Origin of the sequence: Microlunatus sagamiharensis (genome assembly GCF_900105785.1) — a bacterium.
In the GTDB taxonomy this organism is placed as follows: Bacteria; Actinomycetota; Actinomycetes; order Propionibacteriales; family Propionibacteriaceae; genus Microlunatus; species Microlunatus sagamiharensis.
Window position 1 is genome coordinate 1,201,202 of the sequence record NZ_LT629799.1, and the last position, 461,373, is coordinate 1,662,574.

The 461,373-nt window shown below is 73.4% G+C and carries 414 protein-coding genes, 6 tRNA genes, 4 pseudogenes and 2 riboswitches (2 of these 426 only partly in view); of the genes and pseudogenes, 187 read left to right on the forward strand and 237 right to left on the reverse strand.

Annotated elements, in window-relative coordinates; translation table 11 throughout:
• Positions 1–867, forward strand: partial view of an RNA polymerase sigma factor gene (locus tag BLU42_RS05435; protein WP_231918456.1) — the 3' portion only. The gene continues 543 nt to the left of window position 1, outside the view; the window shows 867 of its 1,410 coding nt (coding positions 544–1,410); its start codon lies off the left edge, out of view; its stop codon occupies positions 865–867.
• A 134-nt stretch (positions 868–1,001) separates the two neighbouring features.
• Here BLU42_RS05435 and BLU42_RS05440 read toward each other — a convergent pair whose 3' ends face one another.
• Positions 1,002–1,916 (reverse strand): EthD domain-containing protein, encoded by a 915-nt coding sequence (locus tag BLU42_RS05440; protein WP_091073578.1) that lies wholly within the window; start codon positions 1,914–1,916, stop codon positions 1,002–1,004.
• 164 nt (positions 1,917–2,080) lie between these two features.
• Complete coding sequence (locus BLU42_RS05445) at positions 2,081–2,374, reverse strand: hypothetical protein (RefSeq protein WP_197680628.1); 294 nt, start codon at positions 2,372–2,374, stop codon at positions 2,081–2,083.
• 143 nt (positions 2,375–2,517) lie between these two features.
• Between BLU42_RS05445 and BLU42_RS05450 the strand changes: the two genes are divergently transcribed.
• The 3 genes from BLU42_RS05450 (at position 2,518) to BLU42_RS05460 (ending at position 5,227) form a co-directional block, all read left to right on the forward strand.
• Entirely contained in the window at positions 2,518–3,096 is a 579-nt protein-coding gene (locus tag BLU42_RS05450) for a hypothetical protein (RefSeq protein ID WP_091073579.1), read from the forward strand.
• Positions 3,097–3,166: 70 nt separating this feature from the next.
• Positions 3,167–4,717 carry a glycosyltransferase family 39 protein gene (locus tag BLU42_RS05455; protein WP_157719797.1) on the forward strand — a complete coding sequence of 517 codons (1,551 nt, stop codon included), beginning with the start codon at positions 3,167–3,169 and terminating at the stop codon, positions 4,715–4,717.
• A 126-nt stretch (positions 4,718–4,843) separates the two neighbouring features.
• Complete coding sequence (locus tag BLU42_RS05460; protein WP_091073581.1) at positions 4,844–5,227, forward strand: DUF779 domain-containing protein; 384 nt, start codon at positions 4,844–4,846, stop codon at positions 5,225–5,227.
• 21 nt (positions 5,228–5,248) lie between these two features.
• Here BLU42_RS05460 and BLU42_RS05465 read toward each other — a convergent pair whose 3' ends face one another.
• A complete protein-coding gene (locus BLU42_RS05465; RefSeq protein WP_091073582.1) occupies positions 5,249–5,707 on the reverse strand; it encodes a VOC family protein in 459 nt (152 codons plus the stop codon).
• Between the two features lie 40 nt (positions 5,708–5,747).
• On the opposite strand from BLU42_RS05465, the gene BLU42_RS05470 reads away from it, so the two are divergent.
• The 4 genes and pseudogenes from BLU42_RS05470 (at position 5,748) to BLU42_RS05485 (ending at position 9,493) form a co-directional block, all read left to right on the forward strand.
• Positions 5,748–7,403, forward strand: a complete 1,656-nt coding sequence (locus BLU42_RS05470; protein WP_091073583.1) for a bifunctional 3'-5' exonuclease/DNA polymerase — start codon at positions 5,748–5,750, stop codon at positions 7,401–7,403.
• 31 nt (positions 7,404–7,434) lie between these two features.
• Entirely contained in the window at positions 7,435–7,842 is a 408-nt protein-coding gene (locus BLU42_RS05475; protein ID WP_231918457.1) for a DUF1304 domain-containing protein, read from the forward strand.
• 614 nt (positions 7,843–8,456) lie between these two features.
• Positions 8,457–8,801, forward strand: a pseudogene (locus tag BLU42_RS21685) (GAF domain-containing protein); the annotation flags it as partial.
• A gap of 98 nt (positions 8,802–8,899) precedes the next feature.
• A complete protein-coding gene (locus BLU42_RS05485) occupies positions 8,900–9,493 on the forward strand; it encodes a LuxR C-terminal-related transcriptional regulator (RefSeq protein ID WP_091073585.1) in 594 nt (197 codons plus the stop codon).
• A gap of 24 nt (positions 9,494–9,517) precedes the next feature.
• Here BLU42_RS05485 and BLU42_RS05490 read toward each other — a convergent pair whose 3' ends face one another.
• From BLU42_RS05490 to BLU42_RS05510, 5 genes are all read right to left on the reverse strand, one after another.
• Positions 9,518–10,384 (reverse strand): glycosyltransferase family 8 protein, encoded by an 867-nt coding sequence (locus BLU42_RS05490; protein WP_091073586.1) that lies wholly within the window; start codon positions 10,382–10,384, stop codon positions 9,518–9,520.
• A gap of 46 nt (positions 10,385–10,430) precedes the next feature.
• The gene (locus BLU42_RS05495; protein WP_091073587.1) at positions 10,431–11,819 is read right to left on the reverse strand and encodes a D-arabinono-1,4-lactone oxidase; all 1,389 of its coding nucleotides are present in this window, start codon (positions 11,817–11,819) and stop codon (positions 10,431–10,433) included.
• Positions 11,820–12,024: 205 nt separating this feature from the next.
• A complete protein-coding gene (locus BLU42_RS05500) occupies positions 12,025–12,786 on the reverse strand; it encodes a YqjF family protein (protein ID WP_091073588.1) in 762 nt (253 codons plus the stop codon).
• 2 nt (positions 12,787–12,788) lie between these two features.
• Positions 12,789–14,420, reverse strand: coding sequence for a cellulase family glycosylhydrolase (locus BLU42_RS05505; protein WP_197680629.1), 1,632 nt, complete (start codon positions 14,418–14,420; stop codon positions 12,789–12,791).
• A 148-nt stretch (positions 14,421–14,568) separates the two neighbouring features.
• A complete protein-coding gene (locus BLU42_RS05510; protein ID WP_091073590.1) occupies positions 14,569–14,766 on the reverse strand; it encodes a DUF7455 domain-containing protein in 198 nt (65 codons plus the stop codon).
• A 308-nt stretch (positions 14,767–15,074) separates the two neighbouring features.
• Between BLU42_RS05510 and BLU42_RS05515 the strand changes: the two genes are divergently transcribed.
• From BLU42_RS05515 to BLU42_RS05525, 3 genes are all read left to right on the forward strand, one after another.
• Entirely contained in the window at positions 15,075–17,201 is a 2,127-nt protein-coding gene (locus BLU42_RS05515) for a DNA gyrase/topoisomerase IV subunit B (RefSeq protein WP_172825755.1), read from the forward strand.
• Positions 17,202–17,231: 30 nt separating this feature from the next.
• Positions 17,232–17,918: a hypothetical protein gene (locus tag BLU42_RS05520; RefSeq protein ID WP_091073591.1), complete on the forward strand. Its 687-nt coding sequence runs from the start codon at positions 17,232–17,234 to the stop codon at positions 17,916–17,918.
• Positions 17,919–17,993: 75 nt separating this feature from the next.
• Entirely contained in the window at positions 17,994–18,572 is a 579-nt protein-coding gene (locus BLU42_RS05525; protein WP_197680630.1) for an NUDIX hydrolase, read from the forward strand.
• A gap of 178 nt (positions 18,573–18,750) precedes the next feature.
• Here BLU42_RS05525 and BLU42_RS05530 read toward each other — a convergent pair whose 3' ends face one another.
• On the reverse strand, positions 18,751–20,415 hold the full coding sequence (locus tag BLU42_RS05530; RefSeq protein ID WP_157719799.1) for a cell wall anchor protein: 1,665 nt from the start codon (positions 20,413–20,415) through the stop codon (positions 18,751–18,753).
• A 206-nt stretch (positions 20,416–20,621) separates the two neighbouring features.
• A complete protein-coding gene (locus BLU42_RS05535) occupies positions 20,622–21,167 on the reverse strand; it encodes a TetR/AcrR family transcriptional regulator (protein WP_231918458.1) in 546 nt (181 codons plus the stop codon).
• A gap of 239 nt (positions 21,168–21,406) precedes the next feature.
• Here BLU42_RS05535 and BLU42_RS05540 point away from each other — a divergent pair, with 239 nt between their 5' ends.
• Both BLU42_RS05540 and BLU42_RS05545 read left to right on the forward strand, forming a co-directional pair.
• Positions 21,407–21,973, forward strand: coding sequence for a hypothetical protein (locus BLU42_RS05540; protein WP_091073595.1), 567 nt, complete (start codon positions 21,407–21,409; stop codon positions 21,971–21,973).
• A gap of 62 nt (positions 21,974–22,035) precedes the next feature.
• The gene (locus BLU42_RS05545; RefSeq protein ID WP_091073596.1) at positions 22,036–23,856 is read left to right on the forward strand and encodes a thiamine pyrophosphate-requiring protein; all 1,821 of its coding nucleotides are present in this window, start codon (positions 22,036–22,038) and stop codon (positions 23,854–23,856) included.
• 315 nt (positions 23,857–24,171) lie between these two features.
• Here the strand turns inward: BLU42_RS05545 and BLU42_RS05550 are convergent, their stop codons facing one another.
• From BLU42_RS05550 to BLU42_RS05570, 5 genes are all read right to left on the reverse strand, one after another.
• Positions 24,172–25,107: a lipid kinase gene (locus tag BLU42_RS05550; protein ID WP_091073597.1), complete on the reverse strand. Its 936-nt coding sequence runs from the start codon at positions 25,105–25,107 to the stop codon at positions 24,172–24,174.
• Positions 25,108–25,152: 45 nt separating this feature from the next.
• Positions 25,153–25,755, reverse strand: coding sequence for a flavin reductase family protein (locus BLU42_RS05555; protein WP_091073598.1), 603 nt, complete (start codon positions 25,753–25,755; stop codon positions 25,153–25,155).
• 106 nt (positions 25,756–25,861) lie between these two features.
• A complete protein-coding gene (locus BLU42_RS05560; protein WP_231918459.1) occupies positions 25,862–26,362 on the reverse strand; it encodes a beta-class carbonic anhydrase in 501 nt (166 codons plus the stop codon).
• 274 nt (positions 26,363–26,636) lie between these two features.
• Positions 26,637–28,322 carry a phospholipase D family protein gene (locus BLU42_RS05565; RefSeq protein WP_091073599.1) on the reverse strand — a complete coding sequence of 562 codons (1,686 nt, stop codon included), beginning with the start codon at positions 28,320–28,322 and terminating at the stop codon, positions 26,637–26,639.
• A gap of 71 nt (positions 28,323–28,393) precedes the next feature.
• Positions 28,394–30,886: a DNA gyrase/topoisomerase IV subunit A gene (locus BLU42_RS05570; protein WP_091073600.1), complete on the reverse strand. Its 2,493-nt coding sequence runs from the start codon at positions 30,884–30,886 to the stop codon at positions 28,394–28,396.
• A gap of 112 nt (positions 30,887–30,998) precedes the next feature.
• Between BLU42_RS05570 and BLU42_RS05575 the strand changes: the two genes are divergently transcribed.
• Positions 30,999–31,424 carry a GNAT family N-acetyltransferase gene (locus BLU42_RS05575; RefSeq protein WP_197680631.1) on the forward strand — a complete coding sequence of 142 codons (426 nt, stop codon included), beginning with the start codon at positions 30,999–31,001 and terminating at the stop codon, positions 31,422–31,424.
• A gap of 24 nt (positions 31,425–31,448) precedes the next feature.
• Here BLU42_RS05575 and BLU42_RS05580 read toward each other — a convergent pair whose 3' ends face one another.
• Positions 31,449–32,561 carry a PucR family transcriptional regulator gene (locus tag BLU42_RS05580; RefSeq protein ID WP_091073602.1) on the reverse strand — a complete coding sequence of 371 codons (1,113 nt, stop codon included), beginning with the start codon at positions 32,559–32,561 and terminating at the stop codon, positions 31,449–31,451.
• Between the two features lie 381 nt (positions 32,562–32,942).
• Here BLU42_RS05580 and BLU42_RS05585 point away from each other — a divergent pair, with 381 nt between their 5' ends.
• Together BLU42_RS05585 and BLU42_RS05590 are read left to right on the forward strand one after the other, a co-directional pair.
• The gene (locus BLU42_RS05585; RefSeq protein ID WP_091073603.1) at positions 32,943–33,554 is read left to right on the forward strand and encodes a sigma-70 family RNA polymerase sigma factor; all 612 of its coding nucleotides are present in this window, start codon (positions 32,943–32,945) and stop codon (positions 33,552–33,554) included.
• Positions 33,555–33,715: 161 nt separating this feature from the next.
• The gene (locus BLU42_RS05590; RefSeq protein WP_091073604.1) at positions 33,716–34,399 is read left to right on the forward strand and encodes an HAD family hydrolase; all 684 of its coding nucleotides are present in this window, start codon (positions 33,716–33,718) and stop codon (positions 34,397–34,399) included.
• 72 nt (positions 34,400–34,471) lie between these two features.
• Here the strand turns inward: BLU42_RS05590 and BLU42_RS05595 are convergent, their stop codons facing one another.
• The gene (locus tag BLU42_RS05595) at positions 34,472–35,059 is read right to left on the reverse strand and encodes a TetR/AcrR family transcriptional regulator (protein WP_091073605.1); all 588 of its coding nucleotides are present in this window, start codon (positions 35,057–35,059) and stop codon (positions 34,472–34,474) included.
• Between the two features lie 52 nt (positions 35,060–35,111).
• On the opposite strand from BLU42_RS05595, the gene BLU42_RS05600 reads away from it, so the two are divergent.
• Together BLU42_RS05600 and BLU42_RS05605 are read left to right on the forward strand one after the other, a co-directional pair.
• Positions 35,112–35,849 (forward strand): SDR family oxidoreductase, encoded by a 738-nt coding sequence (locus BLU42_RS05600; protein WP_091073606.1) that lies wholly within the window; start codon positions 35,112–35,114, stop codon positions 35,847–35,849.
• 84 nt (positions 35,850–35,933) lie between these two features.
• Entirely contained in the window at positions 35,934–38,459 is a 2,526-nt protein-coding gene (locus tag BLU42_RS05605; RefSeq protein ID WP_091073607.1) for a glycoside hydrolase family 2 protein, read from the forward strand.
• Here BLU42_RS05605 and BLU42_RS20480 read toward each other — a convergent pair.
• Together BLU42_RS20480 and BLU42_RS20485 are read right to left on the reverse strand one after the other, a co-directional pair.
• Positions 38,434–39,279 carry a CHAD domain-containing protein gene (locus tag BLU42_RS20480; protein WP_157719801.1) on the reverse strand — a complete coding sequence of 282 codons (846 nt, stop codon included), beginning with the start codon at positions 39,277–39,279 and terminating at the stop codon, positions 38,434–38,436. The two genes, BLU42_RS05605 and BLU42_RS20480, sit on opposite strands and share 26 nt — an antisense overlap.
• A gap of 13 nt (positions 39,280–39,292) precedes the next feature.
• The gene (locus BLU42_RS20485; RefSeq protein WP_157719803.1) at positions 39,293–39,847 is read right to left on the reverse strand and encodes a hypothetical protein; all 555 of its coding nucleotides are present in this window, start codon (positions 39,845–39,847) and stop codon (positions 39,293–39,295) included.
• A gap of 57 nt (positions 39,848–39,904) precedes the next feature.
• On the opposite strand from BLU42_RS20485, the gene BLU42_RS05615 reads away from it, so the two are divergent.
• Positions 39,905–40,492 (forward strand): TlpA family protein disulfide reductase, encoded by a 588-nt coding sequence (locus BLU42_RS05615; protein WP_157719805.1) that lies wholly within the window; start codon positions 39,905–39,907, stop codon positions 40,490–40,492.
• Between the two features lie 122 nt (positions 40,493–40,614).
• Entirely contained in the window at positions 40,615–40,974 is a 360-nt protein-coding gene (locus BLU42_RS05620; RefSeq protein WP_091073610.1) for a DUF6578 domain-containing protein, read from the forward strand.
• A gap of 357 nt (positions 40,975–41,331) precedes the next feature.
• On the opposite strand, the gene BLU42_RS05625 is transcribed toward BLU42_RS05620, so the two are convergent.
• Positions 41,332–41,928 (reverse strand): TetR/AcrR family transcriptional regulator, encoded by a 597-nt coding sequence (locus tag BLU42_RS05625; protein WP_091073611.1) that lies wholly within the window; start codon positions 41,926–41,928, stop codon positions 41,332–41,334.
• Between the two features lie 77 nt (positions 41,929–42,005).
• Here BLU42_RS05625 and BLU42_RS05630 point away from each other — a divergent pair, with 77 nt between their 5' ends.
• From BLU42_RS05630 to BLU42_RS05665, 8 genes are all read left to right on the forward strand, one after another.
• Positions 42,006–42,917 carry an aldo/keto reductase gene (locus BLU42_RS05630; RefSeq protein ID WP_091073612.1) on the forward strand — a complete coding sequence of 304 codons (912 nt, stop codon included), beginning with the start codon at positions 42,006–42,008 and terminating at the stop codon, positions 42,915–42,917.
• Positions 42,918–43,027: 110 nt separating this feature from the next.
• Entirely contained in the window at positions 43,028–45,700 is a 2,673-nt protein-coding gene (locus tag BLU42_RS05635; RefSeq protein WP_231918460.1) for a GNAT family N-acetyltransferase, read from the forward strand.
• 86 nt (positions 45,701–45,786) lie between these two features.
• On the forward strand, positions 45,787–46,782 hold the full coding sequence (locus tag BLU42_RS05640; protein ID WP_091073614.1) for an intradiol ring-cleavage dioxygenase: 996 nt from the start codon (positions 45,787–45,789) through the stop codon (positions 46,780–46,782).
• A 185-nt stretch (positions 46,783–46,967) separates the two neighbouring features.
• Positions 46,968–47,726 (forward strand): GAF and ANTAR domain-containing protein, encoded by a 759-nt coding sequence (locus BLU42_RS05645; protein ID WP_091073615.1) that lies wholly within the window; start codon positions 46,968–46,970, stop codon positions 47,724–47,726.
• 186 nt (positions 47,727–47,912) lie between these two features.
• On the forward strand, positions 47,913–48,638 hold the full coding sequence (locus BLU42_RS05650) for a GAF domain-containing protein (RefSeq protein ID WP_091073616.1): 726 nt from the start codon (positions 47,913–47,915) through the stop codon (positions 48,636–48,638).
• Entirely contained in the window at positions 48,631–49,197 is a 567-nt protein-coding gene (locus BLU42_RS05655) for a hypothetical protein (RefSeq protein ID WP_157719807.1), read from the forward strand. Before BLU42_RS05650 ends, BLU42_RS05655 begins: the two co-directional genes overlap by 8 nt.
• A 143-nt stretch (positions 49,198–49,340) precedes the next feature.
• Positions 49,341–49,565: a hypothetical protein gene (locus BLU42_RS05660; RefSeq protein ID WP_091073618.1), complete on the forward strand. Its 225-nt coding sequence runs from the start codon at positions 49,341–49,343 to the stop codon at positions 49,563–49,565.
• Between the two features lie 177 nt (positions 49,566–49,742).
• A complete protein-coding gene (locus BLU42_RS05665) occupies positions 49,743–50,120 on the forward strand; it encodes a hypothetical protein (protein ID WP_157719809.1) in 378 nt (125 codons plus the stop codon).
• Positions 50,121–50,345: 225 nt separating this feature from the next.
• On the opposite strand, the gene BLU42_RS20490 is transcribed toward BLU42_RS05665, so the two are convergent.
• Together BLU42_RS20490 and BLU42_RS21690 are read right to left on the reverse strand one after the other, a co-directional pair.
• A complete protein-coding gene (locus tag BLU42_RS20490) occupies positions 50,346–50,504 on the reverse strand; it encodes a hypothetical protein (protein ID WP_157719810.1) in 159 nt (52 codons plus the stop codon).
• A gap of 340 nt (positions 50,505–50,844) precedes the next feature.
• A complete protein-coding gene (locus BLU42_RS21690) occupies positions 50,845–50,988 on the reverse strand; it encodes a DUF1707 domain-containing protein (protein ID WP_157719814.1) in 144 nt (47 codons plus the stop codon).
• Between the two features lie 123 nt (positions 50,989–51,111).
• On the opposite strand from BLU42_RS21690, the gene BLU42_RS05675 reads away from it, so the two are divergent.
• From BLU42_RS05675 to BLU42_RS05690, 4 genes are all read left to right on the forward strand, one after another.
• Complete coding sequence (locus tag BLU42_RS05675) at positions 51,112–52,698, forward strand: DUF5129 domain-containing protein (RefSeq protein WP_091073621.1); 1,587 nt, start codon at positions 51,112–51,114, stop codon at positions 52,696–52,698.
• 150 nt (positions 52,699–52,848) lie between these two features.
• On the forward strand, positions 52,849–54,696 hold the full coding sequence (locus tag BLU42_RS05680) for a SpoIVB peptidase S55 domain-containing protein (protein WP_091073622.1): 1,848 nt from the start codon (positions 52,849–52,851) through the stop codon (positions 54,694–54,696).
• Positions 54,697–55,000: 304 nt separating this feature from the next.
• On the forward strand, positions 55,001–56,329 hold the full coding sequence (locus BLU42_RS05685; RefSeq protein ID WP_157719816.1) for a reverse transcriptase family protein: 1,329 nt from the start codon (positions 55,001–55,003) through the stop codon (positions 56,327–56,329).
• Between the two features lie 104 nt (positions 56,330–56,433).
• The gene (locus BLU42_RS05690; protein WP_091073624.1) at positions 56,434–56,877 is read left to right on the forward strand and encodes a hypothetical protein; all 444 of its coding nucleotides are present in this window, start codon (positions 56,434–56,436) and stop codon (positions 56,875–56,877) included.
• A 38-nt stretch (positions 56,878–56,915) separates the two neighbouring features.
• Here the strand turns inward: BLU42_RS05690 and BLU42_RS05695 are convergent, their stop codons facing one another.
• Positions 56,916–58,421 carry an FG-GAP-like repeat-containing protein gene (locus tag BLU42_RS05695; protein WP_172825756.1) on the reverse strand — a complete coding sequence of 502 codons (1,506 nt, stop codon included), beginning with the start codon at positions 58,419–58,421 and terminating at the stop codon, positions 56,916–56,918.
• 180 nt (positions 58,422–58,601) lie between these two features.
• Between BLU42_RS05695 and BLU42_RS05700 the strand changes: the two genes are divergently transcribed.
• Entirely contained in the window at positions 58,602–58,793 is a 192-nt protein-coding gene (locus BLU42_RS05700) for a hypothetical protein (RefSeq protein WP_157719820.1), read from the forward strand.
• A 19-nt stretch (positions 58,794–58,812) separates the two neighbouring features.
• Here BLU42_RS05700 and BLU42_RS05705 read toward each other — a convergent pair whose 3' ends face one another.
• On the reverse strand, positions 58,813–60,315 hold the full coding sequence (locus BLU42_RS05705) for an MFS transporter (protein WP_091073627.1): 1,503 nt from the start codon (positions 60,313–60,315) through the stop codon (positions 58,813–58,815).
• Positions 60,316–60,395: 80 nt separating this feature from the next.
• Here BLU42_RS05705 and BLU42_RS05710 point away from each other — a divergent pair, with 80 nt between their 5' ends.
• On the forward strand, positions 60,396–61,139 hold the full coding sequence (locus BLU42_RS05710; protein ID WP_091073628.1) for a TetR/AcrR family transcriptional regulator: 744 nt from the start codon (positions 60,396–60,398) through the stop codon (positions 61,137–61,139).
• Between the two features lie 3 nt (positions 61,140–61,142).
• Here the strand turns inward: BLU42_RS05710 and BLU42_RS05715 are convergent, their stop codons facing one another.
• Positions 61,143–61,646: a GNAT family N-acetyltransferase gene (locus BLU42_RS05715; RefSeq protein WP_091073629.1), complete on the reverse strand. Its 504-nt coding sequence runs from the start codon at positions 61,644–61,646 to the stop codon at positions 61,143–61,145.
• A gap of 80 nt (positions 61,647–61,726) precedes the next feature.
• On the opposite strand from BLU42_RS05715, the gene BLU42_RS05720 reads away from it, so the two are divergent.
• On the forward strand, positions 61,727–62,020 hold the full coding sequence (locus BLU42_RS05720; protein WP_091073630.1) for an antibiotic biosynthesis monooxygenase: 294 nt from the start codon (positions 61,727–61,729) through the stop codon (positions 62,018–62,020).
• A 126-nt stretch (positions 62,021–62,146) separates the two neighbouring features.
• Here BLU42_RS05720 and BLU42_RS05725 read toward each other — a convergent pair whose 3' ends face one another.
• Positions 62,147–62,686 carry a DeoR/GlpR family DNA-binding transcription regulator gene (locus BLU42_RS05725; protein WP_157719822.1) on the reverse strand — a complete coding sequence of 180 codons (540 nt, stop codon included), beginning with the start codon at positions 62,684–62,686 and terminating at the stop codon, positions 62,147–62,149.
• An 88-nt stretch (positions 62,687–62,774) separates the two neighbouring features.
• On the opposite strand from BLU42_RS05725, the gene BLU42_RS05730 reads away from it, so the two are divergent.
• Complete coding sequence (locus BLU42_RS05730) at positions 62,775–63,659, forward strand: sugar phosphate isomerase/epimerase family protein (protein WP_091073632.1); 885 nt, start codon at positions 62,775–62,777, stop codon at positions 63,657–63,659.
• On the forward strand, positions 63,656–64,855 hold the full coding sequence (locus tag BLU42_RS05735) for an MFS transporter (protein ID WP_157719824.1): 1,200 nt from the start codon (positions 63,656–63,658) through the stop codon (positions 64,853–64,855). The genes BLU42_RS05730 and BLU42_RS05735 overlap by 4 nt, the downstream gene beginning before the upstream one ends.
• 160 nt (positions 64,856–65,015) lie before the next feature.
• On the opposite strand, the gene BLU42_RS05740 is transcribed toward BLU42_RS05735, so the two are convergent.
• From BLU42_RS05740 to BLU42_RS05755, 4 genes are all read right to left on the reverse strand, one after another.
• Positions 65,016–66,251 (reverse strand): type II toxin-antitoxin system HipA family toxin, encoded by a 1,236-nt coding sequence (locus BLU42_RS05740; protein WP_197680632.1) that lies wholly within the window; start codon positions 66,249–66,251, stop codon positions 65,016–65,018.
• Positions 66,248–66,550, reverse strand: coding sequence for a helix-turn-helix domain-containing protein (locus BLU42_RS05745; protein ID WP_091073633.1), 303 nt, complete (start codon positions 66,548–66,550; stop codon positions 66,248–66,250). The genes BLU42_RS05740 and BLU42_RS05745 overlap by 4 nt, the downstream gene beginning before the upstream one ends.
• Positions 66,551–66,638: 88 nt before the next feature.
• Entirely contained in the window at positions 66,639–67,646 is a 1,008-nt protein-coding gene (locus tag BLU42_RS05750) for a serine hydrolase domain-containing protein (RefSeq protein ID WP_091073634.1), read from the reverse strand.
• 20 nt (positions 67,647–67,666) lie between these two features.
• A complete protein-coding gene (locus BLU42_RS05755) occupies positions 67,667–68,812 on the reverse strand; it encodes an epoxide hydrolase family protein (protein ID WP_091073635.1) in 1,146 nt (381 codons plus the stop codon).
• A 115-nt stretch (positions 68,813–68,927) separates the two neighbouring features.
• Here BLU42_RS05755 and BLU42_RS05760 point away from each other — a divergent pair, with 115 nt between their 5' ends.
• The 8 genes from BLU42_RS05760 (at position 68,928) to BLU42_RS05795 (ending at position 75,875) form a co-directional block, all read left to right on the forward strand.
• Positions 68,928–69,500 (forward strand): TetR/AcrR family transcriptional regulator, encoded by a 573-nt coding sequence (locus BLU42_RS05760; protein WP_091073636.1) that lies wholly within the window; start codon positions 68,928–68,930, stop codon positions 69,498–69,500.
• 47 nt (positions 69,501–69,547) lie between these two features.
• Positions 69,548–70,498: an alpha/beta hydrolase gene (locus BLU42_RS05765; protein WP_091073637.1), complete on the forward strand. Its 951-nt coding sequence runs from the start codon at positions 69,548–69,550 to the stop codon at positions 70,496–70,498.
• Positions 70,489–71,055 (forward strand): GrpB family protein, encoded by a 567-nt coding sequence (locus tag BLU42_RS05770; RefSeq protein ID WP_231918461.1) that lies wholly within the window; start codon positions 70,489–70,491, stop codon positions 71,053–71,055. The genes BLU42_RS05765 and BLU42_RS05770 overlap by 10 nt, the downstream gene beginning before the upstream one ends.
• Before the next feature lie 341 nt (positions 71,056–71,396).
• Positions 71,397–71,975, forward strand: a complete 579-nt coding sequence (locus BLU42_RS05775) for a DUF5998 family protein (protein ID WP_091073639.1) — start codon at positions 71,397–71,399, stop codon at positions 71,973–71,975.
• Complete coding sequence (locus BLU42_RS05780; protein ID WP_231918462.1) at positions 71,972–73,150, forward strand: alkaline phosphatase family protein; 1,179 nt, start codon at positions 71,972–71,974, stop codon at positions 73,148–73,150. Before BLU42_RS05775 ends, BLU42_RS05780 begins: the two co-directional genes overlap by 4 nt.
• A gap of 54 nt (positions 73,151–73,204) precedes the next feature.
• Positions 73,205–74,299 (forward strand): isopenicillin N synthase family dioxygenase, encoded by a 1,095-nt coding sequence (locus tag BLU42_RS05785; RefSeq protein WP_091073640.1) that lies wholly within the window; start codon positions 73,205–73,207, stop codon positions 74,297–74,299.
• 20 nt (positions 74,300–74,319) lie between these two features.
• Positions 74,320–75,018: a thymidine kinase gene (locus BLU42_RS05790; RefSeq protein ID WP_091073641.1), complete on the forward strand. Its 699-nt coding sequence runs from the start codon at positions 74,320–74,322 to the stop codon at positions 75,016–75,018.
• A complete protein-coding gene (locus BLU42_RS05795) occupies positions 75,015–75,875 on the forward strand; it encodes a sulfurtransferase (RefSeq protein ID WP_091073642.1) in 861 nt (286 codons plus the stop codon). The genes BLU42_RS05790 and BLU42_RS05795 overlap by 4 nt, the downstream gene beginning before the upstream one ends.
• A 22-nt stretch (positions 75,876–75,897) precedes the next feature.
• Here the strand turns inward: BLU42_RS05795 and sepH are convergent, their stop codons facing one another.
• Entirely contained in the window at positions 75,898–77,682 is a 1,785-nt protein-coding gene (gene sepH, locus BLU42_RS05800) for a septation protein SepH (protein ID WP_172825757.1), read from the reverse strand.
• Positions 77,683–77,836: 154 nt separating this feature from the next.
• Here sepH and BLU42_RS05805 point away from each other — a divergent pair, with 154 nt between their 5' ends.
• The 3 genes from BLU42_RS05805 to BLU42_RS05815 all read left to right on the forward strand — a co-directional run bounded on the left by BLU42_RS05805 (position 77,837) and on the right by BLU42_RS05815 (position 83,279).
• Complete coding sequence (locus BLU42_RS05805; RefSeq protein WP_091073644.1) at positions 77,837–79,255, forward strand: sigma 54-interacting transcriptional regulator; 1,419 nt, start codon at positions 77,837–77,839, stop codon at positions 79,253–79,255.
• Between the two features lie 114 nt (positions 79,256–79,369).
• Positions 79,370–81,163, forward strand: coding sequence for a DNA helicase RecQ (gene recQ / locus BLU42_RS05810; protein ID WP_231918463.1), 1,794 nt, complete (start codon positions 79,370–79,372; stop codon positions 81,161–81,163).
• 118 nt (positions 81,164–81,281) lie between these two features.
• Positions 81,282–83,279, forward strand: a complete 1,998-nt coding sequence (locus BLU42_RS05815; protein ID WP_091073646.1) for a vWA domain-containing protein — start codon at positions 81,282–81,284, stop codon at positions 83,277–83,279.
• Positions 83,280–83,306: 27 nt separating this feature from the next.
• Here the strand turns inward: BLU42_RS05815 and BLU42_RS05820 are convergent, their stop codons facing one another.
• Positions 83,307–83,966 carry a hypothetical protein gene (locus tag BLU42_RS05820; RefSeq protein WP_091073647.1) on the reverse strand — a complete coding sequence of 220 codons (660 nt, stop codon included), beginning with the start codon at positions 83,964–83,966 and terminating at the stop codon, positions 83,307–83,309.
• Between the two features lie 80 nt (positions 83,967–84,046).
• Entirely contained in the window at positions 84,047–84,922 is an 876-nt protein-coding gene (gene rfbA, locus BLU42_RS05825; protein ID WP_091079537.1) for a glucose-1-phosphate thymidylyltransferase RfbA, read from the reverse strand.
• Positions 84,923–85,064: 142 nt separating this feature from the next.
• Between rfbA and rfbB the strand changes: the two genes are divergently transcribed.
• Together rfbB and BLU42_RS05835 are read left to right on the forward strand one after the other, a co-directional pair.
• Entirely contained in the window at positions 85,065–86,063 is a 999-nt protein-coding gene (gene rfbB, locus BLU42_RS05830) for a dTDP-glucose 4,6-dehydratase (protein ID WP_091073648.1), read from the forward strand.
• Positions 86,060–87,472, forward strand: a complete 1,413-nt coding sequence (locus tag BLU42_RS05835) for a sugar nucleotide-binding protein (RefSeq protein ID WP_091073649.1) — start codon at positions 86,060–86,062, stop codon at positions 87,470–87,472. The genes rfbB and BLU42_RS05835 overlap by 4 nt, the downstream gene beginning before the upstream one ends.
• On the opposite strand, the gene BLU42_RS05840 is transcribed toward BLU42_RS05835, so the two are convergent.
• Positions 87,457–88,737 (reverse strand): MFS transporter, encoded by a 1,281-nt coding sequence (locus BLU42_RS05840; RefSeq protein WP_091073650.1) that lies wholly within the window; start codon positions 88,735–88,737, stop codon positions 87,457–87,459. The two genes, BLU42_RS05835 and BLU42_RS05840, sit on opposite strands and share 16 nt — an antisense overlap.
• A gap of 99 nt (positions 88,738–88,836) precedes the next feature.
• On the opposite strand from BLU42_RS05840, the gene BLU42_RS05845 reads away from it, so the two are divergent.
• The 8 genes from BLU42_RS05845 (at position 88,837) to BLU42_RS05880 (ending at position 96,697) form a co-directional block, all read left to right on the forward strand.
• Complete coding sequence (locus tag BLU42_RS05845; RefSeq protein WP_091073651.1) at positions 88,837–89,964, forward strand: ferrochelatase; 1,128 nt, start codon at positions 88,837–88,839, stop codon at positions 89,962–89,964.
• 211 nt (positions 89,965–90,175) lie between these two features.
• Positions 90,176–90,478, forward strand: a complete 303-nt coding sequence (locus BLU42_RS05850) for a DUF4193 domain-containing protein (RefSeq protein WP_091073652.1) — start codon at positions 90,176–90,178, stop codon at positions 90,476–90,478.
• Positions 90,479–90,608: 130 nt separating this feature from the next.
• Positions 90,609–91,112 (forward strand): DUF3093 domain-containing protein, encoded by a 504-nt coding sequence (locus BLU42_RS05855; protein WP_157719828.1) that lies wholly within the window; start codon positions 90,609–90,611, stop codon positions 91,110–91,112.
• A gap of 31 nt (positions 91,113–91,143) precedes the next feature.
• Positions 91,144–91,662 (forward strand): dUTP diphosphatase, encoded by a 519-nt coding sequence (gene dut, locus BLU42_RS05860; protein WP_091079543.1) that lies wholly within the window; start codon positions 91,144–91,146, stop codon positions 91,660–91,662.
• Positions 91,659–92,501, forward strand: coding sequence for a DUF3710 domain-containing protein (locus tag BLU42_RS05865; RefSeq protein WP_091073654.1), 843 nt, complete (start codon positions 91,659–91,661; stop codon positions 92,499–92,501). The genes dut and BLU42_RS05865 overlap by 4 nt, the downstream gene beginning before the upstream one ends.
• Before the next feature lie 98 nt (positions 92,502–92,599).
• Positions 92,600–92,980 carry an OB-fold nucleic acid binding domain-containing protein gene (locus BLU42_RS05870; protein WP_091073655.1) on the forward strand — a complete coding sequence of 127 codons (381 nt, stop codon included), beginning with the start codon at positions 92,600–92,602 and terminating at the stop codon, positions 92,978–92,980.
• Positions 92,977–93,684 carry a DUF3159 domain-containing protein gene (locus BLU42_RS05875; RefSeq protein WP_231918464.1) on the forward strand — a complete coding sequence of 236 codons (708 nt, stop codon included), beginning with the start codon at positions 92,977–92,979 and terminating at the stop codon, positions 93,682–93,684. Before BLU42_RS05870 ends, BLU42_RS05875 begins: the two co-directional genes overlap by 4 nt.
• Positions 93,685–93,820: 136 nt before the next feature.
• Entirely contained in the window at positions 93,821–96,697 is a 2,877-nt protein-coding gene (locus BLU42_RS05880; protein WP_157719830.1) for a choice-of-anchor D domain-containing protein, read from the forward strand.
• Between the two features lie 97 nt (positions 96,698–96,794).
• On the opposite strand, the gene BLU42_RS05885 is transcribed toward BLU42_RS05880, so the two are convergent.
• Positions 96,795–97,511 (reverse strand): potassium channel family protein, encoded by a 717-nt coding sequence (locus tag BLU42_RS05885; RefSeq protein ID WP_091073657.1) that lies wholly within the window; start codon positions 97,509–97,511, stop codon positions 96,795–96,797.
• Positions 97,511–98,158: a potassium channel family protein gene (locus BLU42_RS05890; protein WP_172825853.1), complete on the reverse strand. Its 648-nt coding sequence runs from the start codon at positions 98,156–98,158 to the stop codon at positions 97,511–97,513. Before BLU42_RS05890 ends, BLU42_RS05885 begins: the two co-directional genes overlap by 1 nt.
• Positions 98,159–98,228: 70 nt before the next feature.
• On the opposite strand from BLU42_RS05890, the gene BLU42_RS05895 reads away from it, so the two are divergent.
• The 3 genes from BLU42_RS05895 to BLU42_RS05905 all read left to right on the forward strand — a co-directional run bounded on the left by BLU42_RS05895 (position 98,229) and on the right by BLU42_RS05905 (position 104,771).
• A complete protein-coding gene (locus tag BLU42_RS05895; protein WP_231918465.1) occupies positions 98,229–100,238 on the forward strand; it encodes an APC family permease in 2,010 nt (669 codons plus the stop codon).
• Positions 100,239–100,414: 176 nt separating this feature from the next.
• On the forward strand, positions 100,415–101,659 hold the full coding sequence (locus tag BLU42_RS05900) for a class I SAM-dependent RNA methyltransferase (protein ID WP_231918566.1): 1,245 nt from the start codon (positions 100,415–100,417) through the stop codon (positions 101,657–101,659).
• A gap of 265 nt (positions 101,660–101,924) precedes the next feature.
• Positions 101,925–104,771 carry an aconitate hydratase gene (locus tag BLU42_RS05905; RefSeq protein ID WP_091073660.1) on the forward strand — a complete coding sequence of 949 codons (2,847 nt, stop codon included), beginning with the start codon at positions 101,925–101,927 and terminating at the stop codon, positions 104,769–104,771.
• 75 nt (positions 104,772–104,846) lie between these two features.
• Here the strand turns inward: BLU42_RS05905 and BLU42_RS05910 are convergent, their stop codons facing one another.
• Positions 104,847–105,299: an HIT family protein gene (locus tag BLU42_RS05910; protein WP_231918466.1), complete on the reverse strand. Its 453-nt coding sequence runs from the start codon at positions 105,297–105,299 to the stop codon at positions 104,847–104,849.
• Complete coding sequence (locus BLU42_RS05915) at positions 105,296–106,339, reverse strand: Gfo/Idh/MocA family protein (protein ID WP_091079563.1); 1,044 nt, start codon at positions 106,337–106,339, stop codon at positions 105,296–105,298. Before BLU42_RS05915 ends, BLU42_RS05910 begins: the two co-directional genes overlap by 4 nt.
• Positions 106,340–106,458: 119 nt before the next feature.
• Between BLU42_RS05915 and BLU42_RS05920 the strand changes: the two genes are divergently transcribed.
• The 3 genes from BLU42_RS05920 (at position 106,459) to BLU42_RS05930 (ending at position 109,634) form a co-directional block, all read left to right on the forward strand.
• Positions 106,459–106,830, forward strand: coding sequence for a hypothetical protein (locus BLU42_RS05920; RefSeq protein ID WP_091073661.1), 372 nt, complete (start codon positions 106,459–106,461; stop codon positions 106,828–106,830).
• A gap of 135 nt (positions 106,831–106,965) precedes the next feature.
• A complete protein-coding gene (dxs, locus tag BLU42_RS05925) occupies positions 106,966–108,885 on the forward strand; it encodes a 1-deoxy-D-xylulose-5-phosphate synthase (protein WP_091073662.1) in 1,920 nt (639 codons plus the stop codon).
• Positions 108,886–108,956: 71 nt separating this feature from the next.
• A complete protein-coding gene (locus BLU42_RS05930) occupies positions 108,957–109,634 on the forward strand; it encodes an NADPH-dependent F420 reductase (RefSeq protein ID WP_091073663.1) in 678 nt (225 codons plus the stop codon).
• A 67-nt stretch (positions 109,635–109,701) separates the two neighbouring features.
• Here the strand turns inward: BLU42_RS05930 and BLU42_RS05935 are convergent, their stop codons facing one another.
• The 4 genes from BLU42_RS05935 to BLU42_RS05950 are packed head-to-tail and all read right to left on the reverse strand — an operon-like array spanning position 109,702 to position 115,009.
• The gene (locus BLU42_RS05935; RefSeq protein ID WP_331715263.1) at positions 109,702–111,840 is read right to left on the reverse strand and encodes a 3-hydroxyacyl-CoA dehydrogenase NAD-binding domain-containing protein; all 2,139 of its coding nucleotides are present in this window, start codon (positions 111,838–111,840) and stop codon (positions 109,702–109,704) included.
• Complete coding sequence (locus BLU42_RS05940; protein ID WP_091073664.1) at positions 111,837–113,066, reverse strand: thiolase family protein; 1,230 nt, start codon at positions 113,064–113,066, stop codon at positions 111,837–111,839. The genes BLU42_RS05935 and BLU42_RS05940 overlap by 4 nt, the downstream gene beginning before the upstream one ends.
• Before the next feature lie 9 nt (positions 113,067–113,075).
• Positions 113,076–114,401: an HRDC domain-containing protein gene (locus BLU42_RS05945; protein WP_091073665.1), complete on the reverse strand. Its 1,326-nt coding sequence runs from the start codon at positions 114,399–114,401 to the stop codon at positions 113,076–113,078.
• Complete coding sequence (locus BLU42_RS05950; protein WP_091079572.1) at positions 114,398–115,009, reverse strand: DUF3000 domain-containing protein; 612 nt, start codon at positions 115,007–115,009, stop codon at positions 114,398–114,400. Before BLU42_RS05950 ends, BLU42_RS05945 begins: the two co-directional genes overlap by 4 nt.
• A gap of 84 nt (positions 115,010–115,093) precedes the next feature.
• On the opposite strand from BLU42_RS05950, the gene hemE reads away from it, so the two are divergent.
• From hemE to hemQ, 3 genes are read left to right on the forward strand one after another with little or no spacing between them, the layout of a single operon-like run.
• On the forward strand, positions 115,094–116,146 hold the full coding sequence (gene hemE / locus BLU42_RS05955; protein ID WP_091073666.1) for a uroporphyrinogen decarboxylase: 1,053 nt from the start codon (positions 115,094–115,096) through the stop codon (positions 116,144–116,146).
• Between the two features lie 18 nt (positions 116,147–116,164).
• Entirely contained in the window at positions 116,165–117,598 is a 1,434-nt protein-coding gene (hemG, locus tag BLU42_RS05960) for a protoporphyrinogen oxidase (protein WP_197680634.1), read from the forward strand.
• Complete coding sequence (hemQ, locus tag BLU42_RS05965) at positions 117,595–118,293, forward strand: hydrogen peroxide-dependent heme synthase (protein WP_091073668.1); 699 nt, start codon at positions 117,595–117,597, stop codon at positions 118,291–118,293. The genes hemG and hemQ overlap by 4 nt, the downstream gene beginning before the upstream one ends.
• Before the next feature lie 62 nt (positions 118,294–118,355).
• Here hemQ and msrB read toward each other — a convergent pair whose 3' ends face one another.
• Positions 118,356–118,787 (reverse strand): peptide-methionine (R)-S-oxide reductase MsrB, encoded by a 432-nt coding sequence (msrB, locus tag BLU42_RS05970; protein ID WP_231918467.1) that lies wholly within the window; start codon positions 118,785–118,787, stop codon positions 118,356–118,358.
• 103 nt (positions 118,788–118,890) lie between these two features.
• Here msrB and BLU42_RS05975 point away from each other — a divergent pair, with 103 nt between their 5' ends.
• The 3 genes from BLU42_RS05975 (at position 118,891) to BLU42_RS05985 (ending at position 122,009) form a co-directional block, all read left to right on the forward strand.
• Positions 118,891–120,000 (forward strand): DNA polymerase domain-containing protein, encoded by a 1,110-nt coding sequence (locus tag BLU42_RS05975; protein ID WP_091079576.1) that lies wholly within the window; start codon positions 118,891–118,893, stop codon positions 119,998–120,000.
• Between the two features lie 36 nt (positions 120,001–120,036).
• Positions 120,037–120,324: a hypothetical protein gene (locus tag BLU42_RS05980; RefSeq protein ID WP_157719832.1), complete on the forward strand. Its 288-nt coding sequence runs from the start codon at positions 120,037–120,039 to the stop codon at positions 120,322–120,324.
• 107 nt (positions 120,325–120,431) lie between these two features.
• A complete protein-coding gene (locus BLU42_RS05985) occupies positions 120,432–122,009 on the forward strand; it encodes a Na+/H+ antiporter (protein ID WP_091073671.1) in 1,578 nt (525 codons plus the stop codon).
• Between the two features lie 8 nt (positions 122,010–122,017).
• Here the strand turns inward: BLU42_RS05985 and BLU42_RS05990 are convergent, their stop codons facing one another.
• Together BLU42_RS05990 and BLU42_RS05995 are read right to left on the reverse strand one after the other, a co-directional pair.
• Entirely contained in the window at positions 122,018–122,794 is a 777-nt protein-coding gene (locus tag BLU42_RS05990) for an amidohydrolase family protein (RefSeq protein WP_157719834.1), read from the reverse strand.
• On the reverse strand, positions 122,767–123,207 hold the full coding sequence (locus BLU42_RS05995) for a hypothetical protein (protein WP_091073673.1): 441 nt from the start codon (positions 123,205–123,207) through the stop codon (positions 122,767–122,769). The genes BLU42_RS05990 and BLU42_RS05995 overlap by 28 nt, the downstream gene beginning before the upstream one ends.
• 92 nt (positions 123,208–123,299) lie before the next feature.
• Between BLU42_RS05995 and BLU42_RS06000 the strand changes: the two genes are divergently transcribed.
• Positions 123,300–123,683, forward strand: a complete 384-nt coding sequence (locus tag BLU42_RS06000) for a Rieske (2Fe-2S) protein (RefSeq protein ID WP_091073674.1) — start codon at positions 123,300–123,302, stop codon at positions 123,681–123,683.
• Between the two features lie 101 nt (positions 123,684–123,784).
• Here the strand turns inward: BLU42_RS06000 and BLU42_RS06005 are convergent, their stop codons facing one another.
• From BLU42_RS06005 to BLU42_RS06035, 7 genes are all read right to left on the reverse strand, one after another.
• Positions 123,785–125,077, reverse strand: a complete 1,293-nt coding sequence (locus BLU42_RS06005) for a Gfo/Idh/MocA family protein (protein ID WP_091073675.1) — start codon at positions 125,075–125,077, stop codon at positions 123,785–123,787.
• Positions 125,078–125,102: 25 nt separating this feature from the next.
• Complete coding sequence (locus BLU42_RS06010) at positions 125,103–126,041, reverse strand: nucleoside hydrolase (protein WP_091073676.1); 939 nt, start codon at positions 126,039–126,041, stop codon at positions 125,103–125,105.
• A complete protein-coding gene (locus tag BLU42_RS06015; protein WP_091073677.1) occupies positions 126,038–127,243 on the reverse strand; it encodes a cupin domain-containing protein in 1,206 nt (401 codons plus the stop codon). The genes BLU42_RS06010 and BLU42_RS06015 overlap by 4 nt, the downstream gene beginning before the upstream one ends.
• A gap of 7 nt (positions 127,244–127,250) precedes the next feature.
• Positions 127,251–128,309 carry a carbohydrate ABC transporter permease gene (locus BLU42_RS06020; RefSeq protein ID WP_091073678.1) on the reverse strand — a complete coding sequence of 353 codons (1,059 nt, stop codon included), beginning with the start codon at positions 128,307–128,309 and terminating at the stop codon, positions 127,251–127,253.
• Positions 128,306–129,265: a carbohydrate ABC transporter permease gene (locus BLU42_RS06025; protein ID WP_091073679.1), complete on the reverse strand. Its 960-nt coding sequence runs from the start codon at positions 129,263–129,265 to the stop codon at positions 128,306–128,308. Before BLU42_RS06025 ends, BLU42_RS06020 begins: the two co-directional genes overlap by 4 nt.
• On the reverse strand, positions 129,262–130,581 hold the full coding sequence (locus BLU42_RS06030; RefSeq protein ID WP_091073680.1) for an ABC transporter substrate-binding protein: 1,320 nt from the start codon (positions 130,579–130,581) through the stop codon (positions 129,262–129,264). The genes BLU42_RS06025 and BLU42_RS06030 overlap by 4 nt, the downstream gene beginning before the upstream one ends.
• A gap of 142 nt (positions 130,582–130,723) precedes the next feature.
• Positions 130,724–131,449 carry a PIG-L deacetylase family protein gene (locus BLU42_RS06035; protein ID WP_091073681.1) on the reverse strand — a complete coding sequence of 242 codons (726 nt, stop codon included), beginning with the start codon at positions 131,447–131,449 and terminating at the stop codon, positions 130,724–130,726.
• Between the two features lie 113 nt (positions 131,450–131,562).
• Between BLU42_RS06035 and BLU42_RS06040 the strand changes: the two genes are divergently transcribed.
• From BLU42_RS06040 to BLU42_RS06080, 10 genes are all read left to right on the forward strand, one after another.
• Complete coding sequence (locus tag BLU42_RS06040) at positions 131,563–132,597, forward strand: LacI family DNA-binding transcriptional regulator (RefSeq protein WP_091073682.1); 1,035 nt, start codon at positions 131,563–131,565, stop codon at positions 132,595–132,597.
• Positions 132,598–133,180: 583 nt separating this feature from the next.
• Positions 133,181–133,474: a GIY-YIG nuclease family protein gene (locus BLU42_RS06045; protein WP_091073683.1), complete on the forward strand. Its 294-nt coding sequence runs from the start codon at positions 133,181–133,183 to the stop codon at positions 133,472–133,474.
• A gap of 322 nt (positions 133,475–133,796) precedes the next feature.
• Complete coding sequence (locus BLU42_RS06050; protein WP_157719835.1) at positions 133,797–135,095, forward strand: endo-1,4-beta-xylanase; 1,299 nt, start codon at positions 133,797–133,799, stop codon at positions 135,093–135,095.
• Positions 135,096–135,118: 23 nt separating this feature from the next.
• Positions 135,119–136,219 carry a Gfo/Idh/MocA family protein gene (locus BLU42_RS06055; RefSeq protein WP_197680635.1) on the forward strand — a complete coding sequence of 367 codons (1,101 nt, stop codon included), beginning with the start codon at positions 135,119–135,121 and terminating at the stop codon, positions 136,217–136,219.
• A 35-nt stretch (positions 136,220–136,254) separates the two neighbouring features.
• Positions 136,255–137,004 (forward strand): phytanoyl-CoA dioxygenase family protein, encoded by a 750-nt coding sequence (locus BLU42_RS06060; protein ID WP_091073686.1) that lies wholly within the window; start codon positions 136,255–136,257, stop codon positions 137,002–137,004.
• 354 nt (positions 137,005–137,358) lie between these two features.
• Positions 137,359–139,467: a hypothetical protein gene (locus BLU42_RS20505; protein WP_157719837.1), complete on the forward strand. Its 2,109-nt coding sequence runs from the start codon at positions 137,359–137,361 to the stop codon at positions 139,465–139,467.
• Positions 139,464–140,456: a zinc-binding dehydrogenase gene (locus BLU42_RS06065; RefSeq protein WP_157719839.1), complete on the forward strand. Its 993-nt coding sequence runs from the start codon at positions 139,464–139,466 to the stop codon at positions 140,454–140,456. Before BLU42_RS20505 ends, BLU42_RS06065 begins: the two co-directional genes overlap by 4 nt.
• A complete protein-coding gene (locus BLU42_RS06070) occupies positions 140,453–141,640 on the forward strand; it encodes a Gfo/Idh/MocA family protein (protein ID WP_091073688.1) in 1,188 nt (395 codons plus the stop codon). Before BLU42_RS06065 ends, BLU42_RS06070 begins: the two co-directional genes overlap by 4 nt.
• Complete coding sequence (locus BLU42_RS06075) at positions 141,640–142,440, forward strand: ThuA domain-containing protein (RefSeq protein WP_091073689.1); 801 nt, start codon at positions 141,640–141,642, stop codon at positions 142,438–142,440. The genes BLU42_RS06070 and BLU42_RS06075 overlap by 1 nt, the downstream gene beginning before the upstream one ends.
• Positions 142,437–143,168, forward strand: coding sequence for an SDR family oxidoreductase (locus BLU42_RS06080; RefSeq protein WP_157719841.1), 732 nt, complete (start codon positions 142,437–142,439; stop codon positions 143,166–143,168). The genes BLU42_RS06075 and BLU42_RS06080 overlap by 4 nt, the downstream gene beginning before the upstream one ends.
• Here the strand turns inward: BLU42_RS06080 and BLU42_RS06085 are convergent.
• Positions 143,165–143,572, reverse strand: a complete 408-nt coding sequence (locus tag BLU42_RS06085; RefSeq protein WP_091073691.1) for an SRPBCC family protein — start codon at positions 143,570–143,572, stop codon at positions 143,165–143,167. The two genes, BLU42_RS06080 and BLU42_RS06085, sit on opposite strands and share 4 nt — an antisense overlap.
• 19 nt (positions 143,573–143,591) lie before the next feature.
• On the opposite strand from BLU42_RS06085, the gene BLU42_RS06090 reads away from it, so the two are divergent.
• Complete coding sequence (locus BLU42_RS06090) at positions 143,592–144,344, forward strand: sulfite exporter TauE/SafE family protein (RefSeq protein ID WP_157719843.1); 753 nt, start codon at positions 143,592–143,594, stop codon at positions 144,342–144,344.
• Here the strand turns inward: BLU42_RS06090 and BLU42_RS06095 are convergent.
• The gene (locus BLU42_RS06095; protein ID WP_231918469.1) at positions 144,323–145,600 is read right to left on the reverse strand and encodes an MFS transporter; all 1,278 of its coding nucleotides are present in this window, start codon (positions 145,598–145,600) and stop codon (positions 144,323–144,325) included. The genes BLU42_RS06090 and BLU42_RS06095 overlap by 22 nt on opposite strands.
• A gap of 94 nt (positions 145,601–145,694) precedes the next feature.
• Between BLU42_RS06095 and BLU42_RS06100 the strand changes: the two genes are divergently transcribed.
• Positions 145,695–146,594: a LysR family transcriptional regulator gene (locus BLU42_RS06100; protein ID WP_091073694.1), complete on the forward strand. Its 900-nt coding sequence runs from the start codon at positions 145,695–145,697 to the stop codon at positions 146,592–146,594.
• Positions 146,595–146,664: 70 nt separating this feature from the next.
• Here BLU42_RS06100 and BLU42_RS06105 read toward each other — a convergent pair whose 3' ends face one another.
• Entirely contained in the window at positions 146,665–147,453 is a 789-nt protein-coding gene (locus BLU42_RS06105; protein ID WP_157719845.1) for a dihydrofolate reductase family protein, read from the reverse strand.
• A gap of 119 nt (positions 147,454–147,572) precedes the next feature.
• Here BLU42_RS06105 and BLU42_RS06110 point away from each other — a divergent pair, with 119 nt between their 5' ends.
• From BLU42_RS06110 to BLU42_RS06120, 3 genes are all read left to right on the forward strand, one after another.
• Positions 147,573–148,409: a polyphosphate kinase 2 family protein gene (locus tag BLU42_RS06110; protein WP_197680750.1), complete on the forward strand. Its 837-nt coding sequence runs from the start codon at positions 147,573–147,575 to the stop codon at positions 148,407–148,409.
• 109 nt (positions 148,410–148,518) lie between these two features.
• Complete coding sequence (locus BLU42_RS06115; protein WP_091073696.1) at positions 148,519–149,103, forward strand: hypothetical protein; 585 nt, start codon at positions 148,519–148,521, stop codon at positions 149,101–149,103.
• Position 149,104: 1 nt separating this feature from the next.
• The gene (locus BLU42_RS06120; RefSeq protein ID WP_091073697.1) at positions 149,105–149,329 is read left to right on the forward strand and encodes a hypothetical protein; all 225 of its coding nucleotides are present in this window, start codon (positions 149,105–149,107) and stop codon (positions 149,327–149,329) included.
• 62 nt (positions 149,330–149,391) lie between these two features.
• Here the strand turns inward: BLU42_RS06120 and BLU42_RS06125 are convergent, their stop codons facing one another.
• The 7 genes from BLU42_RS06125 to BLU42_RS06155 form a co-directional block, all read right to left on the reverse strand.
• On the reverse strand, positions 149,392–150,279 hold the full coding sequence (locus tag BLU42_RS06125; protein WP_091073698.1) for a sirohydrochlorin chelatase: 888 nt from the start codon (positions 150,277–150,279) through the stop codon (positions 149,392–149,394).
• Between the two features lie 4 nt (positions 150,280–150,283).
• On the reverse strand, positions 150,284–151,660 hold the full coding sequence (locus BLU42_RS06130) for a sulfate adenylyltransferase subunit 1 (protein ID WP_091073699.1): 1,377 nt from the start codon (positions 151,658–151,660) through the stop codon (positions 150,284–150,286).
• On the reverse strand, positions 151,660–152,580 hold the full coding sequence (gene cysD / locus BLU42_RS06135; RefSeq protein WP_091073700.1) for a sulfate adenylyltransferase subunit CysD: 921 nt from the start codon (positions 152,578–152,580) through the stop codon (positions 151,660–151,662). The genes BLU42_RS06130 and cysD overlap by 1 nt, the downstream gene beginning before the upstream one ends.
• Positions 152,577–153,116 (reverse strand): adenylyl-sulfate kinase, encoded by a 540-nt coding sequence (gene cysC / locus BLU42_RS06140; RefSeq protein ID WP_231918470.1) that lies wholly within the window; start codon positions 153,114–153,116, stop codon positions 152,577–152,579. Before cysC ends, cysD begins: the two co-directional genes overlap by 4 nt.
• Positions 153,117–153,229: 113 nt before the next feature.
• A complete protein-coding gene (locus BLU42_RS06145) occupies positions 153,230–153,919 on the reverse strand; it encodes a phosphoadenylyl-sulfate reductase (RefSeq protein ID WP_091073702.1) in 690 nt (229 codons plus the stop codon).
• Positions 153,920–154,127: 208 nt separating this feature from the next.
• Entirely contained in the window at positions 154,128–155,861 is a 1,734-nt protein-coding gene (locus tag BLU42_RS06150) for a nitrite/sulfite reductase (RefSeq protein ID WP_091073703.1), read from the reverse strand.
• A gap of 319 nt (positions 155,862–156,180) precedes the next feature.
• Positions 156,181–157,173: a YihY/virulence factor BrkB family protein gene (locus BLU42_RS06155; protein WP_091073704.1), complete on the reverse strand. Its 993-nt coding sequence runs from the start codon at positions 157,171–157,173 to the stop codon at positions 156,181–156,183.
• 376 nt (positions 157,174–157,549) lie between these two features.
• Here BLU42_RS06155 and BLU42_RS06160 point away from each other — a divergent pair, with 376 nt between their 5' ends.
• Positions 157,550–158,251, forward strand: coding sequence for a YdcF family protein (locus BLU42_RS06160; protein ID WP_197680637.1), 702 nt, complete (start codon positions 157,550–157,552; stop codon positions 158,249–158,251).
• Between the two features lie 85 nt (positions 158,252–158,336).
• A complete protein-coding gene (locus BLU42_RS06165; RefSeq protein WP_231918471.1) occupies positions 158,337–159,620 on the forward strand; it encodes an MFS transporter in 1,284 nt (427 codons plus the stop codon).
• 232 nt (positions 159,621–159,852) lie between these two features.
• On the opposite strand, the gene BLU42_RS06170 is transcribed toward BLU42_RS06165, so the two are convergent.
• Together BLU42_RS06170 and BLU42_RS06175 are read right to left on the reverse strand one after the other, a co-directional pair.
• Positions 159,853–160,986: a glycosyltransferase family 9 protein gene (locus BLU42_RS06170; protein ID WP_197680638.1), complete on the reverse strand. Its 1,134-nt coding sequence runs from the start codon at positions 160,984–160,986 to the stop codon at positions 159,853–159,855.
• Between the two features lie 50 nt (positions 160,987–161,036).
• On the reverse strand, positions 161,037–161,960 hold the full coding sequence (locus tag BLU42_RS06175) for a DMT family transporter (protein ID WP_091073705.1): 924 nt from the start codon (positions 161,958–161,960) through the stop codon (positions 161,037–161,039).
• 60 nt (positions 161,961–162,020) lie between these two features.
• Between BLU42_RS06175 and BLU42_RS06180 the strand changes: the two genes are divergently transcribed.
• Positions 162,021–162,620 carry an HhH-GPD-type base excision DNA repair protein gene (locus tag BLU42_RS06180; RefSeq protein WP_091073706.1) on the forward strand — a complete coding sequence of 200 codons (600 nt, stop codon included), beginning with the start codon at positions 162,021–162,023 and terminating at the stop codon, positions 162,618–162,620.
• Positions 162,621–162,623: 3 nt separating this feature from the next.
• Here the strand turns inward: BLU42_RS06180 and BLU42_RS06185 are convergent, their stop codons facing one another.
• The 8 genes from BLU42_RS06185 to BLU42_RS06220 form a co-directional block, all read right to left on the reverse strand.
• A complete protein-coding gene (locus BLU42_RS06185; RefSeq protein WP_157719847.1) occupies positions 162,624–163,868 on the reverse strand; it encodes an MFS transporter in 1,245 nt (414 codons plus the stop codon).
• A 126-nt stretch (positions 163,869–163,994) separates the two neighbouring features.
• Complete coding sequence (locus BLU42_RS06190; protein WP_091073708.1) at positions 163,995–164,609, reverse strand: hypothetical protein; 615 nt, start codon at positions 164,607–164,609, stop codon at positions 163,995–163,997.
• 114 nt (positions 164,610–164,723) lie between these two features.
• Positions 164,724–166,478 (reverse strand): CapA family protein, encoded by a 1,755-nt coding sequence (locus BLU42_RS06195; protein WP_091073709.1) that lies wholly within the window; start codon positions 166,476–166,478, stop codon positions 164,724–164,726.
• A gap of 64 nt (positions 166,479–166,542) precedes the next feature.
• On the reverse strand, positions 166,543–167,316 hold the full coding sequence (locus BLU42_RS06200; protein WP_091079591.1) for a PIG-L deacetylase family protein: 774 nt from the start codon (positions 167,314–167,316) through the stop codon (positions 166,543–166,545).
• Between the two features lie 31 nt (positions 167,317–167,347).
• Positions 167,348–168,067 carry an SDR family oxidoreductase gene (locus BLU42_RS06205; protein ID WP_091073710.1) on the reverse strand — a complete coding sequence of 240 codons (720 nt, stop codon included), beginning with the start codon at positions 168,065–168,067 and terminating at the stop codon, positions 167,348–167,350.
• Positions 168,064–168,852 carry an SDR family NAD(P)-dependent oxidoreductase gene (locus tag BLU42_RS06210; protein ID WP_091073711.1) on the reverse strand — a complete coding sequence of 263 codons (789 nt, stop codon included), beginning with the start codon at positions 168,850–168,852 and terminating at the stop codon, positions 168,064–168,066. Before BLU42_RS06210 ends, BLU42_RS06205 begins: the two co-directional genes overlap by 4 nt.
• Position 168,853: 1 nt before the next feature.
• Entirely contained in the window at positions 168,854–170,044 is a 1,191-nt protein-coding gene (locus BLU42_RS06215; RefSeq protein ID WP_091073712.1) for a lycopene cyclase family protein, read from the reverse strand.
• 32 nt (positions 170,045–170,076) lie between these two features.
• A complete protein-coding gene (locus BLU42_RS06220) occupies positions 170,077–170,670 on the reverse strand; it encodes a hypothetical protein (protein WP_091073713.1) in 594 nt (197 codons plus the stop codon).
• A gap of 198 nt (positions 170,671–170,868) precedes the next feature.
• On the opposite strand from BLU42_RS06220, the gene BLU42_RS06225 reads away from it, so the two are divergent.
• Positions 170,869–172,011, forward strand: coding sequence for a CDP-glycerol glycerophosphotransferase family protein (locus tag BLU42_RS06225; protein WP_091073714.1), 1,143 nt, complete (start codon positions 170,869–170,871; stop codon positions 172,009–172,011).
• A gap of 44 nt (positions 172,012–172,055) precedes the next feature.
• Positions 172,056–175,484 carry a DEAD/DEAH box helicase gene (locus BLU42_RS06230; RefSeq protein WP_091073715.1) on the forward strand — a complete coding sequence of 1,143 codons (3,429 nt, stop codon included), beginning with the start codon at positions 172,056–172,058 and terminating at the stop codon, positions 175,482–175,484.
• Positions 175,485–175,513: 29 nt separating this feature from the next.
• Here BLU42_RS06230 and BLU42_RS06235 read toward each other — a convergent pair whose 3' ends face one another.
• Entirely contained in the window at positions 175,514–176,374 is an 861-nt protein-coding gene (locus tag BLU42_RS06235; RefSeq protein WP_091073716.1) for an NAD-dependent epimerase/dehydratase family protein, read from the reverse strand.
• Positions 176,375–176,488: 114 nt separating this feature from the next.
• Between BLU42_RS06235 and BLU42_RS06240 the strand changes: the two genes are divergently transcribed.
• The gene (locus BLU42_RS06240) at positions 176,489–177,634 is read left to right on the forward strand and encodes an alpha/beta hydrolase (protein WP_091073717.1); all 1,146 of its coding nucleotides are present in this window, start codon (positions 176,489–176,491) and stop codon (positions 177,632–177,634) included.
• 82 nt (positions 177,635–177,716) lie between these two features.
• Here the strand turns inward: BLU42_RS06240 and BLU42_RS20510 are convergent.
• Positions 177,717–177,810: transfer RNA gene (locus tag BLU42_RS20510), tRNA-Ser, on the reverse strand.
• A gap of 838 nt (positions 177,811–178,648) precedes the next feature.
• Between BLU42_RS20510 and BLU42_RS06245 the strand changes: the two genes are divergently transcribed.
• A protein-coding gene (locus tag BLU42_RS06245; protein WP_172825759.1) for an IS3 family transposase occupies positions 178,649–179,820 on the forward strand; the annotation gives its coding sequence in 2 pieces (ribosomal slippage) (positions 178,649–178,927 and positions 178,930–179,820; 1,170 coding nt in all).
• Positions 179,821–180,126: 306 nt separating this feature from the next.
• Here the strand turns inward: BLU42_RS06245 and BLU42_RS06250 are convergent.
• The 4 genes from BLU42_RS06250 to BLU42_RS06265 form a co-directional block, all read right to left on the reverse strand.
• Positions 180,127–180,732 (reverse strand): hypothetical protein, encoded by a 606-nt coding sequence (locus tag BLU42_RS06250; protein WP_157719848.1) that lies wholly within the window; start codon positions 180,730–180,732, stop codon positions 180,127–180,129.
• A gap of 683 nt (positions 180,733–181,415) precedes the next feature.
• Entirely contained in the window at positions 181,416–183,212 is a 1,797-nt protein-coding gene (locus BLU42_RS06255) for a hypothetical protein (RefSeq protein WP_091073720.1), read from the reverse strand.
• Positions 183,213–183,214: 2 nt separating this feature from the next.
• Positions 183,215–186,985, reverse strand: coding sequence for a helicase-related protein (locus tag BLU42_RS06260; RefSeq protein ID WP_091073721.1), 3,771 nt, complete (start codon positions 186,983–186,985; stop codon positions 183,215–183,217).
• Complete coding sequence (locus BLU42_RS06265) at positions 186,982–189,423, reverse strand: DISARM anti-phage system protein DrmE domain-containing protein (RefSeq protein WP_157719850.1); 2,442 nt, start codon at positions 189,421–189,423, stop codon at positions 186,982–186,984. Before BLU42_RS06265 ends, BLU42_RS06260 begins: the two co-directional genes overlap by 4 nt.
• Positions 189,424–190,078: 655 nt before the next feature.
• Between BLU42_RS06265 and BLU42_RS06275 the strand changes: the two genes are divergently transcribed.
• Complete coding sequence (locus tag BLU42_RS06275; protein ID WP_172825760.1) at positions 190,079–192,223, forward strand: DNA methyltransferase; 2,145 nt, start codon at positions 190,079–190,081, stop codon at positions 192,221–192,223.
• Between the two features lie 443 nt (positions 192,224–192,666).
• Here the strand turns inward: BLU42_RS06275 and BLU42_RS06280 are convergent.
• The 3 genes from BLU42_RS06280 to BLU42_RS06290 all read right to left on the reverse strand — a co-directional run bounded on the left by BLU42_RS06280 (position 192,667) and on the right by BLU42_RS06290 (position 192,926).
• A tRNA-Val gene (locus tag BLU42_RS06280) sits at positions 192,667–192,738 on the reverse strand.
• Between the two features lies 1 nt (position 192,739).
• Positions 192,740–192,810 (reverse strand) — tRNA-Cys (locus tag BLU42_RS06285).
• Positions 192,811–192,853: 43 nt separating this feature from the next.
• Positions 192,854–192,926, reverse strand: a tRNA-Gly gene (locus BLU42_RS06290).
• Between the two features lie 163 nt (positions 192,927–193,089).
• Between BLU42_RS06290 and BLU42_RS06295 the strand changes: the two genes are divergently transcribed.
• Both BLU42_RS06295 and BLU42_RS06300 read left to right on the forward strand, forming a co-directional pair.
• Positions 193,090–193,956: an aminotransferase class IV gene (locus BLU42_RS06295; RefSeq protein ID WP_091073725.1), complete on the forward strand. Its 867-nt coding sequence runs from the start codon at positions 193,090–193,092 to the stop codon at positions 193,954–193,956.
• A 61-nt stretch (positions 193,957–194,017) separates the two neighbouring features.
• Positions 194,018–194,089: transfer RNA gene (locus BLU42_RS06300), tRNA-Val, on the forward strand.
• Positions 194,090–194,119: 30 nt separating this feature from the next.
• On the opposite strand, the gene BLU42_RS06305 is transcribed toward BLU42_RS06300, so the two are convergent.
• Complete coding sequence (locus BLU42_RS06305) at positions 194,120–194,515, reverse strand: MmcQ/YjbR family DNA-binding protein (protein ID WP_091073726.1); 396 nt, start codon at positions 194,513–194,515, stop codon at positions 194,120–194,122.
• 160 nt (positions 194,516–194,675) lie between these two features.
• Between BLU42_RS06305 and thrS the strand changes: the two genes are divergently transcribed.
• The 14 genes from thrS (at position 194,676) to gcvP (ending at position 208,471) form a co-directional block, all read left to right on the forward strand.
• On the forward strand, positions 194,676–196,640 hold the full coding sequence (gene thrS, locus BLU42_RS06310) for a threonine--tRNA ligase (protein ID WP_231918568.1): 1,965 nt from the start codon (positions 194,676–194,678) through the stop codon (positions 196,638–196,640).
• 97 nt (positions 196,641–196,737) lie between these two features.
• On the forward strand, positions 196,738–197,295 hold the full coding sequence (locus BLU42_RS06315) for an HIT family protein (protein ID WP_231918569.1): 558 nt from the start codon (positions 196,738–196,740) through the stop codon (positions 197,293–197,295).
• Positions 197,295–197,939 (forward strand): phosphatidylinositol phosphate synthase, encoded by a 645-nt coding sequence (gene pgsA, locus BLU42_RS06320; RefSeq protein ID WP_091073728.1) that lies wholly within the window; start codon positions 197,295–197,297, stop codon positions 197,937–197,939. The genes BLU42_RS06315 and pgsA overlap by 1 nt, the downstream gene beginning before the upstream one ends.
• Positions 197,923–198,846, forward strand: a complete 924-nt coding sequence (locus BLU42_RS06325) for a phosphatidylinositol mannoside acyltransferase (protein WP_091073729.1) — start codon at positions 197,923–197,925, stop codon at positions 198,844–198,846. The genes pgsA and BLU42_RS06325 overlap by 17 nt, the downstream gene beginning before the upstream one ends.
• Positions 198,843–199,973 carry a glycosyltransferase family 4 protein gene (locus BLU42_RS06330; RefSeq protein ID WP_231918472.1) on the forward strand — a complete coding sequence of 377 codons (1,131 nt, stop codon included), beginning with the start codon at positions 198,843–198,845 and terminating at the stop codon, positions 199,971–199,973. Before BLU42_RS06325 ends, BLU42_RS06330 begins: the two co-directional genes overlap by 4 nt.
• Positions 199,970–200,833 carry a DUF881 domain-containing protein gene (locus tag BLU42_RS06335; RefSeq protein ID WP_091073730.1) on the forward strand — a complete coding sequence of 288 codons (864 nt, stop codon included), beginning with the start codon at positions 199,970–199,972 and terminating at the stop codon, positions 200,831–200,833. The genes BLU42_RS06330 and BLU42_RS06335 overlap by 4 nt, the downstream gene beginning before the upstream one ends.
• Positions 200,830–201,162 carry a small basic family protein gene (locus tag BLU42_RS06340; RefSeq protein WP_091073731.1) on the forward strand — a complete coding sequence of 111 codons (333 nt, stop codon included), beginning with the start codon at positions 200,830–200,832 and terminating at the stop codon, positions 201,160–201,162. The genes BLU42_RS06335 and BLU42_RS06340 overlap by 4 nt, the downstream gene beginning before the upstream one ends.
• 8 nt (positions 201,163–201,170) lie before the next feature.
• A complete protein-coding gene (locus BLU42_RS06345) occupies positions 201,171–202,043 on the forward strand; it encodes a DUF881 domain-containing protein (protein WP_091079603.1) in 873 nt (290 codons plus the stop codon).
• Between the two features lie 56 nt (positions 202,044–202,099).
• Positions 202,100–202,486 (forward strand): glycine cleavage system protein GcvH, encoded by a 387-nt coding sequence (gene gcvH / locus BLU42_RS06350; protein ID WP_091073732.1) that lies wholly within the window; start codon positions 202,100–202,102, stop codon positions 202,484–202,486.
• A gap of 122 nt (positions 202,487–202,608) precedes the next feature.
• Positions 202,609–203,136 carry an FHA domain-containing protein gene (locus tag BLU42_RS06355; protein ID WP_091073733.1) on the forward strand — a complete coding sequence of 176 codons (528 nt, stop codon included), beginning with the start codon at positions 202,609–202,611 and terminating at the stop codon, positions 203,134–203,136.
• Between the two features lie 19 nt (positions 203,137–203,155).
• A complete protein-coding gene (gene ftsR, locus BLU42_RS06360; RefSeq protein ID WP_091073734.1) occupies positions 203,156–203,890 on the forward strand; it encodes a transcriptional regulator FtsR in 735 nt (244 codons plus the stop codon).
• 21 nt (positions 203,891–203,911) lie between these two features.
• Positions 203,912–204,400 (forward strand): bifunctional nuclease family protein, encoded by a 489-nt coding sequence (locus BLU42_RS06365; protein ID WP_091073735.1) that lies wholly within the window; start codon positions 203,912–203,914, stop codon positions 204,398–204,400.
• Positions 204,401–204,675: 275 nt separating this feature from the next.
• Positions 204,676–205,281 carry a MerR family transcriptional regulator gene (locus BLU42_RS06370; protein ID WP_197680639.1) on the forward strand — a complete coding sequence of 202 codons (606 nt, stop codon included), beginning with the start codon at positions 204,676–204,678 and terminating at the stop codon, positions 205,279–205,281.
• Positions 205,282–205,376: 95 nt separating this feature from the next.
• A riboswitch (glycine riboswitch) is annotated at positions 205,377–205,474 on the forward strand.
• A gap of 90 nt (positions 205,475–205,564) precedes the next feature.
• A complete protein-coding gene (gene gcvP, locus BLU42_RS06375) occupies positions 205,565–208,471 on the forward strand; it encodes an aminomethyl-transferring glycine dehydrogenase (RefSeq protein ID WP_091073737.1) in 2,907 nt (968 codons plus the stop codon).
• A gap of 256 nt (positions 208,472–208,727) precedes the next feature.
• On the opposite strand, the gene BLU42_RS06380 is transcribed toward gcvP, so the two are convergent.
• Positions 208,728–209,483 carry an alpha/beta hydrolase family protein gene (locus BLU42_RS06380; protein WP_091073738.1) on the reverse strand — a complete coding sequence of 252 codons (756 nt, stop codon included), beginning with the start codon at positions 209,481–209,483 and terminating at the stop codon, positions 208,728–208,730.
• Between the two features lie 101 nt (positions 209,484–209,584).
• On the opposite strand from BLU42_RS06380, the gene BLU42_RS06385 reads away from it, so the two are divergent.
• Positions 209,585–211,789, forward strand: coding sequence for a transglycosylase domain-containing protein (locus BLU42_RS06385; RefSeq protein ID WP_091073739.1), 2,205 nt, complete (start codon positions 209,585–209,587; stop codon positions 211,787–211,789).
• An 11-nt stretch (positions 211,790–211,800) separates the two neighbouring features.
• On the opposite strand, the gene BLU42_RS06390 is transcribed toward BLU42_RS06385, so the two are convergent.
• The 9 genes from BLU42_RS06390 to BLU42_RS06430 form a co-directional block, all read right to left on the reverse strand.
• Positions 211,801–212,907, reverse strand: a complete 1,107-nt coding sequence (locus BLU42_RS06390) for an MSMEG_0565 family glycosyltransferase (protein ID WP_091073740.1) — start codon at positions 212,905–212,907, stop codon at positions 211,801–211,803.
• Positions 212,904–213,776 (reverse strand): carbon-nitrogen hydrolase family protein, encoded by an 873-nt coding sequence (locus BLU42_RS06395; protein ID WP_091073741.1) that lies wholly within the window; start codon positions 213,774–213,776, stop codon positions 212,904–212,906. The genes BLU42_RS06390 and BLU42_RS06395 overlap by 4 nt, the downstream gene beginning before the upstream one ends.
• Positions 213,777–213,793: 17 nt before the next feature.
• Positions 213,794–215,110 (reverse strand): MSMEG_0569 family flavin-dependent oxidoreductase, encoded by a 1,317-nt coding sequence (locus BLU42_RS06400; protein ID WP_231918473.1) that lies wholly within the window; start codon positions 215,108–215,110, stop codon positions 213,794–213,796.
• Positions 215,107–215,400: an MSMEG_0570 family nitrogen starvation response protein gene (locus tag BLU42_RS06405; RefSeq protein WP_091073742.1), complete on the reverse strand. Its 294-nt coding sequence runs from the start codon at positions 215,398–215,400 to the stop codon at positions 215,107–215,109. Before BLU42_RS06405 ends, BLU42_RS06400 begins: the two co-directional genes overlap by 4 nt.
• A complete protein-coding gene (locus BLU42_RS06410; RefSeq protein WP_091073743.1) occupies positions 215,393–216,319 on the reverse strand; it encodes a carbon-nitrogen hydrolase family protein in 927 nt (308 codons plus the stop codon). The genes BLU42_RS06405 and BLU42_RS06410 overlap by 8 nt, the downstream gene beginning before the upstream one ends.
• A complete protein-coding gene (locus BLU42_RS06415) occupies positions 216,316–217,728 on the reverse strand; it encodes an MSMEG_0567/sll0787 family protein (protein WP_091073744.1) in 1,413 nt (470 codons plus the stop codon). Before BLU42_RS06415 ends, BLU42_RS06410 begins: the two co-directional genes overlap by 4 nt.
• Before the next feature lies 1 nt (position 217,729).
• Positions 217,730–218,785 (reverse strand): MSMEG_0568 family radical SAM protein, encoded by a 1,056-nt coding sequence (locus tag BLU42_RS06420; protein ID WP_091073745.1) that lies wholly within the window; start codon positions 218,783–218,785, stop codon positions 217,730–217,732.
• 24 nt (positions 218,786–218,809) lie between these two features.
• Positions 218,810–219,334: an MSMEG_0572/Sll0783 family nitrogen starvation response protein gene (locus BLU42_RS06425; protein WP_091073746.1), complete on the reverse strand. Its 525-nt coding sequence runs from the start codon at positions 219,332–219,334 to the stop codon at positions 218,810–218,812.
• Between the two features lie 279 nt (positions 219,335–219,613).
• Positions 219,614–219,898 carry a 4a-hydroxytetrahydrobiopterin dehydratase gene (locus BLU42_RS06430; RefSeq protein ID WP_091073747.1) on the reverse strand — a complete coding sequence of 95 codons (285 nt, stop codon included), beginning with the start codon at positions 219,896–219,898 and terminating at the stop codon, positions 219,614–219,616.
• Positions 219,899–219,934: 36 nt separating this feature from the next.
• Here BLU42_RS06430 and BLU42_RS06435 point away from each other — a divergent pair, with 36 nt between their 5' ends.
• A complete protein-coding gene (locus BLU42_RS06435; RefSeq protein WP_091073748.1) occupies positions 219,935–221,014 on the forward strand; it encodes an ArsB/NhaD family transporter in 1,080 nt (359 codons plus the stop codon).
• A gap of 9 nt (positions 221,015–221,023) precedes the next feature.
• Here the strand turns inward: BLU42_RS06435 and BLU42_RS06440 are convergent, their stop codons facing one another.
• Genes BLU42_RS06440 through BLU42_RS06450 form a run of 3 tightly spaced genes read right to left on the reverse strand, consistent with a single transcriptional unit; the run spans position 221,024 to position 223,067 of the window.
• On the reverse strand, positions 221,024–221,605 hold the full coding sequence (locus tag BLU42_RS06440; protein WP_231918474.1) for a GNAT family N-acetyltransferase: 582 nt from the start codon (positions 221,603–221,605) through the stop codon (positions 221,024–221,026).
• A 14-nt stretch (positions 221,606–221,619) separates the two neighbouring features.
• Positions 221,620–222,840, reverse strand: coding sequence for a pyrophosphate--fructose-6-phosphate 1-phosphotransferase (locus tag BLU42_RS06445; RefSeq protein WP_091073749.1), 1,221 nt, complete (start codon positions 222,838–222,840; stop codon positions 221,620–221,622).
• Between the two features lie 29 nt (positions 222,841–222,869).
• Entirely contained in the window at positions 222,870–223,067 is a 198-nt protein-coding gene (locus BLU42_RS06450; protein WP_091073750.1) for a hypervirulence associated TUDOR domain-containing protein, read from the reverse strand.
• Between BLU42_RS06450 and BLU42_RS06455 the strand changes: the two genes are divergently transcribed.
• From BLU42_RS06455 to BLU42_RS06465, 3 genes are all read left to right on the forward strand, one after another.
• Positions 223,038–224,525: an HNH endonuclease signature motif containing protein gene (locus BLU42_RS06455; protein ID WP_157719852.1), complete on the forward strand. Its 1,488-nt coding sequence runs from the start codon at positions 223,038–223,040 to the stop codon at positions 224,523–224,525. The genes BLU42_RS06450 and BLU42_RS06455 overlap by 30 nt on opposite strands.
• An 81-nt stretch (positions 224,526–224,606) precedes the next feature.
• The gene (locus tag BLU42_RS06460) at positions 224,607–225,641 is read left to right on the forward strand and encodes a DUF695 domain-containing protein (protein WP_091073752.1); all 1,035 of its coding nucleotides are present in this window, start codon (positions 224,607–224,609) and stop codon (positions 225,639–225,641) included.
• A gap of 53 nt (positions 225,642–225,694) precedes the next feature.
• A complete protein-coding gene (locus BLU42_RS06465; RefSeq protein WP_091073753.1) occupies positions 225,695–226,312 on the forward strand; it encodes a UdgX family uracil-DNA binding protein in 618 nt (205 codons plus the stop codon).
• Between the two features lie 19 nt (positions 226,313–226,331).
• Here the strand turns inward: BLU42_RS06465 and BLU42_RS06470 are convergent, their stop codons facing one another.
• The gene (locus BLU42_RS06470) at positions 226,332–226,637 is read right to left on the reverse strand and encodes a hypothetical protein (protein WP_197680640.1); all 306 of its coding nucleotides are present in this window, start codon (positions 226,635–226,637) and stop codon (positions 226,332–226,334) included.
• 220 nt (positions 226,638–226,857) lie between these two features.
• Between BLU42_RS06470 and BLU42_RS06475 the strand changes: the two genes are divergently transcribed.
• The gene (locus BLU42_RS06475) at positions 226,858–227,037 is read left to right on the forward strand and encodes a hypothetical protein (RefSeq protein WP_091073754.1); all 180 of its coding nucleotides are present in this window, start codon (positions 226,858–226,860) and stop codon (positions 227,035–227,037) included.
• A 16-nt stretch (positions 227,038–227,053) separates the two neighbouring features.
• Here BLU42_RS06475 and BLU42_RS06480 read toward each other — a convergent pair whose 3' ends face one another.
• The gene (locus BLU42_RS06480; protein ID WP_091079620.1) at positions 227,054–228,022 is read right to left on the reverse strand and encodes an NAD-dependent epimerase/dehydratase family protein; all 969 of its coding nucleotides are present in this window, start codon (positions 228,020–228,022) and stop codon (positions 227,054–227,056) included.
• Between the two features lie 368 nt (positions 228,023–228,390).
• On the opposite strand from BLU42_RS06480, the gene BLU42_RS06485 reads away from it, so the two are divergent.
• A complete protein-coding gene (locus BLU42_RS06485; RefSeq protein WP_091073755.1) occupies positions 228,391–229,260 on the forward strand; it encodes an aldo/keto reductase in 870 nt (289 codons plus the stop codon).
• Positions 229,261–229,263: 3 nt separating this feature from the next.
• Here the strand turns inward: BLU42_RS06485 and BLU42_RS06490 are convergent, their stop codons facing one another.
• The 5 genes from BLU42_RS06490 to nicT form a co-directional block, all read right to left on the reverse strand.
• Positions 229,264–230,370, reverse strand: coding sequence for a mandelate racemase/muconate lactonizing enzyme family protein (locus BLU42_RS06490; protein ID WP_091073756.1), 1,107 nt, complete (start codon positions 230,368–230,370; stop codon positions 229,264–229,266).
• Positions 230,371–230,388: 18 nt separating this feature from the next.
• The gene (locus BLU42_RS06495) at positions 230,389–231,141 is read right to left on the reverse strand and encodes a potassium channel family protein (protein WP_091073757.1); all 753 of its coding nucleotides are present in this window, start codon (positions 231,139–231,141) and stop codon (positions 230,389–230,391) included.
• A 66-nt stretch (positions 231,142–231,207) separates the two neighbouring features.
• Positions 231,208–233,616, reverse strand: a complete 2,409-nt coding sequence (locus tag BLU42_RS06500; protein WP_091073758.1) for an ATP-binding cassette domain-containing protein — start codon at positions 233,614–233,616, stop codon at positions 231,208–231,210.
• A 196-nt stretch (positions 233,617–233,812) separates the two neighbouring features.
• A complete protein-coding gene (locus BLU42_RS20515) occupies positions 233,813–233,977 on the reverse strand; it encodes a hypothetical protein (RefSeq protein ID WP_157719853.1) in 165 nt (54 codons plus the stop codon).
• Between the two features lie 130 nt (positions 233,978–234,107).
• Positions 234,108–235,271 carry a Nickel transporter NicT gene (nicT, locus tag BLU42_RS06510; RefSeq protein WP_091073760.1) on the reverse strand — a complete coding sequence of 388 codons (1,164 nt, stop codon included), beginning with the start codon at positions 235,269–235,271 and terminating at the stop codon, positions 234,108–234,110.
• A gap of 208 nt (positions 235,272–235,479) precedes the next feature.
• On the opposite strand from nicT, the gene BLU42_RS06515 reads away from it, so the two are divergent.
• The 7 genes from BLU42_RS06515 to BLU42_RS06545 all read left to right on the forward strand — a co-directional run bounded on the left by BLU42_RS06515 (position 235,480) and on the right by BLU42_RS06545 (position 242,089).
• Positions 235,480–235,998 carry a MarR family winged helix-turn-helix transcriptional regulator gene (locus BLU42_RS06515; RefSeq protein WP_157719854.1) on the forward strand — a complete coding sequence of 173 codons (519 nt, stop codon included), beginning with the start codon at positions 235,480–235,482 and terminating at the stop codon, positions 235,996–235,998.
• A gap of 53 nt (positions 235,999–236,051) precedes the next feature.
• Entirely contained in the window at positions 236,052–237,692 is a 1,641-nt protein-coding gene (locus BLU42_RS06520) for a glycoside hydrolase family 13 protein (RefSeq protein ID WP_091073762.1), read from the forward strand.
• Complete coding sequence (locus BLU42_RS06525) at positions 237,689–238,774, forward strand: threonine aldolase family protein (protein ID WP_197680641.1); 1,086 nt, start codon at positions 237,689–237,691, stop codon at positions 238,772–238,774. The genes BLU42_RS06520 and BLU42_RS06525 overlap by 4 nt, the downstream gene beginning before the upstream one ends.
• Positions 238,775–239,069: 295 nt before the next feature.
• On the forward strand, positions 239,070–240,257 hold the full coding sequence (locus BLU42_RS06530; RefSeq protein ID WP_197680642.1) for a type III polyketide synthase: 1,188 nt from the start codon (positions 239,070–239,072) through the stop codon (positions 240,255–240,257).
• A complete protein-coding gene (locus BLU42_RS06535; RefSeq protein ID WP_197680643.1) occupies positions 240,254–240,949 on the forward strand; it encodes a methyltransferase domain-containing protein in 696 nt (231 codons plus the stop codon). The genes BLU42_RS06530 and BLU42_RS06535 overlap by 4 nt, the downstream gene beginning before the upstream one ends.
• Positions 240,946–241,296: a hypothetical protein gene (locus BLU42_RS06540; RefSeq protein WP_091073764.1), complete on the forward strand. Its 351-nt coding sequence runs from the start codon at positions 240,946–240,948 to the stop codon at positions 241,294–241,296. Before BLU42_RS06535 ends, BLU42_RS06540 begins: the two co-directional genes overlap by 4 nt.
• The gene (locus BLU42_RS06545; RefSeq protein WP_091073765.1) at positions 241,283–242,089 is read left to right on the forward strand and encodes a nitroreductase family protein; all 807 of its coding nucleotides are present in this window, start codon (positions 241,283–241,285) and stop codon (positions 242,087–242,089) included. Before BLU42_RS06540 ends, BLU42_RS06545 begins: the two co-directional genes overlap by 14 nt.
• Positions 242,090–242,111: 22 nt before the next feature.
• Here BLU42_RS06545 and BLU42_RS06550 read toward each other — a convergent pair whose 3' ends face one another.
• Entirely contained in the window at positions 242,112–242,612 is a 501-nt protein-coding gene (locus tag BLU42_RS06550) for a DUF6328 family protein (RefSeq protein ID WP_091079629.1), read from the reverse strand.
• 206 nt (positions 242,613–242,818) lie between these two features.
• Between BLU42_RS06550 and BLU42_RS06555 the strand changes: the two genes are divergently transcribed.
• The 4 genes from BLU42_RS06555 (at position 242,819) to BLU42_RS06570 (ending at position 247,514) form a co-directional block, all read left to right on the forward strand.
• Positions 242,819–243,235 carry a hypothetical protein gene (locus BLU42_RS06555; RefSeq protein ID WP_172825761.1) on the forward strand — a complete coding sequence of 139 codons (417 nt, stop codon included), beginning with the start codon at positions 242,819–242,821 and terminating at the stop codon, positions 243,233–243,235.
• Positions 243,236–243,739: 504 nt separating this feature from the next.
• Positions 243,740–245,686 (forward strand): glycosyl hydrolase family 28-related protein, encoded by a 1,947-nt coding sequence (locus tag BLU42_RS06560; protein WP_231918475.1) that lies wholly within the window; start codon positions 243,740–243,742, stop codon positions 245,684–245,686.
• Positions 245,687–245,759: 73 nt separating this feature from the next.
• Positions 245,760–246,770 (forward strand): aldo/keto reductase family protein, encoded by a 1,011-nt coding sequence (locus BLU42_RS06565; protein WP_091073767.1) that lies wholly within the window; start codon positions 245,760–245,762, stop codon positions 246,768–246,770.
• 30 nt (positions 246,771–246,800) lie between these two features.
• Complete coding sequence (locus BLU42_RS06570) at positions 246,801–247,514, forward strand: DUF1028 domain-containing protein (RefSeq protein WP_091073768.1); 714 nt, start codon at positions 246,801–246,803, stop codon at positions 247,512–247,514.
• A gap of 51 nt (positions 247,515–247,565) precedes the next feature.
• Here the strand turns inward: BLU42_RS06570 and BLU42_RS06575 are convergent, their stop codons facing one another.
• From BLU42_RS06575 to BLU42_RS06620, 10 genes are all read right to left on the reverse strand, one after another.
• On the reverse strand, positions 247,566–248,261 hold the full coding sequence (locus BLU42_RS06575; protein WP_091073769.1) for a histidine phosphatase family protein: 696 nt from the start codon (positions 248,259–248,261) through the stop codon (positions 247,566–247,568).
• Positions 248,262–248,315: 54 nt separating this feature from the next.
• Positions 248,316–249,335: a sugar-binding transcriptional regulator gene (locus tag BLU42_RS06580; protein ID WP_091073770.1), complete on the reverse strand. Its 1,020-nt coding sequence runs from the start codon at positions 249,333–249,335 to the stop codon at positions 248,316–248,318.
• A gap of 91 nt (positions 249,336–249,426) precedes the next feature.
• Positions 249,427–250,005, reverse strand: a complete 579-nt coding sequence (locus BLU42_RS06585) for an SIS domain-containing protein (protein ID WP_157719855.1) — start codon at positions 250,003–250,005, stop codon at positions 249,427–249,429.
• Entirely contained in the window at positions 249,995–251,041 is a 1,047-nt protein-coding gene (locus BLU42_RS06590) for an NAD(P)-dependent alcohol dehydrogenase (protein ID WP_091073772.1), read from the reverse strand. The genes BLU42_RS06585 and BLU42_RS06590 overlap by 11 nt, the downstream gene beginning before the upstream one ends.
• On the reverse strand, positions 251,038–251,778 hold the full coding sequence (locus BLU42_RS06595) for a beta/alpha barrel domain-containing protein (RefSeq protein WP_091073773.1): 741 nt from the start codon (positions 251,776–251,778) through the stop codon (positions 251,038–251,040). The genes BLU42_RS06590 and BLU42_RS06595 overlap by 4 nt, the downstream gene beginning before the upstream one ends.
• The gene (xylB, locus tag BLU42_RS06600; protein WP_091073774.1) at positions 251,775–253,292 is read right to left on the reverse strand and encodes a xylulokinase; all 1,518 of its coding nucleotides are present in this window, start codon (positions 253,290–253,292) and stop codon (positions 251,775–251,777) included. The genes BLU42_RS06595 and xylB overlap by 4 nt, the downstream gene beginning before the upstream one ends.
• 85 nt (positions 253,293–253,377) lie before the next feature.
• Entirely contained in the window at positions 253,378–254,385 is a 1,008-nt protein-coding gene (locus tag BLU42_RS06605; protein WP_091073775.1) for a sugar ABC transporter substrate-binding protein, read from the reverse strand.
• Positions 254,386–254,470: 85 nt separating this feature from the next.
• Entirely contained in the window at positions 254,471–255,514 is a 1,044-nt protein-coding gene (locus BLU42_RS06610; RefSeq protein ID WP_091073776.1) for an ABC transporter permease, read from the reverse strand.
• On the reverse strand, positions 255,511–257,055 hold the full coding sequence (locus tag BLU42_RS06615) for a sugar ABC transporter ATP-binding protein (protein ID WP_197680644.1): 1,545 nt from the start codon (positions 257,053–257,055) through the stop codon (positions 255,511–255,513). The genes BLU42_RS06610 and BLU42_RS06615 overlap by 4 nt, the downstream gene beginning before the upstream one ends.
• A gap of 199 nt (positions 257,056–257,254) precedes the next feature.
• The gene (locus BLU42_RS06620) at positions 257,255–258,136 is read right to left on the reverse strand and encodes an SDR family oxidoreductase (RefSeq protein ID WP_091073777.1); all 882 of its coding nucleotides are present in this window, start codon (positions 258,134–258,136) and stop codon (positions 257,255–257,257) included.
• 79 nt (positions 258,137–258,215) lie between these two features.
• Here BLU42_RS06620 and BLU42_RS06625 point away from each other — a divergent pair, with 79 nt between their 5' ends.
• Positions 258,216–258,794, forward strand: a complete 579-nt coding sequence (locus BLU42_RS06625) for a TetR/AcrR family transcriptional regulator (RefSeq protein ID WP_091073778.1) — start codon at positions 258,216–258,218, stop codon at positions 258,792–258,794.
• An 8-nt stretch (positions 258,795–258,802) separates the two neighbouring features.
• Here BLU42_RS06625 and BLU42_RS06630 read toward each other — a convergent pair whose 3' ends face one another.
• From BLU42_RS06630 to BLU42_RS06640, 3 genes are read right to left on the reverse strand one after another with little or no spacing between them, the layout of a single operon-like run.
• The gene (locus BLU42_RS06630) at positions 258,803–260,803 is read right to left on the reverse strand and encodes a glycosyl hydrolase (protein ID WP_197680645.1); all 2,001 of its coding nucleotides are present in this window, start codon (positions 260,801–260,803) and stop codon (positions 258,803–258,805) included.
• Between the two features lie 29 nt (positions 260,804–260,832).
• Complete coding sequence (locus tag BLU42_RS06635; RefSeq protein ID WP_091073780.1) at positions 260,833–261,570, reverse strand: HlyD family efflux transporter periplasmic adaptor subunit; 738 nt, start codon at positions 261,568–261,570, stop codon at positions 260,833–260,835.
• The gene (locus tag BLU42_RS06640; RefSeq protein ID WP_197680646.1) at positions 261,567–263,351 is read right to left on the reverse strand and encodes a glycosyltransferase family 2 protein; all 1,785 of its coding nucleotides are present in this window, start codon (positions 263,349–263,351) and stop codon (positions 261,567–261,569) included. Before BLU42_RS06640 ends, BLU42_RS06635 begins: the two co-directional genes overlap by 4 nt.
• A gap of 479 nt (positions 263,352–263,830) precedes the next feature.
• Between BLU42_RS06640 and BLU42_RS06645 the strand changes: the two genes are divergently transcribed.
• Positions 263,831–265,192 (forward strand): hypothetical protein, encoded by a 1,362-nt coding sequence (locus tag BLU42_RS06645; RefSeq protein WP_091073781.1) that lies wholly within the window; start codon positions 263,831–263,833, stop codon positions 265,190–265,192.
• Between the two features lie 43 nt (positions 265,193–265,235).
• On the opposite strand, the gene BLU42_RS06650 is transcribed toward BLU42_RS06645, so the two are convergent.
• On the reverse strand, positions 265,236–266,375 hold the full coding sequence (locus BLU42_RS06650) for a TDT family transporter (protein WP_091073782.1): 1,140 nt from the start codon (positions 266,373–266,375) through the stop codon (positions 265,236–265,238).
• Positions 266,376–266,468: 93 nt separating this feature from the next.
• Between BLU42_RS06650 and BLU42_RS06655 the strand changes: the two genes are divergently transcribed.
• Both BLU42_RS06655 and BLU42_RS06660 read left to right on the forward strand, forming a co-directional pair.
• Complete coding sequence (locus tag BLU42_RS06655; RefSeq protein ID WP_091073783.1) at positions 266,469–267,395, forward strand: LysR family transcriptional regulator; 927 nt, start codon at positions 266,469–266,471, stop codon at positions 267,393–267,395.
• A 51-nt stretch (positions 267,396–267,446) separates the two neighbouring features.
• On the forward strand, positions 267,447–268,475 hold the full coding sequence (locus BLU42_RS06660) for an Atu2307/SP_0267 family LLM class monooxygenase (protein ID WP_091073784.1): 1,029 nt from the start codon (positions 267,447–267,449) through the stop codon (positions 268,473–268,475).
• A 138-nt stretch (positions 268,476–268,613) separates the two neighbouring features.
• On the opposite strand, the gene BLU42_RS06665 is transcribed toward BLU42_RS06660, so the two are convergent.
• The 14 genes from BLU42_RS06665 to BLU42_RS06725 form a co-directional block, all read right to left on the reverse strand.
• Positions 268,614–268,964: a hypothetical protein gene (locus BLU42_RS06665; protein WP_091073785.1), complete on the reverse strand. Its 351-nt coding sequence runs from the start codon at positions 268,962–268,964 to the stop codon at positions 268,614–268,616.
• Positions 268,965–269,072: 108 nt separating this feature from the next.
• Positions 269,073–270,797, reverse strand: coding sequence for a hypothetical protein (locus BLU42_RS20520; RefSeq protein ID WP_157719856.1), 1,725 nt, complete (start codon positions 270,795–270,797; stop codon positions 269,073–269,075).
• Positions 270,794–271,060: a hypothetical protein gene (locus BLU42_RS06675; protein ID WP_091073786.1), complete on the reverse strand. Its 267-nt coding sequence runs from the start codon at positions 271,058–271,060 to the stop codon at positions 270,794–270,796. Before BLU42_RS06675 ends, BLU42_RS20520 begins: the two co-directional genes overlap by 4 nt.
• Before the next feature lie 241 nt (positions 271,061–271,301).
• Positions 271,302–272,309 (reverse strand): glycoside hydrolase family 3 N-terminal domain-containing protein, encoded by a 1,008-nt coding sequence (locus BLU42_RS06680; protein ID WP_197680647.1) that lies wholly within the window; start codon positions 272,307–272,309, stop codon positions 271,302–271,304.
• Positions 272,310–272,565: 256 nt separating this feature from the next.
• On the reverse strand, positions 272,566–273,294 hold the full coding sequence (locus BLU42_RS06685; protein WP_091073788.1) for an SDR family NAD(P)-dependent oxidoreductase: 729 nt from the start codon (positions 273,292–273,294) through the stop codon (positions 272,566–272,568).
• Complete coding sequence (locus tag BLU42_RS06690; protein WP_157719857.1) at positions 273,291–273,461, reverse strand: hypothetical protein; 171 nt, start codon at positions 273,459–273,461, stop codon at positions 273,291–273,293. Before BLU42_RS06690 ends, BLU42_RS06685 begins: the two co-directional genes overlap by 4 nt.
• An 11-nt stretch (positions 273,462–273,472) precedes the next feature.
• Positions 273,473–274,144, reverse strand: a complete 672-nt coding sequence (locus tag BLU42_RS06695) for a DsbA family oxidoreductase (RefSeq protein ID WP_091073790.1) — start codon at positions 274,142–274,144, stop codon at positions 273,473–273,475.
• Between the two features lie 620 nt (positions 274,145–274,764).
• Positions 274,765–275,730: an HNH endonuclease gene (locus tag BLU42_RS06700; RefSeq protein ID WP_091073791.1), complete on the reverse strand. Its 966-nt coding sequence runs from the start codon at positions 275,728–275,730 to the stop codon at positions 274,765–274,767.
• A gap of 662 nt (positions 275,731–276,392) precedes the next feature.
• Entirely contained in the window at positions 276,393–277,115 is a 723-nt protein-coding gene (locus BLU42_RS06705; RefSeq protein WP_197680648.1) for a hypothetical protein, read from the reverse strand.
• Entirely contained in the window at positions 277,112–277,432 is a 321-nt protein-coding gene (locus tag BLU42_RS21695; RefSeq protein WP_197680754.1) for a hypothetical protein, read from the reverse strand. The genes BLU42_RS06705 and BLU42_RS21695 overlap by 4 nt, the downstream gene beginning before the upstream one ends.
• 139 nt (positions 277,433–277,571) lie before the next feature.
• Positions 277,572–277,958 carry a CrcB family protein gene (locus BLU42_RS06710; protein WP_091073792.1) on the reverse strand — a complete coding sequence of 129 codons (387 nt, stop codon included), beginning with the start codon at positions 277,956–277,958 and terminating at the stop codon, positions 277,572–277,574.
• Complete coding sequence (locus BLU42_RS06715; RefSeq protein ID WP_091073793.1) at positions 277,955–278,509, reverse strand: fluoride efflux transporter FluC; 555 nt, start codon at positions 278,507–278,509, stop codon at positions 277,955–277,957. Before BLU42_RS06715 ends, BLU42_RS06710 begins: the two co-directional genes overlap by 4 nt.
• Positions 278,506–279,027 carry a universal stress protein gene (locus tag BLU42_RS06720; RefSeq protein WP_091073794.1) on the reverse strand — a complete coding sequence of 174 codons (522 nt, stop codon included), beginning with the start codon at positions 279,025–279,027 and terminating at the stop codon, positions 278,506–278,508. Before BLU42_RS06720 ends, BLU42_RS06715 begins: the two co-directional genes overlap by 4 nt.
• 21 nt (positions 279,028–279,048) lie before the next feature.
• A riboswitch (Fluoride riboswitch) is annotated at positions 279,049–279,122 on the reverse strand.
• A gap of 50 nt (positions 279,123–279,172) precedes the next feature.
• Positions 279,173–280,327 carry a TDT family transporter gene (locus BLU42_RS06725; RefSeq protein ID WP_091073795.1) on the reverse strand — a complete coding sequence of 385 codons (1,155 nt, stop codon included), beginning with the start codon at positions 280,325–280,327 and terminating at the stop codon, positions 279,173–279,175.
• Between the two features lie 93 nt (positions 280,328–280,420).
• Between BLU42_RS06725 and BLU42_RS06730 the strand changes: the two genes are divergently transcribed.
• The 3 genes from BLU42_RS06730 to BLU42_RS06740 all read left to right on the forward strand — a co-directional run bounded on the left by BLU42_RS06730 (position 280,421) and on the right by BLU42_RS06740 (position 282,922).
• Entirely contained in the window at positions 280,421–281,353 is a 933-nt protein-coding gene (locus BLU42_RS06730) for a LysR family transcriptional regulator (RefSeq protein WP_231918477.1), read from the forward strand.
• 73 nt (positions 281,354–281,426) lie between these two features.
• Positions 281,427–281,765, forward strand: coding sequence for a YidH family protein (locus BLU42_RS06735; RefSeq protein WP_157719858.1), 339 nt, complete (start codon positions 281,427–281,429; stop codon positions 281,763–281,765).
• Positions 281,766–281,824: 59 nt separating this feature from the next.
• Positions 281,825–282,922 (forward strand): sulfite oxidase, encoded by a 1,098-nt coding sequence (locus BLU42_RS06740; RefSeq protein ID WP_197680649.1) that lies wholly within the window; start codon positions 281,825–281,827, stop codon positions 282,920–282,922.
• Between the two features lie 6 nt (positions 282,923–282,928).
• Here the strand turns inward: BLU42_RS06740 and BLU42_RS06745 are convergent, their stop codons facing one another.
• Genes BLU42_RS06745 through BLU42_RS06755 form a run of 3 tightly spaced genes read right to left on the reverse strand, consistent with a single transcriptional unit; the run spans position 282,929 to position 285,110 of the window.
• A complete protein-coding gene (locus BLU42_RS06745) occupies positions 282,929–283,558 on the reverse strand; it encodes a DUF305 domain-containing protein (protein ID WP_091073797.1) in 630 nt (209 codons plus the stop codon).
• Positions 283,555–284,799: a permease gene (locus tag BLU42_RS06750; protein WP_091073798.1), complete on the reverse strand. Its 1,245-nt coding sequence runs from the start codon at positions 284,797–284,799 to the stop codon at positions 283,555–283,557. The genes BLU42_RS06745 and BLU42_RS06750 overlap by 4 nt, the downstream gene beginning before the upstream one ends.
• A complete protein-coding gene (locus BLU42_RS06755) occupies positions 284,796–285,110 on the reverse strand; it encodes an ArsR/SmtB family transcription factor (protein ID WP_197680650.1) in 315 nt (104 codons plus the stop codon). The genes BLU42_RS06750 and BLU42_RS06755 overlap by 4 nt, the downstream gene beginning before the upstream one ends.
• A 395-nt stretch (positions 285,111–285,505) precedes the next feature.
• Here BLU42_RS06755 and BLU42_RS06760 point away from each other — a divergent pair, with 395 nt between their 5' ends.
• Positions 285,506–286,120, forward strand: coding sequence for a DUF2314 domain-containing protein (locus tag BLU42_RS06760; RefSeq protein WP_157719859.1), 615 nt, complete (start codon positions 285,506–285,508; stop codon positions 286,118–286,120).
• A gap of 714 nt (positions 286,121–286,834) precedes the next feature.
• On the opposite strand, the gene BLU42_RS06765 is transcribed toward BLU42_RS06760, so the two are convergent.
• Together BLU42_RS06765 and BLU42_RS21300 are read right to left on the reverse strand one after the other, a co-directional pair.
• Positions 286,835–287,419 carry a hypothetical protein gene (locus BLU42_RS06765; RefSeq protein WP_157719860.1) on the reverse strand — a complete coding sequence of 195 codons (585 nt, stop codon included), beginning with the start codon at positions 287,417–287,419 and terminating at the stop codon, positions 286,835–286,837.
• 62 nt (positions 287,420–287,481) lie between these two features.
• On the reverse strand, positions 287,482–291,201 hold the full coding sequence (locus BLU42_RS21300; protein ID WP_231918478.1) for an efflux RND transporter permease subunit: 3,720 nt from the start codon (positions 291,199–291,201) through the stop codon (positions 287,482–287,484).
• A gap of 182 nt (positions 291,202–291,383) precedes the next feature.
• On the opposite strand from BLU42_RS21300, the gene BLU42_RS06780 reads away from it, so the two are divergent.
• Positions 291,384–292,142 carry a polysaccharide deacetylase family protein gene (locus BLU42_RS06780; protein ID WP_091073801.1) on the forward strand — a complete coding sequence of 253 codons (759 nt, stop codon included), beginning with the start codon at positions 291,384–291,386 and terminating at the stop codon, positions 292,140–292,142.
• Between the two features lie 84 nt (positions 292,143–292,226).
• The gene (locus BLU42_RS06785; protein ID WP_091073802.1) at positions 292,227–292,622 is read left to right on the forward strand and encodes a universal stress protein; all 396 of its coding nucleotides are present in this window, start codon (positions 292,227–292,229) and stop codon (positions 292,620–292,622) included.
• Here the strand turns inward: BLU42_RS06785 and BLU42_RS06790 are convergent.
• A complete protein-coding gene (locus tag BLU42_RS06790) occupies positions 292,606–293,865 on the reverse strand; it encodes an MFS transporter (RefSeq protein WP_157719861.1) in 1,260 nt (419 codons plus the stop codon). The genes BLU42_RS06785 and BLU42_RS06790 overlap by 17 nt on opposite strands.
• 46 nt (positions 293,866–293,911) lie before the next feature.
• On the opposite strand from BLU42_RS06790, the gene BLU42_RS21305 reads away from it, so the two are divergent.
• Positions 293,912–294,475, forward strand: a complete 564-nt coding sequence (locus tag BLU42_RS21305) for a CGNR zinc finger domain-containing protein (protein WP_231918479.1) — start codon at positions 293,912–293,914, stop codon at positions 294,473–294,475.
• Here the strand turns inward: BLU42_RS21305 and BLU42_RS06800 are convergent.
• On the reverse strand, positions 294,472–297,408 hold the full coding sequence (locus BLU42_RS06800; RefSeq protein ID WP_091073805.1) for a helix-turn-helix transcriptional regulator: 2,937 nt from the start codon (positions 297,406–297,408) through the stop codon (positions 294,472–294,474). The genes BLU42_RS21305 and BLU42_RS06800 overlap by 4 nt on opposite strands.
• Before the next feature lie 194 nt (positions 297,409–297,602).
• Here BLU42_RS06800 and BLU42_RS20525 point away from each other — a divergent pair, with 194 nt between their 5' ends.
• Complete coding sequence (locus tag BLU42_RS20525; RefSeq protein ID WP_157719862.1) at positions 297,603–297,773, forward strand: hypothetical protein; 171 nt, start codon at positions 297,603–297,605, stop codon at positions 297,771–297,773.
• Positions 297,774–297,819: 46 nt separating this feature from the next.
• Here the strand turns inward: BLU42_RS20525 and BLU42_RS06805 are convergent, their stop codons facing one another.
• The gene (locus BLU42_RS06805) at positions 297,820–298,521 is read right to left on the reverse strand and encodes an alpha/beta fold hydrolase (protein WP_091073806.1); all 702 of its coding nucleotides are present in this window, start codon (positions 298,519–298,521) and stop codon (positions 297,820–297,822) included.
• 48 nt (positions 298,522–298,569) lie between these two features.
• The gene (lpdA, locus tag BLU42_RS06810) at positions 298,570–299,970 is read right to left on the reverse strand and encodes a dihydrolipoyl dehydrogenase (protein WP_091073807.1); all 1,401 of its coding nucleotides are present in this window, start codon (positions 299,968–299,970) and stop codon (positions 298,570–298,572) included.
• A gap of 137 nt (positions 299,971–300,107) precedes the next feature.
• On the opposite strand from lpdA, the gene BLU42_RS06815 reads away from it, so the two are divergent.
• Positions 300,108–301,634, forward strand: coding sequence for a helix-turn-helix domain-containing protein (locus BLU42_RS06815; RefSeq protein ID WP_091073808.1), 1,527 nt, complete (start codon positions 300,108–300,110; stop codon positions 301,632–301,634).
• Between the two features lie 212 nt (positions 301,635–301,846).
• Here the strand turns inward: BLU42_RS06815 and pdxY are convergent, their stop codons facing one another.
• Positions 301,847–302,689: a pyridoxal kinase PdxY gene (pdxY, locus tag BLU42_RS06820; RefSeq protein ID WP_091079651.1), complete on the reverse strand. Its 843-nt coding sequence runs from the start codon at positions 302,687–302,689 to the stop codon at positions 301,847–301,849.
• A gap of 131 nt (positions 302,690–302,820) precedes the next feature.
• The gene (locus BLU42_RS06825) at positions 302,821–303,129 is read right to left on the reverse strand and encodes a putative quinol monooxygenase (protein WP_091073809.1); all 309 of its coding nucleotides are present in this window, start codon (positions 303,127–303,129) and stop codon (positions 302,821–302,823) included.
• Positions 303,130–303,285: 156 nt separating this feature from the next.
• Between BLU42_RS06825 and BLU42_RS06830 the strand changes: the two genes are divergently transcribed.
• From BLU42_RS06830 to BLU42_RS06845, 4 genes are read left to right on the forward strand one after another with little or no spacing between them, the layout of a single operon-like run.
• A complete protein-coding gene (locus BLU42_RS06830; protein ID WP_091073810.1) occupies positions 303,286–303,771 on the forward strand; it encodes a PGPGW domain-containing protein in 486 nt (161 codons plus the stop codon).
• A 21-nt stretch (positions 303,772–303,792) separates the two neighbouring features.
• Positions 303,793–304,575, forward strand: a complete 783-nt coding sequence (locus BLU42_RS06835) for a glycerophosphodiester phosphodiesterase family protein (RefSeq protein WP_091073811.1) — start codon at positions 303,793–303,795, stop codon at positions 304,573–304,575.
• On the forward strand, positions 304,572–305,897 hold the full coding sequence (locus tag BLU42_RS06840; RefSeq protein ID WP_091079656.1) for an MFS transporter: 1,326 nt from the start codon (positions 304,572–304,574) through the stop codon (positions 305,895–305,897). Before BLU42_RS06835 ends, BLU42_RS06840 begins: the two co-directional genes overlap by 4 nt.
• A 51-nt stretch (positions 305,898–305,948) precedes the next feature.
• On the forward strand, positions 305,949–306,332 hold the full coding sequence (locus tag BLU42_RS06845) for an RNA polymerase-binding protein RbpA (RefSeq protein WP_091073812.1): 384 nt from the start codon (positions 305,949–305,951) through the stop codon (positions 306,330–306,332).
• A gap of 201 nt (positions 306,333–306,533) precedes the next feature.
• On the opposite strand, the gene BLU42_RS06850 is transcribed toward BLU42_RS06845, so the two are convergent.
• The 5 genes from BLU42_RS06850 to BLU42_RS06870 form a co-directional block, all read right to left on the reverse strand.
• Positions 306,534–307,070 (reverse strand): FxsA family protein, encoded by a 537-nt coding sequence (locus BLU42_RS06850; RefSeq protein ID WP_091073813.1) that lies wholly within the window; start codon positions 307,068–307,070, stop codon positions 306,534–306,536.
• A gap of 22 nt (positions 307,071–307,092) precedes the next feature.
• Positions 307,093–307,908 (reverse strand): polyprenol monophosphomannose synthase, encoded by an 816-nt coding sequence (locus BLU42_RS06855; RefSeq protein ID WP_091073814.1) that lies wholly within the window; start codon positions 307,906–307,908, stop codon positions 307,093–307,095.
• Positions 307,905–309,509: an apolipoprotein N-acyltransferase gene (lnt, locus tag BLU42_RS06860; protein ID WP_157719863.1), complete on the reverse strand. Its 1,605-nt coding sequence runs from the start codon at positions 309,507–309,509 to the stop codon at positions 307,905–307,907. The genes BLU42_RS06855 and lnt overlap by 4 nt, the downstream gene beginning before the upstream one ends.
• Positions 309,510–309,544: 35 nt before the next feature.
• Positions 309,545–311,119 (reverse strand): amidohydrolase, encoded by a 1,575-nt coding sequence (locus BLU42_RS06865; protein ID WP_157719864.1) that lies wholly within the window; start codon positions 311,117–311,119, stop codon positions 309,545–309,547.
• A gap of 299 nt (positions 311,120–311,418) precedes the next feature.
• Complete coding sequence (locus tag BLU42_RS06870) at positions 311,419–311,856, reverse strand: Lrp/AsnC family transcriptional regulator (protein ID WP_091073817.1); 438 nt, start codon at positions 311,854–311,856, stop codon at positions 311,419–311,421.
• 26 nt (positions 311,857–311,882) lie between these two features.
• On the opposite strand from BLU42_RS06870, the gene BLU42_RS06875 reads away from it, so the two are divergent.
• The 4 genes from BLU42_RS06875 to BLU42_RS06890 all read left to right on the forward strand — a co-directional run bounded on the left by BLU42_RS06875 (position 311,883) and on the right by BLU42_RS06890 (position 316,200).
• On the forward strand, positions 311,883–312,860 hold the full coding sequence (locus tag BLU42_RS06875) for a 5'-3' exonuclease (protein ID WP_231918480.1): 978 nt from the start codon (positions 311,883–311,885) through the stop codon (positions 312,858–312,860).
• Positions 312,861–312,910: 50 nt separating this feature from the next.
• Positions 312,911–314,320: a bifunctional cytidylyltransferase/SDR family oxidoreductase gene (locus BLU42_RS06880; RefSeq protein WP_091073819.1), complete on the forward strand. Its 1,410-nt coding sequence runs from the start codon at positions 312,911–312,913 to the stop codon at positions 314,318–314,320.
• 13 nt (positions 314,321–314,333) lie between these two features.
• Entirely contained in the window at positions 314,334–314,606 is a 273-nt protein-coding gene (locus BLU42_RS06885) for a hypothetical protein (protein ID WP_157719865.1), read from the forward strand.
• A 259-nt stretch (positions 314,607–314,865) separates the two neighbouring features.
• Positions 314,866–316,200: a dicarboxylate/amino acid:cation symporter gene (locus tag BLU42_RS06890; RefSeq protein ID WP_091073821.1), complete on the forward strand. Its 1,335-nt coding sequence runs from the start codon at positions 314,866–314,868 to the stop codon at positions 316,198–316,200.
• A 65-nt stretch (positions 316,201–316,265) separates the two neighbouring features.
• Here the strand turns inward: BLU42_RS06890 and BLU42_RS06895 are convergent, their stop codons facing one another.
• From BLU42_RS06895 to BLU42_RS06905, 3 genes are all read right to left on the reverse strand, one after another.
• Positions 316,266–318,299 carry a glycoside hydrolase family 15 protein gene (locus tag BLU42_RS06895; protein ID WP_091073822.1) on the reverse strand — a complete coding sequence of 678 codons (2,034 nt, stop codon included), beginning with the start codon at positions 318,297–318,299 and terminating at the stop codon, positions 316,266–316,268.
• A 56-nt stretch (positions 318,300–318,355) separates the two neighbouring features.
• On the reverse strand, positions 318,356–318,778 hold the full coding sequence (locus tag BLU42_RS06900; protein WP_157719866.1) for a hypothetical protein: 423 nt from the start codon (positions 318,776–318,778) through the stop codon (positions 318,356–318,358).
• A 205-nt stretch (positions 318,779–318,983) separates the two neighbouring features.
• Complete coding sequence (locus tag BLU42_RS06905) at positions 318,984–319,550, reverse strand: flavodoxin family protein (RefSeq protein WP_091073824.1); 567 nt, start codon at positions 319,548–319,550, stop codon at positions 318,984–318,986.
• Positions 319,551–319,691: 141 nt separating this feature from the next.
• On the opposite strand from BLU42_RS06905, the gene BLU42_RS06910 reads away from it, so the two are divergent.
• Together BLU42_RS06910 and BLU42_RS06915 are read left to right on the forward strand one after the other, a co-directional pair.
• Positions 319,692–320,111 (forward strand): DoxX family protein, encoded by a 420-nt coding sequence (locus BLU42_RS06910; RefSeq protein WP_091073825.1) that lies wholly within the window; start codon positions 319,692–319,694, stop codon positions 320,109–320,111.
• 56 nt (positions 320,112–320,167) lie between these two features.
• Positions 320,168–320,470 (forward strand): annotated as a pseudogene (locus BLU42_RS06915) (DUF5996 family protein); the annotation flags it as partial.
• Between the two features lie 21 nt (positions 320,471–320,491).
• On the opposite strand, the gene BLU42_RS06920 reads toward BLU42_RS06915, so the two are convergent.
• The 4 genes from BLU42_RS06920 to BLU42_RS06935 are packed head-to-tail and all read right to left on the reverse strand — an operon-like array spanning position 320,492 to position 324,845.
• Positions 320,492–321,595 carry a glycoside hydrolase family 43 protein gene (locus BLU42_RS06920; RefSeq protein ID WP_091073826.1) on the reverse strand — a complete coding sequence of 368 codons (1,104 nt, stop codon included), beginning with the start codon at positions 321,593–321,595 and terminating at the stop codon, positions 320,492–320,494.
• Positions 321,592–322,518, reverse strand: coding sequence for a carbohydrate ABC transporter permease (locus BLU42_RS06925; RefSeq protein ID WP_231918481.1), 927 nt, complete (start codon positions 322,516–322,518; stop codon positions 321,592–321,594). The genes BLU42_RS06920 and BLU42_RS06925 overlap by 4 nt, the downstream gene beginning before the upstream one ends.
• Positions 322,515–323,480, reverse strand: coding sequence for a carbohydrate ABC transporter permease (locus BLU42_RS06930; protein ID WP_091073827.1), 966 nt, complete (start codon positions 323,478–323,480; stop codon positions 322,515–322,517). Before BLU42_RS06930 ends, BLU42_RS06925 begins: the two co-directional genes overlap by 4 nt.
• Before the next feature lie 3 nt (positions 323,481–323,483).
• Complete coding sequence (locus BLU42_RS06935) at positions 323,484–324,845, reverse strand: ABC transporter substrate-binding protein (protein ID WP_091073828.1); 1,362 nt, start codon at positions 324,843–324,845, stop codon at positions 323,484–323,486.
• Positions 324,846–324,988: 143 nt separating this feature from the next.
• Between BLU42_RS06935 and BLU42_RS06940 the strand changes: the two genes are divergently transcribed.
• From BLU42_RS06940 to BLU42_RS06950, 3 genes are all read left to right on the forward strand, one after another.
• Complete coding sequence (locus BLU42_RS06940; RefSeq protein WP_091073829.1) at positions 324,989–326,023, forward strand: LacI family DNA-binding transcriptional regulator; 1,035 nt, start codon at positions 324,989–324,991, stop codon at positions 326,021–326,023.
• 123 nt (positions 326,024–326,146) lie between these two features.
• Positions 326,147–328,429, forward strand: a complete 2,283-nt coding sequence (locus tag BLU42_RS06945) for a family 43 glycosylhydrolase (protein ID WP_091073830.1) — start codon at positions 326,147–326,149, stop codon at positions 328,427–328,429.
• Positions 328,426–329,391 carry a glycoside hydrolase family 43 protein gene (locus BLU42_RS06950; protein ID WP_197680653.1) on the forward strand — a complete coding sequence of 322 codons (966 nt, stop codon included), beginning with the start codon at positions 328,426–328,428 and terminating at the stop codon, positions 329,389–329,391. The genes BLU42_RS06945 and BLU42_RS06950 overlap by 4 nt, the downstream gene beginning before the upstream one ends.
• A gap of 19 nt (positions 329,392–329,410) precedes the next feature.
• On the opposite strand, the gene BLU42_RS06955 is transcribed toward BLU42_RS06950, so the two are convergent.
• Positions 329,411–330,094 (reverse strand): SDR family NAD(P)-dependent oxidoreductase, encoded by a 684-nt coding sequence (locus BLU42_RS06955; protein WP_172825762.1) that lies wholly within the window; start codon positions 330,092–330,094, stop codon positions 329,411–329,413.
• 121 nt (positions 330,095–330,215) lie between these two features.
• Here BLU42_RS06955 and BLU42_RS06960 point away from each other — a divergent pair, with 121 nt between their 5' ends.
• Positions 330,216–331,061: a helix-turn-helix transcriptional regulator gene (locus BLU42_RS06960; RefSeq protein WP_091073831.1), complete on the forward strand. Its 846-nt coding sequence runs from the start codon at positions 330,216–330,218 to the stop codon at positions 331,059–331,061.
• 147 nt (positions 331,062–331,208) lie between these two features.
• Here BLU42_RS06960 and BLU42_RS06965 read toward each other — a convergent pair whose 3' ends face one another.
• The 3 genes from BLU42_RS06965 to BLU42_RS06975 all read right to left on the reverse strand — a co-directional run bounded on the left by BLU42_RS06965 (position 331,209) and on the right by BLU42_RS06975 (position 333,362).
• On the reverse strand, positions 331,209–331,787 hold the full coding sequence (locus BLU42_RS06965; RefSeq protein ID WP_091073832.1) for a DinB family protein: 579 nt from the start codon (positions 331,785–331,787) through the stop codon (positions 331,209–331,211).
• Positions 331,788–331,812: 25 nt separating this feature from the next.
• Positions 331,813–332,364: an isochorismatase family protein gene (locus tag BLU42_RS06970; RefSeq protein WP_091073833.1), complete on the reverse strand. Its 552-nt coding sequence runs from the start codon at positions 332,362–332,364 to the stop codon at positions 331,813–331,815.
• Positions 332,365–332,468: 104 nt separating this feature from the next.
• The gene (locus BLU42_RS06975) at positions 332,469–333,362 is read right to left on the reverse strand and encodes an SDR family oxidoreductase (RefSeq protein WP_091073834.1); all 894 of its coding nucleotides are present in this window, start codon (positions 333,360–333,362) and stop codon (positions 332,469–332,471) included.
• A gap of 213 nt (positions 333,363–333,575) precedes the next feature.
• Here BLU42_RS06975 and BLU42_RS06980 point away from each other — a divergent pair, with 213 nt between their 5' ends.
• Positions 333,576–334,619 carry a LacI family DNA-binding transcriptional regulator gene (locus BLU42_RS06980; protein ID WP_091073835.1) on the forward strand — a complete coding sequence of 348 codons (1,044 nt, stop codon included), beginning with the start codon at positions 333,576–333,578 and terminating at the stop codon, positions 334,617–334,619.
• Positions 334,620–334,680: 61 nt separating this feature from the next.
• The gene (locus tag BLU42_RS06985) at positions 334,681–338,115 is read left to right on the forward strand and encodes a sugar-binding protein (protein WP_091073836.1); all 3,435 of its coding nucleotides are present in this window, start codon (positions 334,681–334,683) and stop codon (positions 338,113–338,115) included.
• Positions 338,116–338,222: 107 nt separating this feature from the next.
• Here the strand turns inward: BLU42_RS06985 and BLU42_RS06990 are convergent, their stop codons facing one another.
• Positions 338,223–339,119, reverse strand: a complete 897-nt coding sequence (locus tag BLU42_RS06990; RefSeq protein ID WP_197680654.1) for a cutinase family protein — start codon at positions 339,117–339,119, stop codon at positions 338,223–338,225.
• Between the two features lie 224 nt (positions 339,120–339,343).
• On the opposite strand from BLU42_RS06990, the gene BLU42_RS06995 reads away from it, so the two are divergent.
• The 5 genes from BLU42_RS06995 to BLU42_RS07015 all read left to right on the forward strand — a co-directional run bounded on the left by BLU42_RS06995 (position 339,344) and on the right by BLU42_RS07015 (position 344,124).
• Positions 339,344–339,417 (forward strand) — tRNA-Pro (locus BLU42_RS06995).
• Between the two features lie 151 nt (positions 339,418–339,568).
• A complete protein-coding gene (locus BLU42_RS07000; RefSeq protein ID WP_157719867.1) occupies positions 339,569–341,068 on the forward strand; it encodes a DUF1800 domain-containing protein in 1,500 nt (499 codons plus the stop codon).
• Positions 341,065–342,360: a DUF1501 domain-containing protein gene (locus BLU42_RS07005; protein ID WP_091073839.1), complete on the forward strand. Its 1,296-nt coding sequence runs from the start codon at positions 341,065–341,067 to the stop codon at positions 342,358–342,360. Before BLU42_RS07000 ends, BLU42_RS07005 begins: the two co-directional genes overlap by 4 nt.
• 170 nt (positions 342,361–342,530) lie before the next feature.
• Positions 342,531–343,271: a hypothetical protein gene (locus BLU42_RS07010; protein WP_091073840.1), complete on the forward strand. Its 741-nt coding sequence runs from the start codon at positions 342,531–342,533 to the stop codon at positions 343,269–343,271.
• A gap of 73 nt (positions 343,272–343,344) precedes the next feature.
• On the forward strand, positions 343,345–344,124 hold the full coding sequence (locus BLU42_RS07015; RefSeq protein ID WP_231918482.1) for an aldo/keto reductase: 780 nt from the start codon (positions 343,345–343,347) through the stop codon (positions 344,122–344,124).
• 56 nt (positions 344,125–344,180) lie between these two features.
• Here BLU42_RS07015 and BLU42_RS07020 read toward each other — a convergent pair whose 3' ends face one another.
• Complete coding sequence (locus BLU42_RS07020; RefSeq protein ID WP_157719868.1) at positions 344,181–344,984, reverse strand: resuscitation-promoting factor; 804 nt, start codon at positions 344,982–344,984, stop codon at positions 344,181–344,183.
• A 209-nt stretch (positions 344,985–345,193) separates the two neighbouring features.
• On the opposite strand from BLU42_RS07020, the gene BLU42_RS07025 reads away from it, so the two are divergent.
• From BLU42_RS07025 to BLU42_RS07045, 5 genes are all read left to right on the forward strand, one after another.
• Positions 345,194–346,240, forward strand: coding sequence for a Gfo/Idh/MocA family oxidoreductase (locus tag BLU42_RS07025; RefSeq protein ID WP_091073842.1), 1,047 nt, complete (start codon positions 345,194–345,196; stop codon positions 346,238–346,240).
• A 51-nt stretch (positions 346,241–346,291) separates the two neighbouring features.
• The gene (locus BLU42_RS07030) at positions 346,292–346,624 is read left to right on the forward strand and encodes a hypothetical protein (RefSeq protein ID WP_157719869.1); all 333 of its coding nucleotides are present in this window, start codon (positions 346,292–346,294) and stop codon (positions 346,622–346,624) included.
• 226 nt (positions 346,625–346,850) lie between these two features.
• Positions 346,851–347,786 carry an ABC transporter permease gene (locus BLU42_RS07035; RefSeq protein ID WP_231918483.1) on the forward strand — a complete coding sequence of 312 codons (936 nt, stop codon included), beginning with the start codon at positions 346,851–346,853 and terminating at the stop codon, positions 347,784–347,786.
• A complete protein-coding gene (locus BLU42_RS07040) occupies positions 347,783–348,736 on the forward strand; it encodes a carbohydrate ABC transporter permease (RefSeq protein WP_157719870.1) in 954 nt (317 codons plus the stop codon). The genes BLU42_RS07035 and BLU42_RS07040 overlap by 4 nt, the downstream gene beginning before the upstream one ends.
• Positions 348,737–348,740: 4 nt before the next feature.
• Positions 348,741–350,381, forward strand: coding sequence for a twin-arginine translocation signal domain-containing protein (locus BLU42_RS07045; RefSeq protein ID WP_091073844.1), 1,641 nt, complete (start codon positions 348,741–348,743; stop codon positions 350,379–350,381).
• 31 nt (positions 350,382–350,412) lie between these two features.
• On the opposite strand, the gene BLU42_RS07050 is transcribed toward BLU42_RS07045, so the two are convergent.
• The 3 genes from BLU42_RS07050 to BLU42_RS07060 form a co-directional block, all read right to left on the reverse strand.
• Positions 350,413–352,068, reverse strand: a complete 1,656-nt coding sequence (locus tag BLU42_RS07050; RefSeq protein WP_091073845.1) for a serine/threonine-protein kinase — start codon at positions 352,066–352,068, stop codon at positions 350,413–350,415.
• A 77-nt stretch (positions 352,069–352,145) separates the two neighbouring features.
• Positions 352,146–352,997 (reverse strand): DUF4097 family beta strand repeat-containing protein, encoded by an 852-nt coding sequence (locus tag BLU42_RS07055; RefSeq protein ID WP_091073846.1) that lies wholly within the window; start codon positions 352,995–352,997, stop codon positions 352,146–352,148.
• Between the two features lie 109 nt (positions 352,998–353,106).
• Entirely contained in the window at positions 353,107–353,595 is a 489-nt protein-coding gene (locus BLU42_RS07060) for a YlcI/YnfO family protein (protein ID WP_091073847.1), read from the reverse strand.
• Between the two features lie 206 nt (positions 353,596–353,801).
• Here BLU42_RS07060 and BLU42_RS07065 point away from each other — a divergent pair, with 206 nt between their 5' ends.
• Complete coding sequence (locus BLU42_RS07065; RefSeq protein ID WP_157719871.1) at positions 353,802–361,970, forward strand: pectinesterase family protein; 8,169 nt, start codon at positions 353,802–353,804, stop codon at positions 361,968–361,970.
• 126 nt (positions 361,971–362,096) lie between these two features.
• Positions 362,097–363,353, forward strand: a complete 1,257-nt coding sequence (locus BLU42_RS07070; protein ID WP_157719872.1) for an FUSC family protein — start codon at positions 362,097–362,099, stop codon at positions 363,351–363,353.
• A gap of 49 nt (positions 363,354–363,402) precedes the next feature.
• On the opposite strand, the gene BLU42_RS07075 is transcribed toward BLU42_RS07070, so the two are convergent.
• The 8 genes from BLU42_RS07075 to dop form a co-directional block, all read right to left on the reverse strand.
• Positions 363,403–364,269, reverse strand: a complete 867-nt coding sequence (locus BLU42_RS07075; protein ID WP_091073850.1) for a phosphatase PAP2 family protein — start codon at positions 364,267–364,269, stop codon at positions 363,403–363,405.
• 87 nt (positions 364,270–364,356) lie between these two features.
• On the reverse strand, positions 364,357–365,715 hold the full coding sequence (der, locus tag BLU42_RS07080) for a ribosome biogenesis GTPase Der (RefSeq protein ID WP_091073851.1): 1,359 nt from the start codon (positions 365,713–365,715) through the stop codon (positions 364,357–364,359).
• 85 nt (positions 365,716–365,800) lie between these two features.
• A complete protein-coding gene (gene cmk, locus BLU42_RS07085) occupies positions 365,801–366,532 on the reverse strand; it encodes a (d)CMP kinase (RefSeq protein WP_091073852.1) in 732 nt (243 codons plus the stop codon).
• A 108-nt stretch (positions 366,533–366,640) separates the two neighbouring features.
• Positions 366,641–367,717 carry a prephenate dehydrogenase gene (locus BLU42_RS07090; protein WP_091073853.1) on the reverse strand — a complete coding sequence of 359 codons (1,077 nt, stop codon included), beginning with the start codon at positions 367,715–367,717 and terminating at the stop codon, positions 366,641–366,643.
• Positions 367,714–368,532, reverse strand: coding sequence for a proteasome subunit alpha (gene prcA, locus BLU42_RS07095; protein ID WP_091073854.1), 819 nt, complete (start codon positions 368,530–368,532; stop codon positions 367,714–367,716). Before prcA ends, BLU42_RS07090 begins: the two co-directional genes overlap by 4 nt.
• Positions 368,525–369,385, reverse strand: coding sequence for a proteasome subunit beta (prcB, locus tag BLU42_RS07100; protein WP_231918484.1), 861 nt, complete (start codon positions 369,383–369,385; stop codon positions 368,525–368,527). The genes prcA and prcB overlap by 8 nt, the downstream gene beginning before the upstream one ends.
• Entirely contained in the window at positions 369,382–369,582 is a 201-nt protein-coding gene (locus BLU42_RS07105) for a ubiquitin-like protein Pup (RefSeq protein ID WP_091073855.1), read from the reverse strand. The genes prcB and BLU42_RS07105 overlap by 4 nt, the downstream gene beginning before the upstream one ends.
• An 89-nt stretch (positions 369,583–369,671) precedes the next feature.
• Complete coding sequence (gene dop / locus BLU42_RS07110; RefSeq protein ID WP_231918485.1) at positions 369,672–371,219, reverse strand: depupylase/deamidase Dop; 1,548 nt, start codon at positions 371,217–371,219, stop codon at positions 369,672–369,674.
• A 23-nt stretch (positions 371,220–371,242) separates the two neighbouring features.
• Here dop and BLU42_RS07115 point away from each other — a divergent pair, with 23 nt between their 5' ends.
• The 5 genes from BLU42_RS07115 to BLU42_RS07135 all read left to right on the forward strand — a co-directional run bounded on the left by BLU42_RS07115 (position 371,243) and on the right by BLU42_RS07135 (position 374,555).
• Positions 371,243–371,668: a DUF3054 domain-containing protein gene (locus BLU42_RS07115; RefSeq protein WP_091073857.1), complete on the forward strand. Its 426-nt coding sequence runs from the start codon at positions 371,243–371,245 to the stop codon at positions 371,666–371,668.
• A gap of 169 nt (positions 371,669–371,837) precedes the next feature.
• The gene (locus BLU42_RS07120; RefSeq protein ID WP_269458017.1) at positions 371,838–373,250 is read left to right on the forward strand and encodes an FAD-binding oxidoreductase; all 1,413 of its coding nucleotides are present in this window, start codon (positions 371,838–371,840) and stop codon (positions 373,248–373,250) included.
• Complete coding sequence (locus tag BLU42_RS07125; protein ID WP_091073858.1) at positions 373,247–373,789, forward strand: methyltransferase domain-containing protein; 543 nt, start codon at positions 373,247–373,249, stop codon at positions 373,787–373,789. Before BLU42_RS07120 ends, BLU42_RS07125 begins: the two co-directional genes overlap by 4 nt.
• A gap of 11 nt (positions 373,790–373,800) precedes the next feature.
• Entirely contained in the window at positions 373,801–374,019 is a 219-nt protein-coding gene (locus BLU42_RS07130; RefSeq protein WP_091073859.1) for a hypothetical protein, read from the forward strand.
• A gap of 44 nt (positions 374,020–374,063) precedes the next feature.
• Positions 374,064–374,555, forward strand: a complete 492-nt coding sequence (locus BLU42_RS07135) for a DUF4395 domain-containing protein (protein WP_091073860.1) — start codon at positions 374,064–374,066, stop codon at positions 374,553–374,555.
• 118 nt (positions 374,556–374,673) lie between these two features.
• Here BLU42_RS07135 and arc read toward each other — a convergent pair whose 3' ends face one another.
• The 4 genes and pseudogenes from arc to BLU42_RS07155 form a co-directional block, all read right to left on the reverse strand.
• Positions 374,674–376,437: a proteasome ATPase gene (arc, locus tag BLU42_RS07140; protein WP_091073861.1), complete on the reverse strand. Its 1,764-nt coding sequence runs from the start codon at positions 376,435–376,437 to the stop codon at positions 374,674–374,676.
• A gap of 23 nt (positions 376,438–376,460) precedes the next feature.
• Positions 376,461–377,381: pseudogene (locus BLU42_RS21310) on the reverse strand (tRNA (adenine-N1)-methyltransferase); the annotation flags it as partial.
• An 86-nt stretch (positions 377,382–377,467) separates the two neighbouring features.
• A complete protein-coding gene (locus tag BLU42_RS21315; RefSeq protein ID WP_091073862.1) occupies positions 377,468–379,012 on the reverse strand; it encodes an ABC transporter substrate-binding protein in 1,545 nt (514 codons plus the stop codon).
• A complete protein-coding gene (locus BLU42_RS07155) occupies positions 378,999–379,712 on the reverse strand; it encodes an HAD family hydrolase (protein WP_091073863.1) in 714 nt (237 codons plus the stop codon). Before BLU42_RS07155 ends, BLU42_RS21315 begins: the two co-directional genes overlap by 14 nt.
• Positions 379,713–379,809: 97 nt before the next feature.
• Here BLU42_RS07155 and BLU42_RS07160 point away from each other — a divergent pair, with 97 nt between their 5' ends.
• A complete protein-coding gene (locus BLU42_RS07160) occupies positions 379,810–381,399 on the forward strand; it encodes a phytoene desaturase family protein (protein WP_091073864.1) in 1,590 nt (529 codons plus the stop codon).
• Between the two features lie 62 nt (positions 381,400–381,461).
• Here the strand turns inward: BLU42_RS07160 and BLU42_RS07165 are convergent, their stop codons facing one another.
• The 4 genes from BLU42_RS07165 to BLU42_RS07180 all read right to left on the reverse strand — a co-directional run bounded on the left by BLU42_RS07165 (position 381,462) and on the right by BLU42_RS07180 (position 386,532).
• Entirely contained in the window at positions 381,462–381,665 is a 204-nt protein-coding gene (locus tag BLU42_RS07165; protein ID WP_091073865.1) for a hypothetical protein, read from the reverse strand.
• A 258-nt stretch (positions 381,666–381,923) separates the two neighbouring features.
• Positions 381,924–382,907, reverse strand: a complete 984-nt coding sequence (locus BLU42_RS07170) for an NAD-dependent epimerase/dehydratase family protein (RefSeq protein WP_091073866.1) — start codon at positions 382,905–382,907, stop codon at positions 381,924–381,926.
• Positions 382,904–385,510: an alpha/beta fold hydrolase gene (locus BLU42_RS07175; RefSeq protein ID WP_231918486.1), complete on the reverse strand. Its 2,607-nt coding sequence runs from the start codon at positions 385,508–385,510 to the stop codon at positions 382,904–382,906. Before BLU42_RS07175 ends, BLU42_RS07170 begins: the two co-directional genes overlap by 4 nt.
• Positions 385,507–386,532, reverse strand: coding sequence for a 3-oxoacyl-ACP synthase III (locus BLU42_RS07180; protein ID WP_091073867.1), 1,026 nt, complete (start codon positions 386,530–386,532; stop codon positions 385,507–385,509). Before BLU42_RS07180 ends, BLU42_RS07175 begins: the two co-directional genes overlap by 4 nt.
• A 315-nt stretch (positions 386,533–386,847) precedes the next feature.
• Here BLU42_RS07180 and BLU42_RS07185 point away from each other — a divergent pair, with 315 nt between their 5' ends.
• Positions 386,848–387,150, forward strand: coding sequence for a WhiB family transcriptional regulator (locus tag BLU42_RS07185; RefSeq protein WP_091073868.1), 303 nt, complete (start codon positions 386,848–386,850; stop codon positions 387,148–387,150).
• Between the two features lie 282 nt (positions 387,151–387,432).
• Here BLU42_RS07185 and BLU42_RS07190 read toward each other — a convergent pair whose 3' ends face one another.
• The 3 genes from BLU42_RS07190 to BLU42_RS21320 are packed head-to-tail and all read right to left on the reverse strand — an operon-like array spanning position 387,433 to position 389,574.
• Positions 387,433–387,705 carry a DUF4235 domain-containing protein gene (locus tag BLU42_RS07190; protein ID WP_091073869.1) on the reverse strand — a complete coding sequence of 91 codons (273 nt, stop codon included), beginning with the start codon at positions 387,703–387,705 and terminating at the stop codon, positions 387,433–387,435.
• Between the two features lie 28 nt (positions 387,706–387,733).
• Positions 387,734–388,087: a DUF3618 domain-containing protein gene (locus BLU42_RS07195; RefSeq protein ID WP_197680655.1), complete on the reverse strand. Its 354-nt coding sequence runs from the start codon at positions 388,085–388,087 to the stop codon at positions 387,734–387,736.
• Positions 388,084–389,574 carry a YhjD/YihY/BrkB family envelope integrity protein gene (locus tag BLU42_RS21320; RefSeq protein WP_091073871.1) on the reverse strand — a complete coding sequence of 497 codons (1,491 nt, stop codon included), beginning with the start codon at positions 389,572–389,574 and terminating at the stop codon, positions 388,084–388,086. Before BLU42_RS21320 ends, BLU42_RS07195 begins: the two co-directional genes overlap by 4 nt.
• Positions 389,575–389,743: 169 nt before the next feature.
• Between BLU42_RS21320 and BLU42_RS07205 the strand changes: the two genes are divergently transcribed.
• Both BLU42_RS07205 and BLU42_RS07210 read left to right on the forward strand, forming a co-directional pair.
• The gene (locus tag BLU42_RS07205; protein ID WP_197680656.1) at positions 389,744–390,610 is read left to right on the forward strand and encodes a PAC2 family protein; all 867 of its coding nucleotides are present in this window, start codon (positions 389,744–389,746) and stop codon (positions 390,608–390,610) included.
• Positions 390,611–390,654: 44 nt separating this feature from the next.
• Positions 390,655–391,818 (forward strand): AI-2E family transporter, encoded by a 1,164-nt coding sequence (locus tag BLU42_RS07210; RefSeq protein WP_091073872.1) that lies wholly within the window; start codon positions 390,655–390,657, stop codon positions 391,816–391,818.
• On the opposite strand, the gene rpe is transcribed toward BLU42_RS07210, so the two are convergent.
• The 4 genes from rpe to BLU42_RS07230 are packed head-to-tail and all read right to left on the reverse strand — an operon-like array spanning position 391,815 to position 396,899.
• Positions 391,815–392,468, reverse strand: coding sequence for a ribulose-phosphate 3-epimerase (gene rpe, locus BLU42_RS07215; protein ID WP_091073873.1), 654 nt, complete (start codon positions 392,466–392,468; stop codon positions 391,815–391,817). The genes BLU42_RS07210 and rpe overlap by 4 nt on opposite strands.
• Positions 392,469–392,521: 53 nt before the next feature.
• Positions 392,522–393,874: an RsmB/NOP family class I SAM-dependent RNA methyltransferase gene (locus BLU42_RS07220; protein ID WP_172825764.1), complete on the reverse strand. Its 1,353-nt coding sequence runs from the start codon at positions 393,872–393,874 to the stop codon at positions 392,522–392,524.
• A 1-nt stretch (position 393,875) separates the two neighbouring features.
• The gene (gene fmt / locus BLU42_RS07225) at positions 393,876–394,808 is read right to left on the reverse strand and encodes a methionyl-tRNA formyltransferase (RefSeq protein WP_091073875.1); all 933 of its coding nucleotides are present in this window, start codon (positions 394,806–394,808) and stop codon (positions 393,876–393,878) included.
• A gap of 48 nt (positions 394,809–394,856) precedes the next feature.
• Complete coding sequence (locus BLU42_RS07230) at positions 394,857–396,899, reverse strand: primosomal protein N' (protein WP_091073876.1); 2,043 nt, start codon at positions 396,897–396,899, stop codon at positions 394,857–394,859.
• Positions 396,900–396,983: 84 nt separating this feature from the next.
• On the opposite strand from BLU42_RS07230, the gene BLU42_RS07235 reads away from it, so the two are divergent.
• Both BLU42_RS07235 and BLU42_RS07240 read left to right on the forward strand, forming a co-directional pair.
• A complete protein-coding gene (locus BLU42_RS07235; protein ID WP_231918487.1) occupies positions 396,984–398,309 on the forward strand; it encodes a threonine/serine exporter family protein in 1,326 nt (441 codons plus the stop codon).
• On the forward strand, positions 398,306–398,734 hold the full coding sequence (locus tag BLU42_RS07240) for a hypothetical protein (protein WP_091073877.1): 429 nt from the start codon (positions 398,306–398,308) through the stop codon (positions 398,732–398,734). Before BLU42_RS07235 ends, BLU42_RS07240 begins: the two co-directional genes overlap by 4 nt.
• Before the next feature lie 29 nt (positions 398,735–398,763).
• On the opposite strand, the gene BLU42_RS07245 is transcribed toward BLU42_RS07240, so the two are convergent.
• The 11 genes and pseudogenes from BLU42_RS07245 to carA form a co-directional block, all read right to left on the reverse strand.
• Positions 398,764–399,030 carry a hypothetical protein gene (locus BLU42_RS07245; protein WP_091073878.1) on the reverse strand — a complete coding sequence of 89 codons (267 nt, stop codon included), beginning with the start codon at positions 399,028–399,030 and terminating at the stop codon, positions 398,764–398,766.
• Positions 399,031–399,086: 56 nt separating this feature from the next.
• The gene (locus BLU42_RS07250) at positions 399,087–399,452 is read right to left on the reverse strand and encodes an HAD family hydrolase (RefSeq protein WP_157719873.1); all 366 of its coding nucleotides are present in this window, start codon (positions 399,450–399,452) and stop codon (positions 399,087–399,089) included.
• Positions 399,453–399,637: 185 nt separating this feature from the next.
• The gene (metK, locus tag BLU42_RS07255) at positions 399,638–400,831 is read right to left on the reverse strand and encodes a methionine adenosyltransferase (protein WP_091073880.1); all 1,194 of its coding nucleotides are present in this window, start codon (positions 400,829–400,831) and stop codon (positions 399,638–399,640) included.
• A pseudogene (gene coaBC, locus BLU42_RS21700) lies at positions 400,828–402,086 on the reverse strand (bifunctional phosphopantothenoylcysteine decarboxylase/phosphopantothenate--cysteine ligase CoaBC). The gene metK and the pseudogene coaBC overlap by 4 nt, the downstream one beginning before the upstream one ends.
• 4 nt (positions 402,087–402,090) lie before the next feature.
• Complete coding sequence (gene rpoZ / locus BLU42_RS07265) at positions 402,091–402,411, reverse strand: DNA-directed RNA polymerase subunit omega (RefSeq protein WP_269458018.1); 321 nt, start codon at positions 402,409–402,411, stop codon at positions 402,091–402,093.
• Between the two features lie 94 nt (positions 402,412–402,505).
• Positions 402,506–403,057 (reverse strand): guanylate kinase, encoded by a 552-nt coding sequence (gmk, locus tag BLU42_RS07270; RefSeq protein WP_091073882.1) that lies wholly within the window; start codon positions 403,055–403,057, stop codon positions 402,506–402,508.
• Between the two features lie 3 nt (positions 403,058–403,060).
• Positions 403,061–403,390: an integration host factor, actinobacterial type gene (gene mihF / locus BLU42_RS07275; RefSeq protein WP_091073883.1), complete on the reverse strand. Its 330-nt coding sequence runs from the start codon at positions 403,388–403,390 to the stop codon at positions 403,061–403,063.
• Positions 403,391–403,476: 86 nt separating this feature from the next.
• Positions 403,477–404,205, reverse strand: a complete 729-nt coding sequence (gene pyrF / locus BLU42_RS07280; protein ID WP_407940254.1) for an orotidine-5'-phosphate decarboxylase — start codon at positions 404,203–404,205, stop codon at positions 403,477–403,479.
• A 109-nt stretch (positions 404,206–404,314) separates the two neighbouring features.
• Positions 404,315–405,445 (reverse strand): quinone-dependent dihydroorotate dehydrogenase, encoded by a 1,131-nt coding sequence (locus tag BLU42_RS07285; protein ID WP_231918490.1) that lies wholly within the window; start codon positions 405,443–405,445, stop codon positions 404,315–404,317.
• 2 nt (positions 405,446–405,447) lie between these two features.
• Entirely contained in the window at positions 405,448–408,918 is a 3,471-nt protein-coding gene (carB, locus tag BLU42_RS07290) for a carbamoyl-phosphate synthase large subunit (RefSeq protein ID WP_091073884.1), read from the reverse strand.
• Complete coding sequence (gene carA, locus BLU42_RS07295) at positions 408,918–410,186, reverse strand: glutamine-hydrolyzing carbamoyl-phosphate synthase small subunit (RefSeq protein ID WP_091073885.1); 1,269 nt, start codon at positions 410,184–410,186, stop codon at positions 408,918–408,920. The genes carB and carA overlap by 1 nt, the downstream gene beginning before the upstream one ends.
• Positions 410,187–410,392: 206 nt before the next feature.
• Between carA and BLU42_RS07300 the strand changes: the two genes are divergently transcribed.
• Both BLU42_RS07300 and BLU42_RS07305 read left to right on the forward strand, forming a co-directional pair.
• On the forward strand, positions 410,393–410,911 hold the full coding sequence (locus tag BLU42_RS07300; RefSeq protein ID WP_091073886.1) for a MarR family winged helix-turn-helix transcriptional regulator: 519 nt from the start codon (positions 410,393–410,395) through the stop codon (positions 410,909–410,911).
• Positions 410,908–413,118 carry an MFS transporter gene (locus tag BLU42_RS07305; RefSeq protein WP_231918491.1) on the forward strand — a complete coding sequence of 737 codons (2,211 nt, stop codon included), beginning with the start codon at positions 410,908–410,910 and terminating at the stop codon, positions 413,116–413,118. Before BLU42_RS07300 ends, BLU42_RS07305 begins: the two co-directional genes overlap by 4 nt.
• A gap of 77 nt (positions 413,119–413,195) precedes the next feature.
• Here BLU42_RS07305 and BLU42_RS07310 read toward each other — a convergent pair whose 3' ends face one another.
• The 16 genes from BLU42_RS07310 to BLU42_RS07380 all read right to left on the reverse strand — a co-directional run bounded on the left by BLU42_RS07310 (position 413,196) and on the right by BLU42_RS07380 (position 430,115).
• Positions 413,196–414,200 (reverse strand): endonuclease/exonuclease/phosphatase family protein, encoded by a 1,005-nt coding sequence (locus tag BLU42_RS07310; RefSeq protein ID WP_091073887.1) that lies wholly within the window; start codon positions 414,198–414,200, stop codon positions 413,196–413,198.
• A 429-nt stretch (positions 414,201–414,629) separates the two neighbouring features.
• A complete protein-coding gene (locus tag BLU42_RS21580) occupies positions 414,630–415,613 on the reverse strand; it encodes an immune inhibitor A domain-containing protein (RefSeq protein WP_269458031.1) in 984 nt (327 codons plus the stop codon).
• Complete coding sequence (locus BLU42_RS21585; protein ID WP_269458019.1) at positions 415,610–417,127, reverse strand: immune inhibitor A domain-containing protein; 1,518 nt, start codon at positions 417,125–417,127, stop codon at positions 415,610–415,612. Before BLU42_RS21585 ends, BLU42_RS21580 begins: the two co-directional genes overlap by 4 nt.
• Before the next feature lie 155 nt (positions 417,128–417,282).
• Complete coding sequence (gene nusB / locus BLU42_RS07320) at positions 417,283–417,771, reverse strand: transcription antitermination factor NusB (protein WP_091073888.1); 489 nt, start codon at positions 417,769–417,771, stop codon at positions 417,283–417,285.
• A gap of 1 nt (position 417,772) precedes the next feature.
• Complete coding sequence (efp, locus tag BLU42_RS07325) at positions 417,773–418,333, reverse strand: elongation factor P (RefSeq protein ID WP_091073889.1); 561 nt, start codon at positions 418,331–418,333, stop codon at positions 417,773–417,775.
• Between the two features lie 44 nt (positions 418,334–418,377).
• Complete coding sequence (gene aroB / locus BLU42_RS07330; protein WP_231918492.1) at positions 418,378–419,508, reverse strand: 3-dehydroquinate synthase; 1,131 nt, start codon at positions 419,506–419,508, stop codon at positions 418,378–418,380.
• The gene (locus BLU42_RS07335; RefSeq protein WP_091073891.1) at positions 419,501–420,004 is read right to left on the reverse strand and encodes a shikimate kinase; all 504 of its coding nucleotides are present in this window, start codon (positions 420,002–420,004) and stop codon (positions 419,501–419,503) included. The genes aroB and BLU42_RS07335 overlap by 8 nt, the downstream gene beginning before the upstream one ends.
• Positions 420,001–421,203 carry a chorismate synthase gene (gene aroC / locus BLU42_RS07340; RefSeq protein ID WP_091073892.1) on the reverse strand — a complete coding sequence of 401 codons (1,203 nt, stop codon included), beginning with the start codon at positions 421,201–421,203 and terminating at the stop codon, positions 420,001–420,003. Before aroC ends, BLU42_RS07335 begins: the two co-directional genes overlap by 4 nt.
• A gap of 60 nt (positions 421,204–421,263) precedes the next feature.
• A complete protein-coding gene (locus tag BLU42_RS07345) occupies positions 421,264–422,700 on the reverse strand; it encodes an Nramp family divalent metal transporter (protein WP_091073893.1) in 1,437 nt (478 codons plus the stop codon).
• A gap of 45 nt (positions 422,701–422,745) precedes the next feature.
• Positions 422,746–423,579 (reverse strand): shikimate dehydrogenase, encoded by an 834-nt coding sequence (locus tag BLU42_RS07350; RefSeq protein WP_091073894.1) that lies wholly within the window; start codon positions 423,577–423,579, stop codon positions 422,746–422,748.
• Positions 423,569–424,681: an endolytic transglycosylase MltG gene (gene mltG, locus BLU42_RS07355; protein WP_157719874.1), complete on the reverse strand. Its 1,113-nt coding sequence runs from the start codon at positions 424,679–424,681 to the stop codon at positions 423,569–423,571. The genes BLU42_RS07350 and mltG overlap by 11 nt, the downstream gene beginning before the upstream one ends.
• Positions 424,682–424,755: 74 nt before the next feature.
• Complete coding sequence (ruvX, locus tag BLU42_RS07360; protein ID WP_091073896.1) at positions 424,756–425,217, reverse strand: Holliday junction resolvase RuvX; 462 nt, start codon at positions 425,215–425,217, stop codon at positions 424,756–424,758.
• Positions 425,218–425,377: 160 nt separating this feature from the next.
• Positions 425,378–428,050, reverse strand: a complete 2,673-nt coding sequence (gene alaS, locus BLU42_RS07365) for an alanine--tRNA ligase (RefSeq protein ID WP_091073897.1) — start codon at positions 428,048–428,050, stop codon at positions 425,378–425,380.
• A 43-nt stretch (positions 428,051–428,093) separates the two neighbouring features.
• The gene (locus BLU42_RS07370) at positions 428,094–428,627 is read right to left on the reverse strand and encodes a DUF948 domain-containing protein (protein WP_091073898.1); all 534 of its coding nucleotides are present in this window, start codon (positions 428,625–428,627) and stop codon (positions 428,094–428,096) included.
• 68 nt (positions 428,628–428,695) lie between these two features.
• Complete coding sequence (locus tag BLU42_RS07375; protein WP_091073899.1) at positions 428,696–429,610, reverse strand: CPBP family intramembrane glutamic endopeptidase; 915 nt, start codon at positions 429,608–429,610, stop codon at positions 428,696–428,698.
• 64 nt (positions 429,611–429,674) lie between these two features.
• Positions 429,675–430,115, reverse strand: coding sequence for a PPOX class F420-dependent oxidoreductase (locus BLU42_RS07380; RefSeq protein ID WP_091073900.1), 441 nt, complete (start codon positions 430,113–430,115; stop codon positions 429,675–429,677).
• A 41-nt stretch (positions 430,116–430,156) separates the two neighbouring features.
• On the opposite strand from BLU42_RS07380, the gene BLU42_RS07385 reads away from it, so the two are divergent.
• Positions 430,157–430,450 carry a DUF3253 domain-containing protein gene (locus tag BLU42_RS07385; RefSeq protein WP_197680657.1) on the forward strand — a complete coding sequence of 98 codons (294 nt, stop codon included), beginning with the start codon at positions 430,157–430,159 and terminating at the stop codon, positions 430,448–430,450.
• 12 nt (positions 430,451–430,462) lie between these two features.
• On the opposite strand, the gene BLU42_RS07390 is transcribed toward BLU42_RS07385, so the two are convergent.
• The 5 genes from BLU42_RS07390 to arfB all read right to left on the reverse strand — a co-directional run bounded on the left by BLU42_RS07390 (position 430,463) and on the right by arfB (position 435,532).
• A complete protein-coding gene (locus BLU42_RS07390) occupies positions 430,463–431,104 on the reverse strand; it encodes a dihydrofolate reductase family protein (RefSeq protein WP_091073902.1) in 642 nt (213 codons plus the stop codon).
• Positions 431,105–431,156: 52 nt separating this feature from the next.
• Positions 431,157–432,530: a replication-associated recombination protein A gene (locus tag BLU42_RS07395; protein ID WP_407940255.1), complete on the reverse strand. Its 1,374-nt coding sequence runs from the start codon at positions 432,528–432,530 to the stop codon at positions 431,157–431,159.
• 68 nt (positions 432,531–432,598) lie between these two features.
• Entirely contained in the window at positions 432,599–432,919 is a 321-nt protein-coding gene (locus BLU42_RS20535) for a hypothetical protein (RefSeq protein WP_157719875.1), read from the reverse strand.
• 226 nt (positions 432,920–433,145) lie between these two features.
• Entirely contained in the window at positions 433,146–434,963 is a 1,818-nt protein-coding gene (aspS, locus tag BLU42_RS07405) for an aspartate--tRNA ligase (RefSeq protein WP_091073904.1), read from the reverse strand.
• A gap of 113 nt (positions 434,964–435,076) precedes the next feature.
• Positions 435,077–435,532 carry an alternative ribosome rescue aminoacyl-tRNA hydrolase ArfB gene (gene arfB / locus BLU42_RS07410; protein ID WP_091073905.1) on the reverse strand — a complete coding sequence of 152 codons (456 nt, stop codon included), beginning with the start codon at positions 435,530–435,532 and terminating at the stop codon, positions 435,077–435,079.
• Positions 435,533–435,715: 183 nt separating this feature from the next.
• Between arfB and BLU42_RS07415 the strand changes: the two genes are divergently transcribed.
• Positions 435,716–437,236: an Ig-like domain-containing protein gene (locus BLU42_RS07415; RefSeq protein WP_157719876.1), complete on the forward strand. Its 1,521-nt coding sequence runs from the start codon at positions 435,716–435,718 to the stop codon at positions 437,234–437,236.
• A 69-nt stretch (positions 437,237–437,305) separates the two neighbouring features.
• On the opposite strand, the gene BLU42_RS07420 is transcribed toward BLU42_RS07415, so the two are convergent.
• Complete coding sequence (locus tag BLU42_RS07420) at positions 437,306–438,823, reverse strand: DUF2252 domain-containing protein (RefSeq protein ID WP_091079715.1); 1,518 nt, start codon at positions 438,821–438,823, stop codon at positions 437,306–437,308.
• A 77-nt stretch (positions 438,824–438,900) separates the two neighbouring features.
• Positions 438,901–439,968, reverse strand: coding sequence for a winged helix DNA-binding domain-containing protein (locus BLU42_RS07425; RefSeq protein WP_091073907.1), 1,068 nt, complete (start codon positions 439,966–439,968; stop codon positions 438,901–438,903).
• Positions 439,969–440,099: 131 nt separating this feature from the next.
• Here BLU42_RS07425 and BLU42_RS07430 point away from each other — a divergent pair, with 131 nt between their 5' ends.
• Positions 440,100–440,642: an AAA family ATPase gene (locus BLU42_RS07430; RefSeq protein WP_197680658.1), complete on the forward strand. Its 543-nt coding sequence runs from the start codon at positions 440,100–440,102 to the stop codon at positions 440,640–440,642.
• Here BLU42_RS07430 and hisS read toward each other — a convergent pair.
• Together hisS and BLU42_RS07440 are read right to left on the reverse strand one after the other, a co-directional pair.
• Positions 440,639–441,985, reverse strand: a complete 1,347-nt coding sequence (hisS, locus tag BLU42_RS07435; RefSeq protein WP_091073909.1) for a histidine--tRNA ligase — start codon at positions 441,983–441,985, stop codon at positions 440,639–440,641. The two genes, BLU42_RS07430 and hisS, sit on opposite strands and share 4 nt — an antisense overlap.
• Positions 441,982–442,686, reverse strand: coding sequence for an MBL fold metallo-hydrolase (locus BLU42_RS07440; RefSeq protein ID WP_091073910.1), 705 nt, complete (start codon positions 442,684–442,686; stop codon positions 441,982–441,984). Before BLU42_RS07440 ends, hisS begins: the two co-directional genes overlap by 4 nt.
• 42 nt (positions 442,687–442,728) lie before the next feature.
• Here BLU42_RS07440 and BLU42_RS07445 point away from each other — a divergent pair, with 42 nt between their 5' ends.
• Both BLU42_RS07445 and BLU42_RS07450 read left to right on the forward strand, forming a co-directional pair.
• Positions 442,729–443,973 (forward strand): DUF349 domain-containing protein, encoded by a 1,245-nt coding sequence (locus tag BLU42_RS07445; protein WP_407940256.1) that lies wholly within the window; start codon positions 442,729–442,731, stop codon positions 443,971–443,973.
• A 389-nt stretch (positions 443,974–444,362) separates the two neighbouring features.
• The gene (locus BLU42_RS07450; protein ID WP_407940257.1) at positions 444,363–445,472 is read left to right on the forward strand and encodes an IS30 family transposase; all 1,110 of its coding nucleotides are present in this window, start codon (positions 444,363–444,365) and stop codon (positions 445,470–445,472) included.
• Between the two features lie 37 nt (positions 445,473–445,509).
• On the opposite strand, the gene BLU42_RS07455 is transcribed toward BLU42_RS07450, so the two are convergent.
• The 15 genes from BLU42_RS07455 to BLU42_RS07525 all read right to left on the reverse strand — a co-directional run.
• Positions 445,510–445,881 carry a hypothetical protein gene (locus BLU42_RS07455; protein ID WP_091073912.1) on the reverse strand — a complete coding sequence of 124 codons (372 nt, stop codon included), beginning with the start codon at positions 445,879–445,881 and terminating at the stop codon, positions 445,510–445,512.
• A 3-nt stretch (positions 445,882–445,884) separates the two neighbouring features.
• A complete protein-coding gene (locus tag BLU42_RS07460) occupies positions 445,885–448,113 on the reverse strand; it encodes a RelA/SpoT family protein (protein ID WP_091079720.1) in 2,229 nt (742 codons plus the stop codon).
• A 161-nt stretch (positions 448,114–448,274) separates the two neighbouring features.
• Entirely contained in the window at positions 448,275–449,330 is a 1,056-nt protein-coding gene (locus BLU42_RS07465; RefSeq protein ID WP_091073913.1) for a potassium channel family protein, read from the reverse strand.
• A 1-nt stretch (position 449,331) separates the two neighbouring features.
• On the reverse strand, positions 449,332–449,904 hold the full coding sequence (locus BLU42_RS07470; RefSeq protein WP_231918493.1) for an adenine phosphoribosyltransferase: 573 nt from the start codon (positions 449,902–449,904) through the stop codon (positions 449,332–449,334).
• Between the two features lie 10 nt (positions 449,905–449,914).
• On the reverse strand, positions 449,915–451,150 hold the full coding sequence (secF, locus tag BLU42_RS07475) for a protein translocase subunit SecF (protein WP_407940258.1): 1,236 nt from the start codon (positions 451,148–451,150) through the stop codon (positions 449,915–449,917).
• The gene (secD, locus tag BLU42_RS07480) at positions 451,150–452,859 is read right to left on the reverse strand and encodes a protein translocase subunit SecD (protein WP_407940265.1); all 1,710 of its coding nucleotides are present in this window, start codon (positions 452,857–452,859) and stop codon (positions 451,150–451,152) included. The genes secF and secD overlap by 1 nt, the downstream gene beginning before the upstream one ends.
• 102 nt (positions 452,860–452,961) lie before the next feature.
• A complete protein-coding gene (yajC, locus tag BLU42_RS21035; RefSeq protein ID WP_091073914.1) occupies positions 452,962–453,384 on the reverse strand; it encodes a preprotein translocase subunit YajC in 423 nt (140 codons plus the stop codon).
• Between the two features lie 70 nt (positions 453,385–453,454).
• Positions 453,455–454,510, reverse strand: coding sequence for a Holliday junction branch migration DNA helicase RuvB (ruvB, locus tag BLU42_RS07490; RefSeq protein ID WP_091073915.1), 1,056 nt, complete (start codon positions 454,508–454,510; stop codon positions 453,455–453,457).
• Positions 454,507–455,115 carry a Holliday junction branch migration protein RuvA gene (gene ruvA / locus BLU42_RS07495; protein WP_091073916.1) on the reverse strand — a complete coding sequence of 203 codons (609 nt, stop codon included), beginning with the start codon at positions 455,113–455,115 and terminating at the stop codon, positions 454,507–454,509. Before ruvA ends, ruvB begins: the two co-directional genes overlap by 4 nt.
• The gene (locus tag BLU42_RS07500) at positions 455,112–455,672 is read right to left on the reverse strand and encodes a crossover junction endodeoxyribonuclease RuvC (protein WP_231918574.1); all 561 of its coding nucleotides are present in this window, start codon (positions 455,670–455,672) and stop codon (positions 455,112–455,114) included. The genes ruvA and BLU42_RS07500 overlap by 4 nt, the downstream gene beginning before the upstream one ends.
• Positions 455,673–455,876: 204 nt before the next feature.
• Positions 455,877–456,638, reverse strand: a complete 762-nt coding sequence (locus BLU42_RS07505) for a YebC/PmpR family DNA-binding transcriptional regulator (protein ID WP_091073918.1) — start codon at positions 456,636–456,638, stop codon at positions 455,877–455,879.
• 136 nt (positions 456,639–456,774) lie between these two features.
• Positions 456,775–457,638, reverse strand: coding sequence for a hypothetical protein (locus tag BLU42_RS07510; protein WP_091073919.1), 864 nt, complete (start codon positions 457,636–457,638; stop codon positions 456,775–456,777).
• A 265-nt stretch (positions 457,639–457,903) separates the two neighbouring features.
• Entirely contained in the window at positions 457,904–460,270 is a 2,367-nt protein-coding gene (locus tag BLU42_RS07515) for an HAD-IB family hydrolase (protein ID WP_091073920.1), read from the reverse strand.
• Positions 460,267–461,043 carry a bifunctional 1-(5-phosphoribosyl)-5-((5-phosphoribosylamino)methylideneamino)imidazole-4-carboxamide isomerase/phosphoribosylanthranilate isomerase PriA gene (gene priA, locus BLU42_RS07520; protein WP_091073921.1) on the reverse strand — a complete coding sequence of 259 codons (777 nt, stop codon included), beginning with the start codon at positions 461,041–461,043 and terminating at the stop codon, positions 460,267–460,269. The genes BLU42_RS07515 and priA overlap by 4 nt, the downstream gene beginning before the upstream one ends.
• A 38-nt stretch (positions 461,044–461,081) precedes the next feature.
• Positions 461,082–461,373, reverse strand: partial view of a glucosidase family protein gene (locus BLU42_RS07525; protein ID WP_231918495.1) — the 3' portion only. Its footprint extends 2,372 nt past the window's final position; only the last 292 of its 2,664 coding nucleotides appear in the window; its start codon lies beyond the right edge, outside the window — the gene reads right to left on this strand; its stop codon occupies positions 461,082–461,084.

Consider the following 461,373-nt stretch of genomic DNA (forward strand, 5'->3'; position numbering starts at 1 on the left):
GTCGCCCTCCTCAACGCCGAGCAGGAGGTCGAGCTCGCCAAGCGCATCGAGGCCGGCCTGTTCGCCGACGAGAAGATCGCCGACGCCTCGGTCAAGATCAAGGCGAAGGAGGCCGACGACTACGACTGGATCGCCGAGGACGGCCGCCGCGCCAAGAACCACCTGCTCGAGGCCAACCTGCGCCTCGTCGTGAGCCTGGCCAAGCGCTACACCGGTCGCGGCATGCTCTTCCTCGACCTGATCCAGGAGGGCAACCTCGGCCTGATCCGTGCGGTCGAGAAGTTCGACTACACCAAGGGCTACAAGTTCTCGACGTACGCGACGTGGTGGATCCGCCAGGCCATCACCCGCGCCATGGCCGACCAGGCGCGCACCATCCGCATCCCGGTGCACATGGTCGAGGTCATCAACAAGCTCGCCCGTGTCCAGCGCCAGATGCTGCAGGACCTGGGCCGCGAGCCCACCCCGGAGGAGCTCGCCAAAGAGCTCGACATGACCCCGGAGAAGGTCGTCGAGGTCCAGAAGTACGGTCGCGAGCCCATCTCGCTGCACACGCCCCTGGGCGAGGACGGCGACTCCGAGTTCGGTGACCTCATCGAGGACTCCGAGGCCGTCGTCCCGGCCGACGCGGTCAGCTTCACCCTCCTGCAGGAGCAGCTGCACGACGTCCTCGACACCCTGAGCGAGCGCGAGGCCGGTGTGGTCTCGATGCGCTTCGGCCTGACCGACGGCCAGCCGAAGACGCTCGACGAGATCGGCAAGGTCTACGGCGTGACCCGCGAGCGGATCCGCCAGATCGAGTCGAAGACGATGAGCAAGCTGCGCCACCCGTCGCGCTCGCAGGTCCTGCGCGACTACCTGGACTGAGCTCCGGGAGCGACGACCCACCAGACCCCGGTCCGGCTGCTGCGGCAGTCGGGCCGGGGTCTTCGTGTCCCGGCACGGGTGAACGCGTGGTCGTGGGCGTGGCCGAGGGCGACCTGAACCTCCACGCCGACGATTCAGCTCCCGTCGTGGGGCTGGAAGAGGCGGGAGACGTCGTCGCCCACCTGGTTCTGCGCGGCGAGACCGCTGATGAGCTCGGCCACGCGGCTCCCGCGCAGACCGGCCGTGGTGAGCCGTCCGTCGCGCACGAAGGTGTGCACGCCTTGGACGTGGAAGGCCGCGACATGGGTGGCGAGGCGGGCCTGGTCCTCGGCGAAGGCGCGGAAGGCGGGGGAGTCCTGCACCCGGCGTCGGGCCAGCGGGTCGGAGAAGGCGACCTCGAGCACCACCAGGCGCACCCGCTCGTCGGGGACGGTGTGGCGCACCCGGGGTGCCGGCGGGTTGGGCGAGCTGTTGTCGTGGGGCTCGGGACGGTGCAGGCGGACCTTGACCAGGTCGTCGGTGTCGTCGGCGAGGGCGGTGAAGAGGCTGGTGAGCCGCTCGACCAGCTCGTCCTCGCGTCCGGCGCGCGGCGCGAGGTGGACGTGCAGGCGGTCGTCGCGGTCCGGGCCGTTCGGCGTCGGGTCGAGCGAGCGGTCGAGGAGCGTGGTGGAGCCCTGCGGCAGCGGGTAGGCGGCCGTCTCCTCGAACACGTTCTGCTCGTCGGAGAACAGCAGCGACGAGGCGTCCTGGAAGGTCTGCTGCTCCTGCTCGCCGGCCCAGCCGATCTCGACCATCCCGTCGAGGTCGTAGTCGGCGAAGGGCTCGACCCCGTCCGGCGTCGGCCACAGGTGGCTGTCGTGGTGGCGCGAGAAGTGGTGCTGCACGTACCAGCCCAGACCGGGGATGCGCGAGCAGAGCGGGCCGTGGACGTCTCGCCAGTACGCCCGGAAGTCGTCCTCGGCGAGGGACCGGCGGCCCAGGACCGTCGTGTAGGAGTTCACGGCGATCGTGCGGTCGCGGTCGGCGCGGTCTGCGGCGGGAGCGGTCATCGACCCACCCTAGGCAAGCAGGAGCGGCGCGGACCGCGGCGGTACGACCGACCACCGTCCGCTTCGGGCCCGGCGTCGGTCGATGCGTACGACGTCGAACCACCCGCTGGTCCCTCGGCCCTGCGAGTAGTCGCGGGAGCGGCCGCCCGACGTCGGCGTGACGATCAGTCCCGGGTTCCTGCGGGAGGGCGCGGCCGCACGTCGCGTCGGCCGATCCTGATCCCGACGCAGACTCCGCCGAGCACGAGGCCGAGCACCAGGACGGCCAGGCCGACCGCCTCCGCACGGCCCACGACGAGCAGGCCTGTCACTCCCTCGAACGACTCGTCGGACAGCGGGCTGTACGCGAACCAGCCGAAGGACCGGGCGCGGAGGCCGACCACGGTCAGGCAGCCGCCCAGCACGAGCAGGACCGCGGCCGCGATGCTCCAGCGGCGGAGGGAGGGCGTCGAGCGCACCCACGCATCGTCTCGCGCGCCGACCCGGGGTCGGCGACCGCCGCGCACGAGATGCACGAGCCTCCCCTCGGAGGTCGCGTGCCGCCGAGGTCGACATCCCCGGGACCGCACCGCCGTCGGTCGGTCTGTGCCACGGTGTCCTCGTGGCGGAGCGTCCTGCGGAGGTCCCTGACGACGGACCCTCCATCCGCGTCGAGGTCACGCCGCGCGACTACCGCCGGCGGGGGCTCGTGGCTCTCGTAGGCGGGCTCCTCCTGACGGCCTCGTGGGTGTGGTTCGAGGTCCTGCACGCGCGCTCCGGCGGCAACCCGTTCTTCGGGCTGGCCGGGGTCGCGTACGGCGCCTGGTGCCTGGTGCAGGCGCGGCGGCAGGTGACCCGCGACGTGCTGCGGATCGACCGGTCGGGCATCCGCTCCGGCGACGGGCTGTACGACCAGACGTGGGGCGGGGTCGTCATGGTCTGGGTGGGTTCGCCGACCGGTCTCCGTACGCCCTTCGTCGCGCAGCCGGTGCTCAGCGTCTTCACCCGTGCGGGCGTCGAGTTCGCGGCGCGGGCGGGGACGTCGCCGAGCGCCCGCTACTCCGTCCCGGTGGCGACGACGCGGACGGTGGCCCTGCTCTGCGCCGAGCTGCGCACCATCACCGGCGCCACCGTGGTGAGCGGGCACGACCGGTCGCGGTCGTCGGCCGCCCGCGCCCTGCAGCAGCCGACGGAGGCCTGAGACCCGCCGACCGATGCCGGCCGGCCTGCGTGCTCAGGACGTGCTCAGCGCCCTCGCCGCACCCTGGCGCGTGAGCATCTTCGTCGCGCGGCACCCGGGGGCGCCCGCGGTCGTGTCCGCCCCTCGTCGGTCCGCGGCCGGGCCCCGGCTGGTCGACGCCCGCGCCGGCTGGTCCGTCCTCGCGCTCGGCCTCGGGACCGTCGCCTTCCTCGCCCGGCTCGTGCCGGTGCTGCGGGGCGGAGGGCTCTTCGGGCTCGGCAACTACGACGACGGGGTCTACTTCTCCGCTGCGGTGGCGCTGAGCCACGGGGTGGTCCCGTACCGCGACTTCCTGCTGCTGCACCCGCCCGGCATCGTCGTCCTGCTCTGGCCCTTCGCGGTGCTCGGCCACGTCACCGGCAGCGCGGTCGCCTTCGCGGTGGCGCGCGTCGCGTTCATGGCGCTGGGCGCGACGAACGCGGTCCTCGTCGCGCTCCTGCTCCGCCGGTCCGGCACGCCGGCGGCGGTGGTCGGCGGGCTGGCGTACGCGCTCGCGCTGCCGGCCGTCTACATCGGTTCGTCGACCCTGCTCGAGACGCCCGCCTCGACCTGCCTGCTGGGCGCGCTCCTGCTCCTCGACCGGGTCGCCGAGCGACGGGCGTGGGCACGCGTGTTCGGGGCCGGGCTGCTTCTCGCGCTCGCGGCGGACACCAAGATCTGGAACGTCGTCGTCGGTGCGGCGGTGCTGCTCTGGGTCGTCCTGCGCTCCGGCCCACGGCGTACGGCGGCGTTCGTGCTCGGCGGCGCGGTCGGCGGGGTGGCGGTGTGCCTGCCGTTCCTCCTGCTTGCCGGGCCGACGATGTGGCGGATGGTCGTGCTCGACCAGCTCGCGCGGGGCGGTTCCGACGCGCCGGTCGCCGTGCGGGTGTCCGACGTCCTCGGGCTGACCGCGTGGCAGCCCGACGTGGTGGGCTGGTCGGCACTGACCGTCGTCGCCGCGGCGGTCGCGCTCGGCTGCTGCGTCCTGGCCTGCCGCCGGCCGTCGGGGCGTACGGCGGTCGTGCTGCTGGCGACCACGACGGCGCTGCTGCTCCAGGTCCCGTCCTGGTACCCCCACTACCCGGGCCTGGCGGTCGGTCCGCTCGCCCTGGTCCTCGGCTCGGCCGCCGGCGTCGCCCTGCCCACGCTCGCCTCGTGGCGTCGCGCCGTGGCGGGCGTCGCCGTCCTCGCGGCGCTCGTGGCCTGGGCGGTGCCCGGCCTGCAGCGGCCGTTCGGCACGCGCTTCCCGGCGGCGCGCCTGGCCGCTGCCACGGACGTCTCCGGCTGCGTCACGTCCGACGACCCGACGACGCTGCTCGAGCTCGGGGCGCTGGACCGGGACCTCGCCCGCCGCTGCCCGGTGGTGCTCGACCTGAGCGGCTACTCCTACGACCTGCGCACGCCCGGTCGCCCCTACCCGGCCCGCAGGCGCAACACCGCCTGGCAGCAGCGGGCGATGACCTACCTCGGCAGCGGGACGGCCACGCTGGTCGTGCGCTTCGCCCACGCCGTGGGCTTCAGCGCGCGCTCCACCCGCACGGTGGACCGCTGGCCGGTTGTGGCGGCGTCGCACGGCTACGACGTGCGCCGACCCGAGGCATGAACGTCGACGCACTGCCCGGCGGTCCTGCACAGTCCGTGCTCAGCGCCCGGCGGGACCGTCGAGCCGCGCCCGTGCCGCGACCGTCCGACCGCGGCACCGACGGCGCCCGAGAAGGAGCACCGCTTCATGACCGTGACCGACCTGGCTCTCCCCGCCACCGCCCCGGACCCCGCGACCCGTCGGGTGGTCCCGACGACCCGGGCGTACAAGGAGCTCGTCGCGCTGCACGCGCATTGCGGCGCCGTCGTGCTCGTGGAGCCGGGGCACCTGCGCCCGGGGCAGCGCCGGCTCGACTGCGTCGCGGCCCGCGAGCTCGCGATCACGTCGGCCGACCGGCTGGTGGGGGCCGTGGACCTGGTCGCCGTGTACGCCGACGCCGACGCGGACGACCGCGAGCGTCGCCCGGTCTACCTGCTCGACCTCGCCGACGGCCCGGCGTCGGAGGCGACGCTCGCGCCCGATGGCGGGCACCACTTCGTGCTCCGGGACCTGGCCGCCCCGGTCCGCTGACGCACGACCACCCGGGGCGCTCTACCCGCTCACCCAGGGGTTGTCCTCGTCGGGAGCCAGGTCGGGGCCGTGCTCCTCGAGGCTGTAGAGGCGCAGCCGGTTGCCGTCCGGGTCCTCGAACGCGACGAGCCAGGACCGGATCGCGGTGACGACGCCGGAGTGCGGGACGCCCTGCGCGTCGAGGTAGGCCGTCCAGCGGTCCAGGGAGGCGCGGTCCGGCACCGCCACGGTGACCGGGTCGAAGCCGCGGTGCGCCCGGGCCCGGGCGGGGTCGAGACGGAGCTCGAGCAGGGGCCCGAGGCCGGGGACCTCGCACAGGTACGCGTAGAGGCCGCCGTCCCGGGTCCGCCGGTGGTCGGCCGCGGGGATGCGGACGGCGCCGAGGGCACGCTCGTAGAAGGCGAGCGCGACGTCGAGATCGGACACGGCCAGCTTGAGGTGGTGGATCCCGGTCAGGGCCGGGCGTACGGGGTCGTCCACGCCGCCAGGGTGCCACCGGCCGGCGGGCTACGGTCGACGGGTGGACGTCGCGCTCGCTCCCGCCGGGGAGGACGTCGAGGTCGCCGTTCTGGACGACGAGGGCCGCCCGGCCGGGCTGACGAGGGTGGGGCGCAGCGGGCTCGCCGAGCACGTCGCCCGGCTCGAGGAGCGGTCGCCGCGCTGGGTGTGGGCCGACACCGCGGCCGTCCACCCGCTGCTGCTCGCGCACGGCGTCCGGGTCGCCCGGTGCCACGACCTGCGGATGAGCCACGCCGTCCTGGCCCGCTCCGCGTACGTCCGGGGGCTCGCCTCGGCGGGTGACGCGCGCTGGGCCGCGCGCGAGGCCGTCCCCGAGGAGAGCGAGCCGACCCTGCTCGACGTGGGCGCGGCCGAGCCGGAGGTCGACCTCGTCGACGTCGTGGCCGAGCACCGGGCGCAGCAGGACGCGGTGGCGGGTTCGCTGCACCCGGCGCGGCTGCGGCTGCTTCTCGCGGCCGAGTCGGCCGGCGCGCTGGCCGGCGTCGAGCTGACCCACGTCGGGCTGCCCTTCGACGCCGCCGAGCACGAGCGGCTCCTCGCCCGGCTGCTCGGGGCGCGGCCGCTCCCCGGTCAGCGGCCGCCGGCCCTGGAGGCCCTGGCCGTGCAGGTGCGCGAGGTGCTCGAGGCGCCCGCGCTCAACCCCGACTCTGGCCCCGACCTGCTCCAGGCGCTCCGGCGCGCCGGTCTCGACGTCTCCAGCACGCGGCAGTGGGAGCTGGCCCGGGTCGAGCACCCCGTGGTGGGCCCGCTGCTGGAGTACAAGAAGCTCGCCCGCCTGCACGGCGCCAACGGCTGGTCGTGGCTCTCGGCCTGGGTCGCGGACGGCCGCTTCCGGCCGGGCTACATCCCGAGCGGGGTCGTCACCGGACGCTGGGCCGCCCGTGGCGGGGGAGCGCTGCAGCTGCCGAAGCAGGTGCGGGCGGCCGTGGTCGCCGAGGAGGGCTCGGTGCTGGTCGTCGCCGACGCGGCCCAGCTCGAGCCGCGGGTCCTCGCGGCGGTCGCCCGCGACGAGGCGATGGCGGCGGCCTCCCGGCGGGGCGACCTCTACCAGGCCCTGGTCGACGACCGCGTCGTCGACACCCGCGCCCACGCCAAGGTCGCCATGCTCGGCGCCCTCTACGGCGCGACCTCGGGCGAGTCGGGTCGGCTGCTGCCCCGGCTGCAGCGCAGCTATCCGGCCGCGACCGCGTACGTCGAGGCGGCCGCCCGCGCGGGCGAGGCGGGGGAGGTGGTGACGACCTGGCTCGGGCGCAGCTCGCCGACGCCCCCGGAGGCCTGGGCCGAGGCCCAGCAGTGGGCGGCGCAGCCGGAGGCGGACCCCGACGACCGGCGCACGGCCCGCACGCAGGCCCGCGAGTGGGGACGGTTCACCCGCAACTTCGTCGTGCAGGGGACGGCGGCGGAGTGGGCGCTGTGCTGGCTGGCCGACCTGCGCCGCTCGCTGGTCGTCCTCGGCGAGGTCGACGGCCGTGCGGCGCGGCTCGTCTACTTCCTACACGACGAGGTGATCGTCGAGGCGCCCGCCGCGCTGTCCGGGGCCGTGGAGGACGCGGTGCGCGCGTCCGCGGCGCGGGCGGGGCGACTGCTGTTCGGCTCGTTCCCGGTCGACTTCGCCCTCGACGTGCGCACCGTCGTGCGCTACTCCGACGCCGGGTGACCGGGTGGCGCCCGACCTCTAGGGTCGGGTCGTGCTCGCCCTGGTCGTCGCCCTCGTCGCCGCGGGTCTGGCCGCCCTGCTGCACGTCTGGATCTTCGTCATGGAGTCCGTGCTCTGGACGACGCCGCGGGTGCGGGCGACGTTCGGCATCACCGACGCGCAGGCCGAGCACACCCGGGGCATGGCCTTCAACCAGGGCTTCTACAACCTCTTCCTGGCCGTGGTGACCGCCGTCGGCATCGTCCTCGTGGTCGCCGCCGGCACCCGCGTCGACAGCTCGTCGGCCGGTGTCGCACTGGTCCTCGCCGGCGTCGGGTCGATGTTCGCGGCGGCGCTCGTGCTCCTGCTCGGCGACCGGGGCAAGTCCCGCGCCGCGCTCGTCCAGGGCGCCTTCCCGCTCGTCTCGCTGGTCGCCCTGATCGGCTTCTCGCTGACCTGACCCGCGGTTGCGGGACCGTTCCCGGGTCGGGACTTCCGACCCTTCCCAGCGCGGGTGCCGGACTGCACCCTCGGACCCAGCAGGCGGGAGCGGGAGCGGGCGTCGGCGCCCGGGGTCGCCGACCCCCCAGCACCCGGAGCGCCCGCCGCCGGCCACCTCCGCCCCGGCCTCGGCCGTACGTCGGAGCGGCCGCGCCCCCCGTCTGCCCTCCGAGTCCCCGCGGCGCCACCGTCCAGGTCGAGGTCCGAGGTCCACCCGGGGCGCCGGGCGGCGCGAGACCGCCGGTGGGGACTTAGGTCCCTGGCGCGGGCGCACGTGGCGCGGTTGTCTTGGGCCACAGCGACGGCGCCGCAGGCGAAGAGGGGGCTGGGGGGCACCCGGGGGGTTGCCAGCGCCGCGACGCCGCAGCCGGGTGGAGGGCGGCGGGAGCCGTCCTCCACCCACGTCCGGGGACCGGCGTCGGGGGCCGGCCCCCAGGCGGACGCCGTGGCCCCCCGTGCTAGACCACGGACGTGGAGGAGGAGGACGCGACGGACGCCGTGGCCACGCAGCGCCGGCTCGAGCTGCTGACGGAGGCCAACGGGGCGATCCTGGCCGAGCACTCCCTGGAGGACGTGCTGCACCGCATCGTCTCGGCGGCGCGCGAGCTCGCGTCGGCCCGCTACGCCGCGCTCGGCGTCCTCGCGCCGGACGGTTCGCTGGAGCAGTTCGTCCACGAGGGGCTGGACGGTGCCACCGTCTGCCCACCGGGCCGGCTGCCCCGCGGGGACGGCCTCCTCGGCGTGCTGGTGTCCGACCCCCGCCCGCTCCGGCTCGCGCGGATCTCCGACGACCCGCGCAGCGTCGGGCTCCCCCCGACCCACCCGCCGATGGAGTCCTTCCTGGGGGTGCCGGTCGAGGTCCGCGGCTCGGTCTACGGGAACCTCTATCTCACCGAGCGGGAGGGCGGCGGCGCCTTCCCCGCCGACGACGTCACCGCGGTCGTGGCCCTGGCCGCCACCGCGGGCGTGGCCATCGAGAACGCTCGGCTCTTCGCGGCCTCACGGCGCCGGGAGCAGTGGGCGGCCGCGACATCGAGGTGGTGGGGGAGGCGGGCACCGTCGCGCAGGCGCTGGCGCGCATCCCGGCCTGCCGGCCCGACGTCGCGGTGCTGGACGCGCGGCTGTCGGACGGCAGCGGCATCGACGTCTGCCGCGAGGTCCGCTCGCGCCACCCGCAGGTGCGCTGCCTGGTCCTCACCTCCTACGACGACGACGAGGCGCTGTTCGAGGCGGTCATGGCGGGCGCGTCGGCCTACCTGCTCAAGCAGGTGCGCAGCTCCTCGCTCACCGAGGCGATCCGGGCGGTCGCGGCGGGCCGCTCCCTGCTCGACCCGGCCGTGACCGGCAAGCTGCTCGAGCGCCTGCGCCGCGCACCGCGCACCGACGACCGGCTGGCGCTGCTCACCGAGCGTGAGCGCGAGATCCTCGGCCTGATCGCCGAGGGGCTCTCGAACCGCGAGATCGGCGAGCAGCTGTTCCTGGCGGAGAAGACGGTGAAGAACTACGTCTCCAGCCTCCTGGCCAAGCTCAACCTGCAGCGCCGTACGCAGGCCGCGGTGCTCGCGGCCCAGATCGGGCGCGACCAGCACCGGGACCCCGGGCGGGTCTGAGGCCCCGCCCGGGGCGGGCCCGGGTCAGACGCCGAGCGGCTCCAGGGCGAGGTCGGTCGCGACGTCCCACCAGCGCAGCTCCATCGAGTGGTAGCGCGAGGCCGGGTCGAGCGCGGTCTCCCAGGGCTTGTCGATGATGAAGTGCAGGTTCTTGACCTCGTCGTCGTGCCAGAGCCGCGGGTGCTGGAAGGGCAGCGTCTTGAGCGCGTTGTAGACGTACGGCAGCACCGTCCAGCGGCCGCGGAAGTGCTCGTTCAGGAAGTCCTGCTCGGCGAAGACGTAGCGCGAGAGGTCGTCGACGGCCGCCAGCTCGGCCATCAGCTCGTCGAACACGGCCCGGTCCGGCTCCAGCACGAGCGTGCCGCCGTTGACGTACGGGTCGGCCTCCTCGGTCGAGGGCTCCCCGGCCTCGACGTGGGTGTACGCGCAGTGCTCGGGGGTCCAGCTCGCGGGGTAGGTGGCGATCTTGTTGGGGTTGCAGCGGCAGGCGTGGCAGGCCGCGACCCGGGACGGACCGAGGTCGAGGTCGAAGAGCTCGTCCATGTTCCGCACGACGAGCATGTCGGCGTCGAGCACGACGAGGCGCTCGAACTCGGTGAGCGTCCAGACGGCGAGCTTGGTCCACACCTCGGCGAAGCGGGCGTTGGCGTAGCTCTCGCGCAGGCCGGCCGGCGGGCGGATCGGCGCCACCTCGCGCAGGAGGCAGCCGTCGGCCTCGAGCAGCGCACGGTCCTCGGCGGAGATCGTCGGCGTGACGACGACGACGAACGGGTACGGGCTGCCGACGCGGGCGAGCGAGGCCTTCAGCACGCGTACGCCGGTCAGGTAGGTCGGCTGCGTCAGCAGGGCGGCCCAGGCCCTGCCCTCGTGCGGGGTCGCGGACGCGGTCATGGTCGTTCTCCTGGGGTCGGGTTGCGCTCGGCGGACGGTCGGGTGGTCACCCGAGCAGCGCCGCGGTGAACGCGTTGTCGAAGCGGTGGGTCGGGTCGAGCGCCTCGCGCACGCCCTGGAAGGAGGCCCAGCGGGGGTAGAGGCGGGGCCAGTCGTAGAGCGACTCGTCGTAGTACTTGCCCCAGTGCGGCCGCCCGCCGAAGCCGGCCAGCAGCCGCTCCACCTCGCGCAGGAAGTCGACGCCCTCGGCGGCCAGCGAACCGTCCTCGGCGTAGTAGACGACGAACCCGAAGTAGCAGGTCGGCCCCCCGTACGACGGGCTGAGCCAGGAGTCCGACCCGCCCGTGCAGCGCAGGATGACGGGGTAGTGCATGTGCGGTCGTGAGGCCGCGTGCCAGGCCTCGATCGCGCGGACGACGTCGCCGGCCCGCTCCAGCGGGACGCCGATCTCGACGTTGATCTGCGGCGTCGCGATGCCGCGCGTGAAGACCTGGTAGACGTCGCCGGTCACGTCGGCGAAGTCCTTGAAGCGGTTGACCGTCTGGAACGGCTTGCCCTCGGCGTCGAGGATGCGGGTGTCGTCGCGCATGGTGACCAGGGCCGCCTCGACGGCCGCGTTGAGCGCGTCGCTGGTGGTGGTCTCCTCGAGCAGCACGTCGCCGCCCGCGTGGTAGCGCTCGGCCTGCTCGGCGCTCGCCTCGTCGGCGCGCCACAGGTGCACCTGCCGCGTGTCGGGGAACCACCAGGCCTTGGTCATGGCGTGGTCGGTGTTCCAGGAGACGAGGTCGTCGGCCAGCGAGTCCGCGCTCAGCGCGTCCTTGCGGCAGGTGTAGACCAGCGACGCCACGGTCCGCAGGGTCACCTCGGTGACGACGCCGAGGACGCCCAGCCCGATCTTGGCCGCCCCGAACCAGGCGTCGCCGCGCCGGAGCTCGCTGACGGAGCCGTCGGCCAGGACCATGCGGATCCGGGTCGCGGCGTCGGCGATGCAGCTCTGGCCCAGGCCCTGGCCGTGGGTGCCGGTCGACAGCGCACCGGCCAGCGTCTGGGAGGAGATCACGCCCGGGGAGGCGGCGAGCGTGCGGCCCTGCGCGGCGAGCGTCGCGTAGACCTCGCCGAGCGTGGTGGCCCCGGCGAAGGTCGCCGTCTCGTCGTCGCTCGCGAGCAGCCCCGTGAAGCGGCTGAGGTCGAGCAGGGTGCCGGCCGCGTCGCCCGCGGCGAGCATCCGCCCGGGGGACATGCGGCTCCCGATCATCCGGACTCCTCCGCTGGTGCCGGCGAGGAGCGCGCGCAGGTCGTCCTCGTCGTCGGGCGTGCACACCGCCGCGAGGGGCGCGAGGGTCGCGTTGCGGGCCCAGTTGCGGACCTGGTCGTCGTCGGTGAGGTCGGGTTCGCGGCGCGGGTAGCCGACGTCGGTCGGCAGCTCGATCGTCATGGGGCGTGCTCCTCGTTCTCCGTCGCAGCGCGAAAGCGGTCGGGGGACCCACGCCTGTCGGTAATCACTGTGCCCCGCGCCCGCGCGCGATTACACCCTTTCGGGGGGTCCTGACGGTGTGACCCTCCCGACGCACGCAGGTGCATCCGCAGCGTGCGGACCGGCCCCCGGGAGGGAGAGGGCCGGTCCGAGCTCGTCCGCGGCGTCAGGCCGGGACGTGCTGCGGGCCGCCGAAACGCGTACGCACGCCGGCGGAGAAGAGGGCCGAGTCCGGAGCCCGGTCGGTGACCCCGGGCAGCCCCGCCGCGGCCACGAGCGTGTCCTCGAGGTGCAGCAGCTCCAGGCGCCGCAGGGGCCAGCGACCGTGCTCGTTCGGCAGGTAGAAGGTCCGTCCGAGGTGGTGGGTGAAGAGGCCCCAGCGCGCGGTGAGGAAGTCGGCGAGCGGGTCGCCGGCGACCTCCTCGGGCAGCACCCGGACCTCGACCCGTCCGCCCAGGCCGCGGGGTCCCGGCCAGCGGCGGCGGCTCTCGTAGGTGTAGCGGTCGGCGTCACGGCGCGCCCGCATCCTGGCCCACGTGTACGGGATGTTGAGCGCCACCCGCGCGCCGAGCACGAAGGCCAGGCGCTGCGCCTCGAGCGAGGCGAAGACCACGCCGCGCCGTCCGGTGGCGTCGACGCCGTAGAGGCGCACGTTGGTCTCGGCGAACGAGCCGACGTACGGCAGCACCGGGCCACTGCCGAAGCGCGCGTCGGTCAGCCGGAACGGGATCAGGCCGACCCAGGAGGAGCCGTCGTGGGTGTCGGGCGCGACCCCCGGGGGCAGCAGCGGCGCGACGCGCTCAGGCTCGACGCGCCAGTGCAGGAAGGCCAGGTCGCGCCACACCTGGTCCAGCAGCGCGGGTCCGCGCAGCGGCGGCGCGTCCGCGGTGACCGGCTGGGCCGGCGAGGAGGGGAGGAGGTCGGGCACGGTCAGGAGATCTCGAGCCGCGGGTCGGTCGGGGCCGGCCCGCTGGTCACGACCTGGAGCCCGACCTGCACGGGCTGCCCGGGCTGGAGGTCGGCGCCGAAGCCGTCGCCGGTGCAGGTGACCGCGCCGTCGGCGACCGAGCAGGTCATGCCCCAGGCGTTCATGACCGATGTCGCCGAGGCATCGGCCCAGCGTACGGTCCAGCCGTGGCGGGGCAGGTCGCTCGTCACCGTGAGGTTGGCGACGTAGCCGGTCTCCCAGGCGCTCTGCGTGGTCCAGGTGGCGCGAGTCGTCGCGGCCGACCCGGTGGCGGTCGGGCTCGGCGTGCCGACGGGCGTGCCGCTCGCGTCCGGCGTCCCGGCCGGGTCGGGCGTGGCGGTGGTGCTCGGGCTGGTCGGGCTCGCGGTCGGGCTCGCGGTCGGGCTGGCCGTGGGGTTGGGGGAGGCCGTCGGCTCGGGCTTCTTCGGGCCGGGGAAGGGGATCGGCGCGACGGTCCGGGCGGTGCCGAGGATCGGGCGCAGGGCGGTCAGCTTGGCCTGCTGCGGCGTGGTCCAGTCGTCCTTCACCAGGCCGCCGGTGTCGCCGCTGTTGGGGTTGAAGGACCAGTACGCGAAGCTCATCTTGTTCTTGCGGACGTAGTCGACGAGCGCCGCCAGCCACTGCTGGTCCGACGTCGTCTCCAGCTTGGTGCCGAACTCACCGAGCAGCACCGGCGTCGTGCCGCTCTCCTGCAGGTAGCCCCAGCTCGCCCGCCAGACGGAGGGCAGGTTCCGCGGGTAGTCCCTGGCCTTGAACCACGCCTGGTCGAACACGGACGCCGGGTAGTCGTGGGTGGAGTAGACGAGCTGGTTCTTCACGGCCAGCGTGACGGGCTTCTTCTTCGCCTCGGCCAGGCCGCCGCCCCACCAGGTGGGCGGGCCGGCCTGCTGCTTCTCGACGCCCTCGACGACGACCAGCAGCTTCGGGTTGACTTTGAGCACCGCGTTGCCGGCCCGCGTCGCCGCCGCGGCCCAGTCGCGCTTCGGGTCGCCGCAGCCCCAGCAGGCGTCGCCGCGCGGCTCGTTGTGCAGGTCGACGCCGATGACGGTCGGGTTCGTCGCGTAGCGCCTGGCCAGCATGGTCCAGTCGCTGATCCAGCGGGCCTCCGACCAGGTCGAGGTGTACCAGAGCGGCGACTGCGCGGCGGAGTCCGGGCGGTGCCGGTCGAGGATGACCGATATCCCGTACAGCTTCGACCGTGCGACCACGGCGTCCATGACCTCGAGCGGCGTCAGCCCCTCGAGCGCCGGGTTCTTCGCGTAGTCGATGCCGGTCACGCTCGAGCCGGCCAGGCACTCGTTGGAGAAGGGGAGGCGGATGGTGTTGAAGCCCATCGACGCGATCCGGGCCAGGCCCTCGTCGAGGCTGATCTGCCACAGCCCGTGCGGCGCGCAGCTCGACGTCTCCATGCCGAACCAGCTCGTGGCCCGCAGGACCTGGTCCTGGCCGGTCGAGTCGAGGATCCGCGAACCCTTGGTGTGGAGCCAGCCCGTCGGGGTCGCCGCGGTCGCCGGCAGCACGGCGGTCGCCATCACCCCCACCAGGAGCAGGACCGCCCCGTACGCCCGCACGGAGCGCCACATCGTCTGAAGCACGAGAAGACGGTAGGAGCGCCCCGGCGGCCTCCGCAGATGGTTGAGCGAACAATGACCTGTCGTTCGGAAGAACCAGAGCGGGAACGACGCGGCCCCCCGTCCCGGGTGGGGACGGAGGGCCGGTGCGTCGTCGGAGCGGACCGAGGACTCAGCTGATCCGCTCGGACTCGTCGTGGATCTCGAGCGCGACCTGCTTCAGCTTGTCCGCGTGCTCCTTGCTGTGGTGCGCGCAGAAGAGGAGGTCGAAACCGCTGGAGAGGGTGACGCGGACGTACGCCTGGGCTCCGCAGCGATCACAACGATCGGCAGCGCTGAGCGCGGCGCCTTCGATGACGGAGGTGCTCATGGTCGGCCTCGCTTCCTTGGGTCATGCTCTCAGTGATGCTCACGGTGCCCGCCGACCTGGCTTGCTCGGGTGACTTCTTCCGCGTCCTACGTGGTAGTCAACATCCAACCAGGCCCAGATTCTTCCGGTTCGGCGTCTCTGGTCCGTGTCTTCTGTGTAACGGTTCGTGCTGGTCCTGCGTTACCCGTCCGGAGCGGCCCACGCACCGGACGAGACACCTTCTGCAGTCTCTTCGTCGCCGCGACACCGACCGGATCGCCCAAGGTACGTGCCAGGGTCAAGAGGGGGCGGCGGGTAGCCTCGCCCGCGTGACCGCGACCCCCGTGACGTCCGCCCGGTCGGGTCCCGCCAAGGCCCGGGCCGCCGCCCCCGAGCTGGAGGGCCGCGACTACGAGGCCCGCCACCTGCTCGTGCTCGAGGGGCTGGAGGCGGTGCGCAAGCGCCCGGCGATGTACATCGGCTCCACCGACACCCGCGGCCTCATGCACTGCCTGTGGGAGATCATCGACAACTCCGTCGACGAGGCGCTCGGCGGCTTCGGCCGCGCGATCGACGTCACCCTGCGCGCCGACGGCGCCGTCACCGTTTCCGACCAGGCCCGGGGCATCCCGGTCGACAAGGAGCCGCGTACGGGCCTGTCGGGCGTCGAGGTCGTCTTCACCAAGCTGCACGCCGGCGGCAAGTTCGGCGGCGGCTCGTACAACGCGACCGGCGGCCTGCACGGCGTGGGCTCCTCGGTGGTCAACGCCCTGTCGGCCCGCCTGGACGTCGAGGTCGACCGCGACGGCGGGACGTGGGCGATGTCCTTCCGGCGCGGCGTGCCGGGCACGTTCGACGGGCCGGGCCCGACGGCGCCGTTCACGCCGGGCGGTTCGCTGACGAAGGTCGGCCGCGTGGCCAAGGGCCGCTCGGGCACGCGGGTCACCTACTGGCCCGACCGCCAGATCTTCCTCGCCGACGCCGAGCTGTCCCTGGTCGACCTGCAGAACCGCGCGCGGCAGACGAGCTTCCTGGTGCCGGGCCTGGCGATCAAGGTCAGCGACGCCCGCAGCGGCGACCCGGCCACCACGACCGAGGAGGTCTTCCTCCACGAGGGCGGCATCGGGGAGTTCTGCGAGTTCCTCGCCCCGGACGCGGCGGTCACGGACGTGCTGCGCCTGCAGGGCACGGGCTCCTTCACCGAGACCGTGCCGATGCTCGACGACGCCGGCCACATGGAGCCGACCGACGTCGAGCGCGAGCTCGAGGTCGACGTCGCCGTGCGGTGGGGGACCGGCTACGACACGACCGTGCGCTCGTACGTCAACATCATCGCCACGCCCAAGGGCGGCACGCACGTGGCGGGCTTCGAGCGCGGGCTCGTCCGGTCGGTGACCGGTGCGCTGGCGCCGACCCGGCTGCTCAAGACCGGCGAGGAGGTCGTCAAGGACGACGTGCTCGAGGGCATGACCGCCGTGGTGACCGTCCGGCTGGCCGAGCCGCAGTTCGAGGGCCAGACCAAGGAGGTCCTCGGCACGCCCGCGGTCTCGAAGCTGGTGACGCGCGTGGTCGAGGCCGAGCTCGGCGCGTTCCTCGAGTCGAGGAGCGGCGTGGCCAAGGCCCAGGCCCGCTCGGTGCTGGAGAAGGTCGTCAACGCCTCGCGCGCCCGGGTCGCGGCGCGCCAGCAGCGCGAGAACCAGCGCCGCAAGACCGCGCTGGAGTCGTCGTCGCTGCCCTCCAAGCTCGTGGACTGCCGCAGCAACGACGAGCGCTCGGAGCTCTTCATCGTCGAGGGCGACTCGGCGCTCGGCACGGCCAAGGTCGCGCGCAGCTCGGAGTTCCAGGCGCTGCTGCCGATCCGCGGCAAGATCCTCAACACCCAGAAGGCATCGACGGGCGACATGCTCAAGAACGTCGAGTGCGCCTCGATCATCCAGGTGGTCGGAGCCGGCTCGGGCCGCACCTTCGACCTCGACCAGGCCCGCTACGGCCGGGTGATCTTCATGGCCGACGCCGACTCCGACGGGGCGCACATCCGCTGCCTGCTGGCCACCCTGTTCTTCCGCTACATGCGCCCGATGGTCGAGGCCGGCCGCGTCTTCACCGCCGTGCCGCCGCTGCACCGCTTCGAGCTGACCAACCCCAAGAAGGGGCAGGACCGCTTCATCTACACCTACTCCGACGCGGAGTACCAGCGCACGGCCGCCGAGCTGACCAAGCGCAACCAGCGCTTCAAGGAGCCGCAGCGCTACAAGGGCCTGGGCGAGATGGACGCCGACCAGCTGGCCGAGACGACGATGAGCCCGCGCCACCGCACCCTGCGCCGGATCACCGTCGACGACGGCCTGATCGCGGAGACGACCTTCGAGATGCTGATGGGCAACGACGTCGCGCCCCGCAAGACCTTCATCATCGACGGCGCGTACGCGCTGGACTCCGCGGCCATCGACGTCTGAGCCGTCAGCGGTCGGGTGCACAGTGGTCTGGTGACGGACGTGCGCGAGGAGCTGTCCGCCGAACCGCGGCAGCTGAGTCCCCGCACCCGCCTGCTCGTGGGCGGGGGTGCGGCGCTCCTCGCCTGCGCGTCCCTGCTGACGGGTTCGCACCCACCCGGCTGCACCACGTCGGCGCCGGGCCCGTCCACGGCCGCCCCCTGGGCCACGTCGGACGACCCGCTCGTCCGCTCGCTGCACTTCTCCGCCCTGGACCGCGCGCGGGCCCCTCACGACCTGGTCCCTGCCGGGGTGCTGGCGTCGGACGTCGCCCCCACCAGCCGCGACGTCGGAGCCGTCGACGGGGTCCAGGTCTACCTCGCGCGGGGCCACGGCTTCACGTGCCTGGCGGTCGACGGTCGCAAGGCGGGCTACGCCGTCGCCCAGCAGTGCCTGCTCGACGTCACGGTCGCCAACCGGGGCCTCTACCTCAGCGTCGGCTACGACACCCCGGCCGGGACGCCGGTCTCGCGCTGGCCGCCGGACCAGCACGACTCCCTCCTCGTGGTGGCGGTGCCCGACGACGCGACGGTGCTGACCGGGGCCTCGACCGAGCACATGGCCGACCTCCCCAACGCCGCCGTCCTGCGTCCCAGCGAGGGCGAGGTGCTCCTCCAGCGGGGCGACCGGCCGCCCGTCACCCTGCAGCGGGCGGTGGAGGACGTCCCGGCGGGCTGCTAGCGCGCGAGCCCTGCACGCGCCGCGGGTCCTGAGGTCGGGCGCGCCGGCCCCTCGGCGACCGGCAGGATCGGTCCCGTGGACGTGGTCACGGAGCTGGAGCAGGCGCCGGCCGACGCCGTACGGGACGCCTTCGTCGAGTTCGCCCGGTCCCGGGGCGACGCCGCGCTGCGGAGGTCGGGCGGGCCGGAGCACCTGACCGCCTCCTGCTTCGTCCTCACACGCGACCTGCGGCAGGTGCTGCTCACCCACCACCGCAAGGGCGGCTTCTGGGTGCAGCTCGGGGGCCACATCGAGTCCGCCGACACCTCGCTCGCCGACGCGGCCCGGCGGGAGGCGCGCGAGGAGTCGGGTGTCGCGGACCTGGAGCTCCTGAGCGGGCGCGTCCTCGACCTCGACCGGCACGAGCTGCACGGAGGGTTCAGCTGCGCGGCGCACTGGGATGTCGGGTTCGTCGCGCTCGCCTCGCCGTCGGCACCCGTCCACGTGAGCTCAGAGAGCCTCGACCTCGGCTGGTTCGGCGTCGAGGCGCTGCCCTCGGCCGTGCCGCCTGGCTTCGCCGAGCGGCTCGCGGTGATCCGCGGCCGGGCGGCTGGGCTGCTGGCCGGCAGCGCGCCGGTCCAGGCCTCGGAGGTGGACCGGGGCTCGGGCTCGTGACGGGATCTCGACACTCGATGAGCCGGAACCTGTCCGGCCACGCTCAGCACAGCAGCCGGAACCGATCGAGTGTCGAGATCCCGACAGGGTCGGGGTCGCTCTCGACGTCGAGGTGGTCCAGAGCGCCTGGTGCGTCGCGCTCGGCGCCGCACTTCGCGCCGAGGTGCGGGGGACAGCCTCAGACGCGGTCGATCCGGTGCAGGGTGAACGGCGGCAGCTCGCGCTCGCTGAGGGTGAAGTACGCCGAGCCGTCGGGGGCGTAGTCGATGGCCTCGCCCTGCCCCTCGCCGACGGGGGCGGTGAGCGCGACGGGCTTCGCGGCGAGCGCCGAGTCGATCGAGCCGCTGTCGGTCCCGCGGTACTCCCACACGGCGTACGGGGTCCGGAGCACGAAGCGGTCGCCCGCCGGGTGGATCGCGGCCGCGGTCACCTGGGCGTACCAGGTGGCCTTGTGCTGCTCGGAGGCCTTGCTGCTCGTCGCGGTGTAGGTGGGCACCTGCAGCGTCGTGACCTTCGTCAGGGTCGTCACCGTGGTGGCCGACGGCGCCGGGAGCCCGGCGGGGAAGGTGTAGACGCCGCTGCGGCCGCTGCGCTCCTTGGTCACCACGTAGACCTGACCGGTCGTCGGGTGCACCATCAGCGCCTCGGCGTTGTGGGCGCCGTCGGGGTAGGCGAACCGGAACCGCTCGCTCGTGAGGTGCGCGGTCGTGCCCCGGGTCACGGTGGGCTCGGCCACGCGGAAGATGTTGTAGTCGTTGGCCCGGAGCTGACCGCCGTCGCGCACCCCGCCGATGTCGCCGGCGTAGATGCAGCTCCCGGCCGGGCAGGGTCCGGTGGCGATGTCCTCCCAGTCCCACTGCCCGGTGTTGCTGAGCGTGAAGCGTTCGAGCACCGCGGCGTTCGTCGAGCTGATGGCCACCATCGTCTTGTCGCCGGACTCGCTGTGCGTGTAGAGCACGCCGGGGTCGGTCCTGCTGGCCGCGAGCCCGGACGGTTCGTGGAGCTGGCTGTCGGGCAGGGTGAAGCTCCCGACGCCGACCGTCGCCGACGAGTAGCGCTCGGCGGCTTCGGTCGTCGCGGCCGGGCGGAGCAGGAGGGCCTGGGTGATGTTGGTGTTCAGGGTGCGCGAGCTGCCCGTCCAGCTGCGCGTCGCGCCCGGGGCCAGGACGGCGACGGGCTGCGCGGCGGGCGCGCCGAGCTGGACCTGGGCGACGTCGAGCGAGAGCCCGGCCGTCTGGGAGACGAGGCAGGACGCGGACGTCTCCACGAAGGTGCTGGGGGCCGCGATCGCGACGTCGTCGCAGTCGGACCCGTTCGCCAGCTGCGTGCCGAACCACAGCGCGAGGTCGTTGCCGGTGGTGCTCTTGACCGACGGGGGAGCGAAGATCGCGCTGAGGCCGTTCACCCGGCCGCCGAAGTCGTCCACCGGGTCCGCGGTGTCGACACCGCTGAAGGCGGAGATGCTGCCGGCCATGCTGGTCGTCGCGTCCTGCGTGAACGAGTACGAGGCCGGTTCGGAGGCTCCGACCACGCGGTAGAGCACCCACGACTTGAGCATCGCCGCGCTGCGCGTGCTGCCGACACTCGTCCAGCCCGAGGCGGTCAGGTCGGCCCCGACGGCCGCGCGGTTGGCGATGCGAGCCACGAGGACGTCGCCCGGCACGGTTCCCGCGGGCCTCGCGATCGACAGGGAGGAGGCGGCGGATGCGGACCGAGTCGTGCTCGAGCGGTACGTGATCCCCGGACCGGCCGGACCCGCGGCGCCGGCGGTCGGCGCCGGGGCCCAGACGGCGGCGCCGAGGAGGACGGCGAGGGACACCAGCACCGGCGTACGACGGGACACAGGAACTCCTTGGGGGGTAGGAGAGCTTCCACGTCGTCGTCGACCGTGACAGCAGAGGCGATGACCGGGGCAGGTCGAGCCGCGCACGCAGCATAAGCACGACGTTGGTAGAAAGCACCACCCCTCGTCCGCCGTCGCGCCCGTCGGGGCCACCGGGCCGGCGAGTCGGCAACGCCCCCGGACGTGCGACGGCGCGCCGTGTCCCGTCAGTGGAGCATCGTCAGCACGCCCTCGACCCCGCGTCGGAAGGCCGCCCGGGCGTTCTCGACCCCGTCGAGGTGCGCGCCGGTCATCACGCCGTCGCGCATCATCACGAAGTGCTGCGCGGCGTCCTCCGGCCGGCCCCGTCGGGGCGAGTCCCCGAAGACGTCGGAGAACAGCCCGGTGAGCACGCCGCGGTACCAGTCCCGGTGCGCCAGGACCAGCCGGCGGACCGGGTCCTGCGGGTCGGGGTACTCCGCGGCGGCCTTCAGGAAGGCGCACCCCCGGAAGCCGGGCCGCGTGAGGTCGTCCTCCACGGCCGTGGCGATCCGGCGCACCCCGTCGGCCGGCGACCGGGCTCCCGCGACGGCCGCCTGCACGGTGTCGACCGTCTGGGCGTCCACCCCGCGCAGGTAGGCCAGCACGAGGTCCTCCTTGGAGGGGAAGTGCCGGTAGAACGTCGCCCGGGTCACCGGCGCCTCGACGATGATCCGCTCCACGCCGACGGCACGGATGCCCTCGCCGTAGAACAGCCGGGTGGCGGTGCTCACGAGGCGCTCCCGCGCCTCGGAGATGCGCTCGGGTCCGTCCTCGGCACTCCTGGGAGACACGGACGAGGACGAGGACGGGGCGGGACGGGCCGGGGCTGGCATGGGTCGACGGTACTGGACAGAACGATCGGTCTTGCGGCGAGCCGCGGAACGTGCCAGGCTCTGACCCGAAGAGACCGATCGTTCTCTCCTCCTGTTCCGAGACCCGGCGCAGGACGACCTCCGGACAAGGAACCACGTTGACCACTCTCGACACCCCCCGTACGGCGAGCCCGGTCGCGGCCTCGTTGCGCTCGCTCTACCTCGTCCGCTTCGGGTTCGCGGTCGTGTGGGCGCTGCTGCTGGCGCTGACGGCGTCGCGCATCAGCGCGCTGACCACCGTCCTCCTGCTGCTCTACCCGCTGGCCGACCTGGCCGCTGCCGTGGTCGACCACCGCGCGTCGCGGGCCACCCGGCCCGCCCGGGCGCTCGTCGTCACCATGGTGCTGGGCGTGCTCGCCGCCCTCGGCCTCGCGTTCGCCGTCGGCTCGGGCCTGCGGGCCGTGCTCGTCGTGTGGGGCGCCTGGGCGATCGCCGCGGGAGCCGTGCAGCTGGTCGTCGCCCTGGGTCGCCGGGCGCTGGGCGGGCAGTGGCCGATGGTCCTCAGCGGTGGGATCTCGGTCCTCGCCGGCGCCGCCTTCGTCGCGCAGTCCGGCGCCCCGGGTGCGTCGCTGACCGGCCTCGCCGGCTACGCCACCCTCGGCGGGATCTTCTTCCTCGTCTCTGCCCTGCGCCTGCACCGCTCCCTCCGGGGCCGTGCAGGCTGAGGTGCCCCGGCCCGACCCCTGGCCAGCCGCAGGTCCACGAAGCCCCGTGCCAGGCTGAACCGGTGAACGTCAGCGAGCACATCGTCGAGCGTCTGCACGCCTGGGGCGTGGGCCGGGTCTACGGCTACGCGGGGGACGGCATCGGGGGCGTGCTCGCCGCCCTGGCACCCCGCCACGCCGACACCGGTCCGGGCCACATCGACCTCGTGCAGGTGCGTCACGAGGAGACGGCGGCCTTCGCCGCGACGGCCGACGTCAAGTACGGCGGCAACCCGATCGGCTGCTGCGTGGTCACCAGCGGGCCCGGCGCGCTGCACGCGCTGAACGGCGTCTACGACGCGCTGCTCGACCGGGTCCCGGTCGTCGCGGTCCTCGGACAGACGGCGTCGAGCGCGATCGGCACCGGCTACTACCAGGAGGTCGACCTGGCCAGCGTCTACAAGGACGTGGGTCGCGCCTACCTGCAGACGATCACCGACGCCTCGCAGGTGCAGCACATGGTGGACCGCGCCTGCCGGACCGCGCTCGCCGAACGCCGCCCGGTGGTCCTCATCGTGCCCAGCGACGTCCAGGAGCGCGACGCCGTCGTCGACCCGCCGGACGCCCACGGCTACGTGCACACCAGCACGGTCCCGAGCAGCCCGCCGAACGGGGCGGCGGCCGCGGACGTGGCCCGCGCTGCGGAGGTGCTGAACGCCGGGCGCAAGGTCGCCCTGCTCGTCGGCGCGGGCGCACTCGGGCACTCGGGGCTCGTCGAGCAGGTCGCCGACCGCCTGGGTGCCGGGGCGGCCAAGGCGTTGCTGGGCAAGACCGTCCTCGACGACCGGCTGCCGTGGGTCACGGGGGCGATCGGGCTGCTCGGCACCACGACGAGCTGGCACCTGATGCGCCACTGCGACACCCTGCTGATCATCGGCTCGAAGATGCCGTACTCGGAGTACTACCCCGAGCCGGGGCAGGCCCGCGCCGTGCAGATCGACCTCGACGGCGCCGCCATGGGCCTGCGCTACCCGACCGAGGTGAACCTGACCGGCGACGCCGGCGCCACCCTCGAGGCGCTGCTGCCGCTGCTCGAGCAGCACGACGACGACTGGCGCGAGGAGATCGCGCAGCACAAGCGGCGTTGGGACGACTACTCGGCCGAGCGTGCGGCGGCGAAGGCCGACCCGGTCAACCCCGAGGCGGTCGTCCGCGGCATCTCGCGGCGGCTGGCGAGCGACGCGATGGTCGCCGTCGACTGCGGCACGGCGACGAGCTGGTACGCCCGCGACCTCGACCTCGGGCCGAGCCACCTGGGCAGCCTCGCCGGGCTGCTGCTGTCCATGGGCGGCGGCATGCCGTACGCGATCGCGGCCAAGATGGCCAACCCGGGGCGCCCGCTGCTCGCGATGATCGGCGACGGTGCGATGCAGATGAACGGCATCAACGAGCTGATCACGGTCAAGCGCTACTGGGAGCGCTGGGGCGACCCCGCGTTCGTCGTCCTCGTGCTCAACAACCGCGACCTGTCCTACGTCTCCTGGGAGACCCGCGGCACGCTCGGCGCCCCGCCGGACCCGGAGATCGCCTTCCTGCCCGACGTCCCCTACGCCGACTGGGCCAGGCTGCTGGGCCTCGACGGCGCGCGGATCGAGCGTCCCGACCAGGTCGACGAGGTGCTCGACGCCGCCTTCGCCGCCGACCGCCCGTTCGTCATCGACGCGGTGGTCGACGCCGACGTCCCGCTGATCCCGCCGCACCTGACCGCGAGCCAGGTGCTGCTGACGGCCAAGGCCGAGTTCAGCGGCGACCCGGCCTTCTTCGGCATCGTCGCCGAGGGCCTGCGTGAGACCGTGGTCAGCAAGGCGAAGGCCGTGCTGGGGAAGCACGGCTCGAAGGACTGAGCCCGCGAGGCTTCCGGACCCGGTCGGAGGGCTTCGCCGGCACGCTCCCCGAGCGTGTCTCAGCCACGACCCCTGAGCTTGTCGAAGGGCTTCGCCAGCACGCTCCCTCAGTCTGTTGAAGGGCCGAGTCAGCACGCTCCCTGAGCCTGTCGAGGGGCCGAGTCAGCACGCTTTCTGAGCCTGTCGAGGGGCCGAGTCAGCACGCTCCCTGAGCTTGTCGAAGGGCCCGGAACGGGTTGGCGTGCCAGCAGCAGCGGGACGCCAACCTCTTCGAGGCCCTTCGACAGGCTCAGGGGGCGTCGCCCGGCCGGCGTGTCAGCGCGCGTCTCGGTCGCGGCGGGCGGCGGTCGAGCCCTGGGGGACGATCACGTCGAGCGCGTTCGGCGAGACGGTGAAGGAGACCGGCGTCGTCGCGATCACCTCGCCGTCGACGTTGACCTGCACGGGGTGGTCGGTGGCCAGGTCGACCGCGCGGGTGCGCAGGTGCAGCACCTCGGGGTGCTCCACGAAGCCGCCGGAGCGGAAGAAGCGGGCGATGTTCACGTGCTGGCGCAGACGGCCGTGCGGGATCGCGTACACGTCGAGGGCGTGGTCGTCGATGCCGGCCTGCACCGACACGGCGTTGCCGCCGCCGTAGAAGCGGCCGTTGCCCACGGCGAGCTGGAGCAGGTGGTCGAGGCGCACGGGCGCGTGGTCGCCGGCGGGGAAGGTCAGCTCGACGTCGAAGGCGCGGTGGCGGCGGTAGGCCGGCACCGCTGCGACCGGGTACGCGAGCGGCCCGAGCCGGCGCTTGAGGACAGGGCTCAGGGCGTTGGCGACCTCGACCGACAGCCCGAGCGAGGCGACGTTCAGGAACGCCGTGCCGCCCATGCGGCCCACGTCGATGTCGACGACCTTGCCCGTCGCGACGGTCTCGCAGGCCGCGGCGAGGCCGAGCGGGAGCTCCAGGGTGCGGGCGAGGTCGTTGGCCGTGCCGAGCGGCAGCACGCCGAGCGTGACGTCGGTGCCGGCGAGCACGTCGACGACGCTGCTGAAGGTTCCGTCACCGCCGCCGACCACGATCAGCTTGCGGCCCCGCTCGACCGCCTGCTCGACGGTCTCGCGCAGCCGCGCCGGGTCGGTGACCGGGAACGCCTCGGCGACGTCGACGCCGCGACCGACGAGCAGCCGCTGGGCCTCCTCGAAGGCCTCGGCCCCCCGCCGGGAGCCGGTGTTCACGACGAGGGCGGCCTGCTCGGTCGTCGGCGTCATGCCCCGAAGAGTAGGGCGCGACCCTTTGTGGAGCCTGTCAGCGGCTCAGCCGGGCCGGGTGATGTCGAACCGCTCGCCGAGCTCGTAGTAGGCGCTCGGGCCGCCGCCGCGCACGACGGGCTCGGCGAGCTCGGTGCGGTAGACGCCGTCCTCGATCAGGGCGGGGTCGATGTGGACCCCGACCACCTCACCGGTGCACCACCAGTTGTCCGACGGGGTCCCGTCGGCGGCCAGCAGGCGGACCACCTGCGCCGTACGACACTCGAAGCTGACCGGCGCGTCCGCCACCCGGGGCGCGTCGACCTCGGCGCAGTCGAGCCCGGCCAGTCCGGCGCGGTCGAACTCGTCCACCTGCTCCGTCGTCGACGTCGCGTTCATCCGCTCGGCGAGCTCGCGGGTCACGAGGTTCCAGGTGAAGACGCCGGTCTCCTCGGCGTTGCGCACGCTGTCCTTGTAGCCGTTGCTGCTGAACCCGACGAGCGGTGGGGTGTACGCGAGCGCGGTGAAGAAGCTGTACGGCGCGAGGTTGCGGAAGCCGTCGGTCGCCCGCGTGCCGATCCAGCCGATCGGGCGGGGGGCCACGATCGCGTTGAACGGGTCGTGGGCCAGCCGGTGACCCTCGGACGGCCGGTAGAAGTGGTCGCTCACCCGGCGAGCCAACCACGTCGCGCAAGCGGCCCGCCCCTCGCCGACCGGTAGGTTGCCGCGCGGTCTCCGCCGGGAGACGCGCTGCGACCTACCGCTCGACGGGTCGTCAGAGGACCTGCTCGAGCGCCCCGCTGTCGACGTCGTAGAGGAAGCCGCCCACGAGCGCCCGCTCGCCGACGTGGGGGTGGGTGCGCAGCAGGTCGACGTCCTCGATCAGCCGCGCCCGCTGGTCGGTCGAGGCGCCGATCGTGAGGTCGGAGAGGTCCTCGCCCGTCTCGTCCGCCACGCGCGCGACGATGTCGGCGTCCTCGCCGCTGGCCATGGCGCAGCGGGTGTGCGGGACGACGAGGATGCGCTCGACCCCGAGCAGGTGCACACCGAGCACGCAGCCGATCAGCGCGTCGGGCGTCAGCCGCCCGCCCGGGGTCCGGATGATCTTCGCGTCGCCGGTGTTCAGCCCGATCATCTCCAGCGGCTCGATGCGCGAGTCCATGCAGGTGATCATGGCGACGCCCGCCCGGGCGATGCCGTCGAAGCCGGTGAGGCCGAAGTCCTTCTGGTACTCCGCGTTCGCCGCGAGGAGGTCCTGGAAGTCACGTGTGGTCACGGAACCGATGCTACGAGCGGAGCCCCGCCTGCTCCATCCATCGAGCCCCCGACGGACGCAGCGGCTCCGGCGGGCTCGTCACCTGGACGGCCGTCGCCCGGGTGATGCCCGAAGGGTGGGTCCAGGACGAGGGCGCTGAGCGTGGATGGGCCTGGCGGGAGCACGGGCGCCGCGGTCGGAGGATGAACGGTGGTGGCGAGGGCGCCCGTGCGGATGGTTGCTCAGCGCCCTCGTGCTGAGCTCGTTCGGCGCAGTCCTGAGCAGAGCCGCCTGACTAGAACTTCCTGGCCCGACGGAGCCGCGCCGGGCGCCCGTCGGGGTCGTGCACCAGGCGGGTCATGGGCTTCGCCCACAGCCGCGTGAACCGTCCCAGCTGCGGTGACCGGAGCCGGCGCAGCCGCCCCGCAGGACGCGGGCCGACCTGGCCGCCGTCGTACCAGGCGTCGAGCCGGGCGGCCGAGGCGGCGTATGCGTCGAACATGGCGTGCGGGTCCACGCAGTCGCCCATCGTGGACAGCAGGTCCGCGTCGTCGGCGTCGACGGGCCGGTTCGTGGCCAGCAGGTGCCCGGTGTCCCCGGGGAACCGGGCGGCGCCGACCTCGCGGTCGAGGTGCTCGGCGGCCAGCGTCAGCCGCAGCCGGCGCGCGTACGCGGACACGCCCGGCTCGTCCTCCGGCCCGGCCTCGTCGACGACGACCGCGGAGAGCTCGGAGTCGTGGGTCCAGCTGCGGCGGTTGAAGTTGTCGGAGCCGACCGTGGCCCAGACGTCGTCCATGACGCAGACCTTGGCGTGCACGTAGACGGGCCGGCCGGCGTGGTTCTCGAGGCTGTAGAAGGCGACCCGGTCGCCGCCGGCGCCTTCGAGCAGCTCGAGGGTCTCCTGGCGGGCGAAGTCCTGCGGGACGCGCGACAGCGTCGACGCCTGGTCGGGCACGGGCGGCAGCACCGCGAGCACCCGCAGGTCCGGGCTGGAGCGCAGCGCCTCGTCGATCGCGCGGGCGACGTCGGGGGACCACAGGTACTGGTCCTCGATCGACACCAGGCGCCGGGCCCGGCGCAAGGCCTTGCCGTAGCCACGGGCCACGCTGCGCTCGCCGCCGCGGGCGAACGGGTAGTCGCGGCCGTGGCGCAGGTTGGGGTAGGTCCGCAGCAGCTGGACGGTGTGCGTCCCGCCCTCGACCGGCGCGGGCGGCGGTGCCTGCGCGGGCAGCGGGTCGGGGGAGAGGTCGGCCCGCGTGAGCTTGTCGTGGAGCCAGAAGAGCGGGTTCTGGCTGAGCGGCGTCGGGTCGGTCCACCGCTCGCGGAACACCGTCTCGACGTCGTGCACGGCCGGGCCGGAGATGACGACCTGGACGTCGTGCCAGGCCGGCGTCGGCCCGTACGCCGGGGCCATCGGCTGGGGTTGCGGGTCGCCCTCGTGGCGGGCGTCGTCACGCCGGCTGTGGGAGAGGTCGATCCCGCCCACGTACGCGACGTCGTCGGCCGGCCGGCCCTGGTAGCGGATGACGACGAGCTTCTGGTGGTGCGAGCCGCCGGTGCGCACGCGCATGTCGAGCAGCGCCTCCGCGCCCTGCTCCTGGAGCCGGATGCCCAGGGTGCGGTTCTCGTGGGCGGAGAAGGACAGCGCGTCGAGGTGGCTGCGCCAGATCAGCCCGCGGACGTCGACACCGCGGCGGTCGGCCTCGCCGAGGACCCGCAGCACGTCGCTGCCCTCGGTGCCCAGCAGCTGCTCGTCGCCGTCGCCGCGCCAGTCGGTGAACAGCACCAGGTCGCCCGGGCGGGCCGCCTCGACGCGCTCGACGAGGTGCGCGAAGTACGCGCTGCCGTGGATGAGCGGCCGCACGACGTTTCCGTGCGACCAGGCCTCGTCACCGGGGTGCTGGTCGTCGAGGACCGTACGCGGGTTGGCGCGCTCCTCCTTGCCGATCAGCCACTCGGCGGGGTCGACGTCAGGGGGCACGAGGACCGAGCCTGCCCGATCGCTCCGCGCGGGACGGGCCCGGGGCCCGCCGCCCGCAGCGCTGCCGGCGCTCAGCCCGCCGACCGGCTCGCCACGGCGACGATCGGCTGGCCCGCGGGCGCCCCCGAACCGTCACGTCTGCCGTCGGCGGCGGGCAGCTCCACCGGCGCCCCGCTGGCCGCCGCGGCGACGGCGGGCGGCGGGCCGACCCAGGCGAGCAGGAGGGTGTCCTCGCCCTTGAGGAAGCGGTGGCAGCGGACCCCGCCGGTCGCCCGGCCCTTGGCCGGGTACTCCGTGAGCGGGGTGACCTTGACCGTCCCCGCGTCGGTGCCCGGCAGGGCCGACGAGCTGCCGGCGACGGTCACGACGACGCTGCCGGCCGCGCCGGCCTCGCTCGACGGGTCGGTGACGCCGAAGAAGACGGCGGAGACCTTGGGGGCCAGCCGGACGCCGGCCATGCCGCCGCCGCCGCGGCCCTGCGGGCGCACGGCGCTCGCCGGGAAGTGCAGCAGCTGGGCGTCGCCGGTGACGAAGACCAGGTCCGCCCCACCAGGTCCTGCGGCCGCCTGCTCCTCGGTGAGCTCCACCGCGCCGACGACCTCGTCGGAGTCGTCGAGGCGGATGACCTCCCACGCGTCGCGGTTCAGGACCTCGGGCGCGACGCGCTTGACCACGCCGGCCGCGGTCCCGAGCGCGAGGCCCGGTCCGTCGGTGCGCAGCGCGCTCAGCCCGAGCGCCCGCTCGCCGGGCTCGAGCGTGACGAGCTCGCTGACGTGCGTGCCGCCCTGCAGGTTCGGCGCGGAGGCCGTGGCCGGGACGGTGGGCAGGTCGAGGGCGTTGAGCCGGACGCAGCGCCCGCGGCTGGTCAGCAGGCCGACGTCGGCGCGGGCGGTGGTCAGCACCCGCGCGACGACGACGTCGTGGTTGCTGCGCGGGCCCTCGCTCGCCAGCGGCTCGGCGTGCGGCGTCCGCGCCAGCAGCCCGGCCGAGGACATCAGCACCCAGCAGGGGTCGTCGGCGACCTCGAGCGGGACGGCCGCCGCCGTCGCCGCGGTGCCGCCGGCCGCGAGCAGGATGGTGCGGCGCGGGGTGCCGTGGGTCTTGGCGACCTCGGCCAGCTCGTCGGAGACGAGGGCGCGCAGGCGCTCGGGGTTGTCGAGGATCTCGCTCAGCGCGGCGATCTCGGCGCGGAGGGCGTCGCGCTCGGACTCGAGCTCGATCACGCTCAGGCGGGTGAGGCGGCGCAGCGGCATGTCGAGGATGTAGGTGGCCTGCACGTCGGACAGGTCGAAGGCCTCGATCAGGCGGGTCTTCGCCTCGGCGGCGTCGTCGCTGGAGCGCACGATGGCGATGACGTCGTCGATGTCGACGATCGCGAGCAGCATCCCCTCGACCAGGTGCAGGCGGTCCTGCGCCTTGGCCCGGCGGAACTCGGTGCGCCGGGTCGTGACGTCGTAGCGGTGCTGGAGGTAGACGTCGAGCAGCTCGCGCAGCCCGAGCGTGCGCGGCTGGCCGTCGACGAGGGCGACGGCGTTGATGCCGAAGCTGTCCTCGAGCTTGGTGGCCTTGTAGAGCTGCTCGAGCAGCGCGTCGGCGTTGAAGCCGTTCTTGACCTCGATCACCAGCCGGGTGCCGTGGGCGCGGTCGGAGAGGTCCTTGACGTCGTGGATGCCCTGGAGCTTGCGCGACTGCACGCCGGTCTTGATCTGCTCGATCACGCGCTCGGGACCGACGAGGTAGGGCAGCTCGGTGATCACGATGCCCTTGCGCCGCGGGTGCACCTGCTCGACGCGCGCGGTGGCGCGGATGCGGAACGAACCGCGACCCGTCGCGTACGCGTCGCGCACCCCGTCGAGACCGATGATCTTGCCGCCGCTGGGAAGATCAGGACCCGGGATGAACCGCATCAGGTCGTCGAGGCCCGCCTTGGGGTGCTTGATCAGGTGCCGCAGCGCCTGCACCACCTCGACGAGGTTGTGCGGCGCGCAGTTCGTGGCCATGCCGACCGCGATGCCCGACGCGCCGTTGACGAGCAGGTTCGGGAAGGCGGCCGGCAGCACGACCGGCTCGACGTCCTTGCCGTCGTAGTTGGGGCGGAAGTCGACGGTGTCGGAGTCGAGGTCGGCCGTCATGGCCAGCGCCGCGGGCGCCATCCGGCACTCGGTGTAGCGCATCGCCGCCGGCCCGTCGTCGAGCGAGCCGAAGTTGCCGTGCCCGTCGACCAGGGTCAGCCGCATCGACCACGGCTGCGCGGTGCGCACCAGGGCGTCGTAGATCGCGCCGTCGCCGTGCGGGTGGTACTGACCCATCACCTGACCGACCACGCGCGCGCACTTGACGTGGCTGCGGTCGGGCCGGATGCCCATCTCCTCCATCCCGTAGAGGATCCGCCGCTGCACCGGCTTGAGCCCGTCCCTCGCGTCCGGCAGCGCCCGGCTGTAGATGACCGAGTAGGCGTACTCCAGGAAGCTCGTCTGCATCTCCGAGGAGACGTCGACGTCGAGGATGCGCTCGGTGAAGTCGTCGGCCGGAGGGCTGGACGGGGTGGTCGTGCGGCGGGCCATGCGGTCTCTGCGTCTCCCTGGGTCACGGGCGGGGTGCCCCGGCGATTCTGCCTGCCCGCGACGCCCGCGGACGCCACGGCGCGCGTACGGCGACGTCCCTAGGCTCGGGCGCGTGCCCTCCCCGGACCCGTCCTACCGCCTCGTCCCCGACGTCCCGCAGGTCGTCGACTACGTCCGCCTGCGCCGCGAGAGCGGCCTGACGCCCAAGACGCCCGAGCAGGCGGCGCTCGCCCTGCCCGGCGGGTGGGCTGCGGTGCACGTGGTCGAGGAGGGGACCGGGGAGACCGTCGGCATGGCCCGCGTCATCGGCGACGGCGGCTGGTACTTCCACGTCGTCGACATGGCCGTCCTACCTGCCCACCAGCGCCGCGGCCTCGGCGACCGGATGCTCACCCACCTGCTCGACCTCGTCCGATCATCGGTCCCGCCGGGCTCGTACATCACGCTCATGGCGGACGCCCCCGGACGGCGGCTCTACGAGCGGCACGGCTTCCGCGACCCCTCGCCCCGCACCGTCGGGATGTCGCTGCTGACCTGAACTCGCCCTGGCACCGGCGCCCGGTCAGGAGCGCGCGGCCGCCTCGCGGTAGGCGGCGAGCCACAGCGCGACCTGCAGGTCCGTACGGCTGCGCCCGTCGCGGAGGTCCACCCCCGTCATGTCGGCGATGCGGTCCAGGCGGTAGTAGAGCGTCGTGCGGTGCACGTGCAGCTGCTGCGCGGCCGCGGCCACGTCCCCGCCGAGGTCGAGCACCGTCCGGGCGCTGACCATGAGGTCGCGACGGGGGAGCGACGCGAGCACCTCGGCCGCCGGGTGCACCTCGCCGACGGCCAGCTCCTCGGGGGCGTCCACGACGAGGCGCCAGGCACCGAGCGCGTCCCAGGACACCGGGTCGACGTGGGCGCCGGCCTCCAACGCGGTCCGGGTCGCGTCCGCCCGGCGCAGCGCCTCGCCCAGGCGCTCCAGCGGCAGGGCAGCGCCGCTCAGCGCCGGTCGCGGTCGCCCGCGGACGCCGGCCCCGGGCTCGTCCCGGACGGTGTGGGCGCGCAGGTCGCTGCCCGGCAGGCGCCAGCCGCCGCGCCAGGTCGTCGTGTGGACCTGCACACCCACGTCGGCGGGGAGCCGTTCGAGGGCGACGAGCTCGCGCACGGCGGCCGCATCAGGCCCGTCGAGCAGGGTCCGGAGCAGGTCCTCGCGGCGGCGGGTGACGTCGCGGCGCGACCCCTCGGCCCGGGCGAGCACCTCCGCGGCCCGATCGGCGCACTCGACGACGAACGGCAGGTCGGCCGGCGACACGGTGTCGTCGGGGTCGAGCACCCAGAGCAGCCCGAGCAGCTCCTCGCCGGCGTGCACGGGCATGCACCAGCGCGCCCACATGTCGAGCTCGGGGATGCCGGGCGTGCGCACGGGGGCGAGGGCGTGGGCGAGGTCGAAGGTGCGGACGGCGTGCGCCACCTCGGCGTCGACGCGGCGGTTGAGGATGGTGCGGACCCGGGTGCCGTCGACCGCGCCGCGGGTGGACCACCAGACCGGACGCTGCCGCCGGTCCTCGACCAGCACCGACAGGTCGAGCCGCGCGGCGAGCGCGTCCACGGCCGCCTGGACGTCCTCGTGCCCGTCGAGCTCGGAGGCGTCGGGCTCCGGCCCGCCGTACGGGTCCTGCGACGCGGGCGTCACGACCGGGGAGCCTAGGGGACGAGGTGCCACGGCCCCTGCGAAGCGCCGGCGGGGACGGCTCCCGGACGTCCTCCCGCACGACCGTCTGGAGGTCTGGTCGAACGCCTCGTGGAGCATCTTTCCAGTGGGTTGCGCGACGATCGAGTAGTCCTGGATCAGGACGATTCCTGAGAGAATTTTCCTCAGCAAACTTTAGGTTGACCAGGGGGTTCACCGGCTTGCGCAGCATGACAACGGTGTCCATGATTAATGCAACGGACCGGTTCTCAGGAACTGCCCGACGGGAGGCATCATCGCCGATGACCCTCCCGGCCGCACCGGAGCGGGGCCCCCGGAGCAGCTCGACCACCCATCCACTCGGGGCAAGTGAATGGATCGCCGATGTCGTCCACCACCACCCAGGCTCTCGCCGACCGCGAGCTCGTCGCCGCCGCTCAGGGCGGTGACACCCTCGCCCTCCACGCCCTCGTCGTGGAGGTCCGCAAGGTCGCCTACCGCTACTCCCGCTCTCGCCTGGCGACCTACGCCGGCGGCCTCGAGGTCGCCGAGGACGTCACGCAGGAGATCTGCCTGGCCGTGGTCGACGTGCTGCCGCGCTACGAGGACAACGGCGCCCCCTTCGTGGCCCTCGTCTTCGCGATCGCGTCCAACAAGGTCGCCGACGCCCAGCGCCGCTACGCCCGCAGCCCGCTGCACCTGGTCGACGAGCTGCCGGAGCAGGTCGAGACCGCGCTCGACCCCGAGCAGCAGGTCCTCGCCCGCTCCGACGTCGACGCCGCCCTCGAGCTGCTCGAGCGGCTGCCGGCGCGCACCGCGCTGGTCATCCGCCTGCGGGCCGAGGGCCGCAGCGCCGACGAGGTCGGCGAGCTCGTCGGCATGTCGGCCAATGCGGTCCGGGTAACCCAGCACCGCGGCCTCTCCAAGTTGCGCCAGCTCGTCGCCGCGTCGGTCGACCACAGCGAGCGCTTCGCCGACCGTCGCGTCGCCGCCTGACCCGTCCCACCGCCTGACCCGTCCCGCCGGAGGCGGGCCGCACCCTCGACCCGGGGCGCGGCCCGCCTCTTCTCATGCCCGCGCTGCCCGGTCGACGCGCTGCCCGGTCGACGCGCTGCCCGGTCGACGGAGGTGCCGGGTGACGGTGCGACCCTCTTCTCGTGCCGAGCCTTGACGACGTCGCCGTCGGAGCCGTCGCCGACGCGTCCGTCGACGTCGTCTGCTGGGACTGGAACGGCACGCTGCTCGACGACACGGCTCTCGCCCTGGCGGCGATGAACACGGTCCTCGAGGAGCGCGGTCTGGCGCCCTTGCCCGACGTCGAGGCGTACCGGTCTGTCTTCGGTTTCCCGGTCCCGGCCTTCTACGCCCGGGTGGGGATCGCCGAGGACGATTTCCGGGCGGCGGCCGGGCGCTACCTGGAGCTCTTCGCGGCCCTGGTCGGGCGGGCCCCGCTCCACGCCGACGCCGTGGCGACGCTCCGGACGATCGGACGCCTCGGCGTGACCCAGGTCCTCATCTCCGCGACGGTCCCCGACGTCCTCGCCGGGCAGATGGACCCGCACGCGCTCACCAAGCACTTCGAGCAGGTCCTCGGGACCACCGACGCGTACGCGCCCTCGAAGACCGCGGCCGTCGCGCGCTGGCTGCGCTCGTCGGGCCACGAGCCCCGACGCGTCCTGATGGTGGGCGACACCAACCACGACGAGGAGATCGCCCGCGAGCTGGGCCTCGGCTTCGTCCGCTTCGACGGCGGGCACCAGCGACCGCCGGACGACGACCGGTACCCCGTCGTGCAGCACCTCCGCGAGGTCGTCGACCACGTGCGCCGGAACCCTGTCTGAGGTCGTGCAGCGCCACGACCTTCGCCGAGGGGTAGGTTGCCGCGCCCTCGACACAGCACCGGACGCGGCAAGCTACCGCTCGGCGACCGCTGAGGTCGGGCGGGGAGCCCGGAGCCCGTCGACCAGGACGGCCAGCAGCACCGGACCGCGGGCGTCGAGCTCGTCGTCGTCGAGCCGGCTGAGCCAGCTGATCAGGACGATCACGTCGCGGGCCTGGACGTCGTCGCGGATGCTGCCGTCGGACCGGCCCGCGCGGAGGATCAGCTCGACCGCGTCGCCGATCGGACCGAGGCTGTGGTCGGCGAGGTCGCGCCAGGTGGCCGCCTCGAGCGCGGCGAAGACGTCACGCTTCACCCGGGCGTACGCACCCACCCGCTCGAACCAGGCCGCCAGCGCCTCCACCGGGGTGCGCGTCGCGAGGAGGTCGGGAGCGGCGGCGACCAGCTCGGCGACGTCGCGCTCGTAGACCGCGGCCAGCAGCGCCTCGCGGGTGGGGAAGTGGCGGTAGAGCGTGCCCTGCCCCACGCCGCTCGCCCGCGCCACGGCGTTGAGCCGCAGGTCTCCGGGCTCGCGCAGCAGCTCGCGCGCCGTCGTCAGGATCCGATTGCGGTTGCGCTGCGCGTCTGGACGGAGGGACGGCTGCCCGCCAGAAACGGACATCTGTCCGGTACGCTCGTCGGAAACGGACACGTGTCCACACTAGAGGAGACCGATGAGCACCAGGGGCAAGGTCGTCGCCGTCACGGGCGCGAGCAGCGGGATCGGCGAGGCGACGGCTCGCGTGCTGGCCGAGCAGGGCGCGCTCGTCGTGCTGGGTGCCCGTCGGACCGAGCGGCTGGACCGTCTGGTCGCCGAGATCGAGGCCGACGGCGGGCAGGCCCGCGCGGTGCGCGTCGACGTGACCGAGCCTGCCGACCTCGAGCGGCTCGTCGACACGGCCGTGGAGGCATTCGGCCGGCTCGACGTGCTCGTGAACAACGCCGGGGTCGGTCTGATCGCGACCGTCGAGGACGGGACCCTCGCCGACTGGTCGGCCATGATCGACGTCAACGTCAAGGGCGTCCTGCACGGCATCGCCGCGGTCCTGCCGGTGTTCCGGCGCCAGGGTCGCGGGCACGTCGTGACCGTCGTCTCGACCTCGGGCCTCAAGATCGTCCCGACGCAGGCGGTCTACGCCGGCACCAAGAACGCCGTGCGCACGATCATGGAGGGGCTGCGGCAGGAGAGCACCGACGGCGTGGTGCGGACGACGTCGGTCTCGCCCGGCTACGTGCGGACCGAGCTCGTCGACTCCATCGACGACCCGGCGACGCGCCACGCCGCGCAGCAGGCCATGGCCGACCTCGGCATCGCCCCCGAGGCGGTCGCCCGGGCCATCGCGTTCGCGATCGACCAGCCCGACGACGTGGAGATCGGCGACCTCACGATCCGGCCGGTGCGGCAGGGCTGAGCGGGATGGGCACAGGTTCCCGCTCCGCGTCGGACAGGGTGCCGCCCGCAGGCTGAACCGGTTTCGCAGGCAGAATGTGGACCCGTGCGCAGACTCCTCGACCAGGGCTGGACCGTACGGGCGACGGACGGGCCGGTGCCGCCGGAGCTGGCAGGGGCGCTGTCCGACGGGATCCCCGCGACCGTGCCGGGCTGCGTGCACACCGACCTGCTCTTCGCGGGCCTGGTGCCCGACCCGTTCCTCGACCAGAACGAGGCGCTGCTCGCCTGGGTCGGCGAGACCGGCTGGCGCTACGCGATCGCGCTCTCCTGGACCGAGGACGACCAGGCGCGCGGGGACGCGGTGGTCGAGCTCGTGGCCGAGGGCCTCGACACGGTGGCGACGGTCGAGCTCGACGGCCGCGTGGTCGCGCGCACCGCGAACATGCACCGCACGCACCGCGTCGACCTCACCGACGTGATCACCGTCGGTGATCACGAGCTCGCGGTGTCGTTCGAGGCGCCGGTGCCGGCGGCGCAGCGGGCGAGCGAGGCGCTCGGGCCGCGCCCGTGCGCGTACGAGCAGCCCTTCAACGCGCTGCGCAAGATGGCGTGCAGCTACGGCTGGGACTGGGGACCCACGCTGGCGACGTCGGGGATCTGGAAGCCGCTCACGCTCCGTGGCTGGAGCACGGCCCGCCTCGGCGGCGTCCGCCCGCTCGTCGACGTGCAGTCCGAGGACGGCACCGAGCGCGGAGTCCTCGACGTGCACGTCGAGGTGGTGCGCGCCCCCGGTGACGTCAGCGCGCTGACCGTCAGCGCGCAGGTCGCCGGCCGGTCGGCCGAGGTCGAGGTGCCCGCCGGGTCGACGAGTGCGGTGGTGCACCTCGAGGTCGACGACGTCGCCGTGTGGTGGCCGGTCGGGTACGGCGACCAGCCGCTCCACCCCGTGGCCGTGTCGCTGGCGACGGGCGAGCGGGCCCTTGACTCCTGGGAGGGCGAGGTCGGCTTCCGCACGGTGGCGCTGGACACGACGCCGGACGCCGACGGCACGCCGTTCCGTCTCGTCGTCAACGGCACGCCCGTCTTCGCCCGCGGCCTCAACTGGATCCCCGACGACGTCTTCCCGAGCCGGATGACGCCTGAGCGCTACGCCGACCGGCTGGGCGAGGCCGTCGCGGTCGGGGCCAACCTCGTCCGGGTCTGGGGCGGCGGGCTCTACGAGAGCGACGACTTCTACGCCGCGTGCGACCGCCTGGGGCTGATGGTGTGGCAGGACTTCCTCTTCGCCTGCGCCGCGTACGCGGAGGAGGAGCCGCTCCGCTCGGAGGTCGAGGCCGAGGCGCGCGAGGCGGTCACCCGGCTCTCGGCGCACCCGAGCCTCGTGCTGTGGAACGGCAACAACGAGAACATCTGGGGCCACGAGGACTGGGGCTGGAAGGACGACCTCGACGGCCGCACGTGGGGCCTCGGCTACTACACCGACCTGCTGCCCGGGATCGTCGCCGAGCTCGACCCGACCCGGCCCTACTGCCCGGGCACCCCGTACGCGATGTCGCCCGACCTCCACCCGAACGACCCGCACCACGGCCCGAGCCACCTGTGGGACGTGTGGAACGTGCTCGACTACGCCCACTACCGCGACTCGGTCCCGCGGTTCGTGGCCGAGTTCGGCTGGCAGGGCCCGCCGGCCTGGTCGACGCTGACGCGCGCCGTCCACGACGACCCGCTGACGCCGACGTCGCCGGGCATGGCGGCGCACCAGAAGGCCGCCGACGGCGACCTCAAGCTCTCCCGCGGCCTCGCGCCGCACCTGCCGGTGCCCGAGGGGGTCGACGACTGGCACTGGGCGACGTCGCTCAACCAGGCGCGCGCGCTGACCTTCGGCATCGAGCACCTGCGCTCCTGGTCTCCGGTCTGCTCGGGCGCCGTCTGGTGGCAGCTGAACGACCTCTGGCCGGTCACCTCGTGGGCCGTCGTCGACGGCGAGGGCCGCCGCAAGCCCGTCTGGTACGCCCTGCGCCGCGCCTTCGCCGACCGCCTGGTCACCGTGCAGCCGCGCGCTGAGGGCCTGGCCGTCGTGGTCGTCAACGACGGGCCGAAGGACTGGGCCGACGTCGTCCGCGTACGGCGGCTGCGGCACGACGGCACGGTCGTGGGGGAGCAGGCGCTGCCCCTCGCGGTCGCGGCGCGGACGACGGCCACGCTGGCGCTGGACCCGGCGACCAGCGAGCCGGGGGACCCCGCGGGCGAGGTGCTGCTCGCCGAGGTGGGCGGGCTGCGCGCGTGGTGGTGGTTCGTCGAGGACCGCGACGGCGCGCTCGCGGCCGCCGACCTCGGCTCAGCGCTGGAGGCCGGCGTGGAGCCGGTCGAGGGCGGCTACGCCGTCCGGGTGACCGCGCGGACGCTGGTCAAGGACCTCGCCGTGCTGGCCGACCGGGTGGACCCCGAGGCGCAGGCCGACGACATGCTCGTCTCGCTCCTGCCCGGGGAGTCGGTCACGGTCCACGTGTCCGGCCCCGCGGGGCTGGCGGCCGAGGACCTGCTCGGTCCGCTCGTGCTGCGCAGCGCCAACCAGCTGCTCCACGCCGTCGCCGGCGGCGCGATCAGAGGTAGTGCCGCAGCTTCTTGACGATCACCCGGGCGATCTCCTGCTCGCGCGCGTGCAGGAGGCCCCAGGTGAAGCCGTTCTCACCCGTGGCGCCGGCGGCCACGCCGAGCTCGCGCAGCAGCCCCTCGGCGACGACGCTGTCCTGGTGCTCGCCGAGGAGCTCCTGGAACGCCTTGCGCTCCTTGACGATCGCGTCGGCCTTCTTGCCCAGCACCGGTGCGGCGAGCTCGACGGCGTAGCGGTGGCGCTTGCCGGCCTTGCGGGCCCGGTGCATCAGCTCGTCGGCGTCCGCGGCGCCGGCCCGGTAGGCCTTCGAGGCCTGCACGAGCCGGCGGTGCGTCTTCTTGTCCGCGCGCGTGACGTAGCGCGCGGCGCGCTTGGCCGGGCGGTCGGCCTCGGCGGTGAAGGGCGGGTCGGCGCGCCAGGCGTGCAGCAGCACCTCGAAGGTCCGGTAGCGCGGGGAGTCGAGCGCCTCGTGCACGGTGCGCAGGGCGACGCCCCGCCGGACGTCGACCAGCTCGGCGAGCTGGCGGCGCAGCGGTCCGAGCGCCAGCTCGTCGGGCACCGTGTCGAGCGCCGCGCCCAGCCGCGCCGACTGGACGTCGAGGTCGCGCACCTCCCCGAGCAGCCCGGCCCACCACCGCAGCTCGTCGTCGAGCCGCCCGGCCTTGGGCACCTCGAACAGCTCGGGGAAGACCCGCAACGTGCTGCGTACGCGCCGTACGGCGACCCGCGTCGGGTGGGTGACGTCCTCCCCGGCCCTGACGTGCGCGGGGGCGTCGACCAGGACGGTCAGCTGCTCGGTGAGGTAGGCGGCGACCAGGTCGCGGAGGGTCTTCATGGGGCTCGCCAGCCTAGGTCCGGCCCGCGTCCGTCCTGCTGGCGCCCGGCCCTCGCCGTCGACCCACGGCGGCGCCCGCCGTGCCGCCCGCGAGCAGCAGTCCCAGGGCGGCCGCCAGGGCGGCGACGCTCTGGCCGCGGCTCCAGCCGGCCGTGGCGTGGACGGTTCTCGAGACCACTGGAGGCGAGTCCCTCGCCTTGGAGATCGCGACGTGCTCGACCACCGGCGCCTGGAGACGATCGAACGCGACGAGGCCACCTGCGACCAGCGCGGCGGCGGCCAGCGCGACCACGAGGAGCGAGCGCCAGGAAGGGCTGGCTGCTCGAGCGCCGAGCCGCAGGCCCATGACGAGCGCCGTGAAGGTGAGGCCGAGCAGGACCAGGACGGCGCCGACCGTTCGCCTGGAGTTCCACGCGCCCAGCTCGTCGAGCCAGTCGCGGTCGATGGACAGCGCGTACGGGTCGACCCCGACGGCGTGGGCGCCGGGTGAACGCAGCACGAGGACGCCCAGGAGGACCGCCAGCACGGCGACGACCAGGAGGACGCCGACCAGGCGCGAGCGGTGCACGCGAGCAGCATGCCGGGTCAGGTCCCGAGGGCACCCGGTGGCGGTAGCGTCGGGGTCGTGGCTGGGAGGTGGAGGATCGCCTCGACGGCGGCGACCGTCGCGTTCCTGCTCGCGGTCCTCGTCGCCGTCCTGCTCGTGGCGAGGACCTCCGGGAAGAGCGACGACCCCGACAGCGGCCTCGGGGTCAGCCCGGGGCTGGCCCGCTTCGCCGAGGCCGACCGCGGGGACGCGCCGAGCATCGCGGGCCCCGTGGTCAGTGGGAGCGGCCGGGCCTCGATCAGCCATCCGGGCTCGGTGGTCGTGGTGAACGTGTGGCAGTCGACCTGCGGACCGTGCCGGGGCGAGGCCGACGAGCTCGAGGCCGCAGCGCGTGCGACCAGGGAGGAAGCGGTGTTCGTCGGCCTTGACGTCGTCGACCAGCGATCGGCCGCCCAGGCGTTTCTGCGGACGAGCCGGAGCTCCTACGCCCACATCTTCGATCCCGACGCCCAGCAGCTGTTGAAGTTCAACGGCGTGCTGCCGGTCCAGGCCATCCCGAGCACCGCGGTGATCGACAAGCAGGGGCGGGTCGCCGCCCGCATCATCGGCCCGGTGTCGGCCCGGACCCTGACCGAGCTGGTCGCCGAGGCCGCCGCCACGAGCTGAGACGGTCGGCGGGACCGGCGTAGGCCGGGCGCCGGACGTGCCTGCCCAGATCAGGCACCGCCGGCAGCAGCCGCGCGCCCAGCGCCGTCGTCCCGAGGAGGTCTTGCGCCTAGTCTCCGGACGTGCGCGTCGTGGTCGAGGTCGGCGGCTGGGAGCACGAGTGCTGCGGACCGTCGTTCGAGCGCGGCTCGTTCGTCGAGCTCACCTGCCTGGACCTCTCCGGGTCGGACCCGTCGTCGACCCGCTACGTCGAGTCCCATCACGAGCTCTCGAGCCGGCGCCGGACCGTCACCCACAGGGGGAGGGTCGCCGACGTCGCCGTCCAGCACGCCGACGGATCCGTGGAGCCGATCCACCGGCTCCCCAGCGGCAGGGCCCTCCGCGGCTTCGACGAGGACGACGACGGGCACCTCGAGGAGCCCTGGAACGGCCGGGCCGTGGCGAGGGACTCCGACCAGTTCCTGGTCACGGTGCTGACCTGAGGCCTCGACGAACCGTGACGCTGCGGCGTCAGTGCTGGCTCGGGCCGGCGAGAGTCTTCTCCATCGCCTGGCGAGGACGAGTGTCGAGGCCAAGAGCGGCTTCGCGCCGCCGGACCGCAGCCAGCTCGGGTCCGCGGGCCTCGTCGTGGACAGCACTCCCGGACCCGCGCCAGAGCACGGTCGACCTCCTCGGGCGGCGGCCGCCGGCCGAGGTACCCGAGGAAGCGGCCGTCGGCGTGGTCGACCCCCTGGTCGCTCTGGGCTCGTCCCCCGACGTCCCTACCGCCCGGCGCGGTATCGGGGCCCTTGCCGGCCGTTGCTGAGCGAGCGTCGGGGTCCGGGCGTCCCGGGTGGCGCTCAGCGCGAGCCGAGCCCCCCGATGACGAGGTCGAGCAGGCGGCCGAGCTGGTGCGGGTCGGTGGTGTCGCGCGTCGCCAGGAAGACGCCCACGAGGGTCGTCGTCACGTCGCCGGCGTCGAGGTCGTCGCGCAGCGAGCCGTCGGCGCGTCCGGCGTCGAGGAAGCGTCGGACGACCTCCGTCACCCGTCCGCGCGTGCCGGCGTCGGCGGCCGCCCCGGCCAGGGCGCCCGGCCGCAGCATCTCCGCCATGCCGCGCTTGGCGGCCACGAACTCGGCGTAGCGGTCCGCCCAGGCCCGGAACGCCGCTGCTGCTGTGCCACCGCCACCGACGAGCGCATCGGCGACCTCGACCACCGCGTCGAGCTCCTCGGCGTACACGGCCGCGACCAGGTCCTCGCGGCGGGGGAAGTGGCGGTAGAGGGTGCCGATGCCCACGCCCGCTCCACGGGCTATGCCCTCGAGGGACGCGTCCTCACCGACGTCGAGGAAGGCGGCGCGTGCTGCGTCGACCAGCGCGGTGCGGTTCCGCAGCGCATCGGCCCGGGGCGCGCGCGTCTCCGCGGCAGAGCGCCGGACGCCGGGTGTCGACGACAAAGCGGAGGAACCTCCGTATAGAGTCGAGGTGAAGCGGAGGACCCTCCGCTCATCGCATCGCTACGAACGGACACCCTATGGCGAACAGCACCTGCGACCTCGCCGATCGCACCGTCTCCCGCGTCGGCTACGGGGCCATGGCCCTCGAGCGCTACGCCGAGGACCGCGCAGCGGGGGAGCGGCTCGTGCGACGGGCGGTCGAGCTCGGGGTCGACCACGTCGACACGGCGGACTTCTACGGGGCGTCGGTCGCCAACGACATCCTCCGCAGGGCGCTGCGCAGCGAGGAAGACGTGCTCGTCGTGAGCAAGGTCGGCGCGGTCCGGACGAGCGAGGGGGACCTGCCGCTCCGGCTCGCGCAGAAGCCGCACGAGCTACGCGCCGCGGTCGAGGACAACCTCCGCTCACTCGGGCGGGAGCGCCTCGACGTGGTGAACCTGCGACGCGCCGACACAGGCCCAGGGGTCGTCGCGACGGGCGACCAGGTCGTCGACCTCGACGACCAGCTCGCCGAGATGACGGCCCTGCGCGACGAGGGGCTCGTCGGCGCGATCGGCGTCAGCGCGGTGACCGACGAGGTGCTGCAGCGGGCCCTGCCGGCGGGGATCGTCTGCGTCCAGAACGCGTACGGCCTCGTCGCCCGGCAGTTCGAGCCGATGCTCGACCGCTGCGTGGCGGCCGGCGTCGCCTGGGTCCCGTACTTCCCGCTCGGCTCCGGTTTCCCGGGCCTGCCCAAGGTCGCCGAGCAGCCCGAGGTCGTGCGGGCCGCGTCGCGCCTCGGCGTGACGCCGTCGCAGGTCGGGCTCGCGTGGCTGCTCGGGCACGCCCCCAACACCCTCCTCATCCCGGGGACGGCGAGCCTGGACCACCTGGAGGAGAACCTGGCGGTCGCGGGCCTCGAGCTCGACGCCGGCACGACGGCCGAGCTCGACGCGGTCTGGGACGCACGCTTCGTCGGCGTCGACCACCAGCCGCGCTGGGTCGACTGAGCCCCGCGGCGCCGACCGGTCGGGCGTGCAGCCGACCCGCGGGACCAGAGCGCGGTGGTTGATGCGCGGCTCGTCACGCCTGTGTCACCTCCGCTGGTTAGCCTGAAGGGGTGTCTGCAGGAACCGCTCCGTCCGAGGTGGTCGAAGACCCCCCGGGCTACCCCCGGGAGTGGGAGGCCGACGTCCTGCTGGCCGACGGCGGGACCGCCCGGCTGCGCCCGATCCGGCCCTCCGACGCCGACCTGCTGGTCGCCTTCTACGAGCGCGTGTCGCCGGAGTCGAAATACTTGCGCTTCTTCGCGCCCTACCCGCGGCTGAGCCAGCGCGACGTGCGCCGCTTCACCCAGGTCGACTACGTCGACCGGGTCGCGCTGATCCTCACCCTCGGCGACGAGATGATCGGCGTCGGGCGCTGGGACCGGCTCGAGAGCGGCGCCGCCGGCGGCCGGGCGGAGATCGCCTTCCTCGTCGAGGACGCCCACCAGGGCCGCGGCGTCGCGCAGCTGCTGCTCGAGCACCTGGCCGAGGCCGCCCGGGAGCGGGGGATCACCGGGTTCGTCGCGGAGGTGCTGCCGGAGAACCGCCGGATGGCCCAGGTCTTCGCCGACGCCGGCTACCGCGTCCGCAAGGGCGTCGAGGACGGCGTGCTCGTCGTCGAGTTCCCGATCATGCCGACCGACACCTCGGTCGGGGTCATGGAGCGTCGCGAGCACCGGGCCGAGGCCGCCTCCGTACGCCGCCTGCTGACGCCGCAGCGCGTCGTCGTCCACGGGCGCGGCGAGCACGTCTGCGGGGTCGTCGACTCGATGCTGCGCGGCGGCTTCCGTGGCGAGGTGCTCGCCGTGGCCTCGGACGGCACCACGGTCCCCGGGGTGACGAACGCGGCCTCGCTCAGCGACGTGCCCGGTCAGTTCGACCTGGTCGTCGCCTCGATCGACCCCCAGGACCTCGGCTCGGTCGTCATCGACTCCGCGCACAAGGGCGCGCACGGCCTGGTCGTGCTGACGGGCTCGGAGTTCAGCGCGCAGGAGAACCACGTCCTGGTCCAGCTCGCCCGCGCGTACGGCGTCCGGGCGCTCGGGCCCGATGCGCTCGGCGTCCTGAACACCCGCCTCGGCGCGGAGATGAACGCGACCCCGGCGCCGATGCCGCGCACCGGCGGGGTCGGGCTGTTCTGCCAGTCCGCGGCGACCGGGGTGAGCCTGCTGAACGTGGCCGTGCGCACCGACGTCGGGCTCAGCTCGTTCCTCAGCACCGGTGACTACGCCGACGTCACCGCCAACGACGTCATGCAGTACTGGGAGGACGACGACGCCACCCGCGCCTGCCTGCTCTCGCTCGACACGATCGGCAACCCGCGCAAGTTCTCGCGGATCACCCGCCGGCTCGCGCGTCGCAAGCCGGTCGTCGTCTTCGCGCCGGGCCGGACGAACCGCTCCGAGCACCTCGGCGTGCGCGGCGGGCTCGGCCACGCGCCCGACGAGGCCGTCGACGCGCTGTTCCGCCAGGCCGGGGTGATGGTCACGCACCGGCGCACCGCGATGTTCGACATCGCCAAGATCACCGCCCGTCAGCCGCTGCCCGCGGGCGAGCGCGTACGCCTGATCACCAACTCCACGACCCTCGCCGCCCAGCTCGTCTCCACGATCGAGTCGGTCGGGCTGCTCAGCGAGGTGCCGGCGCACGTGCTGCCGACGCGCGCCTCGCCCGCGGCGTTCAGCTCCGCCGCCGAGCAGGCGCTCGCCGACCCCGACTGCGACTCGGTGGTGTGCGCCGCGGTGAACGTCTACTCCGAGGGCGTCGACCACGTGATCCTGGCCCTCGAGGGCGTGGCGCAGCACGCGCACAAGCCCGTGGTCGGGGTGTTCCTCGACTTCCACGACCCGCTCACCTCGATGGGTCCCGACGTGCCGGGCAGCCTGCCGCGCTTCGACTCCGGCACCGACGCGATCCGCGCGCTCGCCGCGGTGACGGCCCACGCGCGCTGGCGTGAGCGCGACCCCGGCGCCGTGCCCGACCTCGACCTCGACGCCGACCGCGCCCGCCGCCTGATCAACCAGGTGCTGCGCACCTCGCCCGAGGGGCGTGAGCTGAGCTTTCCCGAGGCGACCGAGCTGCTCGCCGCCTACGGCATCCCCGTCCTGCCGCGCTATCCGGTGAACAGCCTGGACGAGGCGTGCGCCCGCGCCGAGTCGCTCGGCTGGGACGTGGTGCTCAAGGCGACCGCGCCGCAGGTGCGGGGTCGTCCGGACCTGGCCAGCGTGCACCGCAGCATCGACGACCCCGAGGAGATGGCCCAGGCCTGGGACCACCTCTACGAGCTCCTCGTCGCGCTCGGGCTGGGTGCCGACGACGCGCTCAGCGCCGCCGCGCCGGTGGTCCAGTCGATGGCGCAGCCCGGTGTCGCCCTGGTCGTGACCAGCCGGGAGGACGCGGCCTTCGGCCCGATCATCTCGCTCGGCCTCGAGGGCGTGGCCTCCGAGCTGCTCGGCGACACGGTCTACCGCGTGCCGCCGCTCACCGACGTCGACGCGGCCGGCATGGTCCGCGACCTGCGGACGGCGCCCGTGCTCTTCGGGCGCAACAAGTCGCCGGGCATCGACGTCGCGCTGGTGGAGGACCTGCTGCACCGCGTCTCGCAGCTGGCCGACGAGCACCCCCAGCTCGCCTCGGTGAGCCTGAACCCGGTGATCGCCTCGGGAGCCTCGCTGTCGGTGCTGGGCGCCCGCGTGCACATCGCGCCGACCGACGACCGCCGCGACCCGCTCGCGCGGACCCTGTAGGAGCTCGTACCCGGCGGCGGGTCGTCGCACAGCGGACGGACAGGTCGGGCCGGTCTCCTGGGGGTCCGCCAACCAGGAGGAACACCGTGATCAGCCGCACCCCGACCTACCAGGGTCGCCCGTACGACCGCCCCGACGAGGAGCTCGTCGACCAGGGACTGCCCTTCGACGTCACGACCCTGCTGAACCGCCGCCAGGTCTTCCGCGCGCTCGGCCTCGGGGCCGGCGTCGCCGGTCTCGCCGCGTGCGGGGTGGGCGCGTCGAGCTCCCCGAGCCCCTCGGCCTCGTCGTCCTCCGCCGCCTCGTCCAGCGCCTCCACGGGCAGCGCCGCGGACGCCCTGACCGAGATCCCCGACGAGACGGCCGGGCCCTACCCGGGCGACGGCTCCAACGGACCCGACGTCCTCGAGCAGAGCGGCATCGTGCGCAGCGACCTGCGCTCCAGCTTCGGCTCCGCCAGCGGGACGGCCGAGGGGGTGCCGATGACGCTGACGTTGGCGATCAGGGACCTCGCGCAGGGCGGCGTCCCCTTCGCCGGGGTCGCGGTCTACGTCTGGCACTGCACCCGCGAGGGCGGCTACTCGCTCTACTCCGACGGCGTGACCGAGGAGAACTTCCTGCGCGGCGTCCAGGTCGCCGGCGAGGACGGGACGGTCTCGTTCACCAGCATCGTCCCGGCCTGCTACTCCGGGCGCTGGCCGCACGTCCACTTCGAGGTGTACCCCGACCAGGCGAGCATCACGGACTCGACGAAGGCGATCGCCACCTCGCAGGTCGCGCTGCCCAAGGACCTGTGCGACGCCGTGTACGCGACCGAGGGCTACTCCGCCTCGGTCGCCAACCTGGCCCGGGTCAGCCTCGCCGACGACAACGTCTTCGGCGACGACTCGGGGGCGCACCAGCTCGCCACGGTCAGCGGGTCGGTGGCGAAGGGGTACGCGGTGTCGCTCACGGTCGGGGTCGACACCACGACGACCCCCTCGGGCGGCTCCGGTGGCGGCTCCACGGGCGGGGGACCAGGTAACGGCAAGCCGCCGAGCGGGTTCCCGACCGGCGGTCCGTCCATCCCGCCGGGGCGCTGAGCGCGGGCTCCGGCCAGGTCGAGCGTCCTGGGCGGCCGCGGGCCGCGGTCGTCCACCAACGACGCCGCCGGACCTGAGCCGGAGGTCGGGGGTGTATGAATGAGCCTCCCGCGGGTCCTGTGGGCGCGCCCACCAAGGCCGCGTCGTCCTCGGTGTGACGACGACGGTCCCGCGAGCAGCGAGACGTGGCGGGACGTGCGGTGGCCAGCTCGAGCGGGTTCGACGACGGCCAGGTCTTCCGCCGGTTGCAGGCGCTGCTGGTGAGCGTGGACGATCTGTCGGGGTTCCTCGTCTCCGTCGCGCGGGTGGCGGCGTCGGTCCTGGGGGACTCCACCGCGTGCGGGATCACGTTCCGCTACGACGGCAACATGCTGACCGTCGCCTCGAGCGACGAGCGGGCCGAGATGCTCGACGAGACGCAGTACCGCACCCAGGACGGGCCGTGCCTGGAGGCTGCCCGGACCGGGAGGATCGTCGAAGTCCCCGATGCGCGTCAGGAGGGCCGTTGGCCCGACTACGTCCAGATCGCGGTCGAGGCGGGGGTGCGGTGCTCCGTGAGCCTGCCGATGACCCTGGGGGCGGACACCTTCGGAGCGCTGAACGTCTACGGCTTCGACCGGTCCCACCAGTTCGATGACGCCGAGCGGCGCCGCCTCGAGATCCTCACCGCGCAGGCGGCGGGGACGCTGCGCGTCGGCGCGCTCCGCATCGACGACGGGACGTTGCTGCGTCAGATGGAGGAGGCCCTGGCGTCGCGCACCCTGATCGACCAGGCGCTCGGCATCATCATCGCCCAGCAGCGCTGCACGGCCACCGTGGCCTTCGACCTGCTGCGCGCGGAGTCGCAGCGCACCCACCGGCGGGTGAGGGACGTGGCGGCCGACCTGATCGGTCGCACCAGCGGCCAGCCGCCGGAGACGGGCCCCGCGTTCGACCGGACCTGAGGGTCGGCGAATCCCCTCACGCGTCCGGGTGCTCGTGTCGCACGCGTCCTCTTGAGGTGCGGGAGTATCTTCTCAGCGGCTTGGGAGTAGCCGGAGGTGCTGACGGCACCTTCGCCGCTGCATCCCCTGGAGCCCCTTGTGCCGCCACCTGCCGCTCGACCGGCCGGCTCGGACGACGCACGTCTCGTGCCGAGACCGCCGAGCCCGGGTCCGGACGCGGTCCTGGAGCGACAGGCTCCGACCGGCCCGAGCGCGGTCGCCGTCGCCGAGCTCCGCGGGCAGCTGCACGGGCTCGCGCGCCGCCTGCACGAGGACGTCCGCCTCGACAGGAGCGGTGGGGTCGGAGCGACCCTGCTGGTCGAGGGCCGACCGGTGTTCGGCGGCTCCAACGGCTTCACCGAGGCGGTCGACGAGGTCCAGTACCGCCTGGAGCAGGGCCCCTGCGTGGCCGCGGTCGCGTCCGGCCGGGTCGTACGGTCCCGGACGATCGGCAGCGGTGAGCGCCGATGGACCAGCTTCACCGCCGCGGCCGCGCCCCTCGGGCTGCGCAGCGTCGCGTCCCTGCCGGTGCGCGTCGCTGATCGGGTCGTCGGATCGCTGAACCTCTACGGCCGGCACGCGGCCAGCCTCGACGGCGCCTCCACGCCCGCGCTGCGACGAGCGAGCGCCGCGGCCGGACGAGGGATGACCGCCGCGTGGCTGCTCGCCGTCGCCGAGGCCAACGCCCGGATCCTCGCCGACGCGGTCCGCGACCGCGAGGACATCGACATCGCCGTCGGCCTGCTGATGGACCGTTACCTCATGACCTCGGGGTCCGCGAGGGTGCTGATCGCGCAGCTCGCCGCGCAGGACGACGTCAGCAAGGCCACGGCCGCACGTTCCCTGACCCACCCCGACGCCGACCGTGGCTGAACCAGGGCCTGGACCGGCTCCGGGGCTGGCCCGCGCCCTCGTCGCCGACCTGCACGACCTCGCCGTGGACCTCGCCGTCGGTGGCTACACCCGCACCGCCCTCGCCATGCTCGAACGGGACCTGCACCGCTGCGCCCCCTCTGCGCTCGGCGCCACGATCACCCTCGACCGCGGGCCGCACCACGCCGCCGTTCAGGCCCACGTCGTCCCGCGGGTCCTCCAGCCCGCCGAGGTCCGCTCCGCCCTCCGGATCCCCCTGCCGATGTCCGATGACGCCGTCGAGGCGTCGATCACCCTCTACGCCGCCGCCGAGTGCGCGTTCGCCGACCTCGCGCACGCCCTCGGCGTCACCCCCGACCTCGCGACCGCCCTGCCCGACCGGCCGATCGAACCCGGGATCCAGGGTCTGACCGACCTCACCACGGTCAACATCGCGCTCGGGCACCTCCTCAACCGCGGTCGGACGCTGTCCCAGGCCCGCGAGGAGCTCGCGCACCTCGCCCAGCACCGCCACACCGATCTCGCCCGTGCCGCACGGCTGCTCCTCGACTCCTCCTGACCTGACCGGCCAGCTGATCGGCCCCAGGCCGACGGGTCGAGACGCCTCGACGTGCGCGCACGCATCTCCAGGGCCGCTCTCCAGCAGCGGCCGGGCGTCACGGGTGCCCGCCCATCCCTCCGACTCGTGAAGGTGTCCTCCGCGTGGAACTACGAGCCCGCTTCATCTCCGCCCTGCGCACCGGGGGGACCGGCACGGTCGCCGACGCGACGCCGTCGCGCATGTCCGCCGCGGTCGCCGAGGTTCTCGGCGTTCCCGGCGCCGGCCTGGTGATGCAGGAGTTGGTGCGCTGGCCCGTGGGAGCCAGCGACGACGACGCCCGCACGGCCGAGCAGGTCCAGGCGACGGTGAACGAGGGGGGTGCCTGACCGCTGCCCGGGAGGGACAGGTGGTCACCGCGAACGAGGACGACATCGCCGCGGCCTGGCCGACGTACCACCACGAGCTCCGCGAGCACACCCCGTACCGCGCGACGTTGTCCTTCCCCGTCGGCCCGCACCGCGGACGGACGGACGATCGGCGTGCGGACCTGTACGGGGGTCCCCGTGGCGCCGGCCGCAGCCCGCGGAGGTCCGCGTTCGCGGCGCTGGACCTGTACAGCACCGAGCCAGTGGCACCTGGAGGACGAGCTCAGCACCATCGCCGACGAGGTCGTGGACCTGGTCGAGGCACTGCTGCTGTGCACCGGTCCCCGCGGCTCCTTCGACCGGGAGTCGTGGCCGCAGGAGTGGAGCCACGCCCATCGTCAGGTCTGGATCAGCGTCGGCATGCTCGGCGAGGCGGGCGGGCTCAGCGACGTGGACGCGATCGCGATCCTGCGCGGCTACGCCTTCTCCCGGGACCTGATGCTCGACGACGTCGCCGACCAGCTCGCGAGCGGTCGGCTGAGCGCCATGGCGCTCCTCGAGGTCGATCCGGCCTGAAGGAGGAGCGTGCGAGCGGTGTGAAGGCGGAAGGTGTCGGTCTGCGCTCAATCCAGGTCGGCCTGAAGGTCCAACGGCAGCGGCCCCGGGACCACGCTCGGAGGTCCCGGCGAGGTCATGGCCCTCGCCCGGGGGTCGACGCGGGGGTGGCGCGGCCCGCCGTCCTCGCCGCGGGTGACCGCCTTCCCGGCGCGTCGACGAAGAGCGACCGTCAGCGAGGGGCACTCACTCCCGCGAGACGATCCACTCCAGGTCGGCGACCTTCACCCACTCGGTGCTGCCGTCGTCCCACTCGACCTCGACGGCGTCGAACTTGTGCGCGTCGACGGCCGTCACGACCCCGAACTCCTCGCCCCGCCGTACGACTGCCCCGACCTGCGCCATGCGGGCGATCCTAGGGCGACGCGCCCCCGAGGGGCTGCACCTGCTGCTCAGCAGTCGGCGACCCGCTCGGCCTCCGCGAGGACGCGGGCAGCGTCGGCGGCCGCGGACCGGGCCTGCCGGACCGGCTCGTCGAGCCGCTGAGGGTCGAGCCCGCCGCCCGAGGTCGCCATGACCATCTCGGCGTCGTCCACGGCCTGCTGGGCCCGCTGTGAAGCGGTGCGCGCCTGCTCGCGCAGGGCGTCGAGGCGGCGGTCGACGGTCGCGTCCGACAGCGCGGCGACCTCCTCGGCGGCTCGTGCGGCGTCCCGCGCGTCCTGGACGACCTGCTCCTGCTCCGGCGTCAGGGCCGGGCAGTCGTCGGTCGCCGGTGCCGGGATGACCGGTCGAGCCGACCCGCGACGAAGTGCTGCTGCAGCTGCTCCACGCACGCCTCCCGGTCGAGGTCGGCGATGCGGAGCCCGGCGTCGGTCGTACGCGTCGTCACGGGGTGACCCTGCTAGAGCGGTCCGGTCCGCGGCAGCCGCCACTCCGCGTGCCGGGGAGAGCCTGGGACGACCTGCTCCATGCTTAGCCTGAGCAGCCCCGGGGGCACGACGAGGAGCCCCAGATGGTCATGCGTCACGGAGTTGTCCGCGCCGGCGGGGCCACCCGAGCTGTCCGGGTCGTCCGGGCCGCCGGCGCGGTCACGGCCGCCGTGCTGGTCCTCGTCGTGCCGGCCGGGAACGCGCTCGCCGCGGCGCCCACGACACGGGCCTCGCTGGTCCTCGACGACGGCCGCATCCTCGACGACCGGCAGGTCGTGAAGGACATCAACGCCCTGCGCAACAGGACGGGCGTCGAGGTCGCGGTCCTGACCACCGAAGGCGACGCCGACGTGCACAAGGACACCTACGACGACGACGTGCTCACCTACCTCCAGGAGCACGACGACCAGATCGTCCTCGACGGGGGCGGCGACGGGCTGCGCGACGGGCTGATCCTGCTCGCGGTCTCGCCCGGCGTCCGGCAGGTCGGGGTGTACGCAGGCGACGACGTCGACCTCGACGCCGACGGTGTCGAGGAGGTCGTGGACGCCGTCCGGGCCGACGCGCGGGCCGGGCGGTGGGAGGAGGTCGCGGTCGGCGGAGCGCGCAAGGCCCTGGCCGTGACGGCGGAGGCGTCGTCCTCGGGCAGCGACGAGCCCGGCACGAGCGACGACCAGGACCCCTACCCGACCTACCCCGAGGAGGACCCGACCTCGGCCGGCAGCGGCTCGTCCCTGCTTGCCGGACGGGTCCTCGGGGCGATCACGGGTCTGGCGGCGCTGCTCGGCATCCCGTTCGCTGTGGCCGCGCTGAGGCGACGGCGCCGGCGCCGGGCGGAGCTGTTGGCGTGGACGCCCGAGCCCGCCGTCGTCGCCGCCGCGTTGCGGCAGTGGCGTGACGCCATCGAGCAGGTGCAGATGACCGGCTACCCCGACCCGCCCCGGGACCGGTCGGGACGGGCGGCCTGGACCTACGACCCGGACGGCTCGATCACCGCGCTGGAGACGCTCGCCGCGTCCGGTCCCACGCTGGCCCAGCGCGTGGACCCGGTGGAGCACGCCCGGATCACGGCGCTCCTCGCACCACGCGCGACCCTGACGGCCTGGGTGGACGACGCGCGGTTCTGGGCGCGCGAGGACGGCTGGGAGCAGCGCTGGGCGGCCGAGCTCGACCGTCTGGTCGACGCCCCGCTCGCGGCTTTCCTCGGCAGCGTCGACGACCTCGAGAGCGACCGGCCGAGCCGGCGGCTCGCCCGGGTGCGGACGGAGGCGGAGGCGTTCCGGTCAGGCGCCGTCTCCCTCGACGCGTCCGTCCGCGCGTCGGTGGTCCGCCCGACCGCCGGGGTGCGCGAGGCCCAGGCCCTGAACACCGAGATCCGGCGGTTCGCCCAGGAGGCCGCTCTCACGGTCGTCCGGGGCATGTCGGACTGGTCGAAGCACCGCCTCGTGGCCGGGTCCGGAGGGCACGACCCGTCGATGGCGCCCTACCTGCTCAGCTCCCTCATCGCGTCGTCGTCGGACCGGCGAGGGGCGTCCGAGGGCATGGCCGGGGTGTTCGGGGCGGGAGGGTTCGGCACGGGCTTCGGGACGGGTGGGTCAGACGCGTCGACGACCTTCAACGACTCCTCGAGCAGCGGGGGCGGGATGACCGGCGGGTCGGGCGGCTACTGACCCCGTCGCGGCTGAGAGGTCGAACGAGCCGCGGACCGTGTCACTCGCGGGGGCGGCGATTGGGGCGACTTTCGTATCAGTATCCTCTCAGGCTCGTCACAGGTGTGATCGGATGGCTCCTGCCAGAGCAGGACGACCTCGGGGGGAACGATGAGCAGAGCAAGGGCGAAGATCGCCATCGGTTCGGTGGCCGTGCTGGTGGGCGCGCTGACCGGGGGAATGGCGCCGTCGGCGTCGGCGGCACCGGCGGTCGCGCCACCGGCTGACTGCCCCACGGTCGCGCCGACGGCGTCGGTGCGCGCGGGCACCACCGGGACGGGCTGGACCGTCGTCACCGGGAGCACCCCGCAGCCGTTCGGCGTCGACGTCCTGGGTGTGATCACCGACGGCATCGCCCCGGGTCGCGACCTGGTCATGATCAAGGTCTTCGACCTCCCCGGCCAGCACGTCGTCGACCAGGGCGGCGGCATCTGGGCGGGGATGTCCGGCTCGCCGGTCTACGTCGACGGTCAGCTCGTGGGGGCGGTCTCGTACGGCTTCACCCTGGCCCCGTCCCCGCTGGGCGGCATGACGCCGGCCGCGGACATGCTCTCCGACCTGAATGCGGGCGACGCGCCGGACGCGTTGCGGGCGAAGGTCCCGCTCACGTCGACCACGCGTGCCGCCCTCGCCTCGGAGGCCCGGGTGGCCGCCCCTCGCGGTTCGCTGAGCCCGGTCCCGACGCCGCTCGGCGTCAGCGGTCTGCGCTCCGACCGGCTCGAGCGGCTGCAGAGCGACGTCAAGGGTGCCGGGCTGCCGCTGTCGGTCCACGCCGCCGGCCGTGCGGCTGCGCCCGCCGCCGGCGTCGCGCCGACGTCCCGCCCCGTCGCCGGCGGCAACTTCGCCGGGGCCGTGGCCTACGGCGACGTCACGTTCGCGGGCACCGGCACCACGACGTACGTGTGCGGCGACCGCGCGCTGGCCTTCGGCCACCCGCTCACCGGCGCCGGGGCCACCACCTTCGGCGCGAACGACGCCGACTCGCTGGCGATCGTCAAGGACGACACGACCGGGTCGTTCAAGCAGGCCAACCTCGGTCCGCTGTTCGGCACCCTCGACCAGGACCGCACCGTGGGCATCCGCGCCGACCTCACCTCGACGCCGGCCACGACCCCCGTGACGACGACGGTGCGCAACCTCGACAACGGGCGTGCGCGCACCGGGGCCACCCAGGTGACCGACCAGTCCTACCTGGCCGAGGTCGCCGCGTACGGGTCTTTGGCCAACCTCGACCGCGTCTTCGACGAGTCCGGCGACGGGCGCGCGTCGACCCGCTGGACGATCAAGGGCACGCGGGCCGGCGGCAAGGCCTTCACGATCGAGCGCTCGAACCGCTGGGCGTCCCGCTACGACCTCACCGAGGACCCGGCCTTCGAGGTCGCGTACGCCGTGGACTCCCTGGTCAACAACGACTTCGAGCCCGTGACGATCTCCTCCGTCGACCTCGCCGCGGACGTGACCACCTCCTACGACCAGCTCCACGTCGTGAAGGTCGAGGTGGCGGTGAACGGCGGCTCCTACAAGACGCCGAAGACGCTCAAGGTCAAGGCGGGCGCCAAGCTCAAGGTCCGCGTGACCATGAAGCGCTACCGGAGCACGTCGACGGTCACGGCGGTCGCCGACCTGAAGGTCCCCAAGGGCGCATCGGGCCAGAGCGGTCTGCTGAGTGCCGTCGGCGGCCTCTCAACCGGGGGCGGCCCGGACGGCGAGGACGGTTCGGACGACTCCGCCTGCCTGCTCGAGGGCAGCGGCTGCGAGAACGGGCAGGAGGGCTCGCTCGACGACGTGATCTCCGAGATCAAGAAGGCCCCGCGCAACGACGACCTGCTCGCCCAGCTGTCGTTCGACGACTCCGACGAGCCCGACGAGGGCACCGGGGCCAGCGCGGCGGTGACCTCGAAGGTGCGTCAGAAGGTCACGGTCGTGGGTTCGCGGAGCATCGCCGTGACGGTTCGCTGAGCGAGACCTTGCACCGGCCCGCCGGTCCGACGACCCAGGTCGTCGGACCGGTGGGCGCGTCCGTCTCCAGCCGCACCGTGGGTGCGAGCGCCGCGTCCGTGGGTCACACTCGTGAGGTGGTCGGCGACGACGGCGAGATCACGAGCCCGCTCCGGCGGGATCGGTGCCCGAGGCTCCCTCGGGTAGTAGCAGGTCCACCTCGCAGCAGGTCCGCAGGTGCGAGACCGCGCTCCGCGCGGCTCGGCACCCGCTCGTGCAGGACTGGTCGTCCGGCGTCGCCGCCACACCCCGACGTGCAGGTCCGGTGACGCACGACCCCGACGAGGGTCTCGCCCGGGGTCTGGCCTGGGCGTTCCTGGCCGCCGAGACCTGGACCAGACCCGCGCTCGTCGGCTCGGCGGCCACCGCTCTCGGCCGACGGCCGCGCTGGCTCGGTCCAGTGGTCGACGTGGTCCTCCAGCACCATCGCTCCGCCCCCACGGACCGCCCGTACGCGCTCAGCCGCTTCCTGGTCCGTGAGACAACGCTCCTGGAGCACGCCGCGCGGGCCCGCCGGGGCAGGGCGCTCCGGATCGTCACCGTGCCGACGGTCACGGCGGCGACGGGTCGGCGCCGTTGGCCGGTCCCCGACGTGGCCGACCTGCCCTCGCTCGCCGGGCTGCTCGAGCTGCCCCTCGACCAGCTGGTGTGGCTCGCGGACGCGAGGTCGCAGCAGCGCCGAGCTCCAGACGGGCCGTTGCACGCCTACCGGCACCGCTGGGTCGAACGACCGGGTGCCGTGCCGCGGCTGCTCGAGGCCCCCACCCCGCTGCTGCGGGCGGTCCAGCGGCGCGTGCTGGAACGGATCCTGGTCTGGGTGCCGACCCACCCCGCCGCCCACGGCTTCGTCCGCGGACGGAGCGCGATCAGCCACGCCCGGTCGCACGAGGGCGCCGACGAGGTCGTCTGCCTCGACCTGCGAGCCTTCTTCGCCTCGGTCCGGGTCGCCCGCGTCGACGGGCTCTTCCGGGGGGTGGGCTACCCCGAGGCGGTCGCGTGGACGTTGGCCTGCCTGTGCACGCACCAGACCCCGGTCCGCGTCCTGCACGACATGCCCGCTGGCGGGGCCGACGACGCCCGCGCCTGGCTCCGCGCCGGTCTTCGTGAACGGCACCTCGCGCAGGGCGCGCCGACCTCTCCCGCCCTGGCGAACCTCGCCTGCTTCGCCCTCGACCGGCGCCTCGCCGGCCTCGCCGCGGCGACGGGACGGGCGTACACCCGGTACGCCGACGACCTCACCTTCTCCGGAGCGGCCGGAGGGGCTGGGCGTCTGGTTTCTGCTGTGAGGGCGATCGTCGGTGACGAGGGGTTCGCGCTGCATCCGGCGAAGACGAGGGTGCGCTCGCGCGACCAGCGCCAGGTGGTGACCGGGCTGGTCGTCAACGACCGGGTGGGCGTGCCTCGGGAGTACCACGAGCAGCTCCGCGCCGTCCTCCACGACGCCGGGCGCCACGGCCCCGCAGTCGCCAACCGCGTGGGGTACCCCGACTTCCGGTCCTACCTCAAGGGGCGCGTCGGTTGGGTCGAGTCGGTCAGCCCTCAGCGCGGACGCCGCCTACGGTCCCAGCTCGACGCGATCGTCTGGCCCGCCTGAACGAAGATCGACCTCGTGTGCCGGAGGATGGACGGGTGAGACTCGCTCAGGCCGGTCCAGGGACGCGTCGGTCTCGCCCGGGGCGAGCCGCGCGAGCCCTGGTCGTGGCCGTCGCGCTGCTCGTGGTCCTGGTCGCCGCCTACGGCCTCGGCTACCGCGTGAACGTGCAGACCGGCTCGGTCCCAGTCCCCACGGCCGCGACGTCGCCGGAGGACGTCGTGCTGACCTACGTCGACGCGTACGACCACCGCGACTTCGCCACGCTGGCGGCGATCTATCCCTCGGCGCAGGGTGCGTACTCGCGCTTCCGGGCGATGGGCACGATGAGGGGTCCTGAGGTCACCCAGGTCCAGACGCTCAACCCGAGTGACATGGCGGGCATGTTCCCCGAGCCCGGCCACCACTACCGACGCGTCGAGGTCAGCTTTCGCTGGACCGGTCTCACGGGCTCCGACCTGGCCCGCGAGGACGGCCCGAGCGGATCGATCTACTGGCTCGAACGCAGCTCGGACTCCGAGCCGTGGACGATCAGGGACGAGGGGTTCTGAGGCAGGCAGGCCGCGTCGACGGGGCGGGACCCTCACGCTCAACGGGCGAGCACGCCACCGAACCCTGCTCCCGTCGGCGTCGGGTACCCCGACAGGGTGATGTCGAAGGTCTTCGAGCCGCCGGTCGTGAAGCTCTTGCCGGAGCCCTTGAGGGTGGTCACCGCTCCCGTGCCGTTCTCCCCGGACGCCCCGACCGTGAGGTCGAGCCGGCCGTCGCGGTCGTGGTCGACGAGCGAGAGCGCACGGCCGAACCGGTCCCCGGCCTCGGCCGTGCCGGGGATGCCCTTGGTGTTCTGGTCGTACGCCTTGTTGCCGCTCGTGCGGTAGCCCTTCTTGCCGCCGTACACGACGGTGACCCGCCCGGCCTCCTCGCGGCTGCCGATCGCCTCGCCGGGGGAGCCGACGACGAGGTCGGCGTAGCCGTCGCGGTCGAGGTCGCCGAGGTCGACGGCGTAGCCGAACTCGTCGTAGGGCTCGTTGCTGCCCGGGACGCCCTTCGTCGACTGGGTGAGCTCGGAGACCTTGGAGCGCAGCGTCGACCCCGAGCCGGACAGCGACAGCGTGTAGACCGAACCCGGCTCCGCCTGCTCGCTCCCGTACGCGGGCTGGCCGATGACGATCTCGTTGCGCTTGTCGCCCTTGACGTTGCCGATCGCGATCGCGTCGGAGCCGGTGACGTAGCCGAACGCCAGCTGGCGGCAGGGACCGACGCCGGCGTCGGTGCTCGTGCAGACGCTGACCGAGCCGCCGTGGCCCTCGCCGTCGTCGTACGGCAGCCCGAACGCCCCGACGACCAGGTCCGGACGCTTGTCGCCGTCCACGTCGCCCACGGCGAGCGAGGAGCCGAAGACGAGGTCGTAGTCGTCGCCGCTTCGCACCCCCGTCAGCACCGTCGACCGGGAGGTGGCAAACCGCTCCTCGCCGCCCCGGAAGACGGTGACCGTGCCGTTGGGGTAGTACTCCGGACCCCTGACCGGGTCGGCCGAACCCGCGCCGACCGCCAGGTCGGCATAACCGTCGCCGTCGAAGTCGGCCGTGGCCACGGAGTCGCCGAAGTCGTCGTCCTGCACCTCACCGGCGCGCGTGAGGACGTACGACCGCGCTGCGGTCAGCCCGCTCGCCGAGCCGAAGAGCACGGTCACCGTGCCCCGCTCGACCTCGTCCGCCACGGTGTCGGGGCCGGGCGCGGCGATCGCGAGATCGGCGTAGCCGTCACGGTCGAAGTCAGCGCTCGCGAAGGCCGACCCGAACTGGGCGTACTGCTCCGGCTCGCCCGGCACGCCCTCTGTCGCCTGGGTCCAGACGCGCCCGGAGGTGGCGAGCCCCTTCTTCGACGCCTCGAGCACCGTCACGCCGCCGGCCGCCGTGCCGTCGACCTTGAGGAAAGGTGCCCCCACGACCTGCTCGGGGAAGCCGTCCCCGTCGAAGTCGAAGGCCCGGGCCGCGGTCGCGGCGGACGCCGGCAGCGGCGCAGCGACGAGGCCGAGGGGCAGGGCCAGCGACAACCCGAGGGCGGCGGCGAGGACGGGTCGGTGCTGGCGCACGAGGGCTCCTAGGACGAGGCGAACCCGCACACCATGCAACCCCGACGGCCGCGTGGCAACCGCGACGCACCCTTGTCACCCTCATGAGCGACACCCGTCGCTCCAGGCTCGGCGTCGACCCCGCACGAGCTCCGACCCGTCGCGGTCGGCGTACACCTGCACCGGGCGAGCCGCGGGGTGATGGAGAAGCTGGGCATGCGGCACGTCCGCACCGAGCACCGCACCTGGGACGACCCGTTGCCGGGGGCCGACCAGGGCGAGGTCGTCTACGAGATCGACGCGGAGGGCTGGCGGGCCGGCGCCCGTTCGCGCGGGTACGACGCAGACCACGACGATCCGGGAATAATTCGCCAGCGCCGCCTCGGGCTCTAGCCGGCCTGCGTACGACCGGTCAGACGCTCGCGTGCTCGGCGGGCTCGGCTGCGGACTGCTCGTCGCCGGCGTGCTCGTCGGTGCTGCGGGAGTCGGTCAGCGACAGCGAACCGATCGTCGCGATCACCCCGACGAGGACGGCGACGACGAGGTAGGTGACCCGCTCGCCGCCGTAGTAGGCGTGCACGAGCTCGGGGCTCCAGGCGCCGATCGGGAGCCGGGTCGTCACCAGGGCCGCGATGAGCGTGCCGACGACGGCGGTGCCGAGGCTGGTGCCGATCTCCTGCGAGGTGTCGTTGAGGGCGGCGCCGATGGAGGTCCGGTTCTCCGGCATCGCCTCGACGAGGGCGACGGCGCAGATGGTCATGATCGTCCGCAGCCCGGTGGTGAGCACGACCATGCAGACCGCGATCGCGAGGTAGCCGTGCGAGACTGCCCAGGACATCCCGAGCAGCGAGGTCACCAGGAGCCCGGTGCCGACGAGGCAGGCGAGCCGGTGGCCGAGGCGGGCGGCGAGCTGCTCGGCGACCGGGGTCGCGGCGATCATGGTGATGATCAGGGGCAGGTTCGCCAGGCCGGCGCGCATCGGGCTCCAGCCGTACGCGTACTGGAAGTGCAGGATCAGCCCGAACATGACGCTGGCCATCGTCACCGAGGCGCCGAGCTGGGTGATCGCCGCGCCCCGGGCGGGACCGGTGCGGAAGATCGCGAGGTCGATCATCGGCGACTCCGCACGGCGCTCGCGCAGGACGAAGCCGATCACGGCGACGACGGTGCCGACCGCGCACGCGAGGGTGACGGGGGACAGCCAGCCGTGCTCGACGCCGCTGGTGAGGGTGTAGCAGCCGAGCCCGATCGCGGCGATCGTCAGCGCGGTGCCCGGCAGGTCGAGGCGCTCCGACGTGAGGTCGGCGCGCCGGTCGGCGGGCACGCCGGCGCGGACGCCGATCCACGCGATCAGCGCGATGGGGGCGTTGACGACGAGGAGCCACTGCCAGCTGAGGTGGGTCAGGACCGAACCGCCCAGCACGGGTCCGAGCACGAACCCGGACATCCCGACGATCATCACCACGGTGATCGAGCGCATCCGCAGCTTCTCGTCGTCGAAGAGCCGGAAGATCAACGACATCGTGACGGGCGCCATCGCGGCCGCGGCGAACCCGAGCGCGGCGCGCAGGGCGATCAGCTGGCCGATGTCGGTCACCAGCACGACGGCCAGGCTGATCAGGCCGAAGGCGGCGAGCCCGGTCAGCAGCACGCGCCGGCGGCCGAACCGGTCGGCGGCCGACCCGGCGGTCAGCAGCAGCCCGCCGAAGGTGAGGGAGTAGGCGCCGGTCACCCACTGCAACCCCGTCGTCCCGCTCTCCAGCGACCGGCCGATCGTCGGGAGGGCGATCGAGAGCAGGGTGTTGTCGACCATCTCGACGAAGAAGGCCAGGCAGAGCGCGGCCAGCGGGACGGCCGCTGCGCGCAGCGAGGTGTACGTGGGGGCTTTCGTGGGGCTGTCGATCGTGGTGCTCATGGGCGACCTGTCTGTCGAACGCCGTACGACTATCGAACGGCGTTCTAGACGATAGAACGCTGTTCGGTAGAGTGCAACCCATGGCCGCAGATCGATCGACGCAGACCGGTCCGGGCGCCCCGGCGACCACCCGGGCCCGGGGCCGCCGACGGGCGTCGCACTCCTTGGACACCGTGCTCGGCGAGGCGATCGCGATCCTCGACGAGGCCGGCGAGCCGGCGCTCACCTTCCGCGCCCTCGCCGCGCGGCTCGGTGGGGGTGTGGCGAGCATCTACTGGTACGTCTCCAGCCGCGACGAGCTGCTCGAGCGCGTCACCGAGGAGGTGATGAGCCAGGTCCTGGCCGCGACCGAGCCGCTCACCCGCGGACCCGACCCGATCGACAACGTGCGCGCGCTCGCGCTCGCACTGTTCGACGAGTTCGTGCGTCGGCCGTGGTTCGGCCAGCTGATGCTGCGCAACAACGGGCTGCAGCCCAACCAGATGCTCATGTTCGACCGTCTCGGCCAGCAGCTGATGAGGCTCGACCTCACCCCCCGGCAGCGCTTCCACGCGGTGTCGTCGATCGTCAGCTACGTCGTCGGCGTCGCGGTCGACCTCGCCGAACCGCCCCCGCGCGAGTTCGTGGAGAGCGGGATGGAGCCGGGGGAGTTCCTGGCCATGTACGCCGACCGCTGGCGCGCGCTCGACGACCGGGAGTACCCCTTCGCCCAGCAGGTCGCCGACGAGTTCGCCACGCACGACGACCTCGAGGTGTTCCGCTCCGGCCTCGACCTGCTGCTGGCCGGCCTGCGGCTGCAGGCCGGGCCCGGCCCGGCGTCCTGACCCTCAACCATGGGTGGTGAAGGAGATCCAGGAGTCGGGCGGGAGGTCGGGACGGTCCGGGACGGCACGGAGCTCCTCGGTCCAGCGCTCTCCCGCGGCCGCCCGGGCGACACCCCGCCAGAAGTGCACGGCGGGCTCGTTCTCGGCCTGGAAGGCGACGGTCCACGCGCCGGGGTGGAGGGCGAGGACCTCGCTGACGGCCCTCGACCCGGCGCCGGTGCGACGCAGGCCGCGGACGACGAAGAAGGCGTTGAGGACGCGCACCGGCTGGTCCAGGGCGCGGACCAGGGCGAGCCCGACGGGCCGGTCCTGCAGCCAGAGGAGGTAGGCCGCCCACGTCGGGTCGTCCACGGCTGCCAGCACCCGCTCGCTGCGGAACGTGCCGTCGGGGCTCGGCAGCACCCCGCGGAGCCCGGAGAGGTCGTGACGGAACATCAGCCACAGCCGTTCGAGGACCGCGACCTCGTCGGGGCTCACCCGCCGCACCGTCAGCTCGTGCTCGCCCACGAGGCGCACCGTACGCCGCGGGTCCGAGGACGGTGCGGTGCGGCGCGCTCCTTACGCAGCGGGACCGTTACCGTCGGGACGTGGCCATCACCTCCCTGCTCGAGCTGCACCTCGCCCCCGACGCTCCCGACGACGTGGAGCGCCGGGTGACCGCGATCCTGTCCCAGACCCGGGCCCGCCCGGGCCTGGTCTCGGCCGACGTTCTGCGCGACCTCGAGGACCCGCTGCACCTGGTGGTCGTGGAGGTGTGGGAGTCGGTCGAGGCCGACGACGCCTACCGGGCCTGGCGGGCGACGCCCGAGGGCGCGAACGAGCTGGGTGCCCTGACCGGGGGCCGGATCGCCCTCGCGCGGTACGAGCCGACCACCATCTGACGCGCCGCCGCGCCGTCCTAGGGTCTCGCCGCCCCGAGGACGGTCAGACGGTCAGGACCTCCACGTCGTCGTCCCGGTAGCGGGACAGCACCTCCTCGGACGCGTCCCGGGTCGTGACGAGGTGGGTCAGCTCGTGCGGCTCCCCAACCGGAACGACGACGTCCGCGTCAGCTTGTCGGCGGAGACGACGAGGACGCGCCGGCGGGTCGCGGCGTCGATGGCGGCCCGCTTGACGCGCGCATCCTTGAGGGAGGTCGAGGTGAGCCCGGTGAGCGGTGAGGCCAAGCAGGCGCCGAGGACCGTCACGTCGACGTGCATCGACCGGATCGTCTCCAGCACCTGGGTGCCGGTGCAGGCGAGCGAGTCCGTCTCGACGGTCCCGCCCGGGACCACGACCTCGCAGCCGGGGACCGCCGCCAGCGCCGCCGCCGCGTGCAGGGAGAGGGCGAGCGTGGTCAGCGGCCGTCCGGCCAGCCGCAGCGCGACGGCGTAGCGGGTGGTCCCGTTGTCGACGATCACCGACTCGTCGTCGGCGACGAGCTGCGCGGCGGAGCAGGCCGGCCGCCTCCAGGTCGGGGAGGCGCGGCGGATCGTGATCGAGGAGACGCCGGTGACCTCCGACAGGCTCGCGACCGAGATCTCCTGGCCGCCGCGGGGCGCCCGCATGATCGTTCTGCTCCGGATCGATCGCGCCACGTGATCATCCGAACACCTACGGTGAGGGCCTCCGCACCCCTGAGGAAGGACATACGCCATGAGCAGCCCGACCACCGGTCCGAGCACCGGCCGTGAGGCCGGACCGGCGACCGGTCCGGCCACCGGTCCGGCGAAGGCCGTGCACTCCTGGTCGCTGTTCCGCACGATGGGCCGCCTCGTCGCACCCGGCTCGATGCCGTCCGGCGACCTGCCCGAGGGCGGCGGGGGAGCGCTGGACCTCCTCGGGCTGCCCGCCGAGCTGGCGCGCCACGGCTTCACCAGCACGCAGCTCTGCCACTTCTACCTGGGGTCGCGGGAGCCGGCGTACGTCGCCGAGGTCCGGGAGGCCTTCGCCGAGGCCGGGGTGGAGGTCGAGTGCCTGCTCGTCGACGACGGTGACGTCACCCACCCGACGCAGGGTGCCGCCGAGCAGGACTGGGTCTCGGGCTGGCTGGACGTCGCCGTCGCGATGGGGGTGCGCCGGGCCCGGGTCGTCGCGGGCAAGCAGGCCCCGACCGAGGAGACCCTCGGGCTCTCCGCCCGGCGGCTCTCGGAGCTGGCCGAGCGGCACCCCGGCGTCCGCGTCGTCACCGAGAACTGGCACGCCCTGCTGCCCGACGCCGCCTCGGTCGAGCGGCTGCTGGACGCCTGCGAGGGCCGCGTCGGCTTCCTGGTCGACCTGGGCAACTGGAAGGGCGCCGGCAAGTACGACCAGCTCGCCGCCGTCGCGGGACGGGCGGAGACCTGCCAGGCCAAGGTGGGCACCGACGAGCGGGGCGCGATCGACGAGGCGGACTTCCGACGCAGCCTCGGGGTGCTCCGCGACGCCGGCTACGACGGCCCGCTCGCGCTCGTCCACGACGGCCCCGACCCGGACGAGTGGGGCCGGCTCTACGAGGCGTACGCGCTGGTCACCTCGGTCTTCGGCGGAGGACGAGCGTGACCGCCTCCTCGCCCGCGCTCGCCCCGGCCGACCTCGCACCGCAGCTCGCGCGCACCCGGTCGGTCGTCGCGGTCGCCCTGCTCTTCGCGCTCAACGGTCTGGTCATCGGCGGCTACGGCGGTTCGCTGCCCTCCATCCGCGAACGGCTCGGGATCGCGGCCGGCGGCATCGCCGGGTTGCTCTTCACCGCCGGTCTGGCCGGCATCGTGGCGATGCAGGCCGCCGGCCGGCTCAGCGACGCGGTCGGCGCACGCCGGGTCGCCCTGGCCGGCCTGCCGCTCCTGGTCGCCGCGGCCGTCACCTTCGCTCTGTCGACGAGCTACCCGCCCGCCGTCGTGGCGGCGGTCCTCCTCGGCCTGGGCAACGGGACCATCGACGTGGCCATGAACGCCATCGGGGTCCAGGTCGAGGCCGCGTGCCGGCAGCCGGTGATGAGCCGCTTCCACGCGCTGTGGTCGCTGGGCGGGTTCGCGGGCGCCGGCACGGTCGTTCTGGCGGCGGTGCTGCTCGACCTGCGCGGCGCCGCGGTCGTGCTGCCCGTCCTGCTGTTCTTCGCCGTCGTCGCCGCCCTGGGGTTCGTCGTCGCGCTCCGGATCACCCCGGCGACCGCGGTCGTGCAGCACCACCACGACGGGACGAGGACGCGGATCCCGCGGGTCGCCTGGCTGCTCGCCGTCATGGCGGTCGCCTTCGGACTGGCGGAGGGCACCGGCGTCGACTGGTCGTCGCTGCACGTCACCGAGGTCGCCTCGGTCGACTCCACGACCGGGGCCCTCGGGCTCGTCGCGGTGCAGGGCTCGATGGTCGTCATCCGGCTGCTCGGCGACGGATTCGTCACCCGCTTCGGCCGGCGTGCCGTGGTGCGCTTCGGCGGGGCGTGCGCCGCGGTCGGGTACGCGGGCGTCACCCTCGTCGACGGGCTGCCGCTGCTCCTCGTGGGCTGGGCCCTCGTGGGTCTGGGCGTCGGGATGATCGCTCCGCAGGTGTACGCGGTCGCCGGCCACCTCGGCGGGGGACGCGTCCTCGCCGTCGTCGTCACCTTCGGCTACGCCGCGTTCCTCGCCGGGCCCGCGCTGATCGGGTTCCTCGTGAACCACCTGGGCATCCACCACACGATGGCGGTCCCGGCCCTGCTGGGCGCGGGCATCGTCGCGCTCGCCGTGACGATGCCGAAGAGCGACACCGACCTGCGCTGAGACGCCCCTACGGGTCGGAGGGGCGTGGTCTGCACGCTCCTGGGTAGACCTCCGGGCACGAGCGGATCGGCTGGCGCCGGTCGTCCCGCCCGAGGTCCGGACGGCTCAGCAGCGAGCTGTCCGGACCGTCCCACGGGGACGGCGGAGCGGAGGCGGGCGGTCACGACCCTGCGTGGAAGCGGTCCAGGGCCGGGGCGAAGCGGGCGAGCTCGCCCTCGCCCACGCCGTTGGCCCGAGCCGCCTGGCGCCAGCCGCGGGTGGCGCTCAGCACCTCGGCGAGGACCACTTCGGCCTCCGTGGCGCTGAGCCGGAACTGCCGGGCGTGGGCCACCAGCTCGCGGAGCGCGTCCTCGGCGTCGTCGGCGAACCCGACCGTCGTGACCCGGGCGGCTGTGGGGTCGGGGTCGGGGTTGAGGTCGAAGGCCGGCGACAGCGTCCAGCCCGAGCGCGTGCGCAGGAAGCCGTGGTTGCGCATGTGGTCGTCCACGTTGTTGACCACGATCATGAACGCGATGCGGCGCCACAGCCGTCCGAGGTCGGCGGCCACCGCGGCCCCGTGCTCGGCGAGCGCCTCGGCGAGCTCGAGGTAGTCCACGCTCTGGCCGTCGGAGGAGCCCAGCAGCGTCATCGCGCTGATGTAGCCGACGCGGACGTCCCCGCGGCGGTCGAAGCGGTCGAGCAGCAGCGCGCGACGCTGGCCCACGGCCACCAGCGTGGACGTCGGCACCTCGATCCCGGCACGCTGCGCCAGGTCGAGGGCCGTCTTCTCCCACGCCATCACGTCCCAGCGGTCGCTCGCGTGCGGGAACTTGGCGATCAGGAGCCGGTCGCCGTCGCGGACCGAGGCCTTGGGCCGGGCGCCGCCCAGGGAACCCGAACCGGCGGCCAGCAGCTCCTTGACCGCGGCCAGGTCGTCGGTGCTGTCGTCGGCCACCGCGTCGGCCGCCCGCAGCAGCCGCGGCAGGGCGACCAGGCGGGGCACGTCGGAGGAGACGTCGAGGAAGGGACCGCCCTCGTCGAGCGAGAAGCGCAGGGCGCCCTGCCGGGTCTGGTCGGCGACGCCGAGGAGGTAGTCGACCTCACGGACCGTCGGCGGGGCCTGCCCGGCCAGCCGGGCCTGCGTCCGCATCCGCTTGGCGATGAGGTTGCGGCCCCAGCGGTCCGGCGCACTGTCGGCGAAGGCCCCGGGCAGGCGGGTGACGTGGTGACGGCTGTCGAGGAGCGGCAGCTCGGGGCTCAGCGCGTACGCGGTGGCCGACCCGGTCCAGGCCGGGTCGTAGGCGAGCGTCGTCGAGACCACGCCGCGACGTTCGCTGACGTGCGCGGTCGCCGCCGGGGCCGCGACGCCGTCGACGTCGACCGCCACCCGCAGCCGCGAGGCCGGGACGCCCGTCACCGCCTGACCCGCTCGGGCAGCGTCTCCTCCGCCCGGGCCCGCCCGAGGTCGGTGTCGTACGGGTCGAGGACGGCCACGACCCGGTCGAGCTGGCCGAGCGCCCGCGCCACGGCCAGGAAGACGTCGAGCCCGACGCCGGGCCGGCCCTGCTCCAGACGGCGCAGCGTGGTGCGGGTCGTGTTGGCCCGGTCGGCGACCTGCTCGGCCGTCAGGTTCTGCAGCTTGCGCCACGTGAGGAGGTGGTGCCCGATCTCGACGGCGCTGCGGTCGAGGCGGACCGGTCGTGCGGGGCGAGCCACGGTGCCTCCTTGATGGTCAGTGCACTGATCACTATCGCCGACAACGAGCAGCGCAGCAACCGTAGAGCACGATAGAAGTCGTGAGGGATCACACCGCGGTGAGGCTCCTCAGCGCGGCGTCCACGGCGGGGGCCTCGTCGTTGGCGAGGACGACGACGTCGAGGTCCTCCTCGGGCAGGTGGGCCAGCAGCGACTGGTAGCCGGGGTTGTCGCCAGGGTTGATGCGCGCGCGGTGCCCCTTGACCGTCCCGAGGAACGTCCCGAACCCGTACGCCTGTGGGACGACAGGTCCTCCGGCGGGCGCTCCGGGCACGACCGCGTACGGCGTCCAGAGCCGCTCCGCGCCCCGCTCGCCGAGCAGGACCCCGGCCCGCAGCGCCTGGCTGAGCCGGACGAGGTCGCCCGCCGTCGTCCACAGGTCGCCGGTGCCCGGCAGGTGCGTGAACCCCTCCAGGAGCGGCAGCAGCTCCCCGTCACGGTGGCCGAGGGCGACCTCGGCGAGGTCCGTCGGGTGCCGTCCCGAGGTCGTCCCCCGCATGCCCGCCGGGCGCAGGACGAGCTCGTCGGCGACCTCCCCGTACGCTGCGCCGACGGCGGCCTCGACGACCAGGGCGGCGACCAGGAACCCGGGTCCGCTGTAGCGCCACGCGTCACCGGGGTCGGCGACGAGCGGCGCGTCGATGATCATCCGGACGAGGTCGTCGCGCGCCGGCGGGTCGACCAGCAGCGAGCCCGGCAGCCCCGGGACGTCGCCCCAGTGACCGAGCCCGGAGGTCTGCCCGAGCAGGTGCCGCGGGGTGATGCCCGCCCAGCCCTGCGGCGTGCCGGCCAGCCAGCGGGAGACCGGGACGTCGAGGTCCAGCAGCCGCTGCTCGACGAGGCGCAGGACGACGACGGACACGACGAGCTTGCTGATCGAGCCGGCCTGGCTGCGCAGCCCGGGGGTGCAGCGCGGACCGTCCTCGCCGGCCGCGGGACCCTGCGACACCTCCTCGAGGACCTCGTCGCCGCGGACGACGAGCGCCGTCCCCGACCACGCGCTCGGGCGCTCCTGCGCGTCGTGCGGGCGCTGCGGATCCTGTCGCTCTGAGGGCATCGCACGACGGTACGGGCACCTCAGCCCCGCAGGCCTCGCAACCCCGTCCGGAGCTCGTCGACCAGGATCGCCGGCTGCTCGAGGGCGGCGAAGTGGCCGCCGTGCTCCGCTTCGCGGAAGTGGACCAGGTCGCTGTACGCGGCCTCGACCCAGCTGCGCGGCATGCGGGGGAGGTCGCGCGGGAACACGGTGACGGCGACCGGCAGGGAGAGCCGCGGCCCGGCCATGGTGGCCGTGCTGTTCTCCCAGTAGACCCGGGCCGACGAGGCCGCGCTGCCGGTGAACCAGGACAGCGAGATCGTGTCGAGCATGGTGTCGAGGCCGAGGGCGTCCTCGGCCCGGCCGGCGTTGTCGGTCTTCGACTGGTACTTCTCGTAGATCCAGGCCGCCTGACCGACGGGGGAGTCGGCGAGCGCGAACCCGACGGTCTGCGGCCTGGTGCCCTGCAGGTGGTTCGAGCCGCCCAGCGGGCCCGCGTAGCGCGCCAACCCCTCGACCGCGCGGCGCTCCTCGGCGCTGAGGGTCGCGGGGATCTCGGCCGGCACCGCGTACGGGGTGCTCAGGTGGACCCCGAGGAGCCCGTCGGGGCGCTGGGCGCCGAGGGCGGTGGTCACCGCTGCGCCCCAGTCGCCGCCGTGCGCGACCCAGGACCCGTACCCCAGGCGGCGCATCAGCTCGGCCCACGCCCGTGCGGTGCGGGCGACGTCCCACCCCGTCGCGGTCGGCTTGCCCGAGCAGCCGAAGCCGGGCAGCGTCGGGATCACGACGTCGAAGGCGTCCCGGGCGTCCCCGCCGTGGGCGACGGGGTCGGTGAGCGGTCCCACCAGCGCGAGGAAGTCGGCGGACGAGCCCGGCCAGCCGTGGGTCATCAGCAGCGGCAGCGCGCCGGGGTGCGGCGACCGCACGTGGACGGCGTGGACGTCCAGCCCGTCGATGCTGGTGACGAGCTGGGGGAGCGCGTTCAGCGCGGACTCGAAGCGGCACCAGTCGTAGCCGTCCTGCCAGTACGCGGCGAGCGCGCGGAGGTCCTGCGTGCGCACGCCCTGCGACCAGTCGTCGACGGTCTCCGGGTCCGGCCAGCGGGTGCGGGCCAGGCGCTGGTGGAGGTCGTCGACCTCGGCGTCGGCGACGTGCAGACGGAAGGGGCGGAGGTCGGTCTCGGACATCGGGCTCCTGCTTTGAAGGAGGTGCGGGAATTGCACACCGATGTGCAATCTAGGCCCGTTGCACAGTGGTGTGCAATCCTGACGGCGTGCAGGACGAGGCCGGAGGAGGCCGGGAATGAGCGGCACGCGGGAGCGGATCCTCGACGTGGCCACCGAGGTGCTGGGGTCGGACCCCGACGCCGCCATGGGCGAGGTCGCCGCGGCTGCCGGGGTGGTCCGGCGCACCGTCTACGGTCACTTCCCCTCGCGCGCCGACCTGGTCCTGGCCCTGTCGCGTCGCGCGGCCGACGAGCTGGTGGCCGCGTTGGCCGAGGGGTCTGAGGACCAGCCGCCCGACGAGGTCTGGGCCGGGTTCGTCGGCCGGCTCTGGCCCCTGCTGCACCGCTACCGCGTGCTGGTCGTCCTGCGCCGCGGCGAGCTCGGCCCCGACATCCACGCGGTGCTGGCCCCGGTCGACGCCGCGCTGGCCGACCTCGTGCGGCGCGGGCAGCAGGACGGGGTCTTCGGGCTCCACCTGCCGGCCGAGGTGCTGAGCCAGGTGGCCTGGTCGACGGTGTTCACGATCGCCGACGGCCACCTGGCCCACGGCGGGCTCGCCGTCGACGCGGCGGTGACGACCAGCCTGCTCGTCCTTGGCGTCCCGGCGTCGCGCGCCTCGACGCTCGCCGCCCGTGGGGACGCCTCGTGAGCCCGCTCGCGTAGCGTGGAGCCCCAGGCGAGGACTCGAGGAGCGACGTGGCCAGGTTCCACCCCGATCTGGCGGTCGGCCGTTTCATCCCGCCGCTGAGCTTCACCCCCCGCTCGACCGCGCTGCTCAACCGCGTGGCGCCGCGGACGCCCCCGATCCCCGAGGACCTCGTCGTCGAGGACGCCCAGGTCCCCGGGCCTCCGGGCGCCCCGCCCGTGCCGGTCCGGCTCTACCGGCCCCGCGACCTCGTGGGCGACGCGCCCGCGCTGGTGTGGGTCCACGGCGGCGGCATGATCTCCGGCAACGCCCTGATCGACGAGCGGACCAGCTTCGCCTTCGCGCGCGACCTGGGCATCACCGTGGCGAGCGTCGACTACCGCCTCGCGCCGGGAACGCACGCGCCGGCCCAGGTCGAGGACTGCTACGCCGCGCTGCGCTGGCTCGTCGAGCACGCGGCGGACCGGGGCGTCGACCCCGAGCGGGTCGCGGTCGGCGGGGCGAGCGCGGGCGGCGGGCTCGCCGCCGGGCTCGCGCTGCTGGCCCACGACCGGGGCGAGGTGCGCCCCGCGTTCCAGCTGCTGGTCTACCCGATGATCGACGACCGCACCGCCGCGCGCCGGGACCGTCACCGCGAGGGCGTGCGGGTCTGGACCCCGCGCAGCAACCGCTACGGCTGGAGCGCCTACCTCGGCCGGGAGCCCGGTGGGCCCGGCGTCTCCTCGTACGCGGCCCCCGCCCGCCGGGACGACCTGTCAGGGCTGCCGGACGCGTGGATCGGCGTCGGCACGCTGGACCTCTTCCACGACGAGGACGTGCGCTACGCGCGGCGCCTCCGGGAGGCCGGGGTCGCCTGCGAGCTCGAGGTGGTGCCGGGGGCCTTCCACGGCTTCGACGCGATCTTCCCCGGCAAGCCGGTCTCGCGCGACTTCTGGCGGGCGCAGGCCGTCGCCCTGCAGCGCGCGCTGCGGCCCGAGGGGCCCGGGCTGACGTGGGCGTGAACCGCCCCGACCCGCGGCGTCTCGACGTCACCGACGTCGAGCTCGTCGGCGGGCCCGAGCCGCTCGTGGTCGGTCTCCACCCGTACGACGAGGGCTGGCCCGGTGCGTACGAGGAGCACCGGCGCCGGATCGTGGCCGCGCTCGGGGAGAGGGCCGTTGCGGTCGAGCACATCGGGTCGACGGCCGTGCCCGGGCTCGCGGCGAAGCCGATCATCGACGTCGCGCTGACCGTGGAGGACATCACGGCCGAGGAGGACTACCTCGACCTGCTCCTGGCCGCCGGCTACGTGCTGCGGACCCGTGAGCCGCGCCACCGGCTCGTCCGCACGCCCGGGCGTGACGTCCACGTGCACGTCTACGAGCAGGGTGCGGCGGAGGTCGAGGCTTACCTGCTGCTGCGCGACCACCTGCGCGCCGACGAGGCCGACCGGGCCCTGTACGAGCGCACGAAGCGCGAGCTGATGACCCGCTCCTGGTCCGACATGAACGCCTACGCCGACGCGAAGTCCGCGGTCATCGCGGCGATCAAGGAGCGTGCGCGCGCCGACGCGCGCTGAGCCCTCATCCGCTGGACGCCAACCTGTCCCACGCCCTTCGACAGGCTCAGGGATCGTGGCTGGATCAGCCTTCGAGGTTCCGGATTCCCCTCACCCTGGGGCGGGCCGCAACCACGCCCCCTGAGCTTGTCGAAGGGCCTCGAAGAGCTCGGCTCCTGCCGCTACCTCGACGCCGAGCCATTCCGGGCCCTTCGACAGACTCAGGAACCGCTGCGGGTACGCGGTCGAGATCACCTCCGGGCTCCTGATCCGGTCGACGAGCATCGAGCCCGTGCTCGCCAGGCGCGGGTCGCGAGTTCACCGTCCCAGGGGCGGCAGCGGTGCGTGGCAGGATGACCGGCATGAGGCTGGGCTCCACGCGGAAAGACCTGCGTGCCGACATCGACGCGACCGGCTACTTCCCCGAGCTGGTGGAGGAGGGCATCACCCTCGCCGTCGCCGAGGAGGAGCTCCTCGACTTCGTCGTGCACCACGAGCCGACCTTCGACCACGACGAGATCCACCGCCACGTCACGGTGCTGGCGCTGACGCCGACGCGCCTGGTCGTCGGGCACACCGACGACCAGCCGGCCGAGCCGCCCGCCACGGGCACGCACGCCGCGTCGTCCACCGAGTCGGTGCCGCTGTCCAAGATCAACTCCGTCGTGCTGACGCGCGTCGTCACGCAGCCCGAGCGCTACCGACCGGGCTCCGGCGGGGTCGGCGAGACGTGGCTGACGGTGGGCTGGGACGGCGTGCGCCGCGTGGACCTCGAGCCAGCCGGCTGCGACGACCCGCAGTGCGAGGCCGACCACGGCTACACCGGCACCATGGCCGGCGACGACCTGACCGTGCGGATGAGCGCGGCCGCCGACGGGGCGGACCGCGTCGCCCGGCTCGTGCGCTTCTCCACCACGCTGCAGCGCGCGGCGGCGGTGTGACGGTCGACGGAGCCGCGACCACCCCGGTCACCCGGCCGGACGCGGGTCCGGTGGGGCCGCTCGTCCCCGCGTACGGGCGCTCGACGCTCGCCGACCTGCTGCCGTCGGTGGGCCACCACCTGGGCGTCCCCGGCTGCGACGCCGACGTGCTCGGCCTCCCCGCGGCCCAGCGCTACGTCGTCTTCCTGGTCGACGGCCTCGGCCGCGCGCTGCTCGAGGGGGCGGCCGCGTACGCGCCGTGGCTCACGAGCCACCTCGGCGAGGGTTCGCTGACCTCCGGCGTGCCCGCCACGACGGTGACCAGCCTGACGAGCCTGGGCACCGGGCTGCCGCCCGGGCAGCACGGGCTGGTCGGCATCACCTCCCGCGTGCCCACCACCGGCGAGGTCCTCAACGCGCTGACCTGGGAGTCCGACCTCGTCCCCGAGGCCTACCAGCCGCAGCCGACCATGTTCGAGCGTGCTGCGGCCGCCGGCGTCCGGGTGAGCTCGGTCGCGCTGCAGCGCTTCGCGCGCACGGGGCTGACCCAGGCCGCGCTGCGCGGCCCGACCTTCGTCCCGTTCCCCAGCGAGAAGGACGTCCAGCTGCGCACTGACCTCGTCGCCGACGCGGCCGCGCGCGGGCAACGGACGCTGGTCTACGGCTACGAGCGCGAGCTCGACCACGCCGGGCACGCCAAGGGCTGCGGGTCGGCCGAGTGGCGCGAGCGGCTGACCCGGGTCGACAGCATGCTCGCGCGGCTGCGGGACGCCCTGCCCAGCGACGTGGTGCTGCTGGTCACCGGCGACCACGGCATGGTCGACGTCGCCCCCGACCGCCGCATGGTCATCGAGGACGAGCCCGAGCTGGCCGCGGGCGTCACCGTGGTGGCGGGTGAGGCGCGCTTCCGGCACCTGTACGTCGACCGCGACGACCCGCGGTCGGTCGCCCGGCGTTGGAGCGACCGGCTCGGCGGACGGGCCTGGGTCCGGACGCGCGACGAGGCCGTCGACGAGGGCTGGTTCGGTCCGGTCGCCGACGAGGTCCTCCAGCGCTACGGCGACGTGGTCGCGGCGCCGACGGGGGAGTGGGCGTTCATGACGCGCACCTTCCCGCAGGAGATGGAGCTCGTGGGCATGCACGCCTCCCTGACCGCGGCCGAGATGGTGGTCCCGCTCGTCGTGGCGACCGCCTGACCGACGGCCACTGCAGCACGGATGCGCCGGACGAGCCGGCGGGAAGGACGACCGATGACCCAGGCAGCCACCGAGCACGCGACGTTCGCGGTGCCCGCGATCGACCTGACGCCCTGGGTGGGCGAGGAGCAGGGCCCCGAGGCGGACGCCGCTCGCGCCCGCGTCGCCCGCGAGCTCGACGAGGCCTGCCGCACGGTCGGCTTCGTGCAGGTCCTCGGCCACGGGGTCCCGCGGTCGACGGTCGACGGGCTGGCCTCGGCGATGGACGACTTCTTCGGGCTCCCGCTGGAGGACAAGCTCGCGTACAAGGTCCCGGCCAACCGCGGCTACTCCGCCCCCAGGAGCGAGTCGCTGAGCCTGAGCCTCGGCGTCGAGTCGGCCACCCGCATGAACGACTTCTTCGAGGCCTTCAACGTCGGCGTCGAGGCGCGCTCCTTCACCGGGCTCGACCTCGACGAGGCCGACTACGGCCTCAACGTGTGGCCCGACGTGCCCGGCTACCGCGAGCGGGTCGAGACGTACTTCGCCGAGGCCGGGCGCGTCGCCCGCACGCTGCTGCGGGTCTTCGCGGCCGCGCTCGACCTGCCGCCGACCTTCTTCTCCGAGCTCACCGACCACTCCATCGACGTGCTCCGGATGAACAACTACGCCCTGCCGCCCGGCGAGATCACCCTCGACGGCGAGCTGACCGGGATGGGCGAGCACACCGACTTCGGGCTGGTCACCGTGCTGTGGGCCGACCAGGTGGCCGGGCTGCAGGTCCTCGGGCGGGACGGGGGCTGGCACGACGTGGACCCGGCCGACGACGCCCTGCTCGTCAACCTCGGCGACCTCACCGCCCGGCTGACCAACGACCGCTGGATGTCGACCCTGCACCGCGTGAAGCCGCCGGTGGTCGACGGCCGCATCGAGCGCCGCCGCTCCGCCGCGTACTTCCACGACGGCAACGTCGACGCCGTCGTGGCGACCCTGCCCACGCACCTCGACGCCAGCGCCTGGGGCAGCGAGGCCGGGGAGGCGTACGGGCCCGTCACGGTCCGCGACCACATCGCCGCCAAGCTCGCCGGGTCCCGTCAGGGCCGGATCAACGTCTCCGCGGTCCGCGAGGCCGCCCGCGTCCTGGCCTCCCAGGGCTCCGTCACGGGCTGAGCGCCGGAGCACCCCCGACGATGGCGTCCTTCCGCTACTTCACCGGTCCGATGGACTGCGGCAAGTCGACCCTGGCCCTGCAGATCGACCACACCCACACCGCGGGAGGCCGCCGGGGCCGGCTGTTCACCAGCCGCGACCGCGCCGGCGAGGCGATCATCTCCTCCCGGCTCGGGCTGCGCCGCCCGGCTGTCGAGGTGCACCCGGCCTTCGGCTTCTGGGGCTACGTCGTCGAGCAGCTCAGCGGCGGCGCGCGCATCGACTACGTCGTCTGCGACGAGACGCAGTTCTACACCGCGGCGCAGGTCGACGACCTCGCCCGGCTGGTCGACGAGCTCGACATCGACGTCTTCGCCGTCGGCATCCTCACCGACTTCCAGACCCACCTCTTCCCGGGCTCGCGCCGGCTCGTCGAGCTGTGCGACTCGATGGAGGTGCTGCAGGTCGAGGCGCTCTGCTGGTGCGGACGCCGGGCCACCCACAACGCGCGCACGGTGGACGGGCTGATGGTGCTCGAGGGCGACCAGGTCGTCATCGGCGACATCGAGCAGCTGGACGCCGAGCACCTCGGCGACGAGGCCGTGCCCGGGACGGGCGCGGTCGAGGTCGCGTACGAGGTGCTCTGCCGGCGCCACCACCGGGCCCGCCTGACCCGGTCGGCGGCCCAGGCGGGACTGGCCGAGACGCTGCCGTTCGGCACGACGGAGGGAGACGCATGAGCACGGACCAGGGCGACGCCCGCAGCCGGGTGCTGGTCGAGCCGGAGGAGCTCGCCGCGCGGCTGGACCGCGGGGAGCGGGTGGTCCTCCTCGACGTCCGCGGCAGCATGACCGGTCCGCCCGGGCGGCCCGAGCACGAGGCGGGCCACCTGCCGGGCGCGGTGTTCGTCGACCTGGAGACCGAGCTGTCCGGGCCGCACGGCCATGGCGGCGGCCGGCACCCGCTGCCCGACCCCGAGGCGTTCCAGGCGGTGATGCGGGCCGCGGGCGTCGACGACGACGTGCCCGTGGTCGCGTACGACGGCGCGACGTCGCTCTACGCCGCGCGGCTGTGGTGGCTGCTGACCGATGCCGGGCACCGCGACGTCCGCGTGCTCGACGGCGGCTACGCCGGCTGGGTCGCGGCGGGGCTGCCGGTCGAGACCGGGCCGGTCGCGCCGCAGGTGCCGGGCGGGTTCGTCGCCCACCCCGGACATCGCGACCGGGTCGACGCCGCGGCGATCCTCGCCGGCGTCGGCTCGCCCGTCGTCGACGTGCGCGCCGCGAACCGCTACCGCGGCGAGACCGAGCCGTTCGACCCCGTCGCCGGCCACATCCCCGGCGCGCTGAACCGGCCCACGGCGGACCTGCTCGACGAGCGGTCGCGGTTCCGTCCGGCGGCCGAGGTCGCCGCGGCCTTCGCCGGGGTCGAGGCACCCGTCCTCTACTGCGGCTCGGGCGTCACGGCCGCCCAGGCGCTGCTGGCGCTCGAGGCGGCCGGGCTCGAGGGCGGCCGGATCTACCCCGGCTCGTGGAGCGACTGGCTGAGCGACCCGGAGCGTCCGGTCGCGACCGGCGAGGAGCCCGCGACGGACTGAGTCCGACGCCGGGCCCGAGCGGTCAGCTCTGCTTGGGTCCGCCGAACATGATCTCGTCCCAGGAGGGGACCGAGGCGCGCTTGCGGCGCCCGGGCTTGCGCGACGCGCCGGGGCTCGGGATGAGGGGCTCGTCGACGTCGGGGACCGGCGGGGCCTCGGCGGCGTCGTGCGTCACCTCGGTGGACGCCTCGGTGGACGCTGCGGCGGGCCCGGCGGCCGTCGGCTCGTCCTCCATGCCCGGCAGGGCGACGTCCTCGGGTTCCGTCGGCCCGTCCTGCTCGCGTACCGCCGGGGCCGCGGGGGCCTCGTGCTCCTCGGGGGCGTCCTGCTCGGCGCCCGGCCCGGTCCCGTCGGCCTCGTCGGTCTCGTCTTCCTCGCCGACCTCGGCTCCGACCGTCACGTCCAGCTCGTGCGTGTCGTGCGTGTCGTGCGCGGGTCCGTCCAGCGGGTCGGGCCCGGGGTCGGCGGGGACCACGACGGCCGTCGGCGCCTCGAACTCATGCTCGTCGACGACGGGCACGGCCGCGGCGTCGGACAGCCCCGCGTACACGTTGACCGAGTCCTCGGCGTAGCCGTCGCCGCCGAGCATGTCGTAGAGGGTGTCGAGCGCGGAGCGCGCGTCCTCCACGGACTCGAGGTCGGCCGCGTCGTCCGGGGCGTCGGCGGGGGAGTCGGGGACGTCGACCTCGACGCTGACGCTGGTGAGGTGCCGGACGACGGCGACCGTGGGCTCGGCGGCCTCGTCACGCGTACGGGCGGTCGTGTCGGGCTCGTCGGCGCGGGCCTCGTCGCCGTCCTCGCCGGTCAGGTCGGACTCCGGGTCCGTCGTCGCGAGGACGACCAGCTCCTCGAGGCTCAGCTCGGCCGGGGGCACGACCTGGAGCGCCGCGGCCAGGTCCTCGTCCGACCCGCCCTCCGTGACGACCTCGAGGCGCTCGGTCACCTCGACGTCGGAGTCGAGGTGGAAGTCGTCGTCGAGGTCGGCGTCCGACGCGTCCGGGCCGTGGGCGGCACCCTCCCGCAGGTCCTCGTGACCCACCTCGTGGCCGGGCTCGCTCGTGGCCCGGATCAGCGCGAGCTCGTCGTCACGGTCGACGGCTGCGGCGACGGGGGAGGGACGCTCGCCGGACAGCCAACGGGCGTCGTCGTCCTCGGCGAGGGAGAAGCGGCCCTGCGGGTCGAAGCGGAACTCGGCGTGGCGCTCCTGGTCGAGCAGCGCGTAGTCGGCGCTGACCTGCCACTGGCCGTCCTCGCGCTTCCACGCGTCCCAGGCGACCTCGTCGGCGTCCACGCCCTGCCCGAGCAGGCGCTCGGCCACGACCGTGCGCAGCGGACGGTTCCCCGAACCCTCACCGCGCCGCCGAACGGAACCGCTCAGCGCCGTGAGCGCCATGTGCTCGCGCTCGGCCAGCACCGGCGCCGCGAACCGCTCGACGCGCTCGGGGTCCATCCCGGAGGCGGCGACGAGGTCCTCCAGCGACTCCCCAGCGCGGATGCGGGTCTGGATGTCGCGGGGGCTGAGCGTGGTGTCCATGGGGGTCTCCCGTCGTCGGGGCGGGCGTCGTGCCTGGGCTGGTGCGGGTGGAGGTCCGTCGGCCGCGGTCGCCGGTGCCTCGTCCGCAGCAGCGGCGGGGTCCGGGGTGGGGATGCCGTCCTCAGCCCCGAGGCGCTCACGGACCTGCTGCAGGACGGAGCGCGTCGTGGGGTCGTCGGGGTCGAGCGGGACGGTCAGCTCCTCGCCGTCCTCGGTCAGCAGCACCACCGACGTGCCGTCGGCCGTCGGTCCCACCAGTCGCGCGGTCCGCATCGGTCGCGGCGGCTCCCCTCTTCGTCGGCCACAACCTACCGTCTGGGCGCGTCCGCCGCGGTCAGGCGCCCGGCGGACAGCCGTCGCCGCCGCCCGGGTGGACCGGCGCGCGCGAGCCCGGGCGCAGTTGCCTGCCGGTCGTAGGTTGCTGGACATGACGTCGTCTTCCGCGGGCACGCACCCGGCGCCCGCCACACTCGGCCAGCTGCGCGCCTCGGGTCACGAGAGCCGCGGCGTCGCCGCCGAGCTCCGCGCCAACCTGCTGTCGCGTCTCCGCTCCGGCGAGGACGCCTTCCCCGGCATCGTCGGGCTCGAGGACACCGTGGTGCCCGAGCTCGAGTCCGCCCTGCTCGCCGGCCACGACCTCGTGCTCCTCGGCGAGCGCGGCCAGGGCAAGACCCGCATCATGCGCACCCTCGTCACGCTGCTCGACGAGTGGAGCCCGGAGGTCGCGGGCTGCGAGATCCACGACGACCCGTACGCGCCCGTGTGCGTCCGCTGCCGCACGCTGCTCGCCGAGCTCGGCGACGACCTGCCCGTCGCCTGGCGCCACCGCGACGACCGCTACACCGAGAAGCTGGCGACCCCCGACACCTCGGTCGGCGACCTCATCGGCGACGTCGACCCGGTCAAGGTGGCGCAGGGCCGCACGCTCGGCGACCCCGAGACCGTCCACTACGGGCTGGTGCCGCGCGCCAACCGCGGGCTCTTCGGGCTCAACGAGCTCCCCGACCTGGCCGAGCGGATCCAGGTGGCGCTGTTCAACGTGCTCGAGGAGCGCGACATCCAGGTGCGCGGCTACTCGCTGCGGCTGCCGCTCGACGTGGTGCTGGTCGCGACGGCCAACCCGGAGGACTACACCAACCGCGGGCGCATCATCACCCCGCTGAAGGACCGCTTCGGCGCCGAGATCCGGACGCACTACCTCTCCGAGGTCTCCGACGAGGTCTCGCTGCTGCGCCAGGAGGCCGAGGTCGTCGCCGAGGTCGGGGACCACCTGCTCGAGGTCCTCGCCCGCTTCGTGCACCTGCTGCGCGAGTCGAGCTCGGTCGACCAGCGCTCCGGCGTCTCGGCCCGCTTCGCCATCGCCGCGGCCGAGGGCGTCGCGGCGTCGGCGCTGCGGCGCGCGGCGCGGACGGGGGAGGCCGGCGACTCCGGGGCCGTGGCCCGCGTCTGCGACCTCGCGCCGGTGCTGCCGACGCTGCTCGGCAAGATCGAGTTCGAGATGGGCGAGGAGGGGCGCGAGCGCGCCGTGCTCGACCACCTGCTGCGCCTGGCCGTCGCCGCGACGTTCCGGGAGCGGCTCTCCGGGCTGGACCTCTCGGGCTTCACCTCGGTGTTCGCCGAGGGCGCGGTCGTCGAGACCGGCGAGCTGGTGCCGGCCGGTGACGTGCTCTCGCAGCTCGGCACGGTCCCCGGGCTGGCGAAGGTCCTCGACCGCCTCGGCTACGGCGACTCCGCCTCGCGCGGCCAGGTCGCCGCCGCGGTCGAGTTCGTCCTCGAGGGCCTCCACCTGACGCGCCGCATCGAGAAGGAGACCGTCGACGGTCGTACGGTGTACGGCGCCGCCTGAGGTCCGCTCGGGCGTCGCCCACCCACCCGGTGACGGGCTCGTAGAAGGGGTCGGACCCTGTCCACGCTGACGCTCGCCCGCGCCGCCGACGGCACCTCCGGTACGCCGCTGGACGTGCTGCGCACCGTCTTCGGCTACGACGCCTTCCGCGGCCAGCAGGCCGAGGTCATCGACACGGTCGTCGCTGGCGGCGACGCTCTCGTGCTGATGCCGACCGGCGGCGGCAAGTCGCTGTGCTACCAGGTCCCGGCCCTGGTCCGGCCGGGGACCGGCGTCGTCGTCTCCCCGCTCATCGCCCTGATGCAGGACCAGGTCGACGCGCTCGCCGCGCTCGGCGTGCGCGCCGCGTTCCTGAACTCCTCCCAGCAGATGGACCAGCGCCGCGAGGTCGAGGCCGCCTACCTCGCCGGCGAGCTCGACCTGCTCTACCTCGCCCCCGAGCGGCTGAACGTCCCCGAGACGGTCCGGCTGCTCCAGCGCGGACGCATCTCGCTCTTCGCCATCGACGAGGCGCACTGCGTGTCGTCGTGGGGCCACGACTTCCGGCCCGACTACCTCGCGCTGGCGATGCTCCACGACCTCTGGCCCGACGTGCCACGCATCGCCCTCACCGCGACGGCGACCGCCGCGACGGCGGCCGAGATCGTCTCCCGGCTGCGGCTCGACGAGGCGGCGCAGTTCGTCGCGAGCTTCGACCGGCCGAACATCGAGTACCGCATCGTGCCCAAGGACAACCCGCGCGCGCAGCTGCTCACGCTGCTGCGCACCGAGCACCCCGGGGACGCGGGCATCGTCTACTGCCTCTCGCGCAGGTCGGTCGAGCAGACCGCGGAGCTCCTCCAGAAGGAGGGGATCCCCGCGCTGCCGTACCACGCCGGTCTCGACGCAGGGCTGCGCCAGCAGAACCAGAGCCGCTTCCTGCGCGAGCCCGGTCTGGTGATGGTGGCGACCATCGCCTTCGGCATGGGCATCGACAAGCCCGACGTCCGCTTCGTCGCCCACCTCGACCTGCCCAAGTCGGTGGAGGGTTACTACCAGGAGACCGGACGTGCCGGGCGCGACGGGGCTCCCGCGACGGCCTGGCTCGCGTACGGGCTGGCCGACGTGGTCTCCCAGCGCAAGTTCATCGACTCCTCCGACGGCGACGCCGCGCACCGGCGACGGCTCTCCGCGCACCTCGACGCGATGCTCGCGCTGTGCGAGACCGTCGAGTGCCGCCGCGTGCAGCTGCTGGCCTACTTCGGGCAGCAGGCCGAGCCGTGCGGCAACTGCGACACCTGCACCAGGCCGCCGCAGACCTGGGACGGCACCGTCCCCGCGCAGAAGCTGCTGTCCGCCGTGTGGCGGCTCGCCGACCGGCGGCAGCGCTACGGCGCCGGCCACGTCGTCGACATCCTGCTCGGTCAGCAGACCGAGCGGGTCGTCCAGCTGGGCCACACCGACCTCACCGTCTTCGGGATCGGGACCGAGCTGGACGCCGGCGAGTGGCGCAGCGTGGTGCGCCAGCTGCTGGCCCAGCAGCTCCTCGGCGTCGCCGACGGCTACGGCACCCTGATGCTCACCCCGGGCTCGACCGCGGTGCTCAAGGGTGAGCGCCCCGTGATGCTGCGCCGCGAGGCGCCCAAGGCCGCGCGGTCGTCGGCGTCGAGGCGGCGGTCGTCCTCGTCCGCTGCGGCCGTCGCCCTCGACGGACCGGCCGAGGCGGTGTTCGAGCGGCTGCGGGCGTGGCGCGCGGCCACCGCCAAGGAGACCGGGGTGCCGCCGTACGTGGTCTTCCACGACTCCGTGCTCCGCCAGATCGCCTCGAGCGCCCCGACCTCGCTCGACGCGCTCGGCGCCGTGTCCGGCGTCGGTGCGAACAAGCTGGGGAAGTGGGGCGACGCGATCCTCGAGGTCGTCGCCGGCTGAGCCCCAGACCTCCGCCGAGCGGTAGGTTGCCGCGTCAACCCGGCCCGATTCGGCGCGGCAAGCTACCGCTCGGCGGCGAGCCCGGGGTTCGCTAGGAGGGCGGGGCTAGGTTCGGGTCGTGAGTGCTGAGAGGTACGAGCCGGGGGATCCGCACGGCAGGTTCCGGTACGGGCCCTGGCGGGGTGGGCCCGACCCGCTGGCCGCGCCGTACGACGTGCGCGCCGCGATCGACAAGATCGGCTCCGACGTGCTGTCGGCCGGCAACGTGCGCGACTCGCTGCGCGAGCTGCTGCGCGAGGGGCTGGACGGCCGCGGCGGCCTCGACCGGCTCGCGGAGAAGATCCGCAAGATGCGTAACGCCGCCCGGCGCCGCGGTGACCTGGGCGGGACGCTCGACCAGGTGCGCTCGGCGCTCGACCAGGCGCTCGCCGCCGAGCGCGAGGCGCTGGCCGGCCAGGACGGCGACGACGCCCGGTTCGCCGAGATGGAGCTCGACACGCTGCCCGACGACGTCGCTGGCGCGGTGCGCGGGCTCGACGGCTACGACTGGACCTCGCCCGAGGCGCGTCAGACGTACGAGCAGATCAAGCAGATGCTGCAGCGCGAGGTGCTCGACGCGCAGTTCGCGGGGATGAAGCAGGCCCTGGAGAACCCGGACCCCGAGGCGATGGCCCGGGTCAAGGACATGCTCGCCGACCTCAACCAGCTGCTCGCCAAGCACGCGCGCAGCGAGGACACGACCGACGCGTTCAGCGAGTTCATGGACAAGCACGGGGAGTTCTTCCCCGAGCAGCCGGAGACGATCGAGGAGCTCATCGACGCGCTCGCCCGGCGCCAGGCCGCGGCGCAGCGGATGATGAACTCGCTCAGCCCCGAGCAGCGCGAACAGCTCGGCCAGCTGATGTCCGACGCGCTCTCCGACGCCGACCTGGCCTCCGAGATGGCCCAGCTGAGCGACAACCTGCGCTCGCTGCGGCCCGGGCTCGACCGCGGCTCGGACGCCGGCATGCGCGGCGGACCCGGTCAGCCGAGCCTCGGCTACTCCGAGGCGGTCGAGGCCGTGGCCGAGCTGGCCGACCTCGAGGCCCTCGAGGCGCAGATCTCGCAGAGCGGGTGGGGCTCGACCCTCGACGACGTCGACGTGGACCTGCTCGAGCAGCGCCTCGGCAACGAGGCCGTCCGCGACTTCCAGGCGCTGCGCGACCTCGAGCGCGAACTGGAGGCGCAGGGCTACCTGTCCCGCGGCGACGACGGCATGCGGCTGACCCCCCGCGCCGTACGCCGCCTCGGCCAGTCCGCGCTCAAGCGCGTCTTCGACCAGCTGTCGGCGAGCGGCAACGGCGACCACGCCGACCACCGCACCGGTGCCGCCGACGAACCGACTGGCCTGACCCGGCCGTGGGTGTTCGGCGACGAGCTGCCCCTCGACGCCAGCCGTACGGTCGCCAACTCGCTCCGTCGCCGCGCGCTCCACCCGGTGGAGGACGGCGGCATGCTGCTCGACGTCGAGGACTTCGAGGTCACCGAGACCGAGCGGCGCACGACCGCGGCCGTCGCGCTCTGCGTCGACCTGTCCTTCTCGATGGTCCAGGACGGGCGCTGGGGCCCGATGAAGCAGACCGCCCTGGCGCTCAACCACCTCATCGAGACGCGCTTCCGCCAGGACGCGCTGCAGGTGATCGGGTTCAACCGGCTGGCGCGGCGGCTCACGCCGGTCCAGCTCGCCGAGGCCGAGCCCGAGTGGATCCAGGGGACCAACCTGCAGCACGCGCTGCTGCTGGCCACGCGCCACCTGCGCCGGCACCCCGACGCCGAGCCCGTCGTGCTCGTCGTCACCGACGGCGAGCCGACCGCGCACCTGACCGGCGACGGCGGTGCGGCGTTCCGCTGGCCGAGCACGCCCGAGACCATCCGCGCGACCGTGGCGCAGGTCGACGAGCTGGCCCGCTACGGCGCGACGCTCAACACCTTCATGCTCGGCGACGACCCCGGCCTGGCCCGCTTCGTCGACGCGATCGCCCGCCGCGCGGGCGGGCGCGTGTTCACCCCCGACATCGGGCGCCTGGGCGAGTTCGTGGTGAGCGACTACCTCCAGGCCCGCCGCGGGCGACGCTGACGCGTCGCCCCGCGGGGGCGTCGAGGCTCAGGCGGCCTGGATCAGGGCCTCGGTGATCTTGACCGCGCCGTCCTTGTGCTGCGTCACGTCCTTGGGCGCGGCGACGAGGACCTGGTAGAAGACCCCGTCCTTGGCGGCGAGGACGTCGATGACGTTGACGCCCGACTTCTTGCCCTTGATGTAGCGGGCCTCGTCGGCGCCCTGCACCGAGATCTTGTCGACCGAGCCGTCGAACTGCTTCTTGAGCTCGCCCTCGACCTGGCTCAGCGGGCCGGGGAGGGGACCCTCCTGGCCGCTGAAGATCGCCGCGTCGCCGTCGCTGGGGTCCGAGGGCGTCCACTGGCAGATGTTCGACGGGCCGAGGTCGGTCGAGGTGCCCTTCTTGAGCTTGACGCCGGTCAGCTTGGACACGTCGCCCGCGCTGAGGGTGTCGCACACCTTCTTGACGTCGGCGGTGCCGCTGCTCGCGCTCGCGCTCGGGCTGGGGCTCTCTGAGGCGCTCTCGGACGGGGCGGCCGACGACGCGGGGGCCGACGACGCGGGGGCCGCGGCGCTGGTGGCCGGCGCGGCCGCCTGCGAGGAGGTGGACGAGCTCTCCGAACCCCCGCAGGCGGTCAGCGTCAGGCCGAGGGCGGCGGCGGCCAGCCCGGCGAGCAGGGCGCGGGAGTGGAGGGGGCGCGAGGTCATGGGGGTCCTGTCTGTCGACTGCCGGTCTGGCGTGCTGCCTGCCGGGCCCCGCGCACGCTACCCGGGAGCGGGGGCAGACCTCAGGCCGTTCGCCCTCTTCTCAGGATCTCCAGCAGGTACGTGCCGTAGCCCGACTTCTGCAGGGCCGTCGCCCGCTCGGCCAGCTCGTCGTCGGTGAGGAAGCCGAGGCGCCAGGCCGCCTCCTCGGGCGAGCCGACCTTCAGCCCCTGCCTCGCCTCGAGGGTGCGGACGAAGTTGCCGGCGTCGTTCAGCGAGTCGAAGGTGCCGGTGTCGAGCCAGGCGGTGCCCCGCGGCAGCACGCCGACCTGGAGCTGGCCGCGCTCGAGGTAGACGCGGTTGACGTCGGTGATCTCGTACTCCCCGCGCGGCGACGGCTCGAGGCCGCGGGCGATCTCGACCACGTCGTTGTGGTAGAAGTAGAGGCCGGGCACCGCGTAGTTGGAGCGCGGCTCGGCCGGCTTCTCCTCCAGCGAGACCGCGCGGCCGTCGGCGTCGAACTCGACCACGCCGTACGCCCGCGGCTCGGCGACCCAGTAGGCGAAGACCGCGCCGCCCTCGACGTCGCTGAACGTGCGCAGCTGGGTGCCCAGGCCGGAGCCGTAGAAGATGTTGTCGCCGAGGACGAGGGCCACCTTCTCGTCGCCGATGAAGTCGGCGCCGATGACGAAGGCCTGCGCGAGGCCGTCGGGGGAGGGCTGGGTGGCGTAGGAGATCGAGATCCCGAACTGCGACCCGTCGCCGAGCAGCCGCTCGAAGCCGTCGCGGTCGTGCGGCGTCGTGATGACCAGCACCTCGGAGATCCCGGCGAAGATCAGCGTCGAGAGCGGGTAGTAGATCATCGGCTTGTCGTAGACCGGCACGAGCTGCTTGCTGATCCCGAGGGTGACCGGGTGCAGCCGGGTGCCGGAGCCCCCGGCGAGGATGATGCCGCGCATGGCGAGCATGCTCCCAGACGAGTGACCTCGGGCACGAACTCCACGCGAACTCCGCACGGACGTCACACCGGCAGCGGCCCGGCGGCGCCCGAAGTCTCGCAGCCGATCACGCCGACGCCCCGCGTTCCCTAGGATGCCTGCCGTGTCTGCACTGCTCGTGACCGGCGGCGCGGGGTTCATCGGTTCGAACTTCGTCCGCCACGTCCTCGACCGCACCGACCACTCGGTGACCGTCCTGGACCTGCTCACCTACGCCGGGAACCGGGCCTCGCTCGACGGTCTCCCGGCCGACCGCTTCCGGCTGGTGGTGGGTGACATCCGGGACGCGGAGACGGTCGACCCGCTCGTGGCCGAGGCCGACGCGGTGGTGCACTTCGCCGCGGAGTCGCACAACGACAACTCGCTGCGCGACCCCTCGCCCTTCTTGACGACCAACATCATCGGGACCTACACGCTGCTCGAGGCGGTGCGCCGCCACGAGACGCGCTACCACCACATCTCCACCGACGAGGTGTACGGCGACCTCGAGCTCGACGACCCGGCGCGCTTCACCGAGCAGACGCCGTACAACCCGTCGAGCCCCTACTCCTCGACCAAGGCCGGCTCCGACCTGCTGGTACGGGCCTGGGCGCGCTCGTTCGGGGTGCAGGCGACGATCAGCAACTGCTCCAACAACTACGGGCCCTACCAGCACGTCGAGAAGTTCATCCCGCGCCAGATCACCAACGTGCTCGACGGCGGGCGGCCCAAGCTCTACGGGGCCGGGCTGAACGTCCGCGACTGGATCCACGCCGACGACCACAGCGCGGCGGTGCTGCGGATCCTCGAGGCGGGCGTGCTCGGGGAGACCTACCTCATCGGCGCCGACGGCGAGCGCGACAACAAGCAGGTCGTCGAGACGATCCTCGAGCTGCTCGGGCAGCCGCGCGACGCGTACGACCACGTGAACGACCGCGCCGGCCACGACCTGCGCTACGCGATCGACTCGAGCAAGCTGCGCCGCGAGCTGGGCTGGACGCCGGCCTACGGCGACTTCGAGGCGGGCCTCGAGGCGACCATCGGCTGGTACCGCGACCACGAGGCGTGGTGGCGGCCGCAGAAGGCCGCGACCGAGGCGCAGTACAAGGCGCAGGGCCAGTGACCCCCGCGCAGACCCCGGGCGGCGGCGCGGACGAGCTGGTCCAGGCCACCGAGATCCCGGGCCTCCTCGTCGTGCGGCTCGGCGTCCACGGGGACTCCCGCGGCTGGTTCAAGGAGAACTGGCAGCGGGCCAAGATGGTGGCCGCCGGGCTGCCGGACTTCGAGCCGGTGCAGAACAACGTGTCCTTCAACACCGACGCCGGCGTCACCCGCGGCATCCACGCCGAGCCCTGGGACAAGTACGTCACCGTGGCCAGCGGGCGGGTGTTCGGCGCCTGGGTCGACCTGCGGCCGGGGGAGAGCTTCGGCCGCGCGGTCACCCTCGAGCTCGGGCCCGACCGCGGCGTCTTCGTGCCGCGCGGGGTCGGCAACGCCTTCCAGACGCTGGAGGACGGGACCGCCTACTCCTACCTGGTCAACGACCACTGGAGCGCGGCCGCACGCGAGTCGTACACGTTCCTGAACCTGGCCGACGAGTCGGTGGCGATCGAGTGGCCGATCCCGCTGGAGCGGGCCGAGCTCTCCGACGCCGACCGCGCGCACCCGCGCCTCGCCGAGGTCCGCCCGATGGCCCCGCGCCCGGTACTGGTGACCGGTGCCGGCGGCCAGCTTGGCCGTGCGCTAAGCCGGGCGCTGCCCGGCGCCGTGGCCGTCGGCCGCGACGAGCTCGACCTGGCCGACCAGGCCTCGGTCGCGGCCTTCGACTTCTCCCCCTACGGGACCGTGGTCAACGCGGCCGCCTACACCGCCGTCGACGCCGCGGAGACGCCGGAGGGCCGGCGCCAGGCCTGGGCGACGAACGTCGCCGGGGTCGCCGCCCTCGTCGACGCCGCCCGCCGGCACCGCGCCACGCTGGTGCACGTCAGCTCCGACTACGTCTTCGACGGCACGCGCGAGCTGCACCCCGAGGACGAGCCCTTCGCCCCGCTCGGGGTGTACGGCCAGACCAAGGCGGCCGGCGACGCGCTCGTCTCGACGCTGCCGCGCCACCTGGTGCTGCGCACGAGCTGGGTCGTGGGCGACGGCAAGAACTTCGTCGCCACCATGGCCTCCCTCGCCGACCGCGGCGTCTCGCCGTCGGTGGTCGACGACCAGCACGGGCGGCTGACCTTCACCGACGAGCTCGTGCGCGCCATCGTGCACCTGCTCGCCGTGGAGGCGCCGTCGGGCACCTACAACGTCACCAACGGCGGGCCCACGCAGACCTGGGCCGACATCGCCCGGGAGGTCTTCGCCCTGCGCGGGCGCGACGCCGCGGACGTCACCGGGGTGAGCACCCAGGAGTACGGGGCCGGCAAGGACCTCGCGCCGCGCCCGGTGCACAGCACGCTCGACCTCAGCCGGCTCGAGGCCACCGGCTTCGAGCCCGAGGACGCCGCCGCGGCGGTGCGCCGCTACCTCGCGGGCTGACCTAGGGCGTCGGGGGCGCCGCGCGACTCCGGCACGACGGGCACGACCGGGAGCACGGGCGTACCGCCGGCCGAGGTCGGGGTGCGGATCAGGAGCACCCCGACGACCAGCAGGAGGCCGAAGGCGGCGACGAGGACGAAGCCGCCCGTCGAGGCCATCTGGTCGACGCTCGCGCCGCCCAGCGCCGCCCCCGTGGCGACGCCGGCCGACATCCCGGTGCCCGACCAGCCCAGCGCCTCGGTCAGCCGTACGGCGGGCACGGACGTCTGCACGACGCTCACGGCTGCGATCAGGGTGGGCGCGATGGCGAAGCCGCTGACGGTCAGCAGCACGCCGAGCAGCCACGGCGGGCCGACGAACGGCATCGGGAGCAGCGACACGGCGAGCACGACCGCCCCGATGCGGTAGCGCGCCAGCGGCGCCCGCCGCCAGGCCACGAGCCCGGCGACCACGCCGGCCAGGAGCGAGCCGGCGGCCCAGCACATCAGCAGCACGCCCGACCAGCCCAGGACGTCGCGCTCGCGGGCGAACGCCACGACGACGACCTCCATGCTGCCGAAGACGCCGCCGCAGGCCCAGGAGGCGAGGACCACCATGGCGAGCAGCCGGAACGGCAGCCGGCTGGTGCGGTCGGCGCGGTGCAGCCGCGGCCTCCGCGGGGGCTCGGTGGAGCGCTGCACCGCGAGGAGCAGCGAGCCCAGCACCCCCAGGACCGCGCACACCACGAGCCCGGCGGCCGGGTCGACCGTCGTGGCCAGGAACGTCACCAGCACGGGGCCGACGACGAAGGTGAGCTCGTCGATGACCGCCTCGAGGGCGAAGGCGGTGTCGAGCAGCGGCGAGTCGCGCAGCCGGTGCGACCAGCGCGCCCGCACCGAGCTGCCGGTCGGGGTGAAGCACAGACCGGCCAGCAGCGCCCCGCCGACCGTGGCGGGGAGGGGCCAGCCGCCCTCCACCGAGGCGACGACCACGAGGACCCCGACCGCGTAGCCGAGCGCCGTGCCCACCAGGACCCGGGCCTGGCCGGCCCGGTCCATCACGCGGCCCCACAGCGGCGCGGCGACCGCCCCGGCGAGCGTCACCGCGGCCGCCACGACGCCCGCCCGGGCGAAGGAGCCGCTGGTCAGCGAGACGAGCAGCACGATGCCGATGCCGGTCATCGACTGCGGCAGCCGGGCGACGAACCCGGCCAGGCTGAAGCCGCGCGCGGGGGCGTCGCCGAGGACCGTCGCGTACGCCCCGAACCGCCGTGCCGCCCGCGCCATCCGCCCCGTCCCCGCCCTTCGTCCCCCCGCCGGCTCGTCACCCTAGGCGGGGCCACCGACAGCCACGGTCCGCGACCACCCCCGTGGCAGGATCGGCGCGTGCCCGACCGCGACGGTTCCGCCGACACCTTGCCCTATGACGCCCTGCTGCTCGTCTCCTTCGGCGGGCCCGAGAAGCCCGACGACGTGATGCCGTTCCTCGAGAACGTGACCCGGGGCCGCGGCATCCCGCGCGAGCGCCTCGCCGACGTCGCCCACCACTACGACGGCTTCGGCGGCCGCAGCCCGATCAACGACCAGTGCCGCGAGCTGCTCGCCGCCCTGCGCGTCGAGCTCGACGGGCGCGGCCTCGACGTCCCGCTCTACTGGGGCAACCGCAACTGGGACCCGTTCCTCGGCCCGGAGGTCGAGCGCATCGTCGCCGACGGGCACCGGCGCGTGGTCGCCGTGCTGACCAGCGCGTACCCGTCGTACTCCTCCTGCCGGCAGTACCGCGAGAACCTCTTCGACGCCTTCGACCCGCAGGCGGCCAGCGGGGTCACGGTCGACAAGATCCGCCACTACTCCGACCACCCGGGCTTCGTGGCCGCGTCGGTCGACGCGACCCAGGCGGCGCTCGACGAGCTCGGCGAGCCGGGGGAGCGGGCCCGGCTGGTCTTCGTCACCCACTCCATCCCGACCGCCATGGCCGCGGCCGCCGGTCCCCAGCCCAAGAGCCCCGAGGGCGGCTACGTCGACTGGCACCTCGCCGTCGCCGAGGCGGTCACCCGCGAGGTCGGCCGGCTCCGCGGTCGGACGTACGACTTCGACCTCGTCTACTGCTCGCGCTCCGGGCCGCCGAGCCAGCCCTGGCTCGAGCCCGACGTGAACGACCACCTGAGGGCGCTCGACGCCGCGGGCGTCCCCGGCGTCGTGCTCGTGCCCATCGGCTTCGTGTCGGACCACATGGAGGTCATCTACGACCTCGACACCGAGGCGGTCGAGACCGCGCGCGAGCTCGGGCTGCCGCTGGCCCGTGCGGCCACGGCCGGCACGCACCCGGCGTTCGTCTCGGCCCTCGTCGACCTCGTGCTGGAGCGGGCGGCCGCCGCACGCGGCGAAGAGCCCGCGCGCCCGGTCGTGGAGGGCACGCCGGTCGGCTGGTACGACTGCGAGCCGGACTGCTGCACCAACCTGCGCGACCCCGGCCGCCGTGCCCTCTGCCAGCGGGTCCCGCAGCCCGCCTGAGGCCTGGAGGAACCGGTCCGGGCCCACCCGCGGGCCTCGGGAATTTTCTGCCCGCTCATCCGTTGGACGGTCCGCGACAGCAAACGTGCGGGCGTCCTCGGGCGAGCACCACCCCCGACCACGCCCCATGTGGTACACATGCGCTGCCCAACCGCAGAACGCACTGCACGACCTGGGCACGCGAGCCTGTGAAAGGTGACGACGGAACACGATGGCGACCGACTACGACGCCCCCCGCAAGACCGAGGAAGAGCTCAACGAGGACAGCATCGAGGAGCTGAAGACCCGCCGGAACGACAAGAACTCCGGCAAGGTCGACGAGGACGAGACCGAGGCCGCCGAGGCCTTCGAGCTCCCCGGCGCCGACCTCTCGCACGAGGAGCTGACGGTGCGGGTCCTCCCGCGCCAGTCCGACGAGTTCACCTGCGCCGGCTGCTTCCTCGTGCGCCACCGCAGCCAGATCGCCGAGGAGCGCAAGAACGGCGACGCCTACTGCTTCGACTGCGCGGGTTGACCCCTCCCCGCGCGTGAGCTCCCGCCCCCGGGACGGGAGCGACCACGCGCTCGCGCGCAGTGATCCTTCTGACGCCGTCCTCCTCACGGAGGGCGGCGTTCGTCGTCCCGGGCGCCGGTACGGTGGCCGGGTGCGGTTTCGGGAGCGGGTCAGCGTGCCGCCGGGGTGGTTGGCGCTCGCCGTCCTGTTCGCGCTGACGCTGGCGGTGGCGTTCGGCTACTACCTCGGGATCGCCTGGGCGGTCGGCGTGGGGCTCTTCTCCTTCGTCGCGGTGGCCCTCGGCTTCCGCAGCGCGTCCTTCACGACCGAGGTCGACGACGACGAGATCCGGGTCGGCCGTGCGGTCGTCGGCCGGGAGTGGGTCGCCGCGGTCCGGCCGCTCGACACCGCGGGGACCCGGCTGCGGTCCGGCGTCGAGGCCGACGCCCGCGCCCACCTCGTGCTGCGGCCCTGGGTGTCGACCTGCGTGGAGCTGACGCTCGCCGACCCGGCCGACCCCGTGCCCTACTGGCTGGTCTCGACCCGGCGCCCCGGGGCGCTGGCGACCGCACTCGGCTGGGTCCCGGCGGAGCCGGACGCCGAGCCCGCCCAGCCTGCCCCGTCGGCCGGTGCCGAGGCGCCGCCCCGTGCCTGAGGTCCCGGAGCCCGACGAGCCCGTCGAGCAGGTGGATGTCGGCCTGCGGCTCCTCGAGGACCTGCCCGTGCCCGCGTACGCGCACCCGGGCGACGCGGGGGCCGACCTGCACAGCGCCGAGGACGTGGTGCTCGCGCCCGGCACCCGGCGGCTGGTGCGGACGGGGGTCGCCCTGGCCCTGCCCGAGGGCTACGCGGGCTTCGTCCACCCTCGCTCGGGCCTGGCGCACCGCCACGGCCTCACGGTCGTCAACGCCCCCGGCACGATCGACGCCGGCTACCGCGGCGAGGTCTGCGTCAACCTGCTCAACACCGACGCCGCGCTGCCCGTCCGCATCGCCCGCGGCGACCGCATCGCCCAGCTGGTGGTGCAGCGCGTGGCCCGCGCCCGCTTCGTCCTGGCCGACGACCTGCCCGCCTCGGTCCGCGGGACCGGGGGGCACGGGTCCACCGGGGGCATAGGGTCTGACGACGACGAGACGACCGGCACCGCGACGGGCGACAGCCACGACGCCCGTGCGGCCGGCGTACGACGAGGAGGACACGCGTGATCTTCGGGCGCAAGAAGAAGGCCCGCGCCGACGAGGACGAGGTCGTGGCGGAGGACTCGACGGCCCAGGCGGCCGACGGGTCCGCCGCGGACGAGGCCGATGTCTCCGACGAGACGGCTGCGGACCCGGCGACCGACGAGGACGGCGGCGACGACACGTCGGCCGACCCGGACGAGGACGCGACCCCGGGGCTCGACACCGAGGCGCTCGACGCCACCGAGTGGCGCACCGACGGCCCCTTCGAGGTCGGCGAGCTCGACGGCACCGACCCCGACGACGACGCCCCGCGCATCGACCTGGGCAGCCTCGTCATCGCACCGGTCCCCGGCTCGGAGCTGCGGCTGCAGGTCAACGAGGCGCAGGACATCGTGTCGGCGATGCTCGTGCTGCCCGTCCACGCGCCCGGCACCGACGGCGACACGCCCGAGGTGGTGGCCAGCTCCGCGCTCGAGCTCAGCGCGTACGCGGCGCCGCGCAGCGGTGGGCTGTGGGCCGAGCTGCGCGACGAGATCTCCGAGGCCGCCGTCGAGGTGGGCGGGTCGGCCGAGCTGGCCGCCGGGCCCTTCGGGGTCGAGCTGCGGCGCCTGCTGCCCGTGACCACTCCGACCGGCGAGCAGGGCTACCAGCCGTCGCGGATGTGGGTGGCCGAGGGGCAGCGCTGGCTGCTGCGCGGCATCGTCTACGGCCAGGCCGCCATCACCGACGACGACGAGGACCCGGCGGTCGCCGCCGTGCTCGCCGCCTTCCGCGACGTGGTCGTGCGGCGGGGCGACGAGGCCATGGCGCCGGGCGACCTGCTGCCCATGACCATCCCGGCCGACCTCCAGCCGGCCGACTGACCTCACGGTCCGGGCCCGGCGGTTGGCCCGCGGTGCGATGCTTGACGTCTCGCCGGGGCCGCCGGACCACCCTCACCGATCGACGCGGAGGACGCACGATGGGCAAGGAGAACATGCTGCAGCGGGCGCTGCGACGTCTGGCGACGTCCAACGCCGAGCTCGAGTCCGAGGACCTGCAGCGCAACGTCCGGCAGGAGGGCGCCGTCCCGATCAGCGCCTGCGAGGACCGTCAGCAGGTCAACCTGACCGGCACGGTCTCCTCGATCACGCTGAGCCCGCGCGCCGGGCACCCGGCGCTCGACGTCGAGCTGGAGGACGGCTCGGGCGTGGTCACGCTGGTGTGGCTGGGCCGGCGCCAGATCCCGGGCATCGACGCGGGCCGCACGCTGAAGGTGTGGGGGCGCATCAGCTGCCACGAGGGCCGCCGCCTGATGTACAACCCGCGGTACGAGCTGCTGCCGACGCCCGCCGCTTCGTGACGGCGGCCGACACCCCGGGCGCCGTCGGACCCGAGGCGCCTGCCGGCGCCCAGCCGCCGCGGCCGCAGTTCCGCTACGTCGAGGAGCTAGTCCGCTACGAGCTGGGACGCACGCTCGGCGGCCCCCGCGGCATGGTCGAGGCGGCGCTGCCCTTCGTGGGCTTCACCGTCGCCTGGGTGGCGTCGCGCCAGCTCTACCCCTCGATCGGGGTGGCGGTGGGCGTGGCGCTCGTGCTCGCCGTCGTCCGGCTGGTGCAGCGCTCGTCGCTGAAGTTCGTCGCGCAGGCCGTCGTGCCGACGGCTATCGCCGCGATCATCGCCACCCGCACCGGCCGGGCCGAGGACGTCTTCCTGCCCGGCATCCTCTACAACGGCGGTCTCGCGGTGGTCTCGCTCCTGACCGTCGCCGTCCGCCGCCCGCTGATCGGCTTCGTGATCGGCGCCGCGCTCGAGGACCCGACCGGCTGGATCCGCGACCGCGCGCTGGTCAGGATGGCCTCGCGCCTCACGCTCGTCCTCGCGGTGCCCTACGTGCTCCGCTTCGTGGTGCAGCTGCCGCTCTTCCTCGCCGGCGAGGTCGTCTGGCTCGGCGTGGCCAAGGTCGTCCTCGGCTGGCCCCTGCTGCTCGCCGCGCTGTTCGTCATCGGGCTGCTGCTGTCGCGCGGCCGGACGCCCATCGAGGAGCACGCTGCACCAGCGGACTGAGCCTCCCCGCCGGGCCACGTGGTGAACATCACGTCATGATCGAGCGACTGCGCCGCGATTCTGAGCACTCCTCAGGCACGCTGTAGGCCGCTGACAGCCGCCGGGGCTGCCAGTCGTGCCCGTGAAGGCTGGATCCTTGAACCTCGTCCCCCGTCGAACACGAGCCGTCGCAGCGTTCGTCCTCGCCGGGCTCGTCTCGGCCGGCCTGCTCGGCGCCGCACCGGCCTCGGCCGACGTCACGACCGTCTCCACCGACAACCTCCGCACAGGCTGGGACCAGGACGAGCCCAAGCTGGCCCCGTCCGACGTGTCCGCCCCCGACTTCGGCCAGCTCTTCGAGACCAAGCTCGACGGCCAGATCTACGCCCAGCCCGTCCTCGTGAAGGGCACGCTGCTCGCCGTCACCGAGAAGAACAAGGCGTACGGCCTCGACCCGGTCACCGGCAAGGTCCGGTGGAGCCGGGACGTGGGCAAGGAGTGGGCGGCCTCGAACATCGGGTGCGGCGACCTCGTGCCCACCATCGGCATCACGGCGACCCCCGCGGTCGACCAGGCGACCGGCACCGCCTACTTCACGGCCAAGGTCGACGACGGCAAGAACGCCGACAACCCGCACTGGTACATGCACGCCGTCGACATCACGACCGGGGCCGAGCGTCCCGGCTTCCCGACGACGATCAAGGGCGCGGCCGACAACGACGACGACCACGACTTCAACCCCAAGACCGCGATGCAGCGGCCGGGGCTGCTGCTCCTCGACGGCGTCGTCTACGCCGGCTTCGCCAGCCACTGCGACCACCAGCCGTACGTCGGCTACGTCGTCGGCGTGGACGCGACGACGGGCAAGCAGACCTCGATGTTCGCGACCGAGACGGGCAACAGCAAGGCCGGGGCCGGCATCTGGCAGTCCGGCGGCGGTCTGATGTCGGACGGCAAGGGCCAGATCATCTTCGCCACCGGCAACGGGGTCTCGCCGTCGCCGCACCCCGGCAAGAAGCCCCCGAGCCAGCTGGCCGAGTCCGTCGTCCGGGTGAGCGTGCAGGCCGACCGCACGCTCAAGGCGACCGACTTCTTCTCCCCGGTCAACAACAGCAACCTCGACACCGACGACACCGACCTCGGTTCCGGCGCCCCGATGGCCATCCCCGACGGCTACGGCACCGCCGACCACCCGCACCTGATGGTCATGGTCGGCAAGGACGGGCGGGTCTTCCTGCTCGACCGCGACGACTTCGGCGGCAGCGGTCAGAAGTCCGGCCGCAAGGACGACGTCCTGCAGACCGGCGGGCCGTACAAGGGCGTCTGGGGCCACCCCGCCTTCTGGGGCGGCGACGGCGGCTACGTCTACATGGTCACCAACCGCGGCCCGATGTCGGCCTTCAAGGTCGGTCGTTCCGGCTCCGGCCTCCCCGCGCTGAGCCGCACCGGCACGACGAGCGGGAACTTCGGCTACACCTCCGGGTCGCCGACCGTGACCTCGAACGGTAAGGCCTCCGGCTCGGCCCTCGTCTGGACCGTGTACGCCAGCGGCCCGAACGGCGCCGGCGGCCAGCTCCGTGCGTACGACGCCCTGCCCAGCAAGGGCCGGCTGAACCTGCGCTACTCCGCCCCGATCGGCACCGCCACCAAGTTCGCGAAGGTGGCGACCGACAACGGCCGCGTCTACGTCGCGAACCGGTCGGGCTCGGTGTACGGCTTCGGCCGGCCGTCGACGATCGCCCTGGGCGGCACGCCGACCGACTTCGGCCAGGTCGCGGTCAAGGCCACCGCGACCAAGCAGGTCACGGTGACCGCCAAGCGGGAGGTCCGGCTGACCAAGGTCCGCTCGGGCGCGCCCTTCAAGATCGGCAAGGTCAAGCTGCCGGTGACGCTCAAGGCCGGCGCGTCGGTGTCGGTGCCGGTGTCCTACACCCCGACCGCCCCCGGCTCGGACTCGGGCGCCATCTCCTTCGTCACCACGACGGGGACGTTCGCCTTCGACCTGCACGGCCAGGGCACCAAGGACGGGCTGGTCTCCGACCCCTCCACCCTCGACTTCGGGGAGGTGCCGACGGGCGGCAACGTGACGCTGGACGCCAGCATCACCAACAGCGGGTCGACGAGCACGACGATCCAGTCGGTCACCGCGCCAACGGCGCCCTTCTCCACCGACGCCGCTCCCGCGGCGGGCACCCAGCTCGAGGCGGGCAACTCGCTGTCGGTCCCGATCACCTTCGAGCCGACGGCCGCGGGCACCTTCAAGACCTCGCTCGTCGTGAAGTCCTCGACGGGCACGGTCACCGTCCCGGTCACGGGCTCCTCGATCAAGGGGGTCGCGCAGCTGCAGATCGACCCGGGCACCGTGCAGTTCGGGACGATCGAGGTGGGCAAGAAGGTGACCAAGACCTTCGACATCCGCAACACCGGCAACCTGCTGCTGACCCTCACCAAGGCGGCCCCGCCGACGGCGCCCTTCGAGGTGCCCGACCCGGTGTCGGAGGGTCAGCAGATCGAGCCCGGTGACGTGATCCACCAGTCGGTGACCTTCCAGCCGACGGCGCTGGGGAGCTTCGACGGGACCTACTCGATCACCGGCAACGACGGCCAGGGCGCGCACCTCGTCACGGTGCACGGCACCGCGGTGGCCAAGCTGCCGACGACGACCATCGTGGGTGTCGGCGGCAAGTGCGCCGACGTGCGCGGGGGCAAGGACGCCAAGGGCACGGCCGTGCAGCTGTACGGCTGCAACGGCTCCAAGGCCCAGACGTGGACCCGCGCGGGCAGCACCTTCGCCAGCCTCGGCAAGTGCCTCGACGTGAAGGGCGGCAGCGCCAAGAACAAGGCCAAGGTGCAGCTGTGGTCCTGCAACGGCACGGCCGCCCAGGAGTGGACCCCGGGCACGGACGGCTCGCTCGTGAACACGGCGTCAGGCAAGTGTCTGGACGTCCCGGGCGGCGCGGCCAAGAACAAGCTCCAGCTGCAGATCTACACCTGCAACGCCTCCGCGGCCCAGCGCTGGACCCTGACCGGCTGACGACGGTCCGGGGACCGGCGCAGGCGGGTCCCCGGGCTCCGGCTCCACAGTCGAGAGGTCTCCTCGCCGAGCGCGAGGAGACCTTTCGTGCCCGGGGCTACAGACCCGGCGTGACCATCCGCGGCGTGGCCATGGAGGCGTCCTTGACCTCGCCCTCGCGCGGCGAGAGCACGTTCGCCAGCTCCTGCTCGTCGACCTGCGCGGTCACGAACAGCAGCTCGTCGCCCGCCTCCAGCGAACCGTCCGGGTCGGGCGCCTGCGTACGACCGTCGCGGATGATCGCCACGAGGACGGCGTCGCCGGGCCAGTCCTGGTCGCCCACCCGGGCGCCGGCCACCGGGCTCGAGGTCGGCAGGGTCATCTCGACCAGGCTCGACTCGCCCTCGTGGAAGGTCATCAGGCGGACGAGGTCGCCGACGGTGACGGCCTCCTCGACCAGCGCCGACATCAGCCGCGGGGTCGAGACGGAGATGTCGACGCCCCACACCTCGTTGAACAGCCACTCGTTCTTGGGGTGGTTCACCCGGCCCACGGTGCGCGGGACGCCGAACTCGGTCTTGCACAGCAGCGAGATGACCAGGTTGGCCTTGTCATCACCGGTCGCGGCGATGGCCACGTCGCAGGTGTCGATCCCGGCCTCCTCGAGCGAGGAGAGCTCGCACGCGTCGGCCAGCAGCCACTCGGCCTGGGGGAGGGTGTCGGACTTGATCGCCCGCGGGTCGCGGTCGATGAGCAGGATCTCGTGACCCTTGCCGACGAGCTCGGCGGCGATGGAGCGGCCGACGTTCCCGGCCCCCGCGATGACGACGCGCATCAGTCTCCTTCGGGTGCGGCGGCGAGGACGTCCTCGACCCGGGCCAGCTCGGCGTCCTCGACGGCGGCGTACACGAGGTCGCCGTCCTGGAAGATCGTCGCGTCCTTGGGCACCAGCGCGGAGCCCATCCGGAAGAGGAACGGCACGCGGGCGCCCGTCGCGTCCTCGATGTCGCCCACAGTCCGGCCGACCCACGACCGGTCGACGTGCACCTCGATGATGCGGACGTTGCCCGACGGGTCGCGCCACACCGGCTCCGAGCCGGCGGGCAGCAGTCGGCGCAGCACCTGGTCGGAGGTCCAGCGGACGGTGGCGACGGTGGGGATGCCGAGGCGCTCGTAGACCTCGGCGCGACCCGGGTCGTAGATGCGGGCCACCACGTTGTCGACGGAGAACGTCTCGCGCACGACGCGGGCGGCGAGGATGTTGGAGTTGTCGCCGCTGGAGACGGCGGCGAACCCGTCGGCCTCCTCGATGCCCGCCTCGAGGAGCACCTCCCGGTCGAAGCCGACGCCCTTGACGGTCCGCCCGCCGAAGTCGGGCCCGAGGCGGCGGAAGGCGTCCACGTTCACGTCGACCACCGCGACCGTGTGCCCGCGCTTCTCGAGGGAGCGCGCGAGGGTGGAGCCGACCCGGCCGCAACCCATGATCACGATGTGCACCCGAGCGAGTGTAGGGCGTCCCACATGCGTGGTGACGTGGCTAGAGTCGCTGCTCGTGGTCCGACTCCGGGAGCTGAGCAAGCGGCTGCTCATCGGTCGCAAGCTCTCGTCCACCCAGCTGGGCGAGACGCTGCTCCCCAAGCGCATCGCGCTGCCCGTGTTCGCCTCGGACGCGCTGTCCTCCGTCGCGTACGCGCCCGACGAGATCCTCATCACGCTGTCGCTCGCCGGGCTCGCCGGCTACGCGTTCTCGTGGAAGATCGCGATCCTCGTCGCCGTCGTGATGCTCGTCGTCGTCGCGTCCTACCGCCAGAACGTGCGCGCCTACCCCTCGGGCGGCGGCGACTACGAGGTCGCGACCGTCAACCTCGGGCCCAACGCCGGTCTGACCGTGGCCAGCGCGCTGCTCGTCGACTACGTCCTGACCGTGGCCGTGTCGATCTCCTCGGGCATCCAGAACGCCAAGTCGGTGCCCTTCCTGCACTTCCTCGACGGCCACGAGGCGCTCGCGGCCGCCTTCGTCGTCATCCTGCTGGCCGCGCTCAACCTGCGCGGCGTCCGCGAGTCCGGCGGGCTGTTCGCGGTCCCGGTCTACTGCTTCATGGGCGGCGTGCTGCTCATGGTCGTCTGGGGGCTGTTCCGCATCCTCGTGCTCGGCGAGCCGCTGCGGGCCGAGAGCGCGCAGTACACGATCGAGCCCGAGCCGCGCTACGCCGAGTTCGCCGGCTTCTGGATGGTCGCGCTGCTGGCCCGCACGTTCTCCTCCGGCTGCGCGGCGCTGACCGGTGTCGAAGCGATCTCCAACGGCGTGCCGGCCTTCAAGAAGCCCAAGAGCAAGAACGCCGCGACGACCCTGCTGCTGCTCGGCACGGTCGCGGTGACGATGGTCATCGGCGTCATCGTGCTGGCCAACCTGACCGGCGTGCGGCTGATCGACACCGGCCGGTCGCACTACCTGCTCAACGGCCAGCGCGTCGACGTCATCGAGAAGACCGGCATCGCCCAGCTGGCCGACGTCGTCTTCAACGACTTCCGCCCCGGCTTCTACTTCGTCGTCGCGGCGACCTTCATCATCCTGTTCCTGGCCGCGAACACGGCCTTCAACGGCTTCCCGGTCCTCGGCTCGATCCTGGCCAAGGACGGCTACCTGCCCCGCCAGCTGCACACCCGCGGCGACCGGCTCGCGTACAGCAACGGCATCGTCGTGCTCGCGACCCTGGCGGTCGTGCTGGTGGTGGCCTACCGCGCCAACGTGACGTCGCTGATCCAGCTCTACGTCGTCGGCGTCTTCGTCTCGTTCACCGTGAGCCAGACCGGGATGCTGCGGCACTGGACCCGGCACCTCAAGACCGAGCGCGACCCGGCGACGCGCAAGCAGATGAAGCGCTCGCGCGTCATCAACGGCATCGGGCTGACGATGACCGGGACCGTGCTGATCATCGTGCTGCTCAGCAAGTTCGCCCAGGGCGCCTACATCGCCATCATCGCGATGGCCGTCATCTTCGTGCTGATGAAGGCGATCAGCCGCCACTACGCCCACGTCGCCGAGGAGACCGCGCTCGTGCCCGGCGAGGACCGGATGCTCCCCGCCCGCGTCCGCGGCGTCGTCCTGGTCAGCAAGCTGCACAAGCCGACGATGCGGGCGATCGCCTTCGCCAAGGCGTCGCGGCCGAGCTCGCTCGAGGCGGTGACCGTGTCCGTCGACGAGGAGGAGACCGAGCGCCTCGTCGAGCAGTGGGACGAGGCGGGCATCCCGGTGCCCCTGCGCGTGATCGCCTCGCCCTACCGCGAGGTCACCACGCCCGTCCTGCGCTACGTGAAGGGCCTGCGCACCGAGAACCCGCGCGACATCGTCACCGTCTACATCCCCGAGTACGTCGTCGGGCACTGGTGGGAGCAGATCCTGCACAACCAGAGCGCGCTGCGCCTCAAGACCCGCCTGCTGTTCACCCCCGGCGTCATGGTGACCTCCGTGCCCTTCCTGCTGCAGTCCTCCGACGTCGCCAAGCGCCGCCTGCACCGCGAGACCGAGGCCGAGCAGTCGCGCCGCAGCTACCTCCAGTGACCGAATCGACGACCCCTGAGCCTGCACCGGTCACGACCTCCGGGCAGGATCCGGTCACGACTGGTGAACCTGACCCGGCCACGACCTCGAGACCCGACCCGACCACGACCCCTGAGCCTGTCGAAGGGCGCCCTTCGACAAGCTCAGGGAACGTGGTCAAGAGCGTGCGCGGGGACCTGGTCGAGAGCGTGCCCGGGGACGTGGTCGGGCCCGTCGTCGTCGGAGCAGTCGCTCATGGCGGCCACTGCGTCGCCCGGCTCGACGTCGGCGACGGCGGGCCCGGCCGGGTGGTGTTCGTCCGGCATGCGCTGCCGGGGGAGCGGGTGCTGGTCACCCTGACCGACACGAGCCACGACCGCTTCTGGCGCGGGGACGCGACCGAGGTGCTCGAGGCCTCGCCCGACCGTGTCGTGCCGCCCTGCCCGGTCGCCGGGCCCGGGCGGTGCGGGGGCTGCGACTTCCAGCACGTGGCCCTGCCCGCGCAGCGCGGGCTCAAGACCGCCGTCGTCGCCGAGCAGCTGCAGCGGCTCGCGGGCCTCACCTGGGAGGGGGAGGTCGAGGCGGTCCCGGTGCCCGGGTCGGACGTGGACGACGGTCTCGGCTGGCGCACCAGGATGCGCTACCACGCCGACGCCGGCGGCCGGTCCGGCCTGCGGCGGCACCGCTCGCACGACCTGGTGGTCGTGCCCGACGGCGGCTGCCCGATCGCCTCGCCGCGCACGCCGGCCGTGGTCGACCGGTCCTGGCCGGCCGGGGCCGAGCTCGTCGCCGCGGGGACGCCGACCGGGTCCGCGCTGCTCGTCGCGGGCACCGGGCCGGAGACCACCGGCGACGCGACGCCCGAGGGCGGGTTGACCGAGGTCGTGCGCGGACGGGCGTACGCGGTCCCGCCCGACGGCTTCTGGCAGGTCCACCCCGCCGCGGCCGACGTGCTCGTCGGCGCCGTGCTCGACGGTCTGCAGCCGCGGGCGGGGGAGCGCGCGTTCGACCTCTACGGCGGCGTCGGGCTCTTCGCCGGCGCGCTGGCCGACGCCGGCTGCCAGGTCTGGGGGCTCGAGTCGGGCCGCGCCGCCGTCGCCGCCGCCCGACGGAACCTCGTCGACGCCGGCAAGCGGGCCCGCTTCACCGCCGACCGCGTGGAGCGCGGGCTCGCCCGGCTGCCCGGCGTGGTCGACCTCGTCGTCCTCGACCCGCCGCGCACCGGTGCCGGTGCCCAGGTGGTGCGCGACGTCCTGGCGCGGCGGCCGCGCGCGGTCGCGTACGTGGCCTGCGACCCGGCCGCCCTGGCCCGTGACCTGGCCACGGCGGCGAAGCACGGCTACGAGGCGACGAGCATCCGCGGCTTCGACCTGTTCCCGATGACCCAGCACGTGGAGTGCGTGGCGATTCTTTCTGCCTCCGCTTCGCTGCGGCGCGCCTGACGCTGCGCTGTCGGCCTCCGCTCCGCTCCGGCGCGTCCCGCGCTCTGGCCCGATGCCTTCCTCCTCGCGGGCGGACGGAAAGACGTGTCCGCCCACTCGTCGTCCAGGCACCGGCGCGCGGGACGGCGGTGGTCGGGGTCCTCGTGGTCAGGCGACCCTTACCCGCCGGTCCGAGGCCGGGTGGGGGAGGCTGGTCGCACGACCAGGACGCTGGTCCGTGCGTGATATCTTGACGTCAAGATACTTTGCGAGGCGAGGAGGCCGGATGAGTAACCCGACGAGTGTCGACAGCTTCGGGGCGAAGGGGTCCCTGCAGGTCGGCGAGCAGTCGTACGAGATCTTCCGGCTGGACGCCGTCGAGGGCTCCGAGACGCTGCCCTACAGCCTGAAGATCCTGCTGGAGAACCTGCTGCGGACCGAGGACGGCGCGAACATCACCGCCGACCACATCCGCACGCTGGGCGGCTGGGTGGCCGACGAGGACCCGTCCCACGAGATCCAGTTCACGCCGGCGCGCGTGATCATGCAGGACTTCACCGGCGTGCCGTGCGTGGTCGACCTGGCCACCATGCGCGAGGCGATGGCCGACCTGGGCGGCGACGCGAGCAAGATCAACCCGCTGGCGCCGGCCGAGCTGGTCATCGACCACTCGGTGATCGCCGACGTGTTCGGCACCGCCGACGCCTTCAGCCGCAACGTCGAGATCGAGTACGGCCGCAACCGCGAGCGCTACCAGTTCCTGCGCTGGGGCCAGACGGCGTTCGACGACTTCAAGGTCGTCCCGCCCGGCACCGGCATCGTGCACCAGGTCAACATCGAGCACCTGGCGCGCGTCGTCTTCACCCGGGACGGCCAGGCCTACCCCGACACCTGCGTCGGCACCGACTCGCACACGACGATGGTCAACGGCCTCGGCGTCGTCGGCTGGGGCGTGGGCGGCATCGAGGCGGAGGCCGCCATGCTCGGCCAGCCCGTGTCGATGCTCATCCCGCGCGTGGTCGGCTTCAAGCTGAGCGGCACCATGCCCGAGGGCGCGACGGCGACCGACCTCGTCCTGACGATCACCGAGATGCTGCGTCAGCACAAGGTCGTCGGCAAGTTCGTCGAGTTCTACGGGCCCGGCGTCTCGGCCGTGCCGCTCGCCAACCGCGCGACCATCGGCAACATGAGCCCGGAGTACGGCTCGACCATCGCCGTCTTCCCGATCGACTCCAAGACGACCGACTACCTGCGCCTGACCGGCCGCGACGAGCAGCAGATCGCGCTCGTCGAGGCGTACGCGAAGGAGCAGGGCCTCTGGCACGACGACGACCGCGAGCCGCGCTACTCGGAGTACCTCGAGCTCGACCTGTCGACCGTCGTCCCGAGCATCGCCGGCCCGAAGCGGCCCCAGGACCGCGTCGTGCTCACCGAGGCCAAGCAGGGCTTCCGCGAGGCGCTGAAGGCGTACGTCGACGACGAGCCCGTCCCGGCGCCGTCGGCCACGCCCGACCAGCACGCACCGAACGTCGACGCCTCGCCCGCGCTCAACGGCTACGACGAGTCGGTCTCGGAGACGTTCCCGGCGTCCGACCCGGTCAGCTCGAGCGAGAGCGGCGAGAGCGACCCGCACGAGTTCGGCAACGGCGTGCCCGCCGACATCGGCCGGCCCAGCCGCCGGACGAAGGTCACCCTCGACGGCCAGACCTTCGAGCTCGACCACGGCGCGGTGACCATCGCCTCGATCACCTCCTGCACCAACACCTCCAACCCGAGCGTGATGATCGGCGCGGCGCTGGTGGCCAAGAAGGCCGTCGAGCGCGGCCTCACCCGCAAGCCCTGGGTCAAGACGACGCTGGCGCCGGGCTCCAAGGTGGTCACCGACTACTACGAGCGCTCGGGCCTGACGCCCTACCTCGACAAGATCGGCTTCAACCTCGTCGGCTACGGCTGCACCACCTGCATCGGCAACTCCGGGCCGCTGATCCCCGAGGTGAGCCAGGCGGTCCAGGACAGCGACCTCGCCGTGGTGTCGGTGCTCTCGGGCAACCGGAACTTCGAGGGCCGGATCAACCCGGACGTCAAGATGAACTACCTCGCCTCGCCGCCGCTGGTCGTCGCATACGCCCTGGCCGGGACGATGGACATCGACCTGGTGAACGACCCGCTCGGGACCGACGAGCACGACCAGCCGGTCTACCTGCGCGACGTGTGGCCGACCGAGGCCGAGATCGACGAGATCGTCGGGGCCTCCATCGGCGCCGAGATGTTCGCCGACTCCTACTCCGACGTCTTCGCCGGCGACCAGCAGTGGCAGTCGCTGCCGACGCCGGAGGGCGACGTCTTCGAGTGGGACCCTCAGTCGACGTACGTGCGCAAGCCCCCGTACTTCGACGGCATGCCGGCCGAGCCGGTGCCGGTCACCGACATCGAGGGCGGCCGCGTGCTGCTCATGCTGGGCGACTCGGTGACCACCGACCACATCTCGCCGGCCGGCTCGATCAAGGCCGACGGTCCCGCGGGGAAGTACCTGAGCGAGCACGGGGTCGAGCGTCGCGACTTCAACTCCTACGGCTCGCGCCGCGGCAACCACGAGGTGATGATCCGGGGCACGTTCGCCAACATCCGCCTGCGCAACCGGCTCGCGCCGGGGACCGAGGGCGGCGTGACCCGCGACTTCACCGTCGAGGGCGCCCCGGTGACCACGGTCTACGAGGCCTCCGAGCACTACCTCGCGGCGGGCACCCCGCTCGTCGTGCTGGCCGGCAAGGAGTACGGCTCGGGCAGCTCGCGCGACTGGGCGGCCAAGGGCACCGCGCTGCTCGGGGTCAAGGCGGTCATCGCCGAGTCGTACGAGCGGATCCACCGCTCGAACCTGATCGGCATGGGCGTCCTCCCGCTGCAGTTCCCGGAGGGCCAGAACGCCGAGTCCCTCGGGCTGACGGGGGAGGAGACCTTCTCCTTCACCGGCGTCACGGCCCTCAACGACGGCACCACGCCCAAGACGGTGCACGTCACTGCCGGTGACGTCGAGTTCGACGCGGTCGTCCGCATCGACACCCCCGGGGAGGCGGACTACTACCGCAACGGCGGGATCATGCCGTACGTGCTGCGCTCGCTGCTCAAGCGCTGAGCCTCGACTCTCCGTCCGACGGCCGGTCACCCGCGAGGGTGGCCGGCCGTCGGCGTCTCCAGGGCCGGTCGGAGGTCACCCGGCCGCGAGCGCCTCGCGCAGCAGCGTCCCGTACGCGGCCCGCTCGCCCTCGGCGTAGCGCTTGCGGGGCCAGAAGAAGCCGCGCAGCCCGTCGCCCTTGGTTCGCGGCACCACGTGCACGTGGAGGTGGTGGACGGACTGGCTGACGACGTTGTTGACCGCGACGAAGGTGCCCTGGGCGCCGAGCGCGGCCTCCTGCGCGCGGGCCACCCGTTGCGCCGCCGTCAGCAGCGGGGCCATCCCGTCCACGGGCAGGTCGAGCAGCGTGTCCGCGTGCCGCACCGGGCACACGAGCGTGTGGCCGAGGAAGAGCGGATGGATGTCGAGGAAGGCGACCACGTCGTCGGTGCGCAGGACGACCTCGGCCTCGAGGGTGCCCCGCACCACCTGGCAGACGACGTCGTCGTGCTCGTCGGCGCCTGTCACCTCCAGCGGGGCCGGCGTCACGCGGAGGCCACGGTGCCGTGGCGCCGCGGCATCCCGGCCGCGTCGTAGACCGCGTCGACCAGGGCCATGCTGGCGACCGCGTCGTCGGCGCCGCTGCGCATCGGGGTGCCCTCGCGCACGAGGCGGACGAAGGCCTCGAGCATGTGGCTGTAGCTGCTGCGCACGCCCGTGCGCTCCACCACCGGGTCGGTCCCGACGCGGGTGACGACGACGCGGTCGTCCTGCTGCGGCTTGACGAAGTTCGGCGCGTACGCCTCGCCGCGGGTGCCGACGAGGCGCAGCGAGAAGTCGACGTCGTGGTGGGTCATGCTCGACTCGACCCGGGCGGGGACGCCGTCGGGCAGCTCGAGGTCGGCGCTCATCCAGGCGTCGACACCCGGGTGGTCGGGGTGCTCGCCGCCGACCGCCCGCAGCACCCGGGGCTCCCCGCCGCGCAGGTCGGCCAGGTCGCGCACGGCGCGCAGGGCGTAGCAGCCGACGTCCATGACCCCGCCGCCGGCGAGGTCGGCCGACCAGCGCGGGTCGTCCGGCGCGGGCGGCGGCATCAGCATCCGGGCCTCGACCAGCTGCAGGTCGCCGATCTCGCCGGACTGCGCCAGCTCCAGCATGCGGGCCGTCAGCGGGTGGTAGAGCTGGTGGAACGCCTCGACCACGGGCACACCGGCCCGTGCCGCCGCGTCGCGCACCTCGCGGGCCTGCGCCGCGTCGTCGGCGAAGGGCTTCTCGGTCAGCACCGGCTTGCCGGCGGCGACCGCGGCCAGGTTCCACGGCCCGTGCAGGGCGTTGGCCAGGGGGTTGTAGACGGCCTCGACCTCCGGGTCGTCGACGAGGGCCTGGTAGTCGGCGACCACGCGCTCGACGCCGTGGCGCCCGGCGAACGTACGGGCCCGCTCCTCCGACCGAGCGGCGACGGCGACGAGGCGGACGCCGAGCTCGTGCGCGGGGCGCACGACCGCCTCCTCGCTGATCCGGGCGGCCCCCAGCAGACCGAGCCGCAGCGGCTCCGACGAGGCCGAGGGGGACGATGTGGACGTGGTCACGAGGTGGCTCCTGAGGACGGGGGACCGGTACGCGAGGACCGTACCGGCCCGGTCCGACACCGAGACGGGCGCGTCGACCGGCCCTTGTGTATCGAACACGTGTTCGATAACGTCGAACCATGACGACGCTGGTGGTGCCTCCCGGGTGGCCCGAGACCGTGCGGCCTCCCGGAGCGCCGGACTGGGAGCGGACGGCGACCGCCTACCTGCTCGACTGCTGCCCGCCCGACTTCCGCGGCTACCGCGTGCTCCGGCACCACCCGCTCGTGCTGGCGCAGTTCGCCGAGCAGTTCGTCGAGGGGCAGTGCCGCGCGGTGCAGGAGGGCCTGGCCGCCGTGCGCACGACGCTCAAGGGGGAGGTGCGCCCCGACGTCGTCGAGACCGCGGCGGAGATCTGGCTCGAGCAGGGCGCCGCGCTCGTGCGCACCCGGCGCGCGGTCGGGTTGATCGCGCAGGCGCTGCGCGGCCGCACCTTCCTGGCCCGGCTGTGACGGCTCCCCGGGCGCGCCGCCTGCACGCCGGTGCCGCCCGGTGGCTGGCGCGGCTGGTCTGCCGGGTGGCCGGTATCACCGGCACCCCGGGCGTGGAGGGGCGGGGCCTGCCGGTCCGGCCCCTATCCTGGGAGCATGGTGACCGCCTCCGACGGCCTGCTGCGTCAGGTCCAGAGCCCGGCGGACCTCAAGGCCCTCGACGAGGCGCAGCTGCCGCAGCTGGCGGCCGAGATCCGTGCCTTCCTGATCGAGAACGTGAGCCGCACCGGCGGCCACCTGGGGCCCAACCTCGGGGTCGTGGAGCTCACGATCGCGCTGCACCGGGCCTTCGACTCGCCGAGCGACCCGATCGTCTTCGACACCGGTCACCAGAGCTACGTCCACAAGATCCTGACCGGGCGCCAGGACGCCTTCCCGTCCCTGCGGCAGAAGGGCGGCCTCTCGGGCTACCCGAGCCGGGCGGAGTCCGAGCACGACTGGGTGGAGAACAGCCACGCCTCGACGGCGCTGTCGTACGCCGACGGGCTGGCCAAGGCGATCCGCCTGCAGCACCGGTCCGGGACGGTCCTCGCGGTCGTCGGTGACGGTTCGCTGACCGGGGGCATGGCCTGGGAGGCGCTGAACAACATCGCCGAGTCGACCGACCTGCCGCTGGTCGTGCTCGTCAACGACAACGGACGCTCCTACACCCCGACCGTGGGGGGTCTGGCCAAGCACCTGACCAGCCTGCGCACCGACCGACGCTACGAGCAGGTGCTCGACATGGTCAAGCGCGGCGTCAGCAAGGCCCCCGTGATCGGCAGCACCGCGTACGACGTCCTGCACGGGGTCAAGAGCGGGCTCAAGGACGTGCTGGCGCCGCAGGGGCTCTTCGCCGACCTCGGGCTGAAGTACGTCGGCCCGGTCGACGGGCACGACGTCGTCGCCGTCGAGCAGGCGCTGACGCAGGCCAAGCAGTTCGGCGGACCGGTCCTGGTGCACTGCCTGACCCGCAAGGGCAACGGCTTCGAGGCCGCGGAGGCCCACGAGGAGGACCGCTTCCACGCGGTCGGCAAGATCGACGCGGTGACGGGCCGCCCGCTCGGCGCCCCGGGTCCGCAGACGTGGACCGACGTCTTCTCCGAGGAGCTGGTGCGCCTGGGCGCGCGCGACGAGCGGATCGTCGCCATCACGGCGGCGATGACCTACCCGACCGGGCTGCACCGCTTCGCGGCGGCCTTCCCCGACCGGTTCTTCGACGTCGGCATCGCCGAGCAGCACGCGGTCACCTCCGCCGCGGGCATGGCCATGCAGGGCCTGCACCCGGTCGTGGCGGTCTACGCGACCTTCCTCAACCGCGCCTTCGACCAGCTGCTGCTCGACGTCGCCATGCACCGCTGCGGCGTCACCTTCGTGCTCGACCGGGCCGGCGTCACCGGGCCGGACGGCGCGAGCCACCACGGCATGTGGGACATGTCGCTGGCCCAGCTCGTGCCCGGCCTGCGCCTGGCCGCGCCGCGCGACGCCCCCCGCCTGCGGGAGGCGCTCGACGTCGCCGTGCAGGTCGACGACGCCCCGACCGTCGTGCGCTACTCCAAGGAGGCCGTGCCCGACGACATCCCCGCCGTCGAGGTGGTCGACGGCCTCGACGTGCTGCTGCGCGCCGACACCGCCCCGCCGCGCGTGCTGGTCGTCGGCTTCGGCCAGCTCGTCGGCACCGCCCTCGAGGTCGGGCGCCGCCTGGTCGACCACGGGGTCGGCGTGACGGTCGTCGACCCGGTCTGGGCCCTGCCGGTGAACCCCGCCCTGCTGCGGCTCGCCGGAGAGCACGAGCTGGTCGTGACCGTCGAGGACAACGGCGTGGTCGGGGGCTGCGGCGCCCGCCTGGCGCAGGAGCTGCGCCGCGCCGGCGTGTCCACCCCGCTGCGCGAGTTCGGCGTCGAGCAGGAGTTCCTCGAGCACGGCGCCCGTGGCGAGCTGCTCGCCCAGCTCGGCCTCGCGCCGCAGGACATCGCCCGGACCGTCGTCGAGGCGATCGTGGCGCAGGAGTCCGACGTGGAGACCGCGCGCCACTGACGGTCGGCACCGACGTTCGGCGTGGTCCCGTCAGGAGGAATAGCCGACCTATCGGCCCGGTTGTCGAAGGCATGACCACGATCGGACTCATCGGCAGCGGAAACATCGGCAGCGCGGTCGCGCACCTGGCGGTCGACGCCGGCTACGACGTCGTCGTCTCGAACTCCCGGGGGCCCGAGACGCTCTCCGACCTCGCCTCCTCCCTCGGCGAGAAGGCGCGCGCCGGGACCACCCAGGACGCGGCGCAGGGCGACCTCGTCGTGCTGACGATCCCGCTGGGCAAGGTGGACTCACTGCCCGCCGACCTGCTCGACGGCAAGGTCGTCATCGACACCTGCAACTACTACCCGCAGCGTGACGGGCGCATCGACGCCCTCGAGGACGGCAGCGCCACCACGACCGGTCTGGTGCAGGCCCACTTCCCGGGTGCCCGGGTCGTCAAGGCGTTCAACAACATCTACTCCGCGCACCTCGACTCGATGCAGCGTCCGGCCGGCGACCCCGACCGCAACACGCTGATGATCGCCGGGGACGACGCCGACGCCAAGGCCCAGGTGACCGCGTTCATCGAGGCCATCGGCTACGACGTCTTCGACACCGGCAGCACGGTCGACAGCTGGCGCTTCCAGCGCGACCAGGCGGCGTACGCGAACGCCTACGCCGAGGGCGGGGACTTCGAGCGGCCGGTCACCCGGAACCGCGACCAGCTGCAGGCGCTGCTCGACCAGGCGGACCCCAGCATCCACTGAGGCCCTAGGGCCGGTGACGACGACGAGGCGGTGGCTGCGGCCACCGCCTCGTCGTGCTCCCAGGGTGCTACGCGGGGACGCTCGCGACGCCCGCCGGCAGGAACCGCCGGCCGAGCACCCGCTCGGAGTAGCCCTCGCGGTCGAGGTAGGGCGTGATCCCGCCCAGGTGGAAGGGCCAGCCGGCGCCCAGGACCAGGCACAGGTCGACGTCCATCGGCGCCGCCACGACCTTCTCCGCGAGCATTGAGCCGACCTCCTCGGTCACCGCCGTCAGCACCCGGTCGCGCACCTGCTCGGCCGTGCTGGGGGAGTCGCCGACCCTCATCAGCGCGCTGACCTCGTCGGAGACGTACGGCGTGCCGTCCGGCCGCCAGTCGTACAGCCCGGGGCGACGGGCCTCGACCAGCGCCCGCAGGTTCGGCGACACGACGAACCGCTCACCCAGGCCGTCGTGCAGCGTCTCGGCCACGTGCAGGGCGACGGCGGGGCCGACGAGCTGCAGCAGCGTGAAGGTCGACATCGGCAGCCCGAGCGGCTTCAGGGCGGCGTCGGCGACCTCGACCGGCGTGCCCTCGTCGACCGCCCCCATGACCTCGCCCATGAAGCGCAGCAGGACGCGGTTGACGACGAAGCCGTACGCGTCGGCGACCAGCACGGCGTTCTTCTTCAGCGCCTTGGCCGTGGCGAGCGCGGTGGCGACCGAGGCGTCGTCGGTGGCCGGGGCGCGCACGACCTCGACCAGCGGCAGCACCGCGACGGGGTTGAAGAAGTGGAACCCGACCACGCGCTCGGGGTGCTCCAGGCCCTCGGCCATCGCCGCCACCGACAGCGACGACGTGTTCGTGGCCAGCACCGCCTCCGGGCCGACGTGGCGCTCGAGCGCCCCGAACACCTGCCGCTTGACCTCGAGCTCCTCGAAGACGGCCTCGATGACGAAGTCGCAGTCGGCGTAGTCGGCGAGGTCGGTCGTGCCGCTGACCAGGGCGTGCAGCCGGTTGGCCTCGTCGGGGCCGATCCGGCGCTTGCCCGCGAGCCGGTCGATCTCGCCGTGGATCCCGGCCACGCCGCGCTCCACCCGCGCCTGGTCGACGTCGGAGATGACGACGGGCACGCGCAGCCGGCGCAGGAACAGCACCGCCAGCTGCGTGGCCATCAGCCCGGCGCCGACCACGCCCACCTTGCCGACCTTGCGGGCCAGCGCCGTGTCCGGTGCGCCGGCGGGCTTGCGGGCCCGCTTCTGGACGAGGTCGAAGGCGTAGAGGCCCGAGCGCAGCTCCGGCGACATGATCAGGTCGGCGAGGGTCTCGTCCTCGGCGGCGAAGACCTCGTAGCGGTCGGCAGTCTTCGCCATCGCCACGAGGTCGAGCGCGCGGTAGGGCGCGGGAGCCGCCCCGGACACCTTCGCGTCGGCCACCTCGCGGCCGTGGGCGACAGCCGCGTCCCAGGCCTCGCCGCGGTCCGGCTCGGGCCGCTCGACGACGACGGCGCCGGTGACCACGCGGGCGGCCCAGTCGAGCGAGCGCTCGAGGAAGTCCGCGCCCTCGAACATCGCGTCGGCGATGCCCAGCGCGGCGTACTGCGGGCCGGTGAGCATACGGTTCTGGCTGAGCGGGTTGTCGATGATCACGCCGACCGCGCGCTCGGCGCCGACGAGGTTCGGCAGCAGGTAGCAGCCGCCCCACGCCGGGACGATGCCCAGGAAGCACTCGGGCAGGGCCAGGCCGGCCGCGGCCGCCGAGACGGTGCGGTGGTGGGCGTGCAGCGCCAGCTCGAAGCCGCCGCCGAGCGCGAGCCCGTTGACGAAGACGAAGGTCGGGACGCCCGCGGTGTGCAGCCGGTCGAAGACCGCGTGACCGATCCGGGCGATGGCCAGGGCCTGCTCGCGGTCGGTCATCCGCGGGATGGCCGAGAGGTCGGCCCCCGCGGCGAGGATGAACGGCTTGCCGCTGACCGCGACGGCCGCGACGTCGTCGCGCCCGAGGGCGGCGTCGAGCGCGGCGTCCAGCTCCGCCAGCCCGCGCGCCCCGAAGGAGTTCGGGCGGGTGTGGTCCATCCCGTTGTCGAGGGTGATCAGCACCGCCGTGCCCGCCCCGTGGGGCAGCACGACGTCGCGGCTGAGCGCGTGGGTCACGACCTCGTCGGGCGCTCCGGCGGCCGTCGCCTCGATCAGCGCGGCGAGCTCGGCGCCCTGCAGCAGGGCGCTCACGCGGCAGCCCCGCTCGTCGCCGTGGCTGTCGTGCCCGTGCCGTCCCAGGCCGGGTTCTCCCACACCACGGTCCCGCCCATGCCCAGGCCGATGCACATCGTCGTGAGGCCGTAGCGGACCTCGGGGTGGTCGCGGAACGCGCGGGCCAGGTGGATCATCAGCCGCACGCCGGAGCTGGCCAGCGGGTGGCCGAGGGCGATGGCGCCGCCGTACGGGTTGACCCGCGGGTCCTCGGCGTCGACGCCGAAGTGGTCGAGGAAGGCGAGCACCTGGACCGCGAACGCCTCGTTGATCTCGATCGCGCCGATGTCCTCGATCGTCAGCCCGGCCTTGGCCAGCGCCTTCTCCGTGCTGGGCACCGGGCCGACGCCCATGACCTCGGGGTCGACGCCGGCGAAGGCGTACGTGACGAGGCGCATGGCGACGGGCAGCCCGAGCTCGGTCGCGGTGTCCTCGGCGGCGACGAGGCACGCGGTGGCCCCGTCGTTGAGGCCCGCGGCGTTGCCCGCGGTGACCCGCCCGTGCGGGCGGAACGGGGTGCGCAGGCCGGCGAGCACCTCGGCGGTCGTCCCGGGCCGCGGCGGCTCGTCGGCCGAGGCCAGGCCCCAGCCCTGCTCCTGGCTGCGCAGCGCCACGCCGACCAGCGACTCCTGGATGACGCCGTCGGCGTAGGCCTGCCCGACGCGCTGCTGGCTCATCGCCGCGTACGCGTCGGCGCGCTCGCGGGTGATGGCGGGGTAGCGGTCGTGGATGTTCTCGGCCGTCGCGCCCATGACCAGCGCGTCCGGCGCGACGAGCTTCTCTGCGACGAAGCGCGGGTTGACGTCGGCGTCGAAGCCCATGGGGTGGTGCGTCATGTGCTCGACCCCGCCGGCGATCGCGACGTCGTACGCACCGAAGGCGATGCCCGAGGCGACGGTGGTGACGGCGGTCATCGCGCCCGCGCACATCCGGTCGATCGCGAAGCCCGGCACCGAGCGCGGCAGCCCGGCGAGCAGCGCGGTCGTGCGCCCCAGGGTCAGGCCCTGGTCACCGGTCTGCGTCGTGGCGGCGATGGCGACGTCGTCGATCCGCTCCGGCGGCAGCTCGGGGTGCCGGCGCACCAGCTCCCGGATGCAGTTGACGACCAGGTCGTCGGCGCGGGTCTCGGCGTACATCGAGCCGGCCTTGCCGAATGGGGTGCGGACGCCGTCGACGAAGACGACATCTCGGGAGACGTGCGGCATGGCCGCATATTACTCGTGAGTAACTTGTGGCTCCGTCAGCGCGTCGAGCAGCAGGTCGACGGTCTGCGCGCGCTGCCACGGTCGGGCACCGGCGGCGGCGAGCGCGGCGTCGACCGACGCGTGGGTCAGCTCCTCCGGCGGCTTCCAGGCGAGACGGCGGACGTGGTCGGGCGTGAGGAGGTTCTCGACGGGGAGGTCGAGCTCCTCGGCCCGGGCGGCGAGCGCCTCGCGGGCCCGGGAGAGCCGGCTCGCGGCCTCCGGGTTCTTGGACGCCCAGACCCGCGTCTGCGGCGGGCCCTCGGCGGCGAGGTGCAGGGCGGGCAGCTCGGTGTCCGGCGTCTGCTCGACCGCGGCGATGGCGGCGAGCCAGTCGGACTCGTGGCGCTTGGCCTGGCGGCGGGCGAAGGCCGGCACCCGGCGCAGGGCGTCGCGCCCGGGCGCGGCGACGACGGCGACCTCGGCGATGGCGGCGTCGGGCAGGATCCGCCCGGGCGCCCGGTCCAGCTGCCGCGCGATCGCGTCGCGGGCGTTCCAGAGCCCGGCGACCAGGCCGAGCCCGCGCCGGGTCCGCACGCGGTGGATGCCGGAGGTGCGCCGCCACGGGTCCGTGCGCCGCTTGGGTGCCGCACCGGCCCCGGCGACCAGCGCCGCGAACTCCTCCTCGGCCCAGGCCCGCTTGCCCTGCTCGTCGAGCTGGGCGGCGAGCGCGTCGCGGAGCTCGACCAGCAGCTCGACGTCCAGCGCGGCGTAGGTCAGCCAGTCGGTGGGCAGCGGCCGCGTCGACCAGTCGGCGGCCGAGTGCTCCTTGAGCAGCCGAACCCCGAAGGTCTGCTCGACCATGGTGCCGAGCGCGACGCGGGGGTAGCCGAGCAGCCGGGCGGCGAGCTCGGTGTCGAAGATCCGCGTCGGCAGCAGGCCGACCTCGAAGAGGCAGGGCAGGTCCTGGCTGGCGGCGTGCACGACCCACTCGGCGTCGACGATGGCGCGACGCAGCTCGGACAGGTCGGCGGCGACGAAGGTGCCGTCGTCGTCGGTGTGGCCGAAGGCGATGGGGTCGATCAGGTGCGTCCCCGAACCCTTCCGGCGCAGCTGCAGCAGGTAGGCGCGTTGGCTGTAGCGGAAGCCGTGCGCGCGCTCCGCGTCGACGGCGACCGGCCCGGTCCCGGCGGCCAGCGCCTCGATCGTGCGCAGCAGCGCCTCGGGCGTCGTGACGACGTCGGGGACCCCGTCGGCGGGCTGGGTCAGCAGCGGGACCCCAGGGGCCTCCGCGGCCTCCTCCGAGGTCTCGGCGGGCGCGGGCGAGCGCGTGGGCTCGGGAGGTGGTGCGGCGGTCAACGTCTCCGGGTGCTTCGGCTCGGCGTGCCCCGCCGGGGTGGCATGGCCACCACACCTGCGGGCAGCGGGGGGAGGCCCGCCGTCGTACACAGTAGTTCCGCCCAGGCGGCCAGGTGCGCGTCGAGGCCGAGCCCGTCGTCGAGCACGGCGGTCCAGGACGCGCGGACCTCGACCTCGGCGCGCGGCTCGTTCTCCGCCATGCCCCCGAACGACTCGCTGGCCACCGAGGTGACCGTGCCGCTCGGCGCCGTGTACGCGGCCCCGTGGGCCTCGAGGGCGTCGAGCAGCCACGACCAGCCGACGCGCGCGAGCAGCGGGTCGGTGACCATCTCGGGGTCGACGTCGGCGCGGGCGAAGGTGACGCAGCGGAAGGTCCCCTGCCACGCGTCGTTGCCCGCGGGGTCGTGCAGCAGCACCAGGCGGCCGTTGCCCACCTCGTCGTCGCCCACGACCACGTCGGCGGTGACGGCGGCGGAGAAGGGCGCGATGCGCTGCGGGGCCGGGATGTCCTCCACGGCGAGCTCGGGTCTCCAGGTCGCCGTCGCCAGCGCGTCCAGGGCTCGCCGGAACTCCGCGGGGGCGGGGACGGCATCGGTGCGCGCGGCCACCGGCTGAGCGTACGGGCGCACGCGCGGTGAGCCCGGTCGGACGCGCCGGGACCCGGGCCCCGTGCGGCGTGGAAGGATCGTGGGGTGCTCGACGCCTCCTCGACCCTGCTCGTCCGGGCCTGCCGGAGGGAGCAGGGCGACGGCCTGCCCGTGTGGTTCATGCGCCAGGCGGGCCGGTCGCTGCCGGAGTACAAGCGGGTGCGCGAGGGCATCGCGATGCTCGACAGCTGCGCGCGTCCCGACCTCGTCACCGAGATCACCCTGCAGCCGGTGCGCCGCTACGGCGTCGACGCGGCGATCTTCTACTCCGACATCATGGTCCCGCTCAAGGCGGCCGGGGTCGACCTCGACATCGTGCCCGGCCGCGGTCCCGTCGTCGCCGAGCCGGTGCGCGACCGGGCCGGCCTCGACCGGCTCGTGCCCCCCGAGCCGGGAGACCTGTCCTTCGTCACCGAGGCCGTGCGGCTGCTGGTCGCCGAGCTGGGGGAGACGCCGCTCATCGGCTTCGCCGGCGCCCCCTTCACCCTGGCCAGCTACCTCGTCGAGGGCGGGCCGAGCAAGGACTACGCGCGGACCAAGGCGCTGATGGTCGGCGACCCCGGGCTGTGGCACGACCTCTGCACGCGCCTGGCGGGGCTCTCCGCGCACTTCCTGCGCACGCAGGTGGACGCGGGCGCCTCCGCGGTGCAGCTCTTCGACTCCTGGGCCGGCAGCCTGTCGGCCGCCGACTACGAGCGCCAGGCCCAGCCCCACTCGGCCGGCGTGCTGGCCGGCGTCGCCGACGTCCCGCGCATCCACTTCGGTGTCGGGACCGGCGAGCTGCTGACCCGGATGGGCGCGGCGGGGGCCGACGTCGTCGGCGTCGACTGGCGGATCCCGCTCGCCGAGGCGAGCGCGCGGATCGGGCCGGCGTACGCGGTGCAGGGCAACCTCGACCCCGCGCTGCTCGGGGCGCCGTGGCCGGTGCTCGCCGAGCGGGTGCGCGAGGTCGTCCGCTCCGGCGCGCAGGCCCCGGGCCACGTCTTCAACCTCGGCCACGGCGTCCCGCCGGACACCGACCCCGGCGTCCTCGGCCGGGTCGTCGACCTGGTGCACGCGGAGGGCCCGGCGCTGCGTGCGGAGGCCCGCGCGGCGTGAGGTCGAGATGAGGTGGGCGTGAGAGCCCTGGTCGTCGGCGGCGGCATCAGCGGCCTGGCGGCCGCGCTCAGGCTGCGCGACGAGGGCCTCGAGGTCACGGTGCTCGACGCCGGCACCCGGTGGGGCGGCAAGCTCGCCCCGGTCCGGCTCGGCGACCTCGTCCTCGACGGCGGCGTGGAGTCGATGCTCGCCCGCCGGCCCGAGGCGGTCGGCCTCGCCGACGAGGTGGGCCTCGGCGACCGCCGCACCACGCCCACCCAGGCCTCGCCCCGCGTCCTCGTCGGGGGCACGCCGCGCCGGCTGCCGCCGTCGTTGCAGGGTGTCCCCACCGATCCGGCGGCCCTGCGCCCGCTGCTCACCCCAACGGGGGCCGCGTACGCCGAGGGCGAGCCCGACCGCCCCGCGCCGCCGCTGCCCGGCGACGTGGCCATCGGCGCGTACGTCGAGGAGCGCTTCGGCGCGGAGGTGACCGACCGGCTCCTCGAGCCGCTGCTGGGCGGGGTGTACGCCGGCCGCTCCCGCTCGCTGTCCTTCGAGGCCGTCGCACCCGCGCTGTTCGAGGCCGCGCGGACGGGAGGTTCGCTGGCCGCGCACGCCCGCGCCTCGCTGCGCCCGGGCGCCGGTCCGGTGTTCGCGGGCCTCGTCGGAGGGGTGCACGGGCTCGCGGACGCGCTGATCGGCCGCCTGGAGGAGCGCGGCGTCGACCTACGGCTGCGGACCACGGTCACGGCACTGCGCCGCGAGCGCGCCGGCCTGATCGCGACCGTCGCCACGGCCGCCGGGGAGGACGGCTCGACGGAGCTCCGGGCCGACGTGGTGGTGCTCGCCGCGCCGGCGCCCGCGGCGGCCCGGCTGCTCGCCGGCGTGCTGCCGAGCGCCGGTCCGCTGGACGCGCTCGGCGACGTCCCGTACGCCTCCGTCGCGGTTCTCAGCCTCGCCGTCCGCGGCCTGGCGCCCACCGACTCCGGGCTGCTCGTCCCGCCCGGCGAGCTGCCGACCGTCAAGGCGCTGACCTACTCCTCGACCAAGTGGGGCTGGGTCGGCGAGGCCGCCCGGTCGGCGTACGGCGACGACGTCGCGGTGCTCCGGGTCAGCGTCGGTCGGGCGGGGGAGGCGGGTGTGCTGCAGGTCGACGACGCCACGCTCGTACGCCGCAGCCTGGCCGAGGTCTCGACGCTGCCCGGCTGGGAGGACGCCACGCTCCTCGACGCCACGGTCACCCGCTGGGGCGGCGGCCTGCCGCAGTACGGGCTCGACCACCTCGGTCTCGTGGGGCGCCTGCGCACGGAGCTCGAGGCGGTGCCCGGCGTCGCGGTGGCGGGGGCCTACCTCGACGGCGTCGGACTCCCGGCCTGCGTCGCGTCCGCCGACGCCGCCGTGGCGAAGGTCCTCGTGGACCTCGGTGGCAGGATCGATGTCCGCACGAGCCAGGAACCGGCAGGAGAACGATGAAGGCCCGCGAGATCAACAACACCATCCGCTACACGATGTGGTCGGTGTTCAAGGCGACGCGTCCGGTGGAGGACGCGGCCGAGCAGGTCGCCGACAGCGCGCTGCGCGCGATCGAGCGCGGGACCCGTGGCCCCGACCACCAGCACAACGAGGACTTCGAGATCCGCGGCTGGTACGACGTCTCCGGCCTGCGCGCCGACGCCGACCTGATGGTGTGGTGGCACGCGCCGAGCTCGGACACGCTGCAGGACGCCTACCACGCGCTGCGCCGCTCCGACCTGGGCCGCGGGCTGGAGCCGGTCTGGTCGCAGCTCGCGCTGCACCGCCCGGCCGAGTTCAACAAGGGCCACGTGCCCGCCTTCATGGCCGACGAGGACCCGAAGGCGTACCTGTGCGTCTACCCCTTCGTGCGCTCGCTCGAGTGGTACCTCCTGCCCGAGGAGGACCGGCGCCGGATGCTCACCGAGCACGGCATGCTCGCCCGGCCCTACCCCGACGTGCGGGCCAACACGGTCAGCTCGTTCGCGCTCGGCGACTACGAGTGGATGCTCGCCTTCGAGGCCGACGAGCTCTACCGCATCGTCGACCTGATGCGCGCGCTGCGCTCGGCGGAGGCCCGCCGGCACACCCGCGAGGAGGTCCCGTTCTACACCGGGCGCCGCCTCGAGCTCGCGGAGATCGTCGCGCGCTGGTGACGCAGGACGCCCCCTGATCCTTCGACAGGACCAGGGGGCGTTCGTCGTGCCGAGGTGCTGGGTCAGCCCTGCTTGGGCTGCAGCGTCAGGCTGATCGAGTTGATGCAGTAGCGCTGGCCCGTCGGGGTGCCGTAGCCGTCGGGGAAGACGTGCCCGAGGTGGGAGTCGCAGGTCGCGCAACGGACCTCGACCCGGCGCATGAAGTGGCTGTTGTCCTCGATGTAGCGGACGCGCTCCTCGGCCAGCGGCGCGAAGAAGGACGGCCAGCCGCAGTGGCTGTCGAACTTGGTCTCGCTGCGGAAGAGCTCGGTGCCGCAGGCGCGGCAGTGGTAGACGCCCTCGGTCTTGGTGTCGGTGTACTCACCGGTGAAGGCCCGCTCGGTCCCCGCCTCGCGGAGCACGTGGTACTCGGCCCGGCTGAGCTGGGCGCGCCACTCGTCCTCGGACTTGACGACCTTGCCGACGGTGGCTGCGGGATTCTCGAGATCGCTCACGACGTCTTCTCCTTGCTCGCGGGTGTTCATCCTGCTCCAACTCACGGTGGGCGGGCGGTGTTCCCCTCCGCGTGTGCGGGTCGACATCCCTATGCTGCGGGCCATGGCCACGCCCGCGATCGAGCTGGAGGTGGGGGAGCGCACCGTCCGCGTCACCAGCCCGGACAAGCTCTACTTCCCCGAGGTCGGGCTGACGAAGCTCGACGTGGTCCGCTACGTCCTCGCCGTCGGCGACGGGATCCTCGCCGCGCTGCGGGACCGGCCGGTGACGATGGAGCGCTGGCCCGGCGGCTACCGGCCCGACATCGAGCTGAGCACGCGCGGAGGCAAGCCGCCGGCCGGCGGCTACGACGCCTTCTACCAGAAGCGGGCCCCGAGCCGGGGCATGCCGGAGTGGGTGGAGACCTGCACGGTGACCTTCCCGTCCGGGCGCACCGCGGACGAGGTCTGCGCCACCGAGCTCGCCACGATCGCCTGGATGGCCAACCTCGGCACCCTGCGCTACCACCCCTGGCCGGTCACACGGGCGGCCCCGGACCTGGTCGACCAGCTGCGCATCGACCTCGACCCGCAGCCCGGGACCGGGTTCGCGGAGGCGGCGGCGGCCGCCGTCGTGCTGCGCGAGGTGCTGGCCGAGGCCGGGCTGCACGGGTTCGCCAAGACCAGCGGCGGGCGCGGCGTGCACGTCTTCGTGCCCGTCGAGCCGACGTACGGCTTCGTCGAGGCGCGGCACGCCGTCATCGCCCTCGGCCGCGAGCTGGCCCGCCGGATGCCCGAGCAGGTCACCGTGAGCTGGTGGAAGGAGGAGCGCGGCGAGCGGGTCTTCGTCGACTACAACCAGATGGCCCGCGACCGGACGATCGCGTCGGCGTACTCGATCCGCCCGACCGTCGACGCACGCGTGTCCGCGCCGCTGAGCTGGGAGGAGCTCGCCGACGCGTCCCCCGAGGACTTCACCGTGAGCTCGATGCCGGCGCGGTTCGCCGAGGTCGGCGACGCCTGGGCCCCGTTCTACGCCGAGCCGCCGGGCACCCTCGACGCCGCGCTGGAGATGTACGAGCGCGACGTCGCGACGATGGGCACTGGGCGCTACGGCGGGGCCGAGATGCCGTACCCGCCGGACTACCCGAAGATGCCCGGCGAGCCGGCGCGGGTGCAGCCCAGCCGCATGACCGCCGAGACCCGGGAGAGCGAGGGTTTGGACCAGGGGTGACCGCGGGCTCGTCCGCCCGAGCCCGACCATGGCTGCATGAGCACCGCTGTGACCTTCGCCTTCGTCGGGCCCGCCGCCTTCGTCCGCCTGCTGGCGCTGCGCCTGCGGGAGGAGGGGCTGGTGCCCGGCTACGAGCCGCCGGGTGAGCTCGCGGTCGACGCGGGGTCGCTCCAGGTCGTCCGCGTCGACTTCGAGGTCGCCACGGCCGGCGTCGGTACCGACCGGGTGGTGCAGGTCGTCCGTCAGCTCGCCGCGCGCTACCAGGGGCGGTTCGACGTCCAGGACCTGCGGGAGCACCGGGACGAGGACGTCGGCCAGGAGTAGGAGTGCCCGGGGCGGGGGCCTGACCTGGTCCGCGCGGGCGGCCGTCGACGCGGTCCCCCTCCTGCGCGAGACTGCGGCGCGACGAACTTCCGGGGAGGATGCCGCGCGTGCTGGGTCTCGAGATGGTCGTGGTGCTGGGGGTGGCGCTCCTGACGGGCGGCCTGCTGGCCGGACGGTTCCCGATCGCGCCCGCGCTGGTGCTCGTCCTCGCGGGCGTGCTGATCGGCTTCGTGCCCGGGCTGGGGGAGGTGCAGCTGCCGCCGGAGGTCGTGCTGCTGCTCTTCCTGCCCGCGCTCCTCTACTGGGAGAGCCTCACGACGTCGCTCCGCGAGATCCGCAGCAACCTGCGCGTGGTGGTGCTCGCGAGCACCGGGCTCGTGGTGGCCACGGCCGGCGCGGTCGCGACGGTGGCCCACCTGCTCGGCCTGCCCTGGGGCCCGGCCTGGGTGCTCGGCGGCGCCATCGCCCCCACGGACGCGACCGCGGTGGGCGTGCTCGCCCGCGCCCTGCCGCGACGGACGGTTACCGTCCTGCGCGCGGAGAGCCTGGTCAACGACGGCACGGCCCTGGTCATCTACGGGCTGGCCGTCGGCGTGACCGTGGGCACCGAGCACCTCACGGCGCTGCACGTCACGTGGCTGCTGGTCCTCTCCTACGTCGGTGGTGCGCTGGCCGGGGTGCTGGTCGGCCTGGTCTCCTGGCAGCTGCGGCGGCGCCTGGACGACCCGGTGCTGGAGAACATCGCGATCATGGTCACACCCTTCGCCGCCTTCCTGCTCGCCGAGTCGGTCCACGCGTCGGGCGTGCTGGCCGTCGTCGTCTGCGGGCTGCTGATGAGCCAGCTCGCCCCCCGGGTGACGGGCGCCGTCACCCGGCAGCAGACGACCGCCTTCTGGGCGCTCGCCACGACCGTCCTCAGCAGCGTCCTGTTCGTCCTGGTCGGGCAGGAGGCGCACGCGGCGGTGCGGACGCTGCCGCGCTCCGCAGCCGGCACGGCCGTCGTGTTCGTGCTCGCGGTGACCGCGGTGGTGATCGCGACGCGCTGGGCCTGGCTCTACACGACCCCCTACCTCATCCGCCTGGTCGACCGGCGCCCGTCGCAGCGGGCGCGCCGGGTCGGCGCCCGCCAGCGCACCGTCAACGCCGCGACGGGGTTCCGGGGAGCGGTGTCGCTGGCCGCCGCCCTGGCCGTCCCTCACCAGCTGGACGACGGCTCGCCGTTCCCCGGCCGCGACCTGATCGTCGTGGTGACGAGCGGCGTCATCGTGCTGACCCTGCTCCAGGCGCTCGCGCTGCCGGCCGTGGTGCGCTTCGCCCGGCTCGCGCCGGACAGCTCCGTGGCCGAGGAGCGTCACCTCGCCGAGGTGCGCACGACCGAGGCGGCGTACGAGGCCGTGACCGAGACCGCGGCCGAGCTGGGCACCGACCAGCCCGTGGTCGACCGGGTCCGTCACGAGATCGACAAGCAGCGCCGGCTCCTCGCCGCCGACGGCGCCGCGGAGGACCCGGTCGTCCGCCACGACGACCAGTACACGGCGCTCCGGCTCGCGCTGGTCGCGCGCAAGCGCAGCGCACTGCTGCAGCTGCGCGACGACCGCTCCATCGACGACATCGTGCTGCGCCAGGTCCTCGACCGGATCGACCTGGAGGAGGTCCGCCTCCTGCGCGCGGCGCCGGCCGAGTAGCGGTCGTCTCAGAGCCGGGGACCGTACGTCTCCACCGCGTTGGCCGCGCGGACGCGGTCGCGGACCGTCGCCGGCAGGGTCGTCAGCGCGTGCTTGGGGTCGTCGAAGTCCCAGTGCGGGTAGTCGGAGCTGAACATCAGCGTGCGCTCCGCGTGCACGACCTCGCAGAGCGTGTGCAGGTGCGCGCGGCGGGCCGGCTCCGGCATCGGCTGGGTCGTGAAGCGCACGTGGTCGACGATGTACTCGCTCGGCAGCCGGCGCAGCCAGGGCACCTCGTCGCGCAGGCCGCGGACGTTCTTGTCCAGGCGCCACATGACGTCGGGCAGCCAGCCGATGCCGCCCTCGGTGACGACGACCTTGAGCGCGGGGAAGCGCTCGAACACCCCGTGGCACACGAGGCTCACGACGTTGGCGGCGAACACCTGCGACAGACCGGTGTGCCACTCGACGTAGTAGGTGGGGCTGCCGCCCGCCCAGGCCGGCGAGGTGCGGAAGATGCCCTCGCCCGAATTGGGGTGGAGCGTCACCGGCAGCCCGGCCTCGGCGGCCGCGGCGTAGACGGGGTAGAAGTGCCGGTCGCCGAGCAGCACGTCGGTCATGGGCAGCAGCACGGCGACGAAGCGCTCGTCGGCCGCGCAGCGACGGATCTCGGCTGCGGCCCGCTCGGGGTCGCGGGCGCCGACGGTGATCGTCCCGCGGTAGCGGTCGTCGGCGGAGAGCCACGTCGTGGCGAGCCAGTCGTTGTACGCGGCGGCGATCAGCGCGGCGTTGTCCGGGTCGGGCATGGCCCCCAGGCCGAGCACCTCGCCGCCGATGAGGACGGCCCGGTCGACGCCGAGCCCGTCGAGCAGCTGGTGGGCCGTGTGGGACGGGTCGGCGCCGGGGCGGCGCCCTCGGGCGAGGCCGCGTCGGCGCGCAGCACGCCGGCCTGGTTGACGAACAGGGTGTTGCGCGGCACCGAGACGACCTCGTGGTGACCGCTCGCGGTGAGCGAGCGCCGCTCGTCGAGCCCGAGGCGGCGGGCGCCCGCGGCGCTCAGGTGCGGCCGGAGCGAGGCCATGCCCTCGGCCATGATCGGGTGCACGTCGCAGTCGACGAGTCGGTAGGTGGTGGATCCGTCGGCGGCCGGGTCGGCGGCCGGGTCGGTGGTGGGTTCGGTGGTGGGATCAGCGGTGGGGACGGGCAGCGTGGTGGACACGGGTCCTCCTCGTCGTTGCGGAGACGGTCGATGTCCGGCAGGCTATCGCGCAAATCGATTTGCGCAACGATGCTCAAGCGAGGGGTCGACGGATGGAACGGCACGTGGGGTCGCTCGAGGAGCTGCGGCGCGAGGGGTCGCGCGTCGTCGACGTCGACGGGCGCCCGGTCGTCGTCCTGAGCGTCGGCGACGAGCTCTTCGCGGTCAGCGGACGCTGCCCTCACATGGGGGCGCCGATGTGCGCAGGGTCGGTCGGCGGGACCCTCGTCGCGTCCGCCCCGGGTGAGCTCGTGTACGGCCGCCACGAGCGGGTCCTGCGTTGCCCGTGGCACGGCTGGGAGTTCGACCTGGAGACCGGCCGGTCGCTGCTCGAGCCGCGCCGGGTCGGCTTGCGGACGTTCGAGGTCACGTGCGTTGACGGGCAGGTGGTGCTACGCACGCCCGACCGGGGCGGTTCACGAGCCCAGGACGGGTGACCTCGGGCGTTCGGGCCGCCGCAGAGGCAGGGCGGGCGAGGTGCTTCCGGCACGAGCGGCGCCCACCGGAGGTCGAGGGGCGGGCCGGAGGAGGCGAGTTCTCACGACGGCACCTGCTCGACGGTGCCCCGGTGGCGCGCGCGCTCGGCGGCCCAGACCGTCGCGTGGGTGTGCAGGCTGGTCCGCGGCGAGGTGAGCACCAGGCCGGGGTCGTCGGCGGCGACGGCGGCGAGGAAGCTCCGGGTCAGCGCCGCGTCCGCACCGAGGTGGCCCTCGCCGGCCAACGGGTCGGTCGGGTCGACGACCTGCGTCGTCGTCGTGCGGCCGGTCAGGAACTCGAACACCGACACCGTGTAGCCGTCGCCCTCCAGCGTCCCGCGCGTGCCGAAGACGCGGGTGCGCCGGAACCCCATCGGGGTGAAGGCCGTCATCGTGAGCGAGGCGGTCACGCCCCCGGCGTACTCGATGTTCACCACCTGGTGGTCGACCACGTCGTTGTCGCAGGCGTACACGCAGCGCCCGTACGGGCCCTCCTCCAGCGCGCGGGTGACCGACTCCTCGGTCACGTCGAGGGCCAGGACCGACAGCGGCCAGCGCCGCGCCGCCTCCTCGTGCACGTGGTCGAGGTAGATCTTCCGAGCCGAGTAGGGGCAGCCCGGCTCGACCGCGCACGAGAGGCACCGTTCCCCGGCTCCCTCGGGCCGGTTCTCCGGACGGAAGTGCGTCAGGCTGCCGAACGACGACACCCGCGTCGCCGGAGCGCCGACCACGTCGCAGAGCCAGTCGACGTCGTGGCAGCACTTCGCCAGCAGCATCGGGCTCGAGGTGTCCTCCCGGCGCCAGCTCCCACGCACGTAGGAGTGCGCCTGGTGCCACCAGCCGACCGGCTCGAGGTGCTCGACGCTGACGACGTCGCCGATCGCCCCGCTGGCGAGGACGTCCTTCACCGTCTGCGTGTACGGCGAGTAGCGCAGCACGTGCGCGACGCAGACGATCACCCCGGCGCGCTCGGCGGCCGTGACGATCCGGGCCGCCTCCTCCTCGGTCGGGGCCATCGGCTTCTCGAGCAGCAGGGGGAGCCCGCGGTCGAGAAAGGCCAGCGCGGGCTCGGTGTGCTGGCGGTCCGGCGTGGCGACGACCACGGCGTCGACGTCGAGGTCGGGCAGGGCGAGCAGGTCGCGCCAGTCGGCCACGGCCCGGTGGTCCGGGACGCCGAGCTCGGCGGCCGCCGCCGCCCGGCGGTCCGCGCGGGGTTCGGCGACCGCGGTGACGACCGACCGGCCGGACAGCAGGCCCTCCCGGGCGTACGTCATGCCGCGCGACCCGGCGCCGACGACGGCCAGGCGGACCGGTGCGGACCCGTCGGGCGCGGTCCTGCGGAGCTGCTCCTGCATGTCGCGGTCCTCCTGGACGGTCGGGTCAGAGCCTGCGCAGGCAGGCGGCGAGATGGGCGGCGAAGGCCGGTGCGTCCACGCGCGTGGCGATCCGGGCGTTGACCTCCGGGTCGTCCGGACCCACCCCGAGGTCGGCGACGAGGACCCCGCGGGCCGGGCCCTCCAGCTGGACCTCGAGGTGCGCGCCCCTCAGCCCGAGCAGGTCGGGCTGCGTCACCGCGGCGACGGCGAGCGGGTCGTGGAGCGGGCAGGACGTCGTGCCCGGGTCCTCGGTGGCGGCCAGGTGGTCGATCCACGCGGTCGTCGCCCGGCCCGCGAAGGAGGTGAAGGCGTGCGGGTCCGCGGCCATCGCCTCGGCGTGGCTCCGCTCGACGCGGACCTGGCGGGTGACGTCGAGGCCGACCCAGGTCGCGACGACAGCGCTCTGCAGCACGACCCGGGCGGCCGCAGGGTCCACCCAGACGTTGAACTCGCCGGGCATCCGCCCGGAGCCGGTCGTCTGCGTGAAGACCCCGCCCATGACCACCAGCGCGCCGAGGCCGGCCGCGAAGCCGGGGTCGAGGAGCATGGCGAGGGCCACGTTGGTCAGCGGCCCGACGGCGACGACGGTGACCTCGCCGGGGTGCGCGCGCACCAGCTCGGCGAGCGCGACGGAGGCGTGCGGCGGGGTCGAGCGCAACTCGACACCGGGCGGCAGGGCGCCCTGCCGGCGGGCCGGCTCGAGCAGCGGACGGGTCGCACCCGCGCGGACCTCCACCTCGGGGCGTCCCATCCGGTCGAGCAGCTCGAGGGTGAGCGTCGTGGCCGTGGCGACGTCGGTGTTGCCGTTGACCGTCGTGACGAGACGCAGGTCGATCCCGGGATCGCCGAGGGCGAGCGCCAGCGCGAAGCCGTCGTCGATGTCGCTGCCCGGCGCTCCCATCGCGAGGTCGGTGTCGAGGGCGACCAGGCGCGGGTCCCTCACCCGGCCCAGCCCGGTGCGAGGAGGGCGGCCTCGGGGTGGAGGTTGGGACCCGAGAACACGTACGCCGTGAACGGCTCCGTCCCGGTGCTGCGGACCTCGGTGCCCCGGGTCGCGGCGGCGTGGACCACCAGGGCCTCGTCCTCGCCCGGACGGCCCCCCGCGAGCTCGACCCCGCCCCAGGTAGCGCTCCCGGTCCAGGCGAAGACGCTGTAGGCGCCGGGCTCGACCACGGTCGTGGCCGCGCCCGGCGCGAGCACCAGGCGCTGCCCGCTGAAGCGCGTGCTGCCGTGGAAGACCCAGTCGCGCCGGGCTTCGGGGGTGGAGGCCGGGTGCGGGAGCGGCCGGAGGTGGGCGCGGGCGAAGAGGTCGGGGTCGCCGTTGCGCGCCCAGTCGACGAAGGCCAGCGGCGCGCGCTCGGCCCACGCCTCGCGGTCGACGGGGGCGACGTCCTTGTAGAGCAGCTGGTCCTTGTCGATGATCTTGCCGGCGTTGAGGGCCTGGAACATCGACAGCACGTCGGAGTCCTCCTGGAGCTCGAGCGTGAGCGCGGTACCGGGCCCGTGCAGGACCCCGGAGGGCACCATGAAGCCCTCGCCGGGCACCTGCAGGTAGGCCTGGCTGGTGGTCAGCACCAGGTCGGAGTCCCAGGCGACGAGGTGGGGGAGCAGTGCCTCCTCCCGCGGACCGCGGGCGACGTGGGGCTGCACGCCCAGGAACGTCTCCGGGTGCGCGCCCTGGTCGGCGCCGGGCAGGAAGTGGTACGCCTCGTCCTTCTGGTGCCGGCCCACGCGGGCGGCGTACTCCTGAGCCGGGTGCACGTGGAAGGGCAGCCGGGCTGCGTAGTCGAAGATCTTGGCCAGCCGCCCGAGGCCGGCGGGGTGGGTGGCCGCGTACTCCTCGCCCAGCACGAGGGCCGGCTGCTCCCGGACGAGGTCGGCGAGCAGCAGGTGCCTGCCGTCCGGCGTCCGGAGCGCGGAGAGCCCCTCGTCGGGGTGCGGCACCGCGTTGTCCGCCGGCGTCGTGGACGCGAGCCAGCGCTCGCAGACCGCACCCCGAACCCCGAGGTCGTACGCGTCCTCGGCCAGACCGAGCCGGCGTCCCGGTGGGAGGAACGACCGGGCCACCCACGCCGGCTCGAGCGCGAGCACCCCGCCCGCGTCCTCGACCAGCCGCCGTACCCACTCCTCGCGCACCGGGCTCACCCGGCGATCATCCCTTGAGCCCGCTCACCGAGATCCCCTGGATGAAGCGGCGCTGGAAGATGATGAACACGATGATCATCGGCAGCGTGGCGATCACCGAGCCGGAGAAGAGCACGTCCCACTGGGTGCGCTTCTCGACCACGAACAGGGCGAGCCCCAGCGGGGCCGTGTACTTGTCCGGGCTGCTGACGATGATCAGCGGCCAGAAAAAGTCCTCCCAGGCGCCCTGGAAGGTGAAGATCCCCGTCGCCGCCAGCGCGGGCCCGCACAGCGGCAGCACCACGCGGAAGTAGATCGAGAACTCGTTCGCGCCGTCGATCCGTGCCGCGTCGAGCAGCTCGTCGGGGATCGAGACCATGTACTGCCGCAGCAGAAAGATCCCGAACGCGCTGACCACCCCGGGCATGATCAGGCCCCAGTAGGAGTCGAGCCAGCCCGAGCCGCCCTGCCCGAGGATGTTGTTGCCGCCGAACAGCGGGATGTGCTTGATCACCAGGTAGTTGGGGATCAGCGTGATCTGCCCGGGGATCATCATCGTGGCCAGGAAGAGCAGGAAGATCACGTTCTTGCCCGGGAACTCGCGCTTGGCGAAGACGTACGCCGCCAGCGAGTTGAAGAACAGCTGCAGCACCGTCACCGAGCAGGCGACGAACGCGCTGTTCAGGAACCAGCGCCACGCCTGCGGGCTCTCGTCGCCCTTGAGCGGCCCCACGCCGAGGAACTTCTGGTAGCCCGAGCTGCTCGGGTTCTCCGGGATCCAGTGCGGCGGCCAGGAGAAGATGTCGCCGATGTTCTGGAAGGACGCGCTGATCAGCCACGCGAACGGCGCGACGAAGAGGATCGCCGTCGGCACGAGGATGACGTAGGCGAGCCAGTACCAGCGCGAGCGCCGCTTCTTGCGGGGCGGGACGGTGACGTCGGCGTTGACGAAGACCGCCTCGGTGGCCTCCGGCGCGACCGCCTCGCGCTCGTCCGCGACCGTGCTGGGCGTGCCGGGGTCCGGGACGACCTCCCGCACGGCGCGCGGCGCGCGAGCCGTCCTCCTCCGCTCGGCGAAGCCGCTCACGCGTCCCCCTTCCGGTAGATCCGCAGCTGGATGACGGTGAAGATCAGCAGGATCGCCAGCAGCCCGAACGAGAGGGTGCTCGCGTAGCCGAACTCGTAGAACTTGAAGGCCGCCTGGTAGATGAAGAACACGACGGTCGTCGTCTTCTCAGCCGGGCCGCCACTGGTCATGACGAAGATTTGGGTGAAGACCTGGAACGCGCCGATGATGCCGATCACCGCGAGGAAGAGCGTCGTCGGACGCAGCATCGGCACCGTGATGTGGATCAGCCGGGAGAAGCCGCCGGCACCGTCGACCTTCGCCGCCTCGTACAGGTCCTCGGGGATCGCCTGCAGCGCGGCCAGGTAGATGACCATGGAGAAGCCGACGCCCGACCAGATGCTCATCAGGATCACCGCCGGCATCGCGAGCTGCTGGTCGGAGAGGAACAGCAGCGGCTTGTCGATGATCGTGCTCTTGAGCAGGTAGTAGTTGAACAGCCCGAAGTCACCGTTGTAGAGCCACTTCCACAAGATCGCCACGACCACGAACGGGGTCACGACCGGCAGGAAGTAGAGCGTGCGCAGGAAGCCGCGGCCGCGCAGCGGCAGGTTCAGCAGCAGCGCGACGAGCAGGCCGATGGCCATGGTGATCGGGACCGACACCGCCGTGAAGTAGAAGGTGTTGACGATCGCGCCGCGGAACGCCTCGTCGTGGATCATGTCGTCGTAGTTGCGCAGCCCGACGAAGGGCGTCTCCGGCTCGAGGGCGTTCCACTCGTGGAAGGTCAGGTAGAAGGCGAAGACCAGCGCGAACACGGTGAAGACCATGAAGAGCAGCAGCGGCACCGACAGGAAGGCGTACGCGCTCCAGCTGCGCCGGGCCCGCCACCAGACGGACTTCTTCGGACGCTCCGGAGGCGTGACCTCCCGCCCCTCCGCGCGGAGGCTCCGCGCGGAGGAGGGGTAGGTGGTCAACGCGACCCGAGCCGGTCGAACGTCGAGGCGGTGCTGTCGAGGGCCTCGGCCGGGGTGAGCTTGCCGAACATCGAGTTGCCGAGCTCGGTGTTGAGCTCCTCGGTGACGCGGGGCCAGTTCTTGTTGGCGATGTTGTAGTTGACGCCGCACTTCATCAGGTCGGCGAAGCCCTTCAGCACCGGCTTCTCCTGGACCAGCTCGGGGGAGTCGAGCAGGGACGTGCGCGGAGGGAGCAGCGTGCCCGTGGACTTGTACGTCCAGGTGGCCATGTTCTCGGGCTCGTTCAGGAACTCGATCCACTTCCAGGCGGCGTCCTGCTTCTTGCCCTGGGCGAACATCACCAGCGCGTCCCCGGCGATCGTGGTCTTGCAGCCGGCGGTGCCGCTGGGCAGCGGAGCCGTCGCCCACTTGTCCTCGATCTTGGGGAACTCGTCGTTCAGCGTCCCGGCGAACCAGGAGCCCGCCATGTACATGCCGATCTGGCCCTGGGCAAAGCCGATGCGCGCGTCGTAGGAGTTGGAGTTCAGGTAGTCGGGCGAGGAGTACTTCGCCAGGCCGACGTAGTAGTCGGCGGCCGCCTTGCCGGCGTCGTTGTTCATCAGGAACGTCTTCTCGTCGGCGCTGAGCAGCTCGCCGCCGTTCTGCCAGAGCCAGGGGTAGAAGTAGTACTCGGCCTCGGGCGCGAAGACCTGGAAGCCGTACTGCTTCTTGGCCGGGTCGGTCAGCTTCTGCGCGGCCGCGGTGAACTCGTCCCAGGTCTTCGGCGGCTCGGTGATGCCGGCGGCCTCGAAGAGGTCCTTGCGGTAGTAGAGGCCGGTGGACTCGCCGTCGAAGGGCAGGCCGTACATCTTGCCGTCGACGGTCGCCTGGGCCCGGAAGGCCGGGACGTAGTCGTCGGGCTTGCTCGTCTCGCTCCGGGCCATGTACGACTCGAGGTCCACCAGCGCCTTGCGCGGGGCGAAGGTCGCGATGTTGCTGGCGTCGAGGTACGCGGCGTCGGGCGGGTTGCCGCCCGCCACCTGGGTCGTGAGCTTCTTCTCCGATTCCTCGGCCGGCACGTCCTGGAACTCCACCGTGATGTTCGGGTGCTCGGTCTTGAACTTGGCGTAGAGCGCCTTCATGCCCTTGTCCTGGCCGACCCACGAGGAGAACGTGATGGTCACCGGCTCGGTCGGCTCGGCCACCGGACCCTGGGCGGTGCTGGGTGCCGCGCCCTCCGTGGAGGGGCTGCCACCCCCTCCGCAGGCGGCCGCGAGGGTGAGCGCGCTGCCCGCCGCGAGAAGGGAGATCGTCCGGCGCAACCTGGGGTTCTTCATCGAACCGCCTTTCCGAGGACGGGCAGGACCACGTCCGCCCAAATCGATTGGCTAAGGGATGGCTGGGAGACTGCTACACGCCACCCTGAGGTGTCAAGGTTCGGGTCGGTGTCGTGACCCGACGGTGACGCGCACCGAGCGGTCAGCCGCGGACGCGTACGCGCCGGAACCGCTCGGCGTGGCGGACCCCGATCCGGTCGCCGGCCTCGACCATCGGCGGTGCGATGTGGTGGGCGAACATCCAGCCCCGGTCCCCGTTCGCCTCGCCGTTCTGGCTCCGGTGGCACCAGACCGCGTCCATCTTGGTCTCGACGACCGCGCTGACGTCGACGTAGCGGTCGGCGTCGGCCAGCGCCGGCACCCAGACCTCGTCGGCCTCGTGCGGCTCCAGGCCCTCGTCGAGCAGCCCGGGGTGGATCCTGGGCATCAGGGCCTCCGGGTAGACCGCCTGCAACGTCGCTTCGCCGGTGGCGATGTGGTCGGCGTGGTTCCAGCCCATCGGTGCGTCCATCGCCCGGTAGGGCGTCAACGTCAGCACGAGGTCGGGCCGCGTGCGGCGGATCTCGCGTACGATCGCGCGCTTGAGGGCGACCGTGACGGTCAGCTCGTCGTTGTGGAAGCCGAGGAACGTGACGTCGCGGACGCCCAGGACCCTCGCCGCCTCGCGCTGCTCGTGGGCGCGGGTGGCGGCGAGCTCGGCGTCGCTCACGTCCAGGTCGACGCCGCCGCTCGAGCCGTCGGTCGTGACGACGTAGTCGACCACCGCACCCTGACCCACCAGCCGGGCGACGGTCCCCCCGAACATCCACTCCGCGTCGTCGCAGTGCGCGACCACGACCAGCACCGTCCGGACGTCCTCGAGCAGCATCGCTCGTCCTCCCTCGGATGACACGCCGCACCGGCAGCGCTCGCTGCGCCGTGCGGTAATCGATTGCGCGCTACGGTGTCACGCGCCCAGCAGCCGAGGACGAAGGGGGGGCCATGACCACCGAGGCCGATCCTGCCGCGTCCGCACCGGGCGAGGGCACGACCCGCGCGACCATCTCCGACGTCGCCCGCGTCTCCGGCGTCAGCACCACGACGGTGTCGCACGTCCTCACGGGCAAGCGCCCCGTCGCGGCGTCCACGCGCGAGCGGGTCGAGGCGGCGGTGCAGCAGCTGCGCTACCGGCCGAGCCGGCTGGCCCGGAGCCTCCGGGTCGGCAGCTCGCAGATGATCGGCGTCGTCGTCCCCGACATCACCAACCCCTACTACGGCCAGCTGACGCGTGGTCTGGTGGACTCGCTCGGCGCCGAGTACGGCACGTGGGTCTGCAACACCGACGGCTCGACCAAGCGCGAGCGGTCCTACGTCGCCGACATGGTCGCCCGCGGTGCCGACGCCCTGGTGATGACCTCCGTGGACGTCGAGGGCGACGCCGTCGCCGCGGCGGTGGCGGCCGGTGTGCCCGCGGTCAGCCTGGGGGAGAGCGTCGACCACCCGCTCGTCGACCGGGTGCTCGCCGCCGACGAGGAGGCCTCGCAGTCCGCGGTCGAGCACCTCGTGGCCCGCGGCGCGCGGCGGGTGGGCATCATCGAGGGCCCCCGCTCGTTCGGCCACTCGCGCGAGGAGGGCTACCTGGCCGCCCTCGCGGCGGCCGGCCTGAAGGCCCCGCAGCAGCTGCGCGTGCACGGGGACTGGACCCGCGTCGGTGGTCGCGAGGCGATGCTGCGGCTCATGAGGCTGCCGCAGCGCCCGGACGCCGTCTTCTGCGCCAACGACCTGACCGCCATCGGCGCCCTCGACGCGGTGCGCTCGCTCGGTCTTCGGGTGCCCGACGACGTGCGCATCGTCGGCTTCGACGACATCGAGGCCGCCTCCCTGGTCAGCCCGGCGCTCACCACGATCGCCAACCCCGCGTACGAGACCGGCTGGTCCGCCGCCAAGCTCGTCCTCGACCGCCTGCTGGGCCGCCACACCGGCTCCCGCCGCACCGTGACCCTGCCCTGCCGCTTGATCGTGCGCGAGACGAGCTGAGCCCGAGGCCCCGCCCTTGCGGCGTTCTCGCCTCCGATCCTCGGGCAGCGTCCGGCCGCGATCCTCGGGCAGCGTCCCGGCCACGATCCCTGAGCTTGTCGAAGGGCGGCCCGGGCAGGGTTCTCGCCTCCGATCCTCGGGCAGCGTCCCGGCCACGATCCCTGAGCTTGTCGAAGGGTGGCCCGGGCAGGGTTCTCGCCTCCGATCCTCGGGCAGCGTCCCGGCCACGGTCCCTGAGCTTGTCGAAGGGTGGCCCGGGCAGCGTTCTCGCTCACGATCCTCGGGCAGCGTCCCGGCCACGATCCCTGAGCTTGTCGAAGGGCAGCTCGGGCATGGCCGGAGCGCCCGCGGAGTGCGATGAGATCGCGGCCGCTGCAGAAGGCTCGTTCGCTGGCCCTTCGACGGGCTCAGGGGTCGTGGTCGCGTCGGTGCGATCGGTGACGCCGCGGTGGCCCTTCGACGAGCCCAGGGGTCGTGGCCGCGCGTGCCGGTCTTCCACAGCATGAATGCGTTCGTGACTGACCGTCCACCACGAGCTGCACGCAGTCGGCCCCAGACGGCTGGTCGCAGTGACACTCCGGCCATGGCCTGGACCTACATCCTCCGCTGCTCCGACGGGTCCTTCTACGTCGGCAGCACCCGCAACCTCGAGCAGCGCCTCGCCGAGCACGCGGCGGGTGTCGTGTCGGGCTACACCGAGACGCGTCGGCCGGTCGAGCTCGTCTGGGCGTACGAGACCGAGCGCGTCGACGAGGCATGCGCTTTGGAGTGGCAGATCAAGGGCTGGAGCCGTGCGAAGCGCATCGCGCTGATCGAGGGCCGGTTCGCCGACCTGCCGCCGCTGTCGCGGTCGCGGTCGAAGCCAGTGCGGGAGTAGCTAGCGGGCTGCCCTTCGACAGGCTCAGGGGTCGTTGTCGGGTCCGCCTCGAAGGTTCCGTGGGGGCGGCTGCCCTTCGACAGGCTCAGGGGTCCTTGTCGGGTCCGCCTCGAAGGTTCCGTTGGGCGCGGCTGCCCTTCGACAGGCTCAGGGAGCGTGGCTGCGGGCCCGTGGGCGGGCGTGCTGCCCCTTCGGCAGGCTCAGGGATCGTTCTGAGGTTCGTCGCAGAGCCCCTGCTCGCAGACGGCGTTCTTGCGAACTTCTCAGACACGGTTGGCGAACCTCTTCCCATCCCGGAGAGGGCCCGCTAGTGTTCCCGGCCATGACCACCAAATCGATTGGCATCGCTGATGCTGCCAACGTTCCCGACACGGTCGAGGCCACCGGCCCGCACGTGTCGCGCCGCCTCCTGCTCGGCGGTGCCGCCGCCGGTGGGCTGACCCTGGCCCTCGGCGCCGGGGCCCCTGCTGCCACCGCGGCGCCGGTCGTCCCGGCCCCGTCCTCGCTCGCGGCGACCGCACGCACCCGGGCGTACGCGGCGCGGACGCCGCTGTGGAAGATCGCCGCGGACGCGCGCCTCGCGTACGGCACCTCGCACACCAGCCGGCTCTTCGAGGACGAGGAGTACAGCGCCCTGGTCGACCGGCAGGCCGCGATCCTCTTCACCGAGGACGACCTCCTCTGGTACCAGCTCAAGCCGACCCCGGACGCGCCGCTCGACTTCAGCTTCGGCGACAAGCTGTTCGCCCGCGCCCGCCGTGACCACCAGCTCGTCTTCGCGGCGCACCTCGTGTGGGACGAGGGCTTCGGCGAGGGCTGGCAGAACGCCGACGGCGACTCGCTGCTCTACGAGCTGAGCCACGACGACGCCTCCGACCTGCTCTTCGGGGTGGAGAAGGCCCTCGTCAAGCGCTACCGCGGCCGCACCGCCGGGTGGATCGTGGCCAACGAGGTGACCGACCCCGAGGGGGAGGACGGTCTGCGCACCGACGTGCCCTGGTACCAGACGATCGGGAGCGGCTACGTCGCCAAGGCCTTCCGCCTCGCCAGGAAGTACGACCGGCACGCGGTCCGGGTGATCAACGAGTTCGGCTTCGAGTCGACCAACGAGTACGGCGACGACCCCGAGGCCCGCCAGCAGGCGATGCTCACCGTGCTGAAGCGGCTGCGTCGCGACGGCGTGCCGGTCGACGCGCTGGGCATCCAGGCCCACCTGAACGCGCAGTACTTCCTGTCGGACTTCGACCCGAAGTCGTACCGGCGGTTCCTGTCCAAGGTCGCCGACCTGGGTCTCGACATCCTGATCACCGAGATGGACGTCCTCGACGACGGTCTGCCGGCCGACGCGACCGCCCGCGACGCGGCCGTGGCCGAGTGCTACGCCCGCTACCTCGAGAACGTCCTGCCCAACCGCGACGTCAAGGCGCTGATGACCTTCGGGCTGTCGGACCGCTACAGCTGGCTGCAGGAGGACTACCCGCGCGAGGACGGTGCCGAGCGCCGTCCGCTGCCCTACGCCGACGAGGGCCTGAAGCCCAAGCTCGCGTACGAGGCGCTGCGGCACGCGCTCGCCGACGCCCCGCGGCGCCAGCCGCTGTGGCGCCTGCCGCGGCACCGCTGAACGCCGCCGGACTCCACCCCTTCGTGAACCGACCCACCCCCGACGAAAGGACCCGCGTGCTCAACGTCGGCGTCATCGGCCTGGGGGAGGTGGCCCAGGTGGTCCACCTCCCCGTCCTGCAGTCGCTGCCGGAGCTGTTCTCCGTGCAGGCCGGCTGCGACATCTCGCCCACCCTGGTCAAGGAGGTCGGGGCGCGCTTCGGCATCCCGCAGACCTACCTGTCCGCGACCGCGATGATCGAGGCCGGCGGTCTCGACGCGGTGCTCGTGCTGAACAGCGACGAGTACCACGCCGAGTGCGTCGTCACCGCGATGGAGCACGGCCTGCACGTCCTCGTCGAGAAGCCCATGTGCCTCTCGCCGCGGGAGGCCGAGCGGATCATCGAGACCCGCGACCGCACGGGGCTGACCGTGATGGTCGGCTACATGCGTCGCTTCGCCCCGGCGTTCGTCGAGGCGAAGGAGCTGCTGCCGACCCTCGGTGGGGTGAACTTCGCCCGGGTCCACGACGTCATCGGCCGCAACCAGCTGATCGTCGACCAGACGTCGTACGTCGTGCGGCCCGCGGACCTCACCGAGGCGCAGATGCACGAGCGCTGGGACCGCGGCTCGGCCCTCGTGCGGGACGCGATCGGTGACGTCGGGGGGGAGCTGGCCGGGGCGTACCGGCTGCTCTGCGGGCTGGGCAGCCACGACTTCTCGGCCATGCGCGAGCTGCTGGGTCGCCCGTCGGGCGTCGCGGCCGCCCGGATGTGGAAGCAGGGCGGCTACATCGCCGCGCTGCTCGACTACCCGGGCTTCGTCGTGTCGTACGAGACCGGCGTCGACGAGCAGCTCCGCTTCGACGCGCACCTCGAGGTCTACGGCGACCTGGCCTCGCTGCGGATCCAGTACGACACGCCCTACGTGCGCCACCTGCCCACGACGCTCACGATCGACGAGACGAGCGGGGACGCGCTCAAGAAGACGGTGATCCGTCCGCACCTGAAGGACCCGTACACCCACGAGCTGGAGTACTTCCACGCCTGCGTCGTCGAGGGCAGGGCGCCCAAGACCACGCCCGAGGACTTCGCCGAGGACCTCGACCTCTTCGCGGAGCTGGTCCGCGTCCTCGGCACCCGCTGACCTCGCGCCGACCCAGAAGAAAGGCCGCACCACCCATGCCGCAGACAGCCACCCTGACCGACGCCGACGTCGCCGACTTCCGCAGCAACGGGTACCTGCTGCCGCACCGGCAGCTCTTCTCGCCCGAGCGGCTCGACACGCTCGCGTCCATCTTCGACGAGCACCTGTCCGACAAGGGCGCCAAGCTGTCCGACGAGCTCGACACACCGCACTTCCGCGACCCGCGGCTGCTCGACTTCCTGCTGTCCGACGAGGTCCTCGACCTGGTCGAGCCGCTGGTGGGGCCGGACATCGCCCTGTGGACCAGCCACTTCATCTCCAAGGAGCCGTTCACCGGCCGGGCCACCCCCTGGCACGAGGACTCGGCCTTCTGGAACGGCCGCCTCTCCGCGTACGACGGGATCGTCACCGTCTGGCTCGCTCTCGGCCCGAGCAACCGGAGCAACGGCTGCATGCGCGTCGTGCCGGGCAGCCACCTCGAGGGCGGGTTCCACGACAACTACGTGCCGACCGACATGAGCACGCAGACCTTCCACGCCCAGATCCCCGACGTCGACGAGAGCCTGGCGGTCGACTTCGAGCTGGAGCGCGGCGAGTTCTCGATGCACGACGGGCGGATCGTGCACGGCGCCAAGCCGAACACCTCGCCCGTGCGCCGGACCGGCTACACGATGCGCTACTTCCCGGCCTCGGTGCGCGTGATGCCGGTCGAGCAGAACGCGGGCTGGAAGATCTGGCTCGCCCGCGGCAGGGACTCGGCCGGCAACACCTACGAGAACGCCTGACCCCGATCCTCGAGCTCGTCGAAGGGCCTCGGTGAGTGCCCGGTGCCCTTCGACAGGCTCAGGGAGCGCGGCCGGGCCTGGCGACCAGCTCGACCACGACCCCTGAGCTCGTCGAAGGGCCTGGCCGAGTGCACGGTGCCCTTCGACAGGCTCAGGGGGCGTGGCCGGCTTCGGACCAGGGCCTCGGTGAGTGCCGGGTGCCCTTCGACAGGCTCAGCGAGCGTGGCCGGGTCCCTGCACAGCGAGCGTGGTCGCTCCCTGCTCAGGGGGGCGTGGCGGGCTGCCTGCTCGAGGAGCGGGGACGGGTCCGGTGACCAAGCTCGACGAACGTACGCACGAGAGGACGCAGCACCCGTGGAGCGTGGGGTCTACTTCGACGCCTGGTACCCAGGGCAGCACTGCTACCACCCCAGCCTGCCGCCGCGGCGGCTGCGGATGGTCGACGACCTCGTCGACTACCGGGCCACGGTGCTCGTGTGGGCGGCGATGGGCGGCGGTTCGCTGGCGCTGCCCTACCTGGAGGAGGAGGCGTTCGGCGACCCCGGCGCGCGGGCGCGCTTCTACGGCACGATCAACGACGCCGAGTTCGTGGCGGCCTGCCAGGCGCGGGGGATCAAGGTCTTCGGGATCGTCTTCGAGGCCCAGGGCTGGGAGTTCCCCGTCGAGCTGGACGACGACGAGACCACGGTCCTCGCGCTCAACGAGCTCCGCGGCGTGGGGCACCGGGACTGGATGGGCCTGCGGGAGTTCTCCTCGAACCGCTACCCGAGGCTCTGGAAGCCGGTCGAGCACTACTTCCCCGAGGGCCTGGTCAACAGCCTGGGGGAGCCGGTCACGGATCTGGTCGAGGAGTGCGTCGCCCGCGACATCGACCAGCAGCCGTGCCACGCGCGCTGGGTCGAGTGCCCCGACCGCGAGCACCAGTGCTTCTACATGGACCGGAACAACCCGGTCTGGCGCGAGTACCTCAAGGCCGTGATCCGGATCCAGGTCGACGCCGGCGTCGACGGGGTCCAGCTCGACGAGGCCGAGCTCCCGCTGGGCGCGATGCAGTACGGCGCGTGCTTCTGCAAGGACTGCATGGCGCAGCTCAGGACCTACCTGCAGGGCCTCGAGGAGACGCCCGCGGAGCTCGCCGGGGTCGACCTCACGACGTTCCACTACGGCGACTGGCTGCGGGCGCAGGGCTTCGACTTCCGCGACCGGCAGCGCGAGTCGCCGCTCTTCGACCACTACTACGCCTTCCAGTGCGCCGCGATCGCCACGCACTTCGCCGAGCTCGCCCGCTACGCGAAGGCCTACGCGCGCAGCCAGGGCCGCGAGGTGCTGGTCAGCGGCAACTTCTTCAACCTCGACCCGCACTACCTGCCGCTGGCCGACGGGGTCGACCTGATCATCACCGAGATGCGCAACACCACCTACCGCCAGCCGGAGTGGTACCGCTACGTCGACGCCTTCCGCCGCTACGCCGGCGTCTCCGACGTCGTCGTCGTCGAGAACCCGTACGGCGGCGTCGTGCCCGAGCTGATCGAGGCGCTCGCCCAGGGACGCGGGCACGACCGGCTGCGGCTCAGCCTCTACGAGGCCGCGGCCTTCGGAGCGAACATGAGCGTCCCGTACGGGTCGTGGATGGGGGCGACCATCGAGGACTCGTTCTGGGCGCCGCACGACCTGCTCGTCGAGGTCCAGGACTTCGTCGCGGGGACCGAGACGCTGCGCTCGCCCGTCAGCGCCAACGAGGTCGGCGTGGTCTACAGCGTGGTCAGCATGCGCGACGTCGTGAACGAGGCCGACTCCGGCGACAACCTCGTCAACGCCCGCGACGACAGCGTCGAGGTGCCCTTCCGCCGGGTGACCGAGACGCTCAGCCACGCGTCCGTGCCCTTCGACGTGCTGCTCCTCACCGACGGCGGGCTGGCCGGTGACCGCACCAGCGCCGACGAGCTGGGGCGCTACGGCACCCTCGTCCTGCCCGGCTGCTGGTGGCTGACCGAGCACCAGGTGTCGGTCCTGCTGACCCACCTCGACGCCGGCGGGCGCGTCGTGGCCACCGGGGAGGTCGGCACGAACGCCGAGGGCCCGGACCGCGACCGCCTGCGTACGCACCCCGGGCTCGTCCACGCCGAGCCGGGTGCCCTGGTCGACGAGCTGGTCGAGGGGCCCCAGGTCAGGTGCAGCGCCCCGCTGGCCGTGAACCTGCACCAGCTCGAGGACGGTCGGGTCGCCGCGCACCTGGTGAGCTACGACCACGACGACGAGGCGGACCGGGTCCGCACGCTCACCGAGGTCCGTCTCGACGTGCGCCTGCCGCACACCTCCTCGCGCCGGGTCGAGTTCGTCGTCCCGGGGGCCACCCCGGTGCCCCTGACGGCGACGGAGGTCGAGGGTCGCCTGAGCGTGCTGCTGCCCGAGGTCGGCCCGTACGCGGTCGTCGTCCTCCCGGGCCCGGGGTCCGGGCGGTGAGGCTCGCCGAGCTCGTCGCCCCCCGCCGGTTCGCCGTGATCGAGGTCGAGGCACCCGTCCGGGCGCCCGGCGAGCTGCTGGTCGACGTCGAGGTCTGCGGGGTCTGCGCCTCCGAGCTGGACCAGTGGGAGGGCGGCAGCGGCGTCGAGCTGCCGCGGCGGATCGGGCACGAGGTCAGCGGTCGCGTCGCCGCCGCCGACCCGGGCTCGGCGTACGCGGTCGGCGACCCCGTCGCCGTCTGGACGCTGTCGGCCGGCTACGCGGAGCAGGTCAGCGCCCCCGAGACCTCCTGCCGCCCGCTCGGGTCCTTCCCGGTCGGCCTCGGCCTGCTCGAGCCCGTCGCCTGCGCGGCCAACGCCGTCGAGCTCGCCGACGTCCGGCTGGCCGACGACGTCGTGATCATCGGTGCGGGGTTCATGGGCAGCCTCGTGCAGCAGCTCGTCGCGCTGCGCGGCGCCCGCTCGGTCGTCGTCGTCGACCGCCGCCCGGACGTGCTCGCGCTGGCCGCACGGCTCGGGGCGACCCGCACCGTCGACGCCCGCCGCGAGGACGCGGCCGCCGTCGTCCGCGAGGTCACCGGCGGGCGCGGCGCGGACGTCACCTTCGAGGTCACCGGCGTGCAGGGCGGTCTCGACGCCGTCGGCGACCTGACCCGGATGAGCGGCAAGGTCGTGCTCGTCGGCTTCCACCTCGGCACCCCGCGGACGCTGCCGCTGGGTCACTGGAACTGGATGGCGTACGACCTGCGCAACGCGCACTTCCGCGAGCCTGCGACGATCATGCGCGGCATGGACGTCGCCGGTCGGCTGCTCGCGGCCGGGCGCCTCGACCTCGGGCCCCTGGTCACCCACCGGTTCGGGCTCGAGCAGGTCGACGACGCGTTCGCCACGGCCGTCGCGAAGCCGGAGGGCTTCGTGAAGGCGGTGGTGAGCATGACGGCGACGACCGCGCCACGACCCGTCACCGAACCGTCAGGAGCGACCCGATGAGCTCTCCCACCCCCTCCGGCCCGACGCTGCGCGTCGCGATGATCGGTCACGCCTTCATGGGCGCGGCCCACTCGCAGGCGTGGCGGAACGCCCACCGGTTCTTCGACCTGCCCCTGACGCCGGTCATGCAGGTGGTCGTCGGCCGGGACGCCGGCCGGGCGGCCCACGCCGCCGAGCGCTTCGGCTGGGCGGAGTCGGCGACCGACTGGCGTGCGGTCCTCGAGCGCGACGACGTCGACCTCGTCGACATCTGCACCCCGGGCAACACCCACCACGAGATCGCCCTCGCCGCACTGGCCGCGGGCAAGCACGTCCTCTGCGAGAAGCCGCTGGCCAACTCCGTGACGGAGGCCGAGGAGATGACCGAGGCGGCCGAGGCCGCGGGCGCGCGGGGGGTGTTCGCGATGTGCGGGTTCACCTACCGCCGCGTGCCCGCCCTGACGCTCGCCCGCCAGCTCGTGGGCGAGGGCCGGCTGGGCACGATCCGCCAGGTGCGCGCGCAGTACCTCCAGGACTGGCTCTCCGACCCCGACGCCCCGTTGACCTGGCGGATGGACAAGGCGCTGGCCGGCTCCGGGGCGCTCGGCGACATCGGCGCGCACCTGATCGACGCGACGCAGTGGATCACCGGCCAGTCGATCACCGGCGTCTCGGCGCTGCTCGAGACCTTCGTGACCAGCCGGCCGGTCGCCGGGGAGGCCTCCGGGCTCGGCGGCAGCGGCGACGCGTCGGCCGAGCGCGGCCCCGTCGACGTGGACGACGCCGCCTGGTTCACGGCCCGCTTCGACGGGGGCGCGGTCGGCCAGTTCGAGGCGACCCGCTTCGCGCTCGGCCGCAAGAACGCCATCCGCATCGAGGTCAACGGCACCGACGGCTCGCTCGCCTTCGACTTCGAGGACATGAACGTCCTGCACTTCTTCGACGGCACCAAGCCCGTGCGCGAGCAGGGCTTCACCCGCGTCTACGTCACCGAGCCCGACCACCCGTACGTGGGATCGTGGTGGCCCGCGGGCCACGGCCTCGGCTACGAGCACGGGTTCGTGCACCAGGTCGTCGACCTGACCCGCGACCTCGCCGCGCGCGAGCAGCCGCGTCCGTCCTTCGCCGACGCCCTCGCGGTGCAGCGGGTGCTCGACGCCGTCGAGCGCAGCGCGGCCGACCGTTCCACCTGGACAGGAGTCTGATGACCACCCCCGACCACGCCCCCGAGGCGTCCACCGACCCGACCCCCACCCCCGGCCCGGCCCGCCGCGCACTCGTCGTGCGCGGCGGGTGGGACGGCCACGTGCCGGTCGAGGCCACCGACCGCTTCATCCCGTTCCTGCGCGAGCAGGGCTTCGAGGTCCGCGTCGAGGACTCGCCGGAGGTCTACACCGACGCCGAGGCGCTGGCCGCGACCGACCTGGTCGTGCAGTGCTACACGATGGGCGAGGCCAGCAAGGAGGCCGTGGCCGGCCTCCGGGCGGCCATCGCGGCGGGGACCGGCTTCGCCGGCTGGCACGGCGGGATCGCCGACTCGTTCCGCAACGTCAGCGACTACCTGCACCTCGTCGGCGGGTCCTTCGCCTGCCACCCGGCACGCGACCCGGAGCACCCGACCGGCGACCAGAGCGACAACTACGTCGACTACCGGGTCGAGATCCTGCCCGAGCACGCCGAGCACCCGGTCGTGGCCGGCCTGGAGGACTTCGACCTCTACTCCGAGCAGTACTGGGTGAACTTCGACGACTACTGCGACGTGCTGGCCACGACCACGCAGAAGGCGCGACCCGGCGACCCGTGGAACCGGCCGGTCACCTCGCCGGCCATCTGGACCCGCGCGTGGGGCGAGGGTCGCGTGTTCGTCGCGACCCCGGGGCACAGCCTCGACGTCCTGGACCACCCGAGCGTCCGCACCGTCGTCGAGCGAGGCCTGCTGTGGGCGGCGCGCGGGTCCGGCCAGCCCTACGGCGTCACCGCGCCGGACGCGGGAGCGGCCGCGTGAGCCTCGACCGCGACCTCAGCGGCACCGTCGTCGCGATCACCGGGGCGACGGCCGGGATCGGCCGCGCCACCGCGCGGGCGCTGGTCGGCGAGGGGGCGCGTGTCGTGCTCCTCGGCCGCCGTCAGGAGCGCCTCGACGAGCTCGTGGCCGAGCTGGGGGAGGAGTCGGTGGCGACCATCGCCGGCGACGTCGCCGACCCGGCCGTGAACGCGGCGATGGTCGCTGCGGCGCAGGAGCGCTTCGGGCGGATCGACAGCCTGGTCGCGAACGCGGGCATCGGCGCGTACGGCGGCATCATGAGCATGACCGACGACGAGATCCGCACGATGGACGCGACGAACTTCCTCGGCACCGTCTTCAGCGTGCGGGCCGTGGTGCCGACGTTCCGGGAGCAGTCCGGCGGCGACGTGGTCGTCGTGAGCTCGGTGGCCGGGCTGCGCGGCGGACCCTGGGAGGCGGTCTACGCCGGCACGAAGTTCGCGCAGGTCGGGCTGGCGGGTTCGCTGGACCGCGAGCTGCGCGAGCACGGCATCCGGGTGACGACGATCTGCCCCGCCGCGGTGTCGACGGAGTTCGCCATCGGTGCCGGGCGCAACGAGGGCGACGAGTGGCTCGAGCACGTGCTCACGCCCGAGGACGTCGCCGACGCCATCGTCACCGTGCTGCGCCAGTCGCGCCGGCTGCGCACCAACCAGTGGGTGCTGCGAGCGATGGCCGAGGAGAGCTAGCCGCTCGTCCGGTCCCCGCGCTCGAGCAGGTCGCGCAGCGTCGCGAGGTCGGCCTCGACCGCCGCGACGTCGCGCGCCAGCTCGGCGTCGCTCATCGCGCCCTGCCGGACGGTGAACAGCAGCTCGCTGCCGTCCGGGTGCGCGAGCACCCGGAACGGGTTCAGCGTCACCGAGCCGTCCGGCAGCGTGACCTCGTGGTCGAGGACGCCGTACGGGTTGCGCGCCACTAAGCGCACCCGGACCTCTCCCATCGGCGAGGCGACCACGAGGGCGTCGCCGTCGCGGGCGACCTCGCTCCGCGCGAGCCCGGAGGCCCATCGCGGCAGGTGGTCCGGGTCGGCGGCGTACGCGTACACCTCGTCGGGACCGCGGCGGACGACCACGCTGCAGTGCACGCTCCTCATGCGGGGAGAGGATAGGACCGTGGACGGGGCGCTCGGCACGGCGTTCCTGGCCGGCGCCGGCCTCGTCGCCGGGGTCACGGGCACCGCGGGCGGGGTGACGTCGCTCGTCGCCTACCCGGCGCTGCTCGCCGTCGGGGTGCCGCCGCTCGCGGCGAACGTCACCAGCTCGGTCGCCCTGGTCGGCAGCGGCGCGAGCTCCGCGCTGCGGGCCGGCCCGGACGTCGCGGGCCACGGCCGTGCGCTGCGCCGCTGGTTGCCCTGGACCATCGGGCTCTCGCTGGCCGGCGCGGTCCTGCTGGTGTCGACCCCGACGGGCCTGTTCGACCGGCTGGTGCCGTTCCTCGTCCTCGCCGGCGCGGGCGTGGTCCTCCTCCAGCCGGTGATCGCCGCTCGGCGACGCGCCCGCGACCGACCGCTGCCGCCGGTGGCGGTGGGGGCGGCGGGCGCCGGCGTCGCGCTCTACAACGGCTACTTCGGGGCGGGAGCGGGGATCCTGCTCGTCGCGCTGATCTCGCTGACGGTCGAGCCGGTGCTGCACCGGGCGAACGGGCTCAAGAACGTCGTCCTCGTGGTCAGCGACCTGCTCCCGGCGGTGCTCTTCGCCGTGCTGGGGACGGTGGTGTGGCGGGCGGCCCTGCCGCTCGGGGTGGGCGCGGTCCTCGGCGGCCTGGTCGGGCCGTCGATCGCCCGGCGCCTGCCGGAGGGGCTGCTGCGGGTCCTGGTCGGCGGCTGCGGGGTCGTGCTCGCCGGCTACCTGCTGGTCCGCGGCTGAGCGTCGCCCTGCGCCGGGGCGGGAGCGTCCGTGAGCAGCGTCGGGGTCCCGCGCAGCACGAGGGCCAGCACGCCGAGCACGACGACGAGGCCGGCGGCGAGGACGACGACGCCCGGCCAGCCGGCGACGTTCCAGGTGTGCCCGCCGAGGGCGCCGAAGAGCGACGCGCCGACGTAGTAGGCGAACAGGTAGAGCGATGCGGCCTGCCCGGTGGCGAGGCCGCCCGCGTGCGCCCGGACCGGCACCCAGCCGCTGGCCACGCCGTGCACCGCGAAGAAACCGGCGACGACGAGCGCGAGGCCGACGACGAGCAGGGGGAGCGACGCGGGCAGCGTGAGCAGCACCCCGACCAGGGCGACGACGCAGCCGAGCGGCAGGACGGTCCGACGCCCGTAGCGGTCGGCGAGCCGGCCCGCCGTCGCCGACGTCACCGAGCCCACCGGGTAGACGCAGAAGACCAGGCTCGCCGCGGTCAGCCCGAGGTGGAAGGGCGCGCCGGCCAGCCGGAAGCCGACGGTGTTCAGCAGCACGGTGAGCACGCCCATCGCGCACGCGCCGATGCCGAAGAGCGCGAGCAGGGCCCGGTCGTGCAGCGCGCCGCGGGCGGTCCCGAGGGCGCTGCGCAGGCCGGTTGGGCGGGCCGTGAACCCGCGCGACGCGGGCAGCAGCACGCGGACGACGGCGGCGCAGCCGAGCCCGAGGAGCGCGGCGCTCGCCAGGGCCCAGCGCCAGCCGGCGAGCTCGGCGACCGCACCGGTGAGGAGCCGCCCGGCCATGCCACCGAGTGCGGTGCCGGCGACGTAGAGGCCCACCGCGCGCGCCTGGCTGCCCGGGTGCAGCTCCTCGCGCAGGTACGCCGTGGCCACGGCGGGGAGGCCGGCCAGCGCCACGCCCTCGAGCAGGCGGAGGCCGATCAGCGCGGGCCAGGTGGGTGCCAGCGCGCACGCCAGGCCGACGACGGAGGCGAGCGTGACGGAGGCGTGGATGAGCCTCGTACGCCCCACGCGGTCCGACAGCGGGCCGACGACGAGCAGGGCCCCGGCCAGGCCGAGCGTGGTCACCGACAGCGACCACGCGCTCGCACCGGCGCTCACGCCGAAGCGTGCGGCGAGGAGCGGCAGCAGCGCCTGCGTGCTGTAGAGCAGGGCGAACGTGGCGACCCCGGCTGCGAACAGCGCCACCACGACCCGGTGGTAGGCCCGGGTGCCGGGGCGGACGCCCGCCTCGAGGGCGGACGACGGGGTCAGCACAGCCACGACCGCCACTCTCGTCCGCTCCCGGTCATGCGTCCAATGTCGATACGCGCTCTCCTGCATGCGTGACGTGCATGAGGAGGCGTACGGTCGCCCGGTGGAGCTCCGCGACCTCGCCCGGCTCGTCGCCGTGGCCGACCATCAGCACGTCTCCGCGGCGGCCGACAGCCTGGGCGCCTCGCAGCCGACGCTGTCCCGCGCGCTGGCCCGGTGCGAGGCCGAGCTCGGGGCGCGGCTCTTCGAGCGGGTGCCCGACGGGGTGCGGGCCACGCCGGCGGGGGCGCTCGCCGTCGAGGCGGCCCGCGAGATCGGGGAGCGCCACGCCCGGCTGCTGACCGAGCTCGCCCACCTCCTCGACCCGGCGACCGGGCTCGTCCGGCTGGCGTTCCTCGACTCGATGGCGACGTCGCTGGTGCCGTCGCTGCTGCGCGCGTTCCACGCCCGGGCGCCGCAGGTCCGCGTCGAGCTGCGCCAGGAGCCCGGCCACGAGATCGCCGACGACTTCGACCGGGCCGCGATCGACCTGGCCGTCGTCTCCGACCTGCCCGAGGGCCCGTACGGCTGGCACCAGCTGCAGGAGGAGCGGCTCGTCCTCGTCGTGCCGGCCGGGCACCGCTGGCGCGACCGCGCGGCGGTCGACCTGGCCGAGGTGGGCGGGGAGGAGCTGATCACGACGCCGCCGGGGTTCGGCAGCCGGCGGCTGCTGGACGGCCTGCTGCGCGCGGCGGGCGTCGCGCCGCGGATCTCGTTCCAGAGCCAGGACCTGGCCACGATCGAGGGGCTCGTGGCGGCGGGGCTCGGCGTCGGCGTCCTGCCGGAGGCGTTCGCGGGCCACTCGGGGACGGTGGGGCTGCGGCTCACGACGCCCGGGGCGCGGCGCCTGATCGGGCTGACGTGGCGCACCGACCGCGAGCTCGCGCCCGCGGCCGAGGGGTTCCGGCGGTTCGTCGTCGAGGCCGGTCCCGGAGTCGGGCTCCCTCAGCCCGGGAGCCGGTAGACCGGCACGTGCGACCCCGACCAGGCCGCGAACGACTCGTGGGGGGTCGACGGCGCCACCCTGGCACGCCTCACTCCAGGCGGCCGACCGGTTTTTCCGGGAGGGTGCGGTAGCTGGTGAACAGGGCGTCGTCGTCGCCGCGCAGCACGTACGCCAGCGCGAGGCCGAGCGGGTCGTCCAGGCCCGCGCCGCGCGTGGTCCGCGAACCGTCACCGCCCACGACCGAGGGCGCCAGCGTCAGCAGCACCTCGTCGACGAGGCCGAGGGCGAGCAGCTCGCGGTGCAGGGCCGGTCCGCCCTCGCAGAGCAGCCGGGGCAGCCCGCGCCCGGCCAGGTCGTCGAGCACGGCTCGGAGGTCGACCGACTTGGTGCCGCGCTGCAGGACCTCGACGCCCGCGGCCCTGAGCGCCTCGAGCCGCGCCGGCGGCGCCGCCGTCGTGGTGGCGACGACGACCGGGCCGCCCTCGCCGACCGCGGGCGTGGCGATCTGCGGGTCCAGGTCGGCGCTCGCGCTCACCACGACGAGGGTCGGGAGAGGGGCGAGCCCCTCGGCGGCGCGCACGTCGCGCTGCCAGTCGGCCAGGTCGACCGCGCGGTAGCCCTCCGCCCGCGCGGTGCCGGCGGCGACCACGACGGCGTCGCACAGCGCCCGGTGCAGCGCGAAGTGGTGCGCGTCGCTGCCGGGGCTGATGCTGCCCGAGGCGCCGTCCGGACCGGTGACCGAGCCGTCGACCGTGGTGACGAAGTTCGTGCGGAGCCAGGCGTCCGAGGGCGGGACGCCGAAGCGCAGCAGCTCGACGAGCCCGGCCTGGTCGAGCTCGCCGGGAGGGGTGCCGCGACGGTCGTGGAGGAGGTGCACGCGGGCATCCTGGCACGGTGCATGATCAGCACGTGTCGAAGCACTCAGGCAAGCACGCGGGCAAGCACGCGCGGAAGTACCCCGACCTGACCGACCCGCCGGAGCAGGAGCGGCGCCCGCTGAGCGAGCTGCTGCGGCTGCCGGCCGGCGCGGTCGACCTGGCGAGCATCCCGACCGACGCGACCCCGGGGTTTCCGGGCCGGGGCAAGGCCGACGCCGAGGAGGTCGCCGCCGACCTGCGCCCCGAGCTGGACGAGCAGCAGGAGCGGCTCTTCGCGACCGGTCGCTCGACGCCGGACACCGCGCCCAAGGTGCTGCTCGTGCTGCAGGGCATGGACACCTCGGGCAAGGGCGGCGTGGTGCGGCACGCGATCGGCATGGTCGACCCGCAGGGGGTGGACATCACCTCCTTCAAGGCGCCGACCAAGACCGAGCTGGCGCACCACTTCCTCTGGCGCATCGAGCGCGCGCTGCCCGGACCGGGGATGATCGGCGTCTTCGACCGGTCGCACTACGAGGACGTGCTCATCGTCCGGGTGCGCGACCTGGTTCCCGAGGCCGAGTGGTCCGGGCGCTACGACGAGATCAACGCCTGGGAGGAGCAGCTCGTCGCCTCCGGCACGACGGTGGTCAAGTGCTTCCTGCACGTCTCCCACGACGAGCAGAGGGAGCGGCTGCTCGCCCGCCTCGACGACCCGACCAAGTACTGGAAGTACAACCCGGGCGACGTCGACGAGCGCGAGCTCTGGCCGGCGTACACGCAGGCGTACGAGGCCGCGCTCGAGCGCTGCAGCACCCAGCACGCGCCGTGGTTCGTCGTCCCCGCCGACCGCAAGTGGTACCGCAACTGGGCCGTCGCCCAGCTGCTCGCCGAGCACCTGCGCGGGCTGGACCTGCAGTGGCCGGCGGCGGACTTCGACGTCACGACCGAGCAGGCGCGGGTCACCGCCTCCTGACCGCTCGGCGGCGTGTCGGATGGTTCGGCCCGCGCGGGCTGGGTACCACCAGGAGGACGGACGTCGTACGCACGCCGTACGACCCTTCTCGACCCCGAAGGACTGATCCATGGCAGAGCGCAACACCCTCATCCGTTCGATGCACGACCTGGGCGCGGCCGCCTGGTTCGGCGGCTCCCTGATGGGCGCGGTCGGCGTGAACGGCTCCGCCGACGCCGCCAAGGACCCGACCGAGCGCCTCCGGCTCTCGAGCATCGGCTGGGCGAAGTGGACCCCGTGGCAGGTCGCGGCGGTCGGCGTGCACGCCATCGGCGGCATCGGCCTCCTCGTCACCAACCGCCGTCGATCGGTCAGCCAGCCGGGCGCCACCGCGAACAACGTCGCCAAGATCATCCTCACCGCGGCCGGTGCCGGCGTGACGGCGTACTCGGGCGTCCTGGGCGCCAAGGTCGCCAAGCACGCCGACGAGGGCGCCGAGGGTTCGGTAACCCCGGGCAGCACGAGCAGCGCGGAGCTCGCCAGCGCGCAGCGCCAGCTCAAGGTCTGCCAGTGGCTCATCCCCGCCTTCAGCGGCAGCCTGATCGTGCTCGGCGCCGTCCACGGCGAGCAGCAGCGGGGCGTGGCCGGCCTGCTCGACCTCGGCCCGGACGAGGTCGTGCACGGTGTGCGCCAGGCGGTGCGTAAGGTCCTCTGACGTGGACATCTTCGAGCGCATCACCTACGCCCGCGACCAGGCCCTCGAGGCCGAGCGCACCGAACGCCGTCGGCTCGCCGACGCCGACACCGCCGAGCTCCAGCAGGCCGCCTCGGTCCGCCTGGCCACCCGCCAGGCCGTCCGTGAGGCCCTGGACGACGTGCTCGACGAGAAGTCGGACCCGGAGGAGGAGCTGAGCGGCCCCGCCGCCGGCGCGCAGGGCTGACCGACCGGCACCAGGCACAGGAAGACCCCCACCGACCAGGTCGGTGGGGGTCTTCCTCCGTCTCAGGCGCTGACGACCGAGAGGTGGCGCGGCGGCAGGGCCTCGAGCTCCTCCAGCTCGACCACTTCGACGTCGAAGGTGTCGTCGTACGGCGCCGGCTCGTATGTGCCCTCATCGAAGGACGCGACCTCGTAGGGCACCGGGGTGTCGACGTCGACGAGCTCCATCGCCGCGACGACGTAGCGGGTCAGCGCCACCTCGACGATCTCCGGCTCTCCGCCCATCGGCGCGGACACGGCCGTCGCCCCGGCCTCCAGGGCGGCCTCGGCCTCGGCGGTCCACAGCACGCCGGGGGAGAGGTACCAGCTGCCGACGGCCACGTGGCGACGGCCCTGGGCGCGCAGAGTGCGCACCGCCTCCGCCGTGCTGGGGCCGGAGCCCGTCGCGTAGGCGGTGACGCAGGGCAGGCGGTGGTGGGTCGCCCACTGGCGGGCACGGCGCGCGATGATCGCGTTGCTGCGGACGTCGACGCTGCCCGCCGCGGCGAAGACCAGGCCGTCGAGCTCGGCGACGTGGCGCGCCCGCAGCGCGTCGCGCAGCCGGCGGTCGACGATGGACAGCAGCTGGGCCTCCGGGCCGATCGGGCGCGAGGCCCCGACCCGGACGCCCTCGTGCGCGGCGTTGAGCTCGGCGACGAGCGTCGGCACCTTCTCCTTGGCCCCGAAGGCGTCGGACAGGAGCAGGGGGACGAGCACGACCTCCTCGACGCCGTCGGCGGCGAGGCGCGCGACGACGTCGTGGGCGCTCGGGCCGTTGACGTCGAGGTAGGCCGCGTGGACGTCGAGGTTCGGACGGAGCTCGCGCAGCCCGTCGCTGATCCTGCGGCTGATCTGCGGCGTGCGGGGGTCGTGGCTGCCCGGTCCGAGCAGGACGAGGGTGGGGGCGGTCATCGGGTCACCGTTCCTGAGCGTCGACGTCGAGGGTGTGCAGGCTCGTGGGCCCGGCCATGCCGGCCCCGAGCGTCCAGCCGTCCGCCTCGTCGACGAGGACGAACGAGCCGGTGCCCCGGTGCTCCTTGTAGGGATCGACCGGGAGCGGCGCGGCCAGCGAGAGCCGGACGCGGCCGATGTCGTTGAGGCCGAGGGCCTCGGCGGTGTGCCAGGTCGGGTAGGACCCGGACTCGAAGTCGAGGTCGAGCACGCCGTCGATCACCTTGACGACGGCCTTGGTCACCGACGTGCCGTGCTGCACCAGCACGCGGCTGCCGCGCCGCAGCGTCCGGTCGCTCAGCCAGCACACGGTGCCGCTGAGCTCGCGGGTCGGCGCCGGCGGGGCCGACGCCGAGGCCAGGACCGCGCCGCGCGAGACGTCGAGGTCGCGGTCGAGGCGCAGCACCACGGACTGGCCGGCGACCGCGAGGTCCAGCGGGCCGTCCGGGGTGTCGACGCCCTCGACGACGGCGTGGCCGCCGCCCGGGAGCACGACCACCTCCTCGCCGACGGTGACGCGCCCGGAGACGACCTTGCCCGCGTAGCCGCGGTAGTCGCCGTCGACCGTGGGTGCCTGCGCGGCCCACGGCGCGAGCACGGCCGACTGGGGGCGCACGACCTGCTGCACCGGGAAGCGGAAGTCCTCGCCCACCTCGAGCGAGGTGTCGTCGACGCCCTCGAGGTAGCCGAGCACCGTCGGGCCGTCGTACCAGGGCATCTGCGCCGAGCGGGTCACGACGTTGTCGCCCTCGAGCGCCGAGACCGGGATCGCGTGGCTGTCGGCCACGCCGAGGCTCCGCGCCAGCAGCGCGAAGTCGGTGGCGATGGCGTCGAAGACCTCCTGGGAGTAGTCCGCGAGGTCGATCTTGTTCACCGCGAGCACCACGTGGGGCACCCGCAGCAGCGCGGCCACGGCGAGGTGGCGACGGGTCTGCTCGACCACGCCCTTGCGGGCGTCGACGAGCAGCACGATGACGTGCGCGGTCGAGGCGCCCGTGACCGTGTTGCGCGTGTACTGCACGTGCCCGGGGCAGTCGGCGAGCACGAACTTGCGTCCGGCCGTCGCGAAGTAGCGGTAGGCCACGTCGATCGTGATGCCCTGCTCGCGCTCGGCGCGCAGTCCGTCGGTGAGCAGCGCGAGGTCGGCGCGGTCGAGCCCCTTGCGCCGGCTGGCCGTCTCGATCGAGTCGAGGGTGTCGGTGAGCACCGAGTTCGTGTCGAAGAGCAGGCGCCCGACGAGGGTCGACTTGCCGTCGTCCACCGAGCCCGCGGTGGCGAGCCGGAGCAGCGTCCGGCGTCCCTGCAGCGACGCCTCGCGCTCGGCCTGGAGCGTGGGTGTCATCAGAAGTAGCCCTCTCGCTTGCGGTCTTCCATGGCGGCCTCGGAGAGCCGGTCGTCGGCGCGGGTGGCGCCGCGCTCGGTGAGCGAGCTCAGCCCCACCTCGGTGATCACGTCGGCGACCGTGGTGGCGCTCGAGAGCACCGCCGCGGTGCAGGACATGTCGCCGACCGTGCGGTAGCGCACCGAGCGGACGGCGGTCTCCTCGCCCTTCTTCACGGGCGTGACCGGCGTGATCGCCACCCACATCCCGTCGCGCAGCGCGACCTCGCGCTCGTGGGCGTAGTAGATCGAGGGCAGCGCGATCTTCTCGGCCTCGATGTAGTCCCAGACGTCGAGCTCGGTCCAGTTCGACAGCGGGAAGACGCGGACGTGCTCCCCGGGCAGGTGACGGCCGTTGTAGAGCGACCAGAGCTCGGGGCGCTGGTTGCGCGGGTCCCACTGGCCGAACTCGTCGCGCAGGCTGAAGATGCGCTCCTTGGCCCGGGCGCGTTCCTCGTCGCGCCGGCCGCCGCCGAACACGGCGTCGTGCTGGCCGTCGGTGATCGCGTCGAGCAGCGGGACGGTCTGCAGCGGGTTGCGCTGGCCGTCGGGGCGCTCGCGCAGCCGGCCGTCGTCGATGTAGTCCTGCACCGAGGCGACCTTGACCGTCGCGCCGTAGAACTCGCCGGCCTCGTCGCGGTAGGTCAGCACCTCGGGGAAGTTGTGCCCGGTGTCGACGTGCAGCAGCTCGAAGGGCACCGGGGCCGGCCAGAAGGCCTTCGCCGCCAGGTGCAGCATCACGACGGAGTCCTTGCCGCCGGAGAAGAGCATCACCGGGCGGCGGAAGGTGGCCGCCACCTCCCGGAAGATGTGGATCGACTCCGACTCCAGCGCCTGCAGCTCGCTGAGCGGGCGCAGGGCGCGGCTGTTGACGGGGCTCACGCGAGGGTCCTCTCGAGGGGACGGTCGAGGGTCTGGCCGAGCAGCGCGTACGCCCGCTCGACCGAGGTGTCGAGGTCGAGCACGGCGGTGTCGAGCTCGAGCTCGGCGGTGGCGGGCTGCTCGTACGGGTCGTCGACGCCGGTCATGCCGGTGATCTCCCCGCGGCGGGCGCGGGCGTAGAGACCCTTGACGTCGCGCTGCTCGGCGACCTCGAGGGAGGTGGAGACGAAGACCTCGGCGAAGCCGACGCCGTGCTGCGCGTGGTCGTCGCGCACGGTCTGGCGGGCGTCGGCGTACGGGGCGATGACGGGCACGAGCACGACGGTCCCGTGGGAGGCGAGCAGGCGGGCGACCCAGCCGATCCGGCGTACGTTGACGTCGCGGTCGGCCCGGGTGAAGCCGAGCCCCGCCGACAGGTGCGGACGCACCTCGTCGCCGTCGAGCACCTCGACGTCGACGCCCTCGGCGCGCAGCCGGTCGGCCAGCGCGTGGGAGACGGTGGACTTGCCCGCGCTGGGCAGACCGGTGAACCACAAGGTCGCGCCCTGCAGTGTGGGGGGACGACCCCCCACGCCCCCCGGTGGGAATTGCTCGCTGGCGCTCGCAGAACCCGGACCGGTGGTCACCTCAGGGGTGCTCGAGTCTCTCCTCATAGGTGGATCCCGCACTCGGACTTGCCCAGCCCGGCCCAGCGCCCGGCGCGGGCGTCGGGACCGGTGGCGCGGACGGTGCACGGCTCGCAGCCGATGGACGGGTAGCCGTCCTCGAGGAGCGGGTTGACCATCAGCGAGTTCTCCTCGATGTAGGCCTCGACGTCCTCGTCGGTCCAGCGGGCGATGGGGGAGACCTTGACCAGGCGGCGCTTCGGGTCCCACGCCACGACGGGCGTGCTGGCCCGGGCGGCGGAGTCCGCGCGGCGCACGCCCGAGGCCCACGCCGCGTACGGCTGCAGCGCGCGGCCGAGCGGTGCGACCTTGCGCATGCCGCAGCAGGCGTCGGGGTCGGTCCGGAACAGGTCCTTGCCGTAGCGGGCGTCCTGCTCGGCGACGCTGAGCTCGGGGGTGACGCTCACGAGGTTGACGTCGTGGACGAGCTTGACGGCGTCACGGGTGCCGATCGTCTCGACGAAGTGGTAGCCGGTGTCGAGGAAGACGACGTCGATGCCCGGCGCCACGCGCTCGGCCAGGCTGATCATCACCGTGTCGGCCAACGAGGAGGTGACGACGAGCCCGCTGCCGAACTCGTCGTGCGCCCACGTCATGATCTCGAGCGCCGTGGCGTCCTCGAGCTCGCGGCTGGCCTGCGCGGCCAGGTCGGACAGATCCAGCAGGGTGCTCATGCGTTACCTCCGTGACCAGGGGCTCCACGTCCAGCAGAGAGCCCCTTGAACGTCACGGCGAACGCGCGCTGGCAGGAGCGGCATTCCCAGCCGCCGCCCTCGAGCGGGAAGAGCGTCTCCTCCGAGCAGTACGGGCAGTAGTTGATCGACTGCCGCTCGGCGCGCGGGGCGTGCCCGGTGGGAGAGGTCTCGGTGTCCTGCGGGGTGCTCACGCCAGCACCGACTCGTCGGCCCGCGCCACCCACTGCGCGAACCGCTCGCCCTCCTGGCGCTCGGCGGTGAAGCTCTTGGCCAGGCGCTCGACGTAGTCGGGCAGCTCGGCCGCGGTGACCTTGTGGCCGCGGAGCTTGCGCCCGAAGCCGGCGTCCATGCCCAGCCCGCCGCCGAGGTGCACCTGGAAGCCCTCGACCGGGTCGCCCGCCGGCCCGGGGACCAGCTGGCCCTTGAGGCCGATGTCCGCGGTCTGGATGCGGGCGCACGAGTTCGGGCAGCCGTTGAGGTGCACGGTGATGGGGGACTCCATCGCGCCGAGGCGGCTCTCGAGCTCGTCGACGAGCCGGGCGGCCTGCGCCTTGGTCTCGACGATGGCCAGCTTGCAGAACTCGATGCCCGTGCAGGCCATCACGGAGCGGCGCCAGGCGTCGGGACGCGCGGACAGGTCCAGCGCCTCGGCGCCGGCGACGAGCGAGTCGACCTGGTCGGGCGCGACGTCGAGCACGAGGATCTTCTGCATCGGCGTGGTGCGCAGGCGGTACGAGCCGTGCGCCTCGGCCAGGTCGGCCAGGGCGAGGAGCCGCTGCCCGTCGACGCGGCCGGCCTTGGCGGCCAGCCCGACGAATAAGTTGCCGTCCTTCTGCTCGTTGACGCCGACGTGGTCGCCCGGGCGCTCCGGCGTGGCGGGCGCGGGCCCGTCGAGCATCGGGCGGTGCAGGTACTCGTTCTCGAGCACCTCGCGGAACTTCTCGGGGCCCCAGTCGGCGACGAGGAACTTGATGCGGGCACGGGTGCGCAGGCGGCGGTAGCCGTAGTCGCGGAAGACGCCGCAGACGCCGGCCCAGACCTCGGCGACCTCCTCGCGCGGCACCCAGGCGCCGAGGCGCTGGGCGAGCATCGGGTTGGTCGACAGCCCGCCGCCGACCCAGACGTCGAAGCCGGGGCCGTGCTCGGGGTGCTCCACGCCGACGAAGGCGATGTCGTTGATCTCGGGGACCACGTCCTGCAGCGGGTGGCCGGTGATCGCGGTCTTGAACTTGCGGGGCAGGTTCGCGTACTGCGGGTCGCCGACGAAGCGGTCGCGGATCTCGCGGATGGCCGGCGTCGGGTCGATGATCTCGTCGGCGGCGATGCCGGCCACGGGCGAGCCGAGCACGACGCGGGGGCAGTCGCCGCAGGCCTCGGTGGTGTCCAGGCCGACGGCCTCGAGGCGACGCCAGATCTCGGGCACGTCCTCGACACGGATCCAGTGCAGCTGGACGTTCTGGCGGTCGGTGATGTCTGCGGTGCCGCGGGCGAAGTCGACCGAGATCTGGCCGATGACGCGCAGCTGCTCGCTGGTCAGCGCCCCGCCGTCGATGCGGACGCGGAGCATGAAGTACTCGTCGTCGAGCTCGTGCGGCTCGAGCGTGGCGGTCTTGCCGCCGTCGATCCCGGGCTTGCGCTGGGTGTAGAGGCCGTACCAGCGGAAGCGCCCGCGCAGGTCGCCCGGGTCGATCGACGCGAAGCCGCCGTGCGCGTAGATGTTCTCGATGCGGGCGCGCACGTTGAGCGGGTTGTCGTCCTTCTTGGACTGCTCGTTGGGGTTCAGCGGCTCGCGGTAGCCGAGCGCCCACTGTCCCTCGCCGCGGGGCTTGCGGGTGCGCGGCGTACGCGGTGCGGCGGCAGCCGGGCGCGCCGGGCGGGCGGGCGCGTCGACGGTGCTGGTGGCTTCGGGCTCGACGTTCATCGGATCCTTCGTGAGGCAGCCCGCGACGTCGTGCGGCGACGTGGGGGAGGGGGTTCGGGTGAGGTCGATCCGGGCGTCAGTGCCCGGGCGTCCACGCCCGACACATCATCGAGCCGGTCCGGAGAAGGTCCACGACCCGACGCTGGGTCAGCCTCGTGCGCCGCCGTATAGGCGCGGTCGCAGCAGCGGCCGGGAGCTCCCGGCGACGGCTGGACCTCCCTGCGGCGCGCACCATCACACGATCCGGCGCGCGCCGCCGCCGATCAAATCGAAATCTCACTCCGTGGGACTCGTGTCCGCATCTTGGTACGGACCGAGGTCAGGACTCTGGGTCTCGGCCGTGCGCCGGGTCGGGGACCGACGGCTCGGCCGGCTGGGTCCCGGGGTCGCGGTCCTCCTCGGTGTGGTCGATGCCGCTCAGCCGGGGCCAGACGTCGTCGACCGCCGCGTTGAAGGCGGCGCCGACGAGGACGGCGAGCGACATGACGTAGAGCCAGATGAGCACCGCGATCGGGGCGGCCAGCGGGCCGTAGATCGTGGTCGACCCCGCGGAGGCGTTGAGCACGAGCCGGAGCAGCACGCTGCCGAGGACCCAGATGAGCAGCGACAGCCCGGCGCCGGGCAGCCCGCTGCGCCAGCGGCTGCGCAGCGGGATCGAGCGGTTGTAGACCCCCGCCAGGAAGAGCCCGCTGGCGAGCAGCACGACGGGCCAGTAGAGCCCGCCCAGGAACTCCAGCCGGGCGGGCAGGACCCGGTTGACCAGGCCGGGCCCGGCGAGCACGAGCGGCACCAGGACGACGCCGATCAGCATCAGCGCGAGGTAGAAGACGAAGGAGAGGAGGCGCTGCTGCACGATGCCGCGCCGACCGGCGAGGCCGTACATGATCGTGATCGTGTCGACGAAGACGTTGACCGCGCGCGAGCCCGACCAGAGGGCGACCAGGAAGCCGATCGACACCACGGCAGCGCTGCCCTGCGAGAGCACCGAGTCCAGCGTCGGGGCGAGGATGCCGTCGACGATGTCGGTGGTGAGGACGCGGCCGGCGACGGTCAGGACCTGGCGCTGGAAGCTGGCGACCTCGCCGACGTCGAACGCGCCGGCCACGAAGCCGATCAGGCCGGCGAGCCCGAAGATCAGCGGCGGCAGCGAGAGCACCGTGAAGTACGCGGCCTCGGCGGCCAGCCCCAGCACCCGGTAGCGGAAGCAGGCGAGCAGGGTCTCCTTCGCCGCCCGCCCACCCTTGGAGCGGGCGAGCCGGGTGCGCAGCCCGAGCGGCGCGGGACGGGCGGTCGACCCCCGGCTCTCGCTCACGGACCCAGGCTACGGGCGCCGGGCCCGCGACCGGCGACGCGCGCGCGGGTGCCACTACCGTGACGCCGGTGACGAGCGTCGTCGTGGGGGCCGTGCTCGGCGTGCTCTACGTGGTCTCCCGCAACCGCGACCGCCGGCTGCTGCGCAACGGGGTGCTCCTCGTGGGGGCCGCGTGGTTCCTGGTCACGGGCGTGCTCGGGCTGCTCGCCCCCGTCGTCCCCGGGCTCGGGCTCCTGGTGCTGCTGCTGGTGGCGCTCGCGCCCGCGGCCGTCCTCGTGCTCGCCGGCTTCGCGGTCGTCAACGGGGTGCAGGTGATCCGGGCCGAGGGCCTTCCCTGGCCACCTCGCTCTCGCTGCTCGCCGGGGTCGCGCTGCTGGTGCTGCCGGTCGTCGGTCTGCTCCTCGTGCTCGCCCGAGACCCGTGGTCGCTCGGGGCCGCCGCCGTCCTGTTCTTCCTCTGCAGCTACGCGGGCGTGGTCTTCGTCGCCTTCCTCGTCTACTCCGTCGTGTACAGCCGCACGGACTTCCAGGGGCGCCCGGCCGCGCTCGTGGTGCTCGGCTCGCGCGTCATCGACGGCCGCGTGCCGCCGCTCCTGGCCAGCCGCCTCGACCGCGCGCTCGAGCTCTACCGCGCCCAGGGCGCCACCGGACCCGCCCCGCTGCTGATCCCGACCGGCGGCAAGGGCGACGACGAGACGCGCTCGGAGGGCGCGGCGATGGCGGAGTACCTCGTGGCGCACGGCGCGGACCCCGGCGACGTGCGGCCCGAGGTCCAGGCGCGCAACACCCGCGAGAACCTCGTGCTGTCGGCCGCGGTGCAGGCGGAGGCCGGGCGAGCAGGGCCCGCGCTGGCCGTGACGAACAACTACCACGTGCTGCGTACGGCCGTCCTCGCCCGGGAGCTCGGCAGCGACACCCAGGTCGTCGGGGCCCCGACCGCGCGCTACTACGTGCCCAGCGCGTTCCTGCGCGAGTTCGTGGCGGTCGTGGTCGAGCACAAGCGGCTGCACCTGCTGCTCGTCCTGCCCTTCGTGGCGCTGACCGTCGTCGGCATCACGGCGGTCTCCCTCGGTGCCTGACCCGGGGCCCTCACCGACCCGTTCATAGGCGGCGTAAGTTCCGGGACGGACCCGGAGAGGTGCCGGGCCGGATTGGAGCCGCACCGTGAGCGCCGTCGCCGCACCCGCCCGCGTCCCCCTCACTCCGGACCAGCGCAGCTCGTTCCTGGCCGCGTTCCTGGGCTGGACGATGGACGCCTTCGACTACTTCATCGTGGTGCTCGTCTACGCCGACATCGCGCGCGAGTTCGGGGTCTCGCTGCCCAAGATGGCGTTCATCACGACCGTGACGCTGCTGATGCGACCGGTGGGTGCACTGATCTTCGGGCTGTGGGCCGACCGGGTGGGGCGTCGCGTCCCGCTGATCGTCGACGTCTGCTTCTACAGCGCGGTCGGCTTCGCGTGCGCCTTCGCCCCGAACTTCACCGTGCTGATCGTCCTGCGCCTGCTGTACGGGATCGGGATGGGCGGCGAGTGGGGCCTCGGGGCGGCGCTGGCCATGGAGAAGATCCCGGCTGCGCGGCGAGGCTTCTTCTCCGGCCTGCTGCAGGAGGGCTACTCGACCGGTTACCTGCTCGCCGCCGCGGTCTACCTCGTGCTCCACCAGGCCTTCGGGCTGGGCTGGCGCTACCTCTTCGCCTTCTCGATCCTGCCCGCGCTGATCAGCCTGATCGTGCGCAGCCGTGTCAAGGAGTCCGAGGTCTGGGAGACCACCCGGGAGCGCAAGGTCTCCAGCCAGGTCTCGGCCGCGGCGGTGTTCAAGAACCCGACCGTCATCCGCCGCTTCGTCTTCCTCATCGTGCTGATGACCGCCTTCAACTGGATGAGCCACGGCACCCAGGACGTCTACCCGACGTTCCTCAAGGCGACCGAGGACGGCGGCGCGGCGCTGTCGTCGGACACGGCGCTGGTCATCGCGATCGTCTACAACGTGGGTGCGATCATCGGCGGGCTCGTGTTCGGCGGCCTCTCGGAGCGGTTCGGCCGGCGCCGGATCATCGTCTTCTGCGCCGTCCTGGGCCTGCCGGTGGTGCCGATCTTCGCGTACTCCCACACCGCCGGGATGCTCGTGCTCGGCTCGTTCCTGATGCAGCTCTTCGTGCAGGGCGCCTGGGGCGTCATCCCCGCGCACCTCACCGAGCTGTCGCCCGACGAGGTCCGCGGCTTCTACCCCGGCGTCACCTACCAGCTCGGCAACTGCCTCGCCGCCTTCAACCTGCCGATCCAGGAGGCCCTGGCCGCGAACCACGGCTACCCCTTCGCGCTGGCCGTGACGATCGTCCCGGTGCTGGTCGCCGTCGCCCTCCTCACCGCCCTCGGCCCCGAGAACCGCGGCGTCGTCTTCGGCTCGAAGGAGAGCTCCGGCGTGCTGCAGGGGAGCGCCCGCTGACCCCGGACGCCCGCGGGGCGCCCCGTGAGGTCGGCGAAGGGCCGCAGGACGCCCCTGAGCCTGTCGAAGGCCCGCAGGACGCCCCCTGAGCTGTCGAAGGGCCTCGAAGAGGTGGGCGCCTTCTGGCCTGCGGACGCCGACCCGTTCTCGGGCCCTTCGACAGGCTCAGGGAGCGTGACGGGGCCCTTCGACAGGCTCAGGGGGCGTGATCGGGCGCCACGACCAGGGAACGTCAGGCCCGGGCTCGCCCGGCCTCGCGAACCTGCGCCCAGAGCTCGCGCGTCGCGTCGAGCACGTCGGACTCGGGCACGTCGTGGGTGGCGCTGGCGTGGTGGCCGCACCAGCCGTCGAGCACGCGCATGCCGCACACCTCGCAGCCGCCGTGCCAGGAGACGAGCACGCGGTGCCACGTGCGGGTCAGCGGCGCGACGTCGGCGAGGTTGGCGTAGGTGAAGACGCCGACCGTCGGCGTTCCGACCGCGCCCGCGAGGTGGCGCGGGCCGGAGTCGTTGCCGATCATGAGGTCGGCGCGGGCGAGGAGCCCGACGAGGCCGCCGAGGGTCAGCCCGCCGACCACCGTCTCGACCTCACCGTCGAAGCCCTCGGCCACGCGCGCCACCCGCTCGGCGTCCCCGGGGCCGCCGACCACGACGACGCGGGCGTCGTCGTCGGCCAGCGCCCGGGCCACCCGGCCGAGCCGGTCCTCGGGATAGCAGCGGCGCGCGTCGGTGGCGCCGGGGTGCACGACGACGAGCGGGTGGTCGTCGCGCGGGACGACCGACGCGGACGCCTCGACGTCGGCCGCGGTGACCGCGAGCCGGGGCTCCAGGCGCGTGCCCCAGGCGCCGGCGGCCGCGACGACCTCGAGCCAGCGCACGGTGTCGTGCTGGAAGGACGTGTACGGGACCCAGCGGTCGGTGCGCGGAGCGCCGGGGGCGGTCGCGCCGACGCTGACCCGGGCGCCGAGCCGGAGCAGCAGCGGGTTGGAGTTGCCACCGCCCCCGTGCAGCTGGACCGCCAGGTCGTAGCCGTACGCGCGCTGCTCCGCGCACCACGCCTCGAGCTCCTCGGGGGTCGCGTCGGGCACGTCGGACTTGACCCGTACGCCGCTGACCAGCGGCAGGCGGACGACGCGGTCGACCGGCGAGGGGCGGTCGGCCAGCAGCGCGGCGTGGTGGGCAGCGCCGAGGAGGGTGATCTCGGCGTCGGGGTAGGCCTCGCGCAGCGCGCTCAGGGCCGGTTCGGAGACCACGTAGTCGCCGATCCCGTTCGCCCGCAGCACCGCGATCCGGCGTACGCCGGGCACCACTCCGCCCGGCTGGGCGGGCAGGTCGAGGGCGGGTCCGGCGGGCGGGGTCTCGGGCACGGAGACAGCCTTACCCGGCGCGGGCAGGGCATACGCGTCGGCCGGCGGCGTCACGACGGGGAGGGGGCGGCATCGGGGTCCGCGGCCGGCGACGTCGCTCCGGGGAGCCGGCGCAGGACCAGCAGCACCCCGACCGCGGTGATCGCCAGACCGACGAGCCCGAGCAGCGTGACGGGCTCGCCGAACATCACGAACACCCACAGCATCGTCGTCGGCGGGGTCAGGTAGAGCAGGGTGCTCACCACGGTCGCGCCGCGGGTGCGGGTCAGGTAGGTGTACATCCCGTAACCGCCGAGGCTGGTCAGCACGATCAGCCAGAGCACGGCGACCCAGAAGCCGCCGTTCGCCGGCGGAGCCGCCTGGCCGGTCAGCGCGGCCGCACCCATCAGCGCGACGGCGGTGACGACGGCCTGCATGGTGACGCTCTGCATCAGCGACTCCGGCGGCCGCAGCCGCCGCGTCAGGACGGTCCCGCTGGCGAGGCAGAGCATCCCGGCGGTGGGGAGGAGGTAGGCGTACGCGGGCGCGGTGGAGGCGGCGACGTCGCCCGAGACCACGACGGCGACCCCGGCCAGCCCGACCGCCATGCCGATCCAGGTCTGCGGCGTCGACCGCTCGCCGAGGAGCCGGCCCGCCACGGTGGCTACCAGCAGGGGTTGCAAGGCGGCGATCAGGGCCGCCGTGCCGCCGTGCACCCCGTGGGCGACGCCCTCGAAGACCAGCAGGAGGTAGGCGACCTGGCACAGCAGCGCGAGCAGGCCTTGCCGCGCCCAGGCCCGCCAACCCGGCAGCGGCATCCGGCGGACGGCGGCCACCACGAGCAGCGCGGCGGCCAGCAGCGCAAACCGCCACCCGAGCAGCGCCAGCGGAGAGCCCCCGGCGCGCACGCCCAGCTCGGCCCCCACGAAGCCCGAGCTCCACAGGACGACGAGGGCGGCGCCAGCCAGGACACCGCCGCGCCGTCCGAGGTCCACAGCCGCTGTCTACCGGACGCCAAGGCCCCTCGTCGTCGATGACCACGGCAGGATGGCCGGATGAGCGCGCAGGAGCGGCGTCGGGCGCCGCAGGAGCTGTGGATCACCGGCGACCCCGAGGCCGACCACCTGCTGACCACCAGCGGCAACGCGCTGCTCGTCGGCATGGTGCTCGACCAGCAGATCCCGATGGAGAAGGCGTTCGCCGGGCCGCAGGTGATCGCCACGCGGATGGGCGGGACGTTCGACGTGCCGGCGATCGCCGCCCTCGAGGTCGACGACTTCGTCGCCCTGTGCGCCGAGAAGCCGGCCGTGCACCGCTTCCCGGGCTCCATGGGCAAGCGCGTCCACGAGGTCGCCCTGCGTCTCGTCGAGGAGCACGACGGGGACGCGGTGCACCTCTGGGCGGCGGTCGAGGACGGGCCGGCGCTCAAGCGGAGCATCGCCGCGCTGCCCGGCTTCGGCGACCAGAAGGCGTCGATCATGGTCGCCCTGCTCGGCAAGCGGTGGGGCGTGCGGCCCGGCGGCTGGCGCGAGGCCGCCGGGGCGTACGGCAACGAGGGCGAGTTCCGCTCGGTCGCCGACGTGGTCGACGCCGAGTCCCTGCAGAAGGTGCGCGCCTTCAAGAAGCAGGCGAAGGCCGCCGCGAAGGCCGGCTGAGCCCTACGCCGCCTGCAGCTCCTCGTCGGGCTCTGCGGCCGGCTGGGTGCGGCTGACCGGACGCCCGCCGAGGTGGCGGTGGACCTGCCACGCCGCGCCGACGGCGACCGCGCTGATCAGCACGTGGAGGGCGACGAAGCCGACGCCCTTCCCGCCACCCCAGCCGCCGCTCAGGGCCACGCCGGCGATCAGCGGACCCAGCGCGGAGACGCCGGTCTGCAGCCCGGTGAAGAGCCCGAGGGTCGCGCCGACGTGGCCCTGCGGGGCCAGCCCGGCGACCAGCGGGTTGAGGACGGGGCCGTACATCGTCTCGCCGAGGGCGAAGACGCCGAAGGTGCTCACGAGCACGACCGCCGCCAGGCCCGGGAACGACGCGACGGCGCCGAGACCGACCCAGCAGGCGAGCCAGATCGCGCCGACGGCCATCAGCAGCGGCGCGGCCGGACGGTTCGCCGTCCAGCGGACCACCGCGAGCTGCAGGGCGATGAGGACGAAGCAGTTCACCGCGGCGGCGAGCCCGACGGTGCGCGCGGGCACGTCCAGGACGGTCAGCGCGTACGCGGGCAGGCCGGTGTCGAACTGCGCGTAGAAGGCGAGCGCGAGGGCGACGGTCAGCACCGCGGTCCAGCGCAGCGCCGGGGCGGCGAGCACGAGGCGCAGGGCCTGCGCCGCCTGACCCCGCCCGCGGGGGACGTCGGCGGCGGTCGCGCCCGCGGCCGGCGTGCGCGGGACGAGCGCCATCATGCCGGCGGCGACCAGGTAGCCCGCGGCCGCGGCGCCGAACCCGACGTCGAGCCCGTCCGGACGCGCGAGGTCGACCAGGTAGCCGGCGACGAAGGCGCCGATCCCCATGCCGAGCGCCTGCCCGGCGGCCAGCCACGCGAAGATCGTGCGGCGGTCGGTGCTGGCGCTGGTCTGCAGCAGCAGGACCGACTGCGCCGGCCCGCCCGCGGCCATGGCGAAGCCGAACGCGGTCATGCCGACGGCGTACGCGGTCGGGGTGTCGGCGAGCATCAGCGAACCCGCCGCGAGGGCCGCCGCGACCTTGGTGACGACGGCGACGAGCGCGGGGGACCAGCGGTCGGCCAGGCGGCCGCCGACCGGACCGGCCACGAGCGCGGCGACGGAGAAGAGGCTCGCCGCGACCGCGGCCACCGCCCCGCCCCACCCGCGGGTGTCGGCGGCGTACGCGTACTGGTACGGCAGCACCGTGCCCCACCCCAGCATCGCGACCGCGGAGGCCCCCACGACCCACCGACTGCCACGCCCCACGCCCTGCCCCACGACCTGCACCGTCCACGCTCCTCGATCTGACAACCGAGGTTTCGCAACGAAGACTTCGATGTGGAAATTCCAGGTCGTTCCCGAGGAGTTTCAGGACAGGCGCGAACGCACCCGCCCGATGCGGTCCAGCACGGTCTTGCGGTCGCCGTGCGCCCGCTCGTACGCCTCGACGCGGTCCAGCGAGCCGGCGTCGTCGAGCCGCCCGACCGCCTTGACGGCCTCCTTGGCGTCGAGGTCGGCGTAGCCGTCGACGCCGGGGTCGTCGTGGGCCCGCGCATGGGCGCCGGCCTTCTTGGCGGCGTCGGTGTTGGCGACGAACTGCTCGCCCTGCGCGCTGCCCTCGGCCTTCTTGGCGTCGGACGCCCTCTTCTCGTCCTCGCTGAGCTCGTCCCACGCATCCTTGGGCAGGTAGCGCTTGGAGGCGCCGCCCTTCTCCCGCGCGGAGCCGGTGGTCGCGGCGCCGCCGTCAGAGGTCTGCCAGTCCTCCTGGCTCCACTGCGACAGGTGCTGCTGCGTCTCGTCCTTCTCGCCGAGGTAGCCGCCGCCCTCGCGCTCAAACGCGGCCTTGAGCAGCTGCGCCTTGCGCGCGCTCCACTGACCGGGCTTGCCGCCCTTGTCGTCGGCCTGGACCTCGTCCTTGAGCCGCGCACGCAGGTCGGGGTCGGTGTACTTGTCCGCCCAGCTCTTCGGTGGCTTCGTCGCCATGGGTCTCTCCTCCAGTCGGGGTCGCCGAGGAAGCCGAACGCGCGCTCGGCGGCGGCCCAGCGCACGAGCGACTCCCCGGTGCCGCTCGTGCGGGCAGCCTAGGGACGCGCCGGCTCAGCCGGTGAAGAAGTGCTGGTAGTCGGGGTCGGCCCAGGTGCCGCCCCACGACCAGCCGACCTTCGCGAAGGCCCGCACGACCACGTCGCCGTCGGCGACCACGCCCGGCGGCAGGTCCTCGCTGCCGGCGCGGTCGACCTCGAGGAAGCGCCGGCCCGCCTCGGGCGCGACGTCGCCCGGGGTGACGTACGGGTTCTGCACGGGGTTGACGTCGACCGCCGCCCCGTACGCGTGGCGGGAGTAGCCCGAGGAGCCGGCGACCGTGCGGCAGTTGTAGGCCGACGAGTTGTTGGCGGCCATCGAGCGGTCGTCGTCGCCGCCGTAGTCGTCGACGAGCTGCATCCGCTCGATCGGAAAGCGCTCCCGGTAGAGCTCGCCGAAGGCCACCACCAGGTCGCGTGCGTGGTCGCGGTGCACGACGAGCTGGCCGGTCCTCGCCCGGCCGTCGAAGCCGAGGTGGGTGAGCTCGAGGAGCCGGAGGTCGGCCAGCTCGACGGGGCAGCGCTCGGAGCGGTGGCTCGCCTCGCGCATCCGCGTCCGCACCGCCGCCGGCAGGGTCCTGATCGAGGACGCGTACGCGGGCAGCGCGGTGCTGGCGCCGTCACCGGAGCCCTCCGCCTCGGCCACGGAACCAGGGCCCGGGGCGAGGCCGGTGCAGCCGCGCAGGTCCTCCCAGTCCTCGACCGCACGGTCGCGGGCGCCGCCGCCGAGCGGTCGCGGCGGCCCGCCGTCCTCCCCGATCTCGCCGGGCACCCACTCCTCGCCGACCACACCGCCGTCGGCGACCTCGAGGCGCAGCACGCCGGTGTCGGACTGGTTGCCGTGGTACCAGAGGAAGTTGCCGAGGCCGTAGGCGACGTAGGTGCTGCCGAGCATGCCGGCGCCCTGCGGCTGGTGCGCGTGCGAGCCGACCACGACGTCCGCACCCGCGTCGGCCAGGTCCTGGGCGAGGGAGAGCTGGCCGTCGGTCGGGCAGGCGGTGTTCTCCGCGCCCCAGTGCAGGTAGACCGCGACGACGTCGTTCTCCCGGTCGGCGTCCCGGACGGCCGAGACGAGCCGGGAGCCGGCACGGACGACGCCCGGGCCGCCCTTCGCCACGTCCCAGATCGAGGAGCGGCTCTCCAGGGGCGAGGCGTCGGCCGCGAGCACGGCCACCCGCGTCCCGTCGACGGTCGTCTCGTACGGGCGGAGGGCCTGCGTGATGTCGGCCCCGACCCCGAGGACCGCCACGTCGGCGCCGCGGGCGGCGCGCAGCGTGTCGCGCAGGCCGGCCGCGCCGAAGTCGGCGCCGTGGTTGTTGGCCATCGACACGGCGTCCACGCCGGAGCGCTCCAGGAGGTCGAGGGCCGCGGGCGGGCTGCGGAACCAGTAGCGCTGCGCCGGGTCCTCGAGCTCCTTGCGGGCGCGCGAGCCGCCGGTCGTCAGCGCGCTCTCAAGGTTGACCACGGCCACGTCGGCCGAGCGCAGGGCACCCGACATGCGCCCGAGCGTCGAGCCGGGCTCGTCGAGGAGGTCGGCGACGTCGCCCTCGAAGTGCACGTCACCGGCGAAGGCCAGCGTCACCGGGCTGAGCCGCGCGGCCGGCCCCGGATCGGGACCCGGGTCGGGCCCAGGGGGCGCCCCGCTCGTCGACCCGGTCGGTCCGGGTGGTGCGGGCTCGTCGCGCTCGGCGTCCGGCGTGCACCCCGTGAGGGCGACCACCACGGCCAGGGCGGGCAGCAGCCCGGGTCTCGTCCTGCCAGCTCGTCGCACGTCGACCTCCCGCAGACACTCTGCGCGGGCAGGCCAAGCCCATACGCAGGCTCAGTGAACGGCCTCAGTTGATGCGCGTCACCGCGAAGACCTCGGCCAGGCGACCGGCGGGCAGCCCGGCGCGCTCGGCGTTCGCCGAGTTCCAGCCGCGCAGCATCTCCTCGAGCCCGTCGCCGAGGTGCCCGGTCTGCGAGGCGTGCGCGCCCAGCGCGGCGAGCTTGCGGTCGAAGCGGTCGGTGATGTCAACGACGTGCTGGCTGTCCTCGTGCGCCATCAGCCAGAGCTCGACGACCTTCCACGGCTCGAGGCCCTCGTCGAGGAGCTCGGGCCAGGCGAAGCGGTTCTCCGAGGCCGGGTAGACCGCCCGGACCGTCGCCTCGCCGGCGGCGAGGTGGTCGGGGTGCGAGGCCTGGAGGCGCTGCAGCATCCGGACCGGCGACTGGCACAGCACGCGGCGCGGGCGCACGTCGCGCAGCACCCGGACGATCTGGCGCTGCAGCTCCCAGGTCGGCTCGAGCCACCCGTCGCCGAAGCCGTCGAGGAAGCGCACGTCGGTGACGCCGAGCTCGGCCGAGGCCGCGCGCTGCTCCCGCTCGCGCAGCAGCGGCATCTCCTCGCGAGGGGTGTCGTCGAAGCCGCCCTGGTCGCCGCGGGTGCACAGCAGCAGCGTCACCTCGACGCCCGCCGCGACCCAGCCGGCCACCGTCCCGGCCGCGCCGAAGTCGGCGTCGTCGGGGTGCGCGGCCACGACGAGGGCGCGCTCGACCTCCGCGTCCGGGAGCGGCTCCGCCCAGCCGAAGGGACTCCTCTGCGGTGCTCGCCCGCCCTGCTCCGTCACCGCCACAGGCTACGGCGGGCGGCGGGACGCCTCACGTCTGCGAGACGGGGCTCATCACCAGCTCGTCGATCCGTACGTGAGCGGGGGACTCGAGCACGAAGAGCACCGCCCGCGCGACGTCCTCGGCGCTCAGCATGACCTTGCGCGCGTCGGCGTCGGGCACGTTCGGGCGCATCCGCAGGAAGTCGGTGTCCACGTCTCCGGGGCAGAGGTGGCAGGCCCGGATGCCGTGGACCGCCTCAGCCGCGTTCAGGCTCTGGCACACCGCCGTCAGGCCGGTCTTGCTGGCCGAGTAGGCGACGCCGGCGCCGGGGGAGAAGCGCCACCCCGCGTACGAGGACACGACGACGACCTGGCCGCCCGCCTCGCGCAGGTCCGGCAGGACGGCGTCGACCGTGGCGACGACGCCGGTGAGGTTCGTCGCGACGACGGCGGCGAAGGTGGGGACGTCCTGGTCGGCCCAGACCCGCCGCGGCGTGTTCAGCCCGGCGGCGAGCACGAGGTCGTCGACCCGGCCCCACCGCTCGCGCACCGCGTCGCGGGCCGGTGCGACCGCGTCGGGGTCGGCGACGTCGAGGGGCACGACGAGCGCCTCGCCGCCGGCGTCGGTGACCAGCCGGGCGGTCTCGGCCAGCGCGTCGGGCCGGCGCCCGGACAGCGCGACCCGGCGGCCCTGCGCCCCGAGCGCGACCGCGGCGGCGCGGCCCATCCCGCTGCCGGCACCGGTGAGCCAGACGACGCGGCCGCTCATGCACCGGTCCCTCGGTCGGTCGCGCCGGCGCGCTCGTACGCACGCTGCGGCAGCTGGGTCGCGAGCTTGCCGCCGCTCACGTCGAGCAGCGTGCCCGTGACGTAGCGCGCCGCGTCGCTGGCCAGGAAGACCACGGCGTCGGCGACCTCCTGCGGCTCGCCCCAGCGCCGCAGCGTGAGGGTGTCGAGGAGGCGGTCCTGGGCGGCCTGCGGCATCTCGGCGAAGCCGTTCATCGCGGTCGGGACCATGCCCGGGGCGTACGCGTTGGCCGTGACGCCCCACGGCCCGAGCTCGCCGGCGAGGGTGCGGGTGAGCTGGACGACCGCGGCCTTGGAGGCGGCGTACGCCCCCGCGCCGACGCTCGGCACGATGGCGGCGAAGGACGCGGCGTTGACGATGCGCCCGCTGCGCTGCGCCTTCATCACCGGCGCGACGGCGCGGCACATCTTGAACACGCCGCCGACGTTCACGGCGAAGCAGCGGTCCCAGTCGTCGTCGGTGAGCTCCTCGATCGAGCCCTCGACGTTGATGCCGGCGTTGTTGACGAGGACGTCGACGCGCCCGAAGCGCTCGACGACGTCGGCGACCAGCGCGCGGGTGGCCTCGCCGTCGGTGACGTCGGCCGCCAGCCCGGCGCCGTCGGGCAGCCAGGCCACGGCCTCGGCCGTGAGGTCGACGCCCACGACCACCGAGCCCTCGCGCACGAACGTCTCGGCGATCACCCGCCCGATGCCGCGCCCCGCTCCGGTGACCAGCACCACCCTGTCGGTCAGGTCCAGCTCCACGTCAGGCTCCTCGTGCTCGGCGGGTGGTCCCGCTGTGACGGCCCCATCGTGGCAGGGCCGACCCGACCGCCACGGCGGTGAGCTGCGGCGGCAGCGTGCGGGCCATCCGCATCATCGCCGCGGCCGTTCCGATGGGGTCGGTGCGGTCGGAGAGGTAGGCGCGCTGCCGGTCGGGCGGCAGCGCGAAGAAGGCGGCGAAGAACTGCTCGACCCCTCCGTGCGGGAGCCGCAGCAGCGTGGTCAGCCCCATGTCGCGCAGCTGCTGGACCCGCCGGGCCCGCGCGGGCCACACGACCGACCAGACGTCGCGGCCCCCGGCGACCGCCTGGGCGACGTCCTCGGCCAGGCGCAGCGCGAGCGCGACGCTGTAGCCGGTCGCGGGGTGCATGAGCCCGGCGCGCGCGCCCAGCGCGACGGGCCGGTCGGGCGGTGCCTGCCGGGCGGGGCGCGACGCCCGCGGGTCGGGCTCGACGCTGAAGCGCACGCGCTCGACCCGCTCGGTCCCGTCGAGCACGACCCCGCGCGCGGCCAGGCGCCGCTCCAGGCGGCGCTGCAGCTCGCGGAGCCCGAGCGCCGGCCGCCCGACCAGGCAGGTCTCCTCGAGCAGCGTGGTCCGCTCGTCGAGCGGGACGGCGTAGAGGAAGGACGGCGGGGCCTCGACCCCGGCGCCGCCCTCGCCGCGCCAGTCGTCGCGCCAGTCCATGAACCACGGCCCGCCGGCCGGCGCGGCCCGCTCGTGGGGCAGCACGAGCCCGTACGCGGTCTGCGCGGCCCGCTCGGTGCTGACGCGCGAGCCGCGGGCGTCGAGGACGAGGTCGGCCTCGACCACCTCGCCGGTGCCGGTGCGCACCCGGTGGGCGTCGGCGTCGAGGACGGTCGCGTCGCGCACGTCGACGCCGCGCAGGTCCAGCGAGTCCTGCAGCCGCGAGGTGCTGAGCACGTCGTAGGTGCGCTCGAGCCGGTGCTCGCCACCGGCCCACGCCCGCGGGTGGGGTGTCCGGGTGGCGACCACCGACGCGGGCAGCCACGCGGGGAGCTCGTCGTCCCAGGCGGCGTACGTGGGCGTCCAGCGGCGGTGCGGGTTCGCGTCGACGGCGACGACGTCGACCCCGGCCGCGGCGAGGCGGTGCGCGACGGAGCGGCCGGCGGGGCCCAGTCCGAGCACGGCGACCTGGGTCCTGGTCGCCGTCACGGGACGTGAGTCTGCCAGGGCGGCGGGCGCGCTCAGAACGCGCTGTAGCTGTCGATCCGCCCCCGGGCACGCCAGCTGGCGACCAGCACGAGCACCCCGGCCGCCAGGCCCGGCACCCACGCGGGGCCGAGGCCGACCCCGACGTCGAGCCGCCCCAGCAGCACGCGGCCGACCAGCAGGGCGACGGGCGCCAGCACGAGCGGGTAGCCGGACAGGTGCAGGAACCACCACGCGAAGCGGTTGACCTCCTCGGTCAGCAGCGCCCAGCAGGTCAGGGCGGCCACGACCGTGCCGATCTGCTGCAGGCCGGGCCCGGCCGCGGCGAGGTTGAGGGCGAGGTCGTAGTCGGAGCGGACCGGCGGGCGGTAGCCGGGCAGGTAGGTCGGGTCGAGCCCGCCCAGCAGGCTCGCCGCGTCGAAGAGCCGGGGCCGGCCGGTGACCTGCTCGGAGGCGTCGTTCAGGTAGACCAGCGACACGTACGGCAGCACCGCCCCGAGGAGCAGCAGCACGAGGACGCCGGCCACCTGCAGGGCTCGTGCGCGGGTGACGACGAGGTTCCCGCGGCGCAGCAGGACGGGCTCGCGATCCGAACCCCGGTTCGGGTCCTGGGCGGGTCCGGCGCTCATCCGCCCACGATCCCACCGCTTCCCGCCGACACACCCGGTGGGGTGGACCGGCCCCGGGCCGGACGTCCTATCGTGGGCGATGCATCCGCTTGCACCCGGTTCGCGTCGTCGGGGACGACGCTCGAGGAGGGCCCCCGTGACAGGGCCTCCGGGGCGAGCGGCAGTGTGGGTTGCGCGCAAACGGGATACTTTGCGCCTATGAGCAGCGAGCGCAGCACGGTCACCGGGCCCTCCGAGCGCCGGACGATCGTCTACGACTCGTTCGGCGGTCGCTACAGCGACAACGCCCGTGCGCTCTACCGCTGGATGCGCGACCGCGTCCCGGCCGAGCACGTCTGGCTCGCCCACCCCGCGCACCAGGCGGCCTTCCCGCCCGGCGTGCGCACGGTGCCGTATGGCTCGCCCGCGTCGGTGGACGTGCTGGAGTCGGCCGACCTCGTGCTCGCCAACACCCACATCGAGATCGAGTGGACGAAGCGGCCCGGCGCGACCTACCTGCAGATGTGGCACGGGACGCCGCTCAAGACGGTGCACCGCGACGTCCGCTGGGCGCCCGAGGGGCGGCTGGACTGGCTCGACCTCGACGTCGACCGCTGGGACTACCTGCTCTCGCCGAGCCCCGCGAGCACGCCCCGGCTGCGCAGCGCCTTCCGCTGGGAGGGCGAGGTCCTCGAGCTGGGCTACCCCCGCAACGACGTGCTGCAGGCGCCGCGCGTCGACGAGGTGCGCGCGCGGGTCCGCGCCCAGCTCGGGCTCGCCCCCGACGAGACGGTCGTGCTGTACGCGCCCACCTTCCGCGACCGCTTCTTCGCCGACCCCTCGGCGCCGCCGCTCGAGCTGTCGCTCGACGTGCCCAAGCTCGCGGCCGACCTCGGGCCCGGCGTGCGGCTGCTGACCCGCGTGCACTACTTCATGACCGACCGGCTCGCGCCGATCGACGTGCCCGGGGTCGTGGACGTGTCCTGGCACCCCGACATCGCCGAGCTCTACGCCGCCGCCGACGTGCTCGTCACCGACTACTCCTCCTCGATGTTCGACTTCGCGGTCACCGGCAAGCCGCTGGTCTTCTACGCCTACGACCTGCCGACCTACCGCGACGTCGACCGCGGCTTCTACTTCGACCTCGAGCCGGTCGCGCCCGGCCCGGTCGTGACCACGCAGAACGCGCTGACCAAGGCGCTGCGCGACCTGCCCGGCGTGCGCCACGCCTACGCCAAGCGCTACCGCCGCTTCCAGCAGACGTACACGCCGCTGGACGACGGTCACGCGACCAAGCGGGTGGGCCGCTTCCTGCAGCGCGAGGTGCTCGCGCGGCGCGACGAGCTGCTCACCGGCGCCTGAGTCCTGTCGGAGGGTCCGCCTAGGTTGTGCGGCGTGAGGCGAGGGTGAGCGCGGTCGGGCTCGGCGACGTGCTCGCCCTGCTGCGCCGCGATGCCGCCTTCGACCCGGGGACGCGCCGTCGCGGGCAGGAGTACGCCGCGGAGGGCCGGGTCGGGCACCTCTCGCACGAGTGGGACGGCGGCTCGCTCTTCGCCTCCGGGCTCGTCTCCGGCACGGTCGGCTACCGCGCCTCGATCGTCGCCGAGCGCACCGGCCCGGCCCAGGTCGAGCTCCGGACCAGCTGCACCTGCCCGGTCGCCTTCGACTGCAAGCACGTCTTCGCCCTCGTCTGCGCGCTCACGGAGTCGATGACCTCGCCCGGGCGCCCCGACTGGCGCGCCGTCCTCGACGACGTGCTCGACGAGGTCGCGGCCCGCAGCGCCGACGCGCCGGAGCTGGTCCCGCTCGGCGTCGAGCTCGTCCTGCCCAAGGCGGCGCCCCGCAGCCGCTGGGGCCCGGCGCAGCCGTCGCTGCGGCTCTGGGTCCGCCCGGTCCGCGGCGGCCGGAACGGCCGGTGGGTCCGCAAGGGCGCCGAGTGGTCGCGGATCGGGAACGACCCGTACGCCCCGGCCTGGAGCCGGGCCCCGGCGCCGCCCGAGGCCGACCCGCGGGACCTGGCCGTGCTGGCCGAGCTCAAGACCGCGCTGCTCGGCCCCCGGAGCCACCTCGGCTCGAGCGGCGACGCCCTCGACCTGCACACCGCCGGCGCGGGCGTGTGGCCCGCGCTGCGGCACGCCGTCGAGCGCGGGATGCCGCTCGTCGCCTCCGAGCCCGAGGTCGGGGTCCGGCTCGCGACGGGTGCCGCCGAGGTCGGGGTCGACGTGCGCCGTGACGACGGCGAGGTGGTCGTCAGCGCCGGCCTCGTCGTCGAGGAGCGTGCGTACGTGGCGTCCGACGTGGCGCTGGTGGGCGAGCCGCCGCACGGCGTCGTCGTCCGGCAGCGGACGGGGGAGACGACGACGGGGCTGGTCCTTGCCCCGCTCGGGGCACCGGTGCCCTCCTCGGTCCGGGCCTGGCTCGGGACCGGGCAGGACCTCCGCGTGGCCGCCGACGCCGCCCCCGAGCTCGTGGGGGAGTACCTCCCGGCCCTCGCGGCCTCCGTCGCCGTGACGTCGCGGGACGGTTCGGTGGACATCCCCGGGCCGGCCGTGGTCACGCTGCGCGGCGAGGTCACCTGGGACGACGACGGCCTGGTCGAGCTCGCGTGGCGCTGGCTCTACCGCCGCGGCGACGACGCCCAGCAGTTCGCGGTGGACGAGGGACCCGACTCCGTCCGCGGCTGGCGCGACCGCGCCGCCGAGGCCGCGCTCGTCGAGCGGCTGCACACCGACGACGAGCTGGACGCGCTGCTCGGCCTGGGCCTGCGCGGCCCCGGCACGCTGAGCGCGGGGGTGCGGCTGCGCGGCGCCGAGGCGATGCACTTCGCCCAGCGCGACCTGCCCCGGCTGCGGGCGCACCCCGACGTCGAGATCCTCACCAACGGCGCGCCGCCGCAGTTCCGCGAGGTGACGGGCGTGCCGCAGGTGCAGTTCCACCCGCGCGGCGCGGCCGAGCGCAAGGACCGCACCGACTGGCTCGACCTCGAGGTCCTCGTGTCGGTCGAGGACGACGAGCTGGGCACGGTGTGGCTCGGGCTGCCGACCGTGCTGACCGCGCTCGCCACGGGCCAGACCGTGGTGATGCTGCACAAGAACGCGTACGTGGACCTCGACCGGCCCGAGCTCGACCGCCTCGCCCGGCTCGTCACCGAGGCGCGGGCCTTCTCCGACCGGCGCTCGGCCCGGCGGCGGGCCCGCGACGCCGACGACGGCGAGGCCGACCAGGAGCTCGGCGACGACGTCGTGCGGCTCAACCGCCAGGCGCACGGGCTGCTGGCCGAGGTGGACGAGATCGGCGCGACGCAGGGCCAGCTGCGCGAGTGGGCCGCGGCGTCAGGCGCGCTGCGGCGGCTGGCCCGGAGCGAGGCGGAGCTGCCCACCGAACCGCTGCCCGACGGCCTGCGGGCGACCCTGCGTCCCTACCAGCACGACGGCTACCAGTGGCTCACCTTCCTGCGTCGTCACGGGCTCGGTGGTGTCCTCGCCGACGACATGGGCCTGGGCAAGACCGTGCAGACCCTGGCGATGATCGCCCGCGCCCGCGAGGAGACGAACGGCGCGAGCGGGGACGCAGCGCCGCGCCCGCCCTTCCTCGTGGTCGTGCCGTCCAGCGTCGTCGGCACCTGGGTGTCCGAGGCGGAGCGCTTCACGCCGGGGCTGCGGGTCGTGAGCGTCACCAGCTCGGCGACGGGGCGAGGGTTCTCGGTCGGCTCCCTCGCCGACCACCCCACCCCTCCGGACGTGGTCGTCACCACCTACACGCTGCTGCGGCTGGAGGCGGACGCGTACGCGGCCGTGCGCTGGTCCGGGCTGGTGCTCGACGAGGCGCAGGCGGTGAAGAACCACCGCAGCAAGACCTGGGCGGCGCTGCGCGACGTGGAGGCGGACTGCCGCTTCGCCATCACGGGCACGCCGCTGGAGAACAACCTGATGGAGCTGTGGTCGATCCTGTCGCTGGCGGCGCCGGGGCTGTTCCCGTACGCCGAGGCGTTCCGCACGACGGTGGCGCAGCCGATCGAGCAGCAGGCCGACCCCGACGCCCTCCCGGCCCTGCTGCGGAAGATCAAGCCGGTCGTGCTGCGGCGGACGAAGGAGCTCGTCGCCGCCGAGCTGCCGCCCAAGCAGGTGCAGGTCGTCGAGGTGGAGCTGTCGGCGCAGCACCGCCGCGTCTACGACACGCACCTGGCGCGGGAGCGGCAGCGGCTGCTCAAGCTCCTCGACGACCCCGACGGGCTCGAGCAGAACCGCATCACGATCCTCGCCTCGCTCACCCGGCTCCGGCAGCTCGCGCTCGACCCCGCCCTGGTCGACCCGGTGCACGAGGGCGTCGGGTCGGCCAAGCTCGACGAGCTGGTCGAGCGCCTCAACGAGCTCGCGGCGGAGGGGCACCGGGCGCTGGTGTTCAGCCAGTTCACGCGCTTCCTGGCCCGGCTGCGCCACCGCCTGGACGAGCGCGGGACCCCGTACGCCTACCTGGACGGCAGCACGACGCGGCGCAGCGAGGTCGTCGAGGACTTCCGGCGGGGGAGCGCGCCGGTGTTCCTGATCAGCCTCAAGGCCGGCGGCGTCGGGCTCAACCTCACCGAGGCCGACTACGTCTTCGTCCTCGACCCCTGGTGGAACCCGGCCGTCGAGGCCCAGGCGATCGACCGCACCCACCGCATCGGCCAGACCCGTCCGGTCAACGTCTACCGGCTGGTGAGCGCGGGCACCGTCGAGCAGAAGGTCGTCGAGCTGTCGGCCCGCAAGGCGGCCCTCTTCGCGAGCGTGCTCGACGGCGAGGTCGCGCTCGGCACCACGGTCACCGCCCGCGACCTCGCCGCGCTCGTCGAGTAGGCCGGGTCCCTCCTCCTGCTCAGCCTCGGTCAGCCCTCGTCGAGGGCGTCGTGCCAGGAGTGGCTCGGCGTCCAGCCGAAGAGCTCGCGCATCCTCGTGCAGTCGAAGGCCGATGCGTGGTCGTCGTGGTCGGGCGCGACGCGGTCGTAGCCGTCGTAGTGCTCGGCCATCAGCTCGCGCAAGCCGCGCCGGGCCCGGGTGTCGGCCGCCGCGACCAGGCAGACCTCGTGCCCGGTGCTGCTGCCCTCGAGGGCCGCGCGGTAGGCGGTGCCGACGTCGCGGGCGTCGACGTAGCTCCAGAAGTTCGCGCTGGACAGGCTCGGGTCGTCCCACTCGTCGCGGAACCGCGCGTAGCCGTCCGGGTCGATCACGTTGTTGATCCGCAGCCCCACCCACGCCGTCGAGGGGCTCGCGAGGACCAGCGAGTCCGCGACCACCTCGCTGATGTACTTGCTGAGGGCGTACGCGTTGGGCGACGGCCGGCGCTCGGACTCGTCGAACGGGATCCGCTCCGGCACGACTCCGTCGGTGAGCAGCCCGGTCGCCATCTCGCTCGAGGCGTAGACGACGCGGGGAACCCGCAGGTCGCCGGCCGCCTGCAGCAGGTTGTGCGCGCTGACGACGTTGTTGTCGAAGACGCTGACGCGGGGGTGGCCGGTCGGGGAGGGGTTGGCCGCGAGGTGCGCCACGCCGTCGGGACGGTACTGGGCCAGCGCGTCGTACACCTGCCCCGCGTCGGTCAGGTCGACCTGGCAGAACTCGCCGGGCAGCGCGAGCGCGGCCGGCGGCGGCGCCAGGTCGAGGTTCACGACCTCGTGCCCCGCCCCGGCGAGGTCGCGCACGACCCAGCGTCCCGCACGTCCGTTGCCACCGGTCACGACGACTCTCATGGTCGCGACCCTGGCACACCGGGCGGCCCGTGCTTGGCGCGTGCTCAGCGGGGAGCCCCACGCTCTGCTCGTCCCCGGGGCGCCCGGCGACCGCAGGTGAGGAGCAGAGGACCGATGAGCCTGATCAGCTGGCAGTTCCCGACCCTGGTCGGGGTGGTGACGCTGATCGCCTTCGTCGGCCTGCTCGTGCTGTGGCCGCGGCTCGCGCGCAACGGCGTCGGGGCCGTCGCGGGACGGATCGGGCTGGTGCTGCTGGTGAACGTGCTGGTGGTGCTGCTGGCCGGCGTGCTCCTGAACCGCCAGTTCCTCTTCTACGCGAGCTGGACCGACCTGGCCAACAGCTTCGGCGCGACGCCGAAGCAGGCGTCGATCGACAAGGGCGGCAACGCGGCCGGGGCGGCCGCGGTCCGGCTGCCCGCGCGCCAGGGCCGCTCGATCACCGCGACACCGCCACGGCAGCTGCCGGCGCTGCCGGGCCCCGGCTCGCGCTTTACCTACACGGTCAAGGGCCGGGACAGCGGGATCACCAGCACGGTGGTCGTCCAGCTGCCGCCCGGCTACGACCCGGGCTCCGGCCGGCGCTACCCGGTGCTGGAGACCTTCCAGGGCTACCCGGGCCAGCCGACCCAGTGGCTCGACGTCCTCCACCTCGACCAGGCGGTCGACCAGGCGTCCGCGAGCGGTGCGCTGGTCGCACCGATCATCGTGTCCCCGCAGACGGAGGTGCCGGTCGGCGTGGACTCCGAGTGCGTCGACGGCGGCGGGAGCAACCCGAAGGTCGAGACGTGGCTGACCACCGACGTGCCCAACTGGGTGGTGACGCACTTCGCGGTGCGGACCGACCGGCAGTCCTGGGCGACGATCGGGCTGTCGGCGGGCGGCTGGTGCGCGGCGATGGCCGCGATGCGGCACCCCGGGACCTACGCGGCCGCCGTCGTCATGGCCGGCTACTTCACGCCCTGGTTCGGCCCGTACTACCGCCCGTTCGAGCCGCGGAGCGCGCTGGGCCGGGAGTACGACCTGCTCAGGCTGGCGCGCAAGGACCCGCCGCCGGTGGCGATCTGGCTGGAGACCTCGCACGCCGACCGGGACTCCTACTCGACGTCGGCGGTGTTCCTGCGCGACGTGCGCCGTCCCACGGCGGTCAGCGCGACCGTCCTGCAGAACGCGGGGCACCGGATGAGCGTCTGGGTGGCCGAGCTGCCGGGGGCGCTGACCTGGCTCGGGCGCGACGTGCCGGGCTTCAGGCCGGGCGGGTAGGACGAGCGTCACACCGTCGCGTCCCCGCCGAGCCCGGGGACGACGAAGGCCCCCGGAGGATCTCCGGGGGCCTTCGTGCTCGTGGGCGATACTGGGATCGAACCAGTGACCTCTTCCGTGTCAGGGAATAGCCCGCGGCACCCGCCGCGGCGTGGCCGGCAGACCAGCAATCGCTCTTCAGTCGGAAGCGCAATGTTGAACGACATGCTTTGGACAGGGCGACCAGCAATCCGACCAGCAACCAGCGCTTAGCGTTTGAGCGATTGCTAGCGCCTTGCGGCCGCGCAGACACTGACGGCACGATTCGCGGTCTTTAGCACTCGCACGATCTAGCGGGGAAACCCGTCCGCGCAGTAGATCGTCATCCGCGCAGTCGGGAGTCCTGCAGCGGCCGGGTGCAACCCGTGTCCCATGTCGGAAGTGGCGGTCGGCCGCTCGATGTCGGTCCCCGTTAGCGGGTGTGAGGCGCGCATTGGCGGGCGGTTAGATGAGCAGAAGAGCTCGCGCGGTAGCCGAAGCGGCGCTTGCAGCCGACCGACGCCGCGAGGTCCTTCGCTGACTGGAGAGCACTGGCTTGGCGCCACCGACGTCGACGGGTGCGGGGGTGAGCGGGCTGAAAACGGGTCTGGCGCCGCCCGGCAGCGTGAGCCGGGGCCGGCCGATGAACTGATCTCGCACCCGAGGAAGGCGCCCGAACGGTTGAAAACGTGTTCGGTGGGCGGACGGGTGCGACGGTGGGGTCAGGCTCGGTGACGGGCTCGACTGAGACCACGCTGCTGGCCCTGCGTGATGTTTAGCGGAGCACCTCGAGGTCGAGATGTCGGACGCGGACCAGCAACAGCGCGGCGCAACACAGTCGGTCGGGCGGTCCGGGTCCACCGAACCTACGGCTAGATGTACCGGGTCATGAGGTTGGTGACCGGGACTGCTGCACGAGTAGGTGACGGGACTGCTGCACGAGTAGGTGACATCTGATCTGTGGTGCCGGAAGGCGCCGCTGGAAGGATGTTGCTCGTGCCCAGACCGCACCCTCAGGAGTTCCGCGACGATGTCGTGGCGGTGGCTCGTCGTGGTGATGCCCCGCTGGCCCAGGTCGCGAAGGACTTCGGCATCAGCGAGTCGTGCCTGCGCAACTGGCTGCGCCGTGCTGATGTCGACGACGGCCACCGGCCGGGGACGACGTCGCAGGAGTCGGCCGAGATCCGCGACCTGCGGCGCCGACTGCGCCTGGTCGAGCAGGAGAACGAGGTCCTGCGCCGAGCGGCGGCCTACCTGTCGCAGGCGAACCTGCCGGGAAAATGATGTACCCGCTCGTGCGTGAGCTCGCCGGCGACGGGATCCCCGTCGCGGTGACGTGCCGGGTCCTCAAGCTCGCCCGTCAGCCCTACTACCGCTGGCTTAGCCGTCCGGTCAGCGACACGGATCTCGCCGAGGCCTACCTGGCCGACGCACTGTTCGACGCCCACCGCGACGACCCCGAGTTCGGTTACCGCCTCCTCGCCGACGAAGCCCGCGCCGCGGGTCAGCAGGGCTGCGACCGGCGGGTCTGGCGGATCTGCAACCGGCAGGGCTGGTGGAGCTCGTTCGGCCGCCGCGGCAGGCGCGGCAAGGGCGGGCGTCCTGGTCCTCCGGCTCACGACGACAAGGTGAAGCGCGACTTCACCGCGTCGGCGCCGAACCGGCTGTGGCTGACCGACATCACCGAGCACCCGACCGGTAAGGGCAAGCTCTACCTCTGCGCGGTCAAGGACGTCTTCTCCGGACGGATCGTGGGCTACTCGATCAGCGACCGGATGAAGGCGCGGCTCGCGGTCGACGCTGTCGCCAGCGCCGTCGCCCGACGCGGCGGCAGCTCTGTTGTCGCAGGCTGCGTGATCCACAGCGACCGCGGCTCGCAGTTCCGCTCGAGGAAGTTTCTCACCGAGCTACGCCGCCACGACCTGGTCGGATCGATGGGCCAGGTCGGCGCCGCCGGCGACAACGCCGCCATGGAGTCGTTCTTCGCGCTGCTGCAGAACAACGTCCTCGACGGGCGCCGCTGGGCCACCCGCCACGAGCTGCGCATCGCCATCGTGACCTGGATCGAACGGACCTACCACCGCCGACGGCGTCAGGTCCGTCTCGGTCGATTGACCCCGATCGAGTACGAAGCCATGATGATCAAACCCCAGGCCCTCGCCGCCTGAACTCGACTGTCACCTACTCGTGCAGCAGTCCCCTCCTAAGCACCAGCCCGTGTTGTGGAGGGGCACGGCGGTCGCCCAAACGTCAGGGTCGCAGACCGACTCTCGCGCTCCAATGGTCCCCAGCACTGTAAAGCGGATTCTCCGACTTGATGTCCCTCGAATACTCAGCTCCAGCAAACCCCGACTCAGCGTTCGCACGTCGCGCTGATCCGCAGGCAACAGCTTCCGCTGCGTTGAAAGCGCAGTGATGCGCCGTGACCGCTTCAGGTGCGCGTGATGTTCGGCTCTAACAAGCTGGCCGGGTGATCAGTACGTGACCAACTTCGCTGCCTGGGCGATGCTGATGGCGTCCTCCTTGCCCCCGTCGGGGACGTTGCTGACGACGAACTGGTAGATCGTCGACCGGTCGTCGCCGTGCTCCTTGAGTACAGACACGTTCGCAGGGCCGCCGGACTCCGTCGAGACGAACGCGTCGTCGCCGAGGTCGTCGACGTCCTCGATGTTGTCACCGACACCTTCCGACGACTGGCGGTCGGAGTGCAGGGTGTGGCGTGTGCTCGGCCTGACGAAGGTGAAGACCTCGGGGACGCTGTCGCGCTGCGCCATGGGGACGGCGGGGTCCTGCCAGTAGCACTGGGCCTCCCCAGTGGTGGGGACGGTCCACGAGTAGACGATGTCGGCGTTCGGCACGACCTCGCGGATCGCCGACTCGACACCGAGCGAGCGGCAGGCAGCGTCGGCCTTCTGGTCGTGCGACGCCTGGTCGGCCGGGTCGTTGCTCGTCGGCTGGTTCCCCGCCTGCGTGGTGGGTCCGTCACCGGGAGCGCTGCTCGATGGGTCCGGGAACGTCGTCGGCCCGCTGAATCCCGAGTCGGCAGGCGCTCCGCACCCGGCGGTCAGCACCGTCAACATCAGCACTGCAGCGGCCGCTGCGGCTCGACTAGTACGCATCTGTCTGACCCCCGGATCAGCAGCGGGCGAAGCCCGGGCAGCCCGCCCCCAGGCCGCCGGCCGTCACAGTAGCCGAGTCGCCGCGCTGAGGGCGCTGTGCGCTCAGTCTGGTCTCGGCGTTGGTGGGGGCACCGTCGCCTCCTCCGCTTGGGGCGAAGCCGCACGCGGTTGTCGCAACTAGCCCATGTAGTGGCGACGCCCAAGGACCAGGAGGTGGACCTGCCCGGCGTGAGGTTGGAGGTCGGGTGCCTCAAAAAGCTCCATAGAACGCTGAACCTGCAGCAGTCCCTTCCAGGTGGATCGGCGAGACCTGGCAGCACGGTTGAGGATGCCGACGACTGGCGTCGAAGTCGACGAATCGGTTGAGGAGGCGGGTGGCGACCGCTAACGACGCCGGCGGCTGTCAGGTCGGACGCCATTCGTCTAGTGGGACGGCACAGCCGGTTCTTCGCCCCTGCTGGTCGCGGAGGGATCGCCAGTCAGCAAGCAGCTGCAAAGAGTCGCTACTGCTAAATAGCCGCTGCCGGTTGAGGCCGGGATCGCTACGTACGTCATCGTGACCCTTCCACTGGTCGTGGCCGAGAACTGACGCACGCACCGGCAGCTCGGCCTTCGGGCTGCCCGGGTGTCCTGTCACGTGCCGCTCAGATGGCGGCCAGCACACCCCGGTGCTGGAAGAACGAGCTGAGCACCCTCCGGTCGAGGTCGGCGTTGAACTCCGGGCACCCGAACGTGATGAAGGTGCACCGTTCGCACGCGCGCGGGTTCTCCTGGTAGCACAGCGGGTCGTTCTCGCAGCGGACCGACCGCGTGACCACCCCCGACAGCCACGCTGCCGCGCGGGACGACAGCAGCGTCCACAGGGCGCCGAGGGTGAACTCCTTCAGCGAGTTCGCGTACACGGCGAACGTGAGCGTCTCCGGGACCAGCCACTCCGCCAGGCTCGACTCGGAGAACCCGACCTGGCCGTCGTCGAGGCCGAGCAGCATCAGGTGGCTGAGCGTGTGGACGAGCGCAGTCACCGTCGCGGCCGGCACCGGGTCCGCGTCGGCGATGGCGAACACCTCGAGCAGCTTGCGCTTCGCGTCCTCCTCGGTCGCCGGCAGCGACGCCAGCTCGCCGCGGGAGACGAGGAAGTCGCACACGGCGAGCGCGTCCAGGGTGACCAGCACCGCTTCGGTCTCCGTCTCGACCGCGTACACCGGGTGCTTGCCCTCGTGGTGCGCCTGGTGGCGGAACCCGCGCAGGTTGGAGTCGCCGGGCACCGGCGACTCGCGCGTGTAGCCGAAGACGACCTTGGCGATGGGGAACTCCCACGACACCGCGACCTCCGCCAGCCCCATCGTCTTCGCCAGCGTCTCGGCCTTGTCGAGGACCTGGACGACGGCGGGGTCGTTGCGTGCGGCCGCTGAGGCACGCTGGTCGGCGAGGGTGAAGCGCTGCACCTCGTTCGGGTCGTACACGGCGGCCCGTTCGTAGACCTGACGCCGCCCGGCGACCGTGTCGAGGACGGCCTGCGAGACGTCGACGGCCGCCAGGCCCGAGTCGGCAGGACCGCTGCTCGCGCGGAGCACGGCAATCTCGGAGTCGCCGAGTCCCATCTCGCGGTACATGGCTTCCTTCGCAGCCCACTCGGCCGGGCTGCTCCTGGTCCCACCCGACGACGCGTTCGCCTGCGTGATGCCTTCGCGGATGGAGGAGATGAGCCCGAGGTGGTGCGCGAGCGCGATCTGGGCGCGTGACGGGTGCTTCTGGTAGTCCTGGAAGACCGACGAGTCGATGTTGACCAGGTCGATGTAGTGCGGGGTGTACGCGCGGCTGTCGTCGAGGGTGTGTGCGCGCATCCGCACGACGCCGTCGGCGCCGGGGTAGCGCTCGCAGGTGCACGGGGACTGGTTCGTCTGGCGCACGACGGCGTTGTTGCACCCCTGGCCGCGGCAGCGCCACGTCGCGGTGGTGAAGCTGCCGGTGTCGTCGAACGTGATGTGGTCCCACCCGTGCGTGGAGCACTTGGCGACGAACAGCGGCTGCGTGCGCCCGCAGTTGTGCGCGTTGTAGAACCGCAGCTGGCGCAGCCCTCCCCCGCAGTGGCTGCACCGCGGGCTGCGGACGATGTCGCGGGCCTCGCGGAAGCTGCGGACCCGTCCGCAGGAGCGGCGGGTGCACTCGAACACCAGCGGGTAGACCTCCCAGCGCACCGTCTCCGGGCTGAGGATCGTGTACTCGCGGCGCCGGTCGACGGTCGGCAGCGGCAGGTCGAGGCGGGCGTCGTCGTCCCACATCTGCAGGTACGCCGAGATCTCCTCGTACACGACGGACTCGTTCAGCGCGCTGACGCGGGTGCCGTCGACGGTGGACACCTGACCGAACAGGCGGTCCTCGTGGCGGAACACCGCCTGCGGCAGGAACGAGAACAGGACCTGGCTTCGGCTGCGCTGCACAGCTATACCTCCTCGGCGATGGCGAACGCGGCCGAAACGTATGCCCCACGCAGCGCTTCGTAGGCATCAAGGCTCTTCTGGCCCACGGAGAACTCGGACGGGTTGTCGATGTCGCGGAAGTTCGTCAGCGGCGCCTGGTGGAACATCCGCACCGTCTGCCTCTCCTCGGCCGGCCGGTCGAGCGCTTTCGCTTCGACCTCGATCCACTCGCGCAGGGCGCGGGTCGCGAGCTCGGCCTCCATGCCCGGGTCGTTCACCCCGGCGACCGGGGTCGCGTAGCAGCGTTCCAGCCGGTCGCGGACAGCGGTCTCGATGTGGGTGCGGTGTGCGCGCCACCACTTGGAGAAGTCCTTCGACGAGCGGACCCCCTGCAGCGGCGCGTCGAAGGCGGGGTCGCGTGCGACGTCGTAAAACAGCGCCATCGCCATCCCCGGCAGCGTCCGGTTCGCGACGAACCAGGCGTACTTGTTCACCGGGACCGGGGTGACCATCTGGTCGAGGAAGCGGTGATAGCTGGGGAAGTTGGTGAACATGCTCCGCTCGCGGCGCGAGAACGGGTCGTAGACGGTCACGACCAGCCCTGCGTGGGTGCGCCCGGACCGGGCTGTCACCTGGATGTAGTCGGCAGCCGTCGTCGGCATCCCCGCCATGATGAGCATGTTCAGCCGGTCCAGGTCGACGCCGTGGCTGACGACGGACGTCCCGATGAGCGAACGCAGCCGCTGCGGGCGCGGCGTCGTCACCTTGTCGGTCTGGACCCGCTCGATCGCGTCCGACAGGTCCGGGATCGGCACCTGCCCGGTCAGCACGGCCCGGCTCAACCGCCCGAAGCCGTCGTTCTCGAGGTTGTCGGACAGCTGGCCGAGCTCCTCGTCGATCTTGGAGCCGTGCGTCTTCGAGTTGACGTAGCTGAGCGCGACCTCGTAGTCGAACAGCAGCCGGGCGGGGTCGACCCCGTCGGCGAGCTCGGCGCCGAAGCCGAGCTCGGCCAGCGGGTCGACCGCGTCGGGCAGGTGCGTGCTCGCCTCGAGCAGCTCGGCGGACACGATCGCGGCGACGTCGGCCTTGCGCCGGTAGTTGGGCAGGACCCCGACGAACGTGCGGCGCACGTCCGGCTTCGTCTGCACGTAGAACGAACGCTCGTCGCTGAACCCGGGGGAGGGGAACGCGCGCGGGTGGCGCCCGTACACCTGCCGCAGCTGGTCCTCGTACGCCTCGATCGTCGCCGACGCGGCCAGCACCTTCGTCGGCAGCGCGGACGGCCCGCCGCGCTGCAGCTCGGCGATGAGGCCTTCGTAGTGGCCGCCGAACGCGCCGAGCTCTTCGCGCAGCAGGTGCATCTCGTCCTGCACAGTGATCGCGGGAACGGGGTCCTTCGTCGGCGGCGCGAGAGGGTGCCCGCCCTTGTGGGGCGGGTGCAGGTCGGGCCCGACCAGGCAGGTCCCCTGCAGCGGGAACGAGTAGTAGCCGTGCTGCGGGCAGCGGAACCGGGGCCCGTGGTTGAACGCGGTGTACTCCCCGAACCAGGTGTAGCCGGTGAGCTTGTCGACGGTGGAGATGATGACGGCCGGCAGGTGCCGGTACACCTCCTCGTCGGTGATCCACACCGGCAGGACCCGCCCGCACGCGGTGCAGCGGTGGATGATCGCGACCGCCTCGATGTCCAGGTCGAGCACGATGGCCTTCGCCGAGCACCACGGGCAGGTCGTGATCAGCCGGTCGTTCATGTGCTGCTCGATGAACTCGTGACGCGCGTGCCGGCGGGCCTCGACCTCCCAGCCTCCCCACCACTCCTTGTCCCACTTCAGGGTGTTCGGGGTGTTGGACGAGCCGACCAGGTAGCCGAGCGCGAACGGGTCCGCGTCGGGCGCGCCGACGTGGCGCTTCACGCGCAGCTCCTCGGCGATGACGAGCACCTTCAGCACCCGCGTCAGCTGCTGGACCGACAGCATCCGCAAGGGGAAGCGCAGCCAGGAGGTGACGCCGCGGTCCTTGCCGCGGCTGCGGTCGTAGAACAGCGCGGTCACGATGAGGCCGAGGTACGCCTCCGTCTTCCCGCCGCCGGCGGGGAACCACAGCACGTCGACGTAGTCGAGCTCGGCTCGCATCTGGGCGTCGTCGATCTCTCGCGCGGCGAGCGCGGGCAGGTGGCTGACGATGTAGACGAGCTGGAACAGCCTCCACGTGTCGAAGCTCTTGCCGGAGTTCGCCTGGGCGAACGCCTCGTTGGCCAGCTGGAACGCCGCTCGAAGGCGCGGGTCGGCGGCCATCGCCTTGCGCCCGAGGGCGAAGCGGCGCACCTCGTCGGCGAACTGCGCGCGCTCGCGGTCGGCGGCGTCGTGGTGCGGCTGCCCGGCTGCGGCGTCGACAAAGGCGGCGAACTCGTCTGCGTAGGCGCTCATCGCGGCCTGCACCGAGTCGAGGATGGGGTCGGGATCGGCTGCGAGCTCAGACCATCGGGGCGCGAGGACGTGATCTTCGCGGGGCTCGAGGACCGGTTGGGCGTAGCGGGGCAGCGTCTGCGTCTGCAGGCCGCCGTCGCCGGTGGGCTCGGCGACGCAGCTGACGCCGCGCCCGACGACGTCAGCTGCGTCGGCCAGGCGGTAGTTGTTCGGCGCCAGCTCGAACCGCTGGGTGACGACGGTCGCGCCGGGCCCGGGGTGCACGGTGAGGTGGCAGTCGTAGGCGGCGAGGTCCTGCACGGGTCGCTCTTTCAGCAGGGTCTCGTTGCGCAGCGTGACGCTGACGAGGTACTCGTCGTCGCCGAGAGCCTGGGCGAAGACCTGCAGCACGATGTCGGGCACGACCGGCTTCCACGACCGGTCGAGGCGGACATCGAGCTCGGCGGCGAACGCCTCCTCGCTGTCGAGGGCGGACTCCGGGATCTGGTTGCGGCCCCTGCCCAGGAGGGGACGCATCGCGTCGGCCCGACCGTAGTGCGCCCAGATCAGCTCGGCCGCGTGCTGCTGCAGGTCGGAGTCGATGGTGACGACGTCACCGTTGAGGGGCAGCTCTGCGTGCAGCCCCGACGCGGCGACGTCGTGACGTTTCCACGCGCCGAGGATCCGCACCTTCTTGACCCGCTTGCGAGACGGCTTGAGCGCCGGGCCGTCCGCCGCGCCGGATGGGTCGCCGGCTTCGGATGCGGTAGGGGCCGCGCCGCCCTGCGCGGCCGCCGACGGGTCTGCGCCGGTGACGCCAGGCGCTTCTGTGCTCGCGCCCGTCTCGGCTGTGCCCGGGGTGGCGGTGGGCACCTCGCCGAGGCTGATGCGCTGGTAGCGGAGCGCGGCGACCCGTTCGAGGTACAGCGCGAACGACGCGTCGATGTTCAGCGGGACCGACGTGGCGCCCGGTTCAGCGCGCAGGCGGAACGTCAGGCCCAGGCTGGGGACCTCGCCGGACGGCTTGCGGACCAGCTGGGGCGGGATGGGCGCAGCTGGTTCGGAGTCGGTGTCTTCGTCCTGACCGGGGTGGTCGGCCTTGGACGCCTCGGTCGGCGGGGGCAGGATCACCCGGACCGGCTCGAGCACGCCGAGCAGCACGTTGCGTCTCGGCTCCCACGGCGGCGGGTGCTCCTGGTCGCCGCGGTCGGCGAGGCGGTCGGCGAGACGTTCGACGAGCCAGTCGACGACCTTGCTCTCCCGCTGGTTCGTTACCGACGCCTCGACCGGGCCGAGGTCGTCGCCGGCGATGTCGTGCCCGTCGGCGCTGGCCGCCTGCTCGTGCGCGGCTGCGACGTGGCCCGGTCCGCTGGACCTGGTCGAGGTGCTCATGCGGTCTTCTCCTGAAGTCGACGGGGGAACTCGGCGGAGGGCAGGACCCGCCGCAGGCGTGCAGCGTGAACGAGCGAGGCGGGTCCGACCGCGGCGACTTTGTGGGAGTCGAACTCCTCGACGACCTCGGAGACGTCGATGCCCCCGTACGCCTTCGACAGGGCCTCGAGCGCCGCCCCGGACGCTCCGGACGCGGCCTCCGACGTCGCGCGTGCCGCCAGCCGGCCGAGGTCGCGGCGCATGCCGCGGAGCTGCTCGGCCATCCGGCCCAGCCGTTGCCACTGCTCCTGGCCTGTCAGCTCGATGGAGTGGGTGAGCAGGCCGACGCGTCGGATGTCCTCGGGGTCGTCGGGCGCTATCGAGTCACCGCGCGACCAGGCCCGGCACGTGGCGCCGCTGGTCACCGAGCTCCCCATGCTCTGCATGCGCGTGACCACCCCGTCCCAGGTGCCGCTGATGTCGTGCAGCTGCAGCACAGCCCGGCGGAACCGGGAGAGCATCGTCTCGACCGCTCGGACGTCGACGTCTTGTCGAGAAGCCGCAAGGAGACGGTCGAACAGGCCCACACCCGTGTCGCCTCGGGGCAGGACGACCGACATGCCCGCCCGCAGATCGGTCGCGGGCGAAGTCGTGTACGCCTGGCCGACGATGACGTCGACCGTCGAGTCGGCTGCGAGCCAGCACATCGTCGTCCCGGGCACGAGGCGGACCGGCACGGCGAGCACCTCGCGTCCGGCGGCGGCGGCGTCTGTCGCCTCGTCCGCGCTGGGCGCCTCGTCGGGTGCGGCGCCGGCGACCGCCTTGTCGAACTCGGAGAACAGGGAGAGCAGGTCGAGCACCGGTACCTGGAGAGGCGTCACGTCGCTGCCGGCGCCGCGCTCATCCAGCGGCAGCGGACCCAGCAGCACCTTCGTCGGGCGGACCTCGATGCTGGGCAAGCCGTCGAGACGGAGCGCAGCTGTCGTGGCGCCGAGGTCGAGGTCCCAGCGGCGGGTCTGCTCGTCGAGGACGCGCTGCAGCCAGACGAGCTCGTCGGGGTCGCACACGACGACGCGTTCGTTCGCCTCGCCGCTGAACAGCGAGGTCCGACGGCGCGGCGCGGGGACTCCCAGGTGGATCTCGACGACCGGCTTCGCGGTCCACGCGAGCTTGGCGCTGTACGGCAGCAGACGCAGCGCTGCTTCGTCTGAGCCGCTGGCAAGCACGCCAGTGAGCTGGGGCCGCCGTGCAGTCAGGTCCATCGCGAGGGCGTGCGCCCCGGCCCGCGACGCCGTGCGGACGACGACGGGGACGCCTGGATGGGTCCGGGCGACCCGGTCGAGGACACCTTCGAGCATGTCGAGGCGCGGGTTGCGCTCCTCGAGCAGCTCGAGCAGCGTCAGCGCGTTCTGGCGCAGGTCGGCCCACCGGGTCTCCGCGAACCCCGACCACGCTCCGCGCAGGTCATTGCCATGGGTCTCGCGGATCATGCGCCCCAGGGTGGCCAGCGAGGGGGCCTGGGTCTCCGCGGCCGCGCACTCGTTGTACGAGCGGACCGTGCCCCACAATCCGGCGCACACGTTGAGCAGCGTCACGGCCTCGTCCACCCCGCGCGGCAGCTCGCGGCTGACCCTGCGAGCTGCGCGGACCCCAGCGAAGCAGCGGGTCCGGGCCGCGGTCAACGCGGGCGCGGTGTAGACCGCAGCAGTGGGACGCGCCTGCAGCGCGTTCAGCAGCGGGTTCGTCGACAGCGGGCCACACGCAGGCTCCTTGCCGAGCTCGTCGCGGACGTCGCGGACGAGCTGGGGAGCCCACGGCCACACCCGGAACGGCAGCCCGACCTTGGGCGGGACGCCGCCGATGTCGGCGAGCACGAGGACCCGGCCCGCCGTGTGGGCGCCCGCCCACTGCAGCGCACGGAGCAGGGTGTCGTCGGAGGCGAAGCCGGAGCGGTCGATGATGACGACCCCCGGCTTGACGCCCCTCAGCGTCGGCCAGCCGAGCGAGGTGTTCAGGTACAGCAGCCCGTTGCTCCAGCTGGTGGCCGGCGACACGACGCCCCCCAGGTCGACCACGGTGCCGTTCGCCCGGACCCGCCCGGCGGAGATCGCCTCCGACAGGCTCTCCGCGCCGATGCGGATTTTTCGCAGCCGCTCGGTCAGGTTCGTGTTGTAGCCGATCACGACGACCGGGCCGCGGAACCCGAGGCCGTCGAAGACGCCTTGGCGCTGCTCTCCGAGGCGGCGCAGCTGCAGGTAGACCCCGCACATCACGGCGACGTCGTGTCGGCCGCGCGGGAGCTCCATCCACAGCCGGCTGCCGGGCTCGGGCAGGGCTACGTCCAGCAGGCGCAGCAGGGCGTGATCGAGAGGTCCGAGCTCGACCGTAAGGCGCCCGTCCTTCAGCCGCCGCTTCCGCAGCCTCTCGAGCAGGTCGTCAGGATCCGTATCGGCAGGCACGAGGTCGTCCAGGTACGACACCACCGCCCCCTCTCGCGCTGATCTCGCACGCGGCGGCCCCCCACCGCGCGGTTCAGACGCGGGTCACCCTAACTGCGGGCACTGACAGCCGGGCTAAGTAGCGCCCGATGCCGGTCTGGCGCAGGCGCGCTCGAGCTAGCTGGGCGAGGTGTCCTCGACTGTCAGCGGTCTGGGCAAAGCGGGACCGTGCTGCTCGACCTCACGTCCGGAGCACTCGCCAGGCTAATGTCTCGCTCGTCCGTCCGTCCGCTGCTCCGGTCCCGTCCAGCCGCACCCCCCGCAGCCTTCCGAGACCTGGTCCGGTCACGGTTGCCGACAAAAAGAAGGCCGGCACTGGGCCCACGCTTCCGTCAAGATCCGTGCTGCCGCCGCTGACGCGGTCGGGGCGACCAAGACGTCAGCATTGAAACGCCCAGCACGATCGACACCCCAGGCGAGAGCTCGTCTGGGTATTGATCGTGGCGCGCGTCCATGTCCGCTGCGTCGGTGATGATGAACCCATCCCGACAGGAGACTCGTGACCGAACCCGCGGCGCCGTGCGCCACGCAGCCCGACTGGGCGCCAACCGTGGCGTCCATGGGCTCAGCCGCCGCCCCGTCTGGCCCCGAGGTGAGCCCGTCACGGATCGTCGCCGTGCCCGCTCGGACTGCGCTGGAGCACAACTTCCCGGCGGTGCTGATCAGCGCGGCCGCGCAGCGGGAGTCGTGGCGCAAGGAGCTGCACCGACCGGCGACGCACACCCACAAGTGGTGGGCCCAGAGGCTCGGGTCGGTGTTCCGCGGCATCCTGACCGCCGCCGTCACCGAGACGGCGGAGCAGGCGGGCGACGCGTACGCGGGCCCGACGCGGCTCGACGGGCTGACCGTGTTCGACTGCTTCGCCGGCTCAGGCACGACCCTGGTCGAAGCGGTGAAGCTCGGCGCCCGCGCCGTGGGACGCGACATCAACCCGGTCGCCGCGCTCGTGCAGCGTCAGGCGCTGGCCCGTTGGGACGAGGGCCTGCTCACGACCGCGTTCAAGCAGGTCGCCGCTGCCTGCCAGGACGAGATCGAGCGCGTCCACCGCAGCGCAGCCGGAGAGCACGTCCTCTACTACTTCTGGGTCCTGCACGTCGCGTGCCGGGAGTGCGGGGACGACGTCGAGCTGTTCTCCTCCTACGTGTTCGCCAAGCACGCCTACCCGGCCAGACGTCCGCTCGCGCAGGCGGTCTGCGCCACCTGCCACGACGTCGTCGCCGTCAACCCGGCCGAGCAGTCGGGCTTCACGTGCGCGAACGGTCACGAGCACGCGACGTTCGACGGCCCGGTCAACGGGCGCAAGATGATGTGCGGCAGTGGTCACACGTCGGCCGTCGTCGACGCTCTCGACGCTCTCGACGGGCACCCGCCGGACGCCTCGATGTACGCAAAGCTCGTCCTGACCGCTGACGGGGCTCGCGAGTACCGCCCGATCGACGACTTCGACCGCGCGCTGTACGAGCAGACCGCGCGCCTGCACGAGGAGCACGCGGGCGACCTCGTGTCCCCGGTCGGGCATCTCGAGTCCGGCTACAACACGACGATGCCGCTCCGGTGGGGTTACCGGCGCTGGGAGCAGTTCTTCAACGCCCGACAGCTGTACTGCCTCGGCCTGCTCGGCGCCGCGGTCCGCGACCTCGACGAGTCAGCCGAACGGGAGGCGCTCGCCACCCTGTTCAGCGGGACCCTCGAGTTCAACAACCTGTTCTGCTCCTACAAGGGCGAAGGCACCGGAGCGGTACGGCACATGTTCAAGCACCACGTCCTGCAGCCGCAGCGAACCCCGCTCGAGGCGCACCCGTGGGGCGTGGCCAGCTCCAGCGGGTCATTCTCCGCGCTGTTTGAGACCAGGCTGCTGCGCGCCCAGCGGTACAAGCAGCGCCCGGACGACCTGGTGTCCGACGCGGCCGGAACCGTCCGACGCCGCGACGGGCTGTCCGCCGAGCTCGACGTCGACGTCGTCAGTTCGTGGGCCGAGCTGGCCAACGCCGCGCGACCGGCCGCGTATGTCGTTGCGGGCGACTCCGCCTCGACTGACCTGCCCGACGCCAGCGTCGCACTGATCGTGACCGACCCGCCGTACATGGACAACGTCCACTACTCCGAGCTCGCTGACTTCTTCCACGCCTGGCTCGTCGGCGTGCGGCCATACCCCGGGTACCCGCAGCTCGCGACGACCCGCCAGGACGGCGAGGTGCAGGCGGTAGCGGCGGACGCCTTCGAGTCGGCGATCCGTGCCGTGTGGGTCGAGTGCGCCCGCGTCCTGGCCGACGACGGCCTGCTCGCGTTCACGTTCCATCACGCCCGCGAGACGGGATGGACGTCGCTGATGTCGGCGCTGCGTGCGGCCGGGCTCGTCGTCACCGCCATCCAGCCAGTCAAGGCGGAGATGTCGAGCTCGGCGGTGAAGTCGGCAGCACTGGTCCCCTCGAACCTGGACTCGATCGTCGTGTGCCGCAAGGCCGACCGCGCTAGCAGCTCGGCAGCAGTGGGGCAGGCGGACGTGGCCGCGGCAGGCGACGTCGCCGTGCAGCGGCTGCTCGCCCTCGCCCGTAGCGGAATCGACGTCAGCGCCAACGACGTCGGCAGCGTCGTCCGCGGCAGCGTTCTCGCCCTGCAGACCCGTCCCGGTTGCCCGATCACGATGTCCGAGCTTCAGGAGCTGGCGTCCGCGGCTGTCGCGACAGCCACAGCCGATCTCGCCGCATCCGTCGGCCTCCGCCCGACCCCAGTGGCACCAGCGGGCCCGACAGGGCCATAACTGACTCGCCAGGAAGTCTGGCACCGCCATCGGCGCATCCCGTCACCTCGGCGAGGCCTTCGCACCGCCGCTCGCGAGCGGGTGATCGCCAACGCTCTCGCCGCCAGCTCAATGTCGCTGGAACGCAAGATGACGATCAGGGCCTGACCCTCATGTCCGTCGAGGACCGCCCTCCCAGGCTGAGCCGGCAACTTACGCGTTTGACGAGAGCGGCATCTCGCCCAGACCAAGGGCCGCAACACCGCCGTGCTGCGCGCCCACATCAACCCATGCGACGCCGACACTCAGCTCGTCTGCGCGGCTGGTGGGCAGTTTGTCCTGGGAACTAAGAGACGACGAGGGACAGGAGGCCAGCAATCAAACCAGCAACCAGAGCGCGCTTCTTAGCTGATTGCGAAGGGCCCCTGCTGCGTTGCCGCAGGTCAGGGGCCCCTTCGTCCTCGTGGGCGATACTGGGATCGAACCAGTGACCTCTTCCGTGTCAGGGAAGCGCGCTACCGCTGCGCCAATCGCCCGAGGTGGAGACGGGATTTGAACCCGTGTACACGGATTTGCAGTCCGTTGCCTCGCCTCTCGGCCACTCCACCGGGGAACTACTTCTCCCCAACGGGGTGGGCGAGACTCGCTCCGAGCGGACGACGGGATTCGAACCCGCGACCCTCACCTTGGCAAGGTGATGCTCTACCAACTGAGCCACGTCCGCATGCGCCCCGGGATGTTCTCCCTGCGTTTTCCCTGCCGGTTTCTCGTCCGGGGCGCGAGAGAAGACATTAGCCGAGCCGGAGCCGGGAGTCCAAACGTCTCACCGCGGCGCGTGTCGAGCCTGCGTGGGCTGCGCCACACCACCCGCTCCCTAGGCTGACGGGATGCAGCTCGACCGGGACGCGTCCGCCACCGACCTGGGGCTCCGGCCCACCGTCTGGGTCGACGGCCACCTGTACGCCGACGCCCGCGACGCCCGGGTGGGGGCGACCGACCACGGCCTGGTCGTGGGCGACGGCGTCTTCGAGGCTCTGAAGGTGACCCCGGCGGGGGCCTTCGCGCTGCGCCGCCACCTCGACCGCCTGGAGCGCTCGGCGCGGGCGATGGGGCTGCCGCGTCCCGACCGCGGGGTGATCGCCACGGCGGTCGACGCGGTGCTGGCCGACCGCAGCTGGGCCCACGGCAAGGTACGGATCACCTGGACCGGCGGCGACGGGCCGCTCGGCTCGCAGGCCGCGTACGGCGTCCCGACGCTGGTCGTGGCGGCGACCGCCGCCGAGGTGCCGCCGGCGGGCACCGACGTGGTCACCGCACCGTGGCGGCGCAACGAGCACGGCGCGCTGACCGGGGTGAAGTCGACCTCGTACGGCGAGAACGTCCGCGGGCTCGCCTTCGCCCGCGAGCACGACTGCGGCGAGACGGTCTTCCTGAACACCGCGGGGAAGGTCTGCGAGGGCACCGGCACCAACGTCTTCTGCGTCTTCGGCCGTGAGGTCGTCACGCCGCCGCTCGCGTCGGGGGCGCTCGCCGGCATCACCCGCGAGCTGCTGCTCGAGTGGGCCGACGTGACCGAGCGCGACCTGACGCTGGAGGAGGCGCTGGGTGCCGACGAGGTGTTCCTGACCTCGTCGCTGCGCGACGTGCAGCTCGTCGAGCGCTGGGACGGCTACGCCTTCACCGGGCTGGGGATGGTCACCGCCCAGCTCGCCGGCGTCTTCGCCGAGCGCTCGGGCGCCGACCTCGATCCCTGATCCCACGGGAGTGATCAGCCGTCCGGATCGGGTATGGTGATGCCCGCCCTCCGGGGCAGAGGGGCGATTGGCGCAGTGGTAGCGCGCTTCGTTCACACCGAAGAGGTCACTGGTTCGAACCCAGTATCGCCCACCCCTCATCAGCAGCGCCGGTCCCGACGCCTCAGGCCGTGCCCGGCGGACGCAGCCGCCGCGGCAGCGACGCGACCACGATCTCGTACGAGCGCTCCACCAGCTCGGCGACGTCGTCGTCGGGCACGGAGCCGTCGAGGGTGAACGCGTTCCAGCCCCAGCGGCCGATGTAAGGCAGCACCGTGACCGAGCCCGGGTAGCGCTCCAGCCACAGGTCCGCGGCCTCGCGGTCGCCGCACTTGAGCCCGATCGCCCGCGGCGCCCCGAGCACCGCCGGCTGGAGCCCGCTCAGGAAGGCGAAGATCTTCGGCCCGACCTTGGCCACCACCTGCCCGTCCCAGGGCTCGTCGCGCCAGGCGCCCGGCAGCGCGAGGCAGTGCTCGAGCCACGGGTCCGCCCGCGGGTCGGACCGGGTGCCGTCGGCCATGCCCCAGCCTCGCACCCGTCGAAACCCGGGCGGGTGGGGCGGTCCGTGCGGGCTAGTCTGACCGGGCGCCGCGACCCGCGTGGCGCACGCCCAGGAGGTCCGCAGCACCGTGCCCGACAGCCCGTCCCCGTCCTCGCCCCGCGACCAGCAGGCCGGCGGCGTGACGACGGAGACCGAGCACGTGGAGACGGGGCTGGACCGCTTCGGCGACGACCGCACGGTGGTGGCGATGCGCGTCGACGGCGAGCTGCAGGACCTCGGCCGGGAGATCGCCGACGGCGCCGCGGTGGAGCCGGTGGCCATCGGCAGCCCCGACGGCCTCGCGATCCTGCGGCACTCGGCGGCCCACGTCGCCGCCCAGGCCGTGCAGAGCCTGCACGCGGACGCGAAGCTGGGCATCGGCCCGCCGATCACCGACGGCTTCTACTACGACTTCGACCTGGCCGAGCCCTTCACGCCGGAGGCGCTCAAGGAGGTCGAGAAGGCGATGCAGCGCATCGTCAAGGAGCGCCAGCGCTTCCGCCGCCGCGAGGTCAGCGACGAGCAGGCCGCCAGCGAGCTGGCCGACGAGCCGTACAAGCTCGAGCTGATCCGCGACAAGGGCAGCGCCGCCGACCCGGTCGGGCACGTGGGCGAGGGTGACGGTTCCGGGGACGCGTCCTCGGTCGAGGTCGGCGCCGGCCAGCTGACGATCTACGACAACCTCAAGCGCGACGGCTCGGTGGCGTGGTTCGACCTGTGCCGGGGCCCGCACGTCCCGCACACGGGCTACATCCCGGCCTTCTCGGTGACGCGCAGCTCGGCGGCCTACTGGCGCGGCGACCAGGCCAACGCCCAGCTCCAGCGCGTCTACGGAACGGCCTGGCCGAGCCGCGACGAGCTCAAGGCGTACGAGTTCCGGCTGGCCGAGGCGGCGCGGCGCGACCACCGCAAGCTCGGCGCCGAGCTGGACCTCTTCTCCTTCCCCGACGAGCTGGGCTCCGGCCTGCCGGTGTTCCACCCCAAGGGCGGTGTGATCAAGCGCGAGATGGAGGACTACGTCCGCCGGCGCCACATCGAGGAGGGGTTCGACTACGTCGGGACGCCGCACATCAGCAAGGAGGGGCTGTTCCACACGTCGGGCCACCTGCCCTACTACAAGGACACGATGTTCCCGCCGATGGAGCTCGAGGGGTCGAGCTACTACCTCAAGGCGATGAACTGCCCCATGCACAACCTGATCTTCCGGGGCCGGGGCCGCTCCTACCGCGAGCTGCCGCTGCGGTTCTTCGAGTTCGGCTCGGTCTACCGCTACGAGCGCTCCGGCGTCGTGCACGGCCTGACGCGGGTGCGCGGGCTGACGCAGGACGACAGCCACTCGTACGTGACGCCGGAGCAGGCGCCCGGTGAGATCCAGCACCTGCTCGACTTCGTGCTCGGGCTGCTGCGCGACTTCGGCCTGGACGACTACTACCTCGAGCTGTCGACGCGCGGCGACTCGGACAAGTTCATCGGCTCCGACGAGGAGTGGGCGGTCGCCACGAAGGTGCTCGAGGACGTCGCGGTCGCCTCGGGCGTGACGCTCGTGCCCGACCCCGGCGGCGCCGCGTTCTACGGCCCGAAGATCTCGGTGCAGGCCCGCGACGCCATCGGGCGCAGCTGGCAGATGTCGACGATCCAGTACGACTTCAACCAGCCGGCGCGCTTCGGCCTGGAGTACCAGGCCGCCGACGGCACCCGCCAGCAGCCGGTGATGATCCACTCGGCCAAGTTCGGCTCGATCGAGCGGTTCATCGGCGTCCTCGTCGAGCACTACGCCGGCGCCTTCCCGCCCTGGCTCGCGCCCGTCCAGGTCGTCGGCATCCCGGTGGCGGGGGACTACGCGCCCTACCTCGCCGAGGTCGCCGACCGGCTGGCGAGCGCCGGGATCCGCGTCGAGGTCGACGACAGCGACGACCGCATGCAGAAGAAGATCCGCAACGCCCAGAAGCAGAAGGTCCCCTTCATGCTCATCGCCGGGGCGGACGACGTCGAGGCGGGCGCGGTGTCGTTCCGCTACCGCGACGGCACGCAGAAGAACGGCGTGCCGGTGGAGGAGGCGGTCCGCGAGATCACCGGCGCGGTCGCCGCGCGCGTCCAGGTCTGACACCGACCCCCTCCGACGGGGGAGGATGGGTGCGGCGCCACGCCCCAGGGTGGGCGCCGTACCGGCGCTGGACGAGCAGAAGAGGGACGACGTGCAGGTGGAGGTCGAGGGGGAGGGCACGCGGCCCGGCGACCCCGACGGGTTCCAGCGGCTGTGGACGCCGCACCGGATGGTCTACATCGGCGGGCAGGACAAGCCGAGGACGGCCGACGCGGCCGACTGCCCCTTCTGCACCATCCCGCAGCGCGGCGACGACCGCGAGGCGCTGATCGTGCACCGCGACGAGCTGGCCTACGTCGTGCTGAACCTCTACCCCTACTCCCCGGGGCACCTGCTCGTCTGCCCCTACCGCCACGTCGCCGACTACACCGACCTGACGACGGAGGAGACGCACGCCGTCGCCCGGCTGACCCAGCAGTGCATGCGGGTCGTCCGCGCGGCCAGCGCGCCGGACGGCTTCAACCTCGGGCTCAACCAGGGGGCGATCGCCGGCGCCGGCATCGCCGCCCACCTGCACCAGCACGTCGTGCCGCGCTGGTCCGGCGACGCGAACTTCCTGCCCGTCGTCGGCCAGACCAAGGCCCTGCCCCAGCTGCTCGACCAGACGTGGCAGGTCGTCACCGACGCCTGGGCGCGCGTGGCGGGTGACGCCTGATGCTCGAACGCTTCCGCTCGCTCTCCGGGCTCGTGCTCGGCCCGGTCGTGCGCTTCCTGATCCGTCGCGGCGTGTCGCCCGACGTGGTCACCGTGGCCGGCACGATCGGCGTCGTCCTCGGCGCGCTGGTGTGCTTCCCGCAGGGCTGGCTGTGGCAGGGCGTGCTCGTCGTCACCGTCTTCGTCGTCTCCGACATGATCGACGGGCTGATGGCCAAGACCACCGGCACGGCGTCGGCGTGGGGCGCCTTCCTCGACTCGACGTCGGACCGCCTCGGCGACGCCGCGGTGTTCGGCGGTCTCCTGCTCTTCTTCGCCTACCGCGAGGACTCGACGCTGTGGGCCGCCGTCGCCCTGGCCGGGCTGGTCTTCGGGCAGTGGACCTCGTACGTCAAGGCGCGGGCCGAGAGCCTGGGCTTCACCTGCGGCGGCGGGCTCGCCGCCCGCGCTGACCGGCTGGTCATCGTGCTGGTCGGCGCGTTCCTGGCGGGCCTCGGCGTGCCGTACGTCCTCGAGGCCGCGATGGCGCTGCTCGCCGTCACGAGCATGATCACCGTGTTCCAGCGCATCGAGCAGGTGCGCCGCCAGGCGAAGGGCCGCCGCGGCAGCTCCTCGTCGTCGGCACCGCATGGTCAGCCGGTCTGAGGCCCGGCGGCGGCTGGTCCGCGCCGCGTACCGCCTCGGCTGGCGCCACGGGGGACGGCTGCCCGAGCCCGTCGTCCGCGTGCTCGGGGCTCTGGCTGCCCGGGTCGTCGTGGCCCGCGAGGGCGAGCACGTCGGGCGGCTGCGGACGAACCTCTCGGTGATGTCCGGGCGCCCGGCCGACGACCGGCTGCTGCGCGCGGGGATCGCCTCCTACGTCCGCACGTTCTGGGAGGTGCTCGCGCTGCCGCGCTGGTCGTCCGCCGACGTCGTCGACCGGGTCGACCTCGTCAACGGGCCGGTCGTGCACGAGGCGTTCGGCACGACGGGTGCGGTCATCGCGCTGCCGCACAGCGGCAACTGGGACCTCGCCGGCGCCTGGGCCTGCCTCAGCGGGATGCCGGTGACGAGCGTGGCCGAGCAGCTCGGGGCCGACGAGTTCGCGGCGTTCCTCGCCTTCCGCGAGGGCCTCGGCATGGAGATCCTGTCCCACCGGGCGCCCGGGCTGGTCGAGACGCTCGTCGAGCACGTGCACCGCGGCCGCCTGGTCTGCCTGATGGCCGACCGCAACTTCAGCGGCCGCGGCGTCGAGGTCGACCTCGCCGGCAAGCGCGTGACCATGCCCGCCGGGCCGGCCGAGGTCGCGCGCCGCAGCGGCGCCGCGCTCATCCCGACGGTCGCCCACTACGGCGGGCAGCCGCTGCGCCGCGGTGCCCGGATGCGGCTCGTGCTCGGCCCGGTCGTGCCCGCCCAGCCCGGCGACGACGGCCTCGTGGCGATGGTGCAGGCGTGCGCGGACTTCTTCACCGCCGTCCTGTCCGACCACGCCGAGGACTGGCACCTGCTGCAGCCGTTCTTCGACCTGCCCGCCCGCGTCCCGAGGGACCGCACCACCGAGGCGGCCGCATGAGCCCCGCCCCGCGCCGCCCGCTGCGCGTCGGGCTGGTCTGCCCGTACGCCCTCGACGTCCCCGGCGGCGTGCAGGCCCAGGTCCTCGGCCTCGCCGCGCACCTCGGGGGCGCCGGCCACGACGTCCGCGTGCTCGCCCCCGGCGGCCTGCCCGAGGACGCGCACGGCCTGGATCCGGCCCGGTTCGCCTCGGCCGGGGCGGCGCTGGGGGTGCGCTACAACGGCTCGGTGGCGCCCGTCGCCCCGGGTCCGCTGGCGCTGGCCCGGACGCGGCGCTGGGTCGCCGCTCAGGCCGTCGACCTGCTCCACGTGCACGAGCCGCTGGCCCCGAGCACCTCGCTGCACGCCCTGCGCGCGGCCCGCTCGCCGGTGGTCGCGACCTTCCACACGGCCACGCCGCGCTCGCGCGCCCTGCGCCTCGCCGGGACGGCGCTGGCCGGGGCGGTCGACCGGATCGACGCCGGGGTCGCCGTCTCGCCCACCGCGCGCGCGGTCGTCGCCGCCCACCTCGACCGGGACACCGTCGTCGTGCCCAACGGGCTGGACGTCGCCGCGTACGCACCGGGGGAGCGGGTGCCGGGGCGCGATGGTCCGCCGCGGCTGCTCTTCCTCGGCCGGACCGACGAGCCGCGCAAGGGCCTCGACGTGCTGCTCGCCGCCCTGCCCGCGCTGCGGCGCGAGCACCCCGGTCTGGAGGTGCTGGTGGCCGGGCCCGGGCGCCGGACCCTGCCGGAGGGCTGCCGCGCCCTCGGGCTGGTCAGCGAGGACGAGAAGCGCGCGCTGCTGCACGCCGTCGACGCCTTCGTGGCCCCGCACACCGCCCGCGAGAGCTTCGGCATCGTCGTGCTCGAGGCGATGGCCGCCGGGACGCCCGTCGTGGCGTCGGACCTGACGCCCTTCGTCGACCTGCTGGGCGGCGCGGCCGACCCGGCGGGCTGGGTCTTCGCCCGGGGCGACGCGTCCGACCTGGCCCGGGCCGCGTCGGCGGCGCTGGGGGAGGGCCGCGGCAATCGCACCGCGCGGGCGCAGGCCCTGGCGCAGCGGTTCGACTGGTCGGTCGTCGGCCCGCAGCTCGTCGAGGTCTACGCCGGGGTGCTGGCCCACGCGAGCGCCGAGGGCGCCTCGTGAGCGCCCCCGGCTCCGCGGTCCGGGGTGCCGGGCGGCGTCCCGACGCGAGCATGGATCTGCTCAACCAGATCCTCCGCGAGCCGGTCGACCCCGACTACGCCCGGGTGGCGGGTGCCGCGGACGGTCCCGACGCCCCGGTACGCCCGCCGGCCCGCGGACGGTGGGCGGCCGCGCTGGTCCTGGTCCTCGCCGGCACGCTGTTCGCCGTCGCCGCCCTGCAGACCGACCGGACCGCGCCGGTCGCCGCGACCGAGCGCACCGAGCTGCTCACCCGCATCGGCGACGCCGAGACGCAGCAGGACGCGCTGCGGCTGCAGGTCGACGACCTCAACCACCAGATCGACCAGCTCCGCTCGGTCGCCCTGGGCGACGACGACGCCAGCCGCGCCCTCGAGGCCGAGATCGACCGCCTCGGCCCGGCCGTGGGTCAGGCGCCGGTCACGGGGCCGGGCGTCGTCATCGTCGTCGACGACGCCTCGGGCGGGGCCGACGACGCCCGTGACCAGGTCCTCGACCTCGACCTGCAGGTCCTGGCCAACGGGCTGTGGGCCTCCGGCGCCGAGGCCGTGGCCATCAACGGCCACCGCCTGTCGTCCCTCACCGCCATCCGCGGGGCCGGCGACGCGATCACCGTCGACTACCGCTCGCTCACGCGTCCGTACCGGGTCGAGGCCATCGGCGACCCGCGTACGCTGCAGGGCCGGCTCGCCGAGTCGGCCGCCGGCGCCTGGTGGAACGACCTCTCCCAGAACCGCGACATGACCTACACGACCTCCGACGCCGACCGCCTGGTGCTCGACTCCGACCCGGGCATCACGCTGCGCTACGCGCAGTACGGAGAGGGGGTGCAGCGCCGGTGATCCCGCTGATCGGCCTCGTGGTCGGCATCGTGCTCGGGCTGCTGCTGGAGCCCACGCTGCCGACCGTGCTCCAGCCCTACCTCCCGATCGCCATCGTCGCGGCCCTGGACGCCCTGTTCGGCGCGTTCCGCGCCTACCTCGAGGGCACCTTCACCGACCGGGTCTTCGTCGTGTCCTTCGTCAGCAACGTCCTCATCGCCGCCCTGATCGTGTGGGTCGGCGACCAGATCGGGGTGGGTTCGCAGCTCTCGACCGGCGTCGTGGTCGTGCTCGGCATCCGGATCTTCACCAACGTGGCCGCGATCCGACGGGTGCTCTTCCATGCGTGAGCGCGGTCATGCCTGACGCGCCCCGCGCCACGTCGCGCCGGCTCGCCGCCCTCGCCCGGGCTCGCGCGCGCATCGTCGAGCCCGGGGCCGACGGCACGCCCGGGGGGCCGTCGTCCGACGAGCGCCCGGTCCCGCCGCCGCGCCCGGGCGTCTGGCGCCGGATCGGCCGCGCCGCCCTGCGACCGGGCCGCAGCCAGGTCGTCGCCGCGGTGGTGCTCTGCCTGCTCGGCATGGCCGGGGTGATGCAGGTCCGCACCAACGACTCCGGCGACGCCTACCGCACCGCCCGCCGCGAGGACCTCGTCCAGATCCTCGACGGGCTCGGCGTCGAGTCGCGCCGGCTCGAGGCCGAGGTCGCCGAGCTGCAGTCGACCAAGGCACGCCTGCAGTCGGGCGCCGACACCCAGCGGGTCGCCCGCGAGGACGCGTCGCGCCGCGTGCAGGAGCTGGGCATCCTCGCCGGCACCGCGCCCGCCCACGGGCCCGGGATCCGGATCCGGATCAGCGACCCGCAGGAGAAGGTCGACGCCAACGTGCTGCTCGACGCGGTCGAGGAGCTGCGCGACGCCGGGGCGGAGGTGATCGAGGTGAACGACTCCTCCCGGGTGGTCGCGTCGACGTGGTTCGGCAACGACGGCACGACCCTGCTCGTCGACGGCGTGCCCCTCGAGCGGCCCCTCGTGATCGAGGCGATCGGCGACCCGCACAGCCTCGAGGAGGCCGCGCGGTTCCGCGGCGGCATCGTCTCCGAGATCACCGGACCCAAGATCGGCGGCGACGTCACGATCGCCCAGCTCGGCGACGTGGTGGTCACGTCCTTGCACGCGCCGCCCGCCTCTCAGTACGCTCGGCCCGCCGCGGCTGGACCGACGCCGCGCTGACCGGCCCCCGGCCGCCGCGCACCAGCCCACCCCCGCCTGACCAGGAGCCCCCACGCGTGTCCGACTACCCCGAAGACCTCAAGTACTCCGTCGACCACGAGTGGGTCCGCGAGGGCAACGAGACGACCGTGCGCGTGGGCGTCACCGCGTACGCGACCGAGCAGCTCGGTGACATCGTCTACGTCTCGCTGCCCGCCGTCGGCGACGCCGTGGCCGCCGGCGACGCCTGCGGCGAGCTGGAGTCGACCAAGAGCGTCTCCGACGTCCTCAGCCCGGTCGCCGGCACGGTCAGCGCGGTCAACCCGCTCCTCGAGGGCAGCCCCGAGACCGTGAACAGCGACCCGTACGGCGACGGCTGGCTCTACGAGCTCGAGATCGACGAGGACGCCGACCTCGACGACCTGCTCGACGCCGACGGCTACGCCGACCAGGTCGGGAGCTGAGCCACCCGGTCCCTGCGCCCACCCGGTCGCACCGCTTGGCCGCCGGGTCGCCCGCCCCCTAAACTCTCGATCACGTCTCGAGCCTCAGACCGAGTGACTCTCAGACCGGAGGAACGAGCCCGATGCCCTTCTGCACCAACTGCGGTCATGACAACCCGGAGGGGGCGAACTTCTGCGCGCAGTGCGGTGCACCGCTGACCGCGGCCCCGCCCGCCGCTGGGGCGTCCGCGCAGGGGCCGACCTCGGGCGAGACGACCAAGACGATCCCGCCGGTGACCGACGACGCGACCGGCGACGGACTGAGCGCGGTCGACGAGGCCGCCGTGCAGGCGCTGCCGCACGGCTCGGGGATGCTCGTCGTGCAGCGCGGGCCGAACGCGGGCAGCCGCTTCCTGCTCGACCACGACAGCACCACGGCCGGGCGCCACGTCGAGTCCGACATCTTCCTCGACGACATCTCGGTGTCCCGGCGCCACGTGCAGTTCCTGCGCACCGCCGACGGGACGGTCGTGAAGGACCTCGGCAGCCTCAACGGCACCTACGTCAACCGCGAGCTCGTCGACGAGGTGCTGCTGCAGCCGGAGGACGAGGTGCAGATCGGCAAGTTCCGTCTCGTCTACTACGCGAGCCCGAGCGAGGCCGACCGGTGACGGTGGAGGACGCGTCGTCGTGACGGCGTCGCCCGAACCGCGCCGGCCGGGCAGCGGGCGCGAGGTCACCCGCAGCATCGGCCAGGTGCTGACCGCGCTCAGCGGCGACTTCCCCGACATCTCGATCTCGAAGATCCGCTTCCTCGAGTCCGAGGGCCTCATCACGCCCCAGCGCGCCCCCTCGGGCTACCGCCGCTACGGCGAGCACGACGTCGAGCGGCTGCGCTACGTGCTGTCGGTGCAGCGCGAGCACTACCTGCCGCTCAAGGTCATCCGCGAGCACCTCGAGATGATGGACCGCGGCCAGACCCCGCCCGAGCCCAAGACGCTCGACGCCCAGGGCGCCGGCCCGACCACCGCCGCGGCCCCACCGACCCCCGCCGCACCGCCGGCGGCGCCCAAGAAGGCGCTGCGCCTCTCGCGCGCCGACCTGCTGGAGGCGAGCGGGCTGAGCGAGGCGGGCCTCGTGGAGCTCGAGCGCACCGGCATCGTGGCGCCCCGGCGCGGGGGCAGCTTCTACGGCCGCGACGCCCTGACCCTGGCCATCGCCGCCCGCCGGCTGGGGGAGTACGGCATCGACAGCCGGCACCTGCGGGCGTTCAAGATGTCGGCCGACCGCGAGGTGGGCCTGGTCGAGCAGGCGATCGCGCCGTACGTGCGTCGCGCGGGCGGCAACAAGGACGTCTCGGGCGAGGTCACGCAGCTGGTGATCAGCTTCCACGCCGCTCTCGTGCGCACCGCGATGGAGCGCTGAGCCGGACGTAGGGTTGGGCCCATGCGAGAGCTCGATGTGGTCGGCGTCCGCGTGGAGATGCCGTCCAACGCACCGATGGTGCTGCTGCGCGAGGTGGGCGGGAGCCGCTTCCTGCCGATCTGGATCGGGGCGAACGAGGCGTCGGCCATCGCCAACGCCCAGGAGGGCGTGGTGCCCCCCCGGCCCCTCACCCACGACCTGATGGTCGACGTGCTGGCCGGCCTGCAGCACCGTCTGACCGCGGTGCACATCACCGAGCTGGAGGGCGGCACGTTCTACGCCGTGCTCGTCATCGACGACACCGAGATCAGCGCCCGGCCCTCCGACGCGATCGCCCTGGCCCTGCGGGTGGGCTCGGACATCTACTGCGCCGAGGACGTCCTCGACGTCGCGGGCATCGAGATGCCGGAGGCCGAGGAGGACGAGGTCGAGAAGTTCCGGGAGTTCCTCGACAACGTCGACCCCGACGACTTCGTGACCGGTGACGAGCCGCCGGCGTCCCAGGGCTGACCGGTCGGGGCCCACTCTCGACCCGGTCTTCAGACTTGAGGCTCGTCCGACCCTGATCGGTCCCGGGGTCGGCGTGTCGGTGGCCGCGACCGTGGTAGGGCCCTAGGTTCAGGCGCAGAAGTACCGCAGGGGAATTACACGCACGTCGCACGCGGTCCGGGGCTCCTCCTCGGGCAACGGGCAGCAGGACCGTACGCAGAGGATGACTCGGGGGACGAGTCCTCCGCCCGCCCATCCTCGCCCGACCAGGGCGCGGATCACCACCGGAGGTGTCCGTGAGCAGCACCGACCAGCCGGCCGCGCAGCGGCCCGACGGGGCCAGGAGCCCCGAGGTCGTCGACGCGGCGCAGGAGCTGCTCTTCGAGGGCGACTTCTCGCCCGTCCCGCGCGACCTCGGCTTCCGCGGTCCGATCGCGTGCAGCGCCGCCGGCATCACCTACCGCCAGCTCGACTACTGGGCGCGCACCGGGCTGGTCGTGCCGGAGATCCGCGGCGCCAGCGGCTCCGGGTCGCAGCGGCTCTACAGCTTCCGCGACATCCTGATCCTCAAGGTCATCAAGAAGCTCATCGACGCCGGCATCTCGCTGCAGCAGATCCGCACCGCCATCGACCACCTCCGCGCCCGCGGCGTGGACGACCTGACGCAGGTCACGCTGATGAGCGACGGCATCTCGGTCTACGAGTGCACCAGCGACGACGAGGTCATCGACCTGCTCAGCGGCGGCCAGGGCGTCTTCGGCATCGCGCTGGGCGGCGTGTGGCGCTCGCTCGAGGGCACGCTGACCGAGCTCCCGGCCGAGCGGGCCGAGGTCGAGCCGGAGCCGGCCACCGCGGCCGGCGACGAGCTCTCGCTGCGCCGCCGCGCCCGCGCCGCCGGCTAGGCAGCCGCTCCGGGCACCGCACGACCCTCCCAGGGCCGCTACTCGACGAGTGGCGGCCCTGCTCTGTCGCGGCTGCGGTAACGTTGCGGGCAGCAAGCGACCTCGCGGGAGAGCGCAGCGTTCAGCGATGAGCGCTGCCGCCGAAGGGGCAACATCCCCGGAACCTCTCAGGCACCCAGACCGCGCGGCCATGACGACTCTGGAGCCATCCGGTGACAGAGGGGGAACGGTGCCCGCCCGCCCGCGGTCACCGGCGCAGCCGCCGTCCCCGGGAGCCGTCCTCATGGCCCGTCCTGCAGCCACCGACGCCGGAGCAGTCACCACCGGCCCAGTCTTCGCCGACCGTCACATCGGTCCCCGCACCGACGAGCGCGACAAGATGCTCGCCGCCCTCGGCCTCTCCTCGCTGTCCGAGCTCGTCGACCAGGCGCTGCCGGCCGGGATCCGGATGGACCGTCCCCTGAACCTGCCCCCGGCGCTGTCGGAGACCGAGGCGCTCACCGCGCTCCGCGGCCTCGCCGCCCGCAACAACCCGCTGCGCGCGATGATCGGCCTCGGCTACCACGGCACGGTCACCCCGTCGGTGATCCGCCGCAACGTGCTCGAGGACCCGGCCTGGTACACCGCGTACACGCCCTACCAGCCCGAGATCAGCCAGGGCCGCCTCGAGGCCCTCCTGAACTTCCAGACGATGGTCAGCGACCTGACCGGGCTGCCCACCGCCGGGGCCAGCCTGCTGGACGAGGCCACCGCCGTCGCCGAGGCGATGACCGTGGCCCGCCGCGCGACCAAGCAGGGCCAGGTCCTGCTGCTCGACGCCGCGACGCTGCCGCAGACCGTGGCCGTCGTCCGGACGCGAGCCGTCCCGCTGGGCATCGAGGTCCGCCTCGCCGACGACCTCGGCGCCGCGCTGGCCGAGACCGACGCCTTCGCCGTCGTCGTCCAGACCCCCGCCGCCGACGGCTGCCTCGCCCCGACCGAGGAGCTGCGCTCCCTGGCCGAGGCCGCGCACGCCCAGGGCGCCCTCGTCATCGCCGCCTGCGACCTGCTGGCGCTGACCCTCGTCACCCCGCCCGGGGAGTGGGGCGCGGACATCGCCGTCGGGTCGAGCCAGCGCTTCGGCGTCCCGCTCTTCTACGGCGGCCCGCACGCCGCCTTCATGTCGGTCCGCGCCGGGCTGGAGCGCACCCTGCCCGGGCGCCTGGTCGGCGTCAGCCGCGACGTCCACGGCACCGCGGCCTTCCGCCTCGCCCTGCAGACGCGCGAGCAGCACATCCGCCGCGAGAAGGCGACCTCCAACATCTGCACCGCCCAGGTGCTGCTCGCCGTGGCGGCCAGCATGTACGCGGTCTACCACGGCCCCGAGGGCCTGCGGGCGATCGCCGAGCGCGTGCACGCCGACACCGCGACGCTGGCCGCCGACCTCGACGCCGCCGGCATGGCCCCCGACCACACCGCGTTCTTCGACACCCTGACCGTCGCCGTCCCGGGGGAGGCGGCCGCGGTCGTCGAGCGCGCCCGCCGCTCCGGCGTGCACCTGCGCCTCGTCGACGCCGGCCGGGTCGGGATCTCGGTCGGGGAGGACGCCACCGCGGCCGACCTCGACGCGGTCCGCGCGGCCTTCGGCAGCGACCACGGCGGCGAGCGGGCCCGCCGGACGTACGGCGACCTGTCGGCCAGCGCGCGGACGAGCGCCTACCTGCAGCACCCGGTCTTCCGCAACCACCACAGCGAGACGGCGATGCTGCGCTACCTGCGCGCGCTGTCGGACCGCGACTTCGCGCTCGACCGCGGGATGATCCCGCTCGGCTCCTGCACGATGAAGCTCAACGCGACCACGGAGATGGAGCCGATCTCCTACGACGGCTTCGCGAACCTGCACCCGCTGGCCCCCGCGGCCGACGCCGAGGGCTACGCCGAGCTCGTCTCCACCCTCGAGGGCTGGCTGGCCGAGGTCACCGGCTACGCCCGCGTCTCGGTGCAGCCGAACGCCGGCAGCCAGGGCGAGCTCGCCGGGCTGCTGGCCATCCGCGGCTACCACGAGTCGCGGGGCGACCACGGGCGCCGGGTCTGCCTGATCCCGTCCTCGGCCCACGGCACCAACGCCGCCTCGGCGGTCATGGCCGGCATGAAGGTGGTCGTGGTCAAGGCCACCGACGACGGCTCGGTCGACCTCGACGACCTGCGCGCCAAGATCGCGGCGCACACCGACGACCTGGCGGCGATCATGGTCACCTACCCCTCCACGCACGGCGTCTTCGAGGAGACGATCACCGACCTCTGCGCCCTCGTGCACGACGCGGGCGGCCAGGTCTACGTCGACGGGGCCAACCTGAACGCGCTGCTCGGGCTCGCCCAGCCGGGTCGGTTCGGCGCCGACGTCAGCCACCTCAACCTGCACAAGACGTTCTGCATCCCGCACGGCGGCGGCGGGCCGGGCGTCGGCCCGGTCGCGGTCGGGGAGCACCTGGTGCCCTTCCTGCCCGGCGACCCCCGCGGCGGCGCCGGCGACATCGACGAGGGCACGGTCGGCCCGGTCTCGGCGGCCCCGCACGGCTCGGCCGGCATCCTGCCGATCAGCTGGGCCTACATCGCGATGATGGGCTCCGAGGGCCTCACCTCGGCGACGCAGCACGCGCTGCTCGCGGCCAACTACGTCGCCGAGCGGCTCGGCGCGGCGTACCCGGTCCTGTACGCGGGCCGCGGCGGCCGGGTCGCGCACGAGTGCATCCTCGACCTGCGCCCGATCACCAAGGCGAGCGGCGTGACCGTCGACGACGTGGCCAAGCGGCTGGTCGACCACGGCTTCCACGCCCCGACCATGAGCTTCCCGGTCCCCGGCACGCTGATGGTCGAGCCGACCGAGTCGGAGGACCTCGCCGAGCTCGACCGCTTCGTCGACGCGATGCTCGCCATCCGCGACGAGATCGCCCGGGTCGAGTCGGGGGAGTGGCCGGCCGACGACAACCCGCTGGTCAACGCGCCGCACACCCAGGGCGCGGTCACCGCCGACGAGTGGGATCACCCGTACTCGCGCCGCGTCGGCGCCTACCCCGCCGGGCTGCACGCCGGCCCGATCTACGCGACGGGCCACGACAAGTACTGGCCGCCCGTCGGGCGCATCGACGGCGGCTTCGGCGACCGGCACCTGGTCTGCACCTGCCCGCCGCCCGAGTCGTTCGAGGACTGAGCCCTCGAGGACCGAGCCTTCGAGCACCGAGCGCCTCGTCAGGGAGCGTTCGGTCGAGGCCGGGGGTTCCGGGGGACGGACTCGGTCCGTCCCCCGGGGCCGGTGACTGACGGCACGGGGCAGCGACGTCAGGCACGGCCGGCGGTCGCTGCCTGCTGCTGCCGGGGGGACGGGATGAACAGCAGGCGCGACGATCTGCGCGGCTGGTGAGATTTCCGACGCGAGGCCGGGAAAAGACGCAGCCCGGGGCGCCCGATCACGCCAGGTAGGGGTCGGCCCAGGCGCTGATGACGCGCGCGGCGCGTGCGGCCTGGCCGCGCCCGGTGAGCAGGTGGTCGGCGCCCTCGAGCGCCACGAAGCTGCGCGGGTGCCGGGCCGCCTGGAAGATCTGGCTGGCGTTGCGGACGCCGACGGTGTCGTCGGTCGGGGAGTGCAGCACGAGCAGGGCCCGGCGCAGCGTCCGGATCCGCTCGTGCAGGTCCGCACCGCGGACGTCGTCGATGAAGTGCTGCCGCAGCGTGAGCGCCTTGCCGCCGACCAGGAAGGGCGCCTGGCCCTCGGCCTCGATCCGCTCGAGCAGCGCGTCGTAGTTGTGCTCGACGTGGCGGGGCTCGTACGGCGCCCCGATGCTCGCGACCGCGCGGACGCCCTCGGCGAGGTGCGCCGCGGCGATGACCGCCGCCCCGCCGAAGGAGTGCCCGACGAGGAGCCGGACCGGTCGCCCCGACTCCTCCATGAACCGGACGGCCGCCGCGGTGTCGAGGACCTTGCGGGAGAAGGAGCCGTCGCCCCAGTCGCCCTCGGAGTCGCCCAGGCCCAGGTTGTCGAAGCGGAGCACGCCGATGCCCTCGCGGGCGAGCTGCTTGGCGATCCGGCTGGCGGCGGGGGAGTCCTTGCCCAGCGTGAAGCCGTGCGACAGCACCGCCCAGCCCCGCACGGCGCCCTCGGGCAGGTCGACCGCCCCGCCGAGCGCCGGTCCGCCGGTGCTCGGGAACCTCACCTTCTCGGCCACGGACCGATCCTCGCAGGACCGGGGCTCCTCCTCGTCCGCGCGACACGGATCACAGGCCCAGGAGGGAAACCTTCGGGCCGCTCCGAGCGTTACCACAGGCGATGACTCCTCCGACGCTGACCCCTGCCCGCCGGCCGCGCCACGTGCTGCGCGCCGGCGGTCTCTTCGTGCTCGTCAGCGTGGTCTGCGGCCTGCTGGTCACGGCCGCCGCGCTGCCCCTCGTGGGCGGTGCGGCCTGGGGCGCCAAGGAGGCGCGCGAGGGCATGGCCAGCCTGCCGCTGGAGTTCGACGCCCCGGCGCAGAGCCAGCGGACGCGCGTGCTCGACGCCGACGGCAAGGTCATCGCCTACTTCTACGACCAGAACCGCGACTACGTCACCCTCGACGACATCGCGCCGGTCATGCGCACCGCGCTCATCTCGATCGAGGACCACCGCTTCTACGAGCACGGTCCGCTCGACGCCCAGGGCACGCTGCGCGCCTTCGTGACGAACCTCTTCGCCGGCGGCGTCACCCAGGGCGGGTCGACGCTGACCCAGCAGTACGTCAAGCAGGTCCAGGTCAACGCCGCCGCCCTCAAGGGCGACGAGTCCGGCGTCGAGGCCGCGACCGACAGCAGCTACCAGCGCAAGCTGCGCGAGCTGCGCTACGCGGTGTCGGTCGAGGACACCATGAGCAAGGACCAGATCCTCGAGCGCTACCTGAACATCGCCTACTTCGGCGGGGGCGCGTACGGCATCGAGGCCGCCTCGGAGCACTACTTCGGCACGAGCGCCGCCAAGCTCACGCTCCCGCAGGCCGCGATGCTGGCCGGGCTGGTGCAGAACCCCAACGGCTACGACCCGGTCGCCCACCCCGACGCCGGCATCCAGCGCCGCAACGTCGTGCTCGACCGGATGGCCGAGCTCGGCACCGCGAGCCAGGCGGCGGTGACCAAGGCCAAGAAGTCGAAGTTCGACGCCAAGGCCGGCGACGACGTCGCCAGCGGCTGCCAGAGCACCGACTACCCCTTCATCTGCGACTACGTGAAGCGCACCGTCCTGACGATGCCGAGCCTCGGCAAGACGGAGAAGGCCCGCGAGCAGGCGCTGATGCGCGGCGGGCTCACCATCCGCACCGCGATCGACCCGAGCACGCAGGACGCCGTCCAGAAGGCCGTCAGCGGCGCCGTCGGCGCCAAGGACCCGGTCATCGCCGCGATGGACATGATCGAGCCGGGCACGGGTCGCATCATCGCCATGGCGCAGAGCCGGCCGGTCATGGGCGCGAGCGCCAAGAAGGGCCAGACCTACTGGAACTACTCGGTCTCGCCCGAGATGGGCGGTGCCCAGGGCTTCCAGGCCGGGTCGACGTTCAAGGCGTTCACCGCCGCCGCGGCGCTCGAGCAGGGCGTGCCGCTCTCGCAGCGCTACGACGCGAAGGCCCGGATGGACTTCTCCGGGGCGCGCTTCGACTCCTGCGAGGGCAACGTCCCGATCGTGGGCGAGTTCCCAGTCTCCAACTCCACGGGCGTCAACGGCTCCATGGACATGTACCGCGCGGCCGACTTCAGCGTGAACACCTACTTCGTCCAGCTCGCCCTGGACGTCGGCATGTGCGACGTCACCAAGATGGCGGAGAAGCTGGGCGTGGAGTCCAACACCCCGGGACAGCCGATCAGCTCCTACGACTCGCTGCCGTCCTTCACCCTCGGCACCGCGGAGACCAACCCGCTGTCGGTGGCCAACGCCTACGCGACCTTCGCCTCGGGCGGCATCCACTGCGACCCGGTCATCGTGACCAAGGTGACCGACTCCTCGGGCAAGTCCCTGGAGGTGCCGGACGCGGGCTGCAAGCGCGTCATCTCCGAGGACGTGGCGAGCGCGATGGACTCGCTGCTCTCCAGCGTCGTCACGCGGGGGACCGGGGCGCGGGCCCGCACGGCCGACGGCCGCCCGCAGGCCGGCAAGACCGGCACCATCGACAGCAACGCGGCGGTCTGGTACGCGGGCTACACCCCGCAGGTCGCCGGTGCGGCGATGATCAGCATCGACAAGGAGCGGAAGACGCCGACGAGCCTCAAGGGCTACACCGTCCCGTCGACCAGCCTCTACCTCGAGGGCTCCGGCTCCGGCGACGCCGGGCGGCGCATCTGGAAGCCGGCCATGGAGCAGTACCTCCAGGGCAAGCCGGCCGAGGCGTTCCCGAGCCCGCCGGCCGACCTCGTCCGCGGACCATCGCCCTTCGGGCGCGGCCAGGGCACCGGCCAGGACGGCCGGGACGGCGAGTACGGCGCCGGGCAGCAGCCGGGTCCCGGCGGTCGCTGAGCAGGCTGCCCTCAGGCGTGGGCGGCTGACGCCCCGCTGAGGCTGCGGTAGAGGTCGAGGTGCCGCTCGGCCGCCGCGCGCCACGTGTAGCGGTGGGCCAGCCCGCCGCCACCGGGCAGCGGGCCGTCCTCGACCGACGCCAGCAGGGCCTCGGCCATCTCACCGGGGTCGCTGCCGTAGCGCACGTGCTCGCCCAGCACCTCGCGCAGCACCGGCAGCGGCCGGGCGACGACGGGCGCCCCGGCGGCCAGCGCCTCCAGGGCGGCGAGCCCGAAGCCCTCCTTGGTCGAGACGAAGCCGAAGGCCGCGCACCCGGCCACGAGGCCGGGCAGCAGCGCATGGTCGACGGGCCCGAGCACCTGCACCTCGACGTCCAGCTCGGCCGCGCGCGCGTCGAAGGCCGCGCGGTAGGCGCGGTAGTCGAAGAGCGTCTCCCCGCCGGCGATGACGAGCGAGAGGTCCGGCAGCCGGTCGCGGACCAGGGCGTACGCCTCGAGCAGGTCGAGGGTGCCCTTGCGCGGCTCGATGCCCCCCACCGCCAGCACGTAGCGACCGAACCGGCGCCGCCAGGGCGCGACCGCGGCCGGGTCGCCCGCGGCCGCGGCGAAGCGAGAAGCCTCCACCCCGTTCGGGATCACCACGGGCGCCAGCCCCCAGCCCGCGCGGACCTCGGCGGCGACGGACTCCGAGACGCACACGTGCGCGTACGGGCGCACGACGGCCCGCTCGTGGCAGGCGACGAGCTCCGGCGTCGTGACGGTGTCGAGGTGGTGGATCGTGCGGACGCAGCGCGGGACGGCGTTGGCGCTGATGCAGTCCTGCGCGTGGACGACGTCGTAGGCACCGCCGGCCTGCTCGTGCGCGGCGAGGGCGGCCCCGAGCACGGCGATGGAGCGCACGATGCGCTCGCCGACACCCTCACCCTCGAGATGAGGCAGAGGCACGACCTCGACGTGCACCTGAGGGTCCACCGGGCGGAAGAAGCCCCCGTCGCCGCCGCGGCCGAGGGTCCACACGGTCACGTCCACACCGAGCCCGGCGAGCGCCTCGGCCAGCGCGAGGGTGTGCACGACCCCGCCGCGCGGGCGGGTCGAGTAGGTGAGCAGGGCGACCCTCACCGAACCGATTCCGCCCACGTCCGGGTGCGGCCGGCCGTCGCGTACGCCGCGGGCCGCCGCTCGACGAGGTGGTGCAGCACCCGGCGGGCCCGGGCGACCTCCGCGGCGACGTCGAGCTCGACGGCGGCGAGGCCGCCCTTGGTGCCGGTCCGGGCCAGCGTCCGGCCTCCCGGGCCGACGACCTTGGCCTGCCCGAGGAAGCGGAGGTCGCCGAGCACGCCGGTCTGGTTGGACGAGACCCACACGACCTGGTTCTCCGCGGCGCGGGCCGCGTCGTAGATGTCGAAGAGCCGCGCCTGCCGGTCGTCGGCCAGCCGCGCGGCGCGGTCGGTGACGCTGGCCGGCCAGGCCGAGAGGGCCGCGACGAGCTGGGCGCCGTCGAGCGCGAGCGTGCGGGCCGACTCGGGGAAGGTCTTGTCGTAGTCGACGAGCAGCCCCATCCGCCCGACCGGGGTGTCGAAGGCCGCGAAGCCGTCGCCGGCCGCGTACGCCGCCGACTCCCCGACCGGCTGGTGGACCTTGCGGTGCCGCCCGAGCACCCCGTCCCCGCTCACGCAGACCGCGGTGTTGTAGCGGCAGCCGTCGTCGAGCTCGCAGAAGCCGAAGCACACCACCATGGACCCGGCCAGCCGACGGACGTGCTGGACCGCCTCGTCGTCCAGCGCGAAGGCGGGGGGCAGGTCCTGGGTCCCGGCCTCCCGGCCCGGCTGCAGGTCGGGCACGTAGCCGCCGATCGTCGCCCCGGGCAGCACCAGCAGGTCGGTGCCGTCGCGCCGGGCCCCGGCGACCAGGGCCTCGAGCTTGGCCAGGGTCCGCGCGACGTCCCGGCCGAAGTGGCCGGCCACCGCGCCGACGCGCGTCGGAGCCACGCGGCCTCAGGCCCGCGTCACGAGGTGAGCCGGAGGTGGCGCTGGGGGCGGGTGCCGGCGGCGGCCCGCGCCACCACGTGGTCGACCACGTGCTCGGCGTCGCGGGTGAGCCCGGCGAAGCGGCCGGAGCCCCAGGTGTGCAGCCACGGCAGCCCGAGGAAGTGCAGCCCCTCGACCGCAGTCACGCCGCGGTGGTGGCCGACCGCGCCGCGCCCGTCGAAGACCGGGACCCGCACCCAGCCGAAGTCGCTGGTGAAGCCGGTGGCCCAGACGACGGACGTGATCCCCGCGGCGCGGAGGTCGAGCGCGTCCGGCTCGGTCGGCGGTCGCCAGACGGGGACGTAGCGGGGCTCGGTGGGTGCCTCGACGCCGGTGGCGCCGACGTGCCGGTCGATCGCGTCCTTGATGCTCTCCGCGACCTGGTCGGCGTGGTCCAGCGACGCCTCGAGCGTCGGAGCGAAGCCGAGGTGGGACCCGTCCACGCCGACAAGACGGCCGTAGAGCGCCATGCCCTCCAGCGCGAAGCGCCGCAGGTCGATGTCGTGGCCGCCGTCGCGCCCCGTCATGTAGTGGTTCGTCTTCGCGCGCGCGCGCAGCCCGCCCGGGGTGTCCTCCACCGCGACGTCGTAGAGGCCCATCTCCTCGAGCCAGTCGATGCAGTCGCGGCCCCGGTAGCGCCGCGCGCAACGCGGCGCGGAGCCCACGACGAGGTGGACCTGGCGCCCGGCGAGGTGCAGGTCCTCCGCGATCTGCGCGCCGGACTGGCCGGTGCCGACCACGAGCACCGCACCGTCGGGGAGGAGCTCGGGGCTCTTGTACGCCGCCGAGTGCACCTGCACCAGGTCGTCGGGCAGCCGCTCGGCCAGGCGGGGGACCCGGGGCCGGTGGTAGCCGCCGACGGCGACGACCACCTGCTCGGCGTGCAGCACCGAGCGGCCGTCGGGGGAGTCGAGGTCGAGGACGAACCCGCCCCCGGCGCCCTGGCGCAGCTCGACCACCGTGGTCTGCTCGCGCAGCGGCGGCCGGGTGCGCCGCACGTACTCGGCGAGGTAGGCGACCGTCTGCTCACGGGTCATGAAGCCGTACGGGTCGTCGCCGGGGTAGGGGTAGCCGGGCAGGCGGCACTGCACGTTGGGCGTGACGAGGGTGAAGGAGTCCCAGCGCCGGTCCTGCCAGTCGTGGCCGGCGGTCGCGCGCTCGAGCACCACGTGCTCGACGCCGGCCCGCGCGAGGAACCAGCTCGCGCTGAGCCCCGCCTGCCCGCCGCCGACGACCGCGACCTCGACGTGCTCCACGGAAGTCGCCGCGTCGGTCGGAGGGTCGGTCGCGGTCACGGGGCCACCGCCGGCGGGTCCATCGACTCGACCGTGACGAGCCCGTCGGGCTGCTCCTCGGCGACCACGTGGATCGTCGCGAGCGACGCGCGGGCCGCGGTGCAGGGCCGTCCCCACCGGGCGCGGACCCGTTCGCTGGCCTCGGTGAGCGCGGCCTCGGCCCGGCCGACGAAGTCGTCGACCCCGTAGGAGCGGCCGACCTCGAGGTGGTCGTGGACCACCAGCGAGGGCGAGTAGGTCTGCAGCCGTCGCCCGTCGGGCCAGACGGTGGTGAAGGTGAGCTCAGGCATACGCGGGCTCCGGACGCTCGGCGGGGTAGTCGGGCAGGACGGCGTCGAGCCGGTACGCCGACGGGCGGCGGTCACGCAGCGCGTACATGCCCTGGCGCACGGCGGCGAGCTCGGCGTGGACGTCGAGCGTCACCGTGGCGAGCCCGCCGGCGACCCCGGTCTCGGCGCGGACGTCGCCGCCGGGCCCGACGACCTTGGCGTTGCCGACGAAGCGCAGCGAGCCGAAGGTGCCGGTCTGGTTGGACGCCGCCCAGACGACCTGGTTGTCGAGCGCGCGGGCGGCGTCGTAGAGGTCGAAGCGCTTCTTCCAGCGGTCGTCCTCGATCCGGTCGGCCGCGGCCGTGCGCGCCGTCGGCCAGGCCGACAGCGCGGCGATGATCTCCGCGCCGTCGAGGGCCAGGGTGCGCGACGCCTCGGGGAAGGCCTTGTCGTAGCAGATCAGCATCCCGATCCGCCCGACCGGTGAGTCGAAGGCCTCGAAGCGCGAGGCGGCTGAGTAGCTCAGGTTCTCCCCGAGGGGCTGGTGCACCTTGCGGTGCGCGGCCAGGACGCCGTCGCCGGTGAGGGCGACCGCGGTGTTGTAGCGGACCTCCGCGCCGCCCTCCTCCGCCCGCTCGCACAGGCCGAGCAGCACGGTCATGTCGCCGGCCATCGCCGCGACCCGGGCGAGCTCCGGGCCGTCGAGCGCGAACGCCGGGGGCAGGTTCCGTCGGCGGCGGGCGAGGGTCTCCTCGTCGTCGTGGACGCTGCCCAGGCTCGGCAGGTAGCCGCCCAGGCACGCCTCGGGCAGCACGAGCAGGTCGGTGCCGCGCTCGCGGGCCGTGGCGATCGTGCGGGCGATGGTGCCGTAGGCCGCGTCGAGGTCGCGGCCGAACTCGTCGGCGACGACGGTGATCGTGGTCTGGTCGGTGGGGCTCATGCGCGTCCTAGTCCGGTGACGGTGGTGAGGGCGGGGGTGGTGCGGCCGTCCGGCCAATGCAGCCGAACGCCCGCGCCGGTGGTGAGCTCGCCGCAGGCGCGGCTGGTCGCGGGACCAGCGGGTGCGGGTTCGCGGCCCGGCTCGTCGGCGGTGACCATGGCGAAGCCGGGGAAGCAGGTCAGCCAGTCGCCGGTGGTCGCCCCGGCGGGCGTGGGGACGGCGTCGACGTCGAGCACGGCGCCGCAGCCGCTGGCCTCGGCGAGCATCCCGAGCGTGCCGACGAGCCCGGCCATGCTGACGTCCTTGGCCGCGGCGGGCGCGCTGCGGGCCACGAACGAGCCCAGGGCCTGCAGGTCCTCGGTGGTCCGCCCGCTCGTGGAGTCCCACTGGGCGCCGGAGTAGCCGGGGCGCCACCCGCCGCCGAGGTCGGCCGTCACCGTGACGGCGTGGCCCGGCCGGCCGCCCCCGCCGGGGACGGGACGCGGCGTCCGGCCCAGCGCGGTGACCGAGAGCGAGCCGGGCACCCCGAGCTGGGTGTGCCCGCCGACGACGGGCACGTCCCAGGCCGCCGCCGCGGCGGCGACGCCGCGGACGACGCGGCTGGCGAAGCTGGCGTCGCGGGCCCCGACCGCGTCGAGGAGGGCGACGGGCTCGGCGCCGGTGGCGGCCAGGTCGTTGAGGTTGACCAGGACCGCGCACCAGCCGGCCCAGGTCGGGTCGCGCTCGACCATCGACGGCAGGATCGCGTCGGTCGCCGCGACCAGGTCGGAGCCCGGGACGGGAGCGGCGTCGTCGCCGAGGAAGCCGCGCCCGCCGAGGCCGGCCGGTCCGCCGGCGAAGGGTGCGAGCAGCGGTCCGAGCGGCGCCTTGGTGCGTGCCGCCAGCCGGGCGACCCGGTCGACGGGCCAGGTCATGGCGACGTGCGGACGCCCGTACGCGACCTCGTCGCCGATCTCCTCCCACCCGAGCCGTCGGAACAGGGGCGCGTTCGGTCGCTGGACGTGGGCGTCGAACCGGAGGGCGCCGAGCCGCTCGGCGTGCGCGCAGGCCGCCCGGACGAGGGCCGCGCCGACGCCGGCGCCGTGGCCGCGCGCCGGGCGGGCGACGGCCAGCCGGCTCCCGACCCACCAGCCCAGGTCGCGGTCGCCCGTGGCGGGCGCGAGGCGGACGGTGCCGGTCACCACGCCGGCCGGGTCGCGGGCCACGAGCGTGAGCGCGCGGGGGTCGTCGTCGGTGTCGTCCCGGTCGGACCCGGCGAACAGGCCCTGCTCGAGCACGAACGTCGCGTGGCGCAGCCGGCGCGCCGCGTCGAGGTCGGCCCGGTCCTCGGCCACGCCGACCGTGGTGGCGGCCGACGCCGGGGAGCCCGTGGCTCCCCGGGTCAGGACCTCGACGTCGAAGAGCGCCACCTCAGGCGCCCTGCTGCTTCAGCGTGCTGCACGCCCCGCAGGCTGCGCAGCCCGCGCGCTGCCCGTCGGAGGTCATGCCGGCCGCCACCAGGTCGGCGGCCACCCGCCGGGTCACGTCCTCGAGGACGGCCGGGTCGGGTGCCGTGGCACCGTCGGCCTGCGCGAGCGTCCCGGCCAGGGGCCGGAACGGCACGACGAAGGGGTACACGCCCATCGCGATCAGCGCGCGGGCCCCCTCCACGAGCTCGTCGGGGTCCTCGCCCAGGCCCACGAGCAGGTAGGTCGACACCTGGTTGCGCCCGAAGACGCGGACGGCCTCGGCCCAGGCCGCGCGGTACTCGTCCAGGGCGACGCGGGACTTGCCCGGCATCCACCGGCGCCGGACGTCCTCGTCGAGCGACTCGACGTGGATGCCGATGGCGTCGGCGCCCGCCTCGCGGAGCTCGGTGATCGTGGCGAGGTCGCCGGGCGGCTCGCACTGGACCTGGACAGGCAGGTCGGGCACGCGGGCCTTGACCGCCCGCACGCACCGGGCCAGGTGGGTGGCGCCCCGGTCGCGCCCGGCCGAGGTGCCGGTCGTCATGACCATCTGGCGCACCCCGTCGAGCCGGACGGCCGCCTCGGCGACGTCGGCCAGGTCGTACGGCCGCTTGACCGCGACCGTCGACCCCGCCGTGAGGGAGGCCTCGATCGCGCAGAACCGGCAGCGCTCGGCCTCGTCGTAGCGCACGCACGTCTGGACGACCGTCGTGGCCAGCACGTCACGCCCGTGCAGGCGGGCGAGCATCTCGTACGAGGTCCCCTCCGCCGTGCGCAGGTCGTAGAAGCGCGGGCGGCGCACCGGCTCCACGGCGACGTCCTCGACCACGACGCCGTCGCGCAGCAGCGTGTCGCCCTCCAGCCAGTAGGGGCTGGCGTCGTTCAGGGGGACGGCGACGCTGCGGCCGTCCAGGACCAGGTGCCCGTCGTCGCTCGGCCCCGCGCCGGCGCGCCGGCTGACCGGGGCCCGGCCGCGGATGCCGAGGATGGCGAGGTCCACCCGCGTGGTGGTCGTCATGGCCGCTCCGGGTCGCTCGCCGGATCAGACCATGTAGGTCGAGTTGATGATCGCGCCCTTGTTGGCGAAGTAGATGAGCGCGTCCTGCACGTCGAGCGGGTGGCAGGGGATCGTGCCCGGCATCAGGTCCTCCTCGCGCAGGCCGTGCAGCGAGAGCCCGAAGCGGCAGACGAAGACGGTGCCGCCCTCGTCCATGAAGGTCTGCAGCGTGTTGTTGATGTTCTGCTCGCCCGGGAAGGCCGAGTCCCCGGTCGTCGGGAAGCCGCGGGTGGCGATCGCGTTCATCGAGCCCGGGCCGTAGAGGTAGACGACCGAGTCGAAGCCCTTGCGCAGCGCGCGCAGCGCCTGCAGGCAGGCCACGAAGCTCACGCTCGACTCGTGGGCGATGCCGTGGATCAGCGTGAGGTACGACTGGCCGGGCTCGGCCTGGATGTCGGGGAAGATCTTGGTCGACCCGTAGATCGAGGTCCCCTTCTCCGTCGAGGGGTGCGGGATCTCGTTCCGCGAGGTCTCGATCTTGGCGAGGATCTCGTCGTCGAACAGCGGCACAGGGTGCTCCTGGTGGTCGAGGTGTCCGCGGGCGCCCCATGCGTCGCGGCCTGCATCGATCCTCGGCCGGGAGCGGTTCCAGACGGGTTACGCACGGAACAAGCCGCGGTGACACCGGTAACGGTCGTGTCGCGCGCGACTCACCTCGCCGATCGGATTGGTGCGAGGTGGACGTGGGACCCATGCCCTAGGAACGCTCCCTGAGCCTGTCGAAGCGTTGTCCTGAGCCTGTCGAAGGAGGCCTCGAAGAGGTCGGCGTCCCCTTGTGCAGGACCCGCCCTACGGCAGGAGCGCGCTGATCCGGTGCGCCAGCTCGACGTCGTACTGCGTCACGCCCCCGGCGACGTGGGTCCACAGCGCGAACCGGACGCGGTCGTAGCGAAGGTCGACGTCGGGGTGGTGGTTCATCTCCTCGGCCTCGCCACCGACGGCGACGACCAGGTCGAGCGCGGCGGCGAAGGTCGCGAGCTGCACCTCACGGACGAGCCGGTCGTCCGCGTACGCCCACCCGGGCAGGTCGCGCAGCTGGACGGCGACGTCCTCGGACGTCAGCAGCCTGGGCACGCGGGCAACGCTAGCGTTCTGCGACGTGGTGCACCCATGGACCTGACCGAGCTCGCGGCCCGGGTGCTGCCCATCCTCGGCTTCGTCGTCTGCATCACCGTCGTCGCCGAGCTCGCCGACGGCCTGGGTGTCTTCTCGCTCCTGGCCCGCGGCACGGCGCGGCTCGCCCGCGGATCGGTGCTCGGGCTGTGGCTGCTGGTGGTGCTCGTCGCGGTGCTCGCGACGGCCGTCCTCTCCCTCGACACCACCGCGGTGCTGCTCACCCCGGTTGTGCTCGCGCTCGCCGCGCAGCTCGGGCTGGACCGGATGCTCTTCGCGTTCACGGCCGTCTGGCTCGCGAACACCGCGTCGCTGTTCCTGCCGGTCTCCAACCTGACGAACCTGCTCGCCCTCACCCGGCTGCCCGACGCCGGCGTCCCCGCGTTCCTCGGGCTCACCTGGCCGGCGGCGGTGACCTGCACCGTCGTCACGGTCGTGGCGCTCGCGCTGTTCTTCCTGCGCTCGCTGCGCGGGCGGTTCGTGCTGGGCGAGGCGCCGACGTTCGCCCACCCGCGGCTGCTGTGGCTCGGCGTGGTCGTCTGCGCGCTGCTCGGGCCCGCCTTCGTCCTCGTCGGGAACGTCCTCGTCGTCTCGGCCGTGGGCGCCGCGGTCCTCGTCGTGGCCTGCGCCCTCGGGGCGCGCCACCTGCTGAGCTGGCGGATGCTGCCCTGGCAGCTGGTGCTCGGCGTCTCGGTGCTCTTCGTGCTCGTCCAGCTGGCGCACGACCACGGGCTGTCCGACGTCCTGGGCCGGCTGACCGGGTCGGGCTCGGCGTGGGTGGACCTGCTGCGCGTCGCCGGGATCGGTGCGCTCGGTGCGAACCTGCTCGACAACCTGCCGGCCTACCTCGCGCTCGAGCCGGCCGTGCTCGACCACCCCGTACGCCTCGTGGCCCTGCTCGTCGGGGTCAACGCCGGACCGTTGATCACCCCGTGGGCGAGCCTGGCCACCCTGCTCTGGGCGGCGCGCTGCCGCGCGGCGGGCGTGTCGGTCTCCTGGGGCGGCTTCGCCCTGCGGGGCCTGGTGCTGGTCCCCGTGCTGATGGTGACCGCGACCCTGTCGCTGGCCTTCCTCTGACGGGTGCCGCTAGCGGTTGGCCTCCGCCTCGGGGCGGCCGTGGTGCTCGCGCCACTCGCGCGCGAGGACGGCGAAGTCGATCTCGGTGCTCCACCCGCCCTTGAACCACTCGTTCTCGACGAGGACGGCCTCCTGCCGCATCCCGAGGTGGCACAGCACCGCGCCCGAGGCCGGGTTGCGCGCGTCGATGCGGGCCACGACGCGGTGCAGGTCGAGGCGGGTGAAGGCGGCGTCGACGACCGCCCGCGCGGCCTCGGTCGCGTACCCGCGGCCGGCGTACGCGGGGTTGACCACGTAGCCGACCTCTCCGGTCCGCTGCTCCTCGTCGTGCCACATGAGGATCACGTCGCCGACCAGCTCGCCGGTCTCGCGAAGGGTGATGGCCAGCGAGGCCCCGCCCGTGAGGGCCGTCGACGTCCGGCGGGGGAGCCAGGCGACGACGTCCTCGCGGGTGCGCGGCGTCCAGGGGATGTAGCGGCAGACGTCCTCGCGAGAGGCGTACGCGTGGATCGCGTCGACGTCGGCCACCGGGTCGATCGGGCGCAGGAGCAGCCGCTCCGTCCGCAGCGGGTGCGGCAGCTCCTGCGTCACGGAGGAGGTCGGGCTCAGTGCTCGGCCGCGGCCTTGGCCGGCGGCTGGCCGATGCCCTCGAGCAGCTCGCCGTACCAGCCGGTGGTGATGTCGAAGGGCTTGCCGCCCTTGATCCGGGAGAACTCGATCGCCCGGAGCTCGTCGCCGCGCTCCTCGTCGTGGCCGATGACGCCCGACTCGCCGCGCAGCGCGCAGTCGACGGCGAGGTCGGTCATGGAGCGGATGAGGGCCAGGTCGGCGTCGTTCGCCGCGGCGGAGCGGGAGAAGTAGCCCGACTTCTGCACGAGCACCTTCTCGGCGCCCAGGCGCTCGGCGAACTGGCTCGCGAACCACTGGCCGGGGTTGACCTTGTCGATCTTGACGTGGCCGAAGGGGTCGCGGGCGACCTCCTGGCCGGAGCTCTCGAGGTCGGCGACGATCGTGCTGAGGCCGGCGCCCTCGGAGAGGAAGAGGTTGACCGAGCCGACGCGGTCCATGACCTCGCGCAGCCGCCTCCCCTCGGTCTCGAGGTCGAACTCGGCCTCGGGCACGTAGACGCCGTGGACGTCCCAGGCCTCGCGGGTGAGCCCGATCTCCGGGAGCCACTCACGGGTGTCGAGCCAGTCGCGGTACGCCTTGGCGGTCGCGGCCGTCAGCCAGCCGCAGTGGCGGCCCATGACCTCGTGGACGATGAGGTTGCGGGCGCCGGAGTTGTGCTCGGCGATGATGTTCTCGGCGAAGCGCGCGCCCTGCTCGGCGGCGGTCCAGGCGCCCAGCGACTGCCGGATCGGGACCACGTCGTTGTCGATCGTCTTGGGCAGGCCGACGACGGTCAGGCCGTAGTCGTTGTCGGCGAGGAAGGCGGCCAGGTCGGCCGCCGTGGTGTTGGTGTCGTCGCCGCCGATCGTGTGGAGGACGTCGATGCCGTCCTCGGTGAGGCGGTCGGCCGCCGCCTTGACCGGGTCGGTGCCCTCGCTTACCAGGCCGCGCTTGACGCAGTCGGCGGCGTTCGTCAGCTTGACCCGCGAGTTGCCGATCGGGGAGCCGCCGAAGGCGTGCAGCCGCGAGGCGTTCTTGCGCACCACGTCCGTCACGGGGATCGAGTCGCCGGTCAGCAGGCCCTGGTAGCCGTACCGGTAGGCGACGATCTCGATGTCGGGAGCGACCTCGGAGTAGCGCTCGACCAGCCCGCCGATCGCGGAGGACAGGCAGGGCGCGAAGCCGCCGGCGGTCAGGAGGGCAACCTTCTTCACCATGCTCCGAACCTACCGAACGCGGGCGGGGGTCAGGACAGCGACGACTCCTTGTGAGCAGCCTTGCTGCCGCTCTTGCTCGACTCGACGACCCAGTACGGATCGTCCTCGGAGGCGTTGAACTTCTGCCCGTCGAGGTGGAACTCCTTGGTCTTCTTCTCCACCGCCTTGCCCTCGGTCTTGCCCTGCGGGGTGTTCCAGTGGACGGTGTCGCCCTTGCTGATCGCCATGGTCGAGAAACTAGCGGGAGGGTCAGACGAACCGACGACGCGGGTCGTCGTGAGCGCGAGAAGAACAGGTGTTCGATTCTGTCGGTGGGCTTCCGTACTGTCTTCAGCATGGACGGGGAGCTGGTGGAGGCGACGCCGGTCGAGCTCGCCCTGGCTGCGCACGAGGCGTCGTTCGACCATCTGCTGAAGCTGGTCGGTGACGGCGGCCTGGGCGATCACGACGACCTGGGCCTGGTCGCGGTGCTGCAGCGGGTCGAGCGGCTGCGCAACCGGCACGCCCTGCTCGACCACGCGCTGGTCGCCGAGGGCGAGGCCCGCCGGCTGCCCGAGACGTTGACCCAGCGGAGCATGGCCGGGGTCCTGACCTGGGCGCTGCGGGTGTCGCGGGGCGAGGCGGCCCGGCGGGTGCGGGCTGCCGAGCAGCTCGGGTCACGGCGCTCGGTGACCGGGGAGCCCCTGGCGCCGCTGCGGCCCGCGCTGGCCGCGGCACAGGAGGCCGGGGACGCGAGCCCGGAGCAGGTCGACGTGTGCCTGCGCGCCCTCGCGACCGTCGATCATCGTGGCTTCGACCCGGTCGAGGTCAGCGCGGCGGAGGAGCTGATGGCCGGGTTCGTGGTCGCGTTCGCCCCGAAGCCGCTCGCCGACCTGACCCGGCAGGTGGTCGAGCGGGTCGACCCGGACGGGACCCTGCCGGCCGACGAGGTCGACGCCGAACGACGCCACCTCACCCTGCGGACCGCACGGGACGGGATGTGCGTGGGCGAGTTCCGGCTGACCCCGACCCTCGGGGCGAAGCTGAAGGCGGTCCTCTCACCCTTGGCGGCACCGAGGAACAGCGTGGTGGGTGAGGTCGAGGGCCGGTCGGTGACCGAGGTCGACCCGCGTCACCACGGTCAGCGGATACACGACGCGTTGGAGGAGGTCTGCGACCGGCTGCTGCGCTCCGGGACGCTGCCCGACTCCGGCGGCACCCCGGCCACGGTGATCGTGACGATCAGCGCCGACGACCTCCAGCGCCGCGCCGGGGCGGGCACGACGAGCGACGGCACACGCCTCGGGGCTGCGGCGGTGGCCGAGCTGGTGGACTCCGCGGTCTGCTTCCCGACGGTGGTGGACGCGCGGGGTGTGGTGCTGTCGATGGGCCGTTCGAGCCGCCTGGCGACACCGGGCCAGACGATGGCGCTCGTCGCGCGAGACGGCGGGTGCAGCTTCCCAGGGTGTGAGCACCCGCCCGAGTGGTGCGAACGCCACCACGTCGTCGCCTGGGTCGACAAGGGCCGTACCGATCTGGACAACCTGACCCTGCTGTGCCGCTACCACCACCGCCAGTTCCTGGCCCGGGGCTGGACGTGCCGGATGGTCGAGCGGCTCCCGACCTGGACCCCACCCGCCTGGGTCGATCCGCGGCAGAGACCGTTGCGCAACACCCGCATCACCACCCGCCACCTCGTCTGCTGAGGCAGGATCGGCGCGCGCCCGACCGACAGCCGCACGCCGCCAGCAGCCGATGTGCCCACCACCGATCCGAGGAGCCGTCCCGTGGCCCTGTTCCGCCGTTCCGCGTCCAAGGAGGTGCCTGTCGTCCGCACGCCGACCGCCGACTTCTGGGCGTGGTGGGTCTCCACGGGTGCCGGTCGGGCCGCGTCGGCGATCCGGGACGGTGCGTTCGGCGACCTGCCGGACGAGATGTCGCGCCGGGTGCACGCCATCCATACGGACCTGCAGTGGGAGTTCTCCGCAGGTTCACGGTCGCAGCACACGCTGTGCGTCACCAGCGGTGGCGTTCCCGAGCTGCGCCCGCTCGCGCAGCGGTGGCGTCGCGCCGCGCCCGCCGAGGATGCCGTGTGGCAGTACGAACCGGCGAGGTCGCGCTCGGCGGACGTGGCCTCGGACCGGCTCGAGCTGGGCGGGCACACCGTCGAGCTCGGTCTGACCACGGTGACGGCCTCGTTCAACGAGGACCGGCTGCTGTTCGACGTCGTGGTGCACCACCCCGGGTTCGGCGCGCTGGAGGACCGCGAGCGCGCGCAGGTCGCCTTCCTGGTCCTCGACTGGGCGCTCGGCGAGGACGACGTCGAGCGCTGGGTCGGCGCCGTCACCACCGCCGTCGACCGCGACCCGGACGCGGTGGACGTGGCACGGTTCGTCGCGACCGTCGACGCGAAGGCCGCGCAGCCGCTCGAGGAGACGTGGGTCCTGCTGCAGGGCCGGCGCCCCGACGGCGCTCCCGTCGTGGCGACGGCCCGCCGCCCGCTCCGGTGGATCGACCACCCGCTGCTCGACCAGCACGACGAGGTGACCCTGGCGTACGAACCCGACCCGAACGGGATGCCCGCCGGCCCGGCGCTCGAGCGGCTCCGCGCGCAGGAGGAGGCCCTGGTCGCGGCCGCCGGACCGGGCGCGATGCTGCTGGCCCACGAGACCGCCGCGGGGGAGCGGCGGCTCCACCTCTACAGCGACTCCGAGGACCAGAACGTCACCGAGCAGGTCGGACGGTGGGTGGCCGCCACCGCGGGGGCCTCGTTGCGGGTCGAGGCCGACCCTGCCTGGCGGGCCGTGCGCCACCTGCGGTGACGGGACCGCCCGACGACCCGGTGCCACCTCGGTCGGCGGGATAAGAAGGGGCCATGAGCGCGACGGAGTTCGTACCCGAGGGTGGCGGGATCGCCGAGCTGCGAGAGGCGGCGCAGTCCTGCCACGGCTGCGAGCTCTGGGAGCCGGCCACGCAGACGGTGTTCGGGGCGGGCAGCCCCAAGGCGTCGATGCTGCTGGTCGGCGAGCAGCCGGGCGACGTGGAGGACCAGCGCGGGCTGCCCTTCGTCGGGCCGGCGGGCAAGGTGCTCCAGAGGGCCCTCGACGAGGCCGGCGCGGACCGTTCGACGCTCTACGTGACCAACGCCGTGAAGCACTTCCGGTTCGAGTGGCGCGGGAAGCGGCGCATCCACCAGACGCCAGACACGAGCAACGTCACGGCCTGCCGCCCCTGGCTCGAGGCCGAGATCGCCCGCGTCGACCCGCAGCTGGTGGTCGTGCTGGGCGCCACCGCGGGCAAGTCCCTGCTGGGCAGCGGCTTCCGGGTGACCAAGGAGCGCGGGGTGGTCTTCGAGCGGGACAGCCCGGCCGGGAGGCGGCGGTTCATCGCCACCATCCACCCCTCGGCCATCCTGCGGATGGACGCGGAGCTCCGCGACCAGGGCTACGCCGACTTCGTCGCGGACCTCAGGACGGCGGTCGCCGCGCTCTGAGGTCCGCGACGAGCGAGTCCTAGCTGTTCTCCTCGAGCCGCAGCGCGACGCCCAGGGCGAAGAAGGTCGGCGCCCAGTGGCCCACGAAGATGCCCCAGCGGTCGGCCTGCGCCTTGGAGTCGCTGGACTTGCTGCGGCTCGCGTAGTGGGCGATCCAGCTGGCGCCGATCGAGGCGAAGCCGGCGGCGTACGCCCACTCGCTCTTGAAGCCGGCGTTGCTGAGCGCGGCGACGACGCCGCCACCCTTCTTGACGGTGCTCAGCGCGTCGTCGGCAGCGCTCTTGGCGCTGCCGGTCAGGTCGTCGGCCTTGTCGGACAGGCTCATCGGTGGTCCTCCTTCGGGGTGGCCGGCGGGGCCCGGCGGCTGCGCTCATCCGACCACACGGCACCCGGCACGGAACCGCCGCCCTGCGTGGACGGAGCGCCCCGCGCGCCGGGCCGGACCTGGCCGGGTCGGGCCCCGCGGCTCTGGCAGACTCGGTGGTCTCGGGAGCGGCACGAGCCGCCCCCGGGTTCTGCTGGTCGACGACGATCGGAAGGACGCGATGGCGACCATGACGCTCCTGGTCTTCGCCCTGGGTGCCGTGCTGGCGATGATCGCCGGCGTCGCCTGGATCCTGTGGGAGGACGCCTCCTCCCACCGCCGCTCCCACGACGACCTCGAGACGTGCGAGGCGATCTGGGCCCTCAGCGCCAACCCGCGGCACGCCGCGGGCGAGAGCTGACCCGCCGCCCTCCTGCTCAGCCGAGCGGCGGGAGGTCGTACGCCTCGTCGTGCGCGGCGAGCCAGGCGACGGCCTCACGGGCGGCGGCCTCCGACGTCCAGCCGGGCGCGTAGCCCAGCCGCTCGGAGACCTTCGCGGTCGAGCAGACCTGGCTGCGGTGCAGGTGCTCCCAGCTCGTCGTCGCGTGCTCCTCGCCGACCCCGGCCTGGAAGTCGGCCCACGGCACCGACCGCAGCCTCGGCTCGTGGCCCCACCACCCGTACGCCGCGGCCGCGAACCCGCGCACGGTCAGCGCCCGCGGGCTCACCGCGTGGAACGCCTCGCCGGCCGACGCCTCCGGGCGCTGCAGCGCCAGCTCGAAGATCTGCGCCACGTCGTCGGCGTGCACGTGGTGCATGGTCGCGGACGCGTCCCCGGGCACCACCAGCTCCTCGCCCCGGGCGATCGTCGACCAGACACGCGGGTCGACGTTGCCGACCGGGTTGATCACGGGCCACCCCGCACCGCTGATGTGACCGGGGTGGATCACCGTCGAGGGGAGGCCGCCGGACGCCGACTCGGCGAGCAGCAGCTCCTCGATCGCCTGCTTGCCGATCCCGTACTCGCCGAACGGCTCCTTGGGGTCGTCCTCGCTCATCGGGAGGCTCGTGCTGAGCCCGTGCGACCAGATCGAGCCGCAGTGCGCCAGCAGCCCGACGTCCCCGCGCAGCCCCTCGACCAGCAGCGTCGCCGACTCCGGTGTGAAGCACACGAGGTCCACCACCGCGTCGGGACGCTCGGCCAGCACCTGCGCCGCCGTCGTGCCCTCCGCGTCGCTCGCGTCCCGGTCCAGGACGACCCGCTTCGCCTCGGCCCAGGCCGGGTCGTCGAGGTACGGCCCGCGGGTGCCACGGCTCGCCGCGACCACCTCGTGGCCGGACCGCACCAGGCGGGGGACGAGGTGGGAGCCGATGTGCCCGGTCGCTCCGAGGACGTAGATGCGCATGGCCTTCACCGTACGGAGGTGGGCTGACGTTTCGCGGCGGGCTCTCGTACCCGCCGCGCTTCCTCCGGCTGGCGGCTGCCGAGCGCGGCGCCGGACAACCATCCGCCCGGCCGCGCAGCTCTCGTCGTGGCGAGGTCCCTGCTCGCGGCCGGGCTCCCGCCAGACCCATCCACGTCCGGCGCCGCCCTCGGCACCCGCCAGCCTCCTCCTCGGCGGGCGCGGCCCCCACCGCGATCCGTCACCCGTCCTTCCGGCGGAGGCATGCGCATCGTCCTGCTTCGCTCCACGGCTTCGGGTGCCCGGGGCGGTGCAGGGGTGCCGTCCTAGGCTCGTGGGGAAGGCAGACGAACAGGTAGAGGAGCACGCACATGGCAGTGGCGGACGCGGGGACGATCGAGCTCGGGGGCAAGACGGTCAACCGGCTGGGGTTCGGGGCGATGCGGATCACGGGGCCCGGGATCTGGGGGCCGCCGAAGGACACCGACGAGGCGCTGAAGGTGCTGCGGCGGGCGGTGGAGCTGGGCGTGACGCTCATCGACACGGCCGACTCGTACGGGCCGTACGTCTCGGAGGACCTGATCCACAAGGCCCTGCACTGGCAGGTCGGCGGGGAGAACTACGGCGACGTGGTCGTCGCGACCAAGGGCGGGCTCACGCGGCACGGTCCGGACGTGTGGCCGCCGCTCGGGCGCCCGGAGTACCTGCGCCAGTGCATCCTCATGTCGCTGCGCCGGCTCGACGTCGACCAGATCGACCTCTGGCAGCTGCACCGCATCGACGCCAAGACGCCGCGCGAGGAGCAGTTCGCCGAGATCAAGTCGTTCGTCGACGAGGGCCTGACCAAGCAGATCGGGCTGTCGGAGGTGAGCGTCGAGGAGATCAAGGCGGCGCAGGACGCCGGGCTGGACATCGCCTCGGTGCAGAACCGCTACAATCTCGTCGACCGCGCGGCCGAGGACGTCCTCGACTTCTGCGAGGCCAACGGCATCGCCTTCATCCCGTGGGCGCCGGTCGCCTCGGGCGACCTGGCCAAGCCGGGCGGCGCGCTCGACAAGGTCAAGCAGGACCACCCGGGCGTGACGACCTCGCAGCTGGCGATCGCCTGGCTGCTGCGCCGCTCGCCGGTGATGGTCCCGATCCCGGGGACGGGCTCGGTGGCGCACCTCGAGGAGAACCTCGGCGCGGCGGACGTGCAGCTGAGCGACGAGGAGTTCGAGGCCCTCTCGAACGCGGCCTGAGCCTCAGGCCGACAGCGAGAAGACCGGCTGACCCAGGGCCTCGGCGTCGACCTCGACGCCGAGGCCCGGCCCGTCGGGCAGCGAACCCTCGCCGTCGACCGACCGGGGCTGGTGCCCGGCCACGTGGCCGTCGGTCCAGTCGTTGAAGAACGACGTCATGAACAGCGAGCCCGGCCGTGTGCTCGCGGCCAGCTGGGCGACGGCGGCGCTGACGACGTCGCCGCCCCACATGTCCTCCACCGACACCCGGAGCCCGAGCTCCTGCATGGCGTCGCGCAGCAGGGCCGTGCGGGTGAGGCCGCCGCAGCGGCTGATCTTGAGGTTCACCGAGACGGCACCCGCCTCGTGCTTCGCGGCGACGAGGTCGGCCAGGGTGGAGACCGACTCGTCGAGCACGAGGGGCAGCGGCGAGCCACGGTGCGCCTGCGCGCAGTCGGCCGTGCTGCGGCAGGGCTGCTCGACGAACACGCCCAGGTCGGCCAGACCGGCGATCGCGATCCGGGCCGAGGCCAGGTCCCAGCCACCGTTGGCGTCGGCGACCACGACCGAGCTCGTCCCGCCCGCCTCGACGCAGGCCCGCGTGCGCGCGACGTCGGTGCGTGGTTCGTTGCCCACCTTGAGCTGGAAGCGCTCGATGCCCGCCTTGCGCCGCCGCGTGACGAAGGCCGCCATGGCGGCCGGCTCGCCCAGCGGCACCGCCTCGTAGAGCGGCCAGCGCTCCTGCAGCACCCCGCCGAGCAGGTCGGCCACGGGACGCCCGACCGCGCGGCCGAAGAGGTCCCAGCAGGCGGTGTCGACGGGGCTCTTCGCGTACGGCTGCCCGAGCAGGGTGGCGTCCATGACCTCGTTGACCCTGGCGGGGTTGGTCGGGTCGAGGCCGAGCAGCGCGGGGGCGAGCTCGACGAGCGCCGCCCGGATCGTGCCGGGGGAGGTCGGCAGGTAGGTCCGCCCGAGAGTGGTCACCTCGCCCCACCCGACCGGGCCCTCGTCGGTGCGCAGGCGGACGAGCGTGCCGTCCTCGTGCGTGGCCGCGCGGCCGCCGGACATCACGTACGTGCCGTGGACGTAGCCGACCGGGTAGGAGAAGACGTCGACGCCGCTGATCCTCACGGCCTCATCCTCGCGCCCTCAGCCGCGGGGGTCGTCCGGGGTGCGCCCGTCGGCGGCGATGCCGTGCCGGTCCAGCAGGGCGGTGAGCCGGGCGACCTCGGCCTCCAGGTCGGTCGTCGCCGCGGCTCCGGGCGTCTCCGCCGGGCTGCCCGCCACGCGGGCGACCAGGGCCGAGGAGAGCGTCGCCGTCACCGCGCCGAGCAGCGCGACGCCGGCGACCATGAGCACCCCGGCGACGACCCGGCCCTGCGTGGTGACGGGGTAGACGTCGCCGTAGCCCACCGTCGTGATGGTGGTCAGCGCCCACCACAGCGCCGTGCCGAAGGTCGTGATCGTGCTGCCCGGGGCGTCACGCTCGGCGTCGAGGCCGGCCAGCGTCCCGGAGTAGAGGACGAGGACGGTCGCGAGCACGACGTACGCGGCCACCCGGCCCTGCAGGGTCCGGATGGCACCGCGGTCGAGGTAGCGCAGCAGGACGAGCAGCCGCAGCAGGCGGAGCGGGCGCAGCAGCGGCAGGAGCACCACGAGCAGGTCGAGGAGGTGCCGCAGCACGAAGCTCCGACGCCGCGGGGCGAGCAGCACCCGCGCGACGTAGTCGACGACGAACATCGCCCAGGTCAGCAGGTCGACGGCGCGCAGCGCGAGCCGGACGCCGGCGGGGAGCCCGGGCACCAGGACCTCGACGGAGTAGCTGACCAGGAACGCGACCGCCGCCACGGTCAGGAGCCACTCGGCCCGGCGCTGCCAGCCCTGCGTCGTCAGTCGCTCCACGGACGCGATCCTGGCGCAGCCCGAGCCGCGCGGCGGCCGACGCGCGGGTGCCGCACCGCGGGAGCCTCAGCCCGCGACGTACGCGGCGAGGTGCTCGGCGGTGGTCGTGCTCCGGGAGCGGACCAGGTCGGCCGGCGTCCCCTCGAACACCACGCGGCCGCCGTCGTGCCCCGCGCCCGGCCCGAGGTCGACGAGCCAGTCGGCGTGGGCCATGACCGCCTGGTGGTGCTCGATGACCACCAGCGACTTCCCGCCGTCGACCAGGCGGTCGAGCAGGGCGAGCAGCTGCTCGACGTCGGCGAGGTGCAGGCCGGTCGTCGGCTCGTCGAGGACGACGACGCCGCCGCGGTCGCCGAGGTGGGTGGCGAGCTTGAGGCGCTGGCACTCCCCGCCGGAGAGCGTGGTCAGCGGCTGGCCGAGACCGACGTAGCCCAGGCCGACGTCGACGAGGTGGCCGAGGACCTTCTGAGCGGCGGGCAGGCGGGCATCGCCCTCGGCGAAGAACGCCGCCGCCTCCGCGACCGGCATCGCCAGCACCTCGCTGATGTCGCGGCCGCCGAAGGTGTGGGCGAGCACGTCGTCGGAGAAGCGCCGCCCCTCGCACACCTCGCAGGTGGTCGCGACGCCGGCCATCATCGCCAGGTCGGCGTAGACGACCCCGGCGCCGTTGCAGCTGGGGCAGGCGCCCTCGGAGTTGGCGCTGAACAGCGCGGGCTTGACCCCGTTGGCCTTGGCGAACGCCTTGCGGATCGGCTCGAGCACCCCGGTGTACGTCGCCGGGTTGCTGCGCCGCGACCCGCGTACGGGCGTCTGGTCGACGACCACCACGCCGTCGCGGCCGCGCAGGGAGGAGTGCACCAGCGAGCTCTTGCCGGACCCGGCCACGCCGGTCACGACGACGAGGACGCCGAGCGGGACGTCGACGTCCACGTCGCGCAGGTTGTGCTCCGAGGCCCCCCGGATCTCCAGCGCTCCCGTCGGCGTCCGGGTGGAGGGCTTGAGCCGGGCCCGGTCCTCGAGGTGGCGCCCGGTCACCGTGCCGCTCGCGCGCAGCCCGGCGACGGTGCCCTCGAAGCACACCTCGCCGCCGGCGGTGCCGGCCCCGGGGCCGAGGTCGACCACGTGGTCGGCGACGACGATCGTCTCCGGCTTGTGCTCGACGACGAGCACCGTGTTGCCCTTGTCGCGCAGCCGCAGCAGGAGGCCGTTCATCCGCTGGATGTCGTGCGGGTGCAGCCCCGTCGTCGGCTCGTCGAAGACGTAGGTGACGTCGGTCAGCGCCGAGCCGAGGTGGCGCACCATCTTGGTGCGCTGGGCCTCGCCGCCCGACAGCGTGCCGGCGGGCCGGTGGAGCGAGAGGTAGCCGAGGCCGATCTCGGCGAACGAGTCGAGCGTGCCGCCCAGGGCCTCGATCAGCGGGGCGACCGACGGGTCGTGGAGCCCCCGGACCCAGGACGCGAGGTCGCTGATCTGCATCGCGCAGGCGTCGGCGATGCTCAGGCCCGCGACCTTGGACGAGCGCGCCGCCTCGGTGAGCCGCGTCCCGTCGCACTCCGGGCAGGTGGAGAAGCGCACCGCGCGCTCGACGAAGGCGCGCACGTGCGGCTGCAGCGCGTCGACGTCCTTGGACAGCACCGACTTGCGCAGCCGGGGGAGCAGGCCCTCGAAGGTCAGGTTGATGCCCTCGACCTTGATCTTCGTCGGCTCGGCGTGCAGGAGCCGGTCGAGCTCGCGCTCGGTGTAGTCGCGGATCGGCTTGTCCAGGTCGAAGCCGGCCCCGGCGAAGATGCGGCCGTACCAGCCGTCCATCGAGTAGCCCGGGATCGTGAGGGCCCCGTCGCCCAGCGACCGCTCCGCGTCGTAGAGCTGGGTGAGGTCGACGTCGTTGACCGCTCCGCGGCCCTCGCAGCGGGGGCACATCCCCCCGGTGACGCTGAAGCTGCGGCGCTCCTTGACCGTCTGCCCGCCCCTGCTGGTGGTGACCGCACCGGCGCCGCTGATCGAGGCGACGTTGAAGGAGTACGCCTGCGCCGGCCCGATGTGCGGCTCGCCGAGCCGGCTGAACAGGATCCGCAGCATCGCGTTCGCGTCGGTCGCGGTGCCGACGGTCGAGCGCGGGTCGGCCCCCATCCGCTTCTGGTCGACGATGATCGCGGTCGTCAGGCCCTCCAGGACGTCCACGTCCGGGCGGGCCAGCGTCGGCATGAAGCCCTGCAGGAAGGCGCTGTAGGTCTCGTTGATCAGCCGCTGCGACTCCGCCGCCACCGTGTCGAAGACGAGGGAGCTCTTGCCCGAGCCCGACACGCCCGTGAAGACGGTCAGCCGGCGCTTGGGGATCTCGACGGTGACGTCGCGCAGGTTGTTCACGCGGGCCCCGACGACGCGGATGACGTCGTGCCGGGCCGACGGTCCTGACCGGTCGGTGCCCGTCGTCGTGCCGGTGGTCGGGGTGGTCGGGCTCTGGCCGAGGTCCATCGGTGCTCCTTCGCGCCGCGCTGCGGGAGACGAGTGTCCCGCAACCGCGGTGGTCCTGACCTCCGCCGCCGCCGGTCCTCATCGGTCGGGGGATCGGCGTGGCTATGCTCCTGCACGGCTGGGGAGCAGCCGGAGGCGTTCGCGCGCTGGCGCTCGTCGAGCTCGATCGCGCGGCGGTCGCTGGAGCCCACGGTGATCACGTCGCCCTCGAGGCGGAGCGAGATCCCGCACTCGACGCCCGCGTCGGGCACGACGGCGGCCGCGAGGCGGCCAGCTCGTTGAGCGTCGAGTCCAGGTCGCGGTTGTCCAGCAGCAGCGACTCGAGCAGCTCGAGGAGGTGGGGTGCGGGGACGCCGCTCATGGCTGGCCCGTCCGACCCGTACGGGCCCGTGGTCGCCGCGGACGGCACCACCCGTTCGGTGGTGCGCCGGACCCGCGACGCGCTCGACCGTAGGCCGGCGACGGTGCGGGCCCCGGGGCGCACGGGAGGGTCAGCCGGCGCCGCCGCCGGGGAGCCGGGCCGACCAGCGCTCCTCGATGCGTCCCAGGCGCCACACCAGGAGCGCGCCCACCCAGGCCACGAGGAAGAGGCCGACGATCGCGTAGCCGGCACCGTCGAGCGGGATCGACCCGATCGCGGCCAGCGGGCCGTGCTGCACGCCGGTCTGCTCGGCGAGCACGCCGGCGAGCTCGATCGTGCCGATCACGAGGGCGACGGTCACCGAGATCGCGGTGATGATCAGGTTGTAGTAGACCTTGCGCACCGGCTTGCGGAACGCCCACCCGTACGCGCCCGTCATCATCACGCCGTCGACCGTGTCCATCAGGCACATGCCGGCCGCGAAGAGCACGGGCAGGACGAGGATCGCGTAGAAGGGCAGGTCGAAGGCCGCCGCGCCGCCGGCCAGCACGAGCAGGCCGACCTCGGTCGCGGTGTCGAAGCCGAGGCCGAAGAGCACGCCGACGGGGTAGATGTGCCAGGGCTTCCGGACGGCCTTGGTGAGACCGCCGAGGAAGCGGTTCATGAACCCGCGCTTGTCGAGCTGCGCCTCCAGCTCGGCCTCGTCGAAGTCGCCGTGGCGCATCCGGCGGAAGACCTTGAGGATGCCGACCAGCACCACGAGGTTGAGGATGCCCAGCACCCACAGGAACAGCCCGGACACCGACGCGCCGACGATGCCGGTCAGGTCGTGCAGCGTGGACCCGTCGTCCTCGACCTGGCCGGCGAGCGCCTTGACGCCCGCGGCGATGGCGAGCGCGAGGCCGAAGACCACGCTCGAGTGGCCGAGCGAGAACCAGAAGCCGACCGAGAGCGGGCGCCGGGAGACGCGACCGGCAACACGGTCGGCCAGCAGCTTGCGGGTGGTGTTGTCGACCGCGGCGATGTGGTCGGCGTCGAAGGCGTGGCGGAGCCCGAAGGTGTAGGCCAGGATCCCCACGCCCGCTCCGAAGACGGGCGTGGACCCGCCGAGCTGGAAGCGCTCCGGCACCACGAGCCCGAAGAGCACGGCGACGCCGACGACGTGGAGCACGACGATGACGAGCGCCATGCCCGCCAGCGAGCGGCGGTCGGCCTCCTCGAGGCCCCGCAGCAGGGACCGGAGGCGTCCGCCACCTCCCGGCTCGGTCGCCGCGGCCGGTGCTGAGGGGCTCATCGGTCTCCTGGGTCGTGGGGCTGGACCGGTCCGACGCTAGTCGACGTGGCCCGAGGAGCCGCAGGCCGAGGACGCGCGACCGCGCTTTGGATGCACCTCCATGAGAAAAAACTGGTATTTTCCTGAGAACAACACCTCAGAAGGTCGAGGTCGTCTGGTGCACCCCCGCACGAGAGGCGACCGGTCGACGCTGAGGAGAGGAGGCGCCATGCCGCGCTCGTTCGACGGAGCACCGGTCGACGGCGCCGCCGACCTTCCGGGCGACGAACTCGGGGCCGGGGGCCGGTCGAGGACGGACGACCCGGACCTGCGGGCCGCGGCCTCGTCGCTGCGTGCTCTCGTCCTCGCCGCCGAGCGCTACCGCTCGTCGGTGTCCTCCTCGGTCGGCCTGGGCGCCACCGAGAGCCAGGCGCTGTCACACCTCGTCGCGCACGGCGACCGCGGCCAGTCCGAGCTGGCGCGGGAGCTGGGCCTGACGAGCAGCGCGGCCACGGCGCTGGTCGACCGGCTGGAGCGTCACGACGTGGCCGAGCGCGTGCGGCACCCGAGCGACCGGCGACGCACGATCATCCGCCTCACCGCCCGGGGGACCGTGCTCGCCGAACGGACACACCAGCCCCTCCAGGCCAGCCTCGGCCAGGTGGAGGCCGCCGACCTCCCCGCCGTCGCCCGCTGGCTCGCAACCATTGCCGAGAGCCTCGGCGCCGTGCGGCCCGGGGCTGCGTAGGTTGGGCAGCCGACCGCGGGCGAGCGCCCCGGCGCGAGAGGCGGGGGAGCGACGTGGCCCAGGAGACGGCGGCGGACTGGTGGCGGACCGCGGTGGTCTACCAGGTCTACCCGCGCAGCTTCGCCGACAGCGACGGCAACGGCATCGGTGACCTCGAGGGCGTCCGCGCCCACGTCGACCACCTGGTTGCGCTCGGGGTCGACGCGGTCTGGCTGAGCCCCTTCTACCCGTCGGCGCTCGCCGACGGCGGCTACGACATCGACGACTACCGCGACGTCGCGCCCGAGCTGGGCACGCTCGCCGACTTCGACGCGATGACCGAGGCGCTGCACGCCCACGGCATCAAGGTGGTCGTCGACATCGTGCCCAACCACACCTCCGACCGGCACCGCTGGTTCCCCGCGGCGCTCGCCGCCGGGCGGGGCTCCGACGAGCGGGACCGCTACGTCTTCCGCGAGGGCAAGGGGCCCGACGGCACCGAGCCGCCGACGGACTGGGAGAGCGACTTCGGGGGGTCGGCGTGGACCCGGGTCGAGGACGGGCAGTGGTACCTGCACCTGTTCGCGCCCGAGCAGCCCGACCTGAACTGGGACCGTCGCGACGTGCGGGAGGAGTTCCTGACCACGTTGCGCTTCTGGGCCGACCGCGGCGTCGACGGCTTCCGCGTCGACGTCGCCAACCTGCTGGTCAAGGACCTGACCGAGCCACTCCCGGACCGGGCCGCGCTCCGCACGCTGACCGACGGCAACCACCCGTACGAGGACCGCGACGCCGTCCAGGAGGTGTACGCGGAGTGGCGCACCTTGTTCGACAGCTACGACCCGCCGCGGATGGCGGTCGCGGAGGCCTGGGTGCCGGCGCACCGCCGAGCTCGCTACGCGAGCCCGCAGAGCCTGGGGCAGGCGTTCAACTTCGACCTGCTCACCGCGCCGTGGGCGCCCGGCGCCTGGCGCGACGTGATCACCGAGAACCTCGACCTGGCCGCCGAGAGCGGCTCGACGTCGACCTGGGTGCTGTCCAACCACGACGTCATCCGCCACCCCACCCGCTACGGCATCACCGCCGCGGCGGGGCAGCCGAACGAGATCGGCTACATCCCCGCGTTCGGCGTGGACCCGTCGATCACCGTCGACGAGGAGCTCGGCGCCCGGCGCGCCCGCGCGGCCACGCTGCTGATGCTGGCCCTGCCCGGGTCGGCGTACGTCTACCAGGGCGAGGAGCTCGGCCTCTTCGAGGTCGCCGACATCCCGGCGGAGCAGCGCCAGGACCCGACCTTCTTCCGCACTGGCGGGCAGCGGCTCGGGCGCGACGGCTGCCGGGTGCCGCTGCCGTGGACGAGCGAGCCGCCGTCGTTCGGGTTCAGCCCCGCCGACGCCTCCGCCCCGCCGCACCTGCCGCAACCGGCCTGGTTCGGAGGGTTCAGCGTCGAGCGCGAGGCCGGGGACGACGCCTCGAGCCTCTCGCTCTACCGTGCGGCCCTGCGGCTGCGGCGCGCGCTGACGCAGGGCGAGGGCCTGATCTGGGAGGCGTCCGGGCCGGAGGTCCTGCACGTCGTGCGCGTGGGCGGCTGGCACGTGCTGACGAACTTCGGCGACGAGCCGGTGGACGTCCCGTCCGGGGAGGTCGTCCTGACCAGCGGGCCGCTCGTCGACGGGCAGGTGCCGACCGACACCACCGTGTGGGTCCGCGCATGAGCGCCCCGCTGCACGACGCCCCGCTCCACGACCCGGGCTGGCGGGGCTTCGCCAGCGACAACTATGCCGGCGTCCACCCCGAGGTGCTCGAGGCGCTGGCCCGCGCGAACGGCGGGCACCAGGTCTCCTACGGCGAGGACGCGTACACCGCGCGGCTGCAGGAGGTCGTCCGCGAGCACCTGGGCGGGCGGGCGGAGACCTTCCCCGTGTTCAACGGCACCGGCGGCAACGTCGTCGCGCTGACCAGCGTGCTGCCCCGGTGGGGCGCGGTGGTCTGCACGGCGAACGCGCACATCCACACCGACGAGGCCGGCGCGCCGGAGCGGATGACCGGGCTCAAGCTGCTGCCCGTGGCGTCGCCGGACGGAAGGCTCACGCCGTCGCTCGTCGACCAGGAGGCGTGGGGCTGGGGCGACGAGCACCGCGCCCAGCCGCTCGCGGTGAGCATCACCCAGAGCACCGAGCTCGGGACGCTCTACACCCCCGACGAGGTCGCGGCGCTCGCCGAGCACGCCCACGCACGCGGGATGGCGCTGCACCTCGACGGCGCCCGGATCTGGAACGCCGCCGCCGCGCTCGGGGTCGACTTCCGGGCGTTCACCGCCGACGCCGGCGTGGACGTGCTGACCTTCGGCGGCACCAAGAACGGCCTGCTCGGGGTCGAGGCCGTCGTCGTGCTCGACCCGGACCGCGCGACCGGGCTGCCCTACCTGCGCAAGCTGACGATGCAGCTGACCAGCAAGATGCGCTTCGCCTCCGCGCAGCTGCTGGCGCTCTTCGACGACGACCTCGGGATGCGCAGCGCCGCCCACGCCAACGAGATGGCGGCCCGGCTGCGCGCGGGGCTCGAGCCGGGCGTGGCGGACGGTTCGCTGCCTGGCGTGTCCTTCGCGTACCCGACGCAGGCCAATGCCGTCTTCGTCGCGCTGCCGCCCGGCGTCACCGACCGGATGCGGGAGCGCGTCCGCTTCTACGACTGGGACACCCCGCGCGGGGTCGTGCGCTGGATGTGCTCGTGGGACACCACCGAGGCCGACGTCGACGCCTTCGTCGCCGTCGTCCACGAGGAGCTCGCGCGCTGAGTCGGAGGTCCCGGGCAAGAAGTTCTGCGGCAGCTGTAACGCCGCCCGCCTCGGAGCGATGTACCTGTCGAGAGGCAGCGACTACCTGAACCCCCGAGCAGGCATTCGCTGCCTCTCGTCATGCCCGGACCCGGTCGGCCCGGCGCTGCCGACCGGCACCGCCGCCGCGCCCCGGCGCGTGGACGCGACGCCGGGCGGCCTCGCCTGCGGGTCGTCCTCACCGCGCGGGAGCGGTGGGCGCCGGGCGCCGGCACGTCCTGCTCCCGGCCTTCGTTCCCGTGCTGGGGATAGCGTCGTGGGTGCCACGACCCGCAGCCAGCCGAATCGAGGGAGGGCGTCGCTCCTGACCGCCGACCGATCCACCCGTCCGGTGTTCGTCCGGGCGCTGGGCACCGCGGTGCCCGTCACCGTGCTGCACCAGCCCGCGCTCCGCGACCTGCTCGCCGCCCAGCCGGGGCTCAGCCGGCTCGGGCTGCGCCGGCTGCACGCGGCCTTCGACGCCTCGGGCATCGACACGCGCCACAGCGTGGTCGGGGAGTTCCAGGCCGCGCCCGAGGCCGCCGAGCCGTGGCTCGTGGACCTGGCGGGGGAGCGGGTGCTGGCGCCCTCGACCGGGACCCGCAACGCCGCGTACGTCCGCGAGGCGCCCGCGCTGTTCCTGGCCGCGGCCAAGCAGGCGCTGGCCTCGACCGACCTCGCCCCGGACGACGTGACCCACGTGGTCACGGTCTCCTGCACCGGCTTCTTCGCCCCCGGGCCCGATCACGTGCTCGTGCGCCAGCTGGGGCTGCCGCCCACGACCCAGCGCTTCCACCTCGGATTCATGGGCTGCTACGGCGCCTTCCCGGGCCTGCGGCTCGCCGACGCGATCTGCCGCGCCGACCCCGACGCCGTGGTGCTCGTGGTCTGCGCCGAGCTCTGCTCGCTGCACCTGCACACCGGCGACGACCTCGACACGATCCTCGCCTCGTCGCTGTTCGCCGACGGCGCCGCCGCCGTCGTGCTGAGCGGCCGCGCGCCTGCGGCCGGCGAGGACGTCGTCACCCTCGACGCGCTCGGCACCACGCTGAGCGAGGAGGGCGAGGCCGACATGGCCTGGACCATCGGCGACCTCGGCTTCGACATGGTCCTGAGCAAGCACGTGCCGCGGATCCTCGGCTCGTCGCTGCCCGCCGCGGTCCCGTCGCTGCTCGGCGACGTCGAGCCCGCCGCGATCGACCGCTGGGCGATCCACCCGGGCGGGCGCAGCGTGCTCGACCACGTGCAGGACGCGCTCGGGCTCGACGACGACGACCTCGCCCCGTCGCGGGACGTGCTGCGCCGGTTCGGGAACATGTCGAGCGCCACCGTCCTGTTCGTGCTCGCCGAGCTGCTGCGCCGGCCCGCCACGGCCGACGAGACGCTGGCGGCGATGGCCTTCGGGCCCGGGCTGACCGTCGAGAGCGCGCTGCTGACGCGCCGGACGGGCACGAGCGCCGCGTGACCGACCTCGCCCGGCGCGACACCGGGGTCGTCGAGCTGATGGACGACCCGGCCTGCGACCTGCGCCTGCTGGAGCGCACCTACGCGCAGTTCCGCGTCGTCAACCGCCTCGTCTCCGGCTGGCGCGGCCTGTACGCGGGCACGCTCCGGCCCCTGCTGGCGGCCCGGGAGCGACCGACGCTGCTCGACGTCGGCTTCGGCGGCGGCGACATCTCCGTCGCGCTGGCCACCTGGGCCCGACGCGACGGGATCGACCTCGCGGTCACCGCGATCGACCCCGACCCGCGGGCGGCCGCGTACGTCGCCCGGCGTCCGGCGCCCGACGGCGTGACCTTCCGGCGGGCGAGCAGCGCCGACCTCGTGGCGCAGGGCCGCCGCTTCGACGTCGTCGTGTCCAACCACGTGCTCCACCACCTCGACGACGCCGCCCTCCAGGACCTCCTGGCCGACACCGAGCGCCTCGCCACCGGTCTCGCGCTGCACAACGACCTGCGCCGCTCCCGGCTCGCGCACGCCGCGTACGGCGTCGTCACCGCGCCGCTGGCGCGGACGTCGTTCCTGCGCACCGACGGTCTGCTGTCGATCCGCCGCAGCCACGTGCCCGCCGAGCTCGCGGGCGTCCGCGACGGCTGGACCGCGGAGCCGCTCGGCCGGTTCCGGCTGCTGCTGCGCCACGAGCCGGGGACGGCGTGAGCGGCCCGCGCCCGGTCGTGCTCTTCGCGGCGGCGACGACCAGCTACGTCGCCAACGTCGCCCTGGGCACCTCCGCCGCCACCGGGCTCGTCCGCACCCACCGCTTCCGCTGGGTGCACCACGCGGTCTACGTCAGCACCAGCGTCCTGGCCGGGGCGGCCGCGAGCAGCCTGCTCTGGAGCCCCAGCCGCGCCGGGCTGCGGCTGCTCCCCGCCGCCGTGCCGCTGGCCGTCGTGCCGTACGTCTCCGCTCGCTCGCGGCGCCACCCGCTGCTCGCCCTGAGCGCGGCGCCGTTCTTCGTCGCGAGCCTGACCGCAGCCCTGAAGGAGCAGCATGGAGTTCCTTGACGTCGTCCGCCGTCGCAAGACCACGAACGGGCCGTTCCGTCCCGACCCGGTCAGCGAGGAGCACCAGCGCCTGCTGATGGAGGTCGCCGGGCGCGCGCCCTCGCAGCTCAACAGCCAGCCGTGGCGCTTCTGCGTGGTCGACGACCGCGCGGTCATCGAGCAGGTCGCCGACATCAGCGGGTCGAGCATGACCACCGCCATGTCGAACGGCACCTTCTTCGAGCGCTACAAGCCGTACTTCCGCTTCTCCGCCGCAGAGATGGCCGAGAAGCGGAGCGGCATGCTCTTCGACAAGCTGCCGGTGCCGCTGCGACCGTTCACCAAGCAGGTCTTCACCGCCCGCGGGCAGAAGATCATGAACCAGCTGCGCGTCCCGCAGACCCTCGGCGCGGAGAACCGCAAGCTCGTCGCCGGCTCGCCGCTGCTGCTCGCGGTGATGCTGGACCGGGCCGAGTACCGCCCGGGCCAGCTGTCGAGCTTCTACTCGCTGTTCAGCATGGGCGCGGCCATGGAGAACGTCTGGCTGACCACCGTCGAGATCGGCATGGGCATCCAGTTCGTGTCCTTCCCGATGGAGGTCGAGGGGCAGTGGGACCGCCTCGTCGAGCTCTTCGGCGTGCCCGACGACCTCGAGCTGATGGCGGTCTACCGGCTCGGCTACCTGCCGGAGCAGTCGTCCCGCCCGGCCATCGACTGGTCGAGCCACGAGCGCCGGCTGCCGTCGCAGTACGTGTTCCGCAACTCCTGCGCGACGCCGCAGGAGGGCTGGGACGAGCCCGCCGCGCAGCCCTGACGAGCGCTGGTCCCGGGCGGGGTCAGCCCTGCGGGTCCCGTCGGCCACGCAGCGCCTGGGCCGTGGGAACGAGGGTGAGCACCACGAGCACGACGACCACGCCGACGGCCGCGACCGCGCCGCCGCGCGCACCCTCGGCGACGTCGAAGACCAGCAGCACCGTGCCCGTCATCGTCAGCCCGAGGCCGCAGAGCGCCGACATCAGCAGCCGGTGCCCGATGCGGACCACCTCGCCCTTCTGGTGGCGGCGGAAGAGCCGCCGGTGCAGCACGACCGACGACATGGCCAGCGCCGTGGTCAGGGTCGAGAGCAGGACCAGGACGAGGTAGAGGGCGTGCTGGAAGGAGGTGAGCGTGTCGAAGCGCGGCTGGAAGACGATCGTCAGCAGGAAGCCGCTGAGGATCTGCGTGCCCGTCTGCACGATGCGCGTCTCCTGGAGCAGCTCGTTCCAGTTGCGGTCGCTGCGCTGGTCGGCGGACTCGCGGCGCCCGTCGAGCGCGTCGACGTCCTCCTCGTTCGCCACCACACGTCCTCCTCGGGCCCGGTCCGCGGCGTGATCGTAGCGGCGCGCCCAGGAGGAGCGCCGTGCGCCGCCGTACGGTGGCCGCCGGTCGGCAGGCGGCGTAGGAGCAGCACGGAGGTGCGCGGACGAGCGGGACCGGACGGGTCGGGCGGCTGGCCACGGCCTGGGCGCAGGGCGCCGTGTCGGGGCTCGCGGGTGTGGCGGTCATGACCGCCGGGGAGAAGCTCGAGCAGGCGCTGACGGGCCGGCCGGGCTCCTTCGTCCCGGCACGGGCGCTGCTGACCCTGCTGGGGCGCGCGCCGGGCGACGGCGAGCAGCCGCCGGTGTGGAACCACCTGATGCACTGGGGGACCGGGGCGATGGTCGGCGGCCTGCGCGGGGTCTGGGCCGTCACCGGGATCCGCGGCCCGGTGGCGAACACCTGGCACACCGTGGTCCGCCTGGCCGTCGACCAGACCATCGAGAACGCGACCGGGGTCGGGGCGCCGCCGACGTCATGGCCGGTGCTCGAGCAGGCCGTCGACGTCGTGCACAAGGCCGTCCACGCCACGGTCACCGGGACGGTCGCCGACCGCTGGATCTCGCCGGCGCTCCGCTCGTCCCGCGGCCGGACGAGCCTCTGAGGCGCACGGGCGAGCGTTCGCCTGTCCGCGGGTCTGGTGATGTCACCGGGCTCGACGCCGGCGGGGGCGCCGCGGAACCCGGGGATGCAGAAGCGGGACGAGGGGATGCTCGGGGGTTCATCTCCTCGTCCCGCCACGCACAAAACTAGAGCACCGCGGACCCCCTGTGCCGCCGATCCGGCGTCAGGAACCGGCCACGTCCGGAACATGACATCCCCGCGTCGAGGTCTGGCCCCGGACGCCCGCCGGCCCTAGCGTCGCCGGGGACCGGCTGCGCTCGGAACCCGAAGCTCGAGGGATCGGTGGGCGGGCCCGGTCGGAGCCGGCCGACGTCCGCGTCGGTCGGCTCCTGCACCTTGACCCTCGCGCCGAGACCGCTCCCACCACCGCGGCCGGGGAGCACCGGGGGCGCACGCGTCCTGTCAGAGGGGTCACGTACGTTGCCGTCATATGGGTAAGGCCGTCCTGCCCGTCCGGCAGGCACAACTCCGAGGAGCGGCAACGATGCCCACCACTGACCCCCTGCGGCACCACCCCGCCGCACCCCCCACCCCACGCGTCACCGCCTGGCGACGACGCGTCGCCGCGCTGGCCGGCGTGGTCGCCCTCGGCGGCCTCGTCACCTCGGGGCTCGTCGCCCCGGCGCAGGCGGCTCCGGCCCAGCCCGTCGCCCCGTCCCGGCCGGCGGCACCCGCCGCGCCCGCGGGCCCGGCGCCGAAGGGTCCCGACCTGGGCCGCCACGTCACGCTGATCACGCCCGACCAACCGCAGGCGCAGGTCCAGGCCGCCCTCGACGCCATCGCCGCGCGCCAGGTCGGCAACCAGTTCGGTCCCGAGCGGGACGCGATCCTCTTCGCCCCGGGCACGTACGGCTCCACGGCGAGCCCGCTGATCTTCCAGGTCGGCTACTACACCGAGGTCGCCGGGCTGGGCCGCAACCCCGGTGACGTCGTGATCAACGGCGCCGTGAACGTCTACAACCAGTGCGAGAAGGACGCGGCCGGCAACGACACCAACTGCATCGCGCTGAACAACTTCTGGCGCTCGATGTCCAACCTGACGATCAACCCGACCGGTGGGGAGGGGTGCCGCGCGAACACCGAGTTCTGGGCCGTGTCCCAGGCCTCGCCGCTGCGCCGGGTCGACGTCACCGGCCAGACCTCGCTCATGGACTACTGCACGGCCGGCCCGCAGCACGCCAGCGGCGGCTTCGTCGCCGACGCCCGCCTGCGCGCGGTGACGAACGGGTCGCAGCAGCAGTGGTTCACCCGCGACAGCACCATCGACAGCTGGTCGAACGCGGTCTGGAACCAGACCTTCGCCGGGGTGCAGGGTGCGCCCGCGCAGTCCTTCCCGGACCCGCAGTACACGACGCTGGCCACCACCCCGGTCAGCAAGGAGAAGCCCTACCTCTACCTCGACGCGAAGGGCCGCTACCGGGTCTTCGTGCCCGCGGTGCAGCGCGACAGCGCCGGCTACACCTGGGCCGACGGCCCGACGCCGGGCAGCTCGCTGCCGATCTCGAGCTTCTACGTGGCCCGGCCCTCGGACTCGGCGAAGAAGATCGACGCCCAGCTGCGCCGGGGCAAGAACCTCCTCTTCACCCCCGGCGTCTACGGCATCGACCGCACCCTGCACGTCCGCCGGGCCGGCACCGTGGTGCTCGGCCTCGGTCTCGCGACGCTGACCGCCGAGAAGGGCGTGACGCCGGTCGAGGTCGCCGACGTGGCCGGGGTCGACGTCGCCGGCCTCACCATCGACGCCGGGACGAAGAACTCCGACGCGCTGCTGGTGCTCGGCAAGGGCGCCAAGCAGGGCCCGCGCGGCTGGACCAAGAAGGACCCGACGACCGTGCAGGACGTGTTCTTCCGCATCGGCGGCCCGCACGTCGGCAAGGCCTCCACCAGCCTCGTCGTCAACAGCGACCACGCCGTGCTCGACAACATCTGGGCCTGGCGCGCCGACCACGGCGAGGGCGTCGGCTGGAAGGTCAACACCGCGGCGCAGGGCGTCGTCGTCAAGGGTGACGACGTGACCGCCACCGGGCTCTTCGTCGAGCACTACCAGCGCTACAACGTCGTCTGGACGGGCGAGCGCGGCCGGACGGTGTTCTTCCAGAACGAGCTGCCCTACGACGCGCCGAACCAGGCGGCGTGGCGCCACGGCAGCACGCTCGGGTGGGCGGCGTACAAGGTCGGCGACAAGGTGAAGCACCACGACCTGTGGGCGGGCGGCTCGTACATCTACACCAACGTCGACCCGACGCTGCACCTCTCGCACTCCTTCGAGGTGCCCGAGAACGGCGGCGTCCGGCTGCGCGACCTCGTGGTCGTCAGCCTGAACGGCGCCGGCACGATCGACCACGTGGTCAACGACGTCGGCCCCTCGGTCGCGCCGAACCCCGCGGGCGGCAGCAGCATCGATTACCTGAGGTGCTTCCCGGTCTGCTGACCCGGGACGGGCGGCCCGGCGCGGGTGTCACCCGCGCCGGGCCCGCCCGCAGCCGCGTGGTTGGGTGGAGGTCATGGACTTCCGCTACCTGGGCAACTCCGGCCTCAAGATCTCCGACGTCACGTACGGCAACTGGCTCACCCACGGCTCGCAGGTCGAGAACGAGCAGGCGCAGGCGTGCGTGCGCGCCTCGCTCGACAACGGCATCACCACCTTCGACACCGCCGACGTCTACGCCAACACCAAGGCCGAGACCGTCCTCGGCGAGGCGCTGAAGGGCGAGCGGCGCGAGTCGCTGGAGATCTTCACCAAGGTCTTCGGCCCGATCGGGCCCAAGGGGCACAACGACCTCGGGCTGTCGCGCAAGCACATCATGGAGGCCGCGCACGGCTCGCTGTCACGGCTGCAGACCGACTACATCGACCTCTACCAGGCCCACCGCTTCGACGTGGAGACGCCGCTGGAGGAGACGATGCAGGCCTTCGCCGACCTCGTGCGGCAGGGCAAGGTCCTCTACGTCGGCGTCAGCGAGTGGACCGCCGAGCAGCTCCGCGCCGGGGCCGCGCTGGCGAAGGACCTCGGCTTCCAGCTGATCTCCAACCAGCCGCAGTACTCGATGCTCTGGCGCGTCATCGAGGGCGAGGTCGTGCCGACCTCGAAGGAGCTCGGCATCTCCCAGGTCGTCTGGTCGCCGATCGCCCAGGGCGTGCTGACCGGCAAGTACAAGCCGGGCCAGCCGCTGCCCGAGGGCTCGCGTGCCACCGACGACAAGGGCGGCGCCAGCATGATCAAGCGCTGGATGCGCGACGACGTGCTCGAGCGCGTCCAGCAGCTGCAGCCCCTGGCCCAGGAGGCCGGGCTGTCGATGGCCGCCCTGGCCGTCGCCTGGACGCTGCAGAACGACAACGTCGCCACGGCCATCATCGGTGCCTCCCGGCCCGAGCAGGTCGTGGACAACGTCGCGGCGGCGGGCGTGAAGCTGGACGCCGACCTGCTGACCAAGATCGACGAGATCCTCGACCCGGTGATCGAGCGCGACCCGGCCCGCACCGCGGAGAGCTCGCCGAAGACCCGCGAGGCCTGAGCGCGGCCGGCCGAGCGGGAGGGGCGACCGGTGACCTACACGATCGTGGCGGCCGACCCGGCGAGCGGCACCGTCGGGCTGTGCCAGGGCACGAGCGCGATGGGGGTGGCGAGCCGCTGCACCCACGTCCGCTCGCGGGTCGCGGCCGTGGCGTCGCAGAGCCACAGCGACTGGCGCCACGGGCGGCGGGCCCTCGACCTGGTCGGGAGCGGGCTGGAGCCGGACGCGGTGCTGCGGGCGTTGGAGACGACGGACGCGCACTTCGGCCATCGTCAGATCGGGATCGTGACGCCCGACGGCGCGGTGGCGGCGCACACCGGCCCGAGCTGCGGCTCGTACGCCGCCCACCGGGTCGGTGACGGCTTCGCCGTCCTGGGCAACCTGCTCGTCGGCCACGGCGTGCTGGACGCCATGGCGGAGCGGTTCGAGGCGGGTGCGGGTGCGGGTTCCGGTGACGCCTTCGCCGAGCGGTTGCTGGCCGCGGTCGAGGCCGGCTTCGCCGCCGGCGGCGAGGGCGTGACGCACCTGTCCTCGACGATCGTCGTGGCGGGCCCGAACTCTCCGCGCCCGCTGCTGGACCTGCGGGTCGACGTGGCTCCGGTGGGCGGCGACGCCGTGCCGGAGCTGCGGCGGGTGTTCGACGCCTTCTCGCCCTTCGTCGACTACTACGCCGACTACTGGCTCGACCATCCGGACGTCACGCCCGAGCAGTGGCTCGAGCAGGGGAGCCCGACGACCCGCTGACCGCCGCGCCGCTCGCTGTCGACCCGCTGGGGAGCCGTCGGGAGACGGACCTCAGCGGGCGGTCGGCGCGCCGGAGGTCTCGTCCTCGACGTCGTCGACCGCGTCCCCGGTGACGTCGCGCGCGGCGGTGTCCAGGAGGTGGGCGCCGCCGACCGGGTCGGACGACCAGCGCTCCAGCTTCCAGCGCCCGGCCCGGCGCTCGAGCACCGCCAGCCCGGTGTTGGAGATCTGCGCGGCCTCCGCCTCGTCGCGCGACATCCGCGTGGAGATCGCGGTCCAGACCCTGATCGCCGCGCCGTGGCTGACCACGGCCACCGTCTCGTCGGGGTGCCGGGTGGCGATGTCGTCGAGCGCGCCGTCGTAGCGCGCCCAGAAGTGGTGGCCGTCCTCCCCGCCCGGCATCGCCCGGTCGAGGTCACCGCTCATCCAGGCGACGAGGCACTCGACGTAGCCGCGGACGGCCGCCTCGTCGTCGCGCATCTCGAGGTCGCCCGCGCGCACCTCGGCCAGCCCCGGACGGACGCCGACAGAGAGCCCCCGCTCGGCCCGCAGAGGCTCGGCCGTACGCCGGGTGCGCGTCAGGTTGGAGCAGTAGACGGCGGCGACGTCCTCGTCGGCGAGCGCCGCGGGCACGGCCGCGGCCTGCGCCCGGCCGAGGTCGGTGAGCGGGTGGCCGGGGAAGGCGGTGTCGAGCGCGCCGCGCACGTTCGCGGTCGTCTGGCCGTGGCGGAGCAGGAGCAGGCGCACAGGGGTTCCTCGTCGTCGGGCGGTGCCGGGGTGATGCCGGGCAGGGTGCAGGAGTCAGGAGCGGCGGGCGCGCCGTCGGACGGGCGGCAGCAGCTCCGCGTCGCCGGTCAGCAGCTCGCGCGCCACGTCGGCGTCGGTCACGACGGAGGTGACCGCCCGGCCGCGCAGGACGCTGCGCAGCGCCGTGGCCTTCGCGGGGCCGCCGGCGACCGCGACGACCTCCGGCACCCGCATCAGCTCGTGGTGGGAGATGCCGATGCGGCGCTGGTCGAGGGCGGTGGCGAGCGGTCGCCCCTCGGGGTCGTAGAGCATCGCGCACATCTCCGCGGCCACGGTCTGGCGGCGCAGCGCGGTGTGGTCGCGCGGCTCGAGGACCGGGTAGAGCTGCGAGCCGTCGGCGTCCCAGCTGCCCACCGCGACGACGGCGACGCTGACGCGCTTCCACTGCGCCATCGTCGCCTTGATCGAGGGCTGCCGGGCGAGGCCGGCGGCGGTCTGGGCGTCCGGGACGACGAGCGGGGCGTAGAGCGGGTAGTGCGCGCCGTGCGAGGCGGACAGCAGCTGGCGCACCAGGTCGGCGTTGTTCGTGGCGACCGACCCGGCGATCCCGGTGAGCTGGACGATCTCGCAGGCGGGCAGATCACGCACCTGGTCGGCCATGGCGGACAGGGTGCGGCCCCAGGCCACCCCCAGGACGTCGTCGGCGGTGACGAGCTCGGCGAGCAGGTCGGCGGCGGCCCGCCCGAGCGCCGGCCGCAGGGCGTCGGGGTCGCGGAAGGGTCCGTTCACCACGACGGCCCGGTGCAGGTGGTAGCGCTGCCGCAGCTGCTCGGCCAGCTCGGCGTCGCTGGAGCCGACGTCGGCGATCTCGATGCGGACCAGGCCGCTGGCCAGCGAGTCCTCGAGGATCCGCGCCACCTTGAAGCGCGACAGGTCGTGCAGCTTGGCGATCTCGACCTTGCTGAGCCCCTCGAGGTAGTAGGCGCGGGCGATGGCCACGGCGAGCTGCGTGGCCGACCGGGTGGGCTGCGTGGCCAGCGGGGCGGTCGGCGGGGTGGTCGGGTCAGCCGACATCGCGGGTCCTGTCTCCTCGGGCCGGGGACGGCCGCGAGCATATCCGGGGGTCGACGGGGTCACGGCGGGCCGGCGTCACTGCACGTCGGCGTCACTGCAGGTTGGCGTGACGGGCCTGCATCGCGGCGTGCACCTCCGGGTCGGCGCCCGAGAGCCGCAGCGCGACGGCGTCGAGGACGAGGAGCGCGCACTGCTCGAACAGCGACCCCCCGAACTGCGTGCTCGCGGCGGTGGGCAGGAGCAGGCGTCGGTGCGCGAGAGCGGCGAGCGGGCTGGTGGCGTCGGCGGTCACGACCAGCAGGTCGGCACCCTGCTCGACCGCGACCCCGGCGAGGTGCAGGGTGAGCGGCGTACGGCCCGAGGCCGACAGCGCCACGAGGTGGTCGCCGGGACCGACCGCCGGCGCGGTCGCCTCGCCGACGGCGTGCACGGCCCGGCCCAGGTGCCCGACCCGCATGGCGGCCATGCGGGCCACCAGGCCCGAGCGGCCCTGGCCGGTGAAGAACCAGCGGCCGCCGCGCTCGCCGAGGAACGCGGCCGCCTCGTCCAGGTCCGGCGGTCGCACCTGCTCGAGGACCTGGGCGACCTCGGCCGCGACCACCGCCAGCGGGGTGCCGCCCCGGGGACCCGCGGACGGGCTCTCCGGGGCGGCGGTCACGCTACTTGCCACCCGCGCGCGGGTAGACGATCGACTTCAGGCTCTCCGGGTTGAGGTCGGACTCGAGCGCCTCGCCGGCGTGGTCGAGGTCGAACTTGCCCGTGACCAGCGAGTCGAGCTCGATCTGGCCGGTGGAGACGAGGTGGATCGCGGCCGGCCACGTGTCGGTGTAGCGGAAGATGCCGGTGACGCTCACCTCCCGGTTCTGGATGTGCTCGACCGGCAGCACCATCTCCGACGAGCCGAGCCCGACGAGGACGGCGGTGCCGGCGGGGCGGACGGCCTGGATGCCGGAGTAGACGGCCCGGGCCGCGCCGCTGGCGTCGACGAACGCGTTGACGTCGAGGCCGGCGGTCGCGACGTCGGTCTCGACGGGGTCGATGACCCGCGTCGCGCCGTAGCGCAGGGCCCGCTCCCGACGCTCGGGAACGAGGTCGGTGACGATGATCTCCGCCGCGCCGAAGGCCTTCGCCGTCTGCGCGCAGATGATGCCGATCGGGCCCGCGCCGGCGATGAGGATGCTCGAGCCGGGCACGATGCCGGCCTTGCGCATGGTGGTGATGGCCACCGACAGCGGCTCGAGGAGCGCCGCCGCCTCGTCCGACATCGAGTCGGGGACCTTGTGGGCGAACTCGGTGCGGATGACGGCGTACTCGGCGAAGGAGCCGTCGATCGGCGGGGTGGCGTAGAACTCCATGTACGGGCAGAGGTTGTAGCGCCCGGCCATGCACTCGCGGCAGCGGCGGCAGTTGCGCTGCGGCTCGATGGCCACGCGCTCGCCGATGCGGGACTCCGGCACGTCGGAGCCGACGGCGACGATGACGCCGGAGCACTCGTGGCCCAGGATCATCGGCTCCTTGACGACGAAGCCGCCGGCCTCGCCGTGGCGGTAGTAGTGCGTGTCGGACCCGCAGACGCCCACGGCGCTGATCTTGATGAGGACCTCGTCGGACGCGTACGCCGGGACGGGGACCTGCTCGACCTTGAGGGCCTTGGCGCCGGTGAGGACGCTGGCGGTCATCTGGAGCGGGATGTCGGTGACGGTCATGCGGTTCGCCTTTCGGTGGTGCTGACTGTGGAGCGGTCGGAAGTGGTGCGGTCGGGGGTGGTGCCGGTCGTGCGGGGCGGTGCGGTGGGCGCGGCGGTCGAGGGCGCGTGGGAGAGCAGGCTCCGCCCCGAGACCACGAACTCGGCGCCGCCGCGGCGGCACCGGTGCGCGAGCTCCGGGGTGACCCCTCCGTCGACCGCGACCGGCAGCGTCCGGGCGAGAGTCTCCACCTTGCCCACCAGCGACGCGTCGGCGGCCTGCCGCGTCCCGGGCGGCACGAGCATCAGAAGAGCGCCGTCCAGCCCGGCGAGGGGCTCCCGGGGTCCGGCGAGGGTGGGTGCGACCTCCTCGAGCAGGCGGACGCCGGTCCGGCGCAGGGCGTCGAGGGCGGGACGCTGCGCGGCGATCTGCGGCGCGGCGGTGGCGAGCGTCGCGAGCGCGAGGTCGTGCCCGGCCCGCACCGCGAGCGGTGCGTCGGGGTCCGGGCCGTCGTGGAGCACGATCAGGTGCAGGTCGAGGCGAGCCTCCGGCAGGAGCGCGCGGACCGCGTACAGCTCGGCCCAGGTCACGCCCTGGTGGCCCCCGGGGCCGACGATGACGTCGACGTGCACCCGGCAGCCGGCCTCGTGGAGCAGCCGCGCCGCCTCCAGCCGCTCGCCAGGGTCGACGGCGTACAAGCTGCCGCTGACGGCGTGCGATCCGAGGTCGCGGTGCCAGGGCTGCAGGACGACGCTCACCGGTGCCCGGGCCCGTCGGTGCCGTCGAGCCCGTCGAGCCCGTCGAGTGCCGTGACGGCGGCGGTGGCCTCGTAGCGGCGCCAGGCCCCGTCGCGGGCGGCCCTCGGCTCGGCGGCCGGGCGCGTGGCCGGCGCCCAGCGGTCGCGGAGCACGGTGACGGGCTCGCCGAGGGCGACGGCCGCGGCCTGGACCGCGGCGCCGCGCGCGGTGGACTCGGGAGCGTCGGGGTGCAGCACGGGACGCTGGGTGACGTCGGCCAGCAGCTGGGTGTAGGCGCGGGAGCGCGCACCGCCGCCCACGGCCAGGACCCGGCCGCCGGTGGGCACGCCGACCCGCTCAAGGTGGCGCTGGCCGGCGTGCAGCCCGAAGACCACGCCCTCGTACGCCGCCCGCGCCAGCTCCTCGCGGGTGGTGGCGGTCGTGAGCCCGGAGAGCAGGCCGGAGGCGTCCGGGCGGTTCGGGGTGCGCTCGCCGTCGAGGTACGCGGCCAGCACGGGGCCGGGGCTCGCGGGGTCGGCGGCGAGGGCGAGGTCGGACAGCCCGTCGTGGGTCGTGCCCAGCAGCCGCGCGAAGGTGTCGGTCGTCCGGGCGGCGTTGAGCGTGCTGACGAGCGGCAGGTAGCCGCCGGTCAGGTCGGCGACCCCGTCGACGTGGCCCTCGGGGTCGCGCACGGGCGTCGGGCTCAGCGCCATGACCACGCCGGAGGTGCCGAAGGAGTAGACGACGTCGCCCTCGACGATGCCGAGGCCGAGCGCCGTGGCGTGCTGGTCGCCGCCGCCGGGACCGACCCGCACCGGACCGACGGTCCCGGGCAGCCCGAGCTCGGCGAGCACGGCGGGCAGGACCTCGCCGGCGACGTCGTCGGGGCCGAGCACCTCGGGCAGCATCGGCGCCCAGTCGCGGTCGGCGACCAGACGCAGGTGGTCGAGGAGGTAGGTGCCCTGCGCCGCGTCGTAGTAGGCGGTGCCGGAGGCCTCGGAGCGGTCGGTGACGGCCCGCCCCGTCAGCCGGAAGGTCAGGTAGTCGTGGGGGAGGAGCATCCGCCGCACGCGGGCGAAGGCCTCGGGCTCGTGGCGGGCGAGCCAGGCCACCTTGCTCAGCGTGAAGGCCGCCGTGGGCAGCGAACCCGTCCGCTCGACGAGCGCCGCGTCGCCGATCTGCGCCCGCAGCGCGAGGAGCTCAGGCGTGGAGGTCGTGTCGTTCCAGAGCTTGGCCGGCCGCACGACCGTGTCGTGCGCGTCGAGGACGACGAGCCCGTGGCACTGCGCCGCGACGCTGACCGCGCGCAGGTGGCGGGCCTGGTCGCCGGCGGCGCGGACGGCCTGGGAGAAGGCGGCGACGAGGGCCGTCCACCAGTCCTCCGGGTGCTGCTCGCTGCGCGGCGGCGAGGCGGGCGGGTGCGGGGCGGAGCCCGACGCGACGACGACACCGTCGGAGAGCCGGCGCAGCTCGACCTTGCACGACTGCGTCGAGGAGTCGACGCCCGCGACCAGGCCCTGCTCGGTGCTGCTCATCGGTGCTCCTCCCGCTCGCCGTCGACCCGACCCACCCGTGGCACGTCCCGGGCCGTCCTCGACGGACCCGGGACGCCGCCTGCGGCTACTTGATCAGGCCGGCCTTCTTGTAGAGGTCGACGTACTCGTCGGCGTTGTCCTTGCTGATCAGCGGGTTGCCGATGTTGGTGTCGATGGTCGTCTGGTTGCCCTCGAGCAGGTCGTTGACCGCCTTCAGGTTGAGCTGGGCCAGCTCCTGCGCGTTCTGCAGCGAGGTCGCGGTCATCGTGCCCTCCTGGACCAGCAGGGTGGCCTCGGGGGTGCCGTCGACGCCGTAGGCCTGGATGTCGCCGAAGCCGGACTTGCCCTTGACCGCCTCGAGCGCGCCGGAGGCCATGTTGTCGTTCATCGAGACGATGGCGTCGACGTCGGGGTTGGCCAGCGACCAGTCCTCCATCAGCGAGAGGGCCTCGTCCTTGTTCCAGTTCGCGGTGTCCTCGGCGACGATCGTGACGTCGGACCGCTTCTCGAAGAACTCCTTCTGCCACGCCTCGCGCCGCTGGGTGCTGTGGAAGTTCCCGGGCGGGCCGTTGAGCACGACGACGTTGGCCCCCTGGTCGATGCCCTCGAGGGCGTCCTTGGCCACGACCGCGCCCTGGTCGTACGGGTTGGCGTCGACCGAGCTGGCGCCGTTGATGCCCTCGACCCGCGGGTTCGTCGTGATCGTCACGATGCCCGCGTCGGCGCTCTGCTGGATGTACGGCTTCTGGGCCTCGCCGTTGTTGGCCTGGACGATGATCGCGTCGAACTTGTTCGCGACGGCGTTCTCGATCAGCCGGTTCTCGACCTCGTCGTCGGCCTGGCCGTCGAAGACCTCGAGGGTGATCTTCGGGTACTTGGTGGCCTCGGCCTTCATCTCGTTGGCCAGCCACGCGGCGAAGGAGTCGGCCTGCGCGCGGGCGACGTACGCCACGCGGTAGGAGTCCTTCGGCTCACGGGGCTCGGTGCTGCCGCCTGAGCCGGGGTTGCCGGTCGTGACGCTGCAGGCGGCGAGGCCGAGCGAGGCGACGGCGGCGACGCCGGCGGTGAACATCCTGCGGGAGAGGGTCTTCATCGGTCCTTCTTCGGTGTGGGTGCGGTTCGGGCGGACGGAGCGGCTACGGGGAGGGGGAGACGGTGCGGGACGGACGGGCCGCGGCTCAGGAGGAGCGCTGCCCCGCGGCGGCGCGAGGCTGCTCGGACGCCCCGCTCGGCGGCGGGCCCGCCTCGCCCCTGGGCTCGGAGCGGAGGATCGTCGTCCGCGCCTTGCCGCGCTTGCTGAAGACGTCGTACGCCACGGCGACGACGATGATCAGGCCCATGACGATCTGCTGGACGTAGGAGCCGATGCCGATCAGGTTCATGATGTTGCCGAGCACGCCGACGATCAGCGCGCCGGCGAGGGTGCCGAAGACGCCGCCGACGCCGCCGGAGAAGCTCGTGCCGCCGATGATCGGGGCGGTGATGGCCTGCAGCTCGTAGCCGATGCCGGCGTTGGGCAGCCCGGCGTTGACGCGGGACATGAAGATCACGCCGGCCAGCCCGACGAGGACGCCGTTGACCAGGAAGGCCTGGTACTTGGTCCGTTCCACGGCGATGCCGGCCGCCCGGGCCGCCTCCTCGTTGCCGCCCACGGCGTAGACCGCGCGGCCGTAGCGGGTCTGGTTCATCAGGTACCAGACGACCGCGGTGACGACGAGGAGCACGAGCACCGGGATCGGCAGCAGCCCGCCGAGGTTGCCCTGGCCGATGAGGATGAAGTCGCCGAGCTGGAGCACGTTCTGGCCCTGGGTCAGCTGCAGGACCGCACCGCGGGCCATCAGCATCATGCCGAGCGTGACGATGAAGGCGGGGGTGCGCAGCGTCGCGACCAGGAAGGCGTTGACCAAGTTGCAGGCGACGCCGATCGCCACGCCCACCAGGACCGCGAGCAGCAGGTTGCCGCTGCTCTTGTACGCGATCACCGACGCGACGCCCGCGAAGGCCATCACCGCACCGGCCGACAGGTCGATCATGCCGCCGATGATCAGCGTCATCGCGCCGTAGGCGAGGATCGTGATCACGGCCGTCTGGCGCAGCACGTTGAAGAGGTTGTCCGAGCTGAGGAAGTTCTCGCTCAGCAGGCTGGAGGCGATCAGCACGACCAGCAGGATGATGAAGATGGAGTAGCGGCTCAGGTCGAACGACCTCCGCGCTGACGTCATGGTCGTGGCCCCTCGATCTCGTTCATGGCGTGCTTGAGGATGGTTTCCTGGGAGTACTCGTCGGGCGTGAGCTCGGCGGTGAGCCGGCCGGCCGACATCACGTAGATGCGGTCGCACATCCCGATGAGCTCGGGCAGCTCGGAGCTGATCATCAAGATCGCCCGTCCCTGCTTCGCGAGGTCGGTCATGATCTTGTAGATCTCGTACTTGGCGCCGACGTCGATGCCGCGGGTCGGCTCGTCGAGCAGCAGCACCTTCGGGTCGGCGATGAGCCAGCGGGCGAGCAGCACCTTCTGCTGGTTGCCGCCGCTGAGCGCGGCGATCTTGGTCTCGGTGCTCGGCGCCTTCACGTTCATCTTGGTGAAGTACTCGTCGACGAGCGCCTGCTCCTCGCGGGCGTGGGCGTAGCCGCCGTGCACGACCTTGTCGAGGCTGGCGAGCACCGCGTTCTTCTTGATGCTCAGCTCGGGGACGATGCCGACCAGGCGGCGGTCCTCCGACAGCATGGCGATGCCGGCGGCGATCGCCTTGCGCGGGTCGCCGAGCTCGACGGGCCGGCCGTCGACCTCGACCCGGCCGGCGTCGAGCGGGTCGAGCCCGAAGACGGCGCGGACGACCTCGCTGCGGCCGGCGCCGATGAGACCGGCCAGCCCGACGATCTCGCCGGCGCGGACCTCGAGGTCGATGTCGGCGAACATCCGCTCGGTCGACAGCCCGCTCGCGCGGAAGACCGTCTCGCCGATCTCGACCTGCTCCTTGGGGTACGACTGGTGGTCGAGGTCGCGCCCGACCATCTCGGCGATCACCTGGGCGGGGCTGGTGGCGCTCGCCGCCCGGGAGCTGACCACGGCGCCGTCGCGCAGCACGCTGATGTCGTCGGCGAGCGCGAAGACCTCGTCCATCTTGTGCGAGATGTAGACGACCGAGCGGCCCTCGGCGACGAGCGCGCGGATCTTGGCGAACAGCGCCTCGACCTCGCGGTGGGCGATCGCGGAGGTCGGCTCGTCCATCACCAGCACGTCGGCGCTGTGGTAGACGGCGCGGGCGATCTCGAGGGTCTGGATCTCGGAGACGGTCAGCGTGCCGAGGCGGCGGTTGACGTCGAGGCCGAGGCCCTCGGCCGCCAGGATCCGGCGGGCCTCGCGACGGATGTGGCCCCAGTCGACGCGTCCGAGGCGGGTGGGCAGGCGCCCGATGAAGAAGCTCTCCGCGATGGTCATCGCGGGGACGTAGTTGAGCTCCTGGGCGATCATCGCGATGCCGTTCGCCCGGGCCTCGATGGGGTTTCGGACGCGCACCTCCTCGCCGCGGACGGTGATCGTGCCGGCGTCGGGGGAGTAGATGCCGTTGACGATCTTCATCAGCGTCGACTTCCCGGCACCGTTCTCGCCGCACAGGGCGTGCACGGTGCCGGGTCGCACGTCGAACGTGACGTCGTCGAGGGCCTTCACCCCGGGGAAGGACTTCGAGACACCCCGGACCGAGAGGAGGGTTTCGGCCGGCCGGGCGTCGCGCGGACTCTCCACCGTCTCGGCGGTCACTGCCGCGGCTCCAGGACCGTCATCGGGCTGCCTCTCGTCGACGAGCGTGCTCTCTTCCTCACATGAGACGTACGAGCGTCTCAGGTGAGCAGGACGTGCACGTTAGCCCGACGACCGCCTCATGTGTCAAACGCGTGACGCTCAGGTGAGCACAAGGGGTTTCGAGGCGAGGGCCGTGGCGAGGAGCCCGCCGGGGGCCTCAGGGCTGGACGAGCTCCAGGTCCTCGAGCTGCCCGGGGTGCGTCGGCCGCCAGCCCAGCGCCTGCTGCGTGTGCGCGCTCGAGGAGGGCTGGTCCATGGCGAAGATCGGGCCGAACGGTCCGAAGTGCTCCACGGGCCGGGCCTCGACCGGCAGCCCCAGGCGACGCCCGATCACCGCGGCGATGTCGCGCACCGCGTCGCCCTCGTCGCCGACGGCGTGCCACGCCGTGCCCGCCGGGGCCGACTCGAGCGCGATCCGGAACAGCGACGCGGCGTCGGCCGCGTGGACGGCGGGCCAGCGCTGGGTGCCGTCGCCGGGGTAGGCCGAGACGCCGGTGCGCCGGGCCAGGTCGGTCAGCAGCCCCGCGAACCCGCCCTGCCCGTCGGCGTGGACCGTGCGCGGCATGCGGACGGCGCTGCTGCGGACGCCGCGGTCGGCCAGGGCCAGCGCCGCCTCGACGGTGGCCCCGCGCTCGCCCAGGCCCTCGCCCGTGGGGAGGGGGTCGGCCTCGGTGGACAGCCGACCCGGGATCCACGGCGTGCCGGAGACCACGACCAGAGGGCGGTCAGACTCGACGAGCTGCTCGCCCAGAGCGCGGACGGCGAGGCCCTCCTCGGCGATCGAGCGCGCGATCGCCGCCGGGTCGCCGTAGTCGCGCCCGAAGGCGAGGCTCACCACGCCATCGGCGGAGCCGGCGCCCCGTCGGAGCAGGTCGACGTCGGACAGGTCGCCGCGCAGGACCTCGGCCCCGGCGGCCCCGAGCGTGGCCGCGGAGGCGTCCGAGCGGGCGAGCGCGAGAACGGTGTGGTCGTGGGCGAGGAGCTCGGCGACGACCGCCGAGCCGATGGTGCCGGTGCCTCCGGTGACGAAGACGTGCATGGTTCCTCCTGGTGATGAGACGGATGTCCCATCACCGTACACCGCGATGCGACACCTGTCCCGTCGCTAGGCTGGGGCCATGGGTCGTTGGGAGCCGGGCGCACGGGAGCGCCTCGTGGTAGCCGCGGTCGACCTCTTCACCGAGCAGGGCTACGACGACACGACGGTCGCGCAGATCGCCGAGCGCGCCGGCCTCACCCGCAGCACCTTCTTCCGGCACTTCTCCGACAAGCGCGAGCTGCTGGTCGCAGGGCAGCAGACGCTCAGCAGCCTGCTGGCCGAGGGCGTCGCCGAGGCACCGGAGGGCACGAGCCCGCTGGCGGCGGTCGCGGCCGGGCTGGAGCGGGCCTCGGGAGCCATGGGTCCCGCGAACCGCGACCTCGGGCCCCGCATCCGGGCCGCGGTGGCGGCCAGCAGCGAGCTGCAGGAGCGCGACGCCCTCAAGAACGTCGGCATGGCCGCGGCGATGACCGAGGCGCTGCTCGCGCGCGGCGTCGCCGCCCCGACGGCCCGGGTGGCCGCCGAGCTCGGCGTGCTCGCCTTCAAGCAGGGCTTCGCCGACTGGTCCGAGGGCGGGGCCGACGACGGCCGCGACCTCGCAGCCTGCGCGCTCGCCGCCCTGGAGGACCTGCAGGCCGCGACGGCCACGCTGCGCTGACCGGCCGGTCAGCGCCTCAGGGTCATCAGCCAGGCGAGCAGGTACGCCCGGCTGTCGCCGTCGTCCACCCACTGCTGGTCGAGGGTGGTCGCCGTGGCCAGCGCGGCCCGGCGCTGCTCCTCGCCCTCGAGCGCGGAGTACATCAGCAGGTAGTCGCCGAACTTCTGCGCGTACGACCCGCCGGTCGCCTCCTCGACCGCCGGCCCGATGCGGCTCGGGTCGCTGCCCAGGTAGGTCGAGGCCGGGTTCATCGGGATGAGCAGGATGCCGAGCATCGCCGCCGGCTCCGCGGAGAACCAGGTGCCGTAGTCCCGCTTGCCGCCCCAGTTGAGCGAGACGACGCGGTGGCCGTAGCCCTCGTACGCCTGCGCCGAGGTGTCGACGTCGTTCCAGTAGGCCAGCGACGACTGCGCCTCCAGCGAGGTCAGCCAGACCGCCTCGCTGCGCAGCGCCTCGTCCCCGCTCGCCTGGGCCCAGGTGGCCAGCCCCACCCAGGCGTTGACCGCCTCCGAGCTCGACTCCTGGTTGTTGCCGTCGGCGAAGGGGGCCGTGCCCGACGCCCAGGAGTGGCCCGCGTACACGTCGAAGACGCGGAGGTCGGGGAAGGCGCCCCCGGAGCCGGAGGACGCGATGTCCGCCGCGAGCAGGTCCATCACCGGGGCCCAGCGTTGGGCGAGCGCAGGGTCGTCCTGGGCCACCACGCCGGCGGCGAAGAGCAGGTAGCCGTAGTGGAAGTGGTGGTCGTTGAACTCGTCGGAGCCGAAGGACGCGGTGAGCCCGACCATGCCCCGCGCCTGCTCGTCGTAGACGAAGCACACGGCGGCGCGGGAGGCGCAGCCCTGGGGCTCGGTCCACTGGTCGAGCGCCGTGACCAGCCGGGCCTTGATCGTCGCCGCCGCGTCGTCGGCCCCGACCTGCGTGGCCAGCCGGTAGAGCATCGACGCGCGGTAGAGGGCCTTGCCGCCGAAGTAGGTGTCGGACGGGAAGGCCGGGGTCTCCGCGACGTCGGTGCGCACCTGCGCGGCGAGCGTGGCGCGCTCCGCGTCGGTGAGCCGGCTGGTGTCGAGCGCGCTGGTCGGCGTCGTCACGGGTGCGGTCCAGGACAGCTCGTGACCGGCGCAGACGCTCAGCGTGCCGTAGATGCTCGGGTAGGTGCCGAGGTCGCACCGCGGGTCCCCGGCCGGGTTGGCCGCCTGGTGGGGCAGCCGGGCGAAGGCGGTGTCGCCCTCGGCGGCGTACGTCAGCGTCGTGGTGGCCACGTCGCCGTCGAGGCGGTAGGTGTGCGAGCCGCCCGTCAGCGGGTGCTTGGCGAGCCCCGCCAGTGCGGCGGCCGAGCCGTCGGCCGGGACGGGGAACCAGGTGGCGACCCCGGAGTCCTCGAGGTCGACGGTGCTGCCGTCGAGCGTGCCGTCGGTGAGGACCAGCGCGTAGGTGACCGGTCCGACGACCGCCGTGGCGTAGCCGTCGTGCGCGACCCAGGGCAGCGTGGTGCGGACCTGCTGCGCCCGCTCGGCGTGGTAGCTGACGAAGGGCGAGCCCTCCGCGACCACCGTCCGCCCGAGCGCGGCACCCTGGGCGTCGCGGCTCTCGACCGTGACGCTCAGGGTGTCGTACGCGGTGACGACCGCGGAGGCCGCGCCGACGTCGACGCCGACGTCGGGCACGTGCCCGCCGGCGATCGTCTTCGCGGTGGTGGTGACGCGCGGCTCGCCGAGGGCGAAGCCCGACCCGGTGAGCGCGAAGGACAGCGGCAGCGGGAACACCGGCTGCGGCTGCTCGCCGAAGACCAGGCCGGAGAACCAGCGGTTCGTCGGCGGGACGAGCCCGTCGGCCAGCCGGCTCGCCGGGAGCGGCTTCACCGTGCGGTGCACCACCCCGGCGACCAGCGGGTCGACCTGCTCGGCGCCGAGGACGGTCGTGGTCGTCGACGGCGGGGGAGCGGCGCTCGACGGTCCCGAGCCGCCGGTGGGCTGCTCGGGCGAGCACCCCACCAGCCCGAGGGCGAGCACGACGCCGGCGGCCAGGAGCGCCCGGGACCTCAGCTCAGGCCGATCTGGCGCAGGAAGGCGAACGCGGAGTCGCTGACGCCCGCGAGGGGGCCGTCGTCGCGGAGCCGCACGGTGGCGACGACGGGCGTGCCCGTCCGGGTCAGCGTGCTGAGCGTGGGGTCTGTGAGCGCCGGGCTGTCCACCCGGATCTCGGCGGCCGCGTTGCCCTGCTCGGTGGCGACCTTGACCGTGCTGACCGTGCCGTCGACCTTCTGGTTGTTCGGCAGCAGGATCGACACCTCGGCGCCCTTCTGCACCCGCTCGTAGTCGCGCGGCGTCAGCAGGTACTGCGCGCGGACGAACTGCGAGCCGGTGACGACGATGCGGGCGAAGGACTGCCCGCCGGTCAGGGTGGTGCCGAGCTTGGCCCGCACCTCGTCGACCTGGCCCGGGACGGTGGCCAGGTAGGTGATGGTGCCCTTCTTGGTGTCGACGGTGTAGGCCTCGGTGCTCTTGACCTTGACCTTGTTCGCGACGTCGGCCGCCATGGCCGGGCTCTGCATGGTGAAGAGCGGGTCGCCGACGGCGACCACGTCGTTCTCGCGGACGTCCTGCTCGATCACGGTGCCGCCGTAGCCGGCGCCGACGTCGTACGCGTCGGTGCCGATCGTGGCGGTCAGGCTCTGCGCCTGGGTCTGGCGCTGGTTGAAGATGATCGTCAGCACGGCGACGAGCGCGAGCACGCCGAGCAGGCCGCCGACCAGGCGGAGACGGTTGGTCCAGGTCATGCGAGGTTCCTCGTCTGGGAGCCGGCGCCGACGAGGACGCCAGGGGTGGCCGGGGTGGCCGGGGCAGGGAAGAGCGGGCCGTCGGCCTGCAGGGCCGGCTCCGCGGGGGCGTCCGGCAGGGTCCAGCCCGGGGCCGGGGTCGTGTCGCGGAGCGCGCGGGTCGGAGCCGGGTGGTTGTTGCGCCAGGACTCGCGCAGCGCGACGACCATGAAGACGCCGAGGATGAGCGTGTTGGTCACGTTCCAGCCGGTCGCGAGGGTGAGCTGGCTGTTGTCGACGTCGCGCCAGATCGCCACGACCGACGTCAGCGCCAGGAAGACGAACACGCACACCTGCGGGATGATGAAGCTGAACGGCGACTCCGGCCGACCGCCCCGGCCCCCGGTCACGTGCCACTTCTGCTCCTTGCCGACGAAGGCGTTGACCAGCGCGGCGAGGTAGATCGGGAACGACACCGCGGCGAGCATCAGCACCTCCCAGCGGAACGAGCCGAGGGTGTAGAAGGCGAGCAGGACCTGCATCAGGTAGAAGCCGGCGTAGTAGATCACCCAGGTCGTGATCGAGATGTCGAGGTTGACCGGCCGCAGGTCGAAGAAGATCTCCAGCGGCGGCACGAGCAGCAGCAGCCCGGGGGCGATCCCGGTCAGGTAGTGCGTCGCCGTGACCAGGTACATCAGCCGCTGGTCCATGGTCAGCCGGCGACGCGGGCTCAGCGGGTTGTGCGTGAACATGATCTCGAAGCCGCCGGTCGCCCAGCGCAGCTGCTGCTTGGTGTAGGCCTCGATCGTCTCGGGCGCGTCGCCGACCGCGAGGGTCTGCGGGATGTAGATCGTGCGCCAGCCGCGCTCGTGCATCATCAGCGAGGTCCACACGTCCTCGGACTTGGAGTCGGTGTAGATGCCGCCCACGTCATCGACGGCCGCGCGGCGGTAGATGACGTTGGTGCCGACGCAGAAGGCCGCGTTGAAGTGGTTCCGGCCGCTCTGCACGAACTTGTAGAACACGGTCTGCATGTAGCCGGCGCCGCGCGAGATCAGGTTGTGGAGGTTCCCGTACGCCTGCGGGGTCTGCACGAAGGCGACCGTCCGGTCGACGAAGAAGGGCACCGTCTCCACGAGGAACTCGGGGCGGGGCACGAAGTCGGCGTCGAAGACCGCGAAGTACTCCGACGACACCAGGGACAGCGCGTGATTGATGTTGCCCGCCTTGGCCCCGCCGCCGCTGAGCCGGCGGATGTAGCCGCAGCCGATCTCGGCCGCCATCGCGCGGACCTCGTCGGAGCGACCGTCGTCGAGGACGTAGGTGCCGTGACGTCCGCGGATCGCCATCGCGGCCACGGCGGTCCGGCGGATCACCGCGACGTCCTCGCCGTAGACGGGGATGAAGACGTCGATCCTGAGCTCGCGGCCGTCGAGCACGACCGGCCACCGCTCCGGGTAGTCCTCGAGGCCCTCGGCGACGATGCGGTCGCGGTCGAAGAGCAGCGTCTTCGCTTCGTGGTAGGGGAAGTCGCGTGGTCCGCGGGTCCCGGCCAGGATCGTCCAGCCCGACAGCAGGGCGTGCAGGATCAGGACCAGCTCGGCGACGAGCACGAGCAGGTAGGGCAGCAGGCTGCCGCGGTTGCCCGGCGCGAGCAGGAAGGCGGCGTAGCGCAGGATCCCGAGCGTCGCGATGATCGTGATGACGATCAGCACGGGCGGGTAGGGGTTGGCGGTCTCGGCGCGGCGCGTCGACGAGTCGAGCTCGTCGACGCGGGCGTAGTCGTGCACAGGTCGTGCCATGCGGCAGCGCTCCCTCGGTCTTTCGGCGTTGTCGCGGGTGAGCTCGCACGGCACGGCGGTACGCGACCTGGCTGGGGTCGACGGGTGCACGGCGTAGCAGAGCTCGAACGCGACGGTGGACGCGGCAGCAGTGCCGCCGAGACGCGTCGCCGGGGGTCGCCGCGTGCCGGGGAGCACAGACCCTCGGGGACGGGACCGGTGCTCGGGTGGGCCGCCCTGGTGGCGACCGCGCGCCGGGGGACCGGCGCGGAACGTCCACGGTAGGCGGCTGCCGACAACGATGTCAAAATGCGAGGGGGCGGAGGCGCAGACCGCGGACGCGCTCGGCCTGGCGGGATGCGCCGCACGAGGGCGCGGCCGTCCGAGGTCCTGGCGGCGCTGAGACCAGGAGCCCCATCAGCCCTGACGGATTCTTTCGATCACTAGCGTAACTCCGACCGCCTCCCCCCGAAGGCGGACGACCCCCGAAGGACTGCCCCATGACCGATCGAACCGGCCCACCCACCACCACCCGACGGGCCCTGCTCGGCACCGGCGCCGCGCTCGGCGCCGCCCTCCCGCTGCTGGCCGGGAACGCCCTCCCCGCCGCCGCCGACCAGACGTCGGCCGGCCTCGCGCGGGGCACCTCGCCCGGGAGCCGCTCGGCCTCGGCGGCCTTCGCGTTCCTGCGGGGCGTGACCGACGCGTCCGCCACGTGGGGCCCGCGCCTGGCCCAGAGCTACGACGACTCCCGGCTGTCCGACATCGGCTTCGTCTACGACAACGCGCTCACCTGCATCGCGCTGCTCGCCGCCGGCGACTGGACCCGCGCCCGCGCGATCGGTGACGCCCTGCTGCAGGTCCAGGACCGCGACCCGGCGAAGGACGGCCGGCTGCGGCAGGCGTACCACGTCGGTGCGCTCCTGAACGCCGACCAGACGCCGAACGCCGGGTGGGAGTACGGCTTCACCGGCACCGCGGTCGGCGACATGGCCTGGGCCGGCCTGGCCCTCGCCCAGCTGGCCCGGCGCACGAAGCGGCCGACCTACCTCGCCGGGTCGCGACGCATCGCGCGCTGGGTCGTCGAGCGCACCCGGTCGAGCACCGGGCTGGGCGGCTTCACGTTCGGCGAGACCGCCGGGCTGGAGGACCACAAGTCGACCGAGCACAACATCGACCTCTACGCCCTGTTCCGGCTGGTCGCGACCCTGACCGGGGACCGCTCCTGGGACGGGCACGCCGAGCACGCGCGGGCCTTCGTCCGCGCCCTCTGGAACGCCGAGGACGGTCACTTCTGGACGGGTTCCGACGACGGCGCGAGCATCAACAAGACGCCCACGCAGCTGCCGCTCGACGCGCAGACGTGGGCCTCGCTGTCGCTCGGGGAGCCGCGCCACCGCGCCTGCCTCGACTGGGCCCGGACGAGTGTCGCGACCACCGACACCCCGTTGCGCCCGAACTCCTCGCTGCGAGGCGCGTACGCGGTGTCCGGCGTCGGGTTCGGCAGCGGGACCTTCCGCACCGACGTCACCCGGCCCGTCGACGGCAAGGAGTGGAACCCGAAGCCGGACGACGCCGCCGTCTGGTTCGAGGGCACCGCCCAGCTGGCGCTCGCGCTCCAGCAGCGCGGCTCGTCCGACGACCGCGACCGCTCCCGCGCCCTGATGGACCAGCTCCGCTCGGCGCAGGACCGGCTCGGCGCCGGGCAGACCTACCACGGTCGTCGGATCGCCGGCGGGATCGTCGCGGCCTCGTCGCCGATGGACACCGGCTTCGGCTTCGACTACTCCCAGAACCTGCACACCGGGGCGACGGCCTGGTACCTGTTCGCGGCCATGCGGTTCAACCCGTTCCGCTTCTGAGGCGCCCGTGCGGGACCGGTGCCGGCGCCGGTCCCGCACGATCTCAGGCGGCGCGTAGCAACCGGCCGCGGTAGGTGCCGTGGACCGTCCGGGCGGCGACGACGAGCCACGCGGCGACCAGCGCGACGTAGAACGCGATCGCAAGCCCGGCGAACAAGGTCAGCCCGGTGGCAGCGGCCAGCCCTGAGGTGCCGGTGACGACCGTGCCGACCGGGAAGGTGAACGACCACCAGGTGAGGCTGAAGGGCAGCCCGGCGCGGGCCGTGCGCACCGTGATCGCCAGGGCGAGGGCGGCCCAGAGCATCGCGAAGCCCCAGACCGGCAGCCCGTAGACGAGGCCGAAGCCCTGGAACGCAGCCCCGTACGGCGCGGGCAGCAACTCCGAGGCCGCCGCGCCGAGGTTGTGGCTCGCGGTCACGGACTGACCCAGCGGGCCGAGGACGATCCAGAGCGTCGGCACGGCGGCCGCGGCGCCCACGTGGTGCTGCACGAGCCGGTCCCAGACCAGGGTGATGACGACCAGGCTGGCGATCGCGGTCAGCCCGAACATCGCGTAGCAGAGCACGAGCAGGGTCGTCCGGGCCTCGCCGACCGGCAGGTGGGGGAGCAGCAGCGGACCGGTGGCGGCGCTGACCATCGGCGGCACCACCGGCATCAGCCAGCCGCCGAAGGCCGATGCGGGACCGACCTCGTGCTGGGTGAAGGCGCGCAGCGTGACCGCGACGGCCGACCACAGCCCGAGCAGGGTGCCCGCCGTCCAGAGCACCCCGGCGAGGACGGCGGCCACGTGCGCGCCGACGACCGGCTGCCCGACGAGCAGCGCCCCGGCCCCGACCGTCAGCAGCGCCATCGCCGGCGCACCGTAGAAGTGCGCCATGACCGGGTCGGCCAGGTGGGCCCGCGCCGCCGCGGGGTGCCGCACCCGGTGAGCCGCGGTCGCCGCCCCGACGACGACCAGCAGCAGCGCGTCCAGCACCCACACGACGCGGGCTGCGTCCAGCAGCCCGGGGACGCGGACGGGGAGCGTGGCCGCGGCGTTGGCCACGATCCCGGTGCCCATGACCGAGGCGAACCAGTTGGGCGTGACGTGGCCGAAGACCGGACGCCCCTCGAGGTCGGCGAGGAACCGGCGACGCCGCAGCGGCGGTTTGGCGGGCGCGGTGCGGGTCAGGGTCAGGGCCATGCCTCCAGCCCGGGCCCGCGGGCGAGGTCCCGGTAGGTGCTCCTCTCCTGTCCATCCACAGGCCGCTCCTGTGGGCAGGGGTAGGGTCGCCCTGTGGCTCCGAGCGGACACCTGCCCGACCTCGAGTCGCTCGCCCTGCTCGTGGAGGTCTCGCACTGCGGCAGCATCGGGGCCGCGGCCCGAGCGGTGGGGGTGAGCCAGCAGGCCGCGTCCGAGCGTCTGGCCGGCGTCGAGCGGCAGGTGGGCGTGGCGCTGCTGCAGCGCGGCGCCTGCGGGACGCGGCTCACCGCGGCCGGCACGGTCGTCGTCGAGTGGGCCTCGCGGCTGCTCCAGGTGGCCGAGGAGGTCGACGCGTCCCTGACGGCGCTGCGCGCCGAGCGCGACCGCGAGCTGCACCTGCTGGCCAGCATGACCGTCGCCGAGCACCTCCTGCCGCGCTGGCTCGTGGCGTTCCGGCGCTCCGAGGAGGCCGCCCGGCGGACGGCGCCCTCGGTGAGCCTGCAGGCGACGAACTCGACCGGCGTGCTGCGGGGCGTGGCGGCGGGGGAGGCCGACCTTGGCTTCGTCGAGGGGGCGGAGCGGCCCGCGCAGCTGGCCTCGGCCGAGGTCGGCCAGGACGAGCTGGTCCTCGTGGTGGCCCCGGGCGACCCGCTGGCCCGGCGTCGTACGCCGCTCGCCCCGGCCCAGGTCGCCGCGCTCGCCCTGACCTCGCGCGAGCGGGGGTCGGGGACGCGGGAGGTGGTCGAGCAGGCGCTCGCGGCGCACGGGCTGACGGCGGCGCCGGCGGCAGTCGAGGTGTCGACGTCCGCCGGTGTACGCGAGACCGTCCGGGCCGGGGGAGCGCCGGCCTTCCTGAGCCGGCGCGCGGTCGAGGCCGACCTGCGGACGGGTGCGCTGGTGCAGGTGCGAACGAGCGGCCTGGCGCTCACCCGCACGCTACGCGCGGTCTGGGTGGGTTCGGCGCAACCGCCGGCCGGTCCGGTCCGTGACCTCCTGGCCGTGGTCGCACGCACGCCCTGAGCGGTGGGCGCTCGGCCGGTGCGTCCGCGGCCGCGTGAGAGGCTGGCGTCCATGCGGATCGGTGTCGACAGCTTCGTCTCGGAGGTCACGGACCCGAAGACCGACCACGTCGTCGGTCCGGCCGAGCGGATGGCCCACCTGCTCGAGGAGATCGAGCTGGCCGACCGCGTCGGCCTCCACTCCTTCGGCATCGGCGAGCACCACCGCCGCGAGTACTACGACTCCGCGCCGCCGGTCATCCTGGCCGCCGCGGCCGCCCGGACCCAGCAGATCCGCCTCGGCAGCGCGGTCAAGGTGCTGAGCGCGGACGACCCCGTCCGCGTCTTCCAGCAGTTCGCGACGCTCGACCTGATCTCCGGCGGCCGGATCGACCTCGTCGTCGGTCGCGGGTCGTTCACCGAGGCGTTCCCGCTCTTCGGGCTGAACCTCGGCGACTACGACGCGCTGTTCGAGGAGAAGCTCGAGCTCCTCCTCCAGCTGCGCGACCAGGAGACCGTGACGTGGTCGGGCCAGTTCCGGCCGCCGCTGGTCGATCAGGGCGTCTTCCCGCGCCCGGTGCAGGACCCGCTGCCGATCTGGGTCGGCGTCGGCGGGACTCCGCAGTCGTTCGTCCGCGCCGGTCTGCTCGGGCTGCCGCTGATGGTCGCGATCATCGGCGGCGAGCCGCGCCAGTTCGCCCCGCTCATCGACCTCTACCGCCGGGCGGGCGCGCACGCGGGCCACCCGCCCGAGCAGCTGCAGGTCGGGCTGCACGTCTTCGGCTACGTCGGCGAGAGCACCCAGGCGGCGGCCGACACGATCTACCCCGGCTGGCACAAGATGTTCACCGCGGTGTCCCGCGAGCGCGGCTTCGCCCCGCCCAGCCGGCCGCAGTTCGACGCGACCGCCGGGCCCGACGGCGCCTTCTTCATGGGCGACCCGCAGACCGTCGCGGACAAGATCCGCCGCATCGCCGAGCAGGTCGGCGGCGTCGACCGGCTCTCGCTGCAGATGACGAACCCGCTGCTGGCCCACGACGACCTGCTGCGCGGCATCGAGCTGCTGGGCACCGCGGTCGCCCCGCTGGTCGCCGACGTCTGAGGCCGACCCGGCCGCCCTGCCCGACGGCCGCCAGGAGGACGGTCCGGTCGCCGTCCAGCCCGCGGCCGAAACATCGGTGGAGCCACTGACCTTCGGCAGAAGCCGTCCGCCACGCCGGGACCGCGTGCTCGACCGCCTCTAGGACGCCCGCCGCCTCTGACCGGGGATCACGTGCGGGACCAGCTGCGCCGGAACCGGGTCGCGCCCGGGCCCACCGGCCTCGACCCAGCGGCCGAGCGCCTCGAGCTGGTCGTCCCCGACCCGTCCCAGCCACACCGGCCGCGCGCCCAGGACGCGGGCGGCGGGGGAGGGCTGCACGACGACGACGTTCGCCTCCTCGCACGGCCCCAGGCACTCCGAGCGGCGGAGCGACGCCCCGTGCTGCCGGGCCAGCGCGGCCACCCGCTCGAGCTGAGCGAGGTGGTCGTCGTGCGGGCGGGCCTTCGTCGTGCCGCAGCAGCAGCCGCGGCAGAGGGTCAGCCTCACCATCGCGCGGACCGCACGGGACGTTCGTGAGCGATGGTGTTCCTCCTGGTGACGAGACCGAGCCGGGTCGGTGACTCTACGTGACCGCCGACCCGCCCGGCCCGAGCACCGTCAGTGGAGACGGCTCCGCAGCCTGCGCGCCGCACCGCGGGAGCGGAGCACGCCGGCGCCGCCGAGCAGCGCGAGCAGACCGACCACGCTGACGACGATCGACGGCCCTCCGGTGCTGGCCAGGTGCGTCGAGCTCGGCGGCACCGAGCTGGACGGCGCGGGCGCGACCGTGGTCGACGTCGGGTCGCTCGTCGCCGACGCGCCGGTCGTCGCGCCGGTCGTCGTGCCGGACGTGGGCTCCGGCTTGCCGGCCGGGTCGGTCGTGGGCTCGGACGTCGGGTCGGAGCTCGGCTCGCTGGTGGGCTCGGACGTCGGGTCGGAGCTCGGCTCGGTGGTGGGCTCGGACGTCGGGTCGGAGCTCGGCTCGCTGGTGGGCTCGGAGCTCGGCTCGCTGGTGGGCTCCGAGGTCGGCTCGCTGGTGGGTTCGGACGTCGGGTCGGAGCTTGGCTCGGTGGTGGGCTCGGACGTGGGCTCGGTGGTGGGTTCGGACGTGGGCTCGGACGTGGGCTCGGTGGTCGGCTCGGTGGTCGGCTCTGACGTCGAGTCACCGGTCGGGTTGCTGGTCGGGCTGCTGGTCGGGTCGCCCGTCGGGTCGGTGGTGGCCCCCGGGCCGTAGACCCGGAAGGACGTCTGGCCGTAGGCCGGGGCGTATGTGTCGTCGCCGGTGTAGCTGGCGTACACGAAGTAGGCGTACGGGCTCTGCCCCAGCCCGGAGTCGGTCTCGCAGCTGGTGTCGGGCAGGGTGACGCGGCAGTAGGTGTAGTCGTCGCCCTCGAAGCTGACCGTCCCCGTGGCGGCCGGGGGCAGGCCGGTGACCGTGAGCCGGGTCGACGTCCCGACCGGGATGCGGTCGGGGTCGGCGCTGGCGACGAGGGTGGTCGGGAGCTTCTCGACGGTGAAGTTCGTCGTGGCGGACCCGCCCTCGGACAGGGTGGCCGTCACGGGGTAGTTGCCCGGCGGCAGCGTCGGCGCGGCGCACCGGCTGACCTCATCGGTCACGTCCGCGGTGCAGAGCGTCCGCCCGTCCCAGGTGAAGGTCACGGTGCCGCCGGTCCCGGCGGGGTAGCCGTACGCCAGCAGGTCGGGCGGATTGCCGTACGGGGTGGACTCGTCGCTCACGCTGGCCTCGAACGCGGTGTTGCAGGGCTTCGACTCGTTGATCGAGGTGGCCCCGTAGGCGGCCACGCCGGAGTCGAAGCGCTTGGTGACCTTCAGCGGGCCGTCGCCCTCGGTGGTCGGGACCTCGTCGAGGCTGTAGATCCCGCCGTCGTTCGCGGTGACGTAGACCAGGTCGCCGGAGGCGGAGATGCCGTAGGAGGACGGGACCGAGCCGAGACGGACGGAGGTGCCGTCGGGGTGCAGGCGGATCAGGCTGTTGTCCGGGTGGCCGTTGCCGTAGGTCAGCACCAGGACGTCGCCGTCCGGTAGCACGAGCAGGTCACCGCTGGAGGACTCGCCGGGCGGCAGGCTCGCTCGCGGCCGGGTCACGCCCGTCGCGGGGTCGATGTCGATCACCTGACCGCCGCCGGACCCGAGCAGGTGCCCGTCGGCGAGCTGGGCGAGGCCGTTGATGAAGGCCCCGTTGTCGAGCGGGACGGTGCGCACGTTCTTGCCGGTCTGCGGGTCGATCTCGACCAGGACGCCGAAGTCCACGCCGTAGAGCGTCGTCCCGTCGGCCGTGAAGGTGATGTCGAGGAACGAGCTCTCGAGCGGCACCTTCGTCACCCCGCCGTAGGGGTGTAGCGGTAGAGGTAGCCGTTCGGGGTGTTGTAGTAGATGTCGACCGGCGCGCAGCTGGGCGCAGCCGTCGCGGTCGACGGCGCGACGAGCACTCCCAGCACCGCCAGCACCGGCACCACGACGGCGGCCGTCAGGGCCCGGAGCAGACGCCGGGGAGCAGCGCCGGGGACGGCAGAGCCCGCCCTGAGGAGCCTGCGTGACGGACGCACGCGGCTCTCGACGACGGGTTCGGGGCAGGCGGCAGACATCGGGGGCTCCTGGCGAGGTGGGGTGGCTCCAGAGCCAGCCCCCGCTCGCTCCCCGGCCGCTTCGGGCTGGTGGGGAGAACCTGTCGTCGCTACCTTCGCGAACCCTCAGCGTGCGGGGTAGGAGAAGATCAAGACTTCCTCAGGATTGAAGGTTGAACCATCAGGTCCGCCGGAGCTCTCGGCCACCTTCGCCGCCTACCCAAGGTCGGCGCGGACGCCGACCCGCACGAACGTGCACGGGTCAGTGGAGGCGGCTCCGCAGGCGGCGTACGCGCAGGAGCGAGCCGAGGAAGGCCCCGGCCTCCAGCCGACGGTGCAGCAGGGCGTCCTCGAGCGCCGCGGCCACGGCCTCGCCCTGGCTGACGTCGCGCGACGAGCAGAGCAGGACGTCCATGCCGGCCCGGGCGGCGAGGACCCCGACCTCCGCATCCGTGCCGTACGCGTCGAGCGACCCGGCCTCGAGCGCGTCGGTGATCGTCACGCCGCGGAAGCGGAGCCGGCCGCGGAGCTCGTCCTGGATGACCCGGCGCGACAGCCCGGCGGGGCGCTTGGCGTCGAGCGCGGGGTAGATCGCCCACGACGCCATCACGAGGTCGATGCCGGCGCGGATCGACGGGACGAACGCGGCCTCGTCGACGCGCCGGAGCTCGCGCAGGCCCTGCGACAGCGTGACCGCGGTGAGGTCGGTGTTCGCCCCGGCGGGTGCCGCGCCCAGGCCCGGGAAGTGCTTCGCCGTCGCCGCCACGCCCGCGGCCTGCTGGGCCGTGGCGAAGCGCATGCCGAGGTCGCCGGCGACCTCCGGGTCCGAGGAGAACGACCGGCCGAACTGGTCGTCGAAGTTGCCCTCCTCGCGGTAGACGTCGACCACGGGGGCGAGGTTCAGGTTCATGCCGGCGGCCTTGAGCCCCGCGGCCGCGCCGCGTCCGGCCTCGGTGGCCGCGGCCTGCGGATCCGGCTGCTGGCCGATCTGCTTCGCCGAGAGGTACGGCTCCTGGTCCTTGAGGCGGCGGACGATCCCGCCCTCCTGGTCGGTCATCAGCAGCAGCGGCTCACGGATCCGGCTCTCGGCGTGCGCCTCCCGCAGCTGCGCGACCACGCCCGCGATCTGAGCGGTGGAGGTGATGTTCTCGCCGAAGAAGATGAGGCCGCCGACGCGGCCGGCGCGGATCAGCCGGAGCAGCTCGGCCGGCGGCGTGAGGCCCGGGTAGGAGTAGACGACCAGCTGCCCGACGAGCTGGTCGAGCGCCATGTCGCCGAACGCGGACGACGCGAACCTCGACGTCGCCGAAGCGGACGAGGTGGGTACGCCCGCGAGGACAGCGCCGGCCGCCACCGCTCCTGCGCCCGCGAGGGCGGTTCGTCGGCTGAACTGGTGCTCGGTCATGGTCGCCTCCGGGTCCTGGCGCCCCGTCGACGCCAGGTCCGACGTTCCATCGCTCGGCAATGCATGTCAAGCACCGCGGGCCGAGGATGGGTTGCGGCGCCCCTGGCGGGGGCGCCTCAGCTCACCAGGGGACAGGGCCCTCGTTCCCGACGAAGGTTCCGCTCGGGCCGTCCGAGCCGCTCGTCGCCAGTCGCACGATGATCTCCGCACCCTCCTGCACGGTATTCACCTTGACGCCGGCCGCGCGGAGCTGCTCCGCCGTCGGCAACCCCTCTCGAGGGGCGACGAAATCGGTCGCGGTGGGACCGGGTGACGCGGAGTTGATGCGCCAGCGCGGGAAGGCCCGCGCGTACTGGATCGTCAGCATGTTGAGCGCCGCCTTCGACATGGGATAGGCGAGCATCGACCACCGGGTGTGAGGGCCCGCGTTCAGCGCCAGCGAGCCGACGCCGCTGGAGACGTTCACGACGACCGGGGCCGAGCTCACCTCGAGCAACGGGGTGAAGGCGGTCAGCACGGCGGCGGCGCCGAACACGTTCGTGTCGAAGACCAGGCGCAGATCGTCGATCGTCGACTCAGCGGGTGGACGTTGGTCCCCGGCGATGCCGGCGTTGTTCACCAGCACGTCCAGCGCGCCGACCTCGTCCCGCAGCCGGTCCACCGCTGCGGCGATCGAGTCGCCGTCGGTGGTGTCGAGGAGGATCGGCGTCGCGCCGATCTCGGCGGCTGCGTCGGCCCCTCGCCGCAGGTCCCGGGCACCCAGGTAGACGGTGTGACCGGCTCCCACGAGGCGGCGGGTGACCTCGAAGCCGAGTCCGCGGGTAGCACCGGTGACGAGCGTGGTGGTCACGCGCCGCGGCTCTCGACCTCGACCTGAGCTGACGCCGGCGCGACAGGGGAGAGCGCCCGCTGCTGATCCTCGGGGATCCTGTCCTGCTCGCAAGCCTCGGGCACGGCGCAGACGTCGCCCTCGCACGCGGTGGCCATCGGGTCGCCTACGAGCACGAAGGGGCTCACCGCAGGGGTGCTCACCGTGCCACGCCCTCGGCGGACACCTGGTCGCGCTCGGCCCGGACCTGCCGCAGCACGTCGGTGAAGGTCTGGGGGTCCTGCGCCCCGGAGACGCCGTACTTGCCGTCGATCACGAAGAACGGGACACCCTGGATGCCGTACGCGGCCGCCTGGGCGACGTCGGCCTTTACGTCGGCGAGGAACGTCTCCGCCTCGAGGGCCGCGACGACCTCGTCCCGGTCGAGCCCGATCTCCACCGCGAGGTCGGCGAGCTCGGCGACGTGCCCGACGTGGCGCCCCTCGACGAAGTACGCCTTGAGCAGGCGCTCCTTCATGTCGAGCTGGCGGCCCTTGCTCTTCGCGAGGTGGATCAGCTCGTGCGCCTTGACCGTGTTGGTCTGGTGAACGTGCTCGTAGTCGAAGTCCAGACCGACGCTCGACGCGATGCCGGTGACCCGCTCCAGCATCTCCTCGACCTGGGTCAGCGGCATGCCCTTGCGCTCGCTGAGGTACTGGGTCGGTGTGCCCTCGTAATCCACCGGGGTGTCGGGGGAGAGCTCGAAGGAGTGGTACTCCACCTCGACGTCGCCGCCGAACTCCGCAGCACCGGACTCGAACTTGCGCTTGCCGATGTAGCACCAGGGGCACTGCACGTCGGACCAGATGTCGACCTTGACGGGTTCGCTCACGCTGCCCCAACCAAGGTCGGTGGAACGTGTATTCCCGTCGACCCACGGTCCGCAGGACGCAGCAGGGCGGTACGTAGAGTTTAGTGGTGTCGTTGAGCGCTGAGGACCTCGTTGGTTGGTCGCTCGTCTGAGCTCCGAGCTGCCGGAGGTGCGCGAGGAGGCGGCGGAGACGGTCACCGACTGGGAGCCGGCGATGACGGCTTTCCAGAAGCGCCTGGTCGTGAGGCTGCTGTCCCGCCGTCGACACGCTCGATCGCGAGGACACGAATGACAACGACCGGTTTCTGGATGCTCTCGCTGTCCGATGCCATCGAACTTGTCAGCGACCTGCTGCTCACGCTGACAAGTTCAGAGGTGGCGTCGATCTGGTTCCGTGACAGGCCTCGTGTCAGCGCACGGATTCTCTGACAGGCAAGTTGTCACTAGCCGGACGATCATGGTCTTAGGAGGGTCAATTGGTGAGTGCCGCAGGATCGGCCCAACCGAAAGGCGCTCCCGGCCCGGTCTCTACGGACAGTCGGCGACGGTCACACGGCGGCTGCCCAGGCGTAGCCCGGGGGAGTGCCTCCGACCGATCGCCGGTCGGGACCATCTTCAGGATGCAGGTAGCGACAGGGTCGTCAGCTCACGATGTAGGTCGTGCCCTCGGCACGGATCGCCTTCGGCACCAGCAGGCGGATTGTCCGCATCGCGATCCTGAGCTGCTCCATGGCGTCGACGACGATCGCGTGCACCGCGTCGGCATCCGCCTCTGGTTCGAGGGCCGCTCCGAAGACCGCGATCGACATGCTGCCGCTACTTACCTCGACAGCCTTCCTCCGGGGGGAACTGTGCGCGACGCTCTGCGGTCTGCGGCGGTGGTAGTCCATGCCCCGGCGCTCGTCGAGGTCTTGGAAGGCGCCACTGCGATACAGGACGCGGAGGGCCTCGACAGATCGGCTCATGAAGACGTTGGACGACGCCCGCTCAGCCTTGCCGAGGTCTCGGACCGAGTAGCGGTTCAGCGTGACCCATGCCTTCCGATCGTCCGACAGGGGCGGGAGACCACCGCTGTCGGGCCAGGCCTTGTTGATAATCACTGCAGCCGGGCGGTTGAGCAGCAGGAGTCGCAGCACGAGGTTGGTCACGCTGTGGACGGCGCCCAAGGTGAAGTAGGCAGCCGACTCCGCCATCGCCCGCTGGACCACACGCTGCTCTACCGCATCCCGGAGGCGCTTGGTGGCAACGAGGCGCTGCACGTCGAGCTCGAAGGTCCGAGCTAGGCCGGCCTGCTCGCCGATCGCGCCCATCAGCCCGTGCAGCTCGAGGATCCGGTTCGGCTCCCGCGGTGCCTTCCCGGCCCGGGGCTTGATGGTCCTGGTCTTCCCGTTCCGCGTAGCCGACCTGCGGAACGGGATCGGGTCGAACCAGTCCTGTAGCTCCACTTCGAAGCGGGACCCGAACTCGGTGTTGCACCTCTTGCAGGTGGTCGTCATTTCGATCCCTCCGAGCGCCTTCTGCGGCACGTGCTCTCTGGTGAGGAGGCGGGGGTCGAGGCAGATTGGGCAGACGGAGGTCCAGAATGGCCCGACGTGGGCGAAGGACATCGGAAAGATCGGCGCAACCAGGTCGAGTTGGCCCTCTCGACCGGAGGCGGGAGACGTGAAGTCGAGGGCTGTCCCGTCTGGGAGTTCAAGGTGCAGCTCCTGTAGAGCCGGGAGTCCGCGTGTGGCCGGTGCGGCTCGGCGCCCGCTCACCGCCGTGATCTCACTCGAGGTCGGAGGCCCGTCGCTGCTGACTGTCGTCACCCCAGGAGTTTGGGCCGAGACACCTGATCGGTCGCCACGGCGAGCCGGTGGGCGGAGCGAGGATCTTGTGAGATTTTCCGCCCGGGGGCAGCGTAGGCGCCCTGCTTTCGATGAGAAGGGTGTTGCGCCAGCGGCCCCGGTGTTGAGCGATCCGTTCGCGAGTTCCGATGGTGCGGAAGCCACACGGCGGTGTGCAGGGCGTCGCTCAGGCGCGACACCCTGGTGCGCGGTGACCGGTTCCACCTGCTCAGCACCTTCTCGCCCGGCTCGGGCTACACGCTGCACCTCGGCCCCAACGCCACGACCCGGGTGAACCCTCGCGCCCCCGCATCGGGCGGGCCGGTGTCCGGCCCGGTGGCTGCCTTGAGCAGTCGTAGGAGTCGCCCGTACCAAGTCCCACTCATCGGTCCCCGGCCGTCTCTCAACGGCGGGGTCCGAGGTCTCGCGTGCGGGGTGGGGTCTCAGGCGATGGCGACGAGACCGGCGACGCCGAGGGCGTAGAGGACCAGCACGACCAGGGAGTCGACGCCCATGGCGAGGATGCGGCGCCGAGGCCGGAAGAGCAGACCGAGAAGGTAGACGAGGGTGAGCAGAATGGCGAGCGCGGTCAGGTAGGTGTCGGCAGCGCTGGCCCGGGGCAGTACGGCTTGTCCGGAGATGACCGTGGCGACGAGGAAGAGCACGGGGAGGAAGGCGTTGCCGCCGAAGATGTCGCTGATGGCGAGGTTGTCGTCGCCCTGCTTGATGGACTGCAGCCCGGTGGCGATCTCGGGCAGCGACGTGGCGAGGGCGAGGACGGTGGCGCCGAACAGCACGCCGCCGAGCCCGACCTTGGTGGCGGCGGCGTCACCGGCCAGCTCGAGGACCGCGCCGGCGACCAGCGTCGCGAGGGCGGAGACGACGAACACGACGAGGGCCTTCTTGGTGCTCGCGCGGTGCTGGGGCGGGTTGCGGTGGCGGCCCTTGCTCGGCGGCGGTGAGCTGTCCGGGGCGCGCCCGTCCTCGTGCCAGGGCAGGCCGCGTCCGGCGCGGCGGACGAGCAGCAGCCCGAGCATCCAGATCACCACGATGAGGACGCTGCCGGGGGTGAGCCGGGCGATCAGGAGTCCTTTGGGAAGCTGGGTGCCGGCGACGACGACGGTCAGGACCGCGACCACGACGGCGGCTTCGACGACGAGGGTCAACGACGCGGCCCGGTGGGTGGGGGTCGTACGCCTTGGCCGCGTCGGCCGAAGACGTCGAGGACGACGAGGACGACGGTCTGCAGGGCGATCCCGCCGAGGATGTTGCCGACCGCGACCGAGACGTCGCCGGACGCGGCGGCGCTGACGGTGATGGCGATCTCGGGCAGGTTCGTGGCGACGGCGAGGATGATCAGCCCGCCCAGGGCGCTGCCGAGGTGGAAGTGGGCATCGATGACGTCGGTGCTCTTCGACAGCCGGACGCCGGCGACCCAGACGACTACCCCGGCGGCGACGAAGATCGCGACGAGGAGCCACAGTGGTCACGAGTCCATGGGTGCTTCACCTGTCGTAGGGGTTGTCTCGCGCCGCCGGTGCGAAGTCGGAGGTCGAAGACGCAGGTCGCTGCTGGCGGTCGCCTGCGCTGTCGGGGTGGACGAGCACGGGAAGAGTGCGCAGTCACCGGCCGAGCACCAGTCCGAGCGCGAGGCCGCCCGCGGCGAGACCGCCGGACACGACGACCGTGCCGAGCGCGTGCGTCGTGCCCGCGACCCAGCGTCGTTCCTCCACCAGCCGCGCCACTTCGAAACTCGCGGTGCTGAAGGTCGTGTAGCCGCCGAGCAGTCCGGTGCCGAGGACCAGCTGCCAGTGCGGGTCGACCAGGTGTCCCAGGGTGAGACCGGTGAGCAGTCCGAGCAGCAGCGACCCGGACAGGTTGATCAGGGTCGTCGGCAAGGGGTAGGCCAGGCTCAGCCGTTGCCGGAGCACGCCGTCAAGGACGAACCGGGCGGCAGCGCCGCCACCTCCGGCCACACACACAAACGCGGCGGCCAGGAGCCCGCTCACGCGGCGGCCGCCTGACCGTCGTCAACTGCGGTGCGCCGCGCCCGACGGGCCAGGGTGATCCCGCCGATCGAGGCGAGCAGCCCGACGACGACCGTGACTCCGGCGTACGCGGCCGCCAGACCGAGACGCTCGTGGCCGAGCAGGGCGGTGTCGGTGGCCAGCGCGCTGTAGGTCGTGAAGCCGCCCAGACCGCCGGTACCCAACCCGAGCCTCGCGCGGCGGCTCCAGCGTTCGTCGAGCGCCGGGTCGGCGACCTTCTCGAGCAGCAGGCCGAGCAGGAACGCACCGACGACGTTGATCGCGAGCGTCACCACCGGGACCCCGCCCCAACGCGGCACCAGGTCCTCGAGCAGCAGCCGCAGGCCGGTGCCTACGGCTCCGCCCGTGGCGACGAGGGCGATGTTGCTCGGTGTGAGGTGGACCGGGCGGGCACCGCTCGCGCCGGTCTCGGTCGTGGTCTCGGCTGCTTCGGCGTCGGGGTCGAGGGGCAGCTCGGGGAACGGGTCGTCGACGGTCTTCTTCGCCGGGTCCAGCTCAGGGGTCTCGTTCATCGACCGCGGTCCTTCCGCGGTGCCGCGCCACCGGTCGCGGTCGGACCAATCGGCACCACGACGACCGGGCGGGACTGGTGGTGGCTCAGGTGTGCGGCCAGCGAACCGCTGAAGAAGTCGTGCATGCTCGCCCGGACCCCGCCCTCGCGGCTACCCACCACGATCATCTCGGCGCCGACGACCTCCGCCAGCCTTCCCAGCGCGGCCCCGACGTCACCGGCGAGGCTGCGGAAGGTGACCTCGACGCCGGCCTCCCGCGCTGCGGCCTGGATCCGGACGGCCAGGTCGGGGTCGAAGGTTGCGCTGTCCCAGTCGGCTCGGTCGGGGTCGATGGGCCGTGACTCCACGGAGCCGTCCGGGTGCTCCTCGACCACGGAAGCCATCGGGTCGACCTGGGCGCACACCAGGACGGTGCCGGCACGTCGGGCGAGGGACAGGGCGACCTCGAGCACCTCAGGCGGCTGCTGCGACGTTGTCCCCAGCAGGATCGGGGATACGGGTGGGGTTTCGGTGGTCATCGCGCGTGCCTCCAGACGGGTGAGCGTCCAGGAGTCATCAGCCGTGCGGCGGTTCGAGGTCGCGACCTCCGGCGGAATCCATCGCCAGGGGACAACGTACGCCTGTCGCGCCGATCACTCCGGTCGGGCCACGAGGTCCGGACGCTCATGCGGCCCGCAGCAGGCGTCCGCGATAGACCCCCCGGGCCGTGCGCAGGGCGACGACGAGCCAGGCGGCGACGAGGGCGGTGTAGAAGGCGACCGCCAGCACGATGAACAGGTGGAGCCCGGTGGCTGCGGCGAGTCCGGAGGTCCCGGTGACGACGGTGCCGACGGGGAAGGTGAAGGACCACCAGGTCAGGCTGAAGGGCAGTCCCGTACGGGCGGTGCGGATCGTGACGGCGAGGGCGAGCGCTGCCCACAGCATCGCGAAGCCCCAGACGGGGATGCCGTAGACGAGGCCGAGGGCGTGGAACGCGGTCCCGTACGGCGCAGGCAGCAGGGCGGGTGCGGTCTCGCCGAGGTTGTGGCTGGCAGTGATCGACTGGCCCAGGGGGCCGAGGACGATCCACAGGGTCGGGACCGCGGCGGCGGCGCCGACCTTGTGCTGGACGAGCCGGTTCCAGATCAGGGTGATCATGACGAGGCTGGCGATCAGGGTGAGGCCGAACATTGCGTAGCAGGCGACCAGCAGGGTGGTACGGGCCTCGCCGGCGGGCAGGTGCGGGATCAGCAGGGTGCCGGTGGCTGCGCTGACCATCGGGGGGACGACGGGCATCAGCCAGCCGCCGAAGGCGGAGTCGGGCTTGACGTCGTGGTCGGTGAAGGCCCGGTAGGGCACCGCGACCGCGGTCCACAGCCCGAGCAGCGTCCCGGCCGTCCACAGCACGGCGTCCAGGGCGAGCGCGGGGCCGTCGCCGATCACCGAGCGCCCGACGAGCATCGCGCCCGCGCCGACCGTCATCAGGGCCATGGCCGGGGCGCCGTAGAAGTGGGACATGACCGGGTTGGCCAGGTGGGCGCGGGCGCTGTCGGGGTGGCGGACCCAGTGCACCGCGGTGGCCGCGGTGACGACGACGAGGAGCACCAGGTCGAGCGCCCACACGACCCGGGCGGCCTCGAGCAGGCCCGGCACGTGGACCGGCAGGGTGGCGGCGGCGTTGGCGACGATCCCGGTCCCCATCACCGAGGCGAACCAGTTCGGGGTGATGTGGCCGAACGCGGGCTGGCCCTCGAGCTCGGCGAGGAACCCCGAGCGGTGACCGAGGCGGGTCGGGCCCGTCGGGATCGGGGAGGTGGTGCGGGTCAGCGTCAGGGCCATGACGTCAGCCTGCTCGGTCCCGGCCGGCGGCAGTAGGGTCCCGTGCCCTGCCGATGCACAGGTGCCGCCTGTGACCGGGGGTAGGGTCGCCCTGTGGCACTGAGCGGACACCTGCCCGATCTGGACTCGTTCGCCCTCCTGGTCGAGGTCGCGAGGTCGGGCAGCATCGGCGCGGCCGCCCGGGCGCACGGGGTGAGCCAGCAGTCCGCGTCGGAGCGGCTGACGACCATGGAACGTCAGGTCGGGGTGCCGCTGCTGAGCCGAGGTGCCCGCGGGACGCGCTTGACCGCGTCCGGGGCGCTGATGGTGGAGTGGGCCGCGCGGATGCTGCAGGTCGCCGAGGAGGTCGACGCCTCGATCGCCGCGCTGCGCGGCGAGCGTGACCGCGAGCTGAGGATCGTGGCGAGCATGACCGTCGCGGAGCACCTGCTGCCGCGCTGGCTGGTGGCCCTGCGCCAGCAGCAGACGCAGCCGGGGACGGACCGCGGCACGACGTCGGTGAGCCTGCGGGCCGCCAACTCCGCGGAGGTGCTGCGTGCGGTGGCGGCGGGGGAGGCCGATCTCGGTTTCGTCGAGGGCGCCGACCGCCCGCCCGGTGTGAGCTCGACCGAGATCGGGCGCGACGACCTCGTGCTGGTCGCCGCACCGTCGGACCGGCTCGCCCGGCGCCGCACCCCGTTGACCGCGGCCCAGGTCTCCGGGCTGGCGTTGACGTCGCGGGAGCGCGGGTCCGGCACCCGCGAGGTCGTCGAGCAGGCCCTGGCCGTGCACGGGCTGACGACCGCGCCGCCGGCGGTGGAGGTCACGACCTCCACCGCGGTGCGGGAGACCGTGCGCGCCGGCGGCGCGCCCGCCTTCCTGAGTCGTCACGCGGTCGAGGCTGACCTGCGCGCCAGGACGCTCGTGCTGGTCAGGACCCGCGACCTCACCGTCAGCCGCCTGCTCCGCGCGGTGTGGGTCGGTGGCGCCGAGGCACCCGCCGGCCCCGTCCGTGACCTGCTCGCCGTCGTGGCGCGCACCCCGTGATCCCGCCCCAGGCTCGAGCCGCACGCGGTGCCACAGTGGGAGCCCCGACAGCCAGAAGGGACGGAGTGGTCCGGTGAGCGACGAGCACCTGGGCACGCTGACGCGTGACCTGCTGGCCAACGAGCGGACCTATCTGGCGTGGCTGCGGACGGCGGTCAGCCTGATGGTCGTCGGTCTGGCCGTGGCCCGGCTGCTCGACCCCGGGCACCTCGGGCCGCTAGTCGCCGGGGTGCTGCTCGTGCTCGTGGGTGCGGTCGGGGTGTTCTACGGGACGTGGCGGTTCCGGACGGCCGCGGCGCTGATCGAGCAGGGCGACATCGCCGGTCGTGACAGCAGCCGGGCGATGATGATCGTGTCGACGGTCCTGGTGGTCTCCGTGGCTGCGGCGATGGTGCTGCTGATCGTCCTGTGACCGAGGACCGCAAGAGCCGGACCACGCAGCATGACCACGACGAGAAGAGGGATGAGCCGGTGACGAGCTGGGGCAAGCGCGACGAGATGATCGTGCACGAGCAGGACCCGTTCAACGCCGAGGCGCCACCGGGGGTGCTGGTCGAGGCGTTCGTGACGCCGGTGAGCACCTTCTACAGCCGCAACCACGGCCCGATCCCCGAGCTCGACCCGGACGCCTGGTCTTTGCGGGTCGACGGTGCGGTGTCGCGGCCGCTGACGCTGACCCTGGCTCAGCTGCGGGCCTTCGAGGCCGTGACCGTGACGGCGACCCTGCAGTGCGCCGGCAACCGCCGGGCGGACCTGATCAAGGTGAGCGACATCCCGGGTGAGGACCCCTGGGGCCGAGGGGCGACGTCGACCGCCGAGTGGACCGGAGCTCGCCTCAGCGACGTCCTCGCCGCGGCCGGTCTCGACCCGGCGGCGCGTGCCGGTCACGTGGCGTTCGACGCACCGGACGTGTCCCAGCTCGCGGACCCACCGCAGCCGTACGGCGGGTCGGTACCGCTGGGCAAGGCCCAGAGTCCGGAAGTGCTCCTCGCGTGGGCGATGAACAGCGAACCGCTCACGCAGGCCCACGGCGCCCCGGTCCGGGTCGTCGTCCCCGGCTACATCGGCGCGCGCAGCGTGAAGTGGGTCCGACGCGTCACCGTCCAGTCCGAGCCGTCCGACAACTACTTCCAGGCCACGGCCTACCGCATCGTGCCGCCCGACGCCGACCCGAAGCAGGCCGGTCCCGGCAACGGCATCTCCCTCGGCCCGGTCGTCGTGAACGCCGCGATCCTCGCTCCCTCCGACGGCAGCCGGCGACCGGCCGGCCGCACCGAGGTCTCGGGCTACGCCTACGCGGGCGGAGACCGGACGGTCGCGCGGGTCGACGTGTCAACCGACGGCGGCAGCACCTGGGTGCAGGCCGACCTCGGCCGCCGCACCGACCGCTGGGCCTGGACGATGTGGAGCATCAGCGTCGACCTGGCCAGCGGCCCGCACACCCTCGTCGTCCGGGCCTGGGACGACGCCGGCGCCCAGCAGCCCGAGTCAGCCACCTCGCTGTGGAACCCGAAGGGGTACGCCAACACCTCGTGGGACCGCGTCGAGATCGTCGTCGACGCGGCGTGACACGTCTCAGCCGCCGAGGAGCCCGTTCATCTCGGTGATCTCGGCCTTCTGGGTCGTGACGATGCTCTGGGCGAGCTTCTTCGCGTCCGGGTTCTCGCCCTGGGCGAGCTCGGTCTGAGCCATGGTCACGGCACCCTGGTGGTGCTTGATCATGCCCGTCAGGTAGAGCCGGGCCGCGTCGTCGCCGCTGGCGTGGTCGAGGGCGTCCATGTCGGCCTGGCTCATCAGGCCGTCACCGGCGCCCATCCCGCCCATGCCCCCCATCGAGGACGGGCTGGGGTCCTGCCCCCAGCCGGCGAGCCAGCCGCTCATCTGGACGATCTGGGGTGCCTGCTCGGCCTTGATCCGGGTGGCCAGTGCGGTGACCTTCGCGTCCACGCCCTGCTTGCTCAACAGCATGTCGCTCATCGCGACGGCCTGCGTGTGGTGCGGGATCATCATCGTCGCGAACTGGACGTCCGCGTCGACGTGTTGGCCGACGGCGGGCGTACCCGCACCGGCGGGGGAAGCGGGCGCGCTCGTCGACGCGGTGGGAGCGGTGCTGGTGCCGCCCGGCGGGGTGGCGCCGCTCGAGCAGCCCGCGAGGACCAGGGCGGCCAGGACACCTGCGAGGGCTAGCTGCGTGCGAGACGTCATGAGGAGCCTTCTCTTGCGGTCGGAGTCGAGTGGGAGCCGCGATCGTGGGCACTGTGGTCGTGGGAGCCGTGGTCGTGGTCGCCCATGTCGTCAGGGTCGCCGCCCATCGCGCGCAGCATGGCGGGCCCGCCCGTCCGGACGAACCGGACGACCAGGAGGGCGGCGAGCAGCAGGAAGGCGATGTTGAGGTAGGTCGTGTAGTTCCACGACAGGTGCGTCGTCTCGACCCGCGCTGTCCGTTGGACGGGGACGAGTCCGGCGGAGCCGAAGAGGATCTCGACGACGTACCCGGCCACGACGCTGGCCATGTAGAGGACGCCCGCGAGCAGGGCAGCCGTCTTCAGGCCGTAGTACTTCCGGTAGATGACCAGCACGGGCAGGATCAGCAGGTCGGCGAAGATGAAGCTGACGACGCCGCCGAAGCTGATGCCGCCGTTCCACAGCACCGCCGCGAGCGGGACGTTGCCGATCGAGCAGACGAAGCTCAGCACGGCGACGACCGGCCCGACGATCGGACCCCAGACCTTCGCGAGGAACGGGTGGTCGACGAGGAAGAACGCCTGCCAGAAGCTGTCCGGCACCCACGCAGCGACCGCGCCAGCGATCAGCAGACCGATGACGATGTCGCGCAGGACGGCCGCCCACTCCATCACGAAGATGTGGCTGATCGAGGTGATGCCCTGGGCGGAGGTGAGTCGGCGGACCAGCGACCCGTCGCCCTGGACGCTCATGTCCATCGCCGCGTGACCCTCCATCGAACCGGCCAGCCCGCGGTCGGCCTGCCGATGCGCGGCCTCGAGCAGGCGCGGTCGGAGGAAGAACCGGAGCAGCAGCGCGACCACGATGATCATGACCGGTCCGCCGACGAACTCGGCCGCGGCGAACTCCCAGCCCATAAGCAGGATCAAGATGATGCCGAGCTCGACGACCAGGTTGGTCGACGCGATCTGGAACGCGATCGCCGCGGCGAAGCTCGCACCCTTACGGAACAGTGAACGGGCCAATGCCACGGCTGCATACGAGCAGGACGACGACGCCGCGCCCAGCCCGGTGGCGACGGCCAGCGACCGAGGGCCGTTCCCGCCCAGTAGCCGGGTGACCGACTCCCGCCGGACGACGGCTTGGACGGCGGCGGACAAGGTGAAGCCGAGGATCAGTGCCCAGGTGATCTCCCAGGTCATCGAGCCGGTCCGCTCGAGCGCGCGCAGGATCTGGTGCCCGGCGGCTGCGAGCAGGGTCATCGCTCGTCCTCCTCAGCCGCGCGGGTCATCGCGACCAGCTCGCGGAAGCAGTGGTGGCGCAACGGCTCCGGGAACCCTGGCGCGAGCCGGTAGAACACGACCCGCCCCTGCTTGCGGGTGGCGACCAGGCCCGCCGTCCGCAGGATCTTGAGGGCGTAGCCGACGGAGTCCTCCGTCGACTCCAGGGCGAGGGCGAGGTCGCCGACGCACAGCTCCTCGACCTCGTCGAGCGCGTACAGGATCCGGGACCGGACGGGATCGGCCAGCAGGGACAGCAGCGCAGCAAGCCGCCCGGCGTCGTCAGCGGACAACCCGCGTGCCCGTGCGTGGGCGACCCGTTCCGGGTCGACCGGATGGTCATGGGGCTCCGCCAAGCCGGTAGGGCCGGTCTCTGCACCTCGGGGCTGCGTCATATCGCACCACCTCTCGTCTCGCTCACTCAGAAGATACCCGCTTACCCGTGCGACCACACGGATTTGCGGGAGCCAAGGGTCTCGTCGCGGCGCTACCTTCTGGCCGCTACCAGAAGGGGGTCTTTGCCCCACCCGTTCCCCTACCGCTACTGAGAATGGGTGGGTCGGCTGCTGCCGATCACTCCTCGCGGTCCGGTCAACACGTACTGGGCCGACCGTTCAGTATTCGTACGAGCGTGATGCTGCGGTCGCCGAAGGTCGTTCAGCTGAGGTCTTGCAGTCGGAGGATGACGATGTGCGAGGAACTGCTCGGAGTCAAGGGTGCGCTCGGCAGCCTCGGCCTAGCACTGTTGATCTTCGGACTCGCCCCCGGGATGGTCCTGTCGCTGATCCTCTGCCTGCTGCCTCGCGACGACCCTCGACGGCAAGAGCTCCACGCCGAACTGTACGCGGTGCCGCGCTGGGAGCGACCCTTCTGGGTCTTCGACCAGCTCGAGGTCGCTCTTCGTCAGGGCGTGTTCCCGGAGGTCTCCTGGTTCTTCGAGTTCTGGGGTGGCCGGCTGATCTGGTCCCGGTCGAAGATCCAATCCGGGCTAGCCATCCACAAGGAGCACCCGGACACGTTCTGGGTACCTGACGCGCAGACGAAGGCCAATCTCGGACCGGGCGACCTGGTGAAGTTGTCGTGGGCGATCACCAGGCCGCGTAAAGGTGGGCCTGGAGGAGAGCGGATGTGGGTCAAGATCACGTACCGCGAAGGCGAGAACTTCGTTGGCGCCCTCGACAACTGGCCGATCTACGTCTACCTCCGCCCCGACGAGACGGTCCGGTTTCACGCCGACGACATCATCGACTACGTCCTCTTCGACGAGTATGGGGAGCAGGACGATGGGGTAGAGGCGGCCTGAGCCTGGTGCGGGCCGCACCATCGCAGCCCGCACCCACGAGGGTCTTCAGGGGCATCAGAGGTACCGCCTCGATCAGATGGGTGTGCCCATCCGCGACTGACAGGTTGAGTGGCAAAAATCGGCTGGTTGCGGATTACTGACACGTACCTGGCAAAACTGACAGGTTGCTTGTCAACGGACACTCGCAGGAGCGCTCGCGCCTTCATCCTCGGATCAGATGTCATAATGCTGCTTATCGGACAGGCCTCGAAGTTCCAGAACAAGCATCGGCTGGACGCTGTGCACTCTTGCACACCTCCAACTCGATGACGCCGGCGAAGCCCCTCGGGCTGTACGTGAAGGCGCCCAGCTTCGGCGACACCGCTGACTGAGGCGACGTGTTCGCCGAGGGCGCGTACTGCGGGCTCAGCTGACTCGCTGACCGACTGACGCGCTGAGGCGCTTACGCGCTGACGCGCTGACGCGCCACTCAGTCGACATCACTTCCCGCCTGCCGCTGCTCGTCCTCGAGGTCCCGCCGGAAGCTCGGCCAGGCTGATGGTGAAGATTGTCAGGGATCGAGCTCGGGTCGAGACGGCCAAGCACGACGGGCGTTCATGCGCGATGGGCAAGGTCCGACTTGTCATAACGTCAGGCAAGCCGCGGTCTCGACACGATGGCGAGGGTCGCGTTGGGGTCGGCCGAGCCTGACAGCCGCGGTGAACGGGAGCCAGGTCAGGCCGGCTCACCGGACCGGTGAGGGGTCCCGTCGCGGAACGCTCCCGGCCGGGTCGCGAGGTGCTGCTGCCCCAGCTGCCACGCGCGCGCCCACTCCGGCTCGGCGATGGCCGCCTTGCGACGCTCGACGCGGAGCCGGTCGGCCGCCACGAAGTCGGCGATCACCGGGTGGAAGTTCGCGTACGCGTGCGAGCTGTACGGGCCCTGCGCGATGTCACGGGCGACCGATGCGCCGCGCCGGTAGGTGTTGACCGTCAGCAGCCGGTCACCCTGCTCGACGTGGGCGTCGACCAGCCGCTGGTCGAAACGCAGGACCACCACCGCGTCGAACTCGTCGCTGTAGGCGGCCACGAGCAGCGGCGACCGGCCGAGGACGACGTCGGCCCGGCTGTCGCCGTTCCACAGGTGCGCCTCGAGCACCTTCTTCGACAGCACCCGTCCCGGCAGCAGCCCGCCCAGACCGAACAGGTCAGGGGCGATGCGGCGGAGCCGCACCGGGTCGAGCTGGATCCCGCCGGGGTCGCTCGCGAGCGCCTCGTTGCTCATGTACGGCGTATCGCGCGGCTGCACCGGCTCGTCCACGTGACCATGATCGCCCGGACGAGACCTCGCCGCGGCCGCTCGCGGCGATGCTCAGCGAACCATCAGACGGCAGGTCCGTCCGCCGCGCGGGCCGGTGCGCCTGCGAGCTCCTGCCGTGCCTTCTTGCCCGCGACCCGGGCGACGAGCCCGTACAGGACCGGTACCAGGAGCAGCGTGAGGAGAGTCGAGGACACGAGGCCGCCGATCACGACGACCGCCAGCGGCTTGCCGATGAACCCGCCGCCCTGGCCCGTGATCCCGAGCCCCATCGGCAGCAGCGCGAAGACGGTCGCGGCCGCGGTCATGATGATCGGGCGCAACCTCAGCCGCGCGCCGTCGATGATCGCCTGCAGCGGGGTGTCGCCTCGCTCGCGGTAGGTGTTGATCAGGTCGATCAGCACGATCGCGTTGGTGACCACGATGCCGATCAGCATCAGCAACCCGATCATGGCCGGCACGCCGAGCGGCGTCCCCGTGACGAGCAGGCCGGCGAGAGCGCCGGTCGCGGCGAACGGGATCGCGACCAGCAGGATCAGCGGCTGCACGAGGCTCCGGAACGTCGCCACCATGATGATGAAGACCAGCACGATCGCCAGGCCCATCGCCAGCCCGAGCTGGGAGAAGGCCTTCGCCTGGTCCTCGGTCGCCCCGCCCTGGACTACCTCGACGCCGGGCGGCGGCGAGAACTCGGCGACCTTCGCCTGCAGCGCCGTGTTCACCGCGCCGAGGTCGGTGCCGCTGGGCGAACCGGTGATGGTCACCGCCTGCTTGCCGTCCTCGCGCCGGACGGTGGCCGGCGCGTCCTCGGTCCTGACCGTGGCGACGTCGCCGACGGTGATCGCCCGCGCCTTGAGGTCCTGGAGGTCCTTCTGGTCCTCGGCCAGGTCCTTCTGCTCGTCGGTGAGCTTCTTCTGCTCCTCCTGGAGAGCGTCGCCCTCGGTGCTCAGCTGGTCGCCCTCGTTGCTGAACTCGTCCGACTGCGCCTGCTGCTCGGCCGAGCTCTGGAGCTGCTCGTTCGTGCTCTTGACCTGCTCGTCGAGCTGGTCGACGCCGGACTCGGCCTGCTTGACACCGGCCGTCGCCTGCGCGATCGCGCTCTGCTTCGCCGCGACCTTGCCCTGGTAGGCCTGGAGAGCACCGAGGTACGCCGCGCTGACCGCCGGGTTGGTCGGGTCTGGCGGGACGTACGCCGGTGGCTGGCCCACGTCGATCTTCTTCGCGTCCGCCAGGGCCTTCTTCGCCTTGCTCACCGCCGAGCGCGCGTCGTCGCGGGAGTCGAGCAGGTCACGCTTGCCGTCCTGCGCCTTCTCGTTGGCCTCGGCCTGCTGCTCCTCCCCCGCCGCCTTCTGCCGGTCGGCGAGGTCCTTCTGCCGGTCCTGCAGCGCGTCGGAGCGGTCGGACAGCGCGTCGCCCTGCTCGGTGAGGTCGTCGGACCGGGCCTCGAGCGCGTCGCTCGCCTTGTCCACGGCCTTCTGCTGCTGCAGCTGGCTCACCGGCAGCTCGAGGGCCGCGATCTGCTTGGGCGTCGCATCCGGCGCGTGCGTGCGGACGTAGACGTCGGTCGTGTCGCTGTTGAGCGTGATGGTGCCGGCCTTGGCCCCCTGCAGCGCGGTCGAGACCGCCGAGCCGATCTCGGCCTGGGTGAAGCCGAGGTCCGCGGCCTTGCGCCGGTCGATGGCGACGCGCAGGATCGGGCGCTCCTCGGCGAGGTTCGAGCTCACGTCGGTCAGCGACGGGACCTGCTTGACCAGCGTCAGCAGCTCGTCCGACGCGGTGCGCAGGGTCTCCTCGTCGTCGCCGCTGATGGTGACCGTCAGGTCGTTGTTGGAGTACGCCGCGCTGCCGGGCTGGACGACGATGTCGCCGCCGTCCGGGGTCTCGGTCAGCTGGCTGCGCAGGTTGTCGGTGGCGACGGCGGCGTCGACGGAGTCGTTCAGGGTGATGAAGTACTGCACGACGTTCGGCGAGCCCGGCTGGCCGACGGTCGCCTGGTAGTTCTTCACGTCGGAGTTGGACGCCAGCGCCGTCTCGACCGCGGCGGCCCGCTCGGCGCTCGCGTCGAGCCGGAGGCCGGACGGCAGCGTCTGGGTGACGAGCAGCGCGCGGTCGTCACCGAACGAGCCGAGGAAGTCGGTCTTGAGGAAGGCGGTCGAGGCCACCGTGCCGAGCAGCACGACGACGGCGATGCCGAGCACGACGACGGGGTGCTTCAGCGAGAAGAGCAGCGCGGGCAGGTAGCCGCGCTGCAGCCGGGTGACCTCCTCGGCCTCGTCCACGACCGGAGCGCCCTCCCCCGCCGCGGTCCTCCTGCCCCGCATGAACCAGTACGCGAGCAGCGGCACGATGGTCAGGGCGACGAACAGCGACGCGGCCAGCGCGATGGCCACCGTGACCGCGAACGGGCGGAAGAGCTCGCCGGTGGCGCCCGAGACGGTGGCGACCGGGAGGAACACCGCGACCGTGGTCAGCGTCGAGGCGGTGACCGCGCCGGCGACCTCCTTGACCGCCGAGACGATGTCGTCCATCGTCGGTCGCCGCGTGTACGCGGTGCGGCGCTTGATGTTCTCGATCACCACGATCGAGTCGTCGACCACGCGCCCGACCGCCACGGTGAGGGCGGCGAGGGTGAAGAGGTTGAGGGAGTAGTCGCTCGCCCAGAGGCCGACCATCGCGATGAGCAGCGACAGCGGGATCGAGATCGCGGTGATGATCGTCGAGCGCACCGACAGCAGGAAGACGAGGATCACGACGACGGCGAACGCGAGGCCCAGCCCGCCCTCCACCGCCAGGTCGTGCAGCGACTCCTCGATCAGCGGGGACTGGTCGAAGACGGTGGTGAAGCTGGCGTTGCTGCCGAGGTCGCGGGCCAGGTCGGGGGTGAGGTCGTTGACCGCGTGCGAGACGGCGACGGAGTCCGCGTCGGCGCTCTTGAGCACCACGAGCCCGAGCGCCGGCCGGCCGTCGGCCCGCGAGATCGAGGTCCGCTCGATCGCGGAGACCTTGACCGTCGCGATCTGGTCGAGCCGCTTGGTCCCGTCGTCGGCGGTCGCGACCGGTAGCGCGGCGACGCTGTCCACCGAGCCGGGCGCGGACCCGACCTCGACCGACAGCGCGGAGTCCCCGTCGTAGCTGGTGCCGGCGGGGATCGCGGTCAGCTGGCCCTGGATCGTCTGGGTGACCCCGGCGGCGGTGAGGTCGTAGCGCTCCAGCTGTGACGCCTTGAGCGTGACCTCGATGCGGGTGGTGTCCTCCCCCGTCACCTGCACGGTCCGCACGCCGTCGACGGCCTCGAGCTTGTTGACGACGCGGTCCTCGACCAGCGGCCCGAGCTTGGTGAGCGGCAGGTCGGAGGCGACGGCGAGCTGGAGGACGGGGATGTCGTCGCTGCTGCCGGTCTGGACGTTGGTCGTGACGTCGTCGGGCAGCGTCGACTTCACCGCGTTGATGGCGTTGTTGATGTCGGCGACGACCTTGTTGTCGTCCTGCCCGTAGTCCCACTGGACGGAGATGTTCGACGAGCCGGTCGTCGAGGTCGAGCTGACCTTCGTGACGCCGGAGACGCTGCGGACGGCCTGCTCGATCGGGTCGGCGACCTCGTCGGCCACGATCTGCGGCGACGAGCCCGGGTAGGTCGCGGTCACGAACGCCTGCGGCGCCTGGGTGGAGGGGATCAGCTCCTGCTTGAGCGTGGTGATGACGACCACGCCGAAGATCACGACGGCGATCGAGAGCAGGGCCACGACGAGCCGGTTGACGAGGCTCAGTCGGGTCAGGCGTGACACGGGGTGGTGCTCCTTCGAGGAAGGTCAGGTGCGGCAGCAGGCGGGCGTTGACAGCCCTCGGCCGTCAGTCATCGTAGATAGAGTTCGCGGCCCTGCCCTCCGGCACAACCCGGTCTCAGGCCCCTGACAGGACCCCGACGTACCGGGGCCCGGGGCGACCCGGCGACCCCTAGAGTGACCGGATGCACCAGGCGGTCGGCGGTTCCGCGCTCGGGCTCGGCGCCGCCGTGGCCCTGGCCTGGTGGGCGGGCTTCGGGTCCCGCACGCAGCTGTGGGGACCGTTCCCGTACGAGGCGCCACACCGACGCGGTCCCGGCCCCGGTGCGGACGCCGACCGGGAGAAGGTCGTCGCCCTCACCTTCGACGACGGGCCCAACGAGCCCCACACCGGCCGGCTGCTCGACGTCCTCGCGGCGAAGGACGTCCGCGCCACCTTCTTCCAGGTGGGCCGCTGCGCCGAGCGCTTCCCCTCGACGACGCGGCGCGTGGTGGACGAGGGCCACGTGCTGGGCAACCACAGCCTCAACCACGCCTTCTCCCGCTACCTCCACGAGCCCGACCAGCGCGAGGAGGTCGAGCGGGCGCAGGAGGTGCTGCACCGCGTCTCGGGCGTGCTCCCCTCGCTCTACCGGCCGCCGTGGCTGTGCCACTGGCCGTGGGTGCTGCGGACCGTCGAGAGCGCGGGTCTGCAGGTCGTCTCCGGGACCTTCTGCCACCAGCTCGAGGTCTTCCAGCCGCCCGCCGCCTCCATCGCCGCGGGAGCCGCTCGACGGGTCCGGCCCGGCACGATCCTGATCATGCACGACGGGCAGGACGCGAAGGGCGGCGACCGCAGCCAGACCGTCGGGGCGGTCGGCCCGCTGATCGACCGCCTCCGCGACGAGGGCTACACCTTCACCACCGCCGACCGGATGCTCGGCGTCCCGGACCGGCTGGCCTGAGCCCGGACGCCCTGCAGGACCCCTGATCGCCCACGGCGGAACAGGCCGGTGCGCCGTGGGGCGCACGTCCCTACGATGACCCCCATGAACATCCTCGTGGGCTACATCCCGACGCCGGAGGGCCTCGCCGCGATCGACTGGGCCATCGCCGAGGCGCAGCAGCACCAGGCCTCGCTCCTCGTGCTGAACACGGGCAAGGACGGCAACTACGCCGACGCCCAGTTCGCCAGCGCCGCGGACATCGACGCCCTGGACGCCCAGCTCGCGGGCGCCGGCCTGGAGCACACGATGCTGCGCCCGACCGACGGCGTGAACGCCGCCGACAGCCTGCTGACCGCGGCGCAGCAGCACGATGTCGACCTCATCGTCATCGGGGTGCGCCGCCGCAGCCCGGTCGGCAAGCTGATCACCGGCAGCACGGCCCAGGCCGTCCTGCTCGGCGCCGAGTGCCCGGTGGTCGGGGTCAAGCCGGCCCGCTGAGCCGCGCGGGCGCCCCCACCTGCTGGTCAGGTCCAGGCGCTCCGGACAGCCGCCGGTCCACGACCGTCGCCACGGCCGCGGCGAGCACCGCCGAGCCGCCGAGGAGCAGCAGGGCGTGCGGTCCGAGGCCGACCAGCAGGCCGGCCAGCGCCGTCCCGCCGGACGCGGTGCTGATCTTGAGCGCCGCGAGGGTGACGAAGACCTGCCCGCGGGCGCCCTCGGGCGCGTACGCGGTACGGGCGGCGAACGTGGCGGTGACGAAGGGGGCGGTCGTCACGCCCATCAGGGCGAAGGCCGCGATCGCCCACCCGAACGAGGGGGCGAGGGCGCAGAGGCCGAAGCAGCCGGCGAGCACGGCCACGTGCCGCGTGGTCAGCCGGTCGGGCTCTCCGGTCAGCGGGACGACGCTGAGGACGAGCGAGGAGACGAGGTTGCCGGCGCCGGAGGCGGCGAGCAGCACGGCTGCCGTGGCGGGCCGTACGTCGTAGGGCCCGGCCAGCTGCACGACCACGACGGCGAGCCCCGCCTGCGCCCCGGCCGTGACCATCGTCGCGTAGTTGACCCGCCGCAGCGGCGGCGAGCGGATCACGAGCGCCAGCACCTCGCGCACCCGCGGCACCGCAGCGACCGGCCGTGCGGGCACCGGGGGCAGCGTCTGGGCCAGCGCGGCCGACACCAGGCCGAGCCCGGCGAGGCAGGCCAGCGCGCTCGCTGGCGAGAGCCACCCGGCCAGGGCGGCGACGAGCGTCGGGCCCGCGGTGGCCGCCACGCCGTACGAGGTCGCGTCGAGGCCCTGCGCCCGGCGTTGCGCCCGCTCCCCCGCCCCGGCCAGGTCCGCCAGCCGGCTGCTCAGGCCGCCGGTCAGCATCGGGCCGCCGAACCCCGCGAGCACGACCAGCGCGGCGACCAGCGGCGTCGGCGCCCGGCCCAGGGTCCACGCGGCGGCGGCGAGCAGGACGGCGACCACTGCGTACGCGGCCCCGAGCAGCCGGCGCGGGTCGCGCGCGAGATCCAGCCGGCGGGCCAGCAGCGGACCGGCCAGGTGCGGCAGCGTGAAGAGCGCGACCAGCAGCCCACCCGTCCGGGCTGCGGTGACGGGGTCGTCCAGGCGCTGGGCCGCCACGAGGAGGAGACCGACGCCGGCTCCCGCGTCGACCATGCGCACGCCGACCGCGGTCGCGCAGTAGCGCCCCAGCGCGCCGCCGCGGCCCCGAGCCGTCACCACTTCAGCCGGTGATGCCATGCCGCTCACCCTTGCACCGCTCACGGTCACCGGTCAAGATGGTGACGTGGCCTTCTCCTTCGCGGGCTCGAACCTCGCCCTCGACTTCGTCGGCACGCTCAACGAGCGCCGTACGGACCGGGTCGAGAACCTGCTCGTCCCCGCCGACGTCGGCCGCTGGCTCCACGAGGCCGGCGTGCTCGACGCCGAGCCCGGCGTCGACGACGAGACCTTGGCCTCGGCGGTCGCGCTGCGCGAGGCGCTGTTCGCGCTGGTGGAGCGCCTGCTCGACGCGCCCGAGGAGGCGCTGCCCGCCGACGCGCTCGCCGTCGTCAACGAGGCCGCGGCCCGGCCCGGACCGACCCTCACCCTGCGGCCCGACCGCAGCGTCGCGCGCAGCGGCTCCTGGCGGGCGGGCCTGACGGCCGTGGCCCGCGACGGGCTGGCGCTGGCCGAGCCGGGCGAGGGCGTCCTGAAGTGGTGCGCGGAGCCGACCTGCACCCACCCCTTCCTCGACCGCTCCCGGGGCCACCGGCGCCGCTGGTGCGAGATGGCGGGCTGCGGCGACCGGGCCAAGGCCGCCGCCTACCGCGCCCGTCGTCGGGCGTCGGGCGCGAGCACCGGGGGTTAGCCCAGCAGCCCGCGGCGCCGCGCGACCGCGACGGCCTCCGTACGGCTCCGGGCGCCGAGCTTGGCCAGGATGTTCGAGACGTGCACGCTCGCCGTCTTGGTGCTGATGAACAGCCGCAGGCCGATGTCGCCGTTGCTCGCCCCGTCGGCCACCAGCGCGAGCACCTCGGCCTCGCGCGGGGTGAGCACGTCGCCGCCGGGTCCGGTGGAGCCCGACGCGCCGGCCAGTGGCCGCACCTCGTCGACGAGCGGACGGGCACCGAGCTCCCGTGCGACGGCCAGCGCCTGGCCCGCCGTCCGGGCCGCGCCGGCGTGGTCGCCCGCGGCGCGCTGCACGACCGCGAGCCGGGCCCCCGAGCGGGCGGCCTCGAAGACCTGCCCGTACGCGGTGAAGGCGTCGACGCTGCGGCGCCAGGCCTCGACGAGCGTGTCCGGCTCCGTCGGCCGGCCCGCGAGCCAGCCGAGCCGCAGGCCCTCCGCCCGCACCCGCGCGAGCCAGGCCTGGCCCTCGGGCCCGGGCACCCGGTGCCGCCCGACCTCGGTCGCCGCCTCGGCCTCGTCGACGAGGGACCGCGCCCGGTCGAGCAGGCGCTCGCGCCGCTCGGGGACGAAGGCGCCGAGCCGGGGTGCGAGCTGGCCGAGCAGCAGCGCGGCGAGCCGGATGCGGCCCTGGAAGGCGACCGTGCCCCACAGGGCGCTGAGCGTGGCCACGACCTCGTCGTGCACCGCGAGCGCCTCGTCCAGCTCGCCCGCGTCGCCGTGCAGGTCGATCGCGGCACCGGCGCTCTGGACCGCGACCATGCCCTCGGCGCTCCACTCCGGGCGCGCCCGTCCGGCGACGACGGCCCAGCCCTCCCGCTCGCCCCGCCCGGCCCTGACGAGCAGCTCGACCGCCGCCAGGCCCGCCGACGGCAGCGACGGCGCCTGCTCGACGTCGGCGCGGGCGAGGGCGAGCGCCTCGTCCCAGCGCCCGAGCTGGTAGGCGACGAGCCCCGCGAAGACCCGCGCCTCCGCGCCGTACGGGGCGAAGGGACGCCCGCGCCTCGTCGACTCCGAGGCCGCCGCCCGGTACGCGTCGAGCGCCTCGACCAGCCGGCCCTGCTCGAGCAGCACGGCGCCGAGCTGGTGGCGCAGCCGCACCTCGGCGGGGTCGTCGGCCGCCCGCGCAGCGTCGGCGAGCTCACCGAGGACGCGGACGGACTCCGCGCTGTCGCCGCGGCGCTCGGTGATCTTGGCCAGCACGGTCTGCAGCAGCGCCGTCGTCTCCCCCGAGCGCAGCTCGGGAGGCATCGACAGCCCCTCCTCCGCCCAGCGCACCGCGGCGTCGTCCTGGCGCTCGCCCGCGAGCACGCCGGCCAGGGTGGCGACGGTCCGGGCGCGCAGCGTCGTCGGCGGCTCGGCCGGCACCAGCCGCTCGGCCTCCGCGGCGGCGGCCAGCTCGTCGGTCGTCGTCTCGTAGCCCTCGGCCGCCTCGACGAGCGCGAGGAGCAGGCGGGCCCGGTCGGTCGGGGCCGCGCCGGGCGGGAGCCGTTCCAGCTCCTCGCGCGCCACGGTCTCGGCGCGCCGGGCCATCCCGGCGGCGGTCGTGGCCGCGACCGTGCGCTCGACCAGGTCCACCAGCTCGACGGGCGGTTCCGCCGCGCGGAGGTCGGCCCGGCCGGCGCGGACCAGGTCGAGCGCGCGGGCGTAGTGCCGCGCGGCCTCGTCGGGCCCGCCGACGGCTGCGGCGTCGTCCCCGGCCCGCACGCTCGCGGCCAGGGCCTCGGTGGACCGCCCGGCCGCGAGCGCGTGCCGGGCGAGGTCGGCCGCCGCCCCACGTTCGCGCTGGCCGAGCAGAGCGTCGGTGAAGGCGTCGTGCAGCCGGGCCCGCTCGCCCGGCAGCAGGTCGGCCTCCACGGCCTCGCCGAGCATCGAGTGCCGGAAGCCGTACCCGTCGCGGCCGGCGACCAGCACGTTGCGGTCGACGGCCGAGCGGACGGCCGCCTCGAGCCGGTCGGCATCGAGTCCGCTGACCCGGCCCAGCAGGTCGTCGCCGAGACGGTGGCCGGCGACCGCGAGGACCCGGCACACCAGGCGGGCGTCCGCGTCGAGCTGGTCGACCCGCAGGAGCAGCAGGTCGGCGAGGTCGCGCGGGGTGTCGGAGGTGCCGAGCGTGGCCGCCAGCTCCTCGGCGAAGAAGGCGTTGCCCTCTGCACGCTCGACCAGGGCCTGCAGCTCGGCGGCGGAGGCCGGCGCGCCCGTCAGGCCGCCGACGAGGGCACGGACGTCGTCGTCCGGCAGCGGACCGAGCTCGACCCGGCGCACCCCGGGCAGCCGTCCCCACGCCGCGAGCAGGGGACGCAGCGGGTGACGCCGGTGCAGGTCGTCGCTGCGGTAGGACCCGACCAGCCCGACGGGCGCCCTGAAGCCGCGCGTGAGGAGGAAGGTCATCAGGTCGTAGGTCGACTGGTCGGCCCAGTGCAGGTCCTCGACGACCACCAGCAGTGGGACCGCGGCGCCGAGCCCCGACAACGTGGCGTGGACGCCCTCGAAGAAGAGCCCGCGCTCGGCCGGCTCGCCCGCGACGGGCCGGGCCCCCACCGGGTCGGTGTCCTGGCCGACCAGCCGGCGCACGGAGGGGTAGCGCCCGACCAGCTCGGCGACCGCCTCGGGCCGGGAGGCGGCCAGTCGGCCGGCCAGCTCGGTGAAAGGCAGGTAGGGCACCGGGCTGCCGGCGAGGTCGAGGCAGTGGCCGACGACGACCTCCCAGCCCTGGCCGGTCGCGCGCTCGCCCAGCGCTGCGAGCAGCCGCGACTTGCCGATCCCGGCGTCACCGCCGAGCAGGACGCAGCCGGGCGCCGGCTCGGGACGTACGCCCGCCAGCGCGGCGAGCTCGTCGAGCTCGCGCGTGCGCCCGACGAGGGGCGTGGCGGCGATCGGCACGGGCGTCATCATGGCAGCCCCTCCCGGCAGGAGCTCGCGCTGCGGTCCCTGAGGTACCTCAGACGCCCACGGGCCCCACCTCAGAGGTCCGTCCCGACGCGAAGGGGCCCGTGATCAGGGCGGATGCCCGATGTGGGGAGCGCGGCTCACGACGAGGTTCGTCGTCATGAGGGGCCGGACGGGTCCCACCGAGCCAGGAGGACACCATGCTCACCGACTACGACGTCAACGCCCGCATCGCCGAGCTGCAGGACATCGCGGCGCTCGACCGGCTGGCCGCCGACGGCCAGCCCGCGGCGGTGCTCACCCGCTGGGCGACCCGGGACCGGGGGTCCCGCTCCGGCGGGCTGCGCCGGCTGCTCCACCTCGGGCGCTGAGCGCACGACGGCGGGCGGGCGCCGACCCCCGAGGGGCGCCGCCCGCTCAACCGCGCGGCGACCCCGCGGCGGCGACCAGCAGGGCGGCGAGCTCGGCGGGACGGGTGACCATCGGCCAGTGCCCGGAGTCCACGTCGACGACGGTCAGGTTGGTCACCCGGGCGAGCTCGGGCAGGTCGCCGTCGCGCACCCAGCCGCGGGCCTCCTCGGCGCTGAACTCGGGGCACACGAGCGTGACGGGCACGCCGTAGCGCCGCTCGTCGCCCAGGTGCACGACAGCCTGGGACACCCCGGCCGGCACGGCCACCGTGGTCTCGGCGAGCGCCGAGCGCGCGGCGTCGTCCAGGTCCGGCGCGTCGGGCCCCTCGAAGGGCTCCCAGCCCGGGAAGGGCATGACCCCGTCGACGACGGGGAAGAAGTCGGCGTACGTGTCGCCGTCGGCGGACGGGAAGCCGCCGACGAGGACGACCCGGCGTACGCGGTCGGGTCGCCGGTCGGCGACGAGCCAAGCCAGGCCCGAGGCGGCCGAGTGGCCGACCACGACCGGCGAGCTCGCGGCGTCGACGACACGCAGGACCGCGTCGAGCTGGTCGTCGAGCGTGGCCGGACCGACGGTGTCCACCCCGGGCAGCGCAGGCGCGACCGCCGTCAGCCCTGCTTCGGCGAGCCGGTCGACCACCGGGTCCCAGACGGAACCGGGCAGCCAGAGGCCGGGCAGCAGGACGAGGTCGACCGACGACGAGGTCATGGTCGGAGGCTAGCGGCGCGGACCGACAGGACTCGCGCCGCCGGCCGGTCACATGTTGATCATGTGGCCCGAGATGCCGTGCGCGGCCTCCTTGAGGGCCTCGGACAGCGTCGGGTGCGCGTGCACGTTGCGCGCGACCTCCTCGGCCGTCAGGTCCCACATCTGCGCGAGCGTGAGCTCCGGCAGCAGCTCGGTCACGTCGGGCCCGATCATGTGCAGGCCGAGGATCTCGCCGTACTTGGCGTCGGCCACCAGCTTGACGAAGCCGGTCGCCTCCCCCAGGCCGTGGGCCTTGCCGTTGGCCGTGAAGGGGAACCTCGCGACCTTGACGTCGTAGCCCTTGTCCTTCGCCTGCGCCTCGGTGTAGCCGAACGAGCCGATCTGCGGCTGGCAGTAGGTCGCCCGCGGGATCATGTCGTAGTTGATCGGCATGGTCTCCGCGCCGGCGATGGTCTCCGCCGCCACGATGCCCTGCGCCTCGGCCGTGTGGGCGAGCAGCAGCTTGCCGGTCACGTCGCCGATCGCGTAGATGTGCGGCTTGTTGGTGCGCATGTGGTCGTCGATGGCGATCGCCCCGCGCGGGCCGAGCTCCACGCCGGCCTTCTCGAGGCCGTAGCCGTCGGTGCGCGGCGCGAAGCCGATGGCCTGCATGACCTTGTCGGCCTCGAGGACGGTGCTGTCGCCGCCCTGGGCGGGCGACACGGTCACCTTCACCGTGTCGCCGGAGTCGTCGATGCTCTCGACCTTCGTGCTCGTCATGATCTTCACGCCGAGCTTCTTGTACTGCTTGGCCAGCTCGGCGGAGATCTCCGGGTCCTCCAGCGGGACCATCCGGTCGAGGAACTCGACGATGGTGACGTCGACGCCGTAGTTGGCGAGCACGTACGCGAACTCGGTCCCGATCGCGCCCGAGCCGGCGATGATCATCGAGCCGGGCAGCTCCTCGGTGAGGATCTGCTCCTCGTAGGTCACGACGCGGTCGGTGATCTTCGTGCCGGGCAGCAGGCGCGTGGTGGCCCCCGCGGCGATGATCAGGTTGTCGAAGGTGACCGACTGGTTGCCGCCCTTGTTCAGCGCGACGTCGAAGGTGTGGTCGTCGACGAAGGTCGCCCAGCCGTCGATCTCGGTGATCTTGTTCTTCTTCATCAGGAAGTGGACGCCCTTGGCCATCCGGTCGGCCACCGACCGGCTGCGCGTGAAGGCCGCGCCGAAGTCGAAGGTGACGTCACCGCTGATGCCGAAGGTCTTGGCCTCGTGGGTGAAGAGGTGGGCGACCTCTGCGTTGCGCAGCAGCGACTTCGTGGGGATGCACCCGACGTTGTTGCAGACCCCGCCCCAGTACTTCAGCTCGATGACGGCGGTCTTCAGGCCTAGCTGTGCGGCGCGGACGGCGGCGACGTATCCGCCCGGTCCGGCGCCCAGCACGACGACGTCGTAGTGATCGCTCATGTGGCTAGCCTAGAGGGACCCGCACGGGTGCGGCCGCGGTGGTCAACGGGCCGGCCAGGCGCGGATCGCGCCGACGCGACGTCCGCGACACGCCGCAGGTTCGCGGAAAATCTCATATGTGAGTTAGCGTCGTCGACGTGACGACCACGGACCTGGACCAGATCGGCGGACTCATCCGCAGCGCGCGCAAGCACCGCGGGCTGACGCAGACCCAGCTCGCCGAGGTGCTCGGCACCAGCCAGAGCGCGGTCCACCGGATCGAGGCCGGCAACCAGAACCTCAGCCTCGAGATGGTCAACCGCATCGCGGCCGCCCTCGACGCCCCGCTCATCTCGGTCGGCCAGGCCGCGCCGCAGCACCTGCGCGTCCAGGGCGGCGTCAAGCTCAACGGCTCGATCGACGTCCGCTCCTCCAAGAACGCGGCCGTCGCCCTGCTCTGCGCCAGCCTTCTCAACCGCGGCCGCACCGTCATCCGCGGCATCGCCCGCATCGAGGAGGTCAACCGGATCCTCGAGGTGCTCACCAGCATCGGCGTGCGCGCCACCTGGCTCAACGGCGGCGCCGACCTCGAGCTCAGCCGCCCCGACGACCTCGACCTGGACGGGATGGACGTCGAGGCCGCGCGCCGCACGCGCTCGGTGATCATGTTCCTCGGGCCGCTGCTGCACTCCTACCCCGACTTCGCGCTCCCGTACGCCGGCGGCTGCGACCTGGGTGCCCGCACGATCGAGCCCCACCTGCAGGTGCTGCGCCGCTTCGGCCTCGACGTCGTGCCGACCGAGGGCTTCTACCGCTGCTCGGTGGACGACTCCGTGGAGCCGACCCGGCCCATCACGCTCACCGAGCGCGGGGACACCGTCACCGAGAACGCGCTGCTGGCCGCGGCCCTCTCCCCCGGCGTCACGGTCATCCGCAACGCGAGCCCCAACTACATGGTCCAGGACCTCTGCGTCTTCCTGACCCGGCTCGGGGTGGAGATCGACGGCATCGGCACCACGACGCTGCAGGTGCACGGCGTCGCGGAGATCGACGTCGACGTCGAGTTCGCCCCGTCGGAGGACCCGATCGAGGCGATGAGCCTCCTCACCGCGGCGATCGTCACCGGCTCGGAGCTGACGATCCGCCGGGTGCCGATCGAGTTCCTCGAGATCGAGCTCGCCGTGCTGGAGGAGATGGGCCTCGAGTTCACCCTCGGCACCGAGTACGTCGCCGCCAACGCCCACACACGCCTGGTCGACCTGACGGTGAAGCCGTCGGTCCTCCACGCGCCGATCGACAAGATCCACCCGATGCCGTTCCCCGGCCTCAACATCGACAACCTGCCGTTCTTCGCCGTGATCGCGGCGACCGCGGAGGGCAAGACCGTCATCCACGACTGGGTCTACGAGAACCGCGCCATCTACCTCACCGAGCTCAACCGGCTCGGCGCCCGCGTCCAGCTGCTCGACCCACACCGGATCATCGTCGAGGGCCCGACCCGCTGGCGCGGGACGCAGGTCGTCTGCCCGCCGGCGCTGCGCCCGGCGGTCTGCATCCTGCTCGGCATGCTCGGCGCCCGCGGCGAGTCCGTGCTGCGCGACGTCTACGTCATCAACCGCGGCTACGAGGACCTCGCGCACCGCCTCAACATGCTGGGTGCCGACATCGAGGTGTTCAGAGATTAATTGCCTCCGCTTCGCTCCGGCGCAGAGCGCGCTCTGATCCTCCGCCTTCCTCCCTACCTCGGAAGCCCGCGGCTGAGCGGTCGAGAAGTGGGTGCCGCGGGGCTTCCTCCTCCGGTCGTCCAGGCGGAGGCGCGCGCTCTGGCGATGGTCGGGCTACAAAAAGCTCCTGCCGCAGCCAGTGGCCCAACCGCCCGCTCGGCTCGGTTGACGCACTAGCGCAGGCTGACTGCCTCGAAGCGGCGGGACGGGTTCACCAGTTCGTCCTGGGCGGCGACGAGCTGGAGCTCGCGCCGACCGGACCGACGGGTGGCGTCGAGGACGCCGAAGACGACCGAGGCCGTCCAGGCCACGGCGTCGGCGGGGTCGTCGGTCTGCAGGAGCCGGGCGAGGAAGACGGCGGCGGTAAGGTCCCCGGCGCCCTGGAAGATCCCGTCGAGCCGCGGCGTCGTGACGCGCCACGCGCCCGCGCCGGTGACGACCACCAGGTCGAGGGTGCCGGGCTGGGTGTCCTCGACGTCGGCGCTGGTCACCAGCACCGTCTCCGGCCCGAGCGCCCGGGCCGCCTGGGCGGCCTCGACCACCTCGGCGAGCGTCCGGACGGTGCGCCCGGTCAGGAACTCCAGCTCGAACTGGTTCGGCGTGACGACCTGCGCCTGCGGCACGACCGCGTCGCGCATCAGCTCGGGGATGCCGGGGGCCACGAAGAAGCCGCGGCCGACGTCGCCGAGGACGGGGTCGCAGCAGTAGAGGGCACCGGGGTTGCGCTCCTTGACCAGCGCCACGGCCTCGAGCACAGCCCGACCCGTGTCCGCCGCACCCTGGTAGCCCGACAGGACCGCGTCGCACTCGCCCAGCACCCCGAGGTCGTCGATGCCCTGCACCACCGCGCGCACGTCGTCGGCCCCGAGCACCGGGCCGCGCCAGGAGGCGTACCCGGTGTTGTTCGAGAAGTGCACGGTGAGGACCGGCCACACCTCGACGCCCATCCGCATCAGCGGGAAGGTCGCCGCGCTGTTGCCGACGTGGCCGTACGCGACCGAGGACTGGATGGACAGGACTGTGCTGTTCCGGGGGGGCTCGGGGGGGTCGTCCCCCCCGGAACCGACTGTGCGGTTCCGGGGGGGCTCGGGGGGCTCGGGGGGGTCGTCCCCCCCGGAACCAGGCGTGCTGTTCCGCACGGCCGGCCTCAGAGCGTGCCGGCGGACCCGCCGACGGGGATCGGCTCCATGGTCACCACGCGGACCGGCTCGGCCAGGAGGTCGCCGGTGGCCGCCTGCAGCGGCTTGACGGCGGTGCCGGAGGCGTGCGCCTCGAGGTCGGCGGCGGACTCCCACTTCTCGATCATGGTGACGGTGCCGTCGTCGGCGTCGTGGATCGCGTAGAGCAGGCAGCCCTGCTCCTCGTGGACGGCGGGGATGGTCGAGCGCAGCGCCTCGACGAGCTCGTCGTGGCGACCCGGGGCGGGGCGGAAGACGGCGGTGACGACGACGGGCACGGAGAACCTCCAGCGGTTCGGTCGGGGCGGGTGCGGCAGGCGCCGCGCGGACGCGGGACAGTCTCTCCTGCCCCGTCCCGCCCGTGCCGCGGGTCCGCCCGCACGACCTGCGCGACTCCACCGCGTGTCTTGCGCGGCGCCCGTATGGTGGCTGCTATGTCCGGCGGGGTCGACGAACAGGCGCCCCCGCGCACCCGTGCCCCGCACGACCTGGCCGGGGCCCACCTCTCCCACGAGCCGCACCCCGACCGCTGGGCCTGGCGCCGGCGGATCCGGGCCAACCCGCACCAGCACCGCGTCTACCGCTGGGTCGTCGGGGTCGTCGGCCTCCTGCTGATCCTGCTCGGGCTGGCGACCGGATGGCTGCCCGGACCGGGCGGCATCCCGCTCGTGCTCGCCGGGCTGGCCGTCTGGGCCAGCGAGTTCCTGTGGGCGCACCGCCTGATGCTGCGCCTCAAGCACGCGCTGCACGTCTACCGAGCCTGGACGCGACGGCGCAAGGTCGTGTTCTGGCTCGGCTTCGTCCTCGTGTGCGCGCTGCTGGGGTGGGCGTTCCTCGTCGTCGTCGGCCCGCCGGCCTGGATCCCCGTCCAGGTCGACCGCGTCCTCGCCGTCCTTCCCGGGGTGGACGTCCCCGCCTGACCAGGCTGCCAGGATGACGGCGTGCGAGCCACCGAGTACGCCTTCTTCGACGCACCGTTCCTCGCGTTCGCGCACCGCGGCGGGGCCGCGTACGCACCGAACCTCGGGCGCGAGAACACCCTCCACGCCTTCTCCGAGGCCGTCGCACTGGGCTACCGCTACCTCGAGACCGACGTCCACGCCACCGCCGACGGCGGGCTGATGGCCTTCCACGACCCCCTGCTCGACCGCGTGACGACCGGGGTCGGTGCGTTGGCGGACCGGACCACCGCCGAGCTCGCCGAGGTCCGCATCGGCGGGCACGACCCGATCCCGACCTTCGCCGAGCTGCTCGAGGCCTTCCCGACGGCACGGTTCAACGTCGACGCCAAGTCCGACGCGGCGGTCGACCTGCTGGTCGAAGCCATCGCTGCGCACGACGCCTCCGAACGGGTGTGCGTGAGCTCCTTCTCCCCCGCCCGGCTGCACCGGCTCCGCCGACGCCTGGGACCCGACGTGCCGACGGCGGTGAGCTCGCGCGGGGTGCTGGTGCACCGTTTCGCGCCCTGGCTGACGCGGGTGCTCGACTCGCCCGCCCCCGCCCTGCAGGTCCCGACCGCCACCCGGGTCGGTCGGCGCACCGTCCGCATCACCACCGCGGGCCTGGTCCGCGCGGCGCACCGCCGCGGCAAGCAGGTGCACGTGTGGACGGTGGACGACCGCCCCACGATCGAGAGGCTGGTCGACCTCGGGGTCGACGGCATCTTCACCGACCGCCCCGACACCCTGCGGACCGTCCTGATCGAGCGGGGGCTGTGGTCGTGAGCGCCGCGACGACCGCCCCCAGCACCATCCCGGTCGCCCGGTGGCGGGTCGCCGCCTGGGCGTTCTGGGACTGGGGCAGCTCCGCCTGGAACGCGGTGATCGTCTCCTTCGTCTTCGGCCCGTACGTCGTGCGCGGCGTCGTCGGCGACGCCCGGCCGGGCGGGCTGAGCGCGAACACCTGGGTGGGCATCAGCGGGACGGTCGCCGGCCTGCTGATCCTGCTGGTCGCGCCCGTCACGGGGCAGCGCTCGGACTCCGGCGGGCACCGGCGCCGCAACCTCCTGGTCTGGAGCGCCCTCGTCCTCGCAGTCATGGTCGCGATGTTCGGGGTGCGGGACGAACCGTCGTACCTCTGGCTGGCGCTCGTCCTGCTCGGCGCGGGCGGCATCTTCAACGAGCTCGCCGGGGTGTCCTACAACGCGATGCTCCCGCAGGTCTCGACCCCGGCCACGATCGGGCGCGTCTCCGGCTTCGGCTGGTCGATGGGCTACTTCGGCGGGATCTTCCTGCTGCTGATCTGCTACTACGGCTTCATCGAGCCCGACGTCGGGTGGTTCGGCGTGGGCAACGCCGGCGGGCTGGACATCCGGACGGTCGCCGTCTTCTCCGCGGTGTGGTTCGCGGTGTTCGGCGCCGCGGTCTTCGTCGCGGTGCCCGAGGTGCCGCCCGGCCCCGCCCAGCGTCGTGTGGGCATCGTCGACTCCTACCGGCTGCTGGTGCGCGACATCGTGGCGCTGTGGCACCGCGACCGCAACGCCGTACGGTTCCTGATCGCCTCGGCGCTCTACCGCGACGGGCTGGCCGCCGTCTTCAGCTTCGGCGCGATCCTCGCGGTCAGCGTCTACGGGATGGCCCAGTCGACCGTGCTGATCTTCGGCGTGGCCGCGAACGTGGTGGCCGCGCTGGGCGCCCTGGCCCTGGGCCGCGTCGAGGACCGCGTCGGGCCCCGGCGCATCATCATGATCTCGCTCGTCGGGCTGATCGCCTCGTGCCTCGTGCTGCTCTTCGTCCGCGGCACGCCGCTGTTCTGGGTCTTCGGCCTCGCGCTGTGCCTGTGGGTGGGACCGGCCCAGGCGAGCTCGCGCTCCTTCCTCGCGCGGCTGGCGCCGAAGGGGCGCGAGGGCGAGATGTTCGGCCTCTACACGACCACCGGACGGGCGGCCTCGTTCCTCGCCCCGGGGCTCTTCGCCCTCTTCTCCGCGTTGTTCTCCGACCGGGTGGGTATCGTGGGGATCGCGTTGGTGCTGGCGGCGGGGGCCCTGGCCATGACGCGCGTCACGCCGCCACGGGCGGCGGAACATAACGCCGCCGTCGTCAGTTAGATCCCGTGAGGCCCGCCAGCGCGGGCTCACGTTCTCCAGGGGAGGTTCACCATGGCCGATCGTTCGTTGCGCGGCACCGGTCTCGGGGCGAAGAGCTTCGAGGACGAGGCCGGGGTCGAGTTCGCCGCCCGCCAGGAGGTCGGTTACGACTGCCCTCGCCAGCACCACTTCACGATGGTCTTCTCGGCCGAGGCCGACATCCCGGCGCTCTGGGAGTGCCCCCGCTGCGGCGGGGAGTCGCTCCGCTCCGACGGCGAGCGCCCGGAGGCCAAGGAGGAGAAGCCGGTCCGCACCCACTGGGACATGCTGCGCGAGCGTCGCTCCATCGCCGAGCTCGAGGAGCTGCTGGCCGAGCGCCTGACGCTCCTCCGCGCGGGCGAGCTGGGTTCGACCGCCTTCACCCGGTCGGCGCGGCCGTCCAAGAAGACCGCCTGACCCACGCCCGACGGGCTCGCCGAGCCCACCCAGAGCCGCTCCGGAACCATCCGGGGCGGCTCTCGTCGTTCCCGGCCCGGTCGCCCGAACGACTCCTCCTGGTCCGTACGCCACCGTCCAGACGGCGCTCCGGACGAGCGGTGACCAGGACGTACGGGGACGAGCACGTACGGGGTGCGCGTGCGGTGCGCGCGCCGACCGTCAGGCCTGGGGCCGACCGCCGTCGACCTCGCGGGGGCTGACGACCGTCTCGGACGTGTCGTCCGGGACGACCTCGCCCTCCACCACGGAGGGGTCCCCCTGGGCACCGGGACGCCTCGGCCCGCCGAACAGCCCCGGCGCGATGCCCGACCGGCTCAGCCGGCGGGCGACGAAGAAGCCGACGACCTTGCGGGCGAAGGGCCGGGTGAACGGCACGAGGAAGAAGAGCCCGATCACGTCGCTCAGGAAGCCGGGGAGCATCAGCAGCACGCCACCGACCAGGACCAGTCCGGCCTCGGTCAGCTCGCCGGTGGGCATCCGGCCCCCGCGGAAGGCGGCGTCCAGCGCCCGCCAGGCCCGTGAACCCTCACGGCGGAGCAGCCAGCCGCCGAGGACCGCCTCGAGGACGAGGAGCGCGATCGTCGGGAGCAGGCCGATGCGCTGGCCGACCTGGATGAGGAGGTAGACCTCGACGATCGGCACGGCCACCAGCAGGACCACCAGGACCGCGAGCGGCAGACCGCCCCGCAGCCTCACCGCGGGCTCCAGCGGGCGCGGGTCACGTCAGCTCGGTCTGTCGACGGCGTACGAGGCCGCGCACCTGCTCGGCGCGGTGCTTGGCGCCCCAGGCCGTCGTGCGCAGGAGCGCCTCGACGACGATCCGCTGGCTCATCTTGGAGTCGCCGTACTGACGCTCGACGAAGGTGATCGGCACCTCGACGACCCGGAAGCCCGCCTTGACAGCGCGCCAGACCAGGTCGACCTGGAAGCAGTAGCCGGCCGAGGCCACGGCGTCGAGGCCGATGCCGAGCAGGGTCGCGCGGTCGAAGACCCGGTAGCCGCCGGTCGCGTCACGCTGCGGCACGCCCAGCGCGATGCGCGTCCAGAGGTTGCCGCCGCGCGAGAGCACCTCGCGCGAGCGCGGCCAGTTGACGACGCGGCCGCCGCGCACCCAGCGCGACCCGAGCACGAGGTCGGCCGTCCGCGCGTTCTTGGGGCCGAGCGCGGCCAGGAGCTTCGGCAGCTGCTCGGGCTGGTGGGAGCCGTCGGCGTCCATCTCGACCAGCACGTCGTAGCCGCGCTCGAGGCCCCACTGGAAGCCGGCGAGGTACGCGGCGCCGAGGCCCTCCTTGCCGAGGCGGTGCAGGACGTGCACGTTCGCGTCGCGCGAGGCGAGGGCGTCGGCCATGAGGCCGGTGCCGTCCGGGGAGTTGTCGTCGGCGACCAGCACCTCGGCGGCGGGCACCGCCTGGCGCAGCCGGCCGACGATGGAGTCGATGTTCTCCGACTCGTTGTAGGTCGGGATGATCACCAGCACGCGCCCGTAGTCGGGCCCGGTGCTCGCGGCGCTGGTGGTGTCGGTCGGCTCGCTCAACGGATCGGCTCTTTCGTCGGGGACGTGGCGGGGGTGGAGAGGGCGGCGTCAGGCCCGGGACGGTGCCCATTCTGGTGCAGATCGCGCCGTCGGCGTACGACCGCCACGGCCACGGCCACCAGCGCGAGCAGGGCGAGCCCCCGTGCGGGCCACGGGCCGGCGAGCACGGCCGGGGTCAGGGCGGTGCGCAGCGGCATCGCCTCGACGAAGCCGGCCGAGGTGAACTCGTTCGTGCGCTGGACGACGCGACCGTCCCGGTCGATGAAGCCGGAGACGCTGTTGGTCGTCGCCACGGCCACCTCGCGGCGCGCCTCCATGGCCCGGACGCGGGTGATGGCGAACTGCTGCTCGATCTGCCCGGTGCCGCCGTACGTCGCGTTGTTGCTCTGCACGAGGAGCACCTGGGCGCCGTTGGTCAGGGCCTCGTGGACGGTGTCGTCGTAGGCGAGCTCGAAGCAGATGACGTCGCCGACGGTGATCGTGCGGCCGTCGAGGGGCACCCGCAGCACGCCCGGCTCCGTGCCGGGGACCGACTGGGCGCCGACCTCGCGCAGGATCGGCACGAGGGGCAGCAGCTGGGCACGGAAGGGGATCCACTCGCCGAAGGGCACGAGGTTGCGCTTGTGGTAGGTCGCGAGCACGCCCCGCAGCGGGTCCCACCACAGCGCGGTCGTCTGCCGCTCGTCCTCGCCCGGGCCCTGGGTGACGGCGCCGACGAGGATCGGCACGCCGGCCACGGCGGTCGCACCGGCGACGGTCTGGCGGGTTACGGGGTCGAGCAGCGGGTCGATGTCGGTGGAGTTCTCGGGCCAGAGCAGGAAGTCCGGCTCGGGCACCTGGCCGAGGCGCGCCCGGGCCATCAGCTCGACGCTCTCGGAGAGGTGGTTGTTGGTGACGGTGCGGGCGCGGCCGAGCGCCTCAATGCCGCGCCCGGGCACGTTGCCCTGCACCACGCCGACCTCGACCGAGCCCTCCCGCCCGGCCAGCGGCTCGACCTGGAAGGAGCGCAGCCCCACCCCCGCCACCCCGAGGGCGGCGATCACCAGCGCAGCGGGCACGACGCGGGGGAAGACCGGGGGACGCCGCTCCTGCACGAGGAGCACGAGCCAGGCGACGGTCTGGCCGACCAGCGCCACGAGGAAGCTGACGCCGGCGACGCCGACCAGGGGGAACCAGCCGTTCAGCGAGGTGTCGACGGCCGCGTACGCGAGCCGGGTCCAGCCGAAGCCGCCGAAGGGGAAGGAGGAGTACGCGAGCTCGGCGGCCACCCAGCAGGCCGCGGCCGCCACCGGCCACCAGCGCAGCCGCGTGACCAGCGAGAGGGCGACGCCGAGGAGCCCGTAGTAGAGCGCCATGAACAGCACGAGGACGGCCGCGACCCACCAGCCGAGGACGTGCACCCAGGAGATCGTGACGCCGAGCATGCCGAGCCCGAAGAGGTAGCCGCGCCCGAAGGCCCGCCGCAACGGGATCCCGCGGGCCAGCAGGGTGAGCGCCGGGACGCCGACCAGCAGCAGCGGCCACAGCGCGTACGGCTGCCAGGCGAGCCCGAGCAGGACCCCGGCCAGCACCGCCACCAGAGACCCGAGCACCCGCCGCACACCGCGAGGGTACCGGCGGGGACCGAGCCCGCCGCTCAGACGGACGCCAGCACCGCGCCGCCGTCGAAGACCACGCGCCCCTCTACCAGCGTCGCGGCGCAGACCGGGAGCCCCGGGTCGGCGTCACCGCCGGCGTCCCCGGCGAGCAGCGGCAGGCCGGTCGCGGGGTCGAGCCGTGACGGTTCGGTGTCCCAGACCGCGAGGTGCGCGGGCGCGCCGACGGCGAGGGTGCCCGACGCGTCGTCGCCGGCCGCGGCGTGGCCGCCGACGGTGGCGCAGCGGAAGGCCTCGGCGACGCGCATCCGCTCGGCGGGCCGGCGGTGGCGGACGGCGTCGCGGACCATGGCCCAGCCCGCCACGGCGGTGACCGGGGCGTCGGTGCCGAAGGCGACCGGCACGCGGGCGTGCAGCATCGAGGCGAAGGGGTTCATGGTCGAGGACCGGGCGCCGACCCGCTCCTCGTAGAGCTCGCCCGGCCCGCCCCAGGCCGCGTCGAACGCCGGCTGGACGCTCGCGGTGACGCCGAGCCGGGCCAGCAGGGGCAGGTCGGCGGCCGCGACCATCTCGACGTGCTCGAGGCGGTGGCGGGCCGCGCGCACGCGCTCCTCCCCCAGCTCCTGGGCGACCCGACGCAGCCCCTCGACCGCCGCGGACACGCCGGCGTCGCCGATGCAGTGGAAGCCGCCGCTCACCCCGCGCAGCGTGCAGGCCCGCAGGTGCGCGGTCAGCTCGTCCGCGTCGAGGTACTGCGCGCCCCGGCCGGGCCCGTCGGCGTAGTCCTCGACCAGCGCGGCCGTCCGCGAGCCGATCGCGCCGTCGACGCAGAGGTCACCGGCCAGGCCGCGGGCCCCGACCGACTCCATCCGGGCGAAGGCCGCGTCGCTCGCCAGCTCGCCCCAGTAGGTGACGACGCGCAGCCCGAGGTCGTGCCCCTCGTCCCGGACGCGCTCGAGGTCGGCGACCGGTCCGAGGTGCGGCCCGCCGAGCTCGTGCACCTCGCCGACGCCGAGCGCGGCGGCCTCGGCCAGCACGGTCCGCGCGGCGCTGCGACGCTCCGCGTCGGTGGTCAGGATGTCGAGACGCCCGCGGCAGACGTGGTGGGCGTCCTGCGTGAGCGGCCCGTCCTCGCTCCAGCCGGTCAGGCCCTCGATGCCGGGCAGCGCGGCGAGCAGGGCGCTGGAGACGACGGCGGAGTGCACGTCGACGCGCGCCAGGTAGAGCGGACGGCCCCGCCCGGCCTCGTCGAGCTCGGCACGGCTCGGCGGGCGCGGGTCCGGCCACGACCGCTCGTCCCAGCCCTGGCCCAGCACGACGCCGCGGCCCGGCGTCCGCTCCACGTACGCCCGGACCCGGTGCAGGAGCTCCTCGACCGAGGAGACCCCGTGCAGGTCGACCCCGGCGCTCGCCAGGCCGCCCTGCACGGCGTGCAGGTGGGCGTCGACGAAGGCCGGCGTCACGAGGCGCCCGTCCAGGTCGACCACCGGTCCCCCGGGCTCCGCGGCCCGCACCTCCTCGGAGCTCCCGACGGCCAGCACCCGCCCGTCACGGACGGCGATCGCCTCCACCGGTGCCCGCCCCGGCACGACCACGGTCCCCCCGTGCAGAATCACGCGGCCAAGAGTGCCAGGCGTACGCGCGGTGAACGGCACGGAACGCTTCTTGAGCCTGTCGAAGGATCAGGAACGGGTCGGTGCTCGTCCTCCTGGGAGACGCCAACCACGTCGTGGCCCTTCGACAAGCTCAGGGAGCGTTGGCCCGACCCCCGCCGAGCGGCGCGCCGGCGCCTGGACGACCGGACGCTGACGCCGACGCGAAGCTGCGGCAGCGGAGCAGACGACCCGGCGTCAGCGGGAGGGAGGAAGGCGCCGGACCAGAGCGCCGGTCGCGTCCGAGCGGAGCGAGGACAGAATTACAGCGGCGCGCGGTCCTCGTACGGCGTCGACAGCACGGTGGTGGTGTGCGTGGAGACCCCGGCGTCGGCGCGGATGCGGGCGAGGAGGGTCTCGAGGTCGCCCATCGTGGCGACCTGCACCTTGAGCAGGTAGCTCGGCTCCCCGGCGACGGAGTAGCAGGACACGACCTCGCTGAGGTGCGCGAGGCGCTGGGGCGCGTCGTCGGCTGCGCTCGGGTCGAAGGGCTTGATGGCGACGAAGGCGGTCACCTGCAGGCCGAGCTCGGCGGGCTCGAGGACCGCGCGGTAGCCCTTGATGACGCCGCGCTGCTCGAGGCGCCGGACCCGCTGCTGGGCGGCCGAGGTCGAGAGGCCCGTCTCCTTGCCGATGTCGGTGTAGGACATGCGGCCGTCCCTGGCCAGCAACGCGAGGATGCGTTGGTCCAGATGCTCCATGGCCGCATCGTGCCAGGATCACACCCGTGCGGACACGAAAAGTATTGCTCCTGGACACGGCGTCGCTCTACTTCCGCGCGTTCTACGGGGTGCCCGACTCGCTGCGCTCCCCCGACGGCCTCCCGGTCAACGCCGTCCGCGGTCTGCTGGACTTCGTCGCCCGCCTGGTCGACACCTACGAACCCACTCACGTCGTGTGCTGCTGGGACAACGACTGGCGTCCGGCGTGGCGCGTCGCGCTGCTCCCCTCCTACAAGGCGCACCGCGTCGCGGGGTCGCCGGAGGCACCCGCCGGGGCGACCAGCGTGATCAGCGAGATGGCCTCCTCGAGCGACACCAAGGGCGAGTCCGCGCCCGACGACCTCGCCGTCCAGGTCCCGTGGATCCGCGAGACGCTGCGGGCCCTGGGCATCGCCGTCGTCGGCCACGACGGCTACGAGGCCGACGACGTCATCGGGACCCTCGCCACCACGCTGCCCATGCCGGTCGACGTGGTCACCGGCGACCGGGACCTCTTCCAGGTCGTCGACGACGCCCGGGAGGTCCGGGTCCTCTACATCGCGCGCGGGGTCGGGCGCCACGAGCAGGTCGACGACGCCTGGGTGCGCGAGCGCTACGCGGTGCCCGCGAGCGCGTACGTGGACTTCGCGACGATGCGCGGCGACGCCTCCGACGGGCTGCCGGGCGTGCCGGGCATCGGCGACAAGACCGCGGCCAGCCTCATCGCCTCGTACGGCGACCTCGCGGGCATCCTCGCCGCCGCGAGCGCCCCGGACACCAGGATCAGCGCGGCGGTGCGGGCCAGGCTGCACGCCGCGATCGACTACCTCGCCGTCGCGCCGGAGGTCGTCGCGGTCGCCCGCGATCTCGACCTCGGCGTGTCGGAGGACGACCTGCTGCTCCCGCAGGAGCCGGCGGACCCCGAGCTGTTCGCCGCGCTCACCGAACGTCTCGGGCTCGGCACGAGCGCCACGCGCGTGCTGGCGGCGATGGCACGACCCTGACGGCACCCGTGCTGCGCCGTCCGGGCCGTCCGCGCCGATAGGGTCGCGCGGTGGACAGGTTGCGCAACGTCGCTGTCGTGCTCGCCGGGGGGACCGGGACCCGGGTGGGCCTGAACATCCCCAAGCAGCTCATCAAGATCGCCGGCAAGCCGATCATCGAGCACACCATCGCGGCGATGCAGGCCTCGCCGCTGGTCGACGAGATCCTCGTGCTGATGACGCCGGGCTACCTCGACGACGTGCGGGCGATCGTCCGCGGCGGCGGCTACGACAAGGTCACCCAGATCCTCGAGGGCGCGGGCACGCGCAACGACACGACGGCCACCGCGCTGGCCGCGCTCGGCGACGAGGAGTGCAACGTGCTCCTCCACGACGCGGTCCGGCCGCTGGTGTCGCAGACGATCATCGCCGCCAACGTCGAGGCCCTGCAGACCCACGAGGCCGTCGACACCGCGATCCCCTCGGCCGACACGGTCATCTCGGTCGACGCCGAGCACGGCAACATCGCCGACGTCCTGCCGCGCCACCTGCTGCGCCGCGGGCAGACGCCCCAGAGCTTCCGGCTCTCGACCATCCGCAGGGCGTACGCCAACGCGGCCCTGGACCCCAACTTCAGCGCGACCGACGACTGCACGGTGGTGCTGCGCTACCTCCCCGAGGTCCCGGTGGCCGTCGTCGCCGGTCACGAGCGCAACATGAAGGTCACCGAGCCGATCGACGTCTACATCGCCGACAAGCTCTTCCAGCTCACCTCGGCCGACACGCCCGCCCCGCTGACCGAGGAGGAGTACCGCGCCAAGCTCGAGGGCCGCACCATGGTCGTCTTCGGCGGCTCGTACGGCATCGGCGGCGACATCGCGGCGCTCGCGGCGTCGTACGGGGCGACCGTGCGCAGCTTCTCCCGCTCGACGACCGGTACGCACGTCGAGCGCCGCTCCGAGGTGGCCGACGCGGCGAAGGCGGTGCTGGCCGAGACCGGCCGGATCGACTTCGTCGTCAACACCGCCGGGGTCCTGCCGCGCGGCGAGCTGACCGAGCTCACCGAGGAGACGATCTACGCCTCGACCGACGTCAACTACCTCGCGCCCGTCTTCGTCGCCCAGGAGTTCTTCCCGCACCTGGCCGCGTCAGGTGGTTCGCTGCTGCTCTTCACCTCCTCGTCCTACACGCGCGGGCGCTCGGGCTACTCCCTCTACTCCTCCGCCAAGGCGGCCGTGGTCAACCTGACCCAGGCGCTCGCCGACGAGTGGGCGGGCGACCGGGTGCGGGTCAACTGCATCAACCCCGAGCGCACCGGCACGCCGATGCGGACCAAGGCGTTCGGCGAGGAGCCGGCCGGCACGCTGCTGTCGAGCGAGGAGGTCGCGCGCCAGTCGCTGGACGTCCTCCTGTCCGAGCAGACCGGGCACGTCATCGACATCCGCCGCGAGGACGGTCCGGCGGCGATCGCCAACGGCTAGACGGGGCCTGGGCGTGGGACGAGGACTCGGCCCCGGCGCGGAGCCGCTGCGGGCGCAGGTGTGGACCTACCGGCACCGCCGGGCCGTCCGCGTCGTCGGCCTGCTGGCGCTGGCCGCGGTCGTCGTCGACCTGGTGCTGGCCGTGCGCGCGAGCGACCCGGTGCTGCCGCCGGTGCTGAGCGTCGTGGTCTGGACGACCCAGGTCGTCCTCTGGGGCTGGGTCTTCCCGGCGGGCCTGCGCCGCGACCCCGTACCCGGACCCGACGCAGGAACGCCGAGGCCCTGAGGAGGGTTCCGCACCTACCGGTGCAGGAGGGAATACCCGCGGGCGCGCACAGGTTCGAGCCGTACGTGCTGATCACGGGGTACCGACGGCGGGTCATCGACCTGTGCCGTCTCGAGGTCGCCGCGCCCGCCTGAGCAGGCGCGCACCCCGACCCACCGGGCCCTCCGGAGCCCGCACCGAACGCTGCGCCGGGTCTCCGCACGTCCACGCCGCACGCCCCCTCCGCACGACCCCCACCCACTCCTCACCGAGGTCCTCCATGTCTTCCTCCGCCCCCACGACCGAGGCCGCGCCCGCGCGGCGCGGTCTCCGCCTGCCCTTCTGGGCCCAGGTCCTGCTCGGCCTCGCCCTCGGCCTGGTCCTCGGCTTCGTCGCCCGGCAGGGCGACGTCGGCTGGCTGGCCACCACGCTCAAGACGGTCGGCAGCACCTTCGTGCAGCTGCTCCAGGTCGTCGTCGTGCCGCTCGTGCTGACCGCGATCATCGTCAGCATCGCCAACCTGCGCCAGGTGACCAACGCCGCCCGGCTCGCCGTGCAGACGCTCGTGTGGTTCGCCATCACCGCGCTGATCGCCGTCGTCATCGGCATCACGATCGGTCTCGTCACGAACCCGGGCTCGAGCGCGACCATCACCACCGCCGGCGCCGAGGCTCCGTCGCGCACCGGCTCGTGGCTCGACTTCCTGACCTCGATCGTCCCGGCCAACGTGCTCGGCCTCGAGTCCAGCAGCAGCGGCCTGTCGTTCAACGTGCTGCAGCTTGTGGTGCTCGGCATCGTCATCGGCGCGGCCGCCCTCGCCGTCGGCGAGCCGGCCGAGCCCTTCCTCGGCGTCGTCCGCGGTGCGCTGGCCGTCTTCCAGAAGATCACCTGGTGGGTCATCCGCCTGGCCCCGATCGGCACCGCCGGGCTCATCGGCCGCGCGGTCGCCCAGTACGGCTGGGACCTCGTCGCCCCGCTCGCGGTCTTCACCGTCGACGTCTACGTCGGCTGCGCGATCGTGCTGTTCGTCGTCTACCCGCTGCTGGCCCGGGCCCACGGCCTCAGCCCCCGGCGCTTCTTCGCCGGCGCCTGGCCCGCGATCCAGTTCGCCTTCGTCTCGCGCAGCTCGGTCGGCACCCTGCCGCTCACGCAGCGCGTGGTGACCAAGAACCTCGGCGTCTCCGAGGACTACGCGTCCTTCGCCGTCCCGATCGGGGCGACGACCAAGATGGACGGCTGCGCGGCCATCTACCCCGCGCTCGCCGCAATCACCGTCGCCCAGCTCTTCGGCGTGCAGCTCGGGATCACCGACTACCTGCTGATCGCCTTCGTCTCGGTCGTCGGCTCGGCGGCCACGGCGGGCATCACCGGCGCGGTTGTCATGCTGACGCTCACCCTGTCGACGCTGGGCCTCCCGCTCGAGGGCGTGGGCCTGCTGCTGGCCATCGACCCGATCCTCGACATGATGCGCACCGCGACGAACGTCGCCGGCCAGGCGCTGGTGCCGACGATCGTCGCCAAGCGCAACGGCCTGATCGACCTCGACGTCTACAACGGCGCCAAGGTCTCCTCGATCGACGAGGAGCGTACGCAGCCCGTGCCCGCTCGCGTCTGACCCGATCGGCGGCGCACCGGTCCACCACGAGGCACCCCTCCAGTCGGGAGGGGTGCCTCGTCGCGTCAGGGGACGTCCTCCCCGTCGGAGATGCCGTCGTCGTCCACGACCGCGGCGGACAGACCGGCCGACACCTTCGGGAAGGACTCCGTGGGCTCGACCGAGCCGGCCCACGAGCCCGACCCCGTCGCGGCGTGCAGCGACTCGAGCTTGATCACGTGCAGCACCGCGTTGATCAGCGCCAGGTGGGTGAACGCCTGCGGGAAGTTGCCCAGGTGCTGGCCCGAGTGCGCGTCGATCTCCTCGGCGTAGAGCGCGAGGGGCCCGGCGAAGGACAGCAGCCGGGCGCAGAGCTTGCGGGCGCGGTCGTACTCGCCGATCTCGCACAGCGCCGAGACCAGCCAGAACGAGCAGATGGTGAAGCTGCCCTCCTCGCCGGAGAAGCCGTCGTCGGTCTCGTCGACCTTGTAGCGCATCACCAGGCCGTTGACCGTCAGCTCGTCGGCGATCGCCAGCACGGTCGCGCGGATGATCGGGTCCTCCGGCGGCAGGAAGCGCACCAGCGGCGCCAGCAGCAGCGAGGCGTCGAGGGCCTTGGTCCCGTAGTGCTGGGTGAGCACGCCGCGCTCGTCGACGCCGTTCGCGAGGATGTCCTCACGGATCTCCTGCGCGGCGAGCTCCCACTCGTCGGCCTTGCCGTCCTCGCCGGTCATCCGGGCGATCTTGGCGCCGCGGTCGACGGCCACCCAGCACATGATCTTGGACGAGGTGAAGTGCTGGAGCTCGCCGCGCACCTCCCAGATGCCCGCGTCGGGCTCGCGCCAGTGCTTGAGCGCCTCGGCGACCTGGGCGTCGAGGATGCCCCAGATCCGGTTGTCGAGGTGGTCGGCCGCCTTGAAGTGCAGGTAGACCGAGTCGAGCAGCGCGCCCCACACGTCGTGCTGGCGCTGCGCGTACGCGGCGTTGCCGACCCGCACCGGCCGCGAGCCCGCGTAGCCGCCCAGCCAGTCGAGCTCGCGCTCGGTCAGCTGCTTCTCCCCGCCGATGCCGTACATGATCTGGATGTCCTGCTCGTCGGCGACGAGGTCGGCGATGAAGGAGAAGAAGTCCACGGCCTCCCAGTCGAAGCCGAGGGAGTAGAGCCCCCACAGCGCGAAGGTGGCGTCGCGGATCCAGGTGTAGCGGTAGTCGTAGTTGCGGTTGCCGCCGGGCGTCTCGGGCAGCGAGGTCGACCCGGCCGCGGCGATCGCCCCCGTCGGGGCGTAGGTGAGGCCCTTGAGGGTGAGCGCGGAGCGCTGCAGGTAGCCGCGCCACGGGTGGTCGGGGAAGCGGCCTCGGGCGAGCCAGTGCTGCCAGTGGTGGGCGGTCCAGACCTGCTTGGCGTACGCCTCCTCGTACGTCGTCGGCGGCACCGCCCCGCCCCACGAGAGGCAGACGAAGCGGGTGTCGCCCTGCTTGAGGAGCGTGCGGGCGCTGGCCTGGCCGCCCTCGAGGCCGATCTTGAGGTCGCTGGTCAGCGTGACCGGGGGCGCGCCGTCGGCCGACGCGGTGGCCGCGTAGTAGCCCTCCCCGTCGTACTCCCAGTGCGCGTGCTGGCGGCCGTAGTCGAAGACCGGCTCGCAGTCCATGACCGTCTGCACCTCGCCGGACACGCAGCGGATGGTGCGCACGAGCATGTGCTCGGCCTCGTAGTCGTTCGGCGTGCGCCGGTACGTCCTGGACCGGTCGTCCTCGTGGTGCCAGGGGCCGATCACCAGTGCGTCGCGCACGATGATCCAGCCCGTCGGGGTACCCCAGCTGGTCTCGATGATCATCGTGCCCGGGAGGTAGCGCATCTCGGCCGGGACGAGCACGTCCTCCGGCGCCACCCGGAAGGCGCCGGCCCCGCGGCCGAGGATCCGGCCGAACACGCTCGCGGAGTCGAAGCGCGGCACGCACATCCACTCGACCGCGCCGTTGGGCGACAGCAGGGCCGACACCTCGCCGTCGCTCAGGAAGCCGTAGTCGCCGATCGGGGTGGAACGCACGACACCACCGGGGCTGCTGAGCTGCTGGTGCTCGGCCCGGGCGTGCGGGGCGCTCCCGCTGCTGTTCGCCATGGGGGAAGCATCCCGGGTCCAGGACCGGGCGCGCGAGGCACCCCTGGCGCAGGCGCTCAGCGCGGCGCCGGCACCTCGATCACGACCGGGCCGCGGCGGACCTCGTCGGTGGAGGTCCAGCTCACGATCACGCGCTGGCCTCGGTCGTAGCGGCTGAACCAGACGCTCATCGACGCCCCGGGCGCGAGCGTCGGCAGGACGTCGGAGGCAACGGTCTCCACCTGCCCGGGCACCGGGCGCGGAGGCCAGCTCTCGATCCCCTCGGTGAAGGGCAGCAGGTGCACCAGGGACGCGGTCCCCCGCCCGACGTTCACCAGGGACCAGGTGTGGTCCTCCTGGTGGTCGAGCCGGAAGGCCGCCCCTCCGTCGGCGTCACCGGTTCCGCGCCGGTGGCGGTCCTGGGCGACCGCCAGCCGTCCCCCTGCGAAGCCCAGACCGCTCGCCAGCACTGCGACGAGCAGGAGAAGCCCCCACTCCACACGCCCCCCTGTTCGCTCTCGACCGGGCGGATCTGCTGCCCTGCAAGAGAAGTAGTGCGAGGAAGACTAGGAGCGTCGCCGGGCGAGGTACAGAGCGTCCACGAGGTCTCGGTGAACCTTCAACCGTTTATCAGCCCTCTGTCCTCCAAGACGCCGAACGCCCGCCCGGCAGTGCGAGGCGGGCGTTCGGTGCGCAGCGGGGAGCTCAGCCGTTGAGGCGCTGGCTGATGCTGATCACGCGGCCGACCAGGTGGTCGAGCGCGGTGTTGGTGACGTCGCCGACGGGGATGTCGTTGCCGCCGCCGGTGACGTGGCTGACGCCGTAGGGGTTGCCGTCGACGAACTTGCTGCCGTCGGTGTAGCCCGGGGTCACGAGGATGCCGCCGAAGTGGATGATCGTGTTGTAGAGCGCGAGGAGGGTCGTCTCCTGGCCGCCGTGCAGGGTCTGGCTCGAGGTGAAGCCGGCGTAGACCTTGTCCGCGAGCTGGCCCTGGGCCCACTGCGCGCCGAGGCTGTCGATGAAGACCTTCAGGCGGCCGGCGATGTTGCCGTAGCGGGTCGGCGAGCCGAAGAGCACGACGTCGGCCCAGACGATGTCCTCGGGGGTCGGGCGCTGCGGGTCGCCCTCGGCGGCCTCGTCGCCGTCGCGACCGACGGAGCGCAGGCGGACCTCGGCGCCCTGCGCCTCGGCGGTCTGGGCGAGACGGGCGGCCATCGTGGCGACCGTGCCGGTCTGGGAGTAGTAGATGATCGTGAGCTTGGTGGGCGCCATGGTGGCCTCTCCTCGGGAGTAGTTGACTGCTCAACCATATCGGATCCGGCGCTATTCCTCAGCGACTCCGACAGGTCGGCGGAGGGCGGGCCCGCCTAGGCTGCCGCCACACCGCCGACCCGTGCACAGAGGAGGGACGTCATGTCGTCACGCAAGGACCAGCAGCCCGTACGCGCCCTCGCGCGGGTGCTGCTCGGGGGCGTGCTCGCCTTCGCCGGCACGACCCACCTCACGGTGGCGCGCGAGGAGTTCCGGGCGCAGGTCCCCGAGACGGTGACGCGAGTGCTGCCGCTCACCACCGACCAGGTCGTGCTCGCCTCCGGCGTCGCGGAGATCAGCCTGGGCGCCGCCCTCGCGCTCGCCCCGGCGCGGCACCGCGAGCTGGTGGGGAACGCGGCCGCGGCGTTCTTCACCGCGATCTTCCCCGGCAACATCGCCCAGCTCGTCCACCACCGAGACGGCTTTGGCCTCGACACCGACAGCAAGCGCGCCCTCCGCCTCCTGGGCCAGCCCGTCCTCGTCGCGTGGGCGCTCTGGTCCACCCGCACCGGCCGCGCCTGACGTACCCGAGAACGCTGCGCGGGGTAGGGGTGGACGCATGAGCCCACCCCGGCGGCGTCCCGAGCTGCCCCGACCGGGTCATGCACGAGGCGTACGACGCCGAGCTCTCGAGCGCCGGCTACTGGCCGGGCGGGCGCGAGGAGGGCGCCTTCTACTCCTACGCCTACCCCGAGCCGCCCGGCTACCGAACTTCCACCCTGACGACGCCGGGGGCCGAGTTCGACACCGGGCTGGGCGAGCTCGTCCTCCCGTACGCGACCGTGCGGACGGCGGCGGACCCGGAAGCCACGCTGCTCGGCTTCCTCCGCGAGACCGCGGCCCTGGCCGCCGACCTCGCCGGCTGGCCGCCCACGGCCTGAGCCCGCCCGGCCGGACCCCGCCTACTGCCCCGGGTCGCCCGCGGGCAGCGGGACCGGGTCGGCCGAGGGCGTGCCGAGCTGCGGCGTGCCGTCGGCGGCGAACGTGACGGGCTGGGCGTAGACCTCGCGGTCGGACCCGCAGCTGCCCTCAGGGTTGGTGACCGCGTGGTAGAGGTTCCAGGTCTGCGAGCCGTCGGCCGAGGTGAAGAAGCTGTTGTGGCCCGTCCCGTAGAGCCCGCTCCCCTCCTGCGGCGCGAAGACCGGCGTCGGCGACTTCGTCCAGGAGGCCGCGTCGAGCAGGTCGGCGCCGGTGTCGGCGCTCAGCATGCCGAGGGCGTACTGGGGGGTCCAGCAGCCGGAGCCCGAGTAGGTCACGAACACCCTGCCGTCGCGCACGAGCGCCGCGGGACCCTCGTTGACGAGCACGCCGACGTCGCCGGCGTGGGTCTCCCAGTCGAGCTCGGGCCGCGACAGCCGCAGCACCGGACCCGTCACCGAGGTCGGCGAGTCGAGCCGTGCGAGGTAGAGGTCCTGCTCGCCGTTAGTTGCGCCGGGCCAGCCCGACCAGATGACGTACGAGGTGTCGCCGACCGCGAAGACGGTCGCGTCGATCGCCCAGCGGTCCCCGGGCAGCCGGAGCCGGCCCTCGAACGTGTACGGCCCGGTGACCGAGTCGGCGGAGAGCACGTACGTGCGGTGGTTCTCGTTGTCGCCGTCGTCGGCGGCCACGTAGACGTACCAGCGGCCGTCGATCTCGTGCAGCTCCGGCGCCCACCACTCGCAGCACGGCGACCCGCCGTCGCCGCCGCTGATGACCGTCTGCTCCGGCGCCGTCGAGAGCGTGGCCAGCGAGGTCGCGCTCCGCATCACGACGCCGTTGCCGTCGCTCGCGGACATGATCTGGTGGTACTGCCCTTCGGTGTGGACGAGGAACGGGTCGGCCCCCTGGCCGAGCACCGGGTTGTCGAGCATCGCGCCTCCCGCGGTCGTGGTGGTGGACGGAGCCGGGCCGGACCGGTCGGCGGCGTCGCCGGTGCCCCCGGTGCCGCTCGTGCAGGCCGCCAGGAGCACCAGGACGGCCAGCAGGCCCGGCACCCGTGCGCCGGCCCGGCTGCGTCGCGTCACCCCTTGAGCCCGCTGCGCGCGACGCCCTCGACGATGTTGCGCTGGGCGAGGATGAACAGCACGATCGCCGGCACGCTGGCGATCGCCGCACCGGCCATGACCACCGGGTAGTTGATCGTGAAGGCGCCCTGGAGGATCGACAGGCCCGCCGGCAGGGTCAGGGTGCCCGGGCTGAAGAGCACGAACACCGGCCAGAGGAAGTCGTTGTAGTTGGTGAGGAACGACAGCACCAGCAGCGTCGAGATCCCCGGCTTGGACAGCGGCAGCACGACCCGGAAGAAGGTCTGCCACCGGTTCGCGCCGTCGATCTCGGCGGCCTCCTCCAGCTCCATCGGCAGGCTCGAGAAGAACTGCCGCAGGAAGAACACCCCGAACGCGCCGCCGGCACTGGGCAGGATGACCGCCCAGAGCGTGTCGAGCCAGCCGAGGGAGTTGACGATCAGGTAGTTCGGGATGAGGAAGACGAACCCCGGGACGAAGAGCGTCGCGATGATCAGGCCGAAGACGACCCTCTTGCCCGGGAAGTCGAGCCGGGCCAGCGCGTACGCGGCCAGCGCCGCGGTGGCCGTGACGATCACCGAGTTCGCCACCCCGGCCAGCAGGCTGTTGAGGAACCAGCGGATCACCGGGGTCTGGCTGCTGGTGTCGAGCAGCGGGCGGTAGCCGTCGGCCGTCGCCGGCCGCGGGAACAGCTGGGGCGGGATCGAGGTCGCCCCGTCGGGCGTCTTGAACGAGGTCAGGAACATCCACAGCAGCGGGCCGACGAAGACGGCGGTCAGCAGCACCAGCACCACCACGAAGGCGACCCGGCTGAGCGGGGAGCTGCGCTGTCCGCGGCCCGGACGGTTGGGCTCGAGGCCGTCTGCGGAGGTCGAGGTGGAGGCGGTGGACAGCGGTGCGGCGGCGCGGGCTGCGGTGCTCACGATTCGTCCTGTCGTTCCCGGAACACGCGGAAGACGACCAGGCTGATGATCAGCAGGAAGATCGCCAGGATGTAGCTCATGGCGGCAGCGGCACCCATCCGGAAGCTGCTGAGCCCCTCGGTCGCGATGTAGCCGATGATCGTCCGGGTCGAGGTGCCCGGCGCGCCCTTGGTCAGCAGCAGCTGCTGGCCGAACATGTTCGCCGAGGCGAGGATCGTCGTGGTGACCACGAAGACCAGGACGGGCCGCAGCCCGGGCAGGGTCACGTTCCAGAACTGCTGGCCCCGGCTCGCGCCGTCCATCTCGGCCGCCTCGTACAGCTCGCGGGGGATGTCGGTGAGCCCGGCGAGGTAGATCGTCGCGTTGAACCCGAGGGTCCACCACACCGTCATCCCGACCAGACTCACCCACACCCACGGCAGGTCCGTGGTCCAGGGGACGTTGCGCCCGAGGAAGTAGTTCACGACCCCGACGTTCGGGTCGAGGATGTAGCGGAACAGCAGCCCGATCACCGCGACGCCGAGCACGTACGGCAGGAAGAACACGGCGCGGAAGAAGGTCCGCCCCGGGAACTTGCGGTTGAGCAGGACGGCGATGCCGAGCGGCAGGACGACCAGGCAGGGCACGCTCAGCCCGGTGAAGATGCCGGTCGCGCCCATGCTCTGCCAGAAGTCGCCGAAGTCGCGCGAGCCCGGCGTGAAGAGCGAGACGTAGTTGTCGAGCCCGACCCACGGCTTGAACGGCAGCACGAAGTCGTAGTCGTGCAGGCTGATCCAGATCCCGTAGACCGCCGGCGCGATGATGAACGCGCCGAACAGCACGAGGTAGGGCGCCAGGAAGAGGTACGCGGTCAGCGGCCGGGACCGCCTCCCCGTCCTCGGCGCGGACGCACGACGCGGCCGGCGGGCGGCGGCGACCGGCGCCGCCACCCCTCCGACCTGCGTCTCAGCGGTGACCGCCACGGCTCAGGCGCCGTACTTCTTGAGGTTGTCCTGCAGGATCGAGGTCGCCTTCTTGGCGCCGTCGCTCAGCGCCTGCTGCGGCGAGGCCTTGCCCAGGACGGCGTTGTTGACCGCGGTGTAGAGCTCGGTCAGCGCGTCGCCGATGCCCGCGGTCGCCGGCGGGAAGTGCACGTACTGCGCCTCGGGGGCGAGCGAGTACTCCTCCTTGAGCGCCTTGAACTCGGGGCTCTCCGCCACGCTGAGCTTGGCGGGGATCTTGCCGCTGGTCGCCCACTCGGCCGACTTCTGGCTGACCCAGTTGATGAAGTAGCGCGTCGCGTCGACCTTGTTCTGGTCGGGCCTGGTCTGGCGCAGCTGCACGAACTGGTGGCTGTTGCCCCACACGCCCTGCTGGGAGCCGATCTGCGGGACCGGCCCGACGCCCCAGCTGATCTTGTCCTGGGCCTTGAGGTCGTTGATCTGCCAGATGCCGTTCCAGTTGAAGGCGTTCTTGCTGTTCTTGAACGCGATGTAGTCGGCGTCCTGCCCGACGTTCTTGGGGCTGTAGCCCTGGTCGACCATGCTCGTCAGCCAGGTCAGCGCCTCGACGGCCTCGGGCGAGTCGAACGTCGCCTTGGTGACGCCGGCGTCGAAGGCGTCGCCGCCGAACTGCCACAGCAGCGACATGTACGTGAACGCGCCGGTGAACTGGAAGGGCGAGACCCAGAAGCCCTGCGTGCCCTTGCCCTTGAGCTCGGCCAGGACCGACTCGTAGTCGGACCGCGTCATCGGGGGCTTCTCGGCGTCGAGGCCGGCCTTGTCGAGGACGTCCTTGTTCCAGTAGAGCGCCAGCGGGTGGATGTCGAGGGGGATGCCGAAGCGCTGCCCCTTGTACGTCCCGCCCTGCCAGACGGCGCTGGAGAAGTCGGACTCCTGCAGGTTCAGCGCGGCGGCGACCTGGTCGATCGGGGTGATGATGTTGCGCGCGGCGTTGGTCGGGATGTCGTCGATGTGCATGCACGCGACGTCGGGGCCCTTGCCGGTGCTCACCGCGGCCGGGAGCTTCGTGAAGAAGTCCGCCCACTGGTAGATGTTCATCTCGACCTTGACGTTGGTCGCCTGCGCGTTGAACTCGCTGACGATCTTCTTGATCACGTCGCCGTCGCCGCCGGTGAAGCCGTTCCAGAACGCGATCGTCACCGCAGGGCCGCCGTAGCTGGCGCCGCCGGAGCCCGTGTCGGGCGCGCCCGGCGTGCCCGGCGCGCTGTTGCCCCCGCCGCAGGCGGCCAGGGCGAGCCCGGCACCCCCGAGCACGAGGAAGCGGCGGCGGCTGAAGCCGGCGGCGACCGCGGCGAGGCCGGGGCTGGTGGTGGTGGTCGTCGTCATCGAGAACCTGCTTTCTGGGGCGGCTGGCCGACTCGTCGGCGCCGAACGCGGATTTACAGCGCTGGAAACGGTAGCGCAGACCGTACGCCGTGAGAAGACCGCGACCCGGGGAGGACGCGCGCGCCCGCTGCTAGCGTTGCCGCGTGACGACCTCGCGCCCGGCGGCCCGGCTCGAGGACGTGGCCCGGCTCGCCGGGGTCTCGCCCAAGACGGTCTCGAACGTGGTCAACGACTACGTGCACGTGCGCCCGGCGACCCGCGACCGCGTCAAGCAGGCGATCGACATGCTTGGCTACCGGCCGAACCTCGTGGCCCGCCACCTCAAGAGCGGCCGGTCCGGCGTGATCGCCCTCGCGCTGCCCGAGCTCGACTCCCCCTACTTCGCCGAGCTGGCCCACCACGTCGTGCAGGCCGCGGCCGAGCGCGGCTGGACCGTGCTCGTCGACGAGACGGGCCAGACGCAGGACCAGGCGCTCCGGGCCCGCGAGCGCAGCGCGGTGGGCGGTATCCGCGAGCACCTCATCGACGGCGTCATCCTCAACCCGCTGGCCCTCGACGAGGCCGACGTCGCCCGCTACGGCTCGGTGCCCCTGGTGCTGCTCGGCGAGCGCCTCGGCTCCCACTCCGCCGACCACGTCGCCATCGACAACTCCGCCGCCGCCGCGGAGGCGACGCGGCACCTGCTGCAGACCGGCCGGCGCCGGATCGCGGTGGTCGGCTCGCAGCCTCCGCCGTTCGGCCACACGGCGCGCCTTCGGCTGCGCGGCTACCGCGACGCCCTGGCCGAGGCGGGCCTGCGCTTCGACCCGGACCTGGTCGTGCCCGCGAGCGACTGGCGCCTGCCTGCCGGTCGGGCCGCCGTCGCTCCCCTGATGGCGCTCCCCGAACCCCCTGACGCGGTCTTCGCCCTCAACGACCTGCTCGCCCTCGGCGTGCTCCGCGGCCTGGCCGACGCCGGCGTGCGCGTGCCGCAGGACGTGGCCGTCGTGGGCTTCGACGACGTGGAGCAGTCGCGCTACTCGGTGCCCGCGCTCACCACCGTCGCCCCCGACAAGGAGGCGATCGCCCGCGGCGCCGTCGACCGCCTCGCCGCCCGCCTCGACGCCGGCGACGCCTGGACCGCCGAGGAGATCACCATCGGCACCCGCCTGGTCGTCCGCGAGTCCAGCGGCGCCTGAGCGCCCACCACCTCACCGGTGGCCCCTGCGGCGGGGCTCGTTTACAGCGCTGCAATCAGCGGTGTACGTTGCGCAGACCGAGGCCGCGCGACCCCGCCGGCGTCGTCCGAACGGAGACCCGCGATGAAGCGCCTGCCCCGTGCCGCTGCCGTCCTGGCCGCAGCGACCGCCTTGCTCAGCACGACCTCGGTCCCGGCGCTCGCGGCGCCGCCGGTCGTCGAGCGCGCCACCTACACCAACGCGGTGTCCAAGAGCTTCGCCGACACCTTCGCCGACCCCTCCCTGATCCGGGGCCTCGACGGCTGGTGGTACGCGTACGGCACCTCCGACCCGCTGCGCGAGGGCGAGACGACGCCCGCCGAGATCCCGGTCGCGCGCTCGCACGACCTGGCGACGTGGGACTACGTGGGGACCGTCTTCAACGACGCCAACCGTCCGTCGTGGGCCGCCGGCGGTGCCGGGCTCTGGGCGCCCGACATCCGCTACGTCGACGGTGAGTACCGGCTGTACTACGTCGTCACCAACACGACCCAGCCGGGCGTGAACGACAGCGCCATCGGCGTGGCCACGGCCCCGACGCCGGCCGGTCCGTGGACCGACTCCGGCGCCCCCGTCGTCGCGCCCCGCCCGGGTGGGAACGGCGCGGCGGGCGACGACTTCCTGTGGACCTTCGACCCGAGCGCCGTCACCGACGGCGGCCGGCAGTACCTCTTCTACGGCTCGTACTACGGCGGGATCTACGTCAGCGAGCTGGCGGCCGACGGGCGCACCACGACCGGCACCCCGACCCAGGTCGCCATCGACAACAAGTTCGAGGGGGCGTACGTCGTCAAGCACGGCGGCTACTGGTACCTCTTCGCCTCGACCGCGGACTGCTGCGCGGGCCCGACCACCGGCTACTCGGTGCAGGTGGGCCGCTCGAAGAAGATCACCGGCCCGTACGTCGACGCCCAGGGCACCTCGCTCACCGCGTCGCGGACCGGCGGCACGCCCGTGCTCAACCAGAACGGCAACCGCTGGGTCGGTGCCGGGCACAACGCCGTGGCCACCGACCTGGCCGGTCGCGACTGGATCGTCTACCACGCGATCGACCGCACGGACCCGTACCTGAACGGCATCTCGGGCATCAACGAGCGCCCGATGCTGATCGACCGGCTCGACTGGGTCGACGGCTGGCCGGCCGTGCGCGCCGGCCGCGGTCCGAGCGCCGGCGAGCAGCAGGGTCCGGCCACCGGCGGGCGCTGGTCGACCGACCTGGCGACCGGCGTCCCGGCGCGCTGGCGGACCACCGGTCCGTGGCTGCGGCGCTCCGAGGAGCAGGCGGGCGGCTTCGTCCGGTCCAACGGTCGCGCCACCGTGCTGAGCGGGCGCGTCGGGTCCTCCGCCCGGGTGGAGGCCGACCTCCGCTCCGACGGCCCGTCGTACGGCCTGACGCTGCGCAGCGGGTCGACCACCGTGCGCGCGGTCGTCGACCCCGGCGTCGGGCGGCTCCGGCTGCAGGAGCAGCGGGGCGGCCGCACGGTCGACTCCTCCACCACTCGTCTGCCGGCCGGCTTCACGGCCGCCGACTGGCACGCGGTGGCCCTGCAGGTGCGTGACGGCCGGGCCGAGGCGACGATCACCCACGCCCGCCTCGGCGACCCCGTGGCCAGCACGACGCTGAAGGTCCGCCGGGCCGCCACCGTCGACCGCGCCGGGGCCTTCGCCGACGGCGCCGCGGTCGACGTCGACAACCTGAGCGCGCTGCCCGTGGCGAAGCCGGTCACGAAGCTCGCCCCGACCCCGGTGCCGAAGCGGCTCGACCGCTCGGCCAGCGACAGCTTCTCCGGCGACCGGCTCCGTGCCGGTTGGAGCTGGGTGCGCCAGGACGACCAGGCGAGCGTGACCGGCGGCGCGCTGCGCTGGCCCACCGAGGCGGCCGACCTGAACGGGCCCGGCGGCAACGCGGGCGTCCTGCTGCGCGACCCCGGCAAGGGTGACTGGGCGATCGAGACCAAGGTGTCGATCGACCTCGGCACCGATGACGTCCGCAACTACCAGCAGGCCGGGATCGTCGCGTACGCCGACGACGACTCCTTCGTCCGGCTCAGCCACGTCGCGATCTGGAACACCCGTCAGACCGAGTTCGGCCACGAGCAGCGCTACGCCGGGTCGCCCGAGGGCGTCCTGCACGCCGGCACGATCGCCGGCCCGCCCGCCGCCACCACCTGGCTGCGTATCACGCACCGCGTCGACCCGGCCAACGGCGAGCACGAGCTGCGCGGGTGGACGAGCCGTGACGGCAGGACCTGGGTGAAGGGTGGCGTCTGGACGCTGCCCGCGGGGTCGGACCTCAAGGTCGGCCTCGTCTCGCACGGCGGTGCCGGGGCGACGGCGCGCTTCGACTGGTTCCGGCTCTACCGGTGACCGCGCTGCAGACCCGGCTCCCGACGTCCGGCCGGACGTACCGCAACCCGGTCCACGAGGGCTACTTCGCCGACCCGTTCGTGCTGCGCGACGGCGACCGCTACGTCGCGTACGGCACCGGCGCCACGATCGGCGGGCTCGTCTTCGAGGTGCTCGTGTCGTCCGACCTCGCGACCTGGACCAGCGTCGGCGGGGCGCTGCACCCGGTCGCGGAGGAGCTGGGCGGCGACTACTGGGCGCCCGAGGTCGCGCACGCCAATGGCCGCTGGTGGATGTACTACTCGGTCGGGCACGGCGACGCCGGGCACCACCTGCGCGTCGCCGTTGCCGACGAGGCCGCCGGCCCCTTCACCGACCTCGGGATCGACCTGACCCCGGACGAGCGCTTCGCCATCGACCCGCACCCCTTCCGCGACGACGACGGCCGCTGGTACCTCTACTTCGCCCGGGACGTGCTCGACGCCGAGCGGGTCGGCACGCAGCTCGCCGTCGCCCGGCTCGAGGGGATGACGGCCCTCGTCGGCGGCACCCGCACGGTGCTCGCCCCGAGCGCCGACTGGCAGATCTTCGAGCGCGACCGCCCGATGTACGGCGCGCGTTACGACTGGCACACGCTCGAGGGTCCGACGGTGCGCCGGCACGGCGGGCGCTACCACTGCCTCTACTCGGGTGGCTCGTGGCAGGGCCCGGGCTACGGGGTCTCGTGGGCGAGCGCCCCGGGCCCGCTCGGGCCCTGGACCCAGACCGGGGCCGAGCGCCTGCTGCGCACGATCCCCGGCCATGTGCGGGGACCGGGCCACAACAGCGTCGTCACCACACTCGGGGGCACCGAGGTGCTCGCCTACCACGCGTGGGACGAGGCGGGGACGCGTAGACAGCTCTGCATCGACCCGCTGACCTGGACCGAGGAGGGTCCGGCGACTCCCGGCCCGACCTGGGACGAGCAGCCGCTACCCCGCTGAGCCCGCCTCGTCGCGCGGCTCACCAGCCCAGCACGCCGCCCGCCTCCTGGAAGGTGCCGGTCGGGATGCCCGGGCCGGCCTGGGCCCACCGCGCGATGACCGCGGCGCCGTCCTCGACCGGCTGCCCGCCGCTGTGGTCGACGTCGCCGAGGCCGGTCTGGCTGTAGCCGGGCTCGACGGCGACGAAGGTGACCTCGGGGACCGCGCGGGCGTACTGGACGGTCAGCATCGACACGGCGGCCTTGCTCACGCCGTAGAGGCCGGAGACGAAGTGCGACGCGGGCCGCACGGTGTCGTGGTTGGCGGTGAAGGAGCCGAGGGCGCTGGAGACGTTCACGACGACGGGGTGAGCCGAGCGCCGTAGCAGCGGGAGCGCCGCCTCGGTGACGCGGACGATGCCCACGACGTTGGTGTCGAGGACGGCGAGGGCGTCCGCGGACCGCATGCCGTAGCGGGCGATGCCGGCGTTGTTGACGAGGACGTCCAGCCCGCCGGCGACGCCGACCTGGTCGAGGGCGGCGGCGACGGAGTCGTCGTCGGTGACGTCGAGGTGGACGAAGCGGGCGCCGAGATCGGCGGCGGCGGCGCGGCCGGAGGCCTCGTCGCGGGCTCCGAGCCAGACGGTGTGGCCGGCCTCGAGGAGCTGGCGGGCGGTGTCGCGGCCGAGGCCGCGGTTGGCCCCGGTGATCAGTGTGGTGGTCATGGCTCGAGGCTGCGCCGAGCGGCGGACCCCGACCAGGCGTCCGGTTGTCGTAGGACCAGCAGGGCCAGGACCGGGGCCGGGCACGGGCCCGCGTCCGCCGGCGCGGGAGGACGCTGGAGTCGTGCAACCCTCCGAGTTCGGCCGCGTCCTGCGGCGCTGGCGCGACCGCGTGACGCCCGAGGCCGTCGGGGTGCCGGCGGGTCGACGCCGACGGGCGGCCGGGCTGCGGCGCGAGGAGCTCGCGGGTCTCGCGGCGATCTCCGCGGACTACCTCACCCGCCTCGAGCAGGGCCGGGCCACGTCGCCGTCGGCACAGGTCGTCGAGTCGTTGGCGCGGGCGCTGCGTCTGGACGACGACGAGCGGGACCTGCTCTTCCGCCTCGCCGGGCACGTCGCCCCGGGGCCGGGCACGGTGTGCTCCCGCGTCACCCCCAGCGTCCAGCGGCTGCTCGACCGGCTCGCCGACACCCCCGTCGCGGTGTACGACGCGGCCTGGACGCTCGTCGAGGCCAACGCGCCGTACGACGCGCTGATGGGCGACACCACGCGCTGGCAGGGCCTGGAGCGCAACGCCGTCTGGCGCCACCTCGTCGGTCCGGGCACCCGGGCACGGCAGACGGAGGCGGAGAAGGCCGAGCTGGAGTCCGGGCTCGTCGCCGACCTGCGACTGACGGCCTCGCGCTACCCCGACGACCCCGGCCTCGCCCGTCTGGTGGCCGAGCTGGCGCGGACCAGCCCGCGCTTCGCGTCGCTGTGGGAGAGCGCCGAGCCGTCGCCGCGCCGCGACGCCACCCGCCGCAAGACGGTCGCGCACCCCGGCGTCGGCGACGTCGAGCTCGACTGCGACACCCTCGTGGTCACCGCCGACGACCTTCGGCTGATGGTCTACACCGCCGAGCCCGGCACCGACGACGCCGAACGGCTCGCCCTCGCGGTCGTCCTCGGGACACAGACCTTCGTCGGCTGACCCGTCAGGTCCCGCTAACGAGCGGGCGCAGTCCGTCGGGACCCACCTCGAGCGGTGGTTTGCGGCGCCTTGGTGGGTGAGGACGACGCCGCAACCTACCGCTCGGCGTCCTTGGAAGCCGGGCACCCGGCTACGTCAACCCGGGCGTCAGCGGAAGCCGCGGGCCACCTCCTCGAGCCGGTCGCGGTACGAGCGCCACCAGTCGGCGTCGCGGTCGGGGAGGTTCATGGCGTCGGGACGCAGCCCGGCGGCGCCGTCGACCAGCTCGCGCACGAGGTCGGCGTGACCGGCGTGGCGCTGGGTCTCCGCGACCACGTGCGTCAGCACTCGGTGCAGCGTGACCTCGCGGTGCGTCGTCCACCACGGGACCGTCCCCAGCCCGTCGAGCGGCAGGGCCGCCACGGTGGCGTCGGAGTGGGCCCAGACCCGGCGGTAGAGGGCGACGACCTCGGTCCGTGGCTCGTCGGCCCGCGCCCAGAGGTCGGCGTTGTCGTCGGCGTCCTCGTCCATCCACGGCAGCGGTTCGGGGAAGGGCCGGCCGAAGACCTCGCCGAGGTAGCCGGCCTCCGTCCCGGCCGCGTGCTTGACCAGCCCCAGGAGGTTCGTGCCCGTGGCCACGAGCGGTCGCCGGGCGTCGTGCTCGGAGACGCTGTCGAGCTTCCACAGCAGCGCCTCGCGGGCCTGCTGGAGGTAGGACAGCAGGTCGTCCTTCGGTGTCGTCGGCACGCACCGACCCTCGCAGACGACCCGCTCAGAGGTCGAGGTCCTCCGGTGCGACCGCCCGCCCGCGCCGTCCGGGCCACTGCATCCCGTGCTCGGCGAGCAGGTCCATGAACCCCACCACGACGCTCGGCTCGGGCATCCCGTACGCGCTGAGGTCGCTCGTCGTGTGAGCGCCCTTCACCAGGTCGACGTCGTAGCCGGCGATCACGGCGCTGTGCAGCGTGGACCGGATGCACTGCTCGCTGGCCGCACCGACCAGCACCAGCCGGCCGACGCCGCGGGCGGCGAGCACGTCCTCCAGGTCGGTCTCCGCGAACGCGTCACCGTACCGCTTGCTCACCAGGGCCTCGCCGGCGACCGGCTCGAGACCCTCGACCAGCTGCCCCCCGGGGGTCCCGGCGCGGTGGTCACCGTCGTCGTCCTGCACCCACACGACCGGGACGTCGGCCGCGCGGGCCCTGGCCACGACGTCCTTGATCGTCTCGGTGACCTCGTCGATCTTGTACGCGCCGCCCACCACGCCGACCTGCATGTCGACGACGACGAGCGCACGGTTCGGACGGTCGGAGAAGGTGGACATGACGGCATTGAACCGTCTTCCCGCGTCGCGGTCGAGACCCCTCGACCGCGACGGCCTGGTCCAGCGGGCGGCGGGGCCGATCGCTCCCCGCCGCCCGGGCGAGATCAGCTGGCCTGCGCCCCGCCGGCCATGGTGAGGACCTCACCGGTGACGTAGCTCGACTCCTGGGAGGCGAAGAAGACGTACGCCGGGGCGACCTCGGCCGGCTGGCCGGCGCGCCCGAGCGGGGTCGACTCGCCGTGGCCCTCGGAGCGCTCCTCGGGCATGGTCGCCGGGATGAGCGGGGTCCAGATCGGCCCCGGGGCGACGGTGTTGACCCGGATGCCCTTGTCGGCGAGCTCCAGGGCCAGGCCCTTGGTGAAGTTGATGATGCCGGCCTTGGTGGTGGCGTAGTCGAGCAGCTCGGGCGAGGGCGAGGTCCCCTGCACCGACGACGAGTTGATGATCACCGAGCCGGGCCGCAGGTGCGGCAGCGCGAGCTTGCAGAGCCAGAACATCGCGTAGAGGTTCGTCTTGAGCACGCGGTCGAACTGCTCGGTGGTGATGTCGGCGATGCCGCCGAGCTGCGCCATCTGGTACGCGGCGTTGTTGACGAGGACGTCGATCCCGCCGAGCTCGGACACAGCGGTGTCGATCAGTGAACGGCAGACCTCCTCGTCGCGGATGTCGCCCGGGAAGCGCACCGCCTTGCGGCCGGCCTCCTCGACGAGGCGCGCGGTCTCGGCCCCGTCCTCCTCCTCCTCGGGAAGGTAGCTGATGAGGACGTCGGCACCCTCGCGGGCGAAGGCCAGCGCCACCGCGCGGCCGATGCCCGAGTCGCCCCCGGTGATCACCGCGCGCTTGCCGGTCAGGCGGTCGCTGCCCCGGTAGGAGTCCTCGCCGTGGTCCGGCTCGTCGGTCATGTCGCGGGTGAGGCCGGGGTGGACGATCTGGTCGTCGGTGCCCTCCGGCTGGTCGTGCTGCTCGGTCGGGTCGGTCTGCGTCGTCTGGTCGGCCATGCCACCGACTTACCCAACGGCGCCGCCGCCCCAACACCCACGTCCGTGCCGGACGGGTCGGCGCAGGTCCGCGGTGCCCCTGAGCCCGACGGGCCGCGCGGGTCACGGGACCCTCCGAAGTCGTGTCGATGCAGAGCCTTGCTTTTTAACGTTCAAATCCCTACCGTCCCGATCCGGACCTCGACGACGAGGCCCTGGGACCTGGGCGGTGCGATGCGGGCTGGACGGACGACGGCGGGACGCGCCACGCTGCACTCGGTCGCCGCCGCTGCGGGCGTGTCGCACCAGACCGTGTCCAACGTCCTCAACGCCCCCGACCGCGTACGCCCCGAGACGCGCGAGCGGGTGCTGCGGGCCGTCGACGCCCTGTCCTACCGCCCCGACGAGTCGGCCCGCTCCCTCGTGCGCCGCTCGACCCGGCTGGTGTCGTTCAACGTCGGCGAGGACCGCCCCGACCGGGTGTCGATGCTCGACGACTTCGCGCGGGCGCTGGCCCGGGTCGGCGAGACGCACGGCTACCGCCTCGTGCTGGACGTCGCGGGCGGGACCGACGACGAGCAGATCACCTCCTTCGCCGACCTCACCGCCCGGCGGGCGGTCGACGGCGTCGTCATCCCGTCCACCCACGTCGGCGACCGGCGGCCCGCCTGGCTCACCGAGCACGGCGTGCCGATGGTCGCCTTCGGCCGGCCCTGGCACGCCCCGGACGCCCAGCACTCGTGGGTCGACGTCGACGGCGGCCACGGCCTCCGCCTGGTCGCCGAGCACCTCCTCGCGACCGGCCGGCGCCGGCTCGCGTACGTGGGGCCGCCACGCGACGGCGGCATGGAGGACGACCGGCTCGACGGCCTGCTGGGCGGGGTCGCCGCGGCCGGGGTGCCCGGCGCCACCGTGTCGACGCTCGAGGTCGCCGACCCGTCCCGGCTGGAGTCCCTCCTCCCCGCGCTGCTCGAGGAGCAGCGGCCGGACGCGCTGGTCTGCCGCGACGACACCTACGCGTTCGAGGCCCGGCAGGTGCTCTCCGCCCTCCGCGACCCGGCCGCCGCCGGTGTCGCCGTCACCGGTGTCGACGACTCCCGCCTGGCCCGTCTCGCCCGGCCCGGCATCACGTCGGTGGCCCAGCCGCTCGACCAGGTCGCCGCCCTCATCTGGACCTCGCTCGTGGCCCAGATCGAGGGCCGCACCACCGAGCCGCTCCGACGACTCATCCGGCCCGCGCTCGTCGAGCGCGCCTCGTCCGCGCCCGCGGGCACCTGACCTCCCGACCCACCCCCGGACGACCCCGACCCGGCTCACCGCCGAGCAAGGAGCACGACCCATGCCGCGACCCCGAAGGCGCACCCTCCTGGCCACGATCGTGGTCGGGGGCCTTATGGTGCCCGCCGCCCTGACCTCTCCCGCGCTCGCCGCCCCGGAGGCCGGGCCCGCGCCGACGGCGTACGTCGTCGACGCCGAGACCCTGCCCTCGGGGGCCGGCGCGGCGGGCACGCTCGACCTCACGTCCACCGGGGGCCTCGACTGGGTGCACGTCACCGGCGACGGCACCGACCGCAAGGACGTCGCCGAGCAGATCGCCGTCGAGAGCCTGCACCCGGCGACCCCGACAGGGACGTTCGGCGACAGCCCGCTCGCCTACCGCTGGTCCGACGGGCGCCCGATCACGTCGTCGGGCCCGGTCACCACGGGCGCCGTCTACTCCTACGACCACTCCACCGTCGGCCCGACGACCGGCTTCGACGCCGGCTACCGGGTCAGCGTGCCCGCAGCGGACGAGGCCCGCACGCTGACGCTGGTGGGCGGCGCCTGGCAGGCCGCGGCCACCGTCACGGTCGCCGAGGACGGCGGGACGACGGTGTGGCAGCGCGGCCTGAGCGCCAACGGCTCCGCGCAGGTGCAGCGCTGGACGGTGCAGGTGCCGGCCGGCGAGGGCGCGGTCGTCACGACGAAGCTCACCGAGACCCGCAACCCCGACGGCAACGTCTCCCTGGCCGCCGTCACGCTGGCCGAGGCCGACGCCGCGGGCTCCGCGGCCGCGCTGGCCAGCGCGAGCACGCCGGCCACCATGGACCTCACCGCCCTCGGCGCCGACGACTGGCTCCACCTCGACGGGGCCACGCTCGACCGCCGCACCAGCGGTGACCACCCGCTCGCGCTGACCAACCTCGGCACCCGGGCGATCAGCCCGCAGGGCGACAACCCCGTCCGCTACAGCTGGAGCGACGGCACCCCCGACACCGAGCAGGCCGGCACGACCACCGGCGGGGTCTTCCTCGCCGCCTCCGACGATCTCGCGGCCACCCCGGGCGGGTGGTCGCTGGACGTCGCGGCCGCCGACCGGCCCCGCTCGCTGCGGCTCGTGGCCGGCGTCTGGAACGCCGCGGCCACGGTCTCGGTGACCTACGGCGGTGCGACCGCCCCGGTGGCGACGAGCACCGAGCTCTCCGCCGGCGGCAACGCCGTCTCGCGCCTCTTCACCGTCGCCGTCCCGTCCGGCAGCGCTGCGACCGTCGAGGCCCGCCTGACGTCGCGCAGCAACGGCGACGGCAACGTCACGCTCGGCGGCGTCGCGCTGGCCCCGACCCCGTCGGCGCGCCAGGCGCTGCAGTCGCTCTTCGACCAGGTCGACGCCGCGGACCGCCCGGCGATCAGCGCCGACACCCTCGCCCAGCTCGACCGCGAGGTCGCCGCCGCGCGTTCGGTGCTCGCGGACACCACGGCGACCGAGGCCGCCCTGCGGCGGGCCCGCGCCCGCCTCCAGACCGCCTGGGACGCGGCCGTGCACGAGGCCGCCGGCCAGCGCTACACGTTCCAGTCCGACCCCGGCCTGGTGTCCTCCTTCGGCTGGGAGGGCGACGTCGACGCCCCGATCGCGTACATCGACGGCAGCTACAAGCTCCGTGACCACGACGGCATCACGGTGACCTTCGGCGTCCCCGACATCCCCGGCACGATCGACTGGCACAACGCCGGCGGCTACCTCCCGGCCTTCGTCAGCACGTACACCAAGGACGGTCTGCGGCACACGGTGCAGAGCTTCACCGACGCCGTCACGGTCGGCGGCCGGCGCTTCGAGATCGCGTACTCCCGGATGACCACGACGAACACCACGAAGACCACCGCCACGCTGCCGGTGGTGTCCAAGCGGCTGGTCGGGCTGAACGCGGCTACGAGCCGGACCACGGTGAAGCCGGGCCGCACGGTCGTGCGCGACTACGCGATCGGCGCGGACCGCTTCGGCGGCACGAACGCCTGGCCCACCGACGCGAAGATCAAGGGGCTCGGGAGCTACGACAAGCACTACTCCCACATGCGCCGCTACTGGGACGACCGGCTCGACGAGATCGCCGACATCGAGCGGCTGCCCGACGAGCGACTCACGGACGCGTACAAGGCGGGCTACATCTACACCTTGATCATCCGTGACGACGTCAACGGCAAGAAGGAGCTGCACGTCGGCGAGAACGGCTACGACGAGCTCTTCGACCACGACACCATCGGCATCGTCTCCACGCTGCTGACCGTGGGCGACTTCACCTACGCCAAGGACTACCTGTCCACGCTGCCCGCGCAGCTGCAGTACGACGACGCCAAGTGGAAGTTCAGCTGGCCGTTCGCCCTCTACCTGCAGCGCACCGGCGACAGGAAGTTCGTGCAGTCGCAGTGGGCCAACATCAGCAAGCAGACGCACATGATCGAGACCGACCGCATCGACGGCGGGACGGGCATCATCAAGAAGACCGTCGCCATCGACAGCGAGGGCTACTGGACCGTCGACGACTGGTCCGCACTCGCCGGGCTGTCGACCTACCGCTACCTCGCCGAGCAGCTCGGCGACGAGGGCGAGGCCGCCTGGGCCAAGGCCGAGTACGACGACCTCTTCACGGTGGTCACCGCGCAGCTGCAGGCGACGATCGACAAGTACGACCTCGACTACATCCCGATCTCCATGGTCGAGCCGAACGAGACCGGCCCGCGGAAGGATCCGCGGGACGCGAACTGGGCGTCGATGTTCCTCTTCGGCCAGTGGGCCTGGGACGGCTACCTCTTCGGGGCCGAGCAGTCAGGCCTGATGCTCGACTGGATCGACCAGACGTACGCGCACGGCTTCGAGCGCCGCAAGGACGTCTCGGACTCCGAGGACAACTTCGGCGGCTACCCGCACGGCTACTACTCCAGCGCCTACAACGCCGGCTACGGCAGCACCGCCCTGCGCGGCGAGAAGTACCGCGACAAGGGGATCAAGGCGTACGAGTTCATGCTCGACCACTCCCAGAGCGGGCCGTTCGGCTGGTGGGAGGGCGTCGACTACCCGAACGCCGCCTCGCCGTGGGACATCGACCACGCCGCAGGCGGTGGCGGCTCGAACCAGCACATGTGGGGCCAGGCGACCGCCACCAAGGTCCTCTTCGACTCCCTGGTCGCGCAGAAGTCGGACGGCACGGTGATCATCGGTCGCGGTGCGCCCGAGGGCTGGGTGGCCAAGGGTCAGAAGATCAAGATCTCGAACTACCCGGTGCTCGGCAAGGGGCGGATCGGCTACTCGACCCGGTCGACGGGCACGAAGGTGACCATCGACTTCACGGGCCGCCGCGGTGGTGCGAAGGCCTTCAGCGTCGAGCTGGTCGGGCTGAAGGACAACGTCAAGAAGGTGTCGGTCCGCGGGGCCGTCGTCGACCAGGCGGCGGGCACCGTGCGGGTGCCGGCGACGACGAAGCACCTGACGATCACCCTGGAGGAGGCGATCACGCGCTGACCCGGAGCCCTGGGCAGCAGGACGCAGGAGGGGCGGGTCGCGGTTCTCCGCGGCCCGCCCCTCGACGCCTGTGGTGATCGGTGTCGATCGTGATCCGCGACGAGCGATCAGCAGGAGGCGACGAGGTCCCAGCTCGCCGTCCCCGACTGGCGCAGGGAGACGGTGTTGTACGAGCTCGTCAGACCGAGCGCGTCGCGCGAGCCGCGGGCGTACGCGCGGCCGTAGAGGCTGACCGCGCGGTCGGCGGCGACGTGCGACAGCGTCGAGGCGGTGACGCAGGTGGTTGGCGTCGGCGTGGGGGTCGTCCCCCCGCCGGTGCCGCCCGCCCGGACGAGCCCCGCGGCGAAGGTGGCGGCCTGGGTCACGGAACCGTTGCTGGAGTAGCTGAGGTGCCCGCCGCTCCCCTCTCCCGCCGGGTTGGAGCCCTGGCGCCCGCAGATCGAGTCGCTCACGTTGCAGTAGTCACGCGACTTCGGCCCGTAGACGGTGCTCGAGGTGGCGATCGTCCGGCCGCTGGCGCCGAGCGGGTTGCCGAAGACGACGACGGCCGCCACCCGGCCCGACAGCGCCGACGGGATCGGGGTGCCCATCGTGACACCCGTCCGGATGCTGATGGCGATGTCGGTCACGGTGGCGCCCTGGGAGTAGCCGCCGATGACGAAGCGGGTGCCCGGGCAGGACGCGGCGACGGAGCTGACGTGGGCCGACATGTCCGTCGCCCCGGGGCCGGCGCTGGTCTGGGAGGAGTTCGCGGCGTAGTCGACGGCGTACGAGCTCACCGTGTAGCCGCCCAGCTGGCTCTGCAGCCCGCTCACGAGCGGGCGGCCCAGGATGCCGAGGCCGGGCGTCTCCCCCGTGCCGCGGGCGAAGACGACGTCGACGTCGCTGCACGCCGCCTGGGCCGGCGTGGTGCCGACGGCGAGCAGGCTGGTGAGGGCGACGGCGGGGACGGCCAGGGCGGTGGCGATCCGCCGGGCGAGGCGGGGGCGGGACGAGCAGTTCACGGGGACTCCTCGGTGTGCGGGTGCGGGCGCAGGACCTGGACGACGCGAGCTCGGGAACGGTCCCACGTCGGAACCGAGTCTGGCGGCCCGCGCCCCGGCCTGGCTAGCCCTCGTCGGGGTGAGCACGACCGAGCGGTGCCTGCCCACGCCGGCGCGGACGGTTCGGGCTCCCGGCTCCCCAGGTAGTACAGTCATCCACCGCGGCTCCGAGGGTTGGAGCCCAGCGGGCTGTGGCGCAGCTTGGTAGCGCACTTGACTGGGGGTCAAGGGGTCGCAGGTTCAAATCCTGTCAGCCCGACAAGGTTTCTCACCGCGTCGGAACCGTCTCCGCGGACGATCGAGCCCCACAGGTCCGCTCGAGCACTGTTCATCTTCGCTGCTGCAACGAAGCCGTCGCCCGCGACGATCTCCTCGTCGTGCCGGCCACCTCTCCTCCCACCGACCGTCCGGTGATCTCGCGCCGCGCGCTGCTGCGGACCGGCCCGGTCGTGGCCGCGACGGCGGTCGGGACCACCGTCCTCGGCGCCGGGCGGGCCGAGGCGGCGGTCCGCGTCGACGCGGCCCACCACCTGCTGCGCCGGGCCGCGTTCGGACCCACGCCGGCGTTGCTGGCGCACGTGCGCAAGGTCGGCACGACCGCCTGGCTGGACGCCCAGCTCGACCCGGGCTCCGTCGACGACCGGGTCACGGAGGCATACGTGAAGCGCTTCACGAACCTGGACCTGACCCCGGGCGAGGTGCGCGCCAAGTTCCGCAGCGGCGCCTGGGACGTGATGTACGAGGTGCTCGGCGCGCACGTCTCGCGGGCCGTGTTCTCCAACCGCCAGGTCTTCGAGGCGGCCGTCGACTTCTGGACGAACCACTTCGTCGTGCCGGTGCCCAGCACCGAGGTCTGGGACTGCGCGCAGGTCTTCACCCGCGACGTCGTGCGCAAGCACGCCCTCGGCCGCTTCGCCGACATGCTCGTCGCCTCGGCGAAGTCGTCGGCCATGCTGATCGTGCTCAACGGCAAGGACTCGACGCGGCGGGCCCCGAACGAGAACTACGGTCGCGAGCTGCTCGAGCTGCACACCCTCGGGGTCGGGAGCTACACCGAGGACGACGTCAGGCAGTCCGCGCTGATCCTCACCGGCCTCGGCACCACCCGCGGCAAGGAGTACGAGTACCACCCGGCCGACCACCACGTGGGCCCCGTGCGCGTCCTCGACTTCGCGCACCCGAACGGCTCCGCGAACGGCGAGTCCGTGGCCGAGGCCTACCTCGAGCACCTCGCCCACCACCCGGCCACGGCGACGAGGATCGCCACCAAGCTGTGCGTGCGCTTCGTCTCCGACACCCCGCCCGCCTCGCTGGTCGCCCGGCTCGCGCAGGTGTTCCTCGACTCCGGCACCGCCGTCGCCCCCGTGCTGCGGGCGCTGTTCACCTCGTCGGAGTTCGCCGCCTCGGTCGGGCAGAAGGTCCGGACGCCGTACGAGGACGCCGTCGCGACGATGCGGGTGCTGCGGGCCACGCCGGACCGCAAGGGCATCGCCAGCGGCAAGGAGCTGCGCTACAAGACGCTCGGGATGGGGCAGGCGCCGATGAACTGGCCCGCGCCCAACGGCTACCCCGACGTCGCCGCCGCCTGGTCGGGCTCCTCGACGATGCTCGCCCGCTGGAACTTCCACGGCTCCGCCGCCGGCGGCGGGGCGCTCAACACGATGACCCGGCCCCAGCTCGTCGACCTGCTCGGGCTGCGGAAGCCGCCGGCCACCTTCGGCGCCGTGGTCGACCGGGCCGCGGCGGCGCTCCTGGTCCCCGACCTGACCCCGGCACAGCGCAAGGCCGTCTGCACCTTCCTCGGGCACTCCCCCTCCGACCGCCTGCGCAAGGACGACGCGCTGATCCGTCACAACCTGCCGCACCTGGCCGCCGCCCTGCTCGACTCCCCGAACTTCCTCGTCCGGTGAGCGCCGACCAGACCCGTAAGCAAGCCTGCGGCTGCCCCGAGGGGGTCCGCGCGGCCGGGGTGTCGCGCCGCTCGCTGCTCGCCGCCGCCGGCGCGCTCGGGGCGCTCGCCACCGTCCCCGGACTGTCGGGCCCCGACTTCGCGACGTCGCTCGCCTTCGCCGGGACCCGCTACACCGGCGACACGCTCGTGGTCCTGAGCCTGCGGGGCGGTTGCGACGGCCTCTCGATGGTCGTGCCCGTCGGGGACCCGGCCTACTACGCCGCCCGCCCGACCATCGCCGTCCCGGCCTCCCGCACGCTCGCGCTGGACGCGATGTTCGGGCTGCACCCCGCGATGGCTCCGCTGAAGCCGCTCTGGGACGCGGGCCACCTCGCCGCCGTGCACGCGATGGGCCAGCCCAACCCGACGCGCTCGCACTTCTCCGCGATGGAGCAGATGGAGAACGCGGCGCCGGGCTCGCACCTGCGTACGGGCTGGCTCGACCGGATGGTCGGCGCCGGCGGGAGCCCGGAGACCTTCTCCTCCGTCTCCGTCGGCAGCAGCAACGCCCCGGCCTCGATGATCGGACCCAATCCCGAGCTGTCGATGCGCAGCGTGGCCGAGTTCAAGCTCAACGCGGTCCGCAAGGCCGGGGACGACAAGCGGTGGTCCACGCTGCTCACCTCGCTCTACCAGGACGCGCCCCCCGTCCTCGCCGCCCCGACGACCTCGACCCTCCGGGCGCTGTCCGCGACGAGCCGCGTCGCCTCGTCGGCGTCCACCCCGGCGCACGGGGCGGCGTACCCGAGCAGCGGCGTGGGCGACGCACTGCGCGACGTCGCGCGCCTCGTCAAGGCGGGGCTCGGGCTGCGCGCCGCGACCGTGGACGTCGGCGACTGGGACATGCACGCCGGGCTCGGCCGCTCGGACAAGGGGTGGATGTTCGACCGGCTGACCGACCTGAGCCAGGCCCTCGCCGCCTTCTGGACCGACCTCGGCTCCTCCCAGGACCGGGTCAGCCTCGTGACCCTGTCGGAGTTCGGCCGGCGCGTCGCCGAGAACGCGTCGGGCGGGCTGGACCACGGGCTCGGCAACGTCAGCCTCGTCCTGGGCGGCGGCATCCGCGGCGGCCAGGTGTACGGCCGCTGGCCCGGCCTCGACGCGTCGGACCTGGTCGGCGGCGACCTGGCCGGGGTGACCGACTACCGCACCGTCCTCGCCGAGCTGCTCGAGAAGCGCACCGGGGTGTCGACGAAGGACGTCTTCCCCGGCCTCGACCCCGCCCGCCTCGGGCTCGCCCGGGCCCGCTGAGCCGCCGGCGCCGGGCGAGCGGCCTGCTCACGCTGCCGGGCTCCGCGTGGACCCCGCGCACGTCAGGTGACACGGACGGCTGTGTCGCGCAGGAGACACAAGATTGGCTCGGTTCCGGGTCCTCCGTCCTACGCTCCGGGCTCCCGTCGTCCAGCAGAAGGCAGACCCCCGTGCTCCCCAAGACCCTCTCCGTGCTCGCCGCGACCGCGCTCGCCGGCGCCACCCTCGCTGTCCCCTCGTCCGCCTCGGCGACCACCGACCGGGACCTGCGCTGGTCCGTCCAGGGCTCGAGGGCGGTCCTCACCTCACCCGACTACGCCGAGATCGACTTCGCCTACACCTGCGGGACGGCCGGCGCGCCGGAGGACGTCGAGGTCGGCCCCGCCCTGTTCCAGCCCGTGTACGACACACCGACGGGCGGCGCGTTCCGGGGGCAGGAGGGTTTCCCCTCCTTCACGTGCGACGGCACCCCGCACACCCAGGTGGTGGTGCTGCGGGCGCAGTACGGGACCTTCGAGAACGGCAGCGGCGAGGTCGGTCTGCTGTTCCGGGACCCGATCAACGGCACGCCGACGTTCCAGCACGTCAGGCTCGAGGGCCTCGCGGACCCGCGGGCCGCGGTCGCCGTCAGCATCAACGCCACCCCGGAGCCGGTGAAGAAGGGCCGCACCATCACGGTCAAGGGCACCGTCACCCGCGACGGCAAGGCGTACGCGAAGAAGAAGGCCACGCTCTGGTTCGCCCGCGACAACCGTGACGCCACGAAGGTCAAGAACGTGACGTCCAGCAGCAAGGGCACGCTGAGGACCACCGTCAAGGCCTCCCGCTCCGGCACCTTCTTCTGGGTCACCGGCTCCACGAGCAAGACCCAGCAGGGCACGTCCGGCGTGGACCGGGTGAAGGTGAAGTGAGACCGGGCCGCCCGAGCCCGGTCGAGGTCGACCCGCCCGTCCGTCGCGCCGACCGAGGACGTTGGATGGGCGGGTGACCGACTACACCGAACCATCCGTCCCGCTGGGCGAGCACGCGATGCCGCTGCTCGGCTTCGGCACCTGGCAGATCGAGAACGACGACGCGCCCCAGGCGACGTCGACGGCGCTCGAGCTGGGCTACCGCCACATCGACACCGCCACCGGCTACGGCAACGAGGCCGGCATCGGCACCGCGCTCGCAGACTCCGGCCTCGACCGTGACTCCCTGTTCATCACGACCAAGCTGCCCCCCGACCACGCCGGTCGCGAGCGGCAGACGATCGAGGAGAGCCTGACCAAGCTCGGGCTCGACCGGGTCGACCTGTGGCTGGTGCACTGGCCGCCGAACGGCCAGGCGTCGCCCGAGGTCTGGGCCGAGGTGGTCAAGGCCCAGCAGGACGGCCTGGCCACGCACATCGGGGTGAGCAACTACTCGCTCGACCAGATCGACGAGCTCGTCAGCGCGACGGGCGTGACCCCGGCGGTCAACCAGATCCGCTGGAGCCCGGGCGTCTACGACCCGGCGGTCGCCGCCGGCCTGTCCGAGCGCGGCGTGGTCCTCGAGGGCTACAGCCCGTTCAAGGCGAGCAACCTCGACGACCCGACGCTGGTCCGGATCGCGGAGGCGCACGACGCGACCGCGGCGCAGGTGATCGTGGCCTGGCACGTCGCGCACGGCTTCGTCGTGATCCCCAAGTCGGCCCGGCGCGAGCGCATCGAGGCCAACGCCGCCGGCGCGCGGCTCCGGCTCAGCGCCGACGAGGTCACGGCGATCGACGGCCTCGCGGCCTGACCGAGGCAGCGGAACGCCCCCTGCGCCCGACGGGCGCAGGGGGCGTGCTCACGTGATCAGGGCTTGCAGCTCCACGGGCGGAAACCGCGCTTCTTGTAGAGCGTGTTGGCCACGTGGACCTGCTCGTTCTTGCTGGCCTTGTGCGGGTACTTCGCGAACTTGCGCCCTCCGGCCGACTTCCACGTCGACAGGTTGAACTGCAGGCCGCCGTAGTAGCCGTTGTGCGTGTTGATGTGCCAGTTGCCGCCCGACTCGCAGCGCGCGATCTTGTTCCACTGCTTCATCCGGGCCAGGTTCAGCCTGTTGGTGCCGACCTTGACGATCTTGCTGCGCACCTTGCGGTCGACCCTCGTCGTCACCACGGTGGTCGACTCGCCGTTGACGGTCGTGACCACCGTCGTCGTGGTGACCTTGCCGGTGCGGCCGCTGCGGACGGTCTTCGTCTTGCCCCGCATCATCGACGAGGTCTTCTTCTTGATCGTCTTGTACTTGACCGTCTTCTTCTTGCTGGTCTTCGTGACGGAGACGACGTCGACGACGAGGGACATGCCCTCGGTGACCTCGGTGTCACGCGACGGCGAGACCCGGTCGTCACCGTCGACCGCGAGGCCGAGCTGGGTGATCGCGTCGGCGACCGTCGGCGCGTCGGTCACCGACACCGTCGAGGCCTGGCCGGCGTAGCGGAGGTCGATCGTCGTCGTCTGCGGGGCCGCCGAACCGGTGGCCGTGGCGGTCGGCGTCGCGCTCGGCGTCGCGCTGGGCGTCGGCGTGTCCGCGTACGCCGGCGCGCTGCTCAGACCTCCGGCCAGCAGTGCCACCGTGGCTGCCGCAGCAGCCGTCCAGGTCCCGATTCTGGGCATCGTCTCGTCCCCCGTGGGTCGTGTCCGCCGATTGCCGGTGGCTGCTCTGACGCAGCCACCGACCTGAAGAAAGCCTGAGCCTGCCCTGTAGATAACGAATTGGCAACTTCAGTGAAAGTTCAAGGGCCGCAACATCGCGCTCAGGTCTCGGTCGCCGTCCGGCCCAGGACCGTCGGCGGCCTGCCCGCGTGCGCCCGTACGATCCCCGGGTGACAGACGCGGCGGTGAGGTTCGGGCTGGTCGGCTACGGGTTCGGGGGGCGTTACTTCCACGCGCCGCTGATCGAGGGCGCACCCGGCGCGACGCTCGCCGGGGTGGTCACCCGGTCGCCCGAGCGGCGGGCCGAGGTCGAGGCCGAGCACCCGGGCGTGGCCGTCTTCGACACCGTCGACGCGCTCGTCGCGGCCGGCGTGGACGCGGTCGCGGTCAGCACACCGGCCGCCACGCACTCCGAGGTCACCGACGACCTCCTGCGCCGCGGGGTCCCGGTCGTCTGCGACAAGCCCTTCGCCCTGGACGCGGACGCGGCCCGGGCCAGCGTCGAGCTCGCCGAGCGCGAGGGCGTGCTCCTCAGCCCCTACCAGAACCGTCGCTGGGACTCCGACCTGCTGACCGTGCGCCGCGTGCTGGCCGAGGGCGGGCTCGGCGAGGTCCTCCGGTTCGAGTCCGCCTTCGAGCGGTGGTCCCCCGACCTCGCCCCGCCGGTCGCGGGCGCCGGCCTGCTCCGCGACTTCGGCAGCCACCTCGTCGACCAGGCGCTGTTCCTCTTCGGGCCCGTCGTGCGGGTGTACGCGGAGACCCGCGAGGTCGAGCCGGGCTTCGAGAACGACTTCCGCCTGCTGCTGCAGCACGAGGGCGGGATGCGCACGCACCTGTCCGGGGCCTGGCGCCAGAGCGCCACGGGACCGCGGTTCCGGGTCACCGGCACCGAGGGGACGTTCGTCGTCACCGCGGCGATGGACGGTCAGGAGGAGGCGCTCGTCGCCGGGCGCACCCCGACGAGCGAGGGCGACGACTGGGGCCGGGAGCCGCAGGAGGCGTGGGGCACGCTCCACCGCGGCGACGAGCACGAGACCGTCGAGAGCGAGAGGGGCCGTTGGGACTCCTACTACGCGCAGTTCGCCGCGGCCGTCCGCGGCGAGGGAGGTGTGCCGGTGGACCCGTGGGACGCGGTCGCCACGGCCACGGTCATCGACACCGCGCGCCGCAGCGCCGTGGAGGGCACCACGGTCGACGTGCCGCCAGTCCGGCGCTAGGCCGCGCCCGTGCGAGGCCGTCGGGCACGCCGCGCGGAGCGGATGGCGCTGTTGACAAGAGCGAAGGACCTGCCGCCCGAGCAGCTGGGCCGGTTCTGGGCGGTGATGCTCGGGGGCACGGTCGTCGGTGTGTCCCTCGAGGTCCCCGCGCTCGTCCTCGGGGTCCGGGCGGCCACGTACGCCCGACGGCGGCACGGGGCCGGGTTCCGGGAGGTCGTCGGCAGCGGACCCGTGACGCGAGCGCTCGTGCTCGTCGGCGCGGCCCTGGTGTGGCGGAGGGTGACGAGCGCCCTCATGGTCCGCGCGCTGCGGCAGCTCGTCGAGCGCGTCGAGCGCGACGAGCGCGACGGTTCGATCAAGGACCCCGCGGACCGTCCGTCGTGACGCGTCTCCTGCGGCCGGGCCGGCTGGTGCGGGTCTGGGGCCGTCGACGTCGTGCGGGCTGTCGCGGCCGTGCTCGACGCCAGCACCGGTGAGTAGGTCGGGCTGGCAGCGTCGCCTCGGAGGTCTCGACCTGCGCCGGAACCCGTTTTCGGCCGAGCCTCCGTCGGCCGCGGCGGGGCACGTGCTCCAATGGCGCTCCCGAACGACGAGGTGAGGGGCACCGGGTGTGAGCAGCGTGGCGGCACGACCGAGGCTGGGCTGGCGGGCCCGGCTGCGCCGTGACCGGGTGCTGGTGCTCATGGCCGTCCCCGGCATCGCGGCCCTGCTGCTCTTCCACTACCTGCCGCTGCTCGGCAACGTGATCGCCTTCGAGGACTACCAGCCCTTCCTCGGGATCCTCGGCAGCGAGTGGGTCGGCCTCGAGAAGTTCTCGATCCTGGTCAACGGCGACCCCGCCTTCGTCAACGCCGTGAAGAACACGCTGGTCCTGACGCTGGTCCAGGTGATCTTCGTCTTCCCTGCGCCGATCATGCTCGCGCTCATGATCAACAGCCTGATGTCGGACCGGCTGCGGCGCATCGTGCAGAACGTCCTCTACCTCCCCCACTTCCTGTCCTGGGTCGTGGTGGTGGCCATCTTCCAGCAGCTGCTCGGCGGCAGCGGACTGCTCAACAGCTTCCTGCGCAGCCGTGGCGCCGAGACGCTGGAAATCATCGGCAACCCCGACCTGTTCATCGGCCTGCTGACGAGCCAGGTGGTCTGGAAGGACTCGGGCTGGGCGACGATCCTCTTCCTCGCCGCCCTGTCGCAGGTCGACCAGTCGCTGTACGAGGCCTCCGCGATCGACGGCGCCAGCCGCTCGCGCCAGCTCTGGCACGTGACGCTGCCCGCGCTCAAGGGCGTGATCATCCTGCTGCTGATCCTGCGCCTCGGGGACTCGCTGAACGTGGGCTTCGAACAGATCATCCTGCAGCAGAAGGCGGTCGGGTCCGAGGCCAGCGAGGTGATCGACACCTACGTCTTCAACTACGGCATCCTCGGCAGCGACTGGGGCACCTCGGCCGCGGTCGGCCTGGTCAAGGGCGTCATCGCGACGATCCTCGTGGTCGGGGCGAACAAGGTGGCGCACGTCTTCGGCGAGGACGGGGTCTACCGCGCATGACCACCACCGCCGCCCGCGTCGAGCCCGCGGCCGAGACCACCTCCACCGCCGGCCCGGGTCGACGCCGCGAGTCCTCGGGGCTGAACCGGCCCGGCGTGCCCGAGTCGCTGCTCAAGCTCGTCGTCCTCGGCTTCGCCGTGCTGGTCGTCGTGGTGCCCTTCCTCGGCATCGTCTCCACGAGCCTGTCGAGCAAGGAGCACCTGGACGCCGAGGGCGGTTTCGTCCTGTGGCCGGACGCGGTGAGCCTCGAGGCGTACCGCTCGGTCCTCAGCGGCGGGGTCGTGACCCGGGCGCTGGTGGTGAGCATCGGCGTGACCGTCGTGGGGACCCTGCTGAGCCTGCTCGTGACGTCGATGCTGGCGTACGCCCTGAGCCGGCCCGGGAGCTTCGGCTCGCGTCCCGCCCTGCTGGTGGTGCTGCTCAGCCTGCTGTTCTCCCCCGGCCTGCTGCCGGTCTACCTGACGGTCCGCGGACTCGGCCTGATCGACACCTTCGCAGCCCTGGTGCTGCCCGTCCTGGTCAGCGGATTCAACGTCATCGTGCTGCGGTCCTTCTTCATGGGCATCCCCGCCGAGGTGCTCGAGAGCGCCCGCGTCGACGGCGCCGGCGACTGGCAGACCTTCACCCGCATCGTCGCCCCGCTGTCCAAGGCCGTGCTCGCTGTGGTCGGGCTCTTCTACGGCGTCGGCTACTGGAACGCCTTCTTCGGCGCCCTGATCTACCTCAACGACCAGAGCCGCTGGCCGCTGACGCTGGTGCTGCGGACGTACGTCCTCAACAACACCCAGCTCTCGGCCGGGGACCTGTCCGCCGGGGCCGAGTCGCTGCCCGCCCAGCCGGCGCTGCAGATGGCGATGCTGCTGGTCTCGATCGTGCCGATCCTGATCGTCTACCCCTTCCTCCAGCGGCACTTCACCAAGGGCGTCATCACCGGCGCCGTGAAGGGCTGACCAAATGACCGCGCACGCCGGCGCCATGGACCGCCGCCGCTTCCTGGGCCTGACCGGCGCCGCGGGCCTGGCGCTCGGCACGACCCAGCTCGCGGGCTGCGGCACGCCGCCCTCCCCGCAGGACCTCGGCCCGCCCGTGGCACCGCCCACCTACCGACCCCGGACGGGGCTGCCGAAACCGGACATCGCGGGGACCAGCGACGGGGTGATCCCGAGCTCGTACTTCAGCTATCCCGCCGACCCGGTGCGGACCGTCTCCGCCACCCCCGGCGACGGACGTCCGGTCACGATCCTGACCGAGACCTTCTCCTCGATCCCGCCCGCCGTCGACCGGAACTCGGTCTGGTCGAACCTCAACGCACGGCTGGGCAGCCCGCTGCAGATCCAGATCGTCCCGCAGAGCGACTTCGGGGTGAAGTACGCGACGACCGTGGCCGGCGACGCGCTGCCCGACATGTTCTTCGCCAGCCCCACGCCGGACTTCCCACGGACGCCCGAGCTGATGGCGGCGAAGGCGCTCGACCTGTCCGAGCACCTCGCCGGCGACGCGATCCTCGCCTACCCCAACCTCGCGAACATCCCGACGTCCTGCTGGGACGTCGGCCGCTTCGACGGCCGGATCTACGGGCTGCCGTCCCCGCGCGGGGCGGTGTCGTCGGGCATCGTCTACCGCCGCGACGACCTGCTGAGGGCCAAGGGCATCACCGAGGAACCGCAGAGCTTCGCCGACTTCCGCGCCCTGTGCGTGGAGGTGAACGACCCGCGAAGCAGCACCTGGGCGCTGACCTCCCCCGCGCTGCAGTTCCTCCGCAACATGCTGGACATCCCCAACTTCTGGCGTTGGAAGGACGGCGCCATGCAGAGCTGGTGGACCGACCCCGGGCAGGAGCAGGCCCTCGACGCGGCCCGCGGCCTCTTCGCCGACGGCTTCGTGAACCCGGACGCCTTCACCGCCTCGGCCAGCCCCAAGACCTGGTTCGGCACCGGCAAGGCGTACTTCACCGCCGACGCCTTCACCGCCTGGCCGTCCTACTACGCCTCGTACGGCGACACCGAGGGCTTCGCGGTCGACGGCTACGAGATCCCGGCCTTCGACGGCGGCGGGAAGGGCACGCTCTGGCTGAGCTTCCCGTCGTTCGGGTTCTCGGCGATCTCCAAGGACGCGGCCGACCGCGTCGAGGCCCTGCTGCGGATCGCCGACTACCTGGCCGCGCCGTTCGGCAGCGTCGAGTACCTGGCCGCCAAGTACGGCGTCGAGGGCCCCGACTTCGCGCTCGAGGACGGGAACATCGTGCCGACCAAGAGCGGCACGGCCGCGGCCCAGCTCGGGCTGAAGTACCTCGTCGACGCGCCGCAGGTGAACTTCGTCCCGGGCAACGCCGACGCCGCCCGGGCGTGCGACCGGCTGCTGCGTGAGCTCGTCCCCCGCGCCACCGCCAACGACGCCGTCTACCTCTACTCCCGCACCGCGGCCGACCGCTTCGCGCAGTCGCAGACCCGCTTCACCGCGCTGGAGACCGACATCATGCAGGGCCGCAAGCCGGTCAGCGCCTGGCGGGAGGAATCCGACGCCTGGTGGAAGCGCTACGGCCGCCAGATGAGCGAGGAGCTCGGTCAGGCGTACGTCGACGCCGGTCGCGGCTGAGGGTCGGCGACGAGGGTCGGCGGAAGGAGGGTCAGCCCCGGCCGAGCACCGTCGACCCGTCGATCTTCAGGACCCCGTCGTCACGGACGAGGCGGAACGAGGTCCGTTCCACCGCCGTCCCGCTGGAGCGGCGGTAGGTGACCGTGGCCTCGACACCCGAGGGCGGCGTGGCGTCGACCTTGCTGACGGAGACGCTGTCGACCTGGCCCCAGAAGCGGTCGTACGACGCGCGGCCGCCGGAGGTCGTGCGCTGGTAGCTCGCCGTCAGGAGCGGCCAGGCCTCGTCGGTGTCGTCGGGGACCAGCGCGTAGTAGCGGGTGACCGCGTCCTCGAGCTCCGCGGCGGTCGGCCGGCCAGAGCTCGGCGTCGCGGTGAGCGAGGCGGTGGACGAGGCGGACGTCGCCGACGCGGACGGCGACGGCGAGCGCCCCGGGGTGCTCGCGGCGGACGAGGTGGTGCTCCCGGAGCCGGGCCCCGCCGAGCCGGACGCGTCCGACGACGCCGACCGCTGCGGTGGGCGGGAGGTCGCAGGATCGGCGGCCACCCCGGAGCCACGGCCGCCGAGCTGCCCCGCGACGACGACGGCGCCGACCACGACCAGCCCGACGACGAGCAGGGCCAGCGCCACGACCGGCCCCCGGCGCCGGCGGTCCGCTCCGGCCGGCGCCGCCGACGCCGCGTCCGGCAGCTGGTCGTCCGGCTGCTCGTTCAGCTGCTCCGTCACGGGCACCACGGACGGCCCCTGGCGACGTCGCCGGGAGCGGACCTGGGTCGTCCAGACCTCCTCGGGGGCCACCGGGGTCTCCTGGTCCGGCAGCGCGAGCGTGGCCTCGGCTCCCGGCTCCGACGCTGACCCCGACTCCGGTGCCTCCGCCCCGACCGCCGAGAGCCGCGCGGACACGTCGGCCATGGTCGGTCGGGACCCGGGGTCGGCGCGGAGCATCTCCATCAGCACGGGCTCGAGCGGGCCGGCGTGCTCCGGCACGGCGAACTCGCCCGACGCCACCCGGTGGAGCAGCGCGATCGCGTTGCTGTCCGTGCCGAAGGGCGGGCCGCCCTCGAGGGCGGCGTACAGCGTCGCGCCGAGGGAGAAGACGTCGGAGGCCGAGCTCGAGCTCGCGCCGCGGGCGACCTCGGGCGCCAGGTAGGCGAGGGTGCCGTGCACCAGCCCGGTCGAGGTGAGGGTGGCGTCGCCGAGCGCGTGGGAGATCCCGAAGTCGCTGATCATCGCGGTGCCGTCGTCGGCCAGGAGGACGTTGCCCGGCTTGACGTCGCGGTGGACGATGCCGAGCTGGTGCGCCGCGGCCAGGGCGGAGGCGACCTGGGCACCGACGGCCGCCGTCTCCGGCACGTCCAGCGGACCGCCCTCGCGCAACCGGCTCGAGAGCGGCACCGAGGGCACGAACTGCATGACCAGGCACGGCTGCCCCTCGTGCTCGACCACGTCGAAGACGGGCACCGCGTTGCGGTGGTGGAGGCGCGCGGTGATGCGCGCCTCACGCATGGCCCGGCGCTTGGCGAGGTCGGCCTCCTCCGGCGCGAGCCCGACCTGCGGACGGAGCTGCTTGACCGCGACCGGGCGCTCGAGCCGCTCGTCCCTGGCCTCCCAGACGACGCCCATCCCGCCGCGACCGACCTGGCGGACGAGCCGGTAGCGGTCGGCCAGGAGCGTCTGCGGCTCGGCCACCCCGCTCCCCCTCCACCGGCCCACCAACGAACCGGGCGAGCCTACGGCACCGGCCGCGGGTGCCCGGCGAGCCGCGGTCAGCGCTCGGGTGAGCGGTGCACCCCGATGTCGCCGAACTGGGTCCTGACGCGGACGGCGACGGCCTGGTCGCCCGCGGCGGGGGCGCGGTCGGCGTCGAGCTCGTTGCGGACGCGCCCGATCTTCGACGCCAGGTCGAGCCAGGCCGGCACGCCGTCGCGCACGCCGACGACGATCTCGCCGTAGCCGCTGTCGGCCTCGACCGAGCCGCTCGACACCTCGTGCAGCGCGATGCTGCCGTACGCCGTCCTGGCGGTCACCGAGCCGAGGGCGCGGGTGACCTCGAGGTCGCCGTAGGAGAGCCTGGCCTCGAGGTCGCCCGTCGACTCCCCCACGGTGACGCTGCCGTGCGAGGCCTTGAGCAGCGCGTCGCCGCCCAGGCGGCCGACCGTGATCGCGCCGTGGTCGGCGGTGATCTCGACCGTGCCCTCGGCGGCTTCGACCGTGGCGGACCCGTGGCCGGCGCGGAGCCAGAGGTCGCCGGTGGTGCCGAGCTGCGCGCGTCCCGACGCGGCCTTGACCCGGGTCGCCCCCAGCCGGCCGGACGAGCGCACGGCGCCGAGGGCGACCTCGGCGGTCAGGCGAGAGCCGCTCGGCAGCTCGACGCGGACGTCGACCGACTCGCTCGGGCCGACGAGGCTGAAGCGCGGCTTCGGGGTGACCACCGTGAGGCGGTCGCCGACCAGCTCGACCCGGGTGCCCTCGGCGCCGCGGCGGTCGGCCTCCTTGTCCGGGTTGGTCGGGAGGACCGTGACGACGGTGTCCTCGCGGTCGCCGGCGACGACCTCGAGGGCTCCTACCTGGAGGTCGACGGCGAGGTCGATCGGGTGCGGGGTGGGATAGGTGGGCATGCTCGGGCTCCCCCTTCAGGGTGTGCGTGTCCAGCCCCGGGCGGTCCGGGGCTGTTGGTGGTGCGGTGTGTGGTGGTCCCGAGGGTGGTCCAGGACGGGCGGGGCGGCGCTAGCGCGCCCACCCCGCGAAGCTGTCGCCGCCGGAGCGGTTCCGGTGGGCGGCGCGACGCTGCCTGGGCTGCAGCGCCGACGCCACCGCCCGGACGAGCCAGGCGTTGACGGAGACGCCGTCCGCGGCTGCCGCCTCGTCGACCTGCGCCTTGAGGGCGTCGGGCAGCCGGAGCGTGGTGCGCGACGTGCTGGTGTCGTCGAGGTCGGCCGCCGCGGCGGGCCGGTCCTCGGCGCCGGGGTCGGCGCTCGGCGCACTCACCACGAGGTCCACCTCGCGGCCGCGCAGGCGGAGGTCCACCGAGCCGGGAGCGAGGTCGCGGGTGATCTCCCCGGCGGCCGCGGACAGCGCGTCGAGGAGCACCACGCGCACGGCGGCGTCGAGCTGGGTCACCAGGCGCTCGGCGGCCACCCGCGTCTCCTCCGTACCGCCATTGGCGGCCGCGGCGAGCTGGCGCTGGAGGTCACCGACGTACGTCCCGAGATCCATGACACCATGGTGACACCACTATGGTGTCAAGTCAAGCGCCCGATGGTGTCGCAGGGCGTTCGACGAGGCGCTCGTCACACGTGGTTCGGTTGTCAACTACCTATACGCTCGCCATACTTCTCTCAGGAATCCGCAAGTTTCGCGGGACCTTTCGTGCAGCTCGGGGGCGAGCTCACGCTTCGTACTGTTTCGGGGGGAACATCCGCATGCGCTCTCGCGCGTCTTCTCACGTCGTCAAGCCTGCCCGCGGTCTCGTGCGCGGCCTGGTGGTGACGGCCACCGCCGCCGGTCTCGTGGTCGGCATCGCTCCGTCGGCCACCGCCGCCGACACCACGCCGCCGCCCGTGCCCAGCAGCGTCAAGACCGTCTACTACGGCGGCGTCGGCACCCAGGTCAGCTGGGGCAAGGTCTCGGCGTCCGACCTCGACACCTACGTCGTCTACCGCTCCACCAGCAAGACGCTGGTCCCGGCGACCGACGCCGTCGGGACGACGACGTCGCTGACGCTCACCGACGCGAAGGCCGTTGCCGGCACGACCTACTACTACGGCGTCGCCGCACGCGACAAGAGCGGCAACGTCTCCAAGCCGTCGAGCGTGCAGACGGTCAAGGCCACCGACACCAGCGCGCCGAGCACCCCGAGCAGCCTGAAGGCGACCGCCACCAGCGGCGGCATCGCCCTCGACTGGGCCGACGTGGCGGTGCCCGACCTCGCGGGCTACAAGGTCGCCCGTGCCGCCAGCTCGAGCGGCACGTACACGACGCTCACCTCGTCGCCGCTCTCCACCTCCGCCTTCACCGACGCCAGCGCGCCCGCCGGCGCCACCGCCTACTACCGCGTCACCGCCGTCGACAGGACGGGCAACGCGTCCTCGGCGGCCAGCGTCTCGGCCAAGGCCGCCACCGCGCCGGCCCCGAGCACCGCCCCGGCTGCCCCGACCGGGCTGAAGGCGACCGTCAGCAGCGCCAACGTCGTCACGCTGGCCTGGACCGCGCCCAGCGGCAGCATCACCGGCTACACGCTGTCCCGCTCGACCTCGAGCACGGGCACGTTCGCCACGGTCGCCTCTCCTGCCTCGACCGCGACGAGCGTCACCGACAGCTCGGCGCCGGCCGGTACGACCGTCTACTACCGCCTCGTCGCGACGAACGCGGTCGGGTCCTCCCCCGCCGCGACCGTCTCGGCGGCCACCTCGAAGGACACGACCGCACCGGCGACCCCGTCGTCGCCGAAGGCCGTCGTCGTCGCCGGCGGCGGCGGCATGACCGTCTCCTGGACGGCCAACAAGGAGGCCGACCTCGCGGGCTACCTCGTGCTCAAGCGCAACGGCGCCGGGGACTACGTCACGCTGCTCGGGGCGGACAGGCCCTTCGTGCCGACCACCTTCACCGACCCGTCGGTGACCGAGGGCAAGGTCGCCTACTTCCGGATCCGCGCCGTGGACACCAGCGGCAACGTGTCGTCCTACGTCTCGCTCACGGCCAACAACCCGAACGTCGCGCCCAAGGCGCCGGCCTCGCTCAAGGCCACCGTCAGCACCAAGGCGGGCATCGACCTCACCTGGGCGGCGCCGACGGACACCGACGTCGCGGGCTACAACGTCTACCGCTCGGTCGACGCCGGCAAGACCTACCCGCTGCTCGCGACGGCCACCGCCGCCGCGGTGACGGCCACCCCGCGCTTCGCCGACACCAGCGCCCCGCAGGGCGTGAAGTCGATGTACAAGATCACCGCGCAGGATGTCGTCGGCAACCTCTCCTCGGCCTCCACGGTCGTCTCGGCCACCTCGACGACGGCACCCGTCGCCCTGCCGGTCGTCACGAAGACGATCACCGTCGGCCCGGCCGGTCAGTTCCCGACCATCGGCGCGGCGCTCGCGACGATCCCGGCCACGAACCTCGAGAGCTACACCCTCGAGATCGCGCCGGGCACCTACCGCGAGAAGCTCCGCCTCTCGAGCCCGAACGTCACGCTGCACGGGACCGGCGCCGGCCCGGGCGACACGGTGATCACCTACGACGCCGCCTCCGGGACCATCGACCCGACCGACGGCGAGCCGTACGGCACCGCGAACAGCTACACCGTCTTCGCCGAGGCGAAGAACCTCAAGCTGGCCAACCTCTCGGTCGTCAACGCCTTCGACGAGGCCGCGCACCCCGAGATCACCAGCCAGCAGGCCGTCGCGCTGCGCGTCGAGGGCGACCGCTTCGTCGCCGACGGCGTCCGGCTGATCGGCAACCAGGACACCCTGCTCGCCGACACCCCCAAGCCGACCACCCGGATCCGCCAGTACTACGTCAACAGCTACATCGAGGGTGACGTCGACTACCTGTTCGGTGCGGCGGACGCCGTCTTCGACCGGGTGACCCTCCGCTCCCTCGACCGCGGCAAGAGCGACAACGGCGCCATCACGGCCGCCAGCACCGACACCGGCAGCAAGTACGGCTTCCTGGTCGTCGACAGCAAGGTCGTCTCCTCGGCCGCGGCGGGCACCGTGCACCTCGGTCGCCCGTGGCACCCGAGCGCCGACCCCGACGCCATCGGCTCGGTCGTCTACAAGAACACCTGGCTGCCGGCCGCCATCGCGACCGACCAGCCCTGGGAGGACATGGCCACGGCGAACTCGTCGGGGACCAAGGTCAACTTCCGCTGGCAGGACGCGCGCTTCAGCGAGTACAGGAACATCGGCCCGGGCGCTCTGCCGACCGGAGCCGTGAACGCCAACCGGCCGCAGCTGACCGACTCCAACGCCGCCAACGCGACCCCGGCCAAGTACCTCGCGGGCAGCGACGGCTGGAACCCGGTGCTCCCGGCCGCGACCACGACCCCGGCGGCGCCCGCCGGCCTGGCCGTCACCACCGACAACCGCGTCGCCCACCTCGCCTGGGCCGACGACAGCTCCGCCGCCGTCGTCGGCTGGAAGGTCTACCGCTCCGAGAAGGGCGTCGAGACGGTCCTCGGCACCGTCGACCGGCCGGCCTTCAGCGACAGCAGCGCGGTCAACGGCGCGATCTACAGCTACTCGGTGGCGGCCATCAGCCGGAGCGGTGCCGAGTCGGCCCGCAGCGCCGCGGTGACGGTCACGATCGCCGCGGCTCCCCTGGTCGTCGACCTGGTCGTCGACCCGGCCCACGCGGACGGGGTGAAGACCTTCGCCACCCTCGGCGCGGCCCTGGCCGCCGCTCCCGCCGGCACCGCTGCCGACCCGACGGTCATCTCCGTCGTGCCCGGTCGCTACGCCGAGTACCTCACGATCGCGAAGCCCTACGTCACCGTCGTCGGCTCGACCGGCACGGCCTCCGACGTCGTCATCACCGGCAACCGGGCGGCGGGCACGCCGACCGGCGGCAAGAACGACGACGGCACGCCCGCCACGTACGGGACCTCGGGCAGCGCCACGCTGCTGGTCACCGGGACCGGTGACTCGCTGCGCGACCTGACGGTCGAGAACGCGTACAAGGAGGGGACGTACGCCAACGGCCAGGCCGTGGCCATGCGGTCCACCGGCGACAAGCTCGTCTTCGACAACATCCGCCTGCTCGGCAACCAGGACACCCTGTACGCCAACAGCGCGGGCACCACCGTCGCCTCGCGGCAGTACTTCCACGACTGCTACGTCGAGGGCGACGTCGACTACCTCTTCGGCCGCGCGACCGCCGTCTTCGACGGCTGCGTGCTGAGGTCGCTCGACCACGGCTCCTCGCCGAACGGGGCGGTCACCGCAGCCAGCACCGACACGAGCCAGAAGTACGGCTTCCTGATCACGCGGAGCCGCTTCACCGGCACCGCGCCGGACGGTTCGCAGAACCTGGGCCGCCCGTGGCAGCCCGGCCAGGCCCAGGCCGACGGCACGTCGGTCGCCGACAAGAACGCGGTCGCGCAGGTCGTCGTCCGCGACAGCTGGCTCGGTCCGGTCGTCAGCACCACGCAGACCTGGACCGACATGGTCAACAGCGGCACGACCACGCACTGGCAGGACGCCCGCTTCGCCGAGTGGGCCAACTCCGGGCCGGGCGCCCTGCCCGCCGGCACCACGAGCGCCGGCCGTCCGCAGCTCAGCGCGGCCGACGCCGCGGCGTACACGCCGGAGACCTACCTCGCCGGTGCCGACGGCTGGAACCCGGTCGTCGACGCCGCTCCCGACGTCGCGCCCGCCGGGGTCACCGGCCTCACCGCCGGCGCCGACGACGGCCTCGTGACGCTGGCCTGGGACGACAGCACCGAGCCCGACGTCACCGGGTACCGGGTCTACCGGGCCGAGGGCGGCACGGTCACCCCGACCGACGCGACCCTGGTCGCCACGGTGGTCAAGCCGACGTTCGCCGACAAGGGCGTCGTCAACGGCACGGCGTACGCCTACACCGTCGTCGCCGTCGACGCGGCCGGGCACCCCTCGGCTGCGGCCGCCCCGGTGACCGTCACGCCGAACCCGCAGCCCCTCGTGGCCGACCTGACCGTGGCCAAGGACGGCAGCGGCGACTACACCTCGCTGCAGGCCGCCCTGACCGCGGCGAACGCGGGCACCGCCGCGAAGCCGACGGTGATCCTGGTCAAGCCGGGCACCTACCACGAGGTCGTCGCCTCGACGAAGGCCAACCTGGTGGTCGCCGGGACCACCGGCGACCCGCGGGACGTCCGCATCGAGTTCGACAACGCCAACGGCACGGCGGTCTCGGCGAGCACCTGCCCGCAGGTCACCAACGCCGCGACCTGCGGCACCTCGGGCAGCTACACCGTGTTCCTGTCCGGGTCGAACGTGAAGGTCTCCGACCTCACGATCGCGAACACCTTCGACAGGGACGCGCACCCCGAGATCGGGAACTTCAACACCCAGGCCGTCGCGCTGCGCATGACCGGCGACCGGCAGGTCTACCGGAACGTGCGGCTGCTCGGCGTGCAGGACACCGTGCTCGCCGACGCCCAGGGCAACATCAGCTCCACCGGCACGGGCTACCCGCGCCAGTACGTCGTGGGCTCCTACGTGGAGGGCAACGTCGACTTCGTCTTCGGCCGCGCCACCACGGTCTTCGACCGGACGACGATCCACGCGACGAGCCACAACGGCGGCACGGTCTTCGCGCCGAGCACGGCCAGCAAGAACCCGTACGGCTACCTGGTCGTCAACAGCCGCATCGTCAGCGACAACGACCCGGGCACCTTCGCCCTCGGCCGTCCCTGGCGCGGCTGGGGCGACGGCACCCAGCCGGACAGCTCGCGCGGCCAGACGACGATCCGCAACACCTGGATCGGCGAGGGCATCAGCACCGCCCAGCCCTGGGTCGACTTCGCGCCGAACGTCTGGACCGACGGACGCTTCAGCGAGTACGCGAACAGCGGCCCGGGCGCCCTGGCGGCCGGGGCGCAGAACGGGAACCGTCCGCAGCTGAGCGACGCGCAGGCCGCTGACGCCACCGCGCAGAAGTACCTGGCCGGCACCGACGGCTGGAACCCGGTCGCCGCAGCGGCCCCGGACACGGCACCCGCCGCGCCACGCGGGCTGTCGGCGAAGGCCGGGGACGCCAAGGTCTCCCTCACCTGGGACGAGTCGGGCGAGCCCGACGTCGTCGGCTACCGCGTGCTGCGCGACGGCACGCAGGTGGGCGGCACCCTGACGCGGGCCTCCTACACCGACGCCGGTCTGACCAACGGCACCGCCGTCGGCTACACCGTGGTCGCGGTCGATGCGGCCGGGCACGTCTCCGCCGCCTCGGCGACGGCCAGCGCCACGCCGCAGCTCAAGGTCGACGCGGTGGTGGCGACCGACGGGTCCGGCGACTACCGCACCGTGCAGGCGGCGGTGGACGCGGGCCCGGCCAACGGCCCGTGGCTGGTCAAGGTCATGCCCGGCACGTACGCCGGCACGACCACGATCGCCAAGAGCGGGATCACCGTCGTCGGCTCGACCGGTGACCCCGCCGACGTCGTGCTGACCAACGCGACGGCGACGCCGACGCTGACGGTCTCCGGCTCCTCGGTGACCGTGCGCGCCCTGTCGGTCACCAACAGCGCCGGGGTCAGCAACTCCCCGGCCGTGTCGATGACGGGTGACAAGGTGCTGCTCGACCGCACCACGCTGACCAGCACGGACCGCACGGTCTGGGCCGACGTCCCGACGGCCGGCGCGACCTCGCGCCAGCTCATCGAGGGCTCCACGGTCTCGGGCGCGAACAACGTCGTCCTGGGCCGCGCCACCCTCGTGGTCCACGCCACGACGCTCGTCGCGACCAAGACCTCGGGCACGCTGCTGGTCCCCAGCACCACGGGCACCAACGGGCACGGGTTCCTGGTGATCGGCTCGACCGTGGCCCCGGCCGCGGGGGTCAGCGACGTCCGGCTCGGGGCGGGCTACGCCCAGGGCACGACGACGGCGGCCAACGCTCCCGAGGCGGTCGTGCGCGACACGGTCCTGAACGCCGGCATCAAGGCGCAGGTGTGGCAGGACTTCAACGGTTACAAGTGGGTCGACGGCCGGTTCGCGGAGTACGCGAACTCGGGTGCCGGCTCGGGCGTCACCGACCTGCGTCCGCAGCTCAGCCCCGCGGCGTCGGTCGGCTACACCGTCGCCGCATGGCTCGGGGCCCCGACCTGGTACGCCCCGGTCGCCGACCCGGCCACCCCGGCCGACGTCACCGCGCCGGCCACGCCGGCCGGCCTCGTCGCGGCCGGCGCCGACACCAGGGTCGACCTGACCTGGACGGCCGACCCCGACGCCGCCTCCTACCGGCTCTACCGCGCGGTCGGCACCTCGGTGGTGGTCGGGCCGGGCACGCTGGTCCGCTCCGGGATCACCGGGGGTGCGTTCAGCAGCACCGGGCTGGCCAACGGCACGACCTACACCTGGGCGCTCGTCGCCGTCGACGCGGCGGGCAACACCTCGGTCGCGGCGACGGTCGCCGCCACTCCGGCCGACAGCCTCCCGCCGGCCGCGCCGGTCGGGGTCAAGGCCGGGGCCGGGGACAGCCGGGTCGTGCTGACCTGGACCGCGAACGGCGAGCCCGACCTCGCCGGCTACCGGGTCTACGCCGCGGGCGCGACCACGCACCTGAACGACGCGCTGCTCAAGGGCGCGACGTTCACGCAGACCGGGCTCGTCAACGGCACCGCGTACGCCTACGAGGTCACCGCGGTCGACGCCCAGGGCAACGAGTCGGCGCGCTCCGCGGTCGCCACCGGGACGCCGGCGGCCGGGGACACCACGCCTCCGGCCGTGCCCACCGGCGTCACCACGGTGCTCGGCAAGGGTTCGGTGGCCGTCGCCTGGAGCAAGGTCGACGACGCCGACCTCGCGTCGTACGACGTGCTCCGCTCCTCCGGCGGCGACCCGGCCACGGTGGTCGGGGCGGGGGTCACCGCGACGCGCTGGAGCGACACGACGGCCGTCGTCGGCACGACGTACACCTACACGGTGCGGGCGACCGACACCGCGGGGAACGCCTCCGACGCCTCGACGGGCGCGAAGGCCACGCCGGTCAAGGCCGACGTCGTCGTCGCCGCCGACGGCTCGGGCGACGCGACCACGGTCGCGGGCGGCATCGCGCTGCTGGCCGACAACGCCGACTACACCGCCCAGGGCTACCGGACCGTGCTCGTGCAGCCCGGCACCTACGCCGGTGCGGTCAGCAGCGGCAACCGCTACGGCGTCCGGCTCGTCGGCGCCACGACGAACGCGGCCGACACGGTGCTGACCGCGCCGGGCGGTGCGGTGGCCACGCTGACGATCAGCGGCAAGGGCTGGACCGTCTCGAACCTGACGCTCGCCAGCGTCGCCACCGCGGCGGGGGCGCAGGCGACGGCCCTGCAGATCAAGGCCGGCGACCAGCAGGTCGTCGACAACGTGCGGATGCTCGGCGACAAGCAGACCCTGCTCGTCTCCACGGCCAACGCCACGACCTTCTCCCGGGTCTACGTGCGCAACAGCCACCTCGAGGGCGGGGCCGACCTGGTCCTCGGTCGCGCGGTGACCGTGATCGAGCGCAGCACGATCCACGTGCTGAACCGGCCGGGCGCGAGCCTGACGGACAGCTCGGTCGACGCGGCCTCGCCGTACGGGTTCCTGGTCACGGGCAGCACGATCGTCACCGACGGCAACCCGGGCTCGGTGTTCCTCGGGCGGCCGTACTCGACGCAGGGCAAGGCGCAGGTCGTGGTGCGCGAGACCGAGCTCGGCTCGGCGCTCGCCACCGCCGGTCCGTGGAAGGACTGGGACGCGGCGACGCCGTGGACCGCCGGACGCTTCTTCGAGTACAAGAACACCGGCCCCGGCGCGGAGGTCGTCAACCCGGCCACGCGGCCGCAGCTCTCCGACGCGGACGCGGCGGCCTTCACCGCGAAGGCCTACCTCGCGGGGACCGACGGCTGGAACCCCACCGCCTGAGCACGACCATCGCCGACAGCTCCCCGGACCGGCGGGTCCGGGGAGCTGTCGTCCTCCGCCGGTCTGAGGAGACCCGCTCCCGTCGTCTAGCGTGACACGGAACCGGCACGAGGCGGGGGCTCGGGGATGGTGGCACGGGTGGGGCGCTGGCTGCGTTCGCGCCTGCGCGCGCTGCTGTGGTGGCTGTGGCCGACCTCGCCCACCTCGTGGTCGCAGGTGCCCGCACGCCTCGCACCGACCGCGATCCAGGTCGGTCGGCTGACGACCGCGGCCGTCGTCGCGTACGTGGTCGCCGGTCGGCTGATCCCGGCAGGCGGGGTCGACCTGACCGCGCCGCTGACGGCCCTGCTCGTCGTGCAGGCCTCCGCGGTCGGCACGCTGCGGATGGGGCTCGTCCGCGTCGGCGCCGTGCTGACCGGCGTCCTGGTCGCCGTCGCCGTGGGCGCGACCGTGGGGCTCACGTGGTGGAGCCTCGCCCTGGTCATCGCCGCGTCCCTCGTGCTCGCGAAGGTGCTGCGGCTCGCCGAGCAGTCGCTCGAGGCGCCGATCAGCGCGATGCTCATCCTGGCGGTGACGGCCCCGTCGCTCGCCGCCGAGGCGCGCGTCGGCCTGACCCTGGTCGGGACGGTCGTCGGGATCGGGTTCAGCCTCGTCGCGCCGGTGGCCATCCCCAACGCGCGGGCCGCCGAGGCCGTGCGCCGCGTCGCCCGATCCCAGGCCGCGCTGCTCAACGAGGTGGCGCTGGCCCTGGGCGGGCGCGCCCCCGAGCCCGACGAGGTGGCGGCCTGGTCCGACTGGGTGCGCGACGTCGACCGCGAGATCGCCGCCGCGTACGCCGCAGTGCGCGCGACCGAGGAGAGCCGCACGCTGAACGCGCGCGCCCTCACGACCGCCCGGGTCCACGACCGGCTCCGGGGTGCCGTCGAGCGGCTGGACCGCTGCCTGGCCGCCGAGCAGACCCTCCTCGGCGCGATCGCCGCCGCCTCGCGGTCCGAGGACGCGGGCGGCTCGACGGGGTCGGACCTGCGGCGGGCGTTCGCCGTCGTCCTCGACGACCTCGCCGACGGGCTCCGTGCGCTCGGCGACCTGCTGGGCGCGCCGCCGCGGGAGGACGGCCGGCGTCTGGCGCCGCTCGGCGCCCTCGACGACCGCCTCGCCGAGATCGTGCGGGAGTCGCGGGCGGTGCTCACCGAGCTCGTGCTGCTGGACGTCGACGCTCGTCGTCACCCCGACCGGTGGCTGGTCCAGGGGTCGATGCTGACCGCCGTGGACCAGGTCCTCACGCAGCTCGACCTCGACCTCGAGCCGCCGGCCGTGCGGCCACGCCTGCGCTGGACCCCCATGCCCGACGTCCCCCGACGACGCCTGTCCCGGCGTCGGTGAGGTCGGACCGGCTCGCGCCGTCCGGCCCGGACGACGCCAGGACCTCCGGTCAGGTCCGGTGCGACCCGTGGCTCTGCGTCGAGGCACGCGGCTGCGGGGCCTCCGGCGCCCCGCGCTCGCGGGCGGTCAGGTAGAGACGGTGCGCGGTGACGACGACGGCGAGCCAGCCGGCGCCGAGGAGCCACGCGGCGAGGACGTCGGTGAACCAGTGGGCGCCGAGCAGCACGCGGGTCAGCCCGACGACGACGGCGAGGACGACCGGGACGACGACGCAGGCGATCTTGGCCAGGACCGCGTGCCGGTGCAGCCAGAGCAGGTAGCCGACGACGCCGGCGACCACGGTCGCGTTGAGGGAGTGCCCGCTCGGGAAGGACGGCGAGTGCTCGAACGGCGGGACCGCGTCCACCAGCGGCGGGCGGCTCCGGCCGATGATGTCCTTGCCGGCGATCGTCATCAGCAGCGAGCCCACCCCCGCCCCGGCGACGAGGATCACCGGTGTCCAGGACCTCCTGGTGAGCGCGAGCAGCAGGATCGCGGCGACCGCGATGAGCGGCATCCCGACCGGGCCGAAGACGTACGCGACGCCGGCGGAGAACTCGTCGAGCCAGGGCCGCCGCAGCTGCATCGCCTCCTGCAGCATCGGCCGGTCGAGCATGGCGACGCCGTCGTTCTCGACCACGGCGTCGTAGACGCGGCTGACGAGGAACGACGCCGTGAAGGCGATGATTCCCCCGACGAGCAGGACGATGGCCAGCGCCGGCTGCGCGCCGACCCGGTGCCCGACGCCGGTGGCCACGTGGGCCAGCCGGGTGCCCACGGGCCCGTACCAGTGCGTGACGACCGGACGGCCCTCGAGGGCGGTGCTCCCCCGCCGCTCGACGCCGCGTGGCTGCGTCGGTCGCTCAGATCCCTGCATGTCCTGCCTCCGTCGGTGAGCCGGGAACCTACCGCCGACGGCTGAGCCCGGGCTGAGCGCCGCGCCGGCCGGGCCGGCGCGGCCGGGTCAGCGCTTGCCGCGCTTCTCCCGTGCCCGGACCTCGACGTGCACCGGCGTGCCGACGAAGCCGAACTCCTCGCGGAGCCGGCGCTCGACGAAGCGCTGGTAGCCGGGCTCGAGCTGCCCGCTGGTGAACAGCACGAAGGTGGGCGGGCTGGCCTGGGCCTGCGTGCCGAAGAGGATCCGCGGCTGCTTGCCGCTGCGGACCGGGTGCGGGTGGGCGGCGACGATGCGCCCGAGGAAGGCGTTGAGCTTGCCCGTCGAGATCCGGGTCTCCCACGAGGTCAGCGCCTCCTGCAGCGCCGGGCCGAGCCGGTCGACGTGACGGCCGGTCTGCGCGGAGATGTTGACGTGCGAGGCCCAGGCGAAGGGCGCGATGTCCTGCTCGACCTCGCGGCCGAGGTAGTGGCGGCGCTCCTCGTCGGTCAGGTCCCACTTGTTGTAGGCGATGACGAGCGCCCGCCCGGCCTCCTCCACGGAGGTGAGGATGCGGACGTCCTGCTCGGTCAGCGGCACGCTGGCGTCCAGCACGGCGACGCAGACCTCGGCCCGCTCGATCGCGCCCTGCGTGCGCAGGCTCGCGTAGTACTCGTGCCCCGACGCCTCCTTGACCCGGCGCCGGATCCCGGCGGTGTCGATGAAGACGTAGGTCTCGCCGTCGACCTCGACGAGCTCGTCGACCGGGTCGACGGTCGTGCCCGCCATGTCGTGCACGACGACGCGCTGCTGGCGGGCCAGCTTGTTGAGCAGGCTCGACTTGCCCACGTTCGGCTTGCCGACGATGGCCACCCGGCGGGGCCCGCGCTCGGGGTCGAGGTCGAGCGGCGGCGTGGGTGGCAGCGCGTCGAGGATGGCGTCGAGCAGGTCGCCGCTGCCCCGGCCGTGCAGCGCGGAGACCGCGTACGGCTCGCCCAGCCCGAGGTTCCACATGCTCGCGGCCTCGGCCTCGGCGCGCTGGTCGTCGACCTTGTTGACCGCGAGGACGACCGGCTTCTTGCTGCGCCGCAGCACCTTCACGACCGCCTGGTCGCTGTCGAGGGTGCCGACGGTCCCGTCGACCACGAGCACGACGGCGTCGGCGGTGGTGATGGCGAGCTCGGCCTGCTCGGCGATCTGCGCGGCGAGGCCCTGGGCGTCCGGGGCCCAGCCACCGGTGTCGACGAGGACGAAGGAGCGGCCGTTCCAGTCGGCGTCGTACGAGACGCGGTCCCGGGTCACCCCGGGCACGTCCTGGACGACGGCCTCGCGGCGGCCGAGGATGCGGTTGACCAGCGTCGACTTGCCGACGTTGGGCCGGCCGACCACCGCCACGACGGGCAGGGTGCGGGCGGGCGTGGGCAGGGGTGAGCTGATGGGCTCGGTCATGGTGCTCCGAAGGGTGTGTTCCGCGCCCCGGATCGGGACACGCACGGCCCTCCAGCGTAGCGGGGAGCCGGGAGGCTCCCCGACGTCAGCGAGCGACGGCCGGGTCGAACGCCGGTGGCACCAGCGCGCAGATGGCGTCGACGACCTGCTCGAGGTTGAGGTCGGTGGAGTCGAGCACGGTCACTCCGGGGGCGGCGTCGTGGAACGCGGCGACGGTGGAGTCGTCGCGGTCGCGCCGGACCACCTGGTCGTGCACGGCCGCCGCGTCCACGTCGCCGCCGAGCTCGGCGTGGCGCCGGGCGATGCGCGCCGCCGCGTCGGCCACGAGCAGGACCCGGACGGGGGCCTCCGGCGCGACGACGGTGGTGATGTCGCGCCCCTCGGCGACGATGCCGGACCGGGCCTCGGAGATGATCCGGCGCTGCCGGGCGATGAGGTCGGCGCGGACGTCGAGGTTCGTCGAGACGGCGCTGACCGCGGCCGAGACCTCGGGCTCGCGGATCGCCTGCGTGACGTCGTGGCCGTTCACCGTGACGCTCTGGTGCGCGGGGTCGAGCTCGAGGTCGAGGTCGGCCTCGCGGACCAGCCGCGCGACCGCCGGGCCGTCGGCGAGGTCGAGCCCCTCGTGCATCGCGAGCCAGGCCGCGGCACGATACATCGCGCCGGTGTCGAGGTTGGCCAGCCCGAGGCGGACGGCGACGCCGCGGGCGGTGCTGGACTTGCCGGAGCCGCTGGGGCCGTCGATCGCCACCACGAGCGGGGTGTCGCTGAGCACGGCCTCGCCGGCGGTCTCGGGGGTCTGGGAGGCGTCAGGCATCCCGACACCCTATCGATCCCGCGACCCTGCTCCGACCTGTCGCCCGGAGGGGTGACAGGGCCTGGGCGTGGTGGTCACCGCCGACGGGCGCTGCCGGAACCGGGTGCCCTAGACGACCGTCCAGCCGCCGTCGCGCATGACGAGCGCCAGCCCCTCGGCCCGCTCGGGCTGGACCGAGAGGGTGAGGTAGCCGACCTGGCGGCTCGCGTCGTGCTCGATGGCGATGTCCTCGACGTTGACCCCGGCGGCCTCGACGTCGCCGAACAGCCGCGCCAGCGCACCGGGCTCGTCGGGGATGGCCACGACCACCTGCTCGTACGGCACCGGCGCGGCCCCGTGCTTGCCGGGGATGCGGCGCGTGCCGTCGACCCCGCGCTCGAGCTCGCGGACCAGCGCCGGGTCGGCCGGGCCGGTCTCGACCGCGCTGATCAGGCGGTCCAGCGACACCGCGACCTGGCGCAGCTCCCGCAGGACGGCCGTGGAGTTGGCGCCGACGATCTGCTGCCAGAGGCCGGGGTCGCTGCCCGCGATCCGGGTGACGTCGCGCAGGCCCTGCCCGGCGAGGACGAGGTCCTCCTCGGGGACGTTCGTGAGGTGACCGGCCATGAGCACCGAGACCAGGTGCGGCAGGTGGGAGACCCGGGCGACGGCCGCGTCGTGGTCGTCGACGTCGAGGGTCACCAGGCGCGCCCGGCACGCGCGGACCAGCTCGACCACCCGCTCGACGGAGGACTCGGCGCTCTTGCGGTGGGGTGTCACGACCCAGGTCCGGTCGACGAACAGCTCGCCGTCGGCGGTGACGGGCCCCGAGTGGTGCGAGCCGGCCATCGGGTGCGACCCGACGTAGCGCGTGAGGTCGACCGGGCGCTCCCACAGCGCGTCGAGCACGCCGGCCTTGACCGAGCCGACGTCGGTGACAGTCGCGTGCGGGTAGGTGTCGAGGCTCTCCCCGACGACGTCGGCGATGACGCGGGGCGGCACCGCGACGACGACGAGACCGACCTGGTCGGGATCGGCCGGCTCCGCCGTGCCGGCGCCCAGCCCCGCCGCGACCGCCGCGTGGCTCGGGACGGCGTCGACGAGGTGCACCGGCCACCCGGCCGCGGTGAGCGCGTGCCCGATCGACGCCCCGACCAGCCCGGCGCCGACGACGACGGTGACCGGCGCGGCGGGTCCTGCGGTCACGACCCGGCGGGCGGTGCGCCCGGCTGGTCGGGCAGCCCGACCTCGGGCGCGGCCGGCGAGGTCGTCGACGCGCTGGCCCGCGCCTGGTCCGCACCCGCGGCGGCGGCGTCACGCCCGTCCAGCAGCGCGGCCAGTCGGTCACCGGCCACCCGGCGGAACTTGCGCGGCAGCGCCCGGGTGCGGTCGAGCACCGCGACCTCGAGGGCGTCGACACCCAGCTCGCGCGGTGGCGTGCCGGGGCCGCCGTCGGAGCCGAGGGCCCGGACGGCGAGGCGGACGGCGGCGCCCAGGTCGAGGCCGGCGGCGTACCCGGTGCGCAGCACCTCCGCGCTCGGCTCGGCCGAACCGCCCATCACGGCGAAGTGCTCCTCGTCGCCGATCGAGCCGTCGTAGGTCAGCCGGTAGATCTGGTCGGCCGCCGCGTCGGGACCGAGCTCGGCCACGATGATCTCGACCTCGTACGGCTTCTCCCCGCCCGAGGAGAAGATGCCGCCGAGCAGCTGCGCGTACGCGTTCGCCAGCCCGCGGGCCGTGACGTCGGTGCGGTCGTAGCTGTAGCCGCGCAGGTCGGCGTAGCGGATGCCGGCCTGGCGCAGGTTCTCGAACTCGTTGTAGCGACCGACCGCGGCGAAGCCGATGCGGTCGTAGATCTCGCCGACCTTGTGCAGGGCCTGCGAGCGGTTCTCGGCGACGAAGACGATGCCGTCGGCGTAGTGCAGGACCACGACCGAGCGCCCGCGGCCGATGCCCTTGCGCGCGAAGTCGGCCCGGTCCTTCATCTGCTGCTCGGGCGCGACGTAGAACGGGCTAGACAACGGGAGCCTCCGGTCCGTCGGGTCGGGTGCGGCGGCCGCCGACCAGGGTGTCGACCATCTGGCCGACCTGCTCGTCGCTGACCCGCTCGACGCCGGCGGGCCCCGCGACCATGACGACGGGGAAGATCCGCCGCGCGAGGTCGGGACCGCCGGTGGCGGAGTCGTCGTCGGCCGCGTCGTAGAGCGCCTGCAGGACCGCCATCGTCGTGTCGCCGACGCTGAGGTCGGGCGAGTAGAGCTTCTTCAGCGAGCCGCGGGCGAAGATCGAGCCGGAGCCGACGGAGAAGAAGGAGTGCTCCTCGTAGCGGCCGCCGGTGGCGTCGTAGGAGAAGATCCGGCCCATCCGAGCCGCCTCGTCCCAGCCGGCGAAGAGCGGCACGACGGCCAGGCCCTGCATGGCCAGCGGGAGGTTGCCGCGGATCATCGTCGCGAGGCGGTTGGCCTTGCCGACGAGCGACAGCGGCGCGCCCTCGATCTTCTCGTAGTGCTCGAGCTCGACCTGGAAGAGCCCGACCATCTCGACGGCCAGACCGGCGGCCCCGGCGATGCCGACCACGGAGAACTCGTCGGCCGGGAAGACCTTCTCGATGTCGCGCTGGGCGATCATGTTGCCCATCGTCGCGCGCCGGTCGCCGGCCACGACGACGCCGCCGGGGAAGGTCGCGGCGACGATGGTCGTGCCGTGCGGCGCCAGGTCGCCCAGGCTCGCGGTGCCGGGCAGCCCGGCGAGCCGGGAGCCGGGCAGCACGTCGGGCGCGACCGCCGTGGCGAGCTCGGTGAACGACGACGTGCCGGCGCGCAGGAACGCCGCCGGCAACCCGCCGCGGGACACGTCAGGTGAGCTGGGGCTCACTGGCCACCCTTCTGCACGAACGACCGGACGAACTCCTCGGCGTTGACCTCGAGGACGTCGTCGATCTCGTCCAGCAGGGAGTCGACGTCGGAGTCGAGCTCGGCCTTGTGCGCGGTGTCGGCGGCCGGGATCTCCTCGACCGTCTCCTCGTCCTCAGACCTCCGCGTCCGGCGGTGGGCCTGCTCTGACTCGGGCATGAGCACTCCTCTGGTGGACTGGTACCACCCTAGTCAGCGGGACCGACAGTTCTCGGTCGTCCCGCACCGCGCCCGGGGCTCGTACGCGCTCAGCGCCCCAGCGCGGCGAAGAGGTCGGAGACGTCGCTGCAGGCGTCGAGCATGGCGCCCACCTGCTCGGCGGTGCCGCGCAGCGGGTCGAGCAGCGGCACCCGCTGCAGCGCCTGCCGGTCGGGGAGGTCGAAGATCACCGAGTCCCACGACGCGGCGACGACCGAGGAGCCGAAGAGCTCCATGACCCGGCCGCGGAAGTAGGCGCGGGTGTCGCGCGGCGGGCTCAGCCGCGCCCGCTCGACCTCCTCGTCGGTCACGAGCCGCCGGATCCGGCCCCGCGCCACCAGCGCGGCGTAGAGGCTGCGCGACGGGTCGACGTCGGCGTACTGCAGGTCGATCGCCGCGAGCTTGGGGGCGTCCCAGCCGAGGCCGTCGCGGGAGCGGTAGGACTCCATCAGCGCCAGCTTGGCCGCCCAGTCGAGACGGTCGGCGAGCAGCGTCACGTCGGTGGCGAGCGCGTCGAGCGTCTCCTGCCAGGCGGCGAACAGGGCTTCCGCCTCGGCGCGCACCGGCGCGGGCAGGTCGTCGGCCGCGACGGAGGCGAGCAGCGCCCGGCTGCGCTCGAGGTAGACGCGCTGCACCTCCACGGCGCTCATCCGCCGGCCGTCGGCCAGCTCGAGCGGTCGGCGGCAGGTCAGGTCGTGGCTGACCGCCCGCATCGCCGCGACCGGCTGGGCCAGGCGCAGGTCGGTCCCCAGCGCGCCGGCCTCGATCACGCGCAGCACCCAGGCGGCCGTGCCGACCTTGAGCCAGGTCGAGGTCTCCGACAGGTTCGCGTCGCCGGTGATCACGTGCAGCCGGCGGTGCCGCGCGGCGTCGGCGTGCGGCTCGTCGCGGGTGTTGATGATCGGTCGGTTGAGCGTCGTCTCCAGACCGACCTCGGCCTCGAAGAAGTCGGCGCGCTGGCTGATCTGGAAGCCCGGCTGCTGGCTGGCCTGGCCGATGCCGACCCGGCCGGCGCCGGTGAACACCTGCCGGGTGACGAGGAAGGCCGTGAACTGCTGGACCACCCGGTCGAAGGGCGTGCTGCGCTGCAGCAGGTAGTTCTCGTGGGTGCCGTACGAGGCGCCCTTGCCGTCGGTGTTGTTCTTGTAGAGCCGGATCTGGCGCCCCGCCGACGCCGACGCCCGCTGCGCCGCGATGGCCATGACCGCGTCGCCGGCCTTGTCGAAGCGCACGACGTCGAGGGCGCTCGTCACCTCCGGGCCCGAGTACTCCGGGTGCGCGTGGTCGACGTAGAGCCGGGCGCCGTTGGTCAGGATGACGTTGGCCATCCCGAGGTCGGTGTCGGTGAGCTGGTCGGGGTGCGCGTTGGAGCGCGCGACCTCGTAGCCGCGGATGTCGCGCAGCGGCGACTCGGTCTCGTAGTCCCAGCCCGCCGGGCGACCGTCGTGCACCGGGCCGCCGGACCCGTACGCCTTGACCACGTGGTTCGACAGCTGCATCGGGTGGAGGTCGTCGTCGCCCCGCCCCGCCGGGACGGCGCTGATCCCGTACTCGGTCTCCACGCCCATCACGACCTGTCGGCGTACGGGCTCGGGCATGGCGCCAGCGTAATCTCGCGGCCATGACCGACCGTCCCGCCGCCAGCCCCGTCGGACGCGCAGCCACGGTCGCGCTGGTCGACCTCGTGCTCGTGGTGGTCTTCGCCGCCATCGGCCGGGCGAGCCACGACGAGGGACTCGGGGTCGCCGGCGTCGCGCAGACCGCAGGACCCTTCGTCGTCGGCTGGCTGGTCGGCTGGGTGCTCGTCGCCCTCGTCCCCGCGAGCCGCGCGCGGCCCCGGGGCCTGCCGGCCGGCGCGCTGGTCTGGGTCACGACCGTCGTCGTGGGCATGCTCGTCCGGCACGCGACCGGCGGCGGCGTGCAGACGTCCTTCGTCGTCGTGACGACGGTCGTGCTCGCGGTCTTCCTGCTCGGCTGGCGCGGGGTGGCCCGGCTCGTCACCCGTGCCCGCGGCCGCCGCGGCGACCGGGTCGCGGCCGGCGCCTGAGCCCGGTCGCCGCGTGGCGCAGGTCACAGCAGCGGTTCTGTAACAGCGGGACCGTCGAGCACGATGTCCCCGTCGAGAGTCAGCGACTACCTGAACCCCCGAGCAGGCAGTCGCTGACTCTTCCCATGCCCGGACCCGACCACCTCCGGGCGGTGGGCAGGATGGGTCGGTGACCCTCACCAGCAGCCCGCCCGCCGCCGCGAACCACACCGACCGCGTCCACCGCGCGCTCGACGCAGCGCTGCCGACGGGTGCCCTCGTCACCGGCGCGGCGTCGGTGGAGCGCTACAGCCACGACGAGGCCGAGTGGGCGCCGTACGCGCTGCCCCTCGCCGTCGTGCGGCCGCAGACCGCCGAGCAGGTGCAGGCGGTCGTGCGGGTCTGCCTCGAGCACGGCGTGCCCGTCGTCCCCCGCGGCGCCGGGACCGGGCTCTCGGGCGGGGCCAACGCGCTCGCCGGATCCGTCGTGGTCAGCCTCGAGGCGATGGACGCCGTCCTCGAGATCTACCCGCTGGAGCGCTACGCCGTGGTCCAGCCCGGCGTGGTCAACGCCCACCTGCGCGCGGTCGCGGCCGAGCAGGGCCTCTGGTACCCGCCGGACCCGGCCAGCGCGCCCTGGTCGACCATCGGCGGCAACGTCGCCACCAACGCCGGCGGGGTCTGCTGCGTCAAGTACGGCGTGACCGGGGACTACGTCCTCGGGCTGCAGGTGGTCACGGGCACCGGTGAGCTGGTCCGGGTCGGGCGCCGCACGGCCAAGGGCGTGACGGGCTACGACCTGACGGCCCTGCTGGTGGGTTCGGAGGGCACGCTCGGCGTCGTCACCGAGGTCACCGTCCGGCTGCGCCCGGCCCGGCCGGCCGAGCAGACCGTCGTCGGGTACTTCGACTCGCTGGTCGCCGCGGGCGAGGCCGTCGCCGCCGTCACCCGCAGCGGGGTCACACCGTCCGCCCTGGAGCTGCTCGACCAGCAGTGCCTGCGCGCGGTCGACGACTGGAAGAACCTGGGGCTGAGCACGGACGCCGCCGTCATCCTGCTGGCCCGCGTCGACGCACCGGGCGCGGCGGGCGACGCCGAGGCCGAGGCCGTGCGCGCCTGCTTCGCCGCGGCCGGGGCCACCTGGGCCGCCCGGTCGGAGGACGAGGAGGAGGCCGAGGCCCTGTTCTCCGCCCGCCGGCTGGCCTACCCGGCGCTCGAGCGGCTCGGACCGGTGCTCACCGAGGACGTCTGCGTCCCGCTCCGCGCGGTGCCCACGATGCTGGCCCGGGTCGAGGAGGTCGCGGCGCGCCACGACGTCCGCATCGCCAACCTGGCCCACGCCGGCGACGGGAACCTGCACCCGCTGCTCGTCACGCCCCCCGGCGACGAGGCGGCCCGGCTGCGCGCGCAGGCGGCCTTCGAGGAGATCCACGCGGCCGCCATCGCGCTCGGCGGGACGGTGACCGGAGAGCACGGCGTCGGCCTGCTCAAGCGGGGCGGGCTGGAGGCCGAGACCGAACCGGCCGTGGTCGAGATGTACCGCGCCGTGCGCCGGGCCCTCGACCCGCACGGGATCCTCAACCCCGGCAAGGTCGTGGTGTGACGTCCTGGGGCGACCCGCAGGCGTACGCGGTGTCGTTCGGCCCGCTGTGCGCCCAGACCGTCGACGAGGTCGTCGAGGCCTGCGGCCCGGCGGACCGCGGCCGCTTCCTGGACGTGGGGTGCGGCACCGGCGCGCTCGGCCGGGCCGCGGCGGGTGCGGGCTGGCGGACCGTGGGCGTGGACGCCGACGCGGCGATGGTGGCAGCGGCCCGCGCGTCGGGCTCCGGACCCGTCGTGGTCGGCGGGCTGCCGCGGCTGCCGTTCGCCGACGGTGCCTTCACCGCCGTGGGGGCGAACTTCGTCGTCAACCACACCGACGACCCGCGCGCCGCGGTGCGCGAGCTGGCCCGGGTCGCCGTCCCCGGCGGCCGCGTCGCCCTGACGATCTGGCCCGAGCGGCTGATCGCGGTCAACCAGCTCTGGAACGACGTCATGACCGCAGCCGGCGTGGAGCCGCCGCCGCGCCAGGCGCTGCCGCCCGCGCTCGACTTCCAGCGCACGCGCCCGGGCTCGAGGCACTGGTCGTCGAGGCGGGCCTGAGGGGCGTCTTGGTGCGCGAGGTGGAGGTCGTCCTCCGCGTCGCGCCCGGCGACCTGTGGCGCGCGGCGGACGGCGGGATCGCGACCATCGGCGCCGTCTACCGCACTCAGCCGCCCGAGGCGCAGGAGCGGATGCGGCAGGCGTACGCCGACGTCACCGCCCCGCAGCAGGTCGAGGGCCGGCTCGTGCTGCCCGGCACCGCCCTGCTCGCCAGCGGGAGTACCCGGTAGGTGCACCCGGGAATAGCCGCGGTCCACGACTGGTTGCCGCCAGCGTGCGCGAACTGCTGAGCTTTCCCAACCCGGTGAACGAGCTCGCTGCCCGGACCGTGGCGGCCGGCGTGGCGGTCCTCGCCGCGCTGTCCCTGGTGACGGGCTGGCGCTGGCTCCTGGTGCTGCTCGCGGTCGGGTTCCTGGCCCGCACGCTCGCCGGGCCGCGGTTCAGCGCGCTGGGCCGGCTGGCCACGCACGTCGTCGCCCCGCGGCTGGGCATGCCGCGCTTCGTGCCCGGGCCGCCCAAGCGCTTCGCGCAGAGCATCGGCCTCGTGCTGACCACGGTCGCCGCCGTGACCGCGTACGCCGGCGTCGCCGTCCTGCCGTCCGTCCTCGTCGCCGTGCTGCTCGTCTTCGCCCTGCTCGAGTCGGTGCTCGGCTTCTGCGCCGGCTGCTGGGTCTTCGGCCGCCTGATGCGCCTGGGCGTCATCCCCAGCACCGTCTGCGAGGAGTGCGCGAACGTGCAGAAGCGGTACGCCGCGAGCGCTGCCTGACAAGACGCTCCCTGAGCCTGTCGAACGGCCCCGAACGGGTTGGCGTCTCCTCGACATGGGCGAGGACGCCGACCTCTACGCCCTTCGACGAGCTCAGGGAGCGCTCTCGAGCTAGCGCCTAGAGGTACTGCCCGGTGTTGGTGACCGTATCGATCGAGCGGCCGGCCTGGGTGCCCTTCTTCGAGCTGATCAGCGTCCGGATGAAGACGATGCGCTCGCCCTTCTTGCCGCTGATCTTGGCCCAGTCGTCCGGGTTGGTCGTGTTGGGCAGGTCCTCGTTCTCGGCGAACTCGTCGACGCACGCCTGGAGCAGGTGGCCGATCCGGATGCCCTTCACGCCGGTGTCGAGCAGGTCCTTGATCGCCATCTTCTTGGCGCGGTCGACGATGTTCTGCACCATGGCGCCGGAGTTGAAGTCCCGGAAGTACAGGATCTCCTTGTCCCCACCGGCGTAGGTGACCTCGAGGAACTGGTTCTCCTCGGTGTCGGTGTACATCCGCTCGACCGTGCGCTCGATCATCCCGCGCACGGTGCGCTCGGCGTCGCCGGCGAACTCGTCGAGGTCCTCGGTGTGCAGCGGCAGCGACGGCAGCAGGTACTTGCTGAAGATGTCGCGCGCGGCCTCGGCGTCGGGACGCTCGATCTTGATCTTCACGTCCAGGCGGCCCGGTCGCAAGATCGCCGGGTCGATCATGTCCTCGCGGTTGGACGCGCCGATGATGATCACGTTCTCGAGGCCCTCGACGCCGTCGATCTCGCTCAGCAGCTGCGGGACGATCGTGTTCTCCACGTCGGAGGAGACGCCGGTGCCGCGGGTGCGGAAGAGCGAGTCCATCTCGTCGAAGAAGACGATCACCGGCATGCCGTCGGAGGCCTTCTCACGGGCGCGCTGGAAGACCAGCCGGATGTGGCGCTCGGTCTCGCCGACGTACTTGTTGAGCAGCTCGGGGCCCTTGATGTTGAGGAAGAAGCTGCGCCCCTCGACGCCGGTCTTCTCCGTCACGCGCTTGGCCAGCGAGTTGGCCACCGCCTTGGCGATCAGCGTCTTGCCGCACCCGGGCGGGCCGTAGAGCAGGATCCCCTTGGGCGCCTTGAGCTGGTGCTCGGCGAAGAGGTCCTTGTGCAGGAAGGGCAGCTCGACCGCGTCGCGGATCGCCTCGATCTGACCGCCGAGCCCCCCGATCACCGAGTAGTCGATGTCGGGCACCTCCTCGAGGACGAGCTCCTCGACCTCGAGCTTGGGCACGCGCTCGTACGCGAAGTGCACGCGCCGGTCGATGAGCAGCGAGTCACCGGCCCGGATCGGGCCCTCCTGCAGCCGGGTGGCGAGGCGGACGACGCTCTCCTCGTCCCCGTGGCCGACCACGAGCGCGCGCTCGCCGCCCTCCAGGACCTCCTTGAGGGTGGCGATCTCGCCGACCTCGTCGAAGTCCAGGGCCCGCACGACGTTCATGGCCTCGTTGACCATGACCTCGCGGCCGGGCTCGAGGGCCTCCAGGTCGACGTCGGGACTGACGCTCACGCGCATCTTGCGGCCCGAGGTGAAGATGTCGGCCGTCCGGTCCTCCGCGGCGGCGATGAACACCCCGAAGCTCGCCGGCGGCTGCGCCAGCCGGTCGACCTCGCCCTTGAGCGTGACGATCTGGTCGCGGGCCTCGCGCAGCGTGGCCGCGAGTCGCTCGTTGTTGGCCGTCGTCGTGCGCGCCTCGGCGCGCGCGTCGGTCAGCCGCCGTTCGAGGACCGCCAGGTCGTGCGGGTGGGCCGAGACCCTCTCGCGGAGCCGGGCGAGCTCCTCGCGGAGCGCACCGATCTGGACGAGCAGGGACTCGCGGTCCTCGTAGGACGAACCACCGAGGCCAGAGCCGTAGCTGGAACCGGACATGCCGCCACCTCCTTGCGGCGAGGCTACCCGCGGGCGGAACCCTCGGCGGGTGCCGCTGCGCGGGGGCCCGTGTAATCCTCGCCATAGGCCCCCGGCGCCGGTCGCCGCTTGCGGGCGGGAGCGGTGAAGCCGGGCGCCATCCGCCGCGCGCTGACCAGGAAGCCGGTGTGGCCGACCATGTCGTGGCGCGGGCGCACGGCCAGCCCCTCGGCGTGCCAGGCGCGCAGCAGCGTCTCGGTCGCCTCGGGCTCGGTGAAGCCGCCGTGCACGCGCAGCGTCTCCACCGTCCTCGCCAGCTGCGTCGTCGTCGCGACGTAGGCGAGCAGCACCCCGCCCGGCACGAGCCGCTCGGCGAGGGCGTCCACGCACTCCCAGGGCGCCAGCATGTCGAGCACGACGCGGTCGACCGGCCGCGGCTCGGGCTCGGCCTCGAGCTGCTCCACGAGGTCGCCGACCGTCAGGTCCCAGGCTTCCGGCGCGGAGCCGAAGAAGGACTCGACGTTGCGCCGGGCCTGCGCGGCGAAGTCGTCGCGCCGCTCGTACGAGCGCACCGACCCGGTCGGCCCGACGGCCCGCAGCAGGCTGCAGGTCAGCGCCCCCGAGCCCGCACCGGCCTCGACCACCCGCGCGCCCGGGAACACGTCGCAGGCCATCAGGATCTGCGCGGCGTCCTTGGGGTAGATCACGGCGGCCCCGCGCGGCATCGTCACGGTGAACTCGTTGAGCAGGGGCCGCAGCGCCAGGAAGGCGGTGCCGCCGACCGAGGTGACGACGACGCCCTCGGGCCCGCCGATCAGCGCGTCGTGGCTGACGCCGCCCTTCGTCGTGTGGAAGGTGCCGCCCTCGGCGAGCAGCACCGAGTGGCGCCGGCCCTTCGGGTCGGTGAGCGTGATCCGCTCCCCCGCGCGCAGCGGCCCGATGCGGACGCCGGAGGGCACCGGCGCCGGCTGCGGGGTGTCGACGGTGGTCACGGCGTCGGTCACGGCGTCGGTCACGGCGTCGGTCGTGGCGCCGTCCGCGGTCCCGGCGCTCACGCCGTGATCCCGAAGAGGCCGAGCTGCCAGCCGGGTCCGTACGAGCCGCCGTTGATGTCGGCGCCCGCCCGCACCCAGACGGTCTCGTCGGACTGGCTGATCGGCAGCAGCACGAGGTCGCTCGCCGCCTGGCGCTGGAGGGTGCTCAGCAGCCGCGCCGAGGCCGTGTCGTCGGTGGTGGCGACGTAGGAGTTCCGGGTCGCCTCGACCGCGTTGGCCGCGGCGGGCAGCGGGTCGTCGACGTAGGCCTGCAGCCACGCCAGGGGCGTGGAGGTCCAGGCCTTGCGGTCGACGAGGACGAGGTCGGCGTCGGAGCGGCCCGGCGCCAGGCGCACGCTCAGGCCGCCGGTGTCCTCGAGCCGGTTGCGCACCGTGTCGGCGAGGTCCCGCGCGTTGGGCGCCGTCTCGTCGTACGCGAGCGTCAGGTTGATGCGGTTCTTCCAGGTCACCTTGGGCTTGACCTTGCCTCCCTGCGGGAACGTCGACTCGTGCCCGGTGATGCCGTTCGGGATGATCGAGTCCAGTGTCCGGTCCCCCTGGAGCGCGAGCGCGATCGCCGTCCGCAGCGCCTTGTTGGAGCGGGCCGGGGAGTCGGGCGACCACTGCAGCAGCTCGACGCGCGTGCCCCCCAGCACCCGCTCGCTGAAGCCGTTGGCCGTGACCTTCTCGGCGCTGGCCCCGACCTGCTGGGACAACCGGGTGACGGCGGCGGCGTTGAGGCCGCGCCACACCACGTCGACCTGCCGCTTCTCCATGGCGTCCTCGATGGTCGCCGAGTCCGGGACCGTCACGAAGGTGATCGAGTCCATCGCGGCCGGGGTGAAGCCGTGGTAGTCCGGGAAGCGCTCGAAGACGATCCGGTCGTCGTCGAAGGACGTCACCACGAAGGGCCCCGAGCCCACGGCCGGATCCTTCGTGCTGCGGATCTCGTCGGCGTCGTAGCGGTCCTCGTCGACGATCGAGGCGGCCGGCGAGGCCAGCGCCCACCCGAACTGGACGTCGACGCGGCTGAGCACGAAGCGCACGGTGACGTCGTCAGGGGTGTCGATGCGGCGCAGCGCCGAGAGCAGCGAGGTCGACGTGCCGGGCACGTCGAGGCGCAGCGCACGGTCGATGCTGAACTTGACGTCGCTGGAGGTGAGCGGGTCGCCGCCGGCGAAGGTGAGGCCCTTCTGCAGGGTGCAGGTGTAGACCGTCGGCGACTCGATGAAGCCGCAGTCGCGCGCCGCGTCGGGCTTGAGCGCGAAGCCGCTCGCACCGGGCGGGGCGGTCATCAGCCGCTGGAAGGCGTTGAGCGCGAACATGCTCGACGCCTCGTCGGTCGCCGCAGCCGGGTCGGTGACGGTGACCCGGTCGGTGGACATGACCGTGAAGGGCCGCGGGGTCTCCCCCGGCGTGGTCGGCGCCGGCGGCGGGGTGGCGTCGGTGCAGCCGGCCGCCCCGAGGACGACGACGGCCAGGGCGGCGGCGAGCGCGCCCCGGCCCGACCGGCGGGTGGGGCGGAGGGCGCGGCTGCGGCGCGGGCGGTCAGACGAGCGCATCGGCCTCGTCCAGGAGCGAAGCCAGGCCGGCGAGGTCGACGTCGGCGAGCGACGCGCGCTCGACCCGGCGCGGGGCCGCGGGGATGGCGACGTGGTTGGGGACGGCGACGACCAGGGCCCCGGCGGCGTTGGCCGAGCGGGCGCCGGTCTCGCTGTCCTCGAAGGCGACGCAGTCGCGCGCGTCCACGCCGAGCTCGGCGCACGCGCGCTCGTACGGCTCGGGGTGCGGCTTGCCGCTCGTGACCTCGTCGCCTGCCACCGATGCGGTGAAGCTGCCCGGCGGAAGCGCGGCGAGCGCGGCGTCGAGGATCACCCGGTACGACGCCGAGACCAGCGCGCAGGGCACGCCCGCGACCCGGCTGGCCTCGAGCAGCGCGAGCGCCCCCGGCCGCCAGGGCACCTCGCCGGTCCGGAGGGTGGCGACGACCTGCTCCACGAGCTGGTCCATCACCCAGGCCGGGTCGAGGTCGGGCCGGTCGATGGCGTTGACGATGTAGATGCCGGAGTCGATCAGCGAGTTGCCCACGAGCTGGAGGGCGTGCTCGTCGGACCAGCGGCCGCCGAGGCGACCGATCAGGTCGTACTCCGCCCGGATCCAGATGGGCTCGGTGTCGGCGAGCGTCCCGTCGAAGTCCCAGAGCAGGGCGGCCGGCCGGGAGGCGGGGTCGGGCGCGGCGGGGATCGGTGAGGAGGGCGTCATGTCCCCGCCATTGTTCCCGGTGGCGGGCGCACCACACGAATCCACGCCCGGGCCACGCCCGTGGGAGGGGGTCGCCGCGCTCGGGGACACTGGACCCATGCCGCTCCCCCGTGAGGTCGACGCCGTCGTCATCGGCGCCGGGCCCAACGGCCTCGTCGCCGCGAACCGCCTGGCCGACGCAGGCTGGGAGGTGCTGCTGCTGGAGGCCCAGCCCGACGTCGGCGGGGCCGTGCGGAGCGACCGCGAGGTCCACCCGGACTTCGTCAGCGACACGTTCAGCGCCTTCTACCCGATGGCGGCGGTCTCGCCCGCGCTGACCTCGCTCGGGCTCGAGGACTTCGGGCTGGAGTGGTCGCATGCCCCCGCCGTGCTCGGCCACCCGCGGCGGGACGGCTCGTGGGCGCTGCTGCACCGCGACGAGGACGTCACCGCCGGGCTGCTCGAGCAGGCGCACGCCGGCGACGGCGAGGCCTGGCACGCGCTGGTCGCCCGCTGGCGCACGGTGCAGCCCGGGCTCGTGGAGTCGCTGCTGACCCCGATCCCGCCCGTGCGCGGCGGGCTCAAGCTGCTGCCGGCGCTCGCCCGCGTGGGCCCGTACGGCTTCGTCCGCGAGATGCTCGCGCCGGCGACGCACCTGCTCGACGGGCGCTTCGGCGGCGACGGGCCCGAGCTGCTGCTCGCCGGCAACGCCTCGCACGCCGACGTGGGCCTGGACGCGCCCGTGTCGGGGTTCGTCGGGCTGCTGCTCACCATGCTCGGGCAGACGGTCGGCTTCCCCGCGCCGACCGGGGGTGCGGGCGCGTTGACGCAGGCGCTGCGGCGCCGGTTCGAGGCGGCCGGCGGCACCGTGGCCTGCTCCACCCCGGCCACCGGGATCCAGGTGCGCGACCGCCGCGCGGTGGCCGTGCGCACGCCGGAGGGCGAGGTCCGCGTACGCCGCTCCGTGCTCGCCGACGTGGGCGCCGAGCAGCTGTTCGGCGGGCTCGTCCCCGCCGAGGACCTGCCGGCCCGGACGACGCGGAAGATGGAGGGCTTCCGTCGCGACCCGGCGACGTTCAAGATCGACTACGCGCTGGGCGGCCCGGTCCCGTGGGCCGGGACGCCCGCGTACGCGCCAGGGACCGTCCACGTCGCCGACTCGGTGGCCGAGATGAGCGTGTCGAGCGCCCAGATCGACGCCGGGGTCGTGCCCCGCGACCCGTTCCTGCTGGTCGGTCAGATGTCGACCACCGACCCGACCCGCTCACCCGCCGGCACCGAGTCGCTGTGGGTCTACACCCACGTCCCGCAGCACGTGCGCGGCGATGCCGGCGACGACGGGCTCACCGGCCGGTGGGACGCGGCCGAGGTGGAGCGGTTCGCCGACCGCGTGCAGGCGCGCCTGGAGGCGTACGCGCCGGGGTTCGGCTCCGTGGTGCGGGCGCGGCGGGTGCTCACGCCGACCGACTTCGAGGCCCGGAACGCCAACCTCGTCGGGGGCTCGATCAACGGCGGGACGATGAGCCTGGAGCAGCAGCTGGTGTTCCGTCCCTTTGCCGGTACGGGCCGCAGCGAGACCCCGGTGCGCGGGCTGTACCTGGCCTCGGCCTCGGCGCACCCGGGTGGCAGCGTGCACGGCGCCTGCGGGATGAACGCGGCCCGGGCCGCGCTGTTCTGGTCGAGGTTCCGTCGCGCGACCCCGCGCTGAGGACGAGGGAGCGGGCCCGACCCGAGGGCCGGACCCGCTCCTGCTCCGTGCTCGAGCCGACCTCAGCGGTGCAGGCCGGTCCCGTCGTGCAGAACCGCGTCGGCGTCGTCGTAGCCCGCGCGGATGTCGGCGTCGTGCGAGCTGGTGGTGAGTCCCTCGCCCGAGGGGTCGACGACCCAGCGGAAGCCCGCCGCCACGTCGGCCGCGTGCGAGGACGCCCCGCCCAGGCCGAAGGTGCTCTCGTCGGAGTTCGTGAACGCGTTCATGGTGAGGCTCCTCGCCGTCGGTGGTGCTGGATCGGCGTCGTTGCCTACGAGGACCATTCTTAATCGATTTACCGGGCAACCAAGGGGGCCGGGACACCCTTCAGCAGGTTCATAGGCAGGCTGTGCGCCGGCTCACCCGGGCGGGTGGGCCCGCGACCCCGACCAGTGGTCGGTAGTGGTCGGAAGACCGGGGCAGGAACGCCCACTGCTGACCAGTGGTCGTCTCCGGAAGGGGCAGGGCTGCCCCGCCGGGCTCGGTCAGCGGCGGCCGAAGGAGGCCGCGAGGCGCTCGAGCCCCTCGGCGATGCTCACCGACGGCGTCCAGCGCAGGGCCTCGCGGGTGCGCCGCTGGTCGAACCAGTGGGCCGTCGACAGCTGCTCGGCCAGGAAGCGGGTCATCGGCGGCTGCCCGGTGCCGTCCCGGTGCCGCAGGGACCACAGCCTCTCGACCACGTCGCCCGCCGCGACGGCGAGCCGGGCGGGCACGTGACGGGTCGGACGGTCGACGCCGGCCGCGGCGCAGAAGTCGCCGAAGATCTCGCCCACGGGTCGCGGTTCGCCGTTGCTGACGACGAAGGCCTCGCCGTGGACCTCCGGCGCCCGGTCCAGGGCAGCCACGAGCGCGTCCGCGGCGTTGTCGACGTAGGTGGTGTCGATGAGCGGCGCGCCGGTGCCGAGCAGCGGCAGCCGACCGGCCCGGCCGCGCTCCACGATCCGCTCGACGAGCTGGGTGTCTCCCGGTCCCCAGACGATGTGCGGCCGGACGGCGACGACCGCCAGCGGCACCTCGCCCGTGCCGTCGGCGGCCAGCGCCTCGAGCTCGGACTGCGCCTTGGTGCGCGCGTACGGGCCGCGCGCGGTCGCCGGGTCGGCCGGCCCGGCCGGTGCCCCGACCAGCGACGAGCCGGCGTGCGCCACCGACGGCGACGACACCTGCACGAGCCGTCCGACCCCGGAGGCCGTGCAGGCCTCGAGGACGTTGCGCGTGCCCACGACGTTGGTCCGCACGTAGTCGGCCTCGAGCCCGACGACGTTGACCTTGGCCGCCAGGTGCACGACGCCCTCCTGGCCGGCGACGGCCTCGCGCACCGCCGTCGCGTCGGCGACGTCGCCGAGCACCTCGCGGAACCCCAGCCCGGACGGGCGACGCTGGAGCACGGTCACCTCGTCGCCGCGCTCGGCGAGCGCCCGGGCGACCGCGCCGCCGAGCATCCCGCTCGCGCCGGTGACGAGCACCCTCACGCCAGGCGTCCCGCCCGCTCGCCGGTCAGCACCCGCGAGGCCCAGGCACGCACCGCGGCGCGGTCGATCTTGGAGTTGTGGCGGATGTCGGTCGGCAGCGCCGGCACGGCCAGCACCGCGGCGACGTCGACCCCGGCGACCTCCCGCACGGCGGCGGCCAGGGCCCCCGCGGCGAGCGGACGGCGCGCCGACGCCCCCGCGACGGGGACGACGACCACGACGACCTGCTGGGTGCCGGCCGGTCCCACGCCGACCACGGCCGCCGAGGCGACCTCGGGGAGCGTCTCGACCCGCTGCTCGACGCCGACCGGCGTCAGCGGCCCGTCCGGGGTCGAGAGCACGTGCACCAGCCGGCCCTCCACCCACAGCCGACCCTCGTCGTCGAGGTGCCCGACGTCGCCGGTGCGGTGGTGGCCCGGGTCGCGGCTGCTCGCCCGCTCGGTCGCCCAGAGGCGGTCGTAGCGCTGCTTGCGGTGGTCGGCGTCGACGAGGATCTCCCCCGTCACGCCCGCCTGCGTGGTGAGCTCGCCGGTCGCCCGGCCGGTCGCGTCGAGCGGGGCCAGCCGGACCGTCACGCCGGGCACGGGGAGGCCGACGCAGACGCCGTCGCCCGCTCCCGCCGCCTCGATGCCCGGCAGGGTGATGTCGGCGACCGGCAGCACCTCGGTCATGCCGTACGGCGTGTGCAGGTCGGCGTTGGGGACCAGCGCCTGGACGCGACGCAGCAGGCCGACCGGCACCGGCGCGCCCGCCGACATCAGCACCCGGACCCTCGTGAGCGCCTCGCGCTGGGCGTCGGTCAATGCGCCGGCGGTGGCCACCACGTTGCGCAGCGCGGCCGGCGAGGCGAAGACCACCCGGCCGTCGACCGCGGCGGCGGCGTCGGCCAGCGCGGAGGCGGTGAGCGTCCCGGCCCTGGTCGGGTCCATGTCGGGCACCGCGGCGGCGGTGCCCATGGCCGGGCCGTAGAGCGAGAACAGCGGGAAGGCCGCGACCCAGGCGTCGTCGCGGTCGCCGGCGTACAGCCCGGCGAGCCGGGCGACCTGGCCCTGGAGCTGGGCGGCGCGGTAGACGACGCCCTTGGCCGGTCCCGTGGCCCCGGAGGTGAAGAAGACGGCCACGTCCTCGTCGGTGCCGCCGAGGTCGGGCAGCACGGCGCCCTGCGTGCGCAGCACGCCGCCGCGGACGGTGAGGGAGGTGACGCTGGCCGGGTGGCGCAGCACCGCCCCGACGGGAGCCGAGACGTCGCCGGCGACGATGCGCCGGCCGGGGACGCGGAGGGCGTCGAGCGCGGCGACGGCCTTGGGGATGCCGATGACGTGATCGGGGCGGGCGCCGCGCAGCGCGTGCGCCATGCCGCGGACCCCGAGCCCGGCGTCGGCGACCACGACGACGGCACCGACGCGCCAGCAGGCGAAGACCGCCGTCGTCAGGCCGAGGCCCGGGGTGACGAGGACCGCGACACGGTCGCCGCGCCGGACCCCGAGGTCGACCAGCCCGTGGGCCAGGTCGACGATGCCCTGCTCGAGCTCGCCGAAGCTGGTCCGGCTCACGACGCCGTCGTGCAGCTCCACCACCGCCGGGGCGTCGGGCGACGAGGTAGCCCGCTCGGAGATGGGGGCCCACAGCGCGGAGCGGTCCACCTGCGCGGGCGGGCGCTCCGACGGCGCCGCCCCGGCGGTCGCGACCCGGCTGTCGACCCAGCGCCAGGCGATCTCGGCGGTCTCGGGGACGTCCTCGGTGACGAGGTGGGACGCGCGCCCGAAGCGGTGGACGTCGGCGTGCGGGAGCCGGTCGACGAGGTCGGCCAGGTGCAGGTCGGTGAAGACGGGGTCGCGACCGCCCCACAGCAGCAGGGCGGGGACGTCGAGGTCCCGGATGCCCTCCGCGACCTGCTCCATCCGCAGGCGGCTGGGGTGGTGCCGCTCGAGGGGGACGTCGGCCACGAAGTCGCCGATCGCCGCCCGCTCGGAGGCGTCGGCGTACGGGCCGGCCAGCGCCCGCCGCACGTCCCGGTCGAGGGACGGGCGCGACAGCGCCGCCGCCCCCTGCACGAAGGTGGGCGTCGTCACGCAGACCAGCTGGCGCAGCGCCGGCGTCCGGGCCAGGCGGATGAGCGCCGAGAACGGCTGGTCCAGCGGCTGGAAGACCGCGGTGTTGGTCAGCACGACCCCGGCGAGCTGCTCGCGGTGCTCGAGGGCCCAGCCGAGGCCGACGAGGCCGCCCCAGTCGTGGGCGGCCAGCACCACCGGGCCCTGCAGGTCGAGGGCGTCGGTGAGGCGGCCGAGGTCGTCGATCCGGTCGCCGAGCCGGCGCGCGGGTGCGCGGCGCGTGGACCAGCCCATGCCGAGCTGGTCGACCGCGACGACCCGCCAGCCGGCCGGGGCCTCAGACAGGAACCGGCGCCAGAGGTAGGACCAGGTCGGGTTGCCGTGGACGCAGAGCATCGTGCCCTCGACGGGGCCGCCGTCGGCGCCCACCCCGTTGTCGAGGACGTGCCAGCGTCGCGGCTGGCCGGACGCGTCGGCCACCGTGAGGAAGCGCGACCACCGCGGGTCCAGGCCGGGCAGCCCGTCGACCGGCTGCTCGACGGGGGACGTCACCAGATGATCTCGGCGAAGGAGGTGTTCAGCCCCGAGCCGATGCCGAGCAGGATGACCCGCTCGCCCGGCTTGATCATGGGGACCTGCTTGGCCAGCGTGAACGGGACGGCGGCGGAGGCCAGGTTGCCGAAGGTCGGCACCGTCTTGGGGAACTTCTCGTCGGGCACGCCGACCACCCTGGCCATGGCCTGCAGGTGGACGACGGAGGTTTGGTGGGCGATGAACCACTCGGCGTCGGCCCAGTCGCGACCGGAGGCGAGGGCGTCGTGCCAGGTCTGCCCGGCGAGCTCGATGCCGGCCTCGAAGAGCGCGCGCGAGTCGGTGCGCATCCGCGTCATGTCGGCCCAGCAGAGGTCCTTGTGCTGCGTTCCCGAGCGGCTCACGCCGCCCGTCACGCGGTGCCCCTCGGGGTGCTCGCTCGCCCGGCCCAGCACCATGGCGGCCGAGCCTGAGCCGAGGGTCAGGGTCGCGAACTGGAGCTTGAGGTCCTCGGCCGTCGCGTCGTCCTGGGCGAGGCGGTCCAGCGTGCTCTCCTGCAGGCCGCGCAGGCCCTCGGCGTCGACGAGGAGCGCGTACTCGACCTGCCCGGAGTCGATCAGCGAGCCGGCGAGCTGGATGCCGTTGAGGAAGCCGAGGCAGGCGTTCGTCACGTCGAAGTTCAGGCAGCTGGTCGACAGCCCCATCAGGTCGTGCACGCCGGCGGCGTTGGCCGGCTCGATGCCGTCGCGGCAGACGGAGGTGTTGATCAGGAGACCGACCTGCGAGGGGTCGACGCCGGCCTCGGCGAGCGCCTTGGCCCCGGCCATCGCCGCGGCGTCGGCGAACGTCACGTCCTCGGGCCACCAGCGCCGCTCGCGGACGCCGGCGAGCTTCTCGACCATCCCGGGCTGGAGCCCGGTCCGCTCGTAGGAGCGCATCAGCCGCTCGTCGAAGGCCTCAGAGGTCACCACCACGGGCGCCTCGACCGCACACACCGACAGGACCGCCGTGTCCTTGAGCTCGTAGGTCGCGTTTCCTGTCATACCCAGCCTTCACCCTCGTCCGCGCGGGCCCCTGACCGGCCCGCGAACAGCATCCGACCAGCGCCTGAACGCCGAACGGGTCCGGACCACTATTCCACACCGCCCGCGGGCGGCCGTGGCCCGCGAACCCTGGCCCGGCCCCGACTCCCGTACACCACTCCTGTGTTTCGGGCGGGGAGGCCGGGGTACCCCGACCACGTGAGACGAGCACCATCACCAGGCGCCGGGCAGCTGGACGAGCCCTGCGCCTCCTTGCGTCCGAAGTCCCCTCCGACCACCGTCACGGCGCCGGCCGATGCGCCCCGACGGTCCCAGATGCCCGCCGGCGGCGGCGAGAGCTGGCGCGCCGACTGGCGCGCCGACGCCGCCTGCGTGGGCGAGAACCTCGAGGTCTTCTTCCCGCTCGGCGACCAGGCGACCCACCACGCGCTGAGCAACCAGGCCAAGGAGATCTGCGCCCGCTGCCCGGTCATGGCGACCTGCCGTGCCTGGGCCCTGCGCACCAGCCCCGAGTTCGGCATCTTCGGCGGCCTCACCGCCCACGAGCGCCGCCTCGTCCGCGAGGGCCGCTGGAGCGGCCAGGGCCCCCGCCGCGCCAGCCGCACCGACGCCGCCTGACGGCGCCACCCGTACGAGGACCGAGGCCCGGTCGTCCTGCACCAGCAGGGCGACCGGGCCTTGTCCGTTCCCCCACCACCACGGTCGTTGCGCCGGGCGAGGACCGCACCCCGAAGGCCGGTTCGAGCACGAGGGCGCTACGCGTGGATGGGTCTGGCGGGAGCCCGGGACGCAAGAGCCCGGGACAGCGTGAGCCGTCCCGGGCGGATGGTTGCGTAGCGCCCTCGTGCTCGGGCCGGCCGGAGGCAGACCCGAGCACGGCAAGGAAGGCGCAGAGACCGGCTAGTCCCCCGGCCACTCACCCGTCAGCTTCTGGAACCCCTGGGCGCCGAGGCGGTCGACGGTCGCCTTGACGGCCGCGAAGATGGCGCCCTGGATGGTCGCCGCGACGATCACCCGGGCCAGCGTGTACTCGGACTGCAGCGCGTCGGGCGCGTCGTCCTGGCGCGCGACGCGCTTCCACACCTGCTTGAAGATCGCCCCGGCGACGGCGCCGGCGGCGATGCCGGTGAGGATGCCGACGGGCCGGTAGGCGAGCTGGGCTGCGTTCACCATGTCTGTTGCTCCTGCTTCTGCGACGGGATCAGTCGCGGGCGCTGCGGACGACGAGGGCGACCACCAGGGCGACCGCCCCGGCGCCGATCGCGGCCTGGGTGGCCGACGGCAGCGCCCGGAACCTCGAGACGAGCGTACGGGACTCCTCCGCCACCGAGCCGGCGGCCGAGCCGACCGACTCCTTCGCGCCGGAGACGGCGTCCGACACGGCTCCGGACACCTTCGCGCCCGCGTCGTGGACGGCCTCCTGGGCGTGCGCCTTGACGTCGAGCTTGTCGCTCAGCGCGTCGACGTTGGCGGCGAGGCGCTCACGACGCGCCTCGATGTCGGCCTGGATCTGCTCGGGGGTCTGCTTCTCGTCGCTGGGGGTGCTGTCGCTCACTTGCGGATCGATCCCTTGATCTCGGCCACGTCGGTCTTGACGCTGGCGATGGTGTCGGTGGGCACCGGCGGTGCCGCCTGGCTGAGCTGCTTCTTGCCCACGAGCGCCGCGACGCCGGCCACGACGAACAGGATCACACCGACGATCAGCGCCGCGAGCCAGGGCGAGACCACGTTGGCGAACCCCAGGACCGCGGCCGCGATCAGCACGCCCAGTCCGTAGAGCGCCACGACGCCGGCGCCGCCGAAGGCCCCGATGCCGATGCCGGCCTTCTTGGCCTTCTGGCCGACCTCGGCCTGGGCCAGGCGGATCTCGTCGCGGACGAGGGCGCTCAGGTCCTCCGACATGGAGCGGAAGAGCTCGCCGACGGACTTGTCGGACGGGTCGTCGACGGTGCTGCGCACCGCGGCGGCCTGGGAGGAGGCGCCGGAGGCGTTGTCGCTGGTCATGCTGGCTGTCCCTTCACGGGTTCGGTCGTCGGAGGTCCCGGCGCTCGCGCCGGTCGTGCCCGCGGTGCCGGAGTCCCCACCCTCGGGGATCGAGTCGGCCTTGACGGCGTCCCGGTCCCCGAGCGGCTGGGGCGCGCCGCGCGTCGTGTCCTTGATGGTCTGCTGCTCCGACTCGGCGTTGATCTCGGCGCCGAGCAGGATCGCGTAGGAGGTGATGAAGAGCCAGAGCAGCAGGATCACGATGCTGCCGATGGCGCCGTACGTCTTCGCGTAGTTGGCGAACTGCGAGACGTAGATCGAGAAGCCGACCGACGCGATGATCCAGAGCACCGTGGCGACGAGCGCACCCACCGAGACCCAGCGGACCTTCGGGGCGTCGCGGTCGGGGGCGACGCGGTAGAGCACGGCGAGCGCCACCGAGATCACCGCGACGACGAGCACCCACCGCACGACCTGCACGACGACCGTCGCCACGAGGCTCGTGCCGAGCACCTGCAGGACGATCGGCAGCACCGCGACCAGGGCGACGACCACGAGCAGGAAGAGGATCGCGCCCACGGTCAGCACCAGGGCGGTGAGCCGCTTCTTGACCAGCCCGCGGGTCTCCTCCTCGTCGTAGCAGAGGTTGACGGCGGTCATCAGGTTGCCCATGCCACCCGAGGCGCTGAACAGCGCCACCAGGATCGCGATGATCGCGCCGAACCCGACCGCACCGTTGCCGGAGGCGAGCGCGACCTGGTCGGTGATCGTCTTGCGGATGTCGGCGGGGATCGCCGTGCCCAGCGCGTCGATCTGGCTGCTGATCTGCCCCGGGTCGGCGAAGAAGCCGTAGATCAGGACCGCGGCGATCAGCGCGGGGAAGATCGCGAGGAAGGCGTAGTACGCCATCCCGGCCGCCAGCAGCGGGACGTTGTCCGCCTGGGCCTCGGCCCAGCCGCGCTTGGCGATCTGGACCCAGCCCTGCTTGGGGATGTCCTGGGGCTTGTCGGCCCCTTCTCCCGGCACCCGTTCGGTGCGCGTGACCTCTGCGGTCGGCATGGCTCGTCCTCGTGGTCGTGGTCGTGGTGCTCATCGACGTGGTCGGCGGACGTCTGCGCACGACGTCCCGCCTTACGCCGTTAACCCTCTCACGCAGCCGTGAAACCACCGGGTCTCGTGGGGCCGCGGCGCGCCGGTCGGGAACGGTGCCTTCGTTACAGTGACCGACGTGGCAGAGCAGTCGGGTCGGACGCCCGGGTCGGGCCGGGACCTGAGGAGCCTGGTCGACCCCGTCGTCGTCGTCGCCTTCGGCGGGTGGAACGACGCGGGCAACGCCGCGACCGGGGTGGTCGACCACCTCCAGGAGGCGTACGGCGCCGAGCTCGCCTTCGCCCTCGACCCGGACGACTTCTACGACTTCCAGGTCAACCGGCCGCTGGTGAGCCTGACCGACGACGACGAGCGCGAGCTGACCTGGCCGACCACCGAGGTCCGCGTGGGCCGCCTCGCCGACGGCCGCGACCTCGTCCTGGTCCAGGGCCTGGAGCCCAACCTGCGCTGGCGGCAGTTCTCCACGACCATCGCCTCGGCGCTGCAGTCGGCGAACGCCCGGCGCGTGCACGTCCTCGGGGCCCTGCTGGCCGACACCCCGCACACCCGGCCGATCCCGGTGTCGACGTCGACCTACGACCGCGAGCTGATGACGTCGCTGGGGCTGGTCCCCTCGACGTACGAGGGCCCGACCGGCATCGTCGGCGTCATCGGCGACACGCTCGCCCGGGCCGGGCTCGAGGTCCTGTCGCTGTGGGCCGCCGTGCCGCACTACGTCTCGCACCCGCCGTGCCCCAAGGCGACGCTGGCGCTGCTCTCCTCGCTCGAGCAGCTGCTCGACACCTCGCTCGACCAGGGTGAGCTGCCCGAGCTGGCACGCGCCTGGGAGCGCGGCGTCGACGAGCTGGCCGCGGACGACACCGAGGTCGCGGAGTACGTCTCGACGCTCGAGGAGCAGCAGGACGCGACCGAGCTGCCCGAGGCCAGCGGCGAGGCCATCGCCGCCGAGTTCGAGCGCTACCTGCGCCGTCGCAGGGGCAACTGACCCAACCCGCCGGACACGCCCCGTCCGCCACCAGGAGGAGCACCATGCCCGGACAGAACAGCAAGCCCCGCAGCCCGTCGGTGCAGGCGCCCCCGGACACGCCGCCGGTCGCCGGCCAGCCGCAGGCCCCGGTCTTCTTCGGCATCCTGCTGCTCGCCGGGCTGGTGATCATCGGCGTCGGGCTCAAGAGCACCGCGAGCATCGTCGCGCCGGTCTTCCTCGTCCTCACGCTGGTGATCACGGTCGCCCCGCTGCGGCGCTTCCTGGTCAGGCACCGCTGGCCGTCGCCGCTGGCCAGCCTGGTCAGCCTGCTGGCGATCTACGCCCTCGTGATCGTGATCCTCGGCTCCGTGGTGTGGTCGGTGTTCAAGCTCGTGGAGAAGCTCCCCGACTACGCCACCGCCTTCAACCGCATCTTCCAGTCGCTGCTCGGCGTGGCCGACCGCCTGGGCTACGGCCAGGAGCAGATCCAGAAGCTGGCGGGCTCCTTCCAGCTGACCAGCCTGGCCGGCCCTGCGCAGACCCTGCTCAGCGGCGTCACCAGCTTCGGCTCGCTGCTGGTGCTGATCGTCGCGGTCGTGATCTTCATGGCCTTCGACCAGGCCGACATCGGCGAGCGCCTCGCGCTCATCCGCCGCACCCGCCCGCACATCGCCGACGGGCTGCAGAACTTCGCCGACCGCGTCCGGAAGTACTGGGTCGTGACCACGATCTTCGGCCTGATCGTCGCGGTGCTCGACACCGTGGCGCTGCTCATCATCGGCGTGCCGCTGGCGTTGACGTGGGGCGTGCTCGCCTTCGTGACCAACTACATCCCCAACATCGGCTTCGTGCTCGGCGTCATCCCGCCCGCCCTCATCGCCCTGCTCGACGGCGGTCCGGGCAGCGCCCTGGCCGTGGTGATCGTCTACACCGCGCTCAACGTCATCATCCAGACGATCATCCAGCCGCGCTTCACCGGGGACGCGGTCGGCATCTCCGGCACGGTCGCCTTCATCTCGCTGATCTTCTGGGCGTACCTGCTCGGCGGCCTGGGCGCGCTGCTCGCCATCCCGGCGACACTCTTCCTCAAGTCGACGCTGCTCGACAATTCGGTGCCCGCGAGCTGGCTGAGCGCGCTGATCAGCAGCTCGCCCAAGAAGGACCAGCCCCAGACACCGCGCAAGCTCGCCGGCGCGAGCGCGCAGGAGCGGCCGGCGAAGACCTAGGCCCAACGGGCCGCGGCGTCACCGAGCTCGCGCAGCCGGGTGACCATGGCGTCGGGGTCGTCGGCGGCGAACACCGCCGACCCCGCCACCAGCGCGTCCGCCCCGGCCTCGACGCAGCGCTCGACCGTCTCCACGGAGACGCCGCCGTCGACCTGCAGCCACACGTCACCGCCCGACTCGCTGATCAGCTGGCGGGCCCGGCGGATCTTGGGCAGGCAGAGGTCGAGGAAGGACTGCCCGCCGAAGCCGGGCTCGACCGTCATGACCAGGACCATGTCGAGCTCGCCGAGCAGGTCGGCGTACGGCTCGACCGGCGTCGCCGGCTTGAGGGCCATGCCGGCCCGGGCGCCGCGCTCCCGCAGCTCGCGGGCCAGGCGCACGGGCGCGGCGGCGGCCTCGACGTGGAAGGTCACCGACTCCGCGCCGGCCTCGGCGTACTGCGGTGCCCACCGGTCCGGGTCGGAGATCATCAGGTGGATGTCGAGCATCTGGGCGGTCACCGAGCGGATGGCCTTGACCACCGGCAGGCCGAGGGTCAGGTTCGGCACGAAGTGAAGGTCCATGACGTCCACGTGCAGGGCGTCGGCGCTCGGGATGCGCTCGATCTCCCGCTGGAGGTTGGCGAAGTCCGCCGACAGGATGCTGGGCATGACACGCGTCGGTCTGGGCACGAGGAGACCCTAGCGAGATCCCGCCCCGGGCTTCAGCGGCGGCGCAGGTAGGCCGCGAACATCGCGTCCGTGCCGTGCCGGTGCGGCCAGAGCTGGAGGAACTCCCCCTCGGGCCCCGTGGTCGCGTCGAGGATGCCCGGGAGCACGGTCCCGACGGGCAGCACCTCGACGTCGTCACGCCCGGCGAGGGTCTCCTCGACGACGTCGACGGTCTCGCGCCGGTGCGGCGAGCAGGTGACGTACGCGACCACGCCGCCGGGCGCCGCGGCGTCCAGGGCGGTGGTGAGCAGCGCGCGCTGCAGCGGGTGCAGGGCCTCCACGTCGGCGGGGTCGCGGCGCCAGCGCGCCTCGGGCCGGCGGCGCAGCGCACCCACCCCCGTGCAGGGGACGTCGGCGAGCACGCGGGTGAAGGTCCCGGGGCGCCAGGCCGGCCGCGTCGCGTCGGCCACGACGACCTGCGGGCGCCGCTCGAGCGGGTAGGCCCGGGCACCGCTCACGACGAGGCCGGCGCGGTGCGGCGCCAGCTCCCCGGCCAGGACCCGGCTGCCGTCGGCCGCGGCCAGCCCGGCGAGCAGCGCGGTCTTGCCGCCCGGTCCGGCCGAGAGGTCGAGCCAGGGACCCCGGCCGGCCTCGGGCCTCGTGACGCCCCAGGCCACCAGCTGCGAGCCCTCGTCCTGCACGCCGGCGCGACCGGTGCGGACCAGCGGCACGTCGCCGGGGTTGCCCGAGGTGCGCACGCCGAAGGGGGAGAGCCGGCTGCGCTCCCCCGTCCCGTCGAGCTCGTCGAGCAGCTCGTCCACGTCCGCGAGCCCCGGGCGGACCACGAGGGAGACCCGCGGGCTGACGTTGTCGGCCTCGAGCGCCGCCACCAGCTCGTCGTCCGGCAGCAGGTCGGCGTACGCGTCGACGACCCAGCGGGGGTGCGCGTGCGCCAGCCCGAGCCGGTCGTGCCCGTCCCCGGTCGCGAGCGCGGTGACCCAGTCGTCGAGGTCGCGGGCGGCGACCTTGCGCAGGACCGCGTTGACGAGGCCGGTCACCCGACGGCCGACCGTCGCCGCGGCCAGGTCGACCGTCGCGCTGACCGCCGCGTGGCTGCCCACCCGCATGCCCAGCAGCTGGTGGGTGCCCAGGCGGAGCAGGTCGACGACCGCGGGCTGGAGGGAGGAGAGCGGCCGTCCGGCGGCGGCGGCGAGCACCGCGTCGTAGGTGCCGAGCCAGCGGCAGGTGCCATTCAGGAGCTCGGTCGCGAAGGCGGCGTCGCGCCCGGTGATGCCGCGCTCGGTCAGCAGGCCGGGCAGGACGAGGTTGGCGTACGCCTCCTCGCCGGTGACGCGGCGCAGCGCGTCGAAGGCAACCCGGCGGGCGCGGTCGACCCGCGCAGGCACGTCAGTCCCCCAGCCGGAGGTCCTGGGTGGCGCCGAGGCCACGGGCCCAGTCAGCCGCGGCCATCGGCTTCTTGCCCTGCGCCTGCACCTGCCCCAGCTCGAGCACGCCCGCACCCGTCCCGACCAGCACGGAACGGCGACCGACCAGCAGCTCCCCGGCGGCGAGCGCCGTGCCGTCGTCGCCGCCGCCGGGGCTTGCCGAGGACACCTTGAAGCGCTCGCCGCGGAAGGTCGTCCACGCGCCGGGGTTCGGGTGGCAGCCGCGGACGAGCCGGTCGACCTCGACGGCCTGGCGGGTCCAGTCGACCCGGGCGTCCTCGACGGTGATCTTGGGCGCCATGGTCACGCCCTCGCCCGGCTGCTCGACGGGCTGGACCCCCGCCTCGACGGCGTCGAGCGTCTCGACCAGGAGCGCGCTGCCGGAGTAGGCGAGCCGCGTCAGCAGGTCGCCAGACGTGTCGGTGGCACCGATGGGCTCGGTGACGACGCCGTACGTGGGCCCGGCGTCCATCTCGAGGACCAGGCGGAACGTCGTGGCGCCCGTCTCGGCGTCGCCGGCGAGCACGGCGTGCTGCACGGGGGCGGCGCCGCGCCAGCGCGGCAGGACCGAGAAGTGCAGGTTCACGAAGCCGTGGCGCGGGATGTCCAGGACACGCTGCGGGAGCAGGGCGCCGTACGCGACCACCGGGCAGCAGTCGGGTGCGAGCTCGGTCAGCCGGGCCACGAAGTCCTCGTCGCGCGGGCGCTGCGGCTTGAGCACCTCGAGCTCGAGCTCCTCGGCCCGCAGGGCCACCGGGCTCGCGGTCAGACGCTTCCCGCGCCCGCTCGGCGCGTCCGGCCGGGTGACGACGGCGACCACCTCGTGGTCGGACGCCACGATCGCGTCGAGGGCCGGCACGGCCACCTCAGGGGTCCCGCAGAAGACGACTCGCACCCGCTGACTCTACGGGTTCTGCGTCCTCGCTCCGCTCGGACGCTGCGCTCAGCCGAGCACGACGGGGTCGACCCGCACGCGGACCGCGCCATCGCTCTTGCGGGCGCTGCGCACGCCGGCGACCTCCTTGGCCGCGCGCACCAGCGCGCCGCCGGAGCGGACCGGGGCCCGCAGCGTGAGCCGCAGCAACGGCTCGCCGTCGCTGCCGGGCAGCTGCTCGCGCTGCGGCAGCGGGACGGGCCCGAGCGTCTCGGTGCCCGGCGGCTCGTGGACGAGGCCCACGTACTCCTGCAGCACCGGCGCCGCGCCGTCGACGGTCACGACCTTCGCGGCCGGCGGGAAGTGCGCCTCGGCACGGTCGGCGAGCTCGCGGACCGCGAACCCCGCCGGGTCGACACGCACGAGCGCCTGCAGGGCGCGACCGCTGCTGTCCCCCACGGCGAGCACCGACCCGCCGTCCGCACCGCCGCGGACCAGCGCCACGACCGCGAACCAGCGCCGCAGCGCCTCCTCCGACGCCCGCAGGTCCGGGCGCAGCAGCAGCAGGGTGGTGTCCAGGAGCACGGCGGCGGCGTAGCCGCCCTCGGCCGGTGGCTCGGCACCCGGCGTGGCGACGACGATCGCGCCGGTCGGCCCGACGCCCTCGAGCCGGCCCTCGCCGCTCGACTGGAGCACGGGGACGCCGGGGAAGGCACGCCCGAGCTCGGCCGCCGTCCGCGTCGCTCCGACGACGGGCGAGCGGACGTGGTGGCCGCCGCAGACCGGGCACTCCCAGTCGACCTGCGGCCGCCCGCACCAGCGGCAGGTCATGGTCGCGCCGGACCCCTCGCCCAGCGCGGTCGGGCCGGAGCAGAAGGCGCAGCGGACCGGCTCGCGGCAGTCCTGGCAGACGAGGGCGAGACGGCCGCCGGCCCGCGGGACCTGCACCAGGACCGGACCCGTCGGCAGAGCCGCGCGCACCAGGGTGAAGACGTCGTGCGGCACCCGGGCCGCCCGCGCCGCCGGGTCGCGGGCCAGCGCGCGGTCGTCGTCGCCGCCCACCCGGACGCGCGGGGCCGCGTGGCGCACGTCCGCGCGCGCCTGCGCGACCGGGCGCAGCCAGCCGCTCTCGACGTAGGCCTGCAGCTCGGCGGTGCGCCCGTACGAGGCGAAGAGCGCGGCGGCGCCGCTCTGCCGGGCCCGCAGCGCCAGCACCTCGCGGGTGTGGGGGTAGGGCGCGCGCGGCTCGGCCCAGAGGTCGTCGCCGTCGTCCCACAGCGCGACCAGGCCGAGGTCACGGACCGGCGCGTACGCGGCCGCCCGGTTGCCGACGACGACCTGCGCCCGGCCGTGGGCCGCGGCCAGGAAGGCGCGGTAGCGCGCGGCCGGTCCGGTCTCGGCGACCAGCGCGACGACGCGGGACCGGCCCAGCGCCGCGACGCAGGCGGCCTCCAGCCGAGCGACGTCGCGCTGGTCGGGGGCCAGCAGGACCGCGCCCCGCCCGCCCTCGACGCAGGCGCGGGCGGCCGCGGCGAACCCGGCCGCCCAGTCCGACACCGGCGCCGCGCTCGGTGTCACCTGCCACAGGGCCCGCGGCGAGCGGCCAGCCCGCAGGGCGGACGCGTACGCGGCCCCGTCCGGGTAGGCGGCGAAGGGGTCCGCGCGCGGCGCCGGCCAGGGCGTCTCGGGCTCGCCGTCGGTCCGGGCCGCCTCCCGCGCCGCGGCCGCCTTCTCCGTGGCGGCGTGCCGGGGCGGGACCGCGAGCCGCACGACGTCGACGAACGTCCCCGCGTAGTGGTCGGCCACGGCCCGCACCAGGGCGCTGGTCTCCGGGGTCAGGACGGGCTCGGCCGAGACGACCTTGTGCAGCGGCGCCAGCACGCGGTCGGTGTCGGTCGTGGCGGCGCGCTCGAGCACGAAGCCGTCCCGCAGCCGGCCGGCGAAGCGGACCCGCACCCGGGCGCCGGGGACGGCCTCGGCGTCCTGCTCGGGCGTGACGCGGTAGTCGAAGGGCCGGTCGAGGTGTGCGAGCGGCACGTCCACCGCGACCCGGGCCACCGGCTGCGACGGCTGGGCCGGCTCCGCGGGCGCGGGGGCGGGGTCGGCGGGCACACGCGGATCCTAGGCAGAGCCACCGACAGGACCGCCGGTCGACGGGTGCCCGACGGACGGGGCGGGCGGTGAGAGGGTGGGCCGGTGACGGCGACGAGCGGGCGGACGACGTCCGAGCAGGACGCGCGGACGCTGCTCGTGCACCTCGGCACGGCGATGGTCGCGACCGGCCAGCCGATCAACGAGGTCGAGGACGAGCTCGCCGAGGTGGGCCGGGCGCTCGGCCACCCCGGCACCCAGATCGCGGCCGGCCCGACCGGCGTCATGCTCTCACTGTCGAGCGGGGCCCCGTCGGCGTACGAGGCGGTCACCGGCGCGCTGCGGCTCGACCAGGCGGCCCAGGTCCGCGAGATCCGCCGCGACCTCCTGCTCGGCCGCGTCGACGCCGCGACCGCCGACCAGCGGCTGCTGGACCTGCGCCACCAGCCCCCGCGCTACCCCGTGTGGCTGGCGAACCTCGGCTGGGTCGCCGTGGCCACCGGCATCGCCCTGATCCTGCAGCCGGGCTGGCGCAACGTCGTGCTGGCCGCGCTCGGCGCGCTGGTCGTGGTCGCGCTGTTCCGGCTGGCGCAGCGCGTCACGCTGCTCGCGACGCTGCTGCCCGTGGTGGCGGCCTTCCTCGTCGCCTGCCTGGTGTTCACCGCCACCGACCTCGGGCTGGTGGAGGGACCGCTGCGGACGCTGCTCCCGCCGCTGGCCGTGCTGCTGCCCGGGGCGCTGCTGGTGACGGCGATGTCGGAGCTCGCGACCGGCGACATGGTGGCCGGGTCGTCGCGGCTGATCTTCGGCCTCGTGCAGGTCCTGCTCTTCACCCTCGGCGTCGTCGCCGCCACCCGGCTCTTCGACCTGCCCCGCGAGGCCCTGCGCAACGTCCGCGTCGACGACCTGGGCTGGTGGACCGCGCCGCTCGGGCTGGTGCTGATCTGCGCCGGCATCGGGCTGCTGGAGTCGCCGCCGGTGCGGCTGCTGCCCTGGATCCTCGTGGTCCTGGTGCTCGCCTTCGCCGCGCAGGGGCTCGGGCAGCACTACTCGGGCCCGGTGCTCGGCAGCTTCCTCGGCGCGGTCGCGGCCAGCCTGGGCTCCTACGTCGTCGAGGCGGTGGTGCCCGACCTGCCGCGGCTCGTGGTCTTCCTGCCGTCCTTCTGGCTGCTCGTGCCCGGCAGCCTCGGCGTGCTGTCGGCGACCGAGCTCGCGCTCGACCCGGGCGGCGCGACGGCCACCGTCCTCGGCGTGGTGACCCTGGTGAGCGCGCTCGCGCTCGGCCTGCTCGTCGGCACGGCCGCCGCCCAGTCGCTGCGCTCCGTGCTTCGCCGGGCCCGCCGGATCCGCGTCCGCACGCACCTGCCGCTCGACCACCGGCCCGACGACCCTGCGACCGGAGCACCCCTCGCCCAGGAGACCGACCGATGACCACGTGGCGCGACCGGGCGTCCTCCCCGGCGCAGGACGACCTGGACGGGCTGCTGGACCACGCGCTCCGCTACGCCGAGGACCGGTTGAGCGAGGGCGGCTTCGCCCCCGTGGCCTTCACCCTGGACGTCGACGGCACGGTCTCGCTGACGGCGGCCGGCTGGGACGAGGGCAGCGGACCGCCCCCGGCGGCGGAGGTGCTGGAGGGGCTCCGGGTCGCGCTCCGCTCGGCGCGCGACCACTTCCGCGCCGTCGCCGTGGTGCTCGACGCCGCGATGCCGGACGGCTCCGACGTCGTCCAGGTCGACCTCGAGCACGCCGAGGGGCAGGCGCTGACCGTGCTCATGCCCTACGTGCGAACGGCCGACGGCGTCGAGACCGCCGACCTCCGGGCCGTCACAGGCCAGCCCCGTATCTGGGTGTGAACCGGTGCCGGGACGAGCCCGGCGAGTGGTCAGGCCCGCTCGGCGTCGTCCTCGAGGACGCCGTCGAGCTCGAGGCCGTCCTCGAAGTCGCGCAACCATGCAGCGAAGTCGTCCGGACCGAACAGCAGCTCGTCGGGGGCGACGAGCAGCCCGGCTCCGGACAAGGTCGTCAGCGCCCGCCAGCGCGCCCTGTCCATCTCGGGCGGGTCCCAGGCCGCGACCCAGGGCATCGCCCAGTCCTCCGCCTCGAAGGGCGTCGTCGTGCCCGTGACCAGCCCGCGGAGCACGGCGCGCACCGCGTCGACCGGCGGAGCCTCGCCGGGTGACGGAGGCTGATCGCGCCCTCGCGGGCTCACGTCCGCTCGGCCGCCTGGTCGTCGGCGCTGCCGCCGCGGGGCACCCGGAACGCGAGGATGCCGTTCTCCGACAGCATCCGGCAGACGTCCTCGCGGTCGTCGTAGAAGAGCTCGATCCCCAGCTCGCGGCACTTGGCCAGCTTGAGCTCGGGCGACTCGCGCGTGTGGTCGAAGACGACCTCGTGCACCGTCGGCACGTCGGTGACGGCCCGCACCTCGGCCTCCACGGTCCCGATCCGGCCGTGCCCGATGGCCGAGACCACGTGCACCTCGTCGCCCGCCGCGGCGTGCAGCGCGATCAGGTGACCGATCTGAGTCGGGTAGTGGCTGAGCACGTGCCAGTAGTCGAAGCCGACGATCACCCGCACAACCTAGGCGGCCGCTCCGCAGGCCGAGGACGGCGGCGCGACCCAGGGCTCCGCGAGCGCCAGCGAGTGGACCTTCGCCAGGGGGCGAGGGGGATCGTCCCCCTCCATGACCCAGGGCTCCGCGAGCGCCAGCGAGTGGACCCTCGGCAGGGGGCGAGGGGGATCGTCCCCCTCAAGATTCAGCCGCGGACGGCGGCAGCGAGCGCGTCGGCGCGGTCGGTGCGCTCCCAGGTCGAGCCGGGGAGCTCGCGCCCGAAGTGGCCGTAGCGCGCGGTGGGCGCGTAGACGGGCCGCAGCAGGTCGAGGTCGCGGATGATGGCGGCGGGACGCAGGTCGAAGACCGCCAGCACGGCCTCCTGGATGCGGCTCACGGGGACCTGCTCGGTGCCGAAGGTCTCGACGTAGAAGCCGACCGGGTGCGCGCGCCCGATCGCGTACGCGACCTGGACCTCGCAACGGTGCGCGAGGCCGGCGGCGACGACGTTCTTGGCGACCCAGCGCATCGCGTACGCGGCGGAGCGGTCGACCTTGGACGGGTCCTTGCCGGAGAAGGCGCCCCCGCCGTGGCGGGCCATGCCGCCGTAGGTGTCCACGATGATCTTGCGGCCGGTGAGCCCGGCGTCGCCCATCGGGCCGCCGACCTCGAAGCGGCCGGTCGGGTTGACCAGCAGCCGGTAGCCCCGGGTGTCGATCTCGAAGCGCTCGAGCACCGGCTCGACGACGTGCTTGCGCACGTCCGGGGTGAGCAGCGCGTCGAGGTCGATGTCGGCGGCATGCTGGCTGGAGAGGACGACCGTGTCGAGGCGCACGGGCCGGTCGCCGTCGTACTCGATGGTCACCTGGGTCTTGCCGTCGGGGCGCAGGTAGGGCACGCGCCCGTCCTTGCGGACCTCGGACAGCTGCTCGGCCAGGCGGTGCGCCAGGTCGATCGGCAGCGGCATCAGGTTGGCCGTCTCGTCGGAGGCGTAGCCGAACATCAGGCCCTGGTCGCCCGCGCCCTGCGCATCGAGGTCGTCGACCGACTCCCCCGTGCGCCGCTCGTACGCGGTGTCGACGCCCTGCGCGATGTCGGGCGACTGCTGGCCGATGGCCACCTGGACGCCGCAGGAGGCGCCGTCGAAGCCCTTGGTCGAGGAGTCGTAGCCGATCTCGAGGATGCGCGAGCGCACGATCGAGGGGATCTCGACGTAGGCGTCGGTGGTGACCTCGCCGGCGACGACGACCAGCCCGGTCGTGACGAGCGTCTCGACCGCGACCCGGCTGTGCGGGTCCTCGGCGAGGAGGGCGTCGAGCACGGAGTCGCTGATCTGGTCGGCGATCTTGTCGGGGTGGCCCTCGGTCACCGACTCGGAGGTGAAGAGGCGTCCGGTCACCGCTGCAACCTATCCCGCGGGCGAAGGGCGAGCGCCGCGTCCAGGATCCGGTGGGCGAGCACGTCCTTGCTGCCGGCGTGCGGCCCGTCGACGACCGCTTCTCCCCCGGCGTCGCCCGCGGTGCGGGCGAGCAGCGTGACCTCGTTGTCCTCGGAGCCGAAGACCAGGCCGTGGCCCACGGCGTTGAGCACGAGCAGGTCGCAGCCCTTGCGCGCCAGCTTGTCGCGCCCGAGCGCGACGAGCCGTGCGTGGTCGGGCGCGGTCTCGGCCGCGAAGCCGACGATCACCTGGGCGGCGTCCTCGCGGGCCTCGACCAGGCCGCGCAGCACGTCCGGGGTCTGCACCAGGTCCACGGCGAGCCCGCCGTCGCCGCTCTTCTTGATCTTGGTCTCGCTCGCCCCGCGGGGGGTGAAGTCGGCCGGCGCGGCGGCCATCACGACCACGTCGGCCGTCTTCGCGGCCCGCGTCATCGCCGCGGCCAGCTCGGCGGTGCTGCCCACGCGCTCGACCTCGACGGCCGGCGGGCCGGCGACGTCGGTGTGCGCGACGACGGCGTGCACGCTGGCCCCCGGAGCCGGGCGGCGCGGGCGAGCGCCCAGCCCATCCGGCCGGAGGAGGAGTTGCCGATGAACCGCACCGGGTCGAGGTGCTCGCGCGTCCCGCCGACGCTGACCGCGACGTCGAGACCGGCGAGGTCCTGGGCGGCGGCGAGCGGCGCGACGCCCGGCGCGGCGAGCACCGTCCGCGCGACCGCGAGGATCTCGGCGGGCTCGGGGAGGCGCCCGGCCCCGGAGTCTGCGCCGGTCAGCCGACCCACCGCGGGGTCGACGACCACCGCTCCGCGCGAGCGCAGCGTCGCGACGTTCGCCCGGGTCGCCGGGTGCTGCCACATCTCGGTGTGCATCGCCGGGGCGAGCACCAGCGGGCAGGTCGCGGTGAGCAGGACGTTCGTCAGCAGGTCGTCGGCCCGGCCGGTGGCGGCGCGGGCCAGGAGGTCGGCGGTGGCCGGGGCGACGACGACGAGGTCGGCCTCGCGCCCGAGCCGGACGTGGGGAACCTCGTACGCGTCGTTCCAGACGTCGGTGCTGACCGGGCGTCCGGACAGCGCCTCCCACGTGGCCCGCCCGACGAAGGTCAGGGCGGACTCCGTGGGGACGACGGTCACCTCGTGGCCGTCGTCGCGCAGCCGCCGGAGCAGCTCGCAGGCCTTGTACGCCGCGATGCCTCCCGCGACGCCGAGGAGGACGCGGCTCACGGGGCTACGCGGAGGCGAAGGGGTCGGGCTCGGCGGTCGTCTCGGCCTCGGCGTCCGGGTCGATGTCGATCGCGGTGAGCTTGCCCTCGTTGAGCTCGCGCAGCGCGATGGAGAGCGGCTTCTCCTGCACGGCGGTCTCGACCAGCGGGCCGACGTGGTCCAGGAGGCCCTCGCCGAGCTGGGAGTAGTACGCGTTGATCTGGCGGGCGCGCTTGGCCGCGAACAGCACGAGGCGGTACTTGCTGTCGGACTGCGTCAGCAGCTCGTCGATCGGCGGGTTCGTGATGCCTTCGGCGGCAGCGGTCTGGGAAGCGTTCTGAGCCACAGGGTTCCTCTTCATCGGGTGGGCAGGGGCTGTGCCGGACCCGGTCCGGTCCTCGGGGGGACCCGGTCGGCAGCCTGCCGGTCTGTCTGCTCGATCACAGACCCATCAAGGCTACCAAGTCCGCGACCGCCTGCTCGACACTGACGTTGACCACCACCGCGTCGAACTCGGACGCCGCCTCCAGCTCGGCGTGCGCGGTCTGCAGCCGGCGCTCGCGCTGGGCCGGGGTCTCGGTCCCCCGGCCGACGAGCCGGCGCTGCAGCTCGTCGAAGCTCGGCGGGGCCAGGAAGACGAAGCGCGCCTCGGGCCAGGACGTCCGCACCTGCCGGGCGCCCTGCAGGTCGATCTCCAGCAGCGCGGGGCGTCCGGACTCGGTCGCGGCGACGACGGGGGCGCGGGGCGTGCCGTAGCGGTGCACGCCGTGCACCACCGCCCACTCCAGCAGCAGCCCCGAGGAGACGAGCTCGTCGAACTCCGCCTCGGAGACGAAGAGGTAGTGCTGGCCGTCGACCTCCCCGGGCCGCGGTGGGCGCGTGGTGGCCGAGACGGAGACGAAGACGTCCGGGTGCGTCGCCGCGAGGGCGGTGGTGACCGTCCCCTTGCCGACGGCGGTCGGCCCCGACAGGACGGTGAGGCGGCTCGTCACCGCTCAGGTCTCGTCGACGGACCGGGCGAACTCGGCCACCAGCGCCGCCGTCTGGTGCTTGCCCAGGCCGCGCAGGCGGCGGTTCGGCGCGATCTCGAGGCGCTCCATGACCTTGCCGGCGCGCACAGCGCCGACGCGCGGCAGGGACTTCAGCACGTCGACGACCTTGGTGTGGGCCACGACGTCGTCGTGCTCCGCGGCCTCGAGCACCTCGGCGAGGCTCCGCTCACCCGTCCGCAGAGCCTGCTTGACCTCGGCGCGTCGGCGGCGGGCCTCGGTGGCCGCGTGCCGCGCCTGCTGGCGCTGCTCGTCGCTCAACGGGGGGATGCTCACCGGGTCCTCCTCTCACGTCTTCGCAGGGCTCGGGCAGGTCGTGGACGTGCACCGACGACGTCGCTCCGGCCCGGGGGCTTCCGAACCTATCTCAGCCCGGCGACCGACTCCACGACCGCCCGTGCGGCCCGCCTGAGCCGTACGGGGTCGGGCCCGGCCCGCATGACGTCGCGGCTCGTCGTCGGCAGGACCAGCGGCAGCGCCGCGCCGAACACCTCGGCCAGGTCGGCCGCCGTCCCGCCCTGGGCACCGAGGCCGGGCGCGAGCACCGAGCCGTTCAGGTGCTCGAAGCGCGTCCCGGTGCGCCCGATCGTCGCGCCGACGACGACGCCGACGTCGCCGAGCGGCTCGGCCCCGGCGTTGCGCCGGGCGGCCTCGTCGACGACCGTCTGGCCGACCGTGCTCCCCGCGCCGTCACCGCCCGCGGTGAGGGCGTGCTGCACCTGCGGCCCCTCCGGGTTGCTGGTGAGGGCGAGCACGTAGACGCCGCGCCCGTGGCGCCGGGCCAGCTCGACCGCGCCGTCCAGCGACCCGAACCCCAGGTAGGGGCTCAGCGTGACCGCGTCGGCGGCCAGCGGCGAGCCCTCGCCCAGGTAGGCGGCGGCGTACGCGTCCATGGTCGAGCCGATGTCGCCGCGCTTGACGTCGAGCAGCGAGAGCGCACCGGCGGCGGCGCAGTCGGCGAGGACCCGCTCCAGGACGGCGACCCCGGCCGAGCCGTACGCCTCGAAGAAGGCCGACTGCGGCTTGAGCACGGCCACCTGGTCGCCGAGCGCCTCGACCATGCCGCGCGCGCAGCGCTCGAGGCCCTGCACGGTCGGCTCCAGGCCCCACGCCTCGAGGACCCCGGGTGCGGGTCGACGCCGACGCACAGCGGCCCGCGCTCCGCGACCGCCGCGGCCAGCCGGACCCCGTACGGCTCCCTCATGCTGCCCGCTCCCCTCGTGACGTCGCGACGGACCGCCTCGGCGCCGCCGCACGGGCGTCGACCGCCCGCAGCAGGGCCGGACCGCCGTAGACGAAGCCGGTGTAGACCTGCAGCAGCCGGGCGCCCGCGTCGAGCAGGGCCTGGCCGTCGTCGGCGCTGGTGATGCCCCCGACCCCGATGACCGGCAGGTCGGTGCGCGCGGCGAGGAACGCGACGACCTCGCGGGCGCGCACGGCGAGCGGCGCGCCGGACAGGCCGCCGGCCTCCCCCGCCCGCCACGCGTCGGTCTCGGCGAGCCCGTCGCGGGCCAGCGTCGTGTTGGTGGCGACGAGCCCCGCCGCCCCGGCACCCGTGCAGACGTCGAGGACGTCCTCGAGCGCCTCGGGCGTGAGGTCGGGCGCGACCTTGACCAGCACCGGCACCGGGCGGGCCGGGTCCTGCGCCCGCGCCGCGGCCACGAGCGCCGCGACGAGCGCGCGCAGCGTCGCGCCGTCCTGCAGGCTCCGCAGCCCGGGGGTGTTGGGGCTGGAGACGTTCACGGCGACGTAGTCGGCGTGCGGAGCGACCGCCGCGAAGGACGCCAGGTAGTCGCCGGCCGCCTCCTCCAGCGGCGTCGTCTTCGTCTTGCCCAGGGAGATGCCGACGGGGACGCCCGGGGCGGGCGAGCCACGCCGGACGCCCGCCGCGTCGAGCCGGGCGGCGAGCGCCGCGGCCCCGGCGTTGTTGAAGCCCATCCGGTTGACCAGCCCGCCGCTGGCGGGCAGCCGGAAGAGCCGCGGGCGCGGGTTGCCCGGCTGCGCGGTGGCCGTCACGGTGCCCAGCTCGACGTGGCCGAAGCCCATCGCCGCCCAGGCGTGCGGAGCGAGGCCGTCCTTGTCCATCCCCGCGGCCAAGCCCACCACCCCGGGGAACGTCAGCCCGAGGGCCTCCACCGGGCGACGCGGGCCGCGGGTCAGCAGCCGCAGCGCCGCGAGCGCTGCCGGCTGCGCGTCGAGCGCCGCCAGCGCCCGCAGCGTGGCCGAGTGCACCCGCTCCGGGTCGCCGCCGTAGGAGCGGAACAGCAGCGGGCGCAGCAGCCGCGCGTACGCGGCGTCCGGGCGCAGGTCGAGCCGCAGGTCGGGCGCCACGCTCAGCGGCCGGCGCCGGCGAGCTGGCCCGGCTGACCGGCCGGCCGGGCCTGCGCGGTCTGGGCGGCCGGGTCGCGCTGGGCCGCGGCCCACGACTGGAGCGAGCGCACCTCCATCTGCCCGCCGCGGACCGCCTCGATGCCCTGAACCGCGGCCGCGAGGCCCTGGACCGTGGTGATGCACGGGACGTTGCGCAGGACGGCGGCGGTGCGGATCTCGTAGCCGTCGAACCGCGGACGCCCGTCGGCGCTGAGTCCGGCCGGGGTGTTGAAGACGAGCTCGACCTTGCCGTCCAGGATCAGCTGCACGATCGTCGGCTCGCCCGCCGGGCCCGGGCCCTGGCTGAACTTGCGCACCGTCTGCGCGTCGACGCCGTTGCGGCGCAGCATCGAGGCCGTGCCCGCCGTGGCGACGACCCTGAAGCCGAGGTCCGCGAGCCGCTTGACCGGGAAGATGATCGAGCGCTTGTCGCGGTTGGCGACCGAGACGAACACGGTGCCGGCCGTGGGCAGCGGGCCGAAGGCCGCGGCCTGGCTCTTGGCGAAGGCCGTGCCGAAGCCGACGTCGAGGCCCATCACCTCACCGGTCGAGCGCATCTCCGGGCCGAGGATCGTGTCGACCGACGTGCCCTCGACGGTGCGGAAGCGGTTGAACGGCATGACCGCCTCCTTCACCGCCATCGGGGCGCCCGGCCGCTCGTCGGTGCCGTCGCCGGTGGGCCGGAGCAGCCCCTCGGCGCGCAGGTCGGCGATGGAGGCGCCGAGCATGACGCGCGCCGCCGCCTTGGCCAGCGGGGTGTCGGTGGCCTTGGAGACGAAGGGCACCGTACGGCTCGCCCGCGGGTTGGCCTCGAGGACGAACAGCGTGTCCCCGGCGAGCGCGAACTGGATGTTCAGCAGGCCCTGGACGCCGACGCCGGCGGCGATCGCCTCGGTCGAGGTGCGGATCCGGTCGATCACCTCCCGGCCGAGGGTGATCGGCGGGAGCGCGCACGCCGAGTCGCCCGAGTGCACGCCGGCCTCCTCGATGTGCTCCATGACGCCGCCGAGGTAGAGCTCGGTGCCGTCGTAGAGCGCGTCGACGTCGATCTCGACCGCGTCGTCGAGGAAGCGGTCGACCAGGACGGGGTGCGCGGGCGACACCTCCGTCGCCCGGTCGATGTAGGAGGCGAGGGTCGACTCGTCGTAGACGATCTCCATGCCGCGTCCGCCGAGCACGTACGACGGGCGGACCAGCACCGGGTAGCCGATGTCGGCCGCGATCGCGCTCGCCTCGGCGAAGCTGCGGGCCAGCCCGTGCTTGGGCGAGGGCAGCCCGGCGGCGTCGAGGACGTCGCCGAACGCGCCGCGCTCCTCGGCCAGGTGGATGGCCTCGGGGCTGGTGCCGACGACGGGCACGCCCGCGTCCTTGAGCGCCTGCGCCAGGCGCAGCGGGGTCTGCCCGCCGAGCTGGACGATGACGCCCGCGACCGGTCCGGCCTGCTGCTCGGCGTGGAAGACCTCGAGGACGTCCTCGCAGGTCAGCGGCTCGAAGTAGAGCCGGTCGGCGGTGTCGTAGTCGGTCGACACCGTCTCGGGGTTGCAGTTGACCATGACGGTCTCGTAGCCGGCGCCGTCGTTGTCGGGCGCGCCCGAGAGCGCGAGCGCGGCGTGCACGCAGGAGTAGTCGAACTCGATGCCCTGCCCGATGCGGTTCGGCCCGCTGCCGAGGATCAGCACGGCCGGGCGCGTGCGGGGCACGACCTCGGTCTCGAGGTCGTAGGAGCTGTAGTGGTACGGCGTCCGCGCCGCGAACTCCGCGGCGCAGGTGTCGACGGTCTTGTAGACCGGCCGCACGCCGAGGGCCCAGCGGACGCCGCGCACGACGTCCTCGGAGAGGTTGCGCAGCCGCGCGACCTGGGCGTCGGAGAGCCCGTGGCGCTTGGCGAGCCGCAGCACGTCCGCGGTCAGCTCGGGCGCGTCGCGGACCTCGTCGGCGACCTCGCTGATCAGGAACAGCTGGTCGACGAACCAGGGGTCGATGTTCGTCGAGGCGTTGACCTGCTCCGGCGTCGCGCCGGCCCGGATCGCCTGCATGACCACGGCGAGCCGGCCGTCGTGCGGGCGGGCCGCGGTCCGGAGCAGGCCGTCGACGAGCTCGGGGGCCGGCGGGCCGTCCACGTCGTTCCGGGGGGTCGCAGGGGGGTCGTCCCCCCCGCTGGAGAACACGAACGGGGCCTTCGGGTCCTCGAGCGAGCGCAGCGCCTTGCCGAGCGCCTCGGAGAAGTTGCGCCCGATGGCCATGGCCTCGCCGACGCTCTTCATGTGCGTGGTGAGCGTCGAGTCGGCGAGCGGGAACTTCTCGAAGGCGAAGCGCGGGACCTTGACCACGACGTAGTCGAGCGACGGCTCGAAGCTCGCCGGGGTGCTCAGGCCCTCGGACGTGGCCGTGATGTCGTTCGGGATCTCGTCGAGGGTGTAGCCGACCGCGACCTTGGCCGCGATCTTGGCGATCGGGTAGCCGGTCGCCTTCGACGCCAGCGCCGAGGAGCGCGAGACGCGCGGGTTCATCTCGATGACGATCATGCGCCCCGTCGCCGGGTCGACGGCGAACTGGATGTTGCAGCCGCCGGTGTCGACGCCGACCTCGCGGATGATGCCGATGGAGACGTCGCGCATCCGCTGGTACTCGCGGTCGGTCAGCGTCATCGCCGGGGCGACGGTGATCGAGTCACCGGTGTGGACGCCCATCGGGTCGAAGTTCTCGATGGAGCAGACGATCACCACGTTGTCCGCGCGGTCCCGCATGACCTCGAGCTCGTACTCCTTCCACCCGAGGATCGACTCCTCGATGAGCACCTCGGTGGTCGGGCTCGCGGCGAGGCCGGCGCCGGCGATGCGGCGCAGGTCGGTCTCGTCGTGCGCGAAGCCAGAGCCGACGCCGCCCATGGTGAAGCTGGGTCGCACGACGAGCGGGTAGCCGAGCTCGCCGGCCGCACCGAGCACGTCGTCGATGGTGTGGCAGACGAAGCTGCGCGCGACGCCGAAGCCGGGGTCGGTCGGGTCGCCGCTCTGCGGCAGGCCCTCGACGATCGCCTTGAACTGCTCGCGGTTCTCGCCGCGCTGGATGGCCTCGACCGAGGCGCCGATCAGCTCGACGCCGTAGCGCTCGAGGACGCCGCTGTCGTGCAGCGCGATCGCCGCGTTGAGCGCGGTCTGCCCGCCGAGGGTGGCCAGCAGCGCGTCGGGCCGTTCGAGGGCGATGACGCGCTCCACGAACTCGGGCGTGATCGGCTCGACGTAGGTCGCGTCGGCGAACTCGGGGTCGGTCATGATCGTCGCCGGGTTGGAGTTGACCAGGACGACGCGGAAGCCCTCGGCCCGCAGCACGCGGCAGGCCTGGGTGCCGGAGTAGTCGAACTCGCAGGCCTGGCCGATGACGATCGGGCCGGACCCGATCACCAGGATCGAGGAGATGTCGGTGCGGCGGGGCATCAGGCAGGAGCTCCCTTCGTGCTGCGGGACTCCATGAGGTCCACGAACCGGTCGAACAGGTAGCTGGCGTCGTGCGGCCCCGCGGCCGCCTCGGGGTGGTACTGCACGGAGAAGGAGCGCAGCGTCCCGTCCTCGTCCTCCAGCGCGAGGCCCTCGACCACGTCGTCGTTGAGCCCGACGTGGCTGACCCGCGCCCAGCCGTACGGGGTCTCCGTACGCCCCTCGCGCGGCGCGTCGACGGCGAAGCCGTGGTTGTGCGCGGTGACCTCGACCTTGCGGGTGCTGAGGTCCATCACCGGCTGGTTGATGCCGCGGTGGCCGTAGCGCAGCTTGTAGGTGCCGAAGCCGAGCGCGCGGCCGAAGATCTGGTTGCCGAAGCAGATGCCGAAGTACGGCACCCCGGCCTCGAGCACCGAGCGCAGCAGCGTGACCGCGTCCTCGGTCGCGCCGGGGTCGCCGGGGCCGTTGGAGAAGAAGACGCCGTCGGGGTGCAGCGCCTCGACCTGGGCCCAGCTGGTGGTGGCCGGCAGCACGTGGGTCTCGATGCCGCGCTCCGCGAGCCGGTAGGGCGTCATCGACTTGATGCCGAGGTCGACCGCGGCGACGGTGAACCGCTTCTCGCGGTGTCCTGAGGGGGGACGACCCCCCTCACCCCCCGCTGAGCTCCCGTCGCTGGCGCTCCTGGAGCTCCACGCCGGGACGACGTACGCCTCGGGCGTGGTGACCTCGTCGGCGAGGTGGGCGCCGCTCATCTGCGGCGCCTCCTGCACGCGGGCCAGCAGCGACGCGCGGTCGGTGTCGACGCTGGAGATGCCGACGCGCATCGCGCCGCGCTCGCGCAGGTGGCGGGTGAGGGCGCGGGTGTCGACGTCGCACATCCCCACCACGCCCTGGGCGGCGAGCTCGGCGTCCACGCTGCGGCGCGAGCGCCAGCTGGAGGCGACGCGGGCGGCGTCGCGCACGACGTAGCCGGCGACCCAGATGCGGGAGGACTCGTCGTCCTCGTCGTTCCAGCCGGTGTTGCCGATGTGCGGCGCGGTGGCCACGACGACCTGGCGGTGATAGCTCGGGTCGGTCAGCGTCTCCTGGTAGCCGGACATCCCGGTGGAGAACACCGCCTCTCCGAAGGTCTCACCCACGGCGCCGAAGGAGGAGCCGGTGAAGGTGGTCCCGTCCTCCAGGACCAGGAGAGCGGGGACCCTCGGTACGCGTCCCGAGCGTGACGTGGAGCTCGGGGCCGAGGGTGCGGGGGCGGTGCTGGCAGGCATCAACCGTCCTTTCCTGCCTCACGGGACAGGTCTTAAAGGGTGGTGTCACGTCAAGGTATCAGCGCGGCTCCCCCACCTCCCCCTCGTCCACAGCCCGACGGGCGCCCCCGGGTGTCCCGGCTCACAGCACCGACGCACGGAATAACCGATAGCACCCCTAAGTTGTCTCGTATGCTTGCGTGCAGCAACTAAAGGAAGTGTGAAGGTTGGCTCTCTCAGAACGACGCGCCGCAGCCCTCGTCGGCGCGCTCCACTCGGTCATCAGGACGACGCGCTACGTCGCCGCCAAGGACCACGGCCACACGATGACCGGCACCCTCGCCGGGATCCTCAAGGCCGTCGAGACCGACGACCTGCGCCTCGGCGACCTCGCCGGCCAGCTCATGGTCGCGCCGTCGGTCGCCTCGCGCGCGGTCGCCGCCCTCGAGGCCGACGGGCTGGTGCTGCGCCGGCCTGACCCCGAGGACGCCCGGGCCTGCCGCATCGGCATCACCGATCTCGGCCGCGCACGCCTCGGCGAGCACAAGCGCTACCTGCTGCAGCGCGTCGTCGCCGCCCTCCCCGACTGGGACGACGACGAGGCCGCCCTCGCCGTGCAGGTCCTCAGCCGCCTCGAGCTGAGCCTCGCCTCGTCCCCCCTGACCCACCCCGTGCCCACCGCCAAGGTGCTGGCCGGGGCCACCGCCCTCACCCTGCTCGACCAGACGGAGCCCGCCACCGCATGAGTACCGCCACGCGCAGCGCCACCGCGCCTGCCTCCACCCCGGCCGCCACGGCGGCCCCGAGCGCTGCCCGGACCAGCACCAGCGTCCCGCCGCCCGCGGGCGGTGCGAAGGTCTACAGCCACCGCGAGATCCTCGAGGTGATGACCGGCCTGCTGGCCGCCCTGTTCACCGCGATGCTCAGCACGACGATCGTGTCGACGGCCCTGCCGACCATCATGTCCGACCTGCACGGGACCCAGCGCCAGTACACCTGGGTCATCACCGCGTCCCTGCTGGCGCTGACCATCACCACCCCGATCTGGGGCAAGCTCTCCGACCTGTTCAGCAAGAAGCTGCTGGTCCAGATGGCCATCGTGGTCTTCGTCGCCGGGTCCGTCGGCGCGGGCCTCTCGCAGACCGTCCCCCCGATGATGGCCTTCCGCGCGCTGCAGGGCGTCGGCATGGGCGGCCTCATCGCCGTGACGCAGGCGATCATGGGCTCGATGATCTCCCCGCGCGAGCGGGGCCGCTACTCCGGCTACATGGGCGCGGTCATGGCCGTGAGCACCGTGTCCGGGCCGCTGCTCGGCGGGGTGCTCACCGACTCGGTCGGCTGGCGCTGGTGCTTCTTCGTCTGCGTGCCGCTCGCGATGATCTCGCTCGTCGTCCTCCAGCGCACCCTCAAGCTGGTCACGATCAAGCGCCACGTCACGATCGACTACGCCGGTGCCGCGCTCGTCGCCGTCGTCGCCGCGCTGCCGATGCTCTGGGTGACCTTCGCCGGCAGCGACTACGCCTGGATCTCCTGGCAGTCCGGGGCCTTCCTGCTCGGCTTCCTCGCCGCCGTGGCCCTGCTGGTCGTCGTCGAGCTCCGCGCGTCCGAGCCGATGGTGCCGCTGCGCGTCCTCAACAACCGCACCACCCTGCTGATGATCCTGGCCAGCCTCGGCGTCGGCATGGCGATGTTCGGCAGCAGCACCTTCCTCACGCAGTTCTTCCAGCTCGGCGGCGGTCACACCCCGACCCGCGCCGGCCTGATGACGATCCCGCTGATCGTCAGCCAGCTGCTCGTCTCGACCCTCGGCGGCCAGCTGGTCAGCCGCACCGGTCGCTGGAAGCCCCTCATGCTCGTCGGTGGCGTCGCCCTCGTCGCCGGTCTCGGCCTGATGGGGACCATCGACCACACCACGCCGTACTGGCAGGTCGCGCTCTACATGGTCGTCATGGGTGTCGGCATCGGTGCGCTGGTGCAGAACATCGTGCTGGCCGTGCAGAACACCGTCGACGTCAGCCAGATCGGCGCCACCTCCGCCGCGATCGCCTTCTTCCGCTCGCTCGCCGGCGCGGTCGGCGTGGCCGTGCTCGGCGCGATCCTGGCCAACCAGGTGACCGACAAGGTCGCCGCGGGGCTGCGCACCCTGGGCGTCAGCGGCGCCGGTGCGGGTGACGGTTCGCTGGACCTCGACGACCTGCCGGCCCCGGTCCAGGCCGTCGTCCGGGCCGCGTACGGCGACTCGTTCGGCGAGCTGTTCCTCATCGCCGCGGCCGCCGCCGTCCTCACCCTCGTCACCGTGCTGATCGTCAAGGAGGTCCCGCTCCGCACCACCGTCGAGATGCGGCCCGAGGCCGCGGGCGACGTCAGCGCCGCCCTGGCCGAGGACACCGGTCGCGAGGACCGCGGGCTCGAGGGCCCCAAGACCGCGCAGATCGCGAGCGACCGCGTGGCCGCCGAGCGTCTCGTCGAGACCGGGTCCGACGACGAGCAGGGCACCTGGGACGACCCCGACGCCCGTCGCGTCGTCGCCGCCCTCGACGTGCTCACCGCCGCCCAGGACCAGGCGCGCTCGCACCAGGCCACCTCGACGCGGACGCAGGCCGAGCTGGTCGGGCTGGTCGACGCGCTCGAGCAGCGCATCGACCAGGTCGCCGGCGAGTTCCGCGGGCAGATCGACCAGATCCGCGCCCGGATCGCCGAGCCGGAGGCGCAGCCCTCCCTCGGTGCCGACGGCGAGGGCGGGGACGGCGTGCGGGCGTACGAGTACCGCCTGCTGCTGGACAGCCAGCAGACCGCCGACAAGGTGACGCGGCTGGCCCGCGCGGAGGCCGAGCGCGTGCTCGCCGACGCCGAGCAGCAGGTCGCCGAGCTCCAGGGCCGCATCGCCTGGCTCAAGCAGGCCGAGGCCGAGCTGGCCGACCGCGTGGCCGAGCGGGTGCGTGCGGAGGGCTGACCTCCCGCTCCCCCGTACGGACGAACGACCCGGCACCTCACGGCGCCGGGTCGTCGTCGTTCCCGGGCTCCTCGCGCTCAGCCGCCGACGACGAGCGTCGCCAGCAGGCCGAGGTGGTCGGCCCCGGGCACGCGGACCGTCCGCAGCGCGGCCGCGTGGAGGCCGGACGAGACGTAGACGTGGTCGATGTCGATGAGCGGGGGCACGCGCGGGTCGCCGGCCGGGTAGGTCGGGACCCAGCCCGCCCCGGTCTGCTCGACCGCGGAGGACCAGCCGTCGGCCCGCAGGGCTCGCTGCGTCGGGTGCGAGGCGACCGCGTTGAAGTCGCCGAGCAGCACCCGCGGGCCGGAGGTCGGGAGCGCGGCGTGGAGCGCCCGCTGCTCGCGGAGCCAGCGGTCCGAGCCGTGGTAGGGCCGGGCCGGGTGCACGGCGACGACGGTGAGCGGCTCCTCGAGCCCCGGGACCGCGATCGTGGTCGTCCAGCTCTGGTGCGAGACGGCCCGCGTGAGCCGTGCGGTGCTCGTGACCGGCCAGCGCGACCACACGCCGGTGCCCGCGCCGCCCTCCGCGGGCAGCCGGCCCTCGTGGCGGTGCGGGAAGCGCTCGGCGAACCCGAGCCGGTCGAGCGCCTCGACCTGCGGTGCCGTCACCTCCGCCAGGACCACGACGTCCGCCTCCTTCGTCGCCTCGAGGACGGCCGCGGGGTCGCCCTCGCCGAGGCGCACGTTCAGCGTCAGGACCGTCACCTCGGTGCCGCCGGCCGGTGCCGGAGCGCTCGAGAAGCGCGGTGCGAGACCGGCGGCCGCGACGACGGTCGCCCCCGCGCAGAGCGCGGCGAGCACCACGCGGCCGCGCCCGGGTCGGGCGGCCAGCGCGACCCCGGACAGCACGGCCGAGAGCGCCGCACCCGGCGCCGCCGCGTCGGTGAAGGCCCCGACCATGGCCATCGTGTCCGAGGAGACCGGTGACCACGACGGCCAGCCGAGCCGCAGGGACCCGAGCGCGCCGGACAGCGCCGCCACCGACACCGCCCCCACGGTGGCGGCCTTCGCGAGCTGGTCCCTGGTCCCCGTGGTGCGCACGGGGCGACGCTACGAGCCCGACGCCGTCCGGCACAGCCACCCTGGTCGTGGTTCCGTCAGACCGTGGGCCCGGGTTCGTCGAGACGCTCGCCGAGCTCGTCGAAAGGGCCGCGCCCCAGGACGCTCCCTGAGTTTGCCGCAGGGCTGCACCCCACGTCCCTGGGCTGCAACCCGGGACGCTCCCTGAGCTTGTCGAAGGGCCACGAAGCAGTCGGCTCCTGCCACCCGCGCGGAGAGGAACGCCACCCTCTTCGACCCTTCGACAGGCTCAGGGAGCGTTCCTCCAGCCCCTTCGACAGGCTCAGGGAGCGTTCCTCCAGCCCCTTCGACAGGCTCAGGGAGCGATCCTCCTGTGCCCCTCGGGGACCTCCGGACGCACGAACGCCCGGGCGGTGACCCGCCCGGGCGTTCGTGAGGCTGCTCAGCCGGTCAGCTCGCGCGGACCGCCTTCTTGGCCGCGGCGAGCGTGGCGCTCGCCGAGGTCGACTTGCTGGTGCCGAGCTTGACCTTCATCGAGGTCTTGCCCTGCTTCACGACGGTCAGCTTGACGCCGGCGCCGGCGACCTTCACCCCGGAGCCCGGGATCGCGGCGTTGAAGTAGGACTTCGTGTCGTCGAAGGTCGGGACGGCCTTCTGCCCACGGATGTAGCTCGCCTGGCCGTTCACGTGGAGGGTGAACGAGTCCGCCTTCTGACGACCGAAGGTCGCGTCGTAGATCTGCACCCGCGCGCGCCACGGCTTGCCGTCGATGCGGTAGATGGGCGCGGGGTGCGCGTCCACCGTGAGGATCTGACCGTTGCCCGGGTGCACCGACACGTTGTTGTCGGTGTACCGGCCGTCCCAGAAGGTCACCTGCAGACCGTCCTGGTACGGGAAGTGGTCGACCTTGTCCGGCAGCGAGGCGCCGTAGCCGAAGTCGTACGGACCCGTCTTGAGGTACTTGTCGTACGAGGTGTAGCTGCGGTGGCTCGCGATGTAGTACTGCGGGTAGTCCTGGCTGCTCGTCGCACCGATGGTGCTGAAGCCGTCGGCGGTCCACCCGTTGTCACCCTGCTCCGCGCCGTCGGCGAAGACCGTGGTGCTGCCGCTGACGAGCTTGATGTCGTCGACGAACAGGCCCGAGGGCTTGGTGGTGTCCTGACCCTGCACGGCCGCGTCGCTGCTGTAGCGGAAGCGCAGGTTGACCGTCTTGCCCGCGTACGCCGACATGTCGAAGGTCGCCGGGACGTAGCCGTCCGAGAGACCCGAGATGCCGTTGCCCGAGGAGGCGTCGGTGATGCTGCCCGGGACGGACTTCCAGCCCGACCCGTCGTCGACCTGCACGAAGGCGAAGTCGTAGCCAGACTCGATGTTGTAGCTGGCCTGGAAGCTCAGCGTCGAGGTGCCCGCGGGCACCGTGACGCGACGGCTCAGGGACGCGTTGTACTCGTCCCCCGCGCCGCTCCACCACTGGAGCTCACCCTCGGGGGCGTCGGCAGCGTGGTCGTGACCGCCTTGGGCGGCAGGACGGTGACGAGGGCCTGCGCCTTCTTGCTGTTGTACTCGTGCGGGCCGAGGTTGTAGGTCTTCTTCTGACCCGCGACCGCGATCTCGTAGTCGAGCCAGCCGAGCTGGAGCTTCTCCCACGCGCCGAGGTCGCCCGGACGGGTGCCGATGCCCTGGTCCTTGGCGGCCGAGAGGCGGCTCTGGGCCATCAGGCTCCAGAACTCGACCGGCTGGTCGCCGCCGACCGTGTCGTAGAGGTCCGGCAGACCGAGGTCGTGGCCGTACTCGTGGGTGAAGACCGACAGGCCGCCGTTCTCCGGCTGGATCGTGTAGTTGCCGACCCAGAGCCCGCTGTCGCCGATCTCCGTGCCACCGAGCTTGTTCTCCTCGGGGCCGGTCACGCCCTGCTGGTCGGCGAAGGCGTACCACTTGTGCGACCAGATGGCGTCCTCGCCCTGGATCGGGTCGCCGTCGGCCTGGTCGCCGCCGGAGTGGACGATCTGGAAGTGGTCGATGTAGCCGTCGGGCTCGTTGAAGTCGCCGTCACCGTCGTAGTCATAGCGGTCCTGCTGGTCGTAGCTGGCCAGCTGCTCCTTGATCTCGGCGTCGGTGCGCCCCGCGGCCTTCTGGTCGGCGACCCACTGGGTGACGCCGTCCTTGATGAGGTCCCAGGTGTTGTCGCAGACGTTGTCGCCGCAGACGTTGGGGTCGTCGCCGGCCTTGCCCTCGTTCGGGTCGTCCGAACGGCCGTAGCGCGCCTCGTTGTAGGGGACCTTGACCCAGTCGGTCACGGTGCCGTCGACGGAGTAGCGCCCCGAGGACTGCTTCTCGTAGTAGCTCTTGACCGACTCGACGCCCTTGCCCTCGCCGAAGTAGAGCTGGCGGAAGTAGTCCGCGGAGTAGTCCTGCTGCCAGACCGTGCTGTTGTCCTTGGAGCGGTCGGGCTCGGGGATCTGGTTGTGCTGCGGACCGTCGAAGGACGTCGGCCCCGCGATGTCGGGGTTGATGTCCTCGTCAGGGAAGTCCGGGCTGCGCTGGTCGCCGAACTCGGTCAGGACCACGAAGATCTTGTCGGTCTTCTCGCGGCTGAGCTCGACGTACTGGTCGACCATCTTGGCGGCCTTGGCCGGACCGGCGGCGCGAGCGCTGCGACGGTTGGCGTCGGCGGGGCCCGCGGTGGCGGGCTTGGTGCCCACCTTGACCACGTAGGAGCCGTTGATCTTCTCGACCTTGCTCTGGCCGGTGAGCACCAGGTTCAGCGCCTGCTTCTGCAGGGCCTCCTGCTTCTGGCTCAGCGGGTCGGTCTGGGCGTCGGACTTCTGGGGCACCTCGTTGACGGCCGGGGCCGCCTTGGGTGCCTGCGGGGTCGGTGCTGCGGCGGCGGTCATGGCCCCCGTCAGCATCAACCCCGATGCCAGGCCGAGGCCCAGCACTGCTCTCACGTCTCTGCGCACGTGTTCTCTCCTCGGCCCTCGTGGGGCTGTCGGCGGGTAGGTCAGGGACGTGAACGTAGGCGGGCTACGAGAAGTCTGGCAATGACCTGTGCACCTCGGAGAAGAGTTTCTTGCTCAATCCTCAGGAAGTACGGGAACTCTTATCACGCGGGGTCATCGAGGCCCGGGGCGGGCTCGGGCTTGCTGTCGACGACCGCACCGAGCACCCCGCCGACGAAGGACGGGGAGTCGTCGGTGGAGAGGTCGGCGACCAGTCGGACGGCCTCCGAGACCGCCACCGCGTCGGGGACCTCGAGGTGGTCGATCTCCAGCACCGCGATGCGCAGGGCGCTGCGGTCGACCCGCGGGGTGCGCGGCAGCGTCCAGCCCTTGGCGAGGGCCGCGGAGATGCGGGCGTCGATGGCGTCGCGGTGGTCGGCGACGCCCTCGACGAGGGTGCGGGTGTAGTCGCGCAGCGGCGGGTCGGCCTCGGCCGCGCGCTCGGCGAGCGTCTCGAGCGGGTCGCGTCCGCGCAGCTCGGACTCGAAGAGGATGTCGAGCGCCCGCTTGCGGGCCTTGCTGCGCGACGAGACCCGCGTGCTCGAGCGGCCGGACGCGGGCTCGGGGCTGGTCTGGGGCTGGGTCTCGCTCACCTCAGCCGACGCGGCCGAGGTAGCTGCCGTCGCGCGTGTCGACCTTGACCCGCTCGCCCGTGGTCAGGAACAGGGGCACCTGGATCTGCAGGCCGGTCTCGACGGTGGCCGGCTTGGTCCCGCCCGTGCTGCGGTCGCCCTGGAGGCCCGGCTCGGTGTAGGTGACCTCGAGCTCGACCGACGCGGGCAGGTCGAGGTAGAGCGGCGTGTCCTCGTGGATCGCCACGGTCGCCATGTGCTCGGGGAGGAGGTAGTTCTTCGCGTCGCCGACGGTGTCGTCGGAGATGGTCATCTGCTCGTAGGTCGAGGTGTCCATGAAGACGTAGCCGGAGCCGTCGTGGTAGAGGTACTGCATCTCGCGGCGGTCGACGCTGGCCGTGTCGACCTTGGTGTCGGAGTTGAAGGTCCGGTCGACGACCTTGCCCGACAGCACGTGCTTGAGCTTGGTGCGGACGACGGTGTTGCCCTTGCCCGGCTTGTGGTGCTGGAACCAGATCACCGACCACAGCTGGCCGTCGAGGTCCAGGACCATGCCGTTCTTCAGATCGTTCGTGGAGGCCACGCCTTCAAACCCTTCGTCGTCTTCTTTTCGAGCAGTGGGAGAGTCTAGTCGCGCGGTCGGGCGACGGACGCCGCGTACGCCCGCCGCAGCAGGTCCTCAGGGGGGCCGGCCAGGATCTGCGCGCTGGCCACCCCGTCGAGGAGCACGAAGCGCAGCGTCGAGCCGCGCGTCTTCTTGTCCAGGGCCATGGCGGCGAGCAGGTCGTCGAAGGCGTCCGGCTCGTACGCGGTCGGCAGCCCGAGCGAGGTGAGCACCGCCCGGTGCCGGTCGGCCGTCGCGTCGTCCAGCAGGCCGGCCGCGCGCGCCAGCTCGGCGGCGAAGACCATCCCGACGCTCACCGCGTCGCCGTGGCGCCAGCGGAAGTGCTCGCGGCGCTCCACGGCGTGGCCGAGGGTGTGGCCGTAGTTGAGCAGCTCCCGGCCCACCCGGCCACCGACCGAGGTCGTCTCGCGCAGGTCGGCGGACACGACCCGCGCCTTGACCGCGACCGAGCGCTCCACGAGCTCGCGCAGCACCGGTGAGGCCGGGTCGAGCGCGGCCTGGGGGTCCTGCTCGAGCAGCTCCAGCACCCGCGGGTCGGCGATGAACCCGCACTTCACGACCTCGCCGAGCCCGGCCCGCAGGTCGGTGGGCGGCAGCGTCGCCAGCAGGTCGAGGTCGCACACGACGCCGACGGGCTCGTGGAAGACCCCGACGAGGTTCTTGCCCTCGGCGGTGTTGATGCCGGTCTTGCCGCCCACGGCCGCGTCGACCATGGCCAGCAGGCTCGTCGGGACCGTCACCAGGTCCACGCCGCGCAGCCAGGTCGCGGCGACGAAGCCTGCGAGGTCGGTGGTCGCTCCCCCGCCGACGCCGACGACCGCGTCGTTGCGGGTGAAGCCGGCGTGCCCGAGCACCGCCCAGCAGCGGGCGGCCACCTCGACGGTCTTCGCCGCCTCCGCGTCGGGCACGTCGATGCGGACGACCTGGTGGCCGGCGCGCTCCAGGTCGGCCACGACGCGCACGGCGACGTCGATCAGGGCGGCCGGGTGCAGCACGGCGACGCGGTCGGCACCGGCGACCAGCCCGCTGACCGCACCGAGGACGCCGCGGCCGACGACGACCTCGTACGGGCGCTCGGCGGCGACCCGGATGCGGGTCGGTGCGGGTGCGGGTTCAGGCACAGGTTCAGGCACGGGTCAGCGCCTCCTCGACGCGGTCGGCGACCTCAACGGGCTCCAGCCCGTCGGTCTCCACGGTCACGGTGGCCACCGCGGCGTACAGCGGGGCGCGCTCGGCCAGCAGCCGCACCAGGCGGCCGCGGACGTTGCCGAGCAGCAGCGGCCGGGCCTCGTTGAGCCCGACGCGACCGGCCGCGTGCGCGACCGAGACCTGCAGCCAGGCGACCGGGTGGTCGGCGAGCGCCTGGCGGGTGGCCGCGGACATGACCGCGCCCCCACCCAGCGCGAGCACGCCCGCGCCGTCGAGCAGCTCGGCCGTGGTGCCCTCCTCCAGCGCCCGGAAGGCGGGTTCGCCCTCGTCCGCGAAGATCTCGGCGATGCTGCGGCCCGTCCGGGCCTCGATCACCGCGTCGACGTCGGCGAAGGGCTCGCCCCACCGCTGGGCGAGCAGGGCGCCGACGGTCGACTTGCCCGACCCGGGCGCGCCGACCAGCACGAGCCGGGCGGTCACCGGCCGGGGGCGAGGCGCAGCCCGCGGCGTTCGACGTCGGCGAGGTAGGACTCGGCGTTGCGCCGGGTCTCCGCGACCGAGTCGCCGCCGAACTTCTCCAGCGCGGCCTCGGCGAGCACCAGGGCGGCCATGGCCTCGGCCACCACGCCGGCCGCGGGCACGGCGCAGACGTCGGAGCGCTGGTGGTGCGCGACCGCGGCCTCGCCCGTGGAGGTGTCGATGGTGCGCAGCGCACGCGGGATGGTGGCGATCGGCTTCATGGCCACCCGCACGCGCAGGACCTCGCCGGTGCTCATGCCGCCCTCGGTGCCACCGCTGCGACCCGAGACGCGGGCGATGCCGCCCTCGCCCGGGGTGATCTCGTCGTGGGCCAGGCTGCCGCGGGTGCGGGCGAGCTCGAAGCCGTCGCCGATCTCCACGCCCTTGATCGCCTGGATGCCCATCATCGCGCCCGCGAGCCGCGCGTCGAGGCGCCGGTCGCCGTGCACGTGGGAGCCGAGGCCCGGGGGCAGGCCCCAGACGACGACCTCGACGACCCCGCCGAGCGTGTCGCCGTCCTTCTGGGCAGCCTCGACCTCGGCCTTCATCGCGGCGGCCGCCCCGGGGTCGAAGCAGCGCAGCGGGTCGGCGTCGATCGCCGCGAGGTCGTCGGGGCCCGGGACGACGCCGGCGGGCGCCCTGACCGGACCGAGCTCGACCACGTGGCTGAGGACCTGCACCCCGTACGCCTGCTCGAGGAAGCGCCGGGCGACGCAGCCGAGCGCCACACGGGCGGCGGTCTCACGGGCGCTGGCCCGCTCGAGGACCGGGCGGGCCTCGTCGAAGTCGTACTTCTGCATGCCGACGAGGTCGGCGTGGCCCGGCCGCGGCCGGGTCAGCTTGGCGTTGCGCGCCTGGGCCTCGAGGACCTCGGCGTCGACCGGGTCCGCCGCCATCACGGTCTGCCACTTGGGCCACTCCGTGTTGGCCACCTGGATCGCGACCGGGCCCCCCTGGGTCTCGCCGTGGCGGACCCCACCGAGCAGCGTGACCGCGTCGGCCTCGAACTTCATCCGGGCGCCCCGGCCGAAGCCGAGCCGTCGCCGGGCGAGCGCCTCCTGGACGTCGGTCGTCGTCACCTGCACGTGGGCGGGCAGCCCCTCCAGCACCGCGACGAGCGCGGGGCCGTGGGACTCGCCTGCGGTCAGCCAGCGGAGCACGCGGGCCAGTGTTCCACGCGCACGCCGACCGGACGCCGACGTCCCGTCGCCGTCGGCGCCTCAGCCGAGGAGCTTGCCGAGCTGGTCCTTGAAGGTGAGGACCGAGAGGGTCCCGAAGAGCAGGAACGCCCAGACCAGCGCGCCGAGCCGGAAGCCCCGCACCCGGATGGCCGCCGGCAGGCTGCGCCGGTTGATCAGGACGAGCAGCCCCGAGTAGAGGAACATCATGAAGCCGCCGACCACCGCGGCGATGATCAGCAGCACGAGGGGCTGGTCGAAGCCGGCGGCGAGCACGATGATGCCGATGCCCACCAGGCCCCAGACGAGCCCGGCGTAGACCTTCGACTCGTTGGCGTCGCGCTTGTAGCTCGTCTTGATCACGTCCGCGGCGAGCCGGCTCGTGTAGTCGACGATCCCGAGCGCCGCGCCGAAGAGCGAGAACGAGCCGACGATCCAGAAGAAGAACTTGAACCACGACCCGACGCGCTCGGCCAGCACCTCGCCCTCGGTGCGCACGAAGGCGATGCCGTTGGTCAGGTCGTCGCGGCCGTAGACGGTCGAGTAGGCCAGCAGCGAGGTGAACATGATCGTCAGGAAGGTGATCAGCACGAAGGTGAAGAGCTGCTCGAGGTTGGCGAACTTCCACCAGCCCTTCCAGCGGCCCAGGTTCTGCTGCGTCGGCTCGAAGATGTAGCCGGGCGAGGGCTTGGCCTCCGGCTGCCCGGTGACCGGGCTGACGAGCCGCGGGACCAGGGAGCCCATGCCGAAGCCCTTGTCCCGGATCCAGTTCGACTGCACGAGGTTCTGCCCGCCGCCCGCACCGGCGAAGGCGAGCGCCCCGAGCAGCGTGGCGAAGCCGAGCTGCTCGTACGGGATGCCCGGCCGGGTGACGATCTGCGGGACGTCGCTCCAGGCGTCCGCGCCGACGGCGACGATCGCGCCGATGACGAAGAGCAGGATCACCGCCGCGACCTTGAGCATCTGCGCCCGTTCGAGGGCCACGTAGACCACCGGGGCGAGGGTGAGGATGAGCCCGATCGCCAGCAGCATGCCGATGGCGATGAAGGTCGGCTTGCCGCCGAAGACGTACGAGGCGAGGGTCGCGCTGCTGGTCGCCCAGCCGGGCCAGAGGTTGGCGAAGTAGGCCAGGATCGCGAAGACCAGCCCCCAGTGGCGCCAGTAGCGGCTGAAGCCGGTCAGCGCCGTCTCCCCCGTCGCCAGCGTGTAGCGCTCGATCTCGAGGTTGAGGAAGTACTGCGTGACGAGGCCGACGAGCGCCGCCCACACGAAGATCAGCCCCACCTGGCTGGCGATGTAGGGGAAGAGCACGAACTCCCCGGACGACAGCCCCACCCCGGCGGCGATGATGCCGGGACCGATCAGGCGCCGGTACTTCTTCGGCGGGTCGGGCAGGTCGCGCACCTCCGGGCGCGGGAGCGTCCTGGTCGGGAAGCTGTCTGCGGCGGAACGGCTGGTCGCGTCGTCGGTGACTGCCATGACGGCATGTTTCCAGGTGCGCGTGCCGCCCGTCGGGGCGCCCCCTCAGGCGCGCTCGGCCAGGGCCCTGTCCCCCGCCGCCCGCAGGACCTCCGGCGAGGGCCTGCGCCCGGTCATCAGCTCGACCTGCTCGACGGCCTGCCCGACCAGCAGGTCGAGCCCGTCGAGCACGCGTACGCCCGCCCGCCCGGCCGCGTCGGCGAGGGCCGTGGGCCACGGGTCGTAGACCACGTCGAAGACGACCCCGGCGCTGGCCGCCAGCGCCTCGGCCTGGTCGTCGACCGCCCCGGCCGTGACCGTCGACACCAGCAGCCCGGCCTCGGGCGGGGCACTGCCCCAGCGCGGCACGGCGAGCTCGACGCCCACCGCCTCGGCGAGGGGCGCCAGGGACCGGGCCTTCGCCGGGTCCCGCGCCAGCACCTGCACGGTGGTCGCGCCGAGCCGGGGTGCCGCGACGAGCGCCGAGCGGGCGGTGGCCCCCGAGCCGACGACGGACACCGTGGCCACTGGGTCCTGCGTGATCGAGCGGACCGCCCAGACCAGCCCGGCGACGTCGGTGTTCTCGACGCGCCGTTCGTCCAGCAGGAGCGTGTTGCCCGCCCCGGCCAGCCGCGCGGTCTCGGAGACCTCGACCCCGTCGAGCTCGAGGACGGCGACCTTCAGCGGCATGGTCAGGCTCAGCCCACGCCACGTCTCGTCGAGCCCGTCCACGAAAGCGGCGAGCCCGTCCGCCTCCACCTCCGCCAGCCCGTACGACCAGCCCGCCATGCCCAGCTCGGCGTACGCCGCGGCGTGCAGGGCCGGCGACAGCGAGTGGGCGATCGGCGAGCCGAGGACGGCCGCCCGGTGCCGGACGAGGCTCCCGGGCTCAGCTGTCACAACGGCCGGGGTTGCTCTGGCAGTAGGCCTGGAACTCCTTGACGATCTGCTGGAACTCCGCGTCCGTCTCGGCGAACTTGGTCTCGCCCGTGTCGAAGTTCACGGTGGTGAAGTACAGCCACTTGCCGGGCTCGGGGTTGGCCGCCGCCTCCAGCGCGGCCTTGCCGGGCGCCGAGATCGGGCCGGGCGGCAGGCCCTTGCGCAGGTAGGTGTTGTACTTCGACTTGCTCGCCCGGTCCTTCGGCGTCGTCGTGTTGGTGTTCAGGTTCTCGGCGTAGATGACCGTCGAGTCGAGGCCGAGCGGGATGCCCTGGTCGAGCCGGTTGTAAAGCACCTGCGCGACCTTGGCGCGGTACTGGTCCTGGTTGACCTCGCGCTCGATGATGCTGGCGACGATGAGGACCTCGTACGGGCTCCGGTCGAGCTTCTTGGCCGCGGCCTGGAGGTCGATGTCGTCGGCGACCGACTTGTACTCGTCCACCATCTGCTTGAGCGTCGAGGTCGCCGTCGCGTCGGCCGTGAGCTCGTAGGTGTCGGGGAAGAGGAACCCCTCCGGGTTGCCCTTGGCGTAGGAGGGCAGGCCGATCGACTTGGGGTTGTCGAGGGCCTTCTCGAACGCCGAGCGCTTGATCTTGGTGCCCTTGACGAGCGCGTCTACCTGCTTGCTGAGCCGCAGGCCCTCCGGGATCGTGAACTGCGCGCGCACGCGCGACTCCCCCGGGTTGATCAGCAGGCGGAGGGCGTCGATGGCCGGCATCTGCGTCCGCATGATGTAGCGGCCGGGCTGGATGCTGGTCGCGCGCTCCTCGGAGGCGACCGCGGAGTCCCAGGCCTGCGTCGACTTGATGACGTCGTCCTTGAGGAGCACCCCGCCGATCTCGTCGAGCGTCGCGCCGTTCGGCACGGTGACGGTGATCGAGGCCTTGCCGGCGCCCGTGTAGTCGGGCTCCTCGCCGAAGTTGCTCATGAGCGACTTGCCCTGGCTGTAGACGAACCAGCCGCCGCCGACGAGCACCGCGATCGCCAGGAGGACCGCCAGGCAGCCCTTGCCCTGGTGGACGATCTCCTTGGCGGCGCTCGGCCTGGTGTCGGGATCGAGCATCGACGACACGGTCGGGGTCTCCTCGGGTCGGGTGCTCGACCCGGGGGCGGTCGAGAGGGTCTGGACCAGCCGGGTCAGGCGGTCGGTCCCGGCAAGACTAACTCGCCGGGCGGCTGGTCCCTGGAACGTTCGACGCCCAGCGCGTGCTCGAGGATGGCCGCGGCCGCCGCGGCGTCGATGACCGAGCGCTGCGCCTTCGCCGAGCGGCCACCCTCGCGCATCCGCCGTGACACCTCCACCGTGGTGAGCCGCTCGTCGACCAGCCGCACCGGCACGGAGGTCCGCGCGGCGAGCGCGGCGGCGCACCGACGCACCTTCACCGCGGCCGGACCCTCGGTCCCGGCGAGCGTCGTCGGCAGCCCGACGACGACCTCCAGCGGCTCCAGCTCGGCCAGCACCGCGAGCAGGTCGTCGACCTCGCGCTCCCCCGCCTTGACCGTCGCGTACGGCGTGGCCAGCACGCCGTCGGGGTCGCACCGGGCGACCCCGATCCGCGCGTCGCCCCAGTCGACCCCGACCCTGACGCCCCTTCTCATCGTCCTCGCTCCGCTCGAACGCGTTTGCGACCCGACCGACGCCGGTCCGGGCGCCGACGAACGGAGGAGGAACCGGTGACGACACGTTCTTCCGTCGTCACCGGCGACGACGACGTCGTCGGGTTGGAGCCCGGAACGCGCCGGAGCGAAGCGGAGGCCATCAACTCTGGAGCACGTGGCCGATCGCGTGCTCGACCGCGGTGAGGGCCTCCTGGCTCTTCGAGCCGTCGGAACCGCCGCCCTGCGCGATGTCGGGCTTGCCGCCGCCGCGCCCGCCGAGGGTCTCGCTCGCCACCCGGACGAGGTCGCCAGCGGAGAGGCGACGGTGGCGGGCGCCCTCGGTCGTCACGACCACGACGCTCGGCTTGTCGGCGCTGCCGCCGACCACGGCCACGACCGCCGCGCGGTCCTGCACGCGGTTGCGCACCTCGAGGGCGAGCGAGCGCAGGTCGTTGCCGGCCACGCCGGGCGCGGCGTGGCCGATGTAGTCGACGCCCCACATCTCGTGCGCCCGTGCGACGATGCTGCCGGCCTCGGCCAGCACCTGGCGGCTGCGCAGCTCGGCGATCTGGCGCTCGGCGTCCTTGAGCTGGGCGACGAGCCGGCCGACGCGGTCGACGAGCTGGTCGGGCTGCACCTTGAGCGTCTCGGTGAGCCCGTGGACGAGGCTGCGCTCGGCCGCGAGGTAACGGAAGGCCTCGATGCCGACGAAGGCCTCGACGCGCCGCACGCCCGAGCCCACGCTCGACTCGGTCGTGATGGTGACCAGGCCGACCTGCGAGGAGTGCTGCACGTGCGTGCCGCCGCAGAGCTCGCGCGACCAGGGGCCGCCCATCTCGACGACGCGCACCTCCTCGTCGTAGGTCTCGCCGAACAGCGCCAGCGCACCGATCTCGCGCGCGGTCGCCAGCGGCATGTACGTCGCGGAGACGTCCAGGTCGGCGCGGATCGCGCGGTTGGCCGCCTCCTCCACGTCGCTGCGCGTGGCCTGCGAGAGCCCGCCCTGCCACGCGAAGTCGAGCCGCAGGTAGCCGGGCTTGTTGTACGAGCCGCTCTGCAGGGCGGTCGGGCCGAGCACCTGGCGCAGCGCCGCGTGCATGACGTGCGTGCCCGAGTGCGCCTGGCAGGCGCCGAGGCGCCACTCGCCGTCGACCTGCGCGAGCACGTCGGTGCCCGACTGCAGCTCGCCGCGGGCGACGCGGACGCGGTGCACGACCAGGCCCTTGACCGGGCGCTGCACGTCGACGACCTCGAGCTCGAAGCCGTCGCCGGTGATGGTGCCCGCGTCGGAGTCCTGACCACCTGACTCGGCGTAGAAAGGGGTGCGCTCGAGGACGACCTCGACCACGTCGCCCTCGGCCGCCGAGGCGACCAGGTCGCCGTCGAGGACGATGCCGCGGATGCTCGTGTCGCTGGCCAGCTCGGAGTAGCCGGTGAACGGCGTGACGCCGGTCGCCCGCAGCTCGCGGTAGACCTCGACCGCCTGCGCACCCGCCTTCTTGCTCTTGGCGTCGGCCTTGGCCCGCGCCTTCTGCTCGGCCATCAGCCGACGGAACCCGTCGGCGTCGACGCTCAGCCCCTGCTCCGAGGCCATCTCCAGCGTCAGGTCGATCGGGAAGCCGTACGTGTCGTGCAGCTGGAACGCGCGGTCGCCGCTGAGCGTCGAGCCGCCGCCCTTGCGGGTGTCCGCGACCGCGACGTCGAAGATCTGAGTGCCGGAGACGAGGGTGCGGCGGAACGCCTCCTCCTCCGCGTACGCGATCCCCGCGATGCGGTCCCAGTCGCGCTCGACCTCGGGGTAGGACGCCTTCATGACGTCGCGGCTGACCGGCAGCAGCTCGGGCAGCACCGGGTCGGTGACGCCGAGCAGGCGCATCGACCGGACGACGCGGCGCAGCAGGCGGCGCAGCACGTAGCCGCGCGCCTCGTTGCCCGGCGTGACGCCGTCGGCGATGAGCATCAGCCCGGAGCGGACGTGGTCGGCGACGACGCGCATGCGGACGTCGTCGTCGTGCCCGCCCTCGGCGCCGTAGGTCCTGCCCGACAGCTCGGCGGCCTTGCGCAGCACGCCGACGACCTCGTCGATCTCGTAGAGGTTGTCGACGCCCTGGAGCAGCGTCGCGACCCGCTCGAGGCCCATGCCGGTGTCGATGTTCTTGCGCGGCAGGTCGGCGAGCACGTCGAAGTCGTCCTTGGCGCGGACGGTCGACAGCTCCTCCTGCATGAACACGAGGTTCCAGATCTCGAGGTAGCGGTCCTCGTCGACGACCGGGCCGCCCTCGCGCCCGTACTCGGGGCCGCGGTCGTAGTAGATCTCGCTGCAGGGACCGCCGGGACCCGGGATGCCCATGTTCCAGTAGTTGTCGAGCAGGCCGCGGCGCTGGATCCGCTCCGGCGGGAGACCGGCGATGTTCTCCCAGAGCCGGGCCGCCTCGTCGTCGGAGTGCAGCACGGTGACCCAGACCCGGTTGGGGTCGAAGCCGAGGAACCCGTCGTCCTGGCTCCCGGTGACGAGCTCCCAGGCGAAGCGGATCGCCTCGGCCTTGAAGTAGTCGCCGAAGGAGAAGTTGCCGTTCATCTGGAAGAAAGTGCCGTGGCGCGTGGTCTTGCCGACCTCCTCGATGTCGAGGGTGCGCACGCACTTCTGCACCGAGGTGGCGCGGTCGTACGGCGGGGTCTCGGCGCCGGTGAAGTACGGCTTGAAGGGCACCATGCCGGCGTTGACGAACAGCAGCGTGGGGTCGTTGTAGAGCAGGGGCGCCGACGGGACGACCTGGTGTCCGCGCGCGGCGAAGTAGTCCAGGAAGCGGCGCCGGATCTCGGCGGTTCTCATGATCAGGTTCCTCGTGGGGTGGTGGTGCGGTCGGCGGGTGGGGTCAGTCCTCGCGGCTCGGCCGCCCGCTAGCTCGCTCGTCGGGGCCGGCGCCGGGCCGGCCGGGCTCGCCGGTGAGGGCACGCAGCTCGGCCTCGCGCTCGGCCATGGCGACCTTGATCCGGGCCCGGCGGGCACGGCGCTCGCTGCGGCGCCCGTCCGGGTCGTCGGTGGAGCTGCGCCGGACCGCCTGGCGCAGGCCGTGGCCCAGGGCCGCGGTCTTGACGAGCGGCTTGGCCACCGTCGCGTTGACGATGCCCGAGAGCTGGGCGGCGTTGTCGCTGACCAGGGTCGCGTTGGCGCTGACCTTGGCGACGTCGGCGGTGACCAGGCTGAGCTTGCCCAGCTCCTCGTTGGTCGCGCGCACCGTGCCCTGCAGCTCGGTGAGGATCGGGACGGTCTCCTGGCCCAGGTCGCGCACGGTGACGCGCAGCTCGTCGAGCACGCGGCCGAGCTTGAGCAGCGGCACGGCGAGGAAGACGACCAGCCCGACGCACGCGAGCGCGGCCACCAGTCCGGCGACCTGACCGAGCGTCATGGCTGCTCCTCGTTGCGGCGTGGGGTTGCGGCGTGGGCGTCCGGCGACGGCCGGCGGCGCGACCGACCTTATCGCGGTCCTCGCGCCGTCCCCTCCCCTTTCGTGCCCGGTGCCGCCGTCGTCGAGGCGGTGGTGGTCGACGACGGGCGGCGGCCGACGACGCCGGTGAGGGCGAGCCCGAGCGCCAGCAGCGCCAGGAGGGCCCAGCCGGTCGGGCCGAGCAGCGTGAGCCCGGTCCCGTGGGCCGGGTCGGGGCTGAGGACCAGGATCACGGTCGAGGCGGCGGTGTTCAGCGAGCCGTGCGCCACCGCGCCCGGCCAGACGCAGCCCGAGCGGCGCCGCAGGGCCCCGAGGCCCACGCCGGTCAGGACGGTGAAGCCGGTCATCAGCAGGACCCCGAGCAGGTCCGTGCGGCCGTAGTCGTAGCCGAGCAGCACCAGCGGCGCGTGCCACACGCCCCAGACGACCCCGGTGACCAGCAGCGCCGGCCAGGTCCCGAGCGGCAGGAGGCGCGGCAGCAGGAAGCCCCGCCAGCCGATCTCCTCGGCCGCCGCCGGCACCGCGCTCACGAGCGCGTTGACGGGCACGGCGACGAGCGCGACCAGGGCGAGCGTCCTCGCGGGCACGGTGGGCGGGAGCGGCGTGCCGCTGGCGGCGAGATTGGTGGCGTACGCGCCGAGGGACCAGTCCACCCGCGCCAGCCCGAGCAGGGCGGCGACGAGGACGGTCAGGGCGCTGAGCACGACCGGCGCGAGCAGCCCGACGAGCACCAGGACGACGAGCCGGCGCCACCCCACGGTCGGGACCAGCCCCAGCGAGCGCCACGGAGCTGCCGGCCTCACCAGGACGAGCGTCACCGCCAGCGCCGCGACGCTCGGCGTGAGCATCATGACGAGCGCGACGGTGCGGAACCTCGGGTCGGCGAGCCCGCCGCCGGCCCACAAGGGCAGCGCGACGAGCCACGCCAGGCCCAGCGCGAGCACGACGTACGCCCCGACGGCCCCGGGCCCGCGTGCCCCCGGCCCCGCCTCGCCGGTCGTGGTGGTCCTACTCGTCGTCGCCGTGCGTGCCCGTCTGGTCGACCACGGTCTGCCGCTCCGGGGTGATGTAGAGGATGACGCGCTCGGACTTGATCCCCTCGGCCGGGTAGTCCGTCCCGTTGTACTTCTGCGAGAGCGCGTCGATGTCGGCCCGCGCGTCGGGGCCCGTCCGGGTCTCCGTGACGTGGCCGCGGACCTCGGCGTAGTGGTACGGGTCGGTGGCGTCGGTGATCAGCAGCGTCACGCGGTCGTCGCGCTCGACGTTCCTGTACTTGGCGCGGTGCACCTCGGTGTTCACCGTCACGCGGTCGCCGTCGGTGTGCACCCAGATGACCTGGTTCTGGATGGCGCCGCTCGGCAGCAAGGTGGCGATCGAGCCGAAGTTGCGTCCCTCGGCGAGCCGGCGGGTCCCCGGCAGAAGTCCTGGTCCGTCCTTGGTGGCTGGCATGGCGCCAGTCTCGTCCTCGTCCACCGCTCTACCGTGGGTGGGTGGCCGAGGCAGCGGGAGCGGATGACGAGGAGCTCGAGGAGCGCCTGCGCCGGGCCGTGCTCGACCTGCTCGGGCGCCGTGCGCCGACCAGCACGATCTGCCCGAGCGACGCGGCGCGGGCGGTCGGCGGGGACACCTGGCGCGACGCGATGCCGCTGGCCCGCGTCGTGGCCGCCCGGCTGGCCGACGCCGGCGTCGTCGAGGTGCGCCAGCACGGGGAGCGGGTCGACGTGCGCACGGCGCGCGGGCCGGTCCGCATCGCCCGCGCCGGCGGATTCGACGCGGCGAGCTGAGCCCTCGGCCGCTCAGTCGCGACGCGCGGCGTCCGCACCCTGCTCCGGCGCCGTCATGTCCCCGGTCCGGGGCTCGCCCTCGGCGCGGGCGTAGCGCAGCAGGACGGTCCCCCGGCTGCCGGCCGCCGGCGGTTCGAGCAGGGTCAGGCTCGTCGGCACCGCACCGCCGGCGAAGACCGTCTTGCCGGTGCCCAGCAGGACCGGGTGCACCCAGAGGTCGAGGCGGTCGAAGAGGCGCTCGCGCAGCAGGGTCTGAACGAGGTCGACGCTGCCGACGACGGTGACGTGCTCGTGGCGCTCGCGGACCTCGCGGACCGCGGCGCCCAGGTCGGGCCCGAGCAGCGACGAGCCGCGCCAGGACAGGTCGGGCGTGCCGCGGGAGGCGACGTACTTGGGGATGCGGTTGAACAGCGCGCCGAACGTGTCGTCCTGGTGGGGCCAGTAGGCGGCGAAGATGTCGTAGGTCCGCCGCCCGAGCAGCAGGGCGTCCGTTCCCTCGTACGCCGCCGTGACCTGCGCGCCGGACACCTCGTCGAGCAGCGGGGCCTGCCAGCCGCCGTACGCGAAGCCGCCGGCGGTGTCCTCCTCGGGCCCGCCCGGCGCCTGCGCGACGAGGTCGAGGGTCGCGAACATCTCGATGTGGATGAGTCCCATGCCTGACCGACCCGGGTCGGGCGGCGGAATCATCGGACCGACGCGCTGCGTCCTACGACGAAGGCCGCCCGCGCCCGAGGAGCTCCTCGATCCGCGCCAGGCGGGCCGCGACCGCGGCTTCGTTGCCGTGGTCGGTGGGCACGTAGTAGGTCGCGTCGACCAGCTCGTCGGGCAGGTACTGCTGGCGGGCGATGCCGCGCGGCTCGTCGTGGGCGTAGCGGTAGCCCTGCCCGTGCCCGTACGTCTTCGCCCCTGCGTAGTGCGCGTCGCGCAGGTGCGGCGGGACCAGCCCGACCCGGCCGGCGGCGACGTCGGCCGACGCCGCCCCGATCGCGGTGGTGACGGCGTTGGACTTGGGCGCGAGGGCGAGCGCGATGGTCGCGTGGGCCAGGGTCAGGCGGCCCTCCGGCATCCCGATCATGGCCACGGCCTCGGCGGCGGCGACGGCCGTGGTCAGGGCGGTGGGGTCGGCGAGCCCGATGTCCTCGCTGGCCAGGATGATCAGCCGGCGCGCGATGAAGCGCGGGTCCTCGCCGGCGCCCATCATCCGGGCCAGGTAGTGCAGCGCGGCCTGGACGTCGGAGCCGCGCACCGACTTGATGAAGGCGCTGATGACGTCGTAGTGCTGGTCGCCGTCGCGGTCGTAGCGGATGGCCGCGCGGTCGACGGCCCGCTCGACCACCTCGGTCGTGATCACGCTCGACCTCGTCGCCGCCGCGCCCGCGGCCGACTCCTCGAGGTAGGTGAGCGCCCGCCGCGCGTCGCCGCCGGCCAGCCGCAGCAGCGTGTCGCGGGCGTCGTCGTCGAGCGTGCTCGCCCCGGCGAGCCCACGCTCGTCGGCCAGGGCCCGGTCGAGCAGGCCCGAGACGTCGGCGTCGGTCAGCGGCTTGAGGGTGAGCAGCAGCGAGCGCGACAGCAGCGGCGAGATGACCGAGAAGCTCGGGTTCTCCGTGGTCGCGGCCACGAGGGTGACCAGGCGGTTCTCCACCGCGGGCAGCAGCACGTCCTGCTGGGTCTTGGAGAAGCGGTGCACCTCGTCGACGAAGAGCACGGTGCGCTCGCCGCGCGCGAGCTCGCGCCGCGCCTGGTCGAGGACGGCGCGGACCTCCTTGACCCCGGCGGTCACCGCGGAGACCTCGACGAACCGCGCCCCGCTCTGGCGCGACACCACCGAGGCGATGGTCGTCTTGCCGGTGCCGGGCGGGCCCCAGAGGAACACCGACATCGGCTCGCCGGAGGCGAGCCGGCGCAGCGGCGACCCGGTCGCCAGAAGGTGCGCCTGCCCCACCACCTCGTCGAGCGTGCGCGGCCGCATCCGCACCGCGAGCGGCAGACCCGTCCGGTCCGAGGCGTCCGACAGGCTGCCGCCGCCCGTCCCCGACGGCGCCGCCACGTCCACGCCACCGCCGAACAGGTCCTCGCTCACGGCGTCAGCGTACGGAGGTGCTCCGACGTCGCGGCCCTCGTCCGGGCCCGCCGCGGTGACGACCGTCCTCAGCGCGTGCGCACCACGCGGTCGGTGTACGTGAGGCGATCCCACACCAGGGGGCGGGCATCGCGGTCGTACCAGCCGAGAGGTTTGCCGCACCCGTCGACGGGGATCGTGGGGTAGACGAATCTCGCGGCGTCGTCGACGAGCACCATCGGGGGCATGACCCAGCCGTCGAGGGTGCACGGGTCGGGCGAGGGACGTTCGTCCGGCTGCGCGAGGTAGGTCAGGAGTGGCCTGACCTCGGTCGAGGTCCGCTCCACACCGCGCAGGACGACAACCTTGCCGTCGGCGTCGACGCCCGTCTCGGCCTCGCAGAGCACCACGGACGTCGCCGTGAAGCCTGACGGGACGCCACCCGAGGGCGGGGGCGGCGCGTCAGCCTCGGGGTCGGCGAAGGCGCCGGCGTGCTCGCACCCCTGCCAGCCGGTCTGGATCGGGGCCGCCTTCCGTGGAGCAGCGGGCCGAGGAGAGCTCGAGCAACCCCCGCCGAGCAGGGCGAGGACAAGCGCGGCGGCACCAGCCGTCAGCACCCGCCCCGCCCCACCCACGTCAGCTCGCGGACTGGCCTGCAGGCTTCTCGGCCTGCTTCTCGCCCTTGACGTCCGGCTTGGCGTCCACACCCGCCTCCTTGCGCTGCGCGGCCGTGATCGGCGCCGGCGCCTCGGTCAGCGGGTCGAACCCGCCGCCGCTCTTCGGGAAGGCGATGACCTCGCGGATCGACTCCTCGCCGGACAGCAGCATGCAGATGCGGTCCCAGCCGAAGGCGATGCCGCCGTGCGGCGGCGGGCCGAAGTCGAAGGCGTCGAGCAGGAAGCCGAACTTGGTCCGCGCCTCCTCCTCGGTGAGCCCCATGACCGCGAAGACGCGCTCCTGGATGTCACGGCGGTGGATACGGATCGAGCCGCCGCCGATCTCGTTGCCGTTGCAGACGACGTCGTACGCGTACGCCGTCGCGGAGCCGGGGTCGGTGTCGAAGGTGTCGTAGAACTCCGGCTTCGGCGAGGTGAAGGCGTGGTGGACCGCGGTCCACGCGCCCGCACCGACGGCGACGTCACCCGCGGCGACGGCCTTGTCGGCCGGCTCGAAGAGCGGCGCGTCGACGACCCAGCAGAACTTCCAGTCACCCTCGACGATCAGCTCACCGCGCCGGGCGACCTCGAGCCGGGTGGCGCCGAGCAGGGCCTGGGCCTGGCTGCGCGCGCCGGCGGCGAAGAAGACGCAGTCGCCGGGCTTCGCGCCGACCGCGGCGACGAGGCCCTCACGCTCGGACTCGGACAGGTTCTTCGCGACCGGACCGCCGAGCGTGCCGTCCTCGGCGACCGTGACGTACGCCAGCCCGCGGTGACCGCGCTGCTTGGCGAACTCCTGCCAGGCGTCGAACGTCCGCCGCGGCTGGCTGCCGCCGCCGGGCATGACCACCGCACCGACGTAGTCGGCCTGGAAGACGCGGAACGGCGTCTCGGCGAAGTACGAGGTCAGCTCGACGAGCTCGAGGCCGAAGCGCAGGTCGGGCTTGTCGGACCCGTACCGGTCCATCGCCTCGGCGTAGGTGAGCCGCGGGAACGGCGTCGGGACGTCGACCCCGATCAGCGCCCAGATGTTGCGCAGGAGGGTCTCGGTCAGCTCGATGATGTCGTCCTGGTCGACGAAGCTCATCTCGACGTCGAGCTGGGTGAACTCCGGCTGGCGGTCGGCGCGGAAGTCCTCGTCGCGGTAGCAGCGCGCGATCTGGAAGTAGCGCTCCATGCCCGACACCATGAGCAGCTGCTTGAACAGCTGCGGGCTCTGCGGCAGCGCGTACCAGGAGCCCGGGCGCAGCCGCGCGGGCACGAGGAAGTCGCGGGCGCCCTCCGGCGTCGAGCGGGTCAGCGTCGGGGTCTCGAGCTCGACGAAGTCGCGGTCGAGCAGGGTCTCGCGGGCGACCCGGTTGACCTTGCTGCGCAGCCGGAGCGCGGCACCCGGGCCCGACCGGCGCAGGTCGAGGTAGCGGTAGCGCAGGCGGGTCTCCTCGCCGACGTTGACGCGGTCGTCGATCGGGAACGGCAGCGGCGCGGCGGTGCTCAGCACGTCGAGCGAGGTGGCCGTGACCTCGATCTCGCCCGTCGGGAGGTCGGCGTTGGCGTTGCCCTCGGGCCGCGGCGCGACCTCGCCGGTCACGGTCACGCAGTACTCGTTGCGCAGGTCGTGCGCGCCGGACGAGTCGAGCAGCTCGTCGCGGACGACCACCTGGGCGATGCCCGAGGCGTCGCGGAGATCGAGGAAGGCGACTCCGCCGTGGTCGCGGCGGCGGGCCACCCAGCCCGCCAGGGTCACGGTCGTGCCGGCGTCCGAGGAACGGAGCGTGCCGGCACCGTGGGTGCGCATCACGGAGGTGCAGCCTTTCGGTGGGAGTCAGGAGGGTGCTCGAAGGAGCGACCCCTCATCCTAGGCGTGCGCCGCGGAGGCGCCTGCAGGGCTTTTCCGCGCGGGCGACGCCGTCGTCAGTCGTCCCACCGACGGCGGCGCTGGGCCTTCACGCTCGCCCGCACGGCCTTGGCGCCGAGCCTGCGCTCGACCGAGCCGCGGGTCGGGCGGGTCGGCCGCCGCGACCGCGGCGGCGGGGCGAGCCCGGCACGGAGCTGCCCGGCGAGCCGCGTCCGGGCCTCCTCGCGGTTGCGCAGCTGCGCGCGGTGCTCGGAGGCGGCGATGGTGATGGTTCCGTTGACGAGGGACGGCCCGAGCCGGGCCAGCAGCCTCTCGCGCTGCGCCTCGGGCAGCGCGAGGACGGCTGGCGACGCACCGGGCTCCCAGACGAGCTCGACCCGGCTGTCGGCCGTGTTGACGCCCTGCCCGCCCGGCCCGGACGAGCGCGAGAAGCGCCACCGGAGCTCGTCGGCGCCGAGCACCAGCGCGTCGGTCACCCGGAGGGCGCCGTACGCCGAGTCGCTCGCGCTCACGGCCCCAGTATCGGGCCGGATGCACGTCGGACACCGGTGTCCCCCGTGCGGGTGACTCGAGAAGGATAGTTCGCCTGAGGTATTGCTGAACGCAGCCTGAGTGCTCTTGACTGACGCCGCTCCGCTCCCGTCCGGCACCCCCGTGACGCGACGCGCAGGGCGGACGAACACGAGGGAGTGGGCGTGAAGAAGGCTTGGGGGGCGACGGCGGCAGCCGTCGCAGCGGGTCTGGTGATGGCGGCGGTGCCGGGGGCGGCACAGGCGGCCGAGCGGACCGTCGTGGTGCCGGGTGACTTCGTGAAGGCACTGAGCGACACGAGGGCGACTGGCCACTACGAGGTGGTCGGCAGCGGGCTCCGGATCTACACGACAGGGTCCACCGGCACGGACAAGGTGGCCGAGTACGTGGCGTCGAACGCGCCGCTGGCCGTCGTCGGCGAGCCCTCGCTCGACTACAGCAGCACCTTCGGCACGATCCCGCCGGGCTTCCAGCTCGTCGTGGACGACGACGCCGATGGCATCGCCGACGGGATCCTCATCGGCGAGAAGGTCTACGACGGCGACTGGTGGGCGTCAGGGGGTTCGAAGCAGTTCGTCAAGGACGGTGCGCCGTCGCACGACCCGGGGTCGGGCAGCGCGAACCATGGAACGCTCGACCAGTGGCGCGCGAGCTTCCCGAAGGCCCAGGTGCTCGCCTTCGGCTTCTCGCTCGGCTCGGGCGTCTACGGCGACTGGACGATCGACGCGATCAGCTACGCCGGCGACCGCTACACGTTCAGCGACAAGGTGCCCGACACGACGCCTCCTGTGGTGACCTGCGACGTCGCGGCCCCCGGCCCGTCGTTCGCGTACGGCACCACGGGTGAGGTCACCGCGTCGGTCACCGATGCGGACTCGGGTGTCAGCTCCCCGACGGTGTCCGCGGCGGCCGCCACCGGCTCGGTCGGCGCGAAGACGGTGACGCTCACCGTGACCGACGACGCCGGCAACCCGGCGTCGCAGACCTGCCCCTACACGGTCGTCGCCGGGGCGCCCGCCTCGGTCACGGTGGTCTCCGGCACCGGCCAGTCGGCCCCGGTCGGCACCGCGTTCGCGCAGCCGGTCAAGGTGCGGGTCGCCGACGCCGGCGACAACCCGGTCGCGAACGTGCCGGTGACCTTCACCGCGCCGACCACGGGCGCCTCCGGGTCGTTCATGGGTGGCTCCGTCGTGACCGATGCAGACGGCGTCGCCGCGGTCACCGTGACGGCGACGGGCGGCACCGGCACCTGGACGGGATCGGCCTCGGTGACCGGTGTCTCGAAGGCGGCGACGTTCTCGCTGACGAACACCGCCGCGCCGGCCAAGCGGGCCGACCTCCGGGTCAGCCTCACCGGGCCGGCGCAGCTCAGCAAGGGCCAGGCCGGCAGCTACGTCCTCACGGTCACCAACGTCGGTCCCGATGCCGCGACCGACGTGCTCAGCTCGTTGGCGCTGCCGTGCGGCGTGAGCATCACCTCGACCGGCGGCGGTGCCCGGGTGGGCAACCTCGTCGTCTGGCCGACGCTGAAGTCGCTCGCGTCGGGCTCCTCGACGTCGTACACGGTCACGGTGAAGGCGACGGCCAAGGGCACCTGGAAGGCCGTGGGTGGAGCGGCGTCGCTCAAGACCGCCGACCCGGCGCTGACGAACAACCTCGCGGCGACGACGGTCAGCGTGCACTGACCGAGAACCCGCGGGAGCCGGACATGGTGTGAGGGGTGGGGAGCCTGCAGGCTCCCCACCCTGCTGCGCTCAGGACGGCCGGAACGCCGAACCCACCCGCTCCAACGAACCCTCCGGCGCGGGGACGCGGCCGCTGCGGACGGCGGCGACCAGCAGGGCGTGGTCGGCCTCGGTCTGGTCGGCGTAGGCGCGGGCGAAGCGGGCGAACGACTCCCCCAACTTGTCGCCCTTGCCGGCGTAGCCGGCGATCATCGACGCGCCGCTCGTCCGGGCGTGGCCCTTGGCGAGCAGGTGCCCGACGATGCCGGCGTAGTCGGTGAGGGCCGCGGGGTCGATCGCGTCGAGCGGGATCGTGCCCTTGGAGTTGCGGAACTGGCGGACGTAGAAGTCGAGGCGGCTCTCCCCGGGCAGGTCGACCGTCGTCCAGCCGAGCAGCGGGTCGCTCACCGTCTGCAGCGCCTGCTGGTACTCGACCACCCGCTGGCCCTGGTGGTCGTGCCAGGCCGAGCCGCCGTGCACGTACGGGGCGAGCACCGAGCGCCGCGCCTGCTTGAGCTGAAGGAACACGACGTCGTCGGGCGCGCTGCCCTCGAGCAGGGCCACGTACGCGCGCAGCCCGACGCTGCCGACCCCGACGACCTTGTGCGCCACGTCGACGAGGGTGTAACCGCCGATCGCGCGGCGCCAGTGCGGCGCGAGGGTCATCAGGTAGGCGTCGAGGGCCTCGGCGACGGCGTCGCGCTCGGCCGGCGGCAGCCGGGTGATGAGCGGTGGCTCCTGGACGATCCGACGCTGCCCGTGGTGGCTCGTCGTGAACCGCGGCAGCGCGCGGTCCGACGTCCGCTGCCGGGCCCGGCGCACCGAGCGTTCGATCTCGTCGCGCAGCGACTTCTCCGTCGCGGTCTCGTGCAGGCGCCCGACGTCGAGGCGGTTGTAGCTGCGGGCCAGCAGCGGCATGTCCGCCAGCAGCCGCACCTCGTCGCGGTAGGCCGCGACGCAGGCCAGCACCGCGTCGCGGCACTGGTCCTCCGAGCTCCCGTTCTCCCGGCCCGCGACCCAGATGCTGGCCACGAGCCGGCGCAGGTCCCACTCCCAGGCGCCGGGGTGGGCCTCGTCGAAGTCGTTGAGGTCGATGACCAGCTCGCCCTCGGGCGAGGCGTAGAAGCCGAAGTTGCCGAGGTGCGCGTCGCCGCAGGCCACCGGCATGATCCCGGTCGAGGGCAGCGAGGCCACGTCGGCGGCCATGACCACCGCCGTGCCGCGGAGGAACCCGTACGGCGAGGAGATCATCCGCGCCACCCGCACCCCGACGAGCTCGGCGACCCGGCCGCGGTGCGACTCCTCGATGAGCGAGACCGGGTCGGGCCGGTCCGGGCGGGCGTGCCAGTCGCCGAGGCTACGTCGGGGCACGTCGTGGCGCAGCGCCTTGCCCATCGCGTAGCGCTCGGCGCGCGCGGTCGGGCGCCGGCGCAGCGAGGCGAAGGCCTCGCTGTCCGCCGTGGCGAGGACGGTGTGGCTGTGGGCGGCGCGGCTCTGGTCTGCGCGCCCGGTGTCGACCGACGGTGTCCGTCCGGCTGCTCCCGTCATGACCACGACGCTAGGGGATCCGACGCACCGCGGCCACCGCGTCGGGCGTCCGTGGGCGGGCCGCTTCCCCGAACGCCTCAGCGCCGCTCGAGCTCACGGCCCAGGAAGGCCGCGAGGCGGCGGGCCTGCTCCTCGGCCCCGGCGCGCACCTCCTCGGGGGTGCTCGGTGCGAGGTCCAGCGCCACCTCGACCACGCGTCCGCGGACCTCGCGACGCCACGTCCCGAGGTCGGCCCCACCGGCGACGACGCTGCCGACGAACCGGTCGGCGCCCGGCGGGTGCGGGTGGTCGGGCGGCCGGGGGTGCGCGAGGTCGCGGTAGGACCGCGGCAGCTCGTCGTAGAGCGGCAGCAGCAGCACCGTCGGGACCGCCGCGGAGGTGGCGGCGGGTCCGTCGGGCACGGAGAAGTACGTCTCCCCCGCCACCTCGACCTCGGCCAGCTCGTCACGGACCTCGGCCAGGGCTGCCCGGACCACCGCCAAGGTCAGCGACGACCAGCGGGCCACGTCCCGCACGCTGGCCGGGCCGTGCCCGGCGAAGAAGCGGCGCAGCAGGCGTACGGGGTCCGCGTCGTCGGCCGCGCCGTGGGGCACCCGGTCGTCCATCAGCACGTGGGTTTGCGCGGCGCCGCGGGCGGGACCGCTGACGACCACCTGCTCGAGCTCGGCGTGCATCACCAGGCTGGCCAGGGCGACGCCCGCGCTGGGCAGCCCCGCGTCGGCGAGCACGGCGGCCAGCTCGAGCCGGGTGCGGGGCGTGCCGTCGGCGAGCGCGGCCGCGAGGGCGGCGGCCCCCCGGTCGCGGACGGCCGCGTCGAGACCCTGGGCCCGGTAGATCGAGGCGTTCGCCTGGTGCACGCGAGCGGCCGTGGTGGCGAGCAGCCAGCGCACGTCCTCGGCGGCCACGAGGTGCCAGGTCGGCCGGAGGACGTGCGTGCGGACGACGTCGCCGGCGTCGAGCGGCGCGCGTACCTCGTCCTCGGTCGTGGCGTCGGAGCGCAGCGCGAGCGACCAGCACGCGTGCGCGAGCTCCTGGGACTGCACCGCGAGGAGCAGCCGGACGGCCCCCACGGGCCTCCGGTGGGCCGGCACGCCGAGTCCCTGCGCCAACAGGCGCTGCTCGCGGACCTCGTCGGCACCGGCCATGGGTGCATGGTGCCGCAGGACGGCGCCGCGCGGAACGGTTTTCTGCGGCTCGACGTGCGGGACGGGCGCGGAGAGCGGTTCGGCACGCGACGAACCGCAGGAAACCGTGCGGAGCAGGAGGCTGGACCTGCTTGGCTGGGCGCGTGGAGGACTACGACGCCGTCCTGCTGAGCGGCACGGTCGGGGCGGGCAAGACCACGACCGCGCACGCGCTGTCCGACCTGCTCAGCGCCGAGGACGTGCCGCACGCGGTCGTCGACCTCGACGAGGTCCGGCTGCTGCGCCCGCCCCCGCTCGGTGACCCGTTCCAGCACGAGGTCGAGCTGGCGAACCTCCGTGACCTGGCCCGCAACTACCGGGCGGCCGGAGCGAGCCGCCTCGTCGTCGCCGGGGTGGTCGAGGAGGCGGCGGAGGTCGCCCGCTACCGCGAGGCGCTGGCCGGCGCCCGGTTGCTGCTCGTCCGGCTGGCCGTCGACCTCGACCACGCGGCCGTACGCCTCCGCGCGCGCCACGCCGACGATCCCGGGGCGCTGGCCTGGCACCTCGACCGCGTCGGCGAGCTCACGCAGGTGCTCGACGTCGCGCCCTTCGAGGACGCGCGGATCGACACGACCGGCCGCACCCCCGCAGACGTCGCGGTCGAGGTACGGCGGCTGGCGGGCTGGGCGCCCTAGGCGGGTTCGCCCGGCACGACCCGCGGGTGCAGGTCCTCGGCCGGCGGTGCCCAGGACTCCGGGTCCGCCGCGACCTGGTCGCCCGAGCGGATGTCCTTGACCTCGTCGGCCTCGCCCTCCCCCGCGCCGAACCACACGAAGGGGATCCCGCGCCGGTCGGCGTAGCGGATCTGACGACCGAACTTCGCCGCCTCCGGCGCCACCTCGGTCGGGATCCCCCGGGCACGCAGCCGCGCCGCGACGGCGGTCGCCGCGGGCCGCTGCTCCTCGCTGGTGACCGCGACGACGACGGCCGTCGGTACCGAACGTGTCGCCCGGAGCACGCCGCGCCCGAGCAGCGGCACGAGCAGCCGGGTCACGCCGATCGAGAGCCCGACACCGGGGTAGGTCGTCTTCCCGTCGCTGGCGAGGGAGTCGTAGCGCCCGCCGGAGGAGATCGAGCCCATGCCCTCGTGCCCGACGAGCTCGGTCTCGTAGACCGTGCCGGTGTAGTAGTCGAGCCCGCGGGCGATCTTGAGGTCGGCCACGAGGCGCCCGGGCACGTACGCCGAGGCCGTCGTGACCACGTCGGCCAGCAGCTCCAGGCCCTCGTCGAGCATCGGGTCGGACACGCCGAGCGCGCGGACCCGATCCACGAAGGACGCGTCGGCGCTGGAGATGCCGGCCAGCCGTACGCACGCCTGCGCCTGGGCCGGCGTCACGCCGACCTCGTCGACGAGCAGCGTGGTCACGCGGTCGGGCCCGATCTTGTCGAGCTTGTCGACCTGGCGCAGCACGGCGACGGTGTCCTCGATGCCGAGCCCGGCGTAGAAGCCCTGGGCCAGGCGCCGGTTGTTGACCCGCATCAGCACCGGCGGCAGGCCGAGGTCGACGTGCAGCCGCTCGAGCGCGGCGAGAGTGACCAGCGGCAGCTCGACGTCGAAGTGCGGCGCGAGGGTGCCCGGGTTGACGATGTCGACGTCGGCCTGGGTGAACTCGCGGTAGCGGCCCTCCTGCGGCCGCTCGCCGCGCCACACCTTCTGGACCTGGTAGCGCCGGAAGGGGAAGGCGAGCTGGTGGGCGTGCTCGAGGACGTAGCGCGCGAAGGGCACCGTCAGGTCGAAGTGCAGGCCCAGGTCGGCCCGGCTGCCCGGCTCGGCGGCGACGCGCTGGACCGCGTACACCTCCTTGTCGATCTCGCCCTGCTTGGCCAGGGTGTCGAGCGGCTCGACGGCGCGGGTCTCGACGGAGGCGAAGCCGTACAGCTCGAAGACGTCGCGCAGGCGGTCGAGGACCTGCTGCTCGACGATCCGCTGCTCAGGGGTCAGCTCCGGGAAGCCCGACAGGGCACGGGGGCGGCTCACGCGAGGACTTCCTCAAGGTAGGACGGCTGGAGGTAGGGGTTGCGGGCACGCTCGGCGGCCATCGTCGTCTGCGGGCCGTGGCCGGGCAGGACGACGACGCCGTCGGGCAGGGGCAGGACCTTGTCGCGCAGGCTGCGCGCCATGGCCGTCGGGTCACCGCCGGGCAGATCGGTGCGCCCGACCGAGCCGGCGAAGAGCACGTCGCCGGCGAAGAGCAGCGAGTCGACGTCGGGCTCGGGCGGGTAGTCGCAGCGGAACATCGTCGAGCCGGCGGTGTGACCGGGGGCGTGCAGAGCGTCGAGCGCGAGGCCCGCCACCTCGACGGTCGCCCCGTCGACGAGCAGGCGGACGTCGTCGGGCTCGGTGAACGCCGTGCCCGCGCCGCCGAGCCGGGCCAGCAGCGCCTCGGTGTCCTCGCTCATCCCGGCCAGCGGGTCGGCGAGCAGGTGCCGGTCGTCGGGGTGGACCCAGCAGGTCGCGTCGTAGCCCGCGCACAGCGGCGCCACGGAGAACATGTGGTCGAGGTGGCCGTGGGTCAGCACGGCCGCGACCGGTTTGAGGTGGTGCTCGGCCACCACATCGCGGACACCGTCGAGGGCTCCCATCCCGGGGTCGACGACCACGCACTCCGCCCGGGAGGAGGTGGCGAGGACGTAGCAGCTGGTCTGCCACGGCCCGGCCGGGAACGACGCGATGAACACTCGGCGCAGGATATCGGGAGAGCATCGGGCAGGATGGGTCGCATGAGTGAGGGCGACGCTCCGACCACCTGGGGACGGGTGGAAGCGGACGGCACCGTGTACGTACGGACCGCTGACGGCGAGCGCGCCGTGGGGCAGGTGCCCGACGTGCCCGAGTCCGAGGCCCTGGCCTTCTTCACCCGGCGCTACGACGCCCTCGAGCTCGAGGTCTCCCTGCTCGAGCGGCGCGTCCGCTCCGGGGCGCTGTCCCCCGACGACGCGGCGGGCTCCATCAAGACCGTGCGCAAGGCGGTCACCGACGCGAACGCGGTCGGCGACCTCGACTCTCTGCTGACCCGGCTCCAGGGCTTGCAGCCGGTCGTCGACGAGGCGCGCGCCGCGGCCCGCGCCGAGAAGACCAAGCAGCTGGAGGAGGTCCGCGCGGCCAAGGATAAGGCCGTCGTCGAGGCCGAGGCCCTGGCCACCGGCAACGACTGGCGCGGCGGGGTCAACCGCTTCCGCTCGCTGCTCGACGACTGGAAGGCGCTGCCCCGCCTCGACCGGGCCACCGACGACGCCCTGTGGCACCGCTTCTCCACCGCCCGGACGACCTACACCCGCCGGCGCAAGCAGCAGTTCGCGCAGCAGAACGAGCAGCGCGACGGCGCCCGCGTGGCCAAGGAGCAGCTCGTCGAGGAGGCCGAGGCGCTCGCCACCTCGACCGAGTGGGGACCCACGACGGGGGCGTACCGCGACCTGATGACCCGCTGGAAGGCGGCCGGTTCGGCGCCGCGCGGCGTCGACGAGGCGCTGTGGCGACGGTTCCGGGCGGCGCAGGACACCTTCTTCTCGGCCAAGCAGACGGCGAACGCCGCGATGGACGCGGAGTTCCAGGTCAACGCCGACGCCAAGACCGCCCTGCTCGACGAGGCCGAGGCGCAGATCCTCCCGGTCACCGACCTGGGCAAGGCCCGCGTCGCGTACCGCGAGCTGCTCGAGCGTTGGTCGGCGCTGGGCAAGGTGCCGAGGGACGCGATCCGCCCGCTCGACGCCCGGCTGCGCGCCATCGAGACCGCGGTCACCGAGGCCGAGGAGCACCGCTGGCGCCGGACCAACCCCGAGGCGCGCGCCCGGGCCGAGGACACCGCGTCCAAGCTCGAGGCCCAGATCGCCAACCTCGAGGAGCAGGCGGCCAAGGCCGACGCCCGCGGCGACGAGAAGAAGGCCCAGCAGGCCCGCGACTCCGCCGCGACGTACCGCGAGTGGCTCGCGCAGGCGCAGCAGGCGGCGAGCGACTTCAGCGGCTGAGCTCGCGGCGCTCGGGTCTCCCGTCTTGGGGTCCGCCGGGGTGCGGGGCCCACCACCCGGCTTTGCGTGCGTTCCGCGCGCCCTCCCACCGAGCGCGAGACGCTCCCCGAGCTGGTTGAGAACCCGGGCGGACCACGCTCCCTCCGCCTGCCGGAGCATGAGCTGCAAGCGCGAGCCGATCAACGCTCCCTGAGCTTGTCGAAGGGCCCGGTGGGTTCTCGTGATCGTCGCAACGCTCTTCGAGGTGGAGGTCGTTGATGGTGTTTGCGGTGGGGGTTCGTCAGCAGGTCTTCGCGTTGCTGGGTGCGGGGTGGTCGCAGAAGCAGACCGCGTTGGTGACGGGTGTGTCGGCGCGGGCGATCGGTCGATGGCGGGCCGAGGTTGGCGGGGTGCAGTTCGAACCGTGCCAGGTCCAGCGCTACCTCAGCCGTGACGAGCGCTACGAGATCGCCCGGCTGCACGACAGCGGGCTCGGGGTGCGCGAGATCGGGCGCCGGCTGGGCCGCTCGGGTTCGACGATCAGCCGCGAGCTACGCCGTCCCGAGCGTGATGCGGGGGTGCCGGGGCGTCCGAGCGGGCGCACGCCGGGCTACCAGCCCGAGGCCTGCCACCAGGCCGCGGTCCGGGCCCGGAACCGGCCACGGGCCTCGAGGTTGGCCAGCGACGCGCGGCTGCGGGTGTGGGTCCAGGCCAGGCTGGACCTCGGCTTGTCTCCCGAGCAGATCAGCGGACGGCTGCGCGTGGAGTTCGAGGATGATGAGCAGATGCGGATCAGCCACGAGGCGATCTACCGCGCGATCTACGTCCTGCCTCGAGGTGAGCTGCGTCGCGAGCTCCGCGCCCACCTGCGCACCGGCCGGTCTCAACGCAAGACCCGTCAGAGCCGGACCCCGCGCAACCGGCCGGGCCAGATCGTGGGCGCGGTCTCGATCCACGAGCGGCCCGAGGAGGTCGAGGGCCGCCTCGTGCCCGGTCACCACGAGGGCGACCTGGTCTGCGGCCCGGCCGGGACGACGGCGGCGATCGGCACGCTGGTCGAGCGGACCAGCGGGTTCTTGACCGCGTTCTTGCTGCCCGAACGTCACACCGCCGAGGCGACCCTGGCCGGGCTCAGCGAGGCTGTGAACCGGACCGGGTGGCCGATGGCCTCGCTGACCTGGGACCGCGGCTCGGAGATGGCCCGCCACGCCGAGTTCAGCACAGCGACCGGGATCCAGGTCTACTTCGCCGACCCGCACGCCCCCTTGGCAGCGCGGCTCGAACGAGAGCACGAACGGCTTGCTGCGCGAGTACGTCCCCAAAGGACGCGACATCGCCACCGTCACCGACAACGAACTCCAACACGCCGTCGAGCTGCTCAACAACCGGCCCCGCAAACGCCACAGCTTCCTCACACCCACCGAAGTCCTCGCCGCCATACTCAAAGACCAAACCGGTGTTGCGACCACCCCATAAATCTGGGCCCGGAACGGGTTGGCGTTCTCGCCAGACCGCACTGAGAGCGGACGCCAACCTCTTCGAGGCCCTTCGACAGGCTCAAGGAGCGTTGTCCTCGGTACCTACCTCAGCGTCGGATCCGCGATCGAGGTAGACCCACCAGATGTTCGCTGGGCCAGAGATGTCACGCTCGGTCTGGACCTCCACGACTCGATCGATCTCGAGGAGGAAGCCCGTCAGCTCGTCGAGATCCTGCTGGATCTCCTCGATGTCCTCGAGGTCTGTGTCCGCGAGCTCGCTCAGCTGGAAGCGAAGGACGACCTCGAGCCGGTCGATCTCCACGCCGAGGGCCAAGAGGTGCACAGGCAGTCGAGCCAGGCTCGCCTGCACGAGCTGGACGTTGACGTACAGCTCCCAGAGCGGAGCTCGGGCCAAGTCGTCCGGGCGGGGCATCCCGTCCGTTGACGGCATCGGCTACTGCGAGACGCGGTAGACGTCGAAGACCGAGGGGACCTGGCGTACGGCGCCGAGGACGTGGTCGAGGTGGGTTGGGTCGCCGGTCTGGAAGGTGAACTTCGCCTTGCAGATCCGATCCTTCGTCGTGGCCAGGGCCGCCGACAGGATGTTGACGTGCTGGTCGGACAGGCACCGGGTGATGTCGGAGAGGAGCCGGTTGCGGTCGAGCGCCTCGACCTGGATGGCCACGAGGAAGGAGCTGAGCGTCGTCGGGGCCCAGGCGACCTCGACGATCCGCTCCGGCGCTTTGAGCAGCTCGGCGGCGTTCGAGCAGTCGGTGCGGTGCACCGACACCCCGGAACCACGGGTGACGAAGCCCAGGATCGGGTCGCCGGGGACCGGGGTGCAGCACTTTGCGAGCTTGACCAGCAGGTCGTCGGCGCCCTTGACCACGACCCCGGTCGAGGTGCCGCTGCCCGCGCGCCGGCTGCGGCGCCCGGTGATCAGGCGGTCCTCGCCGACCTCGTCGGCGACGGCCTCCTCGCCGCCCTCGACCACGGTCAGGTGGTTGAGCACGGCCTGGGCCCCGACGGTGCCCTCGCCGATCGCGGCGTACAGGGCGCTGACGTCGGCCAGCTTGAAGTGCGTCGCGACTGCGGTCAGGTGCTCGAGGGTCAGGAGCCGCTGCAGCGGGAGCCCGGCCTTGCGGAGCTGGCGGGCCAGCGCCTCCTTGCCGTTCTCGATCGACTCCTCGCGGCGCTCGCGCGTGAAGTGGTGCTTGATCTTGTTGCGCGCCCGCGGGCTGCGGACGAAGCCGAGCCAGTCGCGGCTGGGGCCGGCGTTCTCGGCCTTGGAGGTGAAGATCTCGACGACGTCGCCGTTGTGCAGCTCCGACTCCAGCGGCACGAGCTTGCCGTTGACGCGGGCGCCGATCGTGCGGTTGCCGACCTCGGTGTGGACCGAGTAGGCGAAGTCGACCGGCGTCGAGCCCTGCGGGAGGGCCTTGACCTCGCCGCGCGGGGTGAAGGCGTACACCTCGGTGGAGTTGATCTCGAACCGCAGCGAGTCGAGGAACTCCCCCGGGTCGGCGGTCTCGCGCTGCCAGTCGAGGAGCTGGCGCACCCAGACCAGCTCGTCGTCGGCGCCGTCCGCCGCGACGACGGGGCCGCCGTTCTTGGCGCCCTCCTTGTACTTCCAGTGCGCGGCGACGCCGAACTCCGCGCGCCGGTGCATCTCCTCGGTGCGGATCTGCAGCTCGACCGGCTTGCCGCCTGGCCCGACGACCGAGGTGTGCAGCGACTGGTAGAGGTTGAACTTGGGCATCGCGATGTAGTCCTTGAACCGCCCCGGCAGGGGGGTCCAGCGGACGTGCATGACGCCCATCGCGGCGTAGCAGTCGGACTGGTTCTCCACGAGGATCCGCAGGCCCACGAGGTCGTAGATGTCGGAGAACTCGCGGCCGCGCACGACCATCTTCTGGTAGATCGAGTAGTAGTGCTTGGGCCGGCCGGTGACGCTCGCGCGGATCTTGGCGTTCTTGAGGTCGGTCTGCGCCTGGGCGACGACCGTGGCCAGGAACTCGTCGCGGCTGGGCGCCGCCTCCGCCACGAGGCGCACGATCTCGTCGTAGACCTTGGGGTGCATCGTGGCGAAGGCGAGGTCCTCGAGCTCCCACTTGATCGTGTTCATGCCGAGTCGGTGGGCCAGCGGCGCGTAGATCTCGAGGGTCTCCAGCGCGATGCGCGACTGCTTGTCCGGGCGCAGGTAGTGCAGCGTGCGCATGTTGTGCAGCCGGTCGGCCAGCTTGATGACGAGCACGCGGATGTCGCGGCTCATCGCCACGACCATCTTGCGGATGGTGTCGGACTTCGCCGACTCGCCGAACTTGATCTTGTCGACCTTGGTGCAGCCGTCGACCAGGAGGGCGACCTCCTCGCCGAAGTCCTTGGTCAGCTCCTTCAGCGTGTACGGCGTGTCCTCGACCGTGTCGTGCAGCAGCGCCGCGCACAGGGTCGCCTCGGTCATGCCCAGCTCGGCGAGGATCGTCGTCACCGCGAGCGGGTGGGTGATGTAGGCGTCGCCGCTCTTGCGGCGCTGCTCGCGGTGGTAGCGCTCCGCGGTGTGGAAGGCGCGCTCGACGAGCGACAGGTCGGCCTTGGGGTGGTTGGCCCGGATGACCTGGAAGAGCGGGTCGAGCGCCGCGGTCTGCGGCCGGGCGGACCCGAAGCGCGCGAGGCGCTGGCGCATCCGTACGCGGGGCGGTTCGCTCGCGGGCGGGCTCGGCGCGGGCGCGACCGGCGGCGCCTCCGTCACGACCGGGGGCGTCCCCACGACTGAGCTCTGGTCCACCACGCTTCGATCCACCACACCCGTCGTCCGCGTCCTTGCCCGGAGTCTAGTGCGTCGTCCTACCCGTCCTGCGCCCGTCGGACCACGACGACCTGGTCGCCGGTCTGCAGCTCGGCCACGGCGGGGTCGTAGAAGCGGCGCAGGGTCTTGTTGCGCACCACGGCGATCACCCGCTCGCCGCTGATCTCGCCCGGCGACCGGCCCGCCTCTGACGCCGTCACCTGACGCTCGCCGACCTCCAGGCCCTCGCGGGAGGACAGCAGGTCCTCGATGACGGTGCCGATGTTCGGGCTCGTGGCCGACAGCCCGAGGAGCCGGCCCACCGCCTCCGACGAGGTGACGACCACGTTGGCCCCGCACTGGCGCAGCAGGGAGGCGTTGTCGTCCTCGCGCACGGCGACGACCACGTGCGCGCTCGGGTTGAGCTGGCGCACGGTGAGCATCGTGAGGATCGCGGAGTCGTCGCGGTCGAGGGTGATGACGATCTCGCGGGCCTTGGCGATCTCGGCGCGCCGCAGGATGTCGCGACGCGTCGCGTCGCCCTCGATGGCGGCGTACCCGCGGGCGTTGGCGTCGGCGACCGCGGTGGCGCGGCCGTCGATGATGACCACCTGCGCGGCGGTCGTGCCGTTGGTCTCGAGCGTCTCGACGGCGCTGCGGCCCTTGGTGCCGTAGCCGACGACGACCACGTGGTTGCGCATGCCTCTCCTCCACCGGGAGTCCCGGTACATCTGCCGGCCCTGGTTGGCCAGCACCTCGAGGGTCGTGCCGACCAGCAGGACCAGGAAGCCGATCCGCAGCGGCGTCACGAAGATCGCGTTGAGCACGCGGGCGTGCGGCGCCACCGGGGTGATGTCGCCGTAGCCGGTGGTCGTGATGGTGACCGTCGCGTAGTAGATCGCGTCGATCAGGCTGACCTCACCGTCGTAGCTGTCGGTGTAGGAGTCCCGGTCGAACCAGACCAGCGCCACCACGAGCGCGAGCAGCAGCAGGGCGAGCCCGCCGCGCCGGGCGAGCTCGACGGCCGGTGTCGCGCTGCGCGCCGGCAGCGACACGAGCGCCTCGCTGGTCCAGCGCCGCTCGTGGTCCAGGCGCCGCAGCCGGCTCACCGCCACCTCAGGCACCCCCGGTCGAGACCAGCGCGCGGACGTCGTCCAGGCCCGCGGCGCGCAGCCGGTCGCGGCCCCCGAGGAAGTCGAGCTCGAGGACGACGGCGACCGCGGCCACCTCGGCCCCCAGCCGGCGGACGAGGCCCGCCGTCGAGGCCACGGTCCCGCCGGTCGCGAGCACGTCGTCGACGACGAGCACGCGCTGCCCGGGGGCGAGCGCGTCGACGTGCATGGCGAGCGTCTCTTCGCCGTACTCGAGGTCGTAGGTGACGTCGACGTGATCGCGCGGGAGCTTGTTCGGCTTGCGGACCGGCACCAGCCCGACGCCCAGCGCGAGCGCCACGGGCGCGCCGAAGAGGAAGCCTCGCGCCTCGAGCGCGACGACGGCGTCGATCCCCTCGGGCGCCAGCGCCGCGAGCCCTCGGACCGCGGTCGCGAGGCCGTCGGGCGAGGCGAGCAGCGGGGTGATGTCCTTGAACGTCACTCCCGGCTGGGGGAAGTCGGGCACGTCGACCACGAGGTCCGCCAGCGCGGAGACCTCGACGGGCCCCGCGCGACCCGCAGCCGGTGCGCCCGTCACGCCCACCGACCTACTTCTTCCGCTCGCTGCGCGTCGAGCTCTGCGGCTGCGGACGCTTCGCCGCGCCCTCGACCACCGGTCGCACGGACGCCCGCGGGCTCGTCGGCACCGCGGTCACCCGGGTCCCGCCCTTGACCCCGACCGGCACCGCGTCACCGCCCTCGGCACCGACGCCCACGAGGCCGTCCGGGTCCGCGAGCCGGTCGTCGTCACGGGTCGGCTCGGCGACGCTGGCGCCCGCCGAGCGGGCGTCGCTCTTCTCCCGCTTGCCCTCGACCCGCGAGCGGTGCCGGCGCATGTCCGGCTCCCGCTCCTTGAGCTGGGCCAGGATCGGCGTGGCGATGAAGATCGAGGAGTACGCACCCGAGACCATGCCGACGAAGAGGGCCAGCGAGAGGTCCTTGAGCGGGCCCTCGCCGAGGATGAACGTGCCCGCGAAGAGCAGCGCCGCCACCGGCAGGACGCCGATCACCGTGGTGTTGATCGAGCGGACCAGCACCTGGTTGACCGCGAGGTTGGCCGCGTCGGAGTACGTCTTGGTCGTGCTCGAGCGCACGCCCTTCACGTTCTCGCGCACCTTATCGAAGACGACGACGGTGTCGTAGAGCGAGTAGCCGAGGATCGTCAGGACACCGATCAGCGTCGCCGGGGTGACCGTGAAGCCGACCAGCGCGTAGATGCCGACCGTGAGCAGGAGGTCGTGCAGCAGCGCGATCAGCGCCGCCGCCGACATCTTGGCGTCGCGGAAGTAGATCCAGATGACCAGCGTGACCAGGACGAGGAAGACCACCAGGGCGATCAGCGCGCGCTCGGTGATCTGGCCGCCCCACGAGGCGCCGATCAGGCTGTAGTTGACCTGGTCGCCGGGCACGCCCACGGCCTGGCCGATCGCCGCCCGGACGGCCGGCACCTCGGTCGTGGTGTCCAGGGTGCGGGTCTGCACCCGCACCTGGTTGGACCCGATCGTGTTGATCGTGGCCTCGTTGAGGTCGGGCACGCCCGACGCCTCGATGGCCTGCCGGACCGGCTCGACAATCTGCGAGGCGCTGACGCTCGTCGGCGCCTGGAAGTCGGCGCCGCCCTCGAACTCGATGCCGAGGGTCAGGCCCTTCAGCAGCAGTGCCAGGATCGAGACGGTCAGCAGGACCCCGGAGATGACGTACCAGCGGCGCCGGTGGCCGATGAAGTCGTAGGAGACCTCGCCGGTGTAGAGCCGGTGACCCAGCTGGGAGAACTTGCTCGCCATCAGACCCTCGTTCCGGCCGCGACGGCCCGCCGTGTGCGCGTGCCCGGCAGGTTCTTGACCCCGAGGTGCTCGGGGTCGAGACCGGACAGCTTGTGCCCGCCGCCGAAGAACTTGGTGCGCGCGAGCAGCGACATCAGCGGCTTGGTGAAGAAGAAGACGATGAACACGTCGATGAGCGTGGTCAGGCCCAGGGTGAAGGCGAAGCCCCGCACCGAGCCGATCGCCAGGATGAACAGCACGATCGCCGACAGCATCGACACCGCGTCGGCGATCAGCACCGTCTGGCGTGCTCGCAGCCAGCCGGTCTCGACCGCGGTGCGCAGGCTGCGCCCGTCGCGCACCTCGTCCCGGATGCGTTCGAAGTAGATGACGAAGCTGTCGGCGGTGACGCCGATGGCGACGATCGCGCCGGCGATGCCGGGCAGGTTGAGCGCGAAGCCCACCGAGCTGCCGAGCAGCACCATGCACGCGTACGTGATCACCGCCGCGATCGCCAGCGAGGCGACGACCACGATGCCCAGGCCGCGGTAGTAGGCGAAGCAGAACAGCACGACCAGCGCGAGGCCGATGATGCCGGCGATGATGCCCGCCTGCAGCTGCTCGCCACCCAGGGTCGCCGAGACGTTGTTGACCTGCGAGATGTCGAAGGCCAGCGGCAGCGCGCCGTACTTGAGCACGTTGGCGAGGTCGGTCGCCGACTGCTGGGTGAAGCCGCCGGAGATCTGCGCGGCGCCGCCGGGGATCGCGGTGCTGACCGACGGGGCCGAGATCGACTTGCCGTCCAGCACGATCGAGAAGCGGTTCATCGGGTCGCTCTTGGCGGCCAGCGCGCGGGTGGCGTTCTCGAAGGCGGTCGAGCCGTCGCCGTTGAACTGCAGGTTGACGACCCACTCGATCCCGTTCTGCGGGATCCCGGCGTTGGCGCTGGTGAGCTGGTTGCCCTCGATCAGGGTCGGGCCGAGCAGGTACTTCTCGGTCCCGGTCCGGTCGCAGGAGAACAGCGGCTGGTCGGAGACGTCGACCTGCGGGTCGCCGCAGCTGAAGCTGGCGAAGTCGGTCGTGTCGGCCTGGCTGGGCTGCCAGTCGATCGCCTTGTCCGGCGGCGTGCCCTGGCCGGGCTCGGTCGGACGCGGCGCGGAGGGGGTCGGCGGAGCCGTCGGCAGCGCCGGCTGCGGCATCATCGGCCGGTTGTTGCCCGCGGGCACCTGGCCGGAGCCGCCGCGCGGCGTCGAGGACGGCGTCCCCGGTGCGGCCGTCTCCGAGGCCGCCGGGACGGACGCGCCCGTCGTGGGCTCGCCGCTCGGGGCCGGGGTCGGCGTCGCCGCACCGGACTCGGTCGCCGACGGGACGGGCGTGGTCGGCTGGACCTGCTCGGCCGCGTACACGGCCCGGAAGCGGAGCACGGCGGTCTGGCCGACCTGCTGGACCAGCTGGTCCTGCTGCACGTTCGGGACGCTGACGATGATCTGGCGGTCACCGGAGACGGTGACCTCGCTCTCGCCCACGCCGAGGGCGTTGACGCGCTGCTCGATGATCGTGCGCGCCTGCTGGAGGCTGTTCGGGTCGATCGACCCGCTGCCGCTGGTGTTCCGGGCGGTCAGCGTGACGGTGGTGCCGCCCCGCAGGTCGAGACCCAGCTTGGGGGTCCAGGTCTTGCCCACGGCCATCAGGGTGATCAGACCCGCGGTGATGATCGCCAGGGCGATCAGCATCCGCAGGGGTCGACCGGTCATCGCTGCCACGTCAGTGCTCTACCTCGTTCGTACGCACGCCGGCCGCGTGCAGCGGCCGGCGTCGGGGGGTGGTGTGGTTCAGCGCAGGTTGCTGCGGTCGCCGTCGGCGCCGTACGTGCCCGTGGGGGCGTCCGCGTCGGCACGGACGACCGGCTGCACGTCGCCCGTGTCGTAGGTCGCGGTGGCCTCGGCCTCGAGCTCCTCGCCGACCTCGTCCTCGGTCACCGAGTCCTCGTCGGCCTCGGTCGCACGGCGCACGATCGCCTGCTTGAGCACGGTCAGCTCGACGCCGGGCGAGATCTCCATGACGGCCTGCTTGTCACCGATCGAGACCAGGGTGCCGAAGAGCCCGCTGCCCAGGAGCACACGGTCGCCCGGCTCCAGCTCGCGCATGACCTTCTGCATGGCCTGCTGGCGCTTCTTCTGCGGCCGCAGGATCAGGAAGTAGAACGCGACCACCATCAGCAGGACGAGGATCAGGGTGCTGGATTGCTGTGACATCGACTCGTCAATCTCATCGGGTACGGGCGGACCGCTGCACTCTACTTGCCGAAACCGTGAGAACCCGCCCTCACGCGAACAGGTCGGGGTCGGGCGTGGCGCCCGGGACGCCCGCGCCGGCGTCGCGCGGCGGCCTGAGGCCCAGGTGCTGCCAGGCGGCGGGGGTGGCGACGCGACCCCGCGGCGTCCGCATCAGGAAGCCCTCGCGCACCAGGAAGGGTTCGGCGACCTCCTCGACCGTCTCGCGCTCCTCCCCCACCGAGATGGCCAGGGTGGACAGCCCCACGGGGCCGCCGGCGAAGCGCTTGCAGACGGCCGTGAGCACCGCCCGGTCGAGCCGGTCGAGGCCGATGGCGTCGACCTCGTAGAGCTCGAGGGCGGCCGCCGCGACGGCCTGCGTCAGGCGCCCGGAGCCGCGGACCTCGGCGAAGTCGCGCACCCGGCGCAGCAGCCGGTTGGCGATGCGGGGCGTGCCCCGCGAGCGCCGCGCGATCTCGGCGGCACCCTCGGGGTCGAGGTCGACGCCGAGCAGCACCGCGGAGCGGCGCACGATGTGGTCGAGGTCGGCCGCGGCGTAGAAGTCGAGCTGGCCGGTGAACCCGAACCGGTCGCGAAGCGGCCCGGGCAGCAGCCCGGCGCGGGTCGTCGCGCCGACGAGGGTGAAGCGCGGGATCTCGATGGGGATGGCCGTGGCACCCGGGCCCTTGCCGACGACGACGTCGACCCGGAAGTCCTCCATCGCCAGGTAGAGCATCTCCTCGGCCGGCCGGGAGAGGCGGTGGATCTCGTCGAGGAAGAGCACCTCGCCCTCGACCAGGCCGGAGAGGATCGCGGCCAGGTCGCCGGCGTGCTGGATGGCCGGGCCGCTGGAGATGCGCAGCGGGGCCGTCATCTCGGTCGCGATGATCATCGCCAGGGTCGTCTTGCCCAGCCCCGGGGGACCGGAGAGCAGCACGTGGTCGGGGACGCCGCCGCGCCCCCGGGCGGCGGCGAGGACCAGCCCGAGCTGCTCGGCGACCCGCGGCTGGCCCTCGAACTCCTCGAGCGAGGTCGGGCGCAGCGCCGACTCCGCGGCCCGCTCGTCGGGGTCGGCCACGGCGCGCACGTCCACGGGGTCGACGCTCACCGGCGGGCCAGGGTGAGCAGCGCGGCCCGCATCAGGGCCGGGACGCCGAGGTCGGGCTGCTCGGCGAGCATCGGCTCCACCTCGTCGCACGCCGCCTCCGCGTCCTTGGGCGCCCAGCCCAGGCCGATGAGCCCCTGCGCGACCTGGTTGCGCCAGACCGCGTGGCCGGGCAGCGTCGGCGCGCCGGGCTCGGCGACGAGCCCGACCGCGTTGATCTTGTCCTTCAGCTCGAGCACGATCCGCTGCGCGCCCTTGCGGCCGATGCCGGGCACCTTGCAGAGCACGACGAGGTTCTCGGTGGCGATCGCGTGGCGCAGCTCGTCGGGGCTGAGCACGGCGAGCGCGGCCTGCGCCAGCTTGGGTCCGACGCCGGTCGCGGTCAGCAGCAGCTCGAAGAACTCGCGCTCGTCGGCGCTCGCGAAGCCGAACAGCGTGAGCGAGTCCTCGCGGACGACGAGGGCGGTGAACAGCGTGGTCCGCTGCCCGATCCGGAGGTGGGCCAGGGTGCCGGGGCTGCAGAGGGCGAGCAGGCCCACCCCGCCGGTCTCGACGACGGCGGACGTCGGGCCGAGGGCGGCGACGTTCCCGCTGACCTGGGCGATCACTTCGGCATCACGGGGCGTGCTCCTCTGCTGGTGCTGGTCGCGCTGGTGGCGGCGCGCGCGGCGGCGTACGCCCGCTGCTGCCGCGCGGCGACGCCCGAGGCGGCCTGGCGCGCCGCGTCGAGACGGTCGGTGGTCTGGCCGCGCCACACGTGGCAGATCGCCAGCGCGAGGGCGTCGGCTGCGTCGGCCGGCTTGGGGACGGAGTCGAGCTGGAGGATGCGGGCGACCATCGCGCCCACCTGCTCCTTGCCCGCGCGACCCGAGCCGGTGATCGCCGCCTTCACCTCGCTGGGCGTGTGCAGCGCGGTGGGGATGCCGTGCCGGGCCGCGACGAGCAGCGCGACGCCAGCGGCCTGCGCCGTGCCCATCACCGTGCCGACGTTGTGCTGGGCGAAGACGCGCTCGACGGCGACGGCGGCGGGGCGGTAGCGCCGCACCCACTCCTCCATCGCCTCCTCGAGGACGGCGAGGCGGGCACCGGTCTCCTCGTGCGGGGAGGTGCGGACGACGTCGACCCCGAGCACGAAGGGCGGCCGGCCCGGCACGCCGTCGACCATGCCGAACCCGCAGCGCGTCAGACCCGGGTCGATGCCGAGCACGCGCACGCGGACCCCTGACTGCTCGGGTGGAACGCGCCCGGTTCGAACACGCGTTCGTACGCTAACCCGACCCGGGCGGGCAGCGCACGCCCGACACGCGGCGCTAGCTCAGCCGCGAGCGTCGGCAGCCGGGCGGTCGAGCGCCCGGCGCGCGAGCGGCTCCTAGGAAGAGGGCACCAGGGCGTCGTCGGGAGCCTCGACGTTGGTGAAGACGTTCTGCACGTCGTCGGAGTCCTCGAGGGCGTCGACGAGCTTCTCGAGCTTCTCGAGGGTCGGGAGGTCGGCCGGCTGGGTGAACTCCGGCACGAACGACACCTCGGCGGAGTCGTAGTCGAGCCCGGCCTCCTGCACGGCGGTGCGCACGGCCACGGTGTCGTTCGGGTCGCTGATGACCTCGAAGGCGTCGCCCAGGTCGTTGACCTCGTCGGGCCCGGCGTCGAGCGTCGCCTCGAGGACGTCGTCCTCGGTGAGCTCGCGCGACTCCTGCTTCTTGGGCAGGAGCACCACGCCCTTGCGGCTGAAGACCCGGGCGGTGGAGCCGACGTCGGCCATCGTCCCGCCGTTGCGGGTCACGGCGATGCGGACCTCGGACGCCGAGCGGTTCCGGTTGTCGGTCAGGCACTCGATGAGGATCGCGATGCCGGCCGGGCCGTACGCCTCGTAGAACAGCGTCTCGTAGTCCGAGCCGCCGCCCTCGGCGCCGGAGCCGCGCTTGATGGCGCGCTCGATGTTGTCCTTGGGGACCGAGGTCTTGCGCGCCTTCTGCACGGCGTCGTACAGGGTCGGGTTGCCGTCGAGGTCACCCCCGCCGATCCGTGCCGCCACCTCGATGTTCTTGATGAGCTTGGCGAACGACTTGGCGCGGCGCGCGTCGACGACCGCCTTCTGGTGCTTGGTGGTTGCCCACTTGGAGTGACCCGACATGGTTCAGAATCCTAGTCCCGCCCTGCGGTGCACCCCCAACGGAGCCCGGGCTCTCCGGTTCCTGGCTCGCACCCCAGCGGCAGACCCGCGAACCGCTGACAGACGACAGCCGATTCGTCGAATCGGCTGTCGGGCGTCAGCGGTTCGCGGAGGACCACCGGCGGAGAGCGCGCTGCCGGCCGGTGGAGCCGTAGAGCGACAGGGCGACCAACGAGCGCCAGGCGTCGAGTCGCGCCGGCACCCAGGGACGTCCGAGCGCGGCGTCGGCGGCGGCGATGACGTCGCCGCCACGTCTCAGCACCTCCCGCGCCGTGTAGCCGCAGCGCTCCCAGCCCTCGTCGACGAGCCGGCGCTCGCGGGCGAGGTCCGTCCGGTGCGTCTCCGCCTCGCGGTGGTCGGCCCCGTCGTACTCGTGGATGCGGCGCGTCCCGACGAGCCAGAGGTCGGCGCGGGCGACGAAGGTTCCGTGCGTAGTCCAGATCTCGCGCTGCGGCTCGACCTCGACGTCGGCTGTCCGGTGGAGCACGCGCAGGACCGACTCCCACGCGGACTCGCTCCGTGCGTCGAGCAGCGGCAGCACGGCCCTCAGCAACGGTGTGCCCCGACGCCTGGCCCCGGTCGCGTCCCACAGCTCGTCCAGCGTGCAGTGCCCGAGCCGGAGGGCGGAGTCCCCGAGCGGGACGAGGTCGAGGACGTGGAGGTCGGCGGCGCAGGCCAGCAGCGTCTCGGCCGGTGTGGCCAGCCGGAGACCGTCGACCTCCTCGTACGCGGGCGGCGCAGCCAGGCGTACGACCTTCAGCCCCCGTCGCTGAGGATGCCGCTCGCGCTCGTCGACGGAGGCGAGCACGGGATGGGGCACCGAAGACGGGAGCCACCATCCCCGCGCCTCGGCTGCGGTCAGGTGGGTGAGGACCGCGCTGTCCGGCAGCACCTCGCACCAGCCGAGCAGCCGCTCGCGCAGGTCCGGTTCGGCGCTGCCGACGTGCACCCCGTGGGCCACACGGGCCCAGCCGGTCCGACGAACTCGTCCGCGTACGACCTCCACGCCGAAGCATTGCTGCGGCCGCGCTCGTCGTGCCGCTCGTCAGCGCCCCTTGTGCAGAACGCGCTCCGGTTCCGTCGGGGTTGTGGACAGCCCCATCCCCCGGCGAACCGCTGACGGACGACAGCGATCTGGCTCGATCTTCTGTCTTTCGTCAGCGTTTCGCGGAGGTGAGGCTGCGCGCGAGCCGAGGAGGCCTGTGGGGTGAGCGGGGCGGGCGAGCTCAGGAGGAGGGCAGGTGCCAGCGGGGGCTCGGCGACTTCGTCCTCCACTCCACGATCGACCACTGGTTGCGCTGGGCGGCGCGCATCAGCGAGATGTCCGGGCTCACCGCGACCGGGTTGCCGACCGTGGAGAGCATCGGCAGGTCGGAGTGGCTGTCGGCGTAGGCGAAGCTCTTGGTCAGGTCGACCCCGTGCAGGGACGCGTAGTGGCGCAACCACGCCGAGCGCGACTCCCCCACCAGCGGCGGCGTCTTGAGGAAGCCGGTCGCGCGGCCCTCGGCGTCGGTCCCGAGCTCGGCGGCCAGGATCACGTCGAAGAGCTCGCGCAGCGGCCGGGTCAGCACCGAGACCGCACCGGTGATGAGGATCGTCGTGTGCCCGGCGGCCCGGTGCTCCTCGATGCGCTGGAGGGCGTCCGGCGCGACCCGGCTGAGGATGAAGTCGTTCATCGTCGTGTCGACGCGCTGCTCGAGCTCGGCGAGGTCGAGCCCGCGGTAGCGGCGGTAGACGGCGCGCAGGAAGCTGCCGCGGTCGCGCTGCTCGGTGAGCAGGTAGCCGGGCAGCCGTCCCAGCACCCCGCCGACCTCGACGAGCTGCTCCACCGGCGAGAGCTCCGGAAGGCGGGCCCACAGGTACTGCTCGATGACGTTGGTCGACATGATCGTGCCGTCGAGGTCGAAGACCGCGACCGCCGACGAACCGGCCGTGTTGGCCGAGAGGTCGCGCATCGTCGTCGGCCGTGACCCGCGACGCTTGCGCAGCGCGTCCATCCGGCGTACGGAGGCGGTCACCGAGGGGCAGTGGACCTCCTCGATGTAGGTCGTCCAGTCGTAGCCGGCCGTGTCGAAGGCGAAGGCGTCGACGTCGGCCGCGTCGAGCGAGCGCGACAGCGCGAGCGTGTTGTCGTCGACGAAGTGCAGCTCCGACTGGGCGTACTCGTTGTAGAGCGTGTGGTAGCGCCGCCAGAAGTCGAGGCGCCCGCGCAGCTTGTCGAGGTCGCGGGCCAGCTTGCGGCTCCGGTTGGACCGCGGGGCGCGCGAGACGATCCGCTCGGCCACCCCGTGGGCGCGCTCGGAGGTCGACAGCAGCCGCTCCACCGACACCGCGCCGGGGAACGTCCACTCGGGAAGCGGGGCGCCCGGCTTGGTGACGTTCTCCAGCGGGTGCGCGGTGAAGTACGAGCGGATGTGGCCGTACATGTCGTGGAAGGTCAGCGGGTTCCGGGCGCCGGAGCTGACGTGGTAGTACTCCGGCTCCCCCGGCGTCGGGTCCGTGGCGCAGACGGCGAGGATCGCGTTGACGACCAGGTCGCAGGGCACGATGTCGAGCACCGAGTCGGCCGAGGCCGGGAACTCCGGCAGCTCGCCGCGGCCGTAGGCCAGGATCAGCGGCTCGGCCATCTTGAAGCCCTCGATCCAGCCCGGGTACGGGTGGAGCCAGCTCGACTCGACGATGGCGGGGCGGACGATCGAGACCTCGATGTCGGCGCCGAGGTCGGTGACCACGCGCTCGCCGAGGGCCTTGGTGAAGGTGTAGACGTCGGTCCAGCCGAGCGAGCGGGCCCGCTCGGTGCCGGCGGCGACGAGCTCGGCGGTCACCCACTCCTGGCGGCGGCGCTCGGTGTCGGCCGCCGTGGTCAGGTAGCCGGCCTGGCGGTGCTGGCGCTCGGCCTGGTGGCGCAGCGCGGTCAGCTGCTCCGGCATCCGCGAGGCCGCCTCGACCTGCTCGCGCATGGCCAGCCCGGCGCGGGTCTCGGCCTCGTAGTCGATGCCGTGCACGTGGCCGGCCTCGGGGATCGCGCCGCGACGACGGCCCGCGGTGTACGCGGTGGAGATGTGGACGTAGTGCGGGACCTTGGTGCGCTCGCCGTCGGGTCCGGTGACGGCCTCGAGCATCCGCTCCATGAGCCGCTGCGTGCCGACGACGTTCGTCGTGAACGCCTGGTCGATCGGCGGGTCGAAGGACACGTCGCCCGCGCAGTGCACGACGACGTCGAGGTCGGCGGGCAGCTCGGGGACGTTCGGCAGGTCGCCCTCGATGACCTCGACGCGCGCCAGCAGCGCGTCGAGACCCCCGGCCTCCTCGGCCAGCGGGGCGAAGATCTTCTTCTTCAGCAGGCTGCGGACACGGGCCTCGGCGCCGGCCGAGCCCTTGCGTCGCACCAGCACCGACGGGGTCGTGCCGGGCAGCTCGGTCAGCATCTTCCACAGCAGCTGCTCGCCGATGAAGCCGGTCACCCCGGTCATGACGATCTTCTTGCCGTCGAGGAGGTCGCGCAGGCGCCCGTCCAGGAGCGGGCCGTGGACCGGCTCGCGCAGCTCGCTCAGCGCGGGCCCGCGGTGGAAGGTGTCGGCGGGGACGCTCATGCGCGGGCCTCTCGTCGGCTCGTGACGGCCAGCGCCTCGGGCAGCGTGAAGCTGCCGACGTACAGCGCGGTGCCGATGATGGCGCCCTCGACGCCGCGGTCGACCAGCCCGGACAGGGCCTCGAGGTCGGCCAGGCTGCTGATGCCGCCGCTCGCCACGACGGGGGCGTCGGTGCGGGAGCAGACGTGCTCGAGGAGGGCGAGGTTGGGGCCGGAGAGCATGCCGTCGCTGGCGACGTCGGTGACCACGAAGCGCGCGCAGCCAGCCGCGACGAGGCGGGCCAGCGTCTCGTCGAGCTCGCCGCCCTCCTGCGTCCAGCCGCGGGCCGCCAGGCGGGTGCCGCGCACGTCGAGCCCGATCGCGACCTGGTCGCCGTGCCGGGCGATCACCCGCTCGCACCACTCGGGCGACTCCAGCGCCGCGGTACCGATGTTGACGCGGGCGCACCCGGTGGACAGGGCACGCTCCAGGCTCGCGTCGTCGCGGATGCCGCCGGACAGCTCGACCTGGACCCCGGCCGCCGCGACGGCGGAGACGATCGGCGCGAGCACCGCGGCGTTGCTGCCCCGACCGAAGGCCGCGTCGAGGTCGACGAGGTGGATCCACTCCGCGCCCTCGTCGACCCAGCGCCGGGCCGCGGCCATGGGGTCGCCGAACACCTTCTCCGACCCGGCCACGCCCTGCACGAGCTGGACGGCCTGGCCGCCCGCCACGTCGACGGCGGGGAGGAGGACGAGGTGGTCGTTCTCGACCGCGGGATCGCTCGGGAGCACCGGACGACTCTACCGGAGCAGCGAGGGCCTCCCCCGCCTCAGCGGGTGGTGACCACGAGGCGCGAGGTGCCCCGCAGGCCCCGGGCCTTGACGCTCACCTCCAGCCCGCGGCTCGTCGGGGTCAGCGCCGTACGGACCTTGCGGCCGTCGAGCGTCGCGGTCGCGACCTTGCTCCCCTTCGGCACCACGGTCCCGACGACGAGGTCGGTCCCGCCGTGCCGGGTCACGGTGGTGGTGTAGCGCGTCCTCGCCCCGACGCGAGTCCGCTCGGCGCTCACGTCGACGCTGCCCTCGCCGACCCGGATGCGCTTCGCCGAGGCGGAGCGCTGG

Excerpts from the sequence above, each read along its gene's own strand:
- BLU42_RS05440 (WP_091073578.1), bottom strand. The coding sequence starts at position 1,916 with ATGACCGCTCCCGCCGCAGACCGCGCCGACCGCGACCGCACGATCGCC.
- BLU42_RS05460 (WP_091073581.1), top strand. The coding sequence starts at position 4,844 with ATGACCGTGACCGACCTGGCTCTCCCCGCCACCGCCCCGGACCCCGCG.
- BLU42_RS05490 (WP_091073586.1), bottom strand. The coding sequence starts at position 10,384 with ATGACCGCGTCCGCGACCCCGCACGAGGGCAGGGCCTGGGCCGCCCTG.
- BLU42_RS05495 (WP_091073587.1), bottom strand. The coding sequence starts at position 11,819 with ATGACGATCGAGCTGCCGACCGACGTCGGCTACCCGCGCCGCGAACCC.
- BLU42_RS05510 (WP_091073590.1), bottom strand. The coding sequence starts at position 14,766 with ATGAGCACCTCCGTCATCGAAGGCGCCGCGCTCAGCGCTGCCGATCGT.
- BLU42_RS05550 (WP_091073597.1), bottom strand. The coding sequence starts at position 25,107 with ATGACGCCGACGACCGAGCAGGCCGCCCTCGTCGTGAACACCGGCTCC.
- BLU42_RS05570 (WP_091073600.1), bottom strand. The coding sequence starts at position 30,886 with ATGGCCCGCCGCACGACCACCCCGTCCAGCCCTCCGGCCGACGACTTC.
- BLU42_RS05585 (WP_091073603.1), top strand. The coding sequence starts at position 32,943 with ATGTCGTCCACCACCACCCAGGCTCTCGCCGACCGCGAGCTCGTCGCC.
- BLU42_RS05595 (WP_091073605.1), bottom strand. The coding sequence starts at position 35,059 with ATGTCCGTTTCTGGCGGGCAGCCGTCCCTCCGTCCAGACGCGCAGCGC.
- BLU42_RS05600 (WP_091073606.1), top strand. The coding sequence starts at position 35,112 with ATGAGCACCAGGGGCAAGGTCGTCGCCGTCACGGGCGCGAGCAGCGGG.
- BLU42_RS20480 (WP_157719801.1), bottom strand. The coding sequence starts at position 39,279 with ATGAAGACCCTCCGCGACCTGGTCGCCGCCTACCTCACCGAGCAGCTG.
- BLU42_RS05630 (WP_091073612.1), top strand. The coding sequence starts at position 42,006 with ATGGCGAACAGCACCTGCGACCTCGCCGATCGCACCGTCTCCCGCGTC.
- BLU42_RS20490 (WP_157719810.1), bottom strand. The coding sequence starts at position 50,504 with ATGGCGCAGGTCGGGGCAGTCGTACGGCGGGGCGAGGAGTTCGGGGTC.
- BLU42_RS05675 (WP_091073621.1), top strand. The coding sequence starts at position 51,112 with ATGGTCATGCGTCACGGAGTTGTCCGCGCCGGCGGGGCCACCCGAGCT.
- BLU42_RS05680 (WP_091073622.1), top strand. The coding sequence starts at position 52,849 with ATGAGCAGAGCAAGGGCGAAGATCGCCATCGGTTCGGTGGCCGTGCTG.
- BLU42_RS05700 (WP_157719820.1), top strand. The coding sequence starts at position 58,602 with ATGGAGAAGCTGGGCATGCGGCACGTCCGCACCGAGCACCGCACCTGG.
- BLU42_RS05705 (WP_091073627.1), bottom strand. The coding sequence starts at position 60,315 with ATGAGCACCACGATCGACAGCCCCACGAAAGCCCCCACGTACACCTCG.
- BLU42_RS05710 (WP_091073628.1), top strand. The coding sequence starts at position 60,396 with ATGGCCGCAGATCGATCGACGCAGACCGGTCCGGGCGCCCCGGCGACC.
- BLU42_RS05725 (WP_157719822.1), bottom strand. The coding sequence starts at position 62,686 with ATGCGGGCGCCCCGCGGCGGCCAGGAGATCTCGGTCGCGAGCCTGTCG.
- BLU42_RS05730 (WP_091073632.1), top strand. The coding sequence starts at position 62,775 with ATGAGCAGCCCGACCACCGGTCCGAGCACCGGCCGTGAGGCCGGACCG.
- BLU42_RS05750 (WP_091073634.1), bottom strand. The coding sequence starts at position 67,646 with ATGCCCTCAGAGCGACAGGATCCGCAGCGCCCGCACGACGCGCAGGAG.
- BLU42_RS05755 (WP_091073635.1), bottom strand. The coding sequence starts at position 68,812 with ATGTCCGAGACCGACCTCCGCCCCTTCCGTCTGCACGTCGCCGACGCC.
- BLU42_RS05760 (WP_091073636.1), top strand. The coding sequence starts at position 68,928 with ATGAGCGGCACGCGGGAGCGGATCCTCGACGTGGCCACCGAGGTGCTG.
- BLU42_RS05775 (WP_091073639.1), top strand. The coding sequence starts at position 71,397 with ATGAGGCTGGGCTCCACGCGGAAAGACCTGCGTGCCGACATCGACGCG.
- BLU42_RS05785 (WP_091073640.1), top strand. The coding sequence starts at position 73,205 with ATGACCCAGGCAGCCACCGAGCACGCGACGTTCGCGGTGCCCGCGATC.
- BLU42_RS05790 (WP_091073641.1), top strand. The coding sequence starts at position 74,320 with ATGGCGTCCTTCCGCTACTTCACCGGTCCGATGGACTGCGGCAAGTCG.
- BLU42_RS05795 (WP_091073642.1), top strand. The coding sequence starts at position 75,015 with ATGAGCACGGACCAGGGCGACGCCCGCAGCCGGGTGCTGGTCGAGCCG.
- sepH (WP_172825757.1), bottom strand. The coding sequence starts at position 77,682 with ATGCGGACCGCGCGACTGGTGGGACCGACGGCCGACGGCACGTCGGTG.
- BLU42_RS05805 (WP_091073644.1), top strand. The coding sequence starts at position 77,837 with ATGACGTCGTCTTCCGCGGGCACGCACCCGGCGCCCGCCACACTCGGC.
- BLU42_RS05820 (WP_091073647.1), bottom strand. The coding sequence starts at position 83,966 with ATGACCTCGCGCCCCCTCCACTCCCGCGCCCTGCTCGCCGGGCTGGCC.
- rfbA (WP_091079537.1), bottom strand. The coding sequence starts at position 84,922 with ATGCGCGGCATCATCCTCGCCGGGGGCTCCGGCACCCGGCTGCACCCG.
- BLU42_RS05840 (WP_091073650.1), bottom strand. The coding sequence starts at position 88,737 with ATGGCGCGGGCGGCACGGCGGTTCGGGGCGTACGCGACGGTCCTCGGC.
- BLU42_RS05850 (WP_091073652.1), top strand. The coding sequence starts at position 90,176 with ATGGCGACCGACTACGACGCCCCCCGCAAGACCGAGGAAGAGCTCAAC.
- BLU42_RS05870 (WP_091073655.1), top strand. The coding sequence starts at position 92,600 with ATGGGCAAGGAGAACATGCTGCAGCGGGCGCTGCGACGTCTGGCGACG.
- BLU42_RS05885 (WP_091073657.1), bottom strand. The coding sequence starts at position 97,511 with ATGCGCGTCGTCATCGCGGGGGCCGGGAACGTCGGCCGCTCCATCGCC.
- BLU42_RS05890 (WP_172825853.1), bottom strand. The coding sequence starts at position 98,158 with ATGGGTTGCGGCCGGGTCGGCTCCACCCTCGCGCGCTCCCTCGAGAAG.
- BLU42_RS05905 (WP_091073660.1), top strand. The coding sequence starts at position 101,925 with ATGAGTAACCCGACGAGTGTCGACAGCTTCGGGGCGAAGGGGTCCCTG.
- BLU42_RS05920 (WP_091073661.1), top strand. The coding sequence starts at position 106,459 with ATGACGACGCTGGTGGTGCCTCCCGGGTGGCCCGAGACCGTGCGGCCT.
- dxs (WP_091073662.1), top strand. The coding sequence starts at position 106,966 with ATGGTGACCGCCTCCGACGGCCTGCTGCGTCAGGTCCAGAGCCCGGCG.
- BLU42_RS05930 (WP_091073663.1), top strand. The coding sequence starts at position 108,957 with ATGACCACGATCGGACTCATCGGCAGCGGAAACATCGGCAGCGCGGTC.
- BLU42_RS05940 (WP_091073664.1), bottom strand. The coding sequence starts at position 113,066 with ATGCCGCACGTCTCCCGAGATGTCGTCTTCGTCGACGGCGTCCGCACC.
- hemQ (WP_091073668.1), top strand. The coding sequence starts at position 117,595 with ATGAAGGCCCGCGAGATCAACAACACCATCCGCTACACGATGTGGTCG.
- BLU42_RS05975 (WP_091079576.1), top strand. The coding sequence starts at position 118,891 with ATGGCCACGCCCGCGATCGAGCTGGAGGTGGGGGAGCGCACCGTCCGC.
- BLU42_RS05980 (WP_157719832.1), top strand. The coding sequence starts at position 120,037 with ATGAGCACCGCTGTGACCTTCGCCTTCGTCGGGCCCGCCGCCTTCGTC.
- BLU42_RS05990 (WP_157719834.1), bottom strand. The coding sequence starts at position 122,794 with ATGCCCGACCCGGACAACGCCGCGCTGATCGCCGCCGCGTACAACGAC.
- BLU42_RS06000 (WP_091073674.1), top strand. The coding sequence starts at position 123,300 with ATGGAACGGCACGTGGGGTCGCTCGAGGAGCTGCGGCGCGAGGGGTCG.
- BLU42_RS06005 (WP_091073675.1), bottom strand. The coding sequence starts at position 125,077 with ATGCAGGAGCAGCTCCGCAGGACCGCGCCCGACGGGTCCGCACCGGTC.
- BLU42_RS06030 (WP_091073680.1), bottom strand. The coding sequence starts at position 130,581 with ATGAAGAACCCCAGGTTGCGCCGGACGATCTCCCTTCTCGCGGCGGGC.
- BLU42_RS06035 (WP_091073681.1), bottom strand. The coding sequence starts at position 131,449 with ATGCTGCTCGAGGACGTCCGGACGGTGCTGGTCGTGGTCGCGCACTGC.
- BLU42_RS06040 (WP_091073682.1), top strand. The coding sequence starts at position 131,563 with ATGACCACCGAGGCCGATCCTGCCGCGTCCGCACCGGGCGAGGGCACG.
- BLU42_RS06045 (WP_091073683.1), top strand. The coding sequence starts at position 133,181 with ATGGCCTGGACCTACATCCTCCGCTGCTCCGACGGGTCCTTCTACGTC.
- BLU42_RS06050 (WP_157719835.1), top strand. The coding sequence starts at position 133,797 with ATGACCACCAAATCGATTGGCATCGCTGATGCTGCCAACGTTCCCGAC.
- BLU42_RS06060 (WP_091073686.1), top strand. The coding sequence starts at position 136,255 with ATGCCGCAGACAGCCACCCTGACCGACGCCGACGTCGCCGACTTCCGC.
- BLU42_RS06070 (WP_091073688.1), top strand. The coding sequence starts at position 140,453 with ATGAGCTCTCCCACCCCCTCCGGCCCGACGCTGCGCGTCGCGATGATC.
- BLU42_RS06075 (WP_091073689.1), top strand. The coding sequence starts at position 141,640 with ATGACCACCCCCGACCACGCCCCCGAGGCGTCCACCGACCCGACCCCC.
- BLU42_RS06085 (WP_091073691.1), bottom strand. The coding sequence starts at position 143,572 with ATGAGGAGCGTGCACTGCAGCGTGGTCGTCCGCCGCGGTCCCGACGAG.
- BLU42_RS06115 (WP_091073696.1), top strand. The coding sequence starts at position 148,519 with ATGGCAGAGCGCAACACCCTCATCCGTTCGATGCACGACCTGGGCGCG.
- BLU42_RS06125 (WP_091073698.1), bottom strand. The coding sequence starts at position 150,279 with ATGACCGCCCCCACCCTCGTCCTGCTCGGACCGGGCAGCCACGACCCC.
- BLU42_RS06130 (WP_091073699.1), bottom strand. The coding sequence starts at position 151,660 with ATGACACCCACGCTCCAGGCCGAGCGCGAGGCGTCGCTGCAGGGACGC.
- BLU42_RS06145 (WP_091073702.1), bottom strand. The coding sequence starts at position 153,919 with ATGAGCACCCTGCTGGATCTGTCCGACCTGGCCGCGCAGGCCAGCCGC.
- BLU42_RS06150 (WP_091073703.1), bottom strand. The coding sequence starts at position 155,861 with ATGAACGTCGAGCCCGAAGCCACCAGCACCGTCGACGCGCCCGCCCGC.
- BLU42_RS06180 (WP_091073706.1), top strand. The coding sequence starts at position 162,021 with ATGAGCGCGCAGGAGCGGCGTCGGGCGCCGCAGGAGCTGTGGATCACC.
- BLU42_RS06190 (WP_091073708.1), bottom strand. The coding sequence starts at position 164,609 with ATGGCGACGAAGCCACCGAAGAGCTGGGCGGACAAGTACACCGACCCC.
- BLU42_RS06205 (WP_091073710.1), bottom strand. The coding sequence starts at position 168,067 with ATGAGCGGCCGCGTCGTCTGGCTCACCGGTGCCGGCAGCGGGATGGGC.
- BLU42_RS06220 (WP_091073713.1), bottom strand. The coding sequence starts at position 170,670 with ATGAGCGCCGGACCCGCCCAGGACCCGAACCGGGGTTCGGATCGCGAG.
- BLU42_RS06225 (WP_091073714.1), top strand. The coding sequence starts at position 170,869 with ATGAGCAGCGAGCGCAGCACGGTCACCGGGCCCTCCGAGCGCCGGACG.
- BLU42_RS06235 (WP_091073716.1), bottom strand. The coding sequence starts at position 176,374 with ATGAGAGTCGTCGTGACCGGTGGCAACGGACGTGCGGGACGCTGGGTC.
- BLU42_RS06240 (WP_091073717.1), top strand. The coding sequence starts at position 176,489 with ATGAGCCTGATCAGCTGGCAGTTCCCGACCCTGGTCGGGGTGGTGACG.
- BLU42_RS06250 (WP_157719848.1), bottom strand. The coding sequence starts at position 180,732 with ATGTTGACGGTGCTGACCGCCGGGTGCGGAGCGCCTGCCGACTCGGGA.
- BLU42_RS06260 (WP_091073721.1), bottom strand. The coding sequence starts at position 186,985 with ATGAGCACCTCGACCAGGTCCAGCGGACCGGGCCACGTCGCAGCCGCG.
- BLU42_RS06295 (WP_091073725.1), top strand. The coding sequence starts at position 193,090 with ATGCAGCTCGACCGGGACGCGTCCGCCACCGACCTGGGGCTCCGGCCC.
- BLU42_RS06305 (WP_091073726.1), bottom strand. The coding sequence starts at position 194,515 with ATGGCCGACGGCACCCGGTCCGACCCGCGGGCGGACCCGTGGCTCGAG.
- pgsA (WP_091073728.1), top strand. The coding sequence starts at position 197,295 with ATGCTCGAACGCTTCCGCTCGCTCTCCGGGCTCGTGCTCGGCCCGGTC.
- BLU42_RS06325 (WP_091073729.1), top strand. The coding sequence starts at position 197,923 with ATGGTCAGCCGGTCTGAGGCCCGGCGGCGGCTGGTCCGCGCCGCGTAC.
- BLU42_RS06330 (WP_231918472.1), top strand. The coding sequence starts at position 198,843 with ATGAGCCCCGCCCCGCGCCGCCCGCTGCGCGTCGGGCTGGTCTGCCCG.
- BLU42_RS06345 (WP_091079603.1), top strand. The coding sequence starts at position 201,171 with ATGCCTGACGCGCCCCGCGCCACGTCGCGCCGGCTCGCCGCCCTCGCC.
- BLU42_RS06355 (WP_091073733.1), top strand. The coding sequence starts at position 202,609 with ATGCCCTTCTGCACCAACTGCGGTCATGACAACCCGGAGGGGGCGAAC.
- BLU42_RS06365 (WP_091073735.1), top strand. The coding sequence starts at position 203,912 with ATGCGAGAGCTCGATGTGGTCGGCGTCCGCGTGGAGATGCCGTCCAAC.
- gcvP (WP_091073737.1), top strand. The coding sequence starts at position 205,565 with ATGGCCCGTCCTGCAGCCACCGACGCCGGAGCAGTCACCACCGGCCCA.
- BLU42_RS06385 (WP_091073739.1), top strand. The coding sequence starts at position 209,585 with ATGACTCCTCCGACGCTGACCCCTGCCCGCCGGCCGCGCCACGTGCTG.
- BLU42_RS06405 (WP_091073742.1), bottom strand. The coding sequence starts at position 215,400 with ATGCCTGAGCTCACCTTCACCACCGTCTGGCCCGACGGGCGACGGCTG.
- BLU42_RS06410 (WP_091073743.1), bottom strand. The coding sequence starts at position 216,319 with ATGAGCCCCACCGACCAGACCACGATCACCGTCGTCGCCGACGAGTTC.
- BLU42_RS06420 (WP_091073745.1), bottom strand. The coding sequence starts at position 218,785 with ATGACGACCACCACGCGGGTGGACCTCGCCATCCTCGGCATCCGCGGC.
- BLU42_RS06435 (WP_091073748.1), top strand. The coding sequence starts at position 219,935 with ATGGACCTGACCGAGCTCGCGGCCCGGGTGCTGCCCATCCTCGGCTTC.
- BLU42_RS06445 (WP_091073749.1), bottom strand. The coding sequence starts at position 222,840 with ATGGTGAAGAAGGTTGCCCTCCTGACCGCCGGCGGCTTCGCGCCCTGC.
- BLU42_RS06450 (WP_091073750.1), bottom strand. The coding sequence starts at position 223,067 with ATGGCGATCAGCAAGGGCGACACCGTCCACTGGAACACCCCGCAGGGC.
- BLU42_RS06465 (WP_091073753.1), top strand. The coding sequence starts at position 225,695 with ATGAGCGCGACGGAGTTCGTACCCGAGGGTGGCGGGATCGCCGAGCTG.
- BLU42_RS06470 (WP_197680640.1), bottom strand. The coding sequence starts at position 226,637 with ATGAGCCTGTCCGACAAGGCCGACGACCTGACCGGCAGCGCCAAGAGC.
- BLU42_RS06475 (WP_091073754.1), top strand. The coding sequence starts at position 226,858 with ATGGCGACCATGACGCTCCTGGTCTTCGCCCTGGGTGCCGTGCTGGCG.
- BLU42_RS06480 (WP_091079620.1), bottom strand. The coding sequence starts at position 228,022 with ATGCGCATCTACGTCCTCGGAGCGACCGGGCACATCGGCTCCCACCTC.
- BLU42_RS06485 (WP_091073755.1), top strand. The coding sequence starts at position 228,391 with ATGGCAGTGGCGGACGCGGGGACGATCGAGCTCGGGGGCAAGACGGTC.
- BLU42_RS06500 (WP_091073758.1), bottom strand. The coding sequence starts at position 233,616 with ATGGACCTCGGCCAGAGCCCGACCACCCCGACCACCGGCACGACGACG.
- BLU42_RS20515 (WP_157719853.1), bottom strand. The coding sequence starts at position 233,977 with ATGAGCGGCGTCCCCGCACCCCACCTCCTCGAGCTGCTCGAGTCGCTG.
- nicT (WP_091073760.1), bottom strand. The coding sequence starts at position 235,271 with ATGAGCCCCTCAGCACCGGCCGCGGCGACCGAGCCGGGAGGTGGCGGA.
- BLU42_RS06515 (WP_157719854.1), top strand. The coding sequence starts at position 235,480 with ATGCCGCGCTCGTTCGACGGAGCACCGGTCGACGGCGCCGCCGACCTT.
- BLU42_RS06525 (WP_197680641.1), top strand. The coding sequence starts at position 237,689 with ATGAGCGCCCCGCTGCACGACGCCCCGCTCCACGACCCGGGCTGGCGG.
- BLU42_RS06545 (WP_091073765.1), top strand. The coding sequence starts at position 241,283 with ATGGAGTTCCTTGACGTCGTCCGCCGTCGCAAGACCACGAACGGGCCG.
- BLU42_RS06555 (WP_172825761.1), top strand. The coding sequence starts at position 242,819 with ATGACCGCCGGGGAGAAGCTCGAGCAGGCGCTGACGGGCCGGCCGGGC.
- BLU42_RS06560 (WP_231918475.1), top strand. The coding sequence starts at position 243,740 with ATGCCCACCACTGACCCCCTGCGGCACCACCCCGCCGCACCCCCCACC.
- BLU42_RS06565 (WP_091073767.1), top strand. The coding sequence starts at position 245,760 with ATGGACTTCCGCTACCTGGGCAACTCCGGCCTCAAGATCTCCGACGTC.
- BLU42_RS06580 (WP_091073770.1), bottom strand. The coding sequence starts at position 249,335 with ATGTCGGCTGACCCGACCACCCCGCCGACCGCCCCGCTGGCCACGCAG.
- BLU42_RS06590 (WP_091073772.1), bottom strand. The coding sequence starts at position 251,041 with ATGACCGTCACCGACATCCCGCTCCAGATGACCGCCAGCGTCCTCACC.
- xylB (WP_091073774.1), bottom strand. The coding sequence starts at position 253,292 with ATGAGCAGCACCGAGCAGGGCCTGGTCGCGGGCGTCGACTCCTCGACG.
- BLU42_RS06605 (WP_091073775.1), bottom strand. The coding sequence starts at position 254,385 with ATGAAGACCCTCTCCCGCAGGATGTTCACCGCCGGCGTCGCCGCCGTC.
- BLU42_RS06610 (WP_091073776.1), bottom strand. The coding sequence starts at position 255,514 with ATGACGTCAGCGCGGAGGTCGTTCGACCTGAGCCGCTACTCCATCTTC.
- BLU42_RS06620 (WP_091073777.1), bottom strand. The coding sequence starts at position 258,136 with ATGCACGTCTTCGTCACCGGAGGCACCGGCACCATCGGCTCGGCGGTC.
- BLU42_RS06625 (WP_091073778.1), top strand. The coding sequence starts at position 258,216 with ATGGGTCGTTGGGAGCCGGGCGCACGGGAGCGCCTCGTGGTAGCCGCG.
- BLU42_RS06635 (WP_091073780.1), bottom strand. The coding sequence starts at position 261,570 with ATGACCTGGACCAACCGTCTCCGCCTGGTCGGCGGCCTGCTCGGCGTG.
- BLU42_RS06640 (WP_197680646.1), bottom strand. The coding sequence starts at position 263,351 with ATGGCACGACCTGTGCACGACTACGCCCGCGTCGACGAGCTCGACTCG.
- BLU42_RS06645 (WP_091073781.1), top strand. The coding sequence starts at position 263,831 with ATGACCGATCGAACCGGCCCACCCACCACCACCCGACGGGCCCTGCTC.
- BLU42_RS06650 (WP_091073782.1), bottom strand. The coding sequence starts at position 266,375 with ATGGCCCTGACCCTGACCCGCACCGCGCCCGCCAAACCGCCGCTGCGG.
- BLU42_RS06660 (WP_091073784.1), top strand. The coding sequence starts at position 267,447 with ATGCGGATCGGTGTCGACAGCTTCGTCTCGGAGGTCACGGACCCGAAG.
- BLU42_RS06665 (WP_091073785.1), bottom strand. The coding sequence starts at position 268,964 with ATGGTGAGGCTGACCCTCTGCCGCGGCTGCTGCTGCGGCACGACGAAG.
- BLU42_RS06675 (WP_091073786.1), bottom strand. The coding sequence starts at position 271,060 with ATGTCTGCCGCCTGCCCCGAACCCGTCGTCGAGAGCCGCGTGCGTCCG.
- BLU42_RS06680 (WP_197680647.1), bottom strand. The coding sequence starts at position 272,309 with ATGGCGCTCGACCAGCTCGTCGGGCAGCTGGTCGTCTACTCCTACCCG.
- BLU42_RS06700 (WP_091073791.1), bottom strand. The coding sequence starts at position 275,730 with ATGTCCTTCGCCCACGTCGGGCCATTCTGGACCTCCGTCTGCCCAATC.
- BLU42_RS06715 (WP_091073793.1), bottom strand. The coding sequence starts at position 278,509 with ATGAACGAGACCCCTGAGCTGGACCCGGCGAAGAAGACCGTCGACGAC.
- BLU42_RS06720 (WP_091073794.1), bottom strand. The coding sequence starts at position 279,027 with ATGACCACCGAAACCCCACCCGTATCCCCGATCCTGCTGGGGACAACG.
- BLU42_RS06725 (WP_091073795.1), bottom strand. The coding sequence starts at position 280,327 with ATGGCCCTGACGCTGACCCGCACCACCTCCCCGATCCCGACGGGCCCG.
- BLU42_RS06745 (WP_091073797.1), bottom strand. The coding sequence starts at position 283,558 with ATGACGTCTCGCACGCAGCTAGCCCTCGCAGGTGTCCTGGCCGCCCTG.
- BLU42_RS06750 (WP_091073798.1), bottom strand. The coding sequence starts at position 284,799 with ATGACCCTGCTCGCAGCCGCCGGGCACCAGATCCTGCGCGCGCTCGAG.
- BLU42_RS06760 (WP_157719859.1), top strand. The coding sequence starts at position 285,506 with ATGTGCGAGGAACTGCTCGGAGTCAAGGGTGCGCTCGGCAGCCTCGGC.
- BLU42_RS06780 (WP_091073801.1), top strand. The coding sequence starts at position 291,384 with ATGCACCAGGCGGTCGGCGGTTCCGCGCTCGGGCTCGGCGCCGCCGTG.
- BLU42_RS06785 (WP_091073802.1), top strand. The coding sequence starts at position 292,227 with ATGAACATCCTCGTGGGCTACATCCCGACGCCGGAGGGCCTCGCCGCG.
- BLU42_RS06790 (WP_157719861.1), bottom strand. The coding sequence starts at position 293,865 with ATGGCATCACCGGCTGAAGTGGTGACGGCTCGGGGCCGCGGCGGCGCG.
- BLU42_RS06800 (WP_091073805.1), bottom strand. The coding sequence starts at position 297,408 with ATGATGACGCCCGTGCCGATCGCCGCCACGCCCCTCGTCGGGCGCACG.
- BLU42_RS20525 (WP_157719862.1), top strand. The coding sequence starts at position 297,603 with ATGCTCACCGACTACGACGTCAACGCCCGCATCGCCGAGCTGCAGGAC.
- BLU42_RS06805 (WP_091073806.1), bottom strand. The coding sequence starts at position 298,521 with ATGACCTCGTCGTCGGTCGACCTCGTCCTGCTGCCCGGCCTCTGGCTG.
- lpdA (WP_091073807.1), bottom strand. The coding sequence starts at position 299,970 with ATGAGCGATCACTACGACGTCGTCGTGCTGGGCGCCGGACCGGGCGGA.
- BLU42_RS06830 (WP_091073810.1), top strand. The coding sequence starts at position 303,286 with ATGTCCGGCGGGGTCGACGAACAGGCGCCCCCGCGCACCCGTGCCCCG.
- BLU42_RS06845 (WP_091073812.1), top strand. The coding sequence starts at position 305,949 with ATGGCCGATCGTTCGTTGCGCGGCACCGGTCTCGGGGCGAAGAGCTTC.
- BLU42_RS06870 (WP_091073817.1), bottom strand. The coding sequence starts at position 311,856 with ATGGAGCATCTGGACCAACGCATCCTCGCGTTGCTGGCCAGGGACGGC.
- BLU42_RS06890 (WP_091073821.1), top strand. The coding sequence starts at position 314,866 with ATGTCTTCCTCCGCCCCCACGACCGAGGCCGCGCCCGCGCGGCGCGGT.
- BLU42_RS06895 (WP_091073822.1), bottom strand. The coding sequence starts at position 318,299 with ATGGCGAACAGCAGCGGGAGCGCCCCGCACGCCCGGGCCGAGCACCAG.
- BLU42_RS06905 (WP_091073824.1), bottom strand. The coding sequence starts at position 319,550 with ATGGCGCCCACCAAGCTCACGATCATCTACTACTCCCAGACCGGCACG.
- BLU42_RS06910 (WP_091073825.1), top strand. The coding sequence starts at position 319,692 with ATGTCGTCACGCAAGGACCAGCAGCCCGTACGCGCCCTCGCGCGGGTG.
- BLU42_RS06935 (WP_091073828.1), bottom strand. The coding sequence starts at position 324,845 with ATGACGACGACCACCACCACCAGCCCCGGCCTCGCCGCGGTCGCCGCC.
- BLU42_RS06945 (WP_091073830.1), top strand. The coding sequence starts at position 326,147 with ATGAAGCGCCTGCCCCGTGCCGCTGCCGTCCTGGCCGCAGCGACCGCC.
- BLU42_RS06955 (WP_172825762.1), bottom strand. The coding sequence starts at position 330,094 with ATGACCACCACACTGATCACCGGGGCCAACCGCGGCCTCGGCCGCGAC.
- BLU42_RS06970 (WP_091073833.1), bottom strand. The coding sequence starts at position 332,364 with ATGTCCACCTTCTCCGACCGTCCGAACCGTGCGCTCGTCGTCGTCGAC.
- BLU42_RS06975 (WP_091073834.1), bottom strand. The coding sequence starts at position 333,362 with ATGGCCGACCAGACGACGCAGACCGACCCGACCGAGCAGCACGACCAG.
- BLU42_RS06980 (WP_091073835.1), top strand. The coding sequence starts at position 333,576 with ATGCGGGCTGGACGGACGACGGCGGGACGCGCCACGCTGCACTCGGTC.
- BLU42_RS06985 (WP_091073836.1), top strand. The coding sequence starts at position 334,681 with ATGCCGCGACCCCGAAGGCGCACCCTCCTGGCCACGATCGTGGTCGGG.
- BLU42_RS07020 (WP_157719868.1), bottom strand. The coding sequence starts at position 344,984 with ATGCCCAGAATCGGGACCTGGACGGCTGCTGCGGCAGCCACGGTGGCA.
- BLU42_RS07040 (WP_157719870.1), top strand. The coding sequence starts at position 347,783 with ATGACCACCACCGCCGCCCGCGTCGAGCCCGCGGCCGAGACCACCTCC.
- BLU42_RS07045 (WP_091073844.1), top strand. The coding sequence starts at position 348,741 with ATGACCGCGCACGCCGGCGCCATGGACCGCCGCCGCTTCCTGGGCCTG.
- BLU42_RS07055 (WP_091073846.1), bottom strand. The coding sequence starts at position 352,997 with ATGCCCACCTATCCCACCCCGCACCCGATCGACCTCGCCGTCGACCTC.
- BLU42_RS07060 (WP_091073847.1), bottom strand. The coding sequence starts at position 353,595 with ATGGATCTCGGGACGTACGTCGGTGACCTCCAGCGCCAGCTCGCCGCG.
- BLU42_RS07065 (WP_157719871.1), top strand. The coding sequence starts at position 353,802 with ATGCGCTCTCGCGCGTCTTCTCACGTCGTCAAGCCTGCCCGCGGTCTC.
- BLU42_RS07070 (WP_157719872.1), top strand. The coding sequence starts at position 362,097 with ATGGTGGCACGGGTGGGGCGCTGGCTGCGTTCGCGCCTGCGCGCGCTG.
- BLU42_RS07075 (WP_091073850.1), bottom strand. The coding sequence starts at position 364,269 with ATGCAGGGATCTGAGCGACCGACGCAGCCACGCGGCGTCGAGCGGCGG.
- der (WP_091073851.1), bottom strand. The coding sequence starts at position 365,715 with ATGACCGAGCCCATCAGCTCACCCCTGCCCACGCCCGCCCGCACCCTG.
- cmk (WP_091073852.1), bottom strand. The coding sequence starts at position 366,532 with ATGCCTGACGCCTCCCAGACCCCCGAGACCGCCGGCGAGGCCGTGCTC.
- BLU42_RS07105 (WP_091073855.1), bottom strand. The coding sequence starts at position 369,582 with ATGCCCGAGTCAGAGCAGGCCCACCGCCGGACGCGGAGGTCTGAGGAC.
- dop (WP_231918485.1), bottom strand. The coding sequence starts at position 371,219 with ATGCCCGAGCCCGTACGCCGACAGGTCGTGATGGGCGTGGAGACCGAG.
- BLU42_RS07115 (WP_091073857.1), top strand. The coding sequence starts at position 371,243 with ATGACCGACCGTCCCGCCGCCAGCCCCGTCGGACGCGCAGCCACGGTC.
- arc (WP_091073861.1), bottom strand. The coding sequence starts at position 376,437 with ATGTCCGGTTCCAGCTACGGCTCTGGCCTCGGTGGTTCGTCCTACGAG.
- BLU42_RS21315 (WP_091073862.1), bottom strand. The coding sequence starts at position 379,012 with ATGCGCTCGTCTGACCGCCCGCGCCGCAGCCGCGCCCTCCGCCCCACC.
- BLU42_RS07155 (WP_091073863.1), bottom strand. The coding sequence starts at position 379,712 with ATGACGCCCTCCTCACCGATCCCCGCCGCGCCCGACCCCGCCTCCCGG.
- BLU42_RS07160 (WP_091073864.1), top strand. The coding sequence starts at position 379,810 with ATGCCGCTCCCCCGTGAGGTCGACGCCGTCGTCATCGGCGCCGGGCCC.
- BLU42_RS07165 (WP_091073865.1), bottom strand. The coding sequence starts at position 381,665 with ATGAACGCGTTCACGAACTCCGACGAGAGCACCTTCGGCCTGGGCGGG.
- BLU42_RS07180 (WP_091073867.1), bottom strand. The coding sequence starts at position 386,532 with ATGACAGGAAACGCGACCTACGAGCTCAAGGACACGGCGGTCCTGTCG.
- BLU42_RS07185 (WP_091073868.1), top strand. The coding sequence starts at position 386,848 with ATGCCCGCCGGCGGCGGCGAGAGCTGGCGCGCCGACTGGCGCGCCGAC.
- BLU42_RS07190 (WP_091073869.1), bottom strand. The coding sequence starts at position 387,705 with ATGGTGAACGCAGCCCAGCTCGCCTACCGGCCCGTCGGCATCCTCACC.
- BLU42_RS21320 (WP_091073871.1), bottom strand. The coding sequence starts at position 389,574 with ATGCCGACCGCAGAGGTCACGCGCACCGAACGGGTGCCGGGAGAAGGG.
- BLU42_RS07210 (WP_091073872.1), top strand. The coding sequence starts at position 390,655 with ATGCCCGGACAGAACAGCAAGCCCCGCAGCCCGTCGGTGCAGGCGCCC.
- rpe (WP_091073873.1), bottom strand. The coding sequence starts at position 392,468 with ATGCCCAGCATCCTGTCGGCGGACTTCGCCAACCTCCAGCGGGAGATC.
- BLU42_RS07240 (WP_091073877.1), top strand. The coding sequence starts at position 398,306 with ATGACCACGTGGCGCGACCGGGCGTCCTCCCCGGCGCAGGACGACCTG.
- carB (WP_091073884.1), bottom strand. The coding sequence starts at position 408,918 with ATGCCCCGCCGCACCGACATCTCCTCGATCCTGGTGATCGGGTCCGGC.
- carA (WP_091073885.1), bottom strand. The coding sequence starts at position 410,186 with ATGCCTGCCAGCACCGCCCCCGCACCCTCGGCCCCGAGCTCCACGTCA.
- BLU42_RS07305 (WP_231918491.1), top strand. The coding sequence starts at position 410,908 with ATGAGTACCGCCACGCGCAGCGCCACCGCGCCTGCCTCCACCCCGGCC.
- BLU42_RS07345 (WP_091073893.1), bottom strand. The coding sequence starts at position 422,700 with ATGGCAGTCACCGACGACGCGACCAGCCGTTCCGCCGCAGACAGCTTC.
- mltG (WP_157719874.1), bottom strand. The coding sequence starts at position 424,681 with ATGCTCGATCCCGACACCAGGCCGAGCGCCGCCAAGGAGATCGTCCAC.
- ruvX (WP_091073896.1), bottom strand. The coding sequence starts at position 425,217 with ATGAGAAGGGGCGTCAGGGTCGGGGTCGACTGGGGCGACGCGCGGATC.
- alaS (WP_091073897.1), bottom strand. The coding sequence starts at position 428,050 with ATGAGAACCGCCGAGATCCGGCGCCGCTTCCTGGACTACTTCGCCGCG.
- BLU42_RS07370 (WP_091073898.1), bottom strand. The coding sequence starts at position 428,627 with ATGACGCTCGGTCAGGTCGCCGGACTGGTGGCCGCGCTCGCGTGCGTC.
- BLU42_RS07380 (WP_091073900.1), bottom strand. The coding sequence starts at position 430,115 with ATGCCAGCCACCAAGGACGGACCAGGACTTCTGCCGGGGACCCGCCGG.
- BLU42_RS07390 (WP_091073902.1), bottom strand. The coding sequence starts at position 431,104 with ATGGGACTCATCCACATCGAGATGTTCGCGACCCTCGACCTCGTCGCG.
- BLU42_RS07420 (WP_091079715.1), bottom strand. The coding sequence starts at position 438,823 with ATGACGGGAGCAGCCGGACGGACACCGTCGGTCGACACCGGGCGCGCA.
- BLU42_RS07425 (WP_091073907.1), bottom strand. The coding sequence starts at position 439,968 with ATGGCCGGTGCCGACGAGGTCCGCGAGCAGCGCCTGTTGGCGCAGGGA.
- BLU42_RS07445 (WP_407940256.1), top strand. The coding sequence starts at position 442,729 with ATGAGTGAGGGCGACGCTCCGACCACCTGGGGACGGGTGGAAGCGGAC.
- BLU42_RS07455 (WP_091073912.1), bottom strand. The coding sequence starts at position 445,881 with ATGCCGTCAACGGACGGGATGCCCCGCCCGGACGACTTGGCCCGAGCT.
- BLU42_RS07460 (WP_091079720.1), bottom strand. The coding sequence starts at position 448,113 with ATGCGCCAGCGCCTCGCGCGCTTCGGGTCCGCCCGGCCGCAGACCGCG.
- secF (WP_407940258.1), bottom strand. The coding sequence starts at position 451,150 with ATGGCGAGCAAGTTCTCCCAGCTGGGTCACCGGCTCTACACCGGCGAG.
- yajC (WP_091073914.1), bottom strand. The coding sequence starts at position 453,384 with ATGTCACAGCAATCCAGCACCCTGATCCTCGTCCTGCTGATGGTGGTC.
- BLU42_RS07500 (WP_231918574.1), bottom strand. The coding sequence starts at position 455,672 with ATGGTCGACGGCGTGCCGGGCCGGCCGCCCTTCGTGCTCGGGGTCGAC.
- BLU42_RS07505 (WP_091073918.1), bottom strand. The coding sequence starts at position 456,638 with ATGTCGGGTCACTCCAAGTGGGCAACCACCAAGCACCAGAAGGCGGTC.
- BLU42_RS07515 (WP_091073920.1), bottom strand. The coding sequence starts at position 460,270 with ATGAGCGTCCCCGCCGACACCTTCCACCGCGGGCCCGCGCTGAGCGAG.